Below are 461373 nucleotides of genomic sequence, written 5' to 3'. Positions count from 1 at the left end.
TCTGCACGCGCACCGGCGGGCAATCAGGCTCTGCGATTTCGCTGGCGAGGAGCACCGGCACCCAGTAGCGGCGCATCAGATCGCCCATCGCCGTGCCTGGGCCAGTGCGAACCAGAGTTTCCGACATGTTCTTGTCCATCATTCCTCCGAATCCGGTTGTCCGTTGTATGAGAATGTATTCTCATTGTACGGACAGATTGATCGACGTCAAGTTCTTGCGGCTAGGGACTTTCACTACAATGTGCAATCGACGCGGACCGCTGCAGAAAGGAAATTTCAAATGGAAGAAAAAAAGCCGCACGAAAATGTACGGGCAGTCGAACGGGCGCTAGAAATTCTTCTGGCGTACCGACCTGGGGACAAAGAATTGACCGTCGCGGAGCTGCTGACCCGCGTGGACCTGAGCCGACCGACGCTGTACCGCCTGCTGAATACGCTCGAACAGAACGGCTTTCTCGCCTCGTCGGGCGAGCCGCAACGCTTCAGGCTCGGCAGTTCGGTCGCGCAACTCGCGCACGCGTGGATGGCGAACAATACGATCGCGCAGCTCGCGCAGCCGATGCTGCGTGAGCTTTGGGAAGCGACATCGGAGACGGTCGCGTTGTTCGTGCCGGAGGGGACGTACCGGATCTGCGTGGCCGAACTGGAAAGTCCGCAGCCGCTGAGTTTCCGGCGCGGGGTCGGCTATCGCGAGAAGCTCGTGCTCGGCGCGAGCGGCCGCACGATTCTTTCGCAGATGCCGCTGTCGAAGGACGATCTGCGGCGCTATCTGACCGATCCGGATCAGGACGTCGCGGCGCTAGCCGCCGATCTCGACGCGGTCCGCGCACGAGGCTTCGGCACCAGCCATCACGAGCTGATCGCCGGCGCAGTCGCGGTAGCCGCGCCGTTCTTCAACGGCGCGAACCAGGTGGCAGGTTCGGTGTGCATCTTCGGGCCGAGCGTGCGCGTAACCGATGAGCGCGTCGCGCAGTTCGCGGAGTTGCTCAAGCGCGAGGTGGGCAATCTGTCGCGTGCGCTTGGGCATCAAGGGGAAACTGGACGGCCGCCGGGTACGGCACGTCGGTGAAATCGGCCTCAAAGGCGCCGGCTAACGCCGGGAGCGTCGTCAGAAAGGTCGACGCTTTGCTCGGGCTCTCGCTGATTCAGGGCTGAAGCCGAAACCTCACGCCTCTGGCTGTGCGTTTATCACGCGCCCCGCGAGCGCCGTGCGCCAGGGACCGGACGGCATTATGTTCGGCATAGCCATTGCCGCTGCGATGCCGGCATAAGCGTTATTGGCGACATCGTTGATAGCCTGGTTTGCCTGGGTTAAACAGCTGGTCGCTAGCGTTGTTGACCGGCTGTACGCCCTGTGCGCCATCGGACACGTGCACGATACGGGCAACCGCGCCCGTCGTGATCCGTCCGAATGGCGAGACACAGCAGAATCATCTCCAATGAGCAGTGAGACGCTGCCATCATGTGGCAATCCTCAAGTCGATAGGATTGGCTTCCGATGCACTATGCAATGCGATAGGGTCAAATTCGGCCTTATGGAAAGCTTCGCATAAGGCCGATTATGCAAAGTCGTTGATTATGGAAAGTAGCCGAGCCGATTGCCGACGAGGCCCGGCAAACAAGGGGCCGGCAGCAGGCGGTTCAGCCGGGAACTCGACATAATTTCAGCGTTGATCTGGAGTAACGGTTCCACTTCAGGGGACCGTTATGAAGCCAACCAGTTTGCACGAAGCCAGGGCCCGGTCTTGTAGACCACTTCCGGCTCACATTACTGACGAATTGCGCCGCTACGATGCGTATCTGCACGATGCGCGGGGACTGGCAGCCACAACACGGAGTAATCAACTCTGCATAGTCGGTTTGTTCTTGCGACAGAATTTCGAGCGGCGCGCAGTCGATCCGAGAAAGCTGCGCCCTGACGATATTCGTCGGTTCCTTTCGTCACAGTCAGGGGCCGGAGGCTCGGCCTCCTATGCTTCTCAACTGGCTTGTACCTTACGCAGTTATTTGCGTTACCGGGCGACGTGCGGCGACCAGGTCTGCAAGCTCAGCGCCGTCATCCTGAATCCCGTCCATTGGAAGCTCGCATCGCTGCCACGCGCGCTCGCGCCAGAGGAAGTTGAGTACCTCCTGGGCGCGGTTGCAGGCGCTCGCCGCTGGCCGAAGCGTAGCTATGCGATTGTCCGTCTGGCGCTGGACATGGGGCTGCGTTCTGCCGAAATCGCGCAACTCATGATCAGCGACATCGACTGGCGCGCAGGCACAGCGACGTTGAGGGGCACAAAGTCGCTGCGGCAGGACGTACTACCGCTGCCGATGGAAACCGGGCAGGCACTCGCTGACTATCTGCAACATGAGCGTCCGATGAGCGGCCATCCGGCGATCTTCGTCCGGCAGGTGGCGGAGCGAGACCAGCCGATTACGCCCAGGGCGATCCAGAAGGTGATCAAACGGGCCTGCTGTCGCATCGGCTTGCCACACCACAGTGCTCACGCGCTTCGACATACCCTGGCATGCCGCCTGGTTGAGAACGGCAGTTCGCTCAAGGAAGTAGCCGACCTGCTGCGCCACCGTTCGCTCAATACCACCCTGATCTACGCCAAGCTCGACACGCCGAAGCTGGCGGCTGTTGCCCTGCCGTGGCCCGGGAGCCAATCATGAGCGCACGGGTCAGCTTGCAGAAGAGGATCGACAACTACCTTGCCGAACGGCACCGTTTGGGTTTCGAGTTGCGCTCGCGGAGCACGCTATTAGCCAGCTTCGCCCGTTATGTCGCGAGCCTGAATCATCGTGGAGCGCTGACGACAGAGCTCATGGCGGATTGGGCGCGACAGGATAAATGGCACCATGACACCCCTGCTACCTGGGCTGCACGTTTAGCGATTGTTCGCCACTTCGCCCGCTACCTGAGGCAGTTCGAGCCTGACACTGAGATTCCGGAGGAACCGGTCTTCGGCCCTGAGCGGGCACGCGTCGCCCCGCACATCTTCCATGAAGAGGAAGTCATTGCATTGCTGGCTGCGGCCCGTCGGCTCGGGCCAAAGGGGAGTCTGCGCCCAGCGACGTATGAGACCCTGTTTGGCCTGATGGCCTCAACAGGGTTGCGAATCTCGGAGGCCATCCACCTACGCGATGCCGATGTCGATCTGAAGCGCGGGATGCTGACTGTGCGGCAGACCAAGTTCGCCAAGTCACGACAGTTGCCCATTCATACGAGCACGGTTGCCGCGTTAGCGCGGTACCGGCGGCAGCGCGAACGGCAGGTTGCCACGAACCCCAGCATGTCGTTCCTGGTCAGCAGCCGTGGTCAGCGGTTGGGACAACCTCTTGGTGAACGACAGGCTCAACGTGTCTTCAACGCGCTGCGTGACAGCCTCGGCTGGGTGAATCGTGGTGCCCACGCAGCGCCCCGGCTTCATGATCTGCGACATACCTTTGCGGTGCGTCGCATGATGCTCTGGCATGCCGAGGGCACCGACATCGAGCAGATGATGCTGGCGCTATCAACCTATCTGGGCCATGCGGAAATCTTCTACACGTACTGGTATCTGACGGCAGTTCCGGAACTGATGGCCGTCGCCGGCGCCAGGTTCGAGCGTTTCGCCGATGTCGCGGGAGACGGCAATGAATAGGCGATCCAAGGCACCGCCTTCGTTTGCAGCGCTCGTGCAAGCGTGGTTCGCCGAATACCTCACCCAGCAGCGAGCGCTTAGTGCACATACCATAGCCGCCTATCGCGACAGCTTCGTCCTCTTCCTTGAGTTCGCCGAGGCGCGCCTGGTCAAGTCGCCAGCCACGATGACACTGGCGGATATGACGCCGGAACTGATCATGGGCTTCCTCGATCATCTGGAACGCCAGCGGCACAATTGCGTGCGCAGTCGCAATGCGCGACTTGCGGCGCTTCGCTCGTTCCTGAAGTTCGCAGCGCATCGCGATGTAGCGTCATTGCACGTGATCGAATGCGCCTTGGGCGTTCCAGTCAAGCGCTTCGAGCGCCCAACGCTTAGCTATCTGTCGCGCGAAGAGATGCTGGCTGTGATCGGTAAGCCGGATGATTCCTGGCTAAGCCAACGCGATCATGCGCTGTTCCTGCTGATGTACAACACCGGAGCGCGTGTCTCGGAGATCATCGGGGTAAAAGTTGGCGACGTGGTCCTGGACGAGGGTTCTGCCTGCGTCCATTTGCGTGGCAAAGGACGAAAGCAGCGCAGCGTCCCGTTGTGGCGGTCAACTGCGAAGACGATACGGGCATGGCTGAAGGTAAATCCTGAATTCCAACCCACATCGCCGCTGTTTCCGAACCGGAATGGCCATGCAATGACGAGAGCCAATGTTGCATTGAGGCTAACACTGGCTACCGGGAACGCAGCCGGAACCTGCCCCAGCCTTGCAAAGCGACATGTATCGCCTCATACCGTCCGTCACGCCACCGCCATGCATTTACTTCAGGCAGGTGTCGACATCAGCGTCATTGCACTATGGCTCGGACATGAGAGCCCCATCACGACGCACCACTATGTCGAAGCCGATCTCAACATGAAGGAACGTGCTCTGGCCAGGCTTCACGAACCGCAGACCGGAATTCAGCGCTATCGGGCACCGGACTCGCTGATCAACTTCCTGAAGGCACTGTAATTATGCAAAGGCTGGAATTCGAACTGGCCGCTGCCCATCGGCTCTCTGGGGGGCGCCGGCCAGCTACTTTCCATAATCAACGACTTGGCATAATCGGCCGTAGCAGTCGTCCAGGCGCACAATATCGTCCTCGCCGAGATAACTGCCCGATTGAACCTCGATGATTTCGAGCTGCACTTTGCCCGGATTCTCCAACCGATGCTGCACGCCGAGCGGAATGAAGGTCGATTGGTTTTCTGAAAGAAGAAACTGGTCCTCGCCCCGTGTCACGAGCGCGGTGCCGCGCACGACGACCCAGTGCTCGGCGCGATGGTGGTGCATCTGCAATGACAGGCGGGCGCCTGGCGCAACCACGATGCGCTTCACCTGAAACCGCTCGCCGCGCTCGATCGCATCGTAGAAGCCCCACGGACGGCGCACCTTCCGGTGCGTCTCGGCTTCAGGCGCGCGCTGCTCGCGAAAGCGCGCCACCAGCGTCTTGATGTCCTGCGCGTGTGAGCGGTCGGCGACGAGCACGGCGTCGTCCGTGTCGACGACGACTACGTTGGCGGTGCCAACGCATGCAACCAGGCGCCCGCCCTCGGCGCGCACATAGCTCGAGGTCGCGCCTTCGAAAACGACACGCCCGCTCGCGACGTTGCCGAGCCCGTCCTTCTCCATCGCTTCCCACACGGCATCCCAGGATCCGAGGTCCGACCATCCCGCCGCCAATGGCACGACCACGCCTTTGCAAGGCGAGCCGGCCGCGCCGATGTGCTCCATTACCGCATAGTCGATGGAATCCGCCGGCACACGGCCGAACTGAAACGGGCAAGGACGAATGAAGTTGTCGTCCGCCTTGCCTTCCGCGAACGCCGCGGTGCAGGCCGCATGCATGTCGCCGTTGAGCTTGGCTAGCGCTTCGAGCCACACGCCCGCTCGCACGATGAAGATGCCGCTGTTCCACCAGTAGGTGCCTGCAGCGACGTACTGCGCGGCGAGTTCGGTCGTGGGCTTTTCGACGAAGCGGTCGATCAGATGTGCGCCGTTTTCGAGGGCGTCGCCGATTCGGATGTAGCCAAAGCCGGTATCCGGCCGTGTGGGCGCAACGCCAAACGTCACGATCATGGAGCGTTCGGCATATTCAGCGGCAATTGCGATCGCACGATGCAGCGCCGGAATGTCTGAGATGGAATGGTCAGACGGCATCACCACCATGATCGCGTCGTCATCCTGATTAACGGCTGCGAGCGCCGCGAGCGTGAGCGCCGGCGCCGTATCGCGCCGCGCAGGCTCGACGATAATCTTCGCGGAGACGCCGCACGCCCGCACCTGCTCTTCTGTCTGGAACCGGTGTTCCTCCCCACACACGATAATCGGCCGAGTGTCGACGTCGAAGCCGCCGATGAAACCCTCCATCCGTGTGACGGTAGCCTGCAGCAATGAATCCCGTCCGACCACATCGATCAATTGCTTTGGAAACTGCTCACGCGACATCGGCCAGAGGCGCGTGCCCGATCCGCCTGCGAGAATGACCGGGACGATGCGCCGACAGGAGTGCCCGAGCGACGCTTCTGCCTTCGCCGCTGCCATTGCGTCTTCAGAACTCACCGCGTCTTCCATCATCCACCCCTCTGGTCTTGCGTCGAACACGTACTTCCCGGCATCGCCAATTCGATTCATCGGTTATGGGTTCGCCGTGAAGCGCACTTTCTCCTGCTCTCCCACATAGGGGCCCTGCTTGACTTCGATGAAAGATACGTCGTCGATGACCTCGAACCCGTGCCCACCTGACGCCAGCAAGATGACATCACCCGCGCACAGCACGCGGCTCGTCAGGAATTTTCGATCGGCCGCATAGAGCCTGACCATCACGCGGCCCCGCTTGATGAAGAGAGAACGACCTCACGCGTCTGCAAGCATAGGAGCAGTTCCAGGGTCACTAGACGGGTTGACCGAATATGCCATGACGTTGGCTGAAGCGAGTTTCGCGGTACCAGGTGGTCTCACACGCACCACCTGATCTGCTCTTCTTTGGTTCATCATGCACTTATCCAAAGTGTTGCCCGCAGCCCATAAAGGAAGAGTACCTGCACACGAGCAGCTTCGGGCATACCAACGAAGCCTACGCTATCGCGAAGGTCGCCGGGCTCAAGCTTTGCGAGGGGTATAACCGACAGCACGGAACGCGGTACATATCGGTGATGTCCGAACGACAACGATGATTTGCAGAACGACCCCGGGTCCGCCGTACTGGCCTTGCTCGACGCCGACGGGGCCGAAGGCGTGTTCAATATCGGATACGGACGGGGACACTGCAATCGCGGATCTCGCCCGTCTCGTCTGTGACCTCACCGTACTCTAATTCATCCAGACTTCCTCTCCCCAACACACCGCACGGGTGCGATATCGTTCGAGCACCCGCGCTAGCGTCGACAAGCGGGCTGCGTCATCGTTGCTCGCAAGACGCCGCGTGCCGCGCTCGATCATCAACTGGCGCAATGCAGGCTGGTCGATCAGACTGAAAAGCGCATCCGCCATGCTGTCGGGCCGAGCCAGATCGACCAGCAGTCCCGCGTCGCCGACTTGCTCGCGCAGCGCCTCGAGGTCCGGGTAAAGGACCGGTACGCCCAGACTGAACGCCTCGAGTGGCGGCAGATTGGTCGGGCCGAAATATGTGGGCATCACTAACGCGATCGACTCGCGATACAAGTAAGGCACGTCGCCGTCCGGAACGAAACCGAGAAAGAACACACGCTCGCCCAGACCGAGATCGGCGGCGACCGAACGCACGTATCTCATGTTGCCGAAATCGCTTCCTGTGAAGACCGCACCTACACGGATGCCATAGCGGGACTCCAGCGCGTGCAGTCCCTTCAACAGAAACACATGGTTCTTGTGCGACCAGAACTGCGCGGGATAGTAGACGTATTTCAGATCGCGCGGAATTTTGTACTTCGTCTTGACATCGACGAAGTGCTCCACGTACGCCTCCTCGGAAAGCACTGTCGCGCGGGCGGGCGAGAATGGCATCAAATGCACGCGTTCGCTGTCTACTCCATATCGCCTGACAACCTTCTCGCGGCCGGCCTGCGAATCGACGAAGATGCCGCAGGCCTTCTTCAAGGCAGATCCGTACAGAAATTCGCGACGCTCGAATTCGTGCTTGATCCGGACTTCGGGAAACTCGACGTCGTCGCGGTGGGACAGATCCCAAACGGTGAACAGGTAGTTGAATCGATCAATCGCCAGTGCGAGGCGGGACGGCGTTGTGAAGTACGCAATGTCCGCGCGCATCACCGAAAGCAAGCGGTCCACCGAAGCCATCTTGCCCGGTTTCCGCAGAAACGCGCGCGGGCCTCCACGGCTATATATTGAACCGAGTCTCGCCGCCAGTCCGCGCAAGCGGGGCACCGGAAAAAAAATAGGCTCAATGCCGCTGCGTCGCAGATCATCGATGGTGGATCGCCGCGTCGTCACAAACTCAACCGCGCAAAGTTCCGGCGGAAGACTCTTTAGCAGCAAGGCAGCATTCTTCGCCTGCTGATAACCTCCACCAGAGGTATGTTCATAGTCTATAAACGCGACCATGCGAATAGGCCGTTCCAAGGAACCGTTTGAATTCGTCACTCCTCGCTCCACGTTTCTTGGCCATCTATATGACGATTGCAGCGCTCGACAACGGTTTTCGCGCTCGGTTTGAATTTAGATTGCGCGAGCTTGCTGGTGCCGTTCGTGACTGATTAAGGCAGGTATTTGGCCGGTCCGACGGCTTCCTGAGAAAAGCCCTTGTGCAAGGCTCATCTGACGCTCACGCGGCCCTCGGACATCGAGCTTCCGAGGCGAACAGATGCGCGAAGATCTGTTTCTCCTCGAACATATTTGAATCTGAATGCCGACCAACTGATTCGAAGGCCTCCTTGTCTCGCGGCGAAACTTTCCCTGGCCAGCTCCTAAGCGGACCTCTCCACAGGATCGGCCGTGGCGCCGCTTTTCTTTCGACAGCGGTATTCCGTCGCCGACATCGAGAATTGCCTCCTGAACACTTTCGAAAGCCGCTCGCCATTCGTCAGTCCAACCCTGCGAGCGATCTTGTCTATCGGCAAGTCGCTTCTGACCAACAGTTCACAACTGAGATCGAGGCGCGCTCGCAAAAGATATTCCGACGGTGTCACTCCCATCTCGCGCTTGAACAGACGCAGGAAGTTCCGCTCGCTCATCGCCACCGTACGAGCCGCGTCGCCTATTGAAACCGGGCGTCCGCAATTTCGCTCGAGCCAGCGCGCGGATTCCTGTGCCTTTTCCGCCTGCGTGTTCGTTCCCATGGTGCTCAGCATGGTCGTCAAATTCTGATCTTTGGAGACGGTGAAGTGATCGGCAACCGCTGTCGCGATGTCGTATCCGAGGTCCCGCTTCACGAGCGCGAGCGAGTTGATCAGCGCATCGCCGCCTTCGGTCGACGCCGCGACGTTAGACGTCTCCGGACTCCAGATGCCCGGATCGACCGAAGCCCAATCGCGGCGAGAAATGCCCGCTGCCGCCAGCAGCAAGTCGCCGTTGCCGAGAGGGTTGACGACGCCGGTCTGCGAACATGCTATGGTCAATAACCCAATGAGCACCTCGTCGGCGGCTGCACGCTTTGCGCCGGGTCCGCCCGCAATATACAGTGCGTCGAAGCCTTGGAACCGCTGGCCGCCCAGGCGCTCGGTCCAAACGCAAACGGATGACGAACAGGCTATCATCCCACCGCAGGCAGAGACTAGACGGACGCTGTAAGTTGCGTTTCTTCTCAGACTGCGAGACTGAATCTCGTTGGCGATATGAAGCACCTCGGCAAGGGTGCCCGCTTCCAGCAGCGAAAAACCGTCGTACAACAAAATTCCTATGAGCTTGACCGCGCGTTCTTTAAATCGGTGGAAAATACCGTTATTTCCTGCATCGCCTAAGCTGGTAGCGTGGGACATGCCGTTACCTCCATTTTGCTTCGGTTCCAGATCGCTGCTCTGGCTTGCGTTGGAACGCTGTGGAAAGCGTATGACCTCGTGAGCTTAGTGCCATATTCGGTCCACCATTGCCGCGGTGTCCGCCAAAAGCATGTTTCTGGCCGAGAATGTCGCTCCCAGTATCAACAAGACCAAAACATCGTCTGATTTCTTCAGCGCTGAAAGTGAAAACCATAAAGCCGCTCATCAGGGTTTCCCGACCCACTGGACTTGCTGAGCGATAGACCGATCAGACGGCGAATGCTTCAGCAAGGAAACGACCCGTCAACACCTTGCTGAAAACGGTCATGCATGTAGTCTGAAAATCCCCGGTAGATACCCTTTCTCATGAGCACCCTGAGCTTTGGCTTTGGTTGCCTTCGAATAAACAAGAGTGCGTTCGCGTCACGCGTGACTTCGCCACCGCCATACGACCAGACATGGAGTCGCTTCATGAGCTTCAGCACGAGATATTCGCAATACTATGATCTTTTCTATCATGACAAGAACTACAAGGCGGAAGCGTCGTTTGTCACCGGATTGCTCGGGCGCTACGGAATAGTTGGAGGTCACGTGATGGATCTAGGTTGCGGCACCGGACGCCACGCGGCGGAATTCGCAGCCGCGGGTTTTTGTGTTTCTGGCGTCGACATGAGCGCCGATATGCTTGCCCGAGCCGCTGCCAGGTGTACCACTCTGCCAGGCGCAGTAGCGAAGCGACTGACGTTTCAGCAAGGCGACGCGCGGATCGTCCGCACGAATGAACTCTACGACGCAGTCGTCTCGCTCTTCCATGTTGCGAGCTATCAAACGACCAACTCCGATTTCATGGCGATGTGTCACACCGCTGCGACGCACCTGCGGCCATCAGGACTGTTCGTGTTCGATTGCTGGTACGGTCCCGCGGTCCTCGCCGCTCCGCCCGACGTACGCATCAAACGCGCCTCCAGCGAAGAAACCGCGGTGATACAAATCGCCGAGCCCACGATGCGTCCCCATGACAATACTGTCGCGTTCAACTACACCGTCCTGCTAACGGATTTGAAAACGCAGTCGGTCGAAACTGTCCTCGAGACGCATGTGATGCGCTACATGTTCAAGCCCGAGATCGAACTGATGCTGGACCTCAGCGGATTCGAGGTCCTGGACAGTTTGAAGTGCATGGGCGGCGAGTTGGGTGCTACCGATCTCTCAGCGACATTCGTCGCGAGAAAACGGTGATGCGCGGAAACAGCCCGAGCGAGAAAACGTCGGAAAATACAACGAATGGCATGTCATAGCCAGCCTCGTCGATGAGTCGAGGCTGAACCGCCAGGCAGTCCTGCGCTGGCTAAGCGCATCGCGTCAAAGCGGCTCGCCGAAAGCCGCGTGCCACCACCTGCCACCCGGATCAAGTGTTTGTTCCGTTGCGTGACGGGCCATATTTGCTGCGGCGAGCAGTCGGTCAGCACCGCGCTGAACTTGACCTGCTGTTGCAGAAACTTCGCGAAAAGGCGGTGGCCAGCATGTCGCGCACCACGCCCACCGTGTAGTCCTGCTGTGCTTCGGTAAGCGCGAGACCACTCGGCAGATACAATCCCCTTCGACTCATGCGTTCGGCAATCGGGAAATTCTCTCCCTTGAACATCCCTTGCTTGAGAAAAACCGGCTGTTCGTGCATCGGCCAGAAGAACGGCCGCGCGCTGACACCTGCCTCCGCCAGCATGGACCGGAGCTCGTCGGCATCAAAGGGCAAGCTGTCGTCCAATACCATACCGAAGACCCAATAGATATTCTCGGCATATGGCAATGCCACCGGCGCCATCCCGATTCCCGGCACTCCCCGCAAAAGGCTTTCGTAGCGGCGGCCCAACTCGCGCTTTCGCGCGATGTGCGCATCTAGCTTCTCGAATTGCGCTAGCCCGACAGCCGCCTGGAGGTTGCTCATCCGATAATTCCAGCCAAGCTCTTCGTGGACGAATCGCCTCTCAGGCTTGAAACACAGGTTTCGCAAACTTCTCGCGCGCGTAGCCAGCTCGTCGTCGTCGCAGACGATCATGCCCCCTTCCCCCGTCGTGATGTGCTTGTTGGCGTAGAAGCTGAAGCACGATATATCGCCGAAACTGCCGCACTTCGCTTCGTTATAGGTTTGTCCGATTGCCTGCGCAGCATCTTCGATCACAACGAGGCCGTATTTCCTTGCGATATCCAGCAACGGAGCCATGTCCACCGGCAGACCGAAAGTGTGCACGGCCATGATCGCCCGCGTCCGGCTCGTGATAGCGCTTTCGATCTTCGTCACGTCGATGTTCCACGTATCCGGACTTGAGTCGACCAGTCTCAAGCGGGCACCGGTGCGAACAATGGCCGATGCGCACGATATGATCGTGTGCGTGGGGATGATAACTTCGTCGTCGGGACCGAGCCGCAGAGCCACCGCCGCCACGTCCAACGCAGCGCTGCCGTTCGCGACGGCAATCGCGTGTCTGCGGCCGACGTAACCCGCCATCGCACGTTCGAAACGCTCGACGAACGCCCCGTCCGACGAAATCCACCCGCTTTCAATGCATTCGTTCAGATAGACGCGCTCCTTTCCGTCGAGCAGGGGTTCGTTGACCGGAATCATCGCGCGCCGTCCTTAACTTCAAGCTCGACGCCTGGGCCGTTGCTCGCTTCACTGCATCGGCTCAGGTTTGCGGACGCGAAGCGCGATTTTTCCTGCTCTCCCATATAGGGCCCTTGTTTGACTTCGAAGAAAGACGCGTCCTCGAGCATCTCGAAGCCGTGACCGCCCGACGCCAGCAAGATGACATCGCCCGCGTACAGTACACGGCTCGACAGGTAGTCCTTATCGGGCGTATAGAACTTCACCAGGACACGGCCACGCTTGACGAAGAGCACCTCTTGCGTCCATTCGATCTGCCGCACCAACTTGCAGTGAAGATGCGCGTCGATCACTTTTCCGGCGGGATGTTCCATGTACGCGAGTTGCTGAGGAAACTCCTTCGGAGTAAAGAAACTCACACCACTTCTCGAGAACGAATCCCGGATGATCATGGCGAGCGTTTCACCTTCGAACGAGACTACTTCGAAATTCGAGTCATGAACGACCTCTGCGTTGCCCGTTATCGATAGAGCTTCCATTTTTTTCCTCGAAGAGAGCCGTTAGTATCCCGACACACCGAACCTTTCGGGAGCAAGGCCGCGTACGACATAAATTGGCCCACGGAGGTCCATCATGCGTCCCCGAAGCATAGGATCGGGTCGGCGGTCACACGGTCAGATGGCCGAATACGGAATGAAGTTGGCTGACCGGGGTATTACGTTGCAGCGTCACCTCCCGCATCTTTATATCCTCGGCAACGACCGCGGAGAAACGCACACGGACCGCGCCAATATATTGGCACCGTCCGCCATGACCTTGAATGGTCCATACGCATTGCTAAGCTGATGAAATCGCACGTCGTAGCCCTTTGAATCAAGTGGCGGGGCAACTTACGTTCCGACCGACGTGTCTCTCTCGACTATTGGCCATTCACATGAACAAAAGCTCTCGCATCTATGTCGCCGGACATAAGGGAATGGTCGGCTCGGCTCTCCTACGGCGCCTTGCCAGTTCCGGATATCATCACGTGATCACGGCCTCGAGACAGTCGCTCGACTTGCTGGATCAGCGCGCCGTGATGGATTTTTTCGCTCGAGAGCATATAGACGTCGTGCTCCTGGCCGCAGCCAAAGTCGGCGGAATTCATGCCAATTCGACTCAGCCGGCTTCGTTTCTCTACGAGAACCTCGTCATCGAAACCAATGTGATTCATGCTGCATTCAAGAGTCACACGCAGAAGCTCGTGTTCTTCGGTTCATCGTGCATCTATCCAAAGCTTTGCCCTCAGCCCATAAAAGAGGATTACCTTCTCACGAGCGCTCTCGAACAAACCAACGAAGCCTATGCCATCTCAAAGATCGCGGGTCTCAAGCTTTGTGAAGCGTATAACAAACAATACGGAACGCGCTTCATATCGGTGATGCCCACGAATCTCTATGGCCCCAACGACAACTACGATCTTCAAGGCAGCCATGTGCTGGCTGCGCTCATCCGCAAGGCGCACGAGGCAAAGCTGAACGGACTCGAATCGCTCCCGGTATGGGGCTCCGGATTGCCAAGACGGGAATTCCTTCATGTAGACGATCTGGCGTCCGCGGTTCTCGTCCTGCTGAGCAACGACCTGGTCGAGGGCATGTTTAATGTCGGATATGGAAAGGACATAGCGATTGCCGACCTCGCACGACTGATCTGCGATGTCGTCGGTTTTTCTGGATCGCTGAAATTCGACTCGTCGAAGCCCGACGGGACGCCGCGAAAGTTGCTCGACGTATCGAAGCTCGCCGCTCTGGGTTGGGCGCCCACGATTACGCTCAGAGAGGGCATCGCCTCAACCTACGCCGACTTCGAGAATAACGTGCAGCGTACCGGGCTCGCCAGCGCCTGACGCATTCACGCGGCGTGCGCGATCCTGCACCACGGATTGAAGTTCCGCCCCTGGTATCCAGGGTACCCGTCTGCCGACTGCGGTTCCTGTCCCTCAATGCCAGCAAATCATGTCACTTTCAAGGCCACGACAGGTCATTCCGGTTAGAGCGGCTTGATCAAAGCGTCGGCCTAGTCCGTTGAACCGGATGAATTGCGCCGGATTCGCCGCGATGGATCGGAGTACTTCCATTTCAATGGGCGCGCCTGCTTGTTGTATTGACAGATATAACACATGAGCTTTTTGTTGAGATCCTTGGTGCTCGTGAATACGCCACGCGCAATGTCGTCGCGCTGGATGCGTGCAAACCAGTTCTCGACCTGATTCAGCCATGACGAATACGTCGGGGTGTAATGTATCGACACTTTCGGATGGTCAACCAGAAATGTTTGAACGGCGTTGGTTTTGTGGCTGCTCACGTTGTCGCAGATCACGTGAATCTCCTTTCCGCGCGGCTGTGCCCATACCACCTCCGTGAGGAACGCAACAAACTGGGCACTGGTATGGCGTGGCGCGGTTTTTCCCAGCACCTCACCGGTGGCAACATTCAATGCGGCTAACAGGCTCACGGTGCCGTTGCGTTTGTATTTAAAGCCATGGCTCTCGGCGCGTCCAGGCGAGAGCGGCAACATCAGGTCCTTGCGATCCAGCGCCTGGATGGCTGTCTTCCCGTCCACGCAGAACACCACCGCATGCAACGGCGGATTGAGGTACAGCCCGATCACGTCGGCTACCTTCGCCTCAAAGTCGGGATCGTTGGACACCATGTGGGTATCGAGACGATGTGGCCGAATGTCGTGCTTGCGCCAAATACGCTGCACCGTCATGAAGGCCATGCCCAACTGTGCCGCCAGTTTGCGGCTGCTCCAGTGTGTCGAGCCGTCGGCCGGCTTACGTCGCAGTGTGTAGTCGAGCACTCTCGCTTCAAGAACCGCCAGCTCAGGTCGCGGTGCCCGGCCTGGATGTCTGCCGTACAACCCAGCCAGACGCTCACTGGTGAAACGCATTTGCCACGTTGTAATGAAACGCGAATCGCAACGCAATTCTGCCATGATCGCCGCACGCGAGGCTCCTTCGTCGAGCAGCAAGATCAACCGCGCACGCCTCACCTGGCCAACGGCCATCGTGCGGCTGCGCTGCATCGACATCAGCTCTTCGCGCTCGGTTTCGCTCAGATTCATTTTGCCCATGCACTATTAGCTCAGTGCAATTTCATTGGTTCAATGCTAGTCCTTGATTCGACTGCTCAAAGCCGTGGATATCGACCTTTCTAGCGCGTCTCGCGTCAGAAGTTGGGCGGCTGCTTTCATTGCCCGCTCGATGCTCATGCGTTTGCGGCGATACGTCTGCTCTGCGATTGCCAACGCATCGGCGATGGACCTTGCATCCGCGGAAACAAAGCATATGGCGTCGTGAATCTCCTTCATGCTCATCGGGGGAAGTTCGGTGGAAATGACCAATCTTCCCGACGCGACATATTCGACAACCTTGAAAGGAAAGACCCCGTTACCCATTTTCTCTATCGAAACATGCGGGTTCACCAGCACGTCACAGTCGGAAATCAATTTGAACAAGACTCTTTCGTCCACCCGACCGTGGAAGTGCACCGGGTAATCTTCGGCGGACAGCCTTACGAACTCGCGTGCCAGCGGACCCGTTCCGCAGACATGAAACATGAGGCGTCCGCCGGACTTCCGGATCAAATCGAGAACCACGTCAGCACCCTTCTCGACGCTCAGCCCACCGAAATAGCCAACTATCGTTCTAGCATCTGACGTTCGCGAGAATGGACGCCGCTGTCCACAAGCTTCAATGAGATCGTCCGACACCACGCCCGGACACAGCACCACGGGACAACCGCTGCGTTGATGTTCGCGTGTCGATAAGTGATCGTTAACCGCAAGACATAACGATGGAGCGGGTAACACATATCGCCATGCGATGAAGTCCAGCAACGGCTTCGGATGCCAGCGGCGACGAGAAAGCAGCCAATCTTCGAACTGGAGGATCAGACGCGCACCGAACCGGTGCGTCAGCACGCGAGCGAGCATCGACTCGAACGCGTACGCGTTATAGATCCATACGGCTTCAGGCTTGCCGACCTTCGCTATCTCATCGCTCAGCGCCAAGACTTCGAAGAGGTTCAGCAGCTTGCCGATGGGCCTTACAGGGTAGCAGCGAAGCGAAATCTCCCGAATGCGTTGCGTGCCGATGACGGAATCCCGAAATTTTCTACGTGACCATCCTGCCTCTACGTGGCCCGTATTGATCAAAAGAACATCCTTGGAAAGTTGCGATGCCAACGCCAGAAAAAACTCCACCTTGCGTGCGGCGCCCAGATTCACATTCGCCCCACGATTAGAGGCGCTGTAAGGCGCTATGAAAACAAGCATTTCTGCTGCTCCACGTCAGCGACTCCTGCTTCAGTGCCAGGCAAGTCAACGCCACGTGATCGACGCGTGGACAAATACGCGCCGAGAGAGCACCCGTAGATGTCCCCAAAGCAGAGCATCAGAGTCGTCACCAGTGGATACTGCTCGAATAGGTTGACGTCCATGCAGGCTGCAATCGTGATCCCAACGAACACCACATATCGAACTGACTGACGCCTCGAATGACGCGGACGGATGCGCCAGAAAAACGCCGTCGCACCCGTCGCGAAAATTAGCATACCCACAATTCCGATTTGAAACTGCATCGTCACGAAGGCGTTATCGATGATCTGATTGAACCGGTATTGCTCCGGGTCGACGCCCGCACGCTGGAGGAGCATGACGGCTGTGTTCGTGCCTACGCCGAGGCCCCGCCCCAAAAAGAGTTCTCCCGGAGTTGCCTCTGACAACTGCTCCGCTATCTTCCCGAGGTTGGATAAACGACCGCCTTCGTCGAGTTGATCAGTCAGCACATCACCGCGGCCGACCGCTTCCACCATGTGAGCATAGCCAACGATTGCGAGGCAAATAGCAATCGGTAGCGCAGTCACCACCAGCAGCATCCGATCATTACGGCTCAGCCGTCCCCCAAGCGTTTCCCAAACCACTACGCCGACGATGGACGCGATACTGAGCATAGCGAATCGCGTTCCCGAAGAGACGGCAATCGCGACTGCGAGGGAGAGCAATATAAGCCGATACAACAGCCGGGCGCGGTCCAGAATGAGCACCATGCTTGCAAGCGAAATCGCATACATGCCTGCTAACGCCGCGTTACTGAACAGGCCCGTGTACCGATCCTGCGCAAATAGAACTTGCTGTATTTGTCCGAGTTGTATCCATTGTCGCAGGACAACGTAAAAGTCCAATGCGGCAAGCGCGAGCAATGCGAGGACGAGGGCCGTTTGTCCCTGCTTCTCGGCCGGCAGCAAACTCGCGAACAAAAACAGGCCGAATGACGCATGAATCAGCAGAACCCAGCGCAATCCCGCAGGTAGGAAGAACAATGGCGTCCAACCTGCGATGAACGGCACGAGTCCCACCGATACGATGCAAAGAATCCACGTGAAGAACATCAGAATAAACGTACGCATCCCCCCCCGAAAGCGATTCAAACCGAGCGCAAGAGGCCACCCGACTCCGATCAAGGCGATGCTCGCGTCCTTCACGTACTTGACAGCACCTGCGTCATCCATGGCGGCCGAATTTAAGTTCCAGACGTTGATTGCTCCGGTGCCGAGCGCGCCAAGCGCCTGATCCGCGTATTGTGCCAAGCCTGCCGCGAAGACCGTAAAGACTGCGAGTGAAAATACGAAACGCGGCGACATTCCACACGCTCCTGAGTTACACGCCGACTCGGCCAAACTTCGTCCTTACTCGTGATGCTCCAACGCCCTGTAGCCAGCCAGCGTGATCAGCGCATCCCGCTTGGCGATCTGATAGTCGGACAACACCATTTCCCTGACAAGAGCGCCGAACGTCACGGTCGGTGCCCATCCGAGCTTCGCGTGGGCTTTCGACGGATCGCCGAGCAAGGTCTCGACCTCTGTCGGTCGAAAATAGCGAGGATCCACTCGCACGATGACCGTCCCGGGCGCGACCCGGCATTCCCGGCTGCTCACACTTTCGACGATCGCGACTTCATCGACTCCGCTTCCGTCAAACCGAAGCTTGATGCCGAGTTCGCACGCCGCCTGCTGAACGAATTCGCGCACGCTGTATTGCACGCCAGATGCAATGACAAAGTCTTCAGGCTCTTCCTGTTGTAACATGAGCCATTGCATCTGGACGTAATCGCGCGCGTGTCCCCAGTCGCGTTTCGCCGACAAATTGCCAAGGTAAAGGCAATTCTGCGAACCGATTGCAATACGTGCGATGGCGCGCGTAATTTTGCGCGTAACGAACGTCTCGCCCCGAACGGGTGATTCATGATTGAACAGAATGCCGTTGCAAGCGTATATGCCATACGCCTCGCGATAGTTGACCGTGATCCAGTACGCGTACATCTTCGCTACCGCATACGGACTGCGCGGATAAAAGGGCGTGCCCTCCCGTTGCGGCACTTCCTGCACGAGCCCGAACAACTCCGATGTCGACGCCTGATAGAACCGGGCCGTCTTCTCGAAGCCCAGAATTCGCACGGCTTCTAGCATGCGCAGCGCACCCAGGCCGTCCGCGTTCGCCGTGTACTCAGGCTCTTCAAACGAAACCGCAACATGGCTTTGCGCGGCGAGGTTATAGATCTCATCCGGTTGCACCCGCTGAATAATTCGCAAGATGCTCGACGAGTCGGTCAGGTCACCATGGTGAAGATGAAAGCGGCGCTGCGATGCATGGTCGTCCTCGTATAAATGGTCGATGCGATCCGTGTTGAAGAGCGAGGTGCGCCGCTTGACGCCATGCACTTCATATCCTTTGTCGAGCAGGAATTGAGCAAGATAAGAGCCATCCTGGCCTGTGATACCGGTGACCAGTGCAACCTTGTTCGACATGGTTCCTTCTCCTTGTTTTGATACTGCGCTGTGCGTGATATTTCTTGCGATTCGTTCAGGCTGTCCTGACATTGGACTCGCCGCCGCTTTTGCCGTACCCGTCCGACCTGCCGTAGCCTGAACCGTATCGCGCCTTGTCGAGCGGAACATCGGTAAAGAGAGTTCCTGCCACGTTCACGCCACTACTGCGCAACCGGTTGAGCGCCTCATACAGTTCGTCCACCGGATGCCGACCGTGCCGAACGACCAGCAGCGTTGTACCGGCCTGCCGGCCGATCAGCGTTGCATCGGTGACAGCAAGCACAGGCGGCGTATCGACGACGACAGCGTCATACCGCCGCGATGCAACATCGAGTATCTCGCTCAGTCTCCGAGTCGTGAGCAAGTCCGCGGCGTTTGGCGTCTCGCCCCCGCGCGGGATCAGGTCGACGCCATTCATGACATCGCGGACGACCACGTCGTCAAACGCCGCACCTTTTAGCAACTCGGTCAAGCCGGGGCCGCCAGCCGGGTTGAAGGATCTGTGTATGTCGCCCATGCGCATGTCGGCATCGATCAGGAGCACCTTTTTCCCGCCTGTCGCCAACACGATTGCAAGATTGGCCGCGACAAACGACTTTCCTACCCCGGCACGGGAACTTGTAATCATCACGACATTGTTCCTGACTTCCGATCCGATCGATTGCAACGCTGTTCGCAAGCTTCGCACGCCTTCGACCGCGACATCCCCTGGCCATACCGCAGCAAGCACATGTATGCCCGGAGCCTTGCGGCGCATTGCCTCCTGCAAACGAATTTGCCGTTCGCTGTGCGGCACGACAGCGCAAACGGGTATTCCAAGGGCTGCCTCGATCTCGGCGCTTCGCTCGATTCCACCAGACAACGCCTTGCGAAGGAACGCGGTGACGATTCCCAGTACAAGCCCAAGCACGGCAGACAACGACAATAGTACCTGCCAGTTAGGCTTGCTCGACTTCTCGGGGGGCACCGCGAGATCGACAATGCGCACGTTGCCTACGTTGCCCGCCTTGACGACACGAAGCTGTTGCGCACTGTTCAGGAGATTCGTATAGAGGTCTGTGTCGACCTGAACGTTGCGCATCAGTCGCACTGCGTTTTGCTCCTTGTCCGGCAAACTGGCAACACGCTGGCTCAGCGCTTCGCGGTCTTGTTGCAATCGGGCGATCTTCGAGTCCACCGCCGTAAGTAGCGGGTAACCCTCCTTGTAATGCTGCGAGATGTCGTCGCGCTGCTGCAAGAGTCCGCGCAAGGCGGTATCGAGATCGACAACCTGTTGCAGCAACAACCGGCTTTCCACACTCAGATCGACGGTTCCATTGCTATTACGAAAAGCGTTGTACTTATCCTCTGCTTGCTGTAATTCGTCCCGCAGCTTCGGCAATTGATCCTCGAGGAAGAGAAGCGAGTGTTCGGCCTCGGACGTACGCCTTGCAAGATCCTGAGCGAGATACTGCTGAGCAACCGCATTGACGATGTCCGCAGTGCGCACCGGGTCGGGTCCCTCCAGGGCAACACCGATCATGCCGGTTTGCGACTTTCTCTCTGAAATGACCAAAGCATCTTTCAGCGCGAGGATCGTGCCCTCTATCGAACTTGACTTCAGTGTAAATTCCCCGCCGGGAGAAGCGGATAACCTATTGACGAGAAGATGCACCTTGCCGTCGCCGAAAGGCACCACCAGCTCGTGGCCGACTTCTCCTATTCCGAGCGCTTTGCCGTCAGGCGCAATCAACTTGAAGTACGGGGCCTGTCTCGCCTTTACGATGAATTCGTGGCCGACTGCAGCGTGAGGAACATCGAATTTCGATACTTCGATCGACTCGTCGCTCCAGGCGAACTGCCGCAGTCCAAACAGGGGTTTCATGCTGGCGGATCCGCTGCGGAGTCGCGCGATCCAACGGCCAATAAGTGGGAAGTACCGAGGTTGCGCCGTAGTTTGGAGATTCAGTTGCTGCACCGCCTCGCCGACCACCAGGCGTGAGCGAATGAGTTCCATCTCGGCGTCTGCACTGGCTTTCACCCTCGAATCGAATATCGAGGCGAGCCGGCCCAACGCTTCGGCTTCGGGAGAGCTGGACGCGGGTGTGCCAATCTGTATGAGCGCATCGGCCCGGTACAAGGTCGGATGCATCAGGCCGTACAACAATCCCAGCGCGAGAACGCCGAGCGCAATCATGCCGATTAGACGCCAGCTCTCGCCGATTGTGCGAAGGTAATCCGAGATGGAGATCTCATCGCCCTGCAGCGGATCATCGCGCGTGATCTGTTTCCTTGAGGCCATGGTTTCTCGGGTGGAGTGCTTTGCGCCCGCCAGCGGGATAACGCCGGGGGCAACCAGTTACGGGAGCGACGACGCGACGCATTGACCGTGCGTCCATTTGGACAGGTACTCTGCTACTACTTCAATGACTGAAATTCGAGAACGCGGAACATTCGCCGCCGCAGTCTATTTTAGATAAGCCTGCTGCTTGCGCCGTGTCGAGACCGAAATCGCCAAGATGTTGTCGGGTACGATAGGACGGTCGTTTAGAATGAAACGATCCACTGGCCAGTAGCGTGACCCCTGGTGTCGTGAGTTGGAAATTCGTTTCATTAATTGGTTTTGCTGCCAGCGGTGACGAAGTGCTGCTTGAAGAGGCGTTCAGATTCTCGCAGGCCGTCCTCCGTCAGCACCACGGATTTTGCTTTGTTGACCGGATCGGCAATGAGCCCTCGTTCATGCAGTCGGTTGAGCGCATCCCAATCGAAGCTTTTCCAAGCCCGGCTATGGTCATGCAGGGTCAAATAGAGGAGCGCGAGGACAGCATCGTCAATCGCCGCAGTATTGATGTTCATGGCGTTCATCCTGATACCATCAGCTGCCATCGGCAGCGTCTGCTGCTTCATCCTGTTCTGCCTTCCTTATCCACTCCGATCTATAACGCTCGGAGTAGCTCTGCGGTGGCCCTGATCAGCTTTGCCCCAGATGCGGGTCGGTCTAAGTCTCGAACGGCCGGTTGCCGATCATCACGACGTGGTGTGCGCCATGGACAGTAGCTCGTAGTTCCAGCATGTTCCGCGGACTTACAGCAAAACGCAGGACATCGCTCCCCGACACGAGCGTTCCAACCGGGGCGCTCGTACTATTACGCGAAAGCTGCAGCAGATAGAGACCGGACGACGCGCTCTCTACGCGGTTCGCATCGCGTGACACCAGCACCATGACTGCATGCCCTTCTTCGTCCTTCGGGCAGGAAATCTCAGTGTCGAAACTGCCGCCATCGAAATGCACGGTGTAGAGGCCCAATCCACCGATCCGATGCCTGGCATCCTCCAATGCGCGAAACGCTCCACCGCGTATCGTCACATCGTCGGTGAAAGTGGTGGCAGGCAGGGTGTAGCGAGGCTGCGGTTCTTTGAAAACACAGTCCGATGACTGGACGGATCCGACAGGGCCGTCAGATCGAACGACCGAAACGCCGAAAGACTGCTGGATGTTGACACCGGAAACGCAGGAGGAGACGTCGAGTTCTCCTATGAACGCCGGGACGAGGACGCCATGACCAAGGTAAGGATCGTCCCATCCGGCGCCAACGGCACCGGTTCGCTTGCGATGGTCGCGATAGCCGACGCGTTCCATATAAACGCCGTTGAAGACAGCCGATTGGCATGCATCAACCAGCACCGCTGGACGCGGCGAGTAAGCGTGCGTTATTTGCATGAAGACATTGCTATTCGAAGGGCGCGCATAGCGCGCCATGACGCGTATGCAGAATCCGCAAATGCCCCGATAGGGATACGCCCTCGCCGGTGACGCGGCATTAGTCGGCGCGCTGAGTCTGCGCTCGCTGTTGATTGACTTGAAGAACGTGGCATCGAACCATTGATCGATCTTGCGCTCATCGTCGCCATAGACGCGGTCATAGATGTTACGTACGTTGATGATGGTGCACTTGTCCGCGAAGCCGCCTCGTTCGTTGTAGTCGTCGTTGCGATCGACCCATTGCCCTCCGACAAGAACAGGGACGCCCGTGCGCAGCGCCTCGATATTGCTGAACGTGCACTGTTCCAGCACAGCCGCATAGATACCCACCCCGCAGCCGACAAAGTGAAGTCTGTCAAAGATGCAGCCTGCGAGCGTCGCGGACAGGGCGCCAAAAGCCATGAAGCAATCCACGCATGTCAGATTCTCGAGCCCTGCATCCATCGCCGTGTCGAATTGATCGAGCAAGCCGAAAATGACTGGCTGCGACGCGTCCGCCATGCCGTAGCGATAGTTGCCCTTCACTACGGCGTTATGTCCACATAGTTTGACCCCCGGCCATACGCCTACGCAATAGGGCTGTCGCATGGCAGGCTCAGACGGGAGTCTTTCGCCTTTTCCCTGCTTAACCGTGCCATCGTCGTGACAAGGGATGGCCAGCGTTCCGCGCGCGGCTGCAAGGTAGAACGTGCCGTTATCAAGCACAACGCACTGAGTCCGGCCCGTCGATGCATAGAGCGATCCTGCGAATGCGACGGCGCGATTGATCGCGTCACCGTCATCCGTCGTGCCGTCACCGCGTGCACCGAACCATCGGGCATGGATGTCGCCCTCGAATACGCGCTTCCAACGCTTTCCGCTCTTCGAAACCAGCACTGTGCCACCGTTGTCCCGGCTCAAGACGTCGGTAGGATCGAGCCAATAATATGCAGCATCCAAATCGCGTTCGCCCGCAGCGTGCTGAAAAACGAGCAGTCTCGTAAGCGGTCCGCCGTAGTCACGCAAGCTGGCGTAGCCCTGAATCGGACCTTGCGCAAGCACAAATTCAGCGAGGCGTCGGATTTCGGTGTATGCGAGCGAAGACCTGGTGACTATCACCCTGTCGTCGGGCGACAAGTCGCTCACGGGCTGCATCGAGGTCGAACCGCTCTGCGTGTGCGACGGCTGCAGTCCCGATGCCTGCCGCTGCGCCGCTTGTGCAGATGCGCCAGACAGGCCGAAGCAGGCGGCCATGATTCTCCTCAAGGCTCCACGTCTGTTTTTGAGCGCGTCCCCCGCCAACCGCAACTTTTCCTGGAAGTCGGCCATACGTTCAGAAGGTGGGTGTGAGAGTCACGAAAGCGGACCGACCGACGCGTGCGCAAGAATCTGCTTCCTGAAGAGGCCGATATAGACGCCATAGTCGGCGATGATGCTCGCAATGATGGACGACCAGACCACCCATTCCACTGTGCCGAACGTCAAGAGCAGACCTACCTTGAGCGGAATGGATACCGCACTAAAGATCAGCACGGCAAGCAACTGCGGGCGCAATTCGCTCATTCCATTCAGAAAGATGGTGAAAGCGTTTCCCATTGCTTCAACCACCGCCAGTATCCCCGCCGCGCACAGCAATGAGAAAGGTACAGCCAGGTGATTGCCCGTCCAAACCTTCAGAAGCCAGGGGGAAGCTGCCAGAATCAGCGCGCTTGTCAGCACCGCGATGCCGCCCGTGACGCCCATGGACACCTTCAGCGTGTGCCTGATGAACATTTTCTCACCGCGCGAGTGTGCGTCGGCATAGAGACCCCAGAGCGGCCCCGACAGCATGGCCATCCCGACGGTGATCGCCTGGAACAACCGCTGCGCAACGGCCAGTGTCGCCACTTCCTTCGCGCCGAGAATGTTTGAAACGATCAGGGGATCGCATGCGCTGCCGCATATCATGCCAAGTTGAAGAATCAGGAACATGCTGCTCGTCCGCAGTAGCAGCCTCGAGTCTTGCCACCCCGTTCCCAGCCATATGCCGCGATGAACGCGAAAAATCCGCTCACGTCGAAGACGCCAAACGAGAATCAACGTCGAGCCGACCTGCATGCCATAGGTAGAAAGCACGAGATACGGCAACGGTGCGCGATAGCGGTTGCAGAGATAAAGAAGCGGTAGCGAGAAAAAGTATCCGATCGCAGCAGCGATATGTGGCTCCCACGCTCGCTGAAGACCATGAAAAACCTTTCTCACGCCGCTTAGTGGGATGTTCACGCAAAACAGCGTGATGAAAACCACGGTTGACTCCATCGCTTCTCTTGTGACGTCTGCCGATTCGATCCTGAGCAGCCTTTGGAAGTCCAGCAACCTCACGGCACCAACGAGCACAGCCCCAGCGGCTGCGCCGATCACCACGAGCAGCAGTACGCCGCGAGTCGCAATCGTCTGCAGTTTCTCTTGATCGTCGCTCGTTTTCGCGTCCGCAACCAGGTTGACGAGGCCATTCGCCACGCCAAGGTCAAGCACCGACAACATCACTGCGAGGCTTGATATTGTCATCCAAATGCCAAAGCGCTCTTGCCCGAGATACGGAAGCGTTAAAGAGACCGAGAGCAGCACTACCGCAAAACCCATCGCGGCACTCACCGCATTGCATGCAGCGGAACGCGCGGCGCGCACATAGCGATCCCTGTCGCGCCCTTCCGAGGCTCCGATACCAAACGGCAAGCGACGAAAACAGAGCCGCAGGATGGAGACCGGTGCGCGCACGAAAAAATTATCTGCAAGCGGCATTGGAGCGTGTGATCCTCTGACGCTGCTCTTCCGCGAATGAGATGTCCTGGAAGGGGCAGCAACGGTTGAGCGTAAAATCGCGCTGACGAACTCAACTTCCTGCGACAGCCATCCTGCACGCGTGTGTTAAAGCAGAAATGCTTACGCTACCTGCTTGCTCATCAACGCGATATAGTTCTGCGCGACTCTGGAGATATGAAACCGATTGTTGAAACACTGCTTTGCCGAACATTGCATCGCAACCTTCTCGTCGTCCGGCAGCATTGCCCATTGCGTCAGAAGGCGGGTGATACCCTCTCGCGTGTCGTCGTCCACGAACCCGGCTCCATCGGCAACGACCTCTTGCCAGATTCCGACCTTATCGGTCAAGAGCACCGGCACGCCGCACGCTAGTGCTTCGGCCACCACCACGCCGAAGTTTTCCTGATGCGAGGGCAAAACCATGACGTCGGCAGCGCGCAGCAGAGACCACTTGTGCGCCCCCGTTACCATGCCAGGCCAGCTAACACGATCCGCGATGCCGAGCCGCACGGCCTCGCGACGCAATCTCGCCCCGAGTCCATGATCATCGGGGCCTGCGACGACGAGGCGATAGTCGGTGCTCAAGTTCTGGAGATCGTGAAACGACTGGATTAGCAAGTCGCAGCCCTTCTTCTCGTGAATTCGCCCGAGAAAGAGGATAATCTTGCCCGGCGTCGCTAGCGAATGCCGCTGCGCAACGTCCAACGTTTCCGTCGATGGTGGCGGTGCCGTGCCAATCATCATCATCAGCTCCTTCGCCCTGTACAGCGGAAACGCCAGGCGCGCCAGTTCGCGCTCACTGTCGGTGGTGAAGAGAACCCCCTTCGCATTGCTGATGACATGACGCTCCACAAATATCCAATAGACTAGCTTCTTGGCATGTTTCAACGGGCGGCCGATGTTGAACCACGGATCGAGCATGCCGTGCGGCATCACGAAATATGGGATCTTTTGCGGAAGAAGCGAAAGAACGGCCGCCGCGCTGTGGAACTGCCATATGCCGTCTACGATAATTGCATCGTACTGGTTCGCATGCTGTGTCAGCCACCCAACAAGCCTGAAGTTGAGCGCGTATTTGCCAGCGTGGTGGCCTAGCCTCACAACCAGATCGAAAGCATTGTCGTCCGATTTGTCAGCATCAATCGATGAGTCAAGACAGACAATGTCGGTAGTGTGTCCGCAAAGCCGGAGCTCCGTCGCGAGCCGTTTGAGCGCCTCAGCAGGACCACCATACCTTCGCTCGATTGACGAGATAATGTGAAGGGTTCTCAACGCGGGATCTCCGGCTGACACTGACATTCATCATAACGCGCATGCGCGGTTCAACTCTTCAATTCTTCGCTTAACGTAGGGCGATCGACTTGCGTTCTCGCCGCCCTCATCTTCTCCCTGACTTTCAGAACGATGAAGTACTCATAGACCGACTGCAGCGTCGCATACACCAAGCCCGGGTGTCCGTCGAGGAAGCCTCGACGAACGAAGTAAAGTAAAACGAATTTGATCACCGGGCGGCATGGAAGTTGGTAGAACAGGCGCTTTTGATGATAGCGGCGAGTCTGGAAATCGGCCGCAAACAGCGCCTTGGAAAGGCTGAACTTGTTGCCGTTCGCCTTATTGCGAAGGAACTGATCTGCTTCCAGCGAACTGTAGGCGTTATGCCGTGAAAGCCAGTGCGATAGCCCCTTGCTGAAAGGGAAGTGATCGAGATAGCCGTCGAGCCGGCCGGTCTTGCCATCCACCACGGTGACGGGATTGACGAGCCGTTCATAGTGGATATGCTCGGGTCTGAAAAGCCGAACGAAGTACGGTGAAGCCTGCACGTGCCTGAGCCACCTGTCATTGAAGAAGTCGCGGCGTCTAATCTGAAACGCCACCGCATCGCCGGCGTTCGAGACCGCCGTTTCAATCTCCGGCACGAGCAATGGGGGAACGCGCTCGTCGGCATCCAGATACAGCACCCATTCGTGCTTGAATGGGATGTTTCTCAATCCCCAGTTCTGGTGAGTGGACCAGTCGTCGAATGGTCTGGAAATCACGTTCGCGCATACCGAGCGAGCGTACGCGACGGTCCCGTCTGTGCTGAGCGAATCAAATACGTGGATGTCGTCGGACCACCCGATGACGGTCTCAAGACAACCAGGCAAATCCTGTTCTTCATTCTTCGTCAGCACTAATACAGACACTTTGCTCATTGGGCTCTCCGTGCTTGACTCTAAGAGAAATCTTCCTTGCTGGCATGCCGGCATACACAGTCCACTCATCCAGCAGACTCCGCGTTACCACTGATCGCGCGCCTACAACCGCTCCCGGCGCGATATGAATGCCAGGGCAAACGAAGACTTCAGAGCACACCCACGCGTCCGATCCCACAATAATCGGCTTTGCAGTTAGCTGAAACGTCGGATGGTTGTAGTCGTGACTTCCTGTACAGAGCTGCGCGCCCTGCGAGATCGTGCAACGCTCACCTAACGTGATGCGTTCGATGGAATACAAGTTCACTCCATTGGCAACGCCTGTAAAGTCGCCGATCGAAAGATTCCATGGCGCCCAGATGCGCACACGCGGATAGACGTGAACACCTGCGCCTATAGTGGCCCCGAATAGTCGCAGAATCCAGCGACGCCACGCATGAAAGACACGCGGCGTCGGCACGAAGAAAACGATGTAGATGACGCCCCAAAGAACCCTCAGAAATCTGTTCGACAACGAAAATGAAGGTCCCTGTCTCGAATTCACGCCTTTCAGGATTATGCTCGGACGAACGCCTTCCCGGTTGATTGCATCTTCAGGCATAGACTCCTCTCTCAACGGACCATCGTAGCGTCCACACGGTTCAATACCCGCGGTTGGCGGAAAGCATCAAGCTTTTGGCGGGGTGCTGCCGGCAGCGTGCTGATTGACACATCGCATCCCCAGCAGCAGGAGCATCATAGTCGGATTCGCCCCACCTCCCGTCGGCAAGACTGACGTGGCAAGCAGCTGGACATTCGCGACACCGAAGAGGTTGAGGTTTTTGTCCACCACGCCATCGGCGGGGCAAGCACCCATGCGAGTCGAACCTGTCGGATGGAAGATGCCTTCTGCGTTATCGATGTTGGCCCAGATTTGCTGTGGCTCGATCGATTTCCATACGCCAAGCGAGGCGAATTTGCTCGTTCTCCAAGTTCTTTTAAATAGTTCCGATGTCTCGATTACGTTTTCTTTGTCTTCCGTGGACAACCTCCAGTTGATCTCTGCGAGTGGCAAGCCGAAGCGGTCGCAGCACGTATCGCTGAGAGTGATACGATTGTTGGGAGATGGAAGCTGCTCAACCACCGCATGGACAATCAGGCGCGAGTGGGCGGGAAACAGTAGACGTTTGTTCACGAGCCTCCACCACATGGCGCGCGCAAGCCAGGGGGTATTCGCAATCAAATCGAAGATTACTCGTGGCGGCGGTGACTTACGACGCTGTACATTCCGGAATATCTCCCGTAGCACATCAAAGCCACCGGGTTTCTCAACCTCGAACCCGATGTGGCAGAAACCTGGCGGCAGATGCCGCCGCGCCTCCGCTTGTGGCGCTAGCTCGAAACGGATATTGCGCATTGAACCGGCGGCACCGAATCGAAAGCCGACGATCTTATTTAGCAAAGCGCTTTCGGAGGCGACGATTTCCGCTACTTCTGCGGAAATATGATCCGTGAAGTTATGACCGAGCGCAGACGTAATGGCGGAGACGGCTCCATTGTTCTGACGGTCGATTAGCAATGCCAGACGGGTTGTTTCGATCGCGCCAGCGGCGACGATGAGCTTCCTCCCCGAAATAGCTAGCCTGTCACCATTTTGCGATACCGCTTCCAGTCGGACGCCTTCAGGCTGAGTTTTGATTTTGACGACATGGGCATTCAACCAGACCTGAAGGTTGGCTGCCGCAGCGACGTCAGCGTCCAACAACGCCGCTACATTGCGCTTCCGGAATTCTGGCCACTTGGCGAGACGATTGACATGGGTCCCACCGAGCTCGAACGGAAAGGAGACGTCGGAATACGGGCCCGGTTCCAGGGAGAATAGCCGCTCGACGTCACCGATGAAAGGGCTTAGTTCATCGAGTGAGATCGGCCAGTGGGCATTGCAGAGGTCAGAGTTTTGGAAGGGAATGAGGGCACCGCCCCATCGCATCGAGGTACCGCCCAGGCATCGGAAACGTCCGTGCGAGGCACCCTTGTAGAACATCCCCTGCTGGACGACTTCATTGAGCGGATGCGTATCCTCTTCCTGGCGCAATCCGCCGGTTTCCAGGCAGATGACGGTTGCGCCTGTCTTGCGCGCCAGTAGTACGCTGATCGGTAGGCCGACGGTTCCCGCGCCGATGACTATGAAATCGGCTGCCCGCGAAATCGCGCCCTGCCCGCCCAGGTCATTGAGCATCGGCCGTTTCCTCCACGAGCCGGGCATATTGCTGCAGCCTGGCCAACTGCTTCGTGCTCACGATGATTGCGCCATTGGTATTGCGAAGTAGTGCCCGACGCAGAACCTCTGTCACGGACAGCGGCGACCCCTCCTTGCGGGACGCGGAGACATAACCATAAGTGATCTGGAAGGGCTTGCGGTAGCAGGTCAGTACGTCAGCCTCGCGACCGGTGAGACTGTCGTGGACCTGAATGAAACGGGTCAGTTCCGAGCCGGCAGCGAGGAACGGTTCGACCTTATCCGTAGTTAGCGCGAGGCCGAAAGTACGGACCGTTCCGTCGCGTAGGAGACTCTCGAGCCATTTCAACCATTCATCAGTATTGAGCAGGGAAAGTTCAGGCTCGTGCAGCGCGTAGATGTCGATAGAGTCACGCTTCAGACGACGCAAACTGCCCTCGAGTGTTCTCTTCGCTCGGGCGACTGAGAAATCCACCGTTGGACCCGAGATGGCCTTTATGAAGCGCCCTGTCGCCTTGCGAACAAAAACAGCGGCCCCGCTTTGCTCCTCGCCGCCGGGCGAATAGATACCGACTTTGGTGGTGACAGTGACCTCCGGTCGTGCTTTGAGAACGTGGCCAAGATCGCGCTCGGCCAAGCCAAAGCCATAGTAGGGGGCCGTGTCGAAATGGGTGAACCCGGCGTCCACCGCAGAGAATAATAGTCGTCGCCTTGCTTTTTCGGGGCCACTGTTGAAAAGACTGGCGGTGCCGAATATGAATCGCGAAAGTACGATGGGAGTCCCGGTCAACTGAACGCTTTGCACGATTAGCTCCCGCTAAATGCTCGTCAAGCCCGCGCCTTGAATTGAATGACGAGAATGTTCTACCCACGATCAGCGTTACCCCGACGTGAAAGGAATATAAGCGCCGCGCCCTGATGCCCCCCGGTCAAGACGGAAATTGGCAAGAAGTTGTCGGCGTTCGCCCACCGCGAGTGGGAAGAGACCGGCACCAGGCCTCCTGCGCCCACACGACTAGCGATCATATGTCCTGGCTGGCGAAGCCCATCTAGGCGAGGCACGACAAGCATTTGTCCGACCGGGCAATTGGATATCTGCGATCTTCGAATCAGGAAGGCGAACGCGCAGCTTTGACACAACGCGAATACGAATGCGACTGCGAGCAAGACACGGAACGATAGCCTCCATCAGAGTCCGAACGCATGGGTCGTACATTCCCGTGCCCAACGCAGACTTGATCTTCTTTTTCCCAAGATGTGGATTACTCAATGAAAGTGCTGATAATCTCGCTCAACTATGCCCCAGAGGTGACAGGGGTGGGAAAGTACTCCGCGGAGCTTGCGGAGTGGCTCGCATTACAGGGGCACACGATACGCGTGATAACCGCGTCTCCATACTATCCTGAGTGGCGCATCAAGGCTGGCTATAACGCGTTGACGTACTCGACTGAGCAAATCAACAACGTTTCCGTCATACGCGTTCCCTTCTGGTGCCCCAAGCGCCCGTCGGGTCTGAAGCGCGTGCTACATCTGATGAGCTTCGCGGTCTTCGCGAGTCCGGCCGCCCTATGGCAGATCGCGTGGCGTCCGCACGCCGTGTGGCTCGTAGAGCCACCTTTGTTCGCGTCTCCCGTCGCGTTGTTCGCCGCCCGCGTCGCCAGCGCCTCATGTTGGCTTCATGTACAGGACTACGAAGTCGACGCAGCGTTTCGACTGGGCATACTGAAAGGCCATGTCGCAAGAAAGCTGGCTTTGCGCGTGGAAAGATGGTTGATGTCACGCGCCGACGTCGTCTCGACACCCTCCGCAGCGATGACACGGCTCGCCGTGCAGAAAGGGGTCTCCTCGGAAAAAGCTTTCACCTTTCCCAACTGGGTCGATACTCAACACGCGCATCCAAACAGCACGGACAACCCCTATCGCGCGCAGCTCACCATCGGCCACGGAGCGCTGGTCGTCCTCTACTCAGGCAATCTCGGACTTAAGCAAGGTCTGGAAATCATTGTCGACGCTGCAAAGCTTCTCACGTGGCGCGCGGACATCATGTTCCTGATCTGTGGCGCTGGACCAGCAAAAGATGTCCTGCTCGAAAAGGCCCGTGACGTACCGAACGTCAAGTTTCTCGGGCTGCAACCTAAAGAGCGGTTCAATGAATTGCTATCGCTTGCGGACATACACGTCCTTCCACAGCTTGCGGGCGCCGCGGATCTCGTCATGCCTTCGAAGCTTGGCCCAATGCTGTCGAGCAGCCGACCGGTAATTGCGACTGCGAATGAAGGTACCGAGTTATGGAGCGTCATCAACTCGGTCGGCGTCGCAGTCGAGCCCGGCTCTTTCACGGCATTGTCACACGCCATCCTTCGTCTCGCCGACGACCCGTCGCTTCGTGAGCGCCTTGGCACCCTCGGACGGCAATACGCCGCATCCAATTTCTCGAAAGAAACGATTCTTCTCCAGTTTGAGGCACGGCTTCGCAGCTCAGTTCTCGGCAAACGAGACCTCGGAGACCGCGCGACGACGTAGGCCCACTTAACAGTCTTCGGATCCGGTGCTAGCGCAAATGAGCGAGATCCAGCTTGCTTCGTAAGCCTCACAAGGTATCCTAAGGAGGCAGGGATGAATTCAGAAGGGCTTAGTGCTGACCTTCCCGTAGACTGGACGGATGAGGAGTCGGAGTTCTTTATGCGTGCAGTGGAGGCGATCGCACTGGCCTACAAAGAACAGACCATCACGCTTGAAGAGGCCGGAGACCGGATTTGTATGGTTGCGGTCACGAGACTCGGTGAAGCCATGGGCATGAATGATTCAATCAGATATATTAGCCGGGACTAGATCTGAAACGGCTTCGCCTTGCAGCGCTTTTCGTCCACCCAGACGTCAACACCTGGACTTTTGCAGACCTTCCCTACTAATTCACCAAGGTATGCGGCCAGTTGAACGCGTTGTAGTTTCATTAAGTCAAAACTTAGCCCTGTCCGGCCGATAAAGGTTGAAAGTAATTGGTGGGATTTTTTTTCACGCGGTAAGTTATGGCGTGTAACGATATTTACGTGGCACAACTCCTCATTATCTCGCCAGTTTATCTTCAAAGTCTACTATATGAAGAATACGCTTGAACCAGGAATACCGATATATGGGAACCTCGCTGATTCGCATCAGGCGCGGACTCCCGATATCGTTATACGAGACGGGAAGTCGATGCTTGTTGTTACTATTTTCTTTCTGATTACCGGGGTTGCTGCCCCTATTGCAGTGACGCCTCCGCTATTTTGAAGCGGACACCTTGCATCTCGACATTGAGGCAAGGCCGCTGCATTTTCCGCTGACAGTCGTTTTTATCGCGCGCCGCGACCTGGATGCCGGGCTTGCATCACCACCCTTCGGCAACGTATTTTTCTCGCCTGAAACCTTGTCGATTAAAACGGCAAGGATAAATCTGAAAACGAGAAAATCGAAGTCCGACGACACATGGAAATCCTGTCTTCTTTCCGTGTGACGAATAGAAACCTGCCGAACTGGAGGCCGCATGACGCCAATCTTATCTGACGCGCTAGCACCGCTTGATTGTCCGAGACAGGACATTCGGTCTGTTCAGTGTTCGACAATCGTGAAGCACGTGGCGATTATTTTGTATGACGGATTTTCGTTGCTGGACGCCGGTACGCTCGCCGAAGCTCTGCATGTCGCTAATGAATTACAATCGCAAAGTTCGAATCATTCCGTGACATATCGCGTGAACCTCATCTCGGCTCGCGGTGGAGGGGTTGTGTGCTCGTCATCGATGATGGTTTGGACAGAGCATTTTTCCACGCGCGATTTCAATCGTCTCGACAACCTCTTCGTTCCCAGCGGAAGTGGTGTCGCGCACGCCTCCGTCGACGACAACCTCATTGATCTGTTGCGACTGGTTTGTGCAAGAGGCGTCAGCGTCACCGCGATCGGGAATGGGCACATGGTTTTGTCGGCTGCCGGCGTGGCGCGGTGCGATTGGCCTTCGATGAAGCATGATATCCGTCTCCGGTCGTTATCCGGGAGCGCTGCGGAGCATGATCGCGATCAGGCTTTGGTGACCTCGCTCGCACTGCTCAAGATGGATCTGGGAGCGGAGTTGGCCGCGCGCGTGGCGGACCGTCTCGGCTCGGATGGCGGGCGTACATTGGCCCCCGCGTTCGAAGAGATGGATGCAAAGACGCTCGCCGAGAAAGCACGTGCGTCGGCGCGTTGGATCGTCCAGAACTGCGCGAAGCCCATATCGGTGGGCGATGCGGCGCGCACGTCTTCGATGAGTGAGCGCAATTTCCTGCGTCTGTTCAAACGGGAGCTCGGTGTTACGCCTTCAAAGTACCTTCTTGGTGTGCGGCTCGATCTTACGTGCAAGCTGCTCGCCAACAGCGATCTTCCGGTGGACAAGATCGCTCGTAGAACCGGTCTTAGCAACGGAGAGAGACTGTCGAAGCTTTTCCGTAAAGAGCTCTCGATGTCGCCTACTGAGTTCCGGACGCAGAGTCGACGAAAGAGTTGACGTACGAACAGCAATCCAGATGCGCAAGTGGGGAGTCACGTCAAGCGCACCGGTGAACCGCCCCGGGAATCGTGGAGGCTGGTTGGTTTAAGTTAATGCGAGTTCGGCGACCGTTGTTTCAAATTGCCGATAGTAGTTTGTATATGAACGTCTCCCGTTTGAGCAAGCTCTCTTGTGCGTAGACGGACAGGATGGGTTGCAGCTGTATATCCGGGCCTTGCTGCAGCTGGTTCTTCCGCTGCGGGCCACTATGGAATGCTGACCCGCACCTCATTTTTCTCACGAGCTCGGAGCTCTTGAAGCCATTCAGGTTTAGCGAATCACGGTCCGACCTGTGTTGCCATCACTCTCGATTCCCAACGCAACCTTCGACGCTCCACTTCAACAGGGTCAATTTCTTACGAGACGTTTCCCACTTCCGCTGGATGTATGCTCACGTATCCCTTCTGGTACGGACGATCATTGGCTAGTACCGCCCAGATCGTCCGCGCCATTCTGTTTGCCAGTGCGACAATCACCACGTTCGGATGCCACCGCTTTTTCAGCTGCTCGACCCACGCGCCTGGTTCTTTCGCATTTATCAACACCCTGCGTGCACCGTGGATTAGCAGCGCTCGCAAATATGTGCCGCCTCGTTTACTTATGCCGTGAAGGTTTACCTTGCCACCTGTGAATGGCGGTCGGAATCCGACATTGGATGGCGGCGTCGGACAGCCGGGCGACGCGATTGCTGTTCAGCCCGGCGACTCTGGGACGTTTCATGAGGCTCACATTCGGGTGCGTCGGAGGGAGCCCGTAGGGCGAGCGCAGACGCACCGGGGATGTTCGGTTCGGCAGGGGGATGACGCGGGAATCGGGATGCGGTAGAAGAACGACTACAACTGACCGCCGAAGAAACAGGCCCGACACCGGTCCTAACCGCCAAGTTCATTCCAGTGTCGAGCCCCACACGCGCACAACGGGGTACGGGTGCCGGGCCAGTATGGCACGGCTGATCCGCCTCGTCGATTCCGCTTCGGCATTGACGGGGACTGCCGATGCCGGCCACTGGCCGCCTCTTTCTGTGCGCCCGCTGCCGGGCGCAGGTCGTCGTGTGCCGCCGTTGCGATCGCGGCCAGATTTACTGCGGTGGCGACTGCTCACAGGCCTCGCGCCGCGCCCGCCTGCGCGAGGCTGGCCAACGCTATCAACTCAGTCGTCGTGGCCGCTTTGCACATGCCGAACGGATGCGTCGCTATCGTCAGCGCCTCAATAAAGTGACGCATCAGCGTTCCCCGACACCCGTCGCCAATGCTCTACTGCCACTGACTTCGACGACGACGGCCACCGCATCGACATCCACTGTCGCCGCGCCCGGATCGACGCCTTGCTGCTTCTGTCGCCGCATCTGTTCGGGCCTTGTACGCATCGGGCCACTGCGCCGTCGGGTCTTCCGTGATGTTCGTACTACTACTGACAGAACAGGAAACGACCCATGACCATTGGAGCTGAACTCGAGGCGCAGATCCTGCGCTATTACCACGTGGAGAAGTGGCGTTGCGGCACCATCGCGCGCCAGTTGCGCGTGCACCGCGGCACCGTCCAGCGCGTGCTGGCCCAGGCCGGCCTGCCCAGGATTGGCGCCGTGCAGCGAGCCTCACAGATCGATGCTTACCTGCCGTTCATCCACGAGACGCTAAAGAAGTTTCCCTCGCTCACGGCCAGTCGCCTGTATGCGATGGTGTATGAGCGCGGCTACCGGGGCAGTCACCACCACTTCCGGCACCTGATCTCGCTGCACCGGCCACGCCCGGTACCTGAGGCTTACCTGCGCCTGCGCACGCTGCCCGGGGAACAGGCGCAGGTCGATTGGGCCAGCTTCGGTCACCTGCAGATCGGTCGGGCACGACGACCGCTGATGGCCTTCGTGATGGTGCTGTCGTGGTCACGGCAGATCTATCTGCGCTTCTTCCTCGATGCCCGTATGGACAGTTTCCTGGCAGGACATGCCGGCGCCTTCGAAGCATGGTCCGGGGTCCCCAGGGTTCTGCTTTACGATAACCTGCGTAGCGCCGTGCTTGAGCGTCAGGGCGATGCGATCCGCTTCCACCCGACATTGCTCGCGTTCGCCGCGCATCATCGTTATGAGCCTCGTCCGGTGGCTGTCGCACGGGGCAACGAGAAGGGGCGCGTTGAACGGGCAATCCGCTTTGTACGCGAGAGCTTCTTTGCCGCTCGCAGATTCACGGACCTCGACGATCTCAACGCCCAGGCGGCAATCTGGTGCGCGGGACCCGCTGCTGAGCGGCCCTGCCGCGAAGAACCCATGATCACCGTGCGCGAGGCCTTCGGGCGCGAACAGCCCAGCCTGCTCACGTTGCCGGAGAATCCGTACCCGTGTGAGCTGCTTCTCGCCGTGAAGGTCGGCAAGACGCCCTACGTGCGCTTCGACCTGAACGACTATACGATCCCGTATACCCATGTGCGACGCACGCTCACGGTACGAGCTGATCCCCGGCGCGTACGCATTCTCGACGGCGCCGATCTGCTCGCCACCCATGAACGCAGTTACGATCGCGGCGCGCAGATCGAGATTGCCGCACACATCGATGCGCTCGTCGCAAGGAAGCACGAGGCCCGTCACCATCGCGGTCTTGATCATCTGGCCCGGGCTGCGCCGGCCAGCCGGACCCTGATGCTGCACGCCGCTGAGCGTGGCGGCAATCTGGGCAATATCACCACGCACCTGCTGCGACTGCTCGACCGCTATGGCCCGGCCGAACTGCAGGCCGCGATCGAGGAAACCCTTGCCAGCGACGCGGCGCCTCATCCCAATCCGGTACGTCTGGCGCTTGAGCGCCGGCGCGAGGCACGGCAGGCCCCGCCGCCAGTCACCCTCATCCTGCCCGAACACGTGCGCAACAAGGACACGCTGGTGACACCACACCGGCTCGACATCTACGACCAGCTTGCGGGAGGCGCCGATGAACACGCCTGAGAACCTTCATGGGCGCGCGAACGCCCTGCGTCTGTACGGACTGCTCGCGCATTGGACCGATGTGGCCGCCGAACAGTGGGTCGCGCCGCTGTTGCAGTGGGAAGAGGATGAGCGCGCCCGCCGATCACTGGAGCGACGTATCCGCGATGCCCGCCTGGGCAACTTCAAGCCGCTGTGCGACTTCGACTGGAGCTGGCCCACGCGCTGCGACCGGCTTGCCGTTGAAGAGTTGATGTCGCTCGGGTTCGTCAGGGATACCGCCAACGTCGTGTTGATCGGCCCGAATGGTGTCGGCAAGTCAACCCTCGCGCTCAATCTCGCCTATCAGGCGCTCGTGCACGGTCACACCGCGCTGTTCACTACCGCCGGTCAGATGCTCGGCGAACTGGCCGCACTGGACAGCGATTCGGCGCTGCGTCGACGCCTGCGCCGCTATGCATCCCCTGACGTCCTGGTGATTGATGAGGTCGGTTACCTCTCGTACTCAAACCGCCACGCCGATCTGCTGTTCGAACTGGTCAGCCGCAGGTACGGATCGGCAAGTACCGTGGTCACAACCAACAGACCGTTCTCCGAATGGCACGAGGTGTTCCCGAACGCCGCCTGTGTCGTCTCGCTCGTTGACCGGCTGGTCCATCGCGCCGAAGTCATTGCCATCGAGGGCGAGTCCTACCGGGTCAAGGAAGCGCGCGAGAGGGCCGAGCAACGCGCCAGCAGACGCAGTAGCGCGCGTGCGGAGAAGAAATCATGAAGCGCCTGGCACACCTGCCTTCGGGCATCACCCGTGGGCTCGACTTCCTGATACCGGACAACTGGTCGCCGGAACAGGCGCTCGCCGTCGTCGAACTCATCGGGGATCTGCGTGCCCGGATCTGCATGCACTATGACCTCGCCCTGCATGACCTGCTGCACGAACAGCATTCCCCTCCCGAGGATCCCAATCTCAACGACATCGGCGATCCATTCTGATTGGGACCGGCCACCCCGACCGAGGCCGTCAACGGCGCTTCATTGTTGACGGTCCTGGTGAACCTTGTGCCGCCATTTATGTGCGGATTTACGCCGCCGTCAACACCACCCGAACCGGTCTGCTTCGGCACCGACGCCCGTCCTTTAGCCGTAACTTCGCCGTACTCGGTTAGCAGTCCGCGCAAGCCGTTGGTTTGCATGGTCCGGAACTTCACAAGTTGCTCGCGCATGCGATGCAGCGCCAGCATTGCCTGCTGCATTTCAGTTTTCACCGCAACGGCCTTGCTAGGGCCTGTTCACGCTAATAACGGGCTTGCGAACGTGCCTTTGCGCGCGTAGTGCAAGGAGAGAGGAGCGCCGTTTTGCCGAGCCAAACAAGCGACGACCGACGCCGCACGTTTGATTGGTTTGCTCACGATCTCGCCCGTGTCCTCGTCCACGTAGTGCACCTGGAAGATCGTCTTTGCAATATCGATTCCAACTGGCGTCAACTTCATCCCGGCCTCTCCGGTTTGCCTTTGAACATCGACATAATCTTGCACCATGAGCATGCCCATGCCATAGGCCCGTGAAAGTCGACCTTGGTTACCTGCGAAATTCCTACCATTTCCTCAAGGCGGAGGCGCCCATACCATTTTTCTCAAAAGTTGGAGCCTCCACCAAATCCCTCAGGATTACCCACAAGTAATGTGATGGTGCTATTCGTTTTGCCTGAATATTCGGTACATCATCGTGATTTCGTGCAGGACAAGAAATCCACGCCAGATGACGGTAGGACCAGGCGGACGATCATGCTTTCGAGCGAGATACCCGCCGAGTCTGGCGATCCACAAGATGACCTGCGCCAGTGATGGCGGTTTATCAGGTATTTCAGTACTGCCATGCGTACGACAGTAGAGGGCTCGCCACTCGATTGGCTGCAGCAATACTTCGCATGGCAGGTTGCCATCAAGCCTTGCGAGCAACATGGAGTACAGGATCCTCCAGCTTACTACGGCGAACAATGCGGTGGCGCGGACGAATCGATCGAGATTGCCAAATTGGCGGGCTTCAATGCGACAGCCACTTTTAAGCACACGATGCCACGATTCAATCGTCCATCGGCGCGCATACCATGCCAGACGCTCAAGGGCCTGAGCGTGCGTTTGCGTAGGCACCGAAGTCAGTAGAAGCCATTCCAATGGCTCTGCTCCTTCGTCCAAGTTCGTTTCCTGTGCATGAATTGCAAACACTTCAATTTCGGGAAGCTTCTCGCGACGACGATTTTGCGGCGGACGAAGGCGTACGGGCATGCAGCGCACAACCAGCCGTGCGGTGCGTGCCGGGCGGTTTTCGCGTGCAGGCACCTGCAGTTGGGCCTCTCCAAGCACTGGCGAGGCCAGCACGGTTTCCCACAAATATCGATCGGGGTGAGCAACGCGTCGGTTCCACGACGCGCGCACCAACCAGTCGACGCCGGCAGGCCGCTGCGCCAGGAACACATCATAGACATCGCCTTCACGGTCGCTCACGCCGATGACATGCGTGCACGGACAGTGCGCCTTGAGTACGCCCAGTTGCTCGATGCCTTCGAGCCATTTCGCGCTCTCTTTTTGTTGTACGGTTCGTTGCCCGCGCAGATGTTTCTTGCCCAACTCCTCGTGCCTACGTTTCCAGGTCTTCATCCCGATCACCCCGAGTGGCAGCCCCTCTGGCGTGAGCGCAAGCAGACTGTGTATCAGGAAACCACGCACGTGTGGATCGGAGCCATATCCCAGACCTTCGGTTGCCCGCAGATGAGACAAATTGAACTCGGTGGTGTCCTGAACAGCAAGGACGACTGGCACCTGTTGCATACGACACAGCGTTTGACCGATGTGCCCACCCAGCACGCCATCGACATCCACGTGCGGGTTGTCGAAAAAACGATATGCCGCCTTCAGCTCCGAACCATTGAACGACTGCGGAAAAGAGCAATGTGGGCCCAACGAAAGCTTGCGTGCCAACGTCACGAGCCGTCTGGTCAGGCGAGCGTCGCCGAGCTCGGCGGCGCCAAACTCTTCATTTGCCCAATCATCAAGGTCAGAGGTGTCCGACAATGCCCGGCATCACAGATCACGAACCGGATCAAAGTTAACATCGGTCGTCACCGTTTACAAGCCATCGCCCTTCAATCGCATAGTCACGAGCGACTTATGGGTAATCCTGAGACCAAATCCGGGGCGGTTCAGTTTGGAGCGTTGCTCCAAAAATGCGGACTTTTTGTATGTCGATGCCTATTCTGCGCACACAAAAGAGAGCGCACTTCACTTTCCCGTCGCGGCGCGAACTGGCGCCTTAGCCCCCGATCTCAGCGCATTGAAACTGCACACCCAGACGCCAACGTTGTCAGCAAGGGCGGTGATTTATAGACGTAAGTCCGCACCTCCCGCCACCAGCAAGCCTGAGACGCAGCGAGAATAAAGGGACATATTAAATTCCGATCGACCTGCTTAACCGACGCATAGCACTTCGCATTTGCGACCGACGACGCATTGATTTGCCAGATACAAGTCATCGGCGCTCGCGCAATGGTCGCGGCAAGAGAACGACGAAGCGATGGTGTAGTTCGACGCGAGGAAATTCTTGCCTCCCCGCAACGCCACCCAGATACCGCGCAAGGCTGACAGACCACCCCATCCACCGTATCGTGATGTAGTGATCTAACGGCCATCGCATGCCGCACCCGGGTCCGCCCCCAGGCAAGTTCTTGCCGATGTGGACTCCAGTTCGGAAGCGACGTTCGAACAATTGCGGGAGCGATGCCCCCGAACGGAGCGTGGCGCTCGGCGGTAAGAGTAAGAAAAAGAGGAGAAATTCGACGCCGAGAAGCGTCCGCTGCGCGGCGCGAAGGCAGCCTGGGCATCCTGAACTTAGAGTTAAAGCACGATCTCTTTTTCGGTTTTTCACCATCATCCGGCGGCGCGTCGTGGTCGCGGGGACCATGTGCAATTTCGATCTAGGCGCCAACGTTCTTCCATGTGCCCACGCGAGGCATCGACGACCGCAAGCCGGTCCTTGCGTCGCGTGATATCGGCTGCAATATCGAGTTCCGGCTCGTTCTTCTCGGCGCAATCGGCGACTTTTGCCAGCAGCGCATCCGATCTGATCTTTGAATTTCAGTTCGGCCTTCTTCATCCAGTCGTAGCTCATCGCCTCGGGGCGCGACGCGTTGGCCTTGATCTTCGTCTCGTCAACGACAATCATCCCGCGATTGGTGAATCAGCAATTCTGCCGGTTGCCCCTTGTGACTGCGATAAGTGGCTTAACTGTCAGGTGGCAAGCATTTTAAAGACCGTTGCCTTCGGAAGTCCAAGTTTTTCCGCGATATATTTCCAGCTGTGTCCCAAGCTTTTCAACTTCTTCACTTCCTGACAATACACCGCCCCCCAACGGGTAACCCGTGGTGGCCCGATACCGACGTCGAGTTCTGGGCATATGAAGGTCATACCACAGTCACACACACACCGTAGCGCACGCTCGTTCCAGGCGGTTTTCTCCACAATATGGCCGGCGCCATGTGGCGCCACCAAACTCGGACACACTACTGAGGGACGTGGACGGAAAAGAGGGCCGCACTTAATCGCGTCTGAAGATACACCGCCGTAGATCGGCTTGAAGCCATCATCACGCAATAATTCTGGATTCCTCTCTATCATTCGCCTCAAGCTTGTGATAAGCACCAGCTTTGCCACGTGAACTTTATGAAATTTTCCAGAACGAAAATAATTTTCAAACCTCCCAATTCTCGCGCATTCCAAGTAATCCTTTCCAAAGCAGTTTTCAATTAATTGCATCACACATTCATTAAACTTATCCCCAGCGAAGTATCGTGATTGCTGACGTAGAAAACGAGAGAATTCCAGTATTAGCGGACCACGATCCAAGCTTTTTGATCCGTTCAATAAGTCCTGAGATGCCTGTGCGTACTCCAGCGCGGCTTCTTCACGAATCTGCATTACGTCCGTTACGATCCGCTTTACGCCAAATTTCTGAGCAACGTCTGGCGTAAGGTATCCAAGCCTGAATGGCATCCTGTTCAGCCGGTGAAACCAAAGAAACTCGCGATGACGAAGGCAAATTATCACGCCTGGTAGCTGATGAGTCCGCCGCCAGTGCATAGGTTCCCCTCGCTCTCGGTCCTCCAAAAGACAGCTCCGGCAATATCGGAGTTCTACCATACCTGCGTTCGGACCATACACGGTGCGGCCACCGCCCCTACTCTTCGATATGATCATCTGCTCAAGCAGATCAGACGCTTGATTTTTCTCAAGCATACTAGAAAAGTAGGGAAATAACGTCATCCGATAAATAATTTTTTCCGGCGCAAGCCCCCAGCACGCACCTGTCACGCTTGCGAGATGATCAATGTTTCTACCCATATTTGACGCATAAATCCATCTTTTACCATAGAGAAATGGAATTATACGTTTGACGGTGACGGCAGGTGTCGTGTCGATATACCGGGCAATGATTCCAAAAAGTGGCTCATCATCCAGTTGCTCGTCGAGGTATACAGCCATTACGCACTCCCACGATATATTTCGAGGCACGCTGCGCCCATAAAAGACCAAACGGCTCCGCGTTGCTTGGCGCGCTTCTGCTTAGGATAGGTTCAGCGCAAGCAAACTATTCGAGTAATGCAGCAAGGGCGGGCAGTATAGCTTTTGGAAGACCGTCAGCAAGCGGCGCAACATGGCGCCAAAGCCGACCGTCCAGCAGATATGCGGCATTGGCATCGCCAAGCCGATCGACCAACTCGACCCAAGAAGCCAGATGTCTTGCGCGCACGGTCCGCCGATGCCAAGGGCGAACTTCCACGCCATATCGGATTTGCATTTCTACGTCGCGGACCTCAAGCCCCAACGTGCTCGCAATTCTGATAATGGAATAGCCTCGGTTCGCAAGCATCGCAGCCGCCACCGCGATGTCGGGTCCAGTTTGCGTCGGCATGATGACTTCATCGCCACCAGCGATTCGCTCGTAAGTGAAAGAGAAGCCACATGAGCAAAAGTAATGCGGGCACCCATCTTCTCGTCCTCCCTTCGCAACGCGATGCTCGTCGTCAGTGCCCGATTTTGCCCCTGGACATATTGGAGTACTTGAACTCGCAAGTCGTGTCGAGCTGCCTATCAGCAGGTACGCCACTAGCAACAACGGCAGTGATTGAGAAGAACGATAAGTCGGCTGCAGAAGAGCACGACGCACCCAATCGGAATCGTCACACGTCAAGCCCATTGATCGCATGTACGTTTTCCCCAATCGCACAACAACGTCCCGGGACATCCGCGGGAAGTCCAGAGAATTGCCACTTGCATAGCCACAGCGCCGGGCGAAATGGACACGCACATCGAGATCGAAAAAACCTGCCCACGGTGGATTGCCACGAAGCAGTTGTACGGCCAGAAGGGTTACATCGTGCCATGCAACCGCATCGCCCGCGCGCTCTTCAACCGCCGGATGACCACCGTTAAGCTGCGCGGTCATGACCAGAAGTCGCCGCGCTGCCGGAGCTCCAGCGACCTCCAGTACTTCACCGTGCCAGACACATGTAACCACGCCCGGCAATTGATGAGAGCGCCGCCAGTATCTTGGTTCGTGCCTTTTGTCGTCTTGCCCCCAGCAACTCCGACAGAAACGAAGGCCCGGGCGCCCGGGCTCCAGATATCCTGACCAAGGGGCGCACCTCACGAGTGGACGTTCCAAGGAAACTCGACCTCTCGGGCCAAACATGGCCGTGTAGAAGGGAACAAGGGTGAGCCAATCTTGGATGGAGCGTGGACTCATTCCCCAGGCGGCCTCGGTCTGCGTCGCCAGATGTTCGAAATCTAGATGCCCATCCGCAGAAACGGTGCTACGTGGGCCCATGAGATTGTGCAAAAAAGCAGTAATATTGCCAATGCGGGACGTCTGAACGTATCGGGCAATAACGCTGAATAGCATCTCGTCAGGCAATGGCTCATCAAGATAGACGGTCAAGATTCCTCCACGTCGATGTACATCGCTCAAAGGGGCGCGCTACGCGGGCCGGAGATGAGATTGACCAAGACCGCTTGGCCGTCTCACCCGTCCGCCGCAGACGCAGTCTGCCTGAGATATTTTTGCGTAGGTCCGGCTTCAAACATCGCGCCACGGTAAATTTGCGCGAAGGTCCGTCAGCCTGACGGTGAACGGCCAGTCTTTCAGACAACATGCTTTGCGGCTACCGCCAATGCAATCAATTCCTTGACAGACATCGAAGCGTCTGAAGCCAGTTTTGACCGGACAAACGCCTCCGCCTCAATTTGCGACCATTCCATGTTGATCAGCATATCCACGCATCTCGAAAATTTCTTTAGTGCCTCGTCCTCTCCAGCCGTCAGTGCAAGGCGGTTCCGTTTCTGCTCCAGAAGCATTTTCTCCCTGATATCTTCAATCTGTTTTATCGCCGTGTCCCTGTATCGGTCCAGCGCGACAAGATCTTTACTGCGCAGGGCCCCCAGAAGGCCTTCGACGAGGGAAAAAGGTTCCTCGACCGCTTCACGAATAAGTTTGGGCGTAACACGCGACTCTCTCGCACGACGACCAGCGTATTGGGTGTGCACCCAGGCAAGCTTCATAAAAGCTGGGGATCCAGCTCCGACCTCAATAAGCGCCTCGTTCACGGCGTCGCTGTCGAGCGGCGCCTCCGGCAAGAAATCAATCTGAGTGATCTTCTTGGCGAGACGCAACGAGGCCTTTGGCCCGGGGAAGAGATCGAGCGGGATATATGCTCTGCTGGCAACCCGCCTGAGATTGTGAATGGTTGCTTTTACCATCTCGCCAGCGTCAGGAGTCCCGACGAGCACGAAAAGACACTTGCCGTCATTGAGCAATCCGGTAATAAAATCCAGCAAATGCACCTTGTCGGCGGATTTGACGGCGAACTGAATTTCATCAATCACAATCATTCCCACGAGATGCTTGTTGATTTTGTCCACCACAGCGGCGATCCAGTCGCCAGTGTTCACACCACTTCTCATCTCGCCGACATAATTCGTTCCTAGATGGATATCAAACCAGTGCAAAATCCCCTTCATGAGAGTGGCTACCGACCCGTTAGCCGGGCAGGAAACGAAAATCCATACAACCTGTGCAAATCTAGCCGAAACTCCCGAGAACTCGGTATGCTCCACTATCATTGGGAACATACTTAAAACCATCTTTACTGTCGTGGTTTTTCCCGCACCGGAGATGCCCGGTACAAAAATGCAATCGGCATGCGAATCGTCTACCGGATGTATGGCGCAGGTTTCTCGCTTCTGGGTTGCCTCGTACCTCATTTGCGCCAGCTCTCTCAAGGACCTTGTAGGCACAAGCCCCCTGTACCGGTGACGCAGGGCAATATGCACCCAGTCGATGAGCTTGAGGTGCGCCTCTGTCACAACCAGTACGTTTGAGATTCTCTCGATTGCCAAGAGTCGCAACAGACCAGGAAGTTGCCTGGCGTTTTCCGGATAATGGACAGCAAAGCTGATACTCATCGCTTCGGCGAATACCGACTGCTCTTCGAACGGCGGCAGTGCGAGGATCATCGGGTTATGCTTATTCTCCGGCAACTCGAGTGCCGCATCGTGGTAGCACGCCGACACCGATGTGGCTTTTCGCCCAAAGATCGGATCATCATACGCGGCGACTGGAACCAGTTTATACGCCTCACCATCGTTCTGATCGGATCTCGACACAGCTTTCTTTGATCTTTTTACCGGATTTGCATTTTTCATCTTGGGATGTCCGTCGCATTTAAAAAATGGAATTAATAATCAGATAGAATCCAGAATATCGCCCATATTCTTTGACATTCTCTCTGCAATCGATCCGTTTCCTCCACTTTCGGGGTGCTGCTTGCCGTCGATTTTCGGGATATCATCGCGCTGCGGCTCTTGCCGCGAGCTCGCTGATTTTTGTTTTCCCATTTTTTTCACCATTTCGGAAATATTAAGCGTGGTAGACGGCTTTTGCCGGCGTCGCTGACGAGGATGGTTGATACCGGCCTGTTTGAGCGCCTTGGATTGCTCCCGCTTTGCTGCGCTGCTTTCCTCCGCATTGTTCAGTGCATCCATAATGCGCCTGGGCTGAAGAGCGTCATGCTCCTTGCGCGCATTACGCCGGTCGACGTGTCGATACACCGCCCATTCCATCAGTGTCTTGCCACCCGGTACTACTTTGTTGCTCTTTGCGAGATTTGCGTACTCGAATTTCATATCTCCGGGGACCAGTATCTGCGAGGGAGTGTCGGGATTGAACTGGATCTCCACCGGCTTCTTCGCGTTCTTTCCGACAAAGGTGAACATGCTTTGATTGAATATATGATGAGGTGTAGTCCAAACCGCGCCAGTGCAGCCCCTCCTTTGTAGGCTTTGCCGTATCCACGGGCCACGTTGCACGGCGGATTTCATCGATAGAATGCTTCCGCAAAGTGCCTGTCAGAGTCTCCAGGCCATAGTTCCATCGGTTAAGCGGCGTATCGGCTATGCCCGCTGTCGCCATCTCGATAATTGCACCCTTCCGACCGATCGGGGTCCTGTTGTGCCTCAAGATCGCGCGAATCAGTTTCCGCGTGAACTCACTGATCGTATGGTTCGCATCCCAGGCATAGTGCGGAGCACCGCGCGTGGTGGCGTCTGCCTCCACCACGCCGAACGTCGCTCGCTGAAAATGAGCCGGGAGGCTGCCGAACCTTCGCTCAACGATTGCCCGCAAAGTAGGATCGCCTGCCTTCGCGTTACTGATCGCAATGCCAAGCATTTCGTTGACTGCCTGCCAACTCGCAGTCTTCATGAAGTCACCACCGCGATCGGCGAAGAACCGGGACTGCGGAAGATACTCACACGGCCAGTCTTCCCACGCTATTTTTATGCCAAATCTCGCACAAAGCTCGTCTTTGGGCGTCGCGATGTTTTCCAGCATCAGCGCAACACCTTCGAACGATGGCGGGTCGAACGTTACGTAAAATCCGACAATCATTCGACTCCACACGTCCATCGCCAGATAGACTGTGGGACGCCCGACCACTACCGTGCGATCGTACGAAAGCACCAGAAATACGTCAGCTATCGTCGCATCGATCAGATACTCCTGGCCCGGTCCAACGGAATGCTGTAATGCGTGCCCCTTGATCGGGCGGCCCTGCCGCGCATATTGCCGCTCGCCCATTTGTCTGCGCTTTCTTGTTTCAGGCGGTACCCGAGTCTGATAGTAATGCGTCAACTGCCGCTGCGTAATGATCCCGAACGGTGCGAGTTCCAGATCGATTATCTGACCGGTATGATCCCGCACCTCGCGCGTACAACGACAGACATAGTTCACGAAGTCTGTCAGATCTTGCCACGTCACCCGGGCTCGCAGTCCGCCGCGACGACCGGAGCTGCGGCTGCGGCGGGTTCTGCGTTTCGAGGCTTCTCTGCGATTCGACTGCTTCCGGGGTCTCCGCGTCGAAGGGAAGCGGGCAGCCGGGATGTAATTCCTGATTTTCTCCTCATCTTCCTCACTCAAGTCCAGCGTCCACGGGCCGAGCTTGCTCGTAAGATAGAGGTCAACGCACTGTTCAAAGAGCCGTTCAAGCGCATCCGTCCTGGGCGCATGCGGATCAGGGTTTGATGGCTTGCGCCCCGGCCTTGCCTTATATTCGCGCGTGACGACCGCCGGTGTCGCGTCCTCTCCTGTCTGCCATCGTGGTGGCTGCAATCTGCGCCCACAGCGCCAATACTCCGCGGTGACCGCGGCTTCGTCCATCCCTCTTTGCAGATAATTGCGGAGCAACTCGCGGATGCGCTGAATCGTCACGCCCGCGTCATCCGCGATGTCCTGCAAAATCTGCCTCCGCCGTTCCCCTCCGCGAAGTGCCCGATACAATTTTCGTGAATCTTCGGCCAGCGGTTTGATTCGCTCCCAGTTGACCTCACTCTGACGACTGCTGGCCGGGGTTGCACGCATGCCCCTTTGGAGGATGCTATAGGGGTCCCGATCCTGGTTGAGACGTTTAAGTCCGTCTGCGCCTGGATAGCCGCGCGCGCTAAGAGCAGAGAAGTCGCTCAGGGAGACAAATCTGAGCTTCAGTCTGGATCCGAAGATGTAGCAGAGGACCACTTCCGATGATTCGCGCTCCACATGCACAACCCGATAAATATCTCCACTCGACTGCTCCCTGTATAACTCCCTCAGGGCCGGCAACCTCAGCACGCGTTCAGCCATTGCAGGATGCACCTTTAATGTAAATTTAGGATGACATATCAATATGCACAAGACAGTTGCATTTCGTAGATCATCCTACGATCCGTCTACGTTACCTTGATGCTGCGTTCCTGGCTTCGCGTTCTACGTTCGCGCCGCCCAAAGGAAGCCTCAGACGCACGTCACGTCTCTTCTGCGACAACAGGACGGGAACGTCAAACGAGCACTCGACTATGCCCAGTGCAATCAGTTCACGCATCGCGGCTACGCAGGCTGCGCGTGCAAGACCGTTCGCGTCCGCTGCCTGATGACACAGGACAAGCAGACTCGATCCGGTCCGCACCTTGAGTTGATTCAAGACTGCACGCTGCGCAGATCGCTGGGAGCGGGAGATTCCGTGATTCACTATGGACTCAGCGACGTTGAAGAGACTACTGAGATGCATCGCCTTATGACTGTTCAGACCGGTGGAATATTCAATCCGGTGTTCGATGCCCCGCCTGCGCCAATACTCACTTTTAATCCGGTTCGCGTCCGAGGGCGATCTCTGAGCCTCGTGCGACGACACAACATCAATGGCGACCCACCTGGGACCTCCAGCACTGCGTTTGCTGACCATCAGGGTGGTCATCAAGATTGCCGGACTTCCATCGCGAAGTCTGGGGTGCGTGACGCCCAGCAGCGTGGCAAGCCACATGGTTTTTTCAACTTCGAGCAGGGGGAAATGCTCTTGAAGGTCAAGCGTGAACGGATCCCAGTACTCAAGAAGGAAAACGGCGAATTCCACATCTGACGGAAGTACGATCTGTCGTCCACCACAGCGCGAGCACGCGAACCTGTGCAGGCGGCCTGCACCGGGCATATCACGAAGGGCCCGGCCGGGAACATAGGTCGCGCCATGTCCGGTACCGCGCCCCTCTTTCTCGAACAGCGCGATACGCTGCTCAGACAAGCTTTGCCTTCCCGCTGCCAACTTGCCCTCCCAAAGACTAACGCCAAGCGTGTTAAATAGGAACACGAAATAAATGGCGCGCACAATAACCCCTCATCGACGCAACGTTGCCGGCGATATCTGCGCGCTGGACCTGTCCTGCCCCGTCTGGGCTGTGCTTGTGCTCGACGCTGGCAGCCGGCGATCAGGCAATGGACCGGCTCAGCAAAGCTCGCCCCCGACGGCATGGCTTGCGAACAACCGGCGCCTCCCACGTCGAGGCATCAAGGGCGGCCTGCCGATCGCCCATGCGGATCGCGGCTGCCCGCCAAACTCATTGAAAGTTCAACACCGCCAGCGGTCTTGGGCTTGATAAACTTTGGTTTTCCTCGCCCGTATGGGCACCCAAAGGCCCTCTCACACTTACCCGACCACATTATCAAAAATGATCGAATATTGCCACATCTGTATGGTCAATGACGTAAGGACTAGAACCATGTCAAATGCAGTTCATTCGAGAGGATGGTATGCAAAGTCGGCCTAAAACGCAAGGTATCTCTGTCACGGCCGCCACGGAGGACCTCGACTACGCAGAGTTCGCGCGACGTTCGTTAAAAACGGTGCTATCCACCCGCGGCATTACCTATGCCCAGCTTGCTGACAAGCTCTCCGCGTTAGGGCACGCAGAGACGGAGACTTCGATTGCACAGAAGGTTCGCAGAGGGACGTTCCAGTTTGCGTTCTTCATCCTGTGCATGAAAGCTGTCGGGGTAGCACACGTGTCGATTGACGTGCCGACAACCGATTCATCGAACGCAATTCACCTGTAAGCCGTTTGCTCTCGGGCCCCGATGGCTGGGCGCCCCTTCGCGCTGACCAGGGAAAGCCAGTCACACCGCCGCAGCGCGCAGCCCGCGGGCGGCCGGGAAGCGGCACAAAATTCAGCCTTTAAACGGGCGTTAAGCCGGGGTATCCGTTAGTCTGCAAATATTTCAGGCAGCTCTCTTGGATGATCGCGCCGGCGTTGAGGGCATCGCCGTTACGGCGACGTAGGCGGCACGAGCCGGCGCTCAGGTGACCCACCGGATACCCGTTACTTGTCCCGTCAGAACGTCGTGCCCTTCGGGATGGCGAGCGGCCTCACGTTCCCAGGTAGCAGATCCGTTTCCACCCGCGTCGCCCGCACGAAACGGCGCGACCGAACACGAGGCGCGCTGGCGGTGTCCCCGGGAACTGGGCCTGCCGCTTTCGATGGGCGCGTCGCATGCTTCGGGACACTCCACCGGGCATGGCGGTAGCGGTAGCGGTAGCCGCGATAACGCCGCTTATCGCGGCCAGCGCGCCCCACGCATCGCGTGGCTGCCGCGGTCGCAACTGGAGCCTGCCCGTCCCCCGGCGCGGCGCGCCCTCCCCGGCCGTGGCGTGGGGGCCGGGTCCGTGACACGGTCTTTCACCCTGGGGCGTGCAGAAGATCGCGCCAGGGTTCATACCTAAGCCGTCTCCTCCATGTCTCCGCATGGATTCCGGCCCGCCGCGCGCGGGCTTCTTCTTTGGAGGCGCCGGTACGCAGGGACGACCCGGGTATCCCGCTCTTCTCCGGACTGATCAGGCGGGCGCCGGACCCACTGCCGCCCGTCGCGACGCGAGAGGTCAGACGCCGGGCATCAGAGTCCGGCAGTCACCCGGTACTCCCGCTCAATGACAAAAATTCTTGAGGTTTGTTCGATGCCTGCCCATGTCCGTGGACTCGGGGTGCGCGCCGGCGCGTGCGGGCAGGCGTTGAATAAACCTGAAGGGAGGAAACCGCGGAGTGCTCTGATGCAATGGAGTCTTCGGGGCTATGGCGATTGATTGCCCGGGATGGCGAGCGGTGTTGCGGGATGCGTGGTCAGGCGGGAGGCCGGTTGAGGGCTGAGGTTGTGCCGAAGCGGTGCAGTGGCGCCATCGTGATGGCGGAACGGACGTGCAAGGGCCTGTGCGAAGCGACAGACGCAAAGGTCTGCTCGTGGGCCGCGTTGCCGCAAAGCCGAGGGTCGGGTTGTTCGTCCTGGAACAGTGGCGCTCATATCTCGCCCCGGCGCGTGGGTGGTGCGCGGATCGGTGCAATGCGCGCAAGGATATCGATGACGATCATCGGCGCGCCGCAGTGCCGGCAGATGAAGGCGGGGCGCGTTTCGATGACGGTTTCGTGAGCTGATGTGTTGACGTCGGTCGCGACGTGCAGCAGTTCGCGGACCTTCGCGAGACTGGCGCGGCGCACCGGGTTGGCGAGCAGTCCGTAGTGACGGATACGATGGAAGCCACCGGGCAGCACATGGAGCAGGAAGCGGCGCATGAACTCGCCGGCTTCGAGGGTCATGGTCTTGTAGCGGGTGTGCCCCTTTGTGAATGGCGGTCGGAATCCGACATTGGATGGCGGCGTCGGACAGCCGGGCGACGCGATTGCTGTTCAGCCCGGCGACTCTGGGACGTTTCATGAGGCTCACATTCGGGTGCGTCGGAGGGAGCCCGTAGGGCGAGCGCAGACGCACCGGGGATGTTCGGTTCGGCAGGGGGATGACGCGGGAATCGGGATGCGGTAGAAGAACGACTACAACTGACCGCCGAAGAAACAGGCCCGACACCGGTCCTAACCGCCAAGTTCATTCCAGTGTCGAGCCCCACACGCGCACAACGGGGTACGGGTGCCGGGCCAGTATGGCACGGCTGATCCGCCTCGTCGATTCCGCTTCGGCATTGACGGGGACTGCCGATGCCGGCCACTGGCCGCCTCTTTCTGTGCGCCCGCTGCCGGGCGCAGGTCGTCGTGTGCCGCCGTTGCGATCGCGGCCAGATTTACTGCGGTGGCGACTGCTCACAGGCCTCGCGCCGCGCCCGCCTGCGCGAGGCTGGCCAACGCTATCAACTCAGTCGTCGTGGCCGCTTTGCACATGCCGAACGGATGCGTCGCTATCGTCAGCGCCTCAATAAAGTGACGCATCAGCGTTCCCCGACACCCGTCGCCAATGCTCTACTGCCACTGACTTCGACGACGACGGCCACCGCATCGACATCCACTGTCGCCGCGCCCGGATCGACGCCTTGCTGCTTCTGTCGCCGCATCTGTTCGGGCCTTGTACGCATCGGGCCACTGCGCCGTCGGGTCTTCCGTGATGTTCGTACTACTACTGACAGAACAGGAAACGACCCATGACCATTGGAGCTGAACTCGAGGCGCAGATCCTGCGCTATTACCACGTGGAGAAGTGGCGTTGCGGCACCATCGCGCGCCAGTTGCGCGTGCACCGCGGCACCGTCCAGCGCGTGCTGGCCCAGGCCGGCCTGCCCAGGATTGGCGCCGTGCAGCGAGCCTCACAGATCGATGCTTACCTGCCGTTCATCCACGAGACGCTAAAGAAGTTTCCCTCGCTCACGGCCAGTCGCCTGTATGCGATGGTGTATGAGCGCGGCTACCGGGGCAGTCACCACCACTTCCGGCACCTGATCTCGCTGCACCGGCCACGCCCGGTACCTGAGGCTTACCTGCGCCTGCGCACGCTGCCCGGGGAACAGGCGCAGGTCGATTGGGCCAGCTTCGGTCACCTGCAGATCGGTCGGGCACGACGACCGCTGATGGCCTTCGTGATGGTGCTGTCGTGGTCACGGCAGATCTATCTGCGCTTCTTCCTCGATGCCCGTATGGACAGTTTCCTGGCAGGACATGCCGGCGCCTTCGAAGCATGGTCCGGGGTCCCCAGGGTTCTGCTTTACGATAACCTGCGTAGCGCCGTGCTTGAGCGTCAGGGCGATGCGATCCGCTTCCACCCGACATTGCTCGCGTTCGCCGCGCATCATCGTTATGAGCCTCGTCCGGTGGCTGTCGCACGGGGCAACGAGAAGGGGCGCGTTGAACGGGCAATCCGCTTTGTACGCGAGAGCTTCTTTGCCGCTCGCAGATTCACGGACCTCGACGATCTCAACGCCCAGGCGGCAATCTGGTGCGCGGGACCCGCTGCTGAGCGGCCCTGCCGCGAAGAACCCATGATCACCGTGCGCGAGGCCTTCGGGCGCGAACAGCCCAGCCTGCTCACGTTGCCGGAGAATCCGTACCCGTGTGAGCTGCTTCTCGCCGTGAAGGTCGGCAAGACGCCCTACGTGCGCTTCGACCTGAACGACTATACGATCCCGTATACCCATGTGCGACGCACGCTCACGGTACGAGCTGATCCCCGGCGCGTACGCATTCTCGACGGCGCCGATCTGCTCGCCACCCATGAACGCAGTTACGATCGCGGCGCGCAGATCGAGATTGCCGCACACATCGATGCGCTCGTCGCAAGGAAGCACGAGGCCCGTCACCATCGCGGTCTTGATCATCTGGCCCGGGCTGCGCCGGCCAGCCGGACCCTGATGCTGCACGCCGCTGAGCGTGGCGGCAATCTGGGCAATATCACCACGCACCTGCTGCGACTGCTCGACCGCTATGGCCCGGCCGAACTGCAGGCCGCGATCGAGGAAACCCTTGCCAGCGACGCGGCGCCTCATCCCAATCCGGTACGTCTGGCGCTTGAGCGCCGGCGCGAGGCACGGCAGGCCCCGCCGCCAGTCACCCTCATCCTGCCCGAACACGTGCGCAACAAGGACACGCTGGTGACACCACACCGGCTCGACATCTACGACCAGCTTGCGGGAGGCGCCGATGAACACGCCTGAGAACCTTCATGGGCGCGCGAACGCCCTGCGTCTGTACGGACTGCTCGCGCATTGGACCGATGTGGCCGCCGAACAGTGGGTCGCGCCGCTGTTGCAGTGGGAAGAGGATGAGCGCGCCCGCCGATCACTGGAGCGACGTATCCGCGATGCCCGCCTGGGCAACTTCAAGCCGCTGTGCGACTTCGACTGGAGCTGGCCCACGCGCTGCGACCGGCTTGCCGTTGAAGAGTTGATGTCGCTCGGGTTCGTCAGGGATACCGCCAACGTCGTGTTGATCGGCCCGAATGGTGTCGGCAAGTCAACCCTCGCGCTCAATCTCGCCTATCAGGCGCTCGTGCACGGTCACACCGCGCTGTTCACTACCGCCGGTCAGATGCTCGGCGAACTGGCCGCACTGGACAGCGATTCGGCGCTGCGTCGACGCCTGCGCCGCTATGCATCCCCTGACGTCCTGGTGATTGATGAGGTCGGTTACCTCTCGTACTCAAACCGCCACGCCGATCTGCTGTTCGAACTGGTCAGCCGCAGGTACGGATCGGCAAGTACCGTGGTCACAACCAACAGACCGTTCTCCGAATGGCACGAGGTGTTCCCGAACGCCGCCTGTGTCGTCTCGCTCGTTGACCGGCTGGTCCATCGCGCCGAAGTCATTGCCATCGAGGGCGAGTCCTACCGGGTCAAGGAAGCGCGCGAGAGGGCCGAGCAACGCGCCAGCAGACGCAGTAGCGCGCGTGCGGAGAAGAAATCATGAAGCGCCTGGCACACCTGCCTTCGGGCATCACCCGTGGGCTCGACTTCCTGATACCGGACAACTGGTCGCCGGAACAGGCGCTCGCCGTCGTCGAACTCATCGGGGATCTGCGTGCCCGGATCTGCATGCACTATGACCTCGCCCTGCATGACCTGCTGCACGAACAGCATTCCCCTCCCGAGGATCCCAATCTCAACGACATCGGCGATCCATTCTGATTGGGACCGGCCACCCCGACCGAGGCCGTCAACGGCGCTTCATTGTTGACGGTCCTGGTGAACCTTGTGCCGCCATTTATGTGCGGATTTACGCCGCCGTCAACACCCTTCGCACGGTAGTCCTTCCAGCGGAAGGTCACGCCGCGTTCATCGAATGCAAGCAGGCGCTGGCTGGAGATCGCGACGCGGTGCGTATAGCGCGACAGGTACGCGAGCACTGCTTCGGGTCCTGCAAAGGGACGCTTTGCGTAGACGACCCATTCGCAGGCACGCAGCGGCGCAAGCCACACGTCAAAGACAGCTGGGTCGGCAAGTTCAGCGTACTGGCCGAAGAACTGCAGGTGGCCGTGCCGGTGCGCGTCCGTGAGCGCTTCGAGCAAGCGCCTGCGGAACAGGCGCGATAGCACACGTACCGGCAGGAAGAAGCCGGGCCGGCATCCGATCCACCGCTGACCATCGGGCGACAGCCCACCACCGGGGACGATACCGTGTACGTGCGGATGATGCGTGAGTGCCGAGCCCCAGGTGTGCAGCACGAGCGTCGCGCCGATCTGGGCGCCGAGGTGCTTCGGATCAGCGGCAATGGTGCGTAGCGTTTCGGCGGCGATATCGAACAGCAGCCCGTAGATGACGGCCTTGTTGTACCAGGCGATGGCACTGATGGGCGCGGGCAGCGTGAAGACGACATGGTAGTACCCGACCGGAAGCAGATCGGCCTGGCGTGCCTGGAGCCAGCGATGCGCAGCACTGCCCTGGCACTTCGGGCAATGACGGTTGCGGCAGGAGTTGTAGGCAACCTCGATGCGGTCGCAGCCGGCGCAGCGCAGCACATGCCCCCCGAGTGCCGCACTGCGGCACTGTTCGATGGCCGACATGACCTTCAGCTGCCCCAGGCTCAGCGCTACCGTGCGCCGCCACGCCGGCCCGCAGGCGCGGAAGATATCCGCGACCTCCAGCACGGGGTGCTCCGCGTGCGGCCGGGCTAGCCGGCGGGCAGGCGGTCCAGCGGACTGACCACCTTGCGCAGGAGGTCAGTGGCAACCTGGGTATAGAGCGTGGTGGTCTCGATCTGCCTGTGTCCAAGGAGCACCTGGATCACGCGGATATCCTCCTTCTGTTCCAGCAGGTGCGTGGCAAAGGAATGCCTCAGCGTGTGCATGGATACGCGCTTGTCGATGTTTGCGGTCTCGGCGGCCGCATGGATGGCGCGGGTCAGTTGCCGCGTGCTGAGCGGGTCGATCGGATCGAGGCCCGGAAAGAGCCACCCGCCATCGAGCATGCAGCCCTGGGCACGGGCAACGCGCCACCAGACGCGCAGACGTTCGAGCAGGACCGGCGAGAGCATCGCGTAGCGGTCACGGCGGCCCTTGCCCTGCTCGATGCGCAGGGTCATGCGCTGGCTGTCGATGTCGCTGACCCTGAGGGCGACCACTTCGCTCGCACGCAGCCCGGCGCCATAGGCGACCGACAGCGCGGTCTGATGCTTGAGGTTTCCGGCTGCCGCGATGAGCCGGCGCACCTCCTCGGGGCTGAGCACAACCGGGAGCGTGCGAGGCACGCGTACCGGCTGCATCCGCGCCATCAGCTCAGGCCGGCCGAGCGTGACTTCGAAGAAGAACTTCAGACCGCTGATCGCGGCGTTCAGCGACACCGGCGACGCGCCGTGATCGACCAGATGCAGCTGGTAGTCCCGGAGGTCCTCGACAGTGGCGGTATCGGGTAAACGCCCGAGGTATCGGGCGAACTGACGTACGGCACGTAGGTAGGCGGCCTGGGTCTTGGGTGCGAACTTGCGCATGCGCAAGTCCTCAAGCATACGGCGGCGCAGCGGGCTGATGCCCGGATCGGAGGAGGTCATGATGGGGCTCCTGCTGGAGGACGAGGCGGATTGCCTCAACCACCAACATAAGCGCCGGCGCCACTGGCCTCCCATTCGCCGCCAGAGACGGGCCGCAGCCCCCTACCGCGCGAGCGGTTTAGTCCCCTCGGCCATTGCCGACATTGGGGTGGTCTCGGTTGTGCGTCAGCAATGTGGCGGATTGCTGACGGTGGCGGCATCGAGCAGCCGGACGGCAGCTTCCAGCGTCAGCGAACTCACACTTCCGACCCCGAGCGGTCGTTCGAACCGAGACCATTTGGACGGCCGTCGTTGATTGTCAAGCGGCCAGTTGTGATCGATGTTGTGAACCCCCCAGTGGGGCGGCAGGCGACACCGGTACGGGCTAGACTGACTCCAGCCTTGATAATCGGAGCGTCTAATATGACAGACCGTAAGCCGTGGACGTACGGAAAGGGAATCAAAGGCCGTGCGTACCTTGAAAGCGATCAGCCGTTCGACGATGTCGCACACGAGATTCGCGATGCGCTGGAGCATGCGCCGCTGTGCGCCGTTTGCTTCCAATTGGAGCAAGCGCGAGATAACCCGGAACTCGTTAAAAAAAACTGCAAGCGCGGCTCATGGCATATCCAGCTCGATGTCGGCCTTCTCGATATCTTCTTCAATGGCAAGATGGGAATTCGTGCACAATATTATAAAAGTCCAGAACACGGACATTCCAAGAACCGACTTCTCCTCGATTTAATTAAAAATCGCCTCGTTACGTTTGCTTCTAAAAAAGATCCCACCGTAGATACGTCGATGGTCAAGCTTTCACTGAACGCTGAATCCGCGAAGGTTTGGATCTCTGAAAGAAACCTTCTCGGTCAATGGATTATCGGTTGTCCCGCACCTGATCTGGTTGAAGATGAGATACAGAACGACTGGCTTGACGTTGCGCGCAAGGTGCAGTGCGGGGAACTTGGACCTGCGCAACGGGGTGCGCTACATGGTGTACGGGCGCCTCTTGCCGACCAGTTAGAGATAAAAGGCGCTTGGGTAACCGAGCTTGGTCGCGATGAATAACGTGCCCGAAGAAAAGCGCGACCGCGACCAACAGTTACATTTGTTCGGATTCACCTGATCCGTGTCCGGGCGGCGGCCGGGAGCGGCGTGCTCGTCACGTCGAACCCGGCGTCCGCAGGTCTTTCGAACCTGATACCGGCTGTAGGTAACACCTCCATGCACCGGTGACAGACAGGACGATGTCCGGCGCAAGAAATCTTTGTCAGCGGTTCGGGCAACGCGGGCCTTCATGCCCACGTTCATGATCGCCTTCATGATCACCCCTGGTTATTTTGAGAATCCGGTTATTGTAATAATCGGAAACGTAGAGCGACTTATCCGGGCCGAAGACAAAGCCGGTGCCAGATGGGGGGCCGATACTGAAGCCGGATCCAATGATTGCGGACTGACCACGCTTGTTGTAGGTAAGCAGTTGAGTGCCATTCAATACGTAGAGCGCCTTGCCGAACTCCCTTTCGGCAGGACCGAAGGCGAGATAGGTATTGAATCCGGCCAAGCCGGTCGCAAACGCATTGTCCGCCACGCTCCCGTCGGCGTTGTAAATCCGGATCGTCCCGTCGGCGATCGACAGGAAGATCCGGTTGTCGTCGGCGATTGCGATACTGTTGGGCCGGTTCGGGGTGGAAAACAATACAGTGGGAGAGCCACCATTGCTCACAAGGACCCGCGGGAAGTCGTCGGAAAACACCAGGCGTCCTCGTTGATCGAACTTCATATCATCGACATCTGCAAAACGGAATTAAATATCACCGCGGAAGTTTGGTCCCTGAAGATAGCGGCCAGAATGCCACCGCCTCCGACGAGCACGGAATTGCGCACGCCGCTTATCCGTCCGGAAGGGTCGAACAGCACTGCATCCGGGTCAACTTGGGGCGGGCCAAACTCAGACACCGATCCGCCGCAGGGCTCAACCTTGTGAATCCGGTTGTTGCTTCCTCCCTGCCGACCCACGTAGAGCGCCCCGTCCGGCGCGAATGACAATTTCATCGGTTCGGGGACATTCACATAAACCGAAACGTGGAAGCCAGCGCTGAGGGTCGGCAAGTTCGCTGCGGAATCCGCTGTTTGGGCCTGTCCCGACTCGGACGAGGTGACGCTGGTCTGGCCGCTCCTGACCTGATCATTGGCGCCGCTCAGATTGGCGGTATCGTTGGTCTGGGCTGCATATGCGCCGCTCGCGAAGCCGAACAGGACAGATGCGAGCAGGGAAGGTAGAAGGTTGCGCATGATAACCCTCATATAATGAGGCGAGAAGCGAGACATGCATCGCGCTCGTTGAGGCCAGCGTCCTCCAGAATACACCGTTCGTTGGGGGACCGCTGTCGGCGGTGAACCCGCCGTTCGCACGTCCGCCGGCAAGTGCTGACCAATGTCTGTGGATGGCCGATCGGCGCCGATGCGGCAGCCTGCCCTCACACTGAAATGACGGGCCGAGGACATTTTGTCAATCAAGGGGCTCTACGGGTGAATCTGACACGCGACGCCGCGTTCGTATCAGGCGACACGCGATTTGCACGGCCCCTAGGAAGTTTGTGAGACACACGGTAAAGCGTACCAAGGAAGCCGCGGTATTGTCGTACGGAAGAAGGCTTTTTTACCAGATAAGGGACTCCCGCATTTGCCCGGGAAAACTCAGGGGCCGTCGCGATGTCGTGGGCGAACGTTGGCCATGGCATCGCTTTGGCGGAAGGTGCTAGACGTACGATCAGAGATAGCCATGAGCAGCACAAAAAAACAACCGACTTCGACGGACGGGGGCCTGTTGCCGGCCAGCCTCGCCGACGCGCAGCTCGACCACTTCGAACGCATAGCCCAGTACGTCACGCGCGTGAACGCTGAAAACACTTTTCGTGGGCTCGATCACGAGTATTGGGAAAGGCGCCTTGGCAGGTTGGCGGAAACACATGACCTTGTAGCCGTTCAGCGGCGCCGGGTCTTCCGGCTCCTCGACCTGCTCAAGCGGCACGCATCGGTCAGCATATGCAACCGCACCGCTGCCTGACGCCGGCCGGGGAAAACCGGACGTCAGCCTGGGGGCCGATAAGAGAACACGGTGGCGATTCCGATCCGGCAAACGGGCGCTCGCGGATAATGTCCATCTAGGGTTCCTCCCTGTGGACCGGTCAAGTACGCCGCTAATCATGCGCCGTGTACCAGTCGGGTGAGGAGGAGTCCATCCCATTGTTCCTGGCCGGCTCCTGCCGATTTATGCCGCGGCTACAACCCGCTCCCGGCAACCTGACTTTACAGACCGCAGTCCGATCGGCGCGGGAGTCACCGCAGTCGAATAGCACCGCGTGCTCAACCTTCTTGCGCATTTATGTGGTGCCTGCCGCCGGCCAGGTAGCATGTCGCTCCAGCCTGTCCTGTTCGCGTCGGAGCAGCGGGGCATACCCGTGCAAGTCCCGCGGCGCGATATCAAAGGCGCGACGGAATGCACGCGAAAAACTCGATGCACTGTTGAACCCAAGCCCCGAGGCAATGTCCTGCACTTCGAGATGAGGAAAGCGGACCAGTTCATCAGCCGCCATTCGCAGCCTGCGGCTGGCGATATAAGTGGCCAGGCCGCCTTCATGCTCGAACAGTCGGTACACGCTGGCGCGCGATAAATGGAGCGACGCCAACACGCTGTCAGGCGACAAATCCGGGTCGTGCAGATTGGCCTCGACATAGCGCCGCACTTGTCCGTACGCAGCGGCGCGCACCGCAGCGCGAGCGTTACCGGATAGGCCCGCTTGTCGGCTGAACGCTGCAGCCAGCAGTTCGACCGCGGTGAGAAAAGACTGACGTGCCTCGTCTTTGCTCAGGCCGACGATTTCTCGATTAAGCGCGACCAGATGCGCAATCAGCATGCGGGTCAAGGGCGTCGTGGCTTCGACCCGGCGGCCATGCAGCGACGCGGCGTCGGGGAACGCTTTTTCGACCAGGGCGCGCGGCACAAAGAACAGCAGTATCCGGCTATGAAAACTCCGGACTGTGCACGGCTGATCCATGTCCAGCGCGAGGATGGTCGGCCCGGAAGATAACTGCGGTGCGTCGCGCCGTTGCTTGCCGCCCAGAAATTGGCCGGGCAGACCCTTCAGGAACACGCTGAAGCTAACGTCGCGTATGCTTTCCGTCGACACTCGTCCCAGCGACCGCACGGCCAGATTGGGACTGGTGCGGAAATCGAAAAAACTCAGATTGTCGATAGTGTAGCGAGAAAGCGCCGCGTCGAACGTCTCGTCACCGTGCTTCGAGGCAGCCTGGATGTCGTAGACCGGATTCATGCGCTCCTGCCAGGCGAGGAAGCTGTGACGGGCGTCGCCTTGCACGCTGAAATTGCTGTGCACGATGCCCGGCGCAAGCTTGGGCGGCTCCGGCGGTAACAACAAGTGGCTCAATGGCATACGGGCGGGCGACAGTTCGTTGGTCCATTGGTGCGCATCGCTGGTTTCCGTCCAGTTGTGGTCCGCCCGGTGCGGCGAGTTTCCATGTCAAGTCAGAAGGCCGCCCCGTGCGCGCCTATTGGGTGACAAAGAAGAATATCCTGTCCGGGCTGCCGAAGCCATGGAAGGCTTAAAGCGACCCAGGCGGTTCGTAGCCTTCATCCAGCCGGTCCATCAACAGAACAAATCGACAATCGGATCGTGCAGCTAGGGCGCATTCTATCTGGCAATCCGCGCGCGAAGGTCAGCTGTCTGGGGCAAATTCGACGTTCGGATGTCCGCTTGAAAGCGTTGGTCAGCGTCCGTAGCTGGCCGCGCCCTGCCTGATGCATGTGGCATAGGACGACCAGTTGCGGCCGGTCGACACCCGTCCTCCTCTACGTCTCTTGTCGAGGTACAACGGCCGTTCCATCATTATCTTCGGTCAGCGGGCCAGTGAGGACTTTGGTGCGATGAAAGTCGGACTCGTCGGGCGACGAAATTGCCTTGACGAGTTCAATTGTCGGCATAGACTTTTTTGACCCCCGTAGGAAGCTCGAGGTGCAGCCTGTGCTCCGATAGATTGGCGGATTCTCGCGGGAGCGGTGCATCGAACGTTCGATAACCTCTCTAACCCGCGGAGACCTGCTATGGCTCACATCTTTGGCATAACATTTATCGCGAGCGATCGCGTGTTTGGTGTTGAAAACTGGGGTGGGCGTTCTCCTAACCTAACCTCCGCGCCGATACAGGCTCCTCTCCTGGGCGCGATTTCTAGCGCCCCAGTATGCGTTGGAGGCATAGTCGATGCGGACTTTCGCGTCTATGTCCTTGCGAATGGAACAATCTTCTTTTACCAGGATGGCAATGATTTAAGTAGCTTGACCAGGACGTTTGACGTCGGGCACGCTACACAATGGTCGTTGGCGCACGGGGGCAATACCTTATACGTCGGAACCGGAATTTATGGATCGGATCCTTCCGAGGAGTTGCTTATCGCTCTTGACGACACCACCGGCAACGCTCGATGGTCCAAACCGCTGCCGGGAGTGCCCTTGTTTCCGGCCTCAATGGTGTATGGCGGAGCCCCCTCACCAAGACACCTGAACGCGTGATTGTTACCGCCGCTCCCAATATCGCTGCTTTTGATGCTAAAACCGGCGCCAAATTATGGAGCGAACTTAGCGGCCAAGGGGCCGGCCAGGTCGTTTCAGGTGAGTACGTTTACTACTATGGCGAAAATGGCCTGTTTGCGCGCTCAGTTATGAATGGCCACTTGCTCTGGTCCTGGATCACCAGAATTGGCTTTAGTCGTCCGGCGGTCCTCGGAAACTCTGTATATGTTACGGCGGGTTCGAATCAAATCTACGCGCTTGATGCGCGGACGGGGCAAGTGTTGTGGCAGGTAGAGAATCCCTATCAAAATCCTGGCAATCCCGTTGCTTACGAATACGAAGGCCAGACGCTAGTCATCTTTGAGGTCGGAAGGTACTTCATTGAAGATTCTTTTCTCGTTGGGTTGGACGGCGCCACCGGCGCGCTTTTATGGAAGTCTGATACTCCCGTCGCCGGTGCAATGCAGGCCTGCACAGATCCGATTTCAATCTTCTCTGGAGGTGTCCAGGTGGGGACGCCCGACGGAAGACTGGTGACCTTGAATGGCCTCAGCGGGGAATTGTGGTGGCAACTACAGTTGTCGGACATCGGGTTTAGCTCGAGCCCAACGTGGGCCCCCTACTAGTCTAGCGCTTCGTCTTCGAAGCCATTTTCCACCGTGCTATTTTTGGCGGCCAGAGGCACCTTGCCCGGGTAAGTACATTCGTCGGACACAGGCGAGCCAGCCAGACTTGGCTGCTCTCGCTCTTTCATTAGCTTCCTTTCGGAGAAAAGCATGAGCGCTCCTCTTTCGCCAGAAACGATTGCCATCGTTAAATCTACAGCTCCCGTCATACAACAGTATGGCGTTGCGATCACGACCCGGATGTACGAGCGGCTTTTCGTCGATCCGGAAATGAGAGATCTTTTTGATGAGGCGGCCCAAAAGTCGGGGGAGCAACCGAAGCGACTGGCTGCCGCGTTACTCGCCTTTGCGAGTAACGCGGACAACCTCGACATTTTGACAGCGGCGATAGAGCACATCGCCGCACGCCACGTAGCGATGCGTGTTAAGCCTGAGCACTATCCTGCGGTCGCTAACGCGTTGCTTCCCGCCATCAAGGATGTGCTCGGCGACGCCGCGGAGGAGCGCGTCCTGAACGCTTGGGGCGAGGCGTACTGGTTTCTGGCAGAAGTCTTGAAGAGCCGCGAGAACACACTCTATACGCATAGGGAATGATGCAATTCGGCTTGTCAGCGACCACAGCTAGATTGCAAAAGTCTCGCGAGACAAAAAGATGTGAACGTCAGAGTGGTTGGCCAACGATGCGACGGACAGGACCGGCGCGCACATGTCTGTTCGCGAGCCGGAGCAGACATTTGAATGTCCCGTCGCGCCCTCGGACGAACGGCAGGAGTTGGCCGAATTCTGCCTCACGAGCCCGACGACTCCGCACAACACCACCAACGAGCATGCAAAAGGCATATTGGTCCTGGAGCGGCCCTTCGAATTGCCACTGATCACTTCTTATCCGGGGTAAATCTGAAGACAGGTGGCGCATGGCGCAATATACGCCCCGTCCGCACTCGCGACCACAATATGGGCCGGTATGCTTTCGGCGAAAATCGTTTCCGGAAAGGGAATGACGCTTATCTCTTTGAGAGTGACCTTTCTCAAATACATGTTCGAGACAATCTTCTTCTCGGCGCAGCCTTTATTGAAGCTCGCTTTCCCGACGATATCAGCGGACACTTTTCGAGAAAGATCGAATTTCACGCCAGTGTACGCCTCGAGGCCTCTACCAAGTCGAAAGTGCCCGTTCAACGCCGACCCGCCTGCTTCGTCAATCATCTGCGTCATGACAGCCTTTTGCAAGGCGGAGGATAGCCCGAGATAATGATACTTATCCGAGCCGATCGCAACGGCAATCACGCCCGCCGCTGAGATCGCGTTTTCTTTGAAAAAATCCGCAACTTTTTCGGCTAGTGCGTAGGTTTCTTCCGTGGGACCTGGATAGTTGCCATAATATTTTTTGGTTAGTTCTATCGCTGTTTTGAAGCTCATATCCTTCTCCCCGAAAACAGTGACAGAGGCAATGATTCAAGATAGCACATCTTTGAAGACCTGCTGGTTCTTGAGTGCCGACGTTCGGCTGGAAGCGGATGAGACTTGCCCGCCGACCAAGCGCGACGATCGTCACGGGCGTGTCCTCTCAACCTTCACCGATGCTCACGAGCGGCGCATAGGGCGATCTGAGAGTCCGACTTTTCGGCTGCCGGTCCGGTCGCGCAGGAAAGGGAGTTTTTCAACACATTACGAGTGGATCTGTCATACGCTGGGCGCATCCATCGACAGCATGTCGACTTTGCTGACGTTCAGTGAACGACAGTGGTGATGCGCTATGGGTTGGCCACGCGATACCAAACAATTTCATCACCTCCCGGGCTGAGAAATCGATGCAGGCGTAGGGCGCCAGAGTCAGTGCAACCGTGCACGCCAAAATTAAGACTTACCTCCAGTCGCGCCAGACTTGTAGCGTTTCGCCGGACGCAATGGGCTGTAGCCGACCCACTACGGACCGTCGACTCAGCGCGATCAATACGGCCACTTCCAAGGTTCAACCGGTCATTCACAGGCTCTTACAGGCCGACGGATTTTCGGCCTGTATGGCGGGCACTCCCACAAACTTGAGTTCGCTCACCGAATGGTCGCCTACGATGCAACCATGGGATGTGGATCATTGAAGCCGCGACCCTTGCATGACGCCATGGACCGTTGTTTGTTCGTCCATCATGTATTTTCGTCAAGGTGTTTCTTCGTTCAAACCGCACGGGCGCCCTAAATCGGCCTGCCTTCGATCACGGTGGTCAGCCAGAATTCGTCTAGTTATCCAAAATAGCTGATCCCCGAGACAATCAACAGCAGGTTCACGACCCGTGCGAAATGATTGTCCGACAGCCGTTTATAGAGCGTCATGCCGATCGCGGTTCCGAGCAGCGACCCGGGTATGCAGAGCAGAATGGCTGGGGCGAAACCGGTCTTGCCGGCGGAGTGTCGCAAGAGACTGATTGCAGCGAGCGCGGCGACCTGCGTGATCAGGATAAACGGCTGATACATGGCACGCTGGCGGTCCTTGTTCCACCCCTTGAACCCGCACCAGATGGTCACAAACGCTCCGGGAAAGCCAGCCGCGCCACCCGTGATGCCGCCGAGAAATCCCGCTAACACATCGAGTGCCTTCGCCTGGCGCCGGATGACCAGCGGCCGCCTCGCGAGCATGTAGCACCCATAGAGAATCAGGAACACGCCAAGCACGTGGGTGTAGACGTGACGATCCAGCGTGAGCAGTACGGTGATGCCCAAGGGCAATCCGACCACGCCGCCGACCAGGAAAACAGCCAGCGCCCGCCACTGGATATCCCGTTTGAGTGACCAGACCATTGCTGTCTGGTTCGCGATGCTGCAGACAATCATGATCTGGACGATCTGCACCGGGTCGGCAGAGAGATGGAACAGCATTGCGCCGCAGACTGCGGAGAAGGCGAAGCCCGCGATGCTGGATATGCCAGACGCCAGAAAAATGGCACCGATGACAAAGAGCTCGACGCCTTCATGCACGGACAAGGCCTGGCAAAGTGCCGTGGCGAGCACGAGCACCGCCCACTGAAGTTTGACCTGCCAGGGGTGCCATCCCGGCGCCGGGGTCAATGACCGGACTGATGCCCCGGCGCTCTCGGGCGCGGGCTGAGGTTCGCTATCCATTTGCCATGTCTCTCCATTTTGGACACCACCGGGAAGGCCCGACCTTTGCCGCTGGCGAATGCCCATGGGTGCAGATCGTGCTCACGCAACCTGGACCGCCACGAAGGTCGGCTACGACATGTTCCGCGCGACCGACATCACCGCGTATCCGACGCGCACCCTCCGCAGTGCTATAACGAAATCCCAACTTCGGAGGGACCTTGAGCTACGAAATCACTGTGTTTCTGTTAGTACGTCACAGAAGTCCCACTGCCAGTAAAACTGTGCTGGGTAGGAGAGTCATTTGCATAGTCGTTAACGGCCTGGATGATGTTCACGATCTGCTGCGGCAACCTGCCGCCGCTGACGGCGGTCATTGCGATACGGTCCATCTCAACGGCTACGGCGAGGTCTTTGATTACCAGCGTATTCATTTCGATTCTCCACGGGGAAATTAGTCAGTCAGGAACGTCAGAGCCTGTTTTGAGGGTGTCGCCACGCCTCGATCAGGATCAAGGCAAAGTGCGTGCCAAACGGTTGCGCCGCGGTAAGCGATCACACAACTAGTTGAAAATATTGGATTTTTAATGGCGATCAGTGCGAATTGGTAGACAGACGTGCGCGCTGCGGCTGGTGGGTCGGATCCAACTCTCCGTCTGGCGCTGTGGGTTAGATCGCGACACATGCGGTCCGCCTACGTATCCCGTGTTTGTACGATCTCCTCGAGGCTTAGAATCCGATCGAAGCCTGGCGACAATGAGTCTACAGCAGCCTTTCCGCGAACCGGTGAATGAGCGATGTGATCCGTGAAGCGCCGATCGACGGAATATTCCCGGCCAACGGGTGTTCCGTTTAAGGGCGTTCAAGATGTCTGAACTTTCGCACTCCACGCAGAACGCAGGCTTTACACAGGCAAAGGATTGATATGGCAATGGTGATCGGCAGGCATGTTTCCTGGCGGTTTCAGGGCGTGAAGAGCTGTTGCTGGCTGACGTGCATCGAGATGCTGATGCACTGCAAGTACAGCAACATTTATGGACGCAACCAGACGGCACACAGCGCCCGCGCGATGGAGGAGTTTCGCGCCAATGCCGGCAGCAACATCTACCTTCACGCGGACCATTACGGCCTCGCGACCAACGCCGCACTGGACTCGCCGATGGCGGGTCTGCACGAGTGGTCGCTTGCGCTGCGCTCGGGCCCGGTGCTAGCAGAGGGCGATTACGGCTGGGCGCGCTTCGGCATCGGCGCGCATGTGATACTGATCACGGGCATCAGCCGGTCCGGCAAGCTCATCTACATGAACCCGAACGTCTTCGCCGTAATGCCGCATCCGCAAAGCAAGGAGACCTATATCGCGATCGAGGATGTGTACCGACTGCGCGCCGAAAGCTACGGCCTCGGCGGGCCGTTCTGGCAAGTTGCGGAGGACTTGCCGGCCCGGCCGCCTCGGCTCGCGGTGGACCTCGGTGCGCCGAACTGGGGCGCTTCGGTGCGAAATCAGCTGGGCCGAATCGCGCCTTAAATCTAGGCGCGGATGCGCAGAATGTCTTGAGGTTTGTTCGATGCCTGCCCATGTCCGTGGACTCGGGGTGCGCGCCGGCGCGTGCGGGCAGGCGTTGAATAAACCTGAAGGGAGGAAACCGCGGAGTGCTCTGATGCAATGGAGTCTTCGGGGCTATGGCGATTGATTGCCCGGGATGGCGAGCGGTGTTGCGGGATGCGTGGTCAGGCGGGAGGCCGGTTGAGGGCTGAGGTTGTGCCGAAGCGGTGCAGTGGCGCCATCGTGATGGCGGAACGGACGTGCAAGGGCCTGTGCGAAGCGACAGACGCAAAGGTCTGCTCGTGGGCCGCGTTGCCGCAAAGCCGAGGGTCGGGTTGTTCGTCCTGGAACAGTGGCGCTCATATCTCGCCCCGGCGCGTGGGTGGTGCGCGGATCGGTGCAATGCGCGCAAGGATATCGATGACGATCATCGGCGCGCCGCAGTGCCGGCAGATGAAGGCGGGGCGCGTTTCGATGACGGTTTCGTGAGCTGATGTGTTGACGTCGGTCGCGACGTGCAGCAGTTCGCGGACCTTCGCGAGACTGGCGCGGCGCACCGGGTTGGCGAGCAGTCCGTAGTGACGGATACGATGGAAGCCACCGGGCAGCACATGGAGCAGGAAGCGGCGCATGAACTCGCCGGCTTCGAGGGTCATGGTCTTGTAGCGGGTGTGCCCCTTCGCACGGTAGTCCTTCCAGCGGAAGGTCACGCCGCGTTCATCGAATGCAAGCAGGCGCTGGCTGGAGATCGCGACGCGGTGCGTATAGCGCGACAGGTACGCGAGCACTGCTTCGGGTCCTGCAAAGGGACGCTTTGCGTAGACGACCCATTCGCAGGCACGCAGCGGCGCAAGCCACACGTCAAAGACAGCTGGGTCGGCAAGTTCAGCGTACTGGCCGAAGAACTGCAGGTGGCCGTGCCGGTGCGCGTCCGTGAGCGCTTCGAGCAAGCGCCTGCGGAACAGGCGCGATAGCACACGTACCGGCAGGAAGAAGCCGGGCCGGCATCCGATCCACCGCTGACCATCGGGCGACAGCCCACCACCGGGGACGATACCGTGTACGTGCGGATGATGCGTGAGTGCCGAGCCCCAGGTGTGCAGCACGAGCGTCGCGCCGATCTGGGCGCCGAGGTGCTTCGGATCAGCGGCAATGGTGCGTAGCGTTTCGGCGGCGATATCGAACAGCAGCCCGTAGATGACGGCCTTGTTGTACCAGGCGATGGCACTGATGGGCGCGGGCAGCGTGAAGACGACATGGTAGTACCCGACCGGAAGCAGATCGGCCTGGCGTGCCTGGAGCCAGCGATGCGCAGCACTGCCCTGGCACTTGGGGCAATGACGGTTGCGGCAGGAGTTGTAGGCAACCTCGATGCGGTCGCAGCCGGCGCAGCGCAGCACATGCCCCCCGAGTGCCGCACTGCGGCACTGTTCGATGGCCGACATGACCTTCAGCTGCCCCAGGCTCAGCGCTACCGTGCGCCGCCACGCCGGCCCGCAGGCGCGGAAGATATCCGCGACCTCCAGCACGGGGTGCTCCGCGTGCGGCCGGGCTAGCCGGCGGGCAGGCGGTCCAGCGGACTGACCACCTTGCGCAGGAGGTCAGTGGCAACCTGGGTATAGAGCGTGGTGGTCTCGATCTGCCTGTGTCCAAGGAGCACCTGGATCACGCGGATATCCTCCTTCTGTTCCAGCAGGTGCGTGGCAAAGGAATGCCTCAGCGTGTGCATGGATACGCGCTTGTCGATGTTTGCGGTCTCGGCGGCCGCATGGATGGCGCGGGTCAGTTGCCGCGTGCTGAGCGGGTCGATCGGATCGAGGCCCGGAAAGAGCCACCCGCCATCGAGCATGCAGCCCTGGGCACGGGCAACGCGCCACCAGACGCGCAGACGTTCGAGCAGGACCGGCGAGAGCATCGCGTAGCGGTCACGGCGGCCCTTGCCCTGCTCGATGCGCAGGGTCATGCGCTGGCTGTCGATGTCGCTGACCCTGAGGGCGACCACTTCGCTCGCACGCAGCCCGGCGCCATAGGCGACCGACAGCGCGGTCTGATGCTTGAGGTTTCCGGCTGCCGCGATGAGCCGGCGCACCTCCTCGGGGCTGAGCACAACCGGGAGCGTGCGAGGCACGCGTACCGGCTGCATCCGCGCCATCAGCTCAGGCCGGCCGAGCGTGACTTCGAAGAAGAACTTCAGACCGCTGATCGCGGCGTTCAGCGACACCGGCGACGCGCCGTGATCGACCAGATGCAGCTGGTAGTCCCGGAGGTCCTCGACAGTGGCGGTATCGGGTAAACGCCCGAGGTATCGGGCGAACTGACGTACGGCACGTAGGTAGGCGGCCTGGGTCTTGGGTGCGAACTTGCGCATGCGCAAGTCCTCAAGCATACGGCGGCGCAGCGGGCTGATGCCCGGATCGGAGGAGGTCATGATGGGGCTCCTGCTGGAGGACGAGGCGGATTGCCTCAACCACCAACATAAGCGCCGGCGCCACTGGCCTCCCATTCGCCGCCAGAGACGGGCCGCAGCCCCCTACCGCGCGAGCGGTTTAGTCCATTCGTCGAAAAGCGGACAGTCGAGCTATGTTTTCAAGCGACCACTTCTCATGGCCGAACCCGGAAGTTCATCGTCGGTCGGTGACGCGCGGTCCTCTCGTGGTGCCGAGCTTCCGTAGTCGTTTAGGTTTATTCGATGCCTGCCCTCGAGCACGGGCTCATGAGCGAACGACAACGCTTACGGGCAGGCGTTGAATAAACCTCGAGGAAGGAAACCGCGGAGTGGTCCGAGGCGGCCAGGGTCTTCGCTATGGCGATTGATCAATCTGGCCGGTCCGTGTTGCAAGTCGACGGCGGGCGATGCAAGCGCCCAGGGCGGGCTGAATGCGGCAATGGAGACGATCCCATGTGCGATTTTGAGTTCGGAATACGGCCGTGGGACCGTGTACGACACCGAGGGCACAACCGTCCGCTCGTCGGTCGCGCTGACGCAAAGCCGACGGTTGAAACGCAGATCGAAGCGGGCCGCTCATCGCTGGGCTGCCTTTGGTGGTGCGCGAATCGGTACGGTGCGCGTCAGAATATCGATGACGAGCATAGGCGCGCCACAATGGCGACAGATGAAGGTCGGTCGATCGGTGGCGATCGCATCGTACGGTGATGGACAGAGCTTGGGGGCAACGCCGAGCAACGTACGAATCTTCGTCAGGTTTGCGCGGCGCACCGGGTTAGCGAGCAACCCGTAATGGCGGATTCGATGGAAGCCGGCGGGCAACACATGGAGCAGGAAATGAAATGAACGCGTCCCACCCGGTGAATGTGAGCGCAAAGGAAGGTGGATCCTCACAGGCCAACGGCATCGATGTGCCCACGTGGAAAATACGAAGTTTCCAGGCAAACAGGAGGATCCGTCGTGAAGCTTACGCCAGTTGGGATTGACATTGCAAAGTCGGTTTTTCAGGTCCACTACGTCGATCAGGAAACCGGAGAAATCGTGAACAAGCCGATCAAGCGTGCAAAGTTTCTCGAGTACTTCGCGAACCGGGCTCCGTGCCTGATCGGCATGGAGGCGTGCGGCGGATCGCACCACTGGGCCCGGCAACTGACGAACATGGGTCACGTGGTAAAGCTGATGCCGGCGAAGTTTGTGAAGGCGTTCAACATCCGCAACAAGAACGATGCGGCGGACGCCCGTGCAATCTGGATGGCCGTGCAGCAACCCGGTAAGGCCATCGCGGTGAAGACCGAGATACAACAGGCGATGCTGGCGCTACACCGTATGCGGCAGCAGCTGATCAAGGCAGCAGCTGATCAAGGCAGCAGCTGATCAAATTTCGCACGATGCAGATCAACAACCTGCGTGGACTGCTGATGGAATATGGAGAGATCATGAGCAAGGGCCGGAACAAGCTGAACAAGGAGATAGCGGTCGTGCTCGAACGGATCGCGGAGCGCCTGCCCGCCGTGCTGATTGATACGTTTCGCGAGCAGTGGAATGGACTGGCGAAGCTGGACGAACAGGTTGCCGAAATCGAGCGCCGGATGCGCGAGTGGAAGAAGGAAGACAAGGCGGTGAAGGCGGTTAGCGAAATTTGCGGCGTCGGGCTGCTGACGGCAACGGCAGCTGTCTCAATGATGGGCGATCCGAAAGCATTCAGTTCGGGGCGGGAGTTTGCCGCATGGGTTGGCATCGTGCCGAAGCAGACGGGCTCGGGCGGAAAGGTGAACCTGCACGGGATCAGCAAGAGAGGCGACACCTATTTACGGACACTGCTGATCCACGGCGCGCGTAGCGTAATAGAGAACGCAAAGGAGCCCGGCGAGTGGGTCGAGCAGATGATGAAGCGGCGACCAAAGAATGTGGTGGTCGTTGCATTGGCGAACAAGATGGCGCGGACGATCTGGGCTGTGCTGGCCCATGACCAGCCGTACCAGAAGGCCTACGTGAGCGTGAAGCCCGCCTGAATGGTTCACGCGAAGCAGAAGATCAACGGTTAACACAGGGTGAACGTCGAAAGGTTGCGCAGCAATCGAGTGTGATGACAAACCAGGTAGGACCGGGACTCGCTAAACCTGAATGCGCCGTCGAGCTTCGAGCTCGCGCAGGAAATGAGGTGCGAGTCAGCGTATTTCATAGAGGCCCGCAGCAGCAATACCGCTGCAACAAGGCCGGATATAAAGCTGCAGCCCATCCTGTCTGTCTGAACACACGAAAACTGTTGCAAACGGGACGCGTTCATATAAAGCGGCGCATGAACTCGCTGGATTCGAGCGTCATGGCTTTATAGCGAGTACGCCCCTTCTCCCGGTAGTCTTTCCAGCGGAAGCTCACGCACCGTCCATCGAAGGCGAGCAGGCGCTGGTTGGAGATCGCGACGCGATGTGTGTAGCGTGAGAGGTAGGCGAGCACCGCGTCAGGGCCCGCGAACGGACGCTTGGCATACACGAACCATTCGGAGGCGCGCAGCGGCGCGAGCCACTGTGCGAAGACCGCTCGGTCAGCGAGCTGCGCGTACTCGCCGAAGAACTGAAGCCGTCCGCGCCGATGAGCGTCAGCGAGCGCTTCGAGAAAGCGCCTGCGAAACAGACGCGAGAGCACGCGCACCGGCAGGAAGAAGCCGGGCCGACAGGCGATCCAGCGTTCGCCATTGGCTGACAGGCCACCGCCAGGGACAATGCCATGCACATGCGGATGGTGCGTGAGCGCTGAGCCCCAGGTGTGCAGCACGAGCGTGGCGCCAATGTCGGCGCCCAGGTGCTTAGGATCCGCGGCGATGGTGCGCAGCGTCTCGGCCGCGATGTCGAACAGCAGCCCGTAGATGACGCGCTTGTTATACCAGGCGATCGCACTGATCGGTGCGGGAAGCGTGAAGACGACGTGGTAGTACTCGATGGGCAGCAGGTCAGCCTCGCGCGCTTCGAGCCAGCGACGCGCGGCACTTGCCTGACACTTCGGGCAATGGCGATTCCGACATGAGTTATACGCGATCTCGGTTCGCGAGCAGCCTGAACAGCGCAGCACATGCCCGCCCAGCGCCGCGCTGCGGCACTGTTCGATGGCCGACATCACCTTCAGCTGCCCGAGGCTCAGCGCTACCGTGCCTCGCCACGTGGGCCCGCAGGCGCGGAAGATGTCCGCGACCTCCAGCATTGGATCCGACCGCGCGTCCGTTATTCGAGGCGCAGGCGCTCCAGCGGACTAACGACTTCATGCAGCAAGTCGGTGGCGACCTGGGCGTAAAGCGCTGTAGTTTCAAGCTTCTTATGTCCAAGCAGCACCTGAATCACGCGGATATCAACCTTCTGCTCGAGCAGGTGCGTCGCGAAGCTGTGGCGCAGCGTATGCATCGATACGCGCTTGTCGATCTGTGCGGCTTCGGCAGCGGCGCGAATTGCGCGATTCAGTTGCCGGGGAGTCAGTGGGTCGACAGGATCGAGCCCGGGAAATAACCAGCCGCCATCCGGCATCTTGCCTTGCGAGCGGGCCACCCGCCACCAGACCCGCAAGCGCTCCAGCAGCACCGGCGAGAGCATCGCGTAGCGGTCCTTGCGGCCCTTGCCTTGTTCAACGCGCAGCGTCATGCGTTGGCTATCGATGTCGCCGACCTTAAGCGCGACCACTTCGCTGGCACGCAACCCCGTGCCGTAGGCGAGCGACAGGGCCGTCTGATGTTTTAAATTACCTGTTGCCGCGATCAGTCGCCGGACCTCGTCCGGGCTGAGCACGACCGGCAATATGCGCGGCACGCGCACCGGCTGCATCCGAGCCATCAATTCCGGCTTCTGAAGTGTGATCTCGAAGAAGAACTTCAGCCCGGTAATCGCAGCATTAAGGGAGATGGGCGACGTGCCGTGATCAACCAGATGCAGCTGGTAGTTTCGCAAGTCTTCGACCGTCGCTGTGTCGGGCGAGCGTTTCAGATACCGAGCGAATTCACGCACGATGCGCAGATAGCCCGCTTGGGTCTGGGGAGAAAGCTGGCGCATGCGCATGTCGTCTGTCATACGCTGACGCAGCGGGCTGACGGTCGGTTGGGCGGAGGTCATGATTCGGCTCCTGCTGGAGAACGAGGCGGATTGCCTCATTCGCCAACATAAAACCGCGTGACCGGCCTCGCCCTGACCTCCCGCCTCGGACCGGAGCCCCCTTCTATGAGCAGCCGTTTGTCAAGCCCTTTGGCGGACTGACTAGAAACTAGAGGCCACGATCAAACTTACGTACATGCAGCATAGCCTGAAGCCGATTGTGCGCGCGTCAGACGTGACGTCCGACCACCTTCTATCCGCCGGCGCTTGGCCGGCCTCATCCTGCATGCGCGATACGCCGGTATCATCAACCGCGAACATACCCCATCTACATGAATCGGTTGCATCAGCAACCCAGGGGGCTCACGGGCATGTTCACCTCAGACCGTTTGTGCTTGCGTCGTTGCCTGACCGACCGTTACCTCCTTCCTGCAAAACCTTTAGGAGCCTACGCCGACTTCAGCCGTGCGCCTTCGGGAATCACACCGTCTTTTAGATAGCGCCACAGCGCAATTGCGAGGCGCCGTACGACCGCGACGATCGCGATGCGCCGCGCGCGACGGTTCGGCCCCGTGCCCTGTGTGCGCTCGTTGAACCAGCGCGTGAGCGCGCTGTCGGGCTGGTAGCGCAGCCAGCACCACGCCATCTCGACCAGTAACGCGCGCACTCGTCGGTTGCCTTGTTTGCTGATTCCCTGGTCGACCTGGCTCTCGCCACTGTCGTAGGGCTGGGCCACCAGCCCTGTGCAGGCACCCACTTGGCGGCGGTTGCTGAACTCCCTCCAGAACAGTTCGAGCGCGAGACGCGACGCGCCCACTTCGCCAATCCCTTTCAGGCGCGCCAGGTCATCGCTTCGCTTGCGCGCGGGTGCCGCTACGCTCGTCTGCCGCGTCTTTTCCAGCGTCGCGAGTTGCTGCTGCGCCAGCGCCAGTCGGCCGCACTCGCGCAGCAGCCGTTCGCGCATTTCGGGCGGCAACGGCGCGCCGTCGTGGCACTTCACCTCGTCACGGGCGAGCCGGCCGGCGAAGTGCCTGTGATCGACCTCATCCCAGCAGCCGAACGTGGCCAGCAGTTTGCGCATGCGGTCGCAGTGCTGCCGCACTTCCTTTTGCAGTTGCCCGCGATCGCGCATCAGGTGCCGCGACGCTTCGTCCTGCGGCGATGGCACGTGAACCACGTGCATGCGGTCGCGCTCGCCGCGTAGCCACGCGCGCAGGTTGATCACCAGCTTGATGGCATCGAGCCGATCGGTCTTCGCGCGCCGCTTGTGGCGTTCGACCGGAATGCTGGCCGGATCGACGACGTAGCACTCGATGCCGCGCGTCTGAAGGGCGCGACAGATCCAGAACGCGTCTTGGCCGGCCTCGTAGCTTGTGACAACGCGCACACCTGATGGTAGCGACCACTTCTCTTTGTGCTGTTCGATCAGGTCCAGCACCGCCTGCAGACGCGCTGCAGCTTGCGGCTGCGCGACTGTGTGCACAGCCGGCTTCTCGCGCCGGCCGTCGTGCAGCGCGACCTTCCACTTCGCGCACGCCAGTTCGAGCGACACCGCCAACACCAGCTCCTCGGTACCCGTGTATGCCTGATCTGTACGCATGATGCTCTCCAGTGAGCCAAGCCCGACACGCTGATTTTAAGCGTCGGCTTGTCGACGGCCTGGATGTCTCATAGGATCTACCGCGCGAGCGGTTTCGTTCTTCGACCCATTGCCGTCATTCTGACCGCCACGACGGCAGCGGCCGTTCTCAAAGTTCAACGGTCATTCGCTCACGCAGGGTCGCCTGCTGCTTGTCGACCAAGGCTGCCGTCCATCCTTCCCGGCTGCGGTCATTCCGCAATGACCGGTTCCGAGCGCCGCGACGAGGCGCCCCGGGTGTTTGACCGTTTGTCACGGGACAAACGTGATCACCGAGGAGAGGCCCGGCGCCACATGAAAGTTGAGAGTGGTATAGGGGAAGGGGCCTTGCATCTGCAACTGCGCCACGACCTTGCCGGGAGGCACGGTAAGGGTGAGCACGCCGCTGGCGAAGTTGGGGACGGTCGCCTCGGCCTCCAGTTCAATCGAATGGGTCAGCCCAAAGCCATTAATTGCGCCTGAGAAAGCACCGGGGTTTCGCAGCACGAGCTTGGCGTGGTTGCCGGCGAACGTGATCGTCTGACCGGATGCTACGGCCTCGAGCGATCCCACGCTGTTTGCCTGCAGAGCGATCGAGCCGCTATCCTCAAGTGTACCGAAACACCGCAGTTCGCCGCCCGCAGCGACCGTGATCGTGCCGGCATTGTCGATGTCACCGATAAGGTTGAGTTGCTGTTCAGCGGTTATCGCCCCACCCATGTCGTTGCTGAAACCCGCGGTAGCGATCACCGTCCCGTGGCCAGTCAGTGTAGCGCCTGTGGTGGTCAAGTAATTTCGGACAGGCAGATAGGTTCTTTTGCTGTCGATTTCGCCTCGTAGGCGGCGGGCGACAGATAGCCCAAAGTCGAGTGCAAGCGCACGGGGTTGTAGAAGCCGACGATGTACTGCGTGATGTCCTGCCGTGCCTCGTCGTGATTGGCGTACCGGCGCTGCCATACGCGCTCCATCTTCAGGTTCAGGAAGAAGCGTTCCATCACCGAATTGTCCCAACAATTTCCCTTGCGGCTCATGCTGCAAACCACGTGATGCCGCTTGAGCAAGGCTTGATATGCGTCGCTTGCATATTGGCTGCCACGGTCCGAATGCAGGACCAATCCCGGCACTGGCCGGCGTTGCTGCAACGCCATGGTCAGTGCCGACATGACCAATCCGGCCGGCATGCTGGGTGCCATGGACCAGCCCACGACCTTGCGCGAGTAAAGGTCCAGCACGACCGCCAGATAAAGCCAGCCCTGGGCCGTGCGGATATACGTGATATCCGAAACCCACGCCCGATTCGGCTCAGCCACGTCAAACTGACGGTCCAGCACGTTCTCGGCCACCGGCAACGTATGCTTGCTGTCGGTCGTCGAAACGAACTTGCGCTTCCACGTCGTGCGCAAGTCCGCTTCGCGCATCAGCGTGCGCACCCGATGGCGGCCCGTGCGAAGCCCTTGCTCGCGTACGGCATGCATCACACGCCGGCTGCCGTAGCTCGCGCCGCTGGCAGCAAATGCTGCCCTGATGTGGGTCTGCTCATGCAGGCGCTTTGGGCTCGGCTTGGCGCGCCGGTGCGCATAGTAGCCCGAGCGGCTTACCCCCAATACCCGGCACGCGGCACTGACCGATACGGCCTTCTCTTGCAAGTGGGCTACCGCGCGGTAACTCACTTCAGTTCCCGTGCAAAGAAGGCCGAGGCTTTTTTTAGCAGGGAGTTGTCTTCACGCAGTTGCCGGTTCTCCGCCTCCAGTTGCCGAATGCGTTGCTGTTCGGCCGTCAGCGGCTTGCCCGCGCCAGCACCGCCCGCGCATTCCGCGTCGTACTGCGCCAGCCAGCGCCGTACCCCCGTCTCGCCAAGGTCCATCGACCGGCAAACCTCGCCCACCGACAAGCCTTGGTCTCGTATCATCTTCACCACTTCCAGCTTGAAGCTGGCATCGAATTGTCGGCGCTTCCTTGTCATCTAGCTCTGTTCCTCGTCGATTCCGGATTGTCCTCCTATCGACCTGTCCGAGGGAATTAGACCATTACAGCCCTTGTAGACGCCCAACGCAGTTGTCTCGATCTGCCCGTCGGCCAGCGATAACACTCCGTTGATGATAATTGCAATGCCTGCTGAAACGAAGCCATGCTCCGCGACCGTGAGCGAGCCGGCTCCCATATGCTGGACTTCCAGCAAATTATCGACGATGAGTCGTGCCTCGTTTCCTTTGACCGTCACCGAGCCCTGCCCACCGTCCGGCGCCCAGCCGATTGCCATATCCTCTGCGACGACGAGACCACCTTCGTTGACGTCCAACCTGCCGGCGGACTTACGGCCGACAATGACCTGTCCGTGCGCCAGCAGCGACGCCTGCGACACCTCGGCTGTGCCATTGGACCTTGGGTGGTTCCCGATAACCAGAGCCCACGGATAAATGAGCGGATCGCCGTTACCGACGCTTACCGCGGCTCCGTTCCTGATCGTCAGCACGCCGATCCCGTCCTGTCCGACGGACATCGGCAGATTGCCAGCGTTGACGACGGCGTGCGCTCCTTGCACCACCAAAGTCCCGCGCGACTCAACCACGATATTATCGATCGTGATCGTTTCAGCGATCTGAATCGCGTAGGTGTCTGGCGGGTTGCATCCCGAGATCACGACACGGCTCTGGTCACCGACTGTCACCGTAGCGGCGCCGGTAATCGGCGGGTTGGGGCCAAAATCCACCACGATGTGAAGCTTGGGCGTCATCAGGGTCGCGCCCCGAAGCAGCGTCAAATTTTCATTGACCGGACAGCCGTAGGTCGCAGTCAGGTGTCCGGCAACCTTGTCGGTGCCACCGAAGTTCAGGACCTGCGCGGTACCCGTTCCGGTAATTGGCGTAGCGGCGTTAGCGATGATCGCAACGTCACTGGGTCCCGGCGGTTCAGTCGTTGGGGGGACGGTCTCCCAATTGCCTGCTGTCGCGAACGCGCCCGTCCCTGCGTTTCCAGTCCAGTGATATATGGCCATGATGACCTCGCTCGTCGACTGGTCGCGTCGGTACACGAGCGCGCGTGCGTAGGCAAGCGCGAGCGTCTACCGTGGGGAAATCCAGAATGGCATGGTGCGACCGGGTGTTCGAAATATAGATGGATATTTCCCGATTGGTTAGTATTCGGTGTGATGTCACCCACGTTTGGCGGTCACTTGGTGCCTCTTCGCTTCGATCGAAAACGGTCATTCGTCCTGGGCTACGTCCTACCGTTCTAGCCGACGACACGCCGGACGCGGTTGCCGCGTGAATGTCAGTTGTCTCGGACGCAGCCGACGTTCGAATGTCCGCCCGAATGCATGGACCCAGGACTGCAAATGGCCGCTTTCCGGCGCTTTCACGTTAATCTCAGCTCGCCATTCAAACAGCCAAAAATAGCCGACTTCCAGCCGCCAAGGCCGTTACACGAATTTCTAAGTGCCACAAGCTTTGAAGCGCGCCATTAAATGAGAAAGCATGTCGCAACGATACGTCAACAACGTGCCTCACCGAAAGGCAGAACTTCTATCCGCACTCGCAGGACTTTCGCGGTGAAGTTGGCAGGATATGCCGCGTCGTCAACAGTCGGGAAATACAGAAACAGCTTGTGGCTTTTCGCCGCGTCTGTCGCGCCATAGCCGAGAGGGCAGATTGGCGTAGCGTCTGCGCTGGCAGAAGCGAAGCAAATTGCAGAAATCAGGCCGAGTGAGATTCGACATTCAGTAAAAATGCGCACGATCCTCTCCTCCTGGCACACCGCTGATCAAGTGGAACGTCTGGCCGATGAAGAGACGTTGGCCGATCTCATTGCTGACGCCCGCTCGTCGGCCAATCGAGGCACATGGCAAACCCCTCGAGTATATTGGTCGCGCCTGGCTGTCAGTCGCATCCCGTCGTTTCTGCGAGCCCGGCAATCGGCCATTAATAAATAATCTTTTGTGTTGGCCCGACGCTTTATTGGCCCGCATGCCGACTGCGGACTGACCAGCCGTCTCAGTCAAGAAAGATCGAGGCCGTAATGGATCGCCGCACGCTCCGGGTTATCAGCCGAAATTCGGCGTCCGACGCAAAAGGTGATCGGCGACAACAGCACGTCGACCGAAGAATTTTGATGGCAGCCATCGGAACAATCTCCTTGCTGCTGTACCATCAGCGTGGCATGCGATGCTCGTATCGCGCTCGTTATGAATCGCGCTGATAAAACGCCGTGCGCCACATTGACGCTTTAACGAACGGTCAAAGTCTTCCGCACTCTCTTTCTTGGGCCCGAAGGCTGGTGGTTGTCGCCCGTCTTGGCATGAAGTTCACTGGCACGCAGGACAAGCATCCGTCGTCTTTGCTTTTACGCGTTTCCCCCTCCGTCCATGTGTGGCTACGTTCCGCGACGAGCTGATCCCACGGAACTACAGCGGACTCCCAGGTCGGAAGCACGTCGTCGTAAACACTGCGGCAAAGCGCATCGAACTTCTCATAGCCAGACGCGAAGTACCGCATCACTAGCGATCGAAGCGAACCGTCTTCAATGTTTCCTAGCGAGAACCTAGCATTCAGGTTCGGGACTTCGGGAAGGACCGTCCCATCTTCGCGAATAACCAGCTTCTTGATTTCTTTCGCAACCCTCCTGTGACACCCTTCGCCGTTACAGACATATGCACCACAAGGATGGGCGAGAAGAAATCGACGGCTCACTTCGTTCAAGCTGCACTTAAGTCCTCTGCTACGGTATCGATTGGCGAGATCCGTCAACTGCAGGAACAGGTGGTCCATCTGCACCGTTGTGAGACGCTGGTCCGCGATATCGCAGCCCCGACCCAGCTTCAAGAGCGGTTGCACGCGAATATGTTTGACACCGATCTTCGCAGCCCATTCGACGACTCTCGGGAGCGAATCACAGTTACCCTGCGCGACAGTGGTGACTACCGTTACGGGAACCTGAGCCGCAACGAGGCGTTGTATCCCGAGTTCCGTCTTCTTGAATGAGCCTGTACGGCCTCTGAAGGCGTCGTGGAAGTCGGGGTCGCCGTCCACACTCACGTTCACGTTCGCGCGCACATCGTGTAACAGATCCGCGTATCGCTGAACCGCCCCGGGAATCGTGGAGGCTGGTTGGTTTAAGTTGATGCGGGTTCTGCGGCAGCTGTTTCAAGTTGCCGATAGTAGTTTGCCTCAGCTTCGGCGGGCGGGATATAGCCGAGGGGTTCCATCAATCGATGATGATTGAACCAGGCCACCCACTCCAGCGTTGCTAGTTCAACGGATTCCCGCGTTTTCCAGGTGCGGCGATGAATCAGTTCAGCCTTGTACAAACCGTTGATCGTTTCAGCCAAGGCGTTGTCATAGCTGTCGCCCCGGCTGCCGACCGACGGTTCGATGCCCGCTTCGGCCAGCCGTTCGCTGTAGCGAATGCTGACGTATTGGGACCCTCTGTCCGAATGGTGTATCAAGGTTCCGTCGTCGCCCGGGCGCCGCGCGTAAAGCGCCTGTTCAAGTGCATCCAGAACGAAGTCCGTGGTCATCGAGCTGCTGACTCGCCAGCCGACGATACGGCGAGCGAACACATCGATCACGAAAGCCACATACAGCCAGCCCTGCCACGTCGAAACGTAGGTGAAATCCGAAACCCAGAGCTGGTTCGGCCGTGCCGCCTTGAACTGGCGATTGACCCGATCCAGCGGGCGCGGGGCTATGGCATCAGGAACAGTCGTGCGAACACGCTTGCCTCGCATCACGCCTCGCAAACCCAGTTGCTTCATCAACCGTTCGACCGTGCAGCGCGCCACCGCGATACGCTCCCGGTTCATCTGTTTCCAGACTTTATCCGCGCCGTAGACCTGCATGTTGGCCTGCCACACACGCTTGATCTCCGGCCGCAGACGTTCATCGCGGATTGCGCGAACAGAGCGCCGCGACGGATCACGAAGCTGCGCGGCATGGCGTCGGTAACCCGACGGGGCAATCCGCAAGACCTTGCAGATCGGCTCGACCCCGAAGGTGTCGCGATGCTGATCGATGAAGGCCTTCAGGACTTGAAACGGCGGTCGAGCTCCGCCTGGGCGAAAAACGCGCTCGCGACCTTGAGAATCTCGTTGGCACGACGCAACTCCTTCACTTCGCGCTCCAAGGCCTTGAGGCGCTCGCGCTCGTCTGTGGTCACGCCATCGCGCTCACCGTGGTCGACCTGGTCGCGCTTGATCCACTCGTGCAGTGTCTGCGGTGTGCAGCCGATCATGGGCGCAATCGATTCGACCGCCGCCCACATCGACGGATGTTCGCTACGCTGCTCGCGCACCAGCCGCACTGCGCGCTCCCGGACTTCCGGGGAAAACTTGGTTACCTTCTTGTTCATGGCTCCATTCTCTCAAGAGTTGGAGCCTCCACAAAATCCGGGGCGGTTCATCGCTGCGTCATTAATGTTCCGTTGGTGCATACAATGAGTCGCGAGCGTGTTTCGTTCGAAGCTATCCGTAAAATCTCCGGCAAGCGCCGATATAGCAACGGTTCGCCGCCGGTGAGGTAGATAGCGCCCGCGCCCAAGCTTTCCGACTCCCGGACTGCGGCCGCGACGTGTTCAAATGGAAGCACCTCAGTGCGTTCGGGTGCCCCCTCCATATAGCAATGCCCGCATCGCAAGTTGCATCGGCCTAGCAAATGCACCATAAGGGTTGCGGAGCCGTGTCCGCGCTCTCCCTCTGCGCAATCATCCATTTTTCAGCTCCGATCAGATACCACGGAGATAGGAAAGCCAAGGCTGGCGCGTGTTTTTAGCAAAAACGACTCAGCGCATCCCGTCTCACCTCAGGTTGCATCGAGCTGTCCCGCGGACACGACGACCTGTAAAGGACTTGCGGGGAGAACCACATTCAGATCAGCGACTCCCCACCTCCGCCGCGGGGGCACGGTTCCGAAGCCACCCTCCTCGCCGGCGATGTAGCGCACTTCCGCCGCAACGTTCCCTTCACCCGCTTTCTGCTGGGTTGCAGCGCGTGCGACATGGTCGACGATTTGAGCAGAAATCTGGTTCACCGCACCCTTTGCGATCGTGTCTGCAAGCTCCAGCAGCCGGCCGTCCCCGATTGCCTTCTTCAAAGCCTCAGGATCGATTGTTAACGTAAGCTTTGCAATCTCGTTTGCCATTTTTGGCTCCATTGAAATATCGTAAGCACACGATCAATCCCGGTGCCTTGGGTTTCACTGTGCATCGCACTGGGAGTGAGATAGTTGTCCGTCCCATATGTGGGCAGGTTAGTTCACGCTGCGAGGGAGTTCAACGTCAAGTTCGGTTCGGTCACTTGTTAAGGAAGAGGCTTCTAAACGGATATGACAGATCTATGTCGCAGTCTGGATGATCTGACCGAGGAGTGCGCAAGCCACAGCAGTGCGCGGATACGTGCAGAAGTACAATTAAGCACCGCTTTGGTGCCACGTGCAGAGTAAAGGTCTACTCCTTACGCCGGCATCAGTGACCAGTGACCAAGTGAACAGCGCGCCAGCGAAACGAAAATATTGACAGTAGGGTTACGCTAAGTGCACTTGAAGTCCATTCCCAGTTTACCTAGAGTGCTACAACGGCTTCCGATATCAACTCTAGCTTCGGTGAGGTATAGGGTGCAACGGATCGTCGCGCCGATTTCGGTGAATTCCGCGCCGGGAGTGAGCAGACAGAGAAACGTCAACGCCAAGTTCGAAGAAGACGCTTTGAACGAGAGGGGATCATTTTTGCTCCATGCGCTTTTATAGAATAGTTGGCATTCCTGCTTGATCTAAATGCAATTTGTTGGTATTCCTCGTAGCCCGTTTAAGGAACGAACGATAACGGAGGCGACAATGGTTTCTACATCTGGCAATACCCAGGCATTCGAGAAAGAATTGCTGAATGTGCTCCGGTTTGGTGGACTAGATGATGACAACCTGTCTGAACTAGTCACGCTTGTCGCAGGGTTTTACACCTCCGGTTTTCAGAACATCCGAGTGTTTCCACGAGGAATTCCGCCGGTAGTCGACGGTCTGACTGTGAAAGGGGTTCTTGACACGAAAACGTTGAGTGCAGTTCTTGCTGATCTCGTGACGAAGACGCCGAGGCTGAGTGGGGTATGGCTCTTCCCCTACGGCGTCCCCGTTGTCGATGTTGTTGGCGTGACAGTCGAATTAGGCGCAACCGTTCAACAGTCAAGTCAAATTGGATACTAGCGCATTCGAGCAGACGTCGGGGGGCGCCAATGCTTCCATCGGGCCGGAGCAACTACCTATCATCCAGGTGCACCCGTCGCTTAGATGTAATCTCTCTTGCAAGCACTGTTACTCCAATTCGGGACCATCCGCGGGTCTTACGCTCGACGTTGCACTTGCCTGCGAAGCCGTATCAGATGCGGCAAGCATGGGGTATCGTGTCGTATCAGTATCCGGCGGCGAACCCATGTTGTACGATGGACTGGAGGATCTGCTCAGCCACGCGAAGTCGCTGGGCATGCTCACGACCGTTACAACTAACGGATATCTCCTTGATGCGAAACGCCTTGACCGCCTGAGCGGTCGACTTGATTTGTTGGCCCTAAGCCTTGACGGTCCACCAGCACTTCACAATGCTATTCGTGGTTCCACGCGAGCATTTCAACGGATGGCGAGGGGACTGGTGAACGTCCGCAGCATCGGCATCAAGTTTGGTTTTATCCATACGCTTACCCGCCATACGTGGCAACATCTTTTGTGGATCGCGGCGTTTGCCGCCAGGAACAAAGCCAGTCTGCTGCAGATTCATCCTCTCGAGCTGAGTGGAAGGGCAGCGGACAAGATGTGTACCGACGCGATTGACTTCGGTGTCTCGGGCCGTGCTTACCTCATTGCCATGGCGCTGATAGACAAATACGGTGAGTCCATGCACATTCAGATAGACTTGCTGCATCGTAACTCAGCGACTAGTAATCCGGAACTCGTCTATGCGTCAAACCTCGACGCAAGTTCCGATAGCATCGCTCCCGCGACATTGATGAAAGTAATCGTGTTGCAAGCTGATGGTACGGTTGTCCCTGTGTCCTATGGATTCAATCGGAGATTTGAAATATGTAACGTAAACAAGCGAAGGCTTGCCGATGCTTGGCCATCGTATCTGACCCATGGTTACCGCGACTTCGTGCACATATGTCGAGAAGAGTACAACGCGATATGCGCCGGCGAAGTCCCGCTTCTTTTCAATTGGCATGAGCGGATCGTAGCGCGAAGCAATGAAATTGGAACATATATTCCCGTTGAAAGCGTCATCCTACCGGCGTCTCGACATTCAGTGGGGCGACCACGTTAGCTAGACGAACGTAAGCAGCAGGCTTTGATGGACGTGGCTCTCCGTAGAACGGAATCCACACTGTCGGCGTTTCGCTATCTTGGCTACGAAACTGAACCGCGCCGGGAATCCCGGAGACTGTTTTGCTTGAGTCACGCCCCCATGGCGGACCCAGCGAGTTGCTGATAATAAGCGGCTTCGAGCTCGGCAGGTGGAACATTGCCTATGGGCTCAAGCAGCCGGCGGTGATTGAACCAGTCGACCCACCCGAGCGTGGCCATCTCGACGGCCTGCAGATTACGCCACGGACCGAGCCGATGGATCACTTCCGCTTTGTACAGGCCGTTAATCGTCTCGGCCAGTGCATTGTCGTAAGAGTCGCCGACGCTGCCCACCGACGGCTCGATGCCGGCCTCAACCAGACGCTCCGTATAACGGATAGATGTATATTGGGCGCCGCGGTCGCTGTGATGGATCAGGCCGTCCTCCTGTTCCGGCTGCCGTTCGTAAAGTGCAGCGGGCGACCTCGATGCCTTCGCGCTTCAGTTGCCGCCACACCTTGCGAACCCCGTACACGCTGAAGTTCTCTTCCCACACACGCCGGATCTGTTCGCTCAGCGACGCGTCCCGCTTCGCCCGTGCCGGCATCAATTCCGGATCGGCCAGCCTTGCTGCATGCGTGCAATAGGTCGACGGAGCGATCGGCAGCACCCTGCAGATCGGCTCGACCCCCTTAGACCGCCCGGTGATCATTGATGGATATCACCATCACTTCGGTCGGCGGTCGAGTTCCGCCTGCGCGAAATACGCCGAAGCCTTGCGCAGGATCTCGTTGACCTGCCGCAACTCACGAACTTCCCGCTCCAGCTCCTTGAGCCGATCCTGCTCCTGCGTGCTCGTACCCGGGCGCAAGCCCCGATCCCGTTCTGCCTGGCGCACCCAGTTACGCAACGTCTCGCCCACGCAGCCAAACTTCGCCGCGATCGACGCGATCACCTTCCATTGCGATTCGTGGTCGCCCTGGTGCTCCAGCACCATCCGTACAGCCCGCTCACGAACTTCCGGCGGGTACCGTGGGGACTTCTTCTTTGTATTTTCCATAGCTCCATTTTCTCAAGAAATGGCGCCTCCGGAAAACCCGGCGCGGTTCAGATTCGTCCTGCCCGAAAATTTCGTAGCCGACGCACCGTGCATGCGCGCGTAGTCGGCCTTCTTCATAAATTGTTCGGGGGCTTGAACCATACGGTAAACAGGATTCAACACGAAGCAGTCAGCAAACCAGTGTTGACTAAGTTCAAAGCACGCTGGCTAGCGAAAACGCGCAACTGCGAGGCCCCACTCTATACCCCGCCGACCTTCCACCAAGCGAACTGCGGCCGACTAGCCAGGAGGCCAGAAATGCGACAATCTGTACCCCTACTTCGCGTCGGGTTACGACTCGACGACAAAGCTTGGTAAACGTATTAACGTCAACTAGTCTGTGGATAGGCCGATCCAGCGCACACGTTGACCCTATGTCACGTCCCCGCCACGCGACACCGTTCCAGCGAAACCTTGACTGGCTCTTCAGCATGTCCCTCAACACAGGTCTTCTGCCCGAAAGGAGTGGCAACATGGACGATAGTCAGTTGATGGCATTTTCCGAAGCAACCGATGCTGCTTGGCGTATCGCCATTCAGAGATGGCTGAATTGGCCTGATCCCCCAGTAGACAAGAATGTCTGGATCGTATCTGCATACCGTCCGGATCGACCTAGTCCGATTCTCGCTTCAATGAAGAGAGCCAAACTACCATCTACCGGACAGTTTCTATTGGTTGGCCGTTGACAGCCAGCGTGAACATGATTGCCTATCAAACCGCGATTGGATTTCGCAACCCCAAAATTGAGATGATCTCTCTTTGACGCGAGCGCAGCATTCGCGGTGTCCCCAAAAAAAACATAAAGCCCCAAACACTTCCGCGCTCAGGGGATTCAAAATTCAGGGTGAACGACCCCACCGGACTCAGCAGGCTCAGATAGTTATTCTTTTGCCCGGTTAAATAGCACTACTAACGCGCGGTGGGAGCTTATTTTTCGCCAACCAACTGTATGAGAAGTTTACTGGGGCTATTTACAGCTGGTAAGTTACACCACGAATTCCCACTAGTCCCTTACTTAACCATCTTTTAAGGATTGGATATCATGAGTTCAGACAACCAATTTACCGCACTCAGAGCGTCCGGAGCTCCCACTTTCGCTGGATTTTTCACGAACGCGAATAATATTACGTACGGCGTAAACGTACAAGGAGTTGATACTACCGGTCAGGGTTGTGGTGTATATGCGGAAGCAATGCTGCACAGCCCGGGACTTCGCAAAACTCCAGATGGCGTTAGGCCCGGCATATGGGGTGTGGGCGATCACTACGGCGTATTTGGGGCGAGCAATAAGCTCTACGCCAATGGCAAAGATCACACGCCTCAGTTGTCCACCGATGCCGTATCAGGCATCCCGCCGGACTCGAGCGGAGCCAAAGGGGGAATCGGCGTCGTAGGGGCGAGCGTGAACGTGCCAGGGGTCATCGGCACGAGCGATTTAACTGATGCTGACACGAGCGTCTTTATCGACGATATCGTTTCCACCCCTGCTGGTGTGATGGGACTCAGTCGCACGAGCATCGGTGTTGTAGGCGCTAATGTTGTTGTGCCGAACCCAAATTCGAGCCTACCGCCCCAAGTCAAAGCATTGCTGCAAACCAACGCAGGAGTCTTCGGGTGGAGCGCTAGCGGGCGAGGAGCCATCTTCGGCTCGGCTACGCCCACAATTGACGGCTTTGGGCCGACGGAAGTCAACTTGGGTTCTGCTCAAGTGCGGCTGTTGCCGCAGGCGGTTTCGGCAGCAAATGTCAGGACAGCACCGGTCGCGGCCCAAAAAGCAGCGCCAAGTTTGCCAAGGCTTGGGCAGAGCGGCGACCTAATGGCCGTAGTGGTGCGCGAAATAGGCGCGCTGCCGGAAACGACTCGACTGTGGTTATGCATTTCATCTGGCACGACTCGAACCCCAGCGACGTGGGCGGAAATCGCGCTTAGCGAGACGATCCCGGGAACTCGTTGAATGAAATGATGAGCAGAAGTCGCGCTTGCCTCGCCTCCTCGACGCAGCTATCGTTTCTCAAGGCGGGAGTGGGACTTGTTCTCCGTACGAGCGTCGACTAGGGCGACTACTCCGTGGAGCCATTCGAAGCGCGACTCCCGCCGTCGGCGGTAGACATCCAGTGAAAGCCCCCGACAAACATCCCGCCGTCCGTGATTGATCGGCTCGATACCCGACTCGTCGCAGTGATCCGGTGACTACTTCGCGCCCACCGCGCAACCCGAGATCGTCTACGCTGCCGTTAAGGGACTGGCAGACTTCCTAATGGTCGACGCCAAATACCGCAATTGCGATGACCAAGGCGACTGCTGCCCAACAACTTCGCGCCGGGCCAAAAAAGCCACAAACATGGGATCCAAAGCATCAGCCATAAGACTGCCAGTTTCTTGTGCCTTCGCGCCGCGTCCCGAACCTCGCGCAGATATCTCCCTAGGTGCCGTTCCGATCTATGATCACGGGCCACAACGTGACAACGACGATGACTTCCGTCCAGACCGCGATGCGCTGCGCCCATGTAATCGCGTGATCCTGATACGCGAGGAACCGTAGTTGCATGAGAAGCAAAGTTACCAGCGGCAGCGCGAGGACGGTAGCGCCGATGATCACGGCCAGACAGCGGCGGACCTGCAGCCCCGGCCGGCCGACGACGTAAAACGTGCACGGAAATATTTGACGCAGATAGCGCTCGCTGTTTATAGACCGTTCGTACGCGATCCATTGACGACACCCCTCAGAGTAAGGGCGCGGTTGTCATGAGATGTGGTACAGGGCTCAGTCAGCGGAGATCGATGGGCATCTTCCAGGGCAAGAGCGCGTCGTAGTCGTCGACGGTCTGTGCCAGCGGGAGACGCTGTAACAGCCAGGTGAGATAGCGATACGGATCAATGCTGTTCGCCTTGCAGGTTTCGACCAGTGAGTAGAGATTGGCGCTCGCGTTTGCGCCATCGACGGTGTCAGCAAACAACCAGCCGCGGCGTCCCAGGCAGAACGGGCGAATGGAATTTTCGCAAGGGTTGTTCGATATGGGCCAGTTGCCGTCTTCAACGTAACGGATCAGCTTCGGCCACTGCCCGTGCAGATAGGTCAGCGCCTTGCCGAGCAGACTGTTGGGGACGACGCCAGGCGAGTGCTCAAGCATCAGCTTTTCGATAACATCGAGTACGCACGCGCTGTATCGTCGTCGCAATCGCTGTCGTCGCCCAGCCGTCCACGTCTGGCTTCGCGCTTCGGCCGCGAACAGTTTTCCGATCAGGCTGATGAAGCGTGTCGCGAGCAGATCGGGCGGGCGCGCTGCTTTGGGGACATTGTCTTCCGCCTTCACAAAGTACCGTCTTGCGTGCGTCCAGCATCCGAGGTGCACGAGCTGGTACTGTTCAGCGATGCCGTTGTAGGGTTCGTATCCATCGGTCATCAGGGCGGCACCTTTACGGACACCGGCAAACAGCCTGTCAGCCAGCCTGGCGCCACGACCTGGCGTATAGGTGAAGCAACGGATGGGGATGCCCGAACCGGTCATCTGCGCCCACAGATAGCTTTTCGTTTGCGGCTTTCGCCCTTGCTCCTTCAGGACCTGGAACGTCGTCTCGTCGCCGTAGATCAGTTCGGCATCGAGCAGCGCATCGCGCATCAGGTTGATGACGGGTTGCGTCGCAAGACCGACGCGGACCATGCTCGCGGCAATCGTGTTCGACGAGATGTCGCCGCCGAAGCGACGCAGCAGACCGGCCTGGCGATAGAGCGGCATGCCGAACTGGTACTTGCCGGTGGCGATCCACGCGAGCGCCGATTCACTCAGCAGCCCCCGCGGGATGATACGGGGCGGTGCCGGCGTAACCTTGATGCCGAGATCGCAACATAGGCAGGCGTACTTGATACGCTGATGCTGGGTGACTCGCAACTGCTCGGGAATGACATTGAGCTGCTCACTGATCTCGACGCCGATCTCGACGAGCGCGTGTCCGTCGTGATCGCAGAAGCGCTCTGCCTCAGGGAGTTCGTGTCGCACGACATCACGCGGCAGATTGGGATCGAGAGGCTTGCGGTGGCCGCGCTTCTTGCGCTTGTGGGCCGCGACCTCGGTTCCGGGGGTATCTTCCTGCGCGGGAGTGGCGTTCGCGCCGAGCGCTTCGGCTTCGTTGAACAGGCCGAACTGGTCCGAGGCGCGCGCTTCGCTTTTCGCGCCAAACAGTTCGCGACGGTAAGCGCGCAGTCGTTCCTCGGCGAGATCGCGCTCAGCTGTCACGAGGCGCAGTGCGCTGCGAACCTCCTCATGATCGCGCTGAAGCGAACCATAGGCCTCTCGCATCGCGAGCAGTGCCTTGAGTTCGTCGGCGTCGATGATCACGTTGATCGGCATACCGCTTAGACCGGCACGCCGGTGACGTGTTCAGCTCACGCGTGCATAATTTCGACTGGGATGTCGCTGGACTGCGGCAATGTCGATGCCCTCGATAAGCCAGTGCAACTGCTCGACGCTCAGTGTCGCGACCCGGTTCGCGCTGTCAGGCCACACGAAGCGATCGTTTGCCTCGAGTCTCTTGAGCATGAGCCAGAAACCGTTGCCCTGCCAGCCCAGGATCTTGATGCGATCGCATCTCCGGTTGGTAAACACATAGAGCGAGGAATCCATCGGGTTCAAATGCATGGCCTGCTCCACGAGAATCGACAGGCTGTTCATGCCATAGCGGAAGTCGACTGGTTCCCGATGCAGGTAGACCTTCAGGCCTTCGTCGAACCGGAACACGGCATCCTCCCCAGCATCTGGACCACGGCGGTCAGTTCGTCGATGCTCGCCTCGCCGAGATCAAACTCGACGCCGTTGGACAGTCGCACATGCAGTGCGAGCGTCAGCGATGGCGATGGCGATGGCGATGGTGACGGTGACGGCGACAGCGACGGCGGTGCGGTTGGCAGTGCTGGTGGTGCTGCAACGACAGGCACGAATGCCGTGGGCGAGGCGACAGGTGGGGAGCGTTTGCGCGAACCCGGGATGTCAATGGGCGCGCCATCAATCACCGCGAGCGCGCCCTCCAGTACGATTTCCTCCGGGGCATGCGGACGTTCCTGTTCGCCGGTAGCATCATCCTGCGATGCCGGCGATATGCCTTTCTCGCGCTCCAGCAGGTACTTCGTGATCCACTTGCGTAGCAGGTTGGCGTTGATCCCGTGCTCCTGCGCCAGGCGGGCAACCGACACGCCAGAACGCAGCGCTTCCTCAACTAGCGCACGCTTGCCTTTATCGTCGTAACGACGGCGACCGTCGCTGCTGCGTCGAACTACTCTTAACTCTGGATCTTTGTCAGCCATAGGTGTCCACCTCCGAATAGGTGGACACCTATGCTCCTCGCTCCTGTCCCCAGCGGCTAGACGCCGAAAATGGATCGCTTACGACCGTTCGTCTGTGACGGGGTCAGCGGTCGTGCCACCCGTCGCTGGAGATGACCTATACGACTGGCCGTTGTACTCTGATTCTGTTGAAAAAGTCGCCGCCCGTCTTTGTCGCGAGGTTTTCAGGGGTCCTCTTACCCTTGACCGGCGTTTGCAGGTGGCTTGTAGGCCGATCTGAGAGGTCGATTTTCTTGCGAGCGAATTGAAAAAGCCCTGCAGCGACTTTTTCAACAGTATCGAATGGGCTCTTTTGAAAATGGAGTGGGTAACGGCCTTCAGCGGGCATGCGAGTTGAACGCGGAGAAGTCGAGTTTGCCAGCAATAAGAAAGAGGACCGTACGCATGGTCTCGAAGCGAGTATATCCACGGGCTTTGCGTTTGGCGGCCTGAAACAGGCCGTTGATGGCCTCGATGAAGCCGTTGGTCTGGCGGGTCTGGGTCCAGGCGACGATGCCGTCGAAGTGCCGGCGAATCATTCGCGCCACCTCCTTCATTGATTCGACCTTGGAGCGCATGACATTGGTGCACCACTGCTGCAACATCTCGGAGACGACGTTGATTTGCCGGCGCTCGAGAATCTCACGCAATTGCTCGCGATACAGCCATGCCCGCGCCGTTCGCTTCGTCGCGTACTGCCTGACGAGGGCTTCGAGGTCGGTCAATTGGGCCAGGTTGAGCTTGTCCGGGTCTTTGAGCAGCGTCCAGCGCATGCCTTTAAGTTCCGGGTCGACTTTCTGTTGTTGTCGGCGCACCGTATCGAGGGCTTTTGATGCATGTGCGACGACGTGAAATTTGTCGAACGTGATTCGGGCATCGGGCAGATGTTCATTGACACCCTTGATGAAAGCCGGCGACATGTCGATGCTGACCGAGTCGACCTGTTTGGGCTTGCCACCGTGTTGACCCAGATAGGCCGCGAAGCGTTCAATCGTGCCGGCATCCTTGCCGGTCGTGACGAACACGACCCGCCGCGCCTGCATATCGGCGACCAGTGTCAGATACTCATGGCCGCGCCGGTACGAGGTTTCGTCAATCGCCACCGTCGTCACGTCCGACAGGTCCGCCGACGCGAGCGCCAGTTCCACATAGCGCGAGCAGATGGCGTGAACCCGGTGCCACGACAGGTTGACGATGCGCGCCACGGCGGCAAACGGCATCTGCTGAGCGAGCATCAGCACCAGCGCCTCGAACAGCAAGGTGAAGCCGCTGAGCTGGCCGACCCAATCCGGTTCCACCAGCCGCACCGAGCCATCGGGCAAGCGCACACGCGGCACCCGGACCTCCAGATAGCATTCGTGCTGGAAGAAATTCAGGTGGCGCAGTCGTTTGATTTGCGTGTCATGCACCGGGTGCTCGTCGGCTACGCCAGGATAGGCAAAGCGGCTGCCTGCAACAAAATCCACGGTAATTGTGAGCTGCCGTTTGGCCGTGTCAAAGTCGACAGCTTGCACGTACCACGGCGCCTTGATTCCCAAGGCGGCTTCAAACAGTTGATTGGTCATTTGCTTCGTCTTGCGTGGCTGGTTGCCGCATTCTGCCGCAACCAGCCACGCTCCAGCTTATCTGTTTCACACGCGTCAAGGGTTCGCTGCGCCGGGCTCACGCCCGCCCTTGACTCGCCAGACCGCCCACCCGAAATTCAAAAGAGGCAAACTATCTGCATCGTGGAAACACGCTCGCTTCATCCACCTTAGACGGCAAGCACCTTCAGTGGCCGAAAAAGCGGAGGCCGCGCGTTCTGTTGCCTCGGGCTTGCTCGCCCGGGCCATAGGTATCAACGTTGAGGCTGACCCTTTCGTAAAGGAAGTCATCGAGAAACTCATCGACTCCGCCGCAGACAGGCTGGCCGAGAACACTGTCGAGCGTATTCCTGTTGAGCGACTTTTTACCGAGCCTTTGAGAATCGGCGAGATCGTGGAGGCCAACGCCAGGACATTTGCAAAGGCTGCAACCAACGTAATCGTCGTAGCGAGCCTGCAGATGCCTGAATATTCCACGCCAAAGTGAACAGGGATTCCACGGCAAAAAGAACACGAATTCCACGGCAAAGTTAATGCCGATTCCACGGCAAAAAGAACAGGGTTTCCACGCCATCGCGAACACGGTTTCGGGGTGGCGGCGACGCGGGTCAACGGTGGCACGATCGACAGTTTTGTCGGGAGTGCCGAATGGCAAATGTCAGGTTGACCATGCGCAAAATCAGGGAAGTGCTGCGGCTGCATTTCGAGTGTGACCGCAACCAGAGGGAGATCGCCGACGCGGTCGGTGCCTCGACAACGACGGTGTGGCATTACCTGCGCCGCACGCGGCTGGCGGGGCTGGGCTGGCCCCTGCCACCGGAACTGCTGACGGACGACGCGGCGCTCGAGGCGAGACTGTATCCGCCGCCGGCACGGCGCGAGCCAACGCGCGGCATGCCGGACTGGCCGGCGGTGCATCGCGAGATCGGCAGGAAAGGCGTCACGCTCGATCTGCTGTGGCAGGAATACAAGGCGCAGCATCCGGACGGCTGCGGCTATAGCTGGTTCTGCAAGGCTTACCAGGAATGGGCGCAGCGGCTTCCTGTCACGATGCGGCAAACGCACGTGCCGGGCCAGAAGCTGTTCGTCGACTACTCGGGCAAGAAGCTCGGCATCATCAATCCGGACACCGGTGAAGTCCGCGAGGCTGAACTGTTCGTCGCCGCGCTCGGCGTGTCCGGTTTTACCTTCGCTGAGCTCACCTGGACCCAGCAGTTGCCCGACTGGATCGGCTCGCACGTGCGCGCCTTCGCGTTCTATGACGGCCTGGTCGAGATCCTGGTGCCCGACAATCTAAAATCGGGCGTCCACAAGCCGGGGTTCTACGATCCGGACATCAATCCAACCTACCAGGAAATGGCCAGGCATTACTCCGTGGCTGTGATCCCGGCTCGCAGTAAAAAGCCGAGGGACAAGCCGAAAGCAGAGCTGTCGGTCCTCCTGGTGCAGAGATGGGTCCTCGCCCGCCTGCGCAACCAGCGCTTCTTCAGCCTGGGCGAGGCCAACCGGGCGGTCGCCGCGTTACTGGGCGATCTGAACAACCGGCCCTTCAAGAAACTGCCCGGCTCCCGCCGTAGCGTCTTCGACGAAATCGATCGTCCGGCACTCAGGCCCTTGCCCGAGCAGCCCTATCAGTACGCTGAGTGGAAGGTCGCGCGTATCGGCCCTGACTATCACGTTGAACTTGATCAGCACTATTACTCGGTCCCATATCGCTACGCGCGCGAACAGGTCGACGTGCGCCACACGATCAACACCGTCGAGATCTTCCATCGCGGCCAACGCATTGCCGCTCACGGCAAAAGCGCTCGCCGTCGCTACCACACCACGATCGACGCGCACATGCCGCCGGAGCACCTGGCGGTCGCCAAGGGCTGGGACCCGGAGCGGCTGCGCAACTGGGCCGCCGACATCGGCCCGCATACGGCGGCTGTCATCCAGCACCTGCTGGGTGCCCGCAAGCACCCCCAGCAGTCGTATCGCACCTGCCTGGGTGTGCTGCGCATGGGCAAGGATTACGGACGCGACCGGCTCGAAGCTGCCTGCCGCCGCGCGATCGATCTGAAAGCGCCGAACTACAGGTTCATTGACTCGACGCTGAAGAACGGCCTGGACCGGGAGCCCGAACCTGCCACCGGGCAGGCCGACCTGCCGCTTGTGCATGCCAACGTGCGCGGGCCTTCGTACTACCACTGAAGCTGAAAGGGAGTCTATATGCTGCATCATCCCACTGTCGACAAACTGCACGCGCTGCGCCTGCCCGGCATGGCGGCGGCGCTTGCCGAGCAACAGTCCCAGGACGGCATTGACCGACTGGGCTTTGAAGAACGTCTGGGGCTGCTGGTCGAGCGTGAATCCAGTGAACGTGACTCGCGACAAACGGCGGCCCGGCTGCGCCGGGCCAGACTGAAGGTCCCCGACGCTTCGCCCGAGGACATCGACTATCGCACCGCCCGCGGCCTGGACCGGGCGCTCACCGCCCGACTGCTGACCGGTGAGTGGCTTCGGGAGAGGCAGAACCTGATCCTGGTTGGCCCGACCGGGCTCGGCAAGAGTTGGTTGGGTTGCGCCTTCGCCATCCAGGCGTGCCGCCAGGGGTTCTCCGCCTGCTATCTGCGCGTGCCGAAACTGAACGAGGAACTGGCGATCGCACACGGCAGCGGGCGCTACGCGCGATGGCTCGCCCAACTTGCCAAGACGGATCTCGTGATTCTCGACGATCTGGCAATGGCGCCGCTGACTGATTCCGCGCGGCGCGATCTGCTTGAGGTTCTTGACGACCGTCACGGGCACCGCTCCACGCTCGCTACCTCCCAGATCCCGGTGGACCACTGGCATGAGGCGATCGGCGAACCCACTGTCGCCGACGCGATCCTTGACCGGCTGGTGCACAACGCTCATCGCATCACGCTCGCGGGCGAATCGCTGCGCAAGACGCGCAGTCGATTGACCGCAAAGCCGCAGTCCGAGTAAAAAGGTAAAGGTCCCGCGTCGCTGCGCTCCGTTTGTTCGCGATGGCGTGGAATCCTTGTTCACTTTGCCGTGGAATCACGATTCACTTTGCCGTCGAATGGCTGTTCTCTTTGCGTGGAATACGCACCCGTCGCTAGCGAGTCGAAATAGGTGCAGTCGCCCTTCTCAGTATTTGGTTTTAAGCAGACCTCTAGTTTGAGCAGCGTTATTGTCTCCGGGCACGCGTCGTAGCGCAGCCCAGACCCCTTTCTTTCCTGCGAGGGCACACGTGGGTGCTCGCCAGGACGCTGCTGTGTAGCCTGAATTCAATGGGTGACCAATATTCTTGAGGTTTGTTCGATGCCTGCCCATGTCCGTGGACTCGGGGTGCGCGCCGGCGCGTGCGGGCAGGCGTTGAATAAACCTGAAGGGAGGAAACCGCGGAGTGCTCTGATGCAATGGAGTCTTCGGGGCTATGGCGATTGATTGCCCGGGATGGCGAGCGGTGTTGCGGGATGCGTGGTCAGGCGGGAGGCCGGTTGAGGGCTGAGGTTGTGCCGAAGCGGTGCAGTGGCGCCATCGTGATGGCGGAACGGACGTGCAAGGGCCTGTGCGAAGCGACAGACGCAAAGGTCTGCTCGTGGGCCGCGTTGCCGCAAAGCCGAGGGTCGGGTTGTTCGTCCTGGAACAGTGGCGCTCATATCTCGCCCCGGCGCGTGGGTGGTGCGCGGATCGGTGCAATGCGCGCAAGGATATCGATGACGATCATCGGCGCGCCGCAGTGCCGGCAGATGAAGGCGGGGCGCGTTTCGATGACGGTTTCGTGAGCTGATGTGTTGACGTCGGTCGCGACGTGCAGCAGTTCGCGGACCTTCGCGAGACTGGCGCGGCGCACCGGGTTGGCGAGCAGTCCGTAGTGACGGATACGATGGAAGCCACCGGGCAGCACATGGAGCAGGAAGCGGCGCATGAACTCGCCGGCTTCGAGGGTCATGGTCTTGTAGCGGGTGTGCCCCTTCGCACGGTAGTCCTTCCAGCGGAAGGTCACGCCGCGTTCATCGAATGCAAGCAGGCGCTGGCTGGAGATCGCGACGCGGTGCGTATAGCGCGACAGGTACGCGAGCACTGCTTCGGGTCCTGCAAAGGGACGCTTTGCGTAGACGACCCATTCGCAGGCACGCAGCGGCGCAAGCCACACGTCAAAGACAGCTGGGTCGGCAAGTTCAGCGTACTGGCCGAAGAACTGCAGGTGGCCGTGCCGGTGCGCGTCCGTGAGCGCTTCGAGCAAGCGCCTGCGGAACAGGCGCGATAGCACACGTACCGGCAGGAAGAAGCCGGGCCGGCATCCGATCCACCGCTGACCATCGGGCGACAGCCCACCACCGGGGACGATACCGTGTACGTGCGGATGATGCGTGAGTGCCGAGCCCCAGGTGTGCAGCACGAGCGTCGCGCCGATCTGGGCGCCGAGGTGCTTCGGATCAGCGGCAATGGTGCGTAGCGTTTCGGCGGCGATATCGAACAGCAGCCCGTAGATGACGGCCTTGTTGTACCAGGCGATGGCACTGATGGGCGCGGGCAGCGTGAAGACGACATGGTAGTACCCGACCGGAAGCAGATCGGCCTGGCGTGCCTGGAGCCAGCGATGCGCAGCACTGCCCTGGCACTTCGGGCAATGACGGTTGCGGCAGGAGTTGTAGGCAACCTCGATGCGGTCGCAGCCGGCGCAGCGCAGCACATGCCCCCCGAGTGCCGCACTGCGGCACTGTTCGATGGCCGACATGACCTTCAGCTGCCCCAGGCTCAGCGCTACCGTGCGCCGCCACGCCGGCCCGCAGGCGCGGAAGATATCCGCGACCTCCAGCACGGGGTGCTCCGCGTGCGGCCGGGCTAGCCGGCGGGCAGGCGGTCCAGCGGACTGACCACCTTGCGCAGGAGGTCAGTGGCAACCTGGGTATAGAGCGTGGTGGTCTCGATCTGCCTGTGTCCAAGGAGCACCTGGATCACGCGGATATCCTCCTTCTGTTCCAGCAGGTGCGTGGCAAAGGAATGCCTCAGCGTGTGCATGGATACGCGCTTGTCGATGTTTGCGGTCTCGGCGGCCGCATGGATGGCGCGGGTCAGTTGCCGCGTGCTGAGCGGGTCGATCGGATCGAGGCCCGGAAAGAGCCACCCGCCATCGAGCATGCAGCCCTGGGCACGGGCAACGCGCCACCAGACGCGCAGACGTTCGAGCAGGACCGGCGAGAGCATCGCGTAGCGGTCACGGCGGCCCTTGCCCTGCTCGATGCGCAGGGTCATGCGCTGGCTGTCGATGTCGCTGACCCTGAGGGCGACCACTTCGCTCGCACGCAGCCCGGCGCCATAGGCGACCGACAGCGCGGTCTGATGCTTGAGGTTTCCGGCTGCCGCGATGAGCCGGCGCACCTCCTCGGGGCTGAGCACAACCGGGAGCGTGCGAGGCACGCGTACCGGCTGCATCCGCGCCATCAGCTCAGGCCGGCCGAGCGTGACTTCGAAGAAGAACTTCAGACCGCTGATCGCGGCGTTCAGCGACACCGGCGACGCGCCGTGATCGACCAGATGCAGCTGGTAGTCCCGGAGGTCCTCGACAGTGGCGGTATCGGGTAAACGCCCGAGGTATCGGGCGAACTGACGTACGGCACGTAGGTAGGCGGCCTGGGTCTTGGGTGCGAACTTGCGCATGCGCAAGTCCTCAAGCATACGGCGGCGCAGCGGGCTGATGCCCGGATCGGAGGAGGTCATGATGGGGCTCCTGCTGGAGGACGAGGCGGATTGCCTCAACCACCAACATAAGCGCCGGCGCCACTGGCCTCCCATTCGCCGCCAGAGACGGGCCGCAGCCCCCTACCGCGCGAGCGGTTTAGTCCATTCATAATATTTTGTCACTCAAGGACGGAAGGCTCGAACTGCTGCAGTTGGGGGCCCGAGCGCTCGCTCGCGCTGCTCGATAGCGGCCATTTTGAGAAGACTGCTTCCGAGAGAGTGTGAACGGCAGATATAGCCGAGGGGACTAAACCGCTCGCGCGGTAGGGGGCTGCGGCCCGTCTCTGGCGGCGAATGGGAGGCCAGTGGCGCCGGCGCTTATGTTGGTGGTTGAGGCAATCCGCCTCGTCCTCCAGCAGGAGCCCCATCATGACCTCCTCCGATCCGGGCATCAGCCCGCTGCGCCGCCGTATGCTTGAGGACTTGCGCATGCGCAAGTTCGCACCCAAGACCCAGGCCGCCTACCTACGTGCCGTACGTCAGTTCGCCCGATACCTCGGGCGTTTACCCGATACCGCCACTGTCGAGGACCTCCGGGACTACCAGCTGCATCTGGTCGATCACGGCGCGTCGCCGGTGTCGCTGAACGCCGCGATCAGCGGTCTGAAGTTCTTCTTCGAAGTCACGCTCGGCCGGCCTGAGCTGATGGCGCGGATGCAGCCGGTACGCGTGCCTCGCACGCTCCCGGTTGTGCTCAGCCCCGAGGAGGTGCGCCGGCTCATCGCGGCAGCCGGAAACCTCAAGCATCAGACCGCGCTGTCGGTCGCCTATGGCGCCGGGCTGCGTGCGAGCGAAGTGGTCGCCCTCAGGGTCAGCGACATCGACAGCCAGCGCATGACCCTGCGCATCGAGCAGGGCAAGGGCCGCCGTGACCGCTACGCGATGCTCTCGCCGGTCCTGCTCGAACGTCTGCGCGTCTGGTGGCGCGTTGCCCGTGCCCAGGGCTGCATGCTCGATGGCGGGTGGCTCTTTCCGGGCCTCGATCCGATCGACCCGCTCAGCACGCGGCAACTGACCCGCGCCATCCATGCGGCCGCCGAGACCGCAAACATCGACAAGCGCGTATCCATGCACACGCTGAGGCATTCCTTTGCCACGCACCTGCTGGAACAGAAGGAGGATATCCGCGTGATCCAGGTGCTCCTTGGACACAGGCAGATCGAGACCACCACGCTCTATACCCAGGTTGCCACTGACCTCCTGCGCAAGGTGGTCAGTCCGCTGGACCGCCTGCCCGCCGGCTAGCCCGGCCGCACGCGGAGCACCCCGTGCTGGAGGTCGCGGATATCTTCCGCGCCTGCGGGCCGGCGTGGCGGCGCACGGTAGCGCTGAGCCTGGGGCAGCTGAAGGTCATGTCGGCCATCGAACAGTGCCGCAGTGCGGCACTCGGGGGGCATGTGCTGCGCTGCGCCGGCTGCGACCGCATCGAGGTTGCCTACAACTCCTGCCGCAACCGTCATTGCCCGAAGTGCCAGGGCAGTGCTGCGCATCGCTGGCTCCAGGCACGCCAGGCCGATCTGCTTCCGGTCGGGTACTACCATGTCGTCTTCACGCTGCCCGCGCCCATCAGTGCCATCGCCTGGTACAACAAGGCCGTCATCTACGGGCTGCTGTTCGATATCGCCGCCGAAACGCTACGCACCATTGCCGCTGATCCGAAGCACCTCGGCGCCCAGATCGGCGCGACGCTCGTGCTGCACACCTGGGGCTCGGCACTCACGCATCATCCGCACGTACACGGTATCGTCCCCGGTGGTGGGCTGTCGCCCGATGGTCAGCGGTGGATCGGATGCCGGCCCGGCTTCTTCCTGCCGGTACGTGTGCTATCGCGCCTGTTCCGCAGGCGCTTGCTCGAAGCGCTCACGGACGCGCACCGGCACGGCCACCTGCAGTTCTTCGGCCAGTACGCTGAACTTGCCGACCCAGCTGTCTTTGACGTGTGGCTTGCGCCGCTGCGTGCCTGCGAATGGGTCGTCTACGCAAAGCGTCCCTTTGCAGGACCCGAAGCAGTGCTCGCGTACCTGTCGCGCTATACGCACCGCGTCGCGATCTCCAGCCAGCGCCTGCTTGCATTCGATGAACGCGGCGTGACCTTCCGCTGGAAGGACTACCGTGCGAAGGGGCACACCCGCTACAAGACCATGACCCTCGAAGCCGGCGAGTTCATGCGCCGCTTCCTGCTCCATGTGCTGCCCGGTGGCTTCCATCGTATCCGTCACTACGGACTGCTCGCCAACCCGGTGCGCCGCGCCAGTCTCGCGAAGGTCCGCGAACTGCTGCACGTCGCGACCGACGTCAACACATCAGCTCACGAAACCGTCATCGAAACGCGCCCCGCCTTCATCTGCCGGCACTGCGGCGCGCCGATGATCGTCATCGATATCCTTGCGCGCATTGCACCGATCCGCGCACCACCCACGCGCCGGGGCGAGATATGAGCGCCACTGTTCCAGGACGAACAACCCGACCCTCGGCTTTGCGGCAACGCGGCCCACGAGCAGACCTTTGCGTCTGTCGCTTCGCACAGGCCCTTGCACGTCCGTTCCGCCATCACGATGGCGCCACTGCACCGCTTCGGCACAACCTCAGCCCTCAACCGGCCTCCCGCCTGACCACGCATCCCGCAACACCGCTCGCCATCCCGGGCAATCAATCGCCATAGCCCCGAAGACTCCATTGCATCAGAGCACTCCGCGGTTTCCTCCCTTCAGGTTTATTCAACGCCTGCCCGCACGCGCCGGCGCGCACCCCGAGTCCACGGACATGGGCAGGCATCGAACAAACCTCAAGACGATCTGCCGGCTGACGCGAAATGATGAGTGGCCGGTGCACCTTGTAAGCAGCCGATGAATTCAGGCGGGGCCGAAGGGCTGCAGTGGGTCGCAAGTACTCGTTCGCTTTCCGTGGGACGAGTCATTCGCGACCACCGACCTGTGAATGACAGGAAAGCGCCCCATACCCGCCTGACCGGCACCGATGCTCGAATGACGGCTCAGGCCGACATGGACTAAACCGCTCGCGCGGTAGGGGGCTGCGGCCCGTCTCTGGCGGCGAATGGGAGGCCAGTGGCGCCGGCGCTTATGTTGGTGGTTGAGGCAATCCGCCTCGTCCTCCAGCAGGAGCCCCATCATGACCTCCTCCGATCCGGGCATCAGCCCGCTGCGCCGCCGTATGCTTGAGGACTTGCGCATGCGCAAGTTCGCACCCAAGACCCAGGCCGCCTACCTACGTGCCGTACGTCAGTTCGCCCGATACCTCGGGCGTTTACCCGATACCGCCACTGTCGAGGACCTCCGGGACTACCAGCTGCATCTGGTCGATCACGGCGCGTCGCCGGTGTCGCTGAACGCCGCGATCAGCGGTCTGAAGTTCTTCTTCGAAGTCACGCTCGGCCGGCCTGAGCTGATGGCGCGGATGCAGCCGGTACGCGTGCCTCGCACGCTCCCGGTTGTGCTCAGCCCCGAGGAGGTGCGCCGGCTCATCGCGGCAGCCGGAAACCTCAAGCATCAGACCGCGCTGTCGGTCGCCTATGGCGCCGGGCTGCGTGCGAGCGAAGTGGTCGCCCTCAGGGTCAGCGACATCGACAGCCAGCGCATGACCCTGCGCATCGAGCAGGGCAAGGGCCGCCGTGACCGCTACGCGATGCTCTCGCCGGTCCTGCTCGAACGTCTGCGCGTCTGGTGGCGCGTTGCCCGTGCCCAGGGCTGCATGCTCGATGGCGGGTGGCTCTTTCCGGGCCTCGATCCGATCGACCCGCTCAGCACGCGGCAACTGACCCGCGCCATCCATGCGGCCGCCGAGACCGCAAACATCGACAAGCGCGTATCCATGCACACGCTGAGGCATTCCTTTGCCACGCACCTGCTGGAACAGAAGGAGGATATCCGCGTGATCCAGGTGCTCCTTGGACACAGGCAGATCGAGACCACCACGCTCTATACCCAGGTTGCCACTGACCTCCTGCGCAAGGTGGTCAGTCCGCTGGACCGCCTGCCCGCCGGCTAGCCCGGCCGCACGCGGAGCACCCCGTGCTGGAGGTCGCGGATATCTTCCGCGCCTGCGGGCCGGCGTGGCGGCGCACGGTAGCGCTGAGCCTGGGGCAGCTGAAGGTCATGTCGGCCATCGAACAGTGCCGCAGTGCGGCACTCGGGGGGCATGTGCTGCGCTGCGCCGGCTGCGACCGCATCGAGGTTGCCTACAACTCCTGCCGCAACCGTCATTGCCCCAAGTGCCAGGGCAGTGCTGCGCATCGCTGGCTCCAGGCACGCCAGGCCGATCTGCTTCCGGTCGGGTACTACCATGTCGTCTTCACGCTGCCCGCGCCCATCAGTGCCATCGCCTGGTACAACAAGGCCGTCATCTACGGGCTGCTGTTCGATATCGCCGCCGAAACGCTACGCACCATTGCCGCTGATCCGAAGCACCTCGGCGCCCAGATCGGCGCGACGCTCGTGCTGCACACCTGGGGCTCGGCACTCACGCATCATCCGCACGTACACGGTATCGTCCCCGGTGGTGGGCTGTCGCCCGATGGTCAGCGGTGGATCGGATGCCGGCCCGGCTTCTTCCTGCCGGTACGTGTGCTATCGCGCCTGTTCCGCAGGCGCTTGCTCGAAGCGCTCACGGACGCGCACCGGCACGGCCACCTGCAGTTCTTCGGCCAGTACGCTGAACTTGCCGACCCAGCTGTCTTTGACGTGTGGCTTGCGCCGCTGCGTGCCTGCGAATGGGTCGTCTACGCAAAGCGTCCCTTTGCAGGACCCGAAGCAGTGCTCGCGTACCTGTCGCGCTATACGCACCGCGTCGCGATCTCCAGCCAGCGCCTGCTTGCATTCGATGAACGCGGCGTGACCTTCCGCTGGAAGGACTACCGTGCGAAGGGGCACACCCGCTACAAGACCATGACCCTCGAAGCCGGCGAGTTCATGCGCCGCTTCCTGCTCCATGTGCTGCCCGGTGGCTTCCATCGTATCCGTCACTACGGACTGCTCGCCAACCCGGTGCGCCGCGCCAGTCTCGCGAAGGTCCGCGAACTGCTGCACGTCGCGACCGACGTCAACACATCAGCTCACGAAACCGTCATCGAAACGCGCCCCGCCTTCATCTGCCGGCACTGCGGCGCGCCGATGATCGTCATCGATATCCTTGCGCGCATTGCACCGATCCGCGCACCACCCACGCGCCGGGGCGAGATATGAGCGCCACTGTTCCAGGACGAACAACCCGACCCTCGGCTTTGCGGCAACGCGGCCCACGAGCAGACCTTTGCGTCTGTCGCTTCGCACAGGCCCTTGCACGTCCGTTCCGCCATCACGATGGCGCCACTGCACCGCTTCGGCACAACCTCAGCCCTCAACCGGCCTCCCGCCTGACCACGCATCCCGCAACACCGCTCGCCATCCCGGGCAATCAATCGCCATAGCCCCGAAGACTCCATTGCATCAGAGCACTCCGCGGTTTCCTCCCTTCAGGTTTATTCAACGCCTGCCCGCACGCGCCGGCGCGCACCCCGAGTCCACGGACATGGGCAGGCATCGAACAAACCTCAAGAGCTGCTGCCTCTGAGGCGCCGTCAAGAACGACCGGTCCATCTTGTTACCCGCGCTTGAACTCCCAACGTCGCACCGGCGGCGATGCGGTCGACAAGACTCATTCAGCGATAAGGCTAACCTGTTCAACCGAAGGTAACGAGCCGCCTGAGTGTCGCGACGGTGAGTTCGGGATGCCCCGTGAGAAACGGCAATCCATGATCGGCAGTCTGAGCGACGCGCGGAGCCGCATGGGGCGGTAAGCCCTCTAGTCGCGCTCGTGAAATTCCCAGGGATTCATCCTGTCGACAGATACCGGCACATTGGGTCGGGGCACGACGCCCTTCAGGGCCTGCATTGAGCCATCCGGTCCGGACGGCGGATCGACGCGAAGCCAACGCCCCAGCGTATCGCGGACACACTGCTGGCAAAGGTCAAGGCTCACATGGGCGCCGTCGCCGAAAATCGAGCCAAAGCCGCCACGCCAGTCGAGCGACATCTTTTCGTACCACTCCCACTGATCGTCAACCGGCGTCATGCGCCGGCCGCAGCGGTCGCATGTGCATGCCGCGACCTCCTGCACCGTCCTGTCCCGGTATTCGCGCATGACCTATCCTTTTCCCCAGTCCGAATTTTCCCAGTCCGGCGGCACGAGACCAAGCTGCTTCGCGGTGTCGACCGGCAGGCGCAACAGCACCGCGCCCGGGCCGCGCTCCATGTTGCCGAGCATCGTGACCTCAGCGGCTACACCGTCGAGCTCGAGATACACGACGTCGTCCGGCTCAAGAATCTCGGTGTAGAGATCCCAGCCGGGCTGATTACCCTCTTTCGCCTGATACCTGATGTGGTTCCTGGTACTCATGAATCCCTGTCCCTTTTGCGAGAGTTTAGCCGATGCCCTGATTGTCGGTGGCCAATCGCGCAGATACTGGATGCGGTCCGCGGCGTCACTGACAGCCGCCTCTCATTTCACTGTTCATCATGCGAACCCGGCTGGCCAGAAAGGTTCGCAGGTGGTCGAGCCTTATCCATTCTTCCCGATGGAGCAGCCGATCTGAATGCGGCCATGACAGACTCGAGTCGATAACCGCAATATGCTCCAGGGAGCGCCATTGTCGCAATCTCCAATGCCCGGCGTATAGGGTGTATGGCGAGAAGCAGGTTGGCCGAGCGGCCGTGCTGCCTGACGCTTATAAAATTTACAGCGCATTCCAGAACGCCATCATCGCTCATCACTGACCGTGCACCGCACTCGGGTTCCGGAGAGCCTTTCACTACGCGACAATCGATCCCGTTGCTGCAATGGCGGTACAGGAATGGGAGCGAGAGAACGGTGCGTGAGAACTGTCAGGCATCCTGCGGGCAAAATACCCGCTCATCTTCGACGTCAACCCGACAGTCGCTGATGATCTGGATGCCATCCCAACGGTTTTCTCCCTGTGGGGTTTCGAGTGCGGCGACGGCTGGTTCGATCTGATCGACATGTTGTGCGCGAGGCTGCAACTTGCTACAAGGCACGGCGCACCGCTCTGGCATCAGCGCTGGCCGTTGAGAAAGTCGAACCAGTCGTGCGCGAAAGCACAGCCGTGGTCAGGAATGCCCGAACCGGCCAGCTTCCTGTCGAAGTACGTTCTGGCAGGCTCGGGAATCTCATCGAGACGCACGTAACGGTAGCCTGCGTCATTCACGTGAACCGTCACCTGCGGTGGCGCGGGTCGCGGTGGCAGGGCTTCGCAGCCCTGATTCAGCGCAGCGGCAACACAGCGCGCCACGAGATCCCATACGCTGCCCGCCCATCTCGGATAGCCGCGCACCGTGGCCCGCTCGCCGACCTGCGGGAGCACCGCATCGTCCAGGGCCACCCTGTAGTCCGCGAGTGCGCCGCCACTCACGCGCGCGATGTCCGCCGTGGCGATGACCCGCTTTCCGTCTTCCCGTCCACCGGGCAGCAATTCAATGGTGATCCGAAGCATTCGCCTTTCCTTGTGATCTTGTCATTCGGTACCGCAGTTGCGCGGACGCGCATCGCGTCGAGGTCCCGAACCTGCGCTGCGATCGCCTGCGCCCCCGGCGAATGCCTCCGTCCCGGTGGCTCCGCCCAGACAGCAGAACGCCCCCTCAGAACTTCCAGTAGCCGTCGAGTGGAAGCCCCTGCTGCGCCACGCAAGCGTTGTCGCTTTCGATGGCTGGCGCGTTCTCCTTCCGCCATACCCCGCCCTGCCGGCCGGGCGCGACGCTGGCTACGCCCCTTTGCGCCGCTTACGACCTGTCGAGGCGATGTTCCTTCGCAACACAGACGACGTCAGCGGCCAGCGAAGGGTTCGCCGCGCCGGCCTGCGGGTGCCGGCCACCGCCTTGCCAGGATCCGCACCGGTGATCCGCCGGGACAGTATTTCGCCGGCGAATGCCGCAGCGTGCTCCATGGACAGCGAAGGCCCCAGCAGGTCACGCATGCGGCCATCGGCTACGGCGGTCGTAAACGAAAAGCCCGCCGCGCCCACCGCCAGCATGTCATCCAGCACCGGAATCCTGAAGGCGAACCCGGCTGCGCGCGCGACCATGCGCGCCACCGTCTGGCGTGCGTGCGACGGATCGATCCCGTATGAGACGGCGAGGTCGACCAGTGGCCGCCGATGCGCGCCCACCCCATAGCGGTGGGCCAGCAGGTCGGCATCGCGCGCGGGCGTTGCATCGAGCGGCTGCTCCGGTTGGAGGAGGTTGCGTCCGCGGGTGGCGAGGCACGCCGCGACGCGATGGATGGCAGCCTCGAGCGTTTCAGTGCCGATCGTCACGCGCCAGCGGCCATCGCCTACCCCGGGATGCGACGCCGGCGGCGCCAGCAGTTGCCCGGGCGCGAGCAGCAGGGCGCGCTCCCAGGTGCGAAGGCGCGCCACGGTGAGCGCCTTCGGAAACGTCCCCTGTTCCCACCGCAACAGCGTGGGACGGGACACATGGCAGGCGCGCGCCACCTCCGCAACGCACAGGCCCAGTTCACTGCGCAGCCGCCGCGCGTGAGGGCCGATCTCGCAGCACCGGGCGGCGGGGATCCGTGACTGAGGATCGCCGTCTGCACGGGCGACGGCATCCGCCGCAGGCAACCCGGGGTCCGGCAACGGTTGCGTCCCAGGACCGAGCAGCCAACCCGGCGGCACCTGCAGGGCCGCCTCCAGCGCGTTCACGGTGGCGGCTGCGACGGTGTGCGGCCACCTTCCCTTCTCCCAGTGCCCCAGGGTCACTCTCGCCACCCCCGCCCTGACCGCGAGATCGTCCTGTGTCATCCCTGACGCCTTGCGTCGGTCCCGCAGGCGCTGTGCAATCCGCGGTACGTCGGATCGTGGCATCCACACACGCGTCCCGGCCATCCTGATCCCCTTCATGAGGCTGTTTCTGTTTGAGCGAAGAAATGCGTCCGCACGTCCCGAAACCGGACGACGGCCCGGCCGGCAGCCGCCCGGCGTCAACCGGTACACGCATAGGCATTGGCGCGCGCGTCATGCAGCGCATGGTGCTCGCCGCCATGGCGCGCGTAGTAGGCGGCGCGTCGCTCGGGGTTGCGCGTGCCGGCGATGTTCCCGAGCCGCCAGCCACGCGGCAGCGGCCCGCCCAGCAGGAACCGCAACAGGTGCAGGTCCGTCTCGTAGTCGTAGCACAGCACCGGCCCGGAGTCGCCCGGCACCGCGATGAGCCATGCGCGCAGTGCCTCGCGCAGCGCTGCAAACGGCATCGCGCGCCCCTCGGACTGGCCGAGCTGCGGCAGTACCACGGCGCGGACAAAGTCGCTGCACAGCGCCGGATCGAAATCGGTCCGCTCACCGTAGAACTCGGACCCGTTCTCGCCCACGAGGGCGAGACTGACGAGTTGGCACTGCCGGAAGTCGGTGAATTCCGTGTCGAGGAAATACCGGTTGTTCCAGCCAGCCGGCGGCTCGGGTTCAGCCGGCAGGGGCCACCGCATCGCGCCGTGAAAGTGTGTATCCGTCATGTCCGCTACTTCGTCATTGTGCCGCCGGCCCGCCCCGTGTCATCCAGTGCGAACCCGCCCGGGGCTGATCCGGGTTGGTCGCCGTCTTCCCGGCGCGCATCTGACCCGGCCCGCCCCGCCGGCACCGGCACCGTGCGGGGTTCGCGCGCGCCACGGATCCGCCGCAGCGGCCCGGCGAGCACCGTCACGTGTTCCGGAAACGGGATCGGGACGGCCCCGGTCGCCCCGGTCGCCTCGTCGCGGGTCGCACGCACGAAGCGCCGCAGCCGCGCGCGCAGCGCTTCGGCGGTTTCGTCTGGAAGCGCTATCGCCCGCCTGCGTCTGCTCATGTCGATCCCTTTCTGAAGCCGCAGCCGATGCGCCGGCGATTGCGCTGGCCGCGATAAGGCGGATTATCGCGGCCAGCCCGCCTCCGGCCAGTGCATCGCCACGAGCCGAACCTGCAGTTCCGCGAGGACTGGTGGCTGATCCCCAGCACGGAATCGGTGTGCACCAGGTGACCCCCGGCACACTGCCGGCCAGCCCGCCTCATCGTCGTCGAGCGCGAGCCATGCGTCTGGGCGCCGCCGGCACACGTCGCCCAGACCTGCACACCCCGCGGCACGGACCGGAACCACACCCGATCCATCCGGCCTGTGGAAGGTCGCGCCGACCACGCGCCGACGCAACTCCGGCGGCAGACGGCGGCAGACGGCGGGCCACCTTGCGCACGCTGCGGAACACCCGCACCCAGCTCGTGGACAGCACGATGCTCAGCGCGGAGTGCGGCTCAAGGCAGTTCGCCAGCAGCGCCGCGTGTTCAAACAGCGCGTGGCCCGGCGGGCTCGCGACATACGGCCCGGCGTCCGGACGGCGCCACACGTCCTCCGGGTGACGCACCCTCCATCGAAATCGGGATACAGCACGAGGCCGCCATGCCCGCGCGGCAGGATGTCCGGCTCCCCAATGGCCATGCCCGGCCCCACGTCCGGATGCACATCCACCGCGAGCCAGGATTACGCACTAGCCGGTGCGGCTGGCGCCTTCGCGCGCCAGAGCCGCCTGCCGCGCGCGGGCTGTGTCGCCAGCGCATACGGCACCGACAACGTCCGCCCCGCAGCGGTCGTGAACCGGGTCACAGTGAGCAGTTGCTTGCCCTGGCCGCGATGTTCGTACTCGGTTGCGCCCACCCGGATCTCGGAAAGCGGTTCGAGCGTCCACTGGCCGACCTCCCGTGCCAGCCTCGTACTCAGTACGGCCGCGTCGCGCAGAACGACATCCCCTCCGACGAACTGCTCGAGCGTCGCAGCGGTTGCGGGCAGGTCCAGCATCACGATCGTCGGGACGGCCCGCGAGCGCGCCCGCGACACCCTCAGAATCAGGACGTCCCGCGGTAACAGTTGCTGAACCGCTGACCATACACCCCTGCCGGGCAACCCGCCGAAAGGCACGTTGGACGGAGGCACACGGTTAATTTCACTTGTTACAAACATACAGCTATGACCTCGAACGCTTTCATTACCAACGAACTGCTCGCCGAGCATGTGGTCTTCATGACAAGAGCCGACGAAAAAGAACCCACAGACAGACGACCGACAAAAATTCCCGCCACCTTATTCACTTATCCCGCGTCTACGCTCGCCGCCACGCCCGCACCTGCGCCAGCCGTTGCCGACTGAGGCGGATGACGCTTTCAACCTGACATTAGAAACGTTACCCAAAAGTGAAAAGACCATCGCCCTCATAAATGGGTCGTAAATGCCGTGGCCAAACGACCATCATACCGCGACCATCATGGGATGCAAAGGGTATCGGTCAAAATGGACGATGCGGGACACCTAGCCGCCATAGGCGCGACGGTTCGCGCTCGTCGGCAGGAATTCGGTGTCTCACAGGAGGCCCTTGCGCACGCGACGGGAATTGACCGCAGCCATATGGGGCGAATCGAGCGAGGGGAACGCAACCTATCTGTTCTAAACCTCATTCGAATTGCTGACGCCCTACACATTCCACCGTCGAAACTTCTCAAAAGCGCTGGTCTTTGAGGCAAAATTGAATCGATCGATTGCAGTTTAGAGCGATGCCCTATTTGCCTCCCGTCTCGTGTAGACATCAAATGAGCGTCAATCGTCAGAAGTAGCTAATGACGACGCGGCACCGATACCGCTACCGCGAAGAAGCGGTAAGTTCGTCGGGAAATCTACAGGCCACAACATTCAGGTCATGTCCTACGTCCATCTCTACTTGAATGCCCTTTGTGTTATTTAGTTAAGCATACTAAATATAAAATTTGCTCTTTTCTTTTATGTCAAATTCCAAACCGCGTATCCGCCACCTGTGGTCTTCCATCGCGTTGATTTGCATAAAACTGTCCGTATAAAGCCGGCTTCCGCCTCCTGCAGCCTCATCGCCTTCGCCTGGGCAGCATCTAATCGGCCCCTCAATACGCCGCTAGAGGACGCGCGTCGTCCATCTGCGCCCACCCGGTTTCAATTGCACGAGGATGTTCGTTGTCTCAAAATCCGCGCGTCGCGTGGCGTCATTCAGTTCTTCGCAGCTGTCAATGTCGCCGAAATTTCTCCAGAGGAAGGACGCGCGAACATCGACTAATAATGCAACGTAATCCGCGTTATTTCCAACGCATTCGTCGATGTATTTTTGACGTTATTCCTATAATGTTGAAATGACGCGACACAGATTCGATAATCATCGCGTGACACCCTGCCGCGCCCCGTCTCGCGTCCAACCATGAAAACGATTCTGCTCGCCGCGTCCGCTCGCGCTCGACAGCCGCCACGGCGTCAACCGTGCGCATGGCCGCATGCAGATCGCCGCCAACGACGATCTCAGCGCCGTCCGCGCCTGGCTCGCGCGCCTCGCGGGGTTGTCGTACTTTCCGTGCGAATCCTGCGGTTTGGTCCTAAAGGTTCTTACCGCTTATTGAGTGACGACCTGACAAATCGTCCGCTGTGCGACACACGCAGGGCCGTGGAGCCTTGCTGCAAGCGACTCTACGGGCGATCACCGCCCCATTTCGCACGGAAGGACGTTAGCCGCTAGTACGTTGCGGTGGTGTGCGCATGATCGCGCAGTTCGTCAGGAATGAACACGCGTTCGAGACCACCTTCGCCGAGCCACGCGCGCGTCTTCTGCGCAGCACGTTCGATCAACCGCGCACACTGCGAGTAGTCGTACGGTGACACATCGAGCGGACACAGCGGCGGAACGACGTAGATCTGCGCGCGTGCCGAGTAGAATTCCAGATCGCGAACGAGTTGTCGCGCGATGACGAGCGTCAGAGCGTGCATGGCCTGCGCAATCGCGCTGCCGGGCGGCGCATGCAACGCACAAGCGAAGCCGGCCGGCAGCACGATGATGCGCGTCGCGCCGAGCGCGACCGCCACCGAGACCGGCGTGTTGTTGGCGACACCGCCATCGACCAGAGCCACCCCGTCGATCCGCACCGGCGGAAACACGCCAGGTATCGCCGCGCTGGCGAGCACGGCGTTCACCACGGGACCCGATGAGAGCACGATTTCGTGGCCGGCGAGCATATCGGTCGCAACGATGTGAAGGGCAAGCGTCGCCTGCTCGATCCGCTCATACGACAGATGCTTTTCCAGCAGCCGCCGCAGCGCATTTGCCTCGACGAGATGCGCACGGCTACGCAGAATCATCGCGAGCAGCCCGAGCATCGACAACGGCATGATGTCCTGCCGCCTGATCGTGCACCACAGCGCTTCGAGCATCGCGACGCCGTCGCGGTCCGGACGGCCGGCGAAATACGCCGCGTTGATCGCGCCGGCGGAAGCGCCGACGACCAAACCCGGCCGCTCACCGCGTTCGATCAATTCGCGCAGCATGCCCACCTCGATTGCGCCAAGACTGCCACCGCCTGCAAACACGAACGCGGTCAAGCCGGACGGATGGGATTTCATGGCTTTTCAGAAACACCGTATGCGGAAAGCCGGAGCTAATGCGCGTGGGCGCAGGGTCGTCGCGACCGCGCAGTCTCAGCAATTCGCGCTGCGACGTCAATGTCCCTTGAAGATATCCAGCAGTTGGGTCTGCAACTGCATCATGGCCTGCGCGTGCTTCATTTCCATTTGCGCCATCGCCTGCTGATGCTCCATGTCCATCTTCATCATCTTTTCCTGGATGTCGATGGCCTGGCTCCGTTGTTCGGGAGTCAACTTGTCCATCATCATTGCCCAGTCCGGCGGCATGGTGTACGTGCCGCTGCGTCCGATGCCCTGCGCGTGCGCCGCGCCGGCTGCCAGGACAAACGGCAGCATTCCGTACAGAATGACCTTTTGTATCGGTTTCATAGAACCTCCATTTCGCGTTCGCAGCCCGAATCAGAAGAGGGCCGCACAGGCGACGTCCACTCGCACAGCGCGGCAGGCTTCGGCGTATCCGTCGCACAAACCGCATCTGGGAACACAACACCAGCGCTCGCGACGGGATCGTGCGGCGCGGTGTTTCAAGCTTTCGTCGTGCGGGCGGCCGGGAAATGACAGGCGTTGGGCAAAATGAACGCGACGCGGCGCGCGGCCTCTGATTTTCCGCGCGCTCAAGTGACCGGTCGTACCGTAATCGCGCGCCTTCAGCTATAGCGAACTGTCCGCAGGCCGCTTCTCCAGGTTCAACGTCCGTCGTAGAGGGTGGTGAAGCCGACGCCGTTACAATGCGGGTGCCAGATCGCCTGCCTACCGCTGCCGCTGGGTTGTTGCCGCTGCACCATTTCCACGATCTCCTCGGCCCTCTTGCATTCGCACCCGACAATGGATACGAACCAGCGCACTCTCTGCAACCGGCACAACGTTATCGACCGCCGTTGGCAGGTCGGGTGACGCGGCGTGCTGTGTTCTTTCGGCGTCGATCGTTGCAATCAGCCCCATCGAGCGTTGATCGACCATCGCGAGCAGCAATTCCCGGTTGTTCCGGATCTCGTCGGCATCCTGCGGGCGGACATTGGCGCAGAGCGGCATGAACCACCGGGAATCACTGCACGCGGACGGCCGCGTTGTTCAGCGTGTCAAGATCAAACCAGGGTCGGCAGTCCCACGGATTGCAGAATCTCGACGGCGACGGCAAATAGAGCCCCCGGTTGCACAGCGTGGCTTCGAGGTAGCCGGTCCAACTTTCGCCGTATGGCTGATAGTGGTACGGGGGCGACGCGCTGATTCGGAGGCCGTGACGGGAGGGCATCGTACCGTACGCGGGAAAGGGAATGGACACTGTATCAACCTGCCAGGGCAGCCGGCGATCCTTAAGCCGGTTGGCTGTCCCATTGATCTCCGAACCCCGCAAAGCACTCGCCTCCCGCCGGCCGTGTCCGAAAGACGAAGACACGTTCATCTTTCACCGCTGCACGGGTCCACCGTTCCCGTACCTCAAGCGTTATATAAAGCGACGCGGGCGAGAATGCGAGCGGGCGGAGACAGGTATTGACGCGGGCAACCGGTCAGTCCGCGAGCGGCAGCGAAATGCGACGCGCGTTGGCGTCGGAATGCCAATGCTCGGCCGCGGTCACAGGAAGCCGGGGTACCTCATCGGGGCCCAGAAATAGCTGCCCCGACGGGTTACAGGGTTGACCGGGGGAAATGCACAGAACTGACTGGGCGGTGCCTGAAGCGCAGAGGAACACGCAGAGGGCACCCCGGGAAGAACCGGCGAAAGCTGGTGATAACAAACCGGCGACCGCAGGATTCACGTCATGGAAAAGGAGCTCAAGATGAAACGTCTGATCATGGCTGCATGTTCAGCAAGCCTTCTGATGCTGGGTACTTCTGCATTCGCCCAGTCGAGCGGCGCGATGGGCAACAACTCGATGTCAAAGGGCGCAATGGCCGCAAGCGAACCCATGGCTGCAAGCGGTACGATGGCCAAAAAACCGATGAAGCATCAGAAGAAAATGACGAAGAAGGAAGATAGCGGGATGGGAATGGGTAACCACGCCTCGGGTACGAGTGCCAACTAGGACAAAGTCTGACGTGAACGGCGACGGACGACGTCAGCCCTTCCCGCATCGACCGACCCGGGGTGTGTGGAAACGTCTAAAGAACCGCAATATGACGCGCGGCTCTTGCGCCACCTGGCGCGTTTAACTGTCGCCGGCAGCGACACGGCAACAACGCGCCGTCAAACGGCTCGATTTGCAGACCACGGCGACTGGAAAGCACAGGACGGCAAGGTCTGCAGCAAGGGCAGCAAGATCCCCTACGCCTGCAACGAGGTGCGCATCAAGGGCGACGACCTGTACCTCAAGCGCGATAGCGGCGAGATCGTGCAATTTATCGAGGCGCATTAACCAGAATCGCGGATGACGTGACGGCCGGGGCCGGCCATTGTCTGGAGCGCTTTCGCGGTTGGGCAATCGCATCGTTGGTATCGGACCTGCATCGACGGCTCGTGGGCCACGAAAGCAGTGCCTGCCAAAGACCACCAAGGTGGCTCGACCCATGACGAGCACCGCAACACACGGCTCGTACCGCCTGTCATTGCGATGGGTTCCGTCATGGACAAACGCATGGGTTCTTTTCGTCCCGGTTTCTGGATTCGGCCGTCAGGATGACTTTGGGCCTGGCTGCTGACGATCGCGTATCACACCATGCCATCCGGCCCGCGCGTAATCGCTTCCCAAGGTCGTCGACGTCCCACCCGGCCCGGCGTCGCACAGCGGTTTTCTTTTTATTGCGCCGCAGACGACCAAAGCCGCCGCGATTCTCTATGTCGGCAGACACGGCAGCTTGCAACTGAACCTGTATGGAACGTTCGGTTGGGGCGAAAACACGTTTCTCGTCCGTACGTGTGATTCATTCAGAGTGAGCACGAAACGCGCACCCAGGATGTCAAATTCGACAACCCCATGATCGACGCGCTGCGCACAGTTAGCCGCGAGACGTACGACGGATCTAGAGCAAATGGCGGAGATGATCGAGGGCGTTGATTTTGACAGGATACCTGATTGAGCCGGAAAGACCTCGTTCCAAACTGCAGACGCAGTGATACCTCTGAGGGTTCAGGTTTACCCACATGTCTGTGAATGAAGCTGCGATTTTCTGCTTGTAAACGAGCGGATGCGATACTAACTTTGGCCATCCTCATGCGCGCGGCGCTTGCGACCCAGTCCTGGACCCCGGCCAGACAACCAGCTGGACCATTCGCATTAGCGCGCCCACGAGAAGCAGAACCGAAATCCACAGCGCCCCGCTGTGCAACACGCGGGTGGAAACGCCACCGAGCACCGCGCCCGCGAAAAAACTGAAGCCGGCCATTCCGAGCAGTGATGCATCCCGCAACGCTGTCCTGTCATATCTTGGAATCAGGCCTTCCAGCAGCCTCTTCGCAGCCCGTCGCAGATTCCCGGTCGTCATGACCGACGTATAGGTCAGATTCTCGAGATGTGTAAACGACAAGGTCTGCAGCGTGGCGACGAACGAAATGCCCGGAATAAGCCAGACTTCCGAAGCCCCGACCAGACCGCTCGATGCGATGGTCAGGAACACGATCTCGAGTAGCAGACAGATCAGCGCAGGACGCCGGATCGAACGCGTGACGGCGTCCAGGCGCAACAGGTGAACCACGAATACCGCGAACACGAACGCGACTAGTGGAGGGATGTGACGGGCCGCTTGCACCCAGTTCCCGGCCGCGACTTCGATACCAAGCAGTGCAACATTTCCCGTCATTGTGTTAGCAAACACGCCCCCGTGACCGACATAGGTAAATGCGTCGAGAAATCCGCCGGACAACGTCAACAGCACCGCCACGCCCCGGCTTCGGCTAGCCGCATCCAGATTCATCGCATCTTCTCCGGTCTTGCTTGTTCCGCCGAATATACCAGCGGATGACCGGACCGCGGGGCAGCAGCGCATCCACACAAGACGGACCCATGCCCACAGCATCGCCCCCCTCGTCTCTGTGAAACTGGTTTCGGCTGATTGTGCTCGCAAGGACTTCCCCGAGAGTCAAGCTCGGTTATTTGTGGATGTCAGCCGATGTGTGTCATAGACGCTAGTTGCCCCGGTGGTTGTTGTTCAACCACATCCTGAAGGCGCTGTACCTTGAGTGCCAGTGGCACATGTTGCCGATCGACAGGAATCAGCAAAGGTCGACGCGAAAGCCATCCGACGAGCATTTACCGAATCTTTCGTGGCTCTGTCGCGGTAAGCCAGTCCAGTTAAGCTGGAGTCCATAAAACCGCTCTATCTGCAGCTCGAAACATCGAACCTTCGAAAGGTTATGAAGCGCCTTCACTACCCGCTGGATATCATGCTGGTGTGCGTGCGCTGGTATGCGGCCTACCCGCTAAGCCTGCATCAGCTCCACGAAATCATGGCCAAACGGGGTGTAGCCGTCGATCACGCTACCGTACATCGCTGGGCGCTGAAGATCCTGCCGGTGCTGGCCCGCGTGTTTCGCCAGCGCAGGCATCCGCTGGGGCGACCTCGACCTGCGCGGCCACCCGCGAATCGAAGGGTCGCCTCGATGCGGCCCAGTTCGTCGCGGGCGGCGGCGACCGACTGCAGCGCGCCGAGCGTCGCCCCGCTGACGTGGTGGCGCGCCTCCACAGGATAGCGACCGGTTCGCCGGCGGCCGCCGCGAGATCGGCGGGCAGGTCCGGATGCCCGATGCGTACGCGGGTTTTCTGGCGCGTTCGGTCCAGAATCCGCCGAGCACCTGCGCGGGCCGCTCATGCTGCCCCGCTTCACCAGCAGGTAAAGCCGGTTCGCGGTCGGCGTGATTGCGAACCGGAAGAACAGCAGCGCGCAGACCTCGCGGGCAGCTCGCGTCTTTGGGAAGCCGACCTTCAGGCGGTCGATCTCGGCGGTGAGCCGGGTTTCGTCAGGGACGACGTTGGACACCGGAGCGGTTTGCGCGGATATTGATTAGCAATGCAACGTAATTCGCGTCATATCCAACGCATCCGTCGACGTATTTAACACTAATCCTACAATGTTGAAATGATGCGGCACAGATGCGACAACCATCGCTTGACACCCCGAAACTAGACCCGCCGCGCTCTCGACCATGAAAACGACCCTGATCGTACCGCGTCCGCTTGATGCGGTCGAATTGCCGGCCGAACTCGATGGACGACACGGCACCAACCGCGCGAACGGCCGCAAGCAGATCACAGCAGTCGACGATCTCAATGTGATACGCGCATGGCTCGCACGCGTGGTCGACACAAAAACCACCTTCGAGAACTACCGCAAGGAAGCCGGGCGGCTGTTGCCGTGGGCGATCGTCCAGCTGGGCAAACCGCTATCGTCGCTTACGCACGAGGATCTGCTTCAACTAATGGAATGGACGCTCTCTCCGATCAGGTGGTGTTACGACACCGACCACTTTGGCACATTGATGCCGTTTCGGGTGGGGGCGTCCATTCCATTAGTTGAAGGCGTCACCACGTCGACGCCGGGCGCCGGGAATGACGTCTATCGCCTGAGCTACCGTCTACCGTCAAACCACTTTCGCCGAACGTTCCACCGCGCCACCGCGACGATACAGCACAAGCGTCGCAACCAGCCCGCACAACGCGGCGAAGCTCATCCAGTATCCCGGTGCAGCCTTGTCATGTGTGACCTCAATCAGAAATGTCGACACCGCAGGTGTAAATCCGCCGAAGAGCGCCGTCGCGAGACTGTATGCCAGCGAAAACCCTGCCACGCGGACACTTACCGGCATCACTTCGGTCAGCGCGACGACCATTGCCCCATTGTAGATGCCGAAGAAGAAGGAGAGCCACTGCAGGACGAGCAGCATCCGGAGGAAGCTCGGCGTTGCCGCCAGCCACGAAAGCGCCGGATAGGTGGTGAAAATGGCAAGCACCGTGATCGCGATCAGAAGCGGCCGGCGTCCAATACGATCCGACAACGCACCGCCAATCGGCAGCCAGATGAAATTGGAAACGCCAACGCACAGCGTAACGACGAGACTGTCGGCGGTGCTAAGTCTCAGGACGGCCCGGCCGAACGTCGGCGTATAGACGGTAATCAGATAGAACGTGGTGGTCGTCATCGCAACCAGCAGCATGCCGGCGAACACGATTTGCCAGTTCGCCATCATCGTCGCGAGGATTTCCTTTGTCTTCGGACGGTGCTGCCTCGCTTTGAACTCCTCGGTTTCCTGTAGCGAACGGCGCAACACGAACAGGAACGGTACGATCGCGCAGCCGACAAAGAACGGGATGCGCCAGCCCCACGCACCGATACTCGCCGCGGACATCCAGCTGTTGAGTCCGTAGCCGAGCCCCGCTGCAACCACAATCGCGACCTGCTGGCTTGCCGACTGCCAGCTCGTATAAAAGCCCTTGTGGCCTGGCGTCGCCATTTCAGCCAGATAGACCGACACGCCGCCCAGTTCGGCGCCAGCCGAGAATCCCTGTAGCAGCCGGCCGATCAGCACCAGTGCCGGCGCCAGCATGCCGATCGTTGCGTAGCCGGGGACCGCGGCGATGAGTATCGTGCCACTCGCCATGAGCGACAGCGTCACGATCAGGCCCTTGCGACGGCCGACTTCGTCGATGTAGGCACCAAGCACGATGGCGCCTAACGGCCGCATCAGGAAGCCCGCGCCAAACACGGCGAACGTCAACATCAGCGAAGCGAACTCGCTGCTCGACGGAAAAAACACCCTCGAAATGTAGGTGGCGTAAAAGCCAAACAGAAAGAAGTCGAACTGTTCGAGGAAGTTACCGCTGGTGACGCGCAAAACGGCGCCGACCTTGGAGTGGGACGGTTTGGGTGCGTCTGCCACCATGCTGGCTGAAGGGTTCATGATTACTGTCTCCTTGCGTTTGTCTGTCTGGCTTGTGAGCCGGCAGGTCCGGAGCATTTGCCTTGCTGACCTGACGGCACCGCACTTTGAAAACGAACCGCTAACAGCGTCAATCCGATCCCACCTGTACACCGCTCTTCTGTCGCTTTTCGATTGCCGATTTCAGTAACGCCGCGCCGCGGTAGATGCCATTGCGTCTGGGGAGCGCACCATGAACGGTGACCATGCATATTCAGCATACTTCTCGACACGAACTTTCGCCATTGCCGCCGCAATCTTCCGCCAGACTCGTGCAGAGGCGCGTACTGGCAACGCGCAATAGGGGCCGTTTGCCGACCGTACGGTAGGGGTAGACACGCTATCCGCGCTGCGCACGCAGTGCTACGCTCTGAATGCTACGCGCACGATGCTATTAAAGTGCGGACTTCTGCCAAGCTGCGGACAACCCGTTCAGCCGTCACGGCATGCATGAGGCGTGTCTTTGACAATCCAGAAAGCCGATAGCGAACTGTATAAGCACAATTATCGGTCGATCGCCAACCGCGTCTCCGACGAGTACCTCCGTATGGGGATAGTAAGGTTTGCCTTCTTCGGTCTCACAGTTGCGCAGATCGGCAAGCGCGTCCTGACGGCGGCCAATCGCGTTACGCTGATGCCGTTCGCCCGAGGGCGATCCGGATCGGCGGGGCGATTACCGTGACGACCGTGCTGATTGTCCTGTCGCGCGTTGTCTAGCCAGTACCTCTCCACCGTGAGGTCACCATGCAAGTCACCGGTATGCTGTACGGAGCCAAAATGCTCCAGTTCGTCGACTTCCCGACCACTGAAGTGCTCGGCCCCGACGCCAGCGAAGAAGATATCCGCGCCATGATCGATAAGCATGGTCTGGTGTTCATCAAGCCGGTGTTCAAGGGCGGCGTCGGCAAGAAGGGCAAGTCCGGGCTGATCGGCAAGGCCGCTGACCTGAAGACCGCGCTGAAGGAAAAGGAGCGTCTGTACTTCGTCGAGCACCGCATCGGCAACACGGTGGCCAAGGCCAACGGCGTGACCTTCGAGGCTGGCGTGCCGGCCGAGCACGAGGTCTACTTCTCGATCACCGACTCGACGCATTTCCGTGCGCCGACCATGACGTTGACCCACCACGGCGGCGTCGACATCGAGGAACTCGAACGGAGCCAGGTAGCGCAGGTGCCATTCGATCCGCTCACGGGGCTGAAAGCCTTCGTCGTGGCCAATGCGCTGTCCGCGCTCGGGGCCCCCAAGCAGATCATTTCGCCGCTGGTTCAGCACCTGCCCAAGCTGTGGGAGCTGTACCACGACTACGGCATGACGACGCTGGAGTTGAATCCGATCCGCATGCGGGAGGACAAGAAGGGCCGCATGACCCCCGTGGCCTGCGACTTCAAGTGCGGCTTCGATCGCGACGACCCGCGCTGGCGGCGTCTGAACCTGCCGGCGAGCCTGTTCGCGGTCGACTACTCCGACTTCGAGCAGGAGATCAATCAGCTACGCACCTACCAGGGCCAGAGCGACGTCTACGTGATCAACGCCGCAGGGACCATCCTCGCGCCGACCTTCGGCGGCGGCGCCAATTCGCTCGTCACGCAGATGTTGGGCGACGACGCCATCATCTCCTCGGACTTTGGCGGCAACCCGCCTTACGAGAAGATGAAAGAGGTCGCACGCATCTGCTTCAAACACTGGATCAAGCAGACCAATGTGCTGTTCATCATTGGAGGCAAGTCGAATAACACGGACATCTTCGAGACCTTCCGCGCGATGGCCGATGCGCTGCGCGAGCACTTCAGCCGGCATGGCGCGACACCGCTTTACGTCGTGATCGGCCGTGGCGGCCCGAACCTGGTGCGCGGCATGGGCGCGATGCGCGACACCCTCGATGCGCTCGGCCTGCCGTACCGTTTTTTCGGCTTCGACTCCGATATGAGCGAAGTCGTGCTGCACGCGCAGAAGGTCGATGCGTGGATGAAAGCCGGTGGCCGCGAACAGATCGCCGCCCGGCTCGGCATCGCGGCGAACCAGGCCGCCTGAAGCTTGCCCCCGCATAAGGAGCATGTCATGTACAAGCAAGGTGTAGGCGATTTCAAGTATTTCGTCGGCATCAGTTCGCTCGCCCAGGTGGCCACGCGTGAAGACCGGGTCTGCGTGCTCAACATCCTGGGTGGCGAGTCGAGCGATGTGACACCGGTCGGCCATGTCTATTCGGGCGGCAACGTCGTGTTCGGCACGGCGCCAGGCAAGCGCGGCCAGGTGCTGGAGACATCCCTGGGCAACGTGCCGGTCTACAACAACGTGCTGGAAGGTATCAACGACGGCCATCGCTTCAACTGCGGCGTGATCTACCTGCCGCCCGCAGCGGCGCGTGACGGCGTGGCCGAACTGATCCGCGTGAATCCGGATCTGAAGAAGATCTTCATCGTCACCGAGAAACTGGCCGTGCACGACTCGCGCGAGATCCGCGCGATGGGTCAGTCCAACGGCATCGATATCTTCGGCGGCAACAGCCTGGGCGTGGCCGATGCCTGGAACCAGGTTCGGATCGGCGGCGCACTGGGCGGCGACCATCCGGAGGAAGCCTTGCGCCGCGGCTCGATCGCGATCTTCTCCAACTCGGGCAATTTCACCACCACCATCGCGACCTATCTGCGCATGGCCGGCTGGGGCACCACCACTTCGATTTCCTGCGGCAAGGATGTCTATATCCATTTCGCGGCACCCGAGTTCGCGTTTGCGCTTTCCAACGATGCAGGCAGCAAGGCGGCGGTGCTCTATGTCGAGCCCGGCGGCTACTACGAGCTCGACGCCACCTTCACCAAGCCGGTGGTGGCGTGCGTGGTCGGGCGGTGGAAATCCAAGCTGACCCGCGCGGTCGGGCATGCCGGCGCCATGGCCGGTGGCGCCGACGATGCCCTCAGCAAGGAAGGCTGGTTCATGGAAAAGTTCAGCGTGGACGGCATCTTCACGCCCGAGCATCCCGTGTTCTCGGCCAAGGGCGCACTCGTGACCAACATCGCCCACATTCCGGCCGCACTGACTGCGGTGATGGGCGAGAACGCCTGTCGGCTCGACTTCGCGTCGGAGGGCAATCTTGCACTCAAGCCGTGGTTCGGCGCGAGCCACGGTCTGACCTTACCGCCCGAGCTCGACCTGCCTGTCGTCGAGGCGAGCGCGCCGTATAACGAACAGATCACAGCGCTGAACCGGCAGATCGGCGCGGTGCCGCCGCGCCAGACGTTGAAGGACGCCTCGGGCGCCTCGCAGATGGATTCCAAGACTCAGGTCACCAGCCTCTACGGCGTGTCGATGCTCGACGCGGCGCAGTATCCGCTGGAGGCCAACGTCAGCCTCGCGCTATTGCACGAGCCCGGCGGCGAGAACGACCGGCGCCTGATCAATGTCGCCATCGGCGCCGGCCTCAACCTGGTCGGTCACCCGGCCCTCGCCGCGGCGCAGGCCGCGCGCGAGGCCGGCAATGCGCCCAACACGGTGCTGGCCGCTGCCGCCAGCATTCTCGGGCCGCGCTGTCAGGGCGAAGCGCGCCAGGCCACGCGCGCGCTGATTGACGCTTTCATGGCGGCAGGCATGAGCGACGCGCTGGACGAAAGCTTCGATCTCAGCCGTGTCAAGGTGGATGACCCTGCCCTGTTCGTCCGCGCCGATCCCGACGCCCGCGCCGAGGCGATGCTCGAGGGCCTGCGCGCCAGAGGCGCGAAGTCGGTCTTCCTGCGTTACCTGCAAGGACTACCCGGCCATCCCACGGCGGATGCCGTGCTCGCCGCGATCAGCGCTACCCTGGCGTGGGGGCCGCTGCTGCGCAAACGCGTCTCGCGTCTGACTGCTGAAAGCCTGCCGTGGTGGCTGCGCCTGTTCGGCGCCTTGATCGGCGCGTCGGTGAACGCGGATCAGCATCAGCCAGACAGCTTCTGCGGTATCGCGACGAGCGAGATCCTGCAGAACCGGCCGATCAGCGAAGTGGCGTTCGTCGCGCTGCTTGGCTTCGCACCCCAGCCAGCCGATCTGTTCGCTTTCCAGGTACTGGTGGGGCTGCTGCTGTCCAACGGGCCAGGCACGATCTCGGCCCAAGGCGCCAAGGGCGCGGTCTCGGCCGATGGACCCGAGGACCCCGAGCGGGTGCAGCTCAACAAGGGCCTGGTCGGCTTTCTCACTCACACCGGCTACACCCACGGTGGCAACGGCTACGAAGGTATCGCCTTCCTGATCGAGCAGTTCAAGGACTCGGGCCTGGTCGATCCGGGTGATCCCAACCATGGTATCGACCTGAAGGCGCTGGCCTTGAAGTACGTCGAGGCCTACGCCCGTTACAAGTCGAACAAGAAGAACACCGGGAGCCTCGACATCCAGAAGATTCCGGGCGTCAATCACCCGGTCTTCAAGGACAAACCAGTCAACTACGATCCGCGCGAGGTCTTCATTCGCGAGCTGATGGCCGGGCGCAACGAATACAACATCTTCCACGAGTTCTACGGCACGCTGGTGCAAACCTTGTTCGATGCAGGCGTGTCGCGCAACGTCTATTGCGTCAACGTCGACGCGGTCATTGCCGCGCTACTGCTGAGGATGCTGTGGCAGCCGTATCGCAGCGGCGGATACACCGGCGCGGCGCTCGAGACGGCGGCGTTTACGATCTTCCTGTACCCACGCATGCTCGGCTGCGCCGCTGAGGTCGACGACCACACGAACCGCGGTCGCAACATGGACACGCGCACGCCGGCGTCGCAGTGCCAGTTTGTCGCCTGATTGACGATGGCTGACAAATCGCGCATCGACCGGCCCGATTGATCGGCCTCGACACGCCGGTCTTCGCCGCATTGGGCGTGCCGACGGCCGATGCACAGCAGTTTGTCCACTGGCAGGTAGAGCCGATCTGTGAGGGCTTCTCGCGTCAGTATGGCAACGTGACGAACGTAGGTAGGGGCAAACAGGAGTTCGGCGACAAAGCGTCGCGCCGAAATCGACGTCCGTCTTGGCGGCTGAGTCCAGAAGCATCATCGAGCCAGATCCTTCGCGATAGCCGCCCGGCCGAACAGGACATCACCGCGCGGACGTGACACCTTCTGCGCAAGACCGCCCCAATGCTGCTCGCCGACGCCCCAGCCATTGAGCAGAACCTGATCGCCCGCCCCATAGTCGACATGACAGCTGTCCTCCACAACACCGACCAGGTCGATGCCCGGCACCATCGGAAATTTCCGTACTACTGGACCGCGGCCCGTTATGGCGAGCCCGTCCTTATAGTTGAGCGTCGAGTAACTCACCCGGATCGTTACATCTCCGTCGGGCAATTGCGACTCGTCGATGTCCTTCAGTGTTGCGTGGCAACCTGTCGCATCCTTCTCAATCAGAATTCCCTTGAATACACGCACCTCCTGTTTCCAATCACGCTAGATCCACGTTCGGGCTTATGCTCACCTCGACAACGCCGTGCATATGCCCCGCCGGCTTGGCTTCCCGCTTTCTATCCATGCGAATCATTTCACTCGCTCGCTCTGCGATCATCAATGTTGGCGAGTTGGTTGCCCGATGTGATCGTCGGCATGATCGAAGCGTCGACCACCCGTAAGCCGTTCACACCATGCACCCGAAGACGGGAATCGACCACGGAGTCCGGATCGTCCGCCATACCCATTCGGCACGTTCCGACCGGATGAAAGATGGTTGTTCCCACGTCGCCGGCCGCATGCCGCAATTCATCTTCGGTCTGGAATTCGATTCCAGGGAGAATTTCCTGTGGCCGAAACCGCTCAAGCGCGGGCGCCGACACAATGCGCCGGGTCAACCGCAGGGCGTTTGCCGCGACATGACGGTCCTCCTCGGTCGAAAGGTAATTGGGCGCAATTCTCGGTGCCATCGCCGGATCACTCGACGTGATGTGCACGCTGCCCCGTGAGGACGGCCGCAACTGACAAACCGACGCGGTGAACGCGTCGAACGGATGCAACGGTTCTCCGAACCGTTCGAGTGACAGCGGCTGTACATGGTACTGAACGTCAGGTCGCGTCAGCGTTCCATCATTCGGATCGGATTTTGCAAACACGCCGAGCTGCGACGGCGCCATCGCCATCGGCCCACTTCTGAATACTCCATATTCGAGGCCGATCATAAGTTTGCCCCACCAGCGAGCGCTAACGGTGTTTAACGTCCGGACGCCCTCCACCTTGAACGCCATGCGCAATTGCAAATGGTCCTGCAGATTCTCGCCGACACCCCGAAGATCCTTGATCACCTTGATTCCATGCTTGGCCAGGCGATCGGCACTTCCGATTCCCGACAATTCCAGCAATTGGGGAGAATTGACGGCCCCTGCACAGAGAATCACTTCGCGCCGCGCTCTCGCCACACGCGGCTCGTCGCCGAGGCGGAACTCGATTTCGGTACACTGGTTATTCTCGAACATCAGTCGTCGCGTCTGCGCATTCGTGAGAACCGTCAGGTTCCCGCGCTTTGCTGCAGGTCGAAGATAGGCTTTCGACGCATTCCACCGGATGCCGTGTTTTTGATTGACATCAAAATATCCAACCCCTGTGTTGTCGCCTCTATTGAAATCGTCCGTCGCTGGTATACCTGTCTGTTGCGCGGCTTGGGAGAATGTCTCGAGAATGTCCCATTTCAACCGCTGCTTCTCCACGCGCCACGGGCCGCCAGCACCGTGAGCACCACTTGCACCAGCATGGAAGTCCTCGCTCTTCCTGAACGTCTCGAGGACAGTCTCCCACCGCCATGACGAATCGCCGGCTATGCGAGCCCATTCGTCGTAGTCCTCGCTCTGACCGCGCATGTAGATCATGCCGTTAATCGACGAGCAGCCACCAAGGACCTGGCTGAAGTTGACCCAGAAAAACGGACATCTATCCTTTGGAGAAGGAGGTGCCGATTATGGGCAAGCATCGTACCCCGTACCCGGCGGAATTTCGGGCGCAAATGGTCGGGCTGGTGAAGGCCGGACGCAGGCCGGAGGAACTGGAAAAGGAGTTCGAGCCGACTGCACAGACCATCTACAACTGGGTGGCGCAGGCTGATCGCGACACAGGTGTGCGGCATGACGGTCTGACCACAGCCGAACGGCAGGAGCTCACACGGTTGCGTCGTGAAGTCCGGCAACTGAAGATGGAGCGCGACATACTCTCTCACGCGGCAGCCTGGTTCGCGAGGGAGACGGGATCCATTCCACCGAAGGGCGGTACGGATTCATGAAAGCGAACCGGGCCCGCTGGCCCATTGCGATGATGGCGCGGCTGCTCGGCGTCTCGACGAGCGGCTATTACACGTGGCTGGTGCGAGAGCCCGCGATGCGCACGCATAGCGATGTGCAACTGCTCGCGCATATCCGCACGCTCCATGCAAGCTCGCGCGGCACGTATGGGGCACCGCGTATCCATGCGCAGCTCGCGCGCGAAGGCGTACACGTGGGGCGCAAGCGGGTGGCGCGCCTCATGCGTATGGCGGGTCTGTGCGGGGCAAGCCGGCGGCGCTGGCCGCGCACCACACGGCCACGCGCAGGCGCCCGGCGTGCGCCTGATCTGGTGCGCCGGCACTTCAGTGCCGACGCGACAAACGTGCTGTGGGTGGCAGATGCGACCTATGTACCCACGGGTGAAGGATTCCTCTATCTGGCGGTCGTGCTGGACGTGTTCAGCCGTCGCATCGTCGGCTGGGCGATGTCCAACCATCTGTACACCGAACTGATGTTACGCGCGCTGGACATGGCGTTGCAGCAACGACGCCATGACGGTGTGATTCTACATTCCGATCAAGGCTGTCAATACACCTCCATTGCCTTCGGGCGGCGCTGCCGAGAAGCCGGCGTACAACCGTCGATGGGGACCGCCGGCGACGCTTACGACAACGCGATGTGCGAGTCGTTCTTCGGCACGCTCGAAGCCGAACTGCTCTGTCGCGAACACTTCGCGACCCACGAACAGGCAAGGCGGCGTCTGTTCTCGTTTCTGGAGAGCTGGTACAACATACGCCGCCTGCACAGCAGCATCGGCTACTGTTCGCCGCTCGAGTTCGAAAACCTGCATGCGCAAGGTCAAAGCTTATCGCCGCGCGGGTTGCCCACCGCCGGGCAGCGTCGTGGTCGTGACAGGCGACCCGCCGCCCGGCCGTGGACAACCCGCAATTCAACCTTATCGGAGGTGCCACACCGCATTGAACTCAACTGCAAATCTATCCGTCGAACCGGGTCAACCTCAAACAACCCCTTGCGGGCGGCACGCCCTCATCGCGTTCATAACCGCTTCTGAACCGAGTATCTTGATCACCCGCTTCATGTTGTACGCCAGCACGTGCAAGCTCTTTTCCGTGCCCACCCGCCTGAGGGTCCGTGTCAGGAAATGAGCGGCGCCCATCCATGCCTTGATCGTGCCGAACGGGTGCTCGACAGTCTGTCGCCGGATGCGCATCATCTCAGGTGCATGATCAAGTCGCGCCTGCATGTCATCAAGAACAGCTTCGTGCTCCCGGCGTGTCACGCGACATTGAGGTCCTGGCGTGCAGCCCCCTTTTTGCGGACATTGCTGGCAATTCGAACTCCAGTACTTACTGATCTTCAGGCCGCGCTCAACGGTTGAGAACCGCCAGATGAGCCTCTCGCCTGCTGGGCACCGGTATTCGTTCGTCGTTGCGTTGTATATGAAGTCTTCCTTGCCGAAGCGACCATGGGTCGTTGCACTCGATGTCACCGTCTTCGGAACGGTTGTGGTGCAATTCCGGTGCGTCGGTCTGTTACTCTTGAGCTTTTGACGACCACGAGCCAAATGAGCAAGCTGAAAGATCTCGAACGGTTGTTCAACGGGCGTCATTTCGACCGCGAAGTCATCGTCCTTTGCGTGCGTTGGTATCTGCGCTACAAGCTCAGTCTGCGTGATCTTGTCGAGATGATGGCTGAGCGCGGCCTGTCCCTCGCCCACACTACGATGCTGCGTTGGGTGAAGCGCTACACGCCGGAGTTCGTCAAACGCTGGAATCGGTTGGCTACGACAGCCGGTCAGTCGTGGCGAGTCGACGAGACCTACGTGAAGATTCGCGGCAAATGGGCCTATCTCTACCGCGCCGTTGACCGAGCGGGAAAGACGATCGATTTTCGCCTCAGCGCGAGGCGCGACGTGGCGGCAGCAAAGGCGTTCTTCGCGAAGGCAATCAGAACTCAGGGACGCGCTCCTGAGACGATTACGCTGGACGGCTACGCGGCATCTCATCGGGCGGTCCGCGAGATGAGGACCGACGAGTCGCTACCCAGGCGAACGAAATTGCGATCCTCGAAGGCAGTATGACTTTCCGTGAGGCAGAGGCTGGCCCGCCGTGAGGAATCAAACGCGGGTTAGCATGTCTGCCAGAGCCGCACGGTGTGGACAGGGCCACACCCGGCGATTTCCGGCACGGAGGCCAGCATGGAACACAATAGCACGGTGTACGTTGGACTCGATGTTCACAAGGAATCGATCACGGTCGCCTATTCGATCGATGCCGGCGAAGTCGAGTTGCTCGGCAAGATAGGAACGACCCCGGCAGAGATTGATCGGCTGTGCAAGCGGCTGCAATCGAAGGCACGGCGCGTGTGCGTGGTGTATGAGGCAGGTCCCTGTGGCTATGGTCTGTACCGGCGACTGGTCGAGCAGGGTTTCGAGTGCATGGTCTGTGCGCCGTCGCTGATTCCAAGGAAGCCGGGTGAGCGCGTGAAGACCGACCGGCGCGACGCAATCAAGCTGGTGCGCGCGCTACGTGCGGGTGACCTCTCGGCCGTGTACGTGCCTGGCGTTGAAGATGAAGCGTTTCGGGATCTGGCTCGCGCGTGGGCATGCGCGCGGGATGACCTCAGACAGGCACGGCATCGACTGAAGTCCTTCCTGCTCGCGCACGGCGTGCGCTATACCGGCAACGCCAACTGGGGCCCCGCCCATCGACGCTGGCTGAGTGAGCATACGTTTGACAGCGAGTGGCAACAACTGGCGTTTAACGAACACCGGCGCACGATCGAGGACCGGCTTGCGCAATGCGAGCGTCTCGAGACCGCCTTGCGCGAGGCGGTGATCAACTGGCGGTTCTATCCGGCCGTACTCGGGTTGCAGGCGATGCGCGGTGTGCAATTCGTCACGGCCGTCGGAATGCTCTCGGAACTTGGTGACCTATCACGATTTGAACATCCCCGTCAGTTGATGGCATGGCTAGGAGTGACACCGTCGGAATATTCCTCGGGCGGCAAGCGGCGTCAGGGCAGCATTACCAAGACCGGCAACAGCTACGCCAGAAAGCTGCTGGTCGAGGCGGCCTGGAGTTACCGGCATCCGGCGCGCGTGAGCCGCGACATCCAGTGCAGGCACGAGGGCATCCCAAAGGCCATCATTGATCGTGCCTGGGACGCACAGGTACGGTTGTGCCGACGGTATCGCAAGCTGGCCGCACGCGGCAAACACGTCAATATCGCGGTGGTTGCCATAGCCCGCGAACTGGCGGGTTTCATCTGGGACGTTGGCCGTCTGGCGATGTCGCTCGCCATACCGCACAATGCAAAGGCAGCGTAAGCGTAAGCTGGCCTGTCACGCAACCACCAACGATATTGCACGAGTTTCCTGAAGGCGGCGTAGCCCGGCACTCGAGTAACCCGCGGAGGTATTTCGCAACAGGCATCACCAATTTGCGGCGGAAGAAAGCGGCAGGCTCATGAGGCGGACCCCTGTAATGCGGTACCCAACCCGCGGATATCAGATCCTATGAAGCGAGGGCCTCGACGTGCTGACGTCTAAAATCAGCTTGCCGAGGTTTGCTTACAGGAGAACATCATGCGTACCGATCAGGCATACACGGGTCATGGTGACGTACTCGTGCTGGCAGTGTCGCTGGAACTGGCGGCGGCCAGATGGAAAGTCGCGCTTCACGACGGCCGGCGCGAGAAGCCGGCCGTGCACACCCTCGCACAACCACAGGCCGCAGCGCGTCTGCAGGCGGTCCTGGACCTGATCGAGGCGCACAACGAGAAGTGGTCGCTGCCGGCCGGCGTACGCACGGTCGTGAACTACGAGGCCGGGCAGGACGCGTTCTGGATCTGTCGCGCGCTGCAGGTGCACGGCATCGAGTGCTACGTCATCGATCCGGCCAGCACCCCGGTTGAACGTCACAGACGCCGCGCGAAGACCGACCGGCTCGATGTAATCAAGCTGGTGATCAATCTGCGCGCATGGCTGCGCGGCGAGCGCGACCGCATGCACGTGGTGCACGTGCCGTCACCGCAGGATGAGGCATCGCGCCAGCTGATGCGCGAGCGCGGCCAACTGCAGAAGGAAGTGCTGCAGCACCGCGACCGGATGCGCAAGCTCCTGGTCACGCTCGGTTGCTGGGATGCGGTCGATCACCGTACCTTCGCCAAGCGGCTCGAACGCGAGGAGGTGCGCTGCCATGACGGAGCGCCGTTACCGCACGAGCTGCGTGAGCGTTTAATGCGCGAGTGCGAACGCCTCGCACTCGTCGAACAACAACTTGCGGCGCTGGAGAAGACGCGACAGGCAAACGTACCAGCACCCGCGCGCCAGCGTTGCGATGCGCTGGCGCGCCTGCAGGGGATTGGCGAAGTAGGCGCCTCGCGCCTTGCCCTCGAGTTGTTCTGGCGAGAGTTCGACAACCGCCGCGAAGTCGGTGCGTGCATCGGGCTCGTGCCACAGCCCTACGACAGTGGCGAAAGCCAGGTCGACCAGGGGATCAGCAAACAGGGAAACCGGCGGGTGCGCGCGCTGCTGATCGAGATGGCGTGGACCTGGCTTCGCTACCAGCCCGGCAGCGCATTGGCGAAATGGTTTAACCACCGCACACAGGGTACGGGACCGAACCGACGCGCGCGACGCATCGCCATCGTCGCGGTCGCGCGACGTCTTGCCATTGCGCTGTGGCGCTATCTGAAAGACGGCGTCATCCCTGACGGCGCACAGCTGAAGTCCACATAAGCCCCTACAGTTTGGCAGGAAGGAGATAAAGGTTTGGCCAGGCAGTGACGTGGCAAACATGGTTGAAGCGAACATGCCCGTGGTCACACTGGGTTGCTGAAGCAACCGAATACTTTCAGATGGGGCATGTTCCCGGGGCGAATGATTCCGGCGTAACGCGCATGCAGGATAAGGCTGGTGATACGCCAGCGGATAGAAGGCGGTGAGAATGCTGGTTCTTCTCACGAGCGCAAGGGCGGCTTCAGACCAAACACAGGTCAGACAGGTTATGGAAATTTCGGGAAAAGGGATCTTGACAGAAGTCTGCTCATAGAAGTGTGACCCACCGTCGAGACTTACTGCTACGCCGCCCTCAGGAAATTCACGCGCGTATGGAGTCAAACCGAAAGTCAAACCGAAAAACCTATCCCGATTGACACGGAAAGTCATATCAGTACCTGAATAACCTCATTGAGCAGGATCACCGCCACATCAAATCGCGGGTAAACGTGATGCTTGGGTTCAAGCGGTTCCACAGCGCCGCCGTTACCCTCTCCGGCATCGAACTGATGCATCGCATTCGCAAAGGCCAGTTCGATCTCACCAGCATGCACCTCAAAGATACCACTTCGCCCTCGATTTGGATGGCGGTTCTTTCAGCTCGTTGAGGTCTCCGAAACATGGGCGATTTCTCGCCCGCCTACCCAGTTTGCACCGCAGCCGTACACCGCGCCGGTCTTGCCCAGTCTTCGCATCTCGTCGATGTGTGCGCCCCGCGCGCTCAGATGCGGGGCGATTGCTTCGCCCAACTTCGGCGCGAGCCTGCGCCTGCGCGCTTTTTGTTCTGGGGCGAAACGGGCGAATAACCGAATCCACACGTTAATACGGGTTTACCCGCAACAAGCTTGGCTTGTCCTGGCGGAATTGTTTTCTTGTTTGTCTTTCGATTCCGGAATAGCGAAGATCAATCGAACCAGTGACAGGCCGCGACGCGCTTCCTGTCGCAACACCGCGTATTCACAGTAAGAGAGCCGCGCATGCATAACGGAAAACAGACGATTCGGGCGGGTGTCGACATTGGCGGCACGTTTACGGACGTCGCACTGGAGTACGGCGACCGACTCTACTCGGCCAAGGTTCTGACTGATTACGAAAAGCCTGAACGCGCGATTGTCGAAGCTCTGCGGCGTGCGGCGGCCCAGGCGTCGATCGAACCCGCGCAGATCGGAGCGATCGTTCACGGCACCACGCTCGCCACCAATGCCCTGATCGAACGGCGCGGCGCGCGCACCGCCTTCATCACGAGCGAAGGCTTTCGCGACGTCATCGAGATGCGCACCGAAAGCCGCTTTGAGCAATACGACCTGAGCATCGCACTGCCCAAGCCGCTCGTGCCGCGCTGCGACCGCTTCGCCGTGGGCGGCCGCATGGACGCGCAAGGCAACGAGCTCGTGCCGCTCGACCTCGATGGCCTCGAGCGGATCATTGCGGCGATTCGCGTCGCTGAATTCCCGAGTGTGGCAGTGGGCCTGTTGCACAGTTATCGCAATCCAACCCACGAACGCGCGGTGCGCGAGCGTCTACAGCAGCACTTGCCTGGCGTCGCCATATCGCTGTCCAGCGAGGTTTCGCCACAAATTCGCGAGTACGAGCGTTTCAACACCGTCTGCGCGAACGCCTATGTCAAGCCGCTGATGTCGTCTTATCTCAACCGGCTGGCCACGGCGCTCGAAAGCGAAGGCATGCGCTGTCCGCTCTACATGATTCACTCGGGCGGCGGCCTGATGTCGCTGAAAAGCGCCGCTGAGTTTCCGGTGCGTCTGCTCGAATCCGGCCCCGCCGGTGGTGCGATTTACGCGAGCCACGTTGCGGCCCGCTTCGGGCTCGACAAGGTGCTTTCCTTCGACATGGGCGGCACGACCGCGAAAATCTGTCTGATCGAGGAACAGCATCCAAAGACCGCGCGCACTTTCGAAGTGGCGCGCACCTATCGTTTCAAGAAAGGCAGCGGCATGCCAATCTCGATTCCCGTCATCGAGATGGTCGAGATCGGTGCAGGCGGCGGGTCGATTGCGCATGTCGACGATTTGCGCCAGGTGCGCGTCGGCCCTGAAAGCGCCGGCTCGGAGCCGGGGCCGGCCTGCTACGGCCGCGGTGGCCGGCGGCCGACCGTCACCGATGCCGATCTTCTGCTGGGCAAGCTCGATGCGAACCGCTTCGCAGGCGGCACGATCCAGTTGGACACCGCTGCGGCGAACGGCGCTGTCGAGCGCGATATCGCGCAGCCGCTGCAAGGCGATCCAGTGCAGGGCGCCTTCGCGGTGGCGGAGATGGTCGACGAAAACATGGCCAATGCCGCCCGCGTGCATGCGGTCGAAAACGGCTGCGAGCTGGCCGAATACACGATGATCGCTTATGGCGGCGCGGCGCCTCTGCATGCAGCGCGCCTGTGCGAGAAGCTCGGTATCGCGCAACTGTTGATACCGCCCGGCGCGGGCGTGGGCTCCGCAATCGGTTTTCTGCGCACGCCATTCGGCTACGAGTCGCTGCGCAGTGCGGTGATGCGCCTGAGCGAATTCGACAGCGGCATGGTCAACACGCTGATAGATGAAATGAACGTCGAAGTTGCCGCGTTTTTGCGCGAGACTGGCCACACAGGCGAACTGCGACGCGAGTTACGCGCCTATATGCGTTACACCGGACAGGGCTGGGAGATTCCCGTCAGCGTCGCGGCTGAGCGTTTCACGGCATTCGACGTGGCCGCCTTGCGCCACAGTTTCATCGAGGCCTATACGCAGCTGTTTGGACACGAGGTGGCAGGGCTCGACGTGGAAGTGGTCAGTTGGGCGCTTTCCTTACGCACTGTAGAGGCGCGTCCCAAGCGCATCGAGCCGAGCGCCGGCTCGGCAGCGCCAGACCACGGCGGTATTGCCGCGCTCGAACACCGGCCGGTATTCGATGCGAGGAGCGGCCGCTTTCACGATTGCGCGGTCTATGCGCGCGCAAGCTTGCCGCGCGACATACGTATCGATGGCCCTGCGATCATCGTCGAGGACGAAACGTCGACGCTCGTCACCCCGGGTTTTTGCGTCGTCCTGCAACAGGACGATTGCCTGCTCATTCAACGTCGTCGTGAAGGAGATGCATAACATGAACACTACTAACGCCACTATTCATGTTCGTGAGCAGATCATGTGGAACCGGCTCATTTCGGTGGTCGAAGAGCAGGCCGTTACGCTGATCCGCACTGCGTTCTGCACTAGCGTACGTGAAGCCGGCGATCTCTCGGCCGGCGTGTTCGACGCGCAGGGGCGCATGATCGCCCAGGCAGTGACCGGCACGCCCGGGCACGTCAATTCGATGGCGGAATCGGTCGGCCATTTCCTTGCGCGTTTCCGCCCGGATCAACTTGCGCCCGGCGACGTGCTGGTCACCAACGACCCTTGGCTCGGCACCGGCCATCTGCACGACATCACCACGGTGACGCCGGTATTTCGTGGCGCGGGACACCCGATTGGCTTTTTCGCAGCGACTGCGCACGTGGTCGACATCGGTGGGCGCGGCTTTGGGCCGGACGCCGGCGAAGTCTACGAGGAAGGGCTGTGCATTCCGCCGATGAAGCTGTTCCGGTGCGGCGAGCTGAATGCCGATCTCATCGGGATTCTGCAAAGCAACGTGCGCGAGCAGGATCAGGTGATCGGCGACTTCCATTCGCTTGCGGCATGCAATGAAACCGGCCGCAAACGGCTGACAGCGATGATGGACGAGTTCGGTCTCGATAATCTGGCAGAGCTCGCGAATTTCATCTTCGAGCATAGCGAACGCGCGACCCGCGAACGCATTGCGGCGCTGCCACGCGGTCAGCATCGCTATGCGATGACGGTGGACGGTTACGAGCATCCGGTCGAACTGGCAGTCACGCTCGAAGCACGCGACGACGCGATGCTCGCCGACTTCGCCGGTACGTCGGGACCGAGCACATATGGCATCAACGTGCCGCTGACTTACACCAAGGCCTATGCGTGCTACGCGCTCAAATGCGCGATTGCGCCGGACATCCCGAATAACTGGGCCTCGCTGCGGCCGTTCGAAATCATTGCGCCACAGGACTGCATTCTCAATGCACCACGGCCGCTGCCGGTTTCCGTGCGGCATGTGATCGGGCATCTGATTCCCGATGTGGTGCTGGGTGCGCTGCAGGATATGTGTCCCGGCATCGTCCCCGCCGAAGGCGCGAGCGCCTTGTGGAACCTGCAGATGAAGTTTCAGGGCGCGCGCGACGATAACCGCGAGACACGCAACGAATTGCTCGTCTTCAACAGTGGCGGCACCGGGGCCCGGCCGGCGAGCGACGGCCTCAGCGCGACGGCATTCCCAAGCGGCGTGCATGCGATGTCAGTCGAGGTCACGGAGAGCATTGGCCCTATCGTGATCTGGCGCAAGGAACTGCGGCCGGATTCGGGTGGCGCGGGCAGATGGCGTGGCGGTCTCGGTCAGAACATCGAGATCGGCGCTCGCGAGGGCTTTCAGTTCAGCCTGAATGCGATGTTCGACCGTGTCGCGTTTCCCGCACGCGGCCATCGGGGGGGCGGTAACGGGGCGGCGGGCAAGGTGCACCTGGATGACGGCACGGCGCTGCGCGCCAAGGGCCGCCAGGCGATTCCCGAAGGCCGCCGGCTGGTGCTCGAGCTGCCGGGCGGCGGCGGCTATGGCCGGGCGGAGGAGCGTCCCGCTGAGCAGGTGGAGCGCGACGTCGCATACGATTATCTGAGCCCGGAGCAGGCCGAGCATGATTATCCCGGGGTCTTCACGCAGCGGCCCCGCACCTGAGCATGCTGCGTTTCGCTATGGGATCAGCGGCACCTGGACGGATAGCCGATGATTTCCTCGCGACATACATCTTCCAGCAGCCACTCGGCGAAATTCATCAGGGTGTCGGAGTTCTTGCGGTCGTTTTTGTAGAGCAGGAAAAATTTTGGTGTTTTTTCGAGTGGAAGCCTGCTCAGCAGATCGACGCCGAACGGCGCGATCAGCCGGCCGGAACGGATTTCAGTGAGTGCATCGAGATACGAAATGAAGCCGACGCCGAGACCCGCGAGCGTCGCTTCGAGCATTGCGCTGTGCGTGTGCAACAGCAATGTCGGTTGAGCATGTCTTTCTTCGATACCGAGCAGCGCGAGCGTGTCGTGCCACAGGCTATTACCGCCAAGTGGTGAGATCAGCGTATGCCTCAGCAGGTCTTCGGGCTTCTCCACGGGATTCTGCTTGAGCAGCGCCGGGGCCGCGGCAAGTACCTTCAGGTCCTCGATCAACGGCACTTCCGTGAAATCGCTGTTGCCGCCATAACCCCAGTGAATCGCGGCATCGAGGCCGAGATCGTCGAAGTCCACCAGGTCCACACCGATCGACATTCTGAAATCGAGCTCGGGAAACTGACGGGTGAAATGACCAAGGTGGCGGATCAGGCATGCGGTTGCGAAGTACGGGCTGACATGCAGAAACAGCTTGGGTGTGGCGCGTGCCCTCTTGATCAACGTCACGCCTTCGGAGATCTGGTCGAGTCCCCGCCGCACATATTCCACCAGCATCTCAGCGGATTCCGTGGCTGCCACGCTGCGCACGTGACGATCGAATAGCGGCCTGTCAAGCGATTCTTCGAGCAGTTTCAACTGGTGACTGACCGCTTGCGGGGTAATGCAGAGTTCGTCGGCAGCCTGTCGTATCGAGCCGCGGCGCATGACCGCTTCAAAGATCCGGAACGTGTTCAGCGGCGGAAGCCTATAGCGCATGGGCAGCAGGTGTTCGTGTTCAGAGTGAGGGCTGGCGAGACGGTCGGGTGCACGACGCAACAGTCGAAGAAACTGACCAGCGGGGCCGCCGGTACGTGAGTATAGGTGGAACAAAAAACGGCCGCAGAACCCGGCGATTCATGTGCAGGTATGCGGATTCAGCTCCATTGTCTCGACGGCGTTGTCGCGTTGCGGCGTTACCGATGGATAAGGGTTTACCCGTAACAAACCTGGCTTGGCCTGGCTGAATTGTTTTCTTGTTTGTCTTTCGATTTCCGGATCGCGAAGATCAATCGGACCAGCAACAGAGAACGCGCCGCGCTTCCCGTTGCCCATCTTTCGCGGGCCATTTATTCGGCTTGTAGATACCGTAACCACAATACGGTTAACCAATGAAACAGAAATCACGCTCAGGCAAGTATTCCGTGAACAACGGATTTTGAAAAGATACCCTTCCAGTCGACGCTGTGCTGGCGGGACGTCCCCCCGAAGTGAACTCCGTTTATCGCGGACACTTAACCTTTAAAGGATTGCAAAATGGCTACATTTGAGACGGCTTTGCGAATGGTGCTGAAAAGCCTGACGACGCTAAGTCTCGCAGCAATTGCACACGCAGCGTTCGCGCAAGACAGCTCCGTCAAGATCGGCTTCGCGGGTCCTTTAACGGGTCCATCCGCCAGCTATGGCAAGGATCTGGAAATGGGCGCGCGTTTGGCTATCGACGAGGCCAATGCCGCCAACATCATGATCCATGGCAAGCAGTTGCAGCTCACGCTCGATTCCGAGGACGACCAGGCCGATCCCAAGATGGCGGTGCAAGCCGCCCAACGGTTGATCGATTCGAACGTCGTCGCGGTTGTCGGGCATTTCAACTCGGGTACCACGCTGGCGGCGTCTTCGGTTTACGACCGAAGCGGGATGGTGCAGATTGTCCCGTCGTCGTCCAACCCCACGATCACCCACCAAGGCTTCAAACTCCTGTTTCGTCCGTACGGCACCGATAACACGGTTGCTGAAGCGGCCGCGGCGCTGGCAGTACAGACCCTCCACGCCAAGCGGATTGCGATCATCGATGATCGCACCGCGTACGGCGCGGGTTTGGCCGACGAATTCGACGCAGCAGTGAAAGCCCAGGGGGGGCAGGTCACAGCCCGCGAATTCACCTCAGACCAAGCCACCGACTTTAAGGCGGTCCTGACTCACATCATCGGTCAGCAGGCGGATCTGGTGTTCGTCGCGTGCCTCGGCGCAGAAGGCGCGTTGATCGTCAAGCAAGCTCGTCAGTTGGATTACCGCGGGGCGCTCGTGGCTGGGGCGACATATGCCAACAAGAATTTTCTTGCCCGTACCGGCAAGGCCGCTGAAGGAATGTACGCCTTCGAGCAGGGCGCCATCCTGGACCAACTTCCGCAAGGCAAGGTGTTTCTCGCGAGCTTCCGTGCCAAGTATGGGGCTGACCCGATTGGCTTTGCTCCGTTTGCATATAACGACATCTGGGTGATCGTGAATGCCATGAAGGCGGCCAATTCGACTGACCCAAAGGTGTTTGCCCCGGCCATCTCGACGCTGTCCTTTCAAGGTGTGTTCGGCACGGTGGAGTTTAACCAGTTCGGCGATTTAAAGAATCCAAAGACCACGCTGTTCAAGGTTGAGCAGCGCAAGTGGGTGCCGGTGAAGTCCTGATGCGCGTCAAGCTGGCGAGGCAATCCATTACTCCTGCCAAAGGTGCGGACCTCAGGGGTCAAGACGCCGTGATCGCGCTGTAGACCAGCGTGCGCAACGGACGACGCACCGGGTGTGCGCTCGACGGCAGGAGTTGGGTGAGGAACAGCACGATCAGGTCCTCGCGTGGATCGACCCAGAAGAACGGAATCCGAGCATCGGCCGGGTGATGCGTTTGATGGCCCGTGGTCCTGCTCAACTACGTTGTTCACAACTGGTTGCGGGTTTCTCAAGGCTGCTGAATTTGCCTGAAGTTCTTTGTGGGCATGAGTTTCGCTGATTTTTCCGGATCCGTTAGAATCTCCGCTCTTTGGCGGCCGATAATGGCGCAAAGCCAGCAATGGCAACGGATTCCAACGGAATTGAGCCTCGGGCAGTTCGAACAATTTGTCTTGCCGCACCTCACGGCAGGCAGCCGGGGACCGGCATCCAAACTGACCACGCACGCGATCTTCAACTACATCCTGAAACTGCTGTACCTAGGTTGCCAGTGGAAGGCGTTGCCGATTGAAAAAAATCGGGATGGCCGACCGGAGATTCACTACACGAGCATCTATCGTGCGTTTCGTCGCTGGCAGGCACGCGGATGCCTTGATGCTGCCTTCCTCGCTTCGGTGTTGCGGCTTCGGGAGGATGGACGACTGGACACCAGCGTGATCCACGGTGACGGTACCACGACGGCGGCGAAGAAAGGCGGCGACAACATCGGCTTCAGTGGCCACAAGCACATGAAGGGTGACAAGGTGGTGGCCTTCTGTGACCGGAACTGCAACGTGATCGCCCCGTTCGTGTCGGCACCCGGCAATCGCAACGAATCGCCGCTGCTGCGTGACGCGCTGCCGCGGGTGATACGGATTGCCCGCGAAGCAAGGCTCGACCTGCGTGACACCGTGGTCAGCCTGGACGGCGTCTACGATTGTCGCGCCAACCGCAAGGCGATATTCAACCGCGCGATGGTGCCCAACATCAATCCGAACCCGCGCGGCAGGAAACGTACGAAGCGAGGTCGCAAGCCGCTGTTCGATCTGGCCATTTTTAAGGAGCGGTTTCGCACGATCGAGCGCGTGTTCGCATGGGAAGACAAATTCCGTCGCCTGCTGCTTCGCTTCGATCGAATCAGTCAGTTGCACTACGCATTCAAGACCATGGCCTACAGGGCATGCCGAGCCAGAAAGAAGACACAGATTTGCATCGCGCAGGCTGGACCGTTCAGACCCGTCTGGGGAATCGATCGACGATCCCCGATCTCGTTATGGCATGGGCGCGCGATCGCGATACCGGCGAGCCGCGCTACATCCTCGAATTAGGCGAACATCAGCGCGGTACCCAATGCAACTGCGAGTGCGTCAGCTGTGGTGGCCAATTAATCGCGGTGAACGCCGCCCGCGATGCCTTTCGGCTGAGGCCACATTTTCGTCACGTTGACGGTACTGAAAAGTATTCCTGCCTTGTGCTGGCAGCGCGAGCTGCCCTGCTGGCGACACTCGAGAGTACGGAATACTTAAACCTCCCGAGCAGACGACGCACCGCGCGCGTTGCTGGCATCTCTGGCGAATTTCACGACGCGTGGTTCGATGCGCCGGCCGAACGTGTAAATATAGCGTCTTGCGCGTTCTCCGATGAAGCCGAGGCAACTGTCACGCTCGAAGACGGACGCGAATTTCGGGCGATACTCGTCGGTAGCCATAGCGGTGCAGCGGACGACATGCCGCACGCTGTGATCGAAGTACTGGTCGACGATCCGGCGCTTGCCGCCATGAGCCCGGAAGAGTTGCGCGAACGCACGCGCTTGCTTGTGAGTAAGGCTCGATGGTGCGGACACTGGCAGGATCGGGAACTGAACGAGATTGCGTCTGAGGCGGCACGGGAGCAGGCCGTGTTCGCGCTCGACCTCACAGGAGAGGCTGTGGGGCTTGATGGCGCGACCCCTGAGCAAGCGCGCGAAACGCTGCTGCACCGGAAGGCCAAGGAGATCCTTGAGCGGGAAAAGCGGCTCGTTGTTCCGGAGATGATGTTGACCGAACGCGTGCAACGGCTGACCGGAAACAGCACCATCAACCGGACGATCCGCCGATCGCAAATGCTGAATCTTGAGTCCGTCGCGCTAGAGCAGCGAACAGGCCGGATCATTCCGGATGTGACTGCGACTACCGTACCCGCGCCCGATTGGCCATTCGAGACACTGCTTGTCGAAGTCACGGTCTCGAACGAGATCGACGTCGCGCGGCGCCTGCGTATCTGGGAAGAGGGCATTCCTACACTCGAGATAGACTTGTCACGGCTTGGCGGAACAGTGACCGAGGCAGAGCTCACGCGGCTGGTCGTCGATGAGCTGGTTTGCAAACGTTGGGTGTACCACCCCGCGATCGAGGCCGAACGCACCAAAATCAAAGCTGAGCTTGTGGCAGTTTACGCCGAGGCGGCGCGCCCCTTTCGACAGGCACCACAGCGGCCGACACCGGCCGCGCGATATCCCGATAACACACGCAGTGCCCGCAACACGTCACAACGCCATGTTGAACCCATATCGCCCAACTTCTGGCTCAAGGGCGAAGACCTCGAACGCTGGAAAAAAGAGAACCCGGAATCGGCGGCCGCTTGGTTCGGCACCGACGATAACGGTAGAAACTGACGGGGCATGCCGCGTCATCTGGGCCAACAGGGCACCGCTCGTTATCTTTTGCGTGCCGGCAAGCCTTCGGGCAGTCGCTGTCCGACCCCTCACCGACCTTCGGTATTCGATCTCGAAGGGGCTCTTATTGAATTACAGCAGCCGCTCATTCGCGGCTTTGCGACGGTAATCAACACGATCCGGTAGCCCCATAGCGTCTATCAGAATAGGCGGCCTGTGATTGCTAGTTCAATCGCTGAATCTGATGCAGAAATTGGACAAAGGCTCGTAACGATTGATGATCTTCCGCTGAGATAGGGTCTGGGTCAAAGTGCATTACGTCGTTTCTTATTAGTCGGACCCGATCCAGCTCCTTCTTGAAGATCACACGGTCGATTTGCAGCCCAATTCGCTGCCAACGCTCTGGATTTTCCATCAATCTTATAATTTCCCCTAGGGTCAAATCGGCGACCGAATCTACCGGTCGCCCCTCATCGGCCCCATCGCGAACCTCCCGAAGCTGCTCACCCGTGAACTTTCCATCAATCAACGATCGCACGAAATTTTCGATTTCGCCTAGCAGTAAAAACGGCTCAGAAAGTTGCTGAAACTGCAAGTTCAGATCTGTCGATGTAACGATACCTTTGATGCGATTGTCTGCCGCTCGAACCAGTACATACGACTCGGCGGCAATCAACCGAATCACATCGAATAGGGAATCCGATTCCTTTACTTCCACTCCTTGGTCCATGCACTGTCTGACGGTGGTGGGGCGTTCCGCGTCAAACTGCAAATGCCGAGCTATCGATTCCCAACTCACAACGCCCTTAAGATCGCGCTCGTTCGTCATGACAGGAAGCTGGGAGAAGTCACGCAAGAGCATAGTGGTCACAGCTTCTGCGAGACTGCAGTCGGGACGAACGCTTAGCGGCTGCTTATTTGCAGCGTCAAGACGGCTGATCCGAAAAGCCGGTTCCAATGGGGCGCCGCCGAGATACGGCGGCTGCTCGACGACACCCTCAGCAGCCGCGACCTGCGGTGCTTGAACCGCGTCGCCGGCGCCGACGATCGGCGCGGGTTCGGCGTCAGCCGGAACAACGTTGTCCGGCGGAACAGGCAGATCAAGTCGAAAAGCCAACTCAGTATCGAGGCTCGCATGATTGAAGTTGGGATCGGTATCAACTCCTGCATTGCGAAGCGTTTGTCGGATTGCGTAAGCGACGTTCGAGCCGCGTCGCTCCGCGCCACCCCAGCGTAGCAACTCCCGAACTGATATTCGAGTAGGCTGCTCGCCCGCATTCAGCTCCTCGCGAACTCGACCTAGTTGTTCTTGCAATGCAGCAAGGTTCATGTGTGTGGTTCGACCGGGGAAAATCTGATTATAAATCGGAGGGGCGAAAGTCGACCCACTGCGGCCCTTCGGGTGGGCTCTCCGTCAATGGCTGTTCCCAAGGGTACAACGGTCATTGGTGCGGCCATATCGGCCGGTTGAATCCGCCGGCCTGAGCGGACACTCGCGAATCGTCGCAGAACCGGAGCAGCAACGTCCGCTGTCGCAACGTCCGTTGCTTCTATGGATTACTCAAAGCCCGTATTATTAGTACACAGGCGCAAGGCGTTGTCGCAAAGCGCGCTGGCTCCAAGCATGCAGTTGAATGGTCTTCGCTTGAACTGCTATGCCGTCGAAGTGTATTTATCTTATCTGGCATCTCATCGTAAGTCCGGCCCTTCAGGCAATGCCCACGGGGGCGCCTCTATCGGCTGATGTCGACGATCTTGGCCTGTGTCGGCGCCTGAATACCAAGCAGTTGCGCAGCGACAGCAATCACGCGGCTTGCCCGCAGGCCGGTCAGACAATCGCTTGTGCTTTCCTTATGCCGGCCGCACCCTTCCTGCCGGCACGGAACGCACTTGCTCTCGCCCTGCAACAGGTACACATTGCCGCGCAGGCCTGAGCCGCGTCGAGCCCATGGCGCCTCACCCACCGGCCAGTTGCATGGCCACGGCCCCCAGCGAACCGGGTCGCCTGGGCCGAACAGCGCGATCGTCAACGTGCCGCATGCGGCCGCAACGTGCGTGGTACCCGTATCGGGACCAATGAAGATCTTCGCACGCCGGATCATTTCCACCGTTTCGCCGAGCGTCAGCTCACCCACCAGATTCAGGACTGGCTCGCCAGCCGCCGCGACCACCTGCGCGGCATACGCGCGCTCGGCCTGCGCTGGTCCTCCGCTCAGCGCGACAGCAAAGCCCTGGGCGCGCAGCCAGCGGATGGTCGCGGCCCAGCCATCGACGGTCCATTGCTTATACCCGTACATGGCGCACAGGTGCAGCACGACCATGGGCTGCCCCGGCATCGCGCCGGGCGGCGCATTGAGCCGCGCCTCGAACCGGGCCCTGCGCCCGGGATCGGGACCGATGCCCGGTGCGACCACCTCCCCGCGCGGCGTCACGCCCACCAGCCGCGCCAGTTCGAGGGTGTTCGGCACCACGTGTGTCTGCGCTTGCCGGTCGAGCGCGATACGGTGAAGCATGACGCGGGCGAACCACTTCACACGATCGGCATTGACGAGCCCGATCCGCTTGCGGCCGGCAAGCCACGTATAAATCAGTGCGCGATCGGAATCGGTGGCTGCGCAGGCAAGATCGTAACGCCGCCAGATCCGCGCCGCGTCGACAATTCGCTCGCGCAGCGGGACGCGCTGAGGGACAGTAATGACGCGGCGCAGGTCCGGGTTGTGCTCAAGTACCCCCTCTGTACCCCGAAACACGATCATGTCGATCATGGCGTCGGGCCATTGCGTCTTCATCGACCGGACAAGCGGTGTCACCAGCAACACATCGCCTATGCGACGCGGGCAGGCCACGAGAATCGTTCGCGGAGGCCGTTCCCGCTTCAGCGCACGTGAGTTGCCCACTTCGCCGATTTCACGCTTGCGCGCCTCGATCCAGGCAAGCAGTGTTGCTACGTTCAGCGCGAAAAAGGCTGCGCTCATCACGAGCGTCAACGCGTCGATCGTCAACCCGAAGATGATCGTACTGCCAACCACGGCGAGTCCCAGATACGATGCGGTAGCGATTTCGCCGTCCGCGCTGAGCCGGTTCCGCCAGAACGGTGTGAAGGTCCCGACGTACAGAAGCAGCAGTGCGGCCACGCCCACCGTTCCCATTTGGGAAAGCGTCGAAAAGAACTCGCTATGTGCGCCCGCGTTGACGATCGCCCGCGGCGCCTCGCCGCGTTGGGCAAGCTCGTTCAGCGCCTCCTCCAGACGGCCGCGCCCCACGCCAAACGCCGGATGGCGCGAATACAGGAGCGCGGACGCGCGCCACAATTGAAGGCGCAGGCCAAGCGACGTATCGATGTTGCCTTGCTGCAGTTCCTTGAAGTCGGACACGGTCGCGTCGACCCGCTGGCGAACAATGCTGGTGGATCCGAGTGCCACGAAAAACGCCACGATCGCACAGCCCAATGTAATGTGTGCCCGCCTGCTGGCTAGCCAGTGCCGACCGCCGACGGTTGTCCATACGAACAGCGCCACCGCAATCCAGCCCCCGCGCGAGCCCGACAGATATGACGCATATCCGCCGAGCAGAAACGCCGCAATCTTGATCGCCACCTCAGTTATGCGCGCACGCCTGCCTCGCGTAATTGACACAATCGACAGGAAACCGAGCAGCAATGCTGTGTCGCCGAAAGGGATCGGGTTGGTAAATGAATTGCCGAGGCGACCGGGGGCGAGCCAGACGGCTGGATGAAAGTGCGCGTAGATGGCCCACGTACCGACGCCCAGTGCGCCCGCCACAAATCCCCATTGCACGAGGCGGAGTTGCCGGTACGCCAGCGAACCCAGATAGAAAAAGCTCGGGACGACGAGAGCCAGCCGCAGGAATGGATCGAGCGCCGGGAACGTGCTGCTTCGAAAAACCGCTATCTGGAACAGCACGACCGCCGGCAGGCCGATCAGACCCAGCACGAAGAGCCGGTGCTCGCGAAACAGCGCCGCCGCACGACGCCGATGCTCGGCTTTGCCAAGGTAGGCCAGAGCGAGCGCGAAAATAACGAAAAAGCAGTAGCCGGCCCCCCCTCTTATCGACAGCATTACAGCCGGCGACAAGACGACAGCCAAGGTAGCGACACAGCCTGATAGTTGGTTGGTACGCATCACGTCGGAACCTAAAGTCTGGCGAGGAGCAGCAGCCCAAGCCGATTGGGCCATGCGCAGCGTCAATATTGAATGGAAAAGCGAATGGCTCAACCTGAGCCGAGGCCGGAAATTCGAAATCGTTCGACCGGTCCGCTCCGACGCGTTAGGCTTGAGCTTCCGTGACCGACCGACTTCCGCCGCTCGGCGCGAGATTGTGGCAAAGGCCGCTTTCAAGTGTCCGTTGTCAGTGCATGACAACATTCCCACCTGGCGCAACCATTCACTACACGCAGGAAAGATCGTGGCACAACTCGGTTACCTCCTCGTCGCAATGCTGTTGCGAGCATTCTCGGTGCTTCCGTACTCTTTGGTCGCGAGGCTTGGCAGCGCGCTCGGTGCAGCGGCGTATGCACTTCCAGGTCGCCGCAAACATGTTGTACTTGTCAATCTGCGCCTTTGCTTTCCAGAAAAGACCGACCGCGAGCACCACGATCTTGCCAAAGAACATTTCCGGCAGGTTATCCGCAGCTATCTCGAACGAGGCATTCAATGGTTCGGTAGCGCAAAGACGATAAAGAGCATTGTCCAGATCGAAAGCAGGATTGATCTCGAAGACAAGGATGCGCCACCTACCATCTTTATGGGGTTTCACTTCGTGGGCATCGAGATCGGATGCATGCTGTACTCGATGCAGCTGTCTGTCGCAGCACTGTACACACGCATGTCGAACACGCGCCTCTGCGACCTTGCAAGGCGACAGCGCGGCAGGTTTGGCGCGGATATGATCGAACGTTCGACGAGCGCGAGAAAGATCCTGGGAATACTTCGTTCTGGCAAACCAGTCATGCTCGCGGCGGACATGGATCACGGTATCAACAACTCTGTTTTTGTCCCATTCTTCGGCGTTCCCGCCTGCACGCTGACATCCGTCTCGCGACTTGCAAGACTGGGCCATGCGCGAGTGGTGCCGTTCGTGACCGAGGTGCTGCCGGATTTCAGAGGGTATAAGTTGACCATCTTCGAGCCGCTCAACGATTTCCCATCCGGAAGCGACACCAACGATGCGCGGAGAATGAACGCGTTTCTTGAGGCTCAGATTTTGCGATTTCCGGAACAGTATTACTGGGTGCATCGACGCTTCAAACACCGCCCACCCGGCGTTCCAGCCGTCTACTAAAATACTGCGTGGCCGGCGTGTCCTTCCGCTACCAGTGAACAACCTTATTTGCCGACGAGGCGGCAAGCGCCGCGGAAGCGCGACGGTCCGTTGTCTGGGGCGAAGCCGCCGCTCGAATGTCCTTGTGAAAGTTTGTGCGACCGGCCGTTGATGGCCGATTGCGACAGTTCAGCGAACTCTCTCCAGAGGGGCATTGGAGTCGTCATCGGCAGTTTTCCTGCAGGTTGGGTCAATGCGTACTTCCGGCCATTAGGAGTCGATCAAAGCGATAGAGTGAGCGACCGATAATCGCGCTGCTGCGGACATTGAAATCACGTGAAGTCAATGACGATGGTGGCGATGCTTGTGTGATACGGGTTCACGCTTATGTGGGGGTATGTGGTTCCTGCCCGTCCCACGGGAAGTCATGAACGTGCTGATGGTGCTCGTCATGGCGACCTCGGTGGTTTGGTTCCGGTGTCTCGTGCGTGTGAGCGTGCTCGTGGCGCTCCCGCAAATGTAGCCAGGTCGCTCCGAACACCGCTTCCACGTCGCGGCCGCGTGGCGGGACTGCTACTCAGGTGAGCTTTTTACCCCAGGGCGCCGACCGCCTATGTATTGTTCACGACATCGCGATGTGTCGCTCGGCCCGGATCAGGCAACAGGCAAGATTGTCGATCGCACCGTGGAGCTTGGCCAGTTTTCAGCGGTTGCGCTTTTTCGTGAAGCAGTGTATCAGGCGCTGGGCGATCTGCTGCCTGCTTCATATTGAACGTATGGGGGCGTTCGGGCCGAGTAATATTGGCTGCGTGTTCGAACCCTGCTCGCGCCTCGCATCCCCGCAACTAAAAAGTGATCGCGCCCGATCTTCGATTCAGGAGATCGTGTACCTGATCTGCGGGCCACCCTTATATCACGTTTTGGCCAGTTCCAGTATCCGGTCGCGATTACGATCGAACGCCGCGAGCAGGTCGGTTTCCTCGCTACGGATTCCGGGGTTGAGCTTCGTCAGCATTTGACCATCGACGAGAAACGCGATCTCGCGAGAATTGTCGTAGCCCCAGAAACATACACGATGCCTAGGAGGTGTCGTAAGAGCGACTGGGATTTGGGAAGCTGAGCACGATCTTGCTTTTTGCCATCTAATCTCTCGAAGAGACGTAGCGCCACTTCGCGGCGTTGATATCGATGCGAGCATCATCGTCGAGCCGCTTCTGGGCGCGGTCGGACTCCGCCTGCCGCAAGGCTTCGACGCGAGCTTTCTGGGTCGCCACATAGTCTTGTGGTCTGCCTGACATGATCGGGCTCATGGGGGTTCGCTTCAGCATCTGGACGCCTGCAAAAAGAGTGTGCAACTTCAAGGCAGTGGCCTGAGGCCAGAAAGCACGCTTGAGCACGGCGACGCGCCACATCAAGGTCGCAATGCTCATTCGCGTGCGAGATTCGACGCGTATTCCCGCCGGTACTGGCGAGCCGGACACGAGTGGCGAGTCGATGAAAGCCGCTTGCGCACTCAAGTTGGCTATCCGAGAGTGCGCCGCATGGCGCGACAAAGCAAGAACAATCGGCAAACCGGCGGCTGGGTGCATGAAGAGAGCACGCACTATCAGCAAACTTGTGCGCTTACCCCTTAAGGTGTGTGATCGGGTCTTTTAAATAGATCGCGACAGTAATTAAAAATGCGCCCAGAATGAGTCGCAGAGCGGCCCCTTCCGTGGGCGCCTAAATGGGGAGCGAAATGGCAAAAGGTCAACTGCGTAGTAATCGCGAGGCAAAGAAGCCTAAACAACCTAAAAAGTTACCATCTCCCGGAGCAGGTCTGTTCAAGACGTCTACCCCGAAGACTTCTGTGTCGAGCGGCGTGACGAAGAAGTAACCGACACGCGCATGTGACGCGCGGTCGTTTCACTTTGCTTGTGCGCACTTTCGACGAAGGTGTAGCAGCGGCCCGGTAGAAAGAGCGTCATTGCAATTCGGGCTGCACCTTGTTGCCTCTCATTGCTGATCGTTTTCAGCGCGTGTCTGAGTCGTGACCGATTGCCGCCCCGGTTCGTGCTGTCGCGGTGGGCTTTCCTTTTGGGGGCGAAATGGTGAGCAAGTTTGTTCGCGGCGAAACGCAATGAGCGCGCCGCAACGTCTAACCGTGCGGCACCAGAGCGTCTACCACTACTGGGAGCCAGTGCGCTTCGGCGAGCATCGCATGATGTTCCGCCCGCGTGCGAGTCATGATCTGCGGCTTCTCACCGCGCAGTTGCTGATCACGCCCACACCTGAACGGCTGTATTGGTTGCACGATGTCTTCGACAACTCGGTCGCAGTCGCCACGTTTTCGGTCGAAGCATCCGAGCTGCTCTTCAGAAGCGAGGTGACGCTCGAACATTACGAGGCGCCGCTGCCTGACTATTCGCTGGAAGCCTATGCGTCGACCTGGCCCTTCGCGTATACGAGCGAGGAAGCCTCTGATCTGGTGAACGCGCGAAGCCGACAGTTTCCGAACGAGGATGTCGACCTGTGGGCGCGACGCTTTATCGACCCCGGCGGCACGACGGGCACGATGACGTTGTTGCGCAGCATGACGCTCGAGATCAAGAACAACTTCATGTACGTGCGGCGCGTCGAGAAGGGCGTCAATCGTCCTGCCGACACGCTACGCCTGCGCAGCGGCAGTTGCCGCGATTTCGCGGTGCTGATGATGGATGCCGTCCGCTCGCTTGGCCTCGCGGCCCGGTTTGTCAGCGGCTATATCTTCGTGCCGGACCACGACACCACCCTGGGCGGCGGCGCGACCCACGCATGGCTGCAGATCTATCTTCCCGGTGCAGGCTGGGTCGATTTCGATCCGACCAACAGCATCGTCGGCAACCGGCATCTGATTCGTGTGGCGGTAGCGTGGAATTACGATCAGGCGCTGCCGCTCTGGGGCACATGGCACGGCGCGATGCATTCGTTCCGCAGTCTTGAGGTCGACGTGAGCGTGACCGAAGACGCCTGAGCGCTCAGCGCGTTACGACTTTATCAATGGAAGGATGGTCAGATGAAACTTCGCGTGGGCTATGAACTGATCTACGAGTGCGCGCAGCCGACGCCAATGATGTTGATGTTGAACACGCATTTTTCCCGCGTGCAGGATGTCCTGTCTGCCGATCTGCTGGTGGTCGATCCGCCGGTGGCGATCACCCAGTATCGCGATAGCTTCGGCAATCTGTGCAGCCGCATCGTCGCGCCGCAGGGGCTGATTTCGCTCTCCACCACCGCGCTGCTCAACGTCTCCGATCAACCCGAGACGCGCGAGCCGTTCGACTATCAGCATGCCGTCGAAACGCTTCCGAATGAATGTCTGGTGTTCTTGAGGTTTGTTCGATGCCTGCCCATGTCCGTGGACTCGGGGTGCGCGCCGGCGCGTGCGGGCAGGCGTTGAATAAACCTGAAGGGAGGAAACCGCGGAGTGCTCTGATGCAATGGAGTCTTCGGGGCTATGGCGATTGATTGCCCGGGATGGCGAGCGGTGTTGCGGGATGCGTGGTCAGGCGGGAGGCCGGTTGAGGGCTGAGGTTGTGCCGAAGCGGTGCAGTGGCGCCATCGTGATGGCGGAACGGACGTGCAAGGGCCTGTGCGAAGCGACAGACGCAAAGGTCTGCTCGTGGGCCGCGTTGCCGCAAAGCCGAGGGTCGGGTTGTTCGTCCTGGAACAGTGGCGCTCATATCTCGCCCCGGCGCGTGGGTGGTGCGCGGATCGGTGCAATGCGCGCAAGGATATCGATGACGATCATCGGCGCGCCGCAGTGCCGGCAGATGAAGGCGGGGCGCGTTTCGATGACGGTTTCGTGAGCTGATGTGTTGACGTCGGTCGCGACGTGCAGCAGTTCGCGGACCTTCGCGAGACTGGCGCGGCGCACCGGGTTGGCGAGCAGTCCGTAGTGACGGATACGATGGAAGCCACCGGGCAGCACATGGAGCAGGAAGCGGCGCATGAACTCGCCGGCTTCGAGGGTCATGGTCTTGTAGCGGGTGTGCCCCTTCGCACGGTAGTCCTTCCAGCGGAAGGTCACGCCGCGTTCATCGAATGCAAGCAGGCGCTGGCTGGAGATCGCGACGCGGTGCGTATAGCGCGACAGGTACGCGAGCACTGCTTCGGGTCCTGCAAAGGGACGCTTTGCGTAGACGACCCATTCGCAGGCACGCAGCGGCGCAAGCCACACGTCAAAGACAGCTGGGTCGGCAAGTTCAGCGTACTGGCCGAAGAACTGCAGGTGGCCGTGCCGGTGCGCGTCCGTGAGCGCTTCGAGCAAGCGCCTGCGGAACAGGCGCGATAGCACACGTACCGGCAGGAAGAAGCCGGGCCGGCATCCGATCCACCGCTGACCATCGGGCGACAGCCCACCACCGGGGACGATACCGTGTACGTGCGGATGATGCGTGAGTGCCGAGCCCCAGGTGTGCAGCACGAGCGTCGCGCCGATCTGGGCGCCGAGGTGCTTCGGATCAGCGGCAATGGTGCGTAGCGTTTCGGCGGCGATATCGAACAGCAGCCCGTAGATGACGGCCTTGTTGTACCAGGCGATGGCACTGATGGGCGCGGGCAGCGTGAAGACGACATGGTAGTACCCGACCGGAAGCAGATCGGCCTGGCGTGCCTGGAGCCAGCGATGCGCAGCACTGCCCTGGCACTTGGGGCAATGACGGTTGCGGCAGGAGTTGTAGGCAACCTCGATGCGGTCGCAGCCGGCGCAGCGCAGCACATGCCCCCCGAGTGCCGCACTGCGGCACTGTTCGATGGCCGACATGACCTTCAGCTGCCCCAGGCTCAGCGCTACCGTGCGCCGCCACGCCGGCCCGCAGGCGCGGAAGATATCCGCGACCTCCAGCACGGGGTGCTCCGCGTGCGGCCGGGCTAGCCGGCGGGCAGGCGGTCCAGCGGACTGACCACCTTGCGCAGGAGGTCAGTGGCAACCTGGGTATAGAGCGTGGTGGTCTCGATCTGCCTGTGTCCAAGGAGCACCTGGATCACGCGGATATCCTCCTTCTGTTCCAGCAGGTGCGTGGCAAAGGAATGCCTCAGCGTGTGCATGGATACGCGCTTGTCGATGTTTGCGGTCTCGGCGGCCGCATGGATGGCGCGGGTCAGTTGCCGCGTGCTGAGCGGGTCGATCGGATCGAGGCCCGGAAAGAGCCACCCGCCATCGAGCATGCAGCCCTGGGCACGGGCAACGCGCCACCAGACGCGCAGACGTTCGAGCAGGACCGGCGAGAGCATCGCGTAGCGGTCACGGCGGCCCTTGCCCTGCTCGATGCGCAGGGTCATGCGCTGGCTGTCGATGTCGCTGACCCTGAGGGCGACCACTTCGCTCGCACGCAGCCCGGCGCCATAGGCGACCGACAGCGCGGTCTGATGCTTGAGGTTTCCGGCTGCCGCGATGAGCCGGCGCACCTCCTCGGGGCTGAGCACAACCGGGAGCGTGCGAGGCACGCGTACCGGCTGCATCCGCGCCATCAGCTCAGGCCGGCCGAGCGTGACTTCGAAGAAGAACTTCAGACCGCTGATCGCGGCGTTCAGCGACACCGGCGACGCGCCGTGATCGACCAGATGCAGCTGGTAGTCCCGGAGGTCCTCGACAGTGGCGGTATCGGGTAAACGCCCGAGGTATCGGGCGAACTGACGTACGGCACGTAGGTAGGCGGCCTGGGTCTTGGGTGCGAACTTGCGCATGCGCAAGTCCTCAAGCATACGGCGGCGCAGCGGGCTGATGCCCGGATCGGAGGAGGTCATGATGGGGCTCCTGCTGGAGGACGAGGCGGATTGCCTCAACCACCAACATAAGCGCCGGCGCCACTGGCCTCCCATTCGCCGCCAGAGACGGGCCGCAGCCCCCTACCGCGCGAGCGGTTTAGTCCCATCCTGCTCGGCAGCCGCTATTGCGAAACCGATCTGCTGTCCGATATTGCCTGGAAACTGTTTTCCAATACGCCTCCGGGCCGCCACCGGGTGCAGGCGATTTGCGACTACGTGCATCGCCATGTCACGTTCGGATACGAATTTGCACGGCCGACCAAGACCGCGTTTCAGGCGTGGCAGGAACGCAAGGGCGTGTGTCGCGACTTCGCTCATCTGGCCGTGGCGCTATGCCGCGCGATGAATATTCCGGCTCGCTACTGCACGGGCTACATCAGTGACGTCGGTGTGCCGCCGCCGTGGAGCACGATGGATTTCGCGGCATGGTTCGAAGCCTATGTGGGCGGCTCCTGGCAGACCTTCGATCCGCGCAACAACGTGCCGCGTATCGGTCGTGTGCTGATGGCGTGCGGCCGCGATGCCGCCGACGTTGCGATCAGCAACACATTCGGTCCGACGAAGCTCATCAAATTCGACGTCCACTGCGCGCCTGAATGATGACGAGTGGTCATTCGTTGGTGGTGTCGTAGGGGACGGGTTTGGGTCGGGATGCATCAGATGCATCAGGCAGCGGTCGGCCAGTTTGAGACGTTCGACATCATGGGCCAGATCGCTGACAATCTCGGCAGCAAGCTGGGCGAGCCCAGAGAACCCTCGTGTTGGCAAGCGACGAATTGACCGACGCCAACGACTTCGGCAGGTAATGCCGTTGGGCGTCTCGAGCCCCGTGCTATTGATTTTTCCGTAAATCATGACAACCGTTGAGTGTCTCAAGCGTTATATTTTCAGGACGGTCCTGGAGACAAGTTGGCATGGCGCAAAGGCGAATGAGCGAAGCAGCAAAGAAGCGATTGAAGGCGGGTCGGCTGCTGCTGGCGGGCAAGGGCTGCGCCGAGGTGGCGTTGGCGGTGGGTGTGGCTCGGCAGACGGTGTACACATGGAAGCGGCTGCTCGATGAAGGCGGCATCGATGCGCTGCGAGAGGTGGGCGAGCGAGGGCGCCCGGCCCAACTCGATGAGCAACAGTTGGCGGCTGTTCGCGCCGCCCTGCTGCAAAGCCCCGTCGAGCATGGATTTGGCACTGAACTGTGGACTCTCAAGCGCGTGGGCGCGGTCATCGAACGCATGCACGGCATTCGCTTTGGCCAGACGCAGGTTTGGCGCATCCTGGGCTCACTGGGCTTTAGCCCGCAAAAGCCCGAGAAACGGGCCATCGAGCGCAACGAGGATGCCGTGCGCAACTGGAAGCGCCGCACCTGGCCCGCCCTTAAAAAAAAGCCCGACGAGAAGGCCGGCTGATTGTCTTCGTGGACGAGTCCGGCATCAGCGAGCGCCCGACCAGAGTCCGCACCTGGGCGCCCAAGGGACAGACGCCCATCATCCAGTTTCACTTCAACTGGAATCACGTCTCGGTCATCGCCGGGCTCACGCGCACCAACTGTTTGTTCCGGCTGCACGAGGGGAGCATCAAGAAGGAAGAGATCGTCCAATTCCTCAAGGCGCTCAAGGCCCACCTGAAGCAGCCGCTGCTGGTGATCTGGGATGGCCTGAAGGCGCATCGCAGTCGTTTGGTGCGCGAGTACCTGGACAGCCTGGACGGACACATCCAGATCGCGTTCCTGCCGCCGTACGCGCCGGACATGAACCCGGTCGAATACCTGTGGGCCTGGCTGAAGCGCCACGCGCTGGCCAACTACTGCCCCAATGATCTCGGCGAACTGCACGCGAGCGCCCGCAACAAGCTCAAGAGCGCTCAAAAGCGGCCTTCGATCATTGCCGCTTGCTGGATGCAGGCTACGCTGTGGTGATGTCATGAATTATGGAAGTCTCAATAGTACAACGGAGAACACATGCGAACGACAAATATGAAACTCTCGCACACGATCAGGATTCTTATCGCAACGGTCGGTCTCTCGGCGCTCGGTGCGCATGCAGCCGACGAAGCCAAAGTGCTGCCGTTTGAAACTCATGCCGCGTTCTTCTCTAGGGAGACACAGCAAAAGACACCATTGGACCCACAGGTTTTCGTCGAGCAACCGGGTGCCCCCGCCGCTACCGGGCCGCAAGGGATTAAGCGAAGCGCTGGCCTTCGCAATGCGCTAATCGCTGACACGCCGACGCTGCCTTTGAAGACCGCTACCGGCCAGCGGATGAATCTGACCTTGGGCGCCTGGCTTGGTGCCAGAGGGGAAGCGATCCTGACGCCGCAGCCGGACGGGCGTGAGAAGGTAACTGTCGTGCTTTCTGGTCTCAAGCCCAACGGACACTACAGCCTTTTCGAAAATCACTTCAATGAGAAGCCGATCGGCTTCACGCCGCTTGATGGTAGCGGTCAGGACAACGACCTGGTAGCAGACGCCGAGGGCAACGCGGCGCTCACCACGATCGCACCAGTGCCGCTGACGCACGACAACGCTGTACTCGTCGTCTATCACTCCGACGGAAAATCACACGGCAAGCAGCGCGGCGAAATTGGCGTAACGGCGCACCACCAACTCATCGCGAGACCGTAACTTTGCTGTTGTTCATGCGTGAAGGGCTGCTTCAGAGCAACGTTAACGTCCCTTGCGGGTCGCCTGCTGCCGATCGCAGCCTTCCGATGACTCCGGCCTCGTATGGGGATTGCATGAGGCAGTGATCGGCCACAACCAGCCAGTGGGCGAAACTTTGCAAACGGCCGCTCCGGTGCCGACAAGAGCCATCCGCACATGACGCGTTGATCATTAGAAAGGCGGTGGTCACGCTCCGACTCAGTATCACACCCGGAATGACATTTACCTAAACCGTCCATCCCAAAACGGGCGCAAAGGATGTCGCAGTGCATTAGTCGGCTGGTCGCGTTGATTGCTTTTCGCTAAAAGGGTCTCCGTGATTTTCGTGCCGTTTGCGTGCAAGCCGGCAAGCACGCGCCAAACATCGCGCGCCAAGCCGGAAACGGCATGCTCTTCAGATTTCGTTGACCGGGCTACATAGAGAAAACATCTATGAATTGGACACAATCGTCATGTTGAACACCGTCGGCGTCCACGCGTTCCGGCCGACCTCAGTGGTGGAGACGTCAGGTCTCACGAGCGCAAGAGCCGGCTTCAGACCATCGTGAATTGCAGCAACCGCGACCGTCCGTTCATTATGGCGGGAGAATTCGCACATCGATCAATTATCAAAATTCGCCAGAACCATTTGACAAAGGACTGCTCATGGAAGGGCACCCCTATAGTCGGAAATCAACGCATTTGGGTCGCTGAAAGCGGCCCATTTTGTGCGGCGCCACCCCATGCCGGTCATTCTGTTGGGCGCTGCACAATGATCGCTTCGATCCCATGGTCGTTCCAGAACACGTGGTGAATCCTGGCCTGAAGCAGTCGCAGCGCTTCCGGCTGCAGATCATGGAACGCAAGCAGCACAGCAGGCCGGATTCCAGTACCTGCCATGCGCTCAATGGAAACAAACGGCGGGAAGCCATAGCGGCTCAAAAACCCCCGGATGTCTTCGTCGGAAACAGTGTCTTCGACGGTTTGCAGCAATAGCATAGTCACGATGTCCTTCTCCTGTACAGTGTCACGCCATGATGTTGACGCCGCCATCGACATACAGCGTCTCCCCGGACACTCTCCGTGCGTACGGCGTGGAGAGGAAAGCGCAGGTGTAGCCGACGTCCATGATGTCGACGAGTTCGCCGAGCGGCGCGCGGTGGGCTGCTTCGTTGAGCAGCAGACCAAAGTCCTTGAGTCCGGAAGCGGCGCGCGTCATTAGCGGACCCGGTGAGACGGCGTGAACGCGGATGCCCTGCGGACCCAGTTCATGGGCGAGGTAGCGCGCGCACGCTTCGAGCGCGGCCTTCACCGGTCCCATGACGCTATAGTTCGGCACGACCTTGCTCGCGCCGTGATAGCTCATGGTGAGCAGCGTGCCACCTTTATCCATGAGGGGCGCGGCAAGCGCGGCCATACGCACGAAGGAATGGCACGAAATGTCCATTGCTTGCGCGAAGCCCTCGCTCGAGCAGTGCAAGAGGCCGCCCTGAAGGTCGTCCTTCGGTGCCCACGCAATCGAGTGCAGCACGATGTCGAGGCGTCCCCAACGCTGACCTATTTCGGCAAACACCGCGTTGAGCTGGTTCGCATCGGCGACGTCGAGCGACAGGAGCATGTCAGCATCCAATTCCTGCGCGATTGGCTCGACCCAGGCTTTCGTCTTTTCCGTGGCATACGTAATCGCAAGGTCAGCGCCGAGTTCGCGAAACGCCTTCGCGCACCCGTATGCAATCGAGTGTTCGTTGGCTATGCCCGTGACGAGCGCCTTCATGCCTTTGAGCAGTGGGCCTGCCTGTCCGCTGTTTTCCGTTGACATCGCTTTACTCCACGACAGCGCGCGTATGGCGCGCAATCATCAGTTCTTCGTTTGTCGGAATGACCCACACCGGTATGCGGCTTGAAGCGGTGGTCACGAGCGGTCCGCCCTTGAGATTAGCAGCGATGTCCAGTTCGGCACCGAGCCACTTCGCTCGCCGCACGACAGCCTCGCGGACCGCCGCCGCATGCTCACCTATACCGCCGGTAAAAACGAGCGCGTCGATGCCATCCATGGCGGCGGCAAGCGAGCCCAGTTCACGCGAGATGCGATAGACGAAAAGATCGATCGCGAAGCGGGCCCGAGGATCATCGCTTTCGAGCAGCGTGCGCATGTCCGCGGAGACGCCCGATACGCCGAGCAATCCGGACCGGCGATACAGGAGATCCTCCAGAGCACGCGCATCCATGCCACGCTCTTCCATCAGATACAGCACCACGCCGGGGTCGAGATTGCCGCAGCGGGTGCCCATCGGGAGGCCATCAAGGGCAGTAAAGCCCATCGTGCTGGCCACGCTCGCGCCCGCCACGAGGGCGCACATGCTCGCGCCGTTGCCGAGGTGCGCAACCACAGTGCGCCCCGAGGCCGCCCCGGGTGCGACGTGGGGCAACACGCTGGCGATGTACTCGTACGACAACCCGTGAAAGCCGTAGCGCCGCACGCCGAGGTCTGTGACCGCCGACGGGAGCGCGAACGCCTGGGCCACGTCGGGCTGCGTGCGGTGGAACGCCGTATCGAAGCACGCCACCTGCGGCACGTCTGGCTGCATCTGGTCGAAAAGACGTATCGACTTCAGGTTATGCGGCTGATGCAGTGGTGCCAGCGGCGTCAGCTTGTCCAGTTCGTCGACCACCGCAGGGGTCAAGCGAACCGGCCCGCTGAAGCGCTGCCCGCCGTGTACCACACGATGGCCGACGGCCACCAGCGTGTGTCCTTCGCGGTGCTCCTCGAGGAACACACCGATGTGTTCGAGCCCGTGCCGATGGTCCAGTTCCGTACCGGCGGTCCACTCCTTCGCGTGGTGCTCGCCGTGACGGTCCAATGCTTCGAATCTTGCGTGCGACGTATAGAGTCCATCGACCTGGCCATGCACGACCAGCTCCAGCGCGCTGCCCTGCTCTTCGAACGCCGAGAACTTGATACTCGACGAGCCAGCGTTGAGGACGAGAATCACGTCTGCCATGGCATCACCCCACCATCTTTGCCGCCTCGCGCCGCGCGAGGGCAACGAGCACGGCCACCGCGCACGAGGCGAGGCGGGTAATGAGCGAATCGGCCCGGCTCGTCAGGATGATGGGCACGCGCGCGCCTAGCACGATACCGGCCGCGTCCGCGCCCGCGAGGAACGACAGGCTCTTGGCCAGCATGTTGCCCGCTTCGAGGTCGGGCACCATGAGCACATTGGCGCGCCCCGCCACCGGCGACTCGATGTGCTTGATGCGTGCCGCCTCGGCGTCGATGGCGTTGTCGAGCGCAAGCGGACCGTCGACGAGTGCCCCGGTCACCTGCCCGCGGTCCATCATCTTGCATAGAGCGGCAGCCTCGATTGTGGACGGCACTTTCGGGTTCACTGTCTCCATAGCCGAAAGAATCGCCACCCGCACTTCCGGAAACCGCAAGGCGTGGGCAAGATCGATCGCGTTCTGCAGGATGTCGACTTTTTCCTCAAGCGTCGGAGCGATGTTGATCGCCGCGTCGGTCACGATTAGCGGATCCGCATGTCCCGGCACATCCATCACGAAGCAGTGGCTGATGCGCCGGCCTGTGCGCAGCCCCGAATCGCGGCGGACCACCTCGGCCATCAGTTCGTCGGTGTGAAGGCTGCCCTTCATGAGCGCTTCGGCCTTGCCTTCGCGCACGAGCTGGACGGCCGCAGCCGCCGAAGCTTCGCTGAACGGTGTGTCGACGATCGGGTAATCGGCGATCGGAAGACCGCATTCCGAAGCGACTGAGACGATGCGCTCGCGCGGACCGACGAGCGTGGGCGCGATCAGCCCTTGCTGCGCGGCTTCGACCGCCCCCTGCAAGGAACTCTTGTCGCAGGGATGAACGACGGCCAGAGGCATGGGAGCGAGGTTACGGCATTGCGCAATGAGCTCGTGGTACTTGACGTGTCCGGATTCCATGGCGGGTTCCCTCACTGACGGGTTGGCGGCACTCACGATGCTGTGGCCCGAACGCGCGGTGCGCGGGCCTTTTGGGGCTGCGACTCGCGCGCGGTTGTCGCGCCGAGCACTGACCGGATGGCGCGCAGCGCCTCTTCCTGCGCGGGTGTCGGCGGGATGCGCAGCACCCGCCGGTCGGCCAGCAGCTTGTCGAGCAAGGTCAGGAGCCGGTTTCGGTCTTCCGGGCTGGCGAGCAGATCGGGCAACGTCTGGATAGCCTGTTGCGGCTCAAAAGTCGCGATGAGTTCCTGCTCCCCGCGAATGCGCCGCCAGTCGGCAGGAGGCAAATGCGGCAGGTCGTCGGCGTATTCATCGACCAATTGCTTGACTGTCTCGATGCGCGATAGCGGCAGCGGCTCGCCCTTTGGCGCGAGCAGGAACGCGGTGCGCGCGACCGCCTCGTTGTAGCCGCCCTGCCTCAGCGAGGCGAGCGCCGCCTGGACGAACGGCAGGCTGCGAGGATCGGCGGCGGCGGACGTGCCGGCCCCATGCTCGCCGAGGCGGTCCGGGTCGTACATTGCGAAAAGATTCGCGTAGATGGAGAAGAACAGTGCTTCGATGCTGGCGTCTCTTACCGCCCGGAACTGATCGAGCGAGGCGCTGATCAGTTCTGAGCCGCGCTGCTCCACCTTGCGCCAGGGTTCGAGGTCGCTCGAGGGCTGCCGGCTGGCTCTGACAGCATCGGCCATCGGACGCAGCGCGGCCACCCACGGATTCAGGTCCGAGAATGCCCAGCGCTGCAGACGCAACGGATGAAAGTCGCGCAGCAACCGCGCGGTCGTCTCGTTCGACGCATGCTGCACAAAGGGTTGAACGAACAGTTCGTAGGCTCGCTGGTTGAACTCCGACACCGCCGCCACGGCCTTGAACGGCTTTTCGTCCTCGCGCCGCAACTCGTTGAAATGCTCGACGGCTTCTTCCAGCCGGTGTTCGGTGAGCGAGACCTCGTATTCCGTTTTGCCGTCTGCGCCCTTTCCCTCCTTGATCGACATGCCGTAGAGGCCCGGCGCGAGCGTCTCGATTGTCTCCAGCACGTTGAAGATCTGCGTGTATTCCTTCTTCGCCACCTTGCCGGAAACAAAGATGCCGAGATGGCCGACGTCCTCGTGCATCAGGGCGACGATGACCTGGCCGCGCGCCTTGATCTCCTCGGTGCTGCTGTACATGTCAGCGACCCAGTTGAACGCCTGTTGCGGCGGCGTGATGTTGTCGCCCATCGATGCGAAAAGGATGATGGGCGAGCGGATGGCACGCAGATCGAAGGATTTGCCCGACGGGCCGGACACTTCGCCGGACCACAGCTTGTTGCCGATGAAAAGGTTACGGGTGATCCACTCGATCTCTTCCCGGTTCATCAGGTAGTAGCTGCCCCACCACCGCTCGAACTCGATAAAGCGCGCCGGTTCCGTATCGATGTTGGCGAACACGTTGTAGTACTTGTCCCAGAACGTGTTGGCGGGGTTCAAATACTCGAAGTTGTTCACGAGATGCGCGCCGTCGAACTTGCCGTTGCCAAGATCGGCCGCCAGGGACGAGAGCCACGTGCCGCCCAGAATGCCTCCGGCATAACGCATTGGATTGGGCACCTCGCTCTCGCTCCACGCCCCGCTCCAGTAAGACATGGGCGCGCCGTTGACCAGGATAGGACCGGTGTCTTCCGGCGACGAACTGGCAAGCATCATCGCGGCCCAGCCGCCTTGGCAATTTCCGACGATCGCGGGCTTTGGGCTGTCTGAATGCAGTTCGCGCACCTTCCGTACGAACTGCTGCTCGGCCGCGCACACGTCGAGCAGGGTCTGGCCGGGCTCTGGCTCCTGGAAGAACACAACAAAATAGACGGGATGACCGGCGCGCAGGGCAACGCCGACCTGCGAATCGTCCTTGAAGCCCCCGATGCCGGGACCGTGCCCGGCGCGCGGATCGATGATCAGATACGGGCGCTTCTTCACGTCGACCACAACACCTTCCGGCGGCCGTATCGACAGCAGAGCGTAGTTGACGGGCCGCTCAAAGTGCCTCGCGTCGAGCACTGTGTCATAGTCGAAATGCAACGCCGGCTTGATCCCGGCCTTGTTACGCTCGATGAACTCGTTGCCGCGTTGACGCAAGGCATCCCAGAACAGGACGGAGCGCTGCGCGAAATCGGCCGTATAGTGCCAGGCACCCCATGGTGTGAACTGCGCCAGGTTGGGAATGGTGAGCGCGGACGTGCCGTCGCCCCCCTCGATTGCGTCGCTCGTCCTCTGCCCGAACCGTTGCCGGGCCTCTTCCAGGCGATTGTGCAACAGGCGCAGGATTTTCAATGCGATCTCGTGATTGCGTGTCAGCTGGGTAACCTGGTCCATCTCATGAATCTCCTTAAGCGAAGCGACTTAACCCGGCACAACTGCTCATTCCGTTGCCTGATTACGCAGAGAAGCCTAGATGCCGACTGGATTACGGGCAGCACCAAGCAAAGACAATCCGTTTTATGATATACATATCATTTATGAGTTTGTTGTCATTATAAACCCAGTCGATGACAGGACGGTCGAGTTCAGCGGGCTGCGTCGTTACGCCGCAGCGTGGGAAAATTGCCTGGGAAAACTATCGGGGGGCGTCGCGAAAGTCAGTCTGAGTCAAGAAACGACAAGAACAGTTGAAAATCCTCTTCTTTGCCGTCGTGCGGTGTTGCCGTCATCAACAAGACGTGCCGCGAGATTTCGCCCAGAGCTTGTCCGGCTTGAACCGGCGGCTCTCGTTGACTTTCGTCCCATACCAGGTCGCCGACAGCTTGTGGGCCTCATCAACGATGACCAGATCCCACCGGCTGACAGAATAACCGCGAGGAATGATGCGATGCCCCGCGAAATCGCGGGGCATCGCAAAGCGGGCTGTTATCAGTCAATCGAACGTCAATACCATTCTGCCGTTGACATTTCCGTTCCGCAGGTCGGTCAAGACCGTGTTGATGTTGTCGAGCCGCTCGCGTTGGATATGGGCTCGGACCTTGCCTTCCGCGGCGAAGTCTAGCGACTCTTGCAGATCGCGCCGCGTTCCCACGATCGAGCCGCGCACGGTGATGCCGTTCAGTACCGTCGAGAAGATAGGCAGGGGAAAATCGCCCGGCGGCAGGCCGTTAAGCGCAACCGTGCCGCCGCGGCGCACCATGCCGAGGGCCTGCGCGAAGGCGCTGCGAGAGACCGCGGTGACGAGCACGCCGTGCACTCCGCCGATTTCCTTCTGGATGACGGCGGCGGGATCAGTCTTGGATGCGTCGATCGCGAGATGCGCGCCGAGTTCGCGCGCGAGCGCGAGCTTGTCCTCGCTCACGTCGACCGCGACCACGTGAAGTCCCATCGCGATCGCATATTGCACGGCCACGTGACCGAGACCGCCGATGCCTGAGATCGCTAACCATTGCCCTGGCCGCGTATCGGTCACGCGGATACCTTTGTAGACCGTGACGCCGGCGCAAAGGATCGGCGCGATTTCGTCGAAGGCGATCTGCTGCGGCAGGGGTCCGACGTAGTTGGGATCGGCGAGCACGTATTCGGCATAGGCGCCGTTCACGGAATAGCCGGTGTTCTGTTGGTCATGGCAAAGCGTTTCCCAGCCGCTCTGGCAATGTTCGCAGTATCCGCACGCGGTATAGAGCCACGGCACGCCAACCCGGTCGCCTTCCTTGACGTTCGTGACGCCGCTGCCCGCCGCCGCGACGAAACCCACACCTTCGTGGCCGGGGATGAATGGCAGCGTCGGCTTGACGGGCCAGTCGCCGTCGGCAGCGTGCAGGTCCGTGTGACACACGCCGGACGCCTTGATGTTAACCAGAATCTGTCCCGGCCCTGGCGTGGGTACGGGCACTTCTTCGATATGAAGCGGTTCCCCAAAGGCATGCACGACGGCCGCCTTCATCGACTGAGCCATGAGATTCTCCTGTGGCGTTGGCATTGCTGGCAGTATTCGCGTCGTACAGCAAAGCGACTTGACGTAGATCAATGGGGGCATCGAAGCGCACAAGTCCGGCACCGCAAGCATGCGTATCTGATGCGCAGGCCTGCCGTCAGCGCATACGACACCCACAGCCTGCTGAGTACCCGCAGGCGCTTCATCGCATCCGTCAAGAGCGATTAGCGACCACGCGCGGATGTTCGGAAGGCCGTCCTGCGGTAAGTCGTAGTGTCGCCCGCGATCGTCTCATGCTGGCCGGCAAGCGGACGGTCGTCAGATTTTCCCGGGCAGCTCATGTGGGTCGGCTGCTGCCGATTGCCGTCGGGCAGAGGTCGGCCACAACCTGCCCTTCAGCGAGCGGGCGAACCTGCCGTTGGAACGGCCGCATTACTCCGCTACCTGACCGACGAGCTACGCGCACAATTCTTGAGGTTTGTTCATTCTTGAGGTTTGTTCGATGCCTGCCCATGTCCGTGGACTCGGGGTGCGCGCCGGCGCGTGCGGGCAGGCGTTGAATAAACCTGAAGGGAGGAAACCGCGGAGTGCTCTGATGCAATGGAGTCTTCGGGGCTATGGCGATTGATTGCCCGGGATGGCGAGCGGTGTTGCGGGATGCGTGGTCAGGCGGGAGGCCGGTTGAGGGCTGAGGTTGTGCCGAAGCGGTGCAGTGGCGCCATCGTGATGGCGGAACGGACGTGCAAGGGCCTGTGCGAAGCGACAGACGCAAAGGTCTGCTCGTGGGCCGCGTTGCCGCAAAGCCGAGGGTCGGGTTGTTCGTCCTGGAACAGTGGCGCTCATATCTCGCCCCGGCGCGTGGGTGGTGCGCGGATCGGTGCAATGCGCGCAAGGATATCGATGACGATCATCGGCGCGCCGCAGTGCCGGCAGATGAAGGCGGGGCGCGTTTCGATGACGGTTTCGTGAGCTGATGTGTTGACGTCGGTCGCGACGTGCAGCAGTTCGCGGACCTTCGCGAGACTGGCGCGGCGCACCGGGTTGGCGAGCAGTCCGTAGTGACGGATACGATGGAAGCCACCGGGCAGCACATGGAGCAGGAAGCGGCGCATGAACTCGCCGGCTTCGAGGGTCATGGTCTTGTAGCGGGTGTGCCCCTTCGCACGGTAGTCCTTCCAGCGGAAGGTCACGCCGCGTTCATCGAATGCAAGCAGGCGCTGGCTGGAGATCGCGACGCGGTGCGTATAGCGCGACAGGTACGCGAGCACTGCTTCGGGTCCTGCAAAGGGACGCTTTGCGTAGACGACCCATTCGCAGGCACGCAGCGGCGCAAGCCACACGTCAAAGACAGCTGGGTCGGCAAGTTCAGCGTACTGGCCGAAGAACTGCAGGTGGCCGTGCCGGTGCGCGTCCGTGAGCGCTTCGAGCAAGCGCCTGCGGAACAGGCGCGATAGCACACGTACCGGCAGGAAGAAGCCGGGCCGGCATCCGATCCACCGCTGACCATCGGGCGACAGCCCACCACCGGGGACGATACCGTGTACGTGCGGATGATGCGTGAGTGCCGAGCCCCAGGTGTGCAGCACGAGCGTCGCGCCGATCTGGGCGCCGAGGTGCTTCGGATCAGCGGCAATGGTGCGTAGCGTTTCGGCGGCGATATCGAACAGCAGCCCGTAGATGACGGCCTTGTTGTACCAGGCGATGGCACTGATGGGCGCGGGCAGCGTGAAGACGACATGGTAGTACCCGACCGGAAGCAGATCGGCCTGGCGTGCCTGGAGCCAGCGATGCGCAGCACTGCCCTGGCACTTGGGGCAATGACGGTTGCGGCAGGAGTTGTAGGCAACCTCGATGCGGTCGCAGCCGGCGCAGCGCAGCACATGCCCCCCGAGTGCCGCACTGCGGCACTGTTCGATGGCCGACATGACCTTCAGCTGCCCCAGGCTCAGCGCTACCGTGCGCCGCCACGCCGGCCCGCAGGCGCGGAAGATATCCGCGACCTCCAGCACGGGGTGCTCCGCGTGCGGCCGGGCTAGCCGGCGGGCAGGCGGTCCAGCGGACTGACCACCTTGCGCAGGAGGTCAGTGGCAACCTGGGTATAGAGCGTGGTGGTCTCGATCTGCCTGTGTCCAAGGAGCACCTGGATCACGCGGATATCCTCCTTCTGTTCCAGCAGGTGCGTGGCAAAGGAATGCCTCAGCGTGTGCATGGATACGCGCTTGTCGATGTTTGCGGTCTCGGCGGCCGCATGGATGGCGCGGGTCAGTTGCCGCGTGCTGAGCGGGTCGATCGGATCGAGGCCCGGAAAGAGCCACCCGCCATCGAGCATGCAGCCCTGGGCACGGGCAACGCGCCACCAGACGCGCAGACGTTCGAGCAGGACCGGCGAGAGCATCGCGTAGCGGTCACGGCGGCCCTTGCCCTGCTCGATGCGCAGGGTCATGCGCTGGCTGTCGATGTCGCTGACCCTGAGGGCGACCACTTCGCTCGCACGCAGCCCGGCGCCATAGGCGACCGACAGCGCGGTCTGATGCTTGAGGTTTCCGGCTGCCGCGATGAGCCGGCGCACCTCCTCGGGGCTGAGCACAACCGGGAGCGTGCGAGGCACGCGTACCGGCTGCATCCGCGCCATCAGCTCAGGCCGGCCGAGCGTGACTTCGAAGAAGAACTTCAGACCGCTGATCGCGGCGTTCAGCGACACCGGCGACGCGCCGTGATCGACCAGATGCAGCTGGTAGTCCCGGAGGTCCTCGACAGTGGCGGTATCGGGTAAACGCCCGAGGTATCGGGCGAACTGACGTACGGCACGTAGGTAGGCGGCCTGGGTCTTGGGTGCGAACTTGCGCATGCGCAAGTCCTCAAGCATACGGCGGCGCAGCGGGCTGATGCCCGGATCGGAGGAGGTCATGATGGGGCTCCTGCTGGAGGACGAGGCGGATTGCCTCAACCACCAACATAAGCGCCGGCGCCACTGGCCTCCCATTCGCCGCCAGAGACGGGCCGCAGCCCCCTACCGCGCGAGCGGTTTAGTCCATTCGGCCATACCCGACGTTCAGGTATCGCATCTGTCAGGCAGCAACGAGTCACTTTGCCGACATTCGCACTTCGGCGGCGGCGAACGTCAACTGCCACTGCAACCGAATGCGTACTTGCGACCCGCAACCGACCTTCGAATTCACATTGCGAATGTTCGTTGTTGCTCCTACATGAGACGTTCGCCGATGGGCCGTCGACTACCGTTGATCGGCTGAGGTCGCCGATCGGACGGCACGGTCATCAGCCGCGCGATTGTCCACTCTGGGGTGGCGCCGGAGCCAGCAAGCCGATCATCCAGTTACACTCAAACTGGATTGCCGCTTTAGCTAATTTGACCGCACCATCCAGCCCGGAGCTGAACCCGGCGGAACATCTGCGGACCTGGTCAAACGTCACGACCTCGCCAGCTTCTGCTCGCATTCGCTCACTGAAACACAAGGCCACCGCTCGCCAACGTCTGCGTCGCGCCCGGCAATGCGGCAACACCGTTGCAGTTTGCTGGAGGCAGGGCGGACTGCAGTGCTGTCGTCACTCGTGCAATTCTCGACCACGCCGCCCCCTGCATGAAGATCCGGGATTCGGAATGGCCTGCGTTATGCAGTCAGACGCGCACGCCCTGATTCATCGCTCAAGCGTCAGTATCGTGCTCTTGGTCACGAACGCGCTTGCAAGGATGGTCATCTCATAAACCGTGGTCGCCCCCAGCGGTTCAATAAGAATATCGAAGGTTTCACTTGTTTGTCCGACCGGAACGACGACCGGATTCCCCACGAGCGCGACCGGCAGGGCCGGGCCGCCGGTTCCCGGTTTTATCGGCTTCGGCGTATGAATTGCCACGGCCACGACTGTGACGTTCGTCGGCCCGGACACCGGCTCCACGAGATATACCGTGCCCGTCGTCGTTGCGCCGTTTGGACCCACCATCACGGGCGATTTGACTGTGACGGCCTGCAGCACGCCCGTGTCCGCGCCAGGCTCTAATGTCAGTGTCGCAGACACGGTCGCCCCCCCAAAGCTGGCATATAAAGTGCCTACGGTGTCGCCAAACGGCCCTAGGGTCGGGGGTGCGGTGACAGTGAACCCAAGCGAGGTTCCGTCGGATGGGTCCACGGGAATCGGCGCGGGCGATGCCGTCGCAAAACCCAGCGGTTCCCATGTAAGAGTCACCCACCCGGGACTGACTACTGCCTCGTTCAGCCTGACCGTTCCTTTGATGGAGTGGCCGAGCGCAAGGGTATTGGAGTCGAATGTCAGGCTCACGACCTGCGACACGACCGGCGTTGGCGGAGTGACGAACGCGCCGAAGAATTGAGGCACGAGAAGGGAGTCCGCCAAACTGCTAAGGTTGATAGTCTTGGTAACCGTATATTTTTGTGGGCCTGTCGTCGCAATCTGCACTAACAGTGACGGCAGTGTTGGAGCCAGCGGCGCACCCAGCACCAGAACGTACTCTCCATCGGGCGTCACCGCCACGGCACCCGCCCCGGTGAAGGCCTGGTTCTGTAACAGGGCGTTTAATGGAATTTTAATTTGGCCCGTGTTGGGATTGGTGGGGTCGATGACATAGAGGTCGTCCGTCGGGTCACCGTGTGCAACGTATACAACCGCTCCGTCAGGCGCGATCGCAATTCCTAGGGGGTTCTGGCCCACCGTCACAGGCGCGGGCAACACCGAGGGTGGGTTCGTCGTTGTGTCGATCATGGAAACAGTGCTGTCTCCGGAGTTCGCCACGTAGACCCGTGTCCCGTCAGGCGATACCGCAATCCCTTGGGGTTCATGACCGACCTGCAGCGATGGGGGCACTGCCGAGGGCGGGTTCGTGGTTGTGTCGATCACGGAAACAGTCCCGTCCCTGGAATTCGCCACGTAGACCCGTGTCCCGTCGGGCGATTCTGCAATCCCTTGGGGACGATTGCCAACGCTCACCTGCACCACATTGGCCATATTGTTCGCGGCCGTGGTGATCACGAAGACCTTGTCCGTATTGTCCGCCACGTAGACCTGTGACCCGTCGGGCGATACGGCCATACTTCCTGAGAAGACAGTGCCGCCCGGTGACGCGCCACTCGCAAAGAGAGCTGGCGTCGCCAGCACCAACGCCGATGGTGGAGCCTCGGCCATGTTGATCGCGTAGAGGAAGCAAGTAGCGCCATCGGGCCACACCAATACATAGACGGGGGTCCCACCGGGTGCGACCGCAAGTGCGCTGATGTTCGAATTCGCAGTTTGAACTGGAATGTTCACCGTTTGCACCGGCACCGGACTCTCATTCACGGCGTCAAACACATAGACGGCACATGTTTCTGGATGCGGAGATTCGTAATTAGCCGGGATAAACGCAAGCGCATCAGCCATGTTCTTTCTCCATCAAGCAATCCGGGTTGAGCATCTTGCATGAACAGATGCATCGCTCTGGTGCCGGCCGCGCATAGACCCGGGACGTGGGCGCATAGACCCGGGAAGTGGGTCCAGGATTTCGAGCAGGCCCCTCACATGATCAACAACTGGCTCCCATTGACTCATCGCGACACCGGAACACAGCACGACGAAATCTGTTGCCGAAATATTCCGGCGTGAATGGCGATCTGTCTGGACATGCCCGGCATTTCCTATTTCACAGGATAGTAGGTATCCACGAAAGCGGAAACATCGAAAGGCCAAGGTCAGCAACCGCTTTCATTCCCGGGAAGCCTGGTTCCGGCGTCGTCTTCTGTTAAGGTTTGGCCGCTGCCCGCTCGCTACTGCATGCTCACAGACTTTCGGATATGAGCCGGCATCGAACAACCCTGAGACGATCGGGACGTCACATCATCATCGGGTGTAATGGTCTAATTCCCTCGGACAGGTCGATAGGAGGACAATCCGGAATCGACGAGGAACAGAGCTAGATGACAAGGAAGCGCCGACAATTCGATGCCAGCTTCAAGCTGGAAGTGGTGAAGATGATACGAGACCAAGGCTTGTCGGTGGGCGAGGTTTGCCGGTCGATGGACCTTGGCGAGACGGGGGTACGGCGCTGGCTGGCGCAGTACGACGCGGAATGCGCGGGCGGTGCTGGCGCGGGCAAGCCGCTGACGGCCGAACAGCAACGCATTCGGCAACTGGAGGCGGAGAACCGGCAACTGCGTGAAGACAACTCCCTGCTAAAAAAAGCCTCGGCCTTCTTTGCACGGGAACTGAAGTGAGTTACCGCGCGGTAGCCCACTTGCAAGAGAAGGCCGTATCGGTCAGTGCCGCGTGCCGGGTATTGGGGGTAAGCCGCTCGGGCTACTATGCGCACCGGCGCGCCAAGCCGAGCCCAAAGCGCCTGCATGAGCAGACCCACATCAGGGCAGCATTTGCTGCCAGCGGCGCGAGCTACGGCAGCCGGCGTGTGATGCATGCCGTACGCGAGCAAGGGCTTCGCACGGGCCGCCATCGGGTGCGCACGCTGATGCGCGAAGCGGACTTGCGCACGACGTGGAAGCGCAAGTTCGTTTCGACGACCGACAGCAAGCATACGTTGCCGGTGGCCGAGAACGTGCTGGACCGTCAGTTTGACGTGGCTGAGCCGAATCGGGCGTGGGTTTCGGATATCACGTATATCCGCACGGCCCAGGGCTGGCTTTATCTGGCGGTCGTGCTGGACCTTTACTCGCGCAAGGTCGTGGGCTGGTCCATGGCACCCAGCATGCCGGCCGGATTGGTCATGTCGGCACTGACCATGGCGTTGCAGCAACGCCGGCCAGTGCCGGGATTGGTCCTGCATTCGGACCGTGGCAGCCAATATGCAAGCGACGCATATCAAGCCTTGCTCAAGCGGCATCACGTGGTTTGCAGCATGAGCCGCAAGGGAAATTGTTGGGACAATTCGGTGATGGAACGCTTCTTCCTGAACCTGAAGATGGAGCGCGTATGGCAGCGCCGGTACGCCAATCACGACGAGGCACGGCAGGACATCAGAGGGTGTAAAAATTTTTGTGTAAACGGTCATTTGGCAGGAAACTGTCAGCAACAGGAGCACAGATGACCGTAGCGAAACGCAACAAAAGAGAAAAACCCGATCCTGAACTCGTCAAGCTGGCAGACAGCCTGCTGGCGAACTACCAGAAGCCGGAAGATCTGATAGGCGAGAACGGGTTGCTCAAGCAGCTCACGAAGATGCTGGTGGAGCGAGCGCTTGAGACGGAGATGTCCGAGCACTTGGGCCATGGCAAGAGCGAAGCGGTGACTAATGCCACTGGCAACACCCGGAATGGGCATAGCGCCAAGACATTGCAGGGGGAGTTTGGCGAGTTGCCGCTCAATATTCCGCGCGACCGTCAGGGCGCATTCGAGCCGAAGCTTGTGGAGCGTCATCAGACGCGCTGGACGGGCTTCGACGACAAGATCATTTCGTTGTACGCGCGAGGTCTGAGCGTGCGCGAGATCCAGGGCCATCTGGAAGAGATGTACGGCACGGAGGTGTCGCCCACGCTCATCTCGGCGGTCACCGACGCCGTCAGCGAGGAGGTGAAGGTCTGGCAAGGCCGTGCGCTCGATGCGCTTTACCCGATCGTCTATCTCGACTGCATCCACGTCAAGGTGCGCGACAGCGGCGCGGTGCGCACCAAGGCAGTGTACCTGGCCATCGGCGTGAACATGACCGGTCACAAGGAGGTTCTGGGACTGTGGATTGCCCAGACCGAGGGTGCAAAGTTCTGGTTGCAAGTGGTCACTGAGCTGAAGACGCGCGGCGTGCAGGACATTTTTATCGCCTGCGTCGACGGGCTCAAAGGTTTCCCTGAAGCCATTGAAGCGGTCTATCCGAAGGCGGCCGTGCAACTGTGCATCGTGCATATGGTGCGCAACAGCCTGAACTTCGTGCCGTGGAAAATACAGCAGGAAGTCGCCGCCGATCTGAAGACGATCTACACTTCATCGACCGTAGAGTTGGCCGAGCAGATGCTCGGCGTCTTCGAGGCCAGGTGGGACAAGGACTACCCTTCCATCGGGCAGAGCTGGCGGCGCAACTGGGCACGCGTGATTCCGTTCTTCGATTACCCGCCGGAAATCAGGAAGGTGATTTACACCACGAATGCCATAGAATCGATCAACATGAGTCTGCGCAAAGTAATCAAGACCCGCAGCTCGTTTCCGACCGATGAGGCCGTGACCAAGCTGTTCTACCTGGCGCTGAACAACATCAGCAAGAAGTGGACGATGCCTATCCGCGACTGGAAAGCGGCCCTGAACCGCTTCACAATCCAGTTCGAAGAGCGGCTGGTGCCGGGTTAAACCTCAACCCGTTTACACAAAATTCCGGACACCCCCGGACATACGCAGTACATCGTCGGCTTCTACAACCCCGTGCGCTTGCACTCGACTTTGGGCTATCTGTCGCCCGCCGCCTACGAGGCGAAATCGACAGCAAAAGAACCTATCTGCCTGTCCGAAATTACTTGACCACCACAGGGGACCGTCACATGGCCGCCAGCTAGCGGCCACTCGCAAACGTGCTTCGACCGGCTGAAACTGGCCGACCGCCGCCTAATGCGCTACGCATAAGCCGGCCACGACGGAAAGTCAAAATCCCCAAAAGCGGTGGTTGCGGTCGGCGGTCGACGAATAAGCGGCCGTCCGAGCGACTGGCGAAAATTTTGGCGCCAGACAATATCCCCGTCCCTACACGTTGAGCCACGTATGCCTAAAACCGACCACAACGCACAAGCTTCCCACTCGCACTTCCCCAGCAACGATGAAATTCTTTCAATTCTTTCGGATCGCGTCGATGGGAGGAGGCAAAGCGTGGGAATCGTGGTCGGCATGATCGATGGTGGCAGGCGGCGTGTCGTGAGCTATGGCCGCCACAGCGCCGACAACACCAGCACTCCTGATGGCGACTCTGTGTTCGAGATAGGCTCAATCACAAAGGTCTACACGGCACTCCTACTCGCTGATATGGTCGGGCGAGGAGAAGCAACATTCGACGAGCCGGTTCAGGATCTGCTTCCAAGCGGCGTAGTGATACCTGAGCGTAACGGCCGGAATATCACGCTGCAGCAGCTATCAACACATTTGTCCGGCCTTCCCAGAATGCCCGACAACTTCAATGGCGACGACCCCGATCCTTATCGGCATTACACCGTTGGCGCGCTCTACCAATTCCTCGCAGCGCACGAACTCACGCGCGATGTTGACACGGTTGAAGAATATTCCAATCTTGGCGTCGGCCTGTTGGGCCATGCGCTGACGTGCCGTGCCAACAAAGACTATGAGACCTTGATCCGCGAGCGCGTCACTGGTCCGCTGGGTATGCATAGCACATCGATCGAGTTGTCAGATTCCATGAAAATCCGTCTTGTACCCGGACATGACGCCTCACTGCGGCCAGTGCCAGGATGGAATCTCGGTCCGTCACCTTTTGCCGGAGCGGGCGCACTTCGCTCGACAGTGAACGACCAGCTGACCTTAATGGAGATCATCTTCGGGCAGCGTAAATCCAGCCTCGACCAGGCGATTGAACCGCCCCGGGAATCGTGGAGGCTGGTTGGTTTAAGTTGATGCGGGTTCTGCGGCAGCTGTTTCAAGTTGCCGATAGTAGTTTGCCTCAGCTTCGGCGGGCGGGATATAGCCGAGGGGTTCCATCAATCGATGATGATTGAACCAGGCCACCCACTCCAGCGTTGCTAGTTCAACGGATTCCCGCGTTTTCCAGGTGCGGCGATGAATCAGTTCAGCCTTGTACAAACCGTTGATCGTTTCAGCCAAGGCGTTGTCATAGCTGTCGCCCCGGCTGCCGACCGACGGTTCGATGCCCGCTTCGGCCAGCCGTTCGCTGTAGCGAATGCTGACGTATTGGGACCCTCTGTCCGAATGGTGTATCAAGGTTCCGTCGTCGCCCGGGCGCCGCGCGTAAAGCGCCTGTTCAAGTGCATCCAGAACGAAGTCCGTGGTCATCGAGCTGCTGACTCGCCAGCCGACGATACGGCGAGCGAACACATCGATCACGAAAGCCACATACAGCCAGCCCTGCCACGTCGAAACGTAGGTGAAATCCGAAACCCAGAGCTGGTTCGGCCGTGCCGCCTTGAACTGGCGATTGACCCGATCCAGCGGGCGCGGGGCTATGGCATCAGGAACAGTCGTGCGAACACGCTTGCCTCGCATCACGCCTCGCAAACCCAGTTGCTTCATCAACCGTTCGACCGTGCAGCGCGCCACCGCGATACGCTCCCGGTTCATCTGTTTCCAGACTTTATCCGCGCCGTAGACCTGCATGTTGGCCTGCTGTGAATGGCGGTCGGAATCCGACATTGGATGGCGGCGTCGGACAGCCGGGCGACGCGATTGCTGTTCAGCCCGGCGACTCTGGGACGTTTCATGAGGCTCACATTCGGGTGCGTCGGAGGGAGCCCGTAGGGCGAGCGCAGACGCACCGGGGATGTTCGGTTCGGCAGGGGGATGACGCGGGAATCGGGATGCGGTAGAAGAACGACTACAACTGACCGCCGAAGAAACAGGCCCGACACCGGTCCTAACCGCCAAGTTCATTCCAGTGTCGAGCCCCACACGCGCACAACGGGGTACGGGTGCCGGGCCAGTATGGCACGGCTGATCCGCCTCGTCGATTCCGCTTCGGCATTGACGGGGACTGCCGATGCCGGCCACTGGCCGCCTCTTTCTGTGCGCCCGCTGCCGGGCGCAGGTCGTCGTGTGCCGCCGTTGCGATCGCGGCCAGATTTACTGCGGTGGCGACTGCTCACAGGCCTCGCGCCGCGCCCGCCTGCGCGAGGCTGGCCAACGCTATCAACTCAGTCGTCGTGGCCGCTTTGCACATGCCGAACGGATGCGTCGCTATCGTCAGCGCCTCAATAAAGTGACGCATCAGCGTTCCCCGACACCCGTCGCCAATGCTCTACTGCCACTGACTTCGACGACGACGGCCACCGCATCGACATCCACTGTCGCCGCGCCCGGATCGACGCCTTGCTGCTTCTGTCGCCGCATCTGTTCGGGCCTTGTACGCATCGGGCCACTGCGCCGTCGGGTCTTCCGTGATGTTCGTACTACTACTGACAGAACAGGAAACGACCCATGACCATTGGAGCTGAACTCGAGGCGCAGATCCTGCGCTATTACCACGTGGAGAAGTGGCGTTGCGGCACCATCGCGCGCCAGTTGCGCGTGCACCGCGGCACCGTCCAGCGCGTGCTGGCCCAGGCCGGCCTGCCCAGGATTGGCGCCGTGCAGCGAGCCTCACAGATCGATGCTTACCTGCCGTTCATCCACGAGACGCTAAAGAAGTTTCCCTCGCTCACGGCCAGTCGCCTGTATGCGATGGTGTATGAGCGCGGCTACCGGGGCAGTCACCACCACTTCCGGCACCTGATCTCGCTGCACCGGCCACGCCCGGTACCTGAGGCTTACCTGCGCCTGCGCACGCTGCCCGGGGAACAGGCGCAGGTCGATTGGGCCAGCTTCGGTCACCTGCAGATCGGTCGGGCACGACGACCGCTGATGGCCTTCGTGATGGTGCTGTCGTGGTCACGGCAGATCTATCTGCGCTTCTTCCTCGATGCCCGTATGGACAGTTTCCTGGCAGGACATGCCGGCGCCTTCGAAGCATGGTCCGGGGTCCCCAGGGTTCTGCTTTACGATAACCTGCGTAGCGCCGTGCTTGAGCGTCAGGGCGATGCGATCCGCTTCCACCCGACATTGCTCGCGTTCGCCGCGCATCATCGTTATGAGCCTCGTCCGGTGGCTGTCGCACGGGGCAACGAGAAGGGGCGCGTTGAACGGGCAATCCGCTTTGTACGCGAGAGCTTCTTTGCCGCTCGCAGATTCACGGACCTCGACGATCTCAACGCCCAGGCGGCAATCTGGTGCGCGGGACCCGCTGCTGAGCGGCCCTGCCGCGAAGAACCCATGATCACCGTGCGCGAGGCCTTCGGGCGCGAACAGCCCAGCCTGCTCACGTTGCCGGAGAATCCGTACCCGTGTGAGCTGCTTCTCGCCGTGAAGGTCGGCAAGACGCCCTACGTGCGCTTCGACCTGAACGACTATACGATCCCGTATACCCATGTGCGACGCACGCTCACGGTACGAGCTGATCCCCGGCGCGTACGCATTCTCGACGGCGCCGATCTGCTCGCCACCCATGAACGCAGTTACGATCGCGGCGCGCAGATCGAGATTGCCGCACACATCGATGCGCTCGTCGCAAGGAAGCACGAGGCCCGTCACCATCGCGGTCTTGATCATCTGGCCCGGGCTGCGCCGGCCAGCCGGACCCTGATGCTGCACGCCGCTGAGCGTGGCGGCAATCTGGGCAATATCACCACGCACCTGCTGCGACTGCTCGACCGCTATGGCCCGGCCGAACTGCAGGCCGCGATCGAGGAAACCCTTGCCAGCGACGCGGCGCCTCATCCCAATCCGGTACGTCTGGCGCTTGAGCGCCGGCGCGAGGCACGGCAGGCCCCGCCGCCAGTCACCCTCATCCTGCCCGAACACGTGCGCAACAAGGACACGCTGGTGACACCACACCGGCTCGACATCTACGACCAGCTTGCGGGAGGCGCCGATGAACACGCCTGAGAACCTTCATGGGCGCGCGAACGCCCTGCGTCTGTACGGACTGCTCGCGCATTGGACCGATGTGGCCGCCGAACAGTGGGTCGCGCCGCTGTTGCAGTGGGAAGAGGATGAGCGCGCCCGCCGATCACTGGAGCGACGTATCCGCGATGCCCGCCTGGGCAACTTCAAGCCGCTGTGCGACTTCGACTGGAGCTGGCCCACGCGCTGCGACCGGCTTGCCGTTGAAGAGTTGATGTCGCTCGGGTTCGTCAGGGATACCGCCAACGTCGTGTTGATCGGCCCGAATGGTGTCGGCAAGTCAACCCTCGCGCTCAATCTCGCCTATCAGGCGCTCGTGCACGGTCACACCGCGCTGTTCACTACCGCCGGTCAGATGCTCGGCGAACTGGCCGCACTGGACAGCGATTCGGCGCTGCGTCGACGCCTGCGCCGCTATGCATCCCCTGACGTCCTGGTGATTGATGAGGTCGGTTACCTCTCGTACTCAAACCGCCACGCCGATCTGCTGTTCGAACTGGTCAGCCGCAGGTACGGATCGGCAAGTACCGTGGTCACAACCAACAGACCGTTCTCCGAATGGCACGAGGTGTTCCCGAACGCCGCCTGTGTCGTCTCGCTCGTTGACCGGCTGGTCCATCGCGCCGAAGTCATTGCCATCGAGGGCGAGTCCTACCGGGTCAAGGAAGCGCGCGAGAGGGCCGAGCAACGCGCCAGCAGACGCAGTAGCGCGCGTGCGGAGAAGAAATCATGAAGCGCCTGGCACACCTGCCTTCGGGCATCACCCGTGGGCTCGACTTCCTGATACCGGACAACTGGTCGCCGGAACAGGCGCTCGCCGTCGTCGAACTCATCGGGGATCTGCGTGCCCGGATCTGCATGCACTATGACCTCGCCCTGCATGACCTGCTGCACGAACAGCATTCCCCTCCCGAGGATCCCAATCTCAACGACATCGGCGATCCATTCTGATTGGGACCGGCCACCCCGACCGAGGCCGTCAACGGCGCTTCATTGTTGACGGTCCTGGTGAACCTTGTGCCGCCATTTATGTGCGGATTTACGCCGCCGTCAACACCTGCCACACACGCTTGATCTCCGGCCGCAGACGTTCATCGCGGATTGCGCGAACAGAGCGCCGCGACGGATCACGAAGCTGCGCGGCATGGCGTCGGTAACCCGACGGGGCAATCCGCAAGACCTTGCAGATCGGCTCGACCCCGAAGGTGTCGCGATGCTGATCGATGAAGGCCTTCAGGACTTGAAACGGCGGTCGAGCTCCGCCTGGGCGAAAAACGCGCTCGCGACCTTGAGAATCTCGTTGGCACGACGCAACTCCTTGACTTCGCGCTCCAAGGCCTTGAGGCGCTCGCGCTCGTCTGTGGTCACGCCATCGCGCTCACCGTGGTCGACCTGGTCGCGCTTGATCCACTCGTGCAGTGTCTGCGGTGTGCAGCCGATCATGGGCGCAATCGATTCGACCGCCGCCCACATCGACGGATGTTCGCTACGCTGCTCGCGCACCAGCCGCACTGCGCGCTCCCGGACTTCCGGGGAAAACTTGGTTACCTTCTTGTTCATGGCTCCATTCTCTCAAGAGTTGGAGCCTCCACAAAATCCCTCAGGATTACCCACAAGTAATGTGATGGTGCTATTCGTTTTGCCTGAATATTCGGTACATCATCGTGATTTCGTGCAGGACAAGAAATCCACGCCAGATGACGGTAGGACCAGGCGGACGATCATGCTTTCGAGCGAGATACCCGCCGAGTCTGGCGATCCACAAGATGACCTGCGCCAGTGATGGCGGTTTATCAGGTATTTCAGTACTGCCATGCGTACGACAGTAGAGGGCTCGCCACTCGATTGGCTGCAGCAATACTTCGCATGGCAGGTTGCCATCAAGCCTTGCGAGCAACATGGAGTACAGGATCCTCCAGCTTACTACGGCGAACAATGCGGTGGCGCGGACGAATCGATCGAGATTGCCAAATTGGCGGGCTTCAATGCGACAGCCACTTTTAAGCACACGATGCCACGATTCAATCGTCCATCGGCGCGCATACCATGCCAGACGCTCAAGGGCCTGAGCGTGCGTTTGCGTAGGCACCGAAGTCAGTAGAAGCCATTCCAATGGCTCTGCTCCTTCGTCCAAGTTCGTTTCCTGTGCATGAATTGCAAACACTTCAATTTCGGGAAGCTTCTCGCGACGACGATTTTGCGGCGGACGAAGGCGTACGGGCATGCAGCGCACAACCAGCCGTGCGGTGCGTGCCGGGCGGTTTTCGCGTGCAGGCACCTGCAGTTGGGCCTCTCCAAGCACTGGCGAGGCCAGCACGGTTTCCCACAAATATCGATCGGGGTGAGCAACGCGTCGGTTCCACGACGCGCGCACCAACCAGTCGACGCCGGCAGGCCGCTGCGCCAGGAACACATCATAGACATCGCCTTCACGGTCGCTCACGCCGATGACATGCGTGCACGGACAGTGCGCCTTGAGTACGCCCAGTTGCTCGATGCCTTCGAGCCATTTCGCGCTCTCTTTTTGTTGTACGGTTCGTTGCCCGCGCAGATGTTTCTTGCCCAACTCCTCGTGCCTACGTTTCCAGGTCTTCATCCCGATCACCCCGAGTGGCAGCCCCTCTGGCGTGAGCGCAAGCAGACTGTGTATCAGGAAACCACGCACGTGTGGATCGGAGCCATATCCCAGACCTTCGGTTGCCCGCAGATGAGACAAATTGAACTCGGTGGTGTCCTGAACAGCAAGGACGACTGGCACCTGTTGCATACGACACAGCGTTTGACCGATGTGCCCACCCAGCACGCCATCGACATCCACGTGCGGGTTGTCGAAAAAACGATATGCCGCCTTCAGCTCCGAACCATTGAACGACTGCGGAAAAGAGCAATGTGGGCCCAACGAAAGCTTGCGTGCCAACGTCACGAGCCGTCTGGTCAGGCGAGCGTCGCCGAGCTCGGCGGCGCCAAACTCTTCATTTGCCCAATCATCAAGGTCAGAGGTGTCCGACAATGCCCGGCATCACAGATCACGAACCGGATCAAAGTTAACATCGGTCGTCACCGTTTACAAGCCATCGCCCTTCAATCGCATAGTCACGAGCGACTTATGGGTAATCCTGAGACAAAATCCGGGGCGGTTCAGGGAGATTTGTATGCCATCACCATCGGATGCACGCCACAAGGCCCATCGTCAGTACCTTTCGCCATCGACGTGGGAGTTGCTGGACGAGGTTTATCTTTCGCTACCGGTAGCTGAGCGCGAAGCGCTCCCCGAATCAATCGGTAGTTATATAAACACTCTCGTCGGCATCGCAATTTCGAATTTGTCCAAGTTTTGTGAACCCTTGAAACGAACGGTGGCTAACTTATACATCGAGTCCCCGGGTGGGGAGCGCTTCCTACTTGACTCGACTCGGACAACATCTATCTCGGATTGGGTACTCTACCTAGACTCGGATGGAGAACTTGTCACCGCGGCGAACGCGTCAATCAAGCGCGTGAACAGCACTCGAGAGAACATCGGCGTCTTGATACTCGAGAGCTACTCGTCCTACATCGTACTCACAGGTCGCAATGCAGAAAGACGCTTTACGGGGTCGGAGAGGCCGTTGCCCTCAGAGCCAACGCTGGCTGTCGCGTCGCTAGGCAAGAGTCCCGAGCGCGTTGGCAAGCCCCCCCATCCACCGCGATCGTCCGATGTCTTGCCGACCAAAACCAACAGTCGACCACTGAAAGTCTTCCTCTCCCACGCCAAGGAAGACAAGGATTCTGTTCGCAAGTTGCGAACAGATCTAGTTGCCGCGGGACACGAGCCGTGGCTAGACGAGGAGAACTTGCTTCCAGGTCAGGACTGGGAAGTTGAGATTCGCCGCGCCGTAACCACGTGCGACATCATCCTGGTGTGCGTCTCGACGCGGTCGGAGCGGAAGGGATACCTTCAAAAGGAAATCACCTACGCGCTAGACGTAGCGTCTCAACAACCAGAGGGTGCAATCTTCCTGATTCCCGTAAAACTGGAGCCCTGCGAGGTTCCAGCGCGACTCTCAAAGTGGCAGTGGGTGGATCTGCATAGCGAGCAAGGTCTGCAGCGCCTACTTCAAGCCTTATCGAAGGCTGCACCCGCGTAGGCCCAGTGCAAAGTGACGCCTAATCCTTCGATCGAGCGGGCATCCAGCCACGTATGGGCTACTCCGCCCGCCGTAACGGGACCAGGCCTGATTTCCCTCCTTGCCGTATCGATTGACCACGTGCCGCCGGTGCTCTTGAGCCACACGATTGAGTGCTAGTTGAAAGCCTTGGGTCCGCGGATGTCGTGCCTCCGGCTGTGATCACGACAATGTCGCTTTTGTATGGGTTTGTCGCAATAAGGCGTTGGGCTCTGCGCGGCAACAAGACGAACTACTACAAGCTTGATGCAAACGGTGAATCCGGCCGTGGCCTGAGTGTGTTTGCGAGTAAGCACCGATTGGCATTAATGACCTTAACCCGGAGATGGCGAACGACGTCTCGTTCGGCGCGGACGGCGGCAGCGCAATAGTACGGCTCGCATCGTCGGCCTACCGTCTGCTTACGAACGGCCGGAAACTGAACGAAGCTGACGCCTGGATGTCGGGTCCGCGACATCAACGAATGACCCTTCATGGCCGAACCCAGTCGTACAACCCCGTCGCCGGTATGGACTCGCACTCACAAGGTCGAACAACAACTGGTCCAACGCAATTCCATTAGGCTGGTGCCGGTGACATCTTTGTTAGGGCGTTGATCGCGTCGGCCGAGGGCGTTTACTCCTTTACTCGCCCTTGCGTGCACCGAAGAGCGGCAGCATCCAGAATGGTTTGAGCCACTGCGCCCAAAGGGGTGCGGGCTCATGCGGAATGCGCCGGTCGGCGTTCGACGGCTTGCGAGCGAGCAGTTGTACAAGTGTTGCTTCCGCTATCCGGCGCCCCTCCGCAAAGCTCATAAAAGCCGGCATCAGTCCGTTGAGTGCAATTGGATCCGCGAGCAGCCCACGCAATGTCTGCTCGTCCATCGCTTCGAGTTGCAGTTCGTACTCGATTTGCAGCGTGCTTTGCAATTCGGCCAAAGTCAGCATGTCCACCTCCCGGTTGATCGACGAAAATGGTTCGAAGCTTCTTCGCGCATACCGCCTGCATAGCTCGCCATTGACGGTCGGAAGCGGCCGCAGAGGTCTGCACCATACTGCTGCCGAGCACATACGTGCTGCGCATCTGTTCCGTTGGTGAATAGTATGGCGCATTTGTGCATAGCAGCAAATATCCCATGCCACCCTCGGAGTCAGCGTCGTCGCAGGCACGGTCTAGTGCAGCCAGGCGCGGCAGTCCAGCCAATTCTGAGCTTTCGATTCCAGCTAACCGGGCGCGAGTCCAGACAATTCCGTTTCCCCGCAGTTGTTGTGTGCTGGGAAACGGAATTCTTTGGACTAACGCAAATTTCGTTAGACCCGAAAACACGGAGTTAGCTGGACTACACGGTGATTCATCGTTTTCGTTAGCGTACTGTCGTGATGGTCATGACCGATTCTGGGTGGGCGTTCCCCCGAAATCTGGACCAAACGAACTTGCCGATCATCCCCAGCATAGCGAGTGCGGTGACTCGAAGTTCACTCCGTGTCGTTCGCATAATCTGAGACCAGCAAAAACGCCTCTCCTAGGGCAACGCTGAATAAGTACCTGATTTTCGCAAATGCGCACGTAGCAAGGCTTTGCGGGGAGCGAAAAGGACTTAATCAGCGTAGCCCTAGTTCGTTCAGTTCGAGCTTTAGGCGGTGACAGTTGACTTCGCCACCGGAATTTGCGTATGGGTAAACTTCGTCGGGCTCTCCGGAAAGGACGAAATATCCGCTGTCTTCGTCAAACTCGTTGTGCACCTCGTAGAATTCCTCGTCCACGCTGGCGACTGACCACGGAAACAACGCTTCCGCAAGGGCCTTCACGTTGTAGCCAGTGAAGTACTGCACCCATTCCTGCGTTAATGTCTGATTTCCATCCTTGTCGTGAATGAACACCTGCACGGTACTACGCCCGAGGCTCTTGTGAATCCAGTCTTCGAGTTCAACTGAAACCTTCCCGCCTTCGCTGATGTGCCGCATAAGGGGTTCATCGATAGCGAGCTTACGCATGCGCTGCTGAGGGGGTGAGCCGTCGAAAACCGAAACCAAGACATCACGGGTGCCCGCGCCCAATCTGTTAGCCTTCGGAATCGGGATGGTCCAGGACTTGCCGGTGCGCTTTACGTGATTTGCATCGACGTGGACCCAAAACGTTTCGCCCGTCTCAATGAAATGAGCGACGAGGATGACCGGAAGTGAATGATTCGTCCAATAGTCGAGATGTGTGAGTTTTCCACGAAAGACGTAAGCGTCGTCGGTTTCGGTGAAGTGGCTTGGACCGGTTTTGATCTGGACGGCAATCAGCTTGCCCGTTGGCTGCTTGTCTACTAGGGCAACGCTGATTAAGTCCACCGATCCGGCGCCTCAAGCGTTATAGAGCTCGGATTGAACGAAGAAGGCGAAACAGGATGAAGCAGCAGACGCTGGCGATGGCAGCCGATCAAGGAGCGGGTTTCGAGACCCGCCGCAGACGCACGCGGCGCGACGAGTTTCTCGACACGATGAATGCGATCGTGCCATGGGCGCAGCTGTGCGCGGTGATCGAGCCACATTTTCCGAAGCGCGGCAATGGCCGCCCGCCGATTGGTCTGGAGCGCATGTTGCGCATTCACTTCATTCAGCACTGGTTCAATCTGGCGGACTTTGCCTGCAAAGAGGCGCTTTACGATAGTGCCAGCCTGCGTCGTTTTGCAGGAATTGATCTGGGCTGCGAGGCGGTACCAGACGCCACCACGCTGCTCAAATTTCGTCGTCTTCTCGAAACCCACAAACTGGGCGAGCAATTGTTTGCCGAAGTCGGCCGGGTGCTGCAGGCCAGCGGCATGAAGCTCAAAAGCGGCACCATCGTGGACGCGACGATCATCGGCGCGCCGAGCTCGACGAAGAATGAGCAGAAGGCGCGCGACCCCGAGATGCATCAGACCCGCAAGGGCAAGCAATGGTACTTCGGTGCCAAGCTGCACATCGGTGTGGACAGCCAGAGCGGCCTGGCGCACAGCGCGGTGCTCACGCCGGCCAATGTGCATGACAAGCATCCACTGCCGCAATTGCTGCACGGGCAGGAGCGGCGCATCTACGGCGACAGCGCCTATGCGAGCCAGAAGGAACTGATCCACAGCAAGGCGTCCAGGGCGCGCGACTTTACCAATCAGCGCACGCGCCGTGCGGGCGGCGAAGTTGACGAGGTGCAGCGTGGCAAGAACCGCAACAAGTCGAAGATCCGGGCCCGGGTCGAGCATGTCTTCGCGGTCGTGAAACGGCTGTGGGGATTTACCAAGGTGCGCTATCGCGGGTTGGCAAAGAACGCCAACCGGGCATTCGTCGCGCTCGCGCTGGCCAACGTCTATCTGTCGCGCAGGCAACTGATGGCACCGGTACGCCCATAGTGGGCGAAAGGCGGGCAACGCGCTCGCCCACAGGGCCCGCGAGGGCCGAAAAGCAATAGCGCAAGCTCGGCTTCATGACTTGACGACGTTCAATTGCTGACGCGCTGCCAAATTCGCGGCTTGTTCAGCGTAGCCTTAGCACGCTGACCCTGTTTCTGCGCGTCACATCGGTCGTTAATGTGACGCGACTGGTCCTGTATTGAGCCATCAATGGGCGTGCCGCAAAGCGGCTTGCATCTCGTAGTCACCTTGTCAAAAACGCAGGCCGGGACCTCTAGCGGCCTGCGCGGACCACGCGTCCAAAGAGGCCTCAACCCATATGGAGCCCACCGTTGAGCGAAAAATCAGCACCGGTCGCAAAGCCTGATTCATTGCCGGCAAGCCACGCAACAATTGACGCAATTTCCGACGCCTCCCCAAGACGGCGCACCGGAATGCCCTGAATGAATGCATCCAGCACTTCAGGACGCACGGCACGAACCATATCTGTCCCGATGTATCCGGGAGAAACCGTATTCACCGTAATGCCCTTGGTCGCTACCTCCTGGGCAAGCGACATCGTAAAGCCGTGAATGCCCGCCTTCGCGGTGGCGTAGTTCGTTTGGCCGAACTGTCCTTTCTGACCGTTCACGGATGAGATATTGATGATTCGCCCCCACTCCCTGCTGACCATCCCCTCGATGACCTGCTTGGTGACGTTGAAGAGGCTGGTTAGGTTCGTGTCAATGACATCGTTCCAGTTCTCTCTGGACATCTTGCGAAACGTGCCATCCCGCGTAATGCCGGCGTTGTTCACCAGCACGTCAATCTCGCCGACGTCCTTCTTCACCCTGGCGAACGCAGCCACGGTAGACTCGCAGTCACTGACATTCCCTTCGGAAGCGGTAAAGGAAAAGCCAAGCGCCTCCTGCTCCTTCAGCCATCTTTCCCGCCGGGGAGAGTTGGGTCCACAACCGGCGACGACCGTGAATCCGTCCTTGAACAACCGCTGAGAAATTTCTGTACCAATTCCACCCATGCCGCCGGTGACATAAGCGATTCGCTTTGACATGTTCTTCCCTCGGTTGTTGCAGTTAAGAATTGAAACTTGTAGTTCGCCTGCAGGTATGCGGCTCACGCCGCTTGGCGAGCGTTGGCCGCCGGTAAGGCCGTACCTTTCAGCTTCCGGGCGGCAGGTTTGCGAGCAGACGCAGGTACTGGCGGCGCGCTGGGTACCTCCTCTGGCAAACGGCCGCGCTCAATAAAGCGCTGGAGCACCTTGCCCGCCAGCGGCCTCCCGCGCTGCTCCAGTCTTCTGAGAAGAGCGTGCGCAAATGATTTCAGGTCGTCGCGTCCGTGCGAGGCCTCGAAGTGAAGAATGGTTTCCGAGACCGCAGCGAGCATGCTTTCCTCGTACAGCGTGCTCGCGATATGCGAGGCGCCTCGCGACAACTCCATCTCGTACTGATTGAGGCGCGGTGCCTGGTCGAACGCCGCATCTTGTTTAACTGCCTTCACATCGATTCCCTCCGGGTTTGCGGAAGAGACGCCTGCTGTGCCGCATCCGAAATGCGTACAACTGCATCATTGCGAGTGCGATGCCGACGGGCTGCGAACTTCAGAACGTACGGGAATCCACGGAGGACAAACGCCCCTGGCCCGCGATTCCCGCGAACTGCGAATCAGGTGACCGGAGGCTGCCCCGTGCAAAGCCAGTGAACATCGAGATGGAGGGCGGCGGCGAGGCGCGTACAAGCGTTCAGCGGCGGCACGGTGATTCCGCGTCGCCAATATTGCACGTCATATTCGCTCACACCCAGCCACTTCGCTGCGCGTGCCGAACTGATGCCGGCGCGTGTCAATGCCCTGTCGAGGCGTGCGGCCAAGGCGCGCGTCAGGCGGTCATTGCCGACACTGCGCTCGAGATGACCGATACTATGTCGATTCATTTGTCTAACTTCTCTCAGATTATATTTTTTGCAATTCAACACCGGTTATTTCGGTGCCGGCCGAATCTACGTATTTGTCATGACGGCCTCATGACGCCATGTTGCCTTTTCGACGGCACGCCGGATGCCACTGTGGTTGGCGTTGTAGTTGCGAGTACAACTATTCCTTCGCGTGTGCAGTGGCGCCAACCAATAAGTAAATGTTCACGTTTGCCGTTGCACACGTACGACAAAAATGTCGTCTAGACCATCCGGACGAGCACAACCCTGGCTTGCGTTTAGCTCGGGCCTTGGGGTGAGCGCATCTGACAGCAAAGCGATGCCTAGGCGGCCAGGAGAGCGCTCACATCACCATTGCTTTGAGCATCCTCAATCACTTGCAAAAGTGCCTCGAGGGAGAATGGCTTCTGCAGACAGACATCGAAAAGCCGCGTGAATCCGGTGTCCTCACTGTCTCCAGTCATGGAGACAATGAAGGGCCGGTCAGCGAAAGTATTGACAATCGACAGTGCGACCGAACTTCCTTTAATTCCGGGCAGGTTCTCGTCAAGCAGGACAAGTTCGAAAGCGCGGCAGCACAGCAGCGAGAGCGCGCTTTCTCCGTCTTCCACCACGGTGGCGCGGTGACCGTAGCAGTCAAGCAGGAAAGCCAGACTGTCCGCGACTACCTCATTATCTTCGACGACCAGCACGTCCATTCAATGTCTCCTTAAATGCCAAAACCTCGGGTTAACATTGATTCGTATTATTATATTATCCTAATTGTTTTGGATGGCTTACGTATGTTAAATGGTTAAGCCCAACTGCACTAGGTGTTTAGTTTAAAAATAGCAGCACGAACGTCCGTGAGTTTGACGACTGCCCTGCCCGAATTATTATGTATGCGTCGTTGACGCACGTCTGTAACCAGCACTATTTAGGCGCGCGGACTGATGACACGCCTTTCACATGATGGAAACTTCATTCGACGAACCGTCTCTTTCTGCTGAACAACCGCTATCTTTCAGGTTTCCTCGCCCCGGCGGACGGTGGAACGCGTACGCGCGGTGCGAAGGTGTAGCCATCGTAACGACGGAGCAATGCGATGGAGAACACCAGTGCTCAGCGCGACAAAGGACGCGGCGAGTGCCCGCACGCATGCGCACCCAGCGCGGTGGCCGCTTCATCTTCCGGCTCCGCGGACAGATCCCGCTTGAAAGTCTCGGCGAGGAAAAACGCGCACACCAGGCTCAGCAACCCCGTCGCCGCGATATAGATCGAAATGGGCAGCGTCTGGCCATATGTGGCGAACAGATAAGTGGCGATCAATGGCGTCGGCCCTGACGTGATGATGCCGGCGATCTGATAGGGCAGCGACGCACCCGTATAGCGCACCCGCGTACCGAATAGCTCCGCAAACCACGTCGATTGCACGCCGTACACGGACGCCTGGCTTAACGCGATACCGCAGACGTACGCCACGAGAATCAAAGTCGAATTGCGTGTCTCGAGCAACGGAAAGAACGCGAATCCGTAGATCGCCACGAACACCGCCCCGAACATGAAGACGGTCCGGCGTCCGATCAGATCCGACAGTTTGCCGAACAATGGCAGCGTGATCAGCGCGAGGGCGCAGCCGAGAATGATGGCGTTCAGCAGGAGTCCGCGCGGCAGGCCGAGCCGCGTCGTGCCATAGACCAGCACAAACACATTGATCACGTTGAAGGTGATGTCGACCGCAAAGCGCGTGCCGATCGTCAGCACGAGGTCTTTCGGATGCCGGCGCAGCAATTCGATCAGCGGCGCCTTGACGACCCGCTTGCTCGCCTTGATCTGTTCGAATACCGGCGATTCCATGACGCGCAGCCGGATAAACAGGCCGATCGCGATCAGCGCGACGCTCAGCAGGAACGGCAGGCGCCATCCCCAGGAATAGAACGCGTCCGACGGCAGACTCGACACGGCTTTGAACACCGCGGTCGAGAGCATCAGCCCGAGCGGCACGCCCAATTGCGGGAACGCGCCGAAGAAGCCCCGCTTCCTGGCCGGCGCCGTTTCGACCACCATCAGCACCGCGCCACCCCATTCACCGCCGACGCCGAGCCCTTGCAGGAAGCGCATCGCCACCAGCAGGATCGGCGCCCAGACGCCGATCGAAGCGTAAGTCGGCAGCAAACCGATCACGAAGGTGCCGACGCCCATGATTGTCAGCGTCGCGACGAGCGTCGCCTTACGTCCGATGCGGTCGCCAAAGTGCCCGAAAAACACCGCGCCGAAAGGCCGTGCGAGATAGCCGACCGCAAAACTCCCGAACGCCGCGATGGTGCCGACCACCGGATCGAACGAGGGGAAGAACAGTTTTGCGAAGACCAGCGCCGAAGCGGTGGCATAGAGAAAAAAGTCGTACCACTCGATGGCGGTCCCGACCACCGAAGCGACCAGCACACGGTTGACGGCCGAGCGGCTGATAACCGGCGAGTTGCCGGCTGAAACGGGCGATGTATTCATGTCTCCTCCCTTCTCTGGGAATCCATGTTTTGAACTGCTGCGTGTCAGCGGCGCAGGTGCGCCGGCACGTTACGATAAATTCACTGTGCTCACCAGTGCAGTTCCATCGGGAACTGGTCGAGCGTTTCGACGCCGCCCGAGGTCAACCGCACGATACGTTCCGTGCGCAAGCCGCCGACGTTCGGTACCGTGATGGTCGCCTTCAGGGTAAAGACCATGTTTTCCTGCAGCACGGTCCTGTTGCCCGGCCCGATCCATGGCGCTTCTTCTTCCGGGTCCATGCCGGTGCCGTGACCGGTGCCATGGCCGCGCGCTTCGCTCGAGTATTGCTCATAGTTCGATTTCACCAGCGCCTGCTGGATCACCGCGTTCAGTTCCATGGCGGCCATGCCGGGACGCGCGGCGGCAAGCCCCGCTTCGACCGCGCGCGCCGCCGCCGCGACGATCGCCATCTTCTCGGGATTCGCCGGACCGTAGGTGAAACCGCGTCCGCCATCGGCCACGTACCCACGATAACGCGCGCCGATGTCGGTCATGATCAGGTCGCCCGGTTGCAGGATGCGGTCGGTGGGGCGCGCCAGGTTATACGCCGAGCGCGGACCGGATTGCACCATCGAATCAAACGCGGTCCGGTCCGCTCCTCCTGCGAGCATCGCGCGGTCAGCGATTAGAGCGAGTTCACGCTCGGTGTAGGGACGGCGGTCGGCGAGCGCGTCGCGAATCGCTGCCATCGCCGAATCGGTCAAGGCGGCGGCTTTGCGCATCAGCGCCACTTCGGCGTCGCTCTTGATCGCCTTGATTTCGGCCAGCACCATCGTCGGTTCAAGTTTCAGTTCGCCGAGACCGGCGTTCAGGCGCTGCAACAGGTCCGCGGGGATATAGGCGGCGCCGGCGAGGCCGACCGTGCCGCTGCGATGCCGCGCCGAAAATGCCTGCACCTGCTGCGTGACTTCACGTAGGCTGCGCACTTCGAAGGCGGTCACGCTCGTCGCGTAGTCGAAGCATTGATCCGACACGAACAGCACGGGGTCACCGTCCACGGGCAGCAGCAGGATCGCGTTGGCGATGTCCGATACGCCGTCGAGCGGACGGAATTCGGTAAAGTAGCCGATGTTCGCGCCACGCCAGCAATCGCCGAAGGCAAGCAGGCCGACCAGTTCCGCCTTGTCGAGTGCGCTGCGGACCTTGGCGACGCGGCCGAGGAACTCGTCGGTGGTGATGCCTTCCGGCGGGATGTCTGTGGTACGAGTGTTCATTACTTCTTCGTCTCCTGTGTGGCTGCAGAATGCAGCCCGCCTCGATGCCCATGAAGGGAATTCGCCCCGCCTTGGAATGCAGGCCGTCCTCTGCATAGTAGAATCGATCGATATGCTTTTATAATGAAAAATAACGCAAAACCTATATCGATACGGAATACATGGAGGCAACATCGTGACCTCGGCAATTCATCCGGACAACGGCGCGGGGGCCATCGCGACGGGCCGCTTCGACCCCACGCGCCTGAAGACGCGCCAATTGGCCCTGATCGTTCACCTCGACACCCATCGCTCGGTATTGCGCGCGGCGGACGCCGCGCACATGACCCAACCCGGGGCGACCAAGTTGCTGCGGGAACTGGAAGAGACGATGGGTGTGCCATTGTTCGAACGGCATCCGCGCGGTGTCGAGCCCACCTGGTACGGCGAGGTGCTGGTCCGCCATGCGCGCAGCGTGCTGGAGGAGTTGCGGCACGCGTACGACGAAGTGTCCGCGCTCAAAGCCGGCCTGACCGGGCAGGCGATGATCGGCACCGAGGTCACGGCGGCCACCAACCTCGTGCCGCAAGCCGTGGCGCTACTCAAGAAGCGCTTTCCGCAGATTCGCATCAACATCGAGATGGAGTTCAGCGAGGTGCTGGTGCAGCGTCTGCAGGAAGGCAAGCTGGATATGATCGTCGCGCGAATCCGCAATCCGGACGATCTGGCGGAACTGCACTACGCCCCGCTCGCAGAAGCACAGCACGCGCTGTTCGCACGCGTTGGCCATCCGCTCGTCAAGTGCAAGACTCTGAGCTGGAACGAACTGGCGCCGCAAACGTGGATCTTGCCGCCGAAAGGCAACGTGATGCGCAATCAGTTCACGCAACTTTTTCTCGAACGGCAACTCGCGTTGCCGACGGATGTGGTCGAGAGCTCATCGCTGCCTGTCATCACGAGTCTGCTGCAAATGAGCGATATGATCGCGCCGCTTGCGCGCGAGCCGGTGCGGCCGTATTGCATTGCCGGCGCGCTCGAACCGCTACCGTTCGAACTCGATCTGAAGCTCGGACCGGCGGGCATCGTCACACGGCGCGGCGACAGGCTCTCGCCGGGCGCGCGGGCGATGCTGCAAGCGCTGCGCGAGGCCGCCGGATTCGACACCCAAGGCCCCGACGCCGACAGCGATTGACTTACCGCAACGGGACTCAGCGCGCGCCGTCCACCGCGACCCTTGCGCCGGGTTGTAGTAACCATTCATGAGCCGGCTCGTTATGTACGTGCCAGGCGCGGCGCGGACCGGCCATCACATTCAAGTAGTAGAGGTCGTAGCCGTGCGCGGCGGCAACCGGGTGATAGCCGCGCGGCACCAGCACGACATGCTTGTCGTACGCCGCAAGCGTTTCGTCGAGACTGCGGTCGTCGGTATAGACGCGCTGAAACGCGAAGCCCTGCGGCGGCGAGACGCGGTAGTAATAGGTTTCCTCGAGATAGGTCTGCTGCTCGCCATCGTCGGTATCGTGCCGATGCGGCGGGTAGCTCGACCAGTTGCCCGCGGGCGTCACCGATTCCACCACCAGCAAGCTCTCCGCCGGCTCGGTTTCCGGCAGGATGTGGCGCACGTGACGCAGGTTGGCGCCAGCGCCGCGGGTTTCCTGCCTGACCTCGTCAGGTGCAATGAAGCGCGGCGGCAGACCGCCTTTCGCGGGCGCGGAGCAGATTCCGAGTTCGACGTCGTCCGTCGCCACGATCGTGTAGCGCGTATGCGGCGGCACATACATGGACCACGGCGCGCCATCGAACGGCGTCATCCGTGCGCCGATCGCGCGGCTCGCGAGCCCTTCGCAACCGACCATCGCGTGCCCCTTGACGAGCACGATCACGACTTCGCGATTGCCTGTATCCTGCGTGACCGTGGCGCCGACCTTCAGGTCGAAAACATCGAAGCCGACGTATTTCCAGCCGGCGCTCGCCGGCGTGATATGGATGATCTGGCCGTCCTCGGCATGCTTTGACGGTCTGACGAGCAGCTCGCTCATGTCTTCCTCCAGTATTTAGGGCTGCTACTCTGCAGAACGTGGCGGTCGCTGTGGCTACGTGCATGGCCGTGAAGCGGTACAAGCGTCCATGGCTTTGACGACGCCGTGTGCGCGAATCGCCGCCAGATGGCGTCCGACCTGCGCGACGAAGCGCGGCAGTGCGCGCAGATCACATCCGAAAATCGACTCGATTTCGAACAGTGTTTGTACCGCATCGATGGCATCCGCGTGCAAGGTCGAGCGGACCGCTTCGGCCAGTGTGTCCGCCAGCGGGTCCGCGATGGCGTAGGTGCGGCCTGTCTCGTCCTGTCCGCTGAGGTACGCGATCCAGCCGGCCAACGCAAACGCGAGACGTTCGGTCGGCGCGCCGCTTTTCAGGTTGGCGCGCACGCTTTCCAGCCAGCGCTGCGGCAGTTTCTGCGAGCCGTCGATCGCGATCTGTTGCAAGCGGTGATCGAGCGCGGCGTTGCGAAAACGCGTGAACAGTTCAGCGCGATAGGTGGCCAAAGCAGGTCGCGATAACGTCGGCTCGACCTCGTCCCGCAACATGCTTTCGACAAAATTCGACACGGCCGGCGCCGCGATCGCCTGATCGACGGTGTCGTAGCCGATCAGCGACCCGAGGTACGCGAGCGCCGAATGCGCGCCGTTCAGCATCCGCAATTTGGCCTGCTCATAGGGACGCGCGTCACCCACGAGCGTCGCGCCTGCGCGCTCCCACGCCGGCCGCGGTCCTGCGAAGCGGTCCTCGATCACCCATTGCGAAGACGGCTCGGTCATCACCGGCCACGCATCGTCGGCACCGAGTTGCTTCGCTACGCGCCTGCGATCGGCGTCGGTGGTGAGCGGCACGATCCGATCCACCATCGTGTTGGGAAACGCGCCCTCTCCCTCGATCCAGTCGGCCAGCGCAGGATCCGCTTCGCGCGCGAACGCCAGCGTCAACTCGCGCATCGTGTCGCCGTTGGACGGCAGGTTGTCGCACGGCAGCACGGTAAACGGGCGAAAACCGCCCGCGCGGCGCAGCGCCAGCGCGCGCACGACGAAGCCGATCGCGCTACGCGGCGCGGCAGCCTCGCGCAAATCATGAGCAATGTCGGGATGATCGAACTGCAACGCGCCGCTGGCCGGATTGCGGCAATAGCCTTTCTCGGTGATCGTGAGGCTGACGATATGGCAGCGCGGATCGGTCATCGCATCGAGCACGGCGGCGGGCGACTGCGGCGCGACCAGCGAAGCGATCAGTGCACCGACCACCTGGAACGAATCCGCATCGCCGTTTCGCACATTCACGGTATACAGATGGTCCTGCGGAGTGAGCGCCTCCGACGTGTCCGCACGCCGCAACGAAACGCCGACGATGCCCCAGCGGTGATCGCCAGCGCTCAATGTGTGCTCGGTGTACACGGCCTGGTGCGCGCGATGAAACGCCCCGAGGCCCAGATGGACGATGCCCGGTGCAAGGCTCGTGCGATCGTAGGCGGGAACGACGACTTCGCCAGCGGCGCGCGGCGCGAGCGAAGCCACGACGGCATTACTCAGCCGCATGATCGGCCGGATGTTTGGCGAGGCCTTCCCAGATGCCGTTCAGATAGACCGCACCCAGCGCGCGGTCGAACAGCCCATAGCCGGCGCGGCCCGTTTCGCCCCAGATCATTCGCCCATGGTCCGGCCTTGCATAGCCTTCAAAGCCGGTTTCGAAATAGGCTTTGACGATTTCCGCCATGTCGAGCGAGCCGTCGGCCGAACGATGCGAGGTCTCATGAAAATCGCCCGCGGCATTGGTTTGCACGTTACGCAGGTGCGCGAAATGAATCCGGCCACGCGCGCCGAACTCGCGCACCAGTGCCGGAATATCGTTCTGCAGGTCCGCGCCCAGCGACCCGGAACACAGTGTCAGGCCGTTGGCGGGATCGTCGACGATAGCCAGCACGCGCCGCAGGTCCGCGCGATTCTTTACGATGCGCGGCAGCCCAAAAATCGGCCGTGGTGGATCGTCGGGGTGGATCGCCATCTTGATGCCGGCTTCTTTGGCCACCGGAATGATCGCGCGCAGGAAGTAGTCGAGATGGGCCCAGAGACCGGCCTCGTCAAGCGCTTCGTAGTCGCGCAGCAGGGCTCTCAACTGCTCGGGCCGATAGCTCGCGTCCCAGCCGGGCAGCTGGGTACCCTGGCTGACGTCGAGCTCGCGGATCGCTCGCGTGTCGAACGCGAGCGTCGTCGATCCATCGGGCAGGTGCATTTCCAGCGAGGTGCGGGTCCAGTCGAAAACCGGCATGAAGTTGTAGCAGACCACCTTTACGCCGCAGGCGCCGAGGTTACGCAGTGTCTGGCCGTAGCTGGCGATGAGCCTGTCGCGCGTCGGCTTGCCGAGCTTGATGTCCTCGTGCACCGGCACGCTTTCGATCACTTCCAGCGTCAGCCCGTGAGCCTCTATCTTCTCCTTCAGCGACAGGATCCTGTCGATCGGCCACACCTCGCCCACAGGCACGTCATAGATCGCCGAGACGATCCCGACCATGCCGGGGATCTGGCGGATATAAGCGAGCGGCACGGGGTCTGCGTCGCCATACCAGCGGAAGGTCATTTTCACGATCGAGTCTCCTCCTCGTACGCTCGCCTCGCCTTCGACGCAGGCAGCGCATCAATGAATGGTCGGTTCGGCCCTTCCGTATTGGCCCAGGGCGGCGAGGCGGCGTCTGGACGCCTTGCGCCTGTCGGGTTCACGCGTCGGGGCGCAGCCAGGAGTCTGCATACTAGCGGCGATCGACATGCCTTTATAATGAAAAATAACGCTTGATCTATACCATTGTGGAATACATTCGGCTGCGCGGGGTTGCTGGCTCTCTGATCGAACGGCGCAAGGTGATTAGCTCGCTACCGACTCACGACGACAGATCCGCCAGCCGCCCTAACCACAGACCTTCAGGCACGTTCCGCTCGAGGAATATGTTGCAGGCGAACTCCGCGCTGCGCTCGGGAAAGTCTTCGCGGTAGTGACCGCCGCGACTCTCACGCCTGGCCAGCGATGCCGAAGCCATCAATTCACCAACCTGGATCAGGTTCGCCAATTCGATGCCCCGCATGAGTTCAGCCGGCGTGCCGATCACCGTGTCCTGAAACAACTGGTCTCGCGTCTCCCTGCAGACCCGCCTGAAAGTCTGAAGTCCGGCTTCCTCGCGCACGATCAGCAAATACCGGTTTGCACACTGCTGAATCCGTGCTTTCAGTTCGTCCAGCGTGTGCCTGCCCTTTCGGCGGAATTGCGTGGCGACCGTGCAGTGGTCGTCCACGGCCCCGGTAGTCGCGCTGTGCGTCATCTTTTTCGCGCGTTCGGCCGCGCCGAGGCCCGCCCGGCGGCCGAAGACCTGGCACGTCAAAGCCATATTGCCGCCGAGACGGTCGGCGCCATGTGGACCCGCTGCCACCTCACCCGCAGCGAACAGACCCTTCAGATTGGACTCAGCGTTTTCGTCGATATATAAACCGCCGTTGATCGCATGCGCGGAACAGGTGATCTGCACTCGGTCCCGATAAAGGTCGACGCCGTGCTCCTTATACCATTGGCAGGTTAGCGGCCACATCCTTGCGATGCTTCGGCTCTTGTCGGCCAGTATCGATTCGAGATCGCACCCGGCGAAGTCGAGAAATACGCCTCCTTCAGCCGTGCCGCGGCCATCGTTGAGTGCCTTCTGAATCGAAATTTCGACGTAGCGTGAGATGTCGCTCGAGCTGAACGGAAAGTGCCGCTCTTTTTGCCTAATGACATCAGCCTGAGCGAGCCCCGCCGGCAGATAGTCAGGGACGAACGCCCTGCCATCGCGGTCGGTAAGATTCGGGTGCGCGTCCCACAGGTAGTTGCCGAACAAGTTGACGAAAGGCGTCAGCACGCTCACCCCGGCCTGCATGAACTCCATGTTGACCAGTCGCGCGCCCGCGCGATAAGCCATTGCATAGCCGTCGCCGGTAATGTCCGATGGATACAGGTTTTGGGCGAACAGCTGACTTGCACCGCCGGTGGTAAGAATAGTCGACTTGGCACGGATCAGCACCGGGTTTCCATCCGAATCGATCGCGTATGCGCCCAGACATTCGCCGTCCTGCGATAGCAGGTCGACGAGCATCAACCGGTCCATGACCTTGATGCCTCGCCGGGACGCTTCGGTCCCCAGCGATTTCACGATTGGTTTGAAGTGCTCGTGAATCACATGCGAGCGCGCCCTGGAAGAAAAGCATGCGCGAAAAACCAGGTAATGGTCGTCCTCGCGCTCAAACTTTACGCCGTACTGTTCGAGGTACCGCAGGGAGTCCTGCGCTTCGTTCGCGAGAATCGCGCTCAAGCGCGGGTCGCCCATGCCTTGAGCGGCATGCAGGATATCGGCGAGAAAAACATCAGGATTATCGCTGGGATCCCCTGCTCCGTCCGGCACATTGAAGGCGCCTACTTCAGCTACGCTATGAAACGTCGCGCCGCTTTTGCGAAATTGGCCTTTGATCACGATCAGCACGTCAGCGCCGCTGGAATCTGCCTCGAGCGCAGCCCGCAGCGCAGCGCCGCCGCTGCCAACGACCAGCACATCCGTAATGACTTCCCTGTATCTGTCACTCATGCCTGCTTCTCCTGTTTCCATCGACACGTGCGGCACGCTCGCCGCATGGACGGCTTCACCCTCGCCTCACGCAACTCCGCCTTTTGCCTCGTCCTCGGCAACAGCCGCGGCGTCCTCGGCAACGCCGATTACGCCGTCCGCCAGCAGCGAGTCGATCATCGGTCGGTTCATTCCCAACCCTGACATGATCTCGATCGTGTGCGCGCCCAATCGTGGCGGCGGCGTGCGGATAGCCGGCGCGCTGCCGTTATAGCGCACCGGGTGATTGACGAGCGTCACGCGGCTGCCGGTTGCACCTTCGACTGTCTCGAAGCTCTTCAAGTGGCGCACCTGCGGATCGGCGACCACCTGCGCATAATCGTTGACGCGCGCGTGCCAGACATGATGCCGTTCGAATAGTGGCAACCAGTGCGCCGTCGTGTCCTGCGCAAGCCGGCGCGCAAGCCGGTCGGAGATTTCCTGCTGCTCGTCGAATGCGCGCTTCGCGGGAATCCGTTCCTTTTCCGGGATCTCGAGGATCTGATAGATGATGTCGAGAGGACTCAGCGACAATGCGATGAAACCGTCCGCAGTTGCGTATATGCCGTACGGTGCGGGGAAGTACCAACCTGATACACGCCCTGCCTGTCGCACGTCGTCATGGCCGTCGCCGTTCAGGAAGCACGTGAGAGACTCCTGTTGCAGATCGAGCGCAGCCGCCAGCAAGCTAACGTCGACCCGGCAACCCTCGCCCGTACGCTCACGGTTGAGCAGTGCTGTCAGGATGCCGTTCGCATAGAGCGCAGCGCCGTGATGATCCACGACGGACACGCCCACCGCGCGCGGACCGTCCTGCCGGGTTCCGGTGATTGTCGCGATACCCGACATGGCTTGAATGATCAGGTCCTGCCCTGGCCGGCTGGCATAGGGGCCGTCCGGACCGAATCCCGAGCCCGACGCATAGATGATGTCCGGCTTGACTGTCCTGAGTGCCTCATAACCCAATCCCAGCTGTTCCATCACACCGGGACGGTAGTTTTCGGCGACGACGTCGACTTGTGGCAGCAATCTCATGACGATATCGATCGCCCGCGCGTCCTTGAGATTGAGCGCCAGACTGCGTTTATTGCGATTACCCATCAGAAGCAGCATCGTCTGTCCATCGATGGCGCGGTTCGCGCCGCCCCATTTGCGCTGAAATGCGCCGTCGACAGGTTCGACCGATATGACTTCGGCCCCGCAATCGGCGAGGTGCTGCACGCCCAAAGGCCCCATCAGAAAATGATTGAAGCTGAGAATGCGGATACCGTTCAGCCCGTTCATGCAATCTCCGTTACGTGGTGAGTCCGGCTATCTGGCGAGGTGGACCAAGGCCCTGCTGAACTCCGCGCTAACCCTGAACGTTCGAGCGACCGCGGCGTGGATACCTGGGTCGACGCCCGTCAAAACTAGAGGTAAGCGTTGCTCATCGCCGTCGAAAGGCGCATGTGCGACGCACCAGTGATCAGCGACCCTTGAAGTGCGGCGGCCGCTTCTCGACGAATGCGCGGTGGCCTTCGGCGCGATCCTCGGTCTTGAACACGTCGAGATTCGCCTGATGCTCCCGCTCCAGGCCTCGTTGAAGGTCGGTCTCGAATGAATCGAGCACCGCGCGCTTGGCCAGTCGGACCGCAAGCGGCGCGCGGGCGGCGATCAGCGACGCGATCTCGATAGCGCGCGCGATGCTGCGTGCCGGTACGACGACCTCGGTCACCAGTCCGTGGCGCTCGGCCTCGGCTGCCGTCAGCGGTTCGCCGGTAAGCACGAGTTTCATCGCCAGTGTCTTGCCGAGCACCCGCGGCAGGCGCTGGGTGGCGCCATCGCCCGGTAGCGCGCCGATGATGATCTCTCGCTGCGAGAAGGTCGCGTCGTCCGCCGCGACGACGATATCGGCCAGCATCACCAACTCGTGGCCCCCCCCGATGGCGAAGCCGTTGACCGCCGCGATCAGCGGCTTCGGAAACGTTTCAATCGCCTTCCAGCTCGCGAGGCGCACCGGGTCCGCGTACGCTGCGACCCCGCGTGCCGCCATGTCGGCAATATCCGCCCCCGCGCTGAAGAAACGTTCGCCGCCGGTGAGCACGACAGCCCTGACGTCGTCGCTGACTTCGGCTGCCGCGAGGACGCGTGCCAGTTCCGCCAGCAGCGGCACGCACAGCGCATTGCGCTTATCGTGATGATTCAACGTGATCGCCCAGACGAACTCAAGTGGTTGTTCCAGCTTCAGGTACTGCAGGTCCTCCCATGCGGCTAGCGGGATCGGCGCCGCGCCGCTTCGGTCGATGTGAGCCGTGTTCATGATGAGCCTCTCGGTAATTCGATCGCCTTGCGCGTGCGAACGGTCGACGCATACGGGATCGTGGAGATTGGGCCAATGGCGTGCAGCCGGCGGCCCATCGTCCTCGTGTTATTTGATTGCCAGCAGGTTCGGCAGGAAGCGTGGGATATGCGGGAAGACAATGATCAACAGCAGGTCGACCGCCAGCGCGAAGATGAACGGCAGGATCGCCCGAGTCGCTTTTTCGACGGACACACCGCCGATCGACGCAGCCGTAAAAAGGCAAAAACCGATCGGTGGCAGGTTGATGCCGATGGCCGAGTTGACCAGCACGATGACGCCGAACACCACCGGGTCGATATGCATCTGCACGACGAGCGGCAGGAACACAGGGATCACCACCGCGATACTCGAGATCGTTTCCAGTACCGTATGGGCTACGAGAAGGAAGAGATTGATCAGGATCAGCAACACGAACGCGCTGGTCGTCACGGCCAGGAAGCTGTTGGCGACGTGCAACGGGATCTGCGCCTCAATCAGATAGCGGCCGAGCACGAACGCGAGCCCGAGAAGAAACGATACCCGCGTGGTATTGATGGCCGTGCGCGTGAGTATTTCCCTGAATTGCGACAGCTTGAGCGACTTGAAGATGAAGACGCTCACCAGCGTCACGTAGAGCGCCGCGACGACGCCTGCTTCAACCGGCGTGAAGACGCCGCCGAGGATGCCGCCCAGAATGATCACGGGAGTCAGCAATGCCCAGATCGCCTGTCTGAACGTGGTCCACAGCCGCCTGGCGGAGAACGCTTCGACCGCCGTATAGTTCTGGCGCACGGCAGTCACATAGTTCACGAGCATGAAGGAAACGACCACCAGCAGCATCGGCACGATCCCCGCGACGAACATCGTTCCGACCGAAACGTTGGCGGTGTAGGCGTACACCAGCATGCTCATCGACACGGGCGAAAGCAGTCCGAGTGAGCCCGCTGCCGACTGCAGCGCCACTGCGAACGCGCGTGAATATCCCTGCTTGACCATCCCGGGAATCATGACCGAGCCGATCGCTGCGGTGTCAGCAGTCGCCGAGCCGGAGAGGTCGGCGAAGAACATGCTTGCGACGATCGTCACCTGCCCGATGCCGCCGCGCATAAAGCCGACAAGCGCCTGCGAAAAGTCGATGATGCGGCGCGAGACGCCGCCCGCATCCATGATGGCGCCTGTCAACATGAAGAACGGGATAGCCAGCAGGCTGACGTTATTCAGGTTCGAAAACAGCTGCTGCGGAATCACCAGCAGCGGGGTTCCATTCAGCGTCAATGCAATCGTCGCCGCAATGCCGATGCAAATGGCCACCGGTACACCCAAGCCGAGAAACCCGGCCCCTAGAGCGAGTGCCCACATGTTGATTCACCTCAGATATGTTCGGAGACGCCCTGCAACAGAGAGGGCCTCGTTTGCGCGCCGGGCGCGAGATGGGAAACCGCGATTCGCACCGCGGAATGAAAGACCAGCAACGCGCCGCCGACGGGAATCGAGAGGTACGGGTACACCATCGAGATCGGCAGAGAGGTCGCGGTTTCGGTGCCCATCAGTTCCAGCATGTCGCCACCGTACATAACGAACACCACGCCGAGCGCGAGGACTACGCAGTCGGTAAGGTCCGCCAGTGTCTGCGCGAAGGCGGGCGGACAACGGTCGGCCAGTACCCGCACCTCCGGATGCACCCGCAGCTTGGCTCCTGCCGCCGCACCGAGGCACGTGAGCCACACGAACAGATAAGCCGCGAGCTCGTCGGACCACGACAGCGAGTTGTGCAGGATGAAGCGAAAGACCACCCCGAGGCCAGCGACGAGCACCATCATGAGAAGCAGTCCACCGCAGAGGAACAGCGTGATCTTCAGGACCAGGTCGTCGATAAACAGGAGATTACGGGCAAGCTTTTCCATCGCACTCTCCCTTCATTTCGAAGCGACAGCGGACTTGTCGGCCGCCTTGATTTCCTGGTAAAGCGCCTGGCCATCGGGAATGTCGCTGAGCAGGCCCTGGCGCGCCCTTTCGGTCGCGGCCGCCCACGGCGCCGTGTTTATCTCGGTCACCTGGGTGCCATTCTTCTTCATCGTTGCGAGCGCGTCGTCGTACTCGTGCTTGTATTCCTTCATGTCGTAATCCGCGGCGACGGCGGCGGCGGCCTGAAACGCCTTCTGTTCGTCAGGCGAAAGACGCGTCCAGGCGCTTTTGCTCATTGCCAGCACCACGGGCAAGTAGTTCACGTGGGTCAGGTAGTAATGCTTGGCGACATCGGAAAATTTGTCCTGGATGAACTGCTCCGGTGACGTATCGCCGCCGTCGACCAGGCCTTGCGAAAGCGCCAGAAATAACTGGTTATAAGGCAGCGGCGTCGGGTTTGCGCCCAGTGCCTTATATCCCGCGATATAGCCGCTGCTCTGCATCACTCGCACTTTCATATCCTTCATGTCACCGAGCGAAGCAACGGGCTTTCTAGCCGTGAACAAATTGCGTTCGCCCACCGACAGCCACGTCAGGCCGATCATATTGACCGCCGGCATCATGTCGAGGAACTTGCGGCCGACCGGTCCTTGCAGAACCCGGTTGGCGTCGTCGATGCTGTTAAAGAGATAAGGCGTATCGAAGATCTGCCACTGCTTGATCGTGTTTCCAATCGGCGCCTGTGCGGAAATCATGAGCTCCTGCGTGCCGGTGCGCAGCGCTTGCGCCATCTGCACTTCGCCGCCGAGCTGTGACTGCGGGAAGATCTCGATCTTGACCTTGCCGTGGGTTCGCTGCGCGACCTCCTTCGCGAACACCTGGGCAGTCAGCTGATAGTGGTTGTCGGGAGCGAGGGTATGCCCCAGCTTCATGACGATCGGGTCGTCGGCACGGGCAACGCTGGCGACAACGACGCCTGCTGCGAGCAGCGTACCTACCATCATGGCGCGTCCTGCGCGGCGCGCGTTAAAGAATGATTTCATTTCGTCTCCTTCCGTACTGGAATGTAATTTTCGCGCCGCGTCAGGTCGATCCGTCTGCAGGCGCTTCAAGTATTCGTGAGTGCACGCAACGGGCGTTAGGACCGGTCGCCCGATTTCTTGTACTTTTTTACGGCGTCCTCGGTAGCAAGCGCCTCACAAACTGTGTGGCGACTTATCCAGCGCACACGAGGAAAACCCTTGGCGATATTGACTAATGACTGACCGGAGTCAATCCGCAGGCCGCTTGCGGATCGGCCGAAGACTGCAATCACTGCGTGCGTGCAGTCAAAAAAGTCCAAGCATTCGCCCAAACCGTCCTAACGGTCAGCAACCCGCACTCATTAAATTTGAGTCACGCCCGCCGGCCCCAATCAACAAGGAACAGGCCGGCTCCACAACCGACACTCACCTTCAGAACCACCATGGCCAAACGCCCGCACATGGATTGTTACGCGGTCGGCGACACCGCCGATTTCGCCAAGACCGTAACTGAATTCGATATCTACGGCTTCGCCGGGATCGTCGGCGATTTCTATGCCGTGCATTTGAACGAGGAATTCGCCAAAACCACGCGCTTCGAGAAGCGCATCGCGCAAGGATGTCTGTCGGTCGGCTTCTTATCGACTGTGATGGGCCATATGGCGCAAAAGGCGCCGAGCCCCGGTGCGGTTTCTTACCGCTACGACATCACGTTCAACGCGCCGGTATTTATCGGCGACACCGTCACTGCCCGGCTCACGCTGCGCGAGAAAGACGACGATCGCAACATATGCGTGTTCGGAGCAGAGGTCACGCGCCAGGACGGCACGGTGGTCGCATCTGGCGATACCTATCTGAAGGTGCTGTAACACAGCGCCCCGCCTTCAACCCATCTACCGCTTTTTCACAGAGTCGAACATGCCGCATTGGTTAAACGAACAACACACCGCGATACGCGACGCCGTGCGCCGTTTCGCGGAAAACGAAATCGCTCCTGTCTCGGAAGAGCTTTGGGAAGCGGAAGCCTTTCCTTACGACATCTGGAAGCGTGCCGGCCAGCTCGGCTTCGCCGGCCTGCCTTATCCGGAGAGTTGGGGTGGCGGCGGTGGCGAATGGCTTTCCTATGTGATCGTGTTAGAGGAACTCGCACGGGTAGATTGCGCAATCGCCAACTCTCTAATGGCCAATTCGACGGCCGCAAGCCTGCTTTCCAACTACGGCACCGATGAGCAAAGGGATCGTTATTTGCGCCCTATCCTCGACGGCCGCAAGGTCGGCGCGATCGGATTATCGGAGCCCAACGCGGGCTCCGACGCGGCTAACATCGCGACGCGTGCGACGCTGGAAGGCGACCAATACGTCATCGATGGATCGAAGACCTTCATTAGCAATTCCGGCACGGAAGTGACCGGGCCGGTCGTCATCGCCGCGGTAACGGGAACGCGCCCCGACGGCCGCAAGGAAATTTCTAACTTCATCGTGCCCAACGGCACCCCCGGTTTCAGCTACGGACGCAAACTGCGCAAGATCGGCTGGCGCGCATCGAGCACCTACGAGTTGTTCTTCGAGCGCTGCACGATCCCGACCGCCAACCTGCTCGGCGAACGCGGTGCGGGCTTGCGACAGACGCTCGCCCAGATCAGCACGGGCCGAATCCTGATCGGCGCGCTCGCGCTAGGCATCCTGCAGGGTTCACTGGATCGGTCGATCGCGTACATGAAAGAGCGGCGCGCATTCGGCAAGCCGATCGCCGAATTCCAGGCGCTGCAGTTCAAGATCGCTGACATGGCGGCCCACGCGCACGCCGCGCGGCTGATGCTCTACGATGCCGCCGCGCTGAAAGATGCGGGCGTTCGCTTCGATCAGCCAGCGTCGATGGCCAAGCTCTTCGCCACCGAGCGCGCGATGGAGGCGGCTCATCAGGCGTTGCAGATACATGGCGGTTACGGCGTGATGAGCGAGTACCCGGTGTCGCGCGCATTCGGCGACGCCAAGGTGTTGGAGATCGTCGAGGGGACCTCGGAGATTCAAAGAATGATCATTTCGCGAAACCTGCTTGCCTGAGCCCTCAGTCAAACAGATACGGACACGCGGTCGGGAGACAAGTCATGCTGGAAGGCATCAAGGTGTTAAGTTTTACTCACTTCTTGCAGGGCCCCGCCGCCGTGCAGATGTTGGCCGACGTCGGCGCGGACGTGATCAAGATCGAACCGCCGGGCGGCGCGTTCGAGCGCAGTTGGACCGGCTTCGATGCATATGTCGAAGGTGTGAGCATGTTTTTTCTGCTCGGCAACCGCAATCAGCGCAGCATCTCGCTGGATCTGCGCGACGAGCGCGCGCGAGAGATCGTCTGGCGGCTGATCAAGGAAGCCGATGTCCTGATCGAAAACTACCGGCCAGGCGTCCTGCAGCGCATGGGCTTCGGTTACGACGATGTCCGCGAGATCAACCCGCGGCTCGTGTACTGTTCGTGCACCGGCTACGGGTCATCGGGACCGTATCTCAAGCGGCCAGGGCAGGACCTGCTGCTGCAGGCCATCAGTGGCATGACGATGCTCTCCGGCGAGGCCGATTCCCCGCCCACGCCAGTCGGATCCGCGATCGTCGACCAGCACGCGGCGGCGTTGGCAGCCTTCGGCGTGGTCGCGGCCTTGCAGGCGCGTGAACGCACCGGCAAAGGCACGCTGGTCGAAAGCAACCTGCTCAACGCGGCGCTCGATCTTCAGATCGAGCCGTTCACCTACTACCTGAACAAGGGACCACTCTGGCCGCGCACGAACCCGCCGACCGGCAGCCGGTTCCATCCGGCGCCCTACGGGATTTACCGGACTCTCGACGGCTGGATCGCCGTTTCGCTCACGCCGACCGAGAAGCTGGCGGCGGCCTTGTCTCAACCCATGCTGGCCGCGTTTTCGCACCCAAAGGACAATGTGCGCCGCCGCGACGAATTGAACCGTATCGTGTACGACGCGCTGACCACGCGCACGACGGCCGACTGGATAACGACCTTCGACGAGCACGACATCTGGTACGCGCCCGTGAACGACTACGATCAGGTCGAGGCCGACCCGCAAGTGGCGCACAACCGCATCATCATGGAGGTCGACCATCCGCAGGCCGGGCCGGTTCGTTTGCTCGCGCATCCGGTTCGATACGACGGCGCAGCACCACCGCTCACCCGTCAGCCGCCGCGGCAAGGCGAGCACACCCGCGAGGTGCTCGCCGAACTCGGCTACGAGCCGCACGAAATCAATACGCTGGTCGAAGCCGGCGCGGCGCTGACCGAGCGGAGAACCGCATGAACACTTATCCGAATCGGTGCCACGAGATGCTGCGCTTTGACGATATCCAGATTGGCCGCTGCCAGATCCTCGTGCGTACGATCGCGGAAAGTGACGTGAACGCTTTCGGCCATCTGTCGGGCGACCTGAATCCGTTGCACATGGATCGGCACTTCGCGGCACGCACGCCATTCGGCCAGCGCGTGGCGCACGGCCTGCTGACCGCGGCATTGGTGTCGACGACGCATACCGGGTTGACCGGTCCCGGCTTCGTCTACGTTGGGCAGGAGTTGCGCTTTCTCGGACCCGTCTTCATCGACGATACGATCAAAATCCATGTGACCGTAGTCGAGAAAAAACCCGCCAAGCGCATCCTCGTGATGGACACGATGATTCGCAATCAGGACGGCAAGACGGTGCTGACCGGCCTGTCGGCGCTGAAGGAATTGCGTTTCCAATGAGCTGACAATTAGCAGGCGAGGCCAAACCCGTGCGGGTTTTCGACAACAGCCGTCACGCCGCTTTGCTAATTACAATTACGCCACGTTCGATGCCGAATCGGCGAAGGAGAAACAGCACGCTTGACTTAGCCAGGGAGTGAGCTGGCTGAGCGAGCCAGATAAGTGCGCTGGATGCAGGAGACAAATCAAATGCCTAGCGGTTGTGGATGTGAGTTGCCGGTCTTCAAGATCGCCCACTATGAGTATGGGTCGCGAATCAAGTCGATCGATTTTCATCTCGCGCCTCTCGAAGATATGAAATCGACGTTGCCGTATCCTCATCGGCACGAGTTCTATCACATCGTCTGGGTCGAGTTGGGCAGCGGCCACCACATCATCGACTCGATTCGCTACGAGGTGCGGCCCAATACGCTTTTTTTCATGGCCCCGGGCCAGATCCACGATTTCGCGTTGTCCGAAGACACCGTCGGGCACGCGATCAGTTTCTCGTCCGAATTTTTCGCGTTCAAGGTGCAGAACCGCCATTCGCAGACCGAGATTCCCGTCTACGATTTCGAGCGAATTCCTAACACGGTTTATATGAGCGACGCACAAGCTCAGGACCTTCATCGCGTGCTGGATGGAATCAATGCGGAATATCAGGGTGAAGAGGCAGGCTACGAGGACGTGATCTGGTCATATCTGCGGGTTCTGCTAATCAAGTCCGCGCGCCTGGGCGGCGACGCCGTCACCGAGGTCAATTCGTCGCGTAGCGTGCTGTTGTCGCGACGCTTCAAAAGCCTGCTGGAAAAACATTTCGCCACAATCCACGACGTCGCTCGCTACGCATGCCTGCTGAACGTCACGGAACGCGCGTTGAACGATGCAACGCGCCAGGCGCTCGGCAGCACAGCGGCCAAGCTGATTCGTGAACGCGTGATGCTGGAAGCGAAGCGTCTGTTGCTGCATTCGGAGGTCAATGTGGCGGAGATCGCAACACAGCTTGCCTTCGACGACCCGGCCTACTTCAGCCGATGTTTCCGCAAGCACACGGGCCGCTCGCCAATCGACTTCCGCCGCAGCCTGGAGAAACTGAGCATTTGAAGCAGTGGGACGATAGGCGTCCGGGTGCGACGTAGGAAAGTCCAATATAAGCCGCGCTTCGTCCTAACCGCTGGAACCGCCGCGCTCCTAGAATTTGCGTGCCCCCGTCACTCGGGAAACGCGAAAGTCATCAGGAGACAAAGCCGTGAATGCTTCGTACCAAGACCAAGGACTGTCCTCTGACCGGTCCGCCCTCTTCACCGATATCCTCGATCGCATTGCGACCAAAGTTGCAGAGGACGAGCCGACGCTCGGCGTCGAATTCCCCCAGATCACAGCGCCCGACGGAAAGTGGGTCCGGCTTCCGGCGTCGCTGTCCGCAGGCTACAGCGGTTCAGCGTGGAGCCACGGCAATTGGTTTTGTGGGTTCTGGGTCGGACTTTTGCTGACGTCGTATTTGCACACCGGCAACGACAAATACCTCTCGTGGGCCCGCGAGCGCATGCGTCTCGTCGCGCAGCGCGCGCAGGATCCTAACACGCACGACATCGGCTTTATCTTCGACAGCAGCGCCGTCCCCGGCTACGAAATCACCCGCGACTCGTGGTACGCGCAAATTGCGATGGAAGCCGCGGACAAACTGCGCGCGCGTCTTGTCACCACGCGCAGCGGCGCCTATCTCGCTTCCTGGGGTCCGCTTGACGATCCGCGCGGACGCAGCGCCTCGGCTATCGACACGATGGCTAATCTATCGTTGCTTTACTGGGCGGCGAACCATTCCGGGGACGGCAGTTATCGCCTCGCCGCCGAAGCGCACTCCGTCATGACCGCCAAGGCGTTTATCCGCCCCGACGGTTCGACTTATCACGCGGTGGAGTACGACGTGACAACCGGTGCGCGTCAGCGCGGCTACACGTTTCAAGGCGCATTCGACGAATCGGCGTGGAGCCGGGGCCAGGCGTGGGCCGTCTATGGCTACGTGAACACGGCGCGTGAGACCGGCAAGCGCAACTGGCTAGACCTTGCCGGGCGGCTAGCGGCGTACTATCTGCGCCGGCTCGATGGACGTCCTGTGCCACCGTGGGATTTCGACGCCACTGGCGCGGACGCGGAAATCAAGGACACTGCCGCAGCAGCGGTGATGGCGTCAGCGCTGATCGAGATGGGCCGTCTGCATCCCGACCCTGCTGATGCGGTTCGCTGGCGCGAACACGGACTCGCGATGCTCGAAGCTCTATGTCGTGACGAGTTTGCCTACGAACCTGCGCAGCGGGGACTTTTGAGGAATTCCTGCTATTCGAAGCCGCACAATGAAGGCGTCGATGGCGCGACGATGTTCGGCGATTTCTTCTTCGCGGAAGCACTGAGTCGCGTGATGCTGCCAGGCAGGCTTCGGCCGGCCGACACGCGACGCGAATCGCTCGCTTGAAGCGTGTCTCCCTCGCGGTTCCCAACTCTCGCTAGCCAGGCCGTCCATGATATCGAACGATCTTCCGCATTTTGTACCTACTGACCTATCCGATGCCCTGCTGGTCGGACGCATCTGGCGAAACGCGCCGATAGACGGGCCGTCGGTCGTCGTTGTTCGTGCCGGTCAGGCCTTCGACATCACGGCGTCGGCGCCGACGACCTCCGATCTGTTCGAGCACGTGGACCTCGTCAAGTTTGTGCATCACGTCGAGGGCGAGGCGCTTGGTCCCGTCGAGAACATCGGCCGCGCATTGCTGGCGCCGTGCGATCTTCAGGCCATCAAGGCATGCGGCGTGACCTTTGCCGCGAGCCTGCTCGAACGGGTCATTGAAGAACAGGCTAACGGCGACGCGACTCAAGCCGGCACGGTCCGGGCGACGATCGCGCAACTGATCGGCACTGATCTCTCCAGGATTCGCCCCGGCACGGCAGTTGCCGACTGTCTGAAGCGGGAACTGGAACGGCGCGGCACATGGTCGCAATATATGGAGGTCGGCATTGGGCCGGACGCAGAGGTGTTCACCAAGTCTCAACCGATGTCGGCGGTCGGCCACGGCGCGGACGTTGGGCTGCACCCGGCCTCCCGCTGGAACAATCCCGAGCCAGAAATTGTGCTGGCGGTAAACAGCCGCGGAACGATCGTCGGCGCAACCCTCGGCAACGACGTCAACCTCCGCGACATCGAGGGCCGCAGTGCGTTGCTGCTCGGCAAAGCGAAAGACAACAACGGCTCATGCGCGATCGGTCCTTTTATCCGGTTGTTCGATGAACGCTTCACCATGGACTCGGTGCGGGCGGCCAGCGTGTCGCTCAGGATAGAAGGCGCGGACGACGGATTTATTCTCGAAGGCGTGAGCCACATGCGCGAGATCAGCCGTGACCCAGAGGAACTTGTGGCCCAGACTGCCGGGCCGCATCACCAGTATCCAGACGGCTTCATGCTGTTCCTCGGCACGATGTTCTCTCCAATTGAAGACCGGCATGCTCCGGGCAGCGGCTTCACGCATCACCTCGGGGACAAGGTGACGATTGCAACGCCGGAGCTCGGCGCACTTGTCAACACCGTGCAGTCGTCAACCGAAATCGCGCCCTGGCGATTCGGCGTACGCGCTCTTTACGAGACCCTTGCAAAACGGCGGGCGCTTGCCCGCGCCATGGCGTAGGTAAGCGATGCGTAAATCCGGCACTGAGCGCGATAAAAAAATTTCCGCGAGACCGGCGGTGACGGTCAGTCGAAGGCGGCCTGTCGCGTCACCCGGCTTAGAAAAGCTGATTCGAGCCGCAATTGTCAACTTGCCGAGGGTTAGACCGCACGACGGCAGGTGTGACGACTGGTCCGAAAGCAGTCGATCGAAGTGGCGATGGGTCTTTCGCAATCGGAGTATTTCTCGGCGCTGCCGTGCACACTTTTGTACGTCCAGAGTGCGCTTCGGGTGGTGGTGTCGTCGCTTGTCTAGAGGCGAAACACCCGCCGTGATCCGGTCGAAGTGTCTCAGCGCCTCGTAACAACTCGTGCCGAAGGCGAGATGGAACCTGGATCTCAAGCTCTTGCGCCCATGAGAAACCCTCTTCTTCACCCTGAAACTTTCGCAGATCGGCGCGCAGGCGTGGTTCAGCCACCCCGCACTATTGCATCCGCGGCTCCCATCGATCACGGACCCGTCGGAAAGCCCGAGGAGAAAGGTATGTCCCTCGACGCCTTCGCGCCGGTGACGACGCAAAATCCATTTATCTGTGCGACGTCGGCGAGTTGCGCCCTATCGCCGCCCGTCACTCACGGAAACGCTGTGCGGCCCTGCTCACTGCTCGCAAATGGAATCCCCGAACAGATCCAGGGTAGTGCCACGCTGCCGCGCCGGCAGTGCGCCACTGCGAAGCTCGGCAACCACTGCCTGCGGCAGCCACGCGTCTTCCATCGCGTCGATGCCCTTCTCGATCAACTGCTTGAGGAAAAACGACTGGCTGCGCCCTGTGATGTCCGCCAGCAGTCTCAATCGCTGTTCGATCGCCGCCTCGACGCGGACCGCGATGACGTGCGAGCTGTTCCCTGACTTCCTTCTCAACCTCGGCTCCTGATTGCATCTGTGCGCCGCAGACCGGCGCCTTCTCGCGCTGTTTTACCACAAGCGGACCGAACGGCGTTGGGTACCGGAGATTGCTGCCTGGACTCGCGCCGCGTCGACGGCGAAATGGTGTCCACGCCCGGTCCCATCCTGGCGTCGGGCGGAGTAAGGAAGTTACCGTCGATACGGATACCGCGCCATCCCTCACAAGGGTGTCGGCACACCAATCCGTGAAGATGCGTTTGCGAAAAAAATATCGCAAAACGAAGCTATCAAGATAAGTTTTCTTATTTCAATGGCTGTATTTCGGCCACTAAAGTCTCCTTACGCAAATCAAGCCTCTGCAAGACTAGACTGATCCTTGAACCGTCCGCCGTCTTGCTCAGATCCTGCTGGCACCGCAATTCCGGGTTGACAGAATTGTTGCGTTCTACGGCTTCGTTGCGTGGCCGCTTTCCAGAACCTCGCTGTTTACTGACTACCTTCGACACCCAGTTCACGCCGCGTCCGTCAGCATCGACTGACGACAATCCAATGCGGCGCACCGGCACGCGTACTGCGCGCGAACCTCTTCATCGAGCGGATCGTCAGTCGCCAGCAGATATTCAATAAACAGTTCTTCGCCGACGTCGATCGGCCGCAGCGTGTGGATGAAGATGCGACTGCCGTCTTCGATGGTCTCGCAGCTGGGGGCACACGCATGGTTCAGCCATCGCCCGCTATTGCCGCCACGGCTGCCGTCAATCACGCGTCCATCGGACAGCCCAAAGAGGAACGTATGTCCAGCGACGCCTTCCCGCCGGTGACGACGCACGGCCTCGCGCCAGCGTGTAACTTCGCCCTTGTACTCGAGCACGCGCTCGCCTGCCTCGAGGGCGCGCATCGCGAAAACACCCCTGCCATGAACTGAAGACTGCCGGACAATCACGCGCCGCATACCGTTTCCCTATTGATATCCGCGCAAGTATAAAGCGGCAAATTTCCGCATCCACTGCGATGCGATGTGTGAATCACCGTCAGGCCCGCGACCGTGGTCTTCGCGTTGAAACTGGAGCGTTCAGGTCCAACCGCGCAGGAATTTGAAAGACAAGGTCAGACTTTCCAGCAGAGACGTCTGAAATCAGAATAGCTGCGCGCCAAGCTCGCGCAGGCTGTCCCATTTGACGGTGCTGACGAAGGTCCGGCCTGTGGTGTCGAGCGATTCGATCATGGCGCGCTGAATCCGCGCTTCGGCGACAACCCGCACGATGCACGCCTGGTAGCGCAGCAGCGTCCCGGTGCGCCATGGCATTTTCGCCGCTCATGCTACCAGGTCGACTGCGACCGGTCTAGGCCGCTGGCCGCGCGTTGCCCGTCTCAACGATAGTCGCCGGTAGCAACAACAGCCTTTGTGCAGACGGCAAGCCCTCTGGCATTGCCGCCTCCGGCGACGCGGGCAACGTGATCCTGCTGTCAGGCGCCGTTCACCGCATCCTTGAACGCCTTGCCGGCCGTGAACTTCACGGTGTTCGCGGCGGGGATCTGGATTTCGGCGCCGGTAGCGGGGTTGCGGCCCACGCGCGCGGCGCGGGCACCGGTCGAAAACGAGCCGAAGCCGATCATCTGGACGGTATCGCCTTTGGTGATCGCCGCGGTCACGGTGCCGATGAAGGCGTCGATCATTTCCGCTGTTGCCGTCTTGCTGTCACCCGTCGCTGCAGCGACGGCGTCGACCAGTTCCTGCTTGTTCATGAGTCATTCCTCGTTGTGGTAGTTGATCGCGCCACCCTACCCCATCGGCGCGCGTTTGCGCAATGCCGCCGGCAGCCCGACCGGTCCGTCGCGACACGGGGCATCGCCAGTGCGCGACGTCGGAGCACGATGTTTCCCGCGTCGGCGGCAGGCGCCGCAGCCGCGCCTGAAAGTTCTTGCTCATTATCAGGGCCGCGTCATTTCAATGGCGATAGCTGCTTAGCGCCATTGAATTTAATGGCACGGCGCACGCGTGCATTCCATTGCCTCACATCAAACATGGCAGTGAGCATCGACGTCAAGTTTTCGCAATAAACGTCGCGCCGGATCGAGCGATAAAAACCGTCCCATCCTATCTCGATGGCTTTGAGGGCGCATGGTTGCGACGCTCAGCCGTGTTGCCGCAGCCCGCAGGGCCCCCCGCTTGCCTGCACAGGTGACCGCGCGGGCTGGCCACGATAAGGGCGTTTATCGCGGCGAGGATGTTTTTAACCGCGACAAATGCGGTTTTCTTGCGTCAGGCCTGTGCGTAATCTAATGTGGAAATTCCGCCCTGCGCTTCGCGCGGCCGGCTTTTTCCGACCTTCCCACCTCGCGCTGGACTCCGCTGCCGGAGATCCCCATGTCCCGCCCCGCCGCCGTCACCCCCGATGCGATCCGTACCACCGTCCTCGCCATGCTCGCGGAGGCGGGCGAGACCGCCCCCGCGTCCGACGCCCGTTTCCGCCGGATCGTGTCGGTCCGCAAGCTGCGCGCGCGCCTGGGCGCTGGTGACCCCGCCACGCTGTCGCGGCACCTGAACGCCATCGAGGCCGAACTCGTCCACGCAGGCCTCGCCGGCTTCGCCGTGCCGGACGTGCCGCCGGCGATCGCTGCGCAGATGCGTGCCCTGTGGGAAGCCGCAGTCGCGACGCAACTCGAGGGCATTGTCCAGCTGCGCCGCGAGACCGAAGCGATAGTGGAAACCGCCACCGAGGCGCAGCGCAACGCCGGGCTGAAGGTCGAACTGCTGCGGGTCGAACTCACTGACGTGCGCAGCCAGCTCAGTGCGCGCGACGCGGAACTGGCCGTCGCCCGCGCCGCGTTCGAGGCGGCCGAGAAACGTGCCGCTGTTGTCGAGAACACCCTGGGACAGCTGCAGACGCAGCTGAAGAACGCTGAGACAGCGACGGCCGAGTCCGCCCGTCGGCATGCCAGCGGACTGGCGGCCGAACGGGCACGCTATGACGGCCTCTCGAAGCAGTTGCTGCGGGAAACGGCGCACCAGCGCGAAACCTTCCAGACCGAACGCGCGCGCCTCGAAACGGAACTCGCTCGCGCGGCGGAGCGCCTCGCGGCCTTCGAGTCGCTGCGCGACCGGCTGCTCACCGAACTGGCGGAGGAGCGAAATTCGCGGCAGCACGCCGCGGCGGAGGCGGCCGCACTCGCCACCGTGGTGGAGCAGCAGCGGCAGACGCTGGCGCTCGTCGGCACCGCGACGGCAAAGAAGCAAGCTGCCGGCGGCCGGCGGCCAGCGCGCGGCGCGACCCGAACGACACCGGCGGCCGCCAGCACGTCGTCAAGGAGAGCGCGATGAATCCCTCCGACTGGCACGATGCGGGCTGCCGTCCCCCACAGCGTCTGCCCGGTTCCGTCGAGGCCGCGCTCGAGTACCTCGCGCACGCACTCGGCCACCCGCTATACCTCCGCTGGACCCTCACCGCACTCAAGAGGGGCTGCCCGTCGCTGGCCGACGCGAAGCGCGAGCACCCCGCCGTGTTCGCGCTGCTGCTCGAGCACGACACCGCGATCGAGTACTGGGAGCGCGGGCGCCTGCGCGTCGTTCCTGAAGCCGCGGCGCCCTCCGCGACTACCGTGCTCGAACGCGTCCTGCGGCAGCACCGGCGGCGCTTCCGTCGGGCCGCGACTGACGCGGCGGCACACAGCGCGCGGGGTTCCACCGTCATCACGCCGGACGCGGCGCTGCTGCCTGCCGGCGTCGGGGCGACGTGGGTCGCCCGCGCGGGCCGCTTTGCCAATCCGGTGGCGCTAACCAACACCCTCGGGGTCGCCGATGATACGCAGGCAGTGCGGCTTTTTCTGCGCGAGCGGGCTTCGCACTCGCCTCATACGCTGCGTGCCTACGTGACGGAGTTGCGGCGGCTCGCGGCCTGGTGCACACGCGAACGGCTGGGACCGTTTTCCGACCTGACACGGCAGGACCTGATGGCCTACCGCGATGCCGTGCAGGCGCCGCAGGCCGATGCAGCCGGGAACGTCCGGCGTGCTGCCCCGGCCACCGTCTCCCGTGCGCTCGCCGCGGTCTCGAGCCTGTTCGCCTGGTGGCACCGCACGGGCTACCTCACCGTCAATCCAGCCGAAGGACTGGCCGCCGGACGCCGCGCACGCATGACGTGGACCCCGGTGCGGTTCCTGCCGGCCGCCGCGCTCGCCCACTGCGACGCGGTCGCGGGCGGCGACGCGCCAGCGGACGTATCGCCCACGGTCTGGGCCCGACGCCTCGCCATCTGGACGCTGTACCGCTTCGCCGGGATGCGGCTCGCGGAACTGGTGTGGCATGAAGATCTGGCGCTGCCCCGGATCGATGTCGACGAGGCCCGGCAGTGGACGCTGCACGTCACAGGCAAGGGCGGCAAGGAGCGCGCAATTCCCCTGCCGTCGGCCTGCCTGCCGGCCCTGCGCACGTACCGGCGTTTGCGGGGGCTGCCCGCGGAGCCGCCGCCAGGCGAACGATTACCGCTGATCCACAGCGAGCGAGGTCGCGCGCTCGGCGTGAGTGGGCTTTATGACGAGGCGCGGGCCGTGTTTGCGCTGGCCGCTACGCGCGTGCCGATGGGGGACAGCGCGATGCGCGCGGCACTGGAGGCGGCCTCCACGCACTGGCTGCGCCATGGCTATGCCCGTACACTCGTGGTCGACCACCGCGTGCCGCTGCCGGTCGCGCAGGCGCTGCTGGGCCACGCGTCGGTGCAGACGACGGCGGCCTATGCGCGGACCGATATTTCGCAGCTCAGGGAGTTTGTCGAGGGGAGTTTTCCGCACGACGATTAACCCGTCGCGGAAATAACGGAAATACGTCTTGATTGCCAGTTCGATCAAGGCTCATCGCTGATCGACTTCCCTACTTCCGCTCTTGATCGTTCTTCGGCCATACCCGCCATTCACGCTCTCTCGGGAGCAGTCATTGCGGAATGACTGCTCCCGAGCAAAGCGACCAGGCGCTATCGGCCAAGGAGCGGACGCTGGATGCGTTGCTCCAGGGCTACCGATTCCTCAGGGTGCCAACAAGCAGGTCGCGACGTACGAACTGTCGACCCAGTCGTAGAGCTGGATGCGGCCGATCGCGTTGAGGCGATGCCCCAGCATCATCGCGAAGTGCGACGGCGCCTTGATAAAGAGATGGATGACGTCCAGCCGGTGATTGGAGCGGAAGTCGATCAAGGCAGACTTGGCCTCCGCCACAGCCCTATTTAGCATCAGCGGACCGTCAATCGCATTGGCACTGGTGAGATCCAGACGCGGCGCCCGAGCGAGGTTCTCCGCTGTCGCTCTTGCGACGTCCGCAACAGCCCGCGTTGGGAACGCGATACTTACCACGCCCTCCTTGACACCGTCGTCGCCTCGGGTCGAATCAGCAGTGAAGAACGGGCCAAGTGCCTGCGCATGCTCGTCAGTGCGGAAGCGCGCGCCGTTGTGCTCGATGTCGAGGATGAAACCTCGGGTGGCGGCGAACGAGTAGCCCAGCAAACAAGCCAGCGACATCCTTTGTTTGCTTGAAAGTGCGATGGCGGAGCGTGAGCGGCTGCGCTTGATGAACTCGCCGATGGCCGCTGCGCGAGCGGAAAGGCGTTGCCAGTCGTTCACCTTCAACGCCTCGCGGGCAGGCCCGTTGAACGGCTCGACGACAAGGCAAAGTTCGTGCTCCGACACAACGTCACTGAGGCTCAATAGGGTCGGTGTTTTTGCCCAGAGCGCCGCGTCGGCGGCCAGCACTTCGAGTAAAGCAGCCTCAATCTCCGCGCGCATCACTGGCCCACGCGCTGAGCGCGTCACCAGGCGACCGCAGTGCTCCCGGAAGGCGGCTGCGTCCTTGGCACGCAGGTTGACGTTCGGCAAGTAGCGGTCGATCTCGCTGGGGAATGCAGCATGCGCGTTCTCGTCAGCGTAGGTGACGAAGTCCACCCGATCGACCACGAACTGCGCCAGCCCCCGCGGCTGCTTCCTGTCCATAATCCACTGGATGATTTCATCACGGGTCTGAGCCAACATCGGCGAATCGGCATCGTATGAAGCGCCCACACCGCGCAGACGCGAAGCCATGGCGACCAGGGGCGCTATCTTGCCGTTGAAATTGCGGCACACTAGGACGAAGCGCGGAAACTCCGCCGGCGATGTCTCGTGGACCTTCTCGAACTGCCGTATTTCGTCCCAGAAAGCGCTCCAGGACAACGCGTAGCCCTTGGCTTCAAAGAAGATGCGCACGGTGGCACCGTCCGTGCCGAAGTAGCATACCTCGATGTCACCCACCGCCTCGCTTACGACGTGACTGAAGGCGCCCTGCGCGAGCCAGCGTGGAAGATGCTGCAGGACGAAGGCGTCCTGATAGCCGAACCCTTCCCGTGCGATGGCGCCGCCAGTGGACTCGTTTGCCAGCAGACTTGCTTTCATTCAATACCCTCCAGGTCGAGTTTTGACAGGTGGACGCTGCCATCAGGCAGGTAAGTATGCGCACTGCCTTCAAGTTGCTGGCAGTGAAGCCGAAACACGAGCAACACTACGAAGTTCGCCCCGACGCGACGGTCAGTCGCGAGCTCGCGCATGGTGGTGTGGTCTTTGGCGCTAGGCTGCACGCTGAAAAGCGGATGCGAGTGCCACTCGCCAAGGTAGTTGAAGCGCGTGAAGTCGTTGCCCTTCGAACGGCAGTACGTCTTGATGGCCTTGACCATCCCACCCATGCCGCGAACGAATGCAGCGACAGCGCCAGGCTGGTGCACCGTCAGGCTGCGCACGGCGAAGTCGTTCGTGCCGACGTGCTCGCCCAGCAGCACGCCGCCGCACTCCCGAACTCCGGCGCGCCGGAGGGCAGCGATGAGCGGCGCCTGCACCTCAGGCGGAATCGTCACCCGTAACACTCGCGCTCCCTTTTACGGCGTTCAAGAGGTCGCCAAGGGCGGCGGCCTCGTCATCGGACAAAGGCGGTGCAGCAGCCGCAACTGTGGCGCCTGGGCACTGGATAGGGACGGTGTCGAACGGCTGCTTGAACTCTCAGAATTTCTTGAACCCGAGCAGGTAGGCCGCGACCGGGTATTCGGACTCGCCACCGCTGCAGACCGCATCCAGGGCGAAGGCGGTCATGGCGGCGGCGAGGTAGCTCACCTCTGCATCGCCGGCAACGAGGACCTTGTCACGAATGCTTAGCGCGTAGCGGTTGGTTTCGGCATACGGCACGGGCTCCATGGTTTCCATGACCCCAAAGACGTGGGTGCGAACGCCTAGTGGGTCAGCATCCCGGCCCGGCCTGCTGCGTGCCATCAGTGCCCCAAAGCCACCGGCAAAGACTTCACCCCAGACCAGCGGCACTTGCGCCCGCTTGCACACGGCGGCAAGCGTCAAGAATGCGTCCGAGTTGGCGGTCGCGTCGATGACCAGATCGCTACTGCCGATGATTTCCGCCAGCCTAGCGGCGGCGAGGGGATTTTCCTGGCCAGCAACTTCAAAGGGCACCGGTAACACGTTGGCCTCCGGTGCAACAAGCCGAATGCGCTCGGCAGTTACTTCAACCTTTGCGAAGCCCACGCCCCGCCAGTCGAGGTCGTTGCGCACGAGGTTCTGCGGCAGCAGCGCGTCGGTGTCAAGGAGCGCAAACGCGCGCACGCCTGACCGCGCCAGCGAGACGGCGATCTTGCTGCCCAGTGACCCGAGGCCGACCACCGCCACTTTCAGTGTGCTCAATTCGGCGTACGCCGGGGGCAGGCGGGCCTGCTCGCTTGCCCCGGCGTCGATGACGGCCAGTTCGGTGACCGAGACGGTCTCGCCCGACGGCACGAAAAAGGCGCGGACGTGGCGTTGGGTGTCGCACACGATGACGGTCTTGTTGCCCGCCTCGCCGACCATCGGCCACCCATCGCCGACTAGGCTCGCCAGATCGTCCAGCGTACTGACCTTGGAGCCGGGTGTCTTCGGCATCGAGATAGCCCAGCCGCTGCCGGTATTGATCCCCGGCAGTTCTGGCACGCCGGTCAGGCGCTGCGGCGAGTCATCGCCCACCTCGGTTGCGAAGGTCAACTCGCATTCGCCCAGCTTGGTCGTCGCGGTCTTCATAGGCCACGCCGGCCCGTGCGAGGCGGTTGCCAGCCGTTCGACGAACTGTGGCGTCACCAGGAACCGGCGGCTTTCGCCGCGCAGGGCTTGCCCATTCGTAAGGTGATGGCGCGACGGGGCTGACAGGGTCCCGGGCAAGACGACACGCAGTACCTCGCTCCACAGCAGCTTATTCGCGCTTCGTACGAGCTCGACCCCGGTGACGCTCGGGTCCCAGTTGTCGGGGCCGCGCTCCAGACACAGCACGCCGCTGCCAAGGTACTGATGCCCGCTCCAGGACTCACTCGGGCGTTGGGGGCGGATAAACGCTGGGACATCCGGAAAGTACCGCGGATAGACCAGCACACCGTCGAAGGTGCCGTGCAGCAGCGCCAGCGTAAAGCGCAACTCCAGCTCGCCGCCTGCGGTGGCGCTCCACCCCTGCATGCGAAACCACGCTACTTCGTGCGCAAAGGTGTCAAGCAGGCGCTTTTCCTGCGCCATGCGCTGGGGCTGCTCAACTAGCAAGCTCATTAGGCGAACCCCTCGTGCTTGTTGGGCAGCACTGGCGTGGCGGGGAAGGTGAGGCCCGCGCCGACCGCGGGGCGCAGCAGCGACGATGCCGTGAACTTGGTAGCACCTGCAGCAGCCGGGAAGCGCGGCCCGAAGATCGCACGCCACCGCTTCAGGGCTACATCGTCGTCGGTCTCGTTCTTGGCCTTGCGCGCCAGGGCCGCGTGCTCCTTCACCTTGTCATAGAAGGTCTTGAACTCGTCGAACGTGACGTTGGAGAACACGTTGTTACCAGGCACGCCCGGGTCCTCCACGAACGGCACTTGGTCGAGCAGAACGTGGACGCTGTGGGCGTCGCGGATGGCCTCGAGCACCTCGACGAACAGCGTCTCGTAGTTCAGCTGCGAGTAGCTCATGTGCTTGGCGACCAGGCACTCAAGGATGAAGCCTTTGGGCCGCCGCAGGGCCGACAGGTGACATCGGCGCCACCACTTTACGATCTTCACGAGCGGCTTTAACCGGCTACCCGTGTCGCGGTTGACGTCGACGGTCCACTGCGTGTGGGCGGCTGGGTTCGTCGTGAGCCACTTCTTGAGCTCGATGTCAGGGATGAGGTAGCCTTCTCCGTCCTCGATGACCGCGACGACATCCATGTCGACGCCAGCCAGGGTTACCGCAATGGAGCGCCGGTTGACTTTCAGGTTTTGGTAGCCGGCGTCGACAAGCGCCTGATGCAGGGCATCCAGGACGTCGTGCGGGTCGTCCCCATGGGTGTGGTTGGTCACCACGATGATGTCGACGTCCGGGCGCTGGAGCACCCCGTCAATCTTTTGGGGGCGGATTGCCGTGTCGCGCCTATAGGAGCCAGACAGGAACGTCTCAACGTGCAGCATTGAGAAGTTTTCGTCGGTGCGCAGTGCTTCGCGCAGCGCGTTGTGTGCGCTGGAGCACGCGCTTACCGTCGAGGCTGACGGCTCGATTTCGCTGAGGAAGTCAAGAAACTGTTGCTGTGTCGTCATACAAGGTCCTACTGGCAGATTGTTGCATCTAGGGCCGCGCTATGGCACAGTCTGTTGTTCTATGCAAACAACGCGGTCTAATCATGCCAGCTGGCGGTTATACCCAATTCAAAAGGGTATTTAGCGTATCCGTTGTCTGGCTGGACAACAGTATAGCACGACGCGCGCTATCGTTAGAAAGAGGTGCACAGCTCCCGGCAACCCGCTATGCTGTTGGGCAAGGACCGCAGACCGCGGCGGCAGCACGGGGCTCTGCCAGGCGCCTGCCGCGCTCGCTCATTCAGGAGATTTCAGTGGCACAAACTGGCTTAGGCATTGCGCTTCGCACGCTTCGAGAGCGACGAACGCTCTCACTTCGAGAGATGGCCCAGCTCTCATCCGTCGATCACGCATACGTCCATCGTCTGGAGACCGGCGAGAAAACCAGCCCATCCCAAGAACTGATCGGCAAGCTGCTCAAGGTGCTTAAGCCTGCCGAGCGCGACGCTGAGATGGTGAAATGGCTGGTCGACCATCCTGATATCGATCCGGATTTGGTGGGTTACGTGCTGAGCCAGCCGGACATCGGAGTGGACATCTTTGCCGCGGCCGCAGGCGTTCGCCATCGTGGCAATGCTCGCCCAGACCCCGCGACGCTCATCGCCCGCATCAAACGCGCATTCGAAGAAGACGACGAGTAACCTTATGGACGAATCCCAGGTTCAGCAGCGCGCCCGTGCCTTCATCTCCGGCCTGGAGATCAAGGACGTGCGCGACGACCTGTCGGTCTACGTGAATGCCGCCAACGCGAAGATCGTCAAGGAGGAGCTCGGCGAAGGTGAGTCTGGCTACACTGTCACGAAGCCCAATGGCAAACACGTCATCACAGTGAACTCGTTGGAGCCGGAGGAACGGCAACGCTTCACCATCTGCCACGAAATTGCCCACATCGAGTTGAGGCTGCATTCTAGCCACGAGGAAGTTCCCTCATGGTCATACGCGAAGCGTCACATCAACGAGGTGATGTGCGATATCTTCGCAGCGGAATTGCTGATGCCCTACATGCAGTGGAAGGCGCTGGTGCCCAAGACTGAGCCCTCGCTGGACGTGCTCGAGTACATGGCTGGCCAATTCCGTACTTCGTTCCCGGCTGCGGCGTCTCGCTACGCGAACCTTGCGGACATCCCTTGTGCATACGTGACCATGGAGCGCGGAGCCATACGCTATGCCGCTCGCTCCACGATCCTACGCAAGGTCGGCGCCTGGATTGCGCCAAAGTCGCCTATCCCGCCTGGCTCGGTGGCGCACCGTTTGCGTCAGAGCGGGGCGAGCCAGGCAGACACCGGCGAGGTAGCGCAAGACATCTGGTTCGAGAACTGGGACAAGGGACTCGACCTGTGGGAGCTAGCTCGCCACTACGCGAGGACGGACACGACCGTCGCGCTGCTATGGTTCGAGGAAGAAGACCTACCCGAAATCGAGACGACGCGGTTTGGCGTTCGAACCGTCGAGGACGACGGCCTGAGCGAACTTACCGGCGAGCTGCCTTGGCCTGGCCGAAGCAGGCGTCGTTAGTGGTGCGCATGGAACGAAGGCTAAGACCATGAAGGTTCAAGAGCTGTTTTCGTCATCTCCCGCGTACCGTGACTAGGTACTTCTCGTGCTACTGGGCGACCGTTTGAAGTTCTGCGCGACGGCAAATGGATTGCGGGGCGATTCGAACGGCTGGAACGCAAATCCTCGGCACCGGAATATTCCCTACGGACCGGGTCGAGTGCCTGTGGTGGCTCGCCGCAGAAATCGTCGCACCGTGAAAGCGGACATCCGGGGGTGGGTTGCCGCAGGGCGATGCTCAACGACCGCTGCGCCGATGAGCGACCCCTCCCTTGTTGATCCGCATCACTAACACGACGGACGAACAGTCCTGATCATGCCGAAGATGGCGGAAACGTTGGAGCGCCGCCAAGATGCCCCTAAAACGCCACGTTCGCCCGTCGCCAAGATCGCAGACCGAAATCGAAAGCAGAATGAAAATTCCCGGCAAATCGTTATTGGACGCGGCGGGTGCAGACATATACTTAGTGATCCGAAAATAAAGCGGAGCGGCATGCCGTTTTTTCCAGCCTTTCGGGCCCTTCCGAAGTGGCGGAACAAAAAGAAAGATTGCAAATTAAAACAAATACATGAGCGACAATTCCACTATATGAGACGCCGGGTGCGCTCTTTTTTGTGCGTTTAGAGCGCCGCAACGAAAGTGCGGACTTTTTTGTATGTCGATGCCTATCGCCCCATCCCCAGTAGTGTTTTCACCCATATCGTTAAGTTCCGATATATGATTCGTTCTGTAGCGATGCATGTCGCGCACGCCATGCGGCGTGCCGGTTGCCGAATCACCTGAAAACCATCCACATGACGCCCGATTTCGACGCGATCCACAAAGCGCTGGCCAACCCGGTCCGCCGGGAGATTCTCGGCTGGCTGCGTGAGCCGTACGCGCATTTTGCCGATCAGGAGTTGCCGCTCGACCACGGCGTGTGCGCGGGCAAGATCGACTCGCGCTGTGGCCTGTCGCAGTCCACCGTGTCGGCGCACCTGGCCGCGTTGCAGCGCGCGGGGCTCGTCACGTCGAAACGGGTTGGTCAATGGGTGTTTTTCAAACGCAACGAGCCCGTCATTCAGGCGTTCCTCGAATACATGAACGCGAAGCTCTGAGCGCCGCATTCGCATCGCCGCGCTTCTTTTTTCACGCAGTTTTTTGAGGCTCGGGCCTTGCCCGCCGCCAAAGGTGAACTCTTATGCCGACTCTTTTCGATCCGCTGCAAATTGGCGATATCACGCTGCCGAACCGCATCATCATGGCGCCGCTCACGCGTCAGCGCGCCGAGGAAATCCGCGTGCCGAACGCGTTGATGGCGCGCTACTACGCCGAGCGCGCGAGCGCCGGTCTGATCCTCAGCGAAGCGACATCGGTCACGCCGCAAGGCGTCGGCTACGCCGAGACGCCGGGCATCTGGTCGCAGGAGCAGGTCGAAGGCTGGAAGCTCGTCACGCGGGCCGTGCACGAGGTGGGCGGCAAGATCTTCCTGCAACTGTGGCACGTCGGCCGTATTTCGGATCCGGTGTTCCTGAACGGCGAGCTGCCGGTCGCGCCGAGCGCGATCGCGGCGGGTGGTCACGTGAGCCTCGTGCGTCCCGAGCGTCCGTTCGTGACGCCGCGCGCGCTCGAACTCGATGAAATCGCCGGTGTCGTCGAAGCGTTCCGCAAGGGCGCGGAAAACGCCAAGGCCGCGGGCTTCGATGGCGTCGAAGTGCACGGCGCGAACGGCTATCTGCTCGACCAGTTCCTGCAGGACAGCACCAACAAGCGTACCGATGCCTACGGCGGCCCGATCGAAAACCGCGCGCGTCTGCTGCTCGAAGTCACCGACGCGTGCATCAGCGTGTGGGGCGCAAACCGCGTCGGCGTGCATCTCGCGCCGCGCCGCGACGCGCACACGATGGGCGATTCCGATCCGGCCGCAACGTTCGGCTATGTCGCGCGCGAACTCGGCAAGCGCAAGATCGCGTTTATCGCGGCACGTGAAGCGCTCGGCGACGACCGCCTCGGCCCGCAGTTGAAGGAAGCGTTCGGCGGCCCGTATATCGCGAACGAGAAGTTCACCAGGGAAAGCGCGCAGCAGGTGCTCGACTCCGGTGAAGCGGATGCGGTGGCCTGGGGTCAGCTGTTCATCGCGAATCCGGATCTGGTGCGCCGCTTCGCTGAAGATGCGCCGCTGAACAAGCCGGTCCCGGCGACGTACTATGCGCGCGGCGAAGTCGGCTACACCGATTATCCGGCGCTCGAAACGGTGTAAACGGTAGCGACAGCGGGCTGATGTCCGCTGTATGAAATGACAAAGCGGCGGGCGTGACTGAATTCCAGTCACGCCCGCCGCTTTTTGTGCGCTAGACAAGCTCGCGCCGCATAAACACCCGTTTCGATTCATCGAGTCCGCGCGCGATATGCGCGTCGCGCCGAGCGAGCAACGCCGCGTCGAGCTCCGACGTGTCGAGATCGCGAAACCCGAGCCGCCGGTAATACGGCGCATTCCACGGCACGTCGCGATACGTCGACAGCACCAGCTGTGTCAATTGTCGCGCGCGCGCGATTCGCGCGACCTCTTCGATCAATGCCGCGCCGATGCGCCTGCCCGCGTGCGAGCTCAGCACATCGAGTTCCTGAACGTAGATGCGCGTCGGCTGCGGCTCGAACATCACGAAGCCCGCGCAGATCGTCTGCTGGTCGAGCGCGACGATGATCTCGCGCGCTTTGATCTTGCGCTCGACGACCTCGCGCGCCATGGGCGGCGCGTCGGCAATCCCGGTCATGCCGACGCTGACGAAACGCTGGCCCGCTTCGAATTCGATGGCACGAATCGTTTCAGCATCGTGCAAAGCGGCAAATCGGAAGGTGATGGCGGAATCGTGCGACATGGCGTTGCGTCCGATGAAGACCGCCCGAGTTTGACATCGGCACCGCAACATCGACAAGCGGCATATGGCATAAACTCGCGCAAGCGCCCTGCACGCACGCTCGCGGGACTACACTCATCACATCCGAACGCCACCCGGGGCCACGCCAAGATGAACCTGATGAACGTGCTGCAGATCGCGCTGCACCTCGACCAGCACCTGAGCGCGCTGATCGTGCAGTTCGGCACGGCAATCTACGCACTGCTGTTTGTCGTCGTGTTCGTCGAATACGGTTTTCTGCCGCTGTTCTTTCTGCCCGGCGATCCGCTGATCTTCATCTGCGGCGCGCTCGCGGCCACCGGCGCGTTGAACGTGTGGATCATCGCGCCCGTGCTGTTCGTCGCGACGGTCGCCGGCAGCAGCGTCGGGTACGCGATCGGCCATGCGGTCGGCGACAAGGTCTATACCCGCAACTACTACTGGCTCAATCGCGATGCGCTGCGCCGCGCCCACGTGTTCAGCGAGACGCGCGGCCGCCTGACCTTCCTGCTGTCACCGTACATCGCCGTGGTGCGCACGTTTGCACCGTTCGCCGCGGGCGTGTCGCGCATGACGTTCTCGCGCTTCGTCACGTTCGTCACCGCCGGCGCGGCGCTGTGGGTCGTCTCGCTGATCGCGGGCGGCTATCTGTTCGGCAATGTGCCGGTGGTGCGCGAGCATCTGAGTTCGCTGGTGTTGCTAGGCCTCGCGCTCGGCGGTGCGATGCTCGTCGGCGGAGCGGTATGGCGCTTTTTCAACCGGCGCGTGCGGGCGCGCTGAGGCCATCGCGGCGACGTTTCGGCGTACGGCCTCCCGCCACCTCAAAACTTGACCCGGGCGAGATACGAAGGTAACCTTATCAGGAAACCTTCACATCATGTCATCGCACGAGTTCACCGCATGACCCAATCCCCTCCCGCAGTTACGCCGGAAGAACTTCATACGCTCGCCGAAGATCTGCGCGTGCTGACGGGCAAGCTGCGCCGGCGTCTGCGCGAAGAGTCGCATGTCGGCGACTTCACGCCGTCGCAGGTGCAGGTGCTGAACTTGCTGGAACGCGAAGGCCCGGCCACCGTCACCTCGCTCGCGCGTGCGCACGGCATGCGGCCGCAGTCGATGGGAGAAACGCTCGCGGTACTGAAAGCCGCGGGGCTCGTCAGCGGCACGCCCGATCCTAACGATGGACGGCAGACGGTTCTGTCGCTGACACCCTCCTTTCGCAAGAAGGTCAAGGCAAGCCGCGCGGCACGGGAAGACTGGCTGTACCGCACGATTCAAACGCGTTTCACGGCAGCCGAACAGCAACAACTCGCGACGGGCGTCGATCTGCTGAAACGTCTCGTCGATTTGTAACTCGCGATTCGCGCACACGCGTCTCGCCACTCGCAGGAGCACTTCATGGCACTCACGACTCTCGACGCCAAAACCGCACTGGTCGTCGTCGACCTGCAGCGCGGCATCGTCGCGCTGCCCACCGCCCCCCATCCGGCCAGCGAAATCGTCGAACGCTCGGTTACGCTGCTCGATGCGTTCCGCCGCCACGGCCTGCCCGTCGTGCTCGTGAACGTCACCGCCGGCGCACCGGGCCGCACCGACCAGGGTCGCCACTCCGCCGACTTCCCGCCCGACTTCGCCGACCTTCTGCCCGAACTGAAGCAGCAGCCGTCGGACCATCTGGTCACGAAGCGCACGTGGGGCGCCTTCACGAACACGGACCTGGCCGCGTATCTGCAACAGCAAGGCGTCACGCAAGTGGTGCTCGTCGGTGTCGCGACCAGCATCGGCGTCGAATCGACCGCGCGCTTCGCGAGCGAGGCGGGCCTGAACGTCGCGCTCGTCGTCGACGCGATGACCGATCTGAACGCCGACGCGCACACCAACAGCATCACGCGCATCTTCCCGCGCCTCGGCGAAACCGGCACGACGCGGGAAGTGCTCGATCTGCTAGAACGTTCGCGCGCTTAAAGCCTGAATTGAAGCGGGCCGCTACCCGCATGCGGCCCACCCCGCGTTGAGGAAACCCCTGCCGTGAGCACCACGTTCCGTTCGCTGCGCATATTCAACTATCGTGTCTGGGCGAGCGGCGCGATCGTCTCGAACATCGGCACATGGATGCAGCGCACGGCGCAGGACTGGCTCGTGCTCACCGAGCTTACGCATCACAACGCGACGGCGGTGGGCATCGTGATGTCGCTGCAGTTCGGACCGCAGATGCTGTTGCTGCCGCTCACCGGCTACGCGGCCGATCACTTCGACCGCCGCAAGCTGCTGTTCGCGACCCAGGCGGCAATGGGTACGCTGGCGCTCGCGCTCGGTCTGCTCACGGTCACGGGGCTCGTGCAGCTATGGCAGGTCTACGTATTCGCGGGCCTGCTCGGCTGCGTGACCGCGTTCGATTCCCCCGCACGCCAAACCTTCGTATCCGACCTCGTCGGCGAACGCGATCTCGCGAATGCCGTCGCGCTGAACTCCACGTCGTTCAACGCCGCGCGCATGCTCGGGCCAGCGGTCGCGGGTCTGTTGATCGCGTCGGTGGGCAGTGGCTGGGTGTTTCTGATCAACGCGCTTTCGTTCGTCGCCGTGCTCGGTGCACTGCGCATGCTGCGGCTGGACCAGTTACATATCAAGCCGCGCAATGTGCGCTCGCGCGGCAGCTTCGTCGAAGGCTTCAAATATGTCTGGACACGCCCCGATCTGAAGGCGGCGCTCCTGATGCTGTTCCTGATCGGCACCTTCGGCCTGAACTTCCCGATCTTCATCTCGACGATGTCCGTCACCGCGTTCCGTGCGGGCGCGGGCGAGTACGGCGTGCTCAGCTCGACGATGGCGATTGGCTCGGTCACCGGCGCTCTGCTCGCCGCGCGCCGCGCGCGGCCCACCATGGGGCTGCTGCTCGGCGCCGGCGCGATGTTCGGCGTCGGCTGCACGGCAGCTGCGCTGATCGCGATCGGCGTGTCGACGCAGACCTTCACCACCTCGACCAATAGCCTCGTGCAACTGACCACCGAACCGGCCATGCGCGGCCGCGTGATCGCGATCCTGCTCGCGATCGCGCTCGGCGGCACACCGCTCGGCGCGCCGGTGGTCGGCTGGGTCGCCGACCGTTTCGGGCCGCGCTGGGCGCTCGGCGTCGGCGCTGCATCGGGCTTCGGCGCCGCGCTCGTCGGACTTGCCTATCTGATGCGATACCGGCAACTGCGTTTCTATCGCGAAGGCTGGCGCCTGCGTTACAGCATCGAAGATCCGCGGCCCGTCACGGCCACCGCGGTCATTCCCGACTCCGTAACGACGGTTCAGCGTAGCGAGCTGGACGAGGCGGAAGAGGATACGGCTTCGAGCGTGTAAAAGCGCAAGCGTGTGAGCACCGGATCCTGGCAGGCGCAGCTCAGAGTCCGCCACGCCGCGCGTCGCCAGTGCACACGGTCCGTGCGTCAGCTGCTCCCTGAGAAACTCGATGCACACCTGAATCCGCGCCGACGACGACAAGCGCTCGGCCGTCGCCGCCCACACTCCCGTATCCCTCCTTCGCCCACTGCACGACGATGTCGCTCAGATTCGACGCGACCGTGCCCGTCATCTTCACGCTCCTTTCGCCATGCGGCCCGCTCAGGCGCCAGACCCCGAAGCGGTCGTCGCGGCCGCGAAACAGTGGGGCAAGGGGCAATCGTTTGAAGCCGGTTTGAATGCAATGCCCGGCGCACTGAGGCCGTGGTTAACCCGAAGTGCGCCGCGCCAGCTCGTGACACACGTCGATCCATCCCGTTGTGCCGCACCGCGGCAACGAGACCAGGAAAATCCTGGCTTGCGCGGCGCCCGTTTAAGGGCGCCAATGATTCAGCCGTAGAAGCTGACAAAAACATTTCCCATTCAGGAGGCGTCATGCAAACGAACGCATCGGCAAGCAGCGGGCATAGCTCGCAGGCGCGCAAGGCTACCGCCAGCGGCTGGATCGGCTCGGCACTCGAGTACTACGATTTCTTCATCTATGCGCAGGCCGCCGCCCTGATCTTTCCTCAGCTGTTCTTCCCTTCCGGTAATCCCAAGATCGCGATCGTCGCATCGCTCGCAACCTACGGCGTCGGCTACGTCGCGCGGCCGATCGGCGCGGTCGTGCTCGGGCACTGGGGCGATACACACGGGCGCAAGAACGTACTGCTCGTCTGCATGTTCCTGATGGGTCTGTCGACGATGGCGGTCGGTCTGCTGCCGACCTATCAGCACGTCGGCTTTCTCGCGCCGGTGCTGCTCGTCGTGCTGCGACTGATCCAGGGCTTCGCGGTCGCTGGTGAAATCTCGGGCGCCAGTTCGATGATCCTCGAACACGCGCCATTCGGGCGACGCGGCTTTTACGCGAGCTTCACGCTGCAAGGCGTGCAGGCCGGCCAGATTCTGGCCGCCGCGGTCTTCCTGCCGCTCGCCTATTTCATGAACGACGCCTCGTTCAATGCGTGGGGCTGGCGCATTCCGTTCCTGCTCAGCGCGGTCGTGCTGATCGCCGGCTACATCATCCGCCGCGAAGTCGAGGAAACGCCCGCGTTCGAGAAGGAGGACGCGAGCGGCGGCGTGCCGCGCTCGCCGATCGTCGAAGCGTTCAAGTACAACTGGGACGACATGCTGCGCGTCGTGCTGTGCTCGCTGATGAACGTGATCCCGGTCGTCGCGACGATTTTCGGCGCGGCGTACGCGGTGCAGCCGTCGTACGGGATCGGCTTTTCGAAGAGCCTGTATCTGTGGATTCCGGTGATCGGCAACATCGTCGCGGTGCTGGTGATTCCGTACGTGGGCAATCTGTCCGACCGGATCGGGCGGCGTCTGCCGATCATCGTCGGCTCGCTCGGCGCAGGGGTGCTGTCTTTCGCGTATCTGTACGCGATCAGCATCCACAACGTGCCGCTTGCGATGGTGATGTCGATCCTGATGTGGGGCGTCATCTATCAAGGCTACAACGCGATCTTCCCGAGCTTCTATCCGGAACTGTTCCCGACCCGTTCGCGCGTCTCCGCGATGGCGATCGGCCAGAACATCGGCACGACGATCACCGCGCTGCTGCCGGCGCTGTTCGCTTACGTCGCGCCTCCGGGATCGCACAACGTGCCGCTGACGATCGGCGCGATCACGTTCGCCATCACGATCGTCTGCGCAATCGCCGCATGGAGCGCGCGTGAGAACTTCCGTGTGCGGCTTGGCGACCTCGGCGCAAAGAACGTCGTGCCGCTCGACAAGCTCAGCTACGACGCAATGCGCGCGCAGAGCATGGCCGACGCGAAAAAGGCCGCTGCTTGAGCCAGTTGCCCTTTAACGCGTCTTGATCAGGACTTTCAGGGAACCCGCTCATGAACCGCACCCGGATCGCCGTCGCCGGCGGGGGGTACATCGGCCGCGCCCATCTGGCGGTCGCGCAGCAAAGCGACGCGTGCACGCTGTCGGCGATCGTCGACCCGTCGCTCGCGGCCGAGGCGGGCGTGCCGCTCTGGTCAAAGGACAGATTTGCGGCTTCGGCGTGGACAGCTATCTGCTCGGGCTGCGCGCGGCGGTATCGGCGGCGGGCTAGCCACGGGAACGCGCCGCGCGGTGCTGGCCTCGCACGGCTAGCGCCATGTTTCGGTCAACTCGTTGGCCAGCACCATCTTCTGGCGCACCGCCTCGACGAAGGCCGCGTCGATGCCCGCCTGCGCCTTCAGGAATTTAAGCGCGGCGGAATGCACGGCGCGCAATGCGCCGCCGTCGATGCCCGTCATACGCGCCGCGCCGCGGCGCGTTTCCTCGACCAGATCGCGCGCGCTCGTGAAGTCGGGCGACAAGCCGCATTGCGCGTCGAACGCAGCGCGCAGACCGGCCGCGTAGTCGCGCGACTCGCCGAGCCGCTCCATATCGATCAGCAAATCGACGCCCTCGCCCATGCGCAGCGCGCAGAGGATCCACAACGCAATGAACGCGCGATACGCGTTGTCGCTGTCCACCGTGCGCGCGAATTGCTCGCAGGCGACGGCATACGCGTCATCGGGCATCGACGGTAGCGGCGGCAGGCGTACGCCGCACACGCCGATCGCTTCGCGCACCAGCGGGTCCATCTGATTCAGACCGAGCACGCGAAACGGCGCGGCGACAAAGAATGCATTGCTCCACTGCTGCCGCAGCATCCAACCCGATGCGAACTGCGATGCAGGATTGCGCAGCACGCCCACGTGCAGCGCCTCGGCAAACGCGCGCTTCAGCCACGGCAGACGACCGCCCGTGCGGCAAAACTTGAAGACGGGCACGCGGCCCTGCTCGATCGTGTGCTCGCTCAGCGCGCGCAGATAGGCCTGCAGTGAAGGGAATGTCGCATCGGGATCGCGCGTAAAGCGATCGATGCTGAAGCGCCGGTCGTAACCCGCCACGCCGCGCGCATCTTCGCGCAGAAACGGGCGGTATTCGTCGAAGTATGGTGCGGCGAGCGGCGGGTGCCCCGAGGTCAAGGTCGGCCGCGAGGCGGGCACGTCGGCGGGTTTGAGATCGGCGAGCACATTGCTGAGCGGCTCGTAAAAACCGGCCGCGCGCTCGTGTTCGCGCAGCCGCGACCACACCCACGTGCCCGCGCTGCGCCAGCCCGTGTGCAGAAAAACCGCCTGTTTCAGCGGAGTATTGGGCGTGGCGTCGTACGCGGACGACTCATGAGGCAACGGCATGGGACTTCTCTTCCAATGATTGGATCAATAGACTGGAAGCGCCACTTTACCCTGCGATCGATCCGGACGCATTATGCTGCGAGATTCCCCGCTCCCGCCATTGCACCCACCTCGCACCCATGAACGATTCGGCCGATATTCGCTTCCTGCTCACGCTGCGCGCGAGCGGCAGCCTGATCGCCGCCGCGCGCCGACTCGCGCTGTCGCCGTCGGCGGTCACGCAGCGCCTGCAGCAACTCGAAAAGAAGCTCGGCATGCAGCTCGTGAACCGCAGCGCGCGCCGCCTGCAATTCACCGACGAAGGCCTGCTGCTGTGCGAGCGCGGCGCCGAACTTATCGAGCAGTTCGACGCGTTGTTCGACGATCTGCAAACGCGCCGCGGCGGCCTCGTCGGCACGCTCAAGATCAATGCGCCGCTCGGTTTCGGACGACGCCATCTGGCGCCGCTGATCGGCGAGTTCCAGCAGCAGAACCCCGACATCGACGTCGCGCTGACGCTGTCCGACCGGCCCTTGACCGAAACGCTCGATCGCTTCGATATCGTCGTGCATATCGGCGAGCTGCCGCCGTCGAACCTGGTCGGCTATACGATCGCGCCGAACGCGCGCTTCGTCTGCGCGGCGCCCGCGCTCGTCAGGCGAATCGGCCAGCCCGAATCGCCGGATGCGTTGAGCCGGCTACCGTGCATCGTGCTGCGCGAAAACAATGAGGACGTGTCACTGTGGCAGTTCAGCAAGGGCCGCACGCGCCGCGGCGTGCGCGTGTCCGCGCATCTGAGTTGCAACGACGGTGACGTGATCCGCCAATGGGCCTGCGAGGGACGCGGCGTGATTCTGCGCTCCGAATGGGACGTCGCCGAGGATCTTGCGAAGGGCAAACTCGTGCGTCTGCTGCCGGGCTGGAAAGCGCCGGACGCGAACGTGATCGCGCTCACGCATCAGCGGGCGGGACTGCCCGCGCGCACGCGCCATTTCATGCAGTATCTGCAAGGCCGCTTCAGGCCGTTGCCGCCGTGGCGGCGGTGATTCAGTCCATCTGAATCTAACAGTCAACCTACCTGAACGCTGAAGTACTATCGCAAACCTATAATTGACTCATCCTCAACAGCCGGCCCCATGCAATCATGACTGCCGCCGCCCATTCCACCGACACCCCTGCCTACCCCGACGCGGTCCTGTTCGACCTGCTAACCGCCCTGCTCGACTCGTGGACCTCATGGAACCGTGCGGCAGGCTCCGACGAAGCGGGCCGCGCATGGCGTGCCGCCTATCTGCGTCTGACATACGGCTGCGGCCGCTACGTTCCCTACGAACAACTGGTGCGCGAGGCCGCCGCGCAAGTCGGTTTGTCCGAATCGGCCGCGAACGCGCTCCAGGCGAACTGGCTGAACCTGACGCCGTGGCCCGGCGCGCTCGGTGCGTTGCGCGCGCTCGCGCCGCACTGCAAGCTCGCGGTCGTCACCAATTGCTCGACGCGGCTCGGCTCGCAGGCGGCCGCGATCTTGCCCGTGCGCTGGGACGCGATCGTGACCGCCGAGGAAGCCGGCGTCTACAAGCCGGACCCGCAACCGTACCGCCTCGCGCTCGACAAGCTCGGCGTCGAGCCGCGCCGCGCCGCGTTCGTCGCCGGCTCGAGCTATGACATGTTCGGCACCGCGGCCGTCGGCTTGCGGACCTACTGGCACAACCACGTCGGCCTGCCGCTCGTCACGGGAGCGCAGGCGCCCGAGGTCGAAGCGGCATCGCTCGATGGGCTGGTGCCGTGGCTCGCAGGCTTTGGCCGCAATCGTCGTCACTGAATCTCCAACCTCACCCTGCTCCTCAGGTGCAAACATGAAACTCGAACAGATCGAAACCCCGGCCGCGCTGATCGACGTCGCGCGGATGCAGAAGAACATCGCGCGGATGCAGGGGCGGATGAATGCGCTCGGCGTCGCGTTCCGGCCGCACGTGAAGACCACCAAGTGCATCGACGTCGTGCGCGCGCAGATCGCCGCCGGCGCGCGCGGCATTACGGTGTCGACGCTGAAGGAAGCGGAAGCGTTCTTCGCGGCCGGCGTCAACGACATCCTGTATGCCGTCAGCATGGTTCCGTCGAAGCTGCCGCGCGCGCTCGCGCTGCGCCGCCAGGGCTGCGAACTGAAGCTCGTGGTCGACAATCCGACCGCCGCCACGGCGATCGCCGCGTTCGGCGACCAGCACGGCGAAACGTTCGAGGTCTGGATCGAGGTCGATACGGACGGACATCGCTCGGGCATCCAGCCCGAACAGCAGACGTTGCTCGACGTCGGGCGGATCCTGCACGAGAACGGCGTGAAGATCGGCGGCGTGATGACCCATGCGGGTTCGAGCTACGAGTTGAATACGCCTGAGGCGCTCGCCGCGCTCGCGGAGCAGGAGCGCGCGGGCTGCGTGCGCGCCGCCGAACGGTTGCGCGAGGCGGGCATCGCGTGTCCGGCCGTCAGCGTCGGTTCGACGCCGACCGCGCTCGCCGCGCGGCATCTCGAAGACGTCACCGAGGTGCGCGCGGGCGTCTACGTGCTGTTCGATCTGGTCATGCACAACGTGGGCGTTTGCACGCTCGACGACATCGCGCTTAGCGTACTCACGACCGTGATCGGTCATCAGGAAGACAAAGGCTGGGCGATTCTCGACGCGGGCTGGATGGCGTTAAGCCGTGATCGCGGTACGTCGCGGCAGTCGCACGATTTCGGCTATGGGCAGCCGTGTTTGCTCAATGGCACGTTGCTGCCGGACTATGTCGTGAGCGGCGCCAATCAGGAGCATGGGATTCTTGCGGCGGTTCCGGCCTATGCGCGAGCCGATGCACAGGCCGACGACATCGCGCAGCGCTTTCCGATCGGTATGAAACTGCGCGTCCTGCCGAACCACGCTTGTGCGACCGGCGCGCAGTTCCCCGAGTATCACGCGGTTGCGCCGGACGGCAGCAGCGTCGAATGGCAGCGATTTTACGGCTGGTAAGCCAGCGCGTCACTCATCCTCTTCCGACAAGCCCGCCAACAGATCGTCGACCGCGCGATACACGCGCTCGACGATCTCCGGTCCCACTTTGCGCTCGAGCTCGCGATAGTGCGCCTCGAGATCCTTCGAAATCACGCGCACCAGTTCGACGCTCGTATCGGTCAGCGACACGAGCACGCGCCGCTGATCCTCCGCGAAACGTTCTTTCGTCACGAGTTCCATGCTCTCCATGCGCGCGAGCACGCCGGCCATGCTCGGGCTCGAAATCGTGCAGATGTCGGAGATGTGGCGCGGCTCCATCGGGCCGTGCTCGTTGAGCGCGCGAATCACTCGCCATTGCTGCTCGGTGAGTCCATGCGCGGTGATCAACGGACGAAAACGCTCCATCATTTTTTCGCGGGCGCGTAACAACAGCATCGGCAAATTGCGGTGCAAAACTCGGGTGGACGCAGCGGACATGGTGGCAAGGAATCAGAAAAAAACAGCTGTCGAAGCTTACGGGAAAACCCGCGATCAACCGGCAGCCTATTGACCGTCGATGATATCAAGCGGGATACTACTAACATCTTAGTGTTTTCGCAAAACTTTCGCGACGAGGCTGCGCATTTATGTTTGCCCTTGCCGATCATCTGCTGCATCCCGAAGGCGACGCGCTGCCTCGCGACGTGGACGCGCACACCGCGGCCGCGTTGCTGGCACGCGGCGTTGCGTGTCGCGCGCCGGTCAGCGGCGCCGTGTACGGCACCCTGCTGAACGATCGCGCCGCCTTGAACGCGCTGGGCGACGCAGTGCATGCGGCACCGTACAAGGCACCGCCGAAAGCGCCGATTCTGTATCTGAAGCCGCGCAACACGCTGGCCGGGCATCGGGCGCGCGTGGTCGTGCCGGATAACACGCTCGGCGTCGAGGTCGGCGCGTCACTCGGCATCGTGATCGGCCGTACCGCGACGCGCGTCGGCGTCGAGCGCGCGGCGGACTACATCGCCGGCTATACGCTGGTCGGCGATCTGAGCGTGCCGCATACCAACGTGTATCGCCCGAACGTGCGACTGCGCGCATGCGACGGCTTCTGCGTGATCGGACCGGCGCTCGTCGCCGCGCGCCACGTCGCCGCGCCGGATCGGCTCGACATCGCCGTCTCGCTGAACCGCGCCGAACCGTTCACGGCAAGCACCGCAACCTCGGTGCGCAACGTCGCGCAATTGCTCGCCGACGTCACCGATTTCATGACGCTGAACGCGGGCGACGTGCTCACGCTCGGCGTCCGGCACGGCTCGCCGGTCGCGCACGTCGGCGATACGGCCACGCTGTCGATCGGCACGCTGCCGCCCTTGACCATATCGTTCATCGGCATGGATCAACACAACGGAGAACCGTCATGATGCGCGGCCGCGTCGCCTATGCGGGAGCGATTCACGAAGCGTATCCGCACGAGCAGGGTGTCCGCCTCGCCGACGGCCGCGTGCGTCGCGAGGACGAAGTGGTCTGGCTTGCGCCGATCGAAGTCGGTACGATCTTCGCGCTCGGCCTGAACTACGCCGAGCACGCGAAGGAATTGCAGTTCAGCAAACAGGAAGAACCGCTGGTGTTTCTGAAGGGGCCCGGCACGGTGCTCGGCCATCGCGGCCTCACGCGTCGCCCCGCCGACGTCACGTTCATGCACTACGAGTGCGAGCTCGCGGTCGTGATCGGGCGAACCGCAAAAAACGTCGCGCGTGAAGACGCCATGCAGCACGTGGCGGGCTACATGATCGCGAACGACTACGCGATTCGCGACTACCTCGAAAACTACTATCGCCCGAATCTGCGCGTGAAGAATCGCGACGGCGGCACGGTGCTCGGGCCCTGGTTCGTCGACGCCGCCGACATCGCCGACGTCACGCAGCTCGAGCTGCGCACGTTCGTCAACGGCACGCGTCAGCAATGCGGCAATACGCGCGATCTCGTCACGGGCATCCGCGCACTGATCGAATACCTGAGCAGCTTCATGACGCTCGCGCCCGGCGACGTGATCCTGACCGGCACGCCCGAAGGCATCGTCAACGTCAACACGGGCGACGAAGTCGTCTGCGAAATCGACGGCCTCGGCCGTCTCGTCAACACGATCGCCTCGGACGCGGACTTCGGCCGCGCCTGATCGACAGCAAAAACCCACCGAACAGCGAAAGGACAAGGCAATGCCGATCGACCATCTGATCAACGGCGAGGCGTGCACCTCGAGCGACTATTTCGAAACCGTCAATCCGGCCACCCAGGAAGTGCTCGCCGAGGTCGCACGCGGCGGCGCGAAGCAGATCGATGCGGCCGTGCAAGCGGCCAAAGGCGCCTTCCCCGCCTGGGCTGCGAAACCCGCCGCGGAACGCGCGAAGCTGATCCGCACACTCGGCGAGCTGATCACGAAGCACGTGCCGGAAATCTCGGAGACCGAAACGAAGGACACCGGCCAGACGATCTCGCAGACGCGCAAGCAACTGGTGCCGCGCGCGGCCGACAACTTCAGCTATTTCGCCGAGATGTGCACGCGCGTAGACGGCCACACGTACCCGACCGACTCGCATCTGAACTACACGCTGTTTCATCCGGTCGGCGTGTGCGCGCTGATCTCGCCGTGGAACGTGCCGTTCATGACGGCCACCTGGAAGGTGGCGCCCTGCCTCGCGTTCGGCAACACCGCTGTGCTGAAGATGAGCGAGCTGTCGCCGCTGACCGCCTCGATGCTCGGCAAGCTCGCGCTCGAAGCGGGCATCCCGGCGGGCGTGCTGAACGTCGTGCACGGCTATGGCAAGGAAGCGGGCGAGCCACTCGTCGCGCATCGCGACGTTCGCGCGGTGTCGTTCACCGGGTCGACCGCGACCGGCAATCGCATCGTGCAAACCGCGGGCCTGAAGAAGTTCTCGATGGAGCTTGGCGGCAAGTCGCCGTTCGTGATCTTCGACGACGCCGACTTCGAACGCGCGCTCGACGCCGCGGTGTTCATGATCTTCTCGAACAATGGCGAGCGCTGCACCGCGGGCTCGCGCATTCTCGTGCAGCGCTCCATTTACGCGCGGTTTGCCGAGCGCTTCGTCGAGCGCGCGAAGCGCCTGACGGTGGGCGATCCGCTCGCGGACAGCACGATCGTCGGCCCGATGATCAGCCAGGGGCATCTCGCCAAAGTGCGCAGCTATATCGAACTCGGCCCGAAGGAAGGTGCCACGCTTGCGTGCGGCGGGCTCGATACGCCCGAGTTGCCCGACGCCTTGCGTCACGGCAATTTCGTCACGCCGACCGTGTTCGTCGACGTCGACAACCGTATGCGCATCGCGCAGGAAGAGATCTTCGGACCGGTCGCGTGCCTGATTCCGTTCGACGATGAAGCCGAGGCGATCCGTCTCGCCAACGATATTTCGTATGGTCTGTCGAGCTATATCTGGACCGAGAACACGGGCCGCGCGTTGCGCGTGGCGGCCGCCGTCGAAGCCGGCATGTGCTTCGTGAACAGCCAGAACGTGCGCGATCTGCGCCAGCCGTTCGGCGGCACGAAGGCGTCGGGTGTGGGCCGTGAAGGCGGGACGTGGAGTTATGAAGTGTTCCTCGAACCGAAGAACGTCTGCGTGTCGCTCGGCTCGCATCATATTCCGCGCTGGGGCATTTAATCGCGACGTCAAACGAAATTGCTAAAGCATGGGACCGGAGTAAGAGCTGACGCTCTAACTCCGCTCGACACTGGAGACCGCGATGGGCAAACTCGCGTTGGCAGCAAAAGTTACACATGTGCCGTCGTTGTATTTATCCGAGCTCGACGGTCCGCACAAGGGTTGCCGTCAGGCCGCGATCGACGGACACCATGAAATCGGCCGACGCTGCCGCGAACTTGGCGTCGATACGATCGTCGTGTTCGACGTGCACTGGCTAGTGAATAGCGAATACCACATCAATTGCGCGCCGAAGTTCGAAGGCGTGTACACGAGCAACGAGCTGCCGCATTTCATCAGGAACATGCCGTACGCGTATCCGGGCAATGTCGGGCTTGGTCAGCAGATCGCGGACGTCGCCAACGAAATGGGCGTGAAAAGCCGCGCGCACAGCGAGACCACGCTCGAGCTCGAATACGGCACGCTGGTGCCGATGCGCTATATGAACGGCGATCAGCACTTCAAGGCGGTGTCGGTGGCGGGCTGGTGCATGTGGCACGACCTCGCGACCAGCGCGTGTTTCGGCCTCGCGGTACGCAAGGCCATCGAAGAACGCTACGACGGTACCGTGGCCATTCTCGCGAGCGGCTCGCTGTCGCATCACTTCGCGAACAACGGCACGGCCGAGCAGTTCATGCACAAAGTCTGGAGCCCGTTCCTCGAACAGATGGATCGCAGCGTGGTGCGCATGTGGGAAGCCGGCGACTGGAAGACCTTCTGCGACATGCTGCCGCTCTACAACGAGAAATGTTGGGGCGAAGGCGGCATGCACGATACCGCGATGCTGCTCGGTGCGCTCGGCTGGGATCGTTACGACGGCAAGGTCGAAGTCGTCACGCCTTATTTCGGCAGTTCGGGCACCGGCCAGATCAACGCGATCTTCCCGGTCACGCCGCTACCCGTCTGACACTCGCGAAGGGATCGCCATGCCTCACTTGACACTCGAATACAGCGCCAACCTCGCGGACGCGCAACGCCTCGGCGATCTATGCAAAGACCTCGCGCAGTGCCTCGACGCGCAGCGCGATAACGGCGAGCGCGTCTATCCGCTCGGCGGCATCCGCGTGCGCGCGCTGCGCTGCGACCAGTACTGCATCGCCGATGGGCGGCCCGACGCCGCGTTCCTGCACGCGAATCTGAAGATCGGCGCGGGCCGCCCGGAGGCCGTCAAGAAGGCGACCGGCGACGCGCTGTTCGCGCTGATCAAGCAGCGCTTCGCCACTGAGTTCGAACGGCAGGGGCTCGCGTTGTCGCTCGAAATCAACGAGTTCAGCGAAGCGGGCACCTGGAAGCACAACAATCTGCACGCGCGGCTCAAGGGCTGACATCATCATGCTAGACGAACAAACCATCCGCGACCTCGCCGCGCAACTCGATCACGCGGAAAAGACCCGCACGCAGCTGCGCCATTTTTCCGTGCAGTATCCAGAGATGACCGTACTGGACGGCTACGCGATACAACGCGAGTGGGTCAAGCTGAAACTCGCCGAAGGCCACGTAATCAAGGGCAGGAAGATCGGCCTGACGTCGCGCGCGATGCAGCGCTCGTCGCAGATCGACGAACCGGACTACGCGCCCCTGCTCGACAGCATGTTCATCGAAAGCGGCCAGGACATTCGCGTGGATCGCTTCATCGCGCCGCGCGTCGAAGTGGAACTCGCGTTCTTGCTGAACAAACCGCTGAAGGGCCCCGGCGTCACGCTGTTCGCTGTGCTCGACGCGACCGCGTACGTGAGCCCGGCCGTCGAAATCATCGACGCGCGCATCGAGCAGTTCGATCGCGAAACACGCGCGCCGCGCAAGGTCCATGACACGATCTCCGACTTCGCCGCGAACGCCGGCGTCGTGCTCGGCGGCCGGCCGGTGCGTCCGCTCGACGTCGACCTGCGCTGGGTCGGCGCGTTGCTGTACAGGAACGGCGCGGTCGAGGAAAGCGGGCTCGCGGCGGCGGTGCTCAACCATCCGGCCATCGGCGTCGCGTGGCTCGCCAACAAAATTGCTCCGCACGACGAATCATTGAATGCGGGCGACGTGATCCTGAGCGGCTCGTTCACGAGCCCGATTCCCGCCCGCGCGGGCGACACGTTCCACATCGACTATGGCCCGCTCGGCGGCATTGGTTTGAATTTCATCTGAACGCATCAATATGTCCTTGCCGAAAAACTCCTTCAAACGCGCGCTCGCCGAAGGCAGACCGCAGTTCGGCCTGTGGGCCGCGCTCGCCGACGCCTACGTGACCGAGCTGCTCGCCACCGCCGACTTCGACTGGCTGCTGATCGACAACGAGCACGCACCGAACGACGTGCGCAGCACGCTGTCGCAATTGCAGGCGGTCGCCGCGTATCCGTCGCATCCGGTCGTGCGGCCGGTACGCAGCGACGCCGCGCTGATCAAGCAGTTGCTCGACATCGGCGCGCAAACGCTGCTGCTGCCAATGATCGACACGGCCGCGCAAGCGCTCGATGCGGTCGCGGCCACGCGTTATCCGCCGCAAGGCATTCGCGGCGTCGGCAGCGCGCTCGCGCGTGCGTCGCGCTGGAATCGCGTGCCCGACTATCTGGACACCGCCGCCGACGAACTGTGCGTGATCGTGCAGGCGGAGACCGTGCAGAGCCTCGACAATCTCGTGGAGATCGCGCATGTGGATGGCGTCGATGGCGTGTTTTTCGGGCCGTCGGATCTGAGCGCGTCGATGGGATTGCTCGGCAAGCCGGGCGACGCGCGGGTGCGCGACGCGATTCGCCACGGCATCGATACCGTGCGCACCGCTGGCAAGGCAGCGGGCGTGCTCGCCCCTGATCCCGCGCTGGCGGCCGAATATCTGGCGGCGGGCGCGACCTTCGTCGCGGTCGGCACGGACACCGGCTTGCTGAGCCGCGCGGCCGCGGACCTCGCCGCGTCGTACAAGGAGCTGGCGGCGAGCGCGCCGCAGGTCAAAGGCGGGTATTGAAGCGAAAGCCTTTCACTTCCCCTACTCGCCCGCCGGCCAAGGCAAGCCTCGCGCCGACCAATCCAGCTCGACCCCCATCACACAGCGCCCGCTCGCCATCTGCACGGCAAGTGTCACTGCGATGCACGGCCGCCCGCTCGCGAGCGACAGATAAGGATTACTGGTGACCGCCTCGCCGGGCAGCAGCACCGCATTGCGGAAGTACGGCCGATGATCCCAGCGCGCATCGCGCGGATTCGCGACCGGCTGCAGCGACGCCGCGTCCTCGCACCACGCCGGCCCACGCACCTCGTGACCGATCTGGCGGCCGGTGTCGTCGAGGATGAAACAGCTGATGCAACGCTTGAAGGTGGCGAGCAGCGCGAACGCGTCGTCCATCATGGCGCCGGCGCGCAAGCCGTCGGCCGCGCGCCGCAGTTCGAGCCGGTACGGCTCCATTTCCGATTCGAACAACGCATGCTGATGCGCACGGCCCTGCGCGATCACGTCGAACGCATCGTCGATCTGGCGATGCACCGACTCGGGCGGCGCGATCTCTGCCGCGGGCCGCCCTAGCAGATAGCCCTGCGCGAAATCGACATTCGACTCGACCGCGAGAATCAGCTCGTCGGCCGTCTCGACGCCTTCGACGACCACCAGCATCCCCGCCTGGTGCAGCAGCGACACGAGTTTCGGCAGGATCGGCTGCTGCGTGCCGTACGTGGTCGCGCGAATCAGCTCGCCGTCGAGCTTGACGAGGTCCGGCCGGATCCGCAGCAGCCGGTCGAGATTCGACTGGCCCGCGCCGAAGTCGTCGACTGCGATCAGGAAGCCGTGCTGGCGATAGCGCGCCGCCGCGCGCGACATCTCGTCGACGCTGCCGCCATGCGATTCGAGAATCTCCAGAATCACGCGCTCGGGTTCGAGCCCCGCGACGCGCACGATCTTCGTCAACTGGTCGGCGTAGCCTTCGGCGACGAAGGTGGACGGCAGGATGTTCAGGAACAGCCACGCGTCGCCGGGCAGCGCGCGACGCGCGTTGCCGAGATGCACCGCGTGGCTCGCGCGGTCGAGCGCGCCTTCGTCGCTCGACGGCTTCGGCGCGAACATCACGACCGGCGGCACCAGCGTGCCGTCGCCATGCTCTCCGCGCAGCAGCGCTTCGAAGCCGACCTGCTTCTGATGCGACAGGCTGTAGAGCGGCTGAAAGTGCGAGATCAGATAGAAGTCTTCCCAGCGGTAACGCGCCGCGTCGGCGCTCGGGTCGCCGAACGGTGACTGCAGCGCGTCGAACGGCAGCGCGCGCTCCGCGCAGACACGGTTGCGCCCCGTCTGCTTCGCGCGCAGCAACGCTTCGTCCGCGCGATCGAGCAGCATCATGAAGCTTTCGCCGCGCCGATGCTCGGCGACGCCGAAGCTCGCGGTCAGATGGCCGTCCGGCCGTTCGATCGCGGCGATGTCGAGGCGCAGCCGCTCGGCGAGCTGCAGCGCGCCGGTGAGATCATCGTCGAGCAGCAGCGCGAATTCCTCGCCGCCGATGCGGCTCACGCTTTGGTAGAGCGCAACCGCGTCCTTCAGCACCTGCGCGACCTGGAACAGCGCATGGTCGCCGACCGCATGACCGAAGCGGTCGTTGAGCGACTTGAAGCTGTCGATGTCGAGAAAGATCGCGCTGATCTGCGCCCCTGGCGCCAGCGTCTCGAGGCGTCCCTCCGCGTGCTTGACGAACGAGCGACGATTTTGCAGGCCGGTCAGCGGATCGGTCGCCGCGAGTTGCGCGAGCTGGCTCTCGAGCAGAAAGTGATTGCGCCGGAAACGGTAGAAGCCGAAATGGAATACCGCCGCCGTCGGCGCGCCGATCGCGATGACCCACGTCCACACGGCCGCCTCGACCTCGGGCGCATGAGCTTTGCCGCGCAGCAGCGCGATGGCCGCCGCGTAGAAGACCACGCTGCCGGTGACGAAATGCGCGGGCGTGAGCCATAGCGGCGCCGCGCAGATCGGTATCACCACGAATGCGGGCAATAGCCACGGCAACGGATACGCGAGGCCCTTCGCGTTCAGCACGAGCCCGGCGATCAGCACCAGTTCGTACGCGACGCCGATCGCGCCGAACAGCGCCGTCGACTTCGCGCGCGGGATCGCCAGCACCAGCAGCGCGAGCAGGAGCGCGCACAGCAGCCGGTACGCGAGCGGCCCGGCCGGTGCGCCGACCAGTTCGCGCGCCGTTACCATGCACAGGAACGCAACCACCGTGAAGCCCATCGTCACGAGGGAAAGCGGCCGCTGATGGTCGAGCGAGCGCCGGTGAAAGCGCTCACGCATGCTTGGCTCGGGGAGGTGCTGCGTCGGGATGGCAGACATAGATGGCTGATCAGGGTTTCCGGTCACTCCGCCAATAGTTATCGGCAAACGTTCGATAAACATTTATGGCTAACGTAACGCGACGTATAAATTCGGCGCCTGCGTGCTTGAAAGTCGCGCTGCGTTTCCACTTTGCGATCCGGCGATCGGGTCACCGGCCGGGCCGCGCTACGCCGCCATCACCCGATCGCGCCCCGCGGCTTTCGCCGCGTACAACGCACGGTCGGCGCGCGCCATCATCTGCGCGAGCCGTACATGGCGCCGCGCATCGTGTGGCCGAGGCACAGCAGCAGCGCCGCTGTCGCGAGAAAGTAGAAGCTGTAGCGCGGCCGGTTGGCCGAGTTCCGGTCAGCATCAGCAGCCCGAGCACCTCATAGAGGCTCGCGTGATGGGCGGACACCAGCGCGACGCGCGCATTGAAGTTCGGCGCGACGAAGGTCCAGTAGACCATGCCGACCAGCACGAACAGCAGCCCCACATAAGCGGGCCACGGCCGCGAGCGCGTTGGCGGCGATCCAGTAGTTGACACCGCACGGCCATCGCCATTGCGTCCGCCAGGAATCGTGACCAGCAGAATAGTGAGTGGATTGAGCATTGCAAATTATTGGAATCGAACGCCGCGCCGATCTTTCGCGCGACTCACCATCCGCCGAATGCATGATTAAAAGACTCAAGCTCAAAACAGGTCGGATTGCCGGCTAATACACCTATGGTTCCGCAAGCCTTTTCGCGCGCCAGGCGAAGATTAACCTTTCGATTTCTTTTAAGCAGCAAAAATTACGCAATTCATGTGTATCGAGTGCGCCTTTATTAACATATAAGCCGAGCAATGGAAAGTGGCTAAAAGCCTGTGTCTTAAGTAGACTTCTCATGATGTGTGCCGGGCACCCTAGACAACCCGGCAGAAATGACGTAATCGGCGCCCGATTGCCGAACGACTCCGATGCTCAATGGCTGTCACGTTCGCAATGCGCAACGGGCCGCGACCACTTCCGGAAAACATGGTCCCAATCCTCAACTATCTGCTCGAACGCCAAATCTCGCCGCAATGGCGCGGCATGCTGAGCGCGCTGGCGAGCGAGTTCGAAGCGCAAATCGGACACGACGAGCTGCGCCAGCTGATGCATCGCGTAGGCAGCCGTTTCGCGCTCGCGTATCCGCTGCCCGCCTGCGCATCGACGGCCGAGCTCGAGCAGGTGTTGAATTCTTACTGGCATCAGATGGATTGGGGTTACGTCGCGCTCGCCGATGAGGCGGAGTCGCTGCGCATCATTCACTATTGCGCGCCGCTGCCCGCCTTCGGCGAATCGGCGCTCGCCTGGACGCCGGCATTTCTCGAGGGCGCCTATCAGACGTGGTTGAGCGCGTTGGGCGCGCAGGGTTTGTCGGTCGTGCAGACGAGCGCGTTCGGCGAGGACAGCTCGCTCGAATTCCGCCTCGGCCGTCACCCCGCATGAGCACCAGCGGGCGCTGCACGCGCACGTGCGAACGAGCGTGCGACGGCGATACAGCCGCCATGCAGAATCAAGGAAGGCAGTTCAAATAAACAGCACCCCGAGCAGTCGGTTTGGGGCCATGCACGGTATGTAACAGACGACGGCATCATGAGTTCATCGAGCGACATCGAAAAACTGTTCGAGCAATTTGGCGGCGACGCCAACGCGTACCAGGAGATCGGCCGCGAGAACGACGCGCGCACCGCGCGCACTCGTTGGCCGCTGCTCGTGACGCTCGATCTGACGCAACCGGCCATTCCGGCAATCGGCCAGCTTCGCGACGCAAAACCACAGCCGCCGATAAGCGTGGCGCCACGGGCCGCCGTCCACGAGGACACGACACCGAAGGACATGGCATCCGTGACGCGCGCGAAGGCACCGCTGTTCACGCGCCCGCACCGGCGTGACATTCCACCGGTACCTGTGGCCGCAGCCCAGCCCGCGGCGCCGAGCGGCGCGTCACGCTTTCGCACGGCCGACGAACTCGACGAGGCGGCCGCGCAAACGATTGCGCCTGTCGCGCCAGGCAGGACACGCCCCGCCGCGCCCGCCGCGCCCGCCGCGCCCGCTTATGGCAGCGCGAGCACGGCACCGGCATCGTCGATGCCACAGCCACCAGCGCCGCAACCGACCTATACGGCCCAACCCGCGCAACCGGCCCAACCGCCGTCGATCCTCGGCAAGATGTTTGCAGCGCAAACCCCGAGCGCGCCGCCGCAAGCGGCCGCGCCCGCGCCCCAGCCCGCGCCCCAGCCCGCGTCGCTGAACTCGGTGTTCGACCGTCTGCGCGGCACGTCCGCCCAAGGCGCGCAAGCACCCGCCGGCACCGCGCGCGGCGGCTTCGCCTCGTGGCTCACCGACGGTCCGCGTCGCTCATGAAAGTCATTGCCGTGGTGTCCGCCAAAGGGGGCGTCGGCAAGACCACCCTCGCCGCCAATCTCGCCTCCGTGCTCGCCAACAGCGGCCGGCGTGTGATTGCACTCGATCTCGATCCGCAGAACGCCCTGCGGCTGCACTTCGGCGTGCCGCTCGACAGCATCGACGGCCTGTCGCGCGCGACTCTCTCGGGCAACCCGTGGCAAACGGTGATGTTCGACGGTATCGACGGCGTGACCGTGCTGCCGTACGGCGCGCTGCTGGAGGACGACCGCCGCCGCCTCGAGGCGCATATCGACCAGCACCCGCAATGGCTCGCGCAGACGCTGCAGCACCTGCGGCTCGATGCGTCCGACATCGTGATCGTCGATACGCCGCCCGGCTCGTCGACCTACGTGCGAACCGCGCTGAGCGCGGCCACCTTCGCGTTGAACATCGTGCTCGCCGACGCCGCGTCGTACGCGGCGATCCCGCAGATGGAGCGGCTGATCGAAACCTATGCGGCGCCGCGCGCGGACTTCGGCGGCGTCGGCTACGTGATCAACCAGATCGACCAATCCCGCCAGTTGACCAAGGACGTGCTGAAGGTGCTGCGTCAGATGCTCGCCGGCAAGGTGTTCCCCGGCGTGATCCATCTCGACGAAGGCGTCAGCGAAGCGCTCGCCTGCGACACCACACTGATCCATTACGATCCGCTGAGCCAGGCCGCCGCCGATTTCCGCGCATGCGCCGCCTGGCTCATGGCGGCGCTCGACGCGATCGCCGCCCGGCCAAGGAACGTCGCATGAGCAGTCCAGCCTCCTCGCGCGAGCCCGAGGGCGGCGAGCCGTCGCGGTTCCAACGCTTCATCGACGCAAGCTTCTGGAACAGCCGCATCGTCACCGGGCTCGTCACGATGCTCGCGCTGTACATGCTGTACTTCGTGTTCACGGTGCCGCTCGAGTTCTATCAGCAGCTGACCTTCGCGACCCTGTGCTTCGTGCTCGCGCTGCTGTTTCGCCGTCGGCCCGGCCGCTACGCGACGATGGTGATGATCATGCTGTCGATCGTCGCATCGGGCCGCTACATGTACTGGCGGCTGACCGAAACGACGTACTGGGAGCATCCGCTCGACGCCACCTGGGGTCTGCTGCTCGTGTCCGCCGAGCTCTACGCGACGATCGTGCTGATGCTCGGCTACTTCCAGACCGCGTGGCCGCTCAAGCGCAAGCCAATGCCGCTGCCCGCCAATCGCGACGAATGGCCGACCGTCGACGTGTTCATCCCGACCTACAACGAGCCGCTCGCCGTCGTGAAGCCGACCGTCTACGCGGCGCTCGCGCTCGACTACCCGGCCGACAAGATGTCGATCCACGTGCTCGACGACGGCCGCCGCGCCGAGTTCAAGGCGTTCTGCGAGGAAGTCGGCGTGAACTGGACGATCCGCACGCACAATCGCCACGCGAAGGCCGGCAACATCAACGAGGCGCTGAAGATCACGAGCGGCGAGTACCTCGCGATCTTCGACTGCGATCACATCCCGACCCGCTCGTTCCTGCAGATCGGCCTCGGCTGGTTCCTGCGCGACAAGCTGCTGTCGATGCTGCAAACGCCGCACCACTTCTTCTCCGCCGACCCGTTCGAGCGCAACCTCGGCACTTTCCGCAAGGTGCCGAACGAAGGCGAGCTGTTCTACGGCCTCGTGCAGGACGGCAACGATCTGTGGAACGCGACGTTCTTCTGCGGCTCGTGCGCGCTGCTGCGCCGGAGCATGGTCGACGAGATCGGCGGCATCGCGGTGGAGACCGTCACCGAGGACGCACACACCGCGCTGAAGCTGCACCGCCTCGGCTACACCACCGCGTATCTGGCGATTCCGCAGGCCGCCGGCCTCGCGACCGAAAGCCTGTCGGGCCACATCGGCCAGCGCATCCGCTGGGCGCGCGGCATGACGCAGATCTTCCGCATCGACAATCCGCTCACCGGCAAGGGGCTGAAGATCGGCCAGCGGCTGTGTTACCTGAACGCGATGATGCACTTCTTCTACGGCGTGCCGCGTCTCGTGTTCCTGACCGCGCCGCTGTCGTATCTGTTCTTCGGCGCGCATGTGATCGAGGCGGCGGCCAGCACGATCGCGATCTACGCGCTGCCGCACATGATGCACGCGAGCATCACGAACTCGCGGATGCAGCGCCTGTTCCGCCATTCGTTCTGGGCCGAGGTGTACGAGTCGGTGCTGGCGTCGTACATCACCGCGCCGACGCTGCTCGCGCTGATCAACCCGAAGCTCGGCAAGTTCAACGTGACGGCCAAGGGCGGCGTGATCGAGAAGAGCTACTTCGACTGGTCGATCTCGCGGCCGTATCTGTTCCTGCTGCTGCTGAACCTGCTCGGCTTCCTCGCGGGTCTGGTGCACATCTACATGAACTGGCACGTGCGCAGCATCGTCGAGACCACACTGCTCAATCTCGCGTGGACCAGCTACAACATGCTGATCCTCGGCGCGAGCGTGGCCGCCGCGAGCGAGCGCCGCCAGATCCGCGCGGTGCCGCGCGTCGCGATGAAGATGCCGGTGATGCTGAAGTTCTCGACCGGCCGCACGCTCGCGTGCGAAACGATCGACTACTCGGAAGGCGGCGTCGGCGTCGCGCTGCCCAGCACCATCGAAGTGCCGATGCAGGAGCGCGTGACCGTGTCGCTGTTCCGCGGCGACGAAGAGTACGCGTTCCCCGCCACCGTCAGTTTTACCGAGCCGGGCCGCGTGGGGCTGCGCTTTTCGTCGATGTCGCACGAACAGGAGTACGAGTTCGTCAAAACCACCTTCGCCCGCGCGGACGCGTGGACCGGCTGGGCCGAGGGACGCGAGACGGACACACCGCTGCGCGGTCTGTCGCACGTGCTGAAGGTCGGCGTGCGCGGCATCGCGGGGCTGTTCGAACATCTGTACGACGACTTGCGCAGTTCGATCAAAAGCCGTCCCGCGGACGTCAAGAAGCTAAAAACGAAAGACTGATCTATGGGCTACCGGATGGCCAAGGACAATATCGAACGCCCGGCACACGGGCGCAACAGCACTGGACCCCAATCGCGCCTGTTTGCTTGTCACGGCTTGCGACACTCGCGGCGAATCATGCGCGGCGTCGCCTGCTGGCTCGCGCTGCAGACCGCGCTGGCGTCGTTCGTGCCGCTCGCTGAAGCGGCCACCCCTGCCGCCGCCGCGGCCAAACCGGCGTCGGACGCGGCGGCACCCGCCGGCGCGCCGCAAACCCCGCAAGTCGCGACCGGTGTCGGCAACGTGCCCGCGCCGAGCGCGGCGGTGCCGTTCGATCCGAACGCGATCGCCCAGGGCCAGCTCGCCACGCCGACGCCCGCGCTCGCGGCGGCGTCGGTGAAGGCGCTCGGCATGCGCACGCCGGCCACCGCCGAGCCCGGCACGCTGGTGCCCGGAGGCCGCCGCCAGACGCTGACGTTCGCCGACTTCGGCGCGCTCGACCCGCTGCAATTGCGCGGCGTCGACGGACAGAACGGCATCGCGTTCTCGGTGCGCGGCGACGAGGTCGTGACCGGCGCGACGCTGCATCTGATCTACAGCTATTCGCCCGCGCTGTTGGCGAACCTGTCGCAGCTGAAGGTGCTGGTCAACGGCGAAGTCGCGGCGACCCTGCCGCTGCCGCACGAGCAGGCCGGCATGCTGGTCGCGCGCGAGATCACGATCGATCCGCGCTTCATCACCGACTTCAACCACCTGAACCTGCAGCTGATCGGCCACTACACGACGGCCTGCGAAGACCCCGCGAACTCATCGCTGTGGGCGACGATCAGCAACGCGAGCTCGCTCGACCTGACCTACTCGTCGCTCGCGACGAAAGCGGAGCTGGCCGCGCTGCCGCAGCCGTTCTTCGACCGCCGCGACGTGCGCCGCCTCGAGCTGCCGTTCGTGCTCGCGCAGAAGCCGGGCAACGGCACGCTCGAAGCCGCCGGCATCGTCGCGTCGTGGTTCGGCTCGCTCGCCGGCTACCGCGGCGCGGTGTTTCCCACCCAGCTCGACAACGCGCCGCTGTCGGGCAACGCGGTCGTGTTCGCGACCAGCGACCAGCATCCGGCCGGCGTGACGATTCCCGAGATCACCGGGCCGACCATCGCGGTGGTCGAGCGCGACGCGAACGCGCGCGGCAAGCTGCTGCTCGTGCTCGGCCGCAACGAGGCCGAGCTGAAGACCGCCGCGAGGTCGCTCGGGATCGGCCATAGCGCGCTGTCCGGCGCGAGCGCCACGATCACGTCGCTGAACGAAATTACGCCGCGCGTGCCGTACGACGCGCCGAACTGGCTGCCGACCGACCGCGCGGTGCGCTTCGGCGAGCTAGCCGATCCGAAAGACCTGACCGTGTTCGGCTACGACGCCGACGCGGTGCGCATCAACATGCGGGTGCCGCCCGATCTGTTCATGTGGCACACGCGCGGCGTGCCGATCGATCTGCGCTACCGCTACACGGTGCGGCCGGCGCGCGACCGCTCGTCGCTGAACATCGGCGTGAACAACGGCTTCGTGCAGGCGCTGCCGATTCCGGCGCGCCCTGCGTCGGTGTTCGACCTGAGCCGCTACTTCAACCTCATCATGCCCGACGGCACCGCCGACGCGCGCCGCAACATCCGCATCCCGCCGCTGCTGATGACGCCGCGCACACAGCTGCGGCTGCACTTCTACTACGACATCCCGAACACCGGCGAATGCGCGGGCCGCCTGCTGCAGAACGTGGTCGGCGCGATCGATCCGAACTCGACGATCGACCTGTCGTCGTTCCCGCACTACATGGCGCTGCCCGATCTGGCCGCGTTCGCCAACAGCGGCTTTCCGTTCACGCGGATGGCGGACCTCTCCGAGACCGCCGTCGTGCTGCCGGACGACCCGGACGCGAGCGACTACAGCCTGTATCTGCTGACGATGGGCCGGATGGGCGAATCGACCGGCTATCCGGTCTCCGGCGTGACCGTCGCTCATGCGGCCGACGTCGACCGCCTCGCCGACAAGGACCTGCTGGTGTTCGGCGCGCCTGGCAAGCAGCCGCTGTTGCAGCGCTGGTCGAAGTCGATGCCGTTCTCCAGCGACGGCGCCGCGCACACGTTCCAGCTCACCGACCTGGTGTTCAAGCTGCGGGACTGGTGGCACGGCGAGCGCGGCGTCGAGCGCACGCCCGCGCGTGCCGATCTGACGATGGTCAGCTCGAACGGCGCGGCGCTGCTAACCGGCTTCGAGTCGCCGCTGCAGCGAGGCCGCAGCGCGGTTGCGCTGATCAGCGCGGCCGGCCCGTCGGATGCCGATCTGTCCGCCGCGCTGCTCGACGCCGACGTGCTGCCGAAGATTCAAGGCGCGATGGCCGTGATCCATGGCCGCGCCGTCACCATCACGTCGAACGGCACCGCATACTACGTGGGCCGTCTGTCGCCGCAGGAGTATCTGCGCTGGGCACTGTCGTCGCATCCGCTGCTGCTGTTGCTCGGCGGCGTGCTCGCCGCGCTGATCATCGCGGCCTTGTGCTACCGGACCCTTCGCGCGATCGCCGCGCGTCGACTGAAGGACTAGGGTCTGTTTACATATGGAACGCACGTGCGAATACCCGCTATCGGCCGCAGGGCAAGGAGTAAGGAGCGCTGCGTGGCCGCGCCACGTGAGCGACGCGCGACGCCGCCATGCGGCCGATAGCGGGCATTCCCCTGAAATGAAATCCAGGCAATGGGGTTGCCGCGAGAAGGGCCGCTCGCTGCGTCATGCTCCTTGCGAATACGTCGAGTATTCGCGGCGTCGCAGTCCTTGCGAGCGGCCCTTCTCGCGGCAACGCACGTGCGTTCCATATGTAAACAGACCCTAATGGAACGGCTATGACTCGTATGCGGTTTCGGATCGACAGAAGAACCACTTTTGCGCTGGCGCTCGGTATCGGCATGACGGCGTCGGCCAGTCTGGCGGGTTTGAGCGGCGCCGCTCAGGCCGCGCAGAACGGCGCTGCATGCGGCGACTGGGTCGCCTGGCAAAGCTTCGTGCAACGCTTCGTCCAGGCCGACGGCCGCGTGATCGATTACTCGACGCCGGCCCAGCAGACCACCTCGGAAGGCCAGTCCTACGCGCTCTTTTTCGCGCTGGTCGCCAACGACCGCGCGACCTTCGACAAGCTGCTCGGCTGGACCCGCGCGAATCTCGCGGGCAACCAGTTCGACGCCCAGAACCTGCGGCTGCCCGCATGGCAATGGGGCAAGAAGCCGGACGGCTCGTACGGCGTGCTCGATCCGAATTCGGCATCGGATTCCGACCTGTGGATCGCCTACGATCTGCTGCAGGCCGGCCGCCTGTGGCACAACCCCGCCTACACGCAACTGGGCCAGGCACTCGCCGAGCGCATCGCGCGCGACGAAGTCGCGAATCTATCTGGCCTCGGGCCGATGCTGCTGCCGGGGGCGCAGGGCTTCAGGAACGGCAACGTCACGCGTCTGAATCCGAGCTATCTGCCGCTGCCGGTGTTGCGCGCGCTCGCGCACGAGGTGCCGGACGGCCCGTGGGCCAAGCTCGCCGACAACGCTTACCAGTTCGTCAAAACCGTGTCGCCGCAAGGCTTCGCGCCTGACTGGGCGGCGTGGCAGAACGGTCGGTTCGTCGTCGATCCGAAGAACGGCGACGTCGGCAGCTACGATGCGATCCGCGTCTATCTGTGGGCCGGCCTCGCTTCGCCCGCCGATCCGCTCGCGAAGCCGTGGCTCGGCGCGCTCGGCGGCATGCGCGCGAAGGTCGCGCAGAACGGCTTCCCGCCGGAGAAGGTGTCGTCGACCAGCGGCGCGTCGAGCGGCGAAGGCCCGCTCAGCTATTGGGGCGCGCTCGCGCCATACTTCAAGACGCTGGGCGACGAGCACGGACTCGGCCTCGCGCGCACGCGGCTCGCCGCGCTCGACGCGAACGTTCCGGGCCGTGAACCGGTGTACTACGATCGTGTGTTGGGTCTGTTCGGCACGGGGTTCATCGATGGCCGCTATCGCTTCGATGAAGCCGGCGGTCTCGTGCCCGCCTGGAGGACCGCATGCGATTGAACGCCCTCGCCGGGTCGCTGCATATCGCGCTGCATATCGCGCTGTCCGTCGGCGCGGTCTTGTGCGCGGCCGCGGCCGCCCCCGATGCGCTCGCGCAGGCGAGCAAAGATCCGCTGACCGTGCTGATCGATCAGGGCAAGTACTGGCAGTCGCATCAGCGCGGCGACCTCGCCGAGCAGGCCTGGCAGAAGGTGCTCAGCATCGATCCGAAGCAGCCCGACGCCCTGTTCGGCATGGGCATGGTGCTGGCCGACCGCAAGGACGGCGCCGGCGCGCAGCAGTACCTCGCGCGGCTGAAGGCGGTCGCGCCGAATTATCCGAATCTCGATGAGCTCGGCCGCCGCCTTGGCGAAACGAGCCCGCGCGACCAGACCATCAGCGAGGCGCGACGGCTCGCGCAAGCCGGTCAGAGCGCGAGCGCGGCGCAGGAGTATCAGCGCGCGCTGGCCGGCAAGCCCGCCACGCCCCAGTTGCAGCTCGAGTATTACCAGGCGCTGTCGGCGACGCCGCAGGGCTGGGACGAAGCACGCCGCGGCCTCGAACAGCTCGCCCACGACAACCCCAACGACCCGCGTTTCGCACTCGCGTACGCGCAGCATCTGACCTATCGCGACGTCACGCGGCGCGACGGTATCGCGCGGCTGCAAAAGCTCGCCGGCGACACCTCGGTCGGTGCGGCGGCGAAAAAGAGCTGGCGCCAGGCGCTGCTGTGGCTCGACGCGCGGCCCTCGGACGCCGCGCTGTACGAGTCGTACTTCCAGACCGCCGGCGAAGATGCCGCCGTGAAGGCGCGCTTCGAATCGATGGTGCAGCAGGGCAGCGCGGCGCGCGCCCGCGCGCAGGAAAACGCCGCCGCCGACGCGCGCGGCCGCGTGATCGCCGACGGCTTCGCCGCGCTCGACCGCGACGACATCGTGAGCGCGCGCGCCAGGTTCTCGTCGGTACTCGCGAACAGTCCTAACGATACCGACGCGCTCGGCGGCATGGGCATCGCCGCGCTGAAGCAGGAGCGTTTCGCCGAGGCGCGCAACTACCTCGAGCGTGCCTCGCGCGGACCGAATCCGGCGCGCTGGAAAACCGCGCTCGACAGCGCGACCTACTGGACCTACACCAGCGAAGCGATTGGCGCGCGCAGCAATGGCGAGTTCGCGAAGGCGAAGGCACTGTTCGAGCGCGCGATCGCGCTGAATCCGTCCGACGTGACCGCCCAGGTGCAGCTCGGTGAAATGCTGCTCACGACCGGCGACCCGGCCGGCGCCGAGCAGGCATACCGGATGGCACTGCGCCGCCAGGCCGACAACCCGGACGCGATTCGCGGCCTCGTCGGTGCGCTCGCCGCGCAGGGCCGTGCCGACGAGGCGCTGCAGTTCGCCAATCAGCTGAACGCGCAGCAACAGGCGAAGGTCGGCGGCATCGACCGTTTGCGCGGCGACGCGCAGGCAGCGCAGGCGCGCGCGGCCGAAGCGCGCGGCGATCTCGGCAGCGCGCGCAGCCTGTTCGAAGACGCGCTGCTGAACAAGCCCGACGATCCGTGGCTGCGGCTCGACCTCGCGCGCATCTACGTGCGCCAGGGCGCGGTCGCGAATGCGCGCAGCATGATGGACGGTCTGCTCGCCACGCATCCGGACATGACCGATGCGCTGTACGCGAGCGCGCTGCTGTCGGCGGAAACGCAGGACTGGTCGACCGGTCTCGCGCAGCTCGACCGTATTGCGCCCGCGCAGCGCACCGATGCGATGACGACGTTGCAGCATCGGCTGTGGGTGCATCGGCAGGCCGACCTCGCGACGCGCATGGCGAAGAACGGCCAGACGCAGCAGGCCATCGCGACGTTGCGCGCCGCCGAGCCGGTGGCCGGCAACAACCCCGAGCTGATCGGCGTGATCGCCGGCGCGTACCAGCAGGCCGGCGATCCGACCCGCGCGCTCGCACTCGTGCGCGGCGCGATGAGCGCGGCGCCCGGCAACACCGATCTGATGCTGCAATACGCGAGCATTCTGTCCGCGGCCAACCAGCAGGCCGAGCTCGGCGCCGTGATGCGCCAGTTGCAAGGCATGCAACTGACGCCGCAGCAGCGCACTGACTTCAACAACCTGAATCTCGGCATCGTCATCCGACAAGCCGACGCGGTACGCCTGCGCGGCGATCTCGCGAGCGCCTACGACGTGATCGCGCCGTGGCTCGCCGCGATGCCCGACAACCCCGACCTGCAAGCCGCGCTCGGCCGCATGTATGCGAGCGCGGGGGACGACCGCAACGCGCTCACGAGCTTCCGTGTCGCGCTGCAGCGCCGCCCCGACGATCTGAATCTGCTGCAGGCGGCGATCTCTGCTGCGGCCGGCGCGAAGCAGTTCAGCTACGCCGAAACGCTCGCGAACCAGGCGCTCGCCCTCGCGCCCAACGACCCGGGCGTGCTCGCGACCGTGGGGCGCATGTATCGCGCCCAAGGCAAGCTGTCGCTCGCGTCGACCTATCTGCAACGCTCGCTGGTCGCGGCCAATACGCCGCTGGCGGCGAACGCGCCCCGCAACGCAGGCACCAACGTGCCGCGCGGCTGGGAAGCGGCGATGAGCCAGATCGGCGCGACGCCGCTGCCGGGCACCAATCCGTTCGAAGGCAAAACGGCGATCGTCCCTTCGGGCGTCGCCGACAATGCCGCGCGTCCCGCGCTTCCGTTCCTGAATACGCAGTCTTCCTCGCCGACGCAGACCGTGCCGAACTATCCGCCGCCCCTTCAGCCCGCGCCGTATGTCGCGCCCTATACAGCGCCCGCCGCGACGCCTTATAACGCGCCTGCCGCACAGCCCGCGCCGGTCGCCGCACCGTACGGAGCGCCCCGCTCCGCCGCCGAGGTCGGCGGCTACGGACAGGAATCCAACGGATCGAGCCAGTCGGGCGCGCCGTTGCAGCCTTATCCGGGGCAAGGTCAGGCGCCCGGGCAGCCGATGCCGCGGCAGCAGTACGACGCGGGCTATACGCAGCAGCAGCCCTATGCGCAGCAGCAAGCGTATCCGCAGCCACAGCCTTACCCGCAGCAGCAAGCGTATCCGCAGCAACCGGCGTACGGACAGCCGGCATACGGGCAGCAGCCCTACGGCGCGCAGGACGGCTATGCGGCCACACCGTGGCCTGTGTCGCCGGCCGCGCGCGAGGCGCAGGCCAACGCCGCGTCGACGACGGCGCTGCCGTACGGATCGACACGCACGAGCACGCAGAAGAGCGCCAAGAAGAGCACGGCGAAAACGAGCCAACCCGCGCCGGTCTACGCGCAGCCGCCGCCGTATCCGCAGCAGCAGGGCTACGCGCAGCCGTATCAGCCGTACCCGCCGCAACAGCCCTATCAACCGCAGCCTTACCCGAACCAGGGCTACTACGCGCAGCAGCCGTACATTCCGCAACCGCCGGCCGGCTACGCGCAACCGTACTACCCGCCCGGCAGCAACGCGCAGAACAACCCGCAGTCGAACGTCGCGAACGCGCAGACGCTCGGCGTCGCCGAGGAGCTTGCGCAGGTCAATCGCGAGCAGTCGAGCACCGTGTCGGGCGGCCTGATCTTCCGCAATCGAGTCGGCGAGGACGGACTGTCGTCGCTCACCGACATCGAGGCGCCGATTCAGGGGCGTATCAAGGCGGGCAACGGTCACGTGGTCGTGACCGCGACCCCGGTCACGCTCGACGCAGGCACCGCGTCGAACAGCACGTCGACGCTCGCGCGCTTCGGCGCGGGGCTTTCGACCGCGTCGTCGAAATCGGCGGCGCAGAACGGCACCAACAACTACGGCAGCCAGACCGCGAGCGGTGTGGGCCTGTCCGTCGGCTATGACAGTCGCAGCATCAGCGGCGATATCGGCGTGACGCCGATCGGCTTGCGCGAGACCAACATCGTCGGTGGCGCGCAATACAACGGCGGCGTCACCGACAAGGTCTCGTACTCGATCGCGGTCGCGCGACGCGCGGTGACGGACAGCCTGCTGTCGTACGCGGGCGCGCGCGATGCGGCCGCCGGCCTCGAATGGGGCGGCGTCACGTCGAACGGCGCGCTTGCCAGCCTCAGCTGGGACGACGGCACGAGCGGCCTGTACGTGAACGCGTCGTATCAGCACTACATGGGCACCAACGTGCCGGGCAACAACGCGATCAAGGGTGGCGGCGGTGTCTACACGCGTCTGCTGAAAGACGCCGACCAGACGCTGACGGTCGGCGTGAACACGACGATCATGGGCTACAACCGCAATCTGTCGTACTTCACTTATGGCCAGGGCGGCTACTTCAGTCCGCAGCAGTACGTGATCCTGAATCTGCCGGTCGAATGGTCGGGCCGCGCGGGCCTGTTTACATATGACGTGAAGGGGTCGATCGGCGTGCAGCATTATCGCGAGGATGCGTCGAACTACTTCCCGCTGAACGACGGCTCGACGCGGCAAGGCGACGCGGCCGCCGCCGCGCAATCCCTCGGCAACGGTCTGACCGCCGTCTACCCGGGTCAGAGCAAGACCGGCGTGTCGTATTCGATCAGCGGCGTCGGTGAATATCAGCTCGCGCCGCAGCTCGCGGTCGGGGCGACCGCGTCGCTCGGCAATGCCTATGAATATCGCGAGTGGCTCGCGGCCGTGTACGTGCGCTACAGCTTCAACAAGCAGACCGGCCTGCAGCCGTTCCCGCCGGTGCCGTTGACGTCGCAGTATCTGTCGCTGTCCAACTGACGGACGCACTCGTTGGGTGAGGTCGCGGCTTGCATTCGATGAATCGCAAGCCTCGTCGCCCCCGCCCTCACTTTCGTTCGCACTCCATTGCATAGCGCCGGCCATGCTCGAGATAGCCGGCCTCGTGGCTGCTCACGAGCTCGACGGCGGGTTTGGGGTGTGGATATCGTGTGATGTTTTCCTTCGCCATCGTACGGTGCGTTCCGTTGAAGTTCGAAGCTCGCGCAGGAATCGGGGACGACAGTACGATTCGCACCTGACCGTGGGCACGACCACGCCCTACGCGAAGGTATCGAGCCACGCCTGAAATGCGGGCGCTTCTTCCGCTTTCGCCGCGCAGCAAATGCGCCTCGCGGTAAATGTTGCCCGCGCATCGAACGAGGTGCCAAATTGGTACGGTTTCGGACACGGGTGCTTACCCGGCAAAACCCCGAATAGCGTCTGCGATGCATCAACGATAAGGCGTTGTGCCCTACAATATTTGGGGTTCGCGAGGCTGCGCAACGCGCGCGAACCCTCGAAGCTTCGGTCAAGAGCCAATCATTTTCGACGTGATTTCACGTGGAGCGCTGAATGCCTTTTCCGGCACAAGACTGCGGCTGCGCTGGCTGGCGCGGCGAGATGGCGCGACGCATCAGCGAATTCGACTGGCGCGCCACCACCCTCGGCGCGATCGAAAACTGGCAGCGCAGTCTGACCTCGACGGTCCAGATGATGCTCGCCTCGCCGGTGCCGCTCGTGCTGTTGTGGGGCGAGCCCGGCTACATGATCTACAACGACGCCTATGCGGTCTTCGCGGGCGGGCGGCATCCGTATCTGCTCGGCCGTCCGGTCGAAGACGGCTGGCCCGAAGTCGCCGATTTCAACCATCACGTGATGCTCACCTGCCTCGCGGGCGGCACGCTGTCATACCGCGACAAGGCGCTCATGCTGCTGCGCGACGGCAAGCCGGAAGACGTGTGGATGGATCTGTACTACAGCCCTGTCGCGGGCGACAGCGGCGCGCCGGCCGGTGTGCTCGCGATGGTCGTCGAGACCACCGGGCGCGTGCTGACCGAGCGGATGCGCCAGCAAGCCGAGACCGAATTGCACGAGACCAACGAACGCCTGCAGCTCGCTCTGAACACCGGCGCGGTGCTCGGCACCTGGGTGCTCGACGTGCGCACCGGCGAGGTCACGGGCGACGAACGCTTCGCGCGGACCTTTCTGTTTGCGCGCGACAAAGCGTCGAAGGGCGTCGCGCGCGATGCCATGACGCAGATGATCCACCCCGACGACCAGGCGCTCAACGACCGCCTGACCGCCGAAGCGATCCGCAGCGGCGAGCCGTTTCGCGCCGAGTACCGAATCCGGCGGCCTGACGGCGGCTATATGTGGGTACAGGCAAACGGCCGCTGCCAGTTCGATGAACACGGCGAACCGACGCGCTTTCCGGGCGTGCTGATCGACATTCACGAGCGCAAGATCGCCGAACAGCAGCTTCTTCAGTTGACCGAAACGCTCGAGCAGCGCGTCGCCGATTCGATCGCGGCGCGCGCGCTCGCCGAGGAACAGCTGCGCCAGGCGCAGAAGATGGAAGCGATCGGCAGCCTGACGGGCGGCGTCGCGCACGACTTCAACAACGTACTGCAGGTGATCAACGGCAATCTGCAGATGCTCGCGGCCGACGCCGACGACGACCCGGTCACGCAGCGGCGTCTATCCGCCGCGACCGATGCCGTCAAACGCGGCGCGAAGCTCGCCGCGCATCTGCTCGCGTTCGCGCGGCGTCAGCCGCTGTCGCCGACCGTGCTGAATCCGCGCCGCCTGCTGACCGGCATGAGCGAGATGCTGCATCGCGCGCTCGGCGAAACGGTGCGGATCGACACGGTGCTCAGCGACGATCTGTGGAACGTGCAGGTCGACCGCAACCAGCTCGAAAACGCGCTGCTCAATCTCGCGATCAATGCGCGCGACGCGATGCGCGCCGACGGCGTGCTGACCGTGCGCGCGACCAACCGCACGCTCGACGCCGCGTTCTGCCGCGGCAAGCCGGAGTTGTCGCCCGGCGAATACGTGGAGTTCTCGGTTGCCGACACCGGCTCGGGCATGCCGCCCGAAGTGCTGCAACGCGTGTTCGAGCCGTTCTTCACGACCAAACCCGACGGCCACGGCACCGGCCTTGGCCTGTCCATGGTGTTCGGCTTCGCGCGGCAAAGCGGCGGGCATGTGTCGATAGAAAGCGAAGTGGGATACGGCACCACGGTGTCGCTGTTCTTTCCGCGCTGCTGCGAGGCGGAGACGCCGGAGATCGTCGATGGCACCGCGGCATCGGTCGGGGGCGGCGAAACGATACTCGTCGTCGAGGACGATGCCGACGTGCGGCTGACCGCGGTCGAAATGCTCGCGCAGCTCGGCTACAAGGTGCTGACCGCGTCGAACGGGGACGCGGCGCTCGAATTCATCGACAGCGACGTGCCGATCGATCTGCTGTTCACCGACGTCGTGATACCCGGCAAGCTGAAGAGCGTCGAGCTCGCGCAACGCGCGGCCGCGCGCACGCCGCCGCTGCCTACGCTGTTCACGTCGGGCTATACGCGCGACGAAATCGTCCACCACGGCAAGCTCGACGCCGGTATCACGCTGCTGTCGAAGCCGTACCGGCGCGACGATCTTGCCCGTCTGGTGCGTAACGTTCTACGCGCGGGCGCCGCGCGCGCGGACCACGCGGCCGGGATGCGCGAAGCGCGTATCGCCGCATGCGTGCCGCCCGCCGCGTACGAAAGCGCCAACCCGTGCGCCACTGCGAAGGGCCCGCGGAAAGCGTCGAATAAAGAGCCGAAGAAAAAGCCGCACAAGCCGATCCAGCCGCGTGCGGCCCACGAAGCCGCGCGCGTGCTGTTCGTCGAGGACGACACCGAATCGCGCGAGGCGCTCGGCGAACTGCTCGGCGCGTTAGGCCTCGCTTGCACCGCGGTCGCGAGCGCGGAAGCAGCGTTGCCGCTCGCGAACACGCAGCGCTACGACGTACTGTTGACCGACCTCACGCTGCCCGGCATGTCCGGCCACGAACTCGCGCGCGCGGTGCGGCGAGTGCAGCCGGAGATACGCGTGCTGCTGGTGTCGGGCTACGGTCGCAGCGCGGAGATCGGGGCGGCGATTCCGGGTGCACGGCTACTCGGCAAGCCGCTCGATATCGCGCAGTTGCGACACGAGTTCGCGCAATGGCTCGACCACACCGAGGCGGCCTCCTAGGGCCGAAGAGATCAGCGTCAGCTCCTTCAACGTGGTCGCGGTAATCCCCGGCGCGTCGATGATGAAGGTCAGGAAAGCAACGCTAGCGTCATCGGACGCGAAGCAATCCACGGTTCAGCGGGCCAAACCCCGCGTAAATCCGGAATTAGAAGGAACCGCCCAAACCGTAAGATCGACATAAACCGGTCAGTCAGGTGTTCGCGGCATGCTAGATCTTCCTCTTTCCGATGACGCGTGGGCGCGCATCAGTCATCTGTTCAAGCAGGACCCGAAGAAACGTCTGGGCCGGCCCGCGCGTCCTCCGCGCGAGATCCTGGACGCGATTCTGTGGGTCGTCACGCGCAACGAGAAATGGCATCGGCTGCCCGGCACGTTTCCGCCGTCGCAGACGTGCTACATCAGGTGGCTGCAATGGCGCCGCACGGGCTTGATGAGCGCGATTCTCGACGAGCTCGGCCTGAGCGGTTGCGCGCTTGCATCGGCGTCTCGCACGGATTCGCCGCCTCCGGCGGGGTCGACTGCCGACGCCTGAAATCGCGGCCTGGAATGGCATATATTGTTGGTAAGGATGAGTACCGCAACGGCGCGGCCCCGATCTGCATCAGCCGCGCGGGTGCGGGTATGATGCCGGGCGCGGTGCCCTCCGCACCCGCTTCCGATGCCGCATTTTTTGCCACGAGAACCATCATGCCTGCCCAACACGACGAAGCACCCGGCGCTCACGACACGACGGACAAGCCGAAGCGCAAGACGCTGTCCATGTCCGTGCGCAATCTCCTGATGGTCGCCATTGGCGTCGTGATGTTCACGATCGTGTCGGGCGTCGTGCTGTACAACCCGATCATGTACGGCGACGAGATCCCGAACTTCGGCATCATCCTGATGCTGACCGTGCCGGTCATCGCGGGCGTTGCGTTTCGGGTCGGGCTCGACGCGTGGCTCGATCGCGAGTGAGCGGCAAGAACGCCACCGCCTCATCCCATCATGCCGCCTCGACCGGCAATACGACCCACACTTCGAGGCCGCCGCCGTCGCGCGGATGAAACTGCAGGCCGCCGCCGTGCAGCCGCGCGATCCGATCGACGATCGACAGCCCCAGCCCCGTGCCGCCGCTATGCGCACGCGCATTGCGGCCGCGCTGGAACGGCGCCTTCAGCTTCTCCAACTCCTCCGCCGTCAAACCTTTACCGCGATCGCCGACCGCAACCGTGACCGCGTCCTGCGTCGCCCACGTGCGCACCGCAAGCCCGCTGCCGCCGTAGACGATCGCGTTCTGCATCAGATTCATCAGCAGCCGCATCATGCTGATCGGCCGATATCGAACGGCCGGCAAGCTGCCCAGCGACAGGTCGAACTCGTGCCCGAGCCCCGCGAAGTCGCCCGCGAGCCGTTCGATCAGCGCATTCAGATCGCCGGGCTGCGCTTCCTCGCGCTCGCCGCTGCCCGCGTAATCCATGAACTGCTGCAGAATCGTCTCGATCTGATCGAGATACGATTCGGCGGCGATGACGAAACTGCTGTCGGCCCCCTGCGGCATCGCCATCGCCATCGACAGGCGCAGCTTCGTCAACGGCGTGCGGATGTCGTGCGAGATGCCCGCGAGCATCAACGCGCGCGTCGCTTCGGCGTCCTGTAACGCGCGCGTCATCTGATTGAAAGCGCTGCCCACGGCGGCGATTTCGGCGGGGCCGTCGGTGGGCAGCGGCGCGGGCAGGTCGCCGGCGCTGACGCGCCGCGCCGCTTGCGTGAGCTCGTGCAACGGTTCGTTCAGGTGCAGCTGGATCGCGTAGCCGGCGAGCGCGGCGAGCACGCCGAGACCCAACGACAGGAAGATCGCCGCTTCGAGGCCGCTGCCCTGCGCGTCCTCGGGAACCGGCAGCGCGATCCAGTATGGCGCGCTGGCCAACGAACCGGCCGCGTGGTCGGACCCGGCAGCCGGCGCATGCATGCGAATCCACAGCCGCTGCCCGCCCTCGGTCTGCCACCGCACGGGCATATCGGCGGGCAGATGCTTCTGCAAGCTGTCGACGAAAACGCCGTGCTGATAGGTGCTGTACACATGCAACAGATCGTGCGGCGGTGTGTCGGTCGCTTCGGGCGGCAACTGCTCGCGCGCGTCGAGACGCGCGGTCAGCGCCGCGCGCGAGGCGGGCGGAGTGGCCGCGAGCAGGTTGTCGAGCGTCGTCACGTAGGTCGCGAACACGGCCGCCGCGCGTTCGACGCGTGGCCGCTGCACGTAATGCAGCAGCACGACGATCGAGCAGATCTGGCTCAGCATCACGAGCGCGATCAACAGCGCGATATTGCGCGCGAGCAGCGTGCGCGGCAGCAGTGCGCGCGACAGTGAGCGCATCATGATTCGAGATCGGCGACGAGCATATAGCCGACGCCCCAGACGGTGCGAATGAAACGCGGCTTCGACGGATCGTCCTCGACGATCTGCCTCAGCCGCAGCACCTGTACGTCGATGCTGCGATCGAGCGCGTCATGGTCGCGCCCTCGCGCACGCGCGAGCAGGTTGTCGCGGCTCACCGCGCGATTCGGCGACGACGCGAGCGCGACCAGCAGCAGCATCTGCGCGGAATGAATCTCGAGCGGCTCGCCCGCGCGCGACAGCTCCTGCTTGCCGATGTCGAGCGTGAAGTCGCCGAAACGCACGCACTGCGACGTCAGCGTGAGGTCGCCCGCGGCCATCTTCTGGCGGCGCAGCAACGCATTGATTCGCGCCACCAGTTCGCGCGGCAGAAACGGTTTCGCGAGGTAGTCGTCGGCGCCGGTTTCGAGGCCGGTCACGCGATCGAGCGGATCGCCCTTCGCCGTCAACATCAGGATCGGCAAGGTCTGCCCTTGAGCGCGCAGCTTCGCGCAGATCTCGAGGCCGTCCTCTTCGCCGATCATCAGATCGAGTATCAGCAGGTCGAACGGCTCGCGCTCCAGGTAGCGATTCAGGCGCTTGCCGTCCTCGGCCGCGCGCACGTCGAAGCCATGACCGCGCAGAAAGCGCAGCAGCATGTTGCGCAATTCGGCTTCGTCGTCGAGCACGATGATCCTGGTGGGGCGTTCCATCCGAAAGCTCCTCGATAACCGAGCCGCTCAGTGTGCGGCCCCGCGTTCCTGCATGAATGCCTCGATCTGCGGGAGCGTGATGTAGCCGGCCTTCTGCGTGTCGATCTCGTCGAAATGACGCGCGAGCAGCGGCATGCCGGCCGCTGCCTGGTCGCGCGTCAGCTTGCCGTCGTGGGTGGTGTTCGCGCTTGAAAAACGCGTTTGCAACTGCTGCTCCATGCGCTCCATCCGCTGCTGGCTGATACCTTGCGGCGCGGCGGCCTGAGCGAACGCGACGGTGGACGCGCAGCACAGCAGCACGGTGGCGAGCAACTTCTTCATGACTGACTCCTTCGGTTGGAACATCGACCGTCGCCTGCCTGGGTGCCGCGAGCCGTTTCGATGACAGGCCGAATTGTTGGTCAGACGCCGCGCGATCGCAATTCGAGAATCATGTCGAATCATGTCACGGCGCCGGGTGCCGCTGCAGCGTGACATCGAATGAAATGAGTTCGCGGTTTCGTTTTGCGGGCCTGCTGCGTATCGTTCCGTCTGCCGTTCGTCGGCATTCACGTATCAGGAGTCCCAAATGACTATCCGTCTCGCCTGCGCCTCGACTTTCACCGCCATCGGTCTCGCCTGTTCTTCCGCTGCCTACGCGCGAGTCGTCGTGTATCTGCCCGCCGCCGTGGTCTACGCGCCGCCGCCGCGGCCGGTCTACTACCCGGTGCCGGTCAATCCCGTGTATGTATCGGCACCGCCTGTCGACGTGCCAGTGGCGGCCGCGACCATCGTCGCGGCGCCGCCCGCGCTCAACTATGCGGTGGTGCCCGCGCCGACGGTCAGCTATGCGCAACCGCTCGTGATCGCGCCGCGTTGAAAGCGCGCGCCGGGCCGTCGCGCTGGCGGTTTCGATCGCCCCGAGACCGGCCCACGCCGTTGACTCAGCATAGGACACGCGCCTCGCGGGCACGCCTGGTGAATTCCCGTTGTCCCGTTGAAAGGTGGAGTGCCGCGTAAAGCTTGCATGGAGTTTGCCGCTTCTTACCATCGCGCACGGCGCCAGGCGCGCGCTCGATGTGGCGCTCTGCGCCGGCACGGCTGATATTGACTACATCTAGGCGGGATGGAACGGACCTTGCGACCCCTGTCAGGTTCGCGCGCCCCTTATCCCACCTTCTTTCCTGGACCTTTGTGATGAGCTACCAAGATATCGACAAGGAAATCGCCCACCTCGAAGTCGTTTTCAACGCACTTTCTGGGCGCGACCGTTTTCCGCTGTCGTACTGGCATCGTCGGCTGCATGCGTTGAACCGTTCGTCGATGGTGCCCGCGCAACGCCAGCGCGTCGCCCACCTCGAAGCAAGGCTGCGCTCGGTCGGCGCGCGACTGGACCAGCTCGCCGGCGCGACGCGCGTCGGTTCCTGCACAAGCCCGCTGATGGCGGGCGGGTCCGGCATCCGTTCAGCCAGTTAATATCCGCGCCCCAAGCGCCAGCACGAGCGCGGGCACCATCACCAGCGCGCCGACTTTCAGAAACTTCATGAAGCTGACGTCTTCGCCTTCGCGGCGAATCGCGTTGAGCCACAGGATCGTCGCGAGCGAGCCGGTGATCGACAGGTTCGGCCCGAGGTCGACGCCGATCAACAGCGCGTCGATCACGCGCTCGGGGCTATGCGCCTGCATCACGGTCGAACTCGCGATCAAGCCGGCCGGCAGGTTGTTGATCAGATTGCTGAGGAACGCGACGCTCGCGCCGGCCCACCCGGCCGCTTCCATTTCGTTGTGTTCGGTCGCGCGGCGCAACGCACCCGCGAACATGTTGATGACACCGGTGTGATCGAGCATCTCGACCAGCACGAACAGCCCGGCGACGAGCGGCAACACGTTCCACGAAATTTCGCGCATCATCGGCAGCGGCGATCTGCGCTCCTTGATCAGCACGACGAGCGCGGTCAGCGTGCCGAGGATCGCGGTCGGCAGGCCGAGCTGGATGTCGTAGGCGGAGACCGTCAGCAGCGCGCCGGCCGTCACCGCGATGCCCGCGAGCGCGACGCGCCCGCTCGCCGACAGCTCGACCGCGTCGAGATTTGCCTCGCAGACGCCAGCGAGCGCCTCGCGTTGCGCCCAGCGCAGCATCACGAAGGTCGCGGCAATCGACAGCACCGACGGCAGCGTGAAGCGCAGCATCCACGGTCCCAGCGGCGGCGTGTGATTGCCGTACAGCACGATGTTGGCCGGATTCGAAATCGGCAGCACGAAGCTCGCCGCATTGGCGACGAACGCGCAGACGAACAGCAGCGGCAGCGGCGGTGTCTTCGCTTTCTTCGCCGCCGCGAACACGGCGGGCGTCAGCACGACGGCGGTGGCGTCGTTGGAAAGAAACGCGGTGATCACCACGCCGAACAGATACACGAGCACGAACAGCTTGCGCGGCGAACTGCGCGCATGATTGACAGCGAGCACCGCGACCCAGTCGAACAGCCCTTCGCGGCGGCCGACTTCGGATAGCAGCATCATGCCGAACAGGAACAGATAGACGTCGGTGCCCTTGCCGATCGCTTCGACCGCGAGATGCAAGGGCAATAGGCCGAGGGCGACGAGCAGCACCGCGCCGGCGACGGCCCACACGGCTTCGGGCCATTTGAACGGCCGTGTGATCACGCCGGCGGTAGCGAGCGCGGCAATACTCCAGGAAAGAAAAACGGAATTCACGGCTTAACGCCCGGATAATGGGTTATGTCCGTGGCTGCGCAAAGCGCGCAACCGTGTTGTTCGGGGCAACAAATTACCACAGCGATACCACGGCGAGCGCTCCATAGCAGTGTGCGTGCCTTCATGCGCGGACCTTTCTGCGCGCATACCTCTCGACACGATTAACATCACCGCGACAACGATCTGTTCCCGCCCACCCGCCTATTCAGTTTGAATGGGCATCCCTACTATCCGCATTCTCACGCGGCTTCTCGCGAGCAACGGATAGAACACGATGCAAACACACGCTTGCGCTCGCACGCGCTACCACGGCGCGGCGATCGCGCTGCACTGGCTGGTCGCCGCGCTGATGATCTGCGGCTTCTACATCGGCTGGATCATGACCGATATCCCCGGCTTCACGCCGACGAAGCTCAAGTACTTCTCGTGGCACAAAATGGATCGGCGTGACCGTGTTCGCGCTGGCGCTGCTGCGGGTGCTGTGGCGCGCGACGCATCGCGCGCCCGAACTCGATGCCGCGACGCCCGCGTGGCAGAAGGCCGCCGCGCATCTGGTGCACGGTCTGCTGTATCTGCTGATGCTCGCGATTCCGCTGTCCGGCTACTTCTACAGCTCGGCGGCCGGCATTCAGGTCGTGTATCTGGGCATCCTGCCGCTGCCGACGATCATCGGTCCCGATCAGGCGCTGAAGGCCGCGCTGCGCACGGTGCACGTGCTGCTCAACTACACGCTGCTCGCGCTCGTGATCATGCACGTGCTTGCGGCGCTCAAGCATCAGTTCGTCGATCGCGACGGATTGCTCGCGCGCATGGTGCCGTTTCTGAAGACCCGCGCATAACGATACGACAGCTTGAAGAAAGCCATCACTTTTGTCGATTGGTTACGACTGGTTGGCAATCAAATTCCTCGCGGTGTGCAATCACGCCGCGAAGCTCGGATAGGATGCGTACCATCATGAAGACACCCTTTTATCTCTCCGCTCGTCGCGCGACGCTCGCTTCTTTCGCGGCGCTTGCGCTGCTCGGCGCGAACCTCGCGCACGCCGACGTCGACCTCGCGAAAAGCAGCGTCATCGCCACGACCAAACAGATGAACGTGCCCGTCGACGGCAAGTTCAGAAAGTTCTCCGCGCAACTGAATTTCGATCCGGCGAAGCCTGCCGCGGGCAGCGCGAACGTGTCGATCGACACCGCGAGCTACGACCTCGGCGCCGACGACTACAACAAGCAGGCGCAAGGCAAGGAATGGTTCGACAGCGGCGCCTTCCCGAGCGCGACCTTCGTGTCGAGCTCGATCGCGCCGGCTGGCGGCAACCAGTACAAGGTGACCGGCAAGCTGACGATCAAAGGCAAATCGCAAACGGTCGTCGTGCCGGTCGTGATCGCGAGCCAGGGCGCCACGCAAACTTTCGACGGCTCGCTGCCGATCAAGCGCACGCAGTTCGACGTCGGCACCGGCGAATGGAAAGACACGTCGGTGGTCGCCGACGAAGTCGTCATCAAATTTCATCTGGTCGCGGCGAAGAAATAACCCACAACGCCGCAGCACCGCCTTACCCTTCGACCTCTGGAGTCCACCTTGAAGCAATCCTTCCTGCTCGCCGCCGGCGCGCTCGCCGCTGCATGCTCGTTCAACGCGATGGCCGCCGCCGAAACCTACCTGCTCGATCCGACGCACACGTCGCCGAGCTTCGAGACCGACCACTTCGGCGGCCTGTCGATCTGGCGCGGCAAGTTCCAGAAAAGCAGCGGCACCGTCGTGCTCGATCGCGCGGCGAAGACCGGCACGGTCGAGGCGACGATCGACCTGACCTCGGTCGGCATCGGCAACGACAAGCTCAACGAGGAACTGGTCGGCGACAAGTTCTTCGACACCGCGAAGTTCCCGACCGCGACCTACAAGGGCACGCAGATCCGCTTCGACGGCGACAAGCCGGTCGAAGTGATCGGCACGCTGACGCTGCACGGCGTCACGAAACCGGTCAACCTGAAGATCGAATCGTTCAAGTGCATCCAGCACCCGGTTCTGAAGCGCGAAGTGTGCGGCACCGAATCGGTCGCGACGTTCAATCGCGACGATTTCGGCATCGACTTCGGCAAGGCGTACGGCTTCAACATGAAGACCACGCTGCATATCCAGGCCGAAGGCGTCAAGCAGTAAGCGCATCGCGCCCGGCACGGCCGGGCGCCGAACTACTGGATCGCGGGCTGCGCCGGCGCGTGCGACGCGCATCGCATCCTGCGATGCCCAGAGGGCTCGATGATATTCAACGGGCGGTGGTGCGAGACAATTATCCTTTGCCAGCATTACCGCTGGCTCAGGCCCCGGCCCGTCCACTTAGCCGACTGTCCGAATTCGCGAGGCCACCTCTGGCATCCGCCCCAAGCAGCACGGAGTATGGGCCGACAACGCCCGCGAGCCGCAGCTTCGAAGACTGCGCTGTCCTCGGCGAGTGTCAGCTCGCTCGCGGCGGTTTTCGCGGGCTGCCAGTCGCCGTCGTTCGAGCCGCGCTCCACGCTATCGATCGCCTCGCGCTGCAGCGTGAACGGCATGCTCAGCTGCACCAATTGCTTGACTTCGTAGAGCTTCGCCGACACGCCTTTCCTCGGCGCCGCGACGCTCGTCTGGTGCCCCGTGCCGATGGCCGCCAGGGCCGTGCCGCCCCGGGCTTTTCACGTCCACGACGCGCCGCCCCGCGACGGAGCGCCTGAAGGCGCGCGCCACTTCGGCTTCCATCTGTTCCCATGCGTCCTCGGAAATCGGCGCAAGCTCGCGATGCAGGTTATTCATATTGTGAAGTTCCTTTAAGTGAGCCAATGTTCAATGTTCCTCTGCGGCTTGTTTCGTTTGATGGCGTGCTGGACGGCTGAGATGACGTCGACGCCGCCGCAGAGCCTCTGTCCGGGAGCGCATCGAGCAGATCGGCGGACGGCACGAAGAAGAGACCTCCCGTCACTGCGCGGCTGTAGTCGAGCAATCGGTCGTAATTGCCCCGCGGGCGACCGACGAACATGTTTTCCATCATCTGCTCGATCGGCGCGGGCGTGCGCGCATAGCCGATGAAGTATGTCCCAAACTCCTTTGCGCCAGGACGGCCGAAGGCCATGTTGTGCCGCAGGATCTTGATCTCCTGGCCGTTCTCATCGATGGTCGTGAGCGAGCTATGCGAGCACGAGGGCTTCACAGCCGCGTCTAGTTCGACGTCGGACAGCTTCTTGCGCCCGATGATCTTTTCCTGTTGCTCCACCGTCAGGCCATCCCATGCATCCATATTGTGAAAGTACTTCTGCACAATCACATAGCTGCCGCCCGCGAATTCCGAATCCTCCTCGCCGATGATCGTGTGGTTCGGGGCGCTTCTCCCTGATGGATTCTCCGTGCCGTCGACGAAGCCCACCATGTCGCGCAGGTCGAAGTAGCGAAAACCCTGCACCTCGTCGACGACCGTGACGGCGTCGCCCAGTTTGATGAGCAACTGTGACGCGAGCTCGAAGCATAGATCCATGTGATCCGCGCGGATATGCAGCAGGATGTCTCCGGGTGTGGCAATGGCGCGGCGCTCGCCCGATCCGACCTCGATGAAAGGATGCAGCGACGCGGGACGCGGCGCGCCGAAAAGAAAATCCCACGCTTCGGAACCGAAGCCGCACACGCAAGAAAGGTTAGCGGTAGGCGCGCGCGTGCCGACCGCGCGGACCAGCGGGGCAATGTCGCCGCACCATTCACGCACGGTGTCGGCTTGGCCTTCGCCGCGCGCTACCGTGAGTGTGAGGAAGATCGCACTTCGGGAAATCGGATCACAGACGGCTTGTGGTTCGGGAGTGTCGTTGTTGGGCATCTGAAATTTATTTGATTACGCCAAGGGAGTCACGACGGCATTCATGCAACGGCGGACCGCGATGGACTCGAAATAATGCTGGATTTCGTCACCCAAGCAAGCCTCGCCCCGTGCGCACATGGTCGACCCAAACGCCTGGACGTTTGCCGCTTTAGCTTCGAGTCCGCGGGTGCGCTTGCGCTCGTCAGCGAATACTCAGCGTCCCAAACCCGTGCCGGGTACGGTGTTCCTGAAGAAACGATGTTGCGATGGCGATGGGCTATAACGTGGTCAGCAGCGCCGCGATGACCGAAAACCCATTGGTGCGAGCTTACGACGTTGGCAAGCGTCGTGAAGCGAGCCCGGCACTCAGCATGGTCCGGGAATCGTCGGTGACAGTGGCGAGCGGCGCGAGCCGCATCCCGTTTGAGAGATCGAGTCCTATACGACGCTTCCCATGGCGCTGCCATTCATCAACGATCGCGAGACAAACGATGGCAATGCGCAAGCGGGAAGACGGTCCCGAAGTGTTTCCGAACGCAGCGGGAATCGATATAGGTAGTTCGAGCCACTGGGTAGCGGTACCCAGGACCGCGGACGATGGGCCGGTGCGAGAATTCGGCACGATGACCGACGATCTGAACGCGATGGCCGACTGGTTGCTGGCGTGCGGTGTCGATACGGTGGCACTCGAATCGACCGGAACCTACTGGATACCGGTGTACGAGGTGCTGGAGCGGCGCGGGCTGGCGGTGTGGCTGGTTGACGCGCGGCAGATGAAGTACGTACCGGGCCGCAAGAGCGACGTGCAGGACTGCCAGTGGCTGCAGAAGCTGATGAGCCTGGGGCTGCTGCGGGCGGCCTGGCGCCCCGGCGACGAGGTCTGCGTGGTGCGCGCGGTGGCACGCCAGCGCGAGGTGCTGCTCACTGAACAGGGCAGCTGGGTGCAGCGCATGCAGAAAGCGCTGGTGCAGATGAATATCCAGCTTACCGAGGTGCTGAGCGACATCATGGGGACGACGGGACAGGCGATCATCCGCGCCATCGTCGCGGGCGAACGCGATCCGAAGGTGCTGGCCCGCTTTCGTCACGGCCGGATCAGGCGCAGCGCCGACGATATCGCGCGTGCATTAACAGGCAACTGGCGCGAGGAGCACCTGTTTGTGCTCAAGCAGGCGCTGGCGATGTACGACGACCTTGCCCGTCATCTTGGCGAATGCGATACCCGCCTGCAGACGCTGGTGGACGAGCGTGGCGGGCACCACGTCGACCTGGGCAAGGCGCCGAAGGCCGGCACCAGGCTGCGAATCAACTTTAACGAGCGGCAGAGACTCGCCAACTGGGCGGGCGTCGATCTCACACGCATCAACGGCTTGGGTGTGTCCACCGTCCTGACACTGCTGTCCGAGATCGGCCCGGACCTGAGCCGCTTTGCCAGCGTCAAGCAATTCTGTTCGTGGCTGGGGCTGACACCCGGCACAAAGATCAGCGGCGGCAAGGTATTGTCCTCGGCCACGAAGCGCTCGGCCAACCGGGCGCGGCAGGCGCTCAAGATGGCGGCCATGACCCTTTCCCATAGCGACTCGGCGCTGGGCGCGTTTTACCGCCGCCTGTGCGCCCGCATGGACAAGCCGCGCGCCAACACCGCAGTCGCACACAAGCTCGCGCGCATGGTGTACTTCATGCTTACTCGCGGCGAGGCCTTCGTCGATCAAGGGCAGCAGCGCTACGAAGAGCAGCAACACCAACGAAGTATCGCTGCCCTCAAACGTCGCGCCGCCAAGCTTGGGTTCCGCCTTGAATCAGTTCCGGTGACAACGTAAAAGCTACCGCCGAATAGCTTTTGTTTCTTGAGAGGGTTCGCCGTCGCACCGGCTCACTATATTGCCTTCGCAGGGCGTTGTCACGTTCGCGCGACAGGTTGCCCACCTGATCATGGACCGAAGCGAATCGTTGTAGTTGACGCACTGACTTGAAGCGGCGCATCACTTTCTCGCGTATCCGCGTTGGCTGGTGCGAGTTCTCCGCCCGGTTGTTCAATCCTTTGTGCTGGCGGTGTTCGACGTTCAACCCCAGATCCTTGTTCGCTGCGGCGTAGCTCTTGAGCTTGTCGGTGATCAGTACACGCGGGGCGCGCCGTGCTGGTCCACCGCACGCCACAACCAGTGCTTCTTGCCGTTGATGGTGACCACTACTTCGTCGAGGTGCCACTTATCGCCGCGGGCCAACGCGGTAGAGCGAATACGCCGGGCAATGCCCAGGCCAAACCTCACCGACCAGCGCCGCACCGTCTCGTAGGTCAGATCGATGCCGCGCGCGCCCAGCAGTTCTTCGACCATGCGCAGGCTTAATGGGAAACGGTAGTACAACCACAGCGCGTAGCCGATCACGTCGGGCGGGAATCGGTAGCCGGCATAGGAAATGGTGTCGGTGGCAGGTGCGTCGTGCTGCAGGGCGGCTCGTTTCATATCAGAGATTGTCGCCGGATCTCCGTCAACCTGCCAACAACGTGACAGTACCCTTGAAAGACAAGCGCCGATACAGGCGATCGGCTGGAATTGTGCGCCATCAGCAGTTCCAGCCAGTCAAGCAGGAAGAAGTCAGACTCCGATACACTCGTTCGCTTTTCGCATCGCGTGACATAGGCCGGTCTCAACGGCAAACCGCGTGTAAGATCGTTCGAATACTGCCACCGTGGCCGATTGCTGTAATTCGAACGCCGCTTGCTTCATCCGTACGAATGTGCATGTGTTGCCGGGAGACGATGCGATGCGCGTACTGCTCGTCGATGATCACGAACTCTTCAGAGCCGGTCTCGGACTGCTCATCAAGGAGCTTTTTCCGGATGTCGAACTGCTGCATGCGAATACGTTATCGCATGGAGTCGATCTGGCGATGACCGAGCAGCCGGACATCGTTTTTCTCGACCTCGAACTCCCTGACGGGCACGGTTGCGACGCGCTGGTCCGGTTGAAAGACGCACGATCGTCCTTGCCCGTGGTCGTCGTATCGGCTGATGAAAGCATGGAGACGGTCGGTCGATGCCTCGAACTCCGCGCGATGGGCTACGTGCCGAAATCGTCGTCGCCCGAAGCACTCCATGCCGCGATCGTTGCCGTGCTTTCAGGCGGCGTGTTCCTGCCCGCGGCGAGCATCGCCGGGCTGAGGCGCGCGATCGACATCGCCGGGGCACCGGCACGCGAATCAGCAGTAGCACAGCCGACGAACGGCGGCGCCGACCCTTGGGACGCTCCGCTCCTTGGACTCACGCCGCGTGAGTACGAAACACTTGCGTGGCTCGTACGCGGGCACCCTTCCAAAGCCATCGCGTCGAAGATGGGGCTCGAAGACATCACAGTGCGCAAGTACATCAGTCATCTGCTTGCGCACTTCAACCTGCGGCGCCGCACTGAACTCATCGTGATGCTGGCCGACAAGGGCATAACGCTCGGGACGCTATCGGTCACCGATCCTTCGCGAGATCGAGACTCGCCTTCCGATGGGCCGCAACGAACCGGCTGATATTCGCCACCAGATCTTCCGGTGCCGAGGACTAGCGCAGCAGCACGAATGGCTCCGGAAAGTCGCGAAGCACTTGAACGGAGAGTAACTCGCCGGTGATGAATGCGACCGGAATAACGCCCGCCCACGCAAAGTGACGCCTGATCCGATCGGCAACCTCCTTGCCGGAAGCCCCATCGCGCAGCCGGATATCGGTCACGATGAGATCGGGAATGCGGCTATAATCGGCGAGAATGGCTTCAAACCCGGCCATCGACTCCGCGGCCTGCACAAGCGAGCCCGCGCTCGAGAAAAGGCGTCGCAGGCCTTCGAGGACGGTTGGTTCGTCGTCACACAGCAGCATGAACGTGCCGTTGAGAATATGGCCCGCTTGAAGAGTGACCGCTCGGTCTCGATGGACGGCGGGGCCACTCGTCGCCGCGCGAGTCTGAGATCGATTCCCCGCAACTGGGCCGTCTGCCGGTATTGCTCGAGCACCTCGGTCAACAGGTTGGGCGTATTGACCGACGTCAGGCGGGGAACATACGAGCCCAACTCGCTATAGTCCTGGATGTCCTTGAACATGTCGAGGATGTCGGACGCGGTCTCCTGGATGACGTCGAGGTCGCGTTCCACCGCGCGTTCGTCCCTGATCCTCGTCCGGGCACTGCGGATGAAAAGGTTGATCGCGGCGAGCGGCTGCTGGATGTCGTGATACGCCGACGAAAAGAACCGCTCCTTCTCCTTGACGAGTTCCTGCATGCGCTTGTTCTGTTCGTTGACCGCACGCGACGCAGCTTCGACGCGCGCCTTGGCCGCGCGCAAGTTGCGCTGATACATGAATTCGCGTCTTGCCGAACGTTCCAAGGGAATACTGACAACCAGCCCGATGGCATATGTCAGCGGCACGCTCGTGCCGTGCGCAATCACCGACGACAGGTGCATGCCGAACCTCTCGCCCGGAGGCTGGAGGTAGAGCATGAGCAGGTAGCTCGCGACGCAAAGCCCGACCAGCCACGCTGCCGTGATCGCCCGAAGCCGGAAAGCCATGAATATCGTGAACAGGGTAAGCGTCAGGATCGAATAGTGTTCATGCCACTGCAGGTCAACGATCTGCAGCATTCTGAGGGTGGCCAACCAGGCGCTGAGCGTCCACATGCAGAGCAGCCCGACGGCCCAGCGTTCGTCGAGTGCGCGCGGGGTCCACAACAGGACGGCCACGCCCATGCCGATCGCCGCAGCGGTTCTCACGAAAATGAGTTCGTTGTGGTGCAGGTAGGAGGGATCGAGTATGTCGAGTCGCCCGAAATCACGGATGGAAAAAACGATCCATAACGCGGTGAAGATTGCGATGGCCAGTCTTCGCTGTCCGGAGAAGCGCTGCGCGTCGTCCATCCGGAACGCACGTTCCTGAGCCGCCGATCTGAACCTGCGCACACCCAGAGGCCCGACGATCTCATGGCGATACTCGATCAGAAATGTCGCCGTCCGCGGATACGGCAGCGTGACATTCAAACAGAATAGCAGGACGTCATTCGAGTCCGAACACACAAATGTAGCGGTACGAATGTGCCTGTCTGCTTCCGGATTCCTACATCTTTCGCAGCTCGATTTCGGGCGCTCGCCTACCTACGTGGGTGTCGGCGGCGTGGGCTGTCGTCGAAAATCAATATGACAGCGCCGGGAAACGGGAGTCGAGAAATCCTGCTTGCTGGCAATTACGAGGAGGTTGTCATGAAATCAGTCGTTATCGCGGTTGCCGCAGCGTCGGCGCTTTCCTTCCCTCTTTTCACGTTCTCTCAGACCGATCCGACACCGACACGTGCCCAGGTGCGGGCGGAGCTACAGCAGCTCGAACAGGCCGGGTATGATCCGGCCAAAGGCGAGGATGCGAGTTATCCGAGCGACATCCAGGCGGCGGAGGCACGGATATCGACCCAGAGCCCAACCGCGTATGGCGGCGTGCCCTTCGGCTCATCGACGTCCGGTTCCCGCGCGGTCGTTCGCCCCGCCTCTACCGAAGACATGAAGCAACTCTATTTTGGAGGCGAGTAGTACCTTCCCCTTCTTCCCGCTGTGGTGTGCCACATCGGAACCGCTGCTTGATCAATCGCGGAACGACCTGTGCGCCGGAAATGTCAATCTTCGGCGCACGCCGGAATCTGGGAGCGATTGCCCCCTTGTGCCGCGATCCCAGCGACCATTGCCTTGCTGCCGGGTTTCCCGATTGTCCACGAACGGGCCGGAACTGACCGGCGAGCTTCCGTAAGCGACCCACTTCTGCCCCTCGACCGACGGTATCTCAACGGGAGCTTTAGCTGGCGGAGCAGACAGTCGGAAAAGTCGTTCGGAGGGAGGCACGAGCGATGCGCTGGCGTGGGCGCTACACTCGCTACACTCATATCTGTACTCCGACTGCGATGACGATGGAGACGGCGAGGACCCACAGCTCGATGGCGGTGAAGCGGGGGTATCCAATCTTTTTCATCGTCTTCCTCTCCTTATGGCCCGCAGCCTGAACTTCATTGGGCATTCCTGGCCGGCAAGTACCTGCTCTGGCCGTCGTCGATGTGCAACAAATCGAGGGCTTGTACCTCAACCGACGTTGAAACCTCGGCCCGAGGTCGAGGTCGACGCGCCGTACCTGGCCGGGGTCTGCGCCTGTCTACCGGTGGCGGGCGCTTTCCGCCGCTCGCTGACCGCCCGGTAAAAAAAAGCCGGCGGAAGCCGGCTTCGAAGGAGGTTCCGTTTTTCCCAGGGGTGGGAAGGTAGGAACCTGAGGAGACTCATTGTGTCAACGCGTTGGCCGGGTGATGTCCTGCAACTGTTCACAAGCGTCCAAACTAATCCCTGCCGATTCGATCCTCGCCTCCTACATAACAATCGCACCGTCCATGGAACCATGATATGCGGATGGTCCCAAGACGGCCATTCTACGAACGGTTGCCGCAGTCGTACGTGAGCGTCGGGCTCTTATACTCGTGTATATCATCGAGACGATGAAGCGGGCCGGGCGTCGAACAAACATATCGCGGTACAACAAGACGGAGCCTGCCTGCCCGAGCGGCGGGTACTGCGGGGTAGCAGACGTCCGAACGTCTGCGCGAAGGTGCCGACCAACGTCCGTAGCTGGCCGGCCTCTGCCGCTTGGACGGTCGCGATATCGGTATGCATGGTCCAGCGCAATTCCATTCGGCGCTGATCGGGTCGGCCGAGCGCCTTTACTCGCCCTTGCGTGCACCGAAGAGCGGCAGCATCCAGAATGGTTTGAGCCACTGCGCCCAAAGGGGCGCGGCCTCATGCGGAATGCCCCGTTCGGCGTTCGACGGCTCGCGAGCGAGCAGTTGTACAAGTGTTGCTTCCGCTATCCGGCGCCCCTCCGCAAAGCTCATAAAAGCCGGCACCAGTGCGTTGAGTGCAATCGGATCCGCGAGCAGCCCACGCAATGTCTGCTCGTCCATCGCTTCGAGCTGCAGTTCGTACTCGATTTGCAGCGTGCTTTGCAATTCGGCCAAAGTCAGCATGTCCACCTCCCGGTTGATCGACGAAAATGGTTCGAAGCTTCTTCGCGCATACCGCCTGCATAGCTCGCCATTGACGATCGGAAGCGGCCGCAGAGGTCTCCACCATGCTGCGGCCCGAGCGCATGCGTGCTGCGTATCCGTTCCGTTAGTGAATAGTATGGCGCATTTGTGCAGAGCAGCAAATATCATTTTCATGCCGGGTCGCACTCCAGTTGAAGAACACTTTCTGATCAACATTCAAGGGCTTACCCGCATACCGGTTCACAATGTTGAATCAAAAGTGAGACTGCTGCAGCGCACACAAACGCAGTATGTCTTTTTCGACATTGTCCGGACCGCAACGGCTCCCAGCTGCGCCTCACCCGGTGCGGTTCACCTCAAATCCGCACAGTCGTACCTATTTACCTAACCTCCCTTGTGACCAGACGTGTGCGCGACAATCTACGGTATGTGAGGCAGGATACGCACTGAGCGGCAGTACCCGATATTTAACGACGAGTATGGGGACGCTGAACGCGCAATCCTTAGCCATGTTCCAGGCCCGTCTACTCTCTGTTGGGTCTGGCTGCGAACTCTTTTCGAAGAACCCGTGGCGGCGAGCACCGATTTAACGTCGGCGGGAATACGTCGGCGGAAGCTTCACGTTGTTTGCTCAGTTAGCTCAGATGGACCAAGCCCACGGACATCGAAGGGAAAACCGGGGAACCGATTTTCTCCGCATGCCGACAAGAGACCCTCCTCCCGCGATCGTCGGCGTTCATGCGCTGCTCGCCGACGCGCGCCTCAACCAGCTGACGCGTACCGACCCGCTCCGGCCACTGGATCCAGCGCTAATTCACCGGCAGCTTCCGAGATGCAACGGTCATCCGCGTCTGTAAGGACTAAACCGCTCGCGCGGTAGGGGGCTGCGGCCCGTCTCTGGCGGCGAATGGGAGGCCAGTGGCGCCGGCGCTTATGTTGGTGGTTGAGGCAATCCGCCTCGTCCTCCAGCAGGAGCCCCATCATGACCTCCTCCGATCCGGGCATCAGCCCGCTGCGCCGCCGTATGCTTGAGGACTTGCGCATGCGCAAGTTCGCACCCAAGACCCAGGCCGCCTACCTACGTGCCGTACGTCAGTTCGCCCGATACCTCGGGCGTTTACCCGATACCGCCACTGTCGAGGACCTCCGGGACTACCAGCTGCATCTGGTCGATCACGGCGCGTCGCCGGTGTCGCTGAACGCCGCGATCAGCGGTCTGAAGTTCTTCTTCGAAGTCACGCTCGGCCGGCCTGAGCTGATGGCGCGGATGCAGCCGGTACGCGTGCCTCGCACGCTCCCGGTTGTGCTCAGCCCCGAGGAGGTGCGCCGGCTCATCGCGGCAGCCGGAAACCTCAAGCATCAGACCGCGCTGTCGGTCGCCTATGGCGCCGGGCTGCGTGCGAGCGAAGTGGTCGCCCTCAGGGTCAGCGACATCGACAGCCAGCGCATGACCCTGCGCATCGAGCAGGGCAAGGGCCGCCGTGACCGCTACGCGATGCTCTCGCCGGTCCTGCTCGAACGTCTGCGCGTCTGGTGGCGCGTTGCCCGTGCCCAGGGCTGCATGCTCGATGGCGGGTGGCTCTTTCCGGGCCTCGATCCGATCGACCCGCTCAGCACGCGGCAACTGACCCGCGCCATCCATGCGGCCGCCGAGACCGCAAACATCGACAAGCGCGTATCCATGCACACGCTGAGGCATTCCTTTGCCACGCACCTGCTGGAACAGAAGGAGGATATCCGCGTGATCCAGGTGCTCCTTGGACACAGGCAGATCGAGACCACCACGCTCTATACCCAGGTTGCCACTGACCTCCTGCGCAAGGTGGTCAGTCCGCTGGACCGCCTGCCCGCCGGCTAGCCCGGCCGCACGCGGAGCACCCCGTGCTGGAGGTCGCGGATATCTTCCGCGCCTGCGGGCCGGCGTGGCGGCGCACGGTAGCGCTGAGCCTGGGGCAGCTGAAGGTCATGTCGGCCATCGAACAGTGCCGCAGTGCGGCACTCGGGGGGCATGTGCTGCGCTGCGCCGGCTGCGACCGCATCGAGGTTGCCTACAACTCCTGCCGCAACCGTCATTGCCCCAAGTGCCAGGGCAGTGCTGCGCATCGCTGGCTCCAGGCACGCCAGGCCGATCTGCTTCCGGTCGGGTACTACCATGTCGTCTTCACGCTGCCCGCGCCCATCAGTGCCATCGCCTGGTACAACAAGGCCGTCATCTACGGGCTGCTGTTCGATATCGCCGCCGAAACGCTACGCACCATTGCCGCTGATCCGAAGCACCTCGGCGCCCAGATCGGCGCGACGCTCGTGCTGCACACCTGGGGCTCGGCACTCACGCATCATCCGCACGTACACGGTATCGTCCCCGGTGGTGGGCTGTCGCCCGATGGTCAGCGGTGGATCGGATGCCGGCCCGGCTTCTTCCTGCCGGTACGTGTGCTATCGCGCCTGTTCCGCAGGCGCTTGCTCGAAGCGCTCACGGACGCGCACCGGCACGGCCACCTGCAGTTCTTCGGCCAGTACGCTGAACTTGCCGACCCAGCTGTCTTTGACGTGTGGCTTGCGCCGCTGCGTGCCTGCGAATGGGTCGTCTACGCAAAGCGTCCCTTTGCAGGACCCGAAGCAGTGCTCGCGTACCTGTCGCGCTATACGCACCGCGTCGCGATCTCCAGCCAGCGCCTGCTTGCATTCGATGAACGCGGCGTGACCTTCCGCTGGAAGGACTACCGTGCGAAGGGGCACACCCGCTACAAGACCATGACCCTCGAAGCCGGCGAGTTCATGCGCCGCTTCCTGCTCCATGTGCTGCCCGGTGGCTTCCATCGTATCCGTCACTACGGACTGCTCGCCAACCCGGTGCGCCGCGCCAGTCTCGCGAAGGTCCGCGAACTGCTGCACGTCGCGACCGACGTCAACACATCAGCTCACGAAACCGTCATCGAAACGCGCCCCGCCTTCATCTGCCGGCACTGCGGCGCGCCGATGATCGTCATCGATATCCTTGCGCGCATTGCACCGATCCGCGCACCACCCACGCGCCGGGGCGAGATATGAGCGCCACTGTTCCAGGACGAACAACCCGACCCTCGGCTTTGCGGCAACGCGGCCCACGAGCAGACCTTTGCGTCTGTCGCTTCGCACAGGCCCTTGCACGTCCGTTCCGCCATCACGATGGCGCCACTGCACCGCTTCGGCACAACCTCAGCCCTCAACCGGCCTCCCGCCTGACCACGCATCCCGCAACACCGCTCGCCATCCCGGGCAATCAATCGCCATAGCCCCGAAGACTCCATTGCATCAGAGCACTCCGCGGTTTCCTCCCTTCAGGTTTATTCAACGCCTGCCCGCACGCGCCGGCGCGCACCCCGAGTCCACGGACATGGGCAGGCATCGAACAAACCTCAAGAGTATCGGTCGGCGAGCACTCGGCCATATCTGCCGGTCGCGTTCAACCAATCGCGACAGTAGCGAGCGGCCGCTGCCGGAATTCGCAAAAGGGAGATTTAATAATAAGACCCACAAGAGACGATTGCGCCCCCAAGCGGCTTTCTGTGACTACGATTTATGATGCCCAGTGGGCTCGCGAACAGGCGCCCTGACTCAGGCGCGTTGTCGGGGGTTACCGCGGCCATCCCCCGTGGCGCGCTGCCCGCCCGGTAGTTGCGCGGTGATTCCGTAAAGCAGCGCCCGGATTCTTGCAGGACTGGCAGTGTCTGCCGTAACCGCCTGTGCCTTCCTTGAGTTTCGGGTCCCAGAATTCCGCGAGCGCTCGAATGTGCCCACACTTCGCGCAACGCTTCTTGCTCCCATCGGCCAGAGATTCGACATCTTCCTTGATGGCAGTAACGATCTGAGCGTCGGCCGTTTCGTCGATTGCGTGGTTCGACAAGTCATGAAGCCGTCTGGAGAGCGTCTCCACCGGATCGGCACCAAGGTTAAATCGGTTGAGCCGCAGGAACTTGTACCCGTAGGATTCGAGGATGAACTGCCGTTCCACATCCTCCGGCCGATAGTAGTGGTCCCAATTACCGTTGTGCACCTTCGACCGGTTCACGAAATGCTCTGCGAAGCCGTCGTATTCAATTATCACGTTCAGTGTCCTGCTTCCATCATAGTAACGAAGCAGGAAATCGCACCGGTAGGCCGGATGCTCGTAGAAAGGGTCTAGCTGGCGCAGGTATTCGCCAACCGGGAACTGGGCGATGACCTCGATCTGTTCCGCGTGGCGTTGATAGAAGGCGCACTTGGAGATCCAGTCGAGCACCTTGGCTTCCATTGGCGACGATGGATCCACATCCTGCGCGGTTGGTAACGCGCGCTCAGTCAGAAGGTTCTGGTAGTGCATCAGCACCCGCCCGATCCCCCCACGGAAACTCTCGACCGGTTTTGAGAGCACAAACAAGAAGCCTTCCTTGCCGCGGCTAAACCCGACGTTCAGGCGCTGCGCCTTGAGCGCCTCCTCAATCTTGTCGACCACACCGTCGAGCGTGACAGGAAAGATGTAGTTGAGCGCGTCGTGCGCTTCGGTGGCGACCATGCTGAAAACAATCAGGTCGCGTTCCTCGCCCTGACACGTATCGAACGTCATGATTTTCAGCTTGAACTCCGACTCGAACCGCTCAGCCTGCGAATCGCGATACAGCACTTCATTGAGCAGCTTCAACTGCTCCCGGAACGGCGTGATGATGCCGACGGTGGCCTTCTCGCCGTCCTCAAGCATGCGGTGCAACTCGGCAAGAATAAAATCGGCCTCAGCTCGGTTCGTATTTCTCCCTTTCAAGCCGGGCTCGACATTCTCCAGCACCTCAAAGCGAATGACCTCTTCAATGGGGCGGCTGCGGATCTTGATGGCCTGCAACTGGCCGTCATAGAACGTTTTCGACGAGAAGCTGATCAGTTCCTGATACCCCCGAAAATGCTTGCGCAGCATGATTTGGTAGTTCGCTATCAGGTCGAAGAACTCGAGAATGGACTTCTTCACATCGAAGTGCCGCAAACGTTGGAGTTTCGTCGCAGCGTCAGATACGTTCGCGCGAAAATACGCTTCAATGTCCGTCAAATGGCTGGCATTGATGGCATTGCTCGCTTGCGCGGACTTCACGTTCGAGAACTGCTTCTGGTCGCCGAATACAATAACCTTATCCGCACGCAACAGGGCAGGGAGTGCTTGCGCCACCGACACCTGGCTTGCCTCATCAATCACGACAATGTGAAAGAGGCTCTGCCTGAGCGGAACGTATTCCGCGTACTCACGTATGCCGGCAATGATGCACGGAAACGCCTCCGAAAGATGGTGAAATTCATTCTCGGGAAACTTCTGCTTGGCCTTGATGACGCCTCCGATCTCCTTGGCTGTGGCAGACTTGTTCTGCAGGAAATCGATGAACCGCTGGTCGATGACACGCGTCATGCGGGCGGTCTGCAACTGCTCAAGTCGCGACTTGGTTCCCACGTAGTCGGTCGTAGGCAGGCTGCGAAGTGCGCTGGCGATCCGCTGCCACTCGGCCGCATAGCGGACCGCCTTGACCGTGAAGGTGAGCATCGACTCGACGCTCTCAAAGCCGTCCCCTCCGTAGTGAAGCCTGTGCGCGAACACCTCCGCAGGGAGCGCACGGATAAAGCCGCCTACCACGGCAGCCAACGTCGACGCACCTGCCAGTCCGCTCTCACGGTTGCGCAAGAGCCGGTAGACGAAGCTGGCATGCTCCGTCAACTGCAAGGCCTCGAGCCCTTCGCGTATACGCCCAAGCGTCGACAATGCCACCTTCATGTCAGCGAGCCGCTTGTGCACGTCGACAGGGTCTGGGCAGGGAAGTTCGGCTCCGAGGCGCATGTTTACAGCCTGCAGCCTCGCGCGCCGGAAAAGAAAGCCGAAGAGCGGCATCCGCAGGGCCTCGTATTCCGCGACATACCGCATCAGGATCTGCTGATGCGTGACTTCAAGCGTTGAGAACGTCTCGAGTGCCGTCGGGGATTGAATCGACGTCGACAAGCGGTCGGCTACCCCCATGGCACTCAGCAGCGAAAACACCACGCCCAGAGTCGCGCCGGGATGCTCCTGCTGAATGCGCGCAACGAGCGCGTGCGGCAGGCCGTTCGCCGCGAGGTCGTCCGCCGCACGCGCGAGCTCTGGCAACGACGTCGGCGCAACAGGTGTCTGCAGCAACGCAGTCAGGCCCGGCCGCACAGCGTCAATCTCACGCTCGCTGTCGTGGAGGTCACGCAGCGCGGACAGCTTGATCCCAGAGAGCACCGCGAGCGTTTGCTCGATATCTGCCTTCAGACCTATCTCGGTGGACTGCGTCTCGGCTTCAATATTTGCGGCATGAGCCTTCGCCGCGTTGTGATGCGTCTTGATTTTTTCCCGCGCCGAAGCGGTGATGAGACGGTTATAAGTGCCACCGGACTTGCCCAGGCGGAGAATCGGATTGGGAAAGTCATCGTCGCCGTGGCGAACCCGCTGGATCACGGTCTCCAGCTTGTCCTGCACGACATCGAGCGCTTCAGTCTTGTCCGAGAGAATGAGGACGTTCTTCCCGCTCAGGATTGCATCGAACGCAATCGAGGTTATCGTGTGTGACTTGCCAGTACCGGGCGGCCCCTGCACGGAAATGTAGCGACAGCGATCGTCGCGAACTGCAGTGTGGATCTTGCGTTGTTCCTCGTTCAACGGAATTGGCGCGACCGCAACGAGCCTGTCAGGGATGGACTGCGACTCCCACGCATCGTCGACCGCGTCGCGTACGGACACGGGATTCTCCGTAATGAAGCCCCGCACGATGTTCTCGAACATCTGCTGTGCGCCGGACTGCTCCTGGTCGAACGCCGCCAGCAACTCCTCGTAGTCGTTGAGAAGCGCCTCGTCGGACCGGTCGAAAATCGCGAAGTACGCCGCGTTGGACACCTTGAGCGTCGTGCTGGATTGCTGCTGCAGGGTGGGTCGACGAAGGTCAAGGCCAGCTGCGAGGTCGAGGGCGGGAATTAGCCTACTGACGACCGTCTCCATCTCGTCAACGAAGCTGCGTTCACCGTCGACGTACACAATGCGGTCCTGTACTGGCGAGATCGGCATCGATGCGGCCTCACCGTGCTGCTCCTGCAGAATCCAGTCGATTGCATGCTTATTTACATACAAGTGCGGATCGAACTCGAAAGCGAACTCGCGGCGCTCATCGTCGAATTCGAATGAGCCTGGCACGTAGAAGAGGGGAAATGCGTTGGAGCCGAACCTTATCTCGCACAGGTACAAGTAAAACGACTGCTGTTCGGCACTGCGTAGTGCCGACTGAAGGTCGCGAATCTCCTGAAAGGCGTCAGCCGTCGCGAAATCGTCAAAGAACGACTGCATCCGGGCGCGCAGGCCGTCGAGTGTGAAGAACTCGGCGAACACTCCCTCCATCGCGCTCGCCTCGCCCTTGACGAGAAGCGTGTTGACCGCACCCGGAAGGTTCTCCAGGACGCCAGCCACAATGGCTTCGGTCAGCTCCGATTCCACGTCGTACACCGACTCGATCGCGGAATAGGCTTGCTCGCGAAATGGCCCCTCGAGGAGCGCGAGCAGCGGCTGGACGAGGCGTTGTCCGGTCGCCTCTGCGAAGTGCAGCTGAACGCTGTCGATGAACCGTTCCGGGTTCTCTACGGCTTTTGCGCGACGCGCAGTCGCAAAGTCGATGGTGGTGCCGGTCAGAGCAGTGACGACGTCCGGTTCGATCGCCGCGATGTGCTGGCGAATCAGATCCCGCAGAGTGGGGCTGATCGGTGCCGTGTATTTGCCCGGGGGCACACTGAAGCGCAGGCCATCACGGGGCGCGGCAGCCGCGAACTTCCACACCTGAATGTAGAGGGACGCATATTTCCGCAGAGGCATGCCCGTGCGAAAGCCTACGTCGCTTTTCAGCTGGATGCGTCGACGCGGGGCCTGCTGCCGCTTGAAATCGGTCTGCAAGAAGGTCAGAAAATACCGCAACACCCTCTGGGAAAACCCGCTGACGCCGTCCGCGACGGGGTGAGCTCCGCCGGAGGCTTCGGGCGGCGTCTTCGGTTCTGTGGCTTCGTGCTGCACGCATCCCCCGGAGGTCATACCATTGGTCTGCAGCGAGTATAGCGCGGCTAAAGCCCGTTCAAAGTAGCCCCAACGAGAAGCCCCACCGGTGTCGCGCGCGCGGCTCCAGACTAAAGGACTGGCACAGTCAGCTTTGCCGCCTTCACGCGGCCAAGCGGCGACGGGGGGCGAGATTTGGACTTACGTGCGTCAAGCTTGCGCTGAGCGCGATGCCAAGGGAAGCCGGCCGCCCCCTCGACCTGTAGCCTTGTGGGGTTGAAGGATGGGCGACAGAGGGCAAGCGCAGCGTGTAGAACGCGCTACGCGCAAACTCGCAGAAGAAAATGAGCTGTCGGTCTTCGAGCAGCCTGGCCGTCTGTTTTCAGGTCGATAGCGCCTTCTATTCTTTTCTGGAGACCGGTCATTCAGGGAGGAGTACGGTTGGGGCAGCTCGAACGACCGGATTGGCCGACGACATGACGAAGTGATCTACGCCCGGACGGCCGGTACCAAGGGCGGAGCCGACATTCGAGTGTCTGCGCAATGGCGTTGGCGAACGGCAGAAAGTGGCCGACTCCAGTCCACGATGCTCACTGCCCACGCTGCGCAGCAGGAAGATGGGTGGTGTTCTTCCAGGTAGACGAGCGCAACCTCTTGTGGCGCCGGGGCTGACTCGATGGCCCCGGGCTCGCCGCACGTCACATCATTCCGCTGTTGCTGCCCGTACTGCCAGTGACGGAAAAAGGTGCGGACGTCGCTGTAAGCGGATGGGCGAAACCCGCCGCGGACAGCAGCGAGACGGCGGCCTGATCGGGCATGCCATTGGCGTCGAGAGCCCCTGCTGCCGCTAGCGCGCCCAGGTCGCTGTCGACACCTATTTGGCCAACGGTAAAGGATGTCGTTAGAAACGCCGGTGCCGTCAGCGTGACCGCATAGCGCTGCTGTAGATTCGTGACGACTGCCGATTGCGCAGCCTGCACGTCGGCCTGGTTTGCCAGCACCTCCTGGAACTGTGAGTTGGTCGGGAAGCCCGCTATCAGACCGCTCTCGCTCGTGCCGAGTTGCGAAGCGATGTAGACAAACATCAGTTCGGTCTCTGGCGTCGTATTGAAGGTGCCGCCGGCAAATGCCACCGAATGCAGGCCGATGCCACCAGAGGTCACGGTGAGGATGCAGGGAGGCGTGGCATTGAACGTAATCGCGTAGTGTCCACCGCCGTCGGACAGCGTGGAGCCCGAGCCCTGCACACAACTGAAGCTGACCGTCGCGCTGGCGACCGCACTACCGGTGGCGGCCGTGCCGGATATAGCAACGGTTGGCGTCACGTTTCCGCCACCGCAACTGTCGAGGCCGATACAGGCGTTTCCGCCGCAAGCGGCGAGCGTTGCGAGGGAAGCCACGCAAATTGCAGCCAGCGCCGGACGAACGAAACACGCGTAGTGAGTGTTCATGGTTGCCTGCCGTTGATAGATCGGGATGGGGCAATCGGTTCCACGGAACGGACCAATGCGACGTACAATTTTAGCGCCCCATGCTTGGAGACCGTTCTACACGTCAATCACATTCGCCGGTGTTATCAACTGCTGAACGGTGGCTCGTCGGCTCGCCGACACGCGAAGGCCGACCCGCAGCGGCCCGTCGATCCAGCGCGACATATAGGGCGGCTTCCAAGGTACAACGGACGTTCGTTGACTCGACTTTTCCTTGTTGAATGGCTCATTCCGAGGGAACAACGGCCACGGCTTCCTGCGTCACCGCGCATTGTGGCCCGACGGTCTTGGTCCGCCGGCAAAACCCTGTTGCGACCGTGCGCAGCGGAGGCATCGCCCGAAGTTGGCCGGCAGCATTGGCCGCGGACGGCCGTCGAACCGGTGGTAACCCGTGAGCTGCCTGCACCGCGTGCGTGGGCGCTTCGATGCGCACGCGGCGGCGTCGAGTCCCGAATTGCGGTCGACACACGTCGGGGTGCCGCAACGCGTGCGGCCGTGAGGTGATTTTTGCGGCGGCTTGCGTCGCGGCGATCAGGCGCCGGCACTGACCACCCTCGCCGAACACGCGTGCCCGAATGACTACGACGACGCCGTGCATGGCTGAACCTTCCCGACGTCGCGAGCTGCTAGCCATCAAGCGGTGCTCCGCTTGAACACGTGATAAAAATTTCGATGCGGTGTCGTGAATTCGAAATTTCTCTGCTTTACGTAGGCATCGAGCCAGGACTTGACGAACGCGAGCAGCGTGGCATCGACCACGAAGCCATCGCCATACTCCTTATACGACGTGTCAAGCGCGTAGACTCCGGCGTTGGGATCGAAGAAATACAACGACCCACCGCGGCTACGATAGAACGCGATCGCATGCTTGCCTTGCGTGCATTCGACCTCGATGATGACCGCCCTGCCTTGGCGGAGGTTTTCCCCAGCTTCCGCAATGGTCTTGTCGTCAAGTCGGTTGACACCGCCGCCGGGCGCCGGTTCCTGTGCGATATGAATGTCGTCTTCCAAGTCTGCTTCTACGAGCCCCAGTTCGCGGGCGACCGTGCTCACCGGTCTGCCGCTGTAAGTGTTTTGCGTCATCGCGGCAGCCAGCATGGTATCTGCGTTGCGCGGACCGCTTTTACCCTTGTCGATCAAACTTGCGAGCGGGGAACCCGCCGGCGGCGAAATACCTTGGCTCATGCGGCTGACTGGATTCAACGGATTGGCGAACCGCTTCGTCGTCGGGTTCAGCAACGGACCGTCCTTGTTCAGAATGCCGTTGGAGGTGGTCATTTTTTCCTTGACCCAGTTCAGCACGGCGCCCATACAAACACCATGGGCCAGACCTTCCGAATAGTTGCTGCCCATTACGTCTCGATTGATCTTCTGAAAAGAGTCGCTCTGAGCAAACTTGTACTCGCGGCGTGCATATTGGTTTAGCGCACTGAAGTCCATTCCCATTGTGTAACTTCCCTTCGGCTGAATGCGTGGCTGATCAAAAGCGGGGTGAGCGTCTCAAACAGCAGAACAACCGGTGCGCGCGTTTTATTCCTGTGCCGAGCGGATCTTGTCGGCTGCGTGACGTTCGGCGTCCGATGTTCACCAGCAGAGCGAGCGCGAGCGGCGATCAACGCGGCTCGGCGAAGCAAAGACAGTCGAACGCAACGTACGCGAACACCGCTGCTGCGATCAACCGCGAATGGCCGGTCAGCTCAAGCAGCTTCGTGCCGGCTGTAGCGCAGGCTACTGTACGAAAGCCATGCCAGACCGGGCATCATCGCGGCGGCGACCGTAGGCCGATCGGACGTCGAATCGCGCCGCACGACGCCGCGTGTTCGCCCAGACGTGCCTGCAGTCAGCACGCGGCCGGCATGTCTCGATCGATGACGACGCCGTCGCCTCGGCGGCTCGCGAAAAACTCACGCGAATGCAGACATCCCCTCTTGACCACAAGGCAAACCAGCAAGCGGCGGGAGCCGGAGCGACGTCCGATAACGGCCTGGGAGCGGTCGTTGAACTGTTTCTCATAGGCCGAAGTTGATCGGCTGAAGATGGGCCGATCTTTGCCGGCGACGCGATGCTCGCTATCATTCTTTCGGTTCCTCAGCGCAGTTCGAGTTGGGGCTTGGGCGCGGGGCCCCGAGAGAAAAGCAATCGGGCCCTGCACATGAAACCCGTCGACGACGGAGAGTCTTGCCATCCGCCTCAAGCGCCGAAACGTAGGGTGCGTCGATACGCGACTGCATGTGACGATCCGCTTCAACGTTTCATCGATGGAAGTAGCACACCTCCTTTGCAACCGGGTCGGACTTAGTCTCCTCCGTCGCCCACCCGAATAGACATGAGGAAGCAGCCCAGCCCTCGCCGAAACTCCCCATTTATATTACAAAAACGGTGCCGCCACCTGACAAAAATACTGTATGGATGTACAGTTTAGGCATTTGATGGGGAGAACGCGATTTCTCAATGTTTCGATGTTCATCATCCGGGGCTCTGCGGAGCGCCGCGTTGGCCCAGCTAGACACTGAACGCTAATTTGAGTATCAAGGCATGCCAGATCATAGGCGCATAGCCCACATTGACATGGATGCATTCTTTGCGTCTTGTGAACTTTCGCAGTATCCAGAACTGCGAGGCCAAGCCATGGTGGTCGCGGGCCGTCGTTCGGATGCGCCCCGAACGAACGCAGACGGCACGCGTGAATTCTCGCGGTTACGCGACTATACGGGCAGAGGTGTATTGACGACTGCAACCTACGAAGCACGAGCGCTCGGAGTTCACTCTGGGATGCCGGCGATGAAGGCGGCCCGACTGGCGCCGAATGCCATTCTCCTTCCGGTGAACTTTGACCTGTACCGAACATACTCACGACTGTTCAAGGAAGCAGTTCGATCCGTAAGTCCTACAATCGAGGACGTGGGAATAGATGAGGTCTATGCCGATCTATCGTTCTTGAATGACGAATCGGAGCAAATTGCACGGAACCTGAAATCCGCGGTCGTCGAGGCGACCAATCTGACCTGTTCGGTTGGAATTGCGCCAAATAAGCTCTTGGCAAAATTGTGTTCCGACATGGAAAAGCCAGACGGAATCACAATTTTGCGGCTTGAAGATTTGCAAGCAAGGATCTGGCCGATGGCTGCCGGAAAAATCAACGGTATTGGGCCGAAGGCCAACGCCAAGCTGACGTCTCTCGGGATAACGACGATCGGTGAAATTGCCGCATGCGGCGAGCAATGGCTGATCGAACAGTTCGGACGGAGCTATGGGTCATGGCTTCGCCAAGTTTCCCATGGGCTCGACGACAGGCCAGTGGTGACTCATAGCGAGCCTGTCTCGATGAGCCGAGAGACTACATTCGAGCAAGACCTGCACGCCGTACGGCACAAGCAGGAACTCGGTACCGCATTTACCCGTTTATGCGAGCAGGTGGCGCTAGATTTGCAGCGTAAAGGCTATCTCGCGCGAAGGATCGGGATCAAACTTCGCTTCAACGACTTTCAGACAGTAACGCGTGACGTCACTCTCCCAGAACCTGTTGCGGACGCTAAGGCACTGCGTCACGCGGCCACCCAATGCCTGAAACGGGTCGAACTTGTTAAATCCATCAGGCTACTGGGGGTCAAGGCGGGCGGCCTCCAACGTGCGGGAACGACGGCGAGCGAGGCGTCGTCGCAGTTCGAGTTGGATTTTTAATGCGCGTACCACCTTACCGAGCAAATGTATCCTAACTTACCAAAAACGACCAAAACAGGTAGGTTGGGCGACACTGAGCTTCTCAAATGTCTTTTTTTAAGAAGAACGTGACTGATTGTTTTATACAAATCAGATAGTTACAACCAGAGCGTCCAGAGTTACCCCGCCCACGTTCGCCATACGAGATCTATATCGACCTGACCGACCTGGCGGGCGAACCGGCCGACATCGGCCGGCGCATCAAGGACGCCGTTCATCAGGCCACCGGTCTCACGTGTTCGATCTGCGTCGCGCCGAACAAGCTGCTCGCGAAGATCGGCTCCGAACTCGACAAGCCTGACGGCCTGACGATCCTGACGCCGGCCGATATACCGCTGCGCGTGTGGCCGCTGCAGGTACGCAAGGTCAACGGCATCGGCCCGAAGGCCGCGCAGAAGCTGACCACACTCGGCCTCGCGACGGTCGGCGATCTGGCCGCCGCCGACGCCGGGTTGTTGCAGGACAACTTCGGGCGCAGCTATTCCGCCTGGCTGATACAGGTCGCGCAGGGTCACGACGAGCGGCCCGTGGTGGTCGAATCGGAGCCGAAGTCGATCAGCCGCGAGACCACGTTCGAGCGCGATCTGCATCCGCGCCACGATCGACCGGCGTTATCGAGCGCGTTTACGGCGCTGTGCGTGCGTGTCGCCGACGATCTCGTGCGCAAGGGTTACGTGGGCCGCACGATCGGCATCAAGCTGCGTTACGACGATTTCCACACCGTCACGCGCGACCTGACGCTCGACGAACCGACCGCCGACGCGAGCGAAATCCGCCGCGCGGCGACCGAATGTTTGCGACGCGTGGAGTTGAACCGCAAGCTGCGGCTATTGGGCGTGCGCATCAGCACGCTGACGTCGGCCAGCGAACAGGCGCTGAAGCCGCGCCTGCCGGTTCAGGCCGACTTGCCTTTCGCGAGCGACGAATAGGCGCTGTCGCCGGCGACGCCGGTCGCGTTCGCACGCATGGCCGGCACGTCGCCTGACGTGGACAGCGCCGACGCCGCCACCGAAAACGAGAACGTGTTGACGCCGTTGGCGCTGTGCGCGGACACGGTGCCGCGATGCATCTCCGCGATCGCCTTCACGATCGCGAGCCCGAGCCCGTGGTTTTCGCGGCTATTGGTGCGCGAGACTTCCGCGCGATAGAAACGGTCGAACAGATGTTCGAGGACGTCCGGCGCGATCGGCTCGCCAGGATTTGCCACGGCGACGCGCACCTGGTCGCGCATCGGTCCTTTCCCGCGCGCGATCGTCACGCTAATCGACGCGCCCGGCTCGCAATGCTGGATCGCGTTCATTAGCAGGTTCGTGCACGCGCGGCCGAATAGCGACCGGTTCACGCGCGCGAACGCATCGCCGTGCAACTGCGCATGCACGCGCGCCTCTTCGAGCGGAATCTCCAGAAACTCGAGCGTATGCGCGAGTTCCGCCGCGAGCGACACCTCGACGAGCCCCGTCGCGCGTTCGCCCTGATCGGCGCGCGCGAGGAACAGCATGTCGTTGATGATCGTGCGCATCCGCTCGAATTCTTCGAGATTCGATTGCAGCGTGTGGCGCAGATCGTCGACCGAACGGTTGCGGGTCAGCGCGACCTCGGTCTGGCCGATCAGGATCGTGACCGGCGTGCGCAGTTCATGCGCGACGTCTGCGTTGAACGATTCGAGCCGGCCGTAGGCGCCGTCGAGCCGTTCGAGCGCGCCGTTGAACGAGTTCGCGAGGTCGTTCAGTTCGAGCGGCAGCGACGCCGTATTGAGCCGCTGCGAGCGGTTGTTCGGGCTGACCGCCGATGCGTCGCGCGTCAGACGCGTGAGCGGTGCGAGACCGATGCGCGTGACCGAGTAGCTGAGCAGCAGCACCGCGAGACTGCCGAGCGCGGACAGCGCCGCGAGCGCCGAGCCGAACACGCGCATCGTGCGCAGGTTCGGTGAATAGCTCGACGCGAGCTGCAACTGCACCGGCGGCCGCGCGGCGTTGGCGGGCAAGGTCACCGTCGAGGTCAGCATGTCGGGGCCGCCGCCCGCCGGCGCGATGCGCGCATAGCCGCCCGGCCAGCTCTTCGTGACGGTGCCCTGCACCGGCGTGCCGAAGTGATAGCTCGGGTCCGCGCTCGTCACCGAGTACACGGTGCTGCCGTCGTGCGGCGTCATGTCGGTGAGTTTTTCGCGGCATATCCGCCATTTTTCGGGCGTCACCGCGTGATAGACGATGATGCGCGCGATCTGCGTGCGATCGTCGAGCGACTCGCGCAGATGATGTTCGAGCTGCGTGCGCAGCACCAGAAAGAGCCCCGTGCCGACGAGCGTAAACACGAACAGCGCGACCAGCGCGAACATCGACGCGAGACGGCGGGCAATCGAACGGTTCATGATGTCTCGGCCTCTTCGCGCACTTCGAGCACGTAGCCCATGCCGCGCACCGTGTGCAGCAGCTTCGACGGGAACGGGCCGTCGAGCTTCGCGCGCAGCCGCTTGATCGCGGTTTCGACGACGTTCGTGTGGCTGTCGAAGTTGACGTCCCACACGAGTTCGGTGATCGCGGTCTTCGACAGAATGTCGCCCTGACGGCGCGCGAGCACGCTGAGCAGTTGAAACTCTTTCGCGGTCAGGTCGAGGCGCACGCCGTCGCGCGTCGCGCGGCGGCCGATCAGATCGACGAACAGATCGCCGACGGAAATCAACGTGGACTCCTGCGAACGCGTGCGGCGCGCGAGCGCATGCAGACGCTCGACCAGCTCGAGGAACGAGAACGGTTTGGTCAGGTAGTCGTCCGCGCCTTCGCGCAGGCCGCGCACGCGGTCGTTCACGTGATCGCGCGCGGTCAGCATGATGACCGGCGTCGACTTGCGCATGCGCAGCGCCTTCAGCACGCTGAAGCCGTCGCGCTTAGGCAGCATCACGTCGAGGACGATCACGTCGTAATCGAATTCGGTGGCCAGATGCATGCCTTCCTCGCCGTCGAGCGCGACATCGACGACCCAGCCCTGCTCTGTCAAACCGGAGCGCAGGTAGTCCACCACCTTGTGCTCGTCTTCAACGATCAGCAATTTCATCCGCGTCCCCATGCCACGTTTGGCGGCCAACTGTCCATTATACGAAACGCCCCTGATGCCTCGCGCCGATCCCACTCCCTCGCCATGGAAGCTCTGCCGGGGCGATTCAGTGTGCAGGAGCCGGCATCTCCTTCTGCTGCGCGCCGCCGGCTGGCGCTTGCTGCGGCGATGCCGTAGCACTGGCGACGTTCGCTGTCGCGTTCGTAGGGGCAGCCTCGTTCCCGGCCATTGCGCCACCTTGCGCGCCGCCCTCCCAGCCGCCGCCGAGCGCCTTCACGAGCGCCACCGACAGCGTCAACTGCTGGCCGTGAATCTGCACGTCCGTGCGCTCGCTGGTCAGCAGCGACTCCTGCGCGTCGATCACGTTCAGATACGCGACGAGGCCGCCCGAATAGCGATCGTTCGCGAGCGACAGCAGCCGCTGCGCGTCCTCGACCGCCTCGCGCGACTGCTTCGCCGCGCCGTCGAGCACCGACAGTCCTGTGATGCCGTCCTGTACCTGCTGGAACGCGCTCAGCACAGTCTGCCGATAATTCGCCTCGGTCGCCTTGTAGCCCGCGCTCGCGTACTGGACGTTGGCCGCGCGCCGGCCGCCGTCGAAGATCACTTGACCGACCGTCGCGCCGAGCGTCCACATCAGCGTCGGCGCGCTCAGCAGATTGGCGAACTCGGTGCTCTCCCAGCCGATGCCCGGCGTCAGCGTGAGGCTCGGGAAGAACGCCGCCTTGGCCACGCCGATCTGCGCGTTGGCCGCCGCCATCGCACGTTCCGCCGAGGCGACGTCGGGACGCCTTTGCAGCACGTCGCTCGGCACGCCGAGCGGTACGGTCGGCGCCTTGATGTCGAGCACCTTCGGCTCGATCGCGAACTGCGGTGCCGGCACGCCGACCAGCGCGGCGATCGCATGCTCGAACTGCGCGCGCTGATTGAGCAGCAGTTGCGCCTGCACGCGCGTCGAATCGAGCTGCGATTTCTGCTGCAGCACGTCGAGGCCCGATACCGAACCGAGATCGTGCTCGGTGTTCACGTAGTCGAGCGCTTTCTGCTGCAGCTTCACCGACTGGTTCAGCACGTCGATCTCGTTGTCGAGCTCACGCAGCGAGAAGTAGTCGGTGGCGAGGTCGGTCGTCAGCACGAGGCGCGCGTTCGCGAGATCGTCCGCCGACTGTTCGGCCGACGCCTGCGCGCCCTCGACCTGACGACGGATGCGGCCGAACAGATCGGTGTCATAGCTGATCGTCGGCCCGAGCTGGAGGTTGTTCTGCACCGTCGATTCGGTCGGCGTCGCGTAGTTCGTCAGCGGCCGGTCGTGCGAAATACGGAAGCGCGAGGCCTGTGCGTTGAAATCGACTTCCGGCACGCGCTGCGCGCTGGTGTTCGCGAGCGTCGCCTTTGCCTGCTCGTAGTGCGCGCTCGCCGCGGCGAGCGTCTGGTTCTGCGCGAGTGCCTGGGTTTCGAGCGTCGCGAGCGTGGGGTCGGCGAAGCCCGTCCACCAGTCCGGCGCGATCGGCGCATGCGACGGCGCGGCGACCCGCCAGAACGAATCGGTGTGCCATTCGGGCGGCACCTCGGCCTGCGGCCGCTGATAGTCCGGGCCGACCGTGCACGCGGCGAGCAGCGCCGCGCCGGCGCACGCGCTCAGCGCGGTGAAGACAGTGCCACGCGTACGCGCCTGGCGTGAAGCCGCGAACGTCACGACGCCCCCTTGCCGTTCTTCTGCAGCGGCTGCACCTGCACGTGATCGCCATCGGCAATCGAATCGCTCGGGTTGACGATGATGCGATCGCTCGGCGAGATACCGCTTTCGATTTCGAGCTGCTGTCCGAGGTCCACCGCGATCACGACCTTGCGCAGGCTCACGTTGCCCTTTGCATCGACGACCGCGAGGCGCGGACCCTCCGCGCGAAACAGCAGCGCGTTGCCGGGCACCGTGAGACGCGCATGCGCGGCGGCCGGCACCGCGACCTGCACGTACGCGCCGGGGCGCAGCTTGTCGTCGGGATTCGGCAGCGTCACTTCGATCTGCAACGAGCGCGTGGGTACGTCGATCGCGCCAGATATATGCGTGATCTTGCCGTTGAACTGCTGGCCCGGCAGCTCGGCCTGCGTGACGACGACCTTCTGCCCGAGCGCGACGTTCTGCGCGTAGGCCTGCGGCAACTGCACATAGACGCGCAACGGGTCCGATTGAGCAAGCGCGAACAACGCACGGCTCGTGCCGCTGCCCGCGTCGATCAGATCGCCGACGTCGACGTTGCGCTGCGTGACCACGCCGGTAAACGGCGCGACGATCCGCTTGAACGATTCGAGCTGCTGCAGACGCTTGACGTTCGCATCGGCGGCCGCGAGATTCGCGAGATCCTGCGTGTAGGTGCTCTGCCGTTCATCGAGTTCCTGCTGCGACACCGCATCGCGCTGGCGCAACTGCTGCCAACGGTCCAGCGAACTCTTCGCGAGCGCGAGGCTCGAATTGATCTGCTGACGCTGTGCCAGAGCCTGCGCGAGTTCCTGGTCGATTTCCGGCGTATCGAGCTCGGCGAGCAGTTGCCCCTGCTTCACGTGGGTGCCGATGTCGGCGTACCAGTGCAGCAGATAGCCGGTCGCGCGTGCATAGATCGGCGACTCGACATAGCCGCGCAGCGTGCCCGGCAGCAGCGTGTCGCCGCCGCCCTCGGTCTGGGTCGGCGTGACGACGTTCACGTACTGCGTGGCATTCTGCTGCGCGATCGCCGCGACTTCGCGGTTTTGCAGCACGTTCGCGATCACGGTGCGAAGTGTGCCTGCCACGAGCAGCACGAGCACGATCACGACGGCGATCTTCGCGCGCTTCCATTCGCGATGGCGCGGCGGCAGCCGGTGCTCTCCTTCTTCGGTTTCCCGCGCGGGGATCGCTAGCGATGCATGAGTTTTTTCGGTCATCTCAGTCAACCATCGTTTAACTTTTACGCGGGCGTCGCCGCACTGCTGGGTTCCGGTGCGGGGGTGTCACTATGGCCGCCACGGCCACTGCCACCGCCGTTGCCGCCAGCGTCGCCACCGCCGTTGTCGTCGTCGCCGCCGTTCTCATGACGGCGCGCGAGCCACGAATGAATTCCCGCAAACACGAGCGGCACGAAAAACAGCGTCGATACGGTCGCGAACAGCAACCCGCCGATCACCGCGCGGCCCAGCGGCGCATTCTGCTCGGCGCCCTCGCCGAGACCGAGCGCCATCGGAATCATGCCGATGATCATCGCGAACGCGGTCATCAGCACCGGACGAATCCGGCTCGCGCCGGCTTCGAGCGCGGCCGTGAGCGGCGGCGCGCCGGCCGACAGCCGCTGGCGCGCGAACGCGACCATCAGAATACTGTTTGCGGTCGCGACGCCCATCGTCATGATCGCGCCGGTCAGCGCCGGCACGCTCAGATGGGTGCCGGTCAGGAACAGCATCCACATGATCCCCGCGAGCGCCGCCGGTAACGCGCTGACGATGATCAGCGGATCGACCCACGACTGGAAGTTCACGACGATCAGCAGATACACGAGCACGATCGCCATCGCGACGCCGATGCCGAGCCCAAAGAACGAACTGCGCATCGTCTGTACCTGGCCGCGCACGGTGATCGTGCTGCCGCGTGGCAGCGGGCCGCGCACCTCGTCGACGATCTTGTCGACCTGATTCGCCACGCTGCCGAGATCGCGCTTTTCAACGCTCACATACAGATCGATCACCGGACGGATGTTGTAATGCGTGACTTCCGCGAACTGGCTTTTCGGCGAGATCTGCACGAGGTTGCCGAGCAGTTGCGTCGGCCCGTTCATCGTGGCCGAGACCGGGGTGCGCAACAGTTCGTCGATCGAAGACACCTGGTACTGCGGCGTTTGCACCGCCACCTTGTATTCCACGCCGTTCCTGTTGTTGACCCAGAAGCCCGGCGACGTCTGCGAGCTGCCCGATAGCGAAACGAGCACGTTCTGCGCGACGTCGTTCGCGGTCAGGTTCAGTTGTTGCAGGCGGGTACGGTCCATGTGCAGATCGATCACCGGTTCGTCGAGCTTCTGCTGGATATGCGTGTCGACGGTGCCGGGAATCAGTCGCACCTGCTTCAGCAGCTTGCGCGCGACGTCGAGGTTGCCCTGCTGATTCGCGCCCGAAATCTGCACGTCCACCGCGGCAGGCAGACCGAAGTTCAGGATCTGCGTGACGATATCGGCCGGCTGAAAGAAGAACTCGACGCCCGGGAAACGCTGCGGCAGGATCGCGCGCAGCTTGTCCATGTAGATCTGCGACGGCTTGTGGCCTTCGTTCAACGCAATCTGGATCTCGCCGTCGAGCGTGCCCATCGTGCCCGCATTGCTATACGACAGGTTGATGCCGCTATACGGCAGCCCGAGGTTGTCGAGAATCGTGCCCAACTCCCTGGGCGGCACGACTTCGCGGATCACCTTCTCGACCTCGTCGGCCAGCCGCGCGGTTTCTTCGATACGCGTGCCGGTCGGCGCGCGCATGTGCAGACGGATGTCGCCCGCGTCGACGCTCGGAAAGAAGTCTTCGCCGAGTGCAAAGAACAGGCCCATCGACAGCACGCAGAAACCGAGGAACAGCGCGCCGAACATCTTGCGACGCACGAGCAGGCTGCTGAGGATCATGATGTAAGTCGCGCGCATGCGCTCGAAGCCTGCGTCGAAGCGGTGATACAGACGCATGAACAGATTCGGCTTCGTGCCCGCCTTCGGCTTGTGCGCGTGGCCCATCAGCAGCATCGCGAGCGTCGGCACGAGGGTACGCGACAGGATGTACGAAGCGAGCATCGCGAACACCACCGCTTCCGCGAGCGGCACGAATAGATAGCGCGCGACGCCGGTCAGGAAGAACATCGGCACGAACACGATACAGATACACAGTGTCGAGACGAGCGCCGGCACTGCGATTTCGCCGGCGCCGTCGAGAATCGCATCGTGCAGATTCGTGCCCAAATGCAGGTGCCGCTCGATGTTCTCGATCGTCACGGTCGCGTCGTCCACCAAGATGCCGACCGCGAGCGCGAGGCCGCCCAATGTCATGATGTTGATGGTCTGCCCGAGCGCGTGCAGCACGATCAGCGACGACAGAATGGACAGCGGAATCGAGATCGCGATGATGCAGGTGCTGCGCCAGTTGCCAAGGAACAGCAGGATCATCGCGGCGGTCAGCGCGGCGGCGACCAGCGCTTCGCGCACCACACCCTGCACCGCCGCCTTCACGAACACCGACTGGTCGAACAGCGCGGTGATTTGCAGATCCGGCGGCAGCGTGGCGCGCGCGGCCGGCAAAATGCCTTTCAACGTATCGACGATCGACAGCGTCGACGCGTTGCCGTTCTTCAGCACCGAAATCAGCACGCCGCGATGGCCGTTCTGCCGCACGATGTTGGTCTGCGGCGAGAAGCCGTCGCGCACATGCGCGACTTCACGCAGATAGGTCGTCGCGCCGTTGACGGTGCGCACCGGAATGTCGTTGAGACCTTCCAGCGTCGGTGGCGAACCGTTCATGTCGATCGTGTATTCCTTCGGCCCGATCTTGGCCGTGCCCGTGGGCAGAATCAGGTTTTGCGCGTTGAACGCGTTGACCACATCGGCAGGTGTCAGGCCCTTGGCCAGCATCGCGCGCGTGTCGAGGTCGACCGAGATCAGCCGCGATTTGCCGCCATACGGATACGGCACGGCCGCGCCCGGAATCGTCACGAGTTGCGGTCGCAGGAAGTTCAGCGCGGTGTCGTTGAGATCCTGCTCCGAGAGCTTCGGACTCGACAGGCCGAGCTGGATGACTGGAATACTGGAAGCCGAGTAGCTGATGACCAGCGGCGCGGTGGCGCCCGGCGGCATCTGCTTCAATTGCGCCTGCTCGATGGCGACCGTCTGCGCGATCGCCGTCTGGATGTTCGCGTTCGGCTGCAGAAACACCTTCAGGATCGCGATGCCGGGGAGCGATTGCGATTCGATATGTTCGATGTCGTTGACCGTCGTGGTCAGACTGCGCTCGTTGACCGACGTGATGCGGGTGGCCATGTCTTCGGCCGACAGCCCCGTATACGTCCAGATGATGCTGACGACCGGAATGTTGATATCCGGCAGCACGTCGACGGGCATGGTGAACAGCACGAAGGGCGTCGCCAGCACGATCAGAATTGCCATCACGATGAACGTGTATGGCCGCTTAAGCGCTACGTTGACGATCCACATTGAAACGGGCCAGAGAAAATGCGGGTGGAGGGAGGGATTGAATCTGCGCTTATGCTAGATCGATGGCACCAACGCCTGCATGGCATGAAAATGGCGAAATCGTCAGGAAGCTTGTTGAAAGCAAATGCGCCATTTTTGAAGGCGACGGGCTCTCGCCGAATTAGCTGCGAATTAGCCGCAAAGCAAACGTTTGTTGAATAAATTTACGTGCAGTTAATGAAACGTTTGCTGATACGCGGCACGTTTTTTGGCCGAAATAGTATGAAACATGCTTTCAGATTGATTCGCAAGACGGGCCGATTTTGCTCCGAGTGGCCATCCCCTTCAACGAAAATAGGCCGGTCAACCTGAATGGTCGACCAGCCTTCATTTGCAGTTATCCGTATCTTGGCGTCAACGCCCGCGACGCTTATTTGGCGAACAGCGACGACATATCGGCGAACGCCTTGAACTCGAGCGCATTACCCGACGGATCGAGGAAGAACATCGTCGCCTGCTCGCCGACCTCGCCCTTGAAGCGCACATGCGGCTCGATGATGAATTCGATGCCGGCCTTCTGCAGTTTGTCCGCGGCGGCCTGCCATTGCTCCATCGACAGCACCGCGCCGAAGTGGCGCACCGGCACCGCGTCGCCATCGACCGCGCTGGTATGACGGTGACCGACTTCGTCCGGCGCCAGATGCGCGACGATCTGATGACCGTAGAAATTGAAATCGACCCATGCGTCCGAACTGCGCCCTTCCGGGCAGCCGAGCAATTCGCCGTAGAACTCGCGCGCGGCGGCGAGGCTATGAACAGGAAACGCCAGGTGGAACGGCGGCAAAGCGGTTTCGGCAACGCTCATGACAGGAAGACTCGCTGGGGTGGGTGTGAGGATGAATTACGACTGGCACGACTGGCAACCGGTTCAGTCGAAGCAAAGTTTAATCATGAATAAAAATGTTGAGAAACGATATATATTTGACCTGACCATCACCAAAATCGATTGATAGATCATGCTCAGCGAGTTGAAAACCTTGATTGCCGTCAGCCAGTACGGCACGTTCTCCGGCGCGGGCGCGCGCATCGGGCTCACGCAATCGGCCGTCAGCGCGCAGATGCAGCGGCTCGAACAGGAACTCGGCTTTCAGCTGTTCGACCGCACCGGCCGCTCTGCGACGCTCAACGAGGCGGGCCGCGAAACGCTCGCGCTCGCAGAGGAAATGATGACGCTCTATGCGCGGCTCTCCGAGCGCAGCGGCGGCGCCGCCGAAAGCGGCATGCTGCGGGTCGGCGCGATCGCGTCCGCGCAGGTGTCGCTGCTCGCCGACGCGCTCGCGCGCTTTCGCGACGACCGTCCCGGCTGGCGGATTCGCGTGGTGCCGGGCGTGTCGCTGGGGCTGCTCGGCCAGGTCGACTCGGGCGAGCTCGATCTGGCCGTCATCATCAAACCGCCGTTCGCGCTGCCGTCGGAACTCGAATGGCGCACGCTCGTCGCCGAACCGTTCGTGCTGCTCGCGCCGAAACAGCTTGCGCGCGGCGGCCGCTCGTGGCGCGAACTGCTGCGCAGCGAGCCGTTCATCCGCTACGACCGCGCGTCGTTCGGCGGACGGCTCGTCGACCGTTTTCTGCGGCGCGCGCGCCTTGGCGTGCGCGATGCGGTCGAGCTCGACGAATTGCAGGCGATCGTGCAACTGGTCGCGCGCGGCATGGGTGTCGCGCTGATTCCGAATACGGCCGGGCTCGGCAAATGGCCAGCGAGCGTCGTCGCACTCGAACTCGGCGATGCGAGCTTCGAGCGCGAGATCGGGCTCGTGCTGCGGCCGCGGCATAGCCGGCCGGTGGTCGCCGATGCGTTGGCGGAGTGTATTGCGAGCGCGGCGCACGGTTGAGCGCTTTGCACGCCGCATGCATGGTGATCGGCGCGACGGTATTCAGCAGCTACGCGGTGCTGTTTTCGACGGCGTCCGCGCGCCGCGTCTATACGGCGATCCGGCGCTGGCTCGATGGCTCGCTCGCGGTGATGTTCGGCATTGCGGGGGTCAAATTGTTGACGTCGAAGAGTTGAGGTGGGTCAGGCGCGTCTGGGTCGCCCGAGGCCGCGCTCTGCGATACTGGCGGTTCGGCTCCATCAACGACGGCTGCTAGCGCACCCACCTACGCAACGATGAACCGCAACGACCACGACGCACCTTCTTCCAACCAACGCTCGCCGCTGCAAAAGCGGCTCTATCTCACCGGCGCGGCGATCCTGGTCGTCAGCCTGATCGCCGCGGCGCTCATCTACGTGAGCGTGCCGCCGCCCGATAGCGCGGTTGCGATGTACGGCATGATCGATCCGCGCTATCAGATCGAGCTACAGCAAATCGGCGGCAACGCGGCAGTGCTGATGGCGCAGTTGCATCAATGGTTCGATAGCTTGTGGCACGGTGCCAGGCTCGCTTATACGGTCGCGGCGCTGGGCGCTGCGCTGGCGGCCGGCTGTTTTTTCATCGGCCGTTTTTTCGCGGACGATTAGTCGCGAGACGCTCGCCGTCAATCGCTCTCACGCCATGACCGAGCTTGCGACGTAGCAGCGTCCGCACTTCGCTGTCGCTCAGAATTCCGATGTCGGGCGAAATGTCGTCAATGTCGCCACGAGCGGCGATCCTCATCCGGCCTACGCCATCAATAGCGCTTCATATTCCGCGCGGAACTGGTCGATGGAACTCTCCACCACCGTCACCGCGCCGTCGATCAAACCGCAACGCCCGCTGCCGGGAAGAAGGCGGCACAGGTTCTCCAGTGCATCCAGATCGGCACGCACACCGCGGCCCGTGTCGAGCCGGTTGAGAAGCCGCATCATCTGAAACGTTCCGCCCTTGCATGGCGGGCACTGGCCGCACGAACCCTGAGCGAAGAAATTCACGTAGTCCGCGACTTTGCGCACGATGCTCGTGCCTTCCGACACCACGATCATCGCGCCCGTCCCCAGACGCGAACGGCGTTGACGCACCGAGTCGAAGTCCAGTGCAACGTCGAGATCGCGCTTCGTCAGCAGCGTGTTGGATGGGCCGCCCGTGAAGACCGCCTTGAACTCCTTGCCCTGCAGCATGCCGCCGCCGTGCTGGAACACCAGCGTCTCCAGGCTCGTGCCCATCGGCAGTTCGTACAGGCCGGGCCGCAGCACGTCGCCGGAAAGCGAATAGAGCTTGGTTCCGGCGGCGTTCCCCACCCCGAGGTCGCGGTACCACTGCGCGCCGTGGCGCAGAATCCCGGGTACGTGGGCCAGCGTCTCGACGTTGTTGACGATGGTCGGTGCGCCGTGCACGCCCTGCTCGGCCGGGAAAGGCGGTTTGCGCCGCGGAAACGGAAAGCCGCCTTCGACGCTGGCGATCACCGCCGTCTCCTCTCCGCCGATGTAGAGCCCCGAGCCAGGCACGACGCCAAGCGACACCGGCGCACCGATCCAACGCTCGATAGCGGCGAATTGCGCGTGCCCCGACCACTGCTTGACCGCCTCGCGAGTCGCGGCGAGAGACCCCGTCTGATGCGGATTCACGTACAAGACGACATGGTTGGCCCGCGTCGCCACCGCGGCGATCAGCGCGCCCTCGATCACCTGATGCGGTGTGTGTTCGAGCAGAAAGCGATCCTTGAAGGTGCCCGGCTCGTCTTCGTTGCCATTGCAAACGACGTACTTGTCGCCATCAGGGGCGGCCGCGACCGGCGCCCACTTTCGATGCGCGGGGAAGCCAGCGCCTCCCATTCCACGCAGGTCGGCCAGGGCGATCTCGGCGAGGATCGCCCCCGGGTCTTCGAGCGCTTTGGCGAGTCCCTCGCCGCCGCCGCGCGCGAACCACGCATCGAGGTCGGCACCGACGCGGAAATCGTCCCTCATCAAGCACTGATTCAGCATTTGCATCGCGTGCTCCGTGGTTCGCCTCACCGGATGCCGCCGATCACGCGACCGCGTGCGCTCGCGCGCAATCCCGCATCGACTCGCAGATCGAAATGGGCATAGGCGGGAAAGAGCTGCGGCGCCTTCACGTGAAGCGGCAGTCCCGCCAGCGTCAGCTCTCTCTGCCACGCGTGCACGTGACCGATTCCGGCGCGGTTCGCCATCACCCACTCGCTGGATTGCGCGGCCTTCGCGCCGGCACGGCGCCCCATGCTCAGAATGTCGAGCAGCGCGTTACCCATCAAGCGGTTGCGGCCGTGGATGCCGCCCGTCACCTCGCCGACACAGAAAAGGCCGGGGACGTTGGTGGCGCCGTCTTTGTCGATGGCGACGCCGCCGTTCTGGTAGTGGAGCGTGGGATAAACGAGGAACGGCTCCTGCGCCGCGTCGATACCGCATTTGTGCGCGAGATGGCGAAGCGTGACGAGGCGTTTGGCCAGAATGCCCGGATGCTCGATTTCGAGTGTCGGCGTATCGAGGAACACGCCGACCTGGCCGTCGCGCTCGATCCCGCGGCCCTGAGCGCACTCGCGCAGGATCGCCGATGCGACGACGTCGCGCGGCTTGAGTTCGTCCACGAAGCGTTCCCCTTCGCCGTTCAGAAGTCTCGCCCCCGCGGATCGCGCCGCCTCGGAAATCAGACCGCCCGCCAGATGGTGCGGGTAGGCGATGCCGGTGGGATGGTACTGGAACGAGTCGAGCTCGCGCAGGCGCGCGCCGATCCGATAGGCGAGCACCAGACCGTCGGCGGTGGCGCCGTAGTGGTTGGAGGTCGGAAACGAATTCAGGTGCAGTCGCCCCGCGCCGCCGGTGGCGAGGATCACGGCGCGCGCGCGCACCAGCACGAAGGTACGCCATTCGAGGTTGTAGATCACCGCTCCGGCGCAGCCGCCGCGCTCGTCGGACAGCAGTTCGACCACAGGGCAGCGGTTCCACAATTCGATGCCCGGGTCGAGGTCCACCGCCTCGCGCAGCACGCGCATCATTTCGAGGCCGGTATAGTCGCGATACGACAGAATGCGCGCCGCCGATGCGCCTCCGGGCTTCTTGCGCATCAGATTGCCGCCGAGCGGCTGGTCCTCTTCCAGATCGAACATCATGCCGAGCTGGATCAGCCAGCGAATCACGTCGGGGCCGTCCATCACCATCTGGGCCACGAGTTCGGGTTCGCCGCAGAAGTGCCCGGCGCGAAGCGTGTCCTCGAAGTGCAGTTGCGGGCTGTCATCCTCGCCGATGGCCGCCTGGATTCCGCCTTCGGCCATCACGGTATTGCTGTCGCCGAGGCGCAGCTTGGTGGCGAGAATCACGCGCGCGCCCTGCTGCGCCGCCGTGAGCGCCGCGGCGCAGCCACCACCGCCGCCGCCGATCACCAGCACCTCGGTAGTCATCAGCTGCGCGCCGGCGATATCGACATCATCGATCAGCGCGTTGGCCTGCAGGTGCCGCGCGAGATCGGGCTGACACGGCTCGCCGCGATTGACCCCGACGCTCAGCGTGACGCGCGCATGCGGCCCATGATCGGGGTGATAAGCCTTCAGCAATTCATCGACCGGAACGTCATCGCCGCGGACCGTGGCCGCCATCCCGGGGCGGTAGCGCTGGCGCGCGTTTTCGTAGGGTATGCCGGCGGACATGATGATTCGCCCCGGTCAGCGCGGCGGCTGCGCGCCCGGCGCAGCGAAGTCGATCGTCAGCTCGCCGCTCTCGATCTGCTGCAGCCGTCGCATCAGATTGGCCGGACGCAGCGAAAGCGACGCGACCATCCGGCGCACGAACACACCCAGATGGTTGGGCCGGATATGCTCGGGGCATGCGAGCGTGCACAGGTTGCACATCACGCATTCGTCGAACACCTGGCTCGATGCGGCCAGATTGCCCTCCACCGCCAGGTTCACGCCGCGCTGCACGTCCAGCCCCTTCGGACAGGCGCGATCGCAACCGTTGCAATGACGGCAATGCGATGCTTCGGGGAAGATCTCGGCGATCTTGCTGAGCGCCTGCCAGCTGTCACCGATATCTTCCATTCGATACAGGTGACGTTCCGATTCCGTGAAGTAATCGAGGAAGGCGACCTGCATACCCTCTTCGACAAGGGTCTCGCAAGCGAGCGCGGTGTGGACTTCCTGTTCGCCGTTGCGTCGCACCATCACACGGCACGACCCGCACACGCCCTGCGACATGCAGCCGACACCCTCGACGAGGGTCTGCCCCGCGTGCCCCATGGCCTGCAGAATCGAGCAATTGCCCGGCGCCTGAATCTCGCGCCCTTCGATACTCACGCGAACCATGGCCTCGCACTCTCCTTGCACGCCGTGAACACTTCACTGGCGAACGCGCCGAAAAGGTCATATAAACCTTAGCACAAGGACGGTTATGAGAAAGGGGCATGGCATGAAAACTTTCTGGAAGGCCGTCGCTCCGCTGATCGTGGCGATCGTCATCGCACTGATTCCCGCCCCTCCCGGTCTCGCGCAGCACGCGTGGTATTACTTCGCGATTTTCGCGGGCGTGATCGTCGGGCTGATGCTGGAGCCTATTCCGGGCGCCGCGATCGGTCTCATCGCGGTGACGCTCGTCGCTGTATTCAGCGAGTGGGTGTTCTTCAGTCCCGCACAACTCGCCAAGCCCGGTTTCAACGTCGCGAACGCGGGGCTCAGCTGGGCGCTTTCAGGTTTCTCGAATGGCACGGTGTGGCTCATCTTCGGTGCCTTCATGTTCGCCCTCGGATACGAGAAAACCGGGCTCGGCCGGCGCATTGCATTGATGCTCGTGCGGGCGCTGGGTCGCCGGACCCTCACGCTCGGTTATGCGGTGATGGCGGCGGACGCCGTGATCGCGCCATTTACCCCTTCCAATACGGCCCGCAGCGGCGGGACGATCTTTCCGGTGATTCGCAGTTTGCCGCCGCTTTACGACTCGAAGCCGAACGATCCGTCGGCGCGGCGCATCGGTTCGTACATCATGTGGACCGCTATCGCCACGACCTGCGTGACGAGCTCGATGTTCCTCACCGCGCTCGCACCCAATCTGCTCGCCGCGGAACTCGTCAAGAAAACGGTCGACGTCGACCTCGAATGGACGCAGTGGTTTCTGGCCTTCGCGCCCGCGGGCATCTTGCTGCTGCTGGCCATACCGCTGCTGACCTACGTGCTTTATCCGCCGCAAGTGAAGCATAGCGCCGAGGTGCCAGCCTGGGCTGCCCAACAGCTCAAGGAGATGGGGCCGCTCACGAGGCGGGAAATCATGCTCGCCGTGCTGGTGCTGATCGCTCTCGCGCTGTGGGTCTTTGCGGATGACTACGTCAATCCCACGACCGCGGCGCTGATGGTGATCGCGCTGATGCTGATCACCCGGGTGGTGAGCTGGGACGACATGCTCGCCAACAAGCAGGCCTGGAATACCCTCGTGTGGTTCGCGACGCTCGTCGCCCTCGCCGATGGGCTCAGCAGGACCGGCTTCGTCAAATGGTTCGCCGCGACGATATCGACCCACATGACCGGCTTTGCGCCGACGACGGCCGCGATCGTTCTCGTGCTGATCTTTTTCTTCACGCATTACATGTTCGCGAGCATCACCGCTCATGCGACGGCAATGCTGCCGGTCATGCTGGCGGTGGGCTCGACGATTCCCGGCATGCCGATGGAGGCGTTCGCGCTGATGCTCTCGCTGACGTTGGGGATCATGGGGATCCTGACACCGTATGGAGCGGGGCCGAGCCCTGTGTACTTCGGCAGCGGGTATCTGCCCGCGGGGGATTTCTGGAGACTCGGGCTGATTTTCGGCGTCATTTATATCGCCGTGTTTCTTCTGATTTGCGCGCCGATCCTGCTTTGAGCTTTGAGGCCGCGCTTGCGCGGCTCCTGCTTCGAAAGATCGCGACGATTTCCCTCGTTCTTCTAGATATCGAAGTACAGATAAAACTCCCATGGATGCGGACGCAATTTGATGGTGTCGATCTCGCGGCTGCGCTTGTAGTCGATCCAGGTCTGGATCACGTCGTCGGTAAAGACGTCGCCTTTGCGCAGGAACGTGTTATCGGTTTCGAGCGCCGCCAGCGCCGCGTCGAGGGAGCCTGGCACCTGCCGTATATTGCGCGCTTCTTCGGGCGGCAGATCGTAGATGTTGCGGTCGAGCGGCTCGCCGGGATCGGTCTTGTTTTCAATGCCGTCGAGGCCGGCCATCAGCATCGCGGCGAAAGCAAGATATGCATTGGCCGACGGGTCCGGACAGCGAAATTCGACGCGCCGGGCGTTCGCCGAATCCGAATACATCGGAATGCGCGCCGCGGCCGACCGGTTGCGCTGCGACATCGCCAGATTGACGGGCGCCTCATATCCGGGTACCAGGCGTTTGTATGAATTCGTCGTCGGCGCGCAGAAGGCCATCAGCGCGGGTGCGTGCTGGAGCAATCCGCCGATGTACCAGCGGCACAGGTCCGAAGTCAGCGCCCAGCCGCCCGCGTCGTAAAAGAGGTTCTGTTCGTCTTTCCACAGGCTCTGGTGACAATGCATGCCGCTCGCATTGTCGGCGAACAGCGGCTTCGGCATGAAGGTTGCGACCTTGCCGTGCCGACGCGCGACGTTCTTGCAGACGTACTTGTAGATCATCACGTTGTCGGCCATGCGGGTCAGCGTCGCAAAGCGCATGTCGATCTCGTTCTGTCCCGCGGTCGCAACTTCGTGGTGATGCACTTCGATCTGTACGCCCGCCTGCTGGAGCGTCAGCGCGATTTCCGAGCGGATCTCCTGCAGCGTGTCATGAGGCGGCACCGGGAAATAGCCCTCCTTGTAGCGCTGCTTGTAGCCGAGGTTGCCACCGCCGTATGCGCCTTCGTCGCGACCGGTGGTCCAGTCGCCCTCGCCCGACTCGACGTAGTAGTAGCCGCAGTGCTGATCCTGGCCGAAGCGGATGGAGTCGAAGATGAAGAATTCGAGCTCCGGCCCGAAATAACACGTCGTCGCGATGCCCGTCTGGCGCAGATAGTTCTCCGCCTTTTTCGCCACGTAGCGCGGATCGCGCGAATACGGCTGCCGCAGCACGGGATCGACGACGTCGCAAATGATCGATAGCGTCGGCGTGCCGCAAGCCGGGTCGACGAAGGCCGTTGCCGGGTCAGGCCGCAGCAGCATGTCGGACTCGTGGATCTCCTGAAAGCCGCGGATCGATGAACCATCGAAACCGATGCCGGCGCTGAACAGGTCGTCGTGAACCTCGGGAAGCGTGATCGAAAAATGCTGCCAGAGTCCGGGCAAGTCAGTGAATTTCAGATCGACGATCTGAATATCGCGCGCTTGCAACAGGCCGATCACATCGCTTGCGCTTTGTGGTCGCGTGACGCGATAGCTGCCCGCTTCGACGGACGCCGCAAACGGCGATCCGGTGGTTCCTTGCGTACTGGCCATGAACTTTGCCCTCTTCCGCCCCATTACCGCCCGTGTACTTATAGTCCAACGTTAGTACGTCCACGCGCGAAAGCAAGGCGGCAGTGCGTGGACCTAGCGGTCTTGCTCCAGTGCCTTCAAATGAGCCTCGCCGGCATCTCTGGCAGCGGCGGACGTCGCATACGTCTCGTCCGAAACGAGCGAGCGTTTGACCTCACGGGCCGCGAAGTCGACCAGCGTGATTACCCAGACATGCTCGCCACTCTGCTCGGCCGTTTGCACGAAAGCGCGCACGTCGCCCTTGTCCTCTGATTTCATCGTGACCTCCTTGTGGAAAAGTCGCGCGGAAAAAGGGGAGCGCGACAATAAAGCCGTTCGCGAGCCGCGGTGCTTTCCTCACGGAGCGCGTAGCTTGATCTTAGGCAATGGAATCGGTCCAATGACAGTTTTCTCGCTTCCGATGCCGAGCACAGCCGATGGGTTCGGCGGTGAAAGCGGCTTGCCCGCAATCATCTAAAGCCCTCATCGAGACCTTGTCGGGAGGCGCGGTTGCGCCGGTCGAGTAACGCGGACGGGCGTTCGACTGGGCGAGCCGTCTCCCCCCAGGGACCTCAGTCGCGGAAATCGAGCTCATTCAGTTTGCGGCGTGGAACGGCGTTGGCCAGTCCGTCTTGCGAACGAGATGAGCGCCGCCCGAGGTAATTCTTCGACTGCAAGCGCCCACAGCGAATACGCAACGCTGCGCTGGAACAACAAGCCGACAGCAGCCCGAAGCTGCCCCTTGCCCAGCGCGTACACCGAGTCGGTCACGGCGACGGCACCGTGCATCAGAATGCTGGCATGCCGGTAGCATCCCATCATGCAGTCATTGCAGGGTTGCCGTTGATCGGGCAGGCGGTCGAGGTCGAAGACGGAGCCCATCGGCTCAGGCCACGCCTCGCAACGCCAAACATCGAGGTTCCAGTCGATATAAAAGTACTTGCTGCCACCGATGCATGGAACCAGTTGCTGTTCGCCGCGCACGAAACGCGCGACCTCGGCCAGCGCAGCGCTCGGGTCCATGACACGGAAATGCTTCTTGAGGCGCGCGATTGCGCTCAACGCTTCGAGTAGTTCGTCGGTGTTCAGGTCGACGAGTTTCGATTCTTCGTCGTAGACAAGCGATGTAGATCCAAACGCCTCGCGCCGTGGATAGGAAAAAACGACGGCATCGAAGCCGAGGCGGTTGAGCGTCTCGGGAAGCAACTCGTAACGGACCAGTCGGCTCACCGTAATCGATGCGCAGACCTCGATGCCGAAGCTATGGGCCTGAGTGATGCCCTCGCGGATGCGGGCCTCGAGACCGCGCAGACGGCGATTGCGCTCATGCTCGCCCATGTCCGCGCTATCGATGGAAATCAGCAGACGCCTGAGGCCGGCCGCCGCCAGTGGCTTGATGTAGCGGGGAAGAAACCAGCCGTTCGTGATCACGCCGCACTGCATGCCGGCCTTGGTGGCCGAAGCCACGAGCGATGCGATCTCGGGATGAACCAGCGGCTCGCCTCCCTGCAGCGTCATGTAACGAATCCGGCGTCTGCGCAGGATCGGCAGTGCGCGCGCGAACTCATCAGGGTCGAGATAGCGACGTGGCCCCGCCAGATTTTTCTCGCGAGAGAACCCGCAGAAGTCGCATGCGGCGTTGCAAACGTTCGTCACCGATACGTCACACACCGCGGGCAGCGGATTGCGCGGTTCGCTGCCGACACCGTCTGCATGCCGCTGATCGCGCCACTTGATGATCCGCTCTGTCGTATCCATGGGACCCTCACGGCCTGCCGACGAATTCGGCAAGAAGCTTCATAGAATACGCTCAACGCGCTGCGCGTGATCCATTCTTACGCCAGCCTACGCCCCGCCCCGTGACGGCCAGCGGATGGAAACTACGCACCGTTGAAGTTAAACAACCGCATAACGGCAACCACGCGCAAATGACGTTGCCTATCATGCGTACCGCGCCGTCAAACCGGCAGCGCGCACTGTCTATTTCCAGATTTGCACGCTCCCATCGAGATACCCAATCTCCTTCGTCTTGCTGCCCGTAAGCAGGCACGAGGTTGAAACGGCCCGAGTCTGGAGCGCAAGTCGGCTCACGTCTCGCAGATGCGCATAGGATTTCAAACGAGTCGGCGTTTTTGGTGTGACATCCCGTTTCAGGCTCTTGATAAACACGTACTTATAGTCGCTTTCTGTGTCGTGTTCGGCCAGGTAATTAGCCAACCACGCAGTCGCAATCGAAATGACGCGATTCCGCGCTTCATTGGCGTTATTCTGGGCTATCGACTTCCCCATATTGACCGTTCCGAAACCGGCCATCGGATGCTTTGCCATCTTACGCGTGAGGCCTGATTTCGCGCTCCGTCCTGGAATGTCGTCCGGAGCGGGTTGCCCGTCTGACGCGCCGGCATGCATCAACATCGACGCCCAGGTATAGTACTGGCCGTTTAGCCCATAGCATATTTGCTTCTCAATCAAGTCGAGCAGCATGAAGGTCGCCATAAAAACGCCACCTCCCGACTTATCCCGGTCGGCGCCTCCCTCGCTGATCAGCAGTCCCGCGATCGTATTGGCCAATTCGACCGCGTCGTCGTCGCCGCTCGTTTGCCCCCACAGGAGTTGCCGCGCTTTGGTGGCCGCTGTCGAATAAACCTTCGCGACCCGCCGTGCCTTGCGGGTGTAGACCGTCTGCGCCTTCGGGTCGAATCCGCGCGCCTTATCAGCCAACTCGCCTGCGGTTACCACGTGCGAAGTCGCCAAGGCGACTTCGCCTTCGAGGAGTTCAGGCGGAACCTCAGTCACGTCCGACGTGTAGCTCTTCAAACCTTTTGCCGCTCCGCCCCACTTCGCAATTAGCCGGTCTGCCACCTTGATAAAAACGGTCTCTTTCCCCACCGGCTGTTGGCTTAACCAGTACCAGTCTCCAATTCCAAGGGGTTGGTAGGGAACGGCGAACGTGCCCTCGCCGTGTGGTTTGCTTGCGGTTGGTTTGGTGCTTGCTAACAGGTTCCAAATGTCCGCATACAGCAGGTGATCAACGTCTAGCGATTTGAATGCTCTACCGAATCCGATCTTCATCTCGACCTCACAAAGTGGGTTTGAATCGAAAATTGGTATACCGCAATCAAGCTGTCGCGCAAGTTGGCGGAATTGGCGCGTTCTTCAACTCGACTTCCTCGAGCTATGCCTTTTAAATTCCGCGCGTTAAGCCGCAATTGAACATGACGCTCGCGCTATATATCTTATTAAAATTCGCGGCGGATTTCGTTCTCTATCGCTGTGGTGCATTTGATCCAGGTGGACGCCATTTACCGCGATTAGCGTCTATGGCTTATGCCATTTGTCCGGATGGATTGCCTACAGAAATGTTGTTACGGGACTCGACTGCGCCGCACAGTCGGCAACCGGCTTACGCCATCCCACAAGGCGACGGGAGGATCGGCGAGCGTAGATCCGCCGGCATGGCAGAACCGACGCACGAATGTCCGCGCGAAAGCATGGGCAACGGCTGCAAATGGCCCGGATTTTGCCGTCGCCCGATCAGACAGGTTTCAGCTCTTTCTGGAGGTTTTCGGCACAAATGGCGTGGGTATGTGCAGAACCTTCTCGCTTCCGCACTTTGGGCAAGCCGGATGAGCGTTTTCATGTTCAGCAAGATGCTCGGCATGTTCGAACATCTCACCGCACTTCTCACACCTGTACCGGTAAGTCGGCATGGCATTCCTCCAAAGAGAATCCCGCACGTCTGGCTGACCAGATACGTCTACGACGTCGGCAATAACCCATTCTAGTGCAGGAAAGTGCGAGAAACGCCTGCGTGCACCTCGCGCGCAGCGCTCATCGTATGGGGCAAATGTCAGTTTGCCCGTCGCCTACCAGCCGAAATACCTGCACGGCATCTTCCAATGTGGACGCCTGTTCTTGCATGCTGGCTGCCGCGACTGCCACCTGCTCCACCAGGGCAACGTTCTGCTGGGTCATCTCGTCCATCTGCCCGATCGCGCGGTTGACTTCGCCGATGCCGGTACTTTGCTCGTTGCTCGCGTGGGTAATCTCACCCATCAAAGTGACCACACTATCGACAGCCGTGACGATTTCGGTCATGTCCCGGCCAGCCTGGTCGACCAGTTCGCCGCCTGCATTGACGTTGCCGACCGAGTCGGTGATCAGCGCCTTGATTTCCTTGGCGGCCATGGCGCTGCGTTGGGCCAGGCTGCGCACCTCGGCGGCGACGACCGCAAAGCCGCGTCCCTGGTCGCCGGCGCGTGCTGCCTCGACGGCCGCGTTCAAAGCCAGGATGTTGGTCTGAAAGGCAATTGAGTCGATCATGCTAATGATGTCGACGATCTTGTGTGAACTGCCGCGGATCAACGACATGGTGGTCACCACATGCCCCACCACGGTGCCGCCTTTGACCGCGAGATCGGAGGCCGAGGCGATGTGTTGGTTGGCGTGCGAAGCGCGTTCGGCATTGGCGCGGACCATCGCCGTCAATTGTTCCATCGTCGATGCGGTTTCCTCGAGCGAGCCAGCCTGCGCCTCGGTGCGGGACGAAAGCTCCGCGTTGCCGGCCGCAATTTCGCGCGCGCCCAGTGCGATCATATCGGAGGCACGTCGGACGTTGCCAACTACCGAGGCCAAACCGACACTGATGCCGTTCATTGCCTGCATCAACTGGCCCAGTTCGTCGCGCCGGCTGACATGAACTTGCGCGGTCAAATCGCCGGCCGCGAGTTTTTCGGCGGCGGCCTTCGCTTCGAGCAGTTGCATGCCGAGACCGCGCCGGGTCGTCACGAAGACCAGCGCGCTGACCAGCAGCGCGCCGAGTAGCCCGAAGCCGATCACCCCGGTTTGCAGGAAAGCGGGCAACGCCGCTCCCGGGCTCGATCGGTCGGGGGGGATCACGGCCTCCAGCAGCCGAGCATAGCCCAGCAGAAGTACGGTATTGGCGGCCAGGGTAAGCAGCGCGAGTCTGGCTCCGATCGACAGGTTCCACACCTCACTGACGTCGAGGCCGACATACAGCGCGCCGATTATCTCGCCAGAACTGTCCCGGATCGGCTCGTACCGTGTCATGTATTGCTTGCCGAATAGCGTCGCGTAACCGGTGTAGGGTTGCCCGCCGCGCAGCATCCGATAGCCGGGATGCGAGCGGTCGAGTACCGTGCCCACGGCCCGCTCGCCGGTTTGCCTTTTGACCGAAGTGGCGACGCGCACGAAGTCGTCGCCAATTGCGACGAATAACGTGCCCGTCGCGCGGGTTTTGCCGGTGAAGTGGTCCACTTCGCCGTAGTTGAGGTTCAGCAGGGTGTTCCCGTTCAGCAGCCCGGGGGTCATGACACCGAGGATGTCGACACTGCTTGATTCGTCGCGTGAAAATGGAGCTGGAAAATACCCGGCGAGCGTTCGCGCGTGACGGCGCACCTGGGCCTTGAGCGGCAGCAGAGAGTACATGAAGTGAACCCCGTCGACTAAGTCAGCGAGCCGAATAAATCGGACGTTTTATTCTGAATTCATTAGACAGAATATTGCATCAGATGGCAATAGAGTGTGCTCGCTAATCTCAGCTCACTGAAAGGCGGCGCCAGGGCGAACCTCAAGAATATCGGCATGCGCCGTGGCGCTCCGCGCGGGTCATAGATGTTTGAACACGCCGAACGCCAGAGCACGCAGTTCTTCGAACTGCGTGACGAGTTCGACACACAAAATGAAGGCCAGCATTGCAGAAGGTCCCGGATGGCGTTCGATCCATCGCAGCGCCGGGGTCGCGTAGCGCGCGCGGATCGCATCTCGAGTCAGGACCAAGGTAATCACGATGCCCACGGCGCCCCCTACCAACAAATCGGTCGGATAGTGAAAGCCGAGATAGGCCCGCGGAAGGCAAATGAAGAGCGCGGTGTAGAGAAGCGCCAGCACGCCGATGCCCCGCCACACGAGGAAGATGCCGGTGGCGATGGCCATCCACAGCATGGCGTGATCGCTTGGGAACGAACTCCAGTCTGACAACTGCGCAGTCTGGGCCGCGCCGCTCGCGAACTGCAGATGAAGTTCGGCGCTATAGATGGGACGCACTCTAAAGGGCAACCAGTGAGCCAGCAGCCTTCCGACGAAGAGCGCCACGACACCGCTGAGAAGCGTCGCGAGAACTATTTCGCGCCGCCATTCGGCGCGCCCGTCTTGCTGAAACCAGATCCACCAAAGCAACGCAGTCAGTACCAGGCCTTTAAAGGTGTAGAGGTCGGCGATGGCTTGTATCGATTGGGTCGCGAAATGACCGAAGTGTATGCTGGACAGATATGTTTCGATGGTCGAATCGAAGCTGTTCATGCTCTTGTAATCAATATCTGCTAGTCGAAGCGGAACGTCAGAATAATTGAGGCAAGCGACAACCAATGAGGCGCAGACAACGTTTGCTAGCAATTTGCCCGTCCGAGGCGGTGTTCGCGGCATGCGCCGCCGCAGTGCGAAGCCAGGGCGGCCCGTTATGGCGCCCCCTTAACCCGCTCATGCGGATTCTCCACTCCCGCCATGCTCAGCGCCTCATGCAGCGTGCCGAAAATACAGCGCTCCTCGACGATCGGCGTGATTCCATGCCGATCCATATCCGAGCGCAAATAGCGATTCACCCGCGCAAAGACCACCTCGATCCCATTGCGCTTGAGCGTCGAGCACAACTCGCCCACCGAGCGCGCCGCCGAATAATCGACATCCGTAATCGCGCTCGCATCGACGACGAACCAGCGCACGGCGTTCGGTGCGTGATCGATCAGGCGGCGCGTATCGTCGACGAAAAAATGATCGTTCGCGTAGAACAGATCGGCGCCGAAACGATACACGATCAACCCCGGCGCGGTCTCCACGCCGGGCACCGCCGGCACCGGCACCCACATGCCGTCGCCGTTGGGCGCGAGCATCATCGTGTGGGGGCGGTAGCTGTGTCGCACGTGACGCAGCAACGACAACGCGACGGCGACCAGAATGCCGTGCTCGACGCCGATCAGCACGACCGCCGCCGCCGTGAACAAAGCCAGCGCGAATTCGCCGGGACTTTCGCGGCGAATCGAAAAGAGCGACTGCAGATCGATCAGGCCGACCGCGATCGTAAACACGATGCTCGCGAGAATGCAGTGCGGCAGATACTGCAGATAGCGGCTGAAAAACAGCAGCACGACCACCACGACCGCCGCGAACAGGAGTTGCGCGAACTGGCTGCGCGTGCCGGCGCGATCGGCCATCGCGGTCTGCGTCAGGCTGCCGTTGACGACGAACGCGCCGGAAAACGCCGCCGCCGCGTTGGCGGCCGCGATGCCGAGCAGGTCTGCGTTGGTATCGATCGGCTCGTGATAGCGGTCGGCGAACACCCGGCTCGCCGCGGCGCTTTGCGCGACGATCATCACGAAGCACGACGCCGCGACCGGCACGAGATCGAGCATCTGCTGCCACGTCACCGACGGAATCCGCAGCGGCGGCAATCCGCCCTCCACCGGTCCGAGGATGGAGATGCCGTGCGCGGCGAATCCGAACACATCGCTCGCGGCAATGCCCGCGACGACCGCGACCAACGGCACCGGCAGGCGCGGCCAGAAACGTTTGCAGACGAGAATCGCGGTCACCACGAGCAGCGAGATCGCCAGTGTCGGCCGATTGATCTGCGCGGCGTCGCTCACGACGAGCAGCACTTGTTTCACGCTGCTCGCCGCATGTCCGGGCACGCCGAGCATGTCGCCGAGCATCGCGATGCCGACCTGCACGCCGACGCCCGCCAGAAAGCCGACCAGCACCGTACGCGACAGGAAATCGGCGAGAAAGCCGAGCTTGAAGATGCGCGCGACGAACAGCAACGCGGCCGTCAGCAACGCGACCATCGCCGCGAGCGCCGCATACCCGGCGCTCGACGCGGGCGCCATCGTCGAAAGACGACTCGCGAAGATCGTCGCGGTGGCCGAATCGGCGGCGACGACCAGATGCCGCGAGGCACCGAAGAACGCGAACGCGACGAGCGGCAGGAACACCGTGTAGAGCCCGGTGACGGCCGGCATGCCGGCAATGCGCGCATAGCCGAGGACCTGCGGAATATCCATCGACGCAAGCTGCACACCGGCCAGCGCATCGCGCGCCGCCGCAATCCGGCTCAAAGGAAGAACGCCCTTCAGCACGCTGGCACGCGCCGCCATTTTTTGCAGAGAATCTTGCATACGCGATGCTGACCTAAAACGAAAGTAATCGCGCATCGTGCCGCGAACCGGCGCGCCAAGGCAAGACTTATGGAAGGGAGGACGGGCTATTGACGAAAACGAAAACGAGAAAGCAAACCGAAAGAACGCAAACGATTGCTCCTTTCAAGCGCACAACGAACTAACGGACGTTAATCGCAAAGCGAAAATCTCCACGGCGCAGCCGCGGAAAAAAACGCGCGAAGAAGATCTACCGTTTGAATTGCCCTGTCTGCGGGTCCACATGGCGCGCGAAACCGAACAGCGCAGCAATGCAGATCGGACAGGCGATCAGAAAGATGGTCAACATCACACTCACCCCGTAACAACTTGTTACCGGGAAGTGTAAAGAAATTTGAAGTAAGTTTAATGAGGGAAAACCGCAAAGCACTATTGCGCAGGATTACGGGAGCCTTAAAAAGATCGTCGATGCGTAAGTGAAAACGCGAATAAGCGCACCTGCCGCGCGTGAAAACCCGCGCGGAAATATCCGTTGGACTTCAAGGAAACCCCCGCCGCGCATTGTTGGCAGCCGCGCCCCTAGTCCGCTCGCAGGTCTGCACACCGCCCGCATACGACAGCCGCCACGGCGCGCGTGCGCGCGCCAGGCATCACACCGCCACGATTAGGCAAACCCTTCTACCGCTTTGCGCCGCGCGTATTTTTCTTCGGCATCGGCGCTGGTCCGACCGATTCGCGCATCGTCACGCTGAGCGGAAACTCGCGCAAGATCTCCCAGGTGGTGCCATAACACTGGTTGATGAGCCAGCGCACCGCGTTTTGCGTAAGTTCCCCGGTTGGAATATGCACCGACGTGAGCCCGGGCGCCGCGTAGGCGGCCGAGTAGTCGTCGTCGTAGCTGATCACGGAGATGTCGTGCGGCACCGAAATGCCCGCCTGGTGAAAGCGCGCGAGCACGCTGACCGCCATCGTGTCGTTCGCGCAGAACAGGCCGGTCACGCGCCGCTGCGTCTCGAGCAGCTTCTGCGCGGCCGCGTAGCCGCCTTCGGGCGAAAAGTCGGATTCGATCAGCGTGACGTCGTCGCGCGCAATGCCGGCTCGCGCGAGCTCGGCGAAAAAGCCGTCGATCCGCATCACGTTGTCCGACGCGGTAGCGGGCCCGGAAATCACCGCGATGTCGCGATGCCCGTGATCGAGCAGCGTGCGCGCCGCGAGTTCGCCGCCGCGCCGATGATCCGCGCTGAACGACGCCTCGGGCAACTGCTCGAACGCGCGATTCAGGAACACCATCTTCGGATGCATGCCATGCAGCATGATCAGGTCTTCGTCATGCAGATCGTGGCTGATCACGACCACGCCATCGCAATCGCGGCCGATCAAAAAGCGCACTGCCTCGATCGCCTGCTCGCGCGGCGACACCTCGCCGCAACCGGTCGCGACCACGACATGGCGCCCCACCGCGCGCAGCTCGGTGTCGGTCTGCTTCAGGATCGTGCCGTAATAGGAACCAAAGAAGGTCGGCACGAAGATGCCGATGATGCCGAGCTGCTGCGTCGCCATCGCCCGGCCGATCGACGACGGGCGGAAATTCAGCGCCTCGATCGCCGCCTTCACGCGCGCCGCGGCATCGGCGGAAATCGGTCCCTTGCCGGAAATGGCTCGTGAGGCGGTCGACATGCCCACGCCGGCCAGTTCCGCGACGTCCTTGAGTGTTGCCACGCGGTTCTCCATCAAGCCTGTCTCGACGAGCCGCTTCGCGCGTGACGCGCCGCGGCGTTATAAGCGCGCGCCGCTCGCTTCGTCGAATAGCGAGACATGCGCGGCGTCGAACGAGAACGCCACGGTGTCATCCTCCGCAATCGGCGCCTTGGTCTGATCGATCGACGCGATCTGTTCGCCATGATAGTCGAGCCAGATCACGCGGTGGTTGCCCATCGGCTCCATCAGCGAAACTTTCGCGCGCTCGCTGGCGCCTTCCGTGATATGCACGTCTTCGGCGCGCACGCCGAGCACGCAGCGCACGCCCTGCGCGGGCGCCCCCTTGAACGCGTACGCCGACACGTCGATCCGCACCTGCCCAGTGCAAAAGTGAAGCGCGCCGTCGCGCGTCTCGAGCGTGCCCTTCAGCAGATTCATGGCCGGCGAGCCGAGGAAGGTCGCCACGAACAGATTGTTCGGCCGCGCATAGACCTCCGCCGGCGTGCCGAACTGCTGGATCACGCCGCCGCGCATCACGGCCATGCGCGTCGCGAGCGTCATCGCCTCGACCTGGTCGTGCGTCACGTAGATCATCGTCGCGCCCAGGCTGTGATGCAGCTGCTTCAGTTCGCGGCGCAGTTCGGTGCGCAGCTTCGCGTCGAGGTTCGACAGCGGCTCGTCGAACAGGAACACGTCGGCCTCGCGCACGATCGCGCGGCCGATCGCGACGCGCTGCCGCTGTCCGCCCGACAACTGCGACGGCTTGCGCTTGAGCAGCGGCCCCAGTTGCAGCATCTCCGACGCGCGGGCGACGCGCCGCGCGATTTCCGCCTTCGGCGTGCCGTTGATGCGCAGCGCGAACGACAGGTTGCGCTCGACGCTCATGGTCGGATACAGCGCGTACGACTGGAACACCAGCGCGATGCGGCGATCCTTCGGATCGGCCCACGTCATGTCTTCGCCGGCGATCTCGATGCTGCCGTCGCTGACGTCGATCAATCCCGCGATGCTGTGCAACAGCGTGGACTTGCCGCAACCCGACGGCCCCAGCAGCACGACGAACTCGCCGGCGAGCACGTCGAGATCGAGGTTCTCGATCACCGTGTTCGAACCGAGGCGAATCGTCAGATTGCGGACCGCCACATTGGCGGGATGCGTGAGCGCCGCGGCGTCGGAGTCAACGTCAGCGCTTGCACCCGGCACGCCGGCCGCATCGATCGTATTAGCCATGTTTGCCATGCCCTACCCCTTGACGGCGCCCGACGCAATGCCGCGCACGAACCAGCGGCCCGAAATGAAATAAACCGCGAGCGGCACCAGCGACGTCAGGATCGTCGCCGCCATATTGACGTTGTAGAGCCGCTCGCCGGTCGTCGTGTTGATGATGTTGTTCAACTGCACTGTCATCGGCAGATTCTTCGTGCCAGCGAACACGAGGCCCAGAATGAAGTCGTTCCAGATGTTCGTGACCTGCATGATCAGCGCGACGACGATGATCGGCGTCGACATCGGCAGCATCAGTTGAAAGAAGATGCGCCAGAAGCTGCCGCCGTCGATGCGCGCGGCCTTGAACAGCTCCTGCGGAATCGACGCGTAGTAGTTGCGGAACAGCAGCGTCATCACCGGCATGCCGAACATCGTATGGATCAGCACGATGCCCGGCAGCGAGCTGAACAGATGCACGCTCGCGAGCACGCGCACGAGCGGGTAGATCATGACCTGCACTGGAATGAACGCGCCGATCAGCAGCACGCCGAACAGCAGACCCGCGCCGCGTGGCCGCCAGAACGACAGCGCGTAGCCGTTCACCGCGCCGACCATGATCGACAGCACCGTGCTTGGCACGACGATACGCACCGAGTTCCAGAAGCCGACGCGAATGCCGTTGCAATCGAGCCCGGTGCAGGCCGACTGCCATGCGGCGCTCCACGCGTCGAGCGTGAAATGCATCGGCAAGCCGAGCAGATTGCCGAGGCGGATCTCGCTCATCGGTTTGACCGACGTGACCAGCATCACGTAGAGCGGCAGCAGAAAGAACACCGCCGCGGTGAGCAGAAACGCGTAGATGCCGAGCCGCGCCGGCGAGAACGCCGAGCGGCGGGGCCGCGTGCGCGCGCGATGCGGCATGCCGCCTTTGAGCGTGGAATCGAGCGTGTTCATCCTCTCTCCCCGCGCAGCGCCGCACGGCTGCGTGCATAGAAGAACGGCGCGAGCACCGCGAGCACCGTCGCCAGCAGCACGATCGATGCGGCCGACGCAAGGCCGATGTTCGCGCGCCCGAACAGATAGTCCATGATGAATTTGGCCGGCACTTCGCTCGCGGTGCCGGGGCCGCCCTGCGTCATCGCGACGACCGCGTCGTACAGCTTCACGACCATCACGAACAGCAGCACGAACGCGGTCGAGATCGACGGTCCGAGCATCGGCACCACGATGCTCGCGTACACGCGCCAGCGAGGAATGCCGTCGATGCGCGCGGCTTTCCACAACTCTTCGTCGATGCCGCGCAGGCCCGCGAGCAACAGCGCCATCACGAGGCCCGAAGCCTGCCACACGGTCGCGATCACGATCGTGTAGATGACCCAGTCCTGATCGACGATCCAGTCGAAGCGCGCATGCGCGAAGCCGAGATTGCGCAGCACCTGCTGCGCACCGAGCGCGGGATTCAGGATCCATTGCCACACGAGCCCGGTCGCGACGAACGACATCGCGTACGGATACAGAAACACCGTGCGCAACGCGCCTTCCGCGACCACGCGCTGATCGATAAAGATTGCCAGCAGCAAGCCGATCACCATGCACGCGATGATGAAACACGCGCCATAGATCACGATGTTCTGCAGCGACGTCAACCAGCGGTCGTTGTGAAAGAGCCGCACGTACTGCGTGAAGCCCACGAAGTCGTTCGACGGAAACGTGTGCGAATTGCTGAGCGACACGCGCGCGGTCCAGACCATCGTGCCCAGGTACGTGAACACGACGGTCAGGAGCATCGGCAGCAAGGCCAGCCAGACCGCGATCGAAAACCGCCGGTTCAGCGGCTTGTTTCGCGGTTTGGGGTGCGACTTGTCCTGTGGTTTCGAACCCTCGGCTGGCAGCTTGAGCGCGTGCATGGCGAGGCCTAGCCCTTCAACGCGCTGGCGAACGCTTTCTGCGCGTCGTCGACGGACTCGTTCTTGTTCCAGAAGTTCGTCACGACGTCAGTCAGCGCACCCTGCGTATCGGGCGACAGCAGCATTTCCGGATTCGGCAACTGGCGCGACTTGTCCTTCATGATCGCGATGCCCTCCTTGGCGCAGATGTCGAGGCTGCTTGTGTCGACGTCAGACCGGATCGGAATCGAGCCCTTCTTCGCGCTGAACGCGACCTGCGCGGACGGCGAGGTCATCACCGTGGCGAGCAGATTCTGCGCCTTGATCGCCGACGCGCTGTCGGTCTTCGGAAACACGAAGACGTCGCCCGCGACCAGATACGGCGAACGCGGACCGAAGCCCGGGAAGCAGCCGAAGTCCTTGCCCGCCGTTTGATTCGCCGCGACGAACTCGCCCTTCGCCCAGTCGCCCATGATCTGAACGCCGGCCTTGCCCGAAGTCACGAGCGCGGTCGCGTCGTTCCAGTTGCGGCCAGGCGAGCCCGGATCGACGAAATCGTGCAGCCGCTTGAACGACACGAGCACCTTCTTGAACGCATCGGAGTTCACCGCGTTCTGATCGTGATCGCGATAGACCTTCATATACAGGTCCGGGCCGCCCACATCGGCGAGCACCGCGTCGAACGTGATCTTCTCCTGCCACGGCTGGCCGCCGAACGCGAGCGGAATCACGCCCGCGCTCTTCAGCTTGCCGAGATCGGCGATGAATTCGTCGTAGCTTTTGGGCTCGCTCGCGATGCCCGCTTTCTGGAACACCGGCTTCGAGTAGAAGAACCACGCGGGCATATGAATATCGACCGGCGCCGCGTAGAAGTGGCCCTTCACGCGGATACTGTCGAGAATCGACTGCGGGAAAATGCCGTTCCAGTTTTCTTTCGCGGCGACGTCGTCGACGTTATTCAGGAGTCCCTGGTCGATCAGATCGTGAAACTGCTTCGACGTATTGAACTGGGCGGCGGTGGGTGGATCACCGCCGACGATCCGGTTGATCGCGGTGGCGCGCGCCTGATCTCCGCCGGCGACTGCGTTGTCGACCCATTGGCCGCCGGCCTTGTCGTACGCGACGGCAAACTGCCGAATCGCGGCCGACTCGCCGCCCGAGGTCCACCAGTGAATCACGTTAGCCTTGAGCGGTTCCGCATGCGCGACGACGCCATACAGCGCCAGTGCCGCAACTACGCCTCGCAAGACCATTCTGTTGCTGTTCATTCCGTCTCCTCCAGGCTCAGTGCCCGTGTGTCAAGTCGAAATACCAATCAGCTCCACCCGGTTTTACATCGTTGCTGCGTCGTTTTAATTGTGTTTATTGCGCTTGCGCGTTGCGATCTTCCAGGAATTTCGACACCAGCTCCGCGCTGCGCTTGACCGTACGCTTCTGCGTTTGGTAGTCGACGTGCACGATGCCGAAGCGCCGCTCATAGCCGAAAGCCCACTCGAAGTTGTCCATCAGCGACCACAGGAAATAGCCGCGCACGTCGACGCCCGCCTTGATCGCCTGATCGACCGCGGCGAGATGGCGCTTCAGGAACGAGATGCGCTGCGTGTCCTCGACGCGGCCGTCGATCACCTTGTCGTCCGATGCCATGCCGTTCTCGGTGATGTAGATCGGCGGCAGATTGGCATAGGTATCCCTGAAACCGGTCAACAGATCGCGAAGACCGTCAGGGTAAACCTCCCAGCCCATCTGCGTGCGCTCGACACCCTCGAGCGGCACCTCCTTGAAACCGTGCCCACCATCGCTCGCCACGTTGGTGCGGAAATAATAGTTGATGCCGAGAAAATCGAGCGGCGTATTGATCGTCCGCATGTCGCCTTCGAGCACGAGCGGCACGCTGCCAGGCCACAACTCGAACAGGTCTTGCGGATACTCGCCCTTGAACAGCGGATCGAGAATCCACGCGTTGTGCTGAACTTCGAACAGCTCGGCCGCGCGACGGTCGGCGGCGCTGTCGCTATTCGGCGTGCCGCGCCCGACATTCGCGACGATGCCCTTGTGCGAGCGCGGATCGTTCGCGCGCAGCACCGGAATCGCGAGACCGTGCGCGAGCAGCAGATGATGCATGGCCTGCGCGGCGAAACGCAGGTTCGAGAGTCCCGGCGCGTGATGGCCGTTGCCGTAGCCGAGGTACGCCGAACACCACGGCTCGTTGAGCGTCGCCCACGCATCGACGAGGCCGTGCAGCTCGCGGCTCATCAGATCCGCGTAATCGACGAAACGGTACGCGGTTTCGCGATTGAGCCAGCCGCCGCGATCCTCGAGATGCTGAGGCAGGTCCCAGTGATAAAGCGTGACGAAAGTCGTGATGTTCTTCTCTTTGAGCCGTCCGAGCAGGCGCTTGTAGAAGTCGAGCCCCTTGCGGTTCGGCGTGCCGTTTTCGTCCATCACACGCGGCCATGCGGTCGACAGCCGGTACGCTTCGAGGCCGAGGCCCGCGAGCAGGTCGACGTCCTGTTCCCAGCGATGATAGTGATCGCACGCGACGGCGCCGGTGTCGCCGGCCAACACCTTGCCCGGTGTGGCCGAGAACGTGTCCCAGATCGACGGCAGGCGGCCGTCTTCGTTGACCGCGCCTTCGATCTGATACGACGCGGTGGCCGCGCCGAGCAGGAAATCCTGGCGCCACAGCGACGAATCGGCGGGCGGTGTGAATGGATCGGAATGCGGGTCGCCGTGAGCGGCTGGACGGGCGGCGTCGATGATTGCGGATGCGTCGTTTACCACGGATTCTCTCCTGCCGATGAGGTCGTTGAACCGGGTGTGGTGGAGCTCGAGGCGCTGGCGTTCGAACTTACTGCGAACGCTTAAGTGGAAGCGCTTCCACACTGTCCAGCGAACGATAGCAGCGGGGAAATCGGCGCAGCAATCCGGGTTTGTCTGGAGGGGTTTCTGGCATGCGTGCGAGGGTGATGCGGCGCGCATCGAGGTTGTTCGACTGCAACGGATAGTTGCGGCTTCCGACGAAAATCCCCGGCAGCCGTGCAACGCAAAGTCTCGGATCGCCGACAATCGGCTTATCCACTGAAGCATGGAAGACGATTGCGATGAGCGAATTCAATCTGTCGGAACTCTACCGCGGCTATATCGCCTGCCTGAACACGCAGGACTGGTCAAAGCTGCGAGACTTCGTTGGCGAAGACGTGAAGTACAACGGCCAACGAATCGGTTTGTCCGGCTATCGCGAGATGCTGGAAAGAGACTTCCGCGAAATTCCCGACCTGCACTTCGAGATTCAGATGCTGGTTTGCGAGCCGCCACATATCGCAAGCCGATTGCATTTTGACTGCACACCCATCGGCATGTTACTTGGGCTTCCCGTGCAAGGAAAACGGGTGGAGTTTTCCGAGAACGTCTTCTACGAGTTTGGTGACGGCAAGATCCAGCAAGTCTGGTCGGTCATCGATAAAGCCGCGATCGAGAGTCAGTTGTAGCGGCTCAGGGACACGCCGCGCTCAAACGCTTCGCGCGGCAATTCTGCCATGTGGGAAATGCCGCGGTTATCAGAAACGCCCGCATTTCACTTCGATTCTTTTTATCGGGCGAATGCGCTCGTCTATGGCTCGTCGTCCTCGCGATCGGGGTCGACGTCGGGATCGAGCGGCGGCTCATCCGGGTCCTGCGATGGACCGACGTCGGGCAGATCCGTCTGCACGACGTCGGACTGATCCGGGCGGATCGGGTTTTCGTCCTTGTTCGGTTTGGTTGCCATGGCCGGTCCTCCTTAGGTCGTTGCCATGCTGAAGCGGCAGCAAGTTCCGCTCCCGATCCAGAGGCAGCCATGCCCTTTCCGGTCACAAATCGAAGCCCATTTGCGCACGGCCAAGCTCGGTGAGATCGTCTCGCGTCGCGCGGCCGACGAAATCGACTTCGAAATGATCGGCCGGAAAATCCGGCGGGCTCCTGCCTTCGAGAAAGCCCGGCAGTTGCCGCTTCAGATACGCATCGTTCTTCGCGCAGCCCGGCAGCGAAGCGATATACATCACGTTGCTATAGCCGTTGCCGCGATGCGCGTCCTCGACCGCGTGAATGACGTCGCTATGCCAGAACACGGTGTCGCCCGCCTGCATCAGCGGAATCGACGACAGCGCATGAAACAGCGGCGCGTGATATCCCGACTTGATCGACAGCGCGCGCCCCGGCAGCGCTCCGCACAGATCGTCTTCGGCGACATCATCCTGAAGCGCGCGCAACAGGATGTAGACCATCGAGTTCGCCATTGGCACCAACTGCAGCGTGCCGTCGCCGGGACCCTGCGGCGTCAGCGCGGTCCAGCCTTGAAACGTGCGGAACATCGAGCAGACGGCCGGCGATGCGATCTCCTCGACTTCGGTTCGCCACGCGGCGTCGAACGGATCGTAGTCGCGCCAGTGGCCCGAGAACACATGGCGATAGACCTTGCGGAAGTTCGGCTCGATCCAGCGCTCGACCGAACCGCCGTCGCAATGCGCCGACAACCCGAGCGATTCCGATCCGGGCGGCCGACGGCGCAGGCGGTCCGCATACACCGGCACATGGTTCGGATCGAAATGCACGCGCCCTTCGCTTTCGGTGCGCCACAGCCGGTTCAGGAACACGCGGGCCTGCGTGAGCTCGGTCGATTGCCGCGCGAGCACCTGCGGTTTCGACCAGTACACACCGTAGATTTGCGGCTTGCTCGAGGCGAGCTGCCCAAAGTACCTGTCTTCCGCGCGATTGTGCAGCTTTGCGTCGAGGTCGTTGCGCTCGACGTAGTCGGCGATGTCGTGATCCCATTGCTCGACGAGCGACCGGTCGAACACCTTGCGGATCACACAGGCGCCGCGAGCTTTGACGAGCGCGATCTGCTCGTCGGTGACCCGGTTCGCCACGATGTCGGCAAACTGGATTTCCGGAATGACCGGCTCGCCGCGCTCACGCAGCGTCGCGATTCGCTCCGCCTCCTTCGTCATCGCCGCTTCGACGTCGGCGAACACGTCGCGGTAGTTCGGCAGCATCGCGCGCAGTTCGCGCTTCGCTTGACGGATGGCTGCCGGCAGGTCGTCGATTTGCAAGGCCATTGCATCGTCTCCATGTGGTTTCTGATGCTTGAAGCGTACGCGAACGATCGCCGCCTGCGTGATACTATCCGGTCAAAGATTTGACGATTTCGGACATGAAAGCCGCTTTTGAACATGTGGATTTTGGCCGGGACTGTTCGGTCAGGGTTTACCACCGCAGGCTGCCCCGCATCCCTTTCGAATGGCACCACCATCCCGAGTACGAGCTGACGCTGACGATGAACAGTCAGGGCAAGCGGTACATCGGAGACTCCGTCGCGACCTACGGCGCGGACGATCTGGTGCTGGTGCCGCCGAATCTGCCGCACACTTGGTCCTCGAACCGTTCGATCGACGCGGCGCACCCGCAGGTCGCGATCGTCGTATGGTTCGACGGCGCGTGGGTGCGGCGACTCGCCGATGTCTGCCCCGAATACAACGGACTTTGCGACCTGTTGCGCAGAGCGGCCTGCGGCCTCGCGTTCGAAGACGGTGCCGGCACACGCATGCGCGAACACCTCGACCGCCTGCTGTCCGACAAACCGCGCGAACGCTTGCAGGCGGCGCTCGATGTACTGGATCTGCTGTCGGCGCTGCCCGCCACGCCGCTCGCGTCCCCAAGCGCATTCGACGCGCGAACCGGCACGCCGACTGGCCACGAATCCGATCAGATCAATCGCGTGCTCGCGTTGATCGAAACACAGTTCGCGCATCCGCTTCGGCTTTCCGCGCTGGCCAAGGCGTCGGGGCTTTCCGAGCGCTCGTTGACGCGGCATTTCACGCAGCATCTTGGCGAGAGCGTCGGGCGCTATCTGAGCCGCGTACGAATCGGCCACGCATGCCGGATGTTGACCGATACGCAAGCGCCGATTTCCGTCATTGCGACGCGCTCCGGATTCGCGAACGTCGCGAATTTCAACCGGCAATTCAAAGCCGCCAAGGACATGACGCCGGTTGAATTCAGGCAGCAGTTCGCGGGCGCGCGGCGGGCGGAGCAACAGATGTCGCCAATGCTCACCGAGCGCTCGCCTTCCCTGCAGAGACTTCGCAACAAAGGAGACGGCAAGCGGATGTCTCGGCCCGCGCGTGCAGGCCGGCAGTCCGAATGACCGGACTACTCGGCGAGCAATCCCTGCAGGCGCCAGACATTTTTTGCACGTCCGGGGGAGTACTTGCAGCAAGGGTGGGGCCGGGCATTTTATGGCGCAGACTATGCGCTGGCGGCGAAATTTCAACGCGACGGCAACGCGCGGCTGGTCGACTGCAATACCCGACTCTGGAGGCACTCCATGAACGAACAAGCGATACGTGAAGCCTTGAACGCACACTGGCGAGCGTCGGCGGACGGCGATCTCGACGCCGAACACGCTATCTACGCCGACGATGCGATCTGCGACTATCCTCAATCAGGCGAGCGAATTCGTGGACGAGCCAATTTGCAGGCTCTGCGCGGCCATCATCCCGGCAAGCCATCGGGTTTCGCGATCAGGCGAATTCAAGGCGAGGGCAATCTGTGGATCACCGAGTACACGATCAACTATCAGGGGCGCATCGCTTACACGGTCAGCGTGATGGAGTTCCGCGAAGGCAAGGTCGTCCACGAGACGCAGTATTTTGCTGATCCGTTCGAGGCACCGGATTGGCGGAGTCAATGGGTTGAGCGGACCGCGTGAAAAAACGCGCCGCGGCCGTGTAGGACCAAGGTCCGATTGATGACAAACGCGCGCATGCGACTATGCTTCGAGGGGGCTGAAGCCCGAACTTGACGAGGTTCGCTATGCGGCAGGCCAAGATCGTTATCGTCGGCGCGGGGCTGGTCGGGGGATCGGCAGCGCTGTTCGTGGCGTTGGCCATTCCGAGCGCGAAAGTCGTCATGATCGATGTCGCGCGGGTGCGCGCTGAGGGACAGGTTCTCGATCTCGCCCACGCTGCGGCATTCTGGGGGCACAGCCGTTTTCGCGCAGGGGACTACGAAGACGCGCGTGACGCCGACATCGTCGTGATCACGGCCGGCGCCGGCGTCAAACCCGGCGAGACTCGCCTGCACCTTGCCAGAACCAATGCGGACATCGCGACCGAAATCGTCGGGCGGATCGCGCCGCTCGCGCCCGACGCCATCTATCTGATCGCGACCAACCCATGCGACGTGCTGACCGGCGCCGTTTACGACCAATTGCGTTGCGAGCGCGAGCGCGTCATCAGCACGGGAACCTCGCTCGATACCGGGCGGCTGCGCTCCCTGCTGTCCGAGCGGCTCGGCGTGGTGGCCTCCGCGATTCACGCCTATGTGCTCGGCGAGCACGGCGAATCGGCCGTGATCCAGTGGTCCGCCGCAACGGTCTGCGGCATGCCCCTCGAGACCTTCCTGACGCGCAACGGCAAGGAGCTGGGCCCCGCCAGCAGGGATCTGATCCTGCGCTCCGTCCACGAGGCGGCGAAGCTCATCAAGGAAGGCAAAGGCGCCACCCATTACGGCATCGCCAGCGCGATAGGAAGGATCTGCGAGGCCATCGTGCACGACACCGATCTGATTCTCACGGTTGGCATCGTCCAGCCCGAAGTGGAAGGCGTACCGGACGTGTGCGTGTCGCTGCCAATGGTCGTCAATGGCGCGGGCGCGCGGTTGATCGCCTATCCGGAACTCGACCCTATCGAGCGCGAGACCTTGCTAGGTAGCGCGCGCATCGTCAAGGACGCGACGCAAAGCGTGCTCCACGAGCGGTGACGCCTTCCCGCGCACTCCGACAATACCCAACCACGCCGGCACGAGGTCCATCATGGCTCCTACACCTGCCAAGGTTTCACGGCCGACCAGCTCGCCTCCCGCCACGCCGAAGCCCTCGGTCGGACTGCCGGCCGGCGTCTGGAAATATCTGGTACCGATCGCGGTCGGCGTCGCGCTGTGGTTTCTGCCCGCGCCCGCCGGCCTCCAGCCGAAGGCGTGGCATATGTTCGCCGTGTTCGTCGCGACCATTGCCGGCATCATGACCGCCCCGCTGCCGATGTCGGTGGTTGCCATCATCGGCTCGACCATTGGCGTGCTCGTCGGCGTTCTGTCGTTTGCCGACGTCACCAAATCCACCGGCACCGACCTCGTATGGCTCGTGATGCTCGCGTTTTTCATTTCACGCGGCGTGATCAAGACCGGCCTTGGCCGCCGGATCGCGCTTCTGTTCATGCGATTGCTGGGAAAGCGAACGACGGGGCTCGGCTACGGGCTCGTGTTGACCGAACTCGTGATCTCCCCCGCGATGCCGAGCATCACCGCGCGCGCGGGCGGCGTGATGTTGCCGATCACGCGAGCCATCTCCGAAGTGCTGGGCAGTCACGCCGACGATCCGGAATCACGCGTGAAGGTGGGACGCTACCTGATTCTCTGCGCCTTCCACGCGAACATCATCACGGCGGGCATGTTCATCACGGCAATGGCGGGCAATCCGCTGGCGGTCAGGCTGGCCGCGGACCAGGGCGTGTCGATCAGTTGGCTCGACTGGGCGGTGGCGGCGTCGATCCCCGGTCTGCTGTGCCTCGCCGTCATTCCGATCGCCATGCTGTGGATCGCCCCGCCGCAGGTCAGACGCACCCCCGATGCCACCGACCTCGCGCAACGAGAGCTCACGACGATGGGGCCCATCTCGGTCAAAGAAATCATCATGGCGTGCATCTTCGTCGGCTTGCTGGTGCTGTGGGTGTTCGGCGACGATCTCGGCGTCGGCGCGACGCTCGCGGCGGCGATCGGCGTTTCGTTGCTGTTCATCAGCGGCGTGCTGACCTGGCAGGACGCGCTGAACGAGAAGTCCGCCTGGGACACGATGATCTGGATCGGCCTGCTCATCATGCTGGCCTCCAAGCTCAACGAATATGGCATGGTGAGCTGGTTCGGCAAGGAATTCGGCGCGCATCTCGCGGGCTTTCCGATGCTGGCGGTCTATATGATGGTGGCGGCGATCTACGTTTACATTCACTACTTTTTCGCCAGCGCCACCGCGCATATCAGCGCGCTGTTTCCGCTCTCCATGGCACTGATGGTCGCCGCCGGCGTCCCGCCCTTCGTCGCCGCAGTCTCGCTCGGGATTCTGAGCAATGTGAACGGCTGCCTGACGCAATATGGCATCGGCTCCGGTCCCGTCATGTTCGGCGCGGGCTACGTGACCCAGGGCGAATGGTGGAAGGCGGGATTTTTGATGAGCCTGTTTTACATGGTGGCCTGGCTGGTCGTTGGGCCGCTTTGGTGGAAGGTGCTGGGGCACGTATGAGACAACGCGACTTTCGCCGCGCGGCTCGTACGGCCCGCGCACACGTGATCCTGCTCCGCTTCCCGCTTCGTCAATCGCGAGCGGTCATGACCCGCGCAACTTCCCCGGTCGTCATCGATCGCCGCCGGTCACCGCGACGCCGTCCGCAGCCCTGACGCCCGCGCCGGCCCTCCAATGCAACGCTTCAGTTGCCCGTGCCGCTCATCTCGAAGGTTCCCCGATCATAAGCTTCGCAATAAGCCTTCCAGTCCGCCGCGACCTGCGCCTCACACTGCGTCGCAAGATCGATCAACGGCAGTTGCCAATCGCGCCGACTGCCAAACGCGATCAGATCGTCCGCGATCGCCGACTTCTGCCGCCCTCCGCTGCGCAGATGCGCCCACGCGCTCAACTCGGCCATGCTGTTGATCACTGCCTCGAGCCGCGGCAGCTTGCCGTCCCAGTCGGCAAGCGCGACGCGATCTTCCGATGGCTGCAAACTCCGCAGCACATAGGAGCGCTGGTTGAATTCCACCGCGTGCAAAAAGGCCTGCGAGACCGCCTGATTGCGCCGCTGCACTTCGACGACACGCTGTGACTCGGTCTGCCACTTCGGCTGCGTCGCCGTCACGTGCGCACTCACTGATGACGGCAGCGCCTCTTTCAAATCGATCAGGTAGTTGCCATCGGGCGAGCCCTTGCCCTCGACCAGAATCACATAGCGATCGACACCGAGGCTGCCCGTCCCCGCAATGCGGCGCGCGACATCGAGCGTGCGGTAGAACTCGGGATTCGGCTCCGTCACCGCGAACTGCTGCATGAACTGCGCGACCGCGGCACGCCGTTCATCGCTGACGGGCAGCGCTTTCTTGCCGTCGACCTTCAGCATGCGCGTTTTGCCCTTGAGCACCGTGCGACGGTCCAGATGCGCGACGCGCGTGCGGCTCGCGAGCGCGACGAACAGATCGCGCACCATGCCGGTCGCGGTCTCCGCTTCGATCCAGCGCGACTTGCCGTACGCGAGCGCGGCGCCGTAGGCATCGAGAGCGGTGTGGCACAGCGCGAGCGCTTCAGCGCGGCTCAGCTTCAGATTGGCCGCGCCGACCAGCACGCTCGTCAACAGACGCACGAGCTCGTACGGAACCGGCGCGAGACAGGCTTCGTCGAAGTCGTTGTTGTCGAAGTAGACGAGGCGATTGTCGCCCTTGTAGCTGCCGAAATTTTCGAGGTGCATGTCGCCGCAGATCCACACGTGCGGCGCGTCGTCGAGTACGTTCGCGCGCGGCAGACGCGCATAGAACAGATGGCAGGTGCCGCGCAGAAACACGAACGGCGAGCCGCGCATGGCTTTGTATTTCATCGCGAGTCGTTCGGGGTCCCGCCCGGCGTTGAAGTTGGCGATGATCTTTGCGATATCGGACATAGCGGGTTCCGTTGAATGGGCAAGCTCGACGTGAGCTCCGTGCCTGCTGCTGTGACCTCGGGGCGTGCCGCGAATTCAATGCGCGTTCAACCCGGATGCAGTGACGTGGCTGTCGTTGCTTGTCGCGGCAGTGGCGATCGGTGGGCTGCTTGCCTACGGGTATCGCCAGTGGGCGCGCTCGACAGGCTCGAACTTCGAGTTCTATGCGCCGTTGTTGGCGCTCAACGCGACCGCGCTCCTGTTGCTGACGAACGCGCTATGTTGGTTCGAATACATGTCCAATGTCATCAATGTGTCGCATCCATTGTGCTTACGACCTGCTGGACTCCCCCCTCCCCACCGAACCTGCGCCGATACGCCCCCGGACTCGTCAACGCGATCCGGCGAAAATGCCGCCGCAACGACTCCTCCGACCCGAACCCCGCCAGCTCGGCGACGCGCGCCATCGGCAGCGGCGTCGCGGCTTCCAGCAACTCACGCGCAAGCGCGACGCGCTCCCTGACGAGCCATTCATAAGGCGCCATGCCGGTCGCGTCGCGGAACTGCCGTTGCAGCGTGCGCGGGCTCATCGCCGCGCGCCCGGCGAGCGAGCGCAGCGTATGCGGCTCGGCCGCATGGCTGCGCACCCAGTCCATCAGCTTCGCGATACGTCCGCTTTCGTCGGGCGGCATCGGGCGCGGCACGAACTGCGCCTGGCCACCCTCGCGATGCGGCGGCACCACGAGCCGTTGCGCGACGCGATTCGCGACCGCGCCGCCATGATCGCGCCGCACCAGATGCAGCAGCATGTCGAGCCCGGCCGCCGATCCCGCCGACGTGATCACCTGCCCTTCATCGACATACAGCGCGTCGGGCTGCACACGCAGTTGCGGATAGCGCTGCTGCAACTTGTCCGCGTAGCGCCAGTGAGTCGTCACGGTCTTGCCGTCGAGCACGCCGGCCGCCGCGAGCACGAACACGCCCGAGCAGATCGAGCAGAGCCGCGCGCCGCGCTCGTAAGCCGCGCGAAGCTTGCGCAGCAGCGCGGCCGGCGGCACCTCGTCGGCATCGCGCCAACCCGGAATCACGATCGTGTCGGCGCTCGCGAGCAGCTTCAGCGTGTAGGGCGCGGCCAGCGTGATGCCGCCCGCCGCGCGGATCGGACCGGGCTCGCTCGCGCAGACCGCGAAGCGATACCACGGCACGCCGAGTTCGGGACGCTCGAGTGCGAACAGTTCGGTCACGCAGCCGAATTCGAAGGTGCAAAGCCGGTCGTAGGCCAGCGCGACGACGAGATGATTGTGCATGGCGCAATGTTACCGAAGATTGACGATCACGCCACTTACCGGGCGACCCGCCGCTCGTCACAATCGACCGTGCCTGAAACGCACGCGCCCCACCACCCGATCAACTCACCCTTGCTGCCATGACTCACGACAACCTCACCACCGTCCCGAACGCCGTCACCGCGATCCCCGCCGCCGACAGCGCCGCCGCGCTCGCGCACTTCCAGGCGTCGCTGCGCTTCGAAACCGATTGCACCGACGTCCACGCCGCGCTCGCGAGCGGCGCGCCCGGCTTCGTGCTGCTCGACGTGCGCAGTCCCGCGCTGTTCGCGCAGGGCCACGTGCCGGGCGCGCTGAATCTGCCGCACGGCAAGATCGTCACGTCGAAGCTCGCGGCTTATGCGCCGGACACGCTGTTCGTCACCTACTGCGCGGGGCCGCACTGCAACGGCGCGGCGCGCGGCGCACTGCGGCTCGCGCAGCTGGGGCGGCCCGTCAAGCTGATGGCGGGCGGCGTCACCGGCTGGCTGGACGAAGGCTTCCCGCTGAGCCGCGAGGACGCCGATCCGCCGTCCGATCCACGCTCCGATGCATAGCGTGACTCGCAATCCGACACGCGTTCCAGCGCGGCATCCGCCGCCGTCCGCGCGCCGGTTTTTCCCCCTGTTCGCAAATCGCAAATAAGTTAAACAAAAGTTCGAAAAGTACCGATAACATGTCCAGCCGGACTCCTCCCGGCGGACCCAATATGCAGAGTTCATATAATTTCTGGCTCGTCGCGATTTCGTTCGCGGTCGCGACCCTCGCGTCGTACACCGCGCTCGATCTGACGGGCCGCATCTTCCTGCTCGGCTCGACGCGCCGGCGGCATGCATGGCGGCTCGGCGGCGCGTTCGCGCTCGGTGTCGGCATCTGGTCGATGCACTTCGTCGCGATGCTCGCGTTCTCGCTGCCTATCCCGCTCGGGTATGACCTGGCGACGACCGCCTGCTCGCTGGCCCTCGCGATCGGCGCTTCGTATCTGGCGCTCTCGCTGACGACCCAGCAGCGCCTGACGCCGGTCCGGCTGCTGACGGGCGGCGTGGCGATGGGGATCGCTATCGCCGGCATGCATTACACCGGGATGGCGGCGCTGCGCATGGCGCCCGCGATCCACTACCAGCCGGCATGGTTCGCGGCCTCGATCGCGATCGCGATCGGTGCGTCGAGCGCCGCGCTGTGGATGGCGCGCGCGCTCAGCAACGAACACGAGCGCCATATCGCCCGCAAACGTCTCGCCGCGGCGCTGGTGATGGGCGTCGCGATCAGCGGCATGCACTACACCGGCATGGCCGCCGCCGACTTCGCGCCGGGCGCGATCTGCGGCGCGGCCAACGACATGAACGCGCGATGGCTCGCCACCTCGGTGATCCTGCTCACGTTCGCGGTGCTGATCGTCACGCTGATGCTGTCGCGCTTCGACGTGCGCACCACCTTCCTGCTCGGCGCGGTGTCGCGGCTGAACGGCCAGATCGTGCGGCTCGCGACGCTCGACGCACTGACTGGCCTGCCGAACCGCGCGACGCTGACCGAGCGGATCGAACGCGCGATCAGCGGCGCGCGTCGCCAGCGTACGTCGTTCGCGGTGCTGTTCATGGATCTCGACGGCTTCAAGACGATCAACGATTCGCTCGGTCACTCGGCTGGCGACGCGGTGCTGTCCGCATTCGCGCAACGCCTGCAGCAATGCGTGCGTTCGAGCGACACCGTCGCGCGGCTCGGCGGCGACGAGTTCGTCGTGCTCACGGAACATCTTACGTGCGGCGACGACGCGGCCGCGCTCGCCGACGGCGTGCTTCACCGGATGCGCCAGGGCACGTGGAGCGACGAACAACCGCTGCAGGTGATGCCGAGCATCGGCATTGCGCTCTATCCGCGCGATGGCGACAGCGTCGAGACGCTGCTCCAGCACGCGGACGCCGCGATGTACGAAGCGAAGCGCGCCGGCCGCGGCACCTACCGCTTCTTCGAGCGCAGCATGAACGAGGCCGCCACGCGCACGCTGCGGATCCAGCAAGTGCTGCACGACGCCTTCGCGAATGATCGTTTCTCGCTGCTGTTCCAGCCGAAGTTTCAGCGCGGCGGCGACGCGCTCGCGGGCGCCGAGGCGCTGATCCGCCTGCACGATCCGGAGATGGGCGCGCTGATGCCGGCCGAGTTCATCCCGGTCGCCGAGCGCTCCGGGCAGATCGTGCAGATCGGCTACTGGGTCGTGCGCGAAACCTGCCGGCGCATTCGCGGCTGGATCGAACAGGGCCTGCCGGCGATGAAGGTGGCGATCAACCTGTCGCCGCGTCAGCTGTTGCAACCGGACCTCGTCGAGACGATCCTCGACATCGTCAGGAGCGAGGACGTCGCGTGCGAGCAGATCATGTTCGAGATCACCGAGACCGTAGCGATGCAGGATGCCGCGCGCACGGTCGAAGTAATCCGCGCGTTTCAGGCGAGCGGCTTCGACATCTCGATCGACGACTTCGGCACCGGCTATTCGAGCCTCGCGTATCTGCAGCGCTTCCAGGTGAAGCAGCTGAAGATCGATCGCTTCTTCATCAACGGTCTCGACGCGAACGGCGCCGCGGGCAGCGCAATCGTGTCGGCGATCATCGCGCTCGCGCACTCGCTCGAAATGGACGTGGTCGCCGAGGGCGTCGAAACCCAATCGCAGCTCGACAAGCTGTGCTCGATGATGTGCGACGAAGTGCAGGGCTACCTGCTCGGCAAGCCGATCAACGCCGACGACTTCGGCGCAATGCTCCGCGGCAGAACGATGGCCGCAAGCGGAGTCTCTATCTGAGCAGCGTCTCCCCCAACGCCGCGAGCCGTTCGGTCAACGCCTCGCTCGCACGCGTCATCGGCAAACGCAATTCGTTGCGCACCCATCCCCTCGCCGCGAGCAGCGCCTTCACCGGCGCGGGATTCGGTTCCGCGAACGCGAGCTGGATCTGCGGCACGAGCGCGTGAAAAATGCGTCGTCCTTCGTCGAGCTTCCCCTGCGTCAACGCGCGATAAAGCGCGACGAAACGCTCGGGCCGCCAATGCGCCGACGCCGCGATCGCCCCGCTTCCACCCGCGCACACCGTCGAGAAGAGCTCGAGGTCGTTGCCCGCGAGCACTTGCAGACGGCCGTCGCGAATCAGCGCGAGCGTCGTGTCGAGCGAACCGGCGCAATCCTTGATCGCCTGAATTCGCGGATGCACGGCGAGCGTCAGCAGCGTGTCGAGCTCGAGCCGCACGCCGGTGCGTTGCGGAATATCGTAGAGCACGACTGGATGCACGCTCGCGTCCGCGAGCGCGCTGAAATGCGCGACGATGCCGTCCTGCGAGGGCCGACGAACCAGTTCCCGGAGGAAAACGCTTGACTTCTACGCGCCGGAAACTAATATACGCACCGCGTACATCAACGCGTTTTGCTGCCTTACTCCCGCCGACCCCACTTTTGCGACAGGTGCCCTCATGAGCGTTCCGCAACAAGCCTTCCTACGCGATGCGATGCGTCGCCTGAACATGACGCGCGATACGTTCGCTAACCGCATCGGCGTGTCGCGCCGGGCGCTGGATACGTGGCTGCTGCCGGACGACTCGCAGGAATCGCGGGCGATGCCGGAAATCGTCGAGCGTTTCGTGTCGGAGATCGTCGCGAACACGGAGCCGGGCGAAGGATATACGCAAAGCGTAGACTCGCAATCGCTCGCAAGCCAGATTCTGTTCGAGGGCAAGCCGCAGCTGCTGTCGGTCGATCAGTTTTCGCGCGACTCGGTCGAGGCGCTCTTTCGCGTCGCCGACATCATGCAGCCGATCGCCCGGCGCCGCAAAATCTCGCGCGTGCTCGAAGGCGCGGTGCTCGGCAATCTGTTCTTCGAGGCGAGCACGCGTACCCGTGTGAGCTTCGGCGCGGCGTTCTGCCGGCTCGGTGGCTCGGTGTGCGACACGACCGGCTTCACGTTTTCGTCGATGGCGAAGGGAGAATCGATCTACGACACGAGCCGGGTGATGAGCGGCTATGTCGACGCGCTGGTGATCCGCCACCCGGAGCAAGGCTCGGTGGCCGAATTCGCGCGCGCGACCAACGTGCCGGTGATCAACGGCGGCGACGGTCCCGGCGAGCATCCGAGCCAGGCGCTGCTCGATCTCTACACGATCCAGCGCGAGTTCTCGCGGCTCGGCAAGATCGTCGACGGCGCGCACATCGCGCTGGTCGGCGACCTCAAGTACGGACGTACCGTGCATTCGCTCGTGAAGCTGCTGGCGCTCTATCGCGGCATCAAGTTCACGCTGATTTCGCCGCCGATGCTCGAATTGCCGGGCTATATCATCGAGCAGATTTCGCGCAACGCTCACGTGATCGAACAGACGCACGACCTGCGCACTGGCTTGCGCGGCGCCGACGTCGTATACGCGACGCGCATCCAGAAGGAGCGCTTCACCGACGAATCGTTCGAAGGCTACACGCCCGACTTCCAGATCAACCAGGCGCTCGTCGATAGCGTGTGCGGCGCCGAAACACTGATCATGCACCCGCTGCCGCGCGACAGCCGGCCCGGCGCGAACGATTTGAGCACCGACCTCAATCACGATTCGCGGCTCGCGATTTTCCGGCAGACCGACAACGGCATTCCGGTGCGGATGGCGATTTTCGCGGTGCTGCTCGGCGTCGACAAACAGGTCCAGCATTCGATGCGCGATGCCGCGTGGCGCCCGCCGGTCTACCTGGGACCTGACGACGCGGTGTTTCACGGAATCGATTGACGCGGATAGCCGTCCGCCGTCAGGCCGCGGCCGCGGCCCGCGCGTCACGCATTTCGCGCGCCGCCTGCCTGAACGTGCCAGCAAAGAACAGCACCTGATATTTGACCGCGTTCGACCAGTACTTCCACGTATGGCCGCCGGGCCGCTCGGCGTAATCGTGCGGCACGCCGAGTTCGACGAGCCGCTCGTGCAGCAGCCGGTTCGACTGCACGAGCGAGTCGTTCACGCCGCAATCGATCGTCAGCGCGATATGGTCGCGGCCGAAATCCTCCGCACTCGCGACGATCGCCTTGCTGTTCCAGAAGTCCGCATATTGCATCGGGTCGCCGAACACCCGCTCGATGCCGGGCTCGTCCTCGCTGCCGCGCGGGTCCACCGCACCGCTGATGCTGCCCGCCGCGCCGAACGCGTCGGGCCGGTCGAGCGCGATGCGTAGCGCGCCGAAGCCGCCCATGCTCAAGCCCGTGATAGCGCGCGCCTGCTTCGTCGCGATCGTGCGGAAATGGCTGTCGATATAGGCCACCACTTCCGTACCCACGTAGGTTTCGTAGCGGCTGCGCGGATCGACGGGGCTATCGATGTACCAGCTGTCGCGGCCGCCGTCGGGCATCACGAGGATCACGTGATAGCGGTCGGCGAGCTTGCCGATATGCGAATTCGCGGTCCAGTCCGTGTAATCGCCGCCCGAGCCATGTAGCACGTAGACGACCGGAAAGCGCGCGGCCTGGTTGCCACGCGCGTATCGATCGGGCAGCACGACGGTTGCGTCGAACGTACGATGCATCGCCGCGCTCGGAATCGTGACGACGCGCGACTGGAACGCCCACGCCGGCGATGCGATCAGCATCAGAATGAGCCAGAACGTATGGACTGGATTCATGGTGAGTCGCCCCTTGCGGTTGCTTGCGGCTGCTTACGTTCGTCAGGCATCCGAAGAAGAGCGCCCCGGCATGCCTCGGCCTATGTCCGCGAACGACTGTAGCAATGGCGACTTACAGCCAAATTTCAGCGAAACATACGATCCAGTCAGGCTTCGGTCGCTTCATCGGCTTCAGTTGCCGTCTCTGCGCCCGCATCTTCAACGTGCGCGGCAAACCCCACCCGCCCCGGCGCCAGATCGTCCCGCAATGTGAGCGCCGGAATCTCATACGCGCCGCCGTTCTGCGGCAGGAACGCGATCGGCGCGGCCGTCCACAGCGTGTCGAGCCGTCGCCCGAGCGCCTCGCTCACCTCGGCATACTTCGCCTCGTCGACGCGGCTCGTGCGATAGACGACGAACGGCGGCAATACCTCGAAGCCGGGGTAATACAGCACACCGTGCTGGATCGGGAACAGCACGTCGTCGATCGGACCGTTGATGCCGCGAGCGCTGTAGTGCGACTCCCAGCCGCCCGTCGTGACGATCAGCATCGCGCGCTTGCCCGCGAAACGGCCCTCGCCATAACGCTCGCCCCAGCGCGCATCGGAATGCTCGCCGACGCCATACGCGAGACCGTACGCATAGACACGCTCCACCCAGCCCTTCATGATCGCCGGCATCGAGAACCACCACAGCGGAAACTGCAGGATCACCGCATCGGCCCACTTCAGCTTGTCCTGCTCACGCGCGATGTCCTCGCTCTGCAAGCCGTTCTCGAACGCATGCTTCGATTCGAGCGACGCGAAGAAGCGCTCGCCGCTGTGACGCTCGCTGGTGTCGTGTGCGTCTAGCGACGCTTTCCAGTTCATCGCGTACAGATCGGACACTTGCACCGTATGGCCGGCGCGTTCGAGATGGCGGACAGTGAAGTCCTTCAGCGAACCGTTCAACGATTTCGGTTCGGGATGCGCATAGATGATGAGAACGTTCATGATGGGACCTTCGTGGCTGAAAACAGTCACGACAGGCATCGCCGAGGTATATTGGAAATGAATTCCCAATATGTCAGGTATTGCCGTGGTTAATCTCAGAAGACTCGACCTGAACCTGCTGGTCACGCTCGTGTTTGCCCACAAAAAAAAGAAAAAAGAAAACAATAAAGATGAAAAAACCGTTGCCGACGCGACTCAATAAAGAACGAAAAATGCAAGCAAAACGAAAGATGTAGAGCCTCCGATTTACGGGCACAACCCAGCTAAAGGCGTTATCGGCAGGTGGATGTCAGTGCGGCAACCCGCTCCGAATGCTCGAATTGCGCCTCTCCCGGCATACCCCCCCGCCGACCGAAGGACCAAATCCGATCCACCGTTGCGGGTCGCGCGCCGACTGATCCGGTCGCCACGTCGGCCAAAGCTGACGCTCGCCCGTTTGACGGCGAAGGCTGCAGGTCGCTTCGCTGCCGTTCGCAGGCAGATGTTGGCGAGCGGACACTTCTCGCGTTCAGCAAATGACAGTCCCAAACCCGCCTTAGTCGCCCGCAATTACGCCGACAGACGTCTCTTCCTTTAACACGCTGCTGAAGAAAACGGCTACTACTGGATCATTGACGACACCGGCTTTCCAAAGAAGGGACGTCATTCGGTCGGGGTGGCACGTCAGTACCGTGGGCAACTCGGAAAGCAGGACAACTGCCAGGTTGCAGTGAGCCTGTCGATCGCGACGCAACGCGGCAGCCTGCCGATTGCCTGGCAGTTGTATGTCCCCAGGGAATGGATTGACGACCGGGAACGTGCCCGTCGTGCGGGCATTCCCGACGATCTGGCCTTCGAGACCAAGCCTCAGATTGCGCTGGCCCAGCTTCGCGAGGCTATGGCATCCGGCGTTGCACCGGGCATCGTGCTGGCCGATGCTGGGTATGGCGACGAAACCGCTTTCCGGGAAGGCGTAACGGAAAGGGGTTTGTTGTACGCGGTAGGGATCCGGCCGGGCACCTCTGTGTGGGCACCAGGTACGGCGCCGCTTCCGCCCAAGCCCTGGAGCGGGCGCGGCAAGCCACCGACATTGTTGCGCCGTGCGCCTGGCCACGAGCCGATCGCCGTGAAGGAACTGGCCATGCAATTACCCGTAAGCGCCTGGCAATCCGTAACCTGGCGCGAAGGCAGCAACGCAGCACGTTCCTCGCGCTTTGCCGCCGTACGGGTTCGTCCCGCACATCGCGACTATTGGCGAAGCACCGTTCGCGACGAAGAATGGCTGCTTATTGAATGGCCTGATGGCGATCCGGAACCGCTCAAATACTTTCTCACTACCGCGCCCGGGGAGGCGGTTCAGCGAGACTTGAGCAGCTTGTGTTCGTGACCAAAATGCGCTGGCGCATCGAGCGCGACTATCAGGACCTGAAACAGGAGTTCGGGCTCGGTCATGATGAAGGGCGAGGCTGGCGTGGCTTTCACCACCACGCCACACTGAGTATCGCTGCGTATGGGTTTCTGATCGCTCAGCGACTCCGAATGCAATCAGATGGACGCGATAAAAAACTTCCTTGAACGCGCGCTGTCTGCCCTTCCCCCGGATTACATCCCCCGGGGCAGTCCAGCGCGCTCAACGCCACGTTCCTGATTCCATTACTACGTTGCGCATCCTGCTTGGACTAAGGCTCATGCAACGATGGCTCTCTTCCTGTATGGCAATAGAGCGCGCAACTAATTATCTGACACAGTAAGATTGGGGAATCGTCATAGCGCCGTCGCAGTTATGACCATGGTTGCACCCTTCGCTATGTCATTGATCCGGTCTTGAGCACCGGCAATACGTTGATCTGCGTAGTCGTACTCATTGGATTCGCCTCTTGCTCGTTCAACCGCCCGCAATCATGCGTACCGTAGCGCCACGATCAACAACGACGCGCGAATCATTCCAAGCGCCGCAGCGTGTCGTGCCGGGTCAGGCGCGCTCCAGCGCAGCGAGCTTCTTCCGACCACGGCATGCAGACCCGGAAAGACGCGGGCTTCCAACCGGGAATCTTCCGGTTTCCTCCATGCTCACCCGTGCATGGCATTACCGGAAGTCACCAGATCCAACGAGATAATCACCGCTCCCGGAACGCTTCACGAGCCTTGAAAATCGGCTTCAGAATGTAGTCAAGAATGGTTTTCTCACCGGTACGGATGTCGACCGTCGCGATCATCCCGGGCAGAATCGGTAAGCTTTTTCCGCCTGCATGCAACTCACTGGAGTCTGTCAGCACAAGCACGCGGTAATACGTCGCATCGGGCCGGCCCGATGCGGCCTTCTGGTCGTCCTTGAGCGTGTCGGGGCTGATGTGCTGAACCGTGCCTTTCAAGCCTCCATAAATTCCGTAGTCGTAAGCCGTAATCTTCACGGTGGACGGTTGATTCGGATGCAGGAATGCAACGTCCGAAGGCTTGATGCGTGCCTCGACGAGCAATTGATCTTCCAGCGGGACAATTTCCATGATGTGCTCGCCCGGCTGGATGACCCCGCCAATCGTATTGAAGCGTATATTCTTCACCGTGCCGTACACCGGTGCAATCACAGTCGTACGCTGTAGAACATCCGCACGACCCACTACGGTTTCGCTGGTTTGCGCCAGTTCGAGTTCCAGCTTCGTGAGTTCCGAGTTTGCGTCGGCCTGAAATCTGTTGCGACGCTCGACGATCTGTGAGCGCAGCTCGTTTGCCTGCCGGCGCATGCGGAGCAGTTCGACTTCAGAAACAAGACCTTTGGCCGCCAGCGGCTCGGCCAGGCCAATTTCCTTGTTCGACAGCGAGTAGCTCTTTTCCAACGCGGCCACGCTATCGTTCAGTGCACGACGTCGCGCGTTGTAAGCAAGCGTCTCCTGCTTCACGACCGTAGGCACGGCTTTCACGTCGTCAGGAAACGTCAGCGGCTGCTCGTACGCCTCGGCACGCAAACGCGCAATCGTCGCCTTCAGTCCTACCGACTTGGACCACGCTTCGCGATAGCTCGTCTCGGCTCGCGTCGGATCGATCTTTGCCAGCACTTGCCCCTTCTTGACAATGTCGCCTTCACGTACGTCCAGTTGTTCGAGAATGCCGCCCTCAAGACTCTGGATGACCTGTTCGCGGCTCTTCGAAATGATGGTCCCCTCGCCGTGCGTTATCTCCTCCACGCGCGCAAAGTACGCCCAGGTCAGACCGCCGGCCAGGACCGTGAGAATGACGTAGAGCATGATCATTGAGCCCGGCGTCGACTGCGTCAGCAGCGATTCCCGGATGTCGCTCATGAAAGCAGCGTCGCCTTTGGCGAGCTTAGCCTTTTTCTTGCCTCGTTTGAAAATATTGAAGTTCATTGCGATTGCTCCTTGTTCGGTGCGCCTGCCTGCGTATTACCCGCTTGCGCAGCGGCTGCCGGTACCCTCTCTTTGGCGCTCATGATCCTGATCTTCGCGGCAACGGCCTGAGGCGCCACGGGCGTATTTGTTGCGGCCGCGACGCCGGGCGAGGTGCCCGGTCGCGCGCGCTTCGGCGTTCCATCCACCGCTGCCGGTTCGCTCTTGCCTGACAGCATCGCGAGGATCTTGTCCTTCGGACCATCGGCCACGACCTTGCCTTCTTCGACTACGACAATCCGGTCAACCAGGGCCAGCAAGGATGGGCGATGGGTCACCACAACGATCGCCTGCCCCGCAGTTGCACGCGCGAGATGTTCAAGGAAGAGCGCCTCGGTTTGGGCGTCCATTGCGCTCGTCGGCTCATCGAGCAACAGGAGCTCCGGCCGGGCAAGGAGGCTGCGGGCCAGCGACACCAGCTGACGCTGGCCACCGGAGATGCCCGCACCACCTTCTCCGATTGGGAGGTTGATACCCCGTGGGTGGCGGCTGGCGACATGATCAAGCCCTGTCAAACGTATCACGCGTAGAAACTCGTCGGCGCTCGCTTCCGGCCGTCCGATCATCACGTTTTCGCGCAGACTGCCGTGAAAAAGACGCGCGTCCTGGCCCACGTACCCCACAGCTTTGCGCCAGTCGGCGAGGTCAATCTGCTCAACGTCCAGACCGTCCGTGAACATCTGCCCTCCGACCGGCGCGTAAAGACGCGCCATCACACGCAGAAGGGTCGATTTACCGCTCCCAATGCGGCCCAGGATAGCAACCCGCTCGCCGGACTGGATGCTCAAATTGACGTCCTTCAGAACCGGCGGATTCGGTTGCATCTCCTGTGTGGGATACGAGAAGCAGACGTCCTTCAGGGTGATTTGCCCCGAGAGCGAAGGCTTCGGCAGATACGTGCGCGATGAATCGCGATCGACAGGCATCGCCATCAAGCTGTTCAACGAATGCAGCGCGGCCTTTGCCTGCTGGAAGCGCAAGGCGAGTCCCATCACCTGGCTCAGCGGCGCAGTAATCCGGCCAGCCAGCATCACCGTACCGATCAACGCGCCTTGCGTGAGCTCGCCTGCGTCGATCAGGTAGACGCCGAACACGATCAGCACCACGGTCTGCAACTGCTGCAACAAGGTAATGAAGCTCGTCGCCTTGCTGGAAATCTGACGCGACTTCATCGAAGAAGATGCCGCCATCGCGCTGAAAGACTCCCAGCGCTTTTGCATATGCCCTTCGCCACCCACCGCCTTGAGTGTTTCCAGACCTTCAACCGATTCGATCAGCACGCCCTGCTTGAGCGACGCTTCCTTGAGGTTCTCTTTCATGATCCGCGCGAGCGGCCATTGCACCAACAGACTCACACCGATGATCAACGGGATCATCAGCAACGGCACCCAGCCGAGCGAACCGCCGACCGCGAATACCACGCCTACAAAGACGAGCACGAATGGCAGATCGGAAATTGCAGAGAGCGTGGCAGAGGTTGCGAAGTCGCGCACCGACTCGAACTCGCGCAACTGGTTGGCGAATGACCCTGCCGACGACGGTTTGTGCTCCATGCGGATGGAGAGCGCCTGGCGGAACAAAAGCGTGCCCATGACCAGGTCGGCTTTCTTGCCGGCGACGTCGAGTAAATGGCTACGTACATGGCGCGAGATCGCTTCGAACAGCATCGCAATTCCAACCCCGATCGCGAGCGACCAGAGCGTGACGTAGGCCTGGTTCGGGACCACGCGGTCATACACGTTCATCGTAAAAAAGACGCTGGCAAGGCCGAGCACATTGATCAGCAATGCACCGAGCGCAGCACTCGCGTAGTAGCGTCGATAACGCCATAGCGTGCCCAGCAACCAGTGGCCGGCCGGTTCGACGCTATCCCCTTCGCGCAGCTCGACTTTGGCCGTCGGCTTGACCAGAATGGCGTAGCCCGAATAGATTTCGTCCATTTCCTCTTGGGTGTACTCCACGGGCTCGGGACCAATTTCCGGCACCATCACCTGATATAGAACGCGGCTTTTGGCTTCCTTGTCCGGATTCGCACGCCGACCCAGCAGCACGCAGCCACCCGTGCGGCGATGCAGCAAGATGACCGGCAGCACGTGCTCCGGCAACAGTTGCAGACGACGCTCCACCAAGCCCGCCGTGAGGCCCGCGTTTGACAGGGAGTCGAGCGCCAGTGACGGCGAAAGCATGCCGCTCTTCGGCAGCCCCGCGGTGAGCGCCTGCGCCGTCTTGCCGCAACCGTAGCGCTCGCAGATCCACATCACGGAACCGAGGAGGCCGTCCTCGTTGGTGAGGGGCGCGGCAGCCTGTACGTCAGGAAAATCGTTTCGAGTCATGATCGTAACCGGTTAGATTGAAGTATGTGGTGCGACACCTGAACCGCAATCCAGACTCAGAAAACAATGAAGCAATGCTCGTCGTTTAAAGGATCGATTCGGCTAATTCGGGTGACCTGATGAACGAAACATGAGATTTCGTACTGGCTCCAATTGTCCGGATATCGGTGACCCCGCGAAATCAGACAGCCGCGACAACATAGTGAGACTGGTACGAATTTTTAGTTCGCAGTCTTTCACAAGCACTGATTTCCGCGCGCGATTGTCTGACCAGATAGGGCCGCCAGTATCAACGGTGGCCAACCCACTATTCGCCTGTTAATCTTGTATCGTTACTAGTAACATGAAGTTAAAGTCCGACGTTTGTCGATTTAAATTCGTCTCAGTGCGGTGAAACATGAAATGGCACCGATTTAAGGTTAGAAACCTGACAGACAGGCTGACCAGCCCCAGGAAAACGGTCCCGCTTTCTCATAGTCGAATTGCTTATGCGGGCGCGTTGTAATGCAAGGCATTGTGCCCGGAGATAAAGGACGCCCCAAATGGAGAATGCCGCCATCCATGTCATGTTTGCCGACGATCACCCTGCGATCGTTGCCGGACTGATTTACATGCTTGAAGAACACCGTACCATCAAGACAGTGGGCACCTGCACAAACTCGACCGAGCTGATCGCGGAACTCGGCACGCGGCCATGCGATGTACTGGTGTGCGATTACTCCATGCCGGGCGGCAATTACGGTGACGGCATTACGCTGTTTTCATTTTTGCGGCGCCGATACCCGGCCATGCGCATTGTCGTGCTGACGATGATCGACAACCCAGGTATCATCCGCTCGCTGCTCAAGCTCGGCATTCAGTGCATTCTGAGCAAGGCCGACCCGATGGAACATCTGGTCGCCGCGATTCACGGCGCATATGCGGACGCACGTTATTTCTCTCCAACCATTTCAAAGATTGTCTGGCAACTCAACGTGGATACGCCTGCCTCCGGCAGTCGAGCGCTTACTGCACGCGAATCCGAAGTGGTCCGACTCTTCGTGTCGGGACGGTCGGTCAACGAAATCGCAGCGCAACTCAAGCGCAGTAAACAAACCATCAGTTCGCAGAAAGCCAGCGCAATGCGCAAGCTAGGCGTGGGAAACGACATCGAGCTGATCAAGTGTTCGATTGACACGGCGCCTACCCTCGTACCGGAAGATGGTGCCCATGATGCGTCCGATCCGACGCAGCCACGCGACGGCAAACCCTGACGACGAGATGACAGCGGCGACGAGGGCCTTTAAGTGCATACGCGATCGAGGGTAGCATCGCAACAAAAAACACTAAAAGCGCAAAAGCGATGAGTTTGGACGCGTGTGATGCGAAGACTGATCCGGTCAGATCTCCGGCTGCGACCCATCGGTCGCCACACCGAGCCCAGCTTCGTATGCAAAGTGAAACAGGTCGGCGTCCCGTTCAATCCCGAGCTTTCGCATCGCGCGGGTCTTTTGGGCACTGATTGTCTGCTTAGTGCGATGTAGTCGGTCGGCGATTTCATTCACAGACATACCTGACACGAACAGCCGGATGACTTCCGTTTCGCGCGTGCTCAGCGTTTGGGTGCGTTCGTTCCGACCAGGAGAGGAATCCGGAATAGCGTCTTTCAGGCTGCGCGAGGTAGAAAGAAAGTAGGTGGCGCCCGCATAGACAGCGTGAATCGCGGAGATCAAATGGCTCGTGTCATGAGCTTTACTTAACACCGAATGCACGCCACGCTTTGACATTTCACGCGTAATGGCAGGGTTTTCGATAGTCGTGAAGACTACGATCTTGAGCGCCGGGTAGGTTCGTAGCAAGAATGCCAGCAACGTCAAGCCGTCCCCGTACTCTCCACCGGGCATCGCGTAATCGGTAATGAGGACATCGCAAGGGGCGCTGTTCAGCACCTTGATGAGCTCGCCGGAGTCTCCTGCCGTGCCTGTAATTTCCAGCGTAGGTACAGCGGAAAGTTCGTGCTTGATACCGGAAAGGAGTGCCGGATGATCGTCGGCCAGCACGACACGGATTTTCATTTTGCTCATGCAAAGCTCCGCGGAAATGGGATGAACCGGGCCGCGACGGCAAGCTCAATGTACCCGAATCTGACTTATCCGAGAATACCCTCTGGAAAACTGGAAAGCAAAATAAGTGGGGCAAATTCGACTGACTGGACAATTTATGGCTTTCCCTCGTATGTGTCGGATTTCCGAGGGCTGGCCACCAGGAACCGAGAGCCGGGCCATTGTCGACGTTGTCAGGTAGCTGAGGTCGTCGCGAAGAGGGTCAGATGAAGAAATAAAAATCGCCGCTTCACGGTCACCGTTGGTCCGCTGGCGTCTTCAGCACGCCGTGCGTTGGTATTTTCTCTTTCAGTTGAGCTTGCCGTCATCGAGGAGTTGCTCTTCGAGCGCAGCGTGGTCGTGACTTACGAGACGATCCGAGGCTGGCGCGACAGATTCCGTGCAGGCTTTGATGCCGCTTGAAAGCGGCCCGACGCGAGACAGATAGCACCCGGCATCTCGATGCGATGTTTTTGACGCCGCGCACCGAGCCTTCCCTGCTTGACGAACATGACGCCGGGCCCCGAACAGATCCTATGAAGCGTCCAAGTCGTCGACTGGCTAACGCCTAAAATTGGCGTACCGAGGTTTGCTCACGGGAGAGCATCATGCGTACAGATCAGGGATACACGCGTACTGAGGAACCGGCGCTGGCGGTGTCACTCGAACTCGCCGCGGCGAAGTGGAAGGTAGCGTTGCACGACGGGCAGCGGGAGCAGCCGGCGGTGTACACCGTAGCGCAACCGCAAGCCCCCGCGCGCCTACAGGCCGTGCTGGAAGTGATCGAACAACAGAAGCTGAAGTGGTCGCTGCCCGCGGGCGTGCACCTTGTCGTGAGTTATGAAGCCGGCCAGGACGCGTTCTGGATCTATCGGGCGCTACGGGCACGCGGTATCGAGTGTCATGTGGTCGATCCCGCGAGCATTCCGGTCGAGCGCCACAAGCGGCGTGCCAAGACTGACCGGCTTGATGCAATCAGGCTGGTGATCAGCCTGCGCGCGTGGCTGCGCGGCGAGCGCGACCGCATGCACGTGGTGCACGTGCCGTCACCGCAGGACGAAGCGTCCCGCCATCTGATGCGCGACCGAGGGGAACTGCAGAAGGAGGTGCTACAGCATCGTGACCGGATGCGCAAACTGCTTGTCACGCTCGGCTGCTGGGATGAGGTTGACCACACGGCCTTCGCCGCCCGCCTCGCCCGTGACCAGGTGCGGTGTCACGACGGTGCGCCACTGCCGCGCGAGCTGCGGGAGCGGCTGCTGCGCGAGTGCGAACGGCTGGCGCTGGCCGTGCAGCAACTCGCGGCACTCGAGAAAACGCAACACGCTGGCCTGCCCGCACCCGCACGCGAAAGGATCGATCTTCTGACGCAGCTAAATGGCATTGGCCCGGTGGGTGGCTCGCGTCTGGCGCTCGAGCTGTTCTGGCGGGACTTCCATAACCGGCGCGAAGTTGGGGCCTGCGTAGGGCTCGTTCCACAACCCTACGACAGTGGCGAGAGCCAGGTGGACCAGGGGATCAGCAGGCAGGGCAACCGTCGCGTGCGCGCACTGCTGATTGAGATGGCGTGGTGCTGGATCCGTTACCAGCCTGGCAGTGCACTGACGCAGTGGTTCAACCAGCGCACGCAAGGCACGGGACCGAATCGCCGCGTGCGGCGCATTGCGATCGTCGCAGTAGCACGACGCCTCGCGATCGCGCTGTGGCGCTACTTGAAGGACGGCGTGATACCCGAAGGCGCACAACTGAAGTCAGTCTGAGCCCGAAAGGTATCGCGACAACGCAATCAAGGGAGGAACGATACCTGTCGATAGAGAGTTTGAAGTGAACATGCCCGTGTTGATGGCGGGTTGCTAACGCGACCGATTAAACAGATGGGGCATGCTCCCGGAACAGGTTCCGGCGTAACGCGCATAAAGGATGAGGCTGGCCATACGCCAGCGGATAGAAGTTGGTGAGACGTTGCTGTCTTACGCGCGCGATAAGCGGCTTCAGGCTAACGACGTCGACCGGCCTGTAGCCATGGTTGAAGTTGAGGGCGGGTGGAATCCCCCGGACTGCCGCGAAAATGCGGCTTGTATGGCGGCGAGCGCCATCACCCGCGCTTGCCGCCATACGCCAGCATGTCACCACTTTGCAGCGAGGAGAAAGAGACTTGACCTATCCTTTGTAAGCCAGTTCGCAAATGGCCTTGACAACTTTCTGCTCATAGAAGTCATCAACCCACGCGTAAACGTGGGCGCCGCATGCGAGGCTTATTTGACAAACCGCCTCAGCATGCGCTGGCACTGGATCGTCACGTTGATACCCCATCCTGCGGACGTCCTTTCACCAGAATCAGATTTCTCAACCGACCTCAGGACACTCAGATTCTGATACCTCCGCAAGAACTTCACGCAGCGTTTTCGTGTCGGTCAGAACATCGGTGCGCAAACGGGCGCCAAGAGTCTCAATCATTTTCTGCGCCGCCTGAACACCATCCTTCGATATCGTTATTTCCAGCCGGGCGCATTGATCTGCCAGGGCGTCATGCCCAAACACCGCTAACGCGCCTCGCAGCGAATGCAACTCAGCCAGCAACCGGGTTGCATCCCCGTCATTGTGTGCCGCACGGATCACCGTCAACGATGCCTCACACGACTTCCGGAACGTTTCACGCGTCTGTTCCGGGACGGCTCGCCCCCCCAGCATGCCGTCGCGCCTGGGCTCGCTTCCATCCGCTTCTATCACCACGCGTGGCACGCCAGTCACTTCCGACAGAACCGCCGACAACTCATCCAGTTGTAGCGGCTTGGTCACCACGCGTGCCATGCCGGTCGCCTCGCACCACGTTCGCACCTCCAGCGTTGCGCTCGCCGTGGCCGCCACAATCGGCATCTCCGGCCAGTGCACCTGTGCTTCGCGTGCCAGCGCGTAGCCGTCCAGTACCGGCATCGACAGATCCGTCAGCAGCACATCAAAGCGTTCCCGCGATAGCCAGTTAAGTGCGTGCTGCCCATCTTCTGCCGCCCGCGTCTCGCAGCCCAGCATCCTCAACTGCTCCTCGAACAGTTGACGGTTCACCGCGTTGTCCTCCGCGATCAGCACTTTCAACCGGCGCGACGACAGCACCTGCTGCGTCTCATCGCACGCCTGGAGCGCCTCGCCTTGCAAGGTGTACCGCAACGCCGCCACAAGCCCCTTCAGGCTGTAGCTCGAGACCCTGACTACCGGCTCTACCGCTACCGGATATGCCGGACCTTCCGTACTACTGTCGATCACCCACGACGACTCCGCTAACAAACCGCTTTCATCATCCGCGTGCCAGGTGTCACGCTCGCCGCAGAGGATCAGCGCGTCCGCCTCGTTCAACATCGCCGGGTGAAGTTGCGCCGGATGCCGGTATGCCTGCACCTGCAGCCCCCACGCCTCCAGCGCTGCCACTGCATACGTGTGCCAGGCGTCCGCCGCAGCCACGAACAGTATCCGCTCTCCCGCGAAACGCGGCATGTCCGACTCGCCTTCGCTCTCGCCCAGCGGCACCCGCGCCGTAAAGCAGCTGCCCTGACCTGGCTCGCTGCGCACGGCGATCGTACCGCCCATCGCATCGATCAGCCGCGCGCACAACGCGAGGCCAAGTCCCGTGCCGCCAAAGCGACGGTTGATCGTTGCATCCGTCTGGCTGAACGCCTGGAACAGAAGCGCCTGCTGTTCCGACGACATCCCGATCCCGCTGTCTTCCACCTCGATCGTCAACATCGCGTCCTGATCGTCCACGCCCGCCTCCACCGACAACCGCAGCGTCACCTCCCCATACGCCGTAAACTTGATGGCATTCGCCAGCAGGTTGTTCATCACCTGACCAAGCCGAGTCGGATCACCTTGCATCGGCAGCACCGGCGACGTTCCGAACACGCCCGACAGCCTCACGCCCTTTGCGCGCGCCAGCGGTCCGAACATCAACAGCGCCCGAGACGCCACCTCCTGCGCGTCGAATGCGATCCGCTCCAGTCTCATCTCGCCGGCCTCGCTCCTCGAGAAGTCCAGCACATCACTGACGATCTCAAGCAGTCCGGCCGCCGAGGCCCGGATCGTCGTCAGACGGTCGCGCTGCAACGCATCCAGTTGCGAGCGCGACAGCAGTTCCAGATTTCCCATGATTGCATTCAGCGGCGTGCGGATCTCATGGCTCATCGCCGCAAGGAACGCCGATTTCGCCGCGTTGGCGGAGTCGGCCGCCTGCTTCGCGTCACGTAGCTGCCGCTCCAGACGCTTTCCCGCCGTGATGTCCGTGAACGCCGTCACAAGCACGTCCTGTCCCTGGTAGCGCGCCGGCACAACGCTCACCGAGAGGTCCATCGCCCCGCCCTCGCGCGTAGGGAGCGTCAGTTCCTCGTGCAGCATGCCGTTCGCCCCCGTTTCCCCGCCGCGCTCCCGGTGACGTCGAACCAATTCCGCCGACAGCGTCTCGGTCGGCACGACTACCCGCGCCGCAGCGTCAATCATCGTCGGGCTGCGCAATAGCGCCTTTCCGCTCTCCACTGCGATCAGCCCCAGCCCCACTGGCGCCGTTTCGACCAGCATGCGGCTCAGGTGCTCACTCTCGAACACCCGTCGCGATCGCTCAATTGCCGGCCGGAAAACGCGTTGCTTGAGATAGATCAGAAACCCCCATACGACGGCAAGCGTCGCAAGCGTAAGCACAGCACCGATACCGATCTGTTTTCCGATGCCCGCAACAACGTCGCGCCACGTAAATACATAGACAAGCACCCAGCCCGTATCGCCAAGACGATCCGCAATCGTGAATACACCGTCCCGCCAGGTTTCGCGTTGCATGCTGCCGGTCGCTCCCGCGACACCTAACGCCCGAACGCGATCAATCAATGCAGGGGCCTGCTCATTCCAGGCTGTGCTCGCTACTATTTCTCCTTTCTCTGACACGACCATATACGTGCCATCGAACCCGCCAACGGTCAGAGGTGCTGTCAAGATCTCCGGGTCGTATTCCGTCACGAGGACCGCAAACGGTGATCCGTCTGAGAACACCGGCGCGGCGATGCGAATCGCCATTTTTCCCGTCAAGGGACTGATAGCAGGCAGCATCCAGGATACGGGCCGACGATTATCGGGTTGCTCGCCCGCATGGATGCCGGCCAGACCATCCAGCCCATCCCCCAGATCCGCAATCAAATGCGCACGGCCGGCAGACGTCCCGGCCATCGCTGCCTGGTGGGGCAAGGGCGCAGACAGAATTCCGGCAATATTGTGCTGCGCACCATAGAAATAGCGGCTCGCCTGCTGGCCCCGCACCAATGAATTTACTGCGCTGACACGACCGAGTTGTGCAGTGAGACCAAGATAGCGACGGCGTTCATCGTGGGTCAGGGATTTACCTGGCATGTCGAACAACAACGGCGGTTGTGCCGTGGACGTGGGCAATGGCACGAATGCGTACCCCTGACTGCGAAATCGCGTGATTAGCTCAAGATCGACCTGATCCGCGTCCTGCCACGCCAGCTCCGCGCTGACTAGCGCGGAGCGGAACAATGCTTCGCTCGAGTTGACTTCGCTCATGACGAGGTTGCGATCGACGAGGAAGTTCTGCCGCTCAGCTGCAACCTGCCCGCGTACCGCCGACAACGCCGCGAGCGTGAAAGCGAAAAGCATCATGATCGTGGTCACCAATCCACCACCGAACACCAGCAGCTTCTTGTAGCGCTGCAACTGGTTCAAGGCATCATTCTGTGGAGCGGAGGACATGGCGGCACCGGTTCGTTCTGGAGACTATCGATGCACCTTTGACAATCACACTGACGTAGCGCACCGGACCAAAACGATTATCGCGGCGCGAGAGCGGATCCGATCAGCCGCCCCCACAAATCAGACCCATGCGATGCGAAAGCAAATAATAATCAGACCCGTCAACGTGCCGGCGTGCGCACTGAGTGTGACTCAAGGCTTCGCGAGTAGGTTCGGACGAGTCAGTACTCGCGAACATTTTTGCCAACAGTGGTTCTTCACCCCTGCCTCACTCATCTCTGTGCAGACTGTATTGAGCGCAATGAAGATCCCGCATCGCGCTCGCTGACGATCATCCCGCGGTGCTTTTTCGGCATTAAGCAATAACTGGCTGTAGTCCTCCCACTAGACGTTTTAGGCACGGCGAAGGACTCAGGCGAACCATGCAAGTCGCTAGACGCTTCCTCTTGCGACATCCTCGTCACGGAATACGCGATGCCATGGGGATAGTACGGTGACGGCTTGAGGTTTTTAGCCTTCCTGCTGCGAAAGTATCCTGCACTCAGCTCAGAATCGTGGTCTTTATGACATTCGAAAATGCCGCCTCACCCATGCAGGTATCTTCACGTTGCTGGCATGTTGACGGGATCGCGGCGAGAAGCAACACGACACACCTGCCACAGACGTCATTTCTTATGCCGGCTACCGATTTCCGTCCGACGTGATTGGCTAGGCGGTGTGGCGATACTTGCGCATAGCCAGAGAATCGCTGGCTGGGCGCGGCATTGAGCTCACGTACGAAACGGTGCGACGCTGATCGGTGAAGTTCGGGCTTGCCATTGCTCGACGCATCCGTTCCACCGCGTTGGACCGGGCCAACAGGTGGCACCTCAACGATGTGGTGATCACGATCGACGGCAAGCAGTACCCGCCGTAGCGTGCTATGGACCAGCCTGGCGCGGTACCGGATGTACTCACACAAAGCCGGCGCGAGTGGCATTCGGCGACGCACATCATGCGTGATCTGCTTAGGAAGCACCGCCGCGCTCCGCGTGTTCTGATCACCAATGACGTGGAACCCCGACAGCACAAAGAATTGCACAACCGGGCGGAGAACTGGCACCAGCCGACGCGAGTGCGCGAAAAAGTGTTGCACGCTCCAAATCAGCGCGCTATCTGACGCGATTCGCGTCGGCTCATGCTCAGGTGAGCAATCGGTTCAAACGCTGCCGGTACAGCGCGAACGCGCAACAGAAGCGGCAGACACGCAAGGAGGCCTACGAGGCGTAAGAAGCTGCAACCGGAAATCCGATTCCGGATCGCCTTGCCAACCAGGTGAGCCAAACTTATGTCATGCGATTTCGCATGCACGTCATTCGGCAAGTTGACATGCCAGTCACGGAAAATATCGACTGAAGCACGCGAGACTCACCGAGCGCGAAGCGACCGACTCATCCAGAGAATCATAGTGTCGTAACTCAGACCAACGAGTCTTTAGGATTCTCTGCGTGGTTCAGCGTGCGTCCGGCGTTCGATGCTGTCCTGACCGTCGGGGCGTCGACCGCTAACGCCGCCAGTTGCTCACGCATGGCGCCCGTCATACCGTCGAACGCGATGCGCTGACTGGCCGTAAGCGGCGAAGCGCCAGTTCGGCTCGTCAATGCGAGTGGATCGGTAGGGTGATTGTTCCGCCGCACCTCGAAATGCAGGTGAGGTCCCGTGGACCTGCCGGTGCTGCCTACTGCGCCGAGTCGTTGTCCTTCAGTCACGGACGCGCCAACGCGCAAATCGCGGGCGAAGCTAGACAGATGTGCGTAATACGTCGTATAGCCTTGCGGATGATTGAGCACAACGTACTGCCCATATCCGCTTTCGTTGCCTACGAACTTCACGGTTCCCGAAGCAGCCGCCACTACGGGCGTCCCCTTCGGCGCGCTAAAGTCCACGCCGGTGTGAAAATGCTGCTTGCCGCCGACCGGATGGACACGATTGCCGAAAGTCGAACTGACCCTAACGTAATCGAGCGGCATCGAAAAGGGTTCAGCGGCAAGCCGCCGTCCGTCGAATGAATAATAGTCCCCGTTGGCGTGCCCCGGTGCGACAAACCACACGGCCTGGTAGACCTTAGCGCCTGAGCGGAGTTCGACGGCCGTCACGCGCCTGCGCTGTGGCGCCGCGGCATCGCGCCCGTGGAAAACGCGATAGGTGTCGCCCTTCTGCGCGGGCGCCGCAACGTCGAGCCGGGAGGCAAAAATACGTGCAATCTGTTCCCGTATCTCGACCGGCACGTCGGCCCGCACCAGAGTATCGCGCAAGTTGCCTTCGATCCGCCCAGCGTATGACCCGATTTCGGCCTCCGGCACGACAAACGGCACAGCCCCAGATAGCGGACTATTTTGAGCGTCGCCAACGAACCCGCTGAACTTGCCGGCAATATCGGCCGAACCTTCGGACATCTGCCGAGGTCGCTCGACGGGTTGCGCAGCCGGCACGGTCACCCCAAGGCCGGACCAGATCGCGCTGGATGCCTTCACGCGATTGAATATTTCTGGTGCTGCAGTCGAAACTGATAGGCCGAGAATCGCGACCATGCCACACAGCACTCCTGCACCCGCGATGGAACTCGCTGGAGATTTACATCTGGAACGCACAGAATTGCCCACTTCGATGGCAATGGCTTGCGCCTTGGGGAAGGTGTTACCTAGAAAGTGGAACGACATCATGTCAAAACCTCGCAGTCAAAATAGAGGGCTGCAGGCGTAAATGACAGTGCTTGAAACGCGCGGCAGCGGGCGGAAATGGGATAGAGCGAAAATCCAACAGTCTGGGTACCCTTCCGCGCTACACAATCCGGTCAGAAACCGTTGGAAAGGGTCCCTTCGCTATCTACATGCGAGTCCTAAAAGGGTTGATGCGATAGAGATAGAGTAAGGCGGCGCCCCATTTCGCCCTATGTGACCAATCCGAAAGAACTCTGTCCCCGTAAGTATCGACCTGCGGCAGCGAGTCGCATCGCCGTCGCGCACGGCACAATCACGAAGCTCGACGACCTCAGACGAGCGCCAGAGGTTCATGGAGATTCGACTCTTTGCCCGCCCAATTTGCTTTGACCGGAGGCATGCAATTTCGGACTTGTAAAGCGGCGCACCTTATACCTCCTCGCTTTTATCGGTTGTTCTTCACGGGATCGCCGGCGCAAGCTAGTGCATCCAACTTGCTGGGCTGATCCCCGCGCGATTCATGACGCCGACGGGTTTGCCAACAGGCCAATTTCGACTCATGGGAAAAAATTGGGCATCTTCGGTGACATCGTGAACAAGCTGTTCCACGAGGCAAATCCCGACGCGAGGACGCCGACAGTTGAGCCTGCTCCTGATCCGGCACAGAAGCGTTGAATATCGCAAACAGCTGACGCAGGATCTGAAGTATTCCGGACACTTGAATGACTCGGCGAGCGTGAACATCTGGCTGCATAGCGAGGGTGACGGCGACGCTGGCCGCAAAGGGTGGCAAGTTTCCGCCCGATCTGGGCGGTTAAGCCACGCGTTGACAGAAAGTCCAATACGGGCCTCTTCTAATTCGCCAGAGCCCCAAAATTCATACGTGTCATATTGGCTGAATGCCGTGAATCGTGAAAACTGATTCGGACAGGCGCACGGGCATGCACGGATCACATCTGCCATTCCTCGCGGCTAACTCGGCGATGGCGCTTGCATTGACAGACCGCGACGAATACAGCTCATCGGCATAGACATGCCAAAGACGACCGCTCTCGCTTTTTGCGATGACAAGTTCTACCGTTAGAAGCTGTTTCGAAATTAGTTAAACATCGCCTTGAGACACGCTCAACACATCAAAGCGCAAGCGAGAGAAAGGAAATCTTCATGGATATGGGCGTATCGTTCGTAGCGAATCTTCAGGCGTCAAAACGAGCGAAGCCACGCAATCGATCGTTCGACTGGCCAATGCGTTTCTCCGAGACCGCTGCCGTGTGGCGAACCGATTTTTGCGAGCGCCGGCGTGACGCCATGTTTTTACAGGCGCTGTCGATGATTCTCAGAACTGTAGCCCCGGTCGCGCTGAACAATTTTCGGTCTATGCAGTGGACCTCCCCACTTGCCACCAATGCGCGCATGGGATCTATTGGAACGAAGAAACGGGTTTGCACAGCAACCGTGTGAACGGTACTAGTTTTGCCCCGCAAGGCGAGACGCTGGTGCGTGCGGCCGAAAAGCCCTTCAAGCTATAACATGATTGCGGCGATCTCCAACCGCGGCGAGTTGAACTTCATGATCTTCGAAGGAATGCTCATAAATGCCACCTTCATCGAACTCACGAAGCGGTTTCTCAAACAGCTCACGCGCAAGATCTACTAGATGGTCGACGGCCATCCGGGCCGCATCGGTCTGCTGCTATCAAGATGTTTGCCGCCGACCAAGCAACGCGTCTGCGGTTGATCCGGCTGGCGAGCTATTTTCAGGAGCCTAATCCCAGACGAGACGCCCAACCAGGGACGTCAAGACTAACGCGCTCGGCAAGATCTAACCGACCATCAAGACGGGAATGAGCCGGAATCTGCGGTTGCATCTGCACCGTCCGCAAAAGGAACTCCCGTGATTCGCAACCCTACTGCAGTAAAAGCATGTCGATATAGCACCCGATCGACTACGAACTAGTTAATGATTTCATCAGTGCCTTTGTAATTTTTATTATTAATTTACCAATACTTATCACGAAAATGCGCTTTTTTTCGGGGCCTTTTTACGAAGAGGCATCGATGATGTGGGCAGTCCATTAGAGAACTCGCGCTGAACGACAACTTGACAATACTTTTGAGGATTCTATGAGAATTGCTGTCCTAGACGACGATCAGGCACAAACCGACTTTTGCTCTCAGACGTTATCGTCGGCAGGGCATATCTGCCACGCGTTTTCCTCAGGCCGGGAACTGGCACGGCAACTGAGACGGCAGACCTTTGATCTACTCATTCTCGACTGGAACGTGCCAGACATGTCGGGCAAAGAGATCTTGTGCTGGGTTCGAGGTAGCCTCTCTGAACGACTTCCTGTTCTGTTCATGACGAGCCGCAGCAGTGAAGCGGATATCGCGTCAATACTTAATCACGGAGCTGACGATTACGTCGTCAAGCCGGTCCCTGGAAGGGTCCTGCTCGCGCGCGTCAGTTCGCTGTTGCGACGCACCTATCAGCTCAGTGCTGCTGGGCGCGAAGTCTATGGAGATTACGACTTCAATCTGATTGCGAAGCAGGCGCTGCTTAAGGGTACCGCTGCTGCGCTGACCCCAAAGGAATTCGAACTTGCACTGCTGCTGTTCCAACACTTGGGCCGACCGTTGTCTCGCGCCCACATTCGCGATGTAATCTGGAATCAGATCGCCGAAATCTCGTCGCGGACAATTGACACGCACGTGTCGGTACTACGTGCCAAGCTCAATCTGCGACCGGAAAACGGTTATCGGCTCGCAGCGGTTTACGGTTATGGCTATCGCTTGGCTCAGATGAATAGTGTCGAGACACTCGAGCGTACGTCCCATTAATCGCGCACCGATGACGTCAGCGGACAAATGGTGATCGTGAAGCCGCGATTTTGATTTCTTCTTCTCGCCATCTTCGCGACGACCTCAGCAACTGACAACGTCGCTCGAGCGCAACGGAATAAAGGACGGACTGCGGTCGCTGGTCGGTTCGATTCCCGTTTCACATCTCGCGGTGGTGCAGGCCCGAAACCTTCCGTGCCATGCGCTGGCAGCGTCAAGCCTTGAGAGAAATTAATCTACGCCCAAATACTTTGGAAACGTGGCGGATGAGCCGTTGCGCGTCTCGTGGCGCAAAGTGCGCCGGGTTTTCTTCGGTAAATCGCCAATGTCGTGCCCAGGTATTTGTGGGCCTCAGCCGGCGAGCGCGTGAAAAATGAATTTGCCACCTTTGACGACGCCCATACGAACGAGGCTTATCGCGCGGAGCCGCTCAATCAACCGTCTGCTTGATGGTGTTTGCCGTGGCGGCCTCAAATCTGAAGTGCAACACCGTTTCGTATAAGGTGTTGCGATGCACGAAAGAAAGTACCAGCAACTTCAACCTGAAGAGCGCCTGACCATTGCAAGCCTGCATCTGCAGGGTTCGAGTATCCGGGCCATGGCCCGGATACTCGGGCGCTCGCCGGCCACCGTTAGCCGTGAACTGACGCGAAACAGCTCTCCCGCAGGCTACGCATCGGCACCAGCTGAAGCGCTCAGCGCCTCACGCCGCAGCACGGGGCGCCGCCCCACAAAGCTTTGCCTGCAAAGCGTCTGCTGGCGTATCGTTCTCACCCTGCTCGAGTGGAAATGGTCACCCCAGCAGATATCGGGCACACTGAAACGTATGTATCCGACCGACCCGACCCAGCAGGTTTCGCATGAAACCATCTACACGGCCATCTACGCCCAGCCGCGCGGCGAACTGCGCCGTCAACTCATCGCCTGCCTGCGCCATGGTCACAGCACACGCATGCCGCGTACACGCGGCACAGACCGACGCGGACAGATTCCCGACATGGTCAGTATTCATGTGCGGCCGCCCGAAATCGAGGACCGACTGCTGCCCGGACACTGGGAAGGCGACTTCATCGTGCGACCTGCAAGTCGCATGTTTCTCTGTTTCACGGGGGCAGGTATGACCTGATGAAACCAGCTGTTCCATCAGCTGTTCCCTACCCGGGCATGCAGAACCGGTAACAGTTCTGTGTGAAGCCTCGGGGACAACGTAGCCGCCGGATACCCGGTACGCCTAGCCGTGAGGTAAGGCGGAATCTGCCAGCACAAAGGCGGAGAGGCGCAAGGGATGGGTGGGTACGACCAACACATGTGAACGTCCGAAACGCGCCGTTACGCCTAACAAGCCAAACGTGCTGACAGGCTTGAACCAAAAAACGGTATGCGGCAAGGAATGGCTTCTGATGAATGGGCCATCATGGACAGTACGCCGCCGGCGCATAGGACGGGTCCGAACCATCCGGAGAATCATGTGGAACAGGGTAAGCCCGTATCGCTGCCCAATGGGCAGGCGAACCGCAAGGCGAGCTGTTGGCGGTGCGGGTAAAGGAATGCGGAGAAAGCGAATGCCCGGCTGTAACGGACGGGATACGGGCTGAAACATTGCCCGACGCGAAAGCGGGCAGACTTCCGCGCGGTCATTCATGGCGAGAGAAACTTGATCAATCGTTATACGAGGGAAAGCAGATGACGGCGCACGACACGGAAGTGTCGGGCGCTGGTGCGCCCTCGCACGCTGCCCGGATGTGGGACCAGGCAAACTGGGCATCCATCGAGGCAGAGGTGAGACGACTTCAGTTGCGTATCGCCAAGGCGGTCCGGGAAGGCCGGTGGGGCAAGGTGCAATCCTTGCAACGTCTGCTGACCCGCTCGCATAGCGGCAAGATGCTGGCCGTGAAGCGGGTGACGGAAAATCGCGGCAAGAGAACGCCGGGGGTGGACGGCAGGATCTGGTCATCCTCGGCGGCCAGATGTAAAGGCGTGTTGTCGCTGCGTCATCGGGGTTATCGTGCGATGCCGTTGCGGCGTGTTTACATTCCCAAGAGTAATGGAAAGAAGCGTCCTTTAGGAATCCCATGTATGCGGTGTCGGGCGATGCAGGCTTTATGGAAGCTCGCTCTGGAACCCATTGCGGAGACCCTGGCGGACCTGAATTCCTACGGCTTTCGGCCCGAACGCTCGACTGCCGACGCCATCGAACAGTGCTTCATCACTCTGGCAAGGCGTGTATCGCCAGAGTGGGTTCTGGAAGGTGACATACGGGGTTGTTTCGATAACTTCAGTCACCTCTGGTTCCTGGAGCACATACCGATGGACAAGACGGTCCTGCGCAAGTGGCTTGAGGCTGGCTATATTGATGAGGGAACCCTGTTCCAATCGCGGGCGGGCACGCCCCAGGGCGGTATCATCTCGCCCGTGATCGCGAATATGGCGCTGGATGGACTTGAGGCAGCAGTACACGCGAGTATCGGTGTCTCGAAACTCGCACGCCGCACGGCCAAGCTCAACGTTATCCGGTATGCCGATGATTTCGTGGTGACCGGTGCTTCGAAAGAAGTGCTCGAATCCAGCGTTCTTCCGGCGATCCGTCGTTTCATGGCGGACCGTGGTCTGGAACTGTCGGAGGAGAAAACCCGGATCACGAACATAACGGAGGGTCTCGATTTCCTTGGCCAGAACGTACGCAAGTACGGCGGCAAACTGCTGATCAAGCCAGCGAAGAAGAGCATCAAATCGTTGCTTGACAAGGTCCGGGAGGTCATCAAGGGCAACGCGGGCGCCACCCAGGAAGCGCTGATACGGCAACTCAACCCGCTCATCCGGGGCTGGGCCATGTATCACCGCCACGTCGTGGCGAAAGCAACCTTCTCATTGATAGACTCGCACATCTGGCAACTGCTCTGGAAGTGGGCTGTGCGCAGGCACCCCACGAAAGGAGCACGATGGGTGAGGAGGCGATACTTCCGGACAGACGGACAGCGGTCATGGGACTTTGCGACGGAAGAAACCCGGGCTGACGGCAGCATCGGCAGTCTGCGGCTATTCCGCGCAATGACGGTCGCAATCATGCGTCACGTCAAGATCCGTGGGCCCGCTAATCCGTTTGATCCGGCATGGACGTCCTACTTTGCCCGTCGTCGCGCCGCGAAACATCCCGTCGGCTTGTCCGGTGCCACCCCATGGTGCTGAAGAATGGCTTGAGCCGGATGCGAGGTGACTCGCCCGTCCGGTTCTTAGGGGAGAACGTGCCGGTAACGGTACGTTCTTACCCGACAAGGGCGCGGGCAATCAGTCCTCGGTCGGCGTTCTGGTTGAACGGACCAGCCGCCTGGTGCTGCTCGCAAAGATGGAAGACGCCACCGCAGCTTCGGCGCTGGCGGGCTTCTCCGCCAAACTCAATTCGATTGTCGCGCCACTGCGGCAGAGCTTCACTTATGACCAGGGCAAAGAAATGTCGCGCCACAAAGAGCTCACTGCCGCAACCGGCGTGAACGTGTATTTTTGCGACCCGCACAGTCCCTGGCAGCGCGGCACCTGCGAAAACACCAACGGGCTGCTGCGACAGTATCTGCCAAAAGGCACCGACCTTTCGGTCTACAGTCAGGATGAACTCGACGCCATCGCCGACAGCCTGAACAGCCGGCCTCGTGCAACTCACAACTTCCATTCACCATTCGAGGTCTTCGCCGCGACCCTCGCATCAGCAAGTCAACCTCAAAGCTCTAAACATTAATCCCGCCGTTGCGCTTCACTCTTGAAACCGCCCGTCGATAACGGCTATCAAACCGTTGTATTCGCCGCGCCGGGCCAGCGACGACAATGCCTATGGCCTTCCGGGAACATCAGAGTTCACCAAAGTTTTCCCCTGAAGTTGGGCAATGATTTCCCGCCGTCCTTTTGGAGAGGCTCGAAGCAGGAGGTTCATTGTTACTAAAAATTCGCGCTCTTCATTCTTTTGGAGATTGACGAACGCGAGTAGCGCCTGAACAGTTGCGGCCTCTTTGTTATTCGACATTTCGATTTCCTTTGATCTTCACACTACATCGCAAGTTGTAAAACTGCCGAAGAAGGGAAAGACTTATATCGCCCTGAAAAAATGAACCAGAACTCAACAAAAATAACAGCCAAACGTTGCTAACTGAAGTTGCAAAGGTTGCCCGAGAACGCACTGCGTATTGCCGATACAAGCTCGCCGACGTCAGCACTCTTTAGAATAAGGGAATGCACTCCAATCCGTGCGAGCGACCGTCGAAGATCAGGGTCGCCATTCATACTGAATACGATGATCTTCAAATCCGGAAAACACTTTCTCAAGAACGCCAGATAGGGAACTCCGTCGCCGTATTCGCCTCCGGGCATCGCGTCGTCAGTGACGAGTACATTGCAGGGCACGCGAGCAAGACGTTCAACAACCTCCGTCGAGTCGCACGCAGTCGCTACCATTCTTAAATCAGTATGTCCGCTCAGTACCATTCTGACACCCGATAATACGACAGGGTGGTCATCGGCCACAATAATATTGATTATTCCTTGCACTTTACTACCTCGCGATCTATCGGAAAGACAGTTTTTCGCGCCATCTCGTCTGAGTTGCGACTCCAGGTGCACAATCCAAAACCCTTCATTGCCGTGAGTTTTATGAATTCAGATCGCACTCGGAATATTCATGCTGGAATAAAAGCACTTGCTATGCAAATAGCATCAACCAACGCCTTTCATACATTCTATTTTTCTGAGTATCGACGGAAATGCGACGGGTGTTATTTTTCTTTTACACCAGTCGGACTCGTCATAAATTTGTTTTTGGGGTTGTGGCGACGCATAGAAAGAGGCTGGAGTTGCTCCTGTAACTCAGGACGTGCCCCGTTAGGTTGATGGCGCAGCAGTTCGCCGGAACCCGCGAGCGAAGCTGCGCGTGCGATGGTCGATGTAGGCAGGGCCGTTGTCCGACAGCCGTTCGACGGCCGCACCCGCCTGTCTCCGCGAGAATTCCCTGTATCGACGAGTGATTCCGATCGAACAGTTGCGCAATATGCTGGAGCGATTCACCTTTCCGCCAGAGTTCCCACATTAACGCTTTCTGGCTCTCGCTGTAATAGATCCGGGTTCGGTACTTCATTTGCAACACTCCCGCTGCTCACGCAGCTTCTATTGTGTTGCATCGACCGGTTGAATCCGCAGCTATAACCTGACATTCGCGTCGATATCCTCTGCGTGAATCGCGGAGGCCGAAAATCCGCTTTCATATGCAAACCTGAATAAATCAGCGTCACGTTCTATGCCAAGCTTGCGCATCGCCGCCCTTTTCTGTGCGCTCACTGTCTGCTTCGTCCGATTCAACTGGGCGGCTATTTCGTTAATCGTGACGCCGGACACGTACAGACGTACAACCTCGGCTTCCCGCCCCGAAAGATTGCGCGGGGGTATGGCTTGCGTTGGGCCGACTCTTCCGGGTTGCTCGCGTGAAGTCGGTGAAAAGTAGGTTGCACCCGCGTGAACTGCATGTATGGCGGTAATCAGATAGTCAACATCTTTCGATTTGTTCAGTACGGATTGGATACCAATTTTCCGCATCTTGGAAGCAATGGCGAAATTGTCGATCGTGGTGAAGACGATTATCTTAAGGTCGGGATATCGGCGCTTTAAGAACGAAAGCATGGCCATCCCGTCACCGTATTCTCCCCTAGGCATGGAGTAGTCTGTGATGAGAATGTCACATTCGACATTTGACAGAAAATTGACGATTTCCGTCGAATCCTGCGCCGTCCCAAGGACGCTGAGAGTATGGACTCTGGATAGTTCATATTTCACGCCAGTGATTAATGCCGGGTGGTCGTCTGCAAGTATCAGCTTGATTTTCATTGCTCTCTCGATCGGTCAACTGCATTTATGAATCGAATTTTGAAATGCTTAATGTAACGGCGGCCATCGAGGGCGGGTATCTTACTAGCCTCATTCAATCCACCAAACTGTCTGACTGATCCGAAAAACCAACGGGATATATCTGGAGATAGCGCAATGCCGTCCGTATGATCCGACGACGGAGTGGTTCGTTTTCAACGAGCTTCGGGCGGCGAGAGCGTCAGTCGGATATTGCTGGGACGGTATGGAATTCACATACGAAACGGTGCGACGCTGGTCGGTGAATACCCAAGGGTGTCTTCGAGGCACAAGAAGCTGCAACCGGAAATCCGATTCTGAATCGCTTTTTCTACTAGATTAGTATAACTAAGGGGGTGTCCGGAATTTTGTGTAAGCGGGTTGAGGTTTAACCCGACACCAGCCGCTCTTCGAACTGGATCGTGAAGCGGTTCAGTGCGGCCTTCCAGTCGCGGATCGGCATCGTCCACTTCTTGCTGATGTTGTTCAGGGCCAGGTAAAACAGCTTGGTGACGGCCTCATCGGTCGGGAACGAGCTGCGGGTCTTGATCACCTTGCGCAGGCTCATGTTGATCGATTCTATGGCATCCGTGGTGTAAATCACCTTCCTGATCTCCGGTGGGTAATCGAAGAACGGAATCACCCGTGCCCAGTTGCGTCGCCAGCTCTGCCCGATGGACGGATAGTCCTGGTCCCACCTGGCCTCGAAGGCGCCCAGCATCTGTTCGGCCATCTCGACGGTCGATGAAGTGTAAATCGTCTTCAGGTCGGCGGCGACTTCCCGCTGCATTTTCCACGGCACGAAGTTCAGGCTGTTGCGCACCATGTGCACGATGCACAGTTGCACGGCCGCTTTTGGGTAGACCGCTTCAATGGCTTCAGGAAAGCCTTTAAGCCCGTCGACGCAGGCGATAAAAATGTCCTGCACGCCGCGCGTCTTGAGCTCAGTGACCACCTGCAGCCAGAACTTGGCCCCCTCGGTCTGGGCGATCCACAGGCCCAGGACTTCCTTGTGGCCGGCCATGTTCACGCCGATGGCCAGGTACACCGCCTTGGTCCGCACCGCGCCGCTGTCGCGCACTTTGACGTGAATGCAGTCGAGATAGACAATCGGATAGAGCGCGTCGAGCGCACGGGCCTGCCAGACCTTCACCTCATCACTGACGGCGTCAGTGACCGCCGAGATCAGCGTCGGCGAGACCTCCGTGCCGTACATTTCTTCCAGGTGCCCCTGGATCTCGCGCACACTCAGGCCACGCGCATACAGCGAAATGATCTTGTCGTCGAAGCCCGTCCAGCGCGTCTGATGGCGCTCCACCAGCTTCGGCTCGAACGCCCCCTGACGGTCGCGCGGGATATTGAGCGGCAACGCGCCAAACTCCCCCTGCAGCGTCTTGGCGCTATGACCATTACGGGTGTTGCCCGTGGCATTGCTCACCGCTTCGCTCTTGCCATGGCCCAGGTGCTCGGACATCTCCGTCTCTAACGCACGCTCCACCAGCATCTTGGTCAGTTGCTTGAGCAGGCCGTTCTCCCCTATCAGGTCTTCCGGCTTCTGATAATTCGCCAGCAGGCTGTCTGCCAGCTTGACGAGCTCAGGATCGGGTTTCTCTCTTTTATTGCGTTTCGCTACGGTCATTGATGCTCCTGTTGCTGGCAGTCTCCTGCCAAATGACCGTTTACACAAAACTTTTTACACCCTCATAACTAACGTCACTCACTTTCTCATTCACGTCATTCTGGCAATTTGACAATTCCTCAATTCCACATCGCTCGAAGATTCCAGGTCTTCTAAAACATCGTGGTTACCGTACAAGTTGGTCAAACGCCCGCACTGTGATTCTGAAAAATATTGCGGGCGGAAAAAAATGCCAGCTCTTTCTCTCGCTCATTGAACTTGATGTGAGACGTTCTTGTCAGACCAATCCTCATCTTGTTTTGATCTGCATGACTATCGATTGGATCATGCCCTGGTCGATACGCGCGATGAACTCATTTCATTTTGCATAGCCTGTGTTCAAAGGGTCCACCTTGCGACCAGGCTTTACCTGATCGGGGAGTTAGTGGCAATGCATCGTCCCAAGAGCATGCTTCTCGCCAATATCGTATGGGCGCGAGAAACCGCTGAATGCGCGCCAGATTTCTTCACCATCCTGTCGCTCGGCCAAAATCCCCGTGTGCTCTGGATAGGCTGCTCCGACAGTCGGGGTGCCTGCTGAAGCCATCACGCACAGTGCGCCGGGCGAGCTGTTTGTCCATCGCAACGTCGCCAACCTTTTTCATCCGAACGACAATAGTTACGCGAGCGTGCTCGAGTATGCCGTGCGCGCGCTGATGGTCGAGCACGTGATCGTTTGCGGTCACTACGGCTGCGGCGGTGTACGCGCATCTCTCCTACCGCCCTCTTCCGGAATGCCGCACGTCAACCGCCACATCGCACCACTTCGCGCGCTTGCCCACCGGCATTGCGCAGAGCTCGACTGCGAACCGAGCGACCGGGCGGCCGACCGGCTCTCCGAGTTCAACGTGCTCGAACGGGTGAGGTTGCTGCGTGACACGGCGATCATCCGTGACAGCGTCCCCGCCCCGCTAGTGCACGGCTGGATCTTTTCTCTCACCGATGGCCGCATCGAGGAACTCGACTCTGGCTATTCCGCAGGTAGCACCCACCAGGAGACACCACATAAGAACGCAGGCTGATCCACCACAATGAATCGCCCTCCAAATCACACTCCTCTTTTCCGTCCATCATGAATCTACGAGCATCACTCTCAACGCTCCCACGCGACCTGATTGCGGGTGTCGTTGTCTTTCTTGTCGCGCTGCCGCTGTGCCTGGGTATTGCCAATGCATCTGGTGTTGAGCCCTTCGCAGGCCTTGTGTCCGGCATCATCGGCGGCCTCGTCGTCGCGGTTCTGAGAGGCTCGCCACTCTCCGTCAGTGGGCCGGCGGCGGGCCTCGTCGTCATCGTCGTCGAAGGCATTGCGCGCCTCGGCAGCTTCTCAGCCTTTCTGCTCGCCGTGCTATTGTCCGGCGTCATTCAATTTGGCTTCGGAATGGTGAAGGCAGGCCGAGTGGCCGCACATGTGCCTTCGCCCGTTATCAAGGGTATGCTTGCCGCCATTGGCATATTGCTGATCGTAAAGCAGGTGCCGTTCGCGTTAGGCATGGCAGGTGACCTTGATATGCCCGTCGGCAACATGCCATTCAGCCTCAGCGCACTAACCGCCTTCGCCGTCGCGACGGTGTCACTCGTCCTGCTAGCCAGTTGGGAAACCCGAGCGCTGCGACGCTTCAGGGTTGTGCGCCTAGTCCCTGCGCCGCTCGCCGTTGTGCTGCTCGGCATTGCCGCGACGCTGTTGCTTGACCTGCTGTCCCCAAGCCGCGCCTCGCCCGCCGAACACCGTGTCGCCCTGCCCGAGCTCGCCTCGATTGCTGCTCTCAGCGCCGCAATCAAGAGCGCTGATCTCGGGCCGAATTTCGCGCAACTACTGAACCCCGACATCTGGCGCGTCGCGTTGACGCTGGCGGTCGTCGGAAGTCTCGAGACGCTGCTGAGCCTGGAAGCCGTCGAACAGATCGATCCGAAGCGCCGCCCGACTCTGCCAGACCGGGAGCTGAAAGCGCAAGGCGTGGGCAATCTGATTGCAGGAGCAATAGGCGGCCTGCCGATCACGTCAGTAATCGTGCGCAGCTCGGCGAACGTCAATGCAGGTGCACCGAGCCGCGTGTCCGCCATCGTGCACGGCATACTGCTGCTAGTCAGCGTGTTTGCACTCACCGGCCTGATTAACCAGATCCCCCTGGCAAGTCTTGCCGCGATCCTCATCCATACCGGCATCAAGCTCGCCAAACCGAGTTTGTTCCTGTCCGTTGCGAAACAGGGACCAGGTGCATTCGCACCGTTCATCGCGGCGATAATCGGCGTGCTCGCCGTGGATCTCCTGTTCGGCATCGCGCTCGGACTCGCGGTCGTTGTCCTCATGGTCGCGTGTGCGAATTTGCGTGGTCCCGTTATGTTTGCGCAGCAAGACGACCACTACCTGCTGTCTTTCCGCAAGGATGTGTCATTTGTCGGCAAGGTGAAGGTCAAGCACTACCTGTGGCAGATTCCTGACCAATCGGCCGTTATCATCGACACGACCCGTGCCGACTACATCGATCACGATGTGCGCGACCTGATCGACGCGTTCATCGTCGATGCACGGGGCCGCGGTATCACGGTCGAGATCAGGCAGCAGCCACATCACGCGAAAGAACGGAATGGACGCTGGCTGTTCCGCAACCAGACCGCGCGATAAGCGTTAAATAGTGGAGCAGACACAGGGACGGGTTGTGCCACGATAAGGACCACTCATCTGCCCGACAGGTAGGAATGTTGGGCGGGTGTCTGTGCAACGCCGCCATCGCCACAACCGGATTCACCGCCTGCTCCGTCAATCGCCGGCATACGAAATGGCGGCCGTGGCAGCGTGTTGTGTTGCGGGGCGTGGGCTGTTGGGTATCGCAGCCCCGATCGGGGCAAGCGACAGATGTACGGAATGATGGTCAGCAGGGGGATAGTGGAGGCACCTTGACGATCCGATCAGCTATTCCCGCCCGGCACGTTGCAACCTCGCTGCCTGCGTAGCAGATACAACAGAACCGACGATGCCCTACGCCGAAACGTGATGAGTCTCGACGCGTTTGGGCACTTAAGTAGCCCGCGAAAAGGTTGACGACTTTCTTGAGATGTTGGCGGAGTGGACGGGACTCGAACCCGCGACCCCCGGCGTGACAGGCCGGTATTCTAACCAACTGAACTACCACTCCTTTTCGAAGTTAACCTTAGCATGTCTGCCCGCGTTTTTCCAGCAAGAACCTTGCTCAAAAAGCACGAATCCGGATTGCGTCGCTACATGGAATATGATCCCAACAAATGTCAATATGACCAGTATTACTAATCGTGCCAACGAGTAGCATGACTGCACGAATGTTTGTGCGACGCACACCGTCTTTTATCCTGGCCCCGCGCGATGCAATAACCGGCGAGAGCGGCCTGCGTGCAGGCTTAAGGCGGCTGCGGCATCAGGAATACACGGATGAAGAAGCTGTGCAGCGCGCCGACAATGAAGGCCTTGAACTTCAAGTGGATCAAGTCAGGATAGTGGCACTCAACTGGCTATCGAAAGCATCAATCATGTCCTGCGCCGCCCCGACACCCTCCTTCGATATCGCGACTTCCATTTGAGCGCACTGCTCTGCAAGCGTGCGGTATCCAAACACATTTAGCGCGCCCCGCAACGAATGCAACTCGGCGAGTATCCGGGCCGCGTCGCCGGCATCGTACGCGGCATGGATCGCCGCCAGCGCCTCTTCGCACGATTTCAGGAATGTAGCCCGCACGTGGGCTGGCATTGCACGGCCGCCCAGCATCCCATCACGTTTCCTTTCCTGTTCCTGTTCCTCCGCCTGCACCGCCACACCCGGCACGCCGTTCACCTCCGACAGCGTTGCCGACAGCTCGTCCAACTGCAGTGGCTTGGCCACTACCCGCATTACCCCGGCCGCCTCGCAACGCGCTCGCTCCTCCTGCGACACGCTCGCCGTCGCCACCACGATCGGCATTTCTGGCCAGCGTGCCTGTGCCTCTCGCACGAGCCCATAACCGTCCAGCACCGGCATCGCCAGATCGGTCACCAGCACATCGAAGCGCTCCCGTGAGAGACGTTCCAGCGCCTGCAGCCCGTCTTCCGCCACCTGCGGCTCACACCCGAGCATCTTCAACTGCTCGCTGAACAGTTCCCGGTTCACCGCGTTGTCTTCCGCCACCAGCACCTTCAGCCGGCGCGACAATACCCGCTGTGTCTCTTTGCCCGCCTCCAGCGGCATGCCCCGCAAGGTATGGCGTAGCGCCGCCGCCAGCCCTTTCAGACCATAGCTTGAGACCTTCACCGCCCGTCCCGTCGCTACGGGATACGCCGGTCCTTCCGCGCTGCAGTCAATCATCCAGGACGACGCTTCCAGCAGACGACGGACGTCGTCCGCATGCCAGGTGTCGTGCTCGCCGCAGACAATCAGGGTATCCGCCTCCTCCAGCGCCTCCAGATCGAGTTGCGCAGGATGACGATACGCCTGTACCTTCAGCCCCCAGGCCTCCAGTGCCGGCACCGCATACGCGTGCCAGGTGTCCGCCGCCGCGACGAACAGCACCTGCTCGCCCTCGAAGTGCGGCATATCCAGCCCAGGCTCGCCGTGACAGTCGCCCAGCGGCACCCGCACCGTAAAGAGGCTGCCCTCGCCGGGCACGCTGTGCACTGCGATCGTGCCTCCCATCGCATCCGTCAGCCGCGCGCATAATGCCAGCCCCAGACCGGTGCCACCGAAGCGACGGTTGATCGTCGTATCCGCCTGGCTGAACGCGCGGAACAGCATCGCCTGCTGCTCCGGCGATATCCCGATCCCGCTGTCTTCAACTTCGATCACAAGCTCTGGCTGATTATCACCGCCCGCTTCCGCCGACAGTCTCAATGTCACCTCTCCGTGCCCGGAAAACTTGATGGCGTTCGACAGCAAATTGTTCATCACCTGGCCAAGCCTCGTCGGATCGCCCTGCATCGGTTGAGTGGTCGATGTGCCAAATTCGCCCGACAACCTCACGCCCTTCGCCCGCGCCACCGGCCCGAACATCGTCAGAGCCCGCGAGGCCACCTCCTGCGCGTCGAACACGATCCGCTCGAGCGTCATCTCACCGGCCTCGATCTTCGAGAAATCCAGCACGTCGCTCACGATTGCAAGCAGTCCGTCCGATGAACTCCGGATCGTTTTCAGCCGGTCACGCTGCAGCGCATCGAGCTGCGAGTGCGACAGCAGCTCGAGATTCCCCAGGATCGCGTTGAGCGGTGTGCGGATCTCATGGCTCATCGCCGCCAGGAAAGCGGATTTCGCGGCATTGGCCGAGTCCGCCGCCTGCTTTGCTTCACGCAGTTGCCGATTGAGGCGCTTTTCCACCGTCACGTCCGTGAACGCCGTCACCAGCACGTCCTCGCCCTGGTAGCGCGCCGGCACGACACTCACCGAGAGATCCATCGTCCCACCCTCGCGTGTCGGCAGCGACCACGCCTCGTGCGCCATGCTGTTTGTACCGGTTACACCGCTTACATCTGCGCGTTGCCGGTGACGGTGAACCAGTTCTGCCGAAAGTGTCCGTGCCGCCGGCAGGACCACCCGCGCCGCGGCCTCGATCATCGTCGGACTGCGCAACAACGGCTTACCGCTCTCCACGGCAATCAGCCCCAGCCCTACCGGTGCCGTCTCGATCAGCGCGCGGCTCAGGTGCTCGCTCTCGAACACGCGTCGAGAGCGCTCAAGAACAGGCAGGAACACGCGCCGGTTGAACAGTAGAATCAGCGACCACACCACGAGGAGGATCACTCCAGTCGTCGCGGCCGACGTTCCAATCTGACCAGTCAGTGCCCGGGCAATCGAGCGCCACGACTGCACAAACACGAGCGTTGCGCCAGTCTCGCCGATTGGCCAGCCAAACAGCATGTGGCCGTCACGAAAGATCCTGCCTGTCGGCTCGACAATTCCTGCGACACCTAAAGCACGCGCGGTATCCGACGCCTTCGGGTCGACCGGTTGACGCGAAAATGAAGCGATAACCTGTCCATTGCGCGCGAAGAGCATAAGAGAGCCGTCAAGCCCACTCTCCCCTAGAGCGGCAGTGATAATGGTGACCGGTAACTCGTAAACAGCGACGGCGAACGGCTTCCGCTCCTTGTCAAACAGGGTCGCTGCAACTCGAACTGATCGCCTGCCGCTTAACGGACTATCGTAGGGAGGGAGCCACCGAAATGCACGCCCCCCGGTGCGGGGATCGAGCAAGGGCACGTCTCGCGGAACAAGGAGATTGCCGCCAGATCCCGCGAGTGCAGAAAAAAAAGCAGCACGATCGGCAAGCAACGTCGCCATCCGGGCATCGCCAGGCGATGGTACCAGGATGAGCAGTGGACGGTCAGGCCTGTACAACCAGAATGTCAACAGGCCTCCGTTTCGTTCGGAAGCTGCCGTCGCCGCCTGACTTATCTGTTTAGCAAGCCGAATGTACCGGGTTGCCAACAAATCGGGAGGCGTTGCAGACGAGGCACCCACCACGAGCACCGGCAGATGATCTGGGGCCTGCTGAAGACGAAGCATCTGGCCATTGCCTGTGAACTGTTCGATAAGGCGTGGCTCGGCCTGTTCGCCGGCCCTCCAGGCGACCTCGATGAGCCGTACGCCGTTTTGCATAAGCACGACGTTGCGCGAGTTAAGGTCGGTGAGCCGGTTCACGCCGGACATCAGTTCTTGATGCTCGAGCGCAACATAGGTACGTACAGTGGCCACCGTGTTCAGGACGAACGCAACCAGCACCACCGCCGTTACCACTGCCCCGCCGCCGAACATCAACAAATGCTGATAGCGGCGAAAGCGGTCCAATACATTGCGTTGTGCGTATGGAGTCATAGGTGCCAGCGGAGTTGACGCTTTCGCCGGGTGCCCCCTCGAAGGAAGGTTCACGTAACAGGTAACAACCTGATTATCCACCGCGCGGCGCAACAGCGAAACGCTTCTTTACACGCGTGCTGACGGCCTGGGGGGTGTCCGGAATTTTGTGTAAACGGGTTGAGGTTTAACCCGGCACCAGCCGCTCTTCGAACTGGATCGTGAAACGGTTCAGTGCGGCCTTCCAGTCGCGGATCGGCATCGTCCACTTCTTGCTGATGTTGTTCAGGGCCAGGTAAAACAGCTTGGTGACGGCCTCATCGGTCGGGACTGCGATTGCCCCACAGCCCTTACCCAGCAGGGCGCCGACGCCGGGACCGGATTGACGAACTCTGCTACACCCCTCGGCGAGGTCAATCCTTCAGCGTGAGCGACAATACCCTCACAACCAGTTCCTGATAGCTGATACCAACCGCGCGAGCAGCCTTCGGCAACAGCGAGTGATCGGTCATTCCTGGTGATGTGTTCACTTCGAGGAAGTACGGCTTGCCCTCGCCATCCATCATGAAGTCGACACGCCCCCAGTCCCAGCAACCGAGCACGTCAAACGCGCGGCGCGCGAGTTGCTTCAGGCGCATCTCTTCCTGGGATGCCAGTCCGCATGGAATCAGGTACTGCGTCGAATCGTGAACGTACTTCGCGTCATAGTCGTAGAACTCGCCCGCTGGCACAATTTGGATGACCGGCAGATCGAGGTCGCCCGCAATGCACGCAGTGTATTCACCGCCGCCTTCGATACTCTTCTCGACCAGCACGATAGCGTCGAACTTTGCTGCTTCCGCGATCGCTGAGGGTAGCGCCTCGGCCGCTTTTACCTTGATCACGGCGACGCTTGAGCCTTCGCTCGCCGCCTTCACAAATAGCGGCAACCCGAGTTGCGCGACGATCTCCTGCGCACGCGCATCGTAATCGTCGCCGCGCATCACGGCCTCGAACGGCGGCGTCGGAATACCCAGTTGCTGCCACACAAGTTTCGCGCGGAACTTGTCCAGCCCGAGCGCCGAACCAAGCACGCCGCTGCCCGTATATCGGATCCCATAAAAATCGAGCGCACCCTGAATCTGTCCATTTTCGCCGTAGCCGCCGTGCAGCACGTTGAACGCGCGCACAAAGCCCTCGTCCTTTAACGCTGACAACGGCCGCGTGGATGGATCGAAGGGGTGTGCGTCGACGCCTGCATCGCGCAGTCTCTGCAACACGAGACAACCAGAATTGAGCGACACGTCACGCTCGGCGGACACTCCACCAAACAACACTGCCACCTTGCCGAATCGCTTCGGATCGATACTGTCCATCGAGTTCCCTATTTATGCGCAAGGCACCTTTATCTTCTCGTCCGCTCATCGAGACTTTGACCAGCGAGGCCGGTATCTGGGGGTGCCCCTAACGCGCGACGAAAGACATAGCCCCCTGCTCAAACCCACGACCATCGTTTCGCGATCATCCCATCGCAGGCAACTTCGGCACGAGCCCGGTTTCGAAGCGTCATACAGCCAAATCGGAACAAAAATTGAGGCGGCAACTTTCAACCACAAATCTCACTGTCGAAGCCAGGGACGCAGCGAATAACAAGCAACCAGCCGTGAACAAGTTTAGGAAAAATACCGTCAGGTGTCCATCGACAGTGGATGCTGTTCCGGGCTAGCGTAACGACGGAAACTTCCGGGCTAGCGTAACGACGGAAACAACTACCCAAACGAAAGCGCGCGGTCTGTCCGATCGGCTGCCGCAGGCTGACGGCGACAACGACACAACGAGCTTTCGGACCACTACGAATCGGCTGCATGGGTCGCTTGACGGCATCACGTCAGCCTCCCACGCCCGGCCCGATTTGCTGACCAATGCTCCTCACCATGACAACGCCAGTCAGTGCTCCCTGGAGATCGCATCTTTTCGTGGCTTACTTAACCTGCGACAGGTCAAGTTCTGCAAGCGCCATGTGGATTTCCTTCGCTGATTTCCCTTGAGCAAAAAGCGTTGCAGCGCGTTTCGCGTGTCCGGCGAGCAGGTGATGTTGCGGCCCGGGAGCATGGGCGTAGATGTGATGCGACTGGAGGCCGGCGGCACGCAGACGGCGGACATAATACAGCTGGCTGTAAAAGGGAACCACACGATCCTCCGGATCAGAAATCACATAGATTTCCGGTCGTGGATCCCGGCGAATGCGCCCGATTTCGTCGACAGGATCGTAATAGCTCCGGGCATCGTAAAGCAGTCGACCGGGGATTTCCCGCTTGTATTCCCAGTACGCCGCGACCTGTTTGGCGGAAACAAGGGCAGAAGAAACCACCGATGCCGCGACGTCTGCGCGTCTGTTCAGGAGCGCAGCGGCGATCTGGCCTCCCGCGGAATGTCCGGTCAGAATGAATGATGCAATGTTGTAACGCTCCTTGAGCATGTCCAGTGCGCGATCCATCAGTTCGATCTCGCGATGCGTGCGGCGCATGTTATGGTCGCCAGAGGAGCCATAGATACCCGGCCGGGCAAGATAGAGCGTGGGACGGCCGGAATCAGCCGACCATTTAGCCATGTCTTTCCCAATCTCCATGGGCGAAACAGACAGGTAGGATTGTGTAACGTACCTGACTCCCTTCGTCGTTCTCAGCATGACATCCCCGCTGAAATAAACCAGCACAGTGGGGCTTTCGCTGCCGGACAATCCATGCGCGTAGTATCGAATGCAATCTCCCTTGCCGTTGACTTCGACCCACAGGCTATCGGGCACTCGCGCGCAGTGTTCCGGTGAACTGAATGAACCGTTCAGGGCTTGTGCGGCATCGAATGGCTCGCTTCCCACAGGGATATTAAGCTCCCCAGGCCGTGGAGTCTCAAACGGCCCCAGTGTGGGTCGGTCCGCCAGACTGGGTTCGGTAACGCCCAAGACGCCAAAGACAACGAACAGGAAGCGCCGGAGTCTCCAGCGCAGAAGGTGCGATAAACGCCGACAATGTCGGCCAAACCATTTCATAAATAAGGTTCCGTGAGGTTATGCAGAAAAGACAGAAATGATCAACGATGGCCATGCGCGCGGGCAACGAACTCGCCTGCACCAGACGCAGGCGAGCACCTTGGGTAGTACGGCTGATTTGGCATTCGGGTCCCGTGCTGCGCGCAGACTACCCCGCGCGGCTTACCGCCATCGGGGGTGAGCGCTGGAAGCTTTCGGGTCGTTCAGGCACGCCTGAAGATCCATTGCTCGCAGGGCCAGAGGTCAATGCTACTTTTGCGCGCCAGCCCTCAGCCACGCTACGACCTCATGGAGACGCGTACTGTTCGAGCCCTTGAGCAGCACTACGTCCTTGTCGACAAGCTCTTCTTGAAGTGCAAGCTTCAATTCGTCAAGCGAATTCGTGTAGCGCCCACGGCGTGCAGCCGGCAACCGTTCCCAGAAGTCGGTATAGAGCTTGCCCATGACATAGACGCGATCGATCCCGCAACGCTCGACCACTGCAGCCAGGTCGGTATGAAGCAGCGACGCCTGGGGACCGAGCTCCGCCATCTCGCCCAGCACAGCGACTCGTCTGGCTGCATTCTTCATGTCCCGCAAATGTTCCAGAGCGGCCTGCATCGAGCCGGGATTGGCATTGTAGGCATGGTCGACAATGGTCACGTGCCGTCCGTCGAGCGTCAGCTCAAACTCCTCGCCGCGGCCGGACAGGGCAGCAAAGCGTGCGATCCGTTCGAGCGCAGGTTCGAACGGATAGTTGAGCGCCGAGACAGCGGCAAGTACTGCCAAGCTGTTCAACGCCATGTGCAAGCCTGCGGCCCCAATCGGATAGGTGATATCGCGCCCTCTAATACGCGCATCGACCCGCTGCCCCGACGCGTCATGATCCACGAGTTGAAACTCGCTCTCGGCAGTCGTGCCGTAAGTAAAGATTTTCAGATCCCGTTCGATGGCCGCCTGGTAGACGGTATCCCATTCCAGCATGTCACGATTGAGCACCACGACACTTCCCGCAGACATGCCAAGAAAAAGCATGCTTTTGGTCCGGGCAATATCAGTGATTGTGCTGTTTTTCCCGAGGTGAGCAGGCTGGATGTTGGTGAAAATGCCGACGTCCGGGCGGGCAATGGCCGCGCTCTGTCTCATTTTGCCCACGGCAACTTCCAGGACGACATGAGGGGTGTCCCACTTGATTGACGCAAGATTCCAGCTCACACCTTGGGGAAGGTTTGCGTTGAACGCGCTCGCCGCTGTCGGACCGTAAGCATTGAGGGCGTCAGCCAGCATGGCCACGAGCGTGGTCTTGCCAGCGCTTCCGGTCACCGCCAGGACAGTGCCGCTCATCTGGCTGCGTGCATAGGCTCCCATCGCAAGAATTGCCGTGGCCGTATCTGCGACATGCAGGACCGGCAAATCGGCAAGTTGAGCCTGCACATCAGAATGGCTCGAGATAACACCCGCCGGGCGCGGCTGCATCTGTCGAATGACAGGAACAGGGATCCCCCGGCTTACCTCACCGGTTCGGGCAACCACGACGTTTCCAGGCTGCATGGCAGGCGCGTAAATGCAAAGGCCGCTCGCCGTCCACCCCAATGGCGGCTGCTTGAGCCACGTCCCCTGCGTGGCCGCCTCGATCAGGGAGGCGTTCCATTCCCGCGCCAGCGTTGAGGATACTGAATGCCGCTGCGACTCCAGATAGTTCAGATAGGCGACAAAACCCGATAGATAGTGCTCGACATCGTCAATGCGGACCCGGAAGGCATGGTGGCGAATGAAGAAGCTGCCGGTGATCCTGCCCGGATTGGCAAAGTACATGGCAAGTTCCGGCCAGAAATGGCCATCTAACAGGCGCTGCGCCCGCGCATGCAGTGCATGGAAGAACTTATCCAGATCGACCTCGGCAAGCAGGTGCTCCAGGCCGGGCTGCTGCTGCATGCGGCTAATCATCTGCTCGGCAGCCGTCATCAATTCAAGCAGGGTTGGAAACGTCGTCACCCTTTCAGCCACGAAATCAAGATAGGTGGCGAAGTTCTGGATTCCAAATTTGTAATACGCTTCCAGTGGCCTGTGACGGGTCAGTTCGTTCACACAATAACTGAGCCAGTGGTCATGCGCCTTCCAGTGTTTTGCCTCGATGAAATGGCCGAACGCCTTTTCTACTGCTGCGAGCCACCTCGCATCGCCAGTCAGACCATAGAGGCGCATCAGGCCGAAGGCCGCTTCGCCATCGTAATAGATGATCCGGAATGCCTGCTTAACCGACAGATCCGGATAGTTCAGCACATGGCTGAATCTGCCGGTGTCCGCATCCTGCATGAAGAGGATCCCTGTTGCGAGCTGTTCTAGCAGAGTCAGATATTCTTGAGGTTTGTTCGATGCCTGCCCATGTCCGTGGACTCGGGGTGCGCGCCGGCGCGTGCGGGCAGGCGTTGAATAAACCTGAAGGGAGGAAACCGCGGAGTGCTCTGATGCAATGGAGTCTTCGGGGCTATGGCGATTGATTGCCCGGGATGGCGAGCGGTGTTGCGGGATGCGTGGTCAGGCGGGAGGCCGGTTGAGGGCTGAGGTTGTGCCGAAGCGGTGCAGTGGCGCCATCGTGATGGCGGAACGGACGTGCAAGGGCCTGTGCGAAGCGACAGACGCAAAGGTCTGCTCGTGGGCCGCGTTGCCGCAAAGCCGAGGGTCGGGTTGTTCGTCCTGGAACAGTGGCGCTCATATCTCGCCCCGGCGCGTGGGTGGTGCGCGGATCGGTGCAATGCGCGCAAGGATATCGATGACGATCATCGGCGCGCCGCAGTGCCGGCAGATGAAGGCGGGGCGCGTTTCGATGACGGTTTCGTGAGCTGATGTGTTGACGTCGGTCGCGACGTGCAGCAGTTCGCGGACCTTCGCGAGACTGGCGCGGCGCACCGGGTTGGCGAGCAGTCCGTAGTGACGGATACGATGGAAGCCACCGGGCAGCACATGGAGCAGGAAGCGGCGCATGAACTCGCCGGCTTCGAGGGTCATGGTCTTGTAGCGGGTGTGCCCCTTCGCACGGTAGTCCTTCCAGCGGAAGGTCACGCCGCGTTCATCGAATGCAAGCAGGCGCTGGCTGGAGATCGCGACGCGGTGCGTATAGCGCGACAGGTACGCGAGCACTGCTTCGGGTCCTGCAAAGGGACGCTTTGCGTAGACGACCCATTCGCAGGCACGCAGCGGCGCAAGCCACACGTCAAAGACAGCTGGGTCGGCAAGTTCAGCGTACTGGCCGAAGAACTGCAGGTGGCCGTGCCGGTGCGCGTCCGTGAGCGCTTCGAGCAAGCGCCTGCGGAACAGGCGCGATAGCACACGTACCGGCAGGAAGAAGCCGGGCCGGCATCCGATCCACCGCTGACCATCGGGCGACAGCCCACCACCGGGGACGATACCGTGTACGTGCGGATGATGCGTGAGTGCCGAGCCCCAGGTGTGCAGCACGAGCGTCGCGCCGATCTGGGCGCCGAGGTGCTTCGGATCAGCGGCAATGGTGCGTAGCGTTTCGGCGGCGATATCGAACAGCAGCCCGTAGATGACGGCCTTGTTGTACCAGGCGATGGCACTGATGGGCGCGGGCAGCGTGAAGACGACATGGTAGTACCCGACCGGAAGCAGATCGGCCTGGCGTGCCTGGAGCCAGCGATGCGCAGCACTGCCCTGGCACTTCGGGCAATGACGGTTGCGGCAGGAGTTGTAGGCAACCTCGATGCGGTCGCAGCCGGCGCAGCGCAGCACATGCCCCCCGAGTGCCGCACTGCGGCACTGTTCGATGGCCGACATGACCTTCAGCTGCCCCAGGCTCAGCGCTACCGTGCGCCGCCACGCCGGCCCGCAGGCGCGGAAGATATCCGCGACCTCCAGCACGGGGTGCTCCGCGTGCGGCCGGGCTAGCCGGCGGGCAGGCGGTCCAGCGGACTGACCACCTTGCGCAGGAGGTCAGTGGCAACCTGGGTATAGAGCGTGGTGGTCTCGATCTGCCTGTGTCCAAGGAGCACCTGGATCACGCGGATATCCTCCTTCTGTTCCAGCAGGTGCGTGGCAAAGGAATGCCTCAGCGTGTGCATGGATACGCGCTTGTCGATGTTTGCGGTCTCGGCGGCCGCATGGATGGCGCGGGTCAGTTGCCGCGTGCTGAGCGGGTCGATCGGATCGAGGCCCGGAAAGAGCCACCCGCCATCGAGCATGCAGCCCTGGGCACGGGCAACGCGCCACCAGACGCGCAGACGTTCGAGCAGGACCGGCGAGAGCATCGCGTAGCGGTCACGGCGGCCCTTGCCCTGCTCGATGCGCAGGGTCATGCGCTGGCTGTCGATGTCGCTGACCCTGAGGGCGACCACTTCGCTCGCACGCAGCCCGGCGCCATAGGCGACCGACAGCGCGGTCTGATGCTTGAGGTTTCCGGCTGCCGCGATGAGCCGGCGCACCTCCTCGGGGCTGAGCACAACCGGGAGCGTGCGAGGCACGCGTACCGGCTGCATCCGCGCCATCAGCTCAGGCCGGCCGAGCGTGACTTCGAAGAAGAACTTCAGACCGCTGATCGCGGCGTTCAGCGACACCGGCGACGCGCCGTGATCGACCAGATGCAGCTGGTAGTCCCGGAGGTCCTCGACAGTGGCGGTATCGGGTAAACGCCCGAGGTATCGGGCGAACTGACGTACGGCACGTAGGTAGGCGGCCTGGGTCTTGGGTGCGAACTTGCGCATGCGCAAGTCCTCAAGCATACGGCGGCGCAGCGGGCTGATGCCCGGATCGGAGGAGGTCATGATGGGGCTCCTGCTGGAGGACGAGGCGGATTGCCTCAACCACCAACATAAGCGCCGGCGCCACTGGCCTCCCATTCGCCGCCAGAGACGGGCCGCAGCCCCCTACCGCGCGAGCGGTTTAGTCCATTCGTCAGAGCCGGTCAGTTGGCTGTATTTGACCAGCGCCAGAAGGCACACGCCGTTGCCACCCAGTTTGACTTCGCCCTGCCGGTCAACCAGAAACGCCGCGCGGGCACCGGACGGCAATTCCGCCGGCATGATGAGTTCATTGACGAGATAATGCAGCGCCGCGTCGATTGCTGTCTTCAGGTCGTTGTCCTGGGTCACTTCCCAAGCTTCGAGCATCGCATAGATCGAACTTGCATGACGCAGGGTATTGTAAGTGCCGATTTCGCGGTCGAAACAGGGATGCCAGCCATAGTGGAAACGCCCGCCAGGCTGTACCTGGCCGGCCAGATAACGGCTGCCGGATGCGACGAGCGCCCTGACGTCTGCCGGCCGGAGATGTTCGATTATGCGGCGGCCCGCGTTCAGACCCGTCCCGTGCAGAAGGTGTACCTCCGGCGCTTGCAGGCTTGCGAACGCCCCGCGGGTCGAGAACACATTAACGTTTTGCTGATCCTCGAAATTCACGCTGGCAAGCTGGTGCCGAATGGCGGCATACCGTTCGAAGTTCTTTGTGTTCACAACCGCATGCGTCTGTGCCGGGCCGCCATACAGCATGGCATTGCCATTCAGTTCGGTCTCCAGAAAGGCATGCCTGAAATTACTGTCCAGCGACAGGCCGCACCGAAAATAACTGCGCCGGGTCTGTTCGAGGCGGCCCCGCAGTGCCTCCCAGGTCATGCCTTCAACGCTGGTAACCCAGTCCACCCGAAGCCACTGGACGACCAGTCCGGCCGCGCCGGCAGCCTGCGTCACCTGCTCCATGCCTGCGTCCCAGGCCTCGGCAAATGTCGCCGCCGTTGCGGTCACGACGTCGGCCCGCCGCTGCCCGTCGCTCCATGAAAAGAACAGGACAAAGGGTGGCCAGGACGCCGCAAGGGGATTGACCTGCGGTTCAACGACGGAGCGCAATCGCGCGAACAATGCGGCGAAGCCTGTGGGGTTGGGATGCGCGTGCTCAGACGGGGTAGATGTCATGTGGTTTTACCCTTGGGTAGAGGCAGCCAGCACACCTGCGGCCAGATACCTGGCGACGATGTCTCGTCTGGCCGCAGCCATTAAAATCTTACCGAACACGATTTCGCCCTTCAGTATATACATTTGTTGTTCGAGATTTTTGCAGGGGCACGATCCGCGTGGATCGAAAGACTCATGCTCTGCACTCCGGCAAATTCTCCAGCCGCCAGGATCTGCATTTCAGCAACTGCAACTAATCCGTTGCAGCCTGGAGATCTGACTGCACCTGACAGTGCCCTTCATTTTGAATGATTCGTGTCTATCGGCGTTGTTCCGGTAGCCGCGAGCGCTCGCTGCCACTGTTCGATGAACTCACGTTTGCTCGATCGGGACGCAAACACGAACTCATTGAGCTTCCCGTTAAAAAATACCTGATCCCTGTCGCGCAACTCTGCATAGGCGAGCAGCACATTGATTGCAGGAACCTCTGTTTGTCTGGTCATCGCGACACTCCCGTTCTCGGAAGGCCCTCACCGTTTGCCTGGGCATGCGGTAAAGGCCGGTAGGTACGCGATCTTCCCGATTCAGGAAGATCGCGCCTCAGGGCTCAGCATCCCCCATGCCTTTATCGGGCCGGGCCCGACAGACTCAGTTGCACCACCACCCGGCGGTTGGGCTCATTGCAGGCAATCTTCTGCTGCATCGTGCCGCTGCAGTCGGCGACCACCGGATCGGAATAGCCCGCACTTTCCGCGGTGATCTTCTGCGCCGGAATACCCTGCTCGATCAGCATCCGGCGAACCGTCATCGCACGCTGCTCGCCAAGCTTCTGTGCCGCCGCCGCCGAGCCGATCAGGTCCGCGTGGCCGATCACCGTCACGGCTTGCAGCGAGGTGTTTTCCGCGCGAATCTGCTCAGCCAGATGTGCAATTGCTGCATGGCCTTTGACGGTCATGTCGCGATTGCCAGACTTGCCGAAGGCGAACAGCGTGTCGCCCTTGAGCGTGTATTCTTTCGCCGCGACACGCTGCGCCACCGGGGCTGACGTCACCGGGATCGACGCAGGGCCACACGCCTCCACTGCCGATGCGCGGGAAAGAACGTGCATCTGGGCGCGCATGCCTTGCAACTGGGCTTCGGCTTCGTTGCGCGGCACCATGATCGGTGCGTCATTGCTAGCCGGCCCGACCTTCACGAAGTAGGTCATGCCGCCCTTCAGTTCTGCGCCGGATCGCCCGGTGGTCTTGCCTTTGTACAGCGGCGCATCCTGAATGTAGGCGCCCAGCATGTGTTGGCCCGGCTTGACGCAGAAGATGCTGTAGCCATTGGGCAGCAATGCGGTCTGCAGTTCGCCATCAACGTAGACGTCGGCAGCGGCCGACCGGCCCGCACCCGCGGATGGATCACGGTAGTAGACGATCTGCGCCTGCTGGGGGCCGACCTGGCCAACCGGCGCGTAGCTCTGGCCGAATACCTTGCCGGGCTGCGTACCGGCACGGGCCGTCGGCGCGGTGCCGGGTGCGGCTGCCTGGGTGACCGGCGGTTGCGGGTTAGAGAAAGTCTGTTGTGCGATGGCGGGCAAGGTACCCGCCGTCACGAGCAATGCGCCTGCGAGCGCACGCATCAGGGTTTGATTGAAAGTCATGATCAGTTCGTCAAAAACGGTCCCCCGGGCAACGCGATGCTGCTCAGGGAGCCTGATTAAATGGGTGGTGATTCCGGGTCCGCGACGCAGGTCATGCGTCGCGGACCATCCGGAGGTCAGTGGTTGTTCAGCACTGTCTCGACACCGTGCTGCACCAGCAGTTCGGCGTTCAGACCCGAGTGGTAGAAGACGTCATACTCGATGCCACCCACAGTCGTGTTGCCAGACAGTTGCGTCCAGTCGCCGACATCCCCACCGTCCGGCAGCAGATCGGACAGTTCGACCTTGTCGCCCGCATCACCCTTGACCATCAACTGCGTATGGCCATCGGCAATGAACAGGTCCTTGCCGCCCAGGTCAAGCACATCGCCCAACGCAAGCTTCAGCGTGTCGATACCGCCGTTGCCCTCGATGGATGTACTGCCGGCGTTGAAGTTGCTCAAGTCACCCATCGCGAAGATGTCACCTCCATCGGTGCCGAGGTAGCTTTCCAATCCAACATTCGACTGCGTCGCATCGAAGCCGGCCGGAACTGTCTCCGTCCCGTAAGCAAAGTCATAAAGCATACAGCCGTTCGGTTCAAGAAACACCAACTTGACTGTGGCGATCAACTCGCCGTTTGGTGAATCAAAGAAATAATCCGTATGCCCGATAGGGCCATAATCGAACTGGGTTCTTCCAAGCTCATTTCCTTCCGCATCCTGGTAGACGGCGTAACACCCTTCATAATCGACCGCTCCCAAACGGAACGAGACGAAGGTTGCGGCGTCGGTGAGCGAAATTACTGCTTCGTATCGGGTTATTCCCGGCCCCCCAAGCCAAAGGCCCCTGTCCCGTCCTTCCGTGTAATAGCCATTCGTGCTAGTCGCCGATAATGTAAAGCCGTTGAAGCTTGTGAGCGAGTTCGTTGTTTCAAAGTCCTCATGATTCGAGTAAATGTTTGTCTCGGGGACGTCAACATCCGCGTCAGCATCCGCATCCGCATCGGCATCGGCATCGGCATCAGCGTCCGCATCGTCAGCGTCGGCATCAGCGTCCGCATCGGAATCGGCATCCGCATCGGCATCCGCATCGGCATCGGCATCCGCATCGGCATCCGCATCGGCATCGGCATCCGCATCGGCATCCGCATCCGCATCCGCATCCGCATCCGCATCCGCATCCGCATCCGCATCCGCATCCGCATCCGCATCCGCATCCGCATCCGCATCCGCATCCGCATCCGCATCCGCATCCGCATCCGCATCCGCATCGGCGTCAGCATCCGCGTCAGCATCAGCGTCCGCGTCAGTATCGGCGTCGGCATCCGCATCCGCATCCGCATCCGCATCTGAGTCGGCGTCAGCATCGGCATCGGCATCCGCGTCAGCGTCAGCATCAGCATCGGCATCCGCGTCAGCATCCGCATCCGCATCCGCATCCGCATCCGCATCAGCATCAGCATCCGCATCCGCATCTGCGTCCGCATCGGCGTCAGCATCAGCGTCCGCATCGGAATCGGCATCCGCATCCGCATCCGCATCCGCGTCAGCATCCGCATCGGCATCAGCATCGGCATCAGCATCGGCATCAGCATCGGCATCAGCATCGGCATCAGCATCGGCATCAGCATCGGCATCAGCATCGGCATCAGCATCCGCGTCCGCATCGGCGTCAGCGTCCGCGTCCGCGTCCGCATCCGCATCCGCATCCGCATCCGCATCCGCATCCGCATCCGCATCGGCATCCGCATCGGCATCCGCATCAGCGTCCGCATCGGCATCTGCATCTGCATCTGCATCTGCATCTGCATCTGCATCTGCATCAGCATCCGAGTCGGCATCAGCGTCAGCATCCGCGTCCGCATCCGCATCCGCATCCGCATCCGCGTCAGCATCGGCATCGGCATCAGCATCCGCATCCGCATCCGCGTCGGCATCCGCATCGGCGTCAGCATCCGCATCGGCGTCAGCATCCGCATCGGCGTCAGCATCCGCATCTGCATCCGAGTCGGCGTCAGCATCGGCGTCAGCGTCAGCGTCAGCATCCGCATCCGCATCCGCATCCGCATCCGCATCCGCATCCGCATCCGCGTCAGCATCGGCATCCGCGTCAGCATCGGCATCCGCGTCAGCATCGGCATCGGCATCGGCATCGGCATCGGCATCGGCATCGGCATCGGCATCGGCATCGGCATCAGCATCAGCATCCGCGTCAGCATCCGCGTCAGCATCCGCGTCAGCATCGGCGTCCGCATCGGCATCGGCATCCGCATCGGCGTCAGCATCCGCATCGGCATCCGCGTCAGCATCCGCATCCGCATCCGCATCCGCATCGGCATCGGCATCCGCGTCCGCATCGGCATCGGCATCGGCATCGGCATCGGCATCGGCATCCGCGTCAGCATCAGCATCAGCATCAGCATCAGCATCAGCATCAGCATCAGCATCAGCATCAGCATCAGCATCAGCATCAGCATCAGCATCAGCATCAGCGTCCGCATCGGCATCGGCATCCGCGTCCGCATCGGCATCAGCATCAGCATCCGCGTCGGCATCCGCGTCGGCATCCGCGTCGGCATCCGCGTCGGCATCAGCATCAGCATCAGCATCCGCATCCGCATCAGCGTCTGCATCCGCGTCCCCATCTGCATCTGCATCTGCATCAGCATCCGAGTCGGCATCAGCGTCAGCATCCGCATCCGCGTCCGCATCGGCGTCAGCATCCGCGTCCGCGTCCGCATCCGCATCCGCATCCGCATCGGCGTCAGCATCCGCATCCGCATCCGCATCGGCGTCAGCATCCGCATCCGCATCCGCATCCGCGTCGGCATCCGCATCCGCGTCAGCATCGGCGTCAGCATCGGCATCCGCGTCAGCATCGGCATCGGCATCGGCATCGGCATCGGCATCGGCATCGGCATCGGCATCGGCATCGGCGTCAGCATCGGCATCCGCGTCGGCATCCGCGTCGGCATCCGCATCGGCATCCGCATCGGCATCCGCATCCGCGTCAGCATCCGCGTCAGCATCCGCATCGGCATCAGCATCAGCATCAGCATCGGCATCGGCATCGGCATCAGCATCGGCATCGGCATCAGCATCGGCATCGGCATCAGCATCCGCGTCCGCGTCCGCATCGGCATCAGCATCAGCATCCGCGTCGGCATCAGCATCAGCATCAGCATCGGCATCGGCATCAGCATCGGCATCGGCATCAGCATCCGCGTCCGCATCGGCATCAGCATCAGCATCCGCATCGGCATCTGCATCTGCATCGGCGTCAGCATCTGCATCAGCGTCCGCATCCGCGTCCCCATCTGCATCGGCATCTGCATCAGCATCCGAGTCGGCATCAGCGTCAGCATCCGCATCCGCATCCGCATCGGCATCGGCATCGGCGTCAGCATCCGCATCCGCATCGGCATCGGCGTCAGCATCCGCATCCGCATCCGCATCCGCATCCGCATCCGCATCCGCATCCGCGTCAGCATCGGCATCGGCATCCGCGTCGGCATCCGCATCGGCGTCAGCATCCGCATCGGCGTCAGCATCCGCATCGGCGTCAGCATCCGCATCTGCATCCGAGTCGGCGTCAGCATCGGCGTCAGCGTCAGCGTCAGCGTCAGCGTCAGCGTCAGCATCCGCATCCGCATCCGCGTCGGCATCGGCATCGGCATCCGCGTCAGCATCAGCATCAGCATCAGCATCAGCGTCCGCATCGGCATCGGCATCCGCGTCCGCATCGGCATCAGCATCAGCATCCGCGTCGGCATCAGCATCGGCATCCGCGTCCGCATCGGCATCAGCATCAGCATCAGCATCAGCATCAGCATCAGCATCAGCATCAGCATCAGCATCAGCGTCTGCATCGGCATCCGCATCGGCATCTGCATCGGCGTCAGCATCTGCATCAGCGTCCGCATCCGCGTCCCCATCTGCATCTGCATCTGCATCTGCATCAGCATCCGAGTCGGCATCAGCGTCAGCATCCGCATCCGCGTCCGCATCGGCGTCAGCATCCGCGTCGGCATCAGCATCCGCATCCGCGTCCGCATCGGCATCAGCATCAGCATCCGCGTCGGCATCAGCATCAGCATCAGCATCAGCATCAGCATCAGCGTCAGCATCCGCATCCGCATCCGCATCCGCATCCGCGTCTGCATCGGCATCGGCATCCGCATCGGCATCTGCATCTGCATCGGCGTCAGCATCTGCATCAGCGTCCGCATCCGCGTCCCCATCTGCATCGGCATCTGCATCAGCATCCGAGTCGGCATCAGCGTCAGCATCCGCATCCGCATCCGCATCGGCATCGGCGTCAGCATCCGCATCCGCATCCGCATCCGCATCCGCATCCGCGTCAGCATCGGCATCGGCATCGGCATCCGCGTCGGCATCCGCATCGGCGTCAGCATCCGCATCGGCGTCAGCATCCGCATCGGCGTCAGCATCCGCATCTGCATCCGAGTCGGCGTCAGCATCGGCGTCAGCGTCAGCGTCAGCATCCGCATCCGCATCCGCGTCGGCATCCGCATCCGCATCCGCGTCAGCATCGGCATCCGCGTCAGCATCGGCATCGGCATCGGCATCGGCATCGGCATCGGCATCGGCATCGGCATCAGCATCAGCATCCGCGTCAGCATCCGCGTCCGCATCGGCATCGGCATCCGCATCGGCGTCAGCATCCGCATCGGCATCCGCATCCGCATCCGCATCCGCATCGGCATCGGCATCGGCATCGGCATCGGCATCCGCGTCAGCATCAGCATCAGCGTCCGCATCGGCATCCGCGTCCGCATCGGCATCCGCATCAGCATCCGCGTCGGCATCCGCGTCCGCATCAGCATCCGCATCAGCATCAGCATCAGCATCAGCATCAGCATCAGCATCAGCATCAGCATCAGCATCAGCATCAGCATCAGCATCAGCATCAGCATCAGCATCAGCATCAGCATCAGCATCAGCATCAGCATCAGCATCAGCATCAGCATCAGCATCAGCATCAGCATCAGCATCAGCATCAGCATCAGCATCAGCATCAGCATCAGCATCAGCATCAGCATCAGCGTCTGCATCGGCATCCGCATCCGCATCGGCATCTGCATCGGCGTCAGCATCTGCATCAGCGTCCGCATCCGCGTCCCCATCTGCATCTGCATCTGCATCAGCATCCGAGTCGGCATCAGCGTCAGCATCCGCATCCGCGTCCGCATCGGCGTCAGCATCCGCGTCGGCATCAGCATCCGCATCCGCATCCGCATCGGCGTCAGCATCGGCATCAGCATCCGCATCCGCGTCGGCATCCGCATCGGCGTCAGCATCCGCATCTGCATCCGAGTCGGCATCAGCATCCGCATCAGCATCAGCATCGGCATCCGCGTCAGCATCGGCATCCGCGTCAGCATCCGCGTCAGCATCCGCGTCAGCATCCGCGTCAGCATCCGCATCCGCATCCGCATCCGCATCCGCATCCGCATCCGCATCCGCATCAGCGTCCGCATCCGCATCGGCGTCCGCATCGGCGTCCGCATCGGCGTCCGCATCGGAATCGGCATCCGCATCCGCGTCAGCATCCGCGTCAGCATCCGCATCGGCATCAGCATCAGCATCAGCATCGGCATCGGCATCAGCATCGGCATCGGCATCAGCATCCGCGTCCGCGTCCGCGTCCGCGTCCGCATCGGCGTCAGCGTCCGCATCCGCATCCGCATCGGCATCCGCATCCGCATCCGCATCGGCATCCGCATCCGCATCCGCATCCGCATCCGCATCCGCATCCGCATCCGCATCCGCATCCGCATCGGCATCCGCATCCGCATCCGCATCCGCATCCGCATCCGCATCGGCGTCCGCATCGGCGTCCGCATCGGCATCCGCGTCGGCATCAGCATCAGCATCAGCATCCGCGTCTGCATCGGCATCGGCATCCGCATCGGCATCGGCATCCGCATCGGCGTCAGCATCTGCATCAGCGTCCGCATCCGCATCGGCGTCCGCATCCGCATCCGCATCCGCATCCGCGTCAGCATCCGCATCCGCATCAGCATCGGCATCCGCATCCGCATCCGCATCCGCATCCGCATCCGCATCCGCATCCGCATCCGCATCCGCATCCGCATCTGCATCCGCGTCCGCATCTGCATCCGCGTCCGCATCGGCGTCAGCATCCGCATCCGCGTCCGCATCCGCATCCGCATCCGCATCCGCATCCGCGTCAGCATCCGCATCCGCATCAGCATCGGCATCCGCATCCGCATCCGCATCCGCATCCGCATCGGCATCCGCGTCAGCATCGGCATCGGCATCGGCATCTGCATCGGCATCGGCATCTGCATCGGCATCTGCATCTGCATCTGCATCTGCATCGGAATCAGCGTCCGCATCCGTATCGTCGTCAACTGCACCCGGCGGCGTCTGTTCATCCACTACAGCAGGAGCGCTGCCGCCATTACCACCACCGCTCGCGGCAGCAATCCCCGCACCCAGCGCGGCAAGCGCACCCAGGCCCAGGAGGCCGAAGCCCACCAGACCGACACCCGGCGCGGCGACGAGATTCGCGCCGAAACCGTTCAGTTGCGCCGCACCCAGAACCAGAGGCGAGTCCGCGCCATCCACAAGAAAAGCGGCCTCACGATCATCCTCGCCGTCCGCAGCGATATATTCGTGATACGACCCGTCTTCACCCAGGCCGACCAGCTCGCCTTCATTGCCGTAGAAGTCCTCAATGATCAGTTGCGGCTGGTCGAGCTCCGCCCCTTCCAGGCTGACCAGAAGATTCTTGCCGGAGCGTCGCACGGTAATGTTTTCGGGGCCGTGGCCGGTCTTGCTCTCGGCCAGAATGAATTTGCCACCTTTGATGGCGCTTACACGAACGGGAGCGCCTTGCGCGGACCCGCGCAATTCAACAGTCTGCTTGATGGTGCTGCCGTCGACAACGGCCAGCTTCACTGAACTGGTACTCATAGTAGTGCCTCTTTGAGTGCGTATGTTGGCCCACCTGGCCAGCGTATAGATAGAAAATGGCGACATGGCAGTCGCAAGAGTGCTGCTCTACCCCTATTCTTGATGAGTGAGCAATAAAACGAAATATGACGAGTTCGAATTTGACGAGACAGGAACGAGGCATTTCCCGGCACGGGAATCGCGAGCAGCGGTGCCTATGCACGATTGCGTAAGGGCTAAACAGGCAGTTGTCCGACGTTTCTCGTCTGTGCGCCAGACGCAAAAAGGGCCGCCATCCAGAAAGGAAGGCAGCCCATCGCGAAGCCCTGTATCCGGTGCGGCTCTGATTCGCAACACCTAACCGCTGGAGCGCCCGGTCTCCAGCCAGTCAACCAGCGAACCCGCGGATGTGTGCTCCCGCAGTACCGCCGCGTAGCCATCGAACCGGTTCGTCACTTCGCTCACGCTGTTGCCGTAGTGATCGTTCTCCGCAAGGAGCACATCGAGCAGGGTTCGTTTGCCCAGGTGGTACCACTGTTCGAAGAAGGCCTTGCGCACCTGATCGGTTTCAGCGGAGAGGCGTTTGTACTGCTCCGCACGGCTGAGCATGGTGTGCGCATCCTGATCCGCGGTGCGAATGCCATACTCGAGGTCACGCCGCTGCTGGTCGAGGCGCTGCCACGAAGCCTGTGCCCGGTGCCCTGCCGCAGCCGTCGCCGCCTGCGTCGAACCGCCGCGGAATGCCGCCCAGTTGAGCGTCAACATGGTTTGCCATGGCGCACGTTGTCCCGCGCCCGTGCCTCCGATTCCGGCATTCGCATTGACAACCCAATTCACCGACGGCAGGCCCGACGCTTTCACCACTTTGGCATTCAGGTCGGCCGCATTTGCCTCGGACTGAATCTGATGCAAGCTCGGATGAGCATTCACCCGCTCCAGGAGTTGCGGCAGATTGCCCGGTTGGAGCGGCCAGTCGCGCGCGTGCGGAATCGGCGGTACGCTTTCGCCCAGCAGCTTTTGCAACGCCAGTTCCGCATCACGTGCCTTCGCTTGCGCTGAATCGCGCGCAGCTTCAGCCTGCAGCAGACGCGCCTTGGCCTGCGTGAGTTCGCTGCCGCGACCACGGTCGACAGCCACAATTTCGCTGAGCATCTTCACGAGCGTGGCCATACGCTCAACAAATTGCTGGCTCACGTCAACGATCGTGCGCTGCTTGCCCAGTTCAACGAGCGTGCTCGTCACCTCGAACGCATTCTGATTGCGGGCCGCTACATAACTACTGAGCGCGGCATCCGAGAGTTGTTCACGACTTCCGATTGTGTTCTTTGTGCGCCCCCAGTCGTACACCGTTGTCGTGACGTTCGCCGTCACTACGTTCCCGTTGTTGGAGCCATTTCGATTACCGGGACCAAATTGCACACCCTGTGTCTGCGAACCGATGTCAACTTGCGGCCACCGCAAGCCTTTCGCTTCGTCGACGTCTGATTTCGCGGCTTCGTAGGCGGCATACGCCTGCCCGACTTCGGGACTGCGCTTCTCCGCTTCCTCGACGGCGCTCAGGAAGATACGGCGCAGCGTGGCGGAATCCACCGGAGGCCCTCCCTCGCTACTGGACGGTTGCGTTTCGAGCCACTGTGAGAACGTCACCGGAGGAGCATGGCTTCCCGGGGTCGACGGCTGTTTAATCTCGACCGGAGTCGATCTGCTTGCAGTTGCTGCATCGCTCGCCAGCGCCAGATCAGACTTCGTTTGAGCGCCCGCAATGGCACTCGCCGGCAAGGCGAGCACGACCAGCAGCGACGAAACCAGCCATGACAGGGGGCGGAGCCGCAAACCGGAGAGGCCATCCCCGTTGGTGAGGGGCGCGGCAGCCTGTACGTCAGGAAAATCGTTTCGAGTCATGATCGTAACCGGTTAGATTGAAATATGTGGTGCGACACCCGAACCGCAATCCAGACTCAGAAAACAATGAAGCAATGCTCGTCGTTTAAAGGATCGATTCAGCTAATTCGGGTGACCTTGGTGAACGAAACACGAGATTTCGTACTGGCTCCAATTGTCCGGATATCGGTCACCCCGCGAAATCAGACAGCCGCGACAACATAGTGAGACTGGTACGAATTTTTCGTTCGCAGTCTTTCGCAAGCACTGATTTCCGCGCGCGATTGTCTGACCAGATAGGGCTGCCCGTATCGACAGTGGCCAACCCATTGCTCGCCTATTTTCATCGAACCGTTGGCGCGAGAGCGGCGTGTTGAACAGGCGTGCGGCGAGGTGCGGATAGGGCACGTTCATGGCTGTGCCGAACAGTGAAGTTGTCACACGATTTCCTGCCGCAGTCGAAATTCCTGGGAGCAGCATCATTTCTGACTGGTTCGATACAATGCAAAATGTTATTCCCGTACCATCTCATTTATGTTCTTGAGATTCGCACGGAGATAGCCATGAAGCCTTTCTCTCTGATTGAATTTTCGAACTCGCACAGCCATGCAAGCATCGCGAACCATGCCCATCCGTCTCGTTCCCGTGGGCATGCTGTCGGTGCTGCGAAATCTGTTTGGCGCGCGTCGTGAATTCGCGACGAGGAGTATTCTTCGGCAAGGTGCCGCAACACGTTGACGTCGCCCGGCCACTCGCCGCGGTCAGTCCCGTGCAGGCATTATCAGATAGGCATTGGTTGCTCCGGCAACGTACGGCCGTGCCTTGATTTCCATGCGCGCAATGCCTTGCAAATGCACTTCATCTGGACCGTCGGCAAAGCGCAGCGCGCGTGCCCAGGTCCAGTTGTCGGCCAATGGCGTATCAGGGCTCAGTCCCATCGCACCGAAAACCTGCATCGCTCGCTCGCAAACATTGGCGTACACCGTTGGCACGAGCGCCTTGATCATCGAGATCTCCTTGCGCGCTTCTTTGGCCCCAACCCGGTCGATCATCCAGGCCGCCTTCAGCACGAGCAGCCTCGCCTGCTCGATTTCGATGCGCGACTTCGCGATCCATTCGCCGACCGCGCCGTGCTCATGCAGCGCCTTGCCGAACGTCGTGCGCGACTGAGCGCGCTCGACCATCAATTCGAGAGCAAGCTCGGCCGCGCCGATCGAGCGCATGCAGTGGTGGATGCGCCCCGGTCCAAGACGCGCCTGAGCCAGCGCGAAACCGCTGCCCTCTTCACCGAGCAGATTGGCTGCCGGTACCCGAACATCGCGGAACACGATCTCGCAGTGCCCTTCCGGCGCAACGTGATTGACCACCGTTATGTTGCGCACGATCTCGACACCTGCGGTGTCCCTGGGGACGAGAATCATGCTCTGCTGCCGGTGCGCCGGTGCCTGCTGGTCGGTCTTGCCCATCACGATGAACAACTTGCAATGAGGATGCGCGGCGTTCGTGATGAACCATTTGTGGCCGTTGATCACATAGTCGTCGCCGTCCCGGCGAATCGAGGTCGTAATGTTGGTCGCATCCGAAGACGCGACCTCAGGTTCCGTCATCGCGAAAGCCGAGCGAATCCTGCCATCGAGCAACGGCGTCAGCCACTGGTCACGCTGGGCAGGCGTAGCGAACATGTGCAGCAGTTCCATGTTGCCGGTGTCGGGCGCGTTGCAGTTGAAGACTTCCGACGCCCACGACACCCGCCCCATGATTTCCGCGAGCGGCGCGTATTCCAGATTGGTCAGCCGCGTGCCCGGCTCGTCGTCCCGCAGATGCGGCAGGAACAGGTTCCACAGGCCCTCGGCACGAGCCTGCTCCTTGAGCGACTCCATGAACGACACAGGGTACTGCCCCTGGTTCACCTCATCGTGCCACTGCCGGATGCGCGGGACGATGTGTTTATCCATGAAGGCGCGCAACTGCTCGCACAACGCTTCGACCTTGGGGCTATAGCCAAAATCCATGATGATTCTTCCTTGCAAAATGTCCGCTTGAAACGACTGAGACCGTGCCTGCCGCCAATGGCTAGATCGTCAAACCGCCGTCGACGACAATGCATTCGCCGTTCGTATAACTGGCCGCATCAGAAACCAGATACAGCACCGTTCCCGCCATTTCGCGGGGCTCCGCGTGGCGGCGCAGTGGAATCTTCGAGAGCCAACGATCATAAGTTTCCTGATCCTCGAACAGGGCGCCGGCGAAACGGGTCTTCGTCAACCCTGGCAGCAGCGCGTTCACGCGGATACCCAGCGGGCCGCACTCCTTCGCGAACGCACGCGTCATATTGACGACGGCGGCTTTCGTGATCGAGTAGATGGCCTGTTTGTCGCCCGGTTGCAGCGCGTTGACCGACGCCGTATTGACGATAGCCCCGCCGCCGTTATCGCGCATCAGCTTGCCTGCCTCGACAGACATGAAGAAGTAGCCGCGCAGGTTCACCTCGACTGTCTTTTCGAACGCCGCCAGATCGGTATCGAGCACATGCCCAAAATACGGATTTGCGGCGGCGTTATTGACCAGAATATCCAGGCGCCCGTGCTGGCTGCGGATGGTCTGGAATGCAAGAAGAATGTCGTCAACCCGGCCGACGTGGCATGCAAGCGCCTGCGCGCTCCCGCCGGCCGACCGGATCCCGCCGACCACACCTTCACAGTCCTCCAGCTTGCGGCTCGAGACAATCACATGCGCGCCCTGCTCGGCGAGCAGCTTCGCAATTTCCTCGCCAATGCCGCGGCTCGCACCGGTCACGAGCGCAATCTTTCCCATCAGATCAAATAAATTCGTCGTCACAACTGTCTCCAATATTCGGCGTCACCTGAATCCTGCCGATTCCTCACACACGCCACCAACGCGTGCACGTCCCGTCCGCATCAAAGGTCAACGAAGATCAACGCCCATCTGCGCGAGCGTACCGGCCATCTCACCAACCTGGCGCGCCTTGTCGCTCGACGCATTGCCGTCCAGCGCCCGCTTCTTGACGCCCTGCGCGATCGCTGCGAGCCGGAAGAAGCTGAACGCCAGGTAGAAGTTCCAGTCTGCGATTGACGAAATCCCGCGACGCCGGCAGTAGCGCTCAACCAGGGCAGGTTCGTCGGGAATGCCCAGTGAGTTGCGATTCAGCCCGCTGAGCCCGGTGATATACCCCTCAGGGGGCAGCCGCAGGCACATGCAGAAGTACGCTAGGTCTGCCAGCGGGTTGCCGAGCGTTGACAATTCCCAGTCGAGAATCGCGCGGACTGTTGGCGCGTTTTGCTCGAATATGAGGTTATCGAGGCGAAAATCGCCGTGCACCAGCGACGGTCGATCCGATTCGGCAGGACAATGCGCGGGCAGCCACTCGATCAACGCGTCCACCGCCGGCAGCGTCCCGGTCTCCGCGGCGCGATACTGCTTGGTCCATACACCGATCTGACGCTCGAAATAGTTGCCGCTGCGGCCATAGTCCGACAGCCCGACCGCATCAACGTCCACGTCATGCAGGACTGCCATCGTTTCGATCAGCGATTCATAAAGCGAGCCGCGGTCGCTGGCCGCCATTTCTGGCAGTGCCGGATTCCAGAAAATGCGCCCTTCCTTGTAGCTCATCACGTAGAACAGGCTGCCGATCACATCGCGATCTTCGCAAAGATGCAACGCTCGGGCGACCGGCACCGGTGTATTTGCAAGTGCGGCCAGCACGCGGAATTCACGGTCGACGGCATGCGCCGATTTCATTAGCGTTCCCGGCGGCTGCCGGCGTAGCACGTAGCGGCCGCTGCGCGCGTGCAGCAGGAACGTCGGATTCGACTGCCCACCGGCGAATTTCTCCACGGTCATGGGGCCTTCGAAACCCGGCACGTGCGACGCGAGGTAGTGGGAGAGTTTGTCGGCGTCGAAATAAAGGTTATCGTTCATGAGGTGCAAAACATCCTGAAACGGGGTCAACCATAGGTGACGAATTCGCGGCGCTCGGGGCGATCGAGGTGAGGCACGCAATTGAAGCTGGCTAGCGACATCGCATCAGCGTTGAAGAAATACTGGCAGACGCTGCTGTTTCGCATCTGCATGTTGAGCGCGATGGCGGTGGCGTCCGGCGCCTGCAACACCTGCTGTGCGACAACCGCGATCGGGCCGCCCGAACTGACCAGCAGCACGCGTTGACCACCGCCGCGCTGGATCGCTAGCCGCGCATCCCGAACGTGCCCCTGAAACTGCTGCCACGTCTCCGGGACGGGACCGGGAAGCCGGTCTTCCGACCACAGGTGGAGCACCTGCTTGAGACCGACGTAGAAGTCTCGCTTAGTGCCTTGCGCGAGCGCGCTCAATGCCGGGTTGTCGTCACCCGCCGCCCGATAGAGCGCATCGAAGTCGTATTCATTCAGTCCGGCATGTTGCGTCATCTCGACGACAGGACTGCCCAATCCTTCAAGAATCGCATCCGCCGTCTGCCGATGGCGCCGCATCGTGCCAATGACGACGCGATCGAAACACAGTTTGGAATCGGCAAAGTATTCGCCAAGCCAACGCGCCTGGCGCGTTCCGATGTCTGAGAGCCGGTCATAGTTCTCGGCGCCGAAGGACGCCTGGCCATGCCGTATCAAATGGAGTTCTGCCATGCGATCCCTCATAAGTCCTGATCGACAGCATACGCAGCTCGATATCATTCCAAAAATTTATTATTGTGATTACGCGTCATAAAATATGGTGATAACACTACCCCGCTATGCGCTCGTCTCTCCCATCAGGCGGGTGACCTGTTCTCGCAACCAGCGATGCGCCGGATCTTCAGCGGCACTGCGGTGCCAGTAACAGCGCGACTCCATCTCGGGCAGGTCGAACGGCAGCTCGAGGATGCGGGCATCGTAGCGTTGCAGCAGCATGAGCGGTGCGGTCAGCACGAGGTCCGTACGCATTGCGATCAACGGTGCAACCAGGTAGTGCTGCACGCGCGTCAGGATCGTTCGCCTGACGCCGAGCTTGTTGAGTTCGGCGTCGACGAGCCCCAGGCCTTGCCGCCGGCTCGAGACGTGGATATGGCCGAGCCTGAGGTAATCGTCCATCGACAGTTTCTTGCGTGCGAACGGTTGATCGTGGCGCAGCATGCACGCATATCGATCCCGGCCCAGCGGCGCCTGTTCGAGGTGAGGGTCATCGATCAGAGGGGCGTCGATGGCGAGATTCACGGCGCCGTTGGCCAGCGCATCCGGAATGTTGCTTCGGGGAGTGAAGTAGCTTTCAATACGGATGCCCGGGGCCAGCCGCTGCAACACCTCTTCCAGCCCGGGCAGCAACAGCGCTTCGGTCAGGTCTGTCATGCTGAGCCGGAACACGCGTTCAGAAGCCGCCGGGTCGAACTGCTCGCCCGCGTGCGCGCTCGAGTCAAGCAGCTGCAGCGCTTCGCGCACCCGCCCAATGATGTTCTCCGTGAGGGGCGTCGGCGCCATGCCGGTCGAGGTGCTGACAAATAGCGGATCGTTGAGCGATTTGCGCATGCGCGCCAGCGCATTGCTGACGGCGGGTTGCGTGATGAAGAGCATCTCCGCGGCGCGCGTGAGATTGCGCGTCCTGTAGATCGCCTCGAAAACGACGAACAGATTCAGATCGATCTTTGACAAAGGCACGATGGCATTTCCTGATCGACGCTGCCGGACCCTGGTGGCGCGGTTCGCGACCACCTTTCTCTTGCAGTCCTTGCGCCGGCGCGGCATCGCCGCGCCGCATGGCGCCTTAGCTCGTTTCCGCGTGCAGCATCTCGGAACAGGCTTCGCTGGCGACCAGCTCGCGAATGTTGTTGGCAAAGCGCTGCAAAGCATGCAGGGATCCGTACACGCTCTTGTACTCTTCACGGCCGATCCGGCCTTCGAGCACGAGCAGCATACCCGAGTCGTTCGCAATCTTTTCGATATCCATCGCAACCTCCACTCAAATGTCGACGCATGCGCCGGCTTTCCTTACCCGGGCTACAGAGAAGCTCGCATTGCCGGCCGCCGCGGCTCGGGAGGAAACACGCACCACGATCCGTCGTCGTGGCGGAAAAAGAAAATCGCCAGGGCTCCCGACGCCCGAAGCGACTCCACACGTACACATCGCATAGACCGCGACTTCGCGTAATTCATCCGGGTCAAACTGATCGGCGAAGCCGGCGTGGGGGCAAGCCATTTCTCGATCAGGCTTCGCAAAGACTCTACGTTGCTGCTCATTTCCTACTCCTTTACCTTCAGCACCCACGGCCGGCGATCTAGCGGGCTCCTGCCATCAGCGTCCGTGCCCGACACACCGCCTATATGAAACGTTACTAAACATAGGTCATGATACAAAATAATGGCGAACAAAATAGACAGGGGATACCCTGTCTTTTCTGGCCGCCGTGGTGGCATTCCGGTTGCTAGCCGTTTCTTACGTCCGACGATTCCTCCAGCACGAGGAAGATGGCGGTCTCCATGAAACTCGCGTCGAGCGCCTTGGCATTATCAGCGCCCGAAACCCTGGTCGCCCAAGCTCAGGTCGCTGTGCCGCATGCCTGCGAGCGGACCTCGAAGACTGCAATCGCACACCGCTGGGCGGCGACCTGGTCCTCCAGCGAGAGCGCCGCTTGCGCGGCCTGCTCGACCACGGCAGCATTGTTGCGAAGCACCTGATCCATGCGATTCACCGCATCGTTCACCTGCCCGATCCCGCTGCGCTGTTCTTCTGAAGCTTCGAAGATGCTGTCGTTGATTTCGACCACGCGCTGGATCGCACGCCGAACGTCCTCCATGGCACGTGCCACCCGGTCGGCATGTGCGGCCCCGCCTGAGATGGACTCGACCGAGTTGCTGACCAACACCTTGATTTCCTTCGCCGCATTAGCCGCCCGTTGCGCGAGGCTGCGCACCTCCCCTGCGACGACAGCGAACCCCCTGCCGTGCTCACCGGCACGCGCCGCCTCGACGGCGGCGTTCAGCGCAAGAATATTGGTCTGAAACGCGATCCCTTCGATCAGCGCGGTGATTTCCACGATCTTCGCCGAGCTGGCCGAAATCGTGCCCATCGTGCCGCGCATCTGCTCGACCGCCGCCGCGCTCGTATCGGCCGCGAGCGACGCCGCGTTGGCACACTCCGCAGCCTGGCGAACATGATCCGCATTGCGTTGAACCGACAGGATCAGGTCGCCCATGCTCGCCGCAGTTTCCTCAAGCGAGGAAGCCTGCCGCCTCGAGCCAGACGATAGGTCCGCGCTGCCTTCCGCTATCTGGCTCGATGCACGCTGGATCGCATCACTCGACCCCTTGATCGTATGCACAACGGTGCGACCGATTGCGTCGGACAACGCGTCGCCGGTTTCAGTCAGTTCGTCGATCGAGAAGGCCGCCATGTCCAGATTGCCGGAGCGAAGCACCTCGACAATGTCGTCGGATTGCGTCCGGAAGGCGGCCAGGACCTTCGCTACCCGGTCGGCCAGTCTGCGCTCATCCATCGTCGCGATCTTTGCCGGATAGTAGTCACGCCAAGCCACATCGAGCTTCTTCTGCTCCTTGCCGATATCTGCCACGAGATCCGCCGCCCTCTCCTGTTCGTGCAACGCCTGGATGTAACGCATCTGCAGGCGGATCTTCAGCGCCGCCGCTTGCATCGCGGCGAGATCTTCGATCGGCACGGTACTCGCCGAACACATGCTGCCCATGTCGGTGCTGAGCCTTGCGAGACCGCGCAGACCCATGAGACCGATAACCACCATCAGCGCCACGCAGACGCTGAGCGTCAGCATGACCTTGAACCGGATTGTCCCCGCGAAAGCTCCCATACGGCCAGCCTTTGACTTTCGTATTACGAACTATCTATTTTGCCGTCCTGCTGCCGCGCCTCTTACTGGCGTTGCCAAGTGACGCTTCAGAGACCGCCGATACGGTCGGCTACGTCAGGCTTTCCTGCTATAGGCACTGCACCAGCCCTTGCCCTCGACCTGCTTGCCTCCGAACATCGGGCAAGCCGCGAACGCGTCGCTCGGCTTGCCCTGATAGAAGGTGCAATTCCCGCAGATCTGACCGGCCGCGTACTTCGCGTACCTCGCCTTGTCGACCTTGGTCGCGTCGGACTTGTAGCCGAGTGCCTGAGCCGTGGAGTCAGTGTCCGATAACTTCGGCGAATCGGCGAATGCAAGGCTCGAAAGTGCCAGACTCGAAGCGACACCGGCGGTCGTGATCATAAAAGTACGGCGAGATGTTTTCATGCAGGTCGTTACGCCGCCTTAACCATATCCTCGATCACCTTCTTCGCATCACCGAACACCATCATCGTCTTGTCCATGTAGAACAGGTCGTTGTCGAGTCCGGCATAGCCCGCGGCCATCGAACGCTTGTTGACGATCACCGTGCGCGCCTTGTACGCCTCAATGATCGGCATGCCCGCGATCGGCGACTTCGGATCGTTCTTCGCCGCCGGATTCACCACGTCGTTCGCGCCGAGCACCAGCACCACGTCGACCTGGCCGAACTCGCCGTTGATATCGTCCATTTCATAGACCATGTCGTAGGCGACTTCGGCTTCGGCGAGCAGCACGTTCATGTGTCCCGGCATCCGGCCGGCCACCGGGTGAATCGCGTACTTCACCTCGATACCCTTCTCGACGAGCTTGTCGGTCAACTCCTTCAATGCATGCTGCGCGCGCGCCACGGCCAGCCCGTAACCCGGCACGATCACCACGGTTTCGGCATTGCCGAGCATGAAGGCCGCATCGTCGGCCGAACCGGATTTCACCGGACGCTGCTCGGCCGAACCACCTGCGGCCGCCGCGCCCGCCTCGTTGCCGAAGCCGCCCAGAATCACGTTGAAGAACGAGCGGTTCATCGCCCGGCACATAGACATGATGTACGACAGGATCGCACCGGATGAGCCGACCAGCGAACCCGCGATGATCAGCATCGGATTGTTCAGCGAGAAGCCGATGCCCGCCGCCGCCCAGCCCGAGTACGAGTTGAGCATGGACACCACCACCGGCATATCCGCACCGCCGATCGGAATAATGATCAGCACGCCCAGCACGAACGCGATCAGCGTCATGATGATGAACGGCAGCCACGACTGCGTGAGGAAGAACAGAATGCCGAAGCCGAGCATCGCCAGTGCCAGCATCAGGTTGATCAGATGCTGGCCGCCGTACACGACCGGCGCGCCCTGAAACAGCCGGAACCTGTACTTGCCCGACAGCTTGCCGAACGCGATCACCGAACCCGAGAACGTGATCGCGCCGACGAACGTGCCGATGAACAGCTCGATACGGTTACCGTACGGCAGGAAACCCGGCGCCGTATTCTCCGGATCGACGAGGCCGAACGCGGCCGGCTCCGACACCACCGCATACGCGATACACACGGCCGCGAGACCGATCAGCGAGTGCATGGCCGCGACCAGTTCCGGCATCTTGGTCATCTCGACGCGCGCGGCGACGAACGCGCCCACCGCGCCGCCGACCACCAGCGCGACCAGCAGCAAACCGAGACCCAGAACGAGGTTCGAGCCGAGCCCGTTCGCCTGCTTGATGATCAGCGCGATGGTGGTGAGGATCGCGATCGCCATCCCGGCCATGCCGAAGGTATTGCCGATGCGCGCCGTCTTCGGATTCGACAGCCCTTTAAGCGCCTGGATGAAGCAGACCGACGCGACCAGATAAAGCAGCGTGACGACGTTCAGACTCATTACGCGTTCTCCCTGGTCGTGGATTGTGCCTTGTCAGCGGGGAGCTTCTTCGGCTCTTTCTTGCGGAACATCTCCAGCATTCGTCGTGTGACGAGAAAGCCGCCGAATACGTTGACCGCCGACAGCGCGACCGCGAGCGTGCCGAAGAACTTGCCGGGCGTGCCCAAAGTCAGGCCCGCGGCGAGCATTGCGCCGACGATCACGATCGCCGAAATCGCGTTGGTCACGGCCATCAGCGGCGTGTGCAGCGCGGGCGTGACGTTCCAGACCACGTGGTAGCCGACGTAAATCGCCAGCACGAAAATGATCAGATTGATGACGGTGTGGTTGACGACTTCCATCGCCGTTCTCCTTTAGTGGTTGCTCAGGCCTTGCGCGTGACTTCGCCGTCACGGGCCAGCAGCGTGGCCGCGACGATGTCGTCCGCGAGATCGATGGTGAGTGTCCCTTCCTTCGTGATGATCAGCTTGAGGAAGTCGAGCAGATTGCGCGCGTATAAAGACGACGCGTCGGCGGGCACCATCGAGGCCAGATTCGTATAGCCGACGATGATCACACCATGTTTCGTGACGACCTGGTCCGCTTCGGTCAGCGGACAGTTGCCGCCGCGCCGGCCTTCATACTCCGCGCCGCGTCCGGCGGCGAGATCCACCAGTACGGAGCCGGGTTTCATCGCCTGCATGGTTTTCACTGAAATCAAGGTCGGCGCGGCGCGGCCCGGAATCAACGCGGTGGAGATCACCACGTCCGCCTGTTTGGCGCGCTCGTGGACCAGCGCCGACTGGCGTTGCAGCCATGAAGGCGGCATCGGCCGCGCATAGCCGCCGACGCCTTGCGCGGCTTCGCGCTCCTCGTCGGTTTCGTAGGGCACGTCGAGAAACTTCGCGCCGAGCGACTCGATCTGCTCTTTCACGGCCGGCCGCACGTCCGACGCCTCGATCACCGCACCCAGACGCTTGGCGGTCGCGATCGCCTGCAAGCCCGCGACGCCAGCGCCGAGAATCAGCACGCGCGCGGCCTTCACGGTGCCGGCCGCGGTCATCAGCATCGGCATGAAGCGCGGATAGAGCGTGGCGGCCAATAAAACCGCCTTGTAGCCCGCAATGTTCGCCTGCGACGACAGCACGTCGAGACTTTGTGCCCGCGTGGTGCGTGGCGCGGCTTCGAGCGCGAAGGCGGTGACACCCGCGGAGGCGAGCTTCGATGAGTTTTCGGTATTGAACGGATCGAGCATGCCGACCAGCACCGCGCCGCGTTTGAGCAACGGCAATTCGGCGTCGGTGGGCGACTGGACCTTCAGGACGAGATCGGCGCCGAACGCGGTCGCCGCGTCGACGATCTCCGCGCCGGCGGCCGTAAAGGCATCGTCAGGAAAGCTGGCGCCGGTGCCGGCGCCGCTCTGGATCGTGACCCGGTGGCCCTGGGTCACATACTTCCTGACCGTTTCGGGCGTCGCGGCGACGCGGGTTTCGTGCGCGCGCGTCTCGGCTGGCACTCCGATGTGCATATACCCTCTTTCGACGTCGTGGGAACGTTTTATTAAATGAAACGAGCCAGATTTGCCGTCACGCGAGACGGCAAATCCGCATCACAGGGACAAGTTGACAATGTCCGCATACGAACTAGCGAGCAGCTACTCTGCGAGCACCGTTTCCGACGAACAACTGACGTGGACGACCAATCTTCTGTTCCGGATCGGCGATCATTTCGTTCCACTGCGCAATCCAGCCGACCGTACGTGCCATCGCGAAGATACACGTGAACATCGCCGTCGGGATGCCCAGTGCACGTTGCACGATGCCCGAGTAGAAGTCGACGTTCGGGTACAGCTTGTGCGACACGAAATATTCGTCTTCGAGCGCGATCTTTTCCAGCGCCATCGCGAGCTTGAACAGCGGGTCGTCGTGCAGGCCCAGCTCTTCGAGCACTTCGTGGCAGGTTTCGCGCATCAGCTTCGCGCGCGGATCGTAGTTCTTGTACACGCGGTGGCCGAAGCCCATCAGCTTCACGCCCGAATTCTTGTCCTTCACCTTCGCGATGAAGTCGGGAATGTTATCGACCGAGCCGATTTCTTCCAGCATGTTCAGCGCGGCTTCGTTCGCGCCGCCGTGCGCCGGGCCCCACAGACACGCGATACCCGCCGCGATACACGCGAACGGATTCGCGCCCGACGAACCGGCGAGCCGCACGGTCGACGTCGACGCGTTCTGCTCGTGGTCCGCGTGCAGGATCAGGATACGGTCGAGCGCGCGCACCAGCACGTCGTTGACCTCGTACTCTTCGCACGGGTTCGAGAACATCATGCGCATGAAGTTCGCGCTGTACGGCAGGTCGTTCTTCGGATACACGAACGGCTGGCCGATGCTGTACTTGTACGCCATCGCGACCAGCGTGGGCAGCTTCGCGATCATACGGATCGCCGACACTTCGCGGTGACGCGGGTTATTGATGTCGAGCGAGTCGTGATAGAACGCGGACAGCGCGCCGACCGCGGCGACCAGAATTGCCATCGGATGCGCGTCGCGGCGGAAGCCGCGGAAGAAGAACTGCATCTGCTCGTGCACCATCGTGTGGTTCGTGACCGTCTTCACGAATTCGGCCTTCTGCTGCGCGTTCGGCAGTTCGCCCTTCAGCAGCAGGTAGCAGGTTTCGAGGAAGTCGGCGTTCTGCGCGAGGTTGTCGATCGGGTAGCCGCGGTACAGCAGTTCGCCCTTGTCGCCGTCGATGTAGGTAATCGCCGAATTGCAAGCCGCCGTCGACATGAAGCCCGGGTCGTACGTGAACTTGCCGGTCTGGCCGTACAGTTTGCGAATGTCGATCACATCCGGGCCAAGCGTGCCCTTGTAAATCGGCATTTCGACACTCGGCGAATTGTCACTGAAGGACAACGTCGCCTTGATCGCTAAGTGTTCCATATCTATTTGGTTTTCCAAAATAATAAGGTCGAGTTCCAGTACCTGTCGGACGATCGAAAACGACAAGCCACGGCCGGGTCCTCTTCGACAACCCCGCCACATATCGCGCAGCCTGCCAGGCTGGCGGCCCACAATAAGTGCAGTTCGCTCGTCGACACGCTGCTCAGTCGTAGCCGTAGACACCTTGTCCGGTCTTTCGACCAAGCCGGCCGGCGGCCACGAATTCGCGCAGCAGCGGGCACGCGCGGTACTTCGGGTCACCGAAATCCTTCGCGAATACATCTAGCACGGACAGGCAGACATCGAGCCCCACGAGGTCTGCGAGAGCTAGCGGGCCGATCGGGTGGTTCGCGCCAAGACGCATGCCGGCGTCGATCTCTTCCGCCGTCGCGACGCCCTCTGCAAGCACGAAGAACGCTTCGTTGATCATCGGCACCAGAATCCGGTTGACCACAAAACCTGGGGCGTTCCTGACGCAGATCGGCGACTTGCCAAACCGCGTCGTCAGTTCGCGGATCGCCTGCACAGTGGCATCGTTCGTCTGCAAGCCACGGATGATCTCCACCAGCGGCATCAGCGGTACCGGGTTAAAGAAATGCATACCAACGAAGCGGGAAGCATCTGACAGCGTAGATGCAAGCGCCGTGATGGAGATCGACGAGGTGTTCGATGCGATGATCGAGTCGGCACGAGCTGAGGCTTCGATCTGTTTCAGGATGCGCACCTTCAGTTCGGTGCTTTCCGTGGCAGCCTCGATCACGAGATCGACGTTCGCAAGGCGCTGATAGTCGGTCGAGGTCTCGATGCGGGCGAGCGCCGCGTCGCGCGTGGCTGCATCGATTTTTTCTTTCGCGACGAGCCGCTCGAGGCTGGACGTAAGCGTCGCCATTCCCTTCACCAACGCCGCCTCGGCAAGATCGATCATCATGACCTTCAGTCCGGACACCGCGGCAGTCTGGGCAATGCCATTGCCCATGGTGCCCGCGCCGACGATTCCTACCGTTTCAATTGCCATATCTGTCGTCTCCTGCAAGTTCTCGTGTGCCGTTCACTGAAGGTTCTCGAAGATGGCGGCGATGCCCTGGCCGCCGCCGATGCACATCGTCACGAGCGCGTAGCGCCCATGGATGCGCTGCAGTTCGTAAAGCGCCTTGACCGTGATCAGCGCGCCTGTCGCGCCGATCGGATGGCCGAGCGAGATGCCCGAGCCGTTCGGATTGACTTTAGCTGCATCGAGCTGCAACTCCTGCGCCACCGCACACGCCTGCGCGGCAAACGCCTCGTTCGCCTCGATGACATCAACGTCACCGATAGTGAGGCCGGCCCGCTCCAGCGCGATGCGCGTGGCAGGCACCGGGCCGATGCCCATATAACTCGGATCGACTCCCGCATGCGCGTACGACACCAGGCGTGCCATCGGTTTGCGTCCGAGCGCTTCAGCCTCCTTGCGCTCCATCATCAGGACCGCTGCCGCCGCGTCGTTGATCCCGGAGGCGTTGCCAGCCGTCACCGTGCCGCTCTCTTTCTGGAACACCGGGCGCAGCCCGGTGAGTTCCGCCAGATCGACGTCCTGACGCACATGCTCGTCGGTATCGAACACGACCTCCTTGCCTTTGACTTTCCGCGTTATCGGGAGGATCTGTTCCTTGAAGCGTCCCTCGGCGATCGCGCGGGTGGCCCGGCGGTGCGATTCCAGCGCCAGTGCGTCTTGCTGGTCACGGGTGATGCCGTACTTCTGCGCGACGTTCTCCGCGGTAACCCCCATCGGCACCGCATGGAATGGATCGTTCAGCGCGCCGAGCATCATGTCGATCAGACGGGCGTCGCCCATGCGCGCACCGAAGCGCGCATCGGGCGTCACATACGGGGCGCGGCTCATGTTCTCCGCGCCGCCGCCGATCGCTACATCCGCATCGCCGAGCAGAATGGTTTGCGCGGCAGAGACGATCGCCTGCAGGCCCGACCCGCAAAGCCGGTTGACGGTAAAGGCCGGCGTCGCTTCGGAGACGCCGCCGTTAAGCGCGGCGACCCGCGCCAGATAGAGGTCTTTGGGCTCGGTCGCGATCACGTTTCCGAACACGACGTGGCCGACCTGGTCGCCTGCGAGCTGCGCGCGCGCCAGCACCTCGCGCACGACGATCGCGCCGAGCTCAATCGGTGGCAGATCCTTCAGACTGCCGCCGAATTTCCCGACGGCCGTGCGGACACCACTGACAACAACGACTTCCCTCTGCATCACTTGCTCCTTGAATTGGTTGCTGTGCCCTTCTTGAAACGAAGCGCTGTCGGCCGATCACATATTCGGATAATTCGGACCGCCGCCGCCTTCAGGCGTCACCCACACGATGTTCTGCGTCGGGTCCTTGATATCGCACGTCTTGCAGTGCACGCAGTTCTGCGCGTTGATCACGAGGCGTTCGCTGCCGTCGTCGTTCCTGACGAACTCGTAGACGGCAGCCGGGCAGTAGCGTGACTCGGGGCCGGCATAGGTCTGCCAGTTCACATTCACCGGCACTGAAGGGTCTTTCAGCGTCAGGTGAGCCGGCTGATTCTCTTCGTGGTTGGTGTTCGAAATGAACACGGAAGACAATCGGTCGAAGGTCAGCTTGCCATCTGGCTTCGGATACGTGATCTGCTTGCACTGCGATGCGGGCTTCAGCATCTCGTGATCGGAATGCTGGTGATGCAGTGTCCAAGGCACATTGCCGCCCAGCAGCTTCTGCTCGATGCCGACCATCAGCGTGCCGAGGTACAGGCCCTTGCTCATCCACTGCTTGAAGTTGCGCGCACGATGCAATTCCGTGTGAAGCCACGAGGTCTTGAACGACTCCGGATAGGCCGTCAGTTCATCGCTGGTGCGGCCTGCCTGCACGGCTTCAAAAGCAGCCTCAGCCGCCAGCATGCCGGTCTTGATCGCCGCATGCGAGCCCTTGATCCGCGATGCGTTCAGGAAACCCGCATCGTCGCCCACCAGCGCGCCGCCCGGGAACACCAGCTTCGGCAGCGACAGCAGGCCACCCGCGGTGATCGCCCGCGCGCCGTACGACACCCGCTTGCCGCCTTCCAGAATCGCGCGGATCGCCGGATGGGTCTTGTAGCGCTGGAATTCCTCGAACGGCGACAGATACGGATTCGAATAGCCGAGGCCGACCACGAAGCCCACCACCACCTGGTTGTTGTCCATGTGATAGAGGAACGAGCCGCCATACGTGTCGTTTTCGAGCGGCCAGCCGGCCGTGTGCATCACCAGACCCGGCTTGTGCCTGGCGGGATCGATCTCCCACAGTTCCTTGATGCCGATGCCGTACACCTGCGGATCGACGCCGTCGCGCAGCTTGAACTTCTCGTTCAGCTGGCGGCCGAGGTGGCCGCGCGCGCCTTCGCAGAACAGCGTGTACTTCGCGTGCAGCTCCATGCCGAGCTGGAAGTTCCCGGTCGGTTCGCCGTCCTTGCCGATGCCGAGGTTGCCGGTCGCGACGCCTTTGACCGAACCATCGTCGTTGTACAGCACTTCGGCCGCCGGAAAGCCCGGGAATATCTCGACGCCGAGCGCCTCGGCCTGCTGACCCAGCCAGCGCGTCACGTTCGCGAGGCTGATCACGTAGTTGCCGTGGTTCTTGAAATTGTCCGGCAGCGCCCAGGTCGGCACGCTCTTCGAACCGGTTTCCGTCAGGAACAGGAATCTGTCTTCGGTCACGTCCACCGTCAGCGGCGCGCCTTTTTCCTTCCAGTCCGGAATCAGTTCGGTGATCGCACGCGGGTCCATCACCGCGCCCGAGAGGATATGCGCCCCGATCTCCGAGCCTTTTTCCAGTACGCACACGCCAAGCTCGACGCCCTTCTCCGCGGCCAGCTGCTTCAGCCGGATCGCCGCGGACAGCCCAGCCGGGCCGCCGCCGACGACCACGACGTCGTATTCCATCGACTCGCGTGGACCGTATTGCTCGATGAGGCGAGCTTCAGTCATGATCCCCCCTTGCATCAGAACTGGTCTTCCGTCAGCGCCAGCACGCCCACGTCATCCTGCGCGCCGACGATGGCCGCTTCCAACGCGAGTGCCTGCGGCAGGACCTGCGTCGCGAAACAGTGTGCCGTCGCGATCTTCGCGTCGTAGAACGACGGATCGTCGCTGCGCTTCTCCGTGGCCACCAGTAGCGCCCGGGCGAACTGCCAGCCAGCCAGCACGATGCCGGCCAGCTTCAGATACGACACACTGCCGGCAAACACCACGTTCGGTTCCTGCTGGGCTCGGGCGAGCACAAACTCGACGACGTTCGCCAGCGCAACGCGACCCGCCGCAAGATGACGGTAAAGCACCTGGAACGCTGGGCTGGACTCGTACGAGGCATGCTCCCACAACGCCGCAAGCGTTTCGTCAATCTGCTCAATCAACACCTTGGCGACCGCGCCGCCGTCGCGGAGCGTCTTGCGTCCGACCAGGTCGTTCGCCTGGATCGCGGTCGTACCTTCGTAGATCGTCAGAATGCGTGCGTCGCGGTAGTACTGCGCGGCGCCAGTCTCTTCGATGAAACCCATCCCGCCATGCACCTGTACGCCCAGGCTCGCGACGTCGATCGACAGCTCCGTACTCCAACCCTTCACGACTGGCACCAGATATTCGTAGATCGCCTGATGGTCGGCTCGCACCGCCTCGTCGGCGTGACGATGCGCGATGTCGCTGTGCGCAGCAGCGACGTAGGCGAGCGCACGGGCTCCTTCCGTCAACGCGCGCATCGTCGCGAGCATGCGGCGCACGTCGGGATGCTGAATAATCGCCACTGACTGTTTAGCCGAACCGTCAACCGGCCGGCTCTGCACGCGCTCCTTCGCATAGGCAACGGCTTTCTGGTACGCGCGATCGGCAACAGCGATGCCCTGCACGCCGACACCGAAGCGCGCCGCGTTCATCATGATGAACATGTACTCGAGCCCGCGGTTGGCCTCGCCGATCAGGTAACCGATTGCGCCTCCGTGATCACCAAATTGCAACACCGCAGTGGGGCTCGCCTTGATGCCCAGCTTGTGTTCGATCGACACGCACTGCACGTCGTTGCGCGCGCCAGGCATGCCGTCGTCGTTGATCATGAACTTCGGGACGATAAAGAGCGAAATACCCCTCACACCTTCCGGCGCGTCCGGTATCCGCGCGAGCACAAGGTGCACGATGTTCCCCGCCATATCGTGCTCGCCCCAGGTGATGAAGATCTTCGTTCCGAAAATGCGGTATGTGCCGTCGTTGTAGGGTTCAGCGCGTGTGCGCACGAGCGCGAGATCGGAACCGGCCTGCGGTTCAGTGAGGTTCATCGTACCGGTCCACTCGCCAGAGATCAGCTTCGGCACGTAGCGTTGCTTCTGCTCCTCGCTGCCCGCGGTCAATAGCGCCTCGATCGCGCCGTCGGTCAACAACGGACACAGCGCAAGCGACAGGTTCGCGGCATTCAGCATTTCGATGCACGGTGTGGCAAGCAGTTTCGGCAACCCTTGGCCGCCATATTCGATGGGGTGAACGACACCCTGCCAGCCGCCCTCGGCGAACTGCTGAAATGCTTCCTTGAAGCCTGGCGAGGCGGTGACCGCCCCATCCGTCCAGCTGCTCGGGTTCCTGTCTCCTTCGACATTCAGTGGCGCCAGCACGTCCGCATTAAAGCGGGCGGCTTCTTCGAGGACTGCCTGCGCAGTTTCAACTGTCGCGTCCTCGAAGCCGGGCAGCGTCGACACGTGTTCGAGACCTGCAAGTTCATTAATGGCGAACAGCATGTCCTTGACGGGCGCGGAATAGCTCATCCTGTGTCTTCCCAATGGTGGAATTTAAAGGGGTGCCATGACACTGGAACGCCAGGTCCTGCACGGCAACGATTGACGGACATCGTAGCCTCGAACATGGCGAATCCGGCTGACCGAACCGGACCATCTATTGACAAAGTCGGCCACGGAATACGAGCAATCCGGTCGTGTAGCCGTGGAGCGGCGCGTTTTTCACGGCCGATGCGCGACAACACCGGCCCTTCGTGCAGGCCCGGTGTTGTCAATGGAATCAGGTGCCGCGGCGGTACGCGCCAGGTGTGCTGCCCGTCCAGTGCCGAAAGGCCCGATGGAAGGCGGTCGGATCATCGAAGCCGATATCCCCGGCAATCGCAGCGATCGCGTCCTCGGTTCCCGTGAGACGTTGAATCGCGATATCCCGTCGCAATTCGTTCTTCAGCGTCTGAAACGCCGCACCCTCGGCCGCAAGATGGCGGCACAACGTCCGCACCGAGCAGTGCAGGCCTCGCGCGGCTTCCTCGATTGACGGCATGTCGGGTAACCGGGAGGCCAGATATTCCCTGACGCGGTGGCTCGTGAGCTGTTCGTCGAACGCCACAAAGATCCAGTCTTCGGGCGCCCGCGCGAGAAACTTACGCAGGTTCGCCTTGCGCTGACGAATCGGCATGTCGAAGAAAGACGCGCTGAACTGCATCAACGTCTGTTCACAGTCGAACTGGACAGGTCCAGGAAAGAGGTAGAGATATTCATGCGCATGCGGTGGACGCGGAAACGCAAAGCGGACTTGCAGCAGCGGAATCTTCTGGCCGACGAGCCAGGACGCCACGCCGTGCGCGAGTTTCAGCATCAGTTCCTGACCAAGGACGCTGACGGCCGGTACGGTAGCGCCAGGTGGATGCATAGCCGTGATCGAACAGGACTCTTAAAAAGCAGTGAAGGTAACAAATGGCACTATCAACTGTTCATTAGCAGAATGCAATGGCAAGCGACTTCGGCCGCGTCTCGGCATCCGACGCACTCTGTGCATTGATAGTCTAGCTGCGAGATGAGGTGAATTGCGCAGCGAAGACTTCGTTGCCAGCTTGACTGTTTCTTCACGAAATTCCTTCGCATACGACCTCGGGCATTCGGTTCATCAATGCCTCCATTGCTCAATTCTACGGAATGTTGGCGTCCACTTTATTCAGCCAACCTCTCGGAGTTACCACCTCGTAGACCAACATCCTGCCTATCCTTCGCCGACGGATTCCAGGCCCCCGCAACGTGAACCCGGCTCGCACGCGCCGATCAATTGTGCGTGGGGGCGCGCAATAATGTGCGGCATGCGCGCCCTTTTCATGAGCACTGCCTCCAAGCAATCAAGCCTTTTGCTATAGCCACGACATCAACCCATGGCCGCTGCGCGATCCGTCAGTCGTCCGCGTGGAAAACCGTCGGTATGATATCGGTGAAGTTTTTCACGTCGCCGATCACTTCGGCAGCTTTGGCGGAGGAAAGGGCCATATCGATCCCGATCTGATCGCTGAAACTATCGGGATTGCTTACATCGCTGGGAAATGCTTTGGCGTCGCTCTGGGCTGAACCCGAGCGATGCCTTAGGTGGTTGCGCCAACGCCATGCAAGCGTGCCGGTAACGTCCGTGCGCGGCGGAGCAACTGCCAGCCGAACAACAACATCCACAGCGGCAGAACCAGCACGACGACCATTTCACTGGCATTCGAAAGCGCGTCGAGATCCGGAAAAAAGCCGAACACGAAAAACAAGCCGAAAGCCCAGCCGACGATCTTCAACAGAATCGCTCCCTTCCAGCCCGCGTTCTTGAGCAGTTTGGCCGCAATCAACGTCCAGAAGAGCACGAGGGGGCCTTCGATCCACCAGAGCCCGTTTTGCGTCCCATTGGCTATCGCTGTCCATACTGCCGCCGCTGCGCCTCTCGTGGCATCGTCCCCGCCCGCATACAGATGTGCCAGCGGGTGAAGGATTGCAAACTGCATAACTGCGCCTGTCACGCCCACCATGACATACAGCACGACTGCCATTGCCACCATGTTGCCGAGCGCGCCCAACTCCTCACGAAATACGTGCACGAAGTATCCGCCGATGACGAGGAACGGCAGGTAGAAGCCAAGCGTGTCCGCAACCATGCACCAGCGGAACAGGTCGCGGATATCCGGTGGCAATGCCAGCATCGATGCACCATGCAGCACCATGTCCGCATCCGGGCCCGTCACCACGACAGACAATCCAACATTCGCGTACGCCAGAATGCCGCCGATGATGGCACTCCAAGCCGTAAAGCGCATTACCTTGCGCGAGGTCTGATTCATCATAGTCTCCAGGATAAAACCTTCAGCGCCGCCCGCGCATAACTCCCGGTTGTCGCGGACCGCGGCAACAGCAACGTTTTTCATTCAATTGCAATGGGGAGTAGCGTTCTTCGAAGCCACGCTCCCGCTTCGAACACGCTCAAGGGCGCAGTAGCCGTAATAGATCGCCGGCATGAAGTAGGCCCACGTACACAGCGCAAGCGTGTAAAAATTGAGCACGACGTTGGTTTCCTCACCAGGAATCTTGTAGAAATCGTAGATGCCGGCAATCGCGAGCGACGTCACCAGCGCCACTGCCACGCCCAGCGCCTCAAGCATCGCGCCGACGTTCAGCAATCGCACGATGAAATAAGCGAGATAGATCGACAGCCAGATCCACATCGCCAGATAGTAATAGGGCAAAACGCCAGCGATGAAATCCGCTCCCACAAGGACGAATGTGAGCGCAAACGAGGCGACGAATGCCGCGACGTCCTGGCGAATTGACGGCTTGTAGCCATGCGTAATCGCCATCATGCCCGCGACGGCGATGATGGGCATGCCGAATCCGCGAGAGAACGCATCCAAGAAGTGCGCTACCTCATAGGAAACTGCATTGCCAGTGGCAAAGAATCCGATGGCGTTCGTCGCGGAGATACCGACAATCCACATCTCCAGCCCGAGAAGATAGTTTCGTTTCTTAACGATCTTCCAGCCGTAGAAAGATGAGCTCAATGCCAGCAAAGCACTAGAGAGCATAAGAACTAAAGATCTGAGGTCCATGACTAAACTCCTAACTCAGGTTGCATCTGATTGGTCATTTTTTCTTCGGATCGAGACTTGCCAGATAGCTCGCGATAGCCTTGCGGTCTTCCGGTGAAAAACCTTGCGACAGGCCTTTCATTACGCCGGTGGGTTCGCTTCGGGTGCCGGAAGCGAACTCGTCGAACTGCGCGAGCAGATAGTCATATCCCTGACCAGCCAAACGCGGAAACTGCTCGTGGCCCATCAATTGGGAACCGTGACATGCGACACAGTTGCCCGCAGCCACCAGGCGCTGTCCCTTCTCGCGCAGTTGCTGATCCGGCTTGAAGTAGCGATTCGCGACAGGGGTCGCACCGGCGAAATACTCAGCGAGGGATTTGATCTGCGGATCGCTCATCGTCATCGCGAGAGGTCCCATGTTCGGATTGCGCCGCGCCTCACTGGCGAAATTGTGGAGCTGGGTTTCCAGGTAGGGGGCCGGTTGGCCCGCCAGGCTCGGATAGCCCTGATGAAGCGAATTGCCCTTGACGCCGTGACACACAGTGCAGGTGTCGGTCACGTGCGGCCAGGGGCCGCCGTCGGCGAGATAGGCTGCTGTCGAAGTAGTGATATAGCCCTGAAGCCTGTAGAGATCTAGCAGATCAGAACCGAAAACGGCCAGCAGCAGGACGATAACCAGAGGAATGCCTATCAATAGGTATTTTTTCATCGCTGCCCTCTTACGCCCGACGCAGGGCATTCAGTGCCTGAAGCGCGCCATGATGGCCGGAGCGCACGGCGCCATCCATGTAGCCGGCCCAGATATTCGCCGTCTCCGTCCCCGACCAGATCAGCTTGCCGCACGACGGGTGCAGCGCTTCTCCGTGGGCGCTCCAGAAGCCCGGCGGAATGGCGGAAATACAGGTAATGGTCCAGGGATCGACCCGGCTCCAGTCCTGATCGTGGTAGGCGATGGGAGACAGCGCATCGTCGCCCCATGCCTGCGCGTAGAGTTGCTTGTGCATGGCCATTGCCGCGTCCCGCTCCGAGGGGACCATCCCATTCTCGACGAACGCGTTGATCACCCCGATCTCCCCAGCGGGCGGGGAGTTGTCGAAGGCCCACAGGATGGGGCCATTGACCTGGAAGATGCTGCCGTTCATGCCCTTGTCGCGCCAGAACGGGCGGCGATAGACCATGGCCGTCTTCCGTGCAGGGGAATGCGCGGGCCATGCGCGCTGCAAGGCCGCGCGCTTGTCGGGCAGAGGCGGATCGAACTGCACCTGATGACACAAAGCCGGATGGATGGCCACGACGACGGTCCGTGCCCGCACTTCTCCATGGTCGGTATGCAGGGTGACAACGTCGCCGTCCCATCCGGAAATCTGGCGGACCGGCGTAGACAGTCGCACCTTGTCGCCCAGTTGCTCGGCCATCTTGATGCTGAGGATTTGCGAGCCGCCGACGAAGCGGGTTTCCTGGGCGCTGTGCTTGATGCTGTCGAGCTGCGAATAATCGCAATCCGCCGAATTGATCATCGAAAGGAAATGCAGCAATCCCATCTTCGCCGGCGCCGCGCCGCCCGAAAGAATGCTGCTGGCATTCCATGCCACCTGGTCTTCAGGCTTGATGTCCTGCCTCGCCAGCCAATCGCCGACCGAGAGCTTGTCCAGGTCGCCGACCTTCGAGGACGTCCACGGCGCACCACAAGGTACGTCGCGTGACAGCCTGCCGAGCCTTGCTCCGACCGCCTCGTCGGTGCCGAACGTGCCCTTCAGATCGACTGTCACACGCCCCGCACCGCCCAGAATGACCGTATTGCCGTCGTAGTAGGTTGGGAAAGTCCCGACGCACAGTTCACGCGCGAGATCAGCGACGGCGGTCTGGCCGGGCCCCATCCATTGCCCGCCGACTTCCGAAACGAAGCCACCGCGGATGTTGTAGTTGAGTGTTCGTCCCCCCACACGATCCCGGGCTTCCAGCACCAGAAAGGACTCGCAGCCCGCCTGACGCAGGTCTCGCGCGGCGGTCAGTCCGGCCAGCCCCGCTCCAATGATGGCGACGTCGAGAATGCCGTCCGCGCCTGGCGCGGCCTTGGTAACCGCGGCATGCGACTGTCGGGCACCCATGGCGAGCGTGCCAACGGCAGCCGAGGCACTGGCATATTTGAGCCATTGCCTGCGCTGCAGGTTTGCAGCGCCGTCAGGGGAAGATTTTTTTGCCATAGTGCCTCTGTCTACGTGATGAAGGTTCCCGCTCCTTGCGCTCACCGAAGCCGCTCTGCTCAGGCGCCAGGTTCCAGGTTCCGGGTTTCATATCCGATCGCTACACCCTGCTGCCAGAATCATTCGGAATCCTTTCACATTCATTCGCGCGCCTGGCCGGGAACCGCGAAGTCTGCTGCTCCGTTTATCTGTGTTAGTACAATCAACCAAAAATAGGTCATAATACACACAAACAAAACAGAAAAAATACAGAGTATTCCCCTGTATCTCGAAGGCTGCTCGCGACATCCCACCTTTTATGCGCTCAGATTAACGACACCAACTCCGGCACCACCTGGAAAAGGTCGCCGACGAGACCGTAATCAGCCACGCTGAAGATGGGCGCTTCTCCGTCCTTGTTGACCGCCACGATTACCTTTGAGTCCTTCATGCCCGCGAGATGCCGGATCGCGCCCGAGATACCCACCGCGATGTACAACTGCGGCGCGACGATCTTGCCGGTCTGGCCGACCTGGAAGTCGTTCGGCACGTAGCCCGCGTCCACGGCTGCGCGCGAGGCGCCCAGCGCGGCGTTGAGCTTGTCGGCGAGCGGCTCCAGCTCATTCGACTCGATGAAGATCGCGCGATCGGCGCCGTGCGCAGCGTTTCCTGCGCTTGCGCGACACCGGCGGATACCGCGATGACTTCCGTCGCCACGCCTGCTTCCTTCAGGCGAACCGCCTCTTCAACGGCGATCTCATCGAACGGGTTCATCGGCATCTTCACGTTGGAGTTAGCACAGCCGCGAGAGCCGCGTGGCTCAATGAGACAGCAGCATTCATGTCGTGCTCCTAATGTAATAATGGATTCGGCGCTTGATTTACGGCAGTGCTCCCACGCGCTAGTCGCGATCCGATAACCCGATCCGGGTGCCATGAAGCCCTGACGCCACGCCGCGACATCGGGTCGACGACATATTTACTCCTTCGTCCACCCGCCCTGGTAGAGCTTTCCTGCCAGCACGCCGAGGCGCAACGTGAGGTGGTAGTTCTCTCCATCTTCGATCAGTGCGGACCGCACATCGCGGAACAGTTTCTCGATCGGGAATTCGCGGGTGGTGCCGTTGCCGCCGAAAAGCTGGAAGGCCTCGTGCGTGATCTTCATCGCTTCCTCGGTCACGCTGACTTTGGCCTGGGCCGTCGCGTAGGGATGGCTCTTCGGAGACAGGCGCGAGAACGCGAGGCTGCGTCGCGCAATGGCCCGCGCCATCTCCAGCCGACGCAGCATCTCGCCCACGCGCAATTGCGTCATCTGGTGATCGATCAACAGCGCCCCGCCCTGCTTACGTTCGTGGCAATACGCCAGTGCGAGTTCGAACGCGGCGCGGGCCACACCCACGAACACCTGGCACATGTGCGTGCCGGCGAACGACCAGGTCGAGGCCAGATTGCCGAGATAATCGTCCTGCAATGCAACGGCGAAACGCTTGGGCACCTTCACGTCGTCGAAGTAGATCTCGCCCTGCGGCAGCGAGCGCTGGCCAATCTTGTCGAGCGGCTTGCCGCGCGAGATACCCGGCAGATCGAGCGGAATGATCATGCCCACGCCGTTGGTGAACATGCCATGTTCGCCGGTACCGTAGAAGCCGTCACCGTAGTCTGCAGCCATATACGCAAGAGCCACCTGCGCGACCGAGCCGTTCGAGATCCACGCCGAACTCTGCCCGTTGATGACAATCTCGTCCGTGCCCACCTTCGCCGTGAGGTTGCCGACCGGCTGCTTGCCGCCCGCGCTGATCTCGTCGCGGTAGAGAATCGCGGCATCGGAGCCGCGGTCGGGCTGGGTGTTCATCCAGCAGCCGATCTTGCCGGTGCACATGTCGATCAGCTCCTGATTGCCAACCGACTGCGCCATCATCAACGGAGCGGGCGCCACGCCGATCGAAACGGCAAGCCCAGCATCACCCCAGCCGAGCTCTTCGCCGATCAGCGATTCGATGCGCACCGCCATGTCTGGGGGAAGCTGCGTGAGAAGTTGCGGATCGAGGCCCAGTTTCGCGCTTTCCATCATGGCGGCCCAGTAAGGCGAACCGGGCGCGATCACTTCCTCCGGCGTCAGGCGGTCGAGCTCGCGCCCGACGGGCTTCAGTACATCGCGTGCGAAACGGTGAACCGTGTCCTGGATCGCACGCTCCTCCTCGCTCATCGGCGTTTCGAAACCGGTCAATCCTGCCAGCGGCAACCCTACGGACTTGTGCAGTCGAATCATTTCGGTACTCCTCCTCTCCTGGATGCATGTCGACCGGACTGCCCGACAACCCGGCCATCTCACTTATAGAACACAAATATAAACATAGGTAACAATACAAAACACTAGCCGAAAAAAAAAGACAGGGTATTCCCCCGTCTTCTTTCTTCGCCCGCATGGCGCTGTGGCTGCTAGGCCGTCTCGGCGTATACCGTCTTCCCCCACACCAGGTTATGCGCGGTCTTGATGAACATAGCCTCAAACCCTCGCATGTATGCGCGCTTGCTGCGCGTGGTGCCCAGATGGAGTGTCATTCCGTCCACCATTGAAATGAGCAATATGGCGATATGTGCGCTCTCGGCCGCCCCACGCTCCGGATTCACGGCGCGAATGAGCTGGGCAAATTCGCTTGTCAAGGTGTCGTACCATTCGTCTCGCATCTGTGCGCACTCGGGGTCTGTAGACGCAAACGAAAAGAAATGCCACCACAGCGGGATGTTCTTCGAGTCCTTCGCGTCCCGCAACGACTGATCGAGAATGATGTCGATTTTCGCACGTGGCGAGGCATTGTTCTGGAGCGCCTGTTTCAGAACATCGAGATACGTGTCGATCACCGGCGCCATCACCGCCCGCACGACGTCAGGCCGCGTCGGGAAGTAGTATTGGAGGTTGCTGACACTGATTCCCGCTTTCAGCGCAACGGCACGCAGCGAGAAGTCCATGGGACCATTCTCGAGCAGGAGCTTCCTCGCCACACGAATAATGGCATTGCGCGTACGTATGCCCTGGGCCCGCAGTCCGTCGGGTGCGGTTCCCGTGGAAGGTGCTGCGCTCGACGGGCGCCGCTTACGGGTGCTGGGTTCTTTTGGCACTGTCATCGCTTTCCGTCCTGAGTGAAGTATGGGTCACACGAACCGTTCTCTAGGTAAACATGACTATACCTTACACCAGGTTGAACATCCATCCTCATGGCGGGCGCGTGATGCAGCGTTCGTCCTCGCCCAATATCACCTCAATTCGCAGTAGTCGAACATCAAGCGACTCTCCGAATGCCCCAATCGGGGCCTCGAGCGACATGGTCTCCGAAAGCATTCTGTGGCGCTAATCGCATTACGCCCGCTGCGCTTGCGCGGCACGCGCCTTGCCGTTCACACGGTCGTCGAGCACGTTCACCACGCCCAGCGCCCCATTCATGACGCACCATCGCAACGGCTCGGGCAGTGTCGACGGCGTCTTGTGATCCAGCGCCGAAAGGAGCGGACTTTCGGTGCCGCGAATCCGCCCGGCGATCATGTTTCCCACCATGGACTGGGCGGCCACGCCATGCCCGGAGCACCCAGCGCTGTAGAAAATGTTCTGATGCGCGCCCGTTGCCCCGACGACCGGCAGCGCGTCATTGGCAAAGCTGATATAGCCGCTCCAGCATGCCCGCAGCGCGATGCCTTTGAGGGTCGGGAAGCGGTCATGCAGAGCCGTGCGCAGCTCGCGATACGAATCATAGTCGGGTACGTTCGGTGTTTTGGAGCCGTATGGATAGTGGAGGCGCTTGGTCGTCACCACGAGCGTGTTGTTGACGGTCAGGCGATGGCTCTCCATGGTCCAGTGCGCCGTCACGATGCCTTCGCGTCGCAGCCAACCCAACGCCTTGCGCTGAGCATCGGAAAGCGGCTCGGTCTCGATCGCCGAGACCCGTAACGGCACGACCTTGTCTGCAAGCAGGCCGAGTTGCGGCGTATAGGCGTTGGTGGCCAGCATCAGAGCCGGGGCACTCGCACTGCCTCGCGGAGTTTGCACCATGATGACCGGCCCTTCCGTGTAAGACAGCAGCGGCGTGTTCTCGTATATCTTCACGCCTGCCCGCAGAGCCGCGCGCCTGAGCCCCATCACGTACTTGCCGGGATGGAGCGTGCCCCCGCGCGGCACGTAGTTGCCAAACAGGAACGCAGGCGGAATGCCACGCGCACGCATCTCGGCCTGATCGAGAAACTCCGACTGAAAGCCCAGTCCGGCGCCGGTTCGCATGTCCTCGCGCACCTTGTCTTCCTGCGCGGGATCGATGCCCGCGCGGATAATGCCCGTCTGGTTATAGTCGCAGTCGATCTCGTGCTCCTTGAGCTTTCCCTCCACGAAGGGGACTGCCTCCTCGTAGTAGCGAACGATCTCCCTCCCTTTCTGGTTGCCTATGTCCTTGAGAAAAAGATCGTACTCGAGCGCGAGTGCGCCGGCCAGATAGCCAGCGTTGCGTCCACTTGCACCAAAGCCGGCAAACTCGCGCTCGAGCACGATCACTTTCGCTCCGTGCCCGACCAGTTCCAGCGCAGCCGACAGCCCGGCAAACCCGGCGCCGACGATGATCACATCCGCACTCGTGTCGCCCACGAGTTCCGGCTGTATGTCGGCCGGCCTTTCCACCCAGCCGCCAAGCGCGCGGTACTTCTCCATGTCAGCGGTCATTTTGGCCTCCTCCACTGGCCCAGCCGATTCGACGCGCGCGCATTGCGTGGCCGCCACTGCCGGCACCACTACGGCTACTGCCGCCGCGCCCTTGAGGAAAGTGCGGCGGTTCACTCCGGAGCGCGAGTCGCCTTGCTGTCCTGCCTGGGTTTCCGTTGTCTCGCTCATGCACGCTCCTTCAAGTCTTGCTCAGAATGTGGACGGCGAGCGCCGCCTCTTCGATACCCTGAAATCCGCCGCCGTTTTCCTGAATTGCGTGCCGCGCACGGGATACCTGACGCGCGCCCGCTTCGCCGCGCAGTTGAGTCACCAGTTCGTATAGCTGAGCGATTCCCGTCGCACCCAGTGGATGGCCTTTCGATTCGAGGCCGCCGGATGTATTGATTGGAATACGCCCGCCGAGGGTGAACTCGCCGCGCTCGGCTGCGGGGCCGCCCTGGCCGATCGGGACCAGTTGCAGATTTTCAGCCTGGATGATTTCCCCCATTGCCGACGCGTCGTGCACTTCTGCGACATCTATGTCCTCGGGGCCGAGGCCTGCCTGTTGATAGGCCTGCAGCGCGGCGAGCCGGCCGATGTTCTTTTCCGGCTCGTCGGCGCTTCGATGCGTGAAGCTGCGGATCACGCTCGCCGCAATCCGGATGCAACGCTTGGGGTCGGCGCCGATGCGCCGCAGCCCCTCCCTGGTGCAGAGGATCGCCGCTGCCGCACCGTCCGTAACCGGCGCGCACATCGGCAGCGTGATCGGATACGTGATCGGCGGTGCCGCAAGCACCTCGTCGATCGTGAACGGCTGGCGGAACTGCGAATACGGGTTGTGCACCGAATGCCGATGGTTCTTCGACGACACGGCGGCGATCTGGCGTTGCGTGGTGCCGTAGGTCTTCATGTGATACCGGCACAGCGCGGCGTAGACCGACATGAAGCGGCTATAGGGCCGATCGGACTCCGCTCCGGGCGGCGGCTCGATGCCTTCGCCGAGCTTCATCAGCCTGGCGAAGTTTTCGTCGACGCGCGACACGTCCCAGCCCGCCTCGAACAGGGCGAATGACTTCGCCTTGTCCGCGACGTTCATCTTCTCCGCGCCGAGCGCGAGCGCCACATCGCAGGCGCCCGACCGAAGTGCCTGCGCTGCGAGATGCACCGCGGTGCTGCCCGATGCGCAGGCGTTTTCGACGTTGTAGACCGGAATGCCTTCAATCCCGATCTTGCTGAACACGACCTGCCCCGGAATTGACAGCTGGCCCTGCAGCGGCCCATTGGTGATGCCGGCATAGAAAGCCGCGCCGATCGCCCCAGCATCGCAACCCGCATCCTTCAATGCTCCGCGTAGCGCTTCGCCCGCGAGATCGTCGATGCTGCGCTCGAAGTGCCGGCCGAACACGGTCATTGCAATGCCGGCGATGTAAATGTCGATCATGGTGTTTTATCTCAACGTTGCTGACTCAGATCCGGCGGGTTTGACCCTGCCAGTACTGCTCGCGCAGATCCTTCTTCAGCACCTTGCCGGCCGTACTGCGAGGCAGTGCCGCGACGAAGTCCACAGTCTTCGGTGCCTTGATCGAGCCGAGCTTCTCCTTGCACAACGCCACGAGATCTTCGGCATTGACGCTCTGACCCGCGTTGAGCTCCACCACCGCCTTCACGGCCTCCCCCCACTTTTCGTCGGGCACACCGATCACCGCGCAATCCTGCACCGCCGGATGAGCCCAGATCACCTGCTCGACTTCGCTCGGATACACGTTGAAGCCGCCGCTGATGATCATGTCCTTCTTGCGGTCGGTGATGTGCAGATACCCTTCGGAATCCAGATGACCGACGTCGCCCGTGTGCAGCCAGCCGTCGATGATCGTTTCCCCAGTCTTCTCCGGCGCCTTGTAGTAGCCCTTCATGACAAGGTCGCCGCGCACGCAGATTTCGCCGGTCTCGCCCTGCGGCAGGATCTCGCCGCGATCGTTCATGATTTCGACGCGGATCAGCGGGTTGGGCCTGCCGACCGACGAGAGCCGGCTGTCCGGCGCAGGCTTGCCGTCGACGAAGTGCTCGGCAGGCGTGAGATAGGAGATGGACGCGGGGGCTTCCGTCTGTCCGTAGCCGCCCGCCATAACCGGACCGAACACCACGATCGCGCGCCTGAGCTTCTCCACCGACATCGGCGCGGCGCCATACAGGAAGCACTTGAGCGACGAAAAATCCTGGTCCTCGATGCCGGGGATATCGAGCAGGCGATAGATGACCGTCGGCGGCAGGAAGAACTCCGTGACCCGATGCTTCGCGATCGCCGCGAGAAGAAGCGCCGGCTTCGGCTTGGGCAACACGACCACCGTGCCGCCGCGCGCGGTGCACGGCAGCGAGAGCATTCCCGCAGTATGCGTCATGGGCGCGGCGGCGAGATTCACCGGCCGCTCCACGCCATACGGAAACGCCATCATGAACTGCGCGAAGTAGGTTTGAAACGCGCGATGCGTGTTCATCACACCCTTCGGCAAACCCGTCGTTCCACCCGTGGCCGAAAGGGTCACGATGTCGTCCATGTCGTAATCGACGCGCGGCTCTGTCGCAGGTTGCGCCGCGCTCCACTTCTCGAGCGACGGCGCCCACGGCAGATCGGCATCGATACAGACCCAGAGCCTGACCTTGGGCAGACTGGGACGCAGCGCTTCGATCGCCGGTGCGAACGTCTGGTGGAAAAACAGCGCTTCGCAATCGAACGCGTCGAGGAGGTACTGGTTCTCCTGCGGCGCGTTGCGCCCGTTCACCGGGATCCACACCACACCCGCACGCCACAGCGCCAGCGTGCAGGTCCATGCCGTGACGTCGTTGTCGGCCCAGACCGCTGCCTTCGCTTCCTTTTCGAAGCCGGCAGCGAGCAGGCCGTTAGCGATGCGGCACGACAGCGTGTGCACCTCATCGAACGAATAGCTACGCTCGTCCTGGATGTAGGCGATGCCGTTGGGGTTGATGCGCCAACCGCGGTCGAAGAAGTCAATGATTGCCATATCCCGTGTTTCCCTGTCTGTCCTGAATCTGTACCGAAACTGCGCGCTCGCGGCGCTTACAGCTGAGCGACGGTCGCGCGCGCGAGCCCACGCTGCTCGAGGAAGCCGAGCAGATAGCGATGCCCGAATGCCTGGGAACCCGAGGCGAAGCCCACCTTCGCGGTCTCGCCGTCGAGCAGCTTGATGGCCGCGGCCGTCTGGATCGCGCCGGTCGCGATGTATGGCGTGATGCCGTGCACGGTCGCGCGAACGGCGGAGAGCTGGCCGCGACCGATCGCGAAGTCGACAGTGCGATGAAGCGACGTGCGTTCGCGCGGCGGCATGGCCGGCGCGGTCGAGTCGACGAGTTGCTTGAGCACCGCATCCTGCTGCTCGCGCGGCAAGTTCGCGTACTCGGCTTCCCACTTCTGTCCAAGCGCGTGCACCATCTGCATCGCATTGTTGTCGTAGAAGCCCACGCAGGAAACGCAGCTGCGCACGCGCGGATCGTGCTCGAAGTAGACCGGCAGCGACGTCCCGCCCCACGGCAGGGCGAACACGGGCTGAAGGAAGTCGGGAGAGGCGATGTTGAACGAAGCGTGGCTGTCATGCGGCACCAGCTTCTTTTCCCACAGATAGCATGCTTCCTGACGATAGCCTTCGAAGATGGTCGCAGTGGAGCCCACGCTCACACCGGCGCCAGCGCCGCGCGGGCCGCGCGTGAGCGTGGCGGTCTCCAGCGCATCGATGCCGGGCGTTTCAAGCGCCAGTTCGGCGGCGATTTCCGCGAACGTGTACATGTAGGCATTCGAGGGCGATACCAGCAGCCCCGCCTGCCGGAACTTCTCGCCGAACTGTTCGCGAACCTGGCGGATATAGTGCTGCTCGCCAGTGGTGTCGAGGTAATGGCAGCCTGCCTTGAGCGCCGCTTCCACGGCGGTAAGGCCGAAATTGAAGAACGGCCCGACCGTGTTGCACACGACCTTTGCACCGCGAAAGGCATTCACGAGCGAATCCACGTTGTGCTCGGCTTCGATGACTTCGTAGTTCGCCGATTCGAGGCGCACGACACGCTGGGCCATCATGTCCTGCGTGCGCTTCGCGTTACGCGCGACCGCCGTAAAGGGAATGTCCTGGTCGATGAGCCAGTCCATGATCAACATGCCGGTGTAACCACTTGCGCCATAAACGACGACGGGATGCTTTGCCATGCTTGTCTCCTGAAACGTGATTGGTTAAATGTTGCGTCTGTCAAATGCGGGGATGTCGCCGGCGGCTGACAAACAGCACCGTCAGTCAGTGTTGCGATGAAGCACGTTTCATTAATAGAACACAATAACCAACTTAGGTCATATTGACAACTTAACGAAACTGAAAAAATACAGGGTGTTCCCCTGTCACCCCACTGTTCCTGCCCGTTACGCCATGGCAGCTATTGCGCGCCTGCGGCGCTGCCACCCGGCGTCAGGCTCGCCAGATAGCTGGCCACCGCCTGGATGTCTTCACCGGACAACGTGGCCGCCATCCCGTTCATTGCGCCGCTCGGGTCACGACGCTCGCCCGTCTTGAACGCAGCAAGCTGCTTCGCGAGATAGGCTTCGCCCTGGCCCGCCAGTCGTGGCACCAGGTTGCGGCCCATGAACGACGCCCCGTGGCAGGCCTGACAGCTTTTCGCCGCTACGAGCGCCATCCCGCGCTTTTCGAGCGCCGCCTGGACGTGCACCGCTTCGCTTTGGGCCGGCGTCTGCCGCGCGAAATAGACAGCCAACGACTTGATCTGCTCGTCCGTCAGCTCCCTCGCAATCGCCCCCATGTGGGGGTTAGGTCGCAGGTCGCCGGCAAACGCGTGCAACTGGGCGACGAGATAAGCTTCTGGCTGTCCGGACAGCGCCGGATACCAGGCGTTGACGGACTGCCCGTGCGCACCGTGGCAGAAGTAGCAGGTCTCCTGCGGTTGCGGCCATGGGCCACCGTTGGCCACTGCCGTCTTGTCGATCTCGCTCATCGCCTTTTCGAAATGCATACCGTCGAGGTAATCGCGTCCGTAGAGCGCTCCCACGCCTGCGACGCCTGCCAGCACAACGGCTGCGCTTACGATCCATGCCCGTTTCATTCACGCCTCCTCGCCGCGTCGAGTGAAGCCGGCCAGCGCCTGCAAGGCAGCGCGGTGGCCCGAACGCACGGCACCGTCCATCGCGCCGGCCCAGATGTCGGCGGTTTCAGTCCCTGACCAGATCAGGCGCCCCACTTCGGGATGCAGATACTTGCCCCACCTGGTCCAGAAGCCCGGCGGCATGGGATTGATGCAATGCAGGGTCCACGGATCGACCCGGCCCCAGTCGTAGTCGTGGAACTGCGTCGGATGCAGCGCGCGGTCGCCGAATGCCTTGGCAAAAGTGGCCGACAGCGTCTTTTCGGCCATCGCGGAATCGTCCGGCAACATCCCCGGCGCGACGAATGCGGCGATCACGCCGAGCGATGCATCGGGAGGCGAGTTGTCGTACGCCATGAAGACCGGGCCACCGACCTGGAAGATCGTTCCGCAATAACCGGCGTCGCGCCAGAACGGTTTGTCGTAGACGTGGACCGTCTTGCGCATGGGGGCGTTCGTGGGCCAGTTCTGCTGGAGTTGCGCCCGCCCGCCGGGCAACGGCGGATCGAAAACAACCTGATTGCACAGGGCCGGATTCATCGCGACAATCGCACGACGCGCCTTAACCACGCCCTGATCGGTGTGCACCTCCACAACGCCACGATCCCAGCCGGTGACCTTGCGCACGGGCGAGGACAGCCTGACCTTGTCGCCGAGTTGCTCGGCCATCTTGATGCTCAGACGCTGCGAACCGCCGACGATGCGCGTTTCCTGCGCGCCGCCCTTGAACGCTTCGAGCTGCGTGTAGTTGCAGCTTGCACTGTTGATCATCGATAAGTAGTGCAGCAGACCCAGCTGCGCCGGCGCACCGCCCGTGGTCAGCTTCGCGGCTAGCGCGAGAAAGTAGCCGTCCTCGTATTTCACGCCCTGCTGCAAGAGCCACTCGCCGTAAGAGAGCTTGTCCAGTTCCGCCAGATGCGGCGCTTTCCACGGCGCGCCGGACGGCACGCCGCGCGACAGTTCGGCAAGCCGGTTGCCGATCGTGTCGTCACCCCCAGTGCCGCCATGAAAATCCTGCGCCACCGTAGCGCCCTGCGCCATCACGATGGTCTTACCCGTGTACCAGCTCGGAAACGTATCGATCTCGAGTTGACGTGCCAGATCGAAGATCGCGGTCTGGCCGGGACCGATCCACTGCCCTCCGGCTTCGGAAACGACACCGTGTCCGAGGTCGTGGTTATAGGTGCGTCCACCGACGCGGTTGCGTGCCTCGAGCACGACGAACGAATCGCATCCGGCCAGTTTGAGGTCACGGCCCGCGGTCAATCCAGCGAGACCCGCGCCGATGATCGCGACGTCCAGAATGTCGCCGTTCATGGGCTTCGTTACGGCGGCCTGTGCCAGCGACATGCCGCCGGCCGCGAGTGACGCCGCGCCCATCGCCGTAACGCGTAGCAGCTGGCGCCGGGTCTGTGTATCCGGCTTACGTTTCCGATCCATCTTTCATGCCCAATTCAGTTTCATTGTTTCTCCCCTTTCCTTCTCTGCTCTTAAGGAAAACGTTCTAACAAGGTAGCGACTGGCGCTTCTCAATGGACCGTCAGCACCCCCTCCTGCGAAAACAACACCGGTTTGCCGGCGCCATCAATCAATGCGGCGGTGAGCGTTGCGCGATCGTCGCGCTGATGAACCTCGAACGACGTGCTGCCCTCGCGTTGCCGGAACACAAGGCCATCGAGCCCGACGCCCATCAGTCCGTTTCGAGTCGCTACGAGATCGGTGATCGAACTCTTCGTGCCCACGTTCAGCGCCGCCCACGTCGCCCCGCCGTCGCTGCTCTGGTACAGGCTGCCCAGCAGCCCGCCCACCACGATCCGCCCGTCGGGCAGCGCCACGCCCGTCCACAGCGTGCCCTTGCCGCCCGTTGCCTGATAGCTCCAGTTCGCGCCACCATCCGTGGACTTCAGCACCATCCCCTGTTCCGAATCGATATAGAGCGCGCCCTTGCTGTCGGCAAAAATGTGGTACAGGTTGCGGTCCGCCCTCGTGCCACCCGGCGGCTTCGGCACAGTCACCTTCGTCCACGTCTTGCCGCCGTCGTGCGTGGCGAGCATCAGCGACCACAGGCCTACGGCCACGCCATCTCTCTGGCTCGTGAACAGCACTGAGAAGAGCGGCTGGTCCACCGAGAGGTCCATGCGCTGCTTCTGCCAGGTCTCGCCGCCGTCGCCCGTTGCGAGAATCACGCCCCACTGGCCGACCGCCCAGCCGTGCTGCGCGTCGGTAAAGGTGACGGCCGAGAGCGTCGCCGAAACAGCCGCTCGTTTCGCCTGGCGCCACGTCTTTCCTTCGTCATCCGATATGACGATGACGCCGTGCTCGCCCACCGCCACGATGCGCTTACCCGCACGCGTGGCGTCCAGCAGCATCATGTGGGACGGGGCCGCCCACGCGTGTGCGGGCATCGCCGCGCACTCCGCAATGGCTCCCGGCGGCAGAGCCCAGACTGCCGCACTCGCGCACAGCGCGGCACAAGCAACAAGTATCTTGATCATGACTGCGTCTCCCCTGTTCAATGGCTGAAGAGTCCAGGCGCACGCGCCGGTTTGCGCCTCGGGAACCACCGTTCCAGCACAGAGGCCAGCGCCGGCAGTGCCGTCATCGCCATCAGCAGGTTCACCAGGAACATGAACGCCAGCAGCTTGCCCATGTCGGCCTGGAACTTCAGCGCCGAGAAGCTCCATGTCGCCACGCCAATGGCCAGCGTGATAGCCGTAAAGATCGTCGCCACACCCACTTCCAGCATTGCGTGCTGCACAGCCTTCACGATGTTCTGCCCGCCCGCCAGATGCACCTGCAGCCGGTTGTAGATATAGAACGCGTAATCCACGCCAATACCCACCGCCAGCACCATGACGGGCAGCGTCGCCACCGTGAGCCCGATCTGCAGTTCCTTCATGAACCAGTAGCCGATGAAAGTCGCCACCGAGAGCGGCAGGCAGCACGCGAGCATCGCGCGCCAGTCGCGGTAGGCGAGGAACACCAGTATCAGGATCGCTGCATACACGTAGAGCATCATAGGCAACTCGCTCGCTGCCACTTCCTCGTTGGTCGCGGCGAGTACGCCCGCATTGCCCGCCGCGAGACGCACGGTGATGCCCGGGAACGGATGCGTAGCGCGATACGTCTTCACGTCGTCCAGGATCCGGCTGATCGTCTTGGCCTTGTGGTCGGTGAGAAACAGGTGCACGGCCGTCATGCTGCAATCCGCCTTCATGAAGCCCTTCACCCGGCCCACATCCACCGAGACCGCGCCGTAGTTCCCAGGGTCGATCGGCACGACATTCATCTTCGGGTAGTCCTCGTTGTAGCCCTGGTTGTAGCGGCGCAGCATCGCCGAGTAGGACTCGACCGACACCACGCCTGGCTCGGTGCGCATCGCGCTCGTGAGGTCGTCCTCGTACAGGCCGACTGCCGGGTTGTCGCAGCCCTTTTGCGCCGACTCGATCGCGACAGTGAGCCAGTCGAGGCCGATGTCGTAGCTCGAAGCGATCGACGTGGCATCGCTGTTGAAACGCGCATCCGCACGCAGTTCTGGCGCGCCCGGCTGCAGTGTGCCGATCACACGGTCGCGGCTTTGCCACGCGGCAAGTGCGAACACCACCAGCGTCAATGCAACGGTCACGCCTGCATAACGCGGCTCGGCGATGCGCGCGAGCCCGCGCAACCACGCCGAGCGCCGCTCGCTGCGCTTGAGCGCGCTGTCCGCGTAGCTCTTCGCGAAGTTGAAGCATGACGCCGCCACCGGCAGCAGGATCAGATTCGTCACGATCTTGTATGCGACGCCGAGCGACGCCGTGATCGCCAGTTCCCGCACCATCGGTATCGGAATCAGCAGCAGCGTGATGAACGATACGAATGCGGTGACGAGTGCCAGTACGCCCGGAATCAGCAAACCACTGAAGCTGTGCCGCGCCGCATCGAACGAGCTGTTGCCGTGCGCAATCTCCCGCACGATGAAATTGACCTGCTGTACGCCGTGCGAGACGCCAATCGCAAAGACCAGGAATGGCACCAGCACCGCGAGCGGGTCCAGTCCAAAGCCCAACAGCTTCAGCGTGCCGAACTGCCAGACGAGCGATGTCAGCGAGCATGAAATCAGCAGCACCGTGAAGCGCACCGAATGGCAGTACCAGTAGACCGCAAGCGCCGTGAGCAGCAACGCGATGCCGCAGAAGCCGAGCACGGCGGTCGCGCCATCGGCGATATCGCCGATCTGCTTCGCGAAGCCAATGATCTGGATTTCATAGCCCGCATCTTCAAACGGTTTGCGGATCTGGGCTTCGAGCAGGCGGTTGAACGCCACGTAATCGAGCACCTTGCCATTGCGGTCCCGCTCGTTGAGCTCGGCCGTAATCATGGCGCTGTCTTCGTTGTGCGAAACGAGCGTGCCGATATAGCCGCCGAGTGTCGTCGCACGGCGCACCTTCGCGACAACGTCGGGCGTGAGCTGGTCGGGCGTGATCGTGCCGGAGATGATTGGCTCCGCGCGGAAGCCCTCGTCGGTGATCTCGTTCACGTAGGCGTTCGGCGTCCACAGCGACTGCACGCCAATGCGGTCCACGTTCGGCAGGTACGTCACCGCCTGGGTCACCTTGTACAGTCGCGTAAGCCCTTCCTTCGTCCAGATCGAGCCCTTGCGTGCACGCACGACCACGGTGATCCGGTTCGCGCCGAGCAGGTCGGAGCGGTACTTCTGGAAGGTCTGAATGTATTCGTGGCCGATCGGCATCTGCTTCTCGAAGCCCGCATCCATCCGCAACTGCACGGCAAAAAATGCCATGACCACGGTGAACAGGCCAATGCTCACCAGCACCGCCATGCGGTGACCGAAGAACACCCTTTCCAGCGTTTTGACAAGGCGATTTAACACGGCATTTTCCCTTCAAATGTTTCGGCAGCTCCGGCGACAAGCGGCATCGGACCCCACGCCGGCGTTTCGGCCATCAGAAGTTCCGGGTGACGAACATGCCGACGAAGTTGCGGTCTGCGTAGGGATTGCCTACGGTGTTGTGCCCGCCCCAGAACAGCGTGTAATTGATGCCCGCCTGCCAGACCGTCGGGTTCTGGTTGAACAGCACGTAGAGGTTCAGCGACTTCGAGCCCTGCAGGTAGTTCGCAGTAAGCGTCGGCGTATAGCCGTAGAGTCCGTCGGCGAACGTCACGCCCGGCGTCACCTGCCAGCCATGAATCAGCGTGCCGTCGTAGGTCCAGTTGAAATCGATGGTTGCGCCCACGGAGCTCGACGTGCCCTGCGCCATGCCGATCGGGTAGCCCAGGCTGGATCCGTTGTTCAGCCAGGGCAGGTAGCCCGCCTGAGGCACCTGCGTGACCGTCTGGCCATCCACCGAGCGCGTGACGCCGCGCTGGCTCAGGCCAGGGTAGTAGATCCATGTGAGCTCCCAGGTCAGCGTCGCTACATCCGCACCGAGCAGCTTGAGGAACGGATACTCGCTGCGCGTTAGCGCCAGCAGCCCGTTGATGTCGTACTGGAGCTTCTTCATGTCGGCCCATTGCTGGCAATTCACGCCGGCCACGCCGTTGGTGTTCAGGTCCAATGGGCCACCTGCGCCATAGCAGCTCGACAGTGCGACGGCATCGTGCGGCCGGTACGAGAGCTCGGTGCCGATCGCCCAGTTGCCGATCCCGAAGTTAGCGCTGGCGCCGAAGAGCTGACGGTTCTGCAGATACGACCAGTCCAACGTCCCATTGGCCAGAGACGAAAGCACCGGCGACTTGTCGGTGTAGTTCTCGTAATAGACAGCAAAGTTCGCATCGAAGGAGCGCGGCGAATAGTTGAACTTCATGCCGAACTGCGGATGGTACTTCGATGGCGCCTGCCAGTTGACGGGCAGGCCGACAACGTTAAAGGGAGGCCCCGCAAACGCACCGCTGACGAGGCCGTTATTGATGCCGTCGAGCACGTTCTGGTTGCCGCTGCTGGCCCCCGCGATGGTGCCGGCGCTGGGGCCGGCCACGTTCAGATTAGTGGTGCTCACCGTATACGGGTTGGTTCCCCGGCCCAGGCTGTTCGATACCGACCAGAACGAGCCCACCGGCGGATAGCGGTTGCCGTTCCACGAAAACTGGTAGTAATCCTCAGTACTAAAGCCATGAGAAAGGTCCGCTGCAAAGCTGATCATCGGCGCGGGCAGCAGCGCCTGCTTCAGCTGCGAGCCGGGAATCAGCAGCTTCTGCACGTCGAGAGAGTTGGTGGCGTTGATACCGCCCTGCGCGAACATGCTCTCGCCCCAGTTGACCACCTGGTTGCCGAGGCGCACGTGCGCGCTCTGCCCGTTGATCGTGAAATCCTTCTCGCCCCAGAGGTCGAGCAGTTGCACGTTGTAGACGACCTGCGCCGCAGCGGTGCTCGACAGCGGCGTGCGGTTCGTGTCGCCGGCGAGGAAGTCGTACATACCCGTGCCACGGATCATGAACTTTAGGCCCTCGCTGGGCATCTTGAAGAGCAGTTCGCTCGTCGCGCTGACGTAGGTGCTGAAGGGCTGACCCTTGCGGTAGTTCAGATTACCGTCGTCACCCACGCCCCATTGATTGGTGTTGGCTGCCGCGCCGCAACCGAACGAGTTCGGGTCGCCGGTAAGCGAGCAGCTCGGGTTTTTTGTGCGGATGCCCGCGCCCCCCGTGAGGTTGGTCACCCATGAACCCGTGAGATCACCAAGACCCGTCGTGAACTCATAACCGTACGCGCTGGTCGCAGCCGTACCGAACATGGCCAGCGACGCCGCAATATATCTTCCGATGATCTTCGTTTTCATGGATCTCCCCTGCCGTCACCCTCGATCCCGGCGCACGTCACCGATGCACGCCGGTCCCTGGTCCTTCGCCGAACTTCAGCGCTCGCTCACCGATCGCAAGGATTCAGCCGTGAAGAAGTCCGTCTTGAAACGCGGGTCGTTGACCTGCTGGTACCAGCGAATGTCCTTACCCTGGCCAATCGACGAGGCGTCGAACACGTAGCGCCCGTTGTTGACGTCGTACTGCACGAACGGCTCGTTATCGCAGGCGCCGCCCAGTTCCCACACCGGGATCGGGTAGCTCTCGCGCACCTTCCAGAGCTTGCCCTGCGCGTCATAGTCCTCGCCCACGAGCGCAAGCCAGCTATCCTCGTCCAGGTAGAACACCTTCTTCGACGCAACGTGGCGCGCCGTGGGCTTGAGCGTCGCCTCCACGACCCAGACGCGGTGCACCTCGTAGCGGCGATGATCGGACGAGATGCCATTGGGCGTGGCGACGTCATGCAGTTTGTCCTTGAAGGTGTACATGCCGAAATCGTTATACGGGACGATCATTTCCTTCTTGCCTACGAGCTTCCAGTTGAAGCGGTCGATTGAGCCGTTCAACATGTTGGATTCGTCGATCAGATACTGATTCTCGAAGCCGATCAGTGGCGCATCGTGCGTATAGGCCGGCATGCGTCTCACCCGGCGTTGGCCGGGGAAGTAGTAATACGTTTCCGAATCCTTATCGAAGTACTGCCGCTGCACGAAGGCCTGCCCGGCCAGTGCTGCCGGCGAATCGACGGAAAAGTAGGCACCGAGACTGAGTTGGTCAACATCCTGCGGCGTGCTGCTGCCATCCTTGCCCCCCGGGAAATAGAACACCTGGGGACCGATTGCGTCGATCCAGTCGCTGCCGCCCGGGCGCGGTGAAATGGACGTGACAACCGGCGACCACTCGACCCCCTCGCCGCGGTACCGTGTTTCATAGTTGAGGATCGCCTCGGCGCCGTTCTTCGGCTGCGGAAACGCCACGCCTGGTAGCGCCGCCGCCTGCAGCGTCTCGCCATCCGAAGCGAGTTTCGCCGTCGTGAGATTTGCCTTCGAATTCTGCTCGGCGAAATCCGGCAGCTGGCATTCGCGGTGGGACGGATAGACGTCCATGCGGTAGCCCTTCAACTGCTTGACGAGCTGAATCTCCCCCGGTGACAGCTTTTCGGCGTATTTGTCGACGTTCGACGCATCGATCGTGTACAGGGGTTTTTCGTTCTTGTACTTCCAGAAGTCACCGCGGACCTTGCCCCACTCCCAGCCGGCCGGCGTGGCTTCCCTGCCGGCAAACGCCGGCACGAGTCCGTCCTTGCTGGCCGCGCGCTCGGCGCCTGACGGCGTGAGGTCGTCGGCAACTGCCACTCCGGCCACGAGCAATAAAGTAGCCGTGATGGCGGACATGGTTCCGATGGTGTGCTTTCTCATCATGACTCTCCTTCCGATCCAATTTTCATTCGTAGTACGCATCGTTAGAATCAAACCCTACACATCGGGGCCGAACCGCTCAGTCCTCGCCGCAGCCTGCCACGGCCACAGCCCGAATCTCGATGCACAACTCTGGCAGCGCCAATTGTGTTACGCCAACCGCAGTCCACGACGGATAGCGCGCCGGGAAGTACGCGTCCTTGACCGCCGAAAAGGCCTCCATTTCACCGCGTAAGTCCGTGTGAAAGGTGGTCAGCTCCACCACGTCGGAGAGGCTCGCGCCCGCCGTCTCGAGCACGGCTTTGAGGGACTCGAAGGCGATGCGGGCCTGCGCCGGCATGCCCTCGCCGGCTTTCATATCCGTGCCGATGCCGACCTGGCCGGAGACCCAGATCGTGTTCCCCACGCGGGTCGCGGGCGAAAAATGGTAAGCGTCGTAGAACGCCTGGAACGGCGGCGGGATGATCGATTGCCGCGTAGTGGACATTGTCATGATGGTGGCCCCTATGGTCAGACGAGTTGACGGAAACACGGTGCGCGAAACGGATCCCCTTCTTTCAACGCGGCAAGTTCTTCGATGAGCAAGACACCGGACGACGTGAAGCCCGAGACGCTCGGTTGCGGCAGCGGACTGAAAACCGCGCCGTCGCCGAAGAAGCGCAGCACGAGCGTGTGGCGCTCTGGAAACGCGCTGTCCACCGCGCCGCCGCCGTGCAGCACGCCCGGATGCAGCAGCAGGACGTCACCGGGCTCCGTCGCCCACGAAATGATGTCGTAAGCAGCCGGGTTATCGCGGCGCTCAGCTTCGATATTCGGCAGGCGCGGCCAGACATCGCCGCCATGGAGAGGATCAGTCGGATCTTCAGCATTTTGAAAGGTCGTGCCATCGTGACGCGGACCTCGATGGGATCCCCGCACAATCTCAAGCGCATTCTGTTTGGGGACGGCCTCAAAGCTGATCCACGCATTCCCGAGGTGCATCCCCTCCCATGGCAGGTAGGACGTGTCCTGATGCCACGGCGAGCGACCGCTCCTGCCCCCACTTTTGAGGAACAGCTCCTCTGCGAAATACCAGACGTGATCCGAGGCCCACAGGTCCGCGAACAGTCGGCCGAACGGCAGTTGGCCAACCAGTTCGTCCAGACGCCCCTTCGCATACGGATTGGCGTTGTCGTTGTGGGTCTTGTGTACCGTGCCTTCGAACAGGCTGCAAGCCATAGGCCCGGGGTTCTCTATGCCCCAGTCGAAGACCTCCCTGCACCGCGCCAACTGCTGCTCGCTGAGAAGACCTTTGACGAGAACGGCGCCGTCCTCGGCGAACGCCTCGCGCGTGGCTTCATCCATGTCTGAACTCCTGAATCGTCAATCGGCAGCCCGGTTCAAAACGCTTCTCGCGGCGCCTTCGTAGAAAATACCACCAAAGTTAGGTCATGATACAAAACCAAAAAAAAGAAAAAAGAGAGGGAATTCCCTGCCTTCACAAGGTTGAGCACAAGATGCCAAGCCACGGTTAGAAGCAGAACGCGGCTCCCGTTCCTGCAAGCAGCTCGGGCGCCCGAGGTCCCACCTTCGAGGACGATAGCGATGAGCGGGCTGTCCGAACCCCCTTGCTTTATTTTGTAAACATACCTATCTTAGTCTTTATGTACAGTATTTGTGGCCGTCTGGCATATCCGCACTTTTGGTAGTCGTGGCACAAGAGCGGTGTCGCGTCGAAAGCGTTCTTCTGCACACATCCACGACGCGGATACCGGTCGCAAGGACCAGCTTTGAGCCGCCTTCGAGCGAAATGGGGCATTGATGCAGTGCCCGGTCTTGCCTTTTGGTAACGACATACTGCAGTCGATCGAGTAGCAGCCCGGTGCCGCGGCATCGAAAGGCGTGAGAACGTGGCTGGGAGCGGCTTTTGCCGCGAAGCCGGAGCGGTGCCCGTTAGCGACGGAAGGAGTGGGAGATGGTGATGTCCAACATACTCAGCAATTGGATTTATATGGGCAGCAACGCGTACGACGAATACACGTTCGTGCCTTGGCTGAACAGGAACGTCTACCGTCGGACTGTAGACGTTAGGCAAGTCTGCATGCAGTAACGTTCGTTCAGTGTATTTTCAACGGGACCTCGGAGCGTGAGGTTCGAGCGCGCTCCTCGTCAATGAGAATCTAGACAGATCAAACTGAAGCGCTGATAACCGTCAATTTCTCAAGAGAGCACGACCACGCATTGAGTCAATGGTACAAATGCGCCCATATGACCTGGCACGTCAGCAGCTTCCGTTTGATACACGTCGCCTGCACTTCCAAGACGAGCCGCGGCATCGCTCACAAAAGCAAATCTATGGGCAGTACCTCAACGAATCGCATTTGACAGAAACCGCGACAGTGATAACGAAATAGGAAACCGCCATTGCGCGAAGCGCTCGACGCACTGCAGCGCGCGGTCGCGCCAACCATTCCATTCGATCCCGCCGCGGCGACGCAAACCTGGCGCATCGCCGCAACGGACTACGCGGAGTCGACGATCATCCTGCCCATGCTCGCGGGCTTGCGCGCGGTGGCGCCCGGCACGCGTCTCGCGATCGTCGAGGCGGTGCCGCCGCGGCTCGCTCGCCAGACTGAACAGGGCGATATCGATATCGGCTTTCATACGAGCGAAGGCGCGCCCGAAGGCTTGCGCCGTCGCGTGCTGTTTGCCGAGCGCTACGTGCTGGTCGGCCGCGCGGGTCATCCGAAGCTGAAGCGCCGGCCCACCCTCGCGCAGTTCTGCAAGCTCGAACACGTGATCGTGTCGCCCGATGGCGGCGGCTTTTTCGGCGTCACCGACGAGACGCTCGCGAAGGTGGGTCTCGCGCGCAAGGTCGTGCTGTCGGTGCCGCACTTTCTGTTCATGCAGTCGGTGCTCGCGAGCACGGATCTCGTGGGGATGCTGCCCGCGCGTCTCGTGTGCGTCTCGTGCGCGGCACGGACGCGCTGCGGATGGGTCGAGCCGCCCGTCGAGGTGCCGGGCTACGAGATGGCGATGCTATGGCACGAGCGGGTGCATCGCGATCCCGCGCATCAATGGTTGCGGGAGTTCATCGCGGCATCGGTGTAATCAGCCCTTTTCAGCGCCGATCGCATTCAGTTGATCGAGCACCTCGTCGCTGAGCTTCAACTGTGCCGACTGCAGGTTTTCACGCAGATGAGTCACCGAAGACGTGCCCGGAATCAGCAGAATGTTAGGTGCCCGATGCAATAGCCAGGCAAGCGCGACCTGCATCGGCGTTGCCTCGAGCTTGCGCGCAAGCTCCGACAGCTCGGACGATTGAATCGGCGTGAAGCCACCCAGCGGGAAAAACGGCACGTAGGCGATGCCCTGCTCCGCGAGCGCATCGATCAACGCATCGTCGTCGCGATGCACGAGGTTGTAGTGGTTCTGCACGCACACGACCTTCGTGATGCGCTGAGCCTCGGCAATCTGCGCGGCCGTCACGTTGCTCAGGCCGACATGACGCACGAGCCCGCGCTGCTGCAGTTCGGCGAGCGCCGTGACCTGCTTTTCGATCGAGCCCTCGCTCGGCTCGTGCACGTTGCCCATGACGCGCATGTTGACCACGTCGAGCGCGTCGAGCCCGAGGTTGCGCAGATTGTCATGCACCGCGCGCTCGAGGTCGGCGGGCTCCTGCGCCGGCAGCCAGGCGCCGGCGCCATCGCGCACCGCGCCCACCTTCGTCACGATCGTCAGATCGCGTGGATACGGGTGGAGCGCCTCGCGGATCAACTGATTGGTCACGTGCGGCCCGTAAAAATCGCTGGTATCGATGTGGTCGACGCCCGATGCGACCGCCTCACGCAGCACCGCGAGCGCCGCGTCGCGGTCTATCGGCGGCCCGAACACGCCGGGGCCGGCCAGCTGCATCGCGCCATAGCCCATGCGCCGCACCGGGCGGCCGGCTAGTGCGAAAGTGTCGATGGAGCTGAAGTTCGGCATGACGATCTCCTTGTGAAGTGATGAGCGGCAGTATCGCCGCAATTGCGTTGTTGAATAAAGCGGTCTAACGTGTACGGGTTGTTCAAAATTCTGCACAATCAATCGTCATGGAACTGAATGATCTGGCCGCCTTCGTTTCCGTCGCCCGCGCCGGCGGCTTTCGCGACGCGGCGCGCGTGAGCGGCGTGTCGGCGTCGAGTCTGAGCGTCGCGGTGCGGCGCCTCGAAACGAAACTCGGGCTGCGGCTCCTGAACCGCACCACGCGCAGCGTCGCGCCGACCGAAGCCGGGCTGCGTCTGATCGAGAAGCTGACGCCGCTGTTCGGCGAAATGGAAGCGGCGCTCGACGTGCTGAACGGCTTTCGCGACAAGCCGACCGGCACATTGAAGCTCAACGTGCCGTCGAGCGTCGCGCGCATCGTGCTGCCCGACGTGCTTGCGCGCTTTCTGAAGCAGTACCCGGATATTCGCGTCGAAGTGGTGGTCGAGGATGGTTTCGTCGATGTGCTATCGATCGGGTGCGATGCGGGCATTCGCTACGATGAACGCCTCGAGCAGGACATGATCGCGGTGCCGATCGGCGCGCGCGTGCAGCGCTTCGCGACCGCCGCGGCGCCCGCGTATCTCGACGCGCACGGCCGTCCGCAACATCCCGGCGAATTGCTCGCGCATGCCTGCCTGCGCGGGCAATTCGCCAGCGGCGCGATGCCGACCTGGTACTTCGAGCGCGACGGCGAGCTGCTGCAATTGAATCCGACAGGACCGCTGCTGGTGCGGCCCGGCGCCGCGATCGACCTCGCGGTCAGCGGCGCGGTCGCGGGCCTCGGCATCATTCACCTGTTCGAAGACATGCTGCGCCCGCATCTGGACAGCGGCGCGCTCGAAGCGATTCTCGAACCGTGGTGGCAGCGCTTTTCAGGGCCTTTTCTTTACTATCCGGGTCATCGTCATGTGCCCGCGCCGCTGCGCGCGTTCGTCGATTTCCTGAAGGCCGACTCAGCAGGCGTCCCGGACGATGACGTGGCACGGCGTTGACTTCATCACACGACGGTGAACGCGGCGACGCGTGCCATATCAGCAACGTGGCGCGCAGAGCTGCGCGATCGTGGTCAGAAAGAGATCCGCGCCGATCGGCTTCAGCAGACATGCGCTGCAGTAATGCGCATCGCTGTCCGAAGGCGGCACCGCGGTATGGACCAGAATCGGTACGTTGACGGATAACGGCATCGATTTCAAACGGCGGCATAACTCCGCGCCGTCCATGACCGGCATCATCCAGTCCGTAACAATCAGGTCGGGAACGTGAGCGACGACACAAGCGAGTGCTTCGGCGCCGTTGCTCGCGCAACTCACCTCATACCCTTCGCTCTCCAGAATCAACCGCCATGCGGCTAGAATTTCCGGTTCGTCGTCGACCAGCAATATCGAATACATCATGTTTTGCGGACGAAATTTGCCTTCTTGTCTGATCAGAGTCTCGCAAGAGATGTTCCACGAACGGCAATTGCGCGGATAATGACGCGGTTGCCGGCGCGCATCGGGTCGCCTGGCCGATCGGCAGCGAAACAGGTTTGCGGTGCCCGCGCAAATCGAGGCGTTCGAACCGTTCGCGCGTTGTATGTTGTAGAAACTCCACTCCGGTATCCATCATGACCGACAGACGCGTGAGCCCGCTGCGCAACTTCGCCAACTTCATCCGCGCGGAACGGGGCGGCCTGACGCGGCAATGGATGCATGCCGTCTCCGCCGACGCCGATCTCGTCGAAGCGGACAAGCTCACTTATCGGCAACTGGCCGACCATCTGCCGGATATTCTCGACGAGCTGTGCCGGGGGCTCGATGCAGAAGATCTCGAGCGCGTCGAAACGTCGATCGAACGCGACGCGAAGAAGCACGGCAAGGTCCGTTGGCAGCAGGGCTACCGGATCGAAGAGCTGGTGCGCGAACTGGACCTCTTTCAGCAGGTGCTCTTCGAAGCGCTCGAAGAGTTCGTCGAACGCGACCGGACGTGCACGCGCCGTCACGAGAGCCGCGCGCGCCGCCTGATCGCCGAAGCATTCAGCGTGGTCAGGTATGAGTCGATCAAGGAAGCGGTCGCCGAACGCGATCGCAAGATCGACGAATACACGGGACGGCTCGAACGCGCGAATCACGAATTGACGCTCGAGCAACGGCTGGTCGGCGATCTATATGCATCGCGGATGCAGATTACGCGCAGCGTCGTGCACGATCTGCGCAATTTCCTCAACGCGTTTTCGGTCGCGCTGCAACTGATCGAGCGAGCGCCGTCGAAAGCCGATACTGCATTGACGCTCGCGAACCGTCAGGCTGCCGACATGAAGCAACTGGTCGACCAGATGGTCGAGTACTCGGTCGTGCTCGGAGACTCCGCGCCGCTCGTGCTCGAAGACGTCGATTTGCGCGAACTCTTCGACGAACTCGTCGCGTCGACGCGACCGTCGATCGAGGCAAAAGGGCTTGCGTTGCGCAGCGCGTTCGACGCGGCGCTGCCGGTCGTCACGTCGAATCGGCTGAAGCTCAAGCAGATCGCGGTCAATCTGTTGACCAACGCGATCAAGTACACGAAGTCGGGGCAAGTCGAAATCCGGTTCGCGATGCATGGCGCCGAACACTGGGCGATTCGCGTCTCCGACACCGGCGTCGGCATTGCGCCCGCCGACGCGGAGCGCGTATTCGATGAGTTCGAGCGCGCGGCCTGCGACGAGATTCCGGGCACGGGGCTCGGGCTCGCGATCGTCAGGGAGCTATGCCGCGTGCTCGATGGGCAGATCGAGTTTGCGTCGCGCGAGGGCGTGGGGACCACCTTCGAGATCCGGTTTCCGCTGCGTCGAACCTTGGCCGCAATGTGATGCGTGGACGAGCGCTTCAACCAAGTCCGAATGTATTCCTCAAGCTTGAATCGACGGGACCAGCGGGCATAAAGCGGCGTAACTTGCTCAGCAACGACGCCTGTCCGGCAGGCGTGCGACGCATCCGCCAGGCGCCAAGCGCCGCTTCGACAATAGTGTTCGCCACGCCCTCGGGCTCAGGGGCACCTTTGACACTGTTCACGACTGCGCTCGTTGCAAGGGCACGCTCGCGGTCATAGTCAGCGATTTTCGAACCCGCCTGAGGCGCATTGATGTCGAGATTGGTCCTGGTAAAAGTCGGTTCGACCAGCGTTGCGCGTATGCCGAACTGGCGCACCTCATGATCCAGGGATTCGGTCAGCCCTTCCACAGCGTGCTTGGACGCCGAATAGAGTCCCATGTAGGGCGCCGGGAGAAACCCGAGCACAGAACTGACATTGACGATCCGTCCACCGCGTTGTGCCCGCATGTGGGGGAGTACAGCCTGTGTCGCGCGCAGAATGCTGAATACATTGGTATCGAACAGAGACGAGGCCTCGGCAGTCGACGTTTCCTCGACCGCGCCAATCATGCTCGTTCCTGCATTGTTGACGAGCACGTCGATTCGCCTCGCGCGATCGATGATGGACTGGATTCCAGCCTGGACCGAAGCATCGTTGCGAACATCCATCTCGACAAGCTCGACTCCCGAGATAGGCGTCGCTTTTGCGATGCTGCGCACGGTGCCAAATTCGCGGCACCCCCGCCTGGCAAACTTCTCGGCGGCGGCGCGTCCGATACCCGATGACACGCCGGTAACAACGACAACAGTGGAATTCGACATGAACAGCTCCCTTCAGGTGAATTGATGGTGTTTTTTTAACTGTCCGCGTCGAGCGCGTCCTGCAGCGTTTGCTCGGAAGGCTGCACCTGCTCATGCCGATCTTTGCGCAAGCCGGCGATACGCTCGGGTCGAATCTTGAACCAGATCGAATACATCGCCGGCAGGAAGACCAGGGTCAGAATCGTCCCGGCGAACGTACCGCCGATCAGCGTGTACGCGAGGGTTCCCCAGAACACCGAATGGGTCAGCGGGATGAAAGCGAGGATCGCCGCCATGGCCGTCAGGATCACCGGTCTGGCACGCTGCACGGTGGCTTCGACGACCGCATGGAACGGATCCAGCCCCGCCTGCTCGTTCTGGTGAATCTGTCCGATCAGGATCAGCGTGTTGCGCATCAGGATGCCCGATAGCGCGATGAGACCGACCAGCGCATTGATGCCGAACGGCTGCCTGAACAGGATCAACGTCGGCACCACCCCGATCAAGCCCAGCGGGCTGGTCAGGAACACCATCACCATTGCGGAGATCGAGCGCACCTGGAAGATGATGATGATGAGCGTAACCGCCAGCATGATCGGGAAGAGCGGCAACATGGCTTTCGTCGCTTTAGCCGATTCCTCGATGGAGCCCGCCTCTTCGATACGGTAGCCGGTCGGAAGCCTGGCGATGATGGGTTGGAGCTGCCTGGTGATCGCCGTCGATACGTCCGGCGGCTGAAGGTTGTCGGCGATGTCGCCCCGTACCGTGATCGTCGGCACCCGGTCCCGCCAGCGCATGATTGGTTCCTCCATGCGCACGTCGACCTTGCCCACCTGCGACAGCGGAATGCGTTGCCCGCTCGCGCCAGCCAGCGTGAAGTCGCCGAGCCGCGCCGGGTCGAGACGAACATCGCCGGCCGAACGCGCGATGACCTGCACGGTTCGAATATCCTCACGCACGGCGGTGACAGGCACGCCGGTCAGCAGGAATTGCAGTTGTTGCGCCACGGCGCTGGATGTCAGCCCCACCGCCTGCAGACGGTCCTGCTGCAACGTGAAGTGCAGCGTGGGCGTGCGCGTACCCCAGTCAGCGTTGACCGTACGCATCATCGGACTGGCCTCCATCCCCTGCTCGACTTCTCCCGCAATACCGCGCAGCTTGTCCGGGTCCGGGCCAGAGATACGGTAGGCGACCGGGAACGGCGAATAAGGACCGAACACGAGTTGCGTGACCCGCACGCGCGCCTCGGAGGCGAGACCGTTGGCGACTGCCTGACGCAGTCGCTGCTTCAATGCGTCGCGCTCATCCTGGCTGTCCGTGCGCACCACGATCTTGGCAAACGACGGATCGGGCAGTTCCGGCCCCATCGCCAGGTAAAAGCGTGGCGCGCCTTGCCCGATGTATGCGGTGACGATCCTGGCTTCCTTCTGCTTCGCGAGCCACGCTTCGACCTTCGTCGTCGCGGCGCTGGTTTGCGAGATCGACGTGCCATAGGGCATCTGCACCTCGACCAGCACTTCGGGACGGTCGGAGATCGGGAAAAACTGTTTTTTGACCACGCCCATGCCGAGGATGGCCAGCACGAAGAGGCCCACGACCGAACCGGCGACCAGCCATTTGCGCGCGATGACGCGCGTGAGCAGCTGACGGAAGCGGTTGTAGCGCGGCGTGTCGTAGATCGCGTCGTGACCGCCTTCGACCTTTTTGAAGTCGGGCAGCATCTTCACACCCAGGTAGGGCGTGAAGACCACGGCGACGACCCACGATGCGATCAGTGCGATGCCGACGATCCAGAACATGTTGCTGGTGTATTCGCCGGCCGTGGAGCGCGCGAAGCCATTGGGCATGAAGCCGACGGCGGTCACCAGCGTGCCCGCCAGCATCGGCGCGGCCGTATGGCTCCACGCGTAGGCGGAGGCGGCGATGCGGCCGTAGCCTTCCTCCATCTTTACCACCATCATTTCGATCGCGATGATCGCGTCGTCCACGAGCAGGCCGAGCGCGAGGATCAGCGATCCGAGCGTGATGCGATCGAAGTTCTTGCCGGTCGCGGCCATCACCACGAACACCACCGCGAGTGTCAGCGGTACGGCCGCGGCAACGACGAGGCCCACGCGCCAGCCCATGCTGACGAAACTCACCAGCATGACCACCAGCAGCGCGACGAAAAACTTGAGCATGAACTCGTCGACCGCCGAATGAATGTTGACGGCCTGATCGGTGACTTTGGTCAGGCTCATGCCCAGCGGCAGCCCGGCGTTGATTGCGCCGACCTCGCTGTCCAGCGCCTTGCCGAGGTCGAGCCCGTTCCAACCGTCGCGCATGACGATGCCCAGCAGCAGTGCGGGTTCGCCGTTGTTGCGGATCATGAACGTCGCCGGATCTTCATAACCACGCGTAACGGTGGCAATGTCCGACAGCTTCAGCGTGCGGCCCTGCGCTACGACCGGCGTGTCGCGGATCTTCTGCAGGTTGTCGAAGGCACCGTCCAGGCGAATGAACACCTCCGGACCTTTGGTCTCCACGGAGCCGGCCGGCGTCAGGGCGTTCTGACCGTTGAGCGCGGCGAACACGTCCTGGGGGCTCACGCCCAGCGTTGCCAGACGGTCATGTGAGAGCTCGACATAGATCCGCTCCGCCTGCTCGCCGATGATGTTGACCTTCTTCACGCCCGGCACGTGCAGCAGCCGTTGGCGCAGCGTCTCGGCATCGCGAACGAGCAGGCGCTGCGGTTCACCCTTCGCCTTCAACGCAAACAGCGCGAAGGTAACATCCGCGTATTCGTCATTGACCATCGGCCCGATCACGCCAGCCGGAAGGTTATTTGCCTCGTCGCTGATTTTTTTCCGGGCCTGGTAGAACTGCTCCTGCACTTCCGACGGCGGCGTGCTGTCGAGCAAGGTCAAGGTCGTGAAGGCCAGCCCAGGCCGTGTGTAGGTCTCGCTCCGGTCGTACCAGCGCAGCTCCTGCATGCGCTTTTCGATCTTCTCGGCGACCTGATCGTGCATTTCCTGCGCCGTGGCTCCCGGCCAGGCGGTGATGATGGTCATCACCTTGACCGTGAACGCGGGGTCTTCCGCCCGGCCCAGCTTGAAGAACGAAACGAGCCCGGCCAGTGAAATCAGGCAGATCAGGAACAGGGTGATGGAGCGCTCGCGCACGGCGAGCGCCGACAGGTTGAAACGGCCTTCGCTCACGGACGGGCTCCCTCGGCCGTCACGGCGACGGCTTGACTTGTCACCCGGACCTGCTCGCCTTCGCGCAGCAGCTGCGCGCCGAGCGCGACGATCCGGTCGCCTTGCTTGATCTCACCGGCGACGCGAGCACTATCGTCGTCCAGATGTTCGACAGTAACCGGCCGCCAGGCAACCTTTGCCGGCTCGCCGTTGATGACCCACACCCCCGGCCCCTTGCCCGCGTCAAACAGCGCGCCGATCGGCACCTGCAAACCGCCTTGCACCGCGGAACGCGCGTCCGGAATCTGGACCGTGACGGTGGCGCCCAGTGGGGCGTCGGCCAGCTCTCCCTGCAGCACATACCGCGCTTCAAAGGTCCGGGTACGAGGATCCGCCGTATCCGAAAGCTGGCGCAGCGTCGCCGGCACGCTAACACCGCCGTTGCCGAACAGCGTGGCCTGGGCGACCGAACCGATCGCGGGGCGCAGGGTTTCGGGTAGCTGGATGACAGCCTCGCGGCGCCCGGCGTGCGCCAGGCGCACCACGGGCTGCCCGGCGCTGACGACCTGGCCCGGTTCGGCCAGCGTTTCCATCACGACGCCATCGCCGTCCGCCAACAGTTCGGCATAACCCGTCGCGTTGCGCGCAACGTCGGCGTCAGCCTCGGCCGCACTGAGCTGCGCTTTGGCGGCGTCGGCCGCCGCCTTGATCTGGTCGTAGGCCGATGCCGATATCGCGCCGGTGCCGCGCAGGTCGCGGTAGCGCTCTTCGTCCTGCGCGGTCTGCTGCGCCCGTGCTCGCGCGGCGGTGACCGCGTCCTGCCGGGCCTGCGCGGCAAGCCTCAGATCGATGGGGTCGAGGCGCATCAGCAGCTGGCCGCGTTTGACGGTTTGCCCGGCATCCACCAGCCGCTCGAGCACCTTGCCGGAGACGCGAAATCCCAGGTCGCTCTGCACACGCGCGGCGACGGTTCCGGTAAACGAACGGGAGGCGGGGATCGCCGCCCGAGCGATGGCGGTGCGCACCAGGGGCGCTTCGGTGCGCGGATCGGACGGTGCTTTTGCGCCGCAGGCGGCTAGCGCAAGTGCCAGTGCACAGACGACTGTAGAGGTAGCAAGGCGACGCCGGAGCATGAAAGACCCATTGACGGAGTGATCGGGGCTTTCATTATGATTCTGGTGACCAATTTAGTCAATAGTCACAAACGAGATTTCCATCAAGGCGACAGACTGCGGAGCACGAGACCGGACAGTTGTGCAGGCGCGACCTTGGTGTAATCGAAGCTGTACTGCAGGAGCATTGGGTTGAGGTAGGGGCGCAACACCAGATAGATCGCCATCGCAGTCTCATCGAGGGGGGTTTTGCGCTCGAAGTCCCCGCTTTGCCGACCCTCCTGGAGGACGTCCCGAAGCAACTTCTGGACGCGCTCTTCATACGCAAGCACCGCCTGCCAGTTCTCCGTGGCCGCCGATGCGGCAATCTCGTAAAGTTTGCGGTCCTGGAAAAACAGACGGAGGCTCGCTTCCGTGAAGACGTTGAACATCCGCCGCAGCTTCTCCGGTGGCAGATCGGTCTGTGCGACGGCCGACCTGACCTCGGTTTCGATCTCGTGCAGGCAGTTCGCGCAAATCATCTCGCCAATGGCCTGCTTGGACTCGAAGAACTTGTAGATGTAGGCCTTGGAAAACCCGATCGCCTTGGCGAGGTCTGAGACTGTCGTTTTCTCGTAGCCATACCGGCTGAAGTGCTCGGTGGCGGCGACAACGATCTGATCCCGTACCTCGTGGTCAGCGGGGCCGCGCGCCGGGATGGGGGAACTGGTGGCTTTTTTCATGGGTATAGCATACAGGAATGGACAACCAGTGACTATTTGGTATTATAGTCACCACCGGAATCTTGCGAAGACGCTCATGCTACCCAAACCCATCCTTGCCGCGGTTATTGCCGCCAGTCTCTCGGCTGGCTGCGCTGTAGGCCCCGATTATGTCCGGCCCAATGTAGCCATGCCCGAGCAGTTCCAGGGCCAGGCCGCGGTGGATCACCGGCACGCGGCGGCCAGTGCCGACCTTGTCACGTGGTGGACGGGTTTCGATGATCCGCAACTGACACGATTCGTCACGCTCGCACTGGATCAGAACCTGGACCTCGCGCAGGCCGCCGCTCGCGTCTCGCAGGCGCGCGCGGGACTTGGCGCGGCGAATGCCGCGCTGCTGCCGTCCGGCACTGTCAGCGGCCAGGCGGCGCGAGTCTACCAGTCGGTCGAAACCCCCTTGGGGCGAGTTCAGAATTCGACGCCCGGTTTCGATCGCTACGGCAACGATTACGAAGCTAATTTCAACGCGAGCTGGGAACTGGATGTGTTTGGTGGCCTGCGTCGCGGGCGGGAAGCCGCACTTGCCGAATACCAGGCTTCGGAAGCCGGTGCGGTGGCCACGCGCCTGGCAGTGGCGGCGCAGACTGGCGATATTTACATCACGATTCGTGGATTGCAGGCCCGTCTGAAGGTTGCCCGGCGGCAGGTGCAGACGCAGCAGGATCTGCTTTCGACCATCAACCTCCTGTATAGCAAAGGATTGGCGGCCGACCTTCAGGTGAGCCAGGCCGAAGGTGCGCTGTCCCAGGTTCAGGCATCCGTCCCGGTCCTCGAGGCGGGTCTGGATGCAGCGATGAACGCGCTGGATGTAATGCTGGGTTCACAGCCCGGCACGCATCGAGCCGAACTGGTCGAAGCTGGTGACATCCCGGTCGCCCCGCGGATCGCGGACACAGGATCGCCGGGTGAGTTACTCAGGCGCCGGCCCGACCTGATCGTGGCCGAGCGTCGCCTCGCCGCATCGAACGCGCGCATCGGCGTGGCCATCGCCGAGTATTACCCCAAGGTGTCGCTCAGTGGACTGCTCGGCAGCGCCACCTCGGCGGCCAGCGGCAACCTGTTCAGTACCGGCGCCAATCAGGCCGCCGGCGTGCTGGGGCTGCGCTGGCGTCTGTTCGATTTCGGCCGCATCAATGCGCAGATCGGGCAGGCCAAGGGGCAGCAGGCGGAAATGCTGGCCGCGTATCGGCTCGCCGCGCTTCATGCAACCGAAGACGTCGAGAACTCATTCTCGGCACTCGTGAAGCGCGAGCAAGAGGCCGCGGTGCTCGCCCAGGGAGTGAACTCGCTCGGCCGGGCGCGAGCCGCCTCGTTCGCAGCCTATCAAAAAGGCGTCGTCAGCCTGATCGAAGTCTTGCAGGCCGACGACAACCTGCTACGCGCCTCGGACGAGCGGGTGCAGGCGCAAACGGAATCCGCACGCGCAGCCGTTGCTGCCTTCAAGGCGCTCGGTGGCGGATGGCAACCTCGCGAATCCGAAGCGGTCGCCATCAAATAGCAACCCTATGCACCCAACGATTTGCCAGGAGCGTGGATTTTGGCCATCGTTCTTTGCCATATGAGCGCTTTGCCGCATGCCACACAAACGAATGACGCGAGCAGAAAGCCGCGAGCGAACCCGGCGGCGCTTGCTCGACGCAGCAGCGTCGAGCATCGCCGAAAGAGGGTTTGCTGCGACTAGCGTGGAGGATATCTCAGCCCAGGCCGGCTATACCCGCGGGGCGTTTTACTCGAACTTCAGCAGCAAAAGCGATCTATTCGTCGAACTGCTCCGTCTCGATCACCAGAACATGCAAGAAAACTTCAGAAGCTGCGAGAGGCCGCACCGTCCAGCGAAAACCTGCAAGTGCAGCTCACCTTGTTGTACGCGCAGTGCTATCGCGACGACAACAACTACATCATCTGGGCTGAGGCACGTTTGCATGCCATGCGTGACGCGAAATTCCGACAACATGTGAATGCCTTATGCCTGCAAAAGCGCGACATGATCGCGTACTTCATTGAGCAGTTATGCGAGCGCCTCAACATACAGTTGCCGGGCCCTTTCGCCGACCACGCGCTCGCCGTTATCGCATTGCTCGACGGCATCCTCTACTTCAACATGACGATGCCCAATGATCTGTCGAACGCTTCGGCCGAAGCGATCTTGAGCAACGTTTTGACAAAGATGTTCTGCAATGCACCAGTCCTGACTGAAACATAGTTTGATCTTGCGCCTCCTCCGCAAATACCCGGTCAAGCGATTCAATCCATTAGTTGGTATCAGCCAAGTCTCCTGGTTGTCGCGCGCGCGGAGGCGGCCAAAGAGTCAACGGAGAATGGCTGATAGAGTGTCCGTTCGGATTTCTTACCGGCCGTGTTGACCTGCGGAAGCGTCAAATGACCGGAGAGGGGACTGGCCGCCACTGCCGCCGCTGCACGATGTTGAAATTAGCTGGATGGGGCCTAACGGCTTCGTGCTCACCGGCATCGAGTTCATCGGCGATGTCGCGTATGCCCAGTCGCGGTGGTGCCGCTTGCCAGCATGACCTGCCTTTAAATGGCCCCGTCGAAACGGGTCGTTCAACCCGCTTTTATTGGATAGAGGTCGACACAAATTCATTGCGTCACTCTCGCAATCCTTTCTACTGACTTCTTCGAAGTAATTTATTGATCGCAGCACATTTTGGAATTTTTGATGTTTCCATATCTCCAGGACAAGCCAGCCACTTATAGAATTCCATTTCCTGCGACGCGATCTTCAACCGGCATTCCGCAATCTGAAAACCAGTATCAGGAGCATAGCGATCACTCCATTCGTTAAACGAATAAGCGATTAAAGTACAGTCCGATGATATTTTTTCATTCCATACCTCAAAATTCTTGTCTAGAGCAATTTGTTTATCTCCCGTCGTGATCTTCCTGATGCCTCGATACAGCTTCTCTGCGTCAGCGAGAATTTTTTCTGTGTCGGCGTTAGTGCAGGCAAGAAAATCGTTTCGCGTTTTTGCCTTTTCTTCACATGACGTATCCGCAAACACGGAAATAGATGCCGATACAATTAATACGGCCACGATGGCTTTAATGGCTGTGGTCATAATTTCCGTCTTTGAAAAGACTACCTTCTGAGCGACGTCGCTTGATCAGTCCACGCGGACGTACACCACCGGCCATCGTGTACTCTAAAAATTTGGCCGGTACGCGGTCATAATGACCCGAGTTAACAAGATTCAGCAAGCCAGCATTACCACTTGGAAGATTATATACAAAGCAAACGAGTGTGTCGTACTCGAACTGATATAGTGGCACGTGAATTTTTTTATTTACAATGCGCTCCGGGTATTCAAGATCAAGCAGCAATAATTCTCGCGCCTGCGCAATTGTTATGCCATTACGAAACGGCGCTTCAGACGCCGCACCAGATATTGGCCCCATATGAACCAGATGCCCATATCCAACAGTTGCATTACCTCCTTTACCAGCCCCGTCATTGTCATATATATGCGGCATGAAAGCTTCCCAGCCTGCAATGAAAGTTATCCCTTGTTGCGATATCTTCCAGGGTTTGACTAGTCGTCTGGATTGGACCACCAGATTCGAATCCGGATTTGTATTCGTTACCGCTGTTCCAAGTGCGTCAGGCATTACGCCTCCTCTCTGTGACCAAGATAAATATGTATGGATTGAGCGCCGTTTGTTTCGTAGCGTTTAGTGCGCCCCAGACGATCCGTTACGCCGTGGACGAGCGAACCGGACGGCAGACGAACCGTGTAATACGTGTCGGGCATAACGTGCCCGTCACTATCTTTGAGTGTGTATTGTTCGTCGTGAATGCGATCCTTCGACGTTAGCGCTGGCGCTGCCTTCCCGCGACAGTCGCACGCCCATGCGTAACCCAGGGCTTCGGCCATGTCGTAACCGTTTGAATACGACTTCAGCCTATCGAACGGAAACCATTCGCCGGTTTCGGCGTTCAGCGCCATGGCGGACGGCATTGGCGGGAAATTTGAGTAGATTGAATAGGTGATACGGCAAAGCTGGCACTCTTCCTTTCCGCCGGTTTCATCCTGTTTCTGCTGTCCCATTTGACCTCTGCTGATTTTCCAGAACACAGGCAAAGAATTAACCATCTAACACACGACACGGTCAACGACTTTAATTTGAGATAAAACCATTTTGACAAATATTTGCGATTTTGATGATTCCGGGCATCTCATTCAGTGCATTTTTCCGATATCACGGCCCAACAAAAATGGCGGCATTGAGCCCTAATGCCGTTCAGTTAAGCGACTGAACGGCGTTTTTGTTTCCTGCGCAAAGTAGTTGTAAACGGGGCGTGGCGATGTTAATTTGCATCGCCATGCTGGTTGATGATCTGCGCCTTCTTGTCAAATCACAGCCGCCCCTCGCATGGGGACGGCTGGGCCAGCATCTGCCGTACGAATGGATCGAGTCTGAAGTGCAGGCCAGTGGCAGTGCCAGCGTGCGTCGGCGTCGACTTCCCGCGCAACAGGTCGTATGGCTGGTGATCGCGCTCGCGCTGTACCGACACCAGTCAATCAGCGAGGTCGTCGATGAACTGGACCTTGCGTTACCTGTGGCCGATGCGTCGTTTGTCAGCAGGAGTGCCATCACCCAGGCGCGGTAGCGCGTCAGCGTGACGCCACTGGCGTGGCTGTTTCACGAATCAGCCAGAAACTGGGTTGCGCAGGATCAGGACCGATACCTCTTCAAGGGATTCTCGCTGTTCGCGATGGATGGCACCACGCTGCGCCCCGCCGACAGTGCCGCCAACCGCAGACATTTCGGCGCCTCTGCCGCCGCTCATGGCCGCAGTGGTAGCTACCCCCAACTGCGCGCGGTTACGCTCACCGCGCTTGCCACGCATCTGGTGCCGGGCTATCGCCGCATGCGTCTCGACACGCTGCCGACGATGCAAGCGGCGCTCGGCCTCTACGCATCGCTGGGATTCGAGCCCATCGACGCCTACGTGTTCAATCCGATCCCCACCGCGATTTTTCTGGAACGCGATCTGACGCGGCCGCGTTCAATGTAATGGCGGTGCAGGCCTGACGCGGACTGCAGGTATGCACTCGCTCATTGCCCCGTTCTGCTGGCTCAAGCCATGCACGACCACCTCGGACGATTTGCCGTCACGCCGCGCGAGTTCGGCCAGATCGAGCAACGCGGCGTAGCGCGCGGAACAGTCGCTCGCCGCGCCGGCGTCGGGGTTCGCGCGAAGGTCGTCGTTGGCGTCGCTGGCGTCGATGACTGCGTTGATCGCCAGCAACGTCGCCACGACGATCGTCGCGAGCGCGACCGTTTTGCGGAGCGCGCCCCGCGCAGCCCTTTGCGCTCGCGAGTGACGCCCCGCCTCAGCAGATGGTGGACACGAGCCCGCCATTTCGCACATCGCGTCGCACCGCGCGGCGCGACGTGAGCGCCACGATTCTACGCAGGTTCTGATTCTCATCGCCGCGCTCATCGTCAGGCCCAATGCGCCGGCACCCACACGCGCCCGACCCAATGGCCCGGCACCCAGACCGCAACCCGCGGCGGGACATACACGGGACGCGCCGCGACGTAGACGACCGACGGCGGGGGCGGCGCCACGACCACCACCGGCTTCGGCGCAACGACCACGGTCGTACCGGTCGCCGTCGTGGTCCCGCCCGCGACCACCACCCCGCCTGTTACCACCGTACCGCTCGACGTCACCGTGTGGCCTTGCGTGCCGGTCACGCTCGTCGAAGTCGTCACGACGCCGGGCGCGACCCGCGTCGCGGTGCCTGAGTGATAGACGTTGTTGTTGTCCGGACCCGTCACCGTGCCCGAGCGCGCGCAGGTCGAACCCGCGCAATTCGTCGACGCAGAATGATTGACCGTATTGCCGTTCGACCCGGTGATCGAGCCCGACGACGAATACTGGCCCGGCGCGGTGCGCGTCACGTCGCCGGACGTCGTCGCCGTTTTGCCGTCGGGACCGGTCAGCGTGCCGCTATGCGAGCAGGAGCCGCCCGCGCAGCTGGTGTCGCCCGAGTGCTGCACCGAGTTGCCGTAGCGGCCCGTCGCGGTACCCGAGTTCGAGAACTGGCCGGGCGCCGTGCGCGTGACCGTGCCAGTGTTGCTTGCGAAGCCGCCATAGGGGCCGGCCACGCTGCCCGCATGCGAGCAGCTACCGCCGCCGCACGAGCCGTAGTGCGCACCGTTATAGACGCCGCGCGATGTGTACGCGGTGCCGTGACCCGACCACGCGAACGCCGATGCGCTGCCGAGCGCGAGCACGGCGGCGGCCGCGCCGAACACCACCTTGCGCAGCGCGCCCCGCGCCATGCCGGCGCAGACCCTCTCGGAACCTGCGAATGAACGATTTTTCACGGTATGTCCTTGCTGGATTCGGGCCACTTGCGTCACTGCCGCGTGGCGACGAACGGACTATAGAAGGACACTCCGCGGAAATCATCACGGAACATATGTCGCGCTGTTTCACCGCGACGCGGGCCCGCCAGGCAAGGTTTTGCGGGCATTCGGCGGGAGCCGCGACATATTTCGACATAGTTTGCGAAACAGATGCGGCCGCCGGAATCGACTGCGGCCCCAGCCGCTCACTGCCCGACCGGCGTCACCTGCAGCGCGGCGGCCGACACGAACACCGCATGCACGGTGTCGCCGACCTTCACGTCGCTCAAATCGACGTCGGGCGCGGCTTCGAAGGTCTGGGTCTGATACGCGCCGCGCAGCGTCACGAGGCGCTGCTTGCGATCGATCTTCAGCACGGTCGCGAGCACCTCGGTCTGCCGCGCCGACTCGTACCCGCCCGACGCCGGCGCGTAGCTCCGCCGGTCGACCCGCTCGCGAATCCCCTTGCCCGCGCTGCTTGCCTTGTCGACCTTGGTGAGCAACGCATTCTTGTACAGCACGTCGACGCGATCGCCGATCTTCATCTGATCGAAACCGGCGACCTGCTGGCTGACGAGCACGATCGCGACGTCGCCATGCGGGCCCTTCAATGTCAGCGAGCGGTTGCCCGCATCGATGGCGACGATCTCCGCCGTCATATGCACCGGCTGCGCCGCGCTGAGCACCGCTTGCGCGGTGCTCGCCATGTCGTCCTGCGCTCGCGCCGGCGGGGCCGCGGCCACCACCGCGATGACCAATGCTGCAGCTATCGTCGCTGTTTTCATCCGCGTTCTCCTCCTGCAAGGGATCAATACGGCTCGACGGTCGGTCATGCGCGTCGAGCGCGATCGCTTCGTGCTACGCAGCATTCGTGCCCGGCGTCATGAACTCCGCGTCTACAGGACGACCACGGCCAACAGTATGACGCGAACGATTTGCCGACGTATGCGTCGGCATGGCCTCCGACAGCCATCAGAAACGCCACCTCGGTACCGTGCTATCCTATATACCTATAGGGGGTATATGTATGGCACATCTGAGCACACACAAAGACGGCTTATTGAAGCGCGTTCGTCGCATCGCGGGCCAGGTTCAGGCTATCGAGCGTTCACTGGAGTCGGACGCCGATTGCGAAAAAGTCCTGCACCTGGTGGCCGCGACCCGCGGCGCAATGAACGGCCTGCTCGACGAGATCGTCGAGGCGCACGCGCGCGAGCATGTCGCGCATCCGGACCTGACGGCCAGCCAGCGCAAGAAGGGAGTTGATGCATTGATCGGCGCAATCCGCCGCTATTCGAAGTAAGTTTGTATGACTGACCATCTGATCCGCAAACACGAGCACTCGTTTCTCGGCAGCTCGCACGACGACAACGCGCGCCGGACCCGCTTGGTCGTCGCGCTCACCGTTGTCATGATGATCGGCGAAATCGCGGCCGGTTACGTGACCGGTTCGATGGCGCTGCTCGCCGATGGCTTCCACATGGCGACGCATGCCGGCGCGCTCGGCATTGCCGCGCTCGCGTATGCGTTCGCGAGACGCAACTCGGCAAACCGCGCGTTCAGTTTCGGAACGGGAAAAGTGGGCGAGCTTGCCGGCTTCGCTTCGGCGCTGCTTCTCGCGCTGGTGTCGCTTGGCATCGGCATCGAATCGGCGATCCGGCTCGTTCATCCCACCGGTGTCGCGTTCGGGCAGGCCGCGGTGATTGCGGCGATCGGGCTGGTCGTGAACATCGTCAGCGCGCTGCTGTTGTCGGGCGGCCATGCGCACCATGGGCATCACGATCATCACCATCATCACGACCATGCGCATGGGTCCGACAACAACCTGCGCTCGGCCTATGTGCACGTGCTCGCCGATGCGCTGACCTCGGTGCTGGCGATCGTGGCCATGCTGGCCGGCCGCTATCTCCGGTGGGTCTGGATGGACCCGCTGATGGGCATCGTCGGATCAATCGTCATCGCGCGCTGGGCATGGACGCTGATGCGCGACACGGCCGGCGTGCTGCTCGACAGAACCGACGAGCACGTGGCCGGCGAAATCCGCGAAATCCTGGATTCGCACGGCGACGCCGAGATCGCCGACCTGCACGTCTGGCAGATCGGCCCGGAGGCGCGAGCGGCGATCGTCAGTGTGCGCACGCATGGCGGCGTTACGGCCGAGACGATCCGCGCGCGGCTCGCGCCGGTGCATGAGGTCATGCATCTGACCGTCGAAGCGGCGTCATAACGCCTGCGCCCGGCGCAACAAGGCGCGATAAAAACAAAGGGCCGGCGTGTCTCGACGCCGGCCCTTCTGCTTTTTACTATTCAGCTTGCGCGGAGACCCGCATAGCGCGGGGACCGAAGTCTCGCGCTAAACCAGTTCACGCATCACACGCGCTCGATCGCGATCGCGATGCCTTGGCCGACGCCGATACACATCGTGCACAGCGCGAAGCGGCCCTGCGTGCGCTGCAGCTGATACGTCGCGGTCGTCACCAGACGCGCGCCGCTCATGCCGAGCGGGTGGCCGAGCGCAATCGCGCCGCCGTTCGGGTTCACGCGGGGATCGTCGTCGGCGACGCCGAGGGCGCGCAGCACCGCGATACCTTGCGAGGCGAACGCTTCGTTCAGTTCGATCACGTCGAACTGATCGATCGTCATGCCCAGACGCGCGAGCAGCTTCTGCGTGGCGGGTGCCGGGCCGATGCCCATCACGCGCGGCTCGACGCCGGCGGTGGCCACGCCGAGCACGCGGGCGCGCGGCGTGAGGCCGAAGCGCTTCGCGGTCTCTTCATTGGCAAGCAGCAACGCCGCCGCGCCGTCGTTCACGCCCGATGCGTTACCGGCCGTAACCGTGCCGTCCGGACGCACGACGCCCTTCAGCTTCGCGAGCGTTTCGAGGCTCGTTTCGCGCGGATGCTCGTCCTGCATGACCGTGGTCGGATCGCCCTTCTTCTGCGCGATCGTCACCCCGACGATCTCCTGCGCAAGCGTGCCGTCGCGTTGCGCGCGCGCCGCCTTCTGCTGGCTGCGCAGCGCGAATGCGTCCTGGTCGGCGCGGCTGATGTTGTAGTCGGTCGCGACGTTTTCGCCGGTTTCCGGCATCGAGTCGACGCCGTACAGCTTCTTCATCAGCGGATTCACGAAACGCCAGCCGATCGTCGTGTCGTAGACCTCGTTCTGACGCGAGAACGCGCTGGTCGCCTTGGGCATCACGAACGGCGCGCGGCTCATGCTTTCGACGCCACCGGCAATCATCAGCGCGGCCTCGCCCGACTTGATCGCGCGCGCGGCGATGCCGACCGCATCCATGCCCGAGCCGCACAGACGGTTGACCGTCGAGCCCGGCACGTCCTTCGGCAGACCCGCGAGCAGCAGCGACATGCGCGCGACGTTGCGGTTGTCGTCACCGGCCTGGTTGGCGCAGCCGTAGATGAGGTCGTCGATCGCGGTCCAGTCGACGTTCGTGTTGCGCTCCATCAGCGCCTTGAGCGGCACCGCGCCCAGGTCGTCGGCGCGCACCGACGACAGCGAACCCGCATAGCGGCCAATGGGGGTGCGAATCGCGTCGCACAGGAATGCTTCGGTCATGGGATGTCTCCAGTTGAGATGCTGCGTGCGCTGCGCCTCGGCCGGCCTTGCACCGATGACGCCGGTTCGATGCGCCGAGGCATCGGCCCGAGGGCCAACGGCCGCGGACGGGAGGCTGCAAAACGGCGGCGGCGCGGCGGCCGTCACGTCGGACCAGCTTAGCGCAGGATCGTGAACGATGGGCTTGGGATTGACGACCGATGCGGCTGCCGCCCCTTCTTCGCCCTGCCTCATGTTCTATACACGAACACAAGGTCATATATCGAACAAAACAGCCTCGATAATAGGCGGGGGCGCGAAAGCATGTCAAGCACGGCCGCAGCCGTGCCAAGCGACACCAGGGAATACGCGGAGGGGGTGATCTTCAGCGAACTTCGATTCCTTCATCGGCGATGTAGCCGCGAATCACGTCCGCGAAACTGTGCTCGGTCGCGAGCCCGAGCCGTTCGGCGCGCGACGTATCCCACGCGCCAGGCCAGCTGCCGACGATCTTCTCGATGCGCTCGTCGGGCTGCCGCACAATGCGGTTCGCGACCGCCTCGCCCGCGACCTCGCGCAGTGCCGCGATCATCTCGTCGACGCTGACCGACAAGCCAGGCAGGTTCAGCACGCGTTGCTTGCCAAGCGCGGCGCCATCGAGTTCGAGGCCGGCGATAAGACTCTCGATCGCCTTGCGCGGCGACAGCAACCACAGCCGCGTCGAACCGGCGACCGGACACACGGCCTCCTCGCCATTGAGCGGCTCGCGGACGATGCCGCTTGCGAACGACGACGCCGCCGCATTCGGCCGCCCCGGCCGCACGCTGATGGTCGGCAGCCGCAGCACGCGGCCGTCGACGAAACCGCGCCGCGAATAATCGTTGAGCAGCAGCTCCGCGATCGCCTTCTGCGCGCCGTACGACGACTGCGGATTGAGCGCGGTGTCGTCCTGCACGACCGCAGGCAGATCGCCACCGTAGACCGCGACCGAACTGGTGAACACGACGCGCGGTTGGTGCCCGCGCTGCCGGCAGATTTCGAGCAGCAGCCGCGACGCATCGAGATTGATGCGCATGCCGAGATCGAAGTCCGCCTCGGCCTGGCCGCTGACGATCGCAGCGAGATGAAAGATCGCCGAGGTTTGATCGTCGATCACGCGTTCGAGCACGCTGCGCTCCCCGATATCGCCGACTTCGGTGCGCACGCGCGCATCGCCGAAATCGTGTGCGCGCACGACGTCGAGCAACACGAGCCCGGTAATCGCTTCCGGCGTGCCGTGCGCAGCTTTCAGTGCGCCGCGCGCGAGCAGCTCGCGCGCGAGACGCTGGCCGAGAAAACCGGCACCGCCGGTGATCAGTACTTTCATGGTTACGTGTGCGTCAGTGGTTGTCGGAAAGAGTCAACGCCCCGCATCGAGATAAGGCTTCAGCCAGCCAAGCCCCGCCGAGGTTCCCGCGCGCGGCCGGTATTCGCAGCCGATGTAGCCGTCGTAGCCGAGCGCATCGATCAGATCGAACAGGTACGGGTAGTTCAGCTCACCGATGTCGGGCTCGTGCCGCTCGGGCACACCCGCAACCTGGATGTGACCGATGCCGGCCATATCGCGTTTGAGCTTCATCGCGAGATCGCCCTCGACGATCTGGCAGTGATAGCAATCGAACTGCACCTTCAGATTCGGCGCGCCGACTTCGGCGCAGATCGCTTGCGCGTCGTCCTGTCGATTGAGGAAATAGCCGGGCATGTCGCGCGTATTGATCGGCTCGATGACGACCGTGATCTGTTCGGCTTGCGCGGTCCGCGCGGCATAGGCGAGGTTGTTCAGGTACACGTCGCGTTGTGTTTTGCGCTGCGTTTCGCCCGCTTGATCGCCGGCGATCAACCCCGCCATCACATGCAGCTTGCGATTGCCGAGCACGCGCGCGTACTCGAGTGCCGTGTCGATGCCGCGGCGGAACTCGTCCTCACGGCCCGGCAACGACGCAAGGCCGCGCTCGCCGCCGCTCCAGTCGCCGGGTGGCGCATTGAACAGCGCCTGCGTAAGGCCATGCGCGTCGAGCCGCGCCTTCAGCTCGCCCGGGCGGAACTCGTAGGGAAACAGGAATTCGACCGCGTTGAAGCCGTCGCGCGCGGCGGCGGCGAAACGATCGAGGAACGCGTGCTCGTTGTACATCATCGACAGATTGGCGGCGAAGCGAGGCATGGTGGCAACTCCTTCAAGACAGTGCGATACGGTGCGCGGCGTTCATCGGCAATGCGCGCTGCTACCAGCGCGCGCCGAACGCGGTACGGAGTTCTTCGATCGCGGCGGCGTCGAGCGGCGCGGGCCGCGGATTCGTCATCAGCCACAGGCGCGCGGTCTCCTCGAGTTCTTCGAGCGCATACGACGCGTGCGCGACCGAGCGCTCCCACACTACCGGCCCCAGACGTTCGAGCAACACCGCGCGCACCCGATCGGCCAGCGCAGCGATCTGCGCGGCCACTCGGGGATCACCCGGGCGTTCGTAGCGAATCAGCGGTACGTGGCCCACTTTCATCACGTAGTACGGTGTGATCGGCGGCAGCACGTCCGCTTCGCTCCACACGCCCGCGAGCGTCAACGCGACCAGATGCGTCGAATGGGTATGGACGATGCCGCGCGCCTCGCCGTTGCGCGCATAGATACCGCGATGCAGCGCCAGCGTTTTCGACGGTTTGCCGCCCGACACCGCGTGGCCGTTTGCGTCGACCTTCGCGATGTCGGCGGGATCGAGGCGGCCGAGGCACGCGTCGGTCGGGGTGATCAGCCAGCCGTCGTCGAGCCGCGCGCTGATGTTGCCGGCGCTGCCGACCGTATAGCCGCGCTGATACAGGCTCGCGCCGACCGCGCAGATTTCCTCGCGAACGCGCGCTTCGGCGCAGGTGTGAAGTGCCGGTGCGTCGCTCATTGCGCGGCTCCGTCGAGATGGCGCAGGGCCTTGTCGAAGAAGTCCGTGGCGCCGAAATTGCCGGATTTCAGCGCGAGTGCGAGCGGCTCGGCGCCGGTCGTCGCCGTGGCCGGCACGCCCGGATCGATCTGCGCGCCGATGCGCAGCATGCGCACGTCGAGCGCCTGCACGACGGCGCCCGAAGTCTCGCCGCCCGCGACGACGAACTTGCGCACACCCCGTTCGCGCAGACCGCGCGCAATCGCCGCCAACGTCTTCTCGACCAGCTGCCCGGCCTCGTTGACGCCGAGTTCGCGCTGCACGGCCTGCACTTCGTCGGGCGATGCGGTCGCATAGACCAGCACCGGTTCCGCGTGCACGAAGCGCTGTTGTGCGAACGCGAGCGCCTCGCCGACGACGTCCTCGCCGCGCGCCGCCGCGAGCGGATCGATGCGGAACGCGGGCCGTGTCGCGCACCAGGCGGCGACCTGCGCGTTGGTCGCCGTCGACGCACTGCCCGCGAGCACCGCCGACAAACCTTCTATACGCGGCAATTGCGCGGCATGGGTTTGCTCGCCGAGCAGACCCGCGCGCCGGAAGTTGGCGGGCAAACCAAGCGCGACGCCGGAGCCGCCGGTGATCAGCGCGAGATCCGCGCAGGCCGCGCCGAGCGTGTGCAGATCGGCGTCGGACACCGCATCGGCAATCGCGATGCGCACGCCGTCGGCGCGCAACGCGGCGAACGCGGCACGCACGGCCGCATCGCCTTGCGCGAGCTGGTCGTAACGCACGAGCCCGACCTTCGATTGCGTTTGCCGCCGCAGCACGCGCACGAGGTTCGCGTCGCGCATCGGCGTCAGCGGATGGTTTTCCATGCCCGACTCGTTGAGCAGCGCATCGCCGACGAACAGATGACCGCGAAAAATCGTGCGGCCGTTCTCGGGAAACGCGGGACACGCGATCGTGAACGACGCGCGCTCAACGAACTCGGTGGACAGCGCATTCAGCAACGCATCGGTCACCGGGCCGAGGTTGCCCGCATCGGTCGAATCGAAGGTCGAGCAGTACTTGAAGAAGAATTGCCGGCACCCTTGCGCGCGCAGCCAGGCGAGCGCGGCCAGCGATTGCGCGACCGCGTCGGCGGCCGGGATAGTGCGCGACTTCAGCGCGACGACGAGCGCGTCGGCGCCAAGCGCTGCGTTGGAGGTGGGCACGCCGATCGTCTGCACCGTGCGCATGCCACCGCGCACGAGCATGTTGGCGAGATCGGTGGCGCCGGTGAAGTCGTCGGCGATGCAGCCGAGCAGCGCGGGTTTCGTTTGAGCCGTCATGATCTCTCCCTCGCCTATTGCTTCGTCGGCAATTCGATGGCTGGGAAAATCTTCACGACCGCCGAGTCGTCTTCGCCACCGTGGCCCGCCGTCGACGCCATCATGAACATCTGATGCGCTGCCGCCGACAGCGGCAGCGGAAACTTCGTGCGACGCGCGGTATCGAGCACGAGGCCGAGGTCCTTGACGAAAATATCGACCGCCGACAGCGGCGTGTAGTCGCCCGCGAGAATATGCGGCACGCGGTTCTCGAACATCCACGAATTGCCCGCGCTGTGTGTGATCACGTCGTACAGCGCGTGCGGGTCGACACCTTCGCGCAGGCCGAGCGCCATTGCCTCGGCGGCCACCGCGATATGCACGCCGGCCAGCAGCTGGTTGATGATCTTCACCTTCGAGCCTGCGCCATGCGTGGCGCCAAGCCGATACACGTTGCCGGCGATCGCGGCGAGCACGTCTTCGCACGCGGCATAAGCGGCCGCGGGACCGGACGTCATCATCGTCATCTCGCCCGACGCCGCGCGCGCCGCGCCGCCCGACACCGGCGCGTCGAGCATCTGCAGACCGGCCGCCTCGACGCGCTTGCCGAGATCGCTCGCGAACTCCGGCGCGACCGTGGCACTCGCGATCACGACGCCGCCCGGCTTCATGGCCGCGAGCGCGCCGTGCTCACCGAACAGCACGGTCTCGGTTTGCGCCGCATTCACGACCAGCGTGATCACGACCTCGCACTGCGCGCCGAGCTCCGCGGGCGTCGCACAGCCGATGCCCCCTTCATCGACGAACGCCTGCAGCGCGTCGCGCCGCAAGTCGCACGCGTGGACCCTGAAGCCCGCGCGCAACAGCGAGCGCGCGACGCCGAGCCCCATGGCCCCCAAGCCAATGACACCGACATTTCTCGACATGCATGACCTCTATGGATGGGTGCCGCATTCGTGGGTTCGCG

367 protein-coding genes, 1 tRNA gene, 50 pseudogenes and 3 other annotated features (1 of these 421 running past the window's edge) are annotated in these 461373 nt (G+C 61.5%); of the genes and pseudogenes, 156 read left to right on the top strand and 262 right to left on the bottom strand.

Features of this window, described 5'->3' with window-relative positions; all coding sequences use genetic code 11:
- Nucleotides 1-139, bottom strand: partial view of a Rieske 2Fe-2S domain-containing protein gene (locus OKW30_RS30005; protein ID WP_429349193.1) — the 5' portion only. 1136 nt of this gene lie to the left of the window's left edge; only the first 139 of its 1275 coding nucleotides appear in the window; the start codon lies at nucleotides 137-139; its stop codon lies beyond the left edge, outside the window.
- 141 nt (nucleotides 140-280) lie between these two features.
- Between OKW30_RS30005 and OKW30_RS30000 the strand changes: the two genes are divergently transcribed.
- The 4 genes from OKW30_RS30000 (at nucleotide 281) to OKW30_RS29985 (ending at nucleotide 4638) form a co-directional block, all read left to right on the top strand.
- The gene (locus OKW30_RS30000; RefSeq protein ID WP_184036620.1) at nucleotides 281-1069 is read left to right on the top strand and encodes an IclR family transcriptional regulator; all 789 of its coding nucleotides are present in this window, start codon (nucleotides 281-283) and stop codon (nucleotides 1067-1069) included.
- A gap of 638 nt (nucleotides 1070-1707) precedes the next feature.
- Complete coding sequence (locus OKW30_RS29995; RefSeq protein ID WP_429347569.1) at nucleotides 1708-2661, top strand: tyrosine-type recombinase/integrase; 954 nt, start codon at nucleotides 1708-1710, stop codon at nucleotides 2659-2661.
- Nucleotides 2658-3632 carry a tyrosine-type recombinase/integrase gene (locus OKW30_RS29990; protein WP_429289521.1) on the top strand — a complete coding sequence of 325 codons (975 nt, stop codon included), beginning with the start codon at nucleotides 2658-2660 and terminating at the stop codon, nucleotides 3630-3632. Before OKW30_RS29995 ends, OKW30_RS29990 begins: the two co-directional genes overlap by 4 nt.
- Nucleotides 3625-4638, top strand: a complete 1014-nt coding sequence (locus tag OKW30_RS29985) for a tyrosine-type recombinase/integrase (protein ID WP_429289522.1) — start codon at nucleotides 3625-3627, stop codon at nucleotides 4636-4638. Before OKW30_RS29990 ends, OKW30_RS29985 begins: the two co-directional genes overlap by 8 nt.
- A gap of 63 nt (nucleotides 4639-4701) precedes the next feature.
- On the opposite strand, the gene OKW30_RS29980 is transcribed toward OKW30_RS29985, so the two are convergent.
- Nucleotides 4702-6210 carry a mannose-1-phosphate guanylyltransferase/mannose-6-phosphate isomerase gene (locus OKW30_RS29980; RefSeq protein ID WP_429349192.1) on the bottom strand — a complete coding sequence of 503 codons (1509 nt, stop codon included), beginning with the start codon at nucleotides 6208-6210 and terminating at the stop codon, nucleotides 4702-4704.
- 93 nt (nucleotides 6211-6303) lie between these two features.
- Nucleotides 6304-6489, bottom strand: a complete 186-nt coding sequence (locus tag OKW30_RS29975; protein ID WP_429349191.1) for a hypothetical protein — start codon at nucleotides 6487-6489, stop codon at nucleotides 6304-6306.
- A gap of 128 nt (nucleotides 6490-6617) precedes the next feature.
- Here OKW30_RS29975 and OKW30_RS29970 point away from each other — a divergent pair, with 128 nt between their 5' ends.
- A complete protein-coding gene (locus OKW30_RS29970; protein WP_429348395.1) occupies nucleotides 6618-6842 on the top strand; it encodes an NAD-dependent epimerase/dehydratase family protein in 225 nt (74 codons plus the stop codon).
- 136 nt (nucleotides 6843-6978) lie between these two features.
- Here OKW30_RS29970 and OKW30_RS29965 read toward each other — a convergent pair whose 3' ends face one another.
- From OKW30_RS29965 to OKW30_RS29955, 3 genes are all read right to left on the bottom strand, one after another.
- Nucleotides 6979-8247, bottom strand: a complete 1269-nt coding sequence (locus OKW30_RS29965; RefSeq protein ID WP_429348394.1) for a glycosyltransferase family 4 protein — start codon at nucleotides 8245-8247, stop codon at nucleotides 6979-6981.
- A gap of 323 nt (nucleotides 8248-8570) precedes the next feature.
- Nucleotides 8571-9581 carry a GlxA family transcriptional regulator gene (locus OKW30_RS29960; protein ID WP_187630353.1) on the bottom strand — a complete coding sequence of 337 codons (1011 nt, stop codon included), beginning with the start codon at nucleotides 9579-9581 and terminating at the stop codon, nucleotides 8571-8573.
- 4 nt (nucleotides 9582-9585) lie between these two features.
- Nucleotides 9586-9807: a hypothetical protein gene (locus OKW30_RS29955; RefSeq protein WP_184071401.1), complete on the bottom strand. Its 222-nt coding sequence runs from the start codon at nucleotides 9805-9807 to the stop codon at nucleotides 9586-9588.
- A gap of 245 nt (nucleotides 9808-10052) precedes the next feature.
- Between OKW30_RS29955 and OKW30_RS29950 the strand changes: the two genes are divergently transcribed.
- Nucleotides 10053-10820, top strand: a complete 768-nt coding sequence (locus OKW30_RS29950) for a class I SAM-dependent DNA methyltransferase (protein ID WP_184071403.1) — start codon at nucleotides 10053-10055, stop codon at nucleotides 10818-10820.
- 223 nt (nucleotides 10821-11043) lie between these two features.
- Here OKW30_RS29950 and OKW30_RS29945 read toward each other — a convergent pair whose 3' ends face one another.
- Together OKW30_RS29945 and OKW30_RS29940 are read right to left on the bottom strand one after the other, a co-directional pair.
- Nucleotides 11044-12204 carry a DegT/DnrJ/EryC1/StrS family aminotransferase gene (locus OKW30_RS29945; RefSeq protein ID WP_429348393.1) on the bottom strand — a complete coding sequence of 387 codons (1161 nt, stop codon included), beginning with the start codon at nucleotides 12202-12204 and terminating at the stop codon, nucleotides 11044-11046.
- Nucleotides 12201-12722 (bottom strand): hypothetical protein, encoded by a 522-nt coding sequence (locus OKW30_RS29940; protein ID WP_187630376.1) that lies wholly within the window; start codon nucleotides 12720-12722, stop codon nucleotides 12201-12203. The genes OKW30_RS29945 and OKW30_RS29940 overlap by 4 nt, the downstream gene beginning before the upstream one ends.
- 395 nt (nucleotides 12723-13117) lie before the next feature.
- Between OKW30_RS29940 and OKW30_RS29935 the strand changes: the two genes are divergently transcribed.
- Complete coding sequence (locus OKW30_RS29935; RefSeq protein ID WP_184071409.1) at nucleotides 13118-14068, top strand: GDP-L-fucose synthase family protein; 951 nt, start codon at nucleotides 13118-13120, stop codon at nucleotides 14066-14068.
- Between the two features lie 170 nt (nucleotides 14069-14238).
- On the opposite strand, the gene OKW30_RS29930 is transcribed toward OKW30_RS29935, so the two are convergent.
- The 13 genes from OKW30_RS29930 to OKW30_RS29870 form a co-directional block, all read right to left on the bottom strand.
- Entirely contained in the window at nucleotides 14239-15297 is a 1059-nt protein-coding gene (locus tag OKW30_RS29930) for an IS630 family transposase (RefSeq protein WP_429348392.1), read from the bottom strand.
- A 36-nt stretch (nucleotides 15298-15333) separates the two neighbouring features.
- Nucleotides 15334-16500 (bottom strand): glycosyltransferase, encoded by a 1167-nt coding sequence (locus OKW30_RS29925; RefSeq protein ID WP_429348391.1) that lies wholly within the window; start codon nucleotides 16498-16500, stop codon nucleotides 15334-15336.
- Entirely contained in the window at nucleotides 16485-17867 is a 1383-nt protein-coding gene (locus OKW30_RS29920; RefSeq protein ID WP_429348390.1) for a hypothetical protein, read from the bottom strand. Before OKW30_RS29920 ends, OKW30_RS29925 begins: the two co-directional genes overlap by 16 nt.
- 45 nt (nucleotides 17868-17912) lie before the next feature.
- The gene (gmd, locus tag OKW30_RS29915) at nucleotides 17913-19031 is read right to left on the bottom strand and encodes a GDP-mannose 4,6-dehydratase (RefSeq protein ID WP_429348389.1); all 1119 of its coding nucleotides are present in this window, start codon (nucleotides 19029-19031) and stop codon (nucleotides 17913-17915) included.
- A 55-nt stretch (nucleotides 19032-19086) separates the two neighbouring features.
- Nucleotides 19087-21333 carry a polysaccharide biosynthesis tyrosine autokinase gene (locus OKW30_RS29910; RefSeq protein WP_429348388.1) on the bottom strand — a complete coding sequence of 749 codons (2247 nt, stop codon included), beginning with the start codon at nucleotides 21331-21333 and terminating at the stop codon, nucleotides 19087-19089.
- A gap of 311 nt (nucleotides 21334-21644) precedes the next feature.
- Complete coding sequence (locus tag OKW30_RS29905) at nucleotides 21645-21887, bottom strand: DUF6429 family protein (RefSeq protein WP_184071575.1); 243 nt, start codon at nucleotides 21885-21887, stop codon at nucleotides 21645-21647.
- Between the two features lie 142 nt (nucleotides 21888-22029).
- Complete coding sequence (locus tag OKW30_RS29900; RefSeq protein WP_429348387.1) at nucleotides 22030-24027, bottom strand: hypothetical protein; 1998 nt, start codon at nucleotides 24025-24027, stop codon at nucleotides 22030-22032.
- A gap of 99 nt (nucleotides 24028-24126) precedes the next feature.
- A complete protein-coding gene (locus OKW30_RS29895) occupies nucleotides 24127-25554 on the bottom strand; it encodes a lipopolysaccharide biosynthesis protein (protein ID WP_184071422.1) in 1428 nt (475 codons plus the stop codon).
- Nucleotides 25555-25695: 141 nt separating this feature from the next.
- A complete protein-coding gene (locus OKW30_RS29890) occupies nucleotides 25696-26847 on the bottom strand; it encodes a glycosyltransferase (RefSeq protein WP_221307853.1) in 1152 nt (383 codons plus the stop codon).
- Between the two features lie 50 nt (nucleotides 26848-26897).
- Nucleotides 26898-27767 carry a glycosyltransferase family 2 protein gene (locus OKW30_RS29885; protein WP_429348386.1) on the bottom strand — a complete coding sequence of 290 codons (870 nt, stop codon included), beginning with the start codon at nucleotides 27765-27767 and terminating at the stop codon, nucleotides 26898-26900.
- Nucleotides 27730-28368, bottom strand: a complete 639-nt coding sequence (locus OKW30_RS29880; RefSeq protein ID WP_429348385.1) for a putative colanic acid biosynthesis acetyltransferase — start codon at nucleotides 28366-28368, stop codon at nucleotides 27730-27732. Before OKW30_RS29880 ends, OKW30_RS29885 begins: the two co-directional genes overlap by 38 nt.
- A gap of 66 nt (nucleotides 28369-28434) precedes the next feature.
- Complete coding sequence (locus OKW30_RS29875; RefSeq protein WP_429348384.1) at nucleotides 28435-29985, bottom strand: GMC oxidoreductase; 1551 nt, start codon at nucleotides 29983-29985, stop codon at nucleotides 28435-28437.
- Nucleotides 29975-30790 carry an aldo/keto reductase gene (locus tag OKW30_RS29870; RefSeq protein ID WP_184071430.1) on the bottom strand — a complete coding sequence of 272 codons (816 nt, stop codon included), beginning with the start codon at nucleotides 30788-30790 and terminating at the stop codon, nucleotides 29975-29977. The genes OKW30_RS29875 and OKW30_RS29870 overlap by 11 nt, the downstream gene beginning before the upstream one ends.
- A 464-nt stretch (nucleotides 30791-31254) precedes the next feature.
- Here OKW30_RS29870 and OKW30_RS29865 point away from each other — a divergent pair, with 464 nt between their 5' ends.
- The 4 genes from OKW30_RS29865 to OKW30_RS29850 all read left to right on the top strand — a co-directional run bounded on the left by OKW30_RS29865 (nucleotide 31255) and on the right by OKW30_RS29850 (nucleotide 34507).
- Nucleotides 31255-32508 carry a glycosyltransferase WbuB gene (locus OKW30_RS29865; RefSeq protein WP_184036569.1) on the top strand — a complete coding sequence of 418 codons (1254 nt, stop codon included), beginning with the start codon at nucleotides 31255-31257 and terminating at the stop codon, nucleotides 32506-32508.
- A gap of 93 nt (nucleotides 32509-32601) precedes the next feature.
- The gene (locus OKW30_RS29860; RefSeq protein ID WP_184071435.1) at nucleotides 32602-32817 is read left to right on the top strand and encodes a hypothetical protein; all 216 of its coding nucleotides are present in this window, start codon (nucleotides 32602-32604) and stop codon (nucleotides 32815-32817) included.
- A 451-nt stretch (nucleotides 32818-33268) separates the two neighbouring features.
- On the top strand, nucleotides 33269-33481 hold the full coding sequence (locus OKW30_RS29855; RefSeq protein WP_429348383.1) for a hypothetical protein: 213 nt from the start codon (nucleotides 33269-33271) through the stop codon (nucleotides 33479-33481).
- A gap of 120 nt (nucleotides 33482-33601) precedes the next feature.
- On the top strand, nucleotides 33602-34507 hold the full coding sequence (locus tag OKW30_RS29850) for a GlxA family transcriptional regulator (protein ID WP_429348382.1): 906 nt from the start codon (nucleotides 33602-33604) through the stop codon (nucleotides 34505-34507).
- 398 nt (nucleotides 34508-34905) lie between these two features.
- On the opposite strand, the pseudogene OKW30_RS29845 reads toward OKW30_RS29850, so the two are convergent.
- The 3 genes and pseudogenes from OKW30_RS29845 to OKW30_RS29835 form a co-directional block, all read right to left on the bottom strand.
- Nucleotides 34906-35178 (bottom strand): annotated as a pseudogene (locus OKW30_RS29845) (transposase); the annotation flags it as partial.
- A gap of 468 nt (nucleotides 35179-35646) precedes the next feature.
- Complete coding sequence (locus OKW30_RS29840; RefSeq protein WP_256211476.1) at nucleotides 35647-35772, bottom strand: hypothetical protein; 126 nt, start codon at nucleotides 35770-35772, stop codon at nucleotides 35647-35649.
- Entirely contained in the window at nucleotides 35772-35915 is a 144-nt protein-coding gene (locus OKW30_RS29835; protein WP_176133875.1) for a hypothetical protein, read from the bottom strand. The genes OKW30_RS29840 and OKW30_RS29835 overlap by 1 nt, the downstream gene beginning before the upstream one ends.
- A gap of 66 nt (nucleotides 35916-35981) precedes the next feature.
- On the opposite strand from OKW30_RS29835, the gene istA (OKW30_RS29830) reads away from it, so the two are divergent.
- From istA (OKW30_RS29830) to OKW30_RS29820, 3 genes are read left to right on the top strand one after another with little or no spacing between them, the layout of a single operon-like run.
- A complete protein-coding gene (istA, locus tag OKW30_RS29830) occupies nucleotides 35982-37484 on the top strand; it encodes an IS21 family transposase (RefSeq protein ID WP_429345680.1) in 1503 nt (500 codons plus the stop codon).
- Nucleotides 37471-38235, top strand: a complete 765-nt coding sequence (gene istB, locus OKW30_RS29825) for an IS21-like element helper ATPase IstB (RefSeq protein WP_429345679.1) — start codon at nucleotides 37471-37473, stop codon at nucleotides 38233-38235. Before istA (OKW30_RS29830) ends, istB (OKW30_RS29825) begins: the two co-directional genes overlap by 14 nt.
- A complete protein-coding gene (locus tag OKW30_RS29820) occupies nucleotides 38232-38453 on the top strand; it encodes a hypothetical protein (RefSeq protein ID WP_429345678.1) in 222 nt (73 codons plus the stop codon). Before istB (OKW30_RS29825) ends, OKW30_RS29820 begins: the two co-directional genes overlap by 4 nt.
- Nucleotides 38454-38575: 122 nt before the next feature.
- On the opposite strand, the pseudogene OKW30_RS29815 reads toward OKW30_RS29820, so the two are convergent.
- The 9 genes and pseudogenes from OKW30_RS29815 to OKW30_RS29775 form a co-directional block, all read right to left on the bottom strand.
- Nucleotides 38576-38950 (bottom strand): annotated as a pseudogene (locus OKW30_RS29815) (IS110 family transposase); the annotation flags it as partial.
- Between the two features lie 201 nt (nucleotides 38951-39151).
- Nucleotides 39152-40531 carry an IS4 family transposase gene (locus OKW30_RS29810; RefSeq protein WP_429345740.1) on the bottom strand — a complete coding sequence of 460 codons (1380 nt, stop codon included), beginning with the start codon at nucleotides 40529-40531 and terminating at the stop codon, nucleotides 39152-39154.
- A 1212-nt stretch (nucleotides 40532-41743) separates the two neighbouring features.
- The gene (locus tag OKW30_RS29805) at nucleotides 41744-42994 is read right to left on the bottom strand and encodes a TniQ family protein (RefSeq protein ID WP_429348381.1); all 1251 of its coding nucleotides are present in this window, start codon (nucleotides 42992-42994) and stop codon (nucleotides 41744-41746) included.
- A gap of 106 nt (nucleotides 42995-43100) precedes the next feature.
- Nucleotides 43101-43958, bottom strand: a complete 858-nt coding sequence (locus OKW30_RS29800; protein WP_429349238.1) for a hypothetical protein — start codon at nucleotides 43956-43958, stop codon at nucleotides 43101-43103.
- 54 nt (nucleotides 43959-44012) lie between these two features.
- Nucleotides 44013-44426 (bottom strand): annotated as a pseudogene (locus OKW30_RS29795) (TniQ family protein); the annotation flags it as partial.
- A 227-nt stretch (nucleotides 44427-44653) separates the two neighbouring features.
- On the bottom strand, nucleotides 44654-46213 hold the full coding sequence (locus OKW30_RS29790) for an ATP-binding protein (RefSeq protein WP_429348380.1): 1560 nt from the start codon (nucleotides 46211-46213) through the stop codon (nucleotides 44654-44656).
- A gap of 39 nt (nucleotides 46214-46252) precedes the next feature.
- Entirely contained in the window at nucleotides 46253-46552 is a 300-nt protein-coding gene (locus OKW30_RS29785; protein WP_429348379.1) for a hypothetical protein, read from the bottom strand.
- A gap of 40 nt (nucleotides 46553-46592) precedes the next feature.
- On the bottom strand, nucleotides 46593-48683 hold the full coding sequence (locus OKW30_RS29780) for a hypothetical protein (RefSeq protein WP_429348378.1): 2091 nt from the start codon (nucleotides 48681-48683) through the stop codon (nucleotides 46593-46595).
- Nucleotides 48684-48774: 91 nt separating this feature from the next.
- On the bottom strand, nucleotides 48775-49614 hold the full coding sequence (locus tag OKW30_RS29775) for a hypothetical protein (protein WP_429348377.1): 840 nt from the start codon (nucleotides 49612-49614) through the stop codon (nucleotides 48775-48777).
- A 482-nt stretch (nucleotides 49615-50096) separates the two neighbouring features.
- Here OKW30_RS29775 and OKW30_RS29770 point away from each other — a divergent pair, with 482 nt between their 5' ends.
- Nucleotides 50097-50423 (top strand): DUF6471 domain-containing protein, encoded by a 327-nt coding sequence (locus tag OKW30_RS29770; RefSeq protein ID WP_429348376.1) that lies wholly within the window; start codon nucleotides 50097-50099, stop codon nucleotides 50421-50423.
- Nucleotides 50424-51655: 1232 nt separating this feature from the next.
- On the opposite strand, the pseudogene OKW30_RS29765 reads toward OKW30_RS29770, so the two are convergent.
- The 3 genes and pseudogenes from OKW30_RS29765 to OKW30_RS29755 all read right to left on the bottom strand — a co-directional run.
- Nucleotides 51656-51976: pseudogene (locus OKW30_RS29765) on the bottom strand (transposase); the annotation flags it as partial.
- A 471-nt stretch (nucleotides 51977-52447) separates the two neighbouring features.
- The gene (locus OKW30_RS29760) at nucleotides 52448-52573 is read right to left on the bottom strand and encodes a hypothetical protein (RefSeq protein ID WP_256211476.1); all 126 of its coding nucleotides are present in this window, start codon (nucleotides 52571-52573) and stop codon (nucleotides 52448-52450) included.
- A complete protein-coding gene (locus tag OKW30_RS29755; protein ID WP_176133875.1) occupies nucleotides 52573-52716 on the bottom strand; it encodes a hypothetical protein in 144 nt (47 codons plus the stop codon). The genes OKW30_RS29760 and OKW30_RS29755 overlap by 1 nt, the downstream gene beginning before the upstream one ends.
- Before the next feature lie 66 nt (nucleotides 52717-52782).
- Between OKW30_RS29755 and istA (OKW30_RS29750) the strand changes: the two genes are divergently transcribed.
- The 3 genes from istA (OKW30_RS29750) to OKW30_RS29740 are packed head-to-tail and all read left to right on the top strand — an operon-like array spanning nucleotide 52783 to nucleotide 55254.
- Nucleotides 52783-54285 (top strand): IS21 family transposase, encoded by a 1503-nt coding sequence (gene istA, locus OKW30_RS29750; RefSeq protein ID WP_429345680.1) that lies wholly within the window; start codon nucleotides 52783-52785, stop codon nucleotides 54283-54285.
- Complete coding sequence (gene istB / locus OKW30_RS29745) at nucleotides 54272-55036, top strand: IS21-like element helper ATPase IstB (RefSeq protein ID WP_429345679.1); 765 nt, start codon at nucleotides 54272-54274, stop codon at nucleotides 55034-55036. Before istA (OKW30_RS29750) ends, istB (OKW30_RS29745) begins: the two co-directional genes overlap by 14 nt.
- Nucleotides 55033-55254, top strand: a complete 222-nt coding sequence (locus tag OKW30_RS29740) for a hypothetical protein (RefSeq protein ID WP_429345678.1) — start codon at nucleotides 55033-55035, stop codon at nucleotides 55252-55254. Before istB (OKW30_RS29745) ends, OKW30_RS29740 begins: the two co-directional genes overlap by 4 nt.
- Before the next feature lie 107 nt (nucleotides 55255-55361).
- Here OKW30_RS29740 and OKW30_RS29735 read toward each other — a convergent pair.
- Together OKW30_RS29735 and OKW30_RS29730 are read right to left on the bottom strand one after the other, a co-directional pair.
- A pseudogene (locus OKW30_RS29735) lies at nucleotides 55362-56213 on the bottom strand (IS91 family transposase); the annotation flags it as partial.
- 23 nt (nucleotides 56214-56236) lie between these two features.
- Nucleotides 56237-57112, bottom strand: a complete 876-nt coding sequence (locus OKW30_RS29730; RefSeq protein ID WP_184062687.1) for a tyrosine-type recombinase/integrase — start codon at nucleotides 57110-57112, stop codon at nucleotides 56237-56239.
- Nucleotides 57113-57514: 402 nt separating this feature from the next.
- Here OKW30_RS29730 and OKW30_RS29725 point away from each other — a divergent pair, with 402 nt between their 5' ends.
- Entirely contained in the window at nucleotides 57515-58156 is a 642-nt protein-coding gene (locus OKW30_RS29725) for a hypothetical protein (RefSeq protein WP_429348375.1), read from the top strand.
- A 202-nt stretch (nucleotides 58157-58358) separates the two neighbouring features.
- On the opposite strand, the gene OKW30_RS29720 is transcribed toward OKW30_RS29725, so the two are convergent.
- Both OKW30_RS29720 and OKW30_RS29715 read right to left on the bottom strand, forming a co-directional pair.
- Entirely contained in the window at nucleotides 58359-58871 is a 513-nt protein-coding gene (locus tag OKW30_RS29720; protein WP_429348374.1) for a hypothetical protein, read from the bottom strand.
- Entirely contained in the window at nucleotides 58868-59383 is a 516-nt protein-coding gene (locus OKW30_RS29715; protein ID WP_429348373.1) for a hypothetical protein, read from the bottom strand. The genes OKW30_RS29720 and OKW30_RS29715 overlap by 4 nt, the downstream gene beginning before the upstream one ends.
- 490 nt (nucleotides 59384-59873) lie before the next feature.
- On the opposite strand from OKW30_RS29715, the gene OKW30_RS29710 reads away from it, so the two are divergent.
- Nucleotides 59874-60158 (top strand): hypothetical protein, encoded by a 285-nt coding sequence (locus OKW30_RS29710; RefSeq protein ID WP_128585829.1) that lies wholly within the window; start codon nucleotides 59874-59876, stop codon nucleotides 60156-60158.
- A 316-nt stretch (nucleotides 60159-60474) separates the two neighbouring features.
- Here the strand turns inward: OKW30_RS29710 and OKW30_RS29705 are convergent, their stop codons facing one another.
- Nucleotides 60475-61545: a helix-turn-helix domain-containing protein gene (locus tag OKW30_RS29705; RefSeq protein ID WP_429348372.1), complete on the bottom strand. Its 1071-nt coding sequence runs from the start codon at nucleotides 61543-61545 to the stop codon at nucleotides 60475-60477.
- A 1045-nt stretch (nucleotides 61546-62590) separates the two neighbouring features.
- Between OKW30_RS29705 and OKW30_RS29700 the strand changes: the two genes are divergently transcribed.
- Nucleotides 62591-63304, top strand: a complete 714-nt coding sequence (locus tag OKW30_RS29700) for a PQQ-binding-like beta-propeller repeat protein (protein WP_429348371.1) — start codon at nucleotides 62591-62593, stop codon at nucleotides 63302-63304.
- Here the strand turns inward: OKW30_RS29700 and OKW30_RS29695 are convergent.
- Nucleotides 63301-63456 carry a hypothetical protein gene (locus OKW30_RS29695; protein WP_429348370.1) on the bottom strand — a complete coding sequence of 52 codons (156 nt, stop codon included), beginning with the start codon at nucleotides 63454-63456 and terminating at the stop codon, nucleotides 63301-63303. The two genes, OKW30_RS29700 and OKW30_RS29695, sit on opposite strands and share 4 nt — an antisense overlap.
- Between OKW30_RS29695 and OKW30_RS29690 the strand changes: the two genes are divergently transcribed.
- The gene (locus tag OKW30_RS29690) at nucleotides 63455-63898 is read left to right on the top strand and encodes a globin domain-containing protein (protein ID WP_429348369.1); all 444 of its coding nucleotides are present in this window, start codon (nucleotides 63455-63457) and stop codon (nucleotides 63896-63898) included. The two genes, OKW30_RS29695 and OKW30_RS29690, sit on opposite strands and share 2 nt — an antisense overlap.
- Before the next feature lie 288 nt (nucleotides 63899-64186).
- On the opposite strand, the gene OKW30_RS29685 is transcribed toward OKW30_RS29690, so the two are convergent.
- From OKW30_RS29685 to OKW30_RS29675, 3 genes are all read right to left on the bottom strand, one after another.
- Nucleotides 64187-64723 (bottom strand): hypothetical protein, encoded by a 537-nt coding sequence (locus tag OKW30_RS29685; protein ID WP_429348368.1) that lies wholly within the window; start codon nucleotides 64721-64723, stop codon nucleotides 64187-64189.
- Nucleotides 64724-65545: 822 nt separating this feature from the next.
- On the bottom strand, nucleotides 65546-66421 hold the full coding sequence (locus tag OKW30_RS29680; protein ID WP_429348367.1) for a sulfite exporter TauE/SafE family protein: 876 nt from the start codon (nucleotides 66419-66421) through the stop codon (nucleotides 65546-65548).
- Between the two features lie 227 nt (nucleotides 66422-66648).
- On the bottom strand, nucleotides 66649-66834 hold the full coding sequence (locus tag OKW30_RS29675; RefSeq protein ID WP_429291440.1) for a hypothetical protein: 186 nt from the start codon (nucleotides 66832-66834) through the stop codon (nucleotides 66649-66651).
- 491 nt (nucleotides 66835-67325) lie between these two features.
- On the opposite strand from OKW30_RS29675, the gene OKW30_RS29670 reads away from it, so the two are divergent.
- Nucleotides 67326-67925: a papain-like cysteine protease family protein gene (locus OKW30_RS29670; protein WP_429348366.1), complete on the top strand. Its 600-nt coding sequence runs from the start codon at nucleotides 67326-67328 to the stop codon at nucleotides 67923-67925.
- A 377-nt stretch (nucleotides 67926-68302) separates the two neighbouring features.
- Here the strand turns inward: OKW30_RS29670 and OKW30_RS29665 are convergent, their stop codons facing one another.
- The 3 genes and pseudogenes from OKW30_RS29665 to OKW30_RS29655 all read right to left on the bottom strand — a co-directional run.
- Nucleotides 68303-69472, bottom strand: a complete 1170-nt coding sequence (locus tag OKW30_RS29665; RefSeq protein ID WP_429345668.1) for an IS91 family transposase — start codon at nucleotides 69470-69472, stop codon at nucleotides 68303-68305.
- Nucleotides 69473-69495: 23 nt separating this feature from the next.
- The gene (locus OKW30_RS29660; protein WP_184062687.1) at nucleotides 69496-70371 is read right to left on the bottom strand and encodes a tyrosine-type recombinase/integrase; all 876 of its coding nucleotides are present in this window, start codon (nucleotides 70369-70371) and stop codon (nucleotides 69496-69498) included.
- Between the two features lie 594 nt (nucleotides 70372-70965).
- A pseudogene (locus OKW30_RS29655) lies at nucleotides 70966-71226 on the bottom strand (transposase); the annotation flags it as partial.
- A gap of 123 nt (nucleotides 71227-71349) precedes the next feature.
- On the opposite strand from OKW30_RS29655, the pseudogene OKW30_RS29650 reads away from it, so the two are divergent.
- Nucleotides 71350-72401 (top strand): annotated as a pseudogene (locus OKW30_RS29650) (IS110 family transposase).
- A gap of 274 nt (nucleotides 72402-72675) precedes the next feature.
- Here the strand turns inward: OKW30_RS29650 and OKW30_RS29645 are convergent.
- The 7 genes and pseudogenes from OKW30_RS29645 to OKW30_RS29615 all read right to left on the bottom strand — a co-directional run.
- Nucleotides 72676-73587: pseudogene (locus OKW30_RS29645) on the bottom strand (IS91 family transposase); the annotation flags it as partial.
- Between the two features lie 20 nt (nucleotides 73588-73607).
- Nucleotides 73608-74483: a tyrosine-type recombinase/integrase gene (locus tag OKW30_RS29640; RefSeq protein ID WP_429348365.1), complete on the bottom strand. Its 876-nt coding sequence runs from the start codon at nucleotides 74481-74483 to the stop codon at nucleotides 73608-73610.
- Between the two features lie 427 nt (nucleotides 74484-74910).
- Complete coding sequence (locus OKW30_RS29635) at nucleotides 74911-76062, bottom strand: IS110 family transposase (protein WP_429348364.1); 1152 nt, start codon at nucleotides 76060-76062, stop codon at nucleotides 74911-74913.
- Nucleotides 76063-76353: 291 nt separating this feature from the next.
- Entirely contained in the window at nucleotides 76354-76869 is a 516-nt protein-coding gene (locus tag OKW30_RS29630) for a hypothetical protein (protein ID WP_429348363.1), read from the bottom strand.
- Nucleotides 76866-78043, bottom strand: a protein-coding gene (locus OKW30_RS29625; protein WP_429346789.1) for an IS3 family transposase whose coding sequence is annotated in 2 segments (ribosomal slippage) — nucleotides 76866-77776 and nucleotides 77776-78043 — 1179 coding nt in all. Because the reading frame shifts where the segments join, the coding sequence is not laid out codon by codon here. Before OKW30_RS29625 ends, OKW30_RS29630 begins: the two co-directional genes overlap by 4 nt.
- Entirely contained in the window at nucleotides 78044-79075 is a 1032-nt protein-coding gene (locus tag OKW30_RS29620) for a hypothetical protein (RefSeq protein WP_429348362.1), read from the bottom strand.
- Between the two features lie 494 nt (nucleotides 79076-79569).
- Complete coding sequence (locus OKW30_RS29615) at nucleotides 79570-79812, bottom strand: hypothetical protein (RefSeq protein WP_429348361.1); 243 nt, start codon at nucleotides 79810-79812, stop codon at nucleotides 79570-79572.
- A gap of 926 nt (nucleotides 79813-80738) precedes the next feature.
- Between OKW30_RS29615 and OKW30_RS29610 the strand changes: the two genes are divergently transcribed.
- Nucleotides 80739-81056 (top strand): hypothetical protein, encoded by a 318-nt coding sequence (locus OKW30_RS29610; protein WP_429348360.1) that lies wholly within the window; start codon nucleotides 80739-80741, stop codon nucleotides 81054-81056.
- 131 nt (nucleotides 81057-81187) lie between these two features.
- Here OKW30_RS29610 and OKW30_RS29605 read toward each other — a convergent pair.
- From OKW30_RS29605 to OKW30_RS29595, 3 genes are all read right to left on the bottom strand, one after another.
- A protein-coding gene (locus OKW30_RS29605; RefSeq protein ID WP_184072271.1) for an IS3 family transposase occupies nucleotides 81188-82422 on the bottom strand; the annotation gives its coding sequence in 2 pieces (ribosomal slippage) (nucleotides 81188-82131 and nucleotides 82131-82422; 1236 coding nt in all).
- Nucleotides 82025-82141: a sequence feature (AL1L pseudoknot), on the bottom strand. It overlaps the preceding gene by 117 nt.
- A 47-nt stretch (nucleotides 82423-82469) precedes the next feature.
- Nucleotides 82470-82733, bottom strand: coding sequence for a radical SAM protein (locus tag OKW30_RS29600; RefSeq protein ID WP_429349190.1), 264 nt, complete (start codon nucleotides 82731-82733; stop codon nucleotides 82470-82472).
- Between the two features lie 138 nt (nucleotides 82734-82871).
- Nucleotides 82872-83210 carry a hypothetical protein gene (locus OKW30_RS29595; protein ID WP_429348359.1) on the bottom strand — a complete coding sequence of 113 codons (339 nt, stop codon included), beginning with the start codon at nucleotides 83208-83210 and terminating at the stop codon, nucleotides 82872-82874.
- Between the two features lie 690 nt (nucleotides 83211-83900).
- Here OKW30_RS29595 and OKW30_RS29590 point away from each other — a divergent pair.
- The gene (locus OKW30_RS29590; protein WP_429348358.1) at nucleotides 83901-84263 is read left to right on the top strand and encodes a hypothetical protein; all 363 of its coding nucleotides are present in this window, start codon (nucleotides 83901-83903) and stop codon (nucleotides 84261-84263) included.
- Nucleotides 84264-84330: 67 nt separating this feature from the next.
- Nucleotides 84331-85371, top strand: a complete 1041-nt coding sequence (locus OKW30_RS29585) for a radical SAM/SPASM domain-containing protein (RefSeq protein WP_429349189.1) — start codon at nucleotides 84331-84333, stop codon at nucleotides 85369-85371.
- A gap of 131 nt (nucleotides 85372-85502) precedes the next feature.
- Here the strand turns inward: OKW30_RS29585 and OKW30_RS29580 are convergent.
- Nucleotides 85503-86388 (bottom strand): annotated as a pseudogene (locus tag OKW30_RS29580) (transposase).
- Nucleotides 86044-86161, bottom strand: a sequence feature (AL1L pseudoknot). It overlaps the preceding pseudogene by 118 nt.
- A 575-nt stretch (nucleotides 86389-86963) precedes the next feature.
- On the opposite strand from OKW30_RS29580, the gene OKW30_RS29575 reads away from it, so the two are divergent.
- A complete protein-coding gene (locus OKW30_RS29575; RefSeq protein WP_429348357.1) occupies nucleotides 86964-87176 on the top strand; it encodes a hypothetical protein in 213 nt (70 codons plus the stop codon).
- A gap of 356 nt (nucleotides 87177-87532) precedes the next feature.
- Complete coding sequence (locus OKW30_RS29570) at nucleotides 87533-88444, top strand: hypothetical protein (RefSeq protein WP_429348356.1); 912 nt, start codon at nucleotides 87533-87535, stop codon at nucleotides 88442-88444.
- 814 nt (nucleotides 88445-89258) lie between these two features.
- Here OKW30_RS29570 and tnpC read toward each other — a convergent pair.
- The 4 genes from tnpC to OKW30_RS29550 form a co-directional block, all read right to left on the bottom strand.
- Nucleotides 89259-90839 carry an IS66 family transposase gene (tnpC, locus tag OKW30_RS29565; RefSeq protein ID WP_429346844.1) on the bottom strand — a complete coding sequence of 527 codons (1581 nt, stop codon included), beginning with the start codon at nucleotides 90837-90839 and terminating at the stop codon, nucleotides 89259-89261.
- A gap of 30 nt (nucleotides 90840-90869) precedes the next feature.
- Nucleotides 90870-91226 (bottom strand): IS66 family insertion sequence element accessory protein TnpB, encoded by a 357-nt coding sequence (gene tnpB, locus OKW30_RS29560; RefSeq protein WP_090812713.1) that lies wholly within the window; start codon nucleotides 91224-91226, stop codon nucleotides 90870-90872.
- The gene (locus tag OKW30_RS29555; protein WP_429346843.1) at nucleotides 91202-91789 is read right to left on the bottom strand and encodes a transposase; all 588 of its coding nucleotides are present in this window, start codon (nucleotides 91787-91789) and stop codon (nucleotides 91202-91204) included. Before OKW30_RS29555 ends, tnpB begins: the two co-directional genes overlap by 25 nt.
- Before the next feature lie 356 nt (nucleotides 91790-92145).
- Entirely contained in the window at nucleotides 92146-93372 is a 1227-nt protein-coding gene (locus tag OKW30_RS29550) for an ISL3 family transposase (RefSeq protein WP_429348355.1), read from the bottom strand.
- A gap of 208 nt (nucleotides 93373-93580) precedes the next feature.
- Here OKW30_RS29550 and OKW30_RS29545 point away from each other — a divergent pair, with 208 nt between their 5' ends.
- The 3 genes from OKW30_RS29545 (at nucleotide 93581) to istB (OKW30_RS29535) (ending at nucleotide 96363) form a co-directional block, all read left to right on the top strand.
- On the top strand, nucleotides 93581-93877 hold the full coding sequence (locus OKW30_RS29545) for a hypothetical protein (RefSeq protein WP_429348354.1): 297 nt from the start codon (nucleotides 93581-93583) through the stop codon (nucleotides 93875-93877).
- A 161-nt stretch (nucleotides 93878-94038) separates the two neighbouring features.
- Nucleotides 94039-95586: an IS21 family transposase gene (gene istA, locus OKW30_RS29540; protein ID WP_184071870.1), complete on the top strand. Its 1548-nt coding sequence runs from the start codon at nucleotides 94039-94041 to the stop codon at nucleotides 95584-95586.
- A gap of 18 nt (nucleotides 95587-95604) precedes the next feature.
- Entirely contained in the window at nucleotides 95605-96363 is a 759-nt protein-coding gene (istB, locus tag OKW30_RS29535; protein ID WP_184071868.1) for an IS21-like element helper ATPase IstB, read from the top strand.
- A 676-nt stretch (nucleotides 96364-97039) separates the two neighbouring features.
- On the opposite strand, the gene OKW30_RS29530 is transcribed toward istB (OKW30_RS29535), so the two are convergent.
- Both OKW30_RS29530 and OKW30_RS29525 read right to left on the bottom strand, forming a co-directional pair.
- A complete protein-coding gene (locus tag OKW30_RS29530) occupies nucleotides 97040-98209 on the bottom strand; it encodes an IS91 family transposase (RefSeq protein ID WP_429345668.1) in 1170 nt (389 codons plus the stop codon).
- A 23-nt stretch (nucleotides 98210-98232) separates the two neighbouring features.
- A complete protein-coding gene (locus tag OKW30_RS29525; protein WP_184062687.1) occupies nucleotides 98233-99108 on the bottom strand; it encodes a tyrosine-type recombinase/integrase in 876 nt (291 codons plus the stop codon).
- A 390-nt stretch (nucleotides 99109-99498) separates the two neighbouring features.
- Between OKW30_RS29525 and OKW30_RS29520 the strand changes: the two genes are divergently transcribed.
- The 4 genes from OKW30_RS29520 to OKW30_RS29505 all read left to right on the top strand — a co-directional run bounded on the left by OKW30_RS29520 (nucleotide 99499) and on the right by OKW30_RS29505 (nucleotide 104327).
- Complete coding sequence (locus tag OKW30_RS29520) at nucleotides 99499-100374, top strand: tyrosine-type recombinase/integrase (protein ID WP_184062687.1); 876 nt, start codon at nucleotides 99499-99501, stop codon at nucleotides 100372-100374.
- Between the two features lie 23 nt (nucleotides 100375-100397).
- Nucleotides 100398-101567 (top strand): IS91 family transposase, encoded by a 1170-nt coding sequence (locus tag OKW30_RS29515; RefSeq protein WP_429345668.1) that lies wholly within the window; start codon nucleotides 100398-100400, stop codon nucleotides 101565-101567.
- 691 nt (nucleotides 101568-102258) lie between these two features.
- Complete coding sequence (locus tag OKW30_RS29510; RefSeq protein WP_184062687.1) at nucleotides 102259-103134, top strand: tyrosine-type recombinase/integrase; 876 nt, start codon at nucleotides 102259-102261, stop codon at nucleotides 103132-103134.
- Nucleotides 103135-103157: 23 nt separating this feature from the next.
- Nucleotides 103158-104327 (top strand): IS91 family transposase, encoded by a 1170-nt coding sequence (locus OKW30_RS29505; RefSeq protein WP_429345668.1) that lies wholly within the window; start codon nucleotides 103158-103160, stop codon nucleotides 104325-104327.
- Between the two features lie 598 nt (nucleotides 104328-104925).
- Here OKW30_RS29505 and OKW30_RS29500 read toward each other — a convergent pair.
- The 8 genes and pseudogenes from OKW30_RS29500 to OKW30_RS29465 all read right to left on the bottom strand — a co-directional run bounded on the left by OKW30_RS29500 (nucleotide 104926) and on the right by OKW30_RS29465 (nucleotide 109949).
- On the bottom strand, nucleotides 104926-105264 hold the full coding sequence (locus tag OKW30_RS29500; protein WP_262414873.1) for a hypothetical protein: 339 nt from the start codon (nucleotides 105262-105264) through the stop codon (nucleotides 104926-104928).
- Between the two features lie 3 nt (nucleotides 105265-105267).
- On the bottom strand, nucleotides 105268-105519 hold the full coding sequence (locus OKW30_RS29495) for a hypothetical protein (RefSeq protein ID WP_429348353.1): 252 nt from the start codon (nucleotides 105517-105519) through the stop codon (nucleotides 105268-105270).
- A 673-nt stretch (nucleotides 105520-106192) separates the two neighbouring features.
- Nucleotides 106193-106630 carry a hypothetical protein gene (locus OKW30_RS29490; RefSeq protein ID WP_429348352.1) on the bottom strand — a complete coding sequence of 146 codons (438 nt, stop codon included), beginning with the start codon at nucleotides 106628-106630 and terminating at the stop codon, nucleotides 106193-106195.
- A gap of 145 nt (nucleotides 106631-106775) precedes the next feature.
- Nucleotides 106776-106880 (bottom strand): annotated as a pseudogene (locus OKW30_RS29485) (type II toxin-antitoxin system CcdA family antitoxin); the annotation flags it as partial.
- 17 nt (nucleotides 106881-106897) lie between these two features.
- The gene (locus OKW30_RS29480; RefSeq protein WP_429349188.1) at nucleotides 106898-107998 is read right to left on the bottom strand and encodes a helix-turn-helix domain-containing protein; all 1101 of its coding nucleotides are present in this window, start codon (nucleotides 107996-107998) and stop codon (nucleotides 106898-106900) included.
- A 116-nt stretch (nucleotides 107999-108114) separates the two neighbouring features.
- Nucleotides 108115-108639 carry a hypothetical protein gene (locus OKW30_RS29475; protein WP_429348351.1) on the bottom strand — a complete coding sequence of 175 codons (525 nt, stop codon included), beginning with the start codon at nucleotides 108637-108639 and terminating at the stop codon, nucleotides 108115-108117.
- Nucleotides 108640-108644: 5 nt separating this feature from the next.
- Nucleotides 108645-108968: a hypothetical protein gene (locus OKW30_RS29470; RefSeq protein WP_429348350.1), complete on the bottom strand. Its 324-nt coding sequence runs from the start codon at nucleotides 108966-108968 to the stop codon at nucleotides 108645-108647.
- Nucleotides 108969-109634: 666 nt separating this feature from the next.
- Nucleotides 109635-109949 carry a hypothetical protein gene (locus OKW30_RS29465; protein ID WP_262414921.1) on the bottom strand — a complete coding sequence of 105 codons (315 nt, stop codon included), beginning with the start codon at nucleotides 109947-109949 and terminating at the stop codon, nucleotides 109635-109637.
- 168 nt (nucleotides 109950-110117) lie between these two features.
- Here OKW30_RS29465 and OKW30_RS29460 point away from each other — a divergent pair, with 168 nt between their 5' ends.
- Nucleotides 110118-110297 (top strand): hypothetical protein, encoded by a 180-nt coding sequence (locus tag OKW30_RS29460; RefSeq protein ID WP_429348349.1) that lies wholly within the window; start codon nucleotides 110118-110120, stop codon nucleotides 110295-110297.
- 120 nt (nucleotides 110298-110417) lie between these two features.
- Nucleotides 110418-110663, top strand: a complete 246-nt coding sequence (locus OKW30_RS29455) for a helix-turn-helix domain-containing protein (RefSeq protein ID WP_429348348.1) — start codon at nucleotides 110418-110420, stop codon at nucleotides 110661-110663.
- Between the two features lie 1011 nt (nucleotides 110664-111674).
- Here OKW30_RS29455 and OKW30_RS29450 read toward each other — a convergent pair.
- The 3 genes from OKW30_RS29450 to OKW30_RS29440 all read right to left on the bottom strand — a co-directional run bounded on the left by OKW30_RS29450 (nucleotide 111675) and on the right by OKW30_RS29440 (nucleotide 113609).
- Nucleotides 111675-112556, bottom strand: coding sequence for a patatin-like phospholipase family protein (locus OKW30_RS29450; protein WP_429348347.1), 882 nt, complete (start codon nucleotides 112554-112556; stop codon nucleotides 111675-111677).
- Nucleotides 112557-112652: 96 nt separating this feature from the next.
- Nucleotides 112653-112946 (bottom strand): hypothetical protein, encoded by a 294-nt coding sequence (locus OKW30_RS29445; protein ID WP_429348346.1) that lies wholly within the window; start codon nucleotides 112944-112946, stop codon nucleotides 112653-112655.
- A gap of 381 nt (nucleotides 112947-113327) precedes the next feature.
- Nucleotides 113328-113609, bottom strand: coding sequence for a hypothetical protein (locus OKW30_RS29440; RefSeq protein ID WP_429348345.1), 282 nt, complete (start codon nucleotides 113607-113609; stop codon nucleotides 113328-113330).
- Nucleotides 113610-114337: 728 nt separating this feature from the next.
- Between OKW30_RS29440 and OKW30_RS29435 the strand changes: the two genes are divergently transcribed.
- Nucleotides 114338-114601, top strand: a complete 264-nt coding sequence (locus OKW30_RS29435; RefSeq protein ID WP_429348344.1) for a pentapeptide MXKDX repeat protein — start codon at nucleotides 114338-114340, stop codon at nucleotides 114599-114601.
- A gap of 66 nt (nucleotides 114602-114667) precedes the next feature.
- On the top strand, nucleotides 114668-114931 hold the full coding sequence (locus tag OKW30_RS29430; RefSeq protein WP_429348343.1) for a hypothetical protein: 264 nt from the start codon (nucleotides 114668-114670) through the stop codon (nucleotides 114929-114931).
- 793 nt (nucleotides 114932-115724) lie between these two features.
- Here the strand turns inward: OKW30_RS29430 and OKW30_RS29425 are convergent.
- The gene (locus OKW30_RS29425) at nucleotides 115725-116426 is read right to left on the bottom strand and encodes a YoaK family protein (protein WP_429348342.1); all 702 of its coding nucleotides are present in this window, start codon (nucleotides 116424-116426) and stop codon (nucleotides 115725-115727) included.
- A 439-nt stretch (nucleotides 116427-116865) separates the two neighbouring features.
- Here OKW30_RS29425 and OKW30_RS29420 point away from each other — a divergent pair.
- Nucleotides 116866-117069: pseudogene (locus OKW30_RS29420) on the top strand (IS6 family transposase); the annotation flags it as partial.
- Between the two features lie 29 nt (nucleotides 117070-117098).
- On the opposite strand, the pseudogene OKW30_RS29415 reads toward OKW30_RS29420, so the two are convergent.
- Nucleotides 117099-117488 (bottom strand): annotated as a pseudogene (locus OKW30_RS29415) (DNA-binding protein); the annotation flags it as partial.
- 601 nt (nucleotides 117489-118089) lie between these two features.
- The gene (locus OKW30_RS29410; RefSeq protein ID WP_429348341.1) at nucleotides 118090-119406 is read right to left on the bottom strand and encodes an MFS transporter; all 1317 of its coding nucleotides are present in this window, start codon (nucleotides 119404-119406) and stop codon (nucleotides 118090-118092) included.
- 762 nt (nucleotides 119407-120168) lie between these two features.
- On the opposite strand from OKW30_RS29410, the gene OKW30_RS29405 reads away from it, so the two are divergent.
- Entirely contained in the window at nucleotides 120169-121455 is a 1287-nt protein-coding gene (locus tag OKW30_RS29405) for an ATP citrate lyase citrate-binding domain-containing protein (RefSeq protein WP_429348340.1), read from the top strand.
- A 27-nt stretch (nucleotides 121456-121482) separates the two neighbouring features.
- Entirely contained in the window at nucleotides 121483-124182 is a 2700-nt protein-coding gene (locus OKW30_RS29400; RefSeq protein ID WP_429348339.1) for a CoA-binding protein, read from the top strand.
- A 287-nt stretch (nucleotides 124183-124469) separates the two neighbouring features.
- Here the strand turns inward: OKW30_RS29400 and OKW30_RS29395 are convergent.
- Together OKW30_RS29395 and OKW30_RS29390 are read right to left on the bottom strand one after the other, a co-directional pair.
- A pseudogene (locus OKW30_RS29395) lies at nucleotides 124470-124808 on the bottom strand (alcohol dehydrogenase catalytic domain-containing protein); the annotation flags it as partial.
- Nucleotides 124809-124821: 13 nt separating this feature from the next.
- A pseudogene (locus tag OKW30_RS29390) lies at nucleotides 124822-126262 on the bottom strand (GMC family oxidoreductase); the annotation flags it as partial.
- A gap of 56 nt (nucleotides 126263-126318) precedes the next feature.
- Between OKW30_RS29390 and OKW30_RS29385 the strand changes: the two are divergent.
- Nucleotides 126319-127466 (top strand): annotated as a pseudogene (locus tag OKW30_RS29385) (IS3 family transposase); the annotation flags it as partial.
- Between the two features lie 168 nt (nucleotides 127467-127634).
- Here the strand turns inward: OKW30_RS29385 and OKW30_RS29380 are convergent.
- Nucleotides 127635-128147 (bottom strand): annotated as a pseudogene (locus OKW30_RS29380) (transposase); the annotation flags it as partial.
- A gap of 54 nt (nucleotides 128148-128201) precedes the next feature.
- Here OKW30_RS29380 and OKW30_RS29375 point away from each other — a divergent pair.
- The 6 genes and pseudogenes from OKW30_RS29375 to OKW30_RS29350 form a co-directional block, all read left to right on the top strand.
- Nucleotides 128202-128708 (top strand): annotated as a pseudogene (locus tag OKW30_RS29375) (IS6 family transposase); the annotation flags it as partial.
- A gap of 126 nt (nucleotides 128709-128834) precedes the next feature.
- Nucleotides 128835-129965 (top strand): IS110 family transposase, encoded by a 1131-nt coding sequence (locus OKW30_RS29370; protein WP_429348338.1) that lies wholly within the window; start codon nucleotides 128835-128837, stop codon nucleotides 129963-129965.
- A gap of 258 nt (nucleotides 129966-130223) precedes the next feature.
- Nucleotides 130224-131378 carry an IS110 family transposase gene (locus OKW30_RS29365; RefSeq protein ID WP_429348337.1) on the top strand — a complete coding sequence of 385 codons (1155 nt, stop codon included), beginning with the start codon at nucleotides 130224-130226 and terminating at the stop codon, nucleotides 131376-131378.
- A gap of 431 nt (nucleotides 131379-131809) precedes the next feature.
- A pseudogene (locus OKW30_RS29360) lies at nucleotides 131810-132025 on the top strand (DDE-type integrase/transposase/recombinase); the annotation flags it as partial.
- Nucleotides 132026-132394: 369 nt separating this feature from the next.
- Nucleotides 132395-134506, top strand: coding sequence for a hydantoinase/oxoprolinase family protein (locus tag OKW30_RS29355; RefSeq protein ID WP_187630299.1), 2112 nt, complete (start codon nucleotides 132395-132397; stop codon nucleotides 134504-134506).
- Nucleotide 134507: 1 nt separating this feature from the next.
- Nucleotides 134508-136187 (top strand): hydantoinase B/oxoprolinase family protein, encoded by a 1680-nt coding sequence (locus tag OKW30_RS29350; RefSeq protein ID WP_429348336.1) that lies wholly within the window; start codon nucleotides 134508-134510, stop codon nucleotides 136185-136187.
- 23 nt (nucleotides 136188-136210) lie between these two features.
- Here OKW30_RS29350 and OKW30_RS29345 read toward each other — a convergent pair whose 3' ends face one another.
- Together OKW30_RS29345 and OKW30_RS29340 are read right to left on the bottom strand one after the other, a co-directional pair.
- On the bottom strand, nucleotides 136211-137146 hold the full coding sequence (locus OKW30_RS29345; RefSeq protein WP_187630297.1) for a LysR substrate-binding domain-containing protein: 936 nt from the start codon (nucleotides 137144-137146) through the stop codon (nucleotides 136211-136213).
- 138 nt (nucleotides 137147-137284) lie between these two features.
- On the bottom strand, nucleotides 137285-137482 hold the full coding sequence (locus OKW30_RS29340; RefSeq protein WP_429348335.1) for a hypothetical protein: 198 nt from the start codon (nucleotides 137480-137482) through the stop codon (nucleotides 137285-137287).
- A 201-nt stretch (nucleotides 137483-137683) separates the two neighbouring features.
- Between OKW30_RS29340 and OKW30_RS29335 the strand changes: the two genes are divergently transcribed.
- Entirely contained in the window at nucleotides 137684-138829 is a 1146-nt protein-coding gene (locus tag OKW30_RS29335; RefSeq protein WP_429348334.1) for a branched-chain amino acid ABC transporter substrate-binding protein, read from the top strand.
- Nucleotides 138830-138887: 58 nt separating this feature from the next.
- On the opposite strand, the gene OKW30_RS29330 is transcribed toward OKW30_RS29335, so the two are convergent.
- Entirely contained in the window at nucleotides 138888-139067 is a 180-nt protein-coding gene (locus OKW30_RS29330) for a hypothetical protein (RefSeq protein ID WP_187630336.1), read from the bottom strand.
- Nucleotides 139068-139191: 124 nt separating this feature from the next.
- On the opposite strand from OKW30_RS29330, the gene OKW30_RS29325 reads away from it, so the two are divergent.
- Nucleotides 139192-140175, top strand: a complete 984-nt coding sequence (locus OKW30_RS29325; protein ID WP_429348333.1) for a hypothetical protein — start codon at nucleotides 139192-139194, stop codon at nucleotides 140173-140175.
- Nucleotides 140121-141500, top strand: coding sequence for a hypothetical protein (locus tag OKW30_RS29320; protein ID WP_429348332.1), 1380 nt, complete (start codon nucleotides 140121-140123; stop codon nucleotides 141498-141500). The genes OKW30_RS29325 and OKW30_RS29320 overlap by 55 nt, the downstream gene beginning before the upstream one ends.
- Before the next feature lie 223 nt (nucleotides 141501-141723).
- On the opposite strand, the gene OKW30_RS29315 is transcribed toward OKW30_RS29320, so the two are convergent.
- The 3 genes and pseudogenes from OKW30_RS29315 to OKW30_RS29305 all read right to left on the bottom strand — a co-directional run.
- Complete coding sequence (locus OKW30_RS29315; RefSeq protein WP_429348331.1) at nucleotides 141724-142830, bottom strand: CBS domain-containing protein; 1107 nt, start codon at nucleotides 142828-142830, stop codon at nucleotides 141724-141726.
- 403 nt (nucleotides 142831-143233) lie between these two features.
- The gene (locus tag OKW30_RS29310) at nucleotides 143234-144475 is read right to left on the bottom strand and encodes a glycosyltransferase family 9 protein (RefSeq protein WP_429349187.1); all 1242 of its coding nucleotides are present in this window, start codon (nucleotides 144473-144475) and stop codon (nucleotides 143234-143236) included.
- Between the two features lie 159 nt (nucleotides 144476-144634).
- A pseudogene (locus OKW30_RS29305) lies at nucleotides 144635-145579 on the bottom strand (O-antigen ligase family protein); the annotation flags it as partial.
- A 346-nt stretch (nucleotides 145580-145925) separates the two neighbouring features.
- Between OKW30_RS29305 and OKW30_RS29300 the strand changes: the two are divergent.
- Nucleotides 145926-146801 (top strand): lipid A biosynthesis lauroyl acyltransferase, encoded by an 876-nt coding sequence (locus OKW30_RS29300; RefSeq protein ID WP_429349186.1) that lies wholly within the window; start codon nucleotides 145926-145928, stop codon nucleotides 146799-146801.
- A 321-nt stretch (nucleotides 146802-147122) separates the two neighbouring features.
- Here the strand turns inward: OKW30_RS29300 and OKW30_RS29295 are convergent.
- Nucleotides 147123-147306, bottom strand: a pseudogene (locus OKW30_RS29295) (EamA family transporter); the annotation flags it as partial.
- 111 nt (nucleotides 147307-147417) lie between these two features.
- Here OKW30_RS29295 and OKW30_RS29290 point away from each other — a divergent pair.
- Entirely contained in the window at nucleotides 147418-147552 is a 135-nt protein-coding gene (locus tag OKW30_RS29290; RefSeq protein ID WP_429348330.1) for a hypothetical protein, read from the top strand.
- A gap of 141 nt (nucleotides 147553-147693) precedes the next feature.
- Here the strand turns inward: OKW30_RS29290 and OKW30_RS29285 are convergent.
- Both OKW30_RS29285 and OKW30_RS29280 read right to left on the bottom strand, forming a co-directional pair.
- Nucleotides 147694-147922: pseudogene (locus tag OKW30_RS29285) on the bottom strand (DUF1488 domain-containing protein).
- Entirely contained in the window at nucleotides 147923-148210 is a 288-nt protein-coding gene (locus OKW30_RS29280) for a hypothetical protein (RefSeq protein ID WP_429348329.1), read from the bottom strand. It lies immediately after the preceding pseudogene.
- 689 nt (nucleotides 148211-148899) lie between these two features.
- Here OKW30_RS29280 and OKW30_RS29275 point away from each other — a divergent pair.
- Both OKW30_RS29275 and OKW30_RS29270 read left to right on the top strand, forming a co-directional pair.
- Entirely contained in the window at nucleotides 148900-149772 is an 873-nt protein-coding gene (locus OKW30_RS29275) for a transglutaminase family protein (RefSeq protein WP_184063933.1), read from the top strand.
- Between the two features lie 42 nt (nucleotides 149773-149814).
- Nucleotides 149815-150129 (top strand): annotated as a pseudogene (locus OKW30_RS29270) (transglutaminase family protein); the annotation flags it as partial.
- Between the two features lie 348 nt (nucleotides 150130-150477).
- Here OKW30_RS29270 and OKW30_RS29265 read toward each other — a convergent pair.
- Both OKW30_RS29265 and OKW30_RS29260 read right to left on the bottom strand, forming a co-directional pair.
- Nucleotides 150478-151647 (bottom strand): IS91 family transposase, encoded by a 1170-nt coding sequence (locus OKW30_RS29265; RefSeq protein WP_429345668.1) that lies wholly within the window; start codon nucleotides 151645-151647, stop codon nucleotides 150478-150480.
- 23 nt (nucleotides 151648-151670) lie between these two features.
- Nucleotides 151671-152546 (bottom strand): tyrosine-type recombinase/integrase, encoded by an 876-nt coding sequence (locus OKW30_RS29260; protein WP_184062687.1) that lies wholly within the window; start codon nucleotides 152544-152546, stop codon nucleotides 151671-151673.
- 129 nt (nucleotides 152547-152675) lie between these two features.
- Here OKW30_RS29260 and OKW30_RS29255 point away from each other — a divergent pair.
- The 3 genes and pseudogenes from OKW30_RS29255 to OKW30_RS29245 all read left to right on the top strand — a co-directional run.
- Nucleotides 152676-153167, top strand: a pseudogene (locus OKW30_RS29255) (transglutaminase-like domain-containing protein); the annotation flags it as partial.
- Nucleotides 153168-153481: 314 nt separating this feature from the next.
- Nucleotides 153482-154476 (top strand): IS630 family transposase gene (locus tag OKW30_RS29250; RefSeq protein ID WP_184074580.1). Its coding sequence is split into 2 segments (ribosomal slippage): nucleotides 153482-153947 and nucleotides 153947-154476, totalling 996 coding nucleotides; the frame shifts between segments, so codons are not numbered across the junction.
- A gap of 42 nt (nucleotides 154477-154518) precedes the next feature.
- Entirely contained in the window at nucleotides 154519-155181 is a 663-nt protein-coding gene (locus OKW30_RS29245) for a hypothetical protein (protein ID WP_260336543.1), read from the top strand.
- Between the two features lie 768 nt (nucleotides 155182-155949).
- Here OKW30_RS29245 and OKW30_RS29240 read toward each other — a convergent pair.
- The 9 genes from OKW30_RS29240 to OKW30_RS29200 all read right to left on the bottom strand — a co-directional run bounded on the left by OKW30_RS29240 (nucleotide 155950) and on the right by OKW30_RS29200 (nucleotide 168462).
- On the bottom strand, nucleotides 155950-156198 hold the full coding sequence (locus OKW30_RS29240; protein ID WP_187631828.1) for an RNA-binding protein: 249 nt from the start codon (nucleotides 156196-156198) through the stop codon (nucleotides 155950-155952).
- 28 nt (nucleotides 156199-156226) lie between these two features.
- On the bottom strand, nucleotides 156227-157018 hold the full coding sequence (gene fabI / locus OKW30_RS29235; RefSeq protein WP_429348328.1) for an enoyl-ACP reductase FabI: 792 nt from the start codon (nucleotides 157016-157018) through the stop codon (nucleotides 156227-156229).
- 4 nt (nucleotides 157019-157022) lie between these two features.
- Nucleotides 157023-158201: an acetate/propionate family kinase gene (locus tag OKW30_RS29230; protein ID WP_429348327.1), complete on the bottom strand. Its 1179-nt coding sequence runs from the start codon at nucleotides 158199-158201 to the stop codon at nucleotides 157023-157025.
- A 4-nt stretch (nucleotides 158202-158205) separates the two neighbouring features.
- Entirely contained in the window at nucleotides 158206-159180 is a 975-nt protein-coding gene (locus OKW30_RS29225) for a phosphate acetyltransferase (protein ID WP_429348326.1), read from the bottom strand.
- Nucleotides 159177-161528 carry a DUF3141 domain-containing protein gene (locus tag OKW30_RS29220; RefSeq protein ID WP_429348325.1) on the bottom strand — a complete coding sequence of 784 codons (2352 nt, stop codon included), beginning with the start codon at nucleotides 161526-161528 and terminating at the stop codon, nucleotides 159177-159179. Before OKW30_RS29220 ends, OKW30_RS29225 begins: the two co-directional genes overlap by 4 nt.
- A 538-nt stretch (nucleotides 161529-162066) precedes the next feature.
- The gene (gene adhP, locus OKW30_RS29215; RefSeq protein WP_429348324.1) at nucleotides 162067-163092 is read right to left on the bottom strand and encodes an alcohol dehydrogenase AdhP; all 1026 of its coding nucleotides are present in this window, start codon (nucleotides 163090-163092) and stop codon (nucleotides 162067-162069) included.
- Nucleotides 163093-163910: 818 nt separating this feature from the next.
- Nucleotides 163911-165080: an IS91 family transposase gene (locus OKW30_RS29210; RefSeq protein ID WP_429345668.1), complete on the bottom strand. Its 1170-nt coding sequence runs from the start codon at nucleotides 165078-165080 to the stop codon at nucleotides 163911-163913.
- Between the two features lie 23 nt (nucleotides 165081-165103).
- Nucleotides 165104-165979 (bottom strand): tyrosine-type recombinase/integrase, encoded by an 876-nt coding sequence (locus tag OKW30_RS29205; RefSeq protein WP_184062687.1) that lies wholly within the window; start codon nucleotides 165977-165979, stop codon nucleotides 165104-165106.
- 749 nt (nucleotides 165980-166728) lie between these two features.
- Entirely contained in the window at nucleotides 166729-168462 is a 1734-nt protein-coding gene (locus tag OKW30_RS29200) for a YncE family protein (protein ID WP_429348323.1), read from the bottom strand.
- A 533-nt stretch (nucleotides 168463-168995) separates the two neighbouring features.
- On the opposite strand from OKW30_RS29200, the pseudogene OKW30_RS29195 reads away from it, so the two are divergent.
- From OKW30_RS29195 to OKW30_RS29185, 3 genes and pseudogenes are all read left to right on the top strand, one after another.
- Nucleotides 168996-170047: pseudogene (locus OKW30_RS29195) on the top strand (IS3 family transposase); the annotation flags it as partial.
- A 65-nt stretch (nucleotides 170048-170112) separates the two neighbouring features.
- Nucleotides 170113-171363 (top strand): IS256 family transposase, encoded by a 1251-nt coding sequence (locus OKW30_RS29190; RefSeq protein ID WP_184073972.1) that lies wholly within the window; start codon nucleotides 170113-170115, stop codon nucleotides 171361-171363.
- A gap of 405 nt (nucleotides 171364-171768) precedes the next feature.
- Nucleotides 171769-172629, top strand: coding sequence for a serine hydrolase domain-containing protein (locus OKW30_RS29185; protein WP_429348322.1), 861 nt, complete (start codon nucleotides 171769-171771; stop codon nucleotides 172627-172629).
- Here the strand turns inward: OKW30_RS29185 and OKW30_RS29180 are convergent.
- From OKW30_RS29180 to OKW30_RS29170, 3 genes and pseudogenes are all read right to left on the bottom strand, one after another.
- Nucleotides 172621-173412: pseudogene (locus OKW30_RS29180) on the bottom strand (IS3 family transposase); the annotation flags it as partial. The gene OKW30_RS29185 and the pseudogene OKW30_RS29180 overlap by 9 nt on opposite strands.
- Before the next feature lie 415 nt (nucleotides 173413-173827).
- The gene (locus OKW30_RS29175; protein ID WP_256211476.1) at nucleotides 173828-173953 is read right to left on the bottom strand and encodes a hypothetical protein; all 126 of its coding nucleotides are present in this window, start codon (nucleotides 173951-173953) and stop codon (nucleotides 173828-173830) included.
- Entirely contained in the window at nucleotides 173953-174096 is a 144-nt protein-coding gene (locus OKW30_RS29170; protein WP_176133875.1) for a hypothetical protein, read from the bottom strand. The genes OKW30_RS29175 and OKW30_RS29170 overlap by 1 nt, the downstream gene beginning before the upstream one ends.
- 66 nt (nucleotides 174097-174162) lie before the next feature.
- Here OKW30_RS29170 and istA (OKW30_RS29165) point away from each other — a divergent pair, with 66 nt between their 5' ends.
- Genes istA (OKW30_RS29165) through OKW30_RS29155 form a run of 3 tightly spaced genes read left to right on the top strand, consistent with a single transcriptional unit; the run spans nucleotide 174163 to nucleotide 176634 of the window.
- Nucleotides 174163-175665, top strand: a complete 1503-nt coding sequence (gene istA / locus OKW30_RS29165) for an IS21 family transposase (protein ID WP_429345680.1) — start codon at nucleotides 174163-174165, stop codon at nucleotides 175663-175665.
- A complete protein-coding gene (istB, locus tag OKW30_RS29160) occupies nucleotides 175652-176416 on the top strand; it encodes an IS21-like element helper ATPase IstB (protein WP_429345679.1) in 765 nt (254 codons plus the stop codon). Before istA (OKW30_RS29165) ends, istB (OKW30_RS29160) begins: the two co-directional genes overlap by 14 nt.
- Nucleotides 176413-176634: a hypothetical protein gene (locus OKW30_RS29155; protein ID WP_429345678.1), complete on the top strand. Its 222-nt coding sequence runs from the start codon at nucleotides 176413-176415 to the stop codon at nucleotides 176632-176634. Before istB (OKW30_RS29160) ends, OKW30_RS29155 begins: the two co-directional genes overlap by 4 nt.
- A gap of 106 nt (nucleotides 176635-176740) precedes the next feature.
- Here the strand turns inward: OKW30_RS29155 and OKW30_RS29150 are convergent.
- Nucleotides 176741-177243, bottom strand: a pseudogene (locus OKW30_RS29150) (transposase); the annotation flags it as partial.
- Nucleotides 176846-176962: a sequence feature (AL1L pseudoknot), on the bottom strand. It overlaps the preceding pseudogene by 117 nt.
- Nucleotides 177244-177313: 70 nt before the next feature.
- Nucleotides 177314-178693: an IS4 family transposase gene (locus OKW30_RS29145; protein ID WP_429345740.1), complete on the bottom strand. Its 1380-nt coding sequence runs from the start codon at nucleotides 178691-178693 to the stop codon at nucleotides 177314-177316.
- Between the two features lie 142 nt (nucleotides 178694-178835).
- On the opposite strand from OKW30_RS29145, the gene OKW30_RS29140 reads away from it, so the two are divergent.
- A complete protein-coding gene (locus tag OKW30_RS29140) occupies nucleotides 178836-179810 on the top strand; it encodes a toll/interleukin-1 receptor domain-containing protein (protein ID WP_429348321.1) in 975 nt (324 codons plus the stop codon).
- A gap of 662 nt (nucleotides 179811-180472) precedes the next feature.
- Here OKW30_RS29140 and OKW30_RS29135 read toward each other — a convergent pair.
- Together OKW30_RS29135 and OKW30_RS29130 are read right to left on the bottom strand one after the other, a co-directional pair.
- A complete protein-coding gene (locus tag OKW30_RS29135) occupies nucleotides 180473-180775 on the bottom strand; it encodes a hypothetical protein (RefSeq protein WP_429348320.1) in 303 nt (100 codons plus the stop codon).
- Between the two features lie 654 nt (nucleotides 180776-181429).
- Nucleotides 181430-182164 carry a DUF4365 domain-containing protein gene (locus OKW30_RS29130; protein ID WP_429348319.1) on the bottom strand — a complete coding sequence of 245 codons (735 nt, stop codon included), beginning with the start codon at nucleotides 182162-182164 and terminating at the stop codon, nucleotides 181430-181432.
- A 56-nt stretch (nucleotides 182165-182220) separates the two neighbouring features.
- On the opposite strand from OKW30_RS29130, the gene OKW30_RS29125 reads away from it, so the two are divergent.
- Entirely contained in the window at nucleotides 182221-183198 is a 978-nt protein-coding gene (locus OKW30_RS29125; protein ID WP_429348318.1) for an IS5 family transposase, read from the top strand.
- 310 nt (nucleotides 183199-183508) lie between these two features.
- Here the strand turns inward: OKW30_RS29125 and phbB are convergent, their stop codons facing one another.
- From phbB to OKW30_RS29095, 6 genes are all read right to left on the bottom strand, one after another.
- Entirely contained in the window at nucleotides 183509-184249 is a 741-nt protein-coding gene (gene phbB, locus OKW30_RS29120) for an acetoacetyl-CoA reductase (RefSeq protein ID WP_429348317.1), read from the bottom strand.
- 62 nt (nucleotides 184250-184311) lie between these two features.
- Nucleotides 184312-184695, bottom strand: coding sequence for a hypothetical protein (locus OKW30_RS29115; protein ID WP_429348316.1), 384 nt, complete (start codon nucleotides 184693-184695; stop codon nucleotides 184312-184314).
- A gap of 164 nt (nucleotides 184696-184859) precedes the next feature.
- Nucleotides 184860-185126 (bottom strand): helix-turn-helix domain-containing protein, encoded by a 267-nt coding sequence (locus tag OKW30_RS29110; protein ID WP_429289746.1) that lies wholly within the window; start codon nucleotides 185124-185126, stop codon nucleotides 184860-184862.
- Nucleotides 185127-185449: 323 nt separating this feature from the next.
- Nucleotides 185450-185824 carry a response regulator gene (locus OKW30_RS29105; RefSeq protein WP_429348315.1) on the bottom strand — a complete coding sequence of 125 codons (375 nt, stop codon included), beginning with the start codon at nucleotides 185822-185824 and terminating at the stop codon, nucleotides 185450-185452.
- 403 nt (nucleotides 185825-186227) lie between these two features.
- The gene (locus OKW30_RS29100) at nucleotides 186228-187613 is read right to left on the bottom strand and encodes an MFS transporter (protein ID WP_429348314.1); all 1386 of its coding nucleotides are present in this window, start codon (nucleotides 187611-187613) and stop codon (nucleotides 186228-186230) included.
- A gap of 89 nt (nucleotides 187614-187702) precedes the next feature.
- Entirely contained in the window at nucleotides 187703-188869 is a 1167-nt protein-coding gene (locus tag OKW30_RS29095) for a M24 family metallopeptidase (protein WP_429348313.1), read from the bottom strand.
- Between the two features lie 175 nt (nucleotides 188870-189044).
- Between OKW30_RS29095 and OKW30_RS29090 the strand changes: the two genes are divergently transcribed.
- Nucleotides 189045-190040, top strand: a complete 996-nt coding sequence (locus OKW30_RS29090) for a LysR substrate-binding domain-containing protein (RefSeq protein ID WP_429348312.1) — start codon at nucleotides 189045-189047, stop codon at nucleotides 190038-190040.
- A 16-nt stretch (nucleotides 190041-190056) separates the two neighbouring features.
- On the opposite strand, the gene iolB is transcribed toward OKW30_RS29090, so the two are convergent.
- The 9 genes from iolB to OKW30_RS29045 all read right to left on the bottom strand — a co-directional run bounded on the left by iolB (nucleotide 190057) and on the right by OKW30_RS29045 (nucleotide 200852).
- Nucleotides 190057-190887 (bottom strand): 5-deoxy-glucuronate isomerase, encoded by an 831-nt coding sequence (iolB, locus tag OKW30_RS29085; RefSeq protein ID WP_429348311.1) that lies wholly within the window; start codon nucleotides 190885-190887, stop codon nucleotides 190057-190059.
- A gap of 54 nt (nucleotides 190888-190941) precedes the next feature.
- Nucleotides 190942-192435, bottom strand: a complete 1494-nt coding sequence (locus OKW30_RS29080; RefSeq protein ID WP_429348310.1) for a mannitol dehydrogenase family protein — start codon at nucleotides 192433-192435, stop codon at nucleotides 190942-190944.
- Entirely contained in the window at nucleotides 192422-193480 is a 1059-nt protein-coding gene (uxuA, locus tag OKW30_RS29075) for a mannonate dehydratase (protein WP_429348309.1), read from the bottom strand. The genes OKW30_RS29080 and uxuA overlap by 14 nt, the downstream gene beginning before the upstream one ends.
- Before the next feature lie 292 nt (nucleotides 193481-193772).
- Nucleotides 193773-195497 carry an FAD-binding protein gene (locus tag OKW30_RS29070; protein ID WP_429348308.1) on the bottom strand — a complete coding sequence of 575 codons (1725 nt, stop codon included), beginning with the start codon at nucleotides 195495-195497 and terminating at the stop codon, nucleotides 193773-193775.
- A 66-nt stretch (nucleotides 195498-195563) separates the two neighbouring features.
- A complete protein-coding gene (locus tag OKW30_RS29065) occupies nucleotides 195564-196799 on the bottom strand; it encodes a CaiB/BaiF CoA transferase family protein (RefSeq protein WP_429348307.1) in 1236 nt (411 codons plus the stop codon).
- A 181-nt stretch (nucleotides 196800-196980) separates the two neighbouring features.
- Nucleotides 196981-197814 (bottom strand): enoyl-CoA hydratase-related protein, encoded by an 834-nt coding sequence (locus tag OKW30_RS29060; RefSeq protein WP_429289756.1) that lies wholly within the window; start codon nucleotides 197812-197814, stop codon nucleotides 196981-196983.
- Nucleotides 197815-197922: 108 nt separating this feature from the next.
- Nucleotides 197923-199194: a TRAP transporter large permease gene (locus OKW30_RS29055; RefSeq protein WP_187631453.1), complete on the bottom strand. Its 1272-nt coding sequence runs from the start codon at nucleotides 199192-199194 to the stop codon at nucleotides 197923-197925.
- An 11-nt stretch (nucleotides 199195-199205) separates the two neighbouring features.
- A complete protein-coding gene (locus OKW30_RS29050; protein ID WP_429348306.1) occupies nucleotides 199206-199739 on the bottom strand; it encodes a TRAP transporter small permease in 534 nt (177 codons plus the stop codon).
- A gap of 12 nt (nucleotides 199740-199751) precedes the next feature.
- Nucleotides 199752-200852, bottom strand: a complete 1101-nt coding sequence (locus OKW30_RS29045) for a TRAP transporter substrate-binding protein (protein ID WP_429348305.1) — start codon at nucleotides 200850-200852, stop codon at nucleotides 199752-199754.
- Between the two features lie 206 nt (nucleotides 200853-201058).
- Here OKW30_RS29045 and OKW30_RS29040 point away from each other — a divergent pair, with 206 nt between their 5' ends.
- The 7 genes from OKW30_RS29040 to OKW30_RS29010 all read left to right on the top strand — a co-directional run bounded on the left by OKW30_RS29040 (nucleotide 201059) and on the right by OKW30_RS29010 (nucleotide 208160).
- Nucleotides 201059-201631 carry a MaoC family dehydratase gene (locus tag OKW30_RS29040; protein WP_429348304.1) on the top strand — a complete coding sequence of 191 codons (573 nt, stop codon included), beginning with the start codon at nucleotides 201059-201061 and terminating at the stop codon, nucleotides 201629-201631.
- 49 nt (nucleotides 201632-201680) lie between these two features.
- Nucleotides 201681-202826 (top strand): acyl-CoA dehydrogenase family protein, encoded by a 1146-nt coding sequence (locus OKW30_RS29035; RefSeq protein WP_429348303.1) that lies wholly within the window; start codon nucleotides 201681-201683, stop codon nucleotides 202824-202826.
- A gap of 44 nt (nucleotides 202827-202870) precedes the next feature.
- Nucleotides 202871-204064, top strand: coding sequence for a CaiB/BaiF CoA transferase family protein (locus OKW30_RS29030; protein WP_429348302.1), 1194 nt, complete (start codon nucleotides 202871-202873; stop codon nucleotides 204062-204064).
- Nucleotides 204061-204504, top strand: coding sequence for a MaoC family dehydratase (locus OKW30_RS29025; protein ID WP_429348301.1), 444 nt, complete (start codon nucleotides 204061-204063; stop codon nucleotides 204502-204504). Before OKW30_RS29030 ends, OKW30_RS29025 begins: the two co-directional genes overlap by 4 nt.
- A 189-nt stretch (nucleotides 204505-204693) precedes the next feature.
- Nucleotides 204694-205587 (top strand): helix-turn-helix domain-containing protein, encoded by an 894-nt coding sequence (locus OKW30_RS29020; RefSeq protein ID WP_187631447.1) that lies wholly within the window; start codon nucleotides 204694-204696, stop codon nucleotides 205585-205587.
- 145 nt (nucleotides 205588-205732) lie between these two features.
- Nucleotides 205733-206956 carry a glycoside hydrolase family 88 protein gene (locus OKW30_RS29015; RefSeq protein WP_429348300.1) on the top strand — a complete coding sequence of 408 codons (1224 nt, stop codon included), beginning with the start codon at nucleotides 205733-205735 and terminating at the stop codon, nucleotides 206954-206956.
- A gap of 46 nt (nucleotides 206957-207002) precedes the next feature.
- A complete protein-coding gene (locus OKW30_RS29010; protein WP_429348299.1) occupies nucleotides 207003-208160 on the top strand; it encodes a fumarylacetoacetate hydrolase family protein in 1158 nt (385 codons plus the stop codon).
- Between the two features lie 636 nt (nucleotides 208161-208796).
- On the opposite strand, the gene OKW30_RS29005 is transcribed toward OKW30_RS29010, so the two are convergent.
- The 4 genes from OKW30_RS29005 to OKW30_RS28990 form a co-directional block, all read right to left on the bottom strand.
- Nucleotides 208797-209060, bottom strand: a complete 264-nt coding sequence (locus OKW30_RS29005) for a hypothetical protein (protein WP_187631444.1) — start codon at nucleotides 209058-209060, stop codon at nucleotides 208797-208799.
- 496 nt (nucleotides 209061-209556) lie between these two features.
- Nucleotides 209557-209997 (bottom strand): SET domain-containing protein, encoded by a 441-nt coding sequence (locus OKW30_RS29000; RefSeq protein WP_429348298.1) that lies wholly within the window; start codon nucleotides 209995-209997, stop codon nucleotides 209557-209559.
- Nucleotides 209998-210180: 183 nt separating this feature from the next.
- The gene (locus OKW30_RS28995; RefSeq protein ID WP_429348297.1) at nucleotides 210181-210351 is read right to left on the bottom strand and encodes a hypothetical protein; all 171 of its coding nucleotides are present in this window, start codon (nucleotides 210349-210351) and stop codon (nucleotides 210181-210183) included.
- Nucleotides 210352-210512: 161 nt separating this feature from the next.
- Complete coding sequence (locus tag OKW30_RS28990) at nucleotides 210513-210791, bottom strand: HU family DNA-binding protein (protein ID WP_429348296.1); 279 nt, start codon at nucleotides 210789-210791, stop codon at nucleotides 210513-210515.
- Nucleotides 210792-211413: 622 nt separating this feature from the next.
- Here OKW30_RS28990 and OKW30_RS28985 point away from each other — a divergent pair.
- On the top strand, nucleotides 211414-212367 hold the full coding sequence (locus OKW30_RS28985; RefSeq protein WP_429348295.1) for a DNA-binding protein: 954 nt from the start codon (nucleotides 211414-211416) through the stop codon (nucleotides 212365-212367).
- A complete protein-coding gene (locus tag OKW30_RS28980) occupies nucleotides 212364-213842 on the top strand; it encodes a tyrosine-type recombinase/integrase (RefSeq protein ID WP_429348294.1) in 1479 nt (492 codons plus the stop codon). Before OKW30_RS28985 ends, OKW30_RS28980 begins: the two co-directional genes overlap by 4 nt.
- Before the next feature lie 222 nt (nucleotides 213843-214064).
- Here OKW30_RS28980 and OKW30_RS28975 read toward each other — a convergent pair whose 3' ends face one another.
- The 4 genes from OKW30_RS28975 to OKW30_RS28960 form a co-directional block, all read right to left on the bottom strand.
- Nucleotides 214065-215459, bottom strand: a complete 1395-nt coding sequence (locus tag OKW30_RS28975) for a dsDNA nuclease domain-containing protein (protein WP_429348293.1) — start codon at nucleotides 215457-215459, stop codon at nucleotides 214065-214067.
- Nucleotides 215456-215914: a Mov34/MPN/PAD-1 family protein gene (locus OKW30_RS28970; RefSeq protein ID WP_429348292.1), complete on the bottom strand. Its 459-nt coding sequence runs from the start codon at nucleotides 215912-215914 to the stop codon at nucleotides 215456-215458. Before OKW30_RS28970 ends, OKW30_RS28975 begins: the two co-directional genes overlap by 4 nt.
- A 142-nt stretch (nucleotides 215915-216056) precedes the next feature.
- A complete protein-coding gene (locus tag OKW30_RS28965) occupies nucleotides 216057-217595 on the bottom strand; it encodes a ThiF family adenylyltransferase (RefSeq protein WP_429348291.1) in 1539 nt (512 codons plus the stop codon).
- Between the two features lie 29 nt (nucleotides 217596-217624).
- Nucleotides 217625-218623, bottom strand: a complete 999-nt coding sequence (locus OKW30_RS28960) for an SMODS domain-containing nucleotidyltransferase (RefSeq protein ID WP_429348290.1) — start codon at nucleotides 218621-218623, stop codon at nucleotides 217625-217627.
- Nucleotides 218624-218916: 293 nt separating this feature from the next.
- Here OKW30_RS28960 and OKW30_RS28955 point away from each other — a divergent pair, with 293 nt between their 5' ends.
- The 4 genes from OKW30_RS28955 to OKW30_RS28940 all read left to right on the top strand — a co-directional run bounded on the left by OKW30_RS28955 (nucleotide 218917) and on the right by OKW30_RS28940 (nucleotide 222456).
- Entirely contained in the window at nucleotides 218917-219303 is a 387-nt protein-coding gene (locus OKW30_RS28955) for a helix-turn-helix domain-containing protein (protein ID WP_429348289.1), read from the top strand.
- A gap of 4 nt (nucleotides 219304-219307) precedes the next feature.
- A complete protein-coding gene (locus tag OKW30_RS28950; protein ID WP_429348288.1) occupies nucleotides 219308-220177 on the top strand; it encodes an ImmA/IrrE family metallo-endopeptidase in 870 nt (289 codons plus the stop codon).
- Nucleotides 220178-221011: 834 nt separating this feature from the next.
- Nucleotides 221012-221314 carry an ArsR/SmtB family transcription factor gene (locus OKW30_RS28945; protein ID WP_184036555.1) on the top strand — a complete coding sequence of 101 codons (303 nt, stop codon included), beginning with the start codon at nucleotides 221012-221014 and terminating at the stop codon, nucleotides 221312-221314.
- Nucleotides 221315-221397: 83 nt separating this feature from the next.
- Nucleotides 221398-222456, top strand: coding sequence for an alkene reductase (locus tag OKW30_RS28940; protein WP_184071443.1), 1059 nt, complete (start codon nucleotides 221398-221400; stop codon nucleotides 222454-222456).
- 91 nt (nucleotides 222457-222547) lie between these two features.
- Here the strand turns inward: OKW30_RS28940 and OKW30_RS28935 are convergent, their stop codons facing one another.
- Complete coding sequence (locus tag OKW30_RS28935) at nucleotides 222548-223075, bottom strand: GNAT family N-acetyltransferase (protein WP_184071445.1); 528 nt, start codon at nucleotides 223073-223075, stop codon at nucleotides 222548-222550.
- Between the two features lie 150 nt (nucleotides 223076-223225).
- Between OKW30_RS28935 and OKW30_RS28930 the strand changes: the two genes are divergently transcribed.
- The 4 genes from OKW30_RS28930 (at nucleotide 223226) to OKW30_RS28915 (ending at nucleotide 226438) form a co-directional block, all read left to right on the top strand.
- The gene (locus tag OKW30_RS28930) at nucleotides 223226-223873 is read left to right on the top strand and encodes a VTT domain-containing protein (protein ID WP_184036546.1); all 648 of its coding nucleotides are present in this window, start codon (nucleotides 223226-223228) and stop codon (nucleotides 223871-223873) included.
- A gap of 120 nt (nucleotides 223874-223993) precedes the next feature.
- Complete coding sequence (locus OKW30_RS28925) at nucleotides 223994-224446, top strand: MarR family winged helix-turn-helix transcriptional regulator (protein ID WP_184036519.1); 453 nt, start codon at nucleotides 223994-223996, stop codon at nucleotides 224444-224446.
- 45 nt (nucleotides 224447-224491) lie between these two features.
- Nucleotides 224492-225058, top strand: coding sequence for an isochorismatase family protein (locus OKW30_RS28920; RefSeq protein WP_429348287.1), 567 nt, complete (start codon nucleotides 224492-224494; stop codon nucleotides 225056-225058).
- Between the two features lie 63 nt (nucleotides 225059-225121).
- Complete coding sequence (locus tag OKW30_RS28915; protein ID WP_429348286.1) at nucleotides 225122-226438, top strand: MFS transporter; 1317 nt, start codon at nucleotides 225122-225124, stop codon at nucleotides 226436-226438.
- Nucleotides 226439-226489: 51 nt separating this feature from the next.
- Here the strand turns inward: OKW30_RS28915 and OKW30_RS28910 are convergent.
- Nucleotides 226490-226742: pseudogene (locus OKW30_RS28910) on the bottom strand (LysR family transcriptional regulator); the annotation flags it as partial.
- Nucleotides 226743-226972: 230 nt separating this feature from the next.
- Between OKW30_RS28910 and OKW30_RS28905 the strand changes: the two are divergent.
- From OKW30_RS28905 to OKW30_RS28895, 3 genes and pseudogenes are all read left to right on the top strand, one after another.
- Complete coding sequence (locus tag OKW30_RS28905; protein WP_184071452.1) at nucleotides 226973-228376, top strand: MFS transporter; 1404 nt, start codon at nucleotides 226973-226975, stop codon at nucleotides 228374-228376.
- Between the two features lie 50 nt (nucleotides 228377-228426).
- Nucleotides 228427-228567 (top strand): annotated as a pseudogene (locus tag OKW30_RS28900) (gfo/Idh/MocA family oxidoreductase); the annotation flags it as partial.
- A pseudogene (locus OKW30_RS28895) lies at nucleotides 228558-228644 on the top strand (type II 3-dehydroquinate dehydratase); the annotation flags it as partial. The pseudogenes OKW30_RS28900 and OKW30_RS28895, both read left to right, overlap by 10 nt.
- A gap of 37 nt (nucleotides 228645-228681) precedes the next feature.
- Here OKW30_RS28895 and OKW30_RS28890 read toward each other — a convergent pair.
- Entirely contained in the window at nucleotides 228682-229761 is a 1080-nt protein-coding gene (locus tag OKW30_RS28890; protein WP_187617784.1) for a hypothetical protein, read from the bottom strand.
- Nucleotides 229762-229880: 119 nt separating this feature from the next.
- Between OKW30_RS28890 and OKW30_RS28885 the strand changes: the two genes are divergently transcribed.
- The 3 genes from OKW30_RS28885 (at nucleotide 229881) to OKW30_RS28875 (ending at nucleotide 232742) form a co-directional block, all read left to right on the top strand.
- Entirely contained in the window at nucleotides 229881-230786 is a 906-nt protein-coding gene (locus tag OKW30_RS28885; RefSeq protein ID WP_429348285.1) for a LysR substrate-binding domain-containing protein, read from the top strand.
- A gap of 98 nt (nucleotides 230787-230884) precedes the next feature.
- Entirely contained in the window at nucleotides 230885-231559 is a 675-nt protein-coding gene (locus tag OKW30_RS28880) for an HAD-IA family hydrolase (RefSeq protein ID WP_429348284.1), read from the top strand.
- 34 nt (nucleotides 231560-231593) lie between these two features.
- Nucleotides 231594-232742: a DSD1 family PLP-dependent enzyme gene (locus tag OKW30_RS28875; protein ID WP_429348283.1), complete on the top strand. Its 1149-nt coding sequence runs from the start codon at nucleotides 231594-231596 to the stop codon at nucleotides 232740-232742.
- Between the two features lie 9 nt (nucleotides 232743-232751).
- Here OKW30_RS28875 and hpaR read toward each other — a convergent pair whose 3' ends face one another.
- Entirely contained in the window at nucleotides 232752-233159 is a 408-nt protein-coding gene (gene hpaR / locus OKW30_RS28870; protein WP_018424961.1) for a homoprotocatechuate degradation operon regulator HpaR, read from the bottom strand.
- 191 nt (nucleotides 233160-233350) lie between these two features.
- Here hpaR and OKW30_RS28865 point away from each other — a divergent pair, with 191 nt between their 5' ends.
- From OKW30_RS28865 to hpaI, 7 genes are all read left to right on the top strand, one after another.
- Nucleotides 233351-234124 carry a fumarylacetoacetate hydrolase family protein gene (locus OKW30_RS28865; protein ID WP_429348282.1) on the top strand — a complete coding sequence of 258 codons (774 nt, stop codon included), beginning with the start codon at nucleotides 233351-233353 and terminating at the stop codon, nucleotides 234122-234124.
- On the top strand, nucleotides 234121-234879 hold the full coding sequence (locus OKW30_RS28860; protein WP_429348281.1) for a fumarylacetoacetate hydrolase family protein: 759 nt from the start codon (nucleotides 234121-234123) through the stop codon (nucleotides 234877-234879). The genes OKW30_RS28865 and OKW30_RS28860 overlap by 4 nt, the downstream gene beginning before the upstream one ends.
- A 40-nt stretch (nucleotides 234880-234919) precedes the next feature.
- Nucleotides 234920-236377 (top strand): 5-carboxymethyl-2-hydroxymuconate semialdehyde dehydrogenase, encoded by a 1458-nt coding sequence (gene hpaE, locus OKW30_RS28855; protein ID WP_429348280.1) that lies wholly within the window; start codon nucleotides 234920-234922, stop codon nucleotides 236375-236377.
- 82 nt (nucleotides 236378-236459) lie between these two features.
- A complete protein-coding gene (gene hpaD, locus OKW30_RS28850) occupies nucleotides 236460-237323 on the top strand; it encodes a 3,4-dihydroxyphenylacetate 2,3-dioxygenase (protein ID WP_429348279.1) in 864 nt (287 codons plus the stop codon).
- A 19-nt stretch (nucleotides 237324-237342) separates the two neighbouring features.
- The gene (locus OKW30_RS28845) at nucleotides 237343-237741 is read left to right on the top strand and encodes a 5-carboxymethyl-2-hydroxymuconate Delta-isomerase (RefSeq protein ID WP_429348278.1); all 399 of its coding nucleotides are present in this window, start codon (nucleotides 237343-237345) and stop codon (nucleotides 237739-237741) included.
- A 7-nt stretch (nucleotides 237742-237748) separates the two neighbouring features.
- A complete protein-coding gene (gene hpaH / locus OKW30_RS28840) occupies nucleotides 237749-238552 on the top strand; it encodes a 2-oxo-hept-4-ene-1,7-dioate hydratase (RefSeq protein ID WP_429348277.1) in 804 nt (267 codons plus the stop codon).
- 10 nt (nucleotides 238553-238562) lie between these two features.
- Nucleotides 238563-239366, top strand: coding sequence for a 4-hydroxy-2-oxoheptanedioate aldolase (gene hpaI, locus OKW30_RS28835; protein WP_429348276.1), 804 nt, complete (start codon nucleotides 238563-238565; stop codon nucleotides 239364-239366).
- 21 nt (nucleotides 239367-239387) lie between these two features.
- Here the strand turns inward: hpaI and OKW30_RS28830 are convergent, their stop codons facing one another.
- Nucleotides 239388-241709 (bottom strand): EAL domain-containing protein, encoded by a 2322-nt coding sequence (locus tag OKW30_RS28830; protein ID WP_429348275.1) that lies wholly within the window; start codon nucleotides 241707-241709, stop codon nucleotides 239388-239390.
- 1001 nt (nucleotides 241710-242710) lie between these two features.
- On the opposite strand from OKW30_RS28830, the gene bcsD reads away from it, so the two are divergent.
- The 10 genes from bcsD to OKW30_RS28780 all read left to right on the top strand — a co-directional run bounded on the left by bcsD (nucleotide 242711) and on the right by OKW30_RS28780 (nucleotide 260025).
- On the top strand, nucleotides 242711-243166 hold the full coding sequence (bcsD, locus tag OKW30_RS28825) for a cellulose biosynthesis protein BcsD (RefSeq protein ID WP_090806351.1): 456 nt from the start codon (nucleotides 242711-242713) through the stop codon (nucleotides 243164-243166).
- A 147-nt stretch (nucleotides 243167-243313) separates the two neighbouring features.
- On the top strand, nucleotides 243314-244084 hold the full coding sequence (bcsP, locus tag OKW30_RS28820; protein WP_429348274.1) for a cellulose biosynthesis protein BcsP: 771 nt from the start codon (nucleotides 243314-243316) through the stop codon (nucleotides 244082-244084).
- Nucleotides 244081-244869: a cellulose biosynthesis protein BcsQ gene (gene bcsQ / locus OKW30_RS28815; RefSeq protein WP_429348273.1), complete on the top strand. Its 789-nt coding sequence runs from the start codon at nucleotides 244081-244083 to the stop codon at nucleotides 244867-244869. The genes bcsP and bcsQ overlap by 4 nt, the downstream gene beginning before the upstream one ends.
- Complete coding sequence (gene bcsA / locus OKW30_RS28810; RefSeq protein ID WP_187629126.1) at nucleotides 244866-247073, top strand: UDP-forming cellulose synthase catalytic subunit; 2208 nt, start codon at nucleotides 244866-244868, stop codon at nucleotides 247071-247073. The genes bcsQ and bcsA overlap by 4 nt, the downstream gene beginning before the upstream one ends.
- Nucleotides 247074-247076: 3 nt before the next feature.
- Entirely contained in the window at nucleotides 247077-249641 is a 2565-nt protein-coding gene (gene bcsB, locus OKW30_RS28805; RefSeq protein WP_429348272.1) for a cellulose biosynthesis cyclic di-GMP-binding regulatory protein BcsB, read from the top strand.
- A gap of 305 nt (nucleotides 249642-249946) precedes the next feature.
- Nucleotides 249947-251134, top strand: coding sequence for a cellulose synthase complex periplasmic endoglucanase BcsZ (gene bcsZ, locus OKW30_RS28800; protein ID WP_429349185.1), 1188 nt, complete (start codon nucleotides 249947-249949; stop codon nucleotides 251132-251134).
- Nucleotides 251125-255837: a cellulose synthase subunit BcsC-related outer membrane protein gene (locus OKW30_RS28795; RefSeq protein ID WP_429348271.1), complete on the top strand. Its 4713-nt coding sequence runs from the start codon at nucleotides 251125-251127 to the stop codon at nucleotides 255835-255837. The genes bcsZ and OKW30_RS28795 overlap by 10 nt, the downstream gene beginning before the upstream one ends.
- 573 nt (nucleotides 255838-256410) lie before the next feature.
- Nucleotides 256411-259071 (top strand): response regulator, encoded by a 2661-nt coding sequence (locus tag OKW30_RS28790; protein WP_429348270.1) that lies wholly within the window; start codon nucleotides 256411-256413, stop codon nucleotides 259069-259071.
- Nucleotides 259072-259276: 205 nt separating this feature from the next.
- Nucleotides 259277-259603 (top strand): transposase, encoded by a 327-nt coding sequence (locus OKW30_RS28785; RefSeq protein ID WP_429348269.1) that lies wholly within the window; start codon nucleotides 259277-259279, stop codon nucleotides 259601-259603.
- 155 nt (nucleotides 259604-259758) lie between these two features.
- Nucleotides 259759-260025 (top strand): hypothetical protein, encoded by a 267-nt coding sequence (locus OKW30_RS28780; protein WP_184036397.1) that lies wholly within the window; start codon nucleotides 259759-259761, stop codon nucleotides 260023-260025.
- 28 nt (nucleotides 260026-260053) lie between these two features.
- Here OKW30_RS28780 and OKW30_RS28775 read toward each other — a convergent pair whose 3' ends face one another.
- The 3 genes from OKW30_RS28775 to OKW30_RS28765 are packed head-to-tail and all read right to left on the bottom strand — an operon-like array spanning nucleotide 260054 to nucleotide 262458.
- Complete coding sequence (locus OKW30_RS28775; RefSeq protein ID WP_429290948.1) at nucleotides 260054-261427, bottom strand: ATP-binding protein; 1374 nt, start codon at nucleotides 261425-261427, stop codon at nucleotides 260054-260056.
- The gene (locus OKW30_RS28770) at nucleotides 261424-262137 is read right to left on the bottom strand and encodes a response regulator (protein WP_429348268.1); all 714 of its coding nucleotides are present in this window, start codon (nucleotides 262135-262137) and stop codon (nucleotides 261424-261426) included. Before OKW30_RS28770 ends, OKW30_RS28775 begins: the two co-directional genes overlap by 4 nt.
- 27 nt (nucleotides 262138-262164) lie before the next feature.
- A complete protein-coding gene (locus OKW30_RS28765; RefSeq protein ID WP_184065271.1) occupies nucleotides 262165-262458 on the bottom strand; it encodes an EF-hand domain-containing protein in 294 nt (97 codons plus the stop codon).
- Nucleotides 262459-262705: 247 nt separating this feature from the next.
- Between OKW30_RS28765 and OKW30_RS28760 the strand changes: the two genes are divergently transcribed.
- Nucleotides 262706-262996, top strand: a complete 291-nt coding sequence (locus OKW30_RS28760) for a hypothetical protein (protein ID WP_184071517.1) — start codon at nucleotides 262706-262708, stop codon at nucleotides 262994-262996.
- Nucleotides 262997-263313: 317 nt separating this feature from the next.
- Nucleotides 263314-263592, top strand: a complete 279-nt coding sequence (locus OKW30_RS28755; protein ID WP_184065276.1) for a hypothetical protein — start codon at nucleotides 263314-263316, stop codon at nucleotides 263590-263592.
- Here the strand turns inward: OKW30_RS28755 and OKW30_RS28750 are convergent.
- The gene (locus OKW30_RS28750; RefSeq protein ID WP_429348267.1) at nucleotides 263581-264831 is read right to left on the bottom strand and encodes an arsenic transporter; all 1251 of its coding nucleotides are present in this window, start codon (nucleotides 264829-264831) and stop codon (nucleotides 263581-263583) included. The genes OKW30_RS28755 and OKW30_RS28750 overlap by 12 nt on opposite strands.
- A 274-nt stretch (nucleotides 264832-265105) precedes the next feature.
- On the opposite strand from OKW30_RS28750, the pseudogene OKW30_RS28745 reads away from it, so the two are divergent.
- The 3 genes and pseudogenes from OKW30_RS28745 (at nucleotide 265106) to OKW30_RS28735 (ending at nucleotide 266992) form a co-directional block, all read left to right on the top strand.
- Nucleotides 265106-265670, top strand: a pseudogene (locus tag OKW30_RS28745) (cytochrome b).
- Between the two features lie 116 nt (nucleotides 265671-265786).
- The gene (locus OKW30_RS28740) at nucleotides 265787-266362 is read left to right on the top strand and encodes a YceI family protein (RefSeq protein ID WP_429348266.1); all 576 of its coding nucleotides are present in this window, start codon (nucleotides 265787-265789) and stop codon (nucleotides 266360-266362) included.
- A gap of 48 nt (nucleotides 266363-266410) precedes the next feature.
- Nucleotides 266411-266992, top strand: a complete 582-nt coding sequence (locus OKW30_RS28735; RefSeq protein ID WP_184071527.1) for a YceI family protein — start codon at nucleotides 266411-266413, stop codon at nucleotides 266990-266992.
- Between the two features lie 190 nt (nucleotides 266993-267182).
- Here OKW30_RS28735 and OKW30_RS28730 read toward each other — a convergent pair.
- Both OKW30_RS28730 and OKW30_RS28725 read right to left on the bottom strand, forming a co-directional pair.
- Nucleotides 267183-267622, bottom strand: a pseudogene (locus OKW30_RS28730) (family 1 encapsulin nanocompartment shell protein); the annotation flags it as partial.
- Nucleotides 267615-268670, bottom strand: coding sequence for a Dyp-type peroxidase (locus OKW30_RS28725; protein ID WP_429348265.1), 1056 nt, complete (start codon nucleotides 268668-268670; stop codon nucleotides 267615-267617). The gene OKW30_RS28725 and the pseudogene OKW30_RS28730, both read right to left, overlap by 8 nt.
- Nucleotides 268671-269143: 473 nt before the next feature.
- Here OKW30_RS28725 and OKW30_RS28720 point away from each other — a divergent pair, with 473 nt between their 5' ends.
- Nucleotides 269144-270472, top strand: a complete 1329-nt coding sequence (locus tag OKW30_RS28720) for an IS110 family transposase (protein WP_184071579.1) — start codon at nucleotides 269144-269146, stop codon at nucleotides 270470-270472.
- Here OKW30_RS28720 and OKW30_RS28715 read toward each other — a convergent pair.
- Nucleotides 270414-271117: pseudogene (locus OKW30_RS28715) on the bottom strand (IS6 family transposase). The gene OKW30_RS28720 and the pseudogene OKW30_RS28715 overlap by 59 nt on opposite strands.
- Before the next feature lie 301 nt (nucleotides 271118-271418).
- On the opposite strand from OKW30_RS28715, the gene OKW30_RS28710 reads away from it, so the two are divergent.
- A complete protein-coding gene (locus OKW30_RS28710; RefSeq protein WP_429348264.1) occupies nucleotides 271419-272171 on the top strand; it encodes a response regulator in 753 nt (250 codons plus the stop codon).
- A 31-nt stretch (nucleotides 272172-272202) separates the two neighbouring features.
- On the opposite strand, the gene OKW30_RS28705 is transcribed toward OKW30_RS28710, so the two are convergent.
- Nucleotides 272203-272475, bottom strand: a complete 273-nt coding sequence (locus OKW30_RS28705; RefSeq protein ID WP_429349184.1) for a response regulator — start codon at nucleotides 272473-272475, stop codon at nucleotides 272203-272205.
- Nucleotides 272367-273665, bottom strand: coding sequence for a sensor histidine kinase (locus OKW30_RS28700; protein WP_429348263.1), 1299 nt, complete (start codon nucleotides 273663-273665; stop codon nucleotides 272367-272369). The genes OKW30_RS28705 and OKW30_RS28700 overlap by 109 nt, the downstream gene beginning before the upstream one ends.
- A gap of 219 nt (nucleotides 273666-273884) precedes the next feature.
- Here OKW30_RS28700 and OKW30_RS28695 point away from each other — a divergent pair, with 219 nt between their 5' ends.
- On the top strand, nucleotides 273885-274205 hold the full coding sequence (locus OKW30_RS28695) for a DUF4148 domain-containing protein (RefSeq protein ID WP_184071534.1): 321 nt from the start codon (nucleotides 273885-273887) through the stop codon (nucleotides 274203-274205).
- A gap of 1166 nt (nucleotides 274206-275371) precedes the next feature.
- Here OKW30_RS28695 and OKW30_RS28690 read toward each other — a convergent pair.
- Entirely contained in the window at nucleotides 275372-275674 is a 303-nt protein-coding gene (locus tag OKW30_RS28690) for a hypothetical protein (protein ID WP_429348262.1), read from the bottom strand.
- A gap of 1003 nt (nucleotides 275675-276677) precedes the next feature.
- Here OKW30_RS28690 and OKW30_RS28685 point away from each other — a divergent pair.
- The gene (locus OKW30_RS28685; RefSeq protein WP_184062687.1) at nucleotides 276678-277553 is read left to right on the top strand and encodes a tyrosine-type recombinase/integrase; all 876 of its coding nucleotides are present in this window, start codon (nucleotides 276678-276680) and stop codon (nucleotides 277551-277553) included.
- Between the two features lie 23 nt (nucleotides 277554-277576).
- Nucleotides 277577-278746 carry an IS91 family transposase gene (locus OKW30_RS28680; protein ID WP_429345668.1) on the top strand — a complete coding sequence of 390 codons (1170 nt, stop codon included), beginning with the start codon at nucleotides 277577-277579 and terminating at the stop codon, nucleotides 278744-278746.
- 565 nt (nucleotides 278747-279311) lie between these two features.
- On the opposite strand, the gene OKW30_RS28675 is transcribed toward OKW30_RS28680, so the two are convergent.
- The 3 genes from OKW30_RS28675 to OKW30_RS28665 all read right to left on the bottom strand — a co-directional run bounded on the left by OKW30_RS28675 (nucleotide 279312) and on the right by OKW30_RS28665 (nucleotide 286669).
- Nucleotides 279312-283754: a DEAD/DEAH box helicase gene (locus OKW30_RS28675; RefSeq protein WP_429348261.1), complete on the bottom strand. Its 4443-nt coding sequence runs from the start codon at nucleotides 283752-283754 to the stop codon at nucleotides 279312-279314.
- Between the two features lie 677 nt (nucleotides 283755-284431).
- On the bottom strand, nucleotides 284432-285184 hold the full coding sequence (locus tag OKW30_RS28670; protein WP_429348260.1) for a hypothetical protein: 753 nt from the start codon (nucleotides 285182-285184) through the stop codon (nucleotides 284432-284434).
- Between the two features lie 672 nt (nucleotides 285185-285856).
- Nucleotides 285857-286669, bottom strand: coding sequence for a hypothetical protein (locus OKW30_RS28665; RefSeq protein ID WP_429348259.1), 813 nt, complete (start codon nucleotides 286667-286669; stop codon nucleotides 285857-285859).
- Between the two features lie 1089 nt (nucleotides 286670-287758).
- Here OKW30_RS28665 and dinB point away from each other — a divergent pair.
- Together dinB and OKW30_RS28655 are read left to right on the top strand one after the other, a co-directional pair.
- Nucleotides 287759-288904 carry a DNA polymerase IV gene (dinB, locus tag OKW30_RS28660; RefSeq protein ID WP_184071581.1) on the top strand — a complete coding sequence of 382 codons (1146 nt, stop codon included), beginning with the start codon at nucleotides 287759-287761 and terminating at the stop codon, nucleotides 288902-288904.
- Nucleotides 288905-289086: 182 nt separating this feature from the next.
- Nucleotides 289087-289872, top strand: a pseudogene (locus tag OKW30_RS28655) (Y-family DNA polymerase); the annotation flags it as partial.
- Here OKW30_RS28655 and OKW30_RS28650 read toward each other — a convergent pair.
- The 6 genes from OKW30_RS28650 to OKW30_RS28625 all read right to left on the bottom strand — a co-directional run bounded on the left by OKW30_RS28650 (nucleotide 289839) and on the right by OKW30_RS28625 (nucleotide 299041).
- Nucleotides 289839-291311: a heavy metal sensor histidine kinase gene (locus OKW30_RS28650; protein ID WP_184071544.1), complete on the bottom strand. Its 1473-nt coding sequence runs from the start codon at nucleotides 291309-291311 to the stop codon at nucleotides 289839-289841. The pseudogene OKW30_RS28655 and the gene OKW30_RS28650 sit on opposite strands and share 34 nt — an antisense overlap.
- A complete protein-coding gene (locus OKW30_RS28645; RefSeq protein WP_018424874.1) occupies nucleotides 291308-291994 on the bottom strand; it encodes a heavy metal response regulator transcription factor in 687 nt (228 codons plus the stop codon). The genes OKW30_RS28650 and OKW30_RS28645 overlap by 4 nt, the downstream gene beginning before the upstream one ends.
- 106 nt (nucleotides 291995-292100) lie before the next feature.
- Nucleotides 292101-293636 carry an efflux transporter outer membrane subunit gene (locus OKW30_RS28640; RefSeq protein WP_184071583.1) on the bottom strand — a complete coding sequence of 512 codons (1536 nt, stop codon included), beginning with the start codon at nucleotides 293634-293636 and terminating at the stop codon, nucleotides 292101-292103.
- Nucleotides 293637-293686: 50 nt separating this feature from the next.
- A complete protein-coding gene (locus OKW30_RS28635) occupies nucleotides 293687-294913 on the bottom strand; it encodes an efflux RND transporter periplasmic adaptor subunit (protein WP_429348258.1) in 1227 nt (408 codons plus the stop codon).
- Nucleotides 294914-294936: 23 nt separating this feature from the next.
- Complete coding sequence (locus OKW30_RS28630) at nucleotides 294937-298197, bottom strand: efflux RND transporter permease subunit (protein WP_429348257.1); 3261 nt, start codon at nucleotides 298195-298197, stop codon at nucleotides 294937-294939.
- Between the two features lie 409 nt (nucleotides 298198-298606).
- Nucleotides 298607-299041 carry a VOC family protein gene (locus tag OKW30_RS28625; protein WP_008918388.1) on the bottom strand — a complete coding sequence of 145 codons (435 nt, stop codon included), beginning with the start codon at nucleotides 299039-299041 and terminating at the stop codon, nucleotides 298607-298609.
- A 151-nt stretch (nucleotides 299042-299192) separates the two neighbouring features.
- Here OKW30_RS28625 and OKW30_RS28620 point away from each other — a divergent pair, with 151 nt between their 5' ends.
- The 3 genes and pseudogenes from OKW30_RS28620 (at nucleotide 299193) to OKW30_RS28610 (ending at nucleotide 300694) form a co-directional block, all read left to right on the top strand.
- Nucleotides 299193-300068, top strand: a complete 876-nt coding sequence (locus tag OKW30_RS28620; protein ID WP_187618932.1) for a LysR family transcriptional regulator — start codon at nucleotides 299193-299195, stop codon at nucleotides 300066-300068.
- Between the two features lie 17 nt (nucleotides 300069-300085).
- Nucleotides 300086-300244 (top strand): annotated as a pseudogene (locus OKW30_RS28615) (LysE family translocator); the annotation flags it as partial.
- 99 nt (nucleotides 300245-300343) lie between these two features.
- Complete coding sequence (locus tag OKW30_RS28610; RefSeq protein ID WP_429348256.1) at nucleotides 300344-300694, top strand: hypothetical protein; 351 nt, start codon at nucleotides 300344-300346, stop codon at nucleotides 300692-300694.
- Nucleotides 300695-300835: 141 nt separating this feature from the next.
- On the opposite strand, the gene OKW30_RS28605 is transcribed toward OKW30_RS28610, so the two are convergent.
- Genes OKW30_RS28605 through OKW30_RS28595 form a run of 3 tightly spaced genes read right to left on the bottom strand, consistent with a single transcriptional unit; the run spans nucleotide 300836 to nucleotide 304404 of the window.
- Complete coding sequence (locus OKW30_RS28605) at nucleotides 300836-302080, bottom strand: complex I 51 kDa subunit family protein (RefSeq protein ID WP_184071552.1); 1245 nt, start codon at nucleotides 302078-302080, stop codon at nucleotides 300836-300838.
- 20 nt (nucleotides 302081-302100) lie between these two features.
- Nucleotides 302101-303750: an FAD-binding protein gene (locus OKW30_RS28600; RefSeq protein WP_187630124.1), complete on the bottom strand. Its 1650-nt coding sequence runs from the start codon at nucleotides 303748-303750 to the stop codon at nucleotides 302101-302103.
- A gap of 15 nt (nucleotides 303751-303765) precedes the next feature.
- A complete protein-coding gene (locus tag OKW30_RS28595) occupies nucleotides 303766-304404 on the bottom strand; it encodes a 4Fe-4S dicluster domain-containing protein (RefSeq protein ID WP_184071556.1) in 639 nt (212 codons plus the stop codon).
- Nucleotides 304405-304507: 103 nt separating this feature from the next.
- Between OKW30_RS28595 and OKW30_RS28590 the strand changes: the two genes are divergently transcribed.
- A complete protein-coding gene (locus OKW30_RS28590) occupies nucleotides 304508-305950 on the top strand; it encodes an anion permease (protein WP_184071558.1) in 1443 nt (480 codons plus the stop codon).
- Between the two features lie 62 nt (nucleotides 305951-306012).
- Here the strand turns inward: OKW30_RS28590 and glnA are convergent, their stop codons facing one another.
- The 15 genes from glnA to OKW30_RS28515 all read right to left on the bottom strand — a co-directional run bounded on the left by glnA (nucleotide 306013) and on the right by OKW30_RS28515 (nucleotide 323609).
- Nucleotides 306013-307518, bottom strand: a complete 1506-nt coding sequence (glnA, locus tag OKW30_RS28585; protein ID WP_184071561.1) for a type I glutamate--ammonia ligase — start codon at nucleotides 307516-307518, stop codon at nucleotides 306013-306015.
- Between the two features lie 93 nt (nucleotides 307519-307611).
- Nucleotides 307612-307815, bottom strand: coding sequence for a hypothetical protein (locus tag OKW30_RS28580; RefSeq protein ID WP_090806402.1), 204 nt, complete (start codon nucleotides 307813-307815; stop codon nucleotides 307612-307614).
- 312 nt (nucleotides 307816-308127) lie between these two features.
- Complete coding sequence (locus OKW30_RS28575; RefSeq protein WP_429348255.1) at nucleotides 308128-309294, bottom strand: radical SAM protein; 1167 nt, start codon at nucleotides 309292-309294, stop codon at nucleotides 308128-308130.
- A gap of 222 nt (nucleotides 309295-309516) precedes the next feature.
- Nucleotides 309517-310608 carry a hypothetical protein gene (locus OKW30_RS28570; protein ID WP_429348254.1) on the bottom strand — a complete coding sequence of 364 codons (1092 nt, stop codon included), beginning with the start codon at nucleotides 310606-310608 and terminating at the stop codon, nucleotides 309517-309519.
- 473 nt (nucleotides 310609-311081) lie between these two features.
- Nucleotides 311082-311207 carry a zinc ribbon domain-containing protein gene (locus OKW30_RS28565; protein WP_409340077.1) on the bottom strand — a complete coding sequence of 42 codons (126 nt, stop codon included), beginning with the start codon at nucleotides 311205-311207 and terminating at the stop codon, nucleotides 311082-311084.
- 160 nt (nucleotides 311208-311367) lie between these two features.
- Nucleotides 311368-312984: a methyl-accepting chemotaxis protein gene (locus OKW30_RS28560; protein WP_429348253.1), complete on the bottom strand. Its 1617-nt coding sequence runs from the start codon at nucleotides 312982-312984 to the stop codon at nucleotides 311368-311370.
- Nucleotides 312985-313164: 180 nt separating this feature from the next.
- The gene (locus OKW30_RS28555) at nucleotides 313165-313857 is read right to left on the bottom strand and encodes a phosphatase PAP2 family protein (protein WP_184074020.1); all 693 of its coding nucleotides are present in this window, start codon (nucleotides 313855-313857) and stop codon (nucleotides 313165-313167) included.
- A 155-nt stretch (nucleotides 313858-314012) separates the two neighbouring features.
- A complete protein-coding gene (locus OKW30_RS28550; protein ID WP_429348252.1) occupies nucleotides 314013-315725 on the bottom strand; it encodes a SulP family inorganic anion transporter in 1713 nt (570 codons plus the stop codon).
- Between the two features lie 657 nt (nucleotides 315726-316382).
- Nucleotides 316383-317435, bottom strand: a complete 1053-nt coding sequence (locus OKW30_RS28545) for a LacI family DNA-binding transcriptional regulator (protein ID WP_184049508.1) — start codon at nucleotides 317433-317435, stop codon at nucleotides 316383-316385.
- A gap of 45 nt (nucleotides 317436-317480) precedes the next feature.
- Entirely contained in the window at nucleotides 317481-318641 is a 1161-nt protein-coding gene (locus OKW30_RS28540; protein ID WP_429348251.1) for an ABC transporter ATP-binding protein, read from the bottom strand.
- A 3-nt stretch (nucleotides 318642-318644) separates the two neighbouring features.
- On the bottom strand, nucleotides 318645-319562 hold the full coding sequence (locus tag OKW30_RS28535) for a carbohydrate ABC transporter permease (RefSeq protein WP_184074014.1): 918 nt from the start codon (nucleotides 319560-319562) through the stop codon (nucleotides 318645-318647).
- Nucleotides 319559-320515 carry a carbohydrate ABC transporter permease gene (locus OKW30_RS28530; protein ID WP_187618924.1) on the bottom strand — a complete coding sequence of 319 codons (957 nt, stop codon included), beginning with the start codon at nucleotides 320513-320515 and terminating at the stop codon, nucleotides 319559-319561. The genes OKW30_RS28535 and OKW30_RS28530 overlap by 4 nt, the downstream gene beginning before the upstream one ends.
- A gap of 8 nt (nucleotides 320516-320523) precedes the next feature.
- Complete coding sequence (locus tag OKW30_RS28525; RefSeq protein WP_429348250.1) at nucleotides 320524-321762, bottom strand: ABC transporter substrate-binding protein; 1239 nt, start codon at nucleotides 321760-321762, stop codon at nucleotides 320524-320526.
- A gap of 94 nt (nucleotides 321763-321856) precedes the next feature.
- Nucleotides 321857-323275, bottom strand: coding sequence for a GH1 family beta-glucosidase (locus OKW30_RS28520; RefSeq protein ID WP_429348249.1), 1419 nt, complete (start codon nucleotides 323273-323275; stop codon nucleotides 321857-321859).
- Between the two features lie 67 nt (nucleotides 323276-323342).
- Nucleotides 323343-323609, bottom strand: a complete 267-nt coding sequence (locus OKW30_RS28515; protein WP_187618922.1) for a hypothetical protein — start codon at nucleotides 323607-323609, stop codon at nucleotides 323343-323345.
- Here OKW30_RS28515 and OKW30_RS28510 point away from each other — a divergent pair.
- Nucleotides 323596-323982, top strand: a complete 387-nt coding sequence (locus OKW30_RS28510) for an ester cyclase (protein WP_429348248.1) — start codon at nucleotides 323596-323598, stop codon at nucleotides 323980-323982. The genes OKW30_RS28515 and OKW30_RS28510 overlap by 14 nt on opposite strands.
- A gap of 122 nt (nucleotides 323983-324104) precedes the next feature.
- On the opposite strand, the gene OKW30_RS28505 is transcribed toward OKW30_RS28510, so the two are convergent.
- Nucleotides 324105-324260 (bottom strand): hypothetical protein, encoded by a 156-nt coding sequence (locus OKW30_RS28505; protein ID WP_429348247.1) that lies wholly within the window; start codon nucleotides 324258-324260, stop codon nucleotides 324105-324107.
- Nucleotides 324261-324342: 82 nt separating this feature from the next.
- Nucleotides 324343-325587, bottom strand: a complete 1245-nt coding sequence (locus tag OKW30_RS28500; protein WP_429348246.1) for a DUF1479 domain-containing protein — start codon at nucleotides 325585-325587, stop codon at nucleotides 324343-324345.
- Between the two features lie 95 nt (nucleotides 325588-325682).
- On the opposite strand from OKW30_RS28500, the gene OKW30_RS28495 reads away from it, so the two are divergent.
- The 4 genes from OKW30_RS28495 (at nucleotide 325683) to OKW30_RS28480 (ending at nucleotide 329822) form a co-directional block, all read left to right on the top strand.
- Nucleotides 325683-326675, top strand: coding sequence for a helix-turn-helix domain-containing protein (locus OKW30_RS28495; RefSeq protein ID WP_429348245.1), 993 nt, complete (start codon nucleotides 325683-325685; stop codon nucleotides 326673-326675).
- Between the two features lie 180 nt (nucleotides 326676-326855).
- On the top strand, nucleotides 326856-327239 hold the full coding sequence (locus tag OKW30_RS28490) for a nuclear transport factor 2 family protein (protein ID WP_429349183.1): 384 nt from the start codon (nucleotides 326856-326858) through the stop codon (nucleotides 327237-327239).
- 104 nt (nucleotides 327240-327343) lie between these two features.
- On the top strand, nucleotides 327344-328291 hold the full coding sequence (locus tag OKW30_RS28485) for a lactate/malate family dehydrogenase (RefSeq protein ID WP_429348244.1): 948 nt from the start codon (nucleotides 327344-327346) through the stop codon (nucleotides 328289-328291).
- Between the two features lie 52 nt (nucleotides 328292-328343).
- Nucleotides 328344-329822, top strand: a complete 1479-nt coding sequence (locus OKW30_RS28480) for a DASS family sodium-coupled anion symporter (RefSeq protein WP_184065364.1) — start codon at nucleotides 328344-328346, stop codon at nucleotides 329820-329822.
- Between the two features lie 184 nt (nucleotides 329823-330006).
- Here the strand turns inward: OKW30_RS28480 and OKW30_RS28475 are convergent, their stop codons facing one another.
- Complete coding sequence (locus OKW30_RS28475; protein ID WP_429348243.1) at nucleotides 330007-331224, bottom strand: DUF2252 domain-containing protein; 1218 nt, start codon at nucleotides 331222-331224, stop codon at nucleotides 330007-330009.
- Between the two features lie 287 nt (nucleotides 331225-331511).
- Entirely contained in the window at nucleotides 331512-332510 is a 999-nt protein-coding gene (gene ftrA, locus OKW30_RS28470; RefSeq protein WP_429348242.1) for a transcriptional regulator FtrA, read from the bottom strand.
- Between the two features lie 119 nt (nucleotides 332511-332629).
- Between ftrA and OKW30_RS28465 the strand changes: the two genes are divergently transcribed.
- Both OKW30_RS28465 and OKW30_RS28460 read left to right on the top strand, forming a co-directional pair.
- Entirely contained in the window at nucleotides 332630-333085 is a 456-nt protein-coding gene (locus OKW30_RS28465) for a rhodanese-like domain-containing protein (protein WP_090806430.1), read from the top strand.
- A gap of 152 nt (nucleotides 333086-333237) precedes the next feature.
- A complete protein-coding gene (locus OKW30_RS28460; RefSeq protein ID WP_429348241.1) occupies nucleotides 333238-335322 on the top strand; it encodes a putative bifunctional diguanylate cyclase/phosphodiesterase in 2085 nt (694 codons plus the stop codon).
- Here OKW30_RS28460 and OKW30_RS28455 read toward each other — a convergent pair.
- Nucleotides 335315-335857 (bottom strand): annotated as a pseudogene (locus tag OKW30_RS28455) (dihydrodipicolinate synthase family protein); the annotation flags it as partial. The gene OKW30_RS28460 and the pseudogene OKW30_RS28455 overlap by 8 nt on opposite strands.
- Before the next feature lie 124 nt (nucleotides 335858-335981).
- Here OKW30_RS28455 and OKW30_RS28450 point away from each other — a divergent pair.
- Complete coding sequence (locus OKW30_RS28450; RefSeq protein ID WP_184073984.1) at nucleotides 335982-337274, top strand: aspartate carbamoyltransferase; 1293 nt, start codon at nucleotides 335982-335984, stop codon at nucleotides 337272-337274.
- Nucleotides 337275-337293: 19 nt separating this feature from the next.
- On the opposite strand, the gene OKW30_RS28445 is transcribed toward OKW30_RS28450, so the two are convergent.
- Complete coding sequence (locus OKW30_RS28445; protein WP_184073982.1) at nucleotides 337294-338154, bottom strand: alpha/beta hydrolase; 861 nt, start codon at nucleotides 338152-338154, stop codon at nucleotides 337294-337296.
- A gap of 146 nt (nucleotides 338155-338300) precedes the next feature.
- A complete protein-coding gene (locus OKW30_RS28440) occupies nucleotides 338301-339125 on the bottom strand; it encodes an NAD(P)H-dependent oxidoreductase (RefSeq protein ID WP_184073980.1) in 825 nt (274 codons plus the stop codon).
- 70 nt (nucleotides 339126-339195) lie between these two features.
- Between OKW30_RS28440 and OKW30_RS28435 the strand changes: the two genes are divergently transcribed.
- Both OKW30_RS28435 and OKW30_RS28430 read left to right on the top strand, forming a co-directional pair.
- The gene (locus OKW30_RS28435; protein WP_260321389.1) at nucleotides 339196-339327 is read left to right on the top strand and encodes a hypothetical protein; all 132 of its coding nucleotides are present in this window, start codon (nucleotides 339196-339198) and stop codon (nucleotides 339325-339327) included.
- A gap of 390 nt (nucleotides 339328-339717) precedes the next feature.
- Nucleotides 339718-340752 (top strand): annotated as a pseudogene (locus OKW30_RS28430) (IS701 family transposase); the annotation flags it as partial.
- A 469-nt stretch (nucleotides 340753-341221) separates the two neighbouring features.
- Here OKW30_RS28430 and OKW30_RS28425 read toward each other — a convergent pair.
- Entirely contained in the window at nucleotides 341222-342466 is a 1245-nt protein-coding gene (locus OKW30_RS28425; protein ID WP_090809617.1) for an HlyD family type I secretion periplasmic adaptor subunit, read from the bottom strand.
- Complete coding sequence (locus tag OKW30_RS28420) at nucleotides 342463-344838, bottom strand: type I secretion system permease/ATPase (RefSeq protein ID WP_429348240.1); 2376 nt, start codon at nucleotides 344836-344838, stop codon at nucleotides 342463-342465. Before OKW30_RS28420 ends, OKW30_RS28425 begins: the two co-directional genes overlap by 4 nt.
- Nucleotides 344839-345380: 542 nt before the next feature.
- On the opposite strand from OKW30_RS28420, the gene OKW30_RS28415 reads away from it, so the two are divergent.
- Entirely contained in the window at nucleotides 345381-346091 is a 711-nt protein-coding gene (locus tag OKW30_RS28415) for a response regulator transcription factor (protein ID WP_184073976.1), read from the top strand.
- Between the two features lie 126 nt (nucleotides 346092-346217).
- On the opposite strand, the gene OKW30_RS28410 is transcribed toward OKW30_RS28415, so the two are convergent.
- Nucleotides 346218-346901: a response regulator transcription factor gene (locus OKW30_RS28410; protein ID WP_184073974.1), complete on the bottom strand. Its 684-nt coding sequence runs from the start codon at nucleotides 346899-346901 to the stop codon at nucleotides 346218-346220.
- A 257-nt stretch (nucleotides 346902-347158) separates the two neighbouring features.
- Here OKW30_RS28410 and OKW30_RS28405 point away from each other — a divergent pair.
- Nucleotides 347159-347437: pseudogene (locus OKW30_RS28405) on the top strand (IS6 family transposase); the annotation flags it as partial.
- Nucleotides 347438-347527: 90 nt separating this feature from the next.
- Nucleotides 347528-348679: an IS110 family transposase gene (locus tag OKW30_RS28400; RefSeq protein ID WP_429346759.1), complete on the top strand. Its 1152-nt coding sequence runs from the start codon at nucleotides 347528-347530 to the stop codon at nucleotides 348677-348679.
- A 586-nt stretch (nucleotides 348680-349265) separates the two neighbouring features.
- Here the strand turns inward: OKW30_RS28400 and OKW30_RS28395 are convergent.
- Nucleotides 349266-352661, bottom strand: a complete 3396-nt coding sequence (locus OKW30_RS28395; RefSeq protein WP_429348239.1) for an ATP-binding protein — start codon at nucleotides 352659-352661, stop codon at nucleotides 349266-349268.
- A gap of 667 nt (nucleotides 352662-353328) precedes the next feature.
- Between OKW30_RS28395 and OKW30_RS28390 the strand changes: the two are divergent.
- Nucleotides 353329-353930, top strand: a pseudogene (locus tag OKW30_RS28390) (IS6 family transposase).
- A gap of 188 nt (nucleotides 353931-354118) precedes the next feature.
- Here OKW30_RS28390 and OKW30_RS28385 read toward each other — a convergent pair.
- Nucleotides 354119-355363 (bottom strand): M23 family metallopeptidase, encoded by a 1245-nt coding sequence (locus OKW30_RS28385; RefSeq protein ID WP_262421573.1) that lies wholly within the window; start codon nucleotides 355361-355363, stop codon nucleotides 354119-354121.
- Between the two features lie 637 nt (nucleotides 355364-356000).
- Here OKW30_RS28385 and OKW30_RS28380 point away from each other — a divergent pair.
- Nucleotides 356001-356282, top strand: a complete 282-nt coding sequence (locus OKW30_RS28380; RefSeq protein WP_409340076.1) for a DUF3597 family protein — start codon at nucleotides 356001-356003, stop codon at nucleotides 356280-356282.
- A gap of 203 nt (nucleotides 356283-356485) precedes the next feature.
- On the opposite strand, the pseudogene OKW30_RS28375 reads toward OKW30_RS28380, so the two are convergent.
- Both OKW30_RS28375 and OKW30_RS28370 read right to left on the bottom strand, forming a co-directional pair.
- Nucleotides 356486-356767: pseudogene (locus OKW30_RS28375) on the bottom strand (transposase); the annotation flags it as partial.
- Between the two features lie 111 nt (nucleotides 356768-356878).
- Nucleotides 356879-357031, bottom strand: a complete 153-nt coding sequence (locus OKW30_RS28370; RefSeq protein WP_184073968.1) for a hypothetical protein — start codon at nucleotides 357029-357031, stop codon at nucleotides 356879-356881.
- A 452-nt stretch (nucleotides 357032-357483) separates the two neighbouring features.
- On the opposite strand from OKW30_RS28370, the gene OKW30_RS28365 reads away from it, so the two are divergent.
- From OKW30_RS28365 to OKW30_RS28350, 4 genes and pseudogenes are all read left to right on the top strand, one after another.
- Nucleotides 357484-358197 carry a response regulator transcription factor gene (locus tag OKW30_RS28365; protein ID WP_184073966.1) on the top strand — a complete coding sequence of 238 codons (714 nt, stop codon included), beginning with the start codon at nucleotides 357484-357486 and terminating at the stop codon, nucleotides 358195-358197.
- A gap of 511 nt (nucleotides 358198-358708) precedes the next feature.
- Nucleotides 358709-359269: pseudogene (locus OKW30_RS28360) on the top strand (IS30 family transposase); the annotation flags it as partial.
- A gap of 461 nt (nucleotides 359270-359730) precedes the next feature.
- Complete coding sequence (gene ltrA, locus OKW30_RS28355) at nucleotides 359731-361383, top strand: group II intron reverse transcriptase/maturase (protein ID WP_429349182.1); 1653 nt, start codon at nucleotides 359731-359733, stop codon at nucleotides 361381-361383.
- A gap of 85 nt (nucleotides 361384-361468) precedes the next feature.
- Nucleotides 361469-361927, top strand: a pseudogene (locus OKW30_RS28350) (IS30 family transposase); the annotation flags it as partial.
- Nucleotides 361928-362017: 90 nt separating this feature from the next.
- On the opposite strand, the gene OKW30_RS28345 reads toward OKW30_RS28350, so the two are convergent.
- The 5 genes and pseudogenes from OKW30_RS28345 to OKW30_RS28325 form a co-directional block, all read right to left on the bottom strand.
- Nucleotides 362018-362209, bottom strand: a complete 192-nt coding sequence (locus OKW30_RS28345; protein ID WP_184074360.1) for a hypothetical protein — start codon at nucleotides 362207-362209, stop codon at nucleotides 362018-362020.
- Between the two features lie 119 nt (nucleotides 362210-362328).
- Nucleotides 362329-362706, bottom strand: a complete 378-nt coding sequence (locus OKW30_RS28340; protein ID WP_410452669.1) for a response regulator — start codon at nucleotides 362704-362706, stop codon at nucleotides 362329-362331.
- A 457-nt stretch (nucleotides 362707-363163) separates the two neighbouring features.
- Nucleotides 363164-363313, bottom strand: a pseudogene (locus OKW30_RS28335) (IS30 family transposase); the annotation flags it as partial.
- Nucleotides 363314-363375: 62 nt separating this feature from the next.
- The gene (locus OKW30_RS28330; RefSeq protein ID WP_184074364.1) at nucleotides 363376-364056 is read right to left on the bottom strand and encodes a response regulator transcription factor; all 681 of its coding nucleotides are present in this window, start codon (nucleotides 364054-364056) and stop codon (nucleotides 363376-363378) included.
- A gap of 406 nt (nucleotides 364057-364462) precedes the next feature.
- Nucleotides 364463-365713 (bottom strand): IS256 family transposase, encoded by a 1251-nt coding sequence (locus tag OKW30_RS28325; RefSeq protein ID WP_184074366.1) that lies wholly within the window; start codon nucleotides 365711-365713, stop codon nucleotides 364463-364465.
- Between the two features lie 430 nt (nucleotides 365714-366143).
- Here OKW30_RS28325 and OKW30_RS28320 point away from each other — a divergent pair.
- Both OKW30_RS28320 and OKW30_RS28315 read left to right on the top strand, forming a co-directional pair.
- Nucleotides 366144-366774 (top strand): annotated as a pseudogene (locus OKW30_RS28320) (carbonic anhydrase).
- A gap of 50 nt (nucleotides 366775-366824) precedes the next feature.
- Nucleotides 366825-368375 (top strand): SulP family inorganic anion transporter, encoded by a 1551-nt coding sequence (locus OKW30_RS28315; protein ID WP_429348238.1) that lies wholly within the window; start codon nucleotides 366825-366827, stop codon nucleotides 368373-368375.
- 434 nt (nucleotides 368376-368809) lie between these two features.
- On the opposite strand, the gene OKW30_RS28310 is transcribed toward OKW30_RS28315, so the two are convergent.
- From OKW30_RS28310 to OKW30_RS28250, 13 genes and pseudogenes are all read right to left on the bottom strand, one after another.
- Nucleotides 368810-368886: transfer RNA gene (locus OKW30_RS28310), tRNA-Asp, on the bottom strand.
- A 321-nt stretch (nucleotides 368887-369207) separates the two neighbouring features.
- On the bottom strand, nucleotides 369208-372534 hold the full coding sequence (locus OKW30_RS28305; protein WP_429348237.1) for an ATP-binding protein: 3327 nt from the start codon (nucleotides 372532-372534) through the stop codon (nucleotides 369208-369210).
- 193 nt (nucleotides 372535-372727) lie between these two features.
- Nucleotides 372728-372868 (bottom strand): annotated as a pseudogene (locus tag OKW30_RS28300) (IS256 family transposase); the annotation flags it as partial.
- Between the two features lie 85 nt (nucleotides 372869-372953).
- Entirely contained in the window at nucleotides 372954-373895 is a 942-nt protein-coding gene (locus tag OKW30_RS28295) for a D-alanine--D-alanine ligase (RefSeq protein ID WP_184012006.1), read from the bottom strand.
- A gap of 605 nt (nucleotides 373896-374500) precedes the next feature.
- The gene (locus OKW30_RS28290; RefSeq protein ID WP_429348236.1) at nucleotides 374501-375568 is read right to left on the bottom strand and encodes an alpha/beta hydrolase family protein; all 1068 of its coding nucleotides are present in this window, start codon (nucleotides 375566-375568) and stop codon (nucleotides 374501-374503) included.
- A gap of 249 nt (nucleotides 375569-375817) precedes the next feature.
- Nucleotides 375818-377908, bottom strand: a pseudogene (locus tag OKW30_RS28285) (UDP-N-acetylmuramoyl-tripeptide--D-alanyl-D-alanine ligase); the annotation flags it as partial.
- A gap of 351 nt (nucleotides 377909-378259) precedes the next feature.
- Entirely contained in the window at nucleotides 378260-379429 is a 1170-nt protein-coding gene (locus OKW30_RS28280) for an IS91 family transposase (RefSeq protein ID WP_429345668.1), read from the bottom strand.
- Between the two features lie 23 nt (nucleotides 379430-379452).
- Nucleotides 379453-380328, bottom strand: coding sequence for a tyrosine-type recombinase/integrase (locus OKW30_RS28275; protein WP_184062687.1), 876 nt, complete (start codon nucleotides 380326-380328; stop codon nucleotides 379453-379455).
- Nucleotides 380329-380430: 102 nt separating this feature from the next.
- Nucleotides 380431-381471 (bottom strand): hypothetical protein, encoded by a 1041-nt coding sequence (locus tag OKW30_RS28270; RefSeq protein ID WP_429348235.1) that lies wholly within the window; start codon nucleotides 381469-381471, stop codon nucleotides 380431-380433.
- Nucleotides 381472-381749: 278 nt separating this feature from the next.
- Nucleotides 381750-381953, bottom strand: a complete 204-nt coding sequence (locus OKW30_RS28265; protein WP_429348234.1) for a hypothetical protein — start codon at nucleotides 381951-381953, stop codon at nucleotides 381750-381752.
- Nucleotides 381954-382075: 122 nt separating this feature from the next.
- Nucleotides 382076-383032, bottom strand: coding sequence for an OmpA family protein (locus tag OKW30_RS28260; RefSeq protein ID WP_429348233.1), 957 nt, complete (start codon nucleotides 383030-383032; stop codon nucleotides 382076-382078).
- A gap of 179 nt (nucleotides 383033-383211) precedes the next feature.
- On the bottom strand, nucleotides 383212-383838 hold the full coding sequence (locus OKW30_RS28255; RefSeq protein ID WP_429348232.1) for a hypothetical protein: 627 nt from the start codon (nucleotides 383836-383838) through the stop codon (nucleotides 383212-383214).
- A 56-nt stretch (nucleotides 383839-383894) separates the two neighbouring features.
- Complete coding sequence (locus tag OKW30_RS28250) at nucleotides 383895-389498, bottom strand: hypothetical protein (RefSeq protein WP_429348231.1); 5604 nt, start codon at nucleotides 389496-389498, stop codon at nucleotides 383895-383897.
- Between the two features lie 151 nt (nucleotides 389499-389649).
- Between OKW30_RS28250 and OKW30_RS28245 the strand changes: the two genes are divergently transcribed.
- Nucleotides 389650-390027: a hypothetical protein gene (locus OKW30_RS28245; RefSeq protein ID WP_221307971.1), complete on the top strand. Its 378-nt coding sequence runs from the start codon at nucleotides 389650-389652 to the stop codon at nucleotides 390025-390027.
- A gap of 348 nt (nucleotides 390028-390375) precedes the next feature.
- Here OKW30_RS28245 and OKW30_RS28240 read toward each other — a convergent pair whose 3' ends face one another.
- The 38 genes and pseudogenes from OKW30_RS28240 to OKW30_RS28055 form a co-directional block, all read right to left on the bottom strand.
- A complete protein-coding gene (locus OKW30_RS28240; protein ID WP_221307970.1) occupies nucleotides 390376-391920 on the bottom strand; it encodes a TolC family protein in 1545 nt (514 codons plus the stop codon).
- Nucleotides 391921-392660: 740 nt separating this feature from the next.
- On the bottom strand, nucleotides 392661-393911 hold the full coding sequence (locus OKW30_RS28235; protein ID WP_429348230.1) for an acyl-CoA dehydrogenase family protein: 1251 nt from the start codon (nucleotides 393909-393911) through the stop codon (nucleotides 392661-392663).
- Between the two features lie 61 nt (nucleotides 393912-393972).
- Complete coding sequence (locus OKW30_RS28230) at nucleotides 393973-394737, bottom strand: SDR family oxidoreductase (RefSeq protein WP_429349181.1); 765 nt, start codon at nucleotides 394735-394737, stop codon at nucleotides 393973-393975.
- An 87-nt stretch (nucleotides 394738-394824) separates the two neighbouring features.
- Complete coding sequence (locus OKW30_RS28225) at nucleotides 394825-395841, bottom strand: phosphotransferase (RefSeq protein ID WP_429349180.1); 1017 nt, start codon at nucleotides 395839-395841, stop codon at nucleotides 394825-394827.
- A gap of 26 nt (nucleotides 395842-395867) precedes the next feature.
- Nucleotides 395868-396542 (bottom strand): histidine phosphatase family protein, encoded by a 675-nt coding sequence (locus OKW30_RS28220; RefSeq protein ID WP_429348229.1) that lies wholly within the window; start codon nucleotides 396540-396542, stop codon nucleotides 395868-395870.
- A gap of 105 nt (nucleotides 396543-396647) precedes the next feature.
- A complete protein-coding gene (locus OKW30_RS28215; RefSeq protein ID WP_184074427.1) occupies nucleotides 396648-397547 on the bottom strand; it encodes a LysR family transcriptional regulator in 900 nt (299 codons plus the stop codon).
- A 106-nt stretch (nucleotides 397548-397653) separates the two neighbouring features.
- Nucleotides 397654-397836 (bottom strand): hypothetical protein, encoded by a 183-nt coding sequence (locus OKW30_RS28210; RefSeq protein ID WP_184074418.1) that lies wholly within the window; start codon nucleotides 397834-397836, stop codon nucleotides 397654-397656.
- A gap of 589 nt (nucleotides 397837-398425) precedes the next feature.
- Nucleotides 398426-399709, bottom strand: coding sequence for a methyl-accepting chemotaxis protein (locus OKW30_RS28205; protein WP_429348228.1), 1284 nt, complete (start codon nucleotides 399707-399709; stop codon nucleotides 398426-398428).
- A gap of 114 nt (nucleotides 399710-399823) precedes the next feature.
- The gene (locus tag OKW30_RS28200) at nucleotides 399824-400135 is read right to left on the bottom strand and encodes a high-potential iron-sulfur protein (RefSeq protein ID WP_429348227.1); all 312 of its coding nucleotides are present in this window, start codon (nucleotides 400133-400135) and stop codon (nucleotides 399824-399826) included.
- Nucleotides 400136-400143: 8 nt separating this feature from the next.
- A complete protein-coding gene (locus OKW30_RS28195; protein ID WP_429348226.1) occupies nucleotides 400144-401601 on the bottom strand; it encodes an NAD(P)(+) transhydrogenase (Re/Si-specific) subunit beta in 1458 nt (485 codons plus the stop codon).
- A complete protein-coding gene (locus OKW30_RS28190) occupies nucleotides 401601-401942 on the bottom strand; it encodes an NAD(P) transhydrogenase subunit alpha (RefSeq protein WP_187629648.1) in 342 nt (113 codons plus the stop codon). Before OKW30_RS28190 ends, OKW30_RS28195 begins: the two co-directional genes overlap by 1 nt.
- Before the next feature lie 23 nt (nucleotides 401943-401965).
- Nucleotides 401966-403108, bottom strand: a complete 1143-nt coding sequence (locus OKW30_RS28185) for a Re/Si-specific NAD(P)(+) transhydrogenase subunit alpha (RefSeq protein ID WP_429348225.1) — start codon at nucleotides 403106-403108, stop codon at nucleotides 401966-401968.
- A 115-nt stretch (nucleotides 403109-403223) separates the two neighbouring features.
- On the bottom strand, nucleotides 403224-404516 hold the full coding sequence (gene gltA / locus OKW30_RS28180; RefSeq protein ID WP_429348224.1) for a citrate synthase: 1293 nt from the start codon (nucleotides 404514-404516) through the stop codon (nucleotides 403224-403226).
- Nucleotides 404517-404679: 163 nt separating this feature from the next.
- Nucleotides 404680-405531 (bottom strand): 3-hydroxybutyryl-CoA dehydrogenase, encoded by an 852-nt coding sequence (locus OKW30_RS28175; protein WP_429349179.1) that lies wholly within the window; start codon nucleotides 405529-405531, stop codon nucleotides 404680-404682.
- 33 nt (nucleotides 405532-405564) lie between these two features.
- Nucleotides 405565-406752 carry a beta-ketothiolase BktB gene (bktB, locus tag OKW30_RS28170; protein ID WP_429348223.1) on the bottom strand — a complete coding sequence of 396 codons (1188 nt, stop codon included), beginning with the start codon at nucleotides 406750-406752 and terminating at the stop codon, nucleotides 405565-405567.
- 57 nt (nucleotides 406753-406809) lie between these two features.
- Nucleotides 406810-408498: an electron transfer flavoprotein-ubiquinone oxidoreductase gene (locus OKW30_RS28165; RefSeq protein WP_409340068.1), complete on the bottom strand. Its 1689-nt coding sequence runs from the start codon at nucleotides 408496-408498 to the stop codon at nucleotides 406810-406812.
- A complete protein-coding gene (locus OKW30_RS28160) occupies nucleotides 408498-410300 on the bottom strand; it encodes an acyl-CoA dehydrogenase (RefSeq protein WP_429348222.1) in 1803 nt (600 codons plus the stop codon). The genes OKW30_RS28165 and OKW30_RS28160 overlap by 1 nt, the downstream gene beginning before the upstream one ends.
- A 250-nt stretch (nucleotides 410301-410550) precedes the next feature.
- Nucleotides 410551-411144 (bottom strand): annotated as a pseudogene (locus OKW30_RS28155) (helix-turn-helix domain-containing protein); the annotation flags it as partial.
- A 730-nt stretch (nucleotides 411145-411874) separates the two neighbouring features.
- The gene (locus OKW30_RS28150; RefSeq protein ID WP_260336662.1) at nucleotides 411875-412690 is read right to left on the bottom strand and encodes a hypothetical protein; all 816 of its coding nucleotides are present in this window, start codon (nucleotides 412688-412690) and stop codon (nucleotides 411875-411877) included.
- Complete coding sequence (locus OKW30_RS28145; protein WP_429348221.1) at nucleotides 412691-413368, bottom strand: hypothetical protein; 678 nt, start codon at nucleotides 413366-413368, stop codon at nucleotides 412691-412693.
- 34 nt (nucleotides 413369-413402) lie between these two features.
- Entirely contained in the window at nucleotides 413403-414059 is a 657-nt protein-coding gene (locus OKW30_RS28140; protein ID WP_429348220.1) for a c-type cytochrome, read from the bottom strand.
- Nucleotides 414060-414069: 10 nt separating this feature from the next.
- Entirely contained in the window at nucleotides 414070-415554 is a 1485-nt protein-coding gene (locus OKW30_RS28135) for an FAD-dependent oxidoreductase (protein WP_429348219.1), read from the bottom strand.
- A gap of 304 nt (nucleotides 415555-415858) precedes the next feature.
- Nucleotides 415859-416152 (bottom strand): annotated as a pseudogene (locus OKW30_RS28130) (FAD-binding protein); the annotation flags it as partial.
- 86 nt (nucleotides 416153-416238) lie between these two features.
- Nucleotides 416239-416307 (bottom strand): annotated as a pseudogene (locus OKW30_RS28125) (hypothetical protein); the annotation flags it as partial.
- 204 nt (nucleotides 416308-416511) lie between these two features.
- Nucleotides 416512-417801 carry an acyl-CoA dehydrogenase family protein gene (locus OKW30_RS28120; RefSeq protein ID WP_184073288.1) on the bottom strand — a complete coding sequence of 430 codons (1290 nt, stop codon included), beginning with the start codon at nucleotides 417799-417801 and terminating at the stop codon, nucleotides 416512-416514.
- 170 nt (nucleotides 417802-417971) lie between these two features.
- Nucleotides 417972-418535 carry a TetR/AcrR family transcriptional regulator gene (locus OKW30_RS28115; protein ID WP_311540531.1) on the bottom strand — a complete coding sequence of 188 codons (564 nt, stop codon included), beginning with the start codon at nucleotides 418533-418535 and terminating at the stop codon, nucleotides 417972-417974.
- A 355-nt stretch (nucleotides 418536-418890) separates the two neighbouring features.
- Complete coding sequence (locus OKW30_RS28110; RefSeq protein WP_429348218.1) at nucleotides 418891-420402, bottom strand: FAD-dependent oxidoreductase; 1512 nt, start codon at nucleotides 420400-420402, stop codon at nucleotides 418891-418893.
- A 10-nt stretch (nucleotides 420403-420412) separates the two neighbouring features.
- Entirely contained in the window at nucleotides 420413-421654 is a 1242-nt protein-coding gene (locus OKW30_RS28105) for a thiolase family protein (RefSeq protein ID WP_429348217.1), read from the bottom strand.
- Nucleotides 421655-421679: 25 nt separating this feature from the next.
- Nucleotides 421680-423233, bottom strand: a complete 1554-nt coding sequence (locus tag OKW30_RS28100) for a class I adenylate-forming enzyme family protein (protein WP_429348216.1) — start codon at nucleotides 423231-423233, stop codon at nucleotides 421680-421682.
- A gap of 56 nt (nucleotides 423234-423289) precedes the next feature.
- Nucleotides 423290-424423 (bottom strand): saccharopine dehydrogenase family protein, encoded by a 1134-nt coding sequence (locus OKW30_RS28095; protein ID WP_429348215.1) that lies wholly within the window; start codon nucleotides 424421-424423, stop codon nucleotides 423290-423292.
- A gap of 221 nt (nucleotides 424424-424644) precedes the next feature.
- A complete protein-coding gene (locus OKW30_RS28090) occupies nucleotides 424645-425325 on the bottom strand; it encodes a c-type cytochrome (RefSeq protein ID WP_187629633.1) in 681 nt (226 codons plus the stop codon).
- Complete coding sequence (locus OKW30_RS28085; protein ID WP_429348214.1) at nucleotides 425326-426804, bottom strand: flavin monoamine oxidase family protein; 1479 nt, start codon at nucleotides 426802-426804, stop codon at nucleotides 425326-425328.
- A gap of 89 nt (nucleotides 426805-426893) precedes the next feature.
- Entirely contained in the window at nucleotides 426894-427859 is a 966-nt protein-coding gene (locus OKW30_RS28080; RefSeq protein WP_429348213.1) for a WD40/YVTN/BNR-like repeat-containing protein, read from the bottom strand.
- 17 nt (nucleotides 427860-427876) lie between these two features.
- On the bottom strand, nucleotides 427877-430237 hold the full coding sequence (locus OKW30_RS28075; RefSeq protein WP_429348212.1) for an efflux RND transporter permease subunit: 2361 nt from the start codon (nucleotides 430235-430237) through the stop codon (nucleotides 427877-427879).
- A gap of 73 nt (nucleotides 430238-430310) precedes the next feature.
- The gene (locus tag OKW30_RS28070; protein ID WP_429348211.1) at nucleotides 430311-432140 is read right to left on the bottom strand and encodes a DUF1302 domain-containing protein; all 1830 of its coding nucleotides are present in this window, start codon (nucleotides 432138-432140) and stop codon (nucleotides 430311-430313) included.
- Between the two features lie 75 nt (nucleotides 432141-432215).
- The gene (locus tag OKW30_RS28065; RefSeq protein ID WP_187629629.1) at nucleotides 432216-433580 is read right to left on the bottom strand and encodes a DUF1329 domain-containing protein; all 1365 of its coding nucleotides are present in this window, start codon (nucleotides 433578-433580) and stop codon (nucleotides 432216-432218) included.
- A gap of 76 nt (nucleotides 433581-433656) precedes the next feature.
- Nucleotides 433657-434070: a RidA family protein gene (locus OKW30_RS28060; protein ID WP_184060698.1), complete on the bottom strand. Its 414-nt coding sequence runs from the start codon at nucleotides 434068-434070 to the stop codon at nucleotides 433657-433659.
- Nucleotides 434071-434087: 17 nt separating this feature from the next.
- Nucleotides 434088-434921, bottom strand: a complete 834-nt coding sequence (locus tag OKW30_RS28055) for a phytanoyl-CoA dioxygenase family protein (RefSeq protein ID WP_187629627.1) — start codon at nucleotides 434919-434921, stop codon at nucleotides 434088-434090.
- A gap of 1050 nt (nucleotides 434922-435971) precedes the next feature.
- Here OKW30_RS28055 and OKW30_RS28050 point away from each other — a divergent pair.
- Nucleotides 435972-436667 (top strand): annotated as a pseudogene (locus tag OKW30_RS28050) (LysR substrate-binding domain-containing protein); the annotation flags it as partial.
- Here the strand turns inward: OKW30_RS28050 and OKW30_RS28045 are convergent.
- The gene (locus OKW30_RS28045) at nucleotides 436668-437543 is read right to left on the bottom strand and encodes an aldo/keto reductase family oxidoreductase (protein ID WP_429348210.1); all 876 of its coding nucleotides are present in this window, start codon (nucleotides 437541-437543) and stop codon (nucleotides 436668-436670) included.
- 107 nt (nucleotides 437544-437650) lie between these two features.
- Between OKW30_RS28045 and OKW30_RS28040 the strand changes: the two genes are divergently transcribed.
- Complete coding sequence (locus tag OKW30_RS28040) at nucleotides 437651-438577, top strand: LysR family transcriptional regulator (RefSeq protein ID WP_429348209.1); 927 nt, start codon at nucleotides 437651-437653, stop codon at nucleotides 438575-438577.
- 39 nt (nucleotides 438578-438616) lie between these two features.
- On the opposite strand, the gene OKW30_RS28035 is transcribed toward OKW30_RS28040, so the two are convergent.
- On the bottom strand, nucleotides 438617-438979 hold the full coding sequence (locus OKW30_RS28035; protein WP_184049762.1) for a response regulator: 363 nt from the start codon (nucleotides 438977-438979) through the stop codon (nucleotides 438617-438619).
- A gap of 212 nt (nucleotides 438980-439191) precedes the next feature.
- Between OKW30_RS28035 and OKW30_RS28030 the strand changes: the two genes are divergently transcribed.
- Nucleotides 439192-440412 carry a sensor histidine kinase gene (locus OKW30_RS28030; RefSeq protein ID WP_429290898.1) on the top strand — a complete coding sequence of 407 codons (1221 nt, stop codon included), beginning with the start codon at nucleotides 439192-439194 and terminating at the stop codon, nucleotides 440410-440412.
- Between the two features lie 16 nt (nucleotides 440413-440428).
- On the opposite strand, the gene OKW30_RS28025 is transcribed toward OKW30_RS28030, so the two are convergent.
- The 4 genes from OKW30_RS28025 to OKW30_RS28010 all read right to left on the bottom strand — a co-directional run bounded on the left by OKW30_RS28025 (nucleotide 440429) and on the right by OKW30_RS28010 (nucleotide 446224).
- On the bottom strand, nucleotides 440429-441235 hold the full coding sequence (locus OKW30_RS28025; RefSeq protein ID WP_429348208.1) for an oxidoreductase: 807 nt from the start codon (nucleotides 441233-441235) through the stop codon (nucleotides 440429-440431).
- 35 nt (nucleotides 441236-441270) lie between these two features.
- Nucleotides 441271-444411 (bottom strand): efflux RND transporter permease subunit, encoded by a 3141-nt coding sequence (locus OKW30_RS28020; RefSeq protein WP_429348207.1) that lies wholly within the window; start codon nucleotides 444409-444411, stop codon nucleotides 441271-441273.
- Nucleotides 444408-445523 carry an efflux RND transporter periplasmic adaptor subunit gene (locus tag OKW30_RS28015; RefSeq protein WP_429348206.1) on the bottom strand — a complete coding sequence of 372 codons (1116 nt, stop codon included), beginning with the start codon at nucleotides 445521-445523 and terminating at the stop codon, nucleotides 444408-444410. Before OKW30_RS28015 ends, OKW30_RS28020 begins: the two co-directional genes overlap by 4 nt.
- Nucleotides 445524-445606: 83 nt before the next feature.
- Nucleotides 445607-446224, bottom strand: coding sequence for a TetR/AcrR family transcriptional regulator (locus tag OKW30_RS28010; protein ID WP_184039356.1), 618 nt, complete (start codon nucleotides 446222-446224; stop codon nucleotides 445607-445609).
- Between the two features lie 76 nt (nucleotides 446225-446300).
- Between OKW30_RS28010 and OKW30_RS28005 the strand changes: the two genes are divergently transcribed.
- The 3 genes from OKW30_RS28005 (at nucleotide 446301) to OKW30_RS27995 (ending at nucleotide 448466) form a co-directional block, all read left to right on the top strand.
- Nucleotides 446301-447761 (top strand): efflux transporter outer membrane subunit, encoded by a 1461-nt coding sequence (locus tag OKW30_RS28005; protein WP_429348205.1) that lies wholly within the window; start codon nucleotides 446301-446303, stop codon nucleotides 447759-447761.
- A 76-nt stretch (nucleotides 447762-447837) separates the two neighbouring features.
- A complete protein-coding gene (locus OKW30_RS28000) occupies nucleotides 447838-448221 on the top strand; it encodes a TetR/AcrR family transcriptional regulator (RefSeq protein ID WP_429348204.1) in 384 nt (127 codons plus the stop codon).
- Nucleotides 448110-448466 (top strand): TetR family transcriptional regulator C-terminal domain-containing protein, encoded by a 357-nt coding sequence (locus OKW30_RS27995; protein WP_311540530.1) that lies wholly within the window; start codon nucleotides 448110-448112, stop codon nucleotides 448464-448466. Before OKW30_RS28000 ends, OKW30_RS27995 begins: the two co-directional genes overlap by 112 nt.
- 421 nt (nucleotides 448467-448887) lie before the next feature.
- On the opposite strand, the gene OKW30_RS27990 is transcribed toward OKW30_RS27995, so the two are convergent.
- Genes OKW30_RS27990 through OKW30_RS27980 form a run of 3 tightly spaced genes read right to left on the bottom strand, consistent with a single transcriptional unit; the run spans nucleotide 448888 to nucleotide 450327 of the window.
- Nucleotides 448888-449340 (bottom strand): hypothetical protein, encoded by a 453-nt coding sequence (locus OKW30_RS27990; protein WP_429348203.1) that lies wholly within the window; start codon nucleotides 449338-449340, stop codon nucleotides 448888-448890.
- Nucleotides 449324-449887, bottom strand: coding sequence for a lysozyme (locus OKW30_RS27985; protein WP_187629618.1), 564 nt, complete (start codon nucleotides 449885-449887; stop codon nucleotides 449324-449326). Before OKW30_RS27985 ends, OKW30_RS27990 begins: the two co-directional genes overlap by 17 nt.
- Entirely contained in the window at nucleotides 449887-450327 is a 441-nt protein-coding gene (locus tag OKW30_RS27980; RefSeq protein ID WP_184073332.1) for a hypothetical protein, read from the bottom strand. The genes OKW30_RS27985 and OKW30_RS27980 overlap by 1 nt, the downstream gene beginning before the upstream one ends.
- Nucleotides 450328-450602: 275 nt before the next feature.
- Between OKW30_RS27980 and OKW30_RS27975 the strand changes: the two are divergent.
- Nucleotides 450603-451166 (top strand): annotated as a pseudogene (locus tag OKW30_RS27975) (transposase domain-containing protein); the annotation flags it as partial.
- 123 nt (nucleotides 451167-451289) lie between these two features.
- Here OKW30_RS27975 and OKW30_RS27970 read toward each other — a convergent pair.
- The 3 genes from OKW30_RS27970 to OKW30_RS27960 all read right to left on the bottom strand — a co-directional run bounded on the left by OKW30_RS27970 (nucleotide 451290) and on the right by OKW30_RS27960 (nucleotide 453426).
- Nucleotides 451290-451541, bottom strand: a complete 252-nt coding sequence (locus OKW30_RS27970) for a hypothetical protein (RefSeq protein ID WP_260336664.1) — start codon at nucleotides 451539-451541, stop codon at nucleotides 451290-451292.
- Nucleotides 451542-451729: 188 nt separating this feature from the next.
- The gene (locus tag OKW30_RS27965) at nucleotides 451730-452575 is read right to left on the bottom strand and encodes a hypothetical protein (protein ID WP_429349178.1); all 846 of its coding nucleotides are present in this window, start codon (nucleotides 452573-452575) and stop codon (nucleotides 451730-451732) included.
- A 272-nt stretch (nucleotides 452576-452847) separates the two neighbouring features.
- Nucleotides 452848-453426 carry a hypothetical protein gene (locus tag OKW30_RS27960; protein ID WP_184073334.1) on the bottom strand — a complete coding sequence of 193 codons (579 nt, stop codon included), beginning with the start codon at nucleotides 453424-453426 and terminating at the stop codon, nucleotides 452848-452850.
- A 242-nt stretch (nucleotides 453427-453668) separates the two neighbouring features.
- Between OKW30_RS27960 and OKW30_RS27955 the strand changes: the two genes are divergently transcribed.
- Together OKW30_RS27955 and dmeF are read left to right on the top strand one after the other, a co-directional pair.
- Nucleotides 453669-453944: a metal/formaldehyde-sensitive transcriptional repressor gene (locus OKW30_RS27955; protein ID WP_026226594.1), complete on the top strand. Its 276-nt coding sequence runs from the start codon at nucleotides 453669-453671 to the stop codon at nucleotides 453942-453944.
- 6 nt (nucleotides 453945-453950) lie between these two features.
- Nucleotides 453951-454868: a CDF family Co(II)/Ni(II) efflux transporter DmeF gene (dmeF, locus tag OKW30_RS27950; RefSeq protein WP_184073336.1), complete on the top strand. Its 918-nt coding sequence runs from the start codon at nucleotides 453951-453953 to the stop codon at nucleotides 454866-454868.
- 143 nt (nucleotides 454869-455011) lie between these two features.
- Here the strand turns inward: dmeF and pcaF are convergent, their stop codons facing one another.
- The 6 genes from pcaF to ltnD all read right to left on the bottom strand — a co-directional run bounded on the left by pcaF (nucleotide 455012) and on the right by ltnD (nucleotide 461332).
- Nucleotides 455012-456214 (bottom strand): 3-oxoadipyl-CoA thiolase, encoded by a 1203-nt coding sequence (pcaF, locus tag OKW30_RS27945; RefSeq protein ID WP_429348202.1) that lies wholly within the window; start codon nucleotides 456212-456214, stop codon nucleotides 455012-455014.
- Nucleotides 456215-456578: 364 nt separating this feature from the next.
- The gene (gene denD / locus OKW30_RS27940) at nucleotides 456579-457559 is read right to left on the bottom strand and encodes a D-erythronate dehydrogenase (protein ID WP_429348201.1); all 981 of its coding nucleotides are present in this window, start codon (nucleotides 457557-457559) and stop codon (nucleotides 456579-456581) included.
- 33 nt (nucleotides 457560-457592) lie between these two features.
- Nucleotides 457593-458393: a 2-oxo-tetronate isomerase gene (gene otnI, locus OKW30_RS27935; protein WP_429290885.1), complete on the bottom strand. Its 801-nt coding sequence runs from the start codon at nucleotides 458391-458393 to the stop codon at nucleotides 457593-457595.
- A gap of 61 nt (nucleotides 458394-458454) precedes the next feature.
- Entirely contained in the window at nucleotides 458455-459117 is a 663-nt protein-coding gene (locus OKW30_RS27930) for an aldolase (RefSeq protein WP_429348200.1), read from the bottom strand.
- Nucleotides 459114-460427, bottom strand: coding sequence for a 3-oxo-tetronate kinase (gene otnK / locus OKW30_RS27925; protein WP_429348199.1), 1314 nt, complete (start codon nucleotides 460425-460427; stop codon nucleotides 459114-459116). Before otnK ends, OKW30_RS27930 begins: the two co-directional genes overlap by 4 nt.
- Before the next feature lie 14 nt (nucleotides 460428-460441).
- Nucleotides 460442-461332 (bottom strand): L-threonate dehydrogenase, encoded by an 891-nt coding sequence (ltnD, locus tag OKW30_RS27920; RefSeq protein ID WP_187629610.1) that lies wholly within the window; start codon nucleotides 461330-461332, stop codon nucleotides 460442-460444.
- Nucleotides 461333-461373: the final 41 nt, after the last annotated feature.

Source organism: Paraburkholderia sp. Clong3 (assembly GCF_050436485.1).
Lineage (GTDB): Bacteria > Pseudomonadota > Gammaproteobacteria > Burkholderiales > Burkholderiaceae > Paraburkholderia > Paraburkholderia tuberum.
Note: the sequence above shows the minus strand (reverse complement) of the source record. Positions and strands in the feature narration are given on the sequence as shown.

Bases quoted from the DNA above. Each gene is read 5' to 3' on its own strand.
- OKW30_RS30000 (WP_184036620.1), top strand. From the start codon at position 281: ATGGAAGAAAAAAAGCCGCACGAAAATGTACGGGCAGTCGAACGGGCG.
- OKW30_RS29995 (WP_429347569.1), top strand. From the start codon at position 1,708: ATGAAGCCAACCAGTTTGCACGAAGCCAGGGCCCGGTCTTGTAGACCA.
- OKW30_RS29990 (WP_429289521.1), top strand. From the start codon at position 2,658: ATGAGCGCACGGGTCAGCTTGCAGAAGAGGATCGACAACTACCTTGCC.
- OKW30_RS29985 (WP_429289522.1), top strand. From the start codon at position 3,625: ATGAATAGGCGATCCAAGGCACCGCCTTCGTTTGCAGCGCTCGTGCAA.
- OKW30_RS29980 (WP_429349192.1), bottom strand. From the start codon at position 6,210: ATGGCAGCGGCGAAGGCAGAAGCGTCGCTCGGGCACTCCTGTCGGCGC.
- OKW30_RS29975 (WP_429349191.1), bottom strand. From the start codon at position 6,489: ATGGTCAGGCTCTATGCGGCCGATCGAAAATTCCTGACGAGCCGCGTG.
- OKW30_RS29960 (WP_187630353.1), bottom strand. From the start codon at position 9,581: ATGTCCCACGCTACCAGCTTAGGCGATGCAGGAAATAACGGTATTTTC.
- OKW30_RS29955 (WP_184071401.1), bottom strand. From the start codon at position 9,807: ATGAGCGGCTTTATGGTTTTCACTTTCAGCGCTGAAGAAATCAGACGA.
- OKW30_RS29950 (WP_184071403.1), top strand. From the start codon at position 10,053: ATGAGCTTCAGCACGAGATATTCGCAATACTATGATCTTTTCTATCAT.
- OKW30_RS29945 (WP_429348393.1), bottom strand. From the start codon at position 12,204: ATGATTCCGGTCAACGAACCCCTGCTCGACGGAAAGGAGCGCGTCTAT.
- OKW30_RS29940 (WP_187630376.1), bottom strand. From the start codon at position 12,722: ATGGAAGCTCTATCGATAACGGGCAACGCAGAGGTCGTTCATGACTCG.
- OKW30_RS29935 (WP_184071409.1), top strand. From the start codon at position 13,118: ATGAACAAAAGCTCTCGCATCTATGTCGCCGGACATAAGGGAATGGTC.
- OKW30_RS29930 (WP_429348392.1), bottom strand. From the start codon at position 15,297: ATGGGCAAAATGAATCTGAGCGAAACCGAGCGCGAAGAGCTGATGTCG.
- OKW30_RS29925 (WP_429348391.1), bottom strand. From the start codon at position 16,500: ATGCTTGTTTTCATAGCGCCTTACAGCGCCTCTAATCGTGGGGCGAAT.
- OKW30_RS29920 (WP_429348390.1), bottom strand. From the start codon at position 17,867: ATGTCGCCGCGTTTCGTATTTTCACTCGCAGTCTTTACGGTCTTCGCG.
- gmd (WP_429348389.1), bottom strand. From the start codon at position 19,031: ATGTCGAACAAGGTTGCACTGGTCACCGGTATCACAGGCCAGGATGGC.
- OKW30_RS29910 (WP_429348388.1), bottom strand. From the start codon at position 21,333: ATGGCCTCAAGGAAACAGATCACGCGCGATGATCCGCTGCAGGGCGAT.
- OKW30_RS29905 (WP_184071575.1), bottom strand. From the start codon at position 21,887: ATGAACATCAATACTGCGGCGATTGACGATGCTGTCCTCGCGCTCCTC.
- OKW30_RS29900 (WP_429348387.1), bottom strand. From the start codon at position 24,027: ATGGCCGCCTGCTTCGGCCTGTCTGGCGCATCTGCACAAGCGGCGCAG.
- OKW30_RS29895 (WP_184071422.1), bottom strand. From the start codon at position 25,554: ATGCCGCTTGCAGATAATTTTTTCGTGCGCGCACCGGTCTCCATCCTG.
- OKW30_RS29885 (WP_429348386.1), bottom strand. From the start codon at position 27,767: ATGAGCAAAGTGTCTGTATTAGTGCTGACGAAGAATGAAGAACAGGAT.
- OKW30_RS29880 (WP_429348385.1), bottom strand. From the start codon at position 28,368: ATGCCTGAAGATGCAATCAACCGGGAAGGCGTTCGTCCGAGCATAATC.
- OKW30_RS29875 (WP_429348384.1), bottom strand. From the start codon at position 29,985: ATGCTCAATGACCTGGGCGGGCAGGGCGCGATTTCGCGGGCAGCCGAT.
- OKW30_RS29865 (WP_184036569.1), top strand. From the start codon at position 31,255: ATGAAAGTGCTGATAATCTCGCTCAACTATGCCCCAGAGGTGACAGGG.
- OKW30_RS29860 (WP_184071435.1), top strand. From the start codon at position 32,602: ATGAATTCAGAAGGGCTTAGTGCTGACCTTCCCGTAGACTGGACGGAT.
- OKW30_RS29840 (WP_256211476.1), bottom strand. From the start codon at position 35,772: ATGCGTCACTTTATTGAGGCGCTGACGATAGCGACGCATCCGTTCGGC.
- OKW30_RS29835 (WP_176133875.1), bottom strand. From the start codon at position 35,915: ATGCGTACAAGGCCCGAACAGATGCGGCGACAGAAGCAGCAAGGCGTC.
- istA (WP_429345680.1), top strand. From the start codon at position 35,982: ATGACCATTGGAGCTGAACTCGAGGCGCAGATCCTGCGCTATTACCAC.
- istB (WP_429345679.1), top strand. From the start codon at position 37,471: ATGAACACGCCTGAGAACCTTCATGGGCGCGCGAACGCCCTGCGTCTG.
- OKW30_RS29820 (WP_429345678.1), top strand. From the start codon at position 38,232: ATGAAGCGCCTGGCACACCTGCCTTCGGGCATCACCCGTGGGCTCGAC.
- OKW30_RS29805 (WP_429348381.1), bottom strand. From the start codon at position 42,994: ATGGCTGTATACCTCGACGAGCAACTGGATGATGAGCCACTTTTTGGA.
- OKW30_RS29800 (WP_429349238.1), bottom strand. From the start codon at position 43,958: ATGACCGCGCAGCTTAACGGTGGTCATCCGGCGGTTGAAGAGCGCGCG.
- OKW30_RS29790 (WP_429348380.1), bottom strand. From the start codon at position 46,213: ATGAAAAATGCAAATCCGGTAAAAAGATCAAAGAAAGCTGTGTCGAGA.
- OKW30_RS29785 (WP_429348379.1), bottom strand. From the start codon at position 46,552: ATGGATGCACTGAACAATGCGGAGGAAAGCAGCGCAGCAAAGCGGGAG.
- OKW30_RS29780 (WP_429348378.1), bottom strand. From the start codon at position 48,683: ATGGCTGAACGCGTGCTGAGGTTGCCGGCCCTGAGGGAGTTATACAGG.
- OKW30_RS29770 (WP_429348376.1), top strand. From the start codon at position 50,097: ATGCAGTTCATTCGAGAGGATGGTATGCAAAGTCGGCCTAAAACGCAA.
- OKW30_RS29760 (WP_256211476.1), bottom strand. From the start codon at position 52,573: ATGCGTCACTTTATTGAGGCGCTGACGATAGCGACGCATCCGTTCGGC.
- OKW30_RS29755 (WP_176133875.1), bottom strand. From the start codon at position 52,716: ATGCGTACAAGGCCCGAACAGATGCGGCGACAGAAGCAGCAAGGCGTC.
- istA (WP_429345680.1), top strand. From the start codon at position 52,783: ATGACCATTGGAGCTGAACTCGAGGCGCAGATCCTGCGCTATTACCAC.
- istB (WP_429345679.1), top strand. From the start codon at position 54,272: ATGAACACGCCTGAGAACCTTCATGGGCGCGCGAACGCCCTGCGTCTG.
- OKW30_RS29740 (WP_429345678.1), top strand. From the start codon at position 55,033: ATGAAGCGCCTGGCACACCTGCCTTCGGGCATCACCCGTGGGCTCGAC.
- OKW30_RS29730 (WP_184062687.1), bottom strand. From the start codon at position 57,112: ATGACCTCCTCCGATCCGGGCATCAGCCCGCTGCGCCGCCGTATGCTT.
- OKW30_RS29725 (WP_429348375.1), top strand. From the start codon at position 57,515: ATGACAGACCGTAAGCCGTGGACGTACGGAAAGGGAATCAAAGGCCGT.
- OKW30_RS29720 (WP_429348374.1), bottom strand. From the start codon at position 58,871: ATGAAGTTCGATCAACGAGGACGCCTGGTGTTTTCCGACGACTTCCCG.
- OKW30_RS29715 (WP_429348373.1), bottom strand. From the start codon at position 59,383: ATGCGCAACCTTCTACCTTCCCTGCTCGCATCTGTCCTGTTCGGCTTC.
- OKW30_RS29710 (WP_128585829.1), top strand. From the start codon at position 59,874: ATGAGCAGCACAAAAAAACAACCGACTTCGACGGACGGGGGCCTGTTG.
- OKW30_RS29705 (WP_429348372.1), bottom strand. From the start codon at position 61,545: ATGCCATTGAGCCACTTGTTGTTACCGCCGGAGCCGCCCAAGCTTGCG.
- OKW30_RS29700 (WP_429348371.1), top strand. From the start codon at position 62,591: ATGGTCCAAACCGCTGCCGGGAGTGCCCTTGTTTCCGGCCTCAATGGT.
- OKW30_RS29690 (WP_429348369.1), top strand. From the start codon at position 63,455: ATGAGCGCTCCTCTTTCGCCAGAAACGATTGCCATCGTTAAATCTACA.
- OKW30_RS29695 (WP_429348370.1), bottom strand. From the start codon at position 63,456: ATGCTTTTCTCCGAAAGGAAGCTAATGAAAGAGCGAGAGCAGCCAAGT.
- OKW30_RS29685 (WP_429348368.1), bottom strand. From the start codon at position 64,723: ATGAGCTTCAAAACAGCGATAGAACTAACCAAAAAATATTATGGCAAC.
- OKW30_RS29680 (WP_429348367.1), bottom strand. From the start codon at position 66,421: ATGGATAGCGAACCTCAGCCCGCGCCCGAGAGCGCCGGGGCATCAGTC.
- OKW30_RS29675 (WP_429291440.1), bottom strand. From the start codon at position 66,834: ATGAATACGCTGGTAATCAAAGACCTCGCCGTAGCCGTTGAGATGGAC.
- OKW30_RS29670 (WP_429348366.1), top strand. From the start codon at position 67,326: ATGGCAATGGTGATCGGCAGGCATGTTTCCTGGCGGTTTCAGGGCGTG.
- OKW30_RS29660 (WP_184062687.1), bottom strand. From the start codon at position 70,371: ATGACCTCCTCCGATCCGGGCATCAGCCCGCTGCGCCGCCGTATGCTT.
- OKW30_RS29640 (WP_429348365.1), bottom strand. From the start codon at position 74,483: ATGACCTCCGCCCAACCGACCGTCAGCCCGCTGCGTCAGCGTATGACA.
- OKW30_RS29635 (WP_429348364.1), bottom strand. From the start codon at position 76,062: ATGCGTACAGATCAGGCATACACGGGTACCGAGGAGCTGGTGTTGGCG.
- OKW30_RS29620 (WP_429348362.1), bottom strand. From the start codon at position 79,075: ATGGCCATATATCACTGGACTGGAAACGCAGGGACGGGCGCGTTCGCG.
- OKW30_RS29610 (WP_429348360.1), top strand. From the start codon at position 80,739: ATGGGCGAGAAGAAATCGACGGCTCACTTCGTTCAAGCTGCACTTAAG.
- OKW30_RS29600 (WP_429349190.1), bottom strand. From the start codon at position 82,733: ATGGTGCATTTGCTAGGCCGATGCAACTTGCGATGCGGGCATTGCTAT.
- OKW30_RS29595 (WP_429348359.1), bottom strand. From the start codon at position 83,210: ATGGCAAACGAGATTGCAAAGCTTACGTTAACAATCGATCCTGAGGCT.
- OKW30_RS29590 (WP_429348358.1), top strand. From the start codon at position 83,901: ATGGTTTCTACATCTGGCAATACCCAGGCATTCGAGAAAGAATTGCTG.
- OKW30_RS29575 (WP_429348357.1), top strand. From the start codon at position 86,964: ATGGACGATAGTCAGTTGATGGCATTTTCCGAAGCAACCGATGCTGCT.
- OKW30_RS29570 (WP_429348356.1), top strand. From the start codon at position 87,533: ATGAGTTCAGACAACCAATTTACCGCACTCAGAGCGTCCGGAGCTCCC.
- tnpC (WP_429346844.1), bottom strand. From the start codon at position 90,839: ATGCCGATCAACGTGATCATCGACGCCGACGAACTCAAGGCACTGCTC.
- OKW30_RS29555 (WP_429346843.1), bottom strand. From the start codon at position 91,789: ATGGCTGACAAAGATCCAGAGTTAAGAGTAGTTCGACGCAGCAGCGAC.
- OKW30_RS29550 (WP_429348355.1), bottom strand. From the start codon at position 93,372: ATGACCAATCAACTGTTTGAAGCCGCCTTGGGAATCAAGGCGCCGTGG.
- istA (WP_184071870.1), top strand. From the start codon at position 94,039: ATGGCAAATGTCAGGTTGACCATGCGCAAAATCAGGGAAGTGCTGCGG.
- istB (WP_184071868.1), top strand. From the start codon at position 95,605: ATGCTGCATCATCCCACTGTCGACAAACTGCACGCGCTGCGCCTGCCC.
- OKW30_RS29525 (WP_184062687.1), bottom strand. From the start codon at position 99,108: ATGACCTCCTCCGATCCGGGCATCAGCCCGCTGCGCCGCCGTATGCTT.
- OKW30_RS29520 (WP_184062687.1), top strand. From the start codon at position 99,499: ATGACCTCCTCCGATCCGGGCATCAGCCCGCTGCGCCGCCGTATGCTT.
- OKW30_RS29510 (WP_184062687.1), top strand. From the start codon at position 102,259: ATGACCTCCTCCGATCCGGGCATCAGCCCGCTGCGCCGCCGTATGCTT.
- OKW30_RS29500 (WP_262414873.1), bottom strand. From the start codon at position 105,264: ATGCGCGAATACCGGGACAGGACGGTGCAGGAGGTCGCGGCATGCACA.
- OKW30_RS29495 (WP_429348353.1), bottom strand. From the start codon at position 105,519: ATGAGTACCAGGAACCACATCAGGTATCAGGCGAAAGAGGGTAATCAG.
- OKW30_RS29490 (WP_429348352.1), bottom strand. From the start codon at position 106,630: ATGCTTCGGATCACCATTGAATTGCTGCCCGGTGGACGGGAAGACGGA.
- OKW30_RS29480 (WP_429349188.1), bottom strand. From the start codon at position 107,998: ATGCCACGATCCGACGTACCGCGGATTGCACAGCGCCTGCGGGACCGA.
- OKW30_RS29475 (WP_429348351.1), bottom strand. From the start codon at position 108,639: ATGACGGATACACACTTTCACGGCGCGATGCGGTGGCCCCTGCCGGCT.
- OKW30_RS29470 (WP_429348350.1), bottom strand. From the start codon at position 108,968: ATGAGCAGACGCAGGCGGGCGATAGCGCTTCCAGACGAAACCGCCGAA.
- OKW30_RS29465 (WP_262414921.1), bottom strand. From the start codon at position 109,949: ATGCTGGACCTGCCCGCAACCGCTGCGACGCTCGAGCAGTTCGTCGGA.
- OKW30_RS29460 (WP_429348349.1), top strand. From the start codon at position 110,118: ATGACCTCGAACGCTTTCATTACCAACGAACTGCTCGCCGAGCATGTG.
- OKW30_RS29455 (WP_429348348.1), top strand. From the start codon at position 110,418: ATGCAAAGGGTATCGGTCAAAATGGACGATGCGGGACACCTAGCCGCC.
- OKW30_RS29450 (WP_429348347.1), bottom strand. From the start codon at position 112,556: ATGAAATCCCATCCGTCCGGCTTGACCGCGTTCGTGTTTGCAGGCGGT.
- OKW30_RS29445 (WP_429348346.1), bottom strand. From the start codon at position 112,946: ATGAAACCGATACAAAAGGTCATTCTGTACGGAATGCTGCCGTTTGTC.
- OKW30_RS29440 (WP_429348345.1), bottom strand. From the start codon at position 113,609: ATGCCGCTCTGCGCCAATGTCCGCCCGCAGGATGCCGACGAGATCCGG.
- OKW30_RS29435 (WP_429348344.1), top strand. From the start codon at position 114,338: ATGGAAAAGGAGCTCAAGATGAAACGTCTGATCATGGCTGCATGTTCA.
- OKW30_RS29425 (WP_429348342.1), bottom strand. From the start codon at position 116,426: ATGAATCTGGATGCGGCTAGCCGAAGCCGGGGCGTGGCGGTGCTGTTG.
- OKW30_RS29410 (WP_429348341.1), bottom strand. From the start codon at position 119,406: ATGAACCCTTCAGCCAGCATGGTGGCAGACGCACCCAAACCGTCCCAC.
- OKW30_RS29405 (WP_429348340.1), top strand. From the start codon at position 120,169: ATGCAAGTCACCGGTATGCTGTACGGAGCCAAAATGCTCCAGTTCGTC.
- OKW30_RS29400 (WP_429348339.1), top strand. From the start codon at position 121,483: ATGTACAAGCAAGGTGTAGGCGATTTCAAGTATTTCGTCGGCATCAGT.
- OKW30_RS29370 (WP_429348338.1), top strand. From the start codon at position 128,835: ATGGAACACAATAGCACGGTGTACGTTGGACTCGATGTTCACAAGGAA.
- OKW30_RS29365 (WP_429348337.1), top strand. From the start codon at position 130,224: ATGCGTACCGATCAGGCATACACGGGTCATGGTGACGTACTCGTGCTG.
- OKW30_RS29355 (WP_187630299.1), top strand. From the start codon at position 132,395: ATGCATAACGGAAAACAGACGATTCGGGCGGGTGTCGACATTGGCGGC.
- OKW30_RS29350 (WP_429348336.1), top strand. From the start codon at position 134,508: ATGAACACTACTAACGCCACTATTCATGTTCGTGAGCAGATCATGTGG.
- OKW30_RS29345 (WP_187630297.1), bottom strand. From the start codon at position 137,146: ATGCGCTATAGGCTTCCGCCGCTGAACACGTTCCGGATCTTTGAAGCG.
- OKW30_RS29340 (WP_429348335.1), bottom strand. From the start codon at position 137,482: ATGGGCAACGGGAAGCGCGGCGCGTTCTCTGTTGCTGGTCCGATTGAT.
- OKW30_RS29335 (WP_429348334.1), top strand. From the start codon at position 137,684: ATGGCTACATTTGAGACGGCTTTGCGAATGGTGCTGAAAAGCCTGACG.
- OKW30_RS29325 (WP_429348333.1), top strand. From the start codon at position 139,192: ATGGCGCAAAGCCAGCAATGGCAACGGATTCCAACGGAATTGAGCCTC.
- OKW30_RS29320 (WP_429348332.1), top strand. From the start codon at position 140,121: ATGGCATGGGCGCGCGATCGCGATACCGGCGAGCCGCGCTACATCCTC.
- OKW30_RS29315 (WP_429348331.1), bottom strand. From the start codon at position 142,830: ATGAACCTTGCTGCATTGCAAGAACAACTAGGTCGAGTTCGCGAGGAG.
- OKW30_RS29310 (WP_429349187.1), bottom strand. From the start codon at position 144,475: ATGAGCGCAGCCTTTTTCGCGCTGAACGTAGCAACACTGCTTGCCTGG.
- OKW30_RS29280 (WP_429348329.1), bottom strand. From the start codon at position 148,210: ATGAGCATTGCGACCTTGATGTGGCGCGTCGCCGTGCTCAAGCGTGCT.
- OKW30_RS29275 (WP_184063933.1), top strand. From the start codon at position 148,900: ATGAGCGCGCCGCAACGTCTAACCGTGCGGCACCAGAGCGTCTACCAC.
- OKW30_RS29260 (WP_184062687.1), bottom strand. From the start codon at position 152,546: ATGACCTCCTCCGATCCGGGCATCAGCCCGCTGCGCCGCCGTATGCTT.
- OKW30_RS29245 (WP_260336543.1), top strand. From the start codon at position 154,519: ATGCGAACGACAAATATGAAACTCTCGCACACGATCAGGATTCTTATC.
- OKW30_RS29240 (WP_187631828.1), bottom strand. From the start codon at position 156,198: ATGCTATTGCTGCAAACCGTCGAAGACACTGTTTCCGACGAAGACATC.
- fabI (WP_429348328.1), bottom strand. From the start codon at position 157,018: ATGTCAACGGAAAACAGCGGACAGGCAGGCCCACTGCTCAAAGGCATG.
- OKW30_RS29230 (WP_429348327.1), bottom strand. From the start codon at position 158,201: ATGGCAGACGTGATTCTCGTCCTCAACGCTGGCTCGTCGAGTATCAAG.
- OKW30_RS29220 (WP_429348325.1), bottom strand. From the start codon at position 161,528: ATGGACCAGGTTACCCAGCTGACACGCAATCACGAGATCGCATTGAAA.
- adhP (WP_429348324.1), bottom strand. From the start codon at position 163,092: ATGGCTCAGTCGATGAAGGCGGCCGTCGTGCATGCCTTTGGGGAACCG.
- OKW30_RS29205 (WP_184062687.1), bottom strand. From the start codon at position 165,979: ATGACCTCCTCCGATCCGGGCATCAGCCCGCTGCGCCGCCGTATGCTT.
- OKW30_RS29200 (WP_429348323.1), bottom strand. From the start codon at position 168,462: ATGGCTGATGCGCTTGCGTTTATCCCGGCTAATTACGAATCTCCGCAT.
- OKW30_RS29190 (WP_184073972.1), top strand. From the start codon at position 170,113: ATGACCGTAGCGAAACGCAACAAAAGAGAAAAACCCGATCCTGAACTC.
- OKW30_RS29185 (WP_429348322.1), top strand. From the start codon at position 171,769: ATGCCTAAAACCGACCACAACGCACAAGCTTCCCACTCGCACTTCCCC.
- OKW30_RS29175 (WP_256211476.1), bottom strand. From the start codon at position 173,953: ATGCGTCACTTTATTGAGGCGCTGACGATAGCGACGCATCCGTTCGGC.
- OKW30_RS29170 (WP_176133875.1), bottom strand. From the start codon at position 174,096: ATGCGTACAAGGCCCGAACAGATGCGGCGACAGAAGCAGCAAGGCGTC.
- istA (WP_429345680.1), top strand. From the start codon at position 174,163: ATGACCATTGGAGCTGAACTCGAGGCGCAGATCCTGCGCTATTACCAC.
- istB (WP_429345679.1), top strand. From the start codon at position 175,652: ATGAACACGCCTGAGAACCTTCATGGGCGCGCGAACGCCCTGCGTCTG.
- OKW30_RS29155 (WP_429345678.1), top strand. From the start codon at position 176,413: ATGAAGCGCCTGGCACACCTGCCTTCGGGCATCACCCGTGGGCTCGAC.
- OKW30_RS29140 (WP_429348321.1), top strand. From the start codon at position 178,836: ATGCCATCACCATCGGATGCACGCCACAAGGCCCATCGTCAGTACCTT.
- OKW30_RS29135 (WP_429348320.1), bottom strand. From the start codon at position 180,775: ATGCTGACTTTGGCCGAATTGCAAAGCACGCTGCAAATCGAGTACGAA.
- OKW30_RS29125 (WP_429348318.1), top strand. From the start codon at position 182,221: ATGAAGCAGCAGACGCTGGCGATGGCAGCCGATCAAGGAGCGGGTTTC.
- phbB (WP_429348317.1), bottom strand. From the start codon at position 184,249: ATGTCAAAGCGAATCGCTTATGTCACCGGCGGCATGGGTGGAATTGGT.
- OKW30_RS29110 (WP_429289746.1), bottom strand. From the start codon at position 185,126: ATGAATCGACATAGTATCGGTCATCTCGAGCGCAGTGTCGGCAATGAC.
- OKW30_RS29105 (WP_429348315.1), bottom strand. From the start codon at position 185,824: ATGGACGTGCTGGTCGTCGAAGATAATGAGGTAGTCGCGGACAGTCTG.
- OKW30_RS29100 (WP_429348314.1), bottom strand. From the start codon at position 187,613: ATGAATACATCGCCCGTTTCAGCCGGCAACTCGCCGGTTATCAGCCGC.
- OKW30_RS29095 (WP_429348313.1), bottom strand. From the start codon at position 188,869: ATGAACACTCGTACCACAGACATCCCGCCGGAAGGCATCACCACCGAC.
- iolB (WP_429348311.1), bottom strand. From the start codon at position 190,887: ATGAGCGAGCTGCTCGTCAGACCGTCAAAGCATGCCGAGGACGGCCAG.
- OKW30_RS29080 (WP_429348310.1), bottom strand. From the start codon at position 192,435: ATGCGGCTGAGTAATGCCGTCGTGGCTTCGCTCGCGCCGCGCGCCGCT.
- OKW30_RS29070 (WP_429348308.1), bottom strand. From the start codon at position 195,497: ATGAGTGACAGATACAGGGAAGTCATTACGGATGTGCTGGTCGTTGGC.
- OKW30_RS29065 (WP_429348307.1), bottom strand. From the start codon at position 196,799: ATGAACGGGCTGAACGGTATCCGCATTCTCAGCTTCAATCATTTTCTG.
- OKW30_RS29060 (WP_429289756.1), bottom strand. From the start codon at position 197,814: ATGAACACGGCTCACATCGACCGAAGCGGCGCGGCGCCGATCCCGCTA.
- OKW30_RS29055 (WP_187631453.1), bottom strand. From the start codon at position 199,194: ATGTGGGCACTCGCTCTAGGGGCCGGGTTTCTCGGCTTGGGTGTACCG.
- OKW30_RS29050 (WP_429348306.1), bottom strand. From the start codon at position 199,739: ATGGAAAAGCTTGCCCGTAATCTCCTGTTTATCGACGACCTGGTCCTG.
- OKW30_RS29035 (WP_429348303.1), top strand. From the start codon at position 201,681: ATGCCGCATTGGTTAAACGAACAACACACCGCGATACGCGACGCCGTG.
- OKW30_RS29030 (WP_429348302.1), top strand. From the start codon at position 202,871: ATGCTGGAAGGCATCAAGGTGTTAAGTTTTACTCACTTCTTGCAGGGC.
- OKW30_RS29025 (WP_429348301.1), top strand. From the start codon at position 204,061: ATGAACACTTATCCGAATCGGTGCCACGAGATGCTGCGCTTTGACGAT.
- OKW30_RS29020 (WP_187631447.1), top strand. From the start codon at position 204,694: ATGCCTAGCGGTTGTGGATGTGAGTTGCCGGTCTTCAAGATCGCCCAC.
- OKW30_RS29010 (WP_429348299.1), top strand. From the start codon at position 207,003: ATGATATCGAACGATCTTCCGCATTTTGTACCTACTGACCTATCCGAT.
- OKW30_RS29000 (WP_429348298.1), bottom strand. From the start codon at position 209,997: ATGCGGCGCGTGATTGTCCGGCAGTCTTCAGTTCATGGCAGGGGTGTT.
- OKW30_RS28995 (WP_429348297.1), bottom strand. From the start codon at position 210,351: ATGCCATGGCGCACCGGGACGCTGCTGCGCTACCAGGCGTGCATCGTG.
- OKW30_RS28990 (WP_429348296.1), bottom strand. From the start codon at position 210,791: ATGAACAAGCAGGAACTGGTCGACGCCGTCGCTGCAGCGACGGGTGAC.
- OKW30_RS28985 (WP_429348295.1), top strand. From the start codon at position 211,414: ATGTCCCGCCCCGCCGCCGTCACCCCCGATGCGATCCGTACCACCGTC.
- OKW30_RS28980 (WP_429348294.1), top strand. From the start codon at position 212,364: ATGAATCCCTCCGACTGGCACGATGCGGGCTGCCGTCCCCCACAGCGT.
- OKW30_RS28975 (WP_429348293.1), bottom strand. From the start codon at position 215,459: ATGAAAGCAAGTCTGCTGGCAAACGAGTCCACTGGCGGCGCCATCGCA.
- OKW30_RS28965 (WP_429348291.1), bottom strand. From the start codon at position 217,595: ATGGCGCAGGAAAAGCGCCTGCTTGACACCTTTGCGCACGAAGTAGCG.
- OKW30_RS28960 (WP_429348290.1), bottom strand. From the start codon at position 218,623: ATGACGACACAGCAACAGTTTCTTGACTTCCTCAGCGAAATCGAGCCG.
- OKW30_RS28950 (WP_429348288.1), top strand. From the start codon at position 219,308: ATGGACGAATCCCAGGTTCAGCAGCGCGCCCGTGCCTTCATCTCCGGC.
- OKW30_RS28945 (WP_184036555.1), top strand. From the start codon at position 221,012: ATGACGCCCGATTTCGACGCGATCCACAAAGCGCTGGCCAACCCGGTC.
- OKW30_RS28940 (WP_184071443.1), top strand. From the start codon at position 221,398: ATGCCGACTCTTTTCGATCCGCTGCAAATTGGCGATATCACGCTGCCG.
- OKW30_RS28935 (WP_184071445.1), bottom strand. From the start codon at position 223,075: ATGTCGCACGATTCCGCCATCACCTTCCGATTTGCCGCTTTGCACGAT.
- OKW30_RS28930 (WP_184036546.1), top strand. From the start codon at position 223,226: ATGAACCTGATGAACGTGCTGCAGATCGCGCTGCACCTCGACCAGCAC.
- OKW30_RS28925 (WP_184036519.1), top strand. From the start codon at position 223,994: ATGACCCAATCCCCTCCCGCAGTTACGCCGGAAGAACTTCATACGCTC.
- OKW30_RS28920 (WP_429348287.1), top strand. From the start codon at position 224,492: ATGGCACTCACGACTCTCGACGCCAAAACCGCACTGGTCGTCGTCGAC.
- OKW30_RS28905 (WP_184071452.1), top strand. From the start codon at position 226,973: ATGCAAACGAACGCATCGGCAAGCAGCGGGCATAGCTCGCAGGCGCGC.
- OKW30_RS28890 (WP_187617784.1), bottom strand. From the start codon at position 229,761: ATGCCGTTGCCTCATGAGTCGTCCGCGTACGACGCCACGCCCAATACT.
- OKW30_RS28885 (WP_429348285.1), top strand. From the start codon at position 229,881: ATGAACGATTCGGCCGATATTCGCTTCCTGCTCACGCTGCGCGCGAGC.
- OKW30_RS28880 (WP_429348284.1), top strand. From the start codon at position 230,885: ATGACTGCCGCCGCCCATTCCACCGACACCCCTGCCTACCCCGACGCG.
- OKW30_RS28875 (WP_429348283.1), top strand. From the start codon at position 231,594: ATGAAACTCGAACAGATCGAAACCCCGGCCGCGCTGATCGACGTCGCG.
- hpaR (WP_018424961.1), bottom strand. From the start codon at position 233,159: ATGCTGTTGTTACGCGCCCGCGAAAAAATGATGGAGCGTTTTCGTCCG.
- OKW30_RS28865 (WP_429348282.1), top strand. From the start codon at position 233,351: ATGTTTGCCCTTGCCGATCATCTGCTGCATCCCGAAGGCGACGCGCTG.
- OKW30_RS28860 (WP_429348281.1), top strand. From the start codon at position 234,121: ATGATGCGCGGCCGCGTCGCCTATGCGGGAGCGATTCACGAAGCGTAT.
- hpaE (WP_429348280.1), top strand. From the start codon at position 234,920: ATGCCGATCGACCATCTGATCAACGGCGAGGCGTGCACCTCGAGCGAC.
- hpaD (WP_429348279.1), top strand. From the start codon at position 236,460: ATGGGCAAACTCGCGTTGGCAGCAAAAGTTACACATGTGCCGTCGTTG.
- OKW30_RS28845 (WP_429348278.1), top strand. From the start codon at position 237,343: ATGCCTCACTTGACACTCGAATACAGCGCCAACCTCGCGGACGCGCAA.
- hpaH (WP_429348277.1), top strand. From the start codon at position 237,749: ATGCTAGACGAACAAACCATCCGCGACCTCGCCGCGCAACTCGATCAC.
- hpaI (WP_429348276.1), top strand. From the start codon at position 238,563: ATGTCCTTGCCGAAAAACTCCTTCAAACGCGCGCTCGCCGAAGGCAGA.
- OKW30_RS28830 (WP_429348275.1), bottom strand. From the start codon at position 241,709: ATGTCTGCCATCCCGACGCAGCACCTCCCCGAGCCAAGCATGCGTGAG.
- bcsD (WP_090806351.1), top strand. From the start codon at position 242,711: ATGGTCCCAATCCTCAACTATCTGCTCGAACGCCAAATCTCGCCGCAA.
- bcsP (WP_429348274.1), top strand. From the start codon at position 243,314: ATGAGTTCATCGAGCGACATCGAAAAACTGTTCGAGCAATTTGGCGGC.
- bcsQ (WP_429348273.1), top strand. From the start codon at position 244,081: ATGAAAGTCATTGCCGTGGTGTCCGCCAAAGGGGGCGTCGGCAAGACC.
- bcsA (WP_187629126.1), top strand. From the start codon at position 244,866: ATGAGCAGTCCAGCCTCCTCGCGCGAGCCCGAGGGCGGCGAGCCGTCG.
- bcsB (WP_429348272.1), top strand. From the start codon at position 247,077: ATGGGCTACCGGATGGCCAAGGACAATATCGAACGCCCGGCACACGGG.
- bcsZ (WP_429349185.1), top strand. From the start codon at position 249,947: ATGCGGTTTCGGATCGACAGAAGAACCACTTTTGCGCTGGCGCTCGGT.
- OKW30_RS28795 (WP_429348271.1), top strand. From the start codon at position 251,125: ATGCGATTGAACGCCCTCGCCGGGTCGCTGCATATCGCGCTGCATATC.
- OKW30_RS28790 (WP_429348270.1), top strand. From the start codon at position 256,411: ATGCCTTTTCCGGCACAAGACTGCGGCTGCGCTGGCTGGCGCGGCGAG.
- OKW30_RS28785 (WP_429348269.1), top strand. From the start codon at position 259,277: ATGCTAGATCTTCCTCTTTCCGATGACGCGTGGGCGCGCATCAGTCAT.
- OKW30_RS28780 (WP_184036397.1), top strand. From the start codon at position 259,759: ATGCCTGCCCAACACGACGAAGCACCCGGCGCTCACGACACGACGGAC.
- OKW30_RS28775 (WP_429290948.1), bottom strand. From the start codon at position 261,427: ATGATGCGCTCACTGTCGCGCGCACTGCTGCCGCGCACGCTGCTCGCG.
- OKW30_RS28770 (WP_429348268.1), bottom strand. From the start codon at position 262,137: ATGGAACGCCCCACCAGGATCATCGTGCTCGACGACGAAGCCGAATTG.
- OKW30_RS28765 (WP_184065271.1), bottom strand. From the start codon at position 262,458: ATGAAGAAGTTGCTCGCCACCGTGCTGCTGTGCTGCGCGTCCACCGTC.
- OKW30_RS28760 (WP_184071517.1), top strand. From the start codon at position 262,706: ATGACTATCCGTCTCGCCTGCGCCTCGACTTTCACCGCCATCGGTCTC.
- OKW30_RS28755 (WP_184065276.1), top strand. From the start codon at position 263,314: ATGAGCTACCAAGATATCGACAAGGAAATCGCCCACCTCGAAGTCGTT.
- OKW30_RS28740 (WP_429348266.1), top strand. From the start codon at position 265,787: ATGAAGACACCCTTTTATCTCTCCGCTCGTCGCGCGACGCTCGCTTCT.
- OKW30_RS28725 (WP_429348265.1), bottom strand. From the start codon at position 268,670: ATGCCCAACAACGACACTCCCGAACCACAAGCCGTCTGTGATCCGATT.
- OKW30_RS28720 (WP_184071579.1), top strand. From the start codon at position 269,144: ATGGCAATGCGCAAGCGGGAAGACGGTCCCGAAGTGTTTCCGAACGCA.
- OKW30_RS28710 (WP_429348264.1), top strand. From the start codon at position 271,419: ATGCGCGTACTGCTCGTCGATGATCACGAACTCTTCAGAGCCGGTCTC.
- OKW30_RS28695 (WP_184071534.1), top strand. From the start codon at position 273,885: ATGAAATCAGTCGTTATCGCGGTTGCCGCAGCGTCGGCGCTTTCCTTC.
- OKW30_RS28690 (WP_429348262.1), bottom strand. From the start codon at position 275,674: ATGCTGACTTTGGCCGAATTGCAAAGCACGCTGCAAATCGAGTACGAA.
- OKW30_RS28685 (WP_184062687.1), top strand. From the start codon at position 276,678: ATGACCTCCTCCGATCCGGGCATCAGCCCGCTGCGCCGCCGTATGCTT.
- OKW30_RS28670 (WP_429348260.1), bottom strand. From the start codon at position 285,184: ATGAACACTCACTACGCGTGTTTCGTTCGTCCGGCGCTGGCTGCAATT.
- OKW30_RS28665 (WP_429348259.1), bottom strand. From the start codon at position 286,669: ATGGGAATGGACTTCAGTGCGCTAAACCAATATGCACGCCGCGAGTAC.
- dinB (WP_184071581.1), top strand. From the start codon at position 287,759: ATGCCAGATCATAGGCGCATAGCCCACATTGACATGGATGCATTCTTT.
- OKW30_RS28650 (WP_184071544.1), bottom strand. From the start codon at position 291,311: ATGAACCGTTCGATTGCCCGCCGTCTCGCGTCGATGTTCGCGCTGGTC.
- OKW30_RS28645 (WP_018424874.1), bottom strand. From the start codon at position 291,994: ATGAAATTGCTGATCGTTGAAGACGAGCACAAGGTGGTGGACTACCTG.
- OKW30_RS28635 (WP_429348258.1), bottom strand. From the start codon at position 294,913: ATGACCGAAAAAACTCATGCATCGCTAGCGATCCCCGCGCGGGAAACC.
- OKW30_RS28630 (WP_429348257.1), bottom strand. From the start codon at position 298,197: ATGTGGATCGTCAACGTAGCGCTTAAGCGGCCATACACGTTCATCGTG.
- OKW30_RS28625 (WP_008918388.1), bottom strand. From the start codon at position 299,041: ATGAGCGTTGCCGAAACCGCTTTGCCGCCGTTCCACCTGGCGTTTCCT.
- OKW30_RS28620 (WP_187618932.1), top strand. From the start codon at position 299,193: ATGCTCAGCGAGTTGAAAACCTTGATTGCCGTCAGCCAGTACGGCACG.
- OKW30_RS28610 (WP_429348256.1), top strand. From the start codon at position 300,344: ATGAACCGCAACGACCACGACGCACCTTCTTCCAACCAACGCTCGCCG.
- OKW30_RS28605 (WP_184071552.1), bottom strand. From the start codon at position 302,080: ATGCAAATGCTGAATCAGTGCTTGATGAGGGACGATTTCCGCGTCGGT.
- OKW30_RS28600 (WP_187630124.1), bottom strand. From the start codon at position 303,750: ATGTCCGCCGGCATACCCTACGAAAACGCGCGCCAGCGCTACCGCCCC.
- OKW30_RS28595 (WP_184071556.1), bottom strand. From the start codon at position 304,404: ATGGTTCGCGTGAGTATCGAAGGGCGCGAGATTCAGGCGCCGGGCAAT.
- OKW30_RS28590 (WP_184071558.1), top strand. From the start codon at position 304,508: ATGAAAACTTTCTGGAAGGCCGTCGCTCCGCTGATCGTGGCGATCGTC.
- glnA (WP_184071561.1), bottom strand. From the start codon at position 307,518: ATGGCCAGTACGCAAGGAACCACCGGATCGCCGTTTGCGGCGTCCGTC.
- OKW30_RS28580 (WP_090806402.1), bottom strand. From the start codon at position 307,815: ATGAAATCAGAGGACAAGGGCGACGTGCGCGCTTTCGTGCAAACGGCC.
- OKW30_RS28575 (WP_429348255.1), bottom strand. From the start codon at position 309,294: ATGGATACGACAGAGCGGATCATCAAGTGGCGCGATCAGCGGCATGCA.
- OKW30_RS28570 (WP_429348254.1), bottom strand. From the start codon at position 310,608: ATGAAGATCGGATTCGGTAGAGCATTCAAATCGCTAGACGTTGATCAC.
- OKW30_RS28565 (WP_409340077.1), bottom strand. From the start codon at position 311,207: ATGTTCGAACATGCCGAGCATCTTGCTGAACATGAAAACGCTCATCCG.
- OKW30_RS28560 (WP_429348253.1), bottom strand. From the start codon at position 312,984: ATGTACTCTCTGCTGCCGCTCAAGGCCCAGGTGCGCCGTCACGCGCGA.
- OKW30_RS28555 (WP_184074020.1), bottom strand. From the start codon at position 313,857: ATGAACAGCTTCGATTCGACCATCGAAACATATCTGTCCAGCATACAC.
- OKW30_RS28550 (WP_429348252.1), bottom strand. From the start codon at position 315,725: ATGCAAGATTCTCTGCAAAAAATGGCGGCGCGTGCCAGCGTGCTGAAG.
- OKW30_RS28545 (WP_184049508.1), bottom strand. From the start codon at position 317,435: ATGGAGAACCGCGTGGCAACACTCAAGGACGTCGCGGAACTGGCCGGC.
- OKW30_RS28540 (WP_429348251.1), bottom strand. From the start codon at position 318,641: ATGGCAAACATGGCTAATACGATCGATGCGGCCGGCGTGCCGGGTGCA.
- OKW30_RS28535 (WP_184074014.1), bottom strand. From the start codon at position 319,562: ATGAACACGCTCGATTCCACGCTCAAAGGCGGCATGCCGCATCGCGCG.
- OKW30_RS28530 (WP_187618924.1), bottom strand. From the start codon at position 320,515: ATGCACGCGCTCAAGCTGCCAGCCGAGGGTTCGAAACCACAGGACAAG.
- OKW30_RS28525 (WP_429348250.1), bottom strand. From the start codon at position 321,762: ATGAACAGCAACAGAATGGTCTTGCGAGGCGTAGTTGCGGCACTGGCG.
- OKW30_RS28510 (WP_429348248.1), top strand. From the start codon at position 323,596: ATGAGCGAATTCAATCTGTCGGAACTCTACCGCGGCTATATCGCCTGC.
- OKW30_RS28505 (WP_429348247.1), bottom strand. From the start codon at position 324,260: ATGGCAACCAAACCGAACAAGGACGAAAACCCGATCCGCCCGGATCAG.
- OKW30_RS28500 (WP_429348246.1), bottom strand. From the start codon at position 325,587: ATGGCCTTGCAAATCGACGACCTGCCGGCAGCCATCCGTCAAGCGAAG.
- OKW30_RS28495 (WP_429348245.1), top strand. From the start codon at position 325,683: ATGAAAGCCGCTTTTGAACATGTGGATTTTGGCCGGGACTGTTCGGTC.
- OKW30_RS28490 (WP_429349183.1), top strand. From the start codon at position 326,856: ATGAACGAACAAGCGATACGTGAAGCCTTGAACGCACACTGGCGAGCG.
- OKW30_RS28485 (WP_429348244.1), top strand. From the start codon at position 327,344: ATGCGGCAGGCCAAGATCGTTATCGTCGGCGCGGGGCTGGTCGGGGGA.
- OKW30_RS28480 (WP_184065364.1), top strand. From the start codon at position 328,344: ATGGCTCCTACACCTGCCAAGGTTTCACGGCCGACCAGCTCGCCTCCC.
- OKW30_RS28475 (WP_429348243.1), bottom strand. From the start codon at position 331,224: ATGTCCGATATCGCAAAGATCATCGCCAACTTCAACGCCGGGCGGGAC.
- ftrA (WP_429348242.1), bottom strand. From the start codon at position 332,510: ATGCACAATCATCTCGTCGTCGCGCTGGCCTACGACCGGCTTTGCACC.
- OKW30_RS28465 (WP_090806430.1), top strand. From the start codon at position 332,630: ATGACTCACGACAACCTCACCACCGTCCCGAACGCCGTCACCGCGATC.
- OKW30_RS28460 (WP_429348241.1), top strand. From the start codon at position 333,238: ATGCAGAGTTCATATAATTTCTGGCTCGTCGCGATTTCGTTCGCGGTC.
- OKW30_RS28450 (WP_184073984.1), top strand. From the start codon at position 335,982: ATGAGCGTTCCGCAACAAGCCTTCCTACGCGATGCGATGCGTCGCCTG.
- OKW30_RS28445 (WP_184073982.1), bottom strand. From the start codon at position 338,154: ATGAATCCAGTCCATACGTTCTGGCTCATTCTGATGCTGATCGCATCG.
- OKW30_RS28440 (WP_184073980.1), bottom strand. From the start codon at position 339,125: ATGAACGTTCTCATCATCTATGCGCATCCCGAACCGAAATCGTTGAAC.
- OKW30_RS28435 (WP_260321389.1), top strand. From the start codon at position 339,196: ATGTCAGGTATTGCCGTGGTTAATCTCAGAAGACTCGACCTGAACCTG.
- OKW30_RS28425 (WP_090809617.1), bottom strand. From the start codon at position 342,466: ATGAACTTCAATATTTTCAAACGAGGCAAGAAAAAGGCTAAGCTCGCC.
- OKW30_RS28420 (WP_429348240.1), bottom strand. From the start codon at position 344,838: ATGACTCGAAACGATTTTCCTGACGTACAGGCTGCCGCGCCCCTCACC.
- OKW30_RS28415 (WP_184073976.1), top strand. From the start codon at position 345,381: ATGGAGAATGCCGCCATCCATGTCATGTTTGCCGACGATCACCCTGCG.
- OKW30_RS28410 (WP_184073974.1), bottom strand. From the start codon at position 346,901: ATGAGCAAAATGAAAATCCGTGTCGTGCTGGCCGACGATCATCCGGCA.
- OKW30_RS28400 (WP_429346759.1), top strand. From the start codon at position 347,528: ATGCGTACAGATCAGGGATACACGCGTACTGAGGAACCGGCGCTGGCG.
- OKW30_RS28395 (WP_429348239.1), bottom strand. From the start codon at position 352,661: ATGTCCTCCGCTCCACAGAATGATGCCTTGAACCAGTTGCAGCGCTAC.
- OKW30_RS28385 (WP_262421573.1), bottom strand. From the start codon at position 355,363: ATGATGTCGTTCCACTTTCTAGGTAACACCTTCCCCAAGGCGCAAGCC.
- OKW30_RS28370 (WP_184073968.1), bottom strand. From the start codon at position 357,031: ATGGCCGTCGACCATCTAGTAGATCTTGCGCGTGAGCTGTTTGAGAAA.
- OKW30_RS28365 (WP_184073966.1), top strand. From the start codon at position 357,484: ATGAGAATTGCTGTCCTAGACGACGATCAGGCACAAACCGACTTTTGC.
- OKW30_RS28345 (WP_184074360.1), bottom strand. From the start codon at position 362,209: ATGTCGAATAACAAAGAGGCCGCAACTGTTCAGGCGCTACTCGCGTTC.
- OKW30_RS28330 (WP_184074364.1), bottom strand. From the start codon at position 364,056: ATGAAAATCAAGCTGATACTTGCAGACGACCACCCGGCATTAATCACT.
- OKW30_RS28325 (WP_184074366.1), bottom strand. From the start codon at position 365,713: ATGACCGTAGCGAAACGCAATAAAAGAGAGAAACCCGATCCTGAGCTC.
- OKW30_RS28315 (WP_429348238.1), top strand. From the start codon at position 366,825: ATGAATCTACGAGCATCACTCTCAACGCTCCCACGCGACCTGATTGCG.
- OKW30_RS28295 (WP_184012006.1), bottom strand. From the start codon at position 373,895: ATGGACAGTATCGATCCGAAGCGATTCGGCAAGGTGGCAGTGTTGTTT.
- OKW30_RS28290 (WP_429348236.1), bottom strand. From the start codon at position 375,568: ATGAAATGGTTTGGCCGACATTGTCGGCGTTTATCGCACCTTCTGCGC.
- OKW30_RS28275 (WP_184062687.1), bottom strand. From the start codon at position 380,328: ATGACCTCCTCCGATCCGGGCATCAGCCCGCTGCGCCGCCGTATGCTT.
- OKW30_RS28270 (WP_429348235.1), bottom strand. From the start codon at position 381,471: ATGACATCTACCCCGTCTGAGCACGCGCATCCCAACCCCACAGGCTTC.
- OKW30_RS28265 (WP_429348234.1), bottom strand. From the start codon at position 381,953: ATGACCAGACAAACAGAGGTTCCTGCAATCAATGTGCTGCTCGCCTAT.
- OKW30_RS28250 (WP_429348231.1), bottom strand. From the start codon at position 389,498: ATGAACAGACGCCGCCGGGTGCAGTTGACGACGATACGGATGCGGACG.
- OKW30_RS28240 (WP_221307970.1), bottom strand. From the start codon at position 391,920: ATGACTCGAAACGATTTTCCTGACGTACAGGCTGCCGCGCCCCTCACC.
- OKW30_RS28235 (WP_429348230.1), bottom strand. From the start codon at position 393,911: ATGGATTTTGGCTATAGCCCCAAGGTCGAAGCGTTGTGCGAGCAGTTG.
- OKW30_RS28225 (WP_429349180.1), bottom strand. From the start codon at position 395,841: ATGAACGATAACCTTTATTTCGACGCCGACAAACTCTCCCACTACCTC.
- OKW30_RS28220 (WP_429348229.1), bottom strand. From the start codon at position 396,542: ATGGCAGAACTCCATTTGATACGGCATGGCCAGGCGTCCTTCGGCGCC.
- OKW30_RS28210 (WP_184074418.1), bottom strand. From the start codon at position 397,836: ATGGATATCGAAAAGATTGCGAACGACTCGGGTATGCTGCTCGTGCTC.
- OKW30_RS28205 (WP_429348228.1), bottom strand. From the start codon at position 399,709: ATGGGAGCTTTCGCGGGGACAATCCGGTTCAAGGTCATGCTGACGCTC.
- OKW30_RS28200 (WP_429348227.1), bottom strand. From the start codon at position 400,135: ATGAAAACATCTCGCCGTACTTTTATGATCACGACCGCCGGTGTCGCT.
- OKW30_RS28195 (WP_429348226.1), bottom strand. From the start codon at position 401,601: ATGAGTCTGAACGTCGTCACGCTGCTTTATCTGGTCGCGTCGGTCTGC.
- OKW30_RS28190 (WP_187629648.1), bottom strand. From the start codon at position 401,942: ATGGAAGTCGTCAACCACACCGTCATCAATCTGATCATTTTCGTGCTG.
- OKW30_RS28185 (WP_429348225.1), bottom strand. From the start codon at position 403,108: ATGCACATCGGAGTGCCAGCCGAGACGCGCGCGCACGAAACCCGCGTC.
- gltA (WP_429348224.1), bottom strand. From the start codon at position 404,516: ATGGAACACTTAGCGATCAAGGCGACGTTGTCCTTCAGTGACAATTCG.
- OKW30_RS28175 (WP_429349179.1), bottom strand. From the start codon at position 405,531: ATGGCAATTGAAACGGTAGGAATCGTCGGCGCGGGCACCATGGGCAAT.
- bktB (WP_429348223.1), bottom strand. From the start codon at position 406,752: ATGCAGAGGGAAGTCGTTGTTGTCAGTGGTGTCCGCACGGCCGTCGGG.
- OKW30_RS28165 (WP_409340068.1), bottom strand. From the start codon at position 408,498: ATGCAAGGGGGGATCATGACTGAAGCTCGCCTCATCGAGCAATACGGT.
- OKW30_RS28160 (WP_429348222.1), bottom strand. From the start codon at position 410,300: ATGAGCTATTCCGCGCCCGTCAAGGACATGCTGTTCGCCATTAATGAA.
- OKW30_RS28150 (WP_260336662.1), bottom strand. From the start codon at position 412,690: ATGAAAAACGTTGCTGTTGCCGCGGTCCGCGACAACCGGGAGTTATGC.
- OKW30_RS28145 (WP_429348221.1), bottom strand. From the start codon at position 413,368: ATGGACCTCAGATCTTTAGTTCTTATGCTCTCTAGTGCTTTGCTGGCA.
- OKW30_RS28140 (WP_429348220.1), bottom strand. From the start codon at position 414,059: ATGAAAAAATACCTATTGATAGGCATTCCTCTGGTTATCGTCCTGCTG.
- OKW30_RS28135 (WP_429348219.1), bottom strand. From the start codon at position 415,554: ATGGCAAAAAAATCTTCCCCTGACGGCGCTGCAAACCTGCAGCGCAGG.
- OKW30_RS28120 (WP_184073288.1), bottom strand. From the start codon at position 417,801: ATGATTCGACTGCACAAGTCCGTAGGGTTGCCGCTGGCAGGATTGACC.
- OKW30_RS28110 (WP_429348218.1), bottom strand. From the start codon at position 420,402: ATGAGCGAGACAACGGAAACCCAGGCAGGACAGCAAGGCGACTCGCGC.
- OKW30_RS28105 (WP_429348217.1), bottom strand. From the start codon at position 421,654: ATGATCGACATTTACATCGCCGGCATTGCAATGACCGTGTTCGGCCGG.
- OKW30_RS28100 (WP_429348216.1), bottom strand. From the start codon at position 423,233: ATGGCAATCATTGACTTCTTCGACCGCGGTTGGCGCATCAACCCCAAC.
- OKW30_RS28095 (WP_429348215.1), bottom strand. From the start codon at position 424,423: ATGGCAAAGCATCCCGTCGTCGTTTATGGCGCAAGTGGTTACACCGGC.
- OKW30_RS28090 (WP_187629633.1), bottom strand. From the start codon at position 425,325: ATGAAACGGGCATGGATCGTAAGCGCAGCCGTTGTGCTGGCAGGCGTC.
- OKW30_RS28085 (WP_429348214.1), bottom strand. From the start codon at position 426,804: ATGGATCGGAAACGTAAGCCGGATACACAGACCCGGCGCCAGCTGCTA.
- OKW30_RS28080 (WP_429348213.1), bottom strand. From the start codon at position 427,859: ATGATCAAGATACTTGTTGCTTGTGCCGCGCTGTGCGCGAGTGCGGCA.
- OKW30_RS28070 (WP_429348211.1), bottom strand. From the start codon at position 432,140: ATGAAAACGAAGATCATCGGAAGATATATTGCGGCGTCGCTGGCCATG.
- OKW30_RS28065 (WP_187629629.1), bottom strand. From the start codon at position 433,580: ATGATGAGAAAGCACACCATCGGAACCATGTCCGCCATCACGGCTACT.
- OKW30_RS28060 (WP_184060698.1), bottom strand. From the start codon at position 434,070: ATGACAATGTCCACTACGCGGCAATCGATCATCCCGCCGCCGTTCCAG.
- OKW30_RS28055 (WP_187629627.1), bottom strand. From the start codon at position 434,921: ATGGATGAAGCCACGCGCGAGGCGTTCGCCGAGGACGGCGCCGTTCTC.
- OKW30_RS28045 (WP_429348210.1), bottom strand. From the start codon at position 437,543: ATGCCGAACTTCAGCTCCATCGACACTTTCGCACTAGCCGGCCGCCCG.
- OKW30_RS28040 (WP_429348209.1), top strand. From the start codon at position 437,651: ATGGAACTGAATGATCTGGCCGCCTTCGTTTCCGTCGCCCGCGCCGGC.
- OKW30_RS28035 (WP_184049762.1), bottom strand. From the start codon at position 438,979: ATGATGTATTCGATATTGCTGGTCGACGACGAACCGGAAATTCTAGCC.
- OKW30_RS28030 (WP_429290898.1), top strand. From the start codon at position 439,192: ATGACCGACAGACGCGTGAGCCCGCTGCGCAACTTCGCCAACTTCATC.
- OKW30_RS28025 (WP_429348208.1), bottom strand. From the start codon at position 441,235: ATGTCGAATTCCACTGTTGTCGTTGTTACCGGCGTGTCATCGGGTATC.
- OKW30_RS28015 (WP_429348206.1), bottom strand. From the start codon at position 445,523: ATGCTCCGGCGTCGCCTTGCTACCTCTACAGTCGTCTGTGCACTGGCA.
- OKW30_RS28010 (WP_184039356.1), bottom strand. From the start codon at position 446,224: ATGAAAAAAGCCACCAGTTCCCCCATCCCGGCGCGCGGCCCCGCTGAC.
- OKW30_RS28005 (WP_429348205.1), top strand. From the start codon at position 446,301: ATGCTACCCAAACCCATCCTTGCCGCGGTTATTGCCGCCAGTCTCTCG.
- OKW30_RS28000 (WP_429348204.1), top strand. From the start codon at position 447,838: ATGCCACACAAACGAATGACGCGAGCAGAAAGCCGCGAGCGAACCCGG.
- OKW30_RS27990 (WP_429348203.1), bottom strand. From the start codon at position 449,340: ATGACCACAGCCATTAAAGCCATCGTGGCCGTATTAATTGTATCGGCA.
- OKW30_RS27985 (WP_187629618.1), bottom strand. From the start codon at position 449,887: ATGCCTGACGCACTTGGAACAGCGGTAACGAATACAAATCCGGATTCG.
- OKW30_RS27980 (WP_184073332.1), bottom strand. From the start codon at position 450,327: ATGGGACAGCAGAAACAGGATGAAACCGGCGGAAAGGAAGAGTGCCAG.
- OKW30_RS27965 (WP_429349178.1), bottom strand. From the start codon at position 452,575: ATGGCGCGGGGCGCGCTGCGCAAGGTGGTGTTCGGCGCGGCCGCCGCC.
- OKW30_RS27960 (WP_184073334.1), bottom strand. From the start codon at position 453,426: ATGAAAACAGCGACGATAGCTGCAGCATTGGTCATCGCGGTGGTGGCC.
- OKW30_RS27955 (WP_026226594.1), top strand. From the start codon at position 453,669: ATGGCACATCTGAGCACACACAAAGACGGCTTATTGAAGCGCGTTCGT.
- dmeF (WP_184073336.1), top strand. From the start codon at position 453,951: ATGACTGACCATCTGATCCGCAAACACGAGCACTCGTTTCTCGGCAGC.
- pcaF (WP_429348202.1), bottom strand. From the start codon at position 456,214: ATGACCGAAGCATTCCTGTGCGACGCGATTCGCACCCCCATTGGCCGC.
- denD (WP_429348201.1), bottom strand. From the start codon at position 457,559: ATGAAAGTACTGATCACCGGCGGTGCCGGTTTTCTCGGCCAGCGTCTC.
- otnI (WP_429290885.1), bottom strand. From the start codon at position 458,393: ATGCCTCGCTTCGCCGCCAATCTGTCGATGATGTACAACGAGCACGCG.
- OKW30_RS27930 (WP_429348200.1), bottom strand. From the start codon at position 459,117: ATGAGCGACGCACCGGCACTTCACACCTGCGCCGAAGCGCGCGTTCGC.
- otnK (WP_429348199.1), bottom strand. From the start codon at position 460,427: ATGACGGCTCAAACGAAACCCGCGCTGCTCGGCTGCATCGCCGACGAC.
- ltnD (WP_187629610.1), bottom strand. From the start codon at position 461,332: ATGTCGAGAAATGTCGGTGTCATTGGCTTGGGGGCCATGGGGCTCGGC.